Source organism: Rhodanobacter sp. UC4451_H18, assembly GCF_052978225.1.
The window spans coordinates 2,606,914-3,066,587 of the sequence record NZ_CM129663.1 but is presented as its reverse complement, the minus strand read 5'-3'; the positions used below and the strand labels follow the sequence as shown (position 1 = coordinate 3,066,587).

Below are 459,674 nucleotides of genomic sequence, written 5' to 3'. Positions count from 1 at the left end.
TATGACGCCGAGCGCGTGGCGATCGTGCCGATGGATTTCTGCTATCCCGGCAAGGGCAGGAGTGGCGACCTGCCGCCGCGGCCGGCATGCGCCGCGATCTGGCATCCGCGCCTGTTTTCGTTGCTCACCGGCGTGCAACTGACGCTCGCCATCGGGCAGTACGCGCAAGTCGGCATGCTCGGCGACGCACGCGATGCCACGCTCACCGACACCGTGCGCAACTGGCGCACGCACCTGGCCCGCGGCGTGCTGCCGCTGCCGCATCCGAGCCCGCGCAACCGGCCGTGGGTGATGCACAACCTGTGGTTCGAAGCCGAGTTGCTGCCGGTGCTGCGCGAGCGCGTCGCGGGCGCGCTGAACACCGTCCCCGAACCAGGATAGCCCGCAGGAGCCCGCTCGCGGGCGATGCTTTTGGGGCCGGATCAGGGATTCGCAATTCGCAAAGGCGAGAGCAAGGGTATCGCCCGCGAGCGGGCTCCTGCGGGCGGCGCGACGGCTTCCGTTGCAACGTGCCTTGCCGGTTTCCGGGGGATTCTCTAACCTGCCCCGCTACAACATCGTGGCCACGGGGCCGACCCCGGCCTTGCAGGGGAACCCTCGTCCATGAGCCTCAAGCTCCGCCTCACCGTACTCAATTTCTTCCAGTACTACATCTGGGGCGCGTGGCTGCTGACCATCGGCACCTGGTGGTTCCAGAACCAGCACTGGTCGGGTACCAGCTTCGGCGCGATCTTCTCGACCATGGGCATCGCCTCGCTGTTCATGCCCTCGCTGGTCGGCATCGTGGCGGACAAGTGGATCAATGCCGAACGCCTGTACGGCATGCTGCAGATCTGCGGCGCGGTGGTGCTGTTCTCGATCCCGCACGTCACCGATCCGGAACAGATGTTCTGGGTGATGCTGCTGAACATGTGCTTCTACATGCCCACCATCTCGCTGGCGATCACGGTGGCCTACAACGCGCTCAAGCAGGATGGGCTCGACGTGGTCGTCACCTATCCGCCGATCCGCGTGTGGGGCACGATCGGTTTCATCGCCGCGACCTGGACCACCAGCCTGCTCGGCTTCAAGGCCTCGCCCGCGCAGTTCCACGTGGCAGCGGCTGCTTCGCTGCTGCTGGGCCTCTACGCCTTCACCCTGCCCAAGTGCCCGCCCAAGCTGGGCACCGCCGAGGGCCGCAGCCTGGTCGACAGGCTCGGCCTCACCTCGTTCGTGCTGTTCAAGAACCGCAACATGGCGGTGTTCTTCATCTTCGCGATGCTGCTGGGCGCGGCGCTGCAGCTGACCAACGCCTACGGCGACGCCTTCCTCAGCGACTTCGTCAAGGTGCCCGAGTACGCCAACCTGCTGGCGGTGAAGTACTCGACCATCATCATCTCCATCTCGCAGTTCTCCGAAACCGCGTTCATCCTGACCATCCCGTTCTTCCTCAAGCGCTTCGGCATCAAGGCGGTGATGACGATGAGCATGCTGGCATGGGTGCTGCGCTTCGGCCTGTTCGCGTTCGGCGACCCGGCCGGCGGGCTGTGGATGATCGTGCTCTCGTGCATCGTCTACGGCATGGCGTTCGACTTCTTCAACATCTCCGGCTCGCTGTTCGTGGAAAGCCAGGCCGACCCGAAGATCCGCGCCAGCGCGCAGGGCCTGTTCATGCTGATGACCAACGGCGTGGGGGCGGTGCTGGGCAGCCTGATCGCCGGCTTCGTGATCGACCATTTCTTCACCGACCACAGCTGCAATGACACGGTGCTGATCTGCAAGGACTGGCACGGCATCTGGCTGGCCTTCGCCGGCTACTCGCTGGTGATGGCGCTGCTGTTCGTGCCGCTGTTCAAGCACCGGCACGACCGCGCCGCCGCGCAACGGGTGGTGCCCACGCACTGATCCGGCGGCGGCCGGTCACGGATTGTTATTGCGAATCATTTTCATTTACCATGCGCCTCCTCATGCCGGAGGCCACATGTCCCTTTCCGTTCGCCCGCTCATCCCCTTGCTCGCCCTTGCCCTCGCCGGCACCGCCCAGGCGGCCGACCAGATCTCCGCCATCACGCTCGAACGGGTCGAGGTTTCCGAAAGCACCCTGCGCATGCCGCAGAGCCAGGGCGCGCTGCCGACCACGATCACGGTGATCACCGCCGAGGATCTGCGCCAGCAGTTGGCGATCAACCCGGACCTCTCCGACGCCATCGGCAACCTGCTGCCCTCGTTCGCCCCCTCGACGCAGAAGCTCAGCTCGCGCGGGCAGACCCTGCGCGGACGCAACCCGCTGTACATGATCGACGGCGTGCCGCAATCGAGCCCGCTGCGCAACGGTTCGCGCGATGCCTACACGATCGACCCGGCGATGATCGAGCGGATCGAGATCGTCGAGGGTTCCAACGCGATGCAGGGGCTGGGCGCCGCCGGCGGCATCATCAACATCATCACCAGGCGTGCACCGAAGCAGGATGGCGTGCGCCAGGAAGTCACCGTCAACACCAGCGCACCGACCCGCGGCGGCAACGGCCTGGGCTACGGCGCCTCGTACCTGCTCGCCGCGCGCAGCGGCGCGTTCGAGCTGGTCGCCGGCGCGGCGTGGCGCGAGCGCGGCATGTATTCGGACGCCAAGGGGCGGCTGATCGGCGTCGACGGCACCCAGGGCGACCTGATGGATTCGGCGAGCACCGACGGCTTCCTCAAGCTCGGCTACGACTTCACCGACACGCGCCACCTGCAGCTCACCGTCAACCGCTTCGACCTCAAGGGCCACGGCGACTACACCGCCGTGTCCGGCGACATGGCCAACGACCTGCCGACCACGTCGGTGCGCGGCAAGCAACCCGGCGACGCCCCGCGCAACCGCGTGCTGACCAGCAGCCTGGACTACCGCGACACCGCGCTGGCCGGCGGCGAGCTGCGCGCCCAGCTCTACCACCAGAAGAACCGCGAGCTGTTCGGCGGCGGCACGTTCGGCACCTTCCAGGACCCGGCCTATGGCCCCGGCCTGCTGTTCGACCAGTCGCAGAATGTCTCGACCAAGGACGGCGCGCGGCTGTCATGGGCACGGCGCGGCCTGCTCGACGACACGCTCACCGTGCTGGCCGGCGCCGACGGCTACCGCGACACCACCTTCCAGGAACTGACCCACACCGGCCGCCACTGGGTGCCGGACAGCACCTACACCGGCTGGGCGCCGTTCCTGCAGGCCGAATACTGGCCGCTGCACACGCTGTCGCTGTCCGGCGGCCTGCGCCGCGAGCACGGCACGCTGGATGTGCCCACGTTCCAGACGCTCGCCTTCTACAACGCCGTCACCGTGCAGGGCGGCAAGCCCAGCTTCAGCAAGACGCTGCCGAACTTCGGTGCGGTCTGGTACCTCACCGGCCAACTCAACCTGTTCGCCAGCTACGCCGAGGGCTACACCCTGCCCGACGTGGGGCGCGTGTTGCGCGCGATCAAACAGCCCGGCCAGAGCGTGGCCGACTTCCTCGACCTGAAACCGGTGGTGTCGGACAACCGCGAGGCGGGCGTCGAGTATCTCGGCGAACGCGCGGGGGCGCGCCTGAGCTACTACGTCTCGCGCTCGCGGCTGGGTTCGGTGCTGGTGTTCGACGCGCCCAACCAGGTCTACAACGTGATGCGCCAGCGCGTGTCCATCAGCGGCTGGGAGGCGCGCGCGAACTGGCAGCCGCTGGAAGGCACCCGGCTGGATGCCTCCTTCGCGATCAACCGCGGCCGCTCCGACCGCAACGGCGACGGCAGGATCGACTCGGACCTGGACGGTGCCAACATCGCGCCCAACCGGCTCAACCTGTCGTGGACGCAACGCTGGAACGACGCCTGGTCGAGCTACCTGCAACTGAGCCACCTGTACAGCCGCGACTTCAGCACGCTGGGCCAGCGCACGGCGCACTTCGACGGCTACGGCACCGCCGACGCCTACGTGAAATGGCAAACCAGGAGCGCCGGCGACTGGACGCTGGGCGTGCAGAACCTCGCCAACAAGCAATACATCAACTATGTCTCGCAGACCGTCGGCGACGACGACTCGTACTTCGCCGGCCGCGGCCGCGTGGTCTCGCTGACCTGGCAGCAGGCCTTCTGAAGTGTCCGTCGCCGCGACCGCGATCGAGGCATCCGCGCGCCGCGCCGACGCGGTGCGGTACTGGCTCAAGCGCCTGCACCGGTGGGTCGGCCTCAGCGTCGGGCTGGTCTACGCGCTGATCGCGCTCAGCGGCAGCGTGCTGGTGCTGCAGGGTCCGCTGCTGCGGCTGCTGCATCCGCCGCTGGCCGCACATGCGTTGCCCGACGCGGCGGCGCGCGCGGCCGTGCTGTCGCGCATCACGCACGAATGGCCGTCCAGGGGACTGCGCGGCGCCGATCTGCCGACCGCCGGGCTGCCGGTATGGCAACTGTATTTTTCCGACGGCTCACGGCGCTACCTCGATCCTTCCAACGGCGACCTGCTGCTGACGCGTGCACCCGGCAGCGACCTGCTGCTGACCTTGCGCGACTGGCACACCCACCTGCTCGCCGGGAAAACCGGCGAGGCCGTGCTGGGCGTGCTTGGCTGGCTCATGCTGGGGCTGCTGCTTTCCGGCGTGTGGCTGTGGTGGCCGGGCCGGCGGAACCTGCGCGGCAGCCTGCGCCTCCATACCCAGCCACCGGCACGGCGCTGGGTCAGCTGGCATCGCAGCATCGGCGCGCTCAGCCTGCCGTTGCTGCTGCTGGTGACCCTGACCGGCACCTTGATGGTCTACGGCAAAGGCACCCGGCACGTCCTGCAGACACTGTTCGCGGATGCGCCGGCCACGCCGACGCCGGCCCGCATCGCGCCGCGCCCACAGGCGATCGACTGGGCGGCGGTGCTCGACGCCGCGCAGCACGCGCTGCCGGGCGCCGAATTGCGCCGCATCGCGCTGCCCTCGGCCGACGACGGCCGCGTGACGATCCGCGCGCGGGCGCCGGGCGAATGGCATCCGGTCGGGCGCAGCCAGGTGTGGCTCGATCCCTACCGGGCCCAGGTGCTGGGCGCCGTCGACGCCACCGCCGAGGGCACCGGCGCGCGCATCAGCAACGCGGTCTATCCGCTGCACGCCGGCAGCGTGGGCGGCCTGGCCGGGACGCTGCTGGTGCTGCTGTGCGGCCTGCTGCCGCCATTCTTCCTGGTGACCGGGTTCCTGTTCTGGCGCACGCGCCAGCGGCGCCAGCGCCGATAAGCCAGCGCCGATAAGCGATCCCGGAGGCCGTCGGCGCGGCCGTTTCCGCGATTCACCTACAATGGGCGGATGCAAATCGGCCCTTACCTGATCGACCCGCCGCTGGTGCTCGCCCCGATGGCGGGCGTCACCGACAAGCCGTTCCGCCTGCTGTGCAAGCAGCTGGGCGCGGGCCTGGCCGTGTCCGAGATGACCAGCGCCGACCCGTCCCTGTGGCAGACGCGCAAATCGCTGCGCCGGATGGACCACGCCGGCGAACCCGAGCCGGTCAGCGTGCAGATCGCCGGCTACGATCCCGCGATGCTGGCCGAGGCGGCACGCTTCAACGTCGCCAATGGCGCGCAGCTCATCGACATCAACATGGGTTGCCCGGCGAAGAAGGTGTGCAACGTGTGGTCCGGTTCCGCGCTGCTGCAGGACGAGCCTCTGGTGGCGCGCATCGTGAAGGCGGTGGTGGAGGCGGTGGACGTGCCGGTGACACTCAAGATCCGCACCGGCTGGAACCGCGAGAACAAGAATGCGCTGAACATTGCGCACATCGCCGAGGACGCCGGCATTGCCGCGCTGGCCGTGCACGGCCGGACCCGCGCCGACAAGTACGAGGGCGAGGCCGAGTACGCCACCATCGCCGCGGTGAAGGCCAGCGTGCGCATCCCGGTGCTGGCCAACGGCGACGTCTGCACGCCGCAGCAGGCGAAGCACGTGCTCGCCGTCACCGGCGCCGATGCCGTGATGATCGGCCGCGGCGCGCAGGGCCGGCCGTGGATCTTCCGCGAGATCGCCCACTACCTCGCCACCGGCGAACTGCTGCCCGAGCCCGAACCGGCCGAAGTCGCCGCGATCCTGCTCGGCCACCTCGAACACCTGCATGCCTTCTACGGCGAACCGGCCGGCGTGCGCATCGCGCGCAAGCACCTGGGCTGGTACGCGAAGGACCGTCCCGAGAACGCCGCGTTCCGGCAGGTGGTCAACCGCGCCGAGACGGCCAGCGAACAGTTGCGGCTCACCCGCGACTACTTCACCGCGCTGGCGAGCGGTCTGGCCATGGCGGCCTGAGCGCGCAGGCAGTCACCGCGGCAGCTGTCCGCGCAAACCGCTGTCCATCTCAGGCCATCGCACGTTCCAGATAACGCTGGCGCTTGCGCGGTCGCAGGCATTCCAGATCCACTTCGATCAGGCCATCGATGGAGCCGCTGAACTCCGGGTCCACGCCGAAAGCGAGGAAGCGCGCGCCGCCGGGTTCGCACAGTTCGGTGTACTGCTTGTACAGCGTCGGCACCGAGGTGCCGAGCCGGGCCAGCGCGGTTTTCATCGCCTCGAACGCGGCGGTGATGTCGAGTCCGTCGAAGGTCGGTGCCGGCGCCGCGAAGGCGAACGGCCGGCGCGCGCTGGCCAGCGTCCGTTCGCTGCCGTAGAAACGCTGGTAGTAGCCGACCACCTGTTCGCTGGCATGCCGTGGCAACGCCGCGCTGATCGACACCGCACCGTAGAGGTAGCGCACGCCCGGGTGGCGCCGCAGGTAGGCACCGATGCCTTGCCACAGGTAATCGAGGCTGCGGCTGCCCCAGTAATCCGGCACCACGAAGCTGCGACCCAGCTCCAGCCCGGCGGCCAGCCGCGGCACGGCCGCGTCGGCGTAGCGAAACAGCGAGGCGGTGTACAGGCCGGCCAGTCCGGCGCGGGCCAGCGCCTCGGCGCCGCGCATCACGCGGTAGGCGCCGGCGATGCGGCCGGCCTGCGCGTCCCACACCAGGATGTGGTCGTAACTGGCGTCGTAGCGGTCGAGGTCGCGGCTGCAGCCGGTGCCCTCGCCGACCTGGCGGAAGGTCAGCTCGCGCAGGCGTCCGATCTCCTGCAGCAACGGCGAACCGCCGGCATCGCGCGCCAGGCGGATCTGCTTGCCGTCGCTGGTGGCGCCGAGCAGCTCGGTCGCGTCCACGGCGCGCACCAGTTCGCGCGCGCCGATGGCCGGCGCCAGCGGCAACGGGCCCACGGGTGCGGGCGTTTCCGCGCGGCCGGCGGCATCCAGCGCGTGGCGGACGCGCCGCACGGCCGCGTGCTCGCCTTCGCTCTCGCCGATCGTCAGCAAGTCGCCCACGTGCAGGTGCAGCGGACGGCGGTGGCGGGTTAACATCTCGCGCGCCAGCAGCGCCGCCGATGCCGGCCGGCACAGCGCCGACATGCCGTAGAACAGCGCGGAATTGCGCGCCTCGACACGCACCGGCAATACCGGCGCCGACGCACGCCGCGCAAAACGCAGGAAGCCGGCGCGCCAGCGGCCGTCGCGCACGCCGCGCAAACCCAGCCGCGACACCTCGCCGGCGGGAAACACGATCACGCATTCGCCCCGGCGCAAGGCACGTTCGACCCGGCGCAACTCGACCACGCCGGCGGTGCCGCCGAACACGCGCACCGGCAGCAGCAGTTCCGCCAGCGGTTCCACCAGCGCCAGCACCTCGTTGGCAAGCACCCGCACGTCGCGCCGCACGCGTCCCACCATGTCCAGCAGGGCCAGCGCATCGAGCGCGCCGCAGGGATGGTTGGCGACCACCAGCAGCGCCCCGTGCGCGGGTATGCGCGCCAACGCGGCGGTGTCGACCTCATGGCGCGGTTCCAGTTCGCGCAAGGCAGCCGCGACGAAGGCCAGTCCGCGCAGCTGCGCATGTTCGGCATGGAACGCCTCGATCCGGTCGAGACCCGACCAGCGCGCCCACCGCTGCAGCAAGGTCGCCGCGAGGCGCCCGCGCCGACCGCGAAACCAGCGTGGATAACGCTGCCGCAAACGCTGCTCGATGGCTTGCATGTCACGCCCCTCGCGTTGGCCTGACGCCAGCTTGCGGAGCTTCGGCGACACCACGATTGCCCCGCTGCGACAGCGGCGTGACAGCCGTGGCGTCGAACCGCTCCGCCACGACACGCAGGCCATGCCTGCGTTAGGCTCGGGATTGCCGTGCCCGCATCCGGACGTCCGAGGAGTACCGATGAGAAAACGCCTGTGGCCGCTGTGCCTGCTTTCCCTGCTGGCGCTGATGTCCGTCAGCGGAGTCCACGCTGCCGGCCAGACCATCAAGGTCTACCCGATCGCCGCCGGTACCGCCGCGACGGTGACGCCGGCCACCGAGCTCAAGCGGGCGAACCAGCCACTGCTGGTCGGGGTGAAGGTGGCGCCGCCGTTCGTGATCGAGGACCACGGCCACTACAGCGGCCTGGCGATCGATCTGTGGCAGGAGATCGCCGCCGACCACGGCTGGAAATACGTCTACCGGCCCTACGACCTGGACGGCCTGCTGCAGGCGGTCAGCGACAGCAAGGTGGACGTGGCGCTGGGCGCGATCACCGCCACCGCCGCGCGCGAACAGCGGATGGATTTCGCCCACCCGATCACCAGCTCGGGCCTGGCCGTGGCGGTGCGCGGCGGGCAGACCGCCGGCTGGCTGGCGGTGGCGCGGGCACTGGTGTCGCCGGCCTTCCTCAAGGTGATCGGCTCGCTGACGCTGCTGTTGCTGGTGGTCGGCTTCCTGGTCTGGCTGCTCGAACACAAGCGCAACCCGGAGCAGTTCGGCGGCAGCCGCCGCCAAGGCATCTTCTCCGGCTTCTGGTGGGCGATGGTGACGATGACCACGGTCGGCTACGGCGACACCGCGCCGCGCACGGTCGGCGGACGCATCATCGGCCTGGTGTGGATGCTGACCGCGCTGCTCATCGTGTCGTTCTTCACCGCGGCGATCACCAGCGCGCTGACCGTCGGCCAGCTCAGCGAGCGCATTCGCAGCGCCGCCGACCTGGGCGGCATGCGCATCGCCAGCGTGCCGGACAGCACCAGCGCCAGCTGGCTCGACCGCGAGCAATTCGACTACGCCAAGGCCCGCGACGTCGATGCCGCGCTGGCGGAGCTGGCCGCCGGCCGCGTCGACGCCGTGGTCTACGACGAACCCCTGTTGCGCTGGAACATCCGCCGGCACTTCCGCAGTCAGCTGAAGGTGCTGCCACTGCTGCTGGAGCGGCAGGACTATGCTTTCGCCCTGCCCACCGGCAGCCGCCTGCGCGAACCGATCGACACCTCGCTGCTGCAGCGGATCAACGCGCCGGACTGGCCGCAGCGGCTGGACAAGGCCTTCGGCGCGACCGGCCAGTGAACGGGCCAACGCGCGGCGCCAACCCGTTCGGCCGTCCATACGGCTGAACGGAAACCCACCCCCACCGCGCCCCGCGGACGGGGAGGCTGCAAAGTCGAAGTGGTCGATGTATCATGCCCGACCTCTTTTATCTTTCTATCCGTACAAAGGGATATAAACCGCGATGTCCAACTACCTGTTCACCTCCGAATCGGTCTCCGAAGGCCATCCGGACAAGGTCGCCGACCAGATCTCCGACGCCGTGCTGGACGCGATCATCGCGCAGGACCCGCGCGCCCGCGTGGCCTGCGAAACCATGGTCAAGACCGGCGTGGCGATCGTCGCCGGCGAAATCACCACTGGCGCCTGGATCGACCTCGAGGCGATCACCCGCAAGGTGATCCTCGACATCGGCTACGACTCCAGCCACGTCGGCTTCGACGGCGCCACCTGCGGCGTGATCAACCTGATCGGCAAGCAGTCGCCGGACATCAACCAGGGCGTGGACCGCAAGAACCCGGAAGACCAGGGCGCCGGCGACCAGGGCCTGATGTTCGGTTACGCCACCAACGAAACGAAGGATTTCATGCCGGCGGCGATCTACTACTCGCACCGCCTGGTCGAGCAGCAGGCGAAGATCCGCAAGCGGAAGAACTCGCCGCTGCCGTGGTTGCGCCCGGACGCCAAGAGCCAGGTCACCCTGCGCTACGAGAACGGCGTGGCCACCGCGATCGATGCCGTGGTGCTGTCGACCCAGCATGACCCGTCGGTGAAGCAGAAGGACCTGATCGAAGCGGTGCGCGAGCACATCCTCAAGCCCGTGCTGCCGGCCAAGCTGATGCACAAGGCCACCAAGATCCACATCAACCCGACCGGCAAGTTCGTCATCGGCGGCCCGGTGGGCGACTGCGGCCTGACCGGCCGCAAGATCATCGTGGACACCTACGGCGGCTGGGCCCGCCACGGCGGCGGCGCGTTCTCCGGCAAGGACCCGTCCAAGGTCGACCGCTCGGCCGCCTACGCCGCGCGCTACGTGGCCAAGAACATCGTGGCCGCCGGCATCGCCGACCGCTGCGAGGTGCAGGTGAGCTACGCGATCGGCGTGGCGCACCCCACCTCGATCTCGGTCACCACCTTCGGCACCGGCAAGATCAGCGACGAGAAGATCGAGAAGCTGATCCGCAAGCACTTCGACCTGCGTCCGTACGGCATCCTGCAGATGCTCGACCTGATCCACCCGATGTACCAGCAGACCGCCAGCTACGGCCACTTCGGCCGCACCCCGCAGGTGGTCAAGGACGCCAACGGCAAGTCCTACACCACCTTCTCGTGGGAAAAGACCGACCGCGCCGAGGCGCTGCGCAAGGACGCGAAGCTGTAGGAGCGCATCTTGTGCGCGAACACCGCGCACCGAAAAAAACGGGCCGCCTCGCGCGGCCCGTTTCGTTTTGCCGTCGTACGCCTCACCGTCCCGGGACACGACGCGCGCCAGCGCAATCATCGCTGATTTCTTTGCCGCCGCGGGCAGCATTGCCCTACGCCCATCCGCGCGCCGCACCGATTCCACGCCCGTTCCGCCGGACTCATGCTGAACTTTCCACCAATGCAGATCGCAAGGAAGCCGCATGCCTTCAGTCCCGCGCCGCCACCATCCCTTTGCCCTGACTGCCGTGCTTCTGCTGGCGCTGGCACCCCCGCTCGTTGCGGCGCAGACCGGGCAAATGGAAGGCGAGAACCTGCTGATGTCGCTCCCCGACGGCTTCGTTCCCGCCTACCACAATCAAAAGGGTTCCGTGGCGATCTCCGAGATGATCCCCAGCGGCGAGACGCTCGATCACTGGAGCGAGATCCATACGATGCTCGTCCTCTACGGCGGCGGTAACCTGCCGATCGATGCCTATGTCGAGCGCGTGGGGCAAAGCTTCCGCAAGGATTGCGACATGGCCGACACGGTTCCGATCGCCAGTGGCACCGAGAACGGCTACAAGTTCGCGTTCTGGCTGCAGACCTGCTCGTACTTCGACCGGAAGAAGCCGCCGGAAACCACCTGGTTCAAGATGATCAACGGCAACGACAGCAGTTATGTCGTGCAGCACGCGGTGCATGCCGAGCCGACCACGGAGCAGACCGTGCGCTGGGCCCGGTACTTCGCCACGGTCAAGGTTTGCGACTCGCGCATTCCCGACCGGGCTTGCCCGCACGTCCAATAGCCGGCTCGGGCGCCGCCGGTCACGCCGCAACGTCGCTGCCAAGTACAATGGGCAGATGTCCCTTATCCAATTGCAACGCGTCGACTTCAGTATCGGCGGCCCGCTCCTGCTCGAACATGTCGATCTGTCGATCGGGGCGAACGAGCGCGTGTGCATCGTCGGCCGCAACGGCGAAGGCAAGTCCACCCTGATGAAGCTGATCGCCGGCGAGCTGCACGCCGACGACGGCGAGGTGCGCGTGCAGAACGGCATCGTGGTGGCGCGGATGGCGCAGGAGGTGCCGCAGGGCACCGCCGGCAGCGTGTTCGACGTGGTCGCCGAGGGGCTGGGCGACCTCGGCCGTCTGCTGGCGCGCTACCACCACCTGCTCGAGCAGGGCGACTTCGACGCGCTGGGCGAGGTGCAGCACCAGATCGAGGCGCAGCACGGCTGGGACCTGGACCGCCGCGTCGGCGACGTGATCACCCAGCTGGAGCTGCCCTGCGAGACCGATTTCGCCGCGCTGTCCGGCGGCATGAAGCGCCGCGTGCTGCTGGCGCAGGCGCTGGTGCGCAAGCCCGACGTGCTGCTGCTGGACGAGCCGACCAACCACCTCGACATCGAGGCGATCGGCTGGCTGGAAGGTTTCCTGAAATCCTTCGCCGGCAGCATCGTCTTCGTCACCCACGATCGCAGCTTCCTGCGCGCGCTGGCCACCCGCATCGTCGAGATCGACCGCGGCGCGCTCACCGACTGGCCCGGCGACTACGACAACTACCTGCGCCGGCGCGAGGAGCGCCTGCATGCCGAAGCGCAGGCGAACGCGCTGTTCGACAAGAAGCTGGCGCAGGAGGAAGTGTGGATCCGCCAGGGCATCAAGGCCCGGCGCACCCGCAACGAAGGCCGCGTGCGCGCGCTGAAGGCGCTGCGTGCGGAACGTGCGCAACGCCGCGAGCTGGGTGGCAACGTGAAGATGACGGCGGCCAGCGCGCAGGCTTCGGGCAAGAAGGTGATCGAGCTCAGGCACGTGCACCAGGCCTACGACGGTCGCGTGCTGATCGACGACCTCACGACCACCGTGATGCGCGGCGACCGCATCGGCATCATCGGCCCCAACGGCGCCGGCAAGAGCACCCTGCTGAAGATCATGCTGGGCGAACTCACCCCGCTGCGCGGTACCGCCGAGCTGGGCACCAATATCGAAATCGCCTACTTCGACCAGCACCGGCTGCAGCTCAACGACAAGCTCAATGCGCTCGACAACGTGGCCGAGGGCCGCGAGTTCATCGAGCTCAACGGCCAGCGCAAGCACATCATCGGCTACCTGCAGGACTTCCTGTTCTCGCCCGAGCGCGCCCGCGCGCCGATCACCCGCCTGTCCGGCGGCGAGCGCAACCGCCTGCTGCTGGCCAAGCTGTTCGCGCAGCCGTCCAACCTGCTGGTGATGGACGAACCGACCAACGACCTCGACGTCGAGACACTGGAGCTGCTGGAAGAACTGCTGACCGACTACCAGGGCACCCTGCTGCTGGTCTCGCACGACCGCGCCTTCCTCGACAACGTGGTCTCCAGCACCCTGGTGCTGGAAGGGGAAGGCCGCATCGGCGAATACGTGGGCGGCTACAGCGACTGGCTGCGCCAGCGGCCGGCGCCGCGCGGCACAACCGCCGGCAACAAGCCGGCCGCCGCCCCCGCCGCCGCTCCGGCCGCACCCGCCGCAGCGAAGCGCAAGCGCAGCTTCAAGGAGCAGCACGAACTGGAGCAGCTGCCCGGCCGCATCGAGCAACTGGAAACCGACATCGCCGCGCGCACCGCCGCAATGGCCGACCCGACCTTCTTCCAGCAGGGCAGCGCGGACATCGTCAAGGCGAACGAGGCGCTGGTGAAGTTGCAGGCCGAACTGGATGCAGTCTACGCGCGCTGGTCGGAATTGGATGGCTGAGCGAAGCAGGAGTGAGCGCAGAGCAGAGACCTCCCGCTCATGTGCTTTCTCTCGTTTCTCACGCCTCTCCACTCACTTCTCGCCCTTCCTCCCGGCGTATCATTCGGGGATCTTTTCCACGGACTGCCACGCATGTACACGCTCTACTACGCCCCGGGTTCGGCCAACCTGCTGGTGCACCTCGCCCTGCTCGAAATCGGTGCCCCGCACGAGCTCAAGCGCATCGATCTCGACAAGGGCGAACAGCGCAGCGCCGCGTACCTGGCGATCAACCCGAATGGCGTGGTGCCCACCCTGCTGGTCGACGGCCAACCGCACGGCGAGGCGGCAGCGCTTGCCTTGCTGCTGGCCGAGAGGCATCCCGAGGCGGCACTGGCGCCCGTCCCCGGCAGCGCGCAGCGCGCCGACTACCTGCAATGGATGCTGTACTTCGCCAACAACCTGCAGCCACTGTTCCGCCAGTGGTTCTACCCCGGCGAACACCTGGCCGACGGTGCCGACACGATCAAGCAGGCCGCCCGCGCCGGCATCGAAAAATGCTGGACGAAGATCGACGCCCATCTCGCCGCGCATGGCCCGTACATGCTCGGCGACCGCTTCAGCATGGTCGACCTCTACGCCCTGATGCTGATGCGCTGGTCGCGCAACATGCCCAAGCCCGCCACCGAATGGCCGCAACTGGCCGCACTGGCCACGCGCCTGAAGGCACGGCCGTCGTGGAAACAGGTCTGCGATGCCGAGGGCCTGATCGAGTGGGCCTGAGTCCATGAGCGACACCCCCGGCACGGACGCCTGGGCCGTCTACCTGCTCGAATGCGCCGACGGCCGCGTCTACACCGGCATCGCCCGCGACCCCGAACAACGCTACGCGAAACATCTCGCCGGCAAGGGCGCGCGCTTCACCCGCTCCAACCCGCCGAAGCAACTGCTCGGCTGGGTCTGGGTTGAAAGCCACGGCGACGCGCTACGCCTGGAGATGGCGTGGAAAAAGCTCCCCCGCGCCCAGCGCCTCGCCGCCCTCCAGGCAAGCCTTGAGCCGTAGGGCGGGCACGGCCCGCCACTCGCCGTGATGAGCCCGGACAACGGGCTGGACTTCGCCGAGAGCCGGCGGGCAGTGCCCTACATCCCGCTTGGGAAATCGCCGGCCGCGCTGCTCCTACGACGCCGTGCGGTTGGGCAGCCAAAGTTGCGCGATCGCGCCCCTGCCCTCACGGGCGCCGAGGCTGACGCCGCCTTCGTGCGCCTCGGCGATCTGCCGCACCAGGGCCAGGCCGATGCCGGAGCCGCCGGGCTTGGTGGTGAAGAACGGCACGAACAGGTTGTCGCTGCCGGGCAGGCCGGGGCCTTCATCGAGGATCTCCACCAGGGCGCGCTCACCCTCGCTGCGCCAGCGCATCAGCACGGCGCCGGCGGTGGGCAGGCTCGCCTCGACGGCATTGCGCAGCAGGTTGATCAGCGCCTGTTCCAGCTGGTCGGGGTCGGCCTGCACGCGCAACGGCTCGCCGGGTTCCACCTGCACCGCCATGCGCTGTTCCAGCCGAGCCACCGCCGGCACCAGGGCGGCCAGATCGAGCTCGCGCTGCTGCGGCGGCGGCAGCGCGGCGAGACGACTGTAGCCGGCCAGGAAACGCGCCAGCGATTCGGCGCGGTTGCCGATCACCTGCAGGCCGCCGCGGGCATCCTCGCGCCAGTCGTCGGGCAGCGGTTCGCGCGCGAGCAGGGTGGCCAGCGTGCCGGCCAGCGAGCCGATCGAGGCCAGCGAGTTGTTGACCTCGTGGCCGAGCACGCGCAGCAGGCGTTGCCAGGCCTGGCGTTCTTCTTCGCGCAACACGCGGCTGACATCGTTGACCACCAGCAACTGGCCGCTGCGGCCTTCGTTGCGCAATGGCGAGTGGCGGATCTCGAAGCGGCCACGGCGGCCGGGAAACGCGTGCCTGAGCACCTGCGAGGACGGGCCGGCCAGCAGCGCATCGAGCCCGACCTCGTCGGCACGCCTTCCGAGCAGGCCGGAGCGGTCGCCGCGCAGCAGCTGCTGCGCGGCCGGGTTGAGCAGGCGCAGGCGGGCGTCGTGGTCGAACACGAAGACCGCGCTGTCCAGCGCGGCCAGCGTCTTGCCGAGCAGGCGCGAGGCATCCTCGAACCGCAGGCGTTCCTTCTGCAGCCGCTCGGCCAGCGCGTTGATGTCGTAGATCGCGTCGCCGAGCACGCCTCCCCGCACGCCGCGCATGCTGTAGTCGCCCTCGCGCAGCGCCTCCAGCAGGCCGGCCAGCGTGTACAGCGGATACACCACGCGCCGGTGCTGCCAACGCGCGAGCAGCGCGGTGGCGACAATCACCGCACCGGCCAGCAGCCAGCACAGCGACGGTTCCGGCACGCCCGCCAGCAGCAGCACCGCCACGCCAAACAAGGCGGGCAGCGCCACCAGCCAGTTGCCCAGCAGCACGCGCCGCTCGAACGCGGGCATGCGGCCGGCGCGGCGGGCGGAATCAGTCGGCATCGCCGGACAAGGGATCGCGCAAGCCGTGCTTCTCCAGCCGCCGATACAGCGTCTGGCGGGTGATGCCGAGCGCGTCGGCGGCGTGCTGCAGGTTGCCGCCGTGGCGTTCCAGCGCGCGCCGCACCAGGTGCGCCTCGGCCTGCTCGATGGTCATGCCGTCGAGATCGGCGGGTGCAACGCCGGTGGTCGGACCGGGGCCGAAGGCTAGCGCCGAATCGCTGACCAGGTCGTGCTCGGCCAGCAGCGCGGCGCGCTCCATCAGGTGGCCCAGTTCGCGCACGTTGCCCGGCCAGCGCCAGGCGAGCAAGGCACGTTCGGCCGAAGGCGCCAGCCGCAGTCCGTGGCGGCCGTACCGTGCGGCGCTGCGTTCGAGGAAGCTGCGCGCCAGCGGCAGGATGTCGTCACGACGCTCGCGCAAGGGCGGCAGGTAGACCTCCAGCGTGTTGAGGCGATACAGCAGGTCCTTGCGGAAGCGCCCGGCCTCCACTTCGACGGCGAGGTCGGCATTGGTCGCCGAGACCAGCCGCACGTCCACGCCCTGCGTACGCGAGGAACCGAGCCGCTCGAACTCGCCGTCCTCCAGCACGCGCAGCAGCTTCGGCTGTTGCGACGCCGGCACGTTGCCGACCTCGTCGAGGAACAGCGTGCCGCCATCGGCCAGTTCGAAACGGCCGATGCGTTCGCTCTTGGCGTCGGTGTAGGCGCCGCGCACGTGGCCGAACATCTCCGACTCGAACACGTTCTCGGCGATGGCGCCCATGTTGACCTTGACCAGCGCCTTCGCGGCACGGCGCGATTGCGCATGCAGCGCCTGCGCGATCACGCCCTTGCCGGTGCCGTTCTCGCCCAGCACCAGCACGTTCGCGTCGCTGGGCGCGACCCGCGCGACCAGTTCCATCACCCGTCGCATCGCCGGCGACTCGGCGACCAGCGCCTCGCCGCCGCCGCGCAGCAGCGCGTTCTCCGCCTCCAGCCGGCGCTGCCGCCGCGCGCCAGCGCCCAGCGCGATCTGGTTGCGCACGATGCTGAGCAGCCGCGCGTTGTCCCATGGTTTCTCGATGAAATCGCCGGCGCCGCGGCGCAACGCGTCCACTGCCAACGGCACATTACCCCACGCCGTCATCACCACCACCGGCAACTCCGGCGCATGCTGGCGCAACGCGTCGAGCAGGGCCAGGCCCTCTTCGCCCGAGGTGGTGTCGCGGGTGTAGTTGAGGTCGATCAGCGCACAGCTGAAATCGCGCTGGCGCGCTGCCTCAAGCGCCGGCGCCGGGCCGTCCACGCCGACGCTGGCAATGCCCTCGGACTTCAGCAGCAGGCGCAACGCCTCGCGCACGTCGGCCTGATCATCGGCGAGAAGGATGGTGGGAGTCGTTTCGCGCATCATGTCGTCCAGCATAGGGTAGGAGCCCGCTTGCGGGCGATGCCCCGGGCTCCGTACCCGAATCGGTCGGGAAGGCATCGCCCGCTTGCGGGCTCCTACTCGTATCTCAGCGCAATTGCCGGGTCGACGCGCAATGCGCGCGCCAGCGGCACCAGCGCCGCCAGCACGGCCACGCCGAGTACCACCAGCAAGACCGGCACGAAGACGACGGGATCATGGGCGCGGGTGCGCAGACCGGGATCGGCCAGTAGCGCCGACCACGGCATGGCCAGCAGCAGGCCGATGCCCAGCCCGATGCCGAGCCGCCAGCCCAGCTGCCGCGCCACCGTGCGCACGATTGCGCCGTGGCCGGCGCCGATCGCGCGGCGAATGCCCAGCTCGCGCGTCCGCTGCGTCACCGAGAACGCCAGCACCCCGTACAAGCCGGCGCCGGCCAGCAACAGCGCCACCAGGCCCAAGGCGCCGAACACGGTGGAAAGCACCGCAAGACCCACCCTGCCCTGCGCCATCGCCGACGCCTGCGAGCGCACGCGATACACCACCGCCTGCGGATCGACCGCATGCACGGCAGCGATCAGTTGCGGCTCGAAGCGCCGGGCGTCGGCGCGCGTACGCACCGCCAGGCCCACCGCACGCAGCGGCGATTGCGTAGCTGACTGGCCCAGCGGCAACAGCAGGCCCGGCAGCGATTTTTCCAGCACGCCGTCCATCTGCAGAGACTCGGTCACGCCGATGACGGTGAGCGTTTTCGCACCGGTACGGCCGGGCCACAGCACCAGCTTGCGACCCAGCGCATCGCCATGCGGCCACATGGCGTCGGCCAGTTTGGCATCCACCACCGCCACCGCCGCGCTGTCCGCGCGGTCGCGCGCATCGAAGAAGCGCCCCGTGCGCAGCCGCACGCCATAGGTGGCGAGGAAGTGCGCATCAACGATGCCCATCTGCGCGCGCGGCCAGCCATCTGCCGGCTCGGGTTGGCCTGGCAGCGCGATGGATTCGTGACTGCCCAGCACCGCGCCGGGCACGGTATCTGATGCCGAGGCATCGACCGCGCCAGCGTCGCGGCGCAAGCGCGCGATCACCGCATCGAGGAAACCGATGCGCTGCGCATCGTCGGTGTACGTCGCAGGCGGCAGCATCACCTTGGCCACCAGCACCTGGTCGGCATGCGAGGCGCCCACCACCGGCTGCGACAGCACGCTGCCCACCGCGCGCACGAAGGTGCCTGCTCCCACCAGCAGCACCACGGTGACGGCGACCTCGGCCATCACCATGACCTTGGCCACGCGGGCGAAGCCGGCCGCCGAGCCCTTGCCACCATCGCGCAAGGTGTCCTGCAGGTTGGCCCTGGACGCGCGCCACGCCGGGATCAAGCCGGCCGTCGCCGTGCTGAACACCGCGGCGGCCAGCGCCACCGCAGCCACCAGCGCGTCGATGCCGAAGTGATGGAACGGCACCACGCCCGGCGCCTCGCTGAAGTACATCGCGACGATCCAGCGATTGCCGCCATGCACGATCGGCAGCGCGATCGCCAGCGCCGCGAGACTGAGCAGCAGGCTCTCCGCCAGCGTGCCGAACATCAACCGCGCGCGACCGCTGCCGAGCGCACTGCGCAGGGCCAGCTCATGCCGTCGCTGCAGCGTCTGCACCAACTGCAGATTCGCCACGTTGACGCAGGCCAGCAGCAGCACCAGCACCGCCGCGCCGAACATCAGCCATACCCATTGGCGCATGTCCTCGGGCACGAAGGTGAACCCCAGCGGCTTGACCACGATGCCGCGCGAATGCTGGCCAGGCCCCAGCGCCTGCTGCAGTCGCGTACTCCACGCATCCAGCTCCGCCCGCGCCGACGCCAGCCGGCTGCCGGGCGCCAGCCGCACGACGCCGGACAGGTCGCGGTGCTGGCCCGGTTGCAGTTGCAGCGGCAGCCACACCTGGTTGCCCGTGACGGGCAGATCGTCGGCGCTTGCCGGCAGCACGCCGACCACCGTCGTCCACTCGCCGTTGACCCGCACCGCGCGCCCAACGACGTGCGGGTCGGCCTTGAACGCATGCCGCCACAGCGCTTCGCCCAGCAGCACCACCGGCGCAGCCCCGGGTTCCTCGTCGGAAGGCACCAGGCCACGCCCCAGCAGCGGCTTGAGCCCGAACAACGGCATCATCGACGCGGTCAGGCGGCTGCCCTGGTAGTACGTGGCGCTGTTGCCCGCGTCCAGGCCCACGCCGACGCCGGTGTACGCGCCCATCAGGTCCACGCTGCGCAGATGCCCGCGCAAGGCCAGGTACTGGTCGCTGTCGATGTCGCCGAGGCCATTGCCGCTGTGCGAAGGCTCGCCCACCGCCATCAGCCGCGCCGGCTCCGGCATCGGCAGCGGCTGCAGGATCAGCGTGTTGACCAGCGAGAACAGGAACAGCGCCACGCCCAGCCCCACACCCAGCACCAGCACCGACAGCAGCGCATAACCGGGCCGCCGCGCCAGCCGGCGCCACGCTTCGCGAAATTCGCGCACGATCATCGTCACTCTCCCCTCAGGGCGCGCATGGGCGCCACGCTCGCCGCACGCCATGCCGGCAGCAGGCAGGCCAGCAATCCGGCAACCGCCAGCACCACCGCCACGCCCAGCATCACCAGCGGATCGAGCGCGCCGCCGCGACCGATCAGCGTCATCAGCACTTGCGACACCGCGCGCGCCATCAGCCACGCCGCCGCCACGCCCAGCGCCAACCCCGCGGCGATCTGCACCAGACCACCGCGCAGCACCAATCGCAGCAGCCGCACGGGCGCCGCACCCAAGGCCATGCGCACACCGAACTCGCGCTCGCGCGCGGCCACCGCCACCGCCATCACCGCATACAGGCCGGCCGCGGCCAGCAGCAGGGCCAATGCGGCGAACAGGCCGATCAGCCACAGGCTCAACCGCGCGTTCTGCGTGGTCTGGCGCACGATGCTTTGCATGCTGCGCAGGTTGGCGATGGGCTGCTCCGGCGCGACCTCCGCCAGCGCCGCGCGCACATCGGCTTGCCAGTCCATCGGGTTGCCGTGGCCGCGCAACGCGAAGCGCAGCGGCTCCATGTCCCGGATGATCTTCATCGACGACTCGGGCATCTGCATCAGCGGTATGTACAGCACCGGCTGCAGTGGCTGCAGCGGCCCCCGTTGATAGGTGGCCCCGACCACGCCGACGATGCGCAGCGACCACACCCCTTCACCATCACGAGGCACGTCGATCGTCTTGCCCACCGCGTGGCCACCGTAATACGTGTCGGCCAGGTCCTGGCTGACGATGGCCACCCGTTCACCACCGGCCACGTCGTTGTCGTTGAAATCGCGCCCCTCGCGCAAGGGAATCGCGAACAGCTCGAAGAAGCCGGGGCCGATGCCGTGATACTGCGCCCCGAACTCCTTGCCGTCCGGCGTGTGCGGGCTGGTTTGCAGTTGCCCGTACATGCCGTCGCTGGCCGGCAGGTTGGTGGTCACCGCCGCCTCGGTCACGCCCGGTATCCTGCGCAGCCGCTGCACCAACCGTCGTGTCAGATCATTGATCGCGGCCACGTCCGGATAATCGGCCTTCACCGGCGCCAGGTCGAAGGTGAGGATGTGGCTGTCGGCAAAACCCAGCTGCATGCGCGAGGCATCGTAGAGCCCATGCATGAACACGCCGGCCGCACACAGCAGCACCGCCGCCAGCGTCACCTGCGCTACCACCAGCATGCGACCGAGCCGGCCGCTGCGCAGGCCGATGCCGCTGCGCCCGCCCTCGCGCAGCTCATCCACCGTGGTCGCACTGCGACTGCGCCACAGCGCCAGGCATGCCGCCAGCAACGCGCCCAGCAGACCCACCGCGAAGGCCAGCCACCACGCGGATGCGCCGACATGCAGACGCCCGCCCCACAACCATTCGGCGGGAATGAAACCCTGCAGCATGGCCAGCCCCACCGTTGCCAGTGCCATGCCCAGCAGCGCGCCGACGCCACCGATCAACAGGCCCTCGCCCAGCGACGGCAGCATCAGCCGCAGCAGCGGTGCGCCCAGCGCGCTGCGCACCGCCGCGTCGTGGTTGCGCGACAGTGCGCGCAGCAGCATCAGGTTGGTCAGGTTGACCAGCGCGATCAGCAGTACCAGCGCCGCGCTGGTCATGAAGAGCAGCAGCATCGGCCGTGCATCCTGCTGCATGACCGAGGACAGGCCTTCGGCGCCGAAGCGTGGCTTCTTCCAGTTGCCGCCCATCGCCATGTCGCGATACATCGCCCGCTCGCGCGCATCGGTCTGCGCCGACACCGCGGCGATGTCGGTGCCGGGCGCCAACCGCGCGATCGCGATGGTGCCGTTGTTGCTGTAGTCGCGGCTGCCTACCGGCAGCGCCGTCGGCAGCATCACGTCGCCTGGCCCGAGCACCGTATTGAAGGCGGCCGGCAGCACGCCGATGATCGTATGCGGCTCGCCTCCCACCTGCAGGCTGCGGCCGATCACCTGCGTGTCGCCGCCGTAGCTGCGCTGCCAGAAACCATGGCCGAGGATGACCACCGGCGGCCCGTGCGGGCGATCCTGCTGCGCGTTGAAGTTGCTTCCCAGCACCGGCGACAGGCCCAACGTGGGCAGCATGTGCCGGTCGATGTAGATCACGGGCACTTGTGCCGGCGCACCGGCACCGGCGACGTTCACCGTTGAACCAGGCCGCTCCAGTCCCAGCGACGTCACGCCATCGAGCTTGTCCAGGTATTGGTACTCGTGCGGCGAGATGCCTCCCACGTGGCCGTTGTCGTAGATCTTGCCCAGCACGACCAGCTGCGACGGCTGCGGCACCGGCAGGGGTCGCCACAAGCTGTTCTGGATCAGCGTGGTCACCGCCACGCTGGCGCCAATGCCCAGCGCCAGCACACCGCTGGCCAGCAGCAGGAAGCCGGGGCGACGCAGGCTCGTGCGCCAGGCACGCCAGATTTCGGTGAGCAGGATCGCCATGGCCTCTACTCCCCCCGCAACGCGCGCATCGGATGAACCCGACCGGCGCGCAGCGCCGGCAACAGGCAGGCCAGCAGGCCGGCGATGGCCAGCAGCACGCACACGCCAGCGAGCGCCACGGGATCGATCGCGCTGCGGCCGATGTCCTGCAGTACGGCGCGCAGCACGCCCGACAGCGACAGCGCGAGCGCCACGCCGAGTGCGAGGCCAAAGGCGACCTGCAGGAGTCCGCCAAGCAGCACCAGCTTGGTCAATCGGGCCGGCGAGGCGCCGAGCGCGCTGCGCACGCCGAACTCGCGTTCGCGCGCCGCCACCGCCACCGCCATCACCGCGTACATGCCGGCGGCGGCAAGCAACAACGCCAGCGCGGCGAAGAGGCCAACCAACAAGAGGTTGAGGCGCATGTCGGCGGTGGTGCTGTCGACGATGCTGCGCATGGTGCGCACGTTGGCGATCGGCTGGTTCGGCGCGACCTCGGCCACCGCCTTGCGCAGGGCGTCGCGCCAGGCGTTCGGGTCGCCGTGGCCGCGCAGCGCGAAGCGCATCGGTTGGAAGCTGCGGAAGATCTGCATGGCGTTGTCGGTCATCTGCGCCAGCGGCACGTAGAGCACTTCCGGCGACTCCTCCAGCGGGCCGAACTGGTTGGTGTCGCCGACCACGCCGACGATGCGTGCCGACCACACGCCGGCGTGATCGCCGCGTTCGTCGCGCTGGATCGTCTGGCCGAGGGCATGGCCGCCGTAGCGCTGCTTCGCCATCGCCCGGTTGACGATCGCCACTGTCTCGCCGCCACGGACGTCGTTGCGGTCGAACGCGCGTCCTTCGCGCATGGCGACGCCGAACAACGCGAAGAAATCGGAACCGACGCCGCGGTACTGCGTGTTGAACATTTCCCCGCTGCCGGGCAGCTGCAGACCGCCAAGGTTGAACTGTCCACTCCACAGGCCCGCCGGAAGATTGGTGGTCGAGGTGACATCGGTCACGCCGGGGATGGCGCGCAGGCGTTCCAGCACGCGCTCGGACAGGCCACTCACCGCAGCGGCGTCGGGATAGTCAGCCCGCACCGGCGAAAGCTCGAACGTGAGGATACCGTCGCTGGTGAAGCCCAGCGGTGTGCGCGCGGCGTCGTACAGCGTGTGCAGGAACAAGCCGGCGGAGCTGAGCAGCGCCGTTGCCAACGCCACCTGCGCCACCACCAGCACGCGGCCCAGCCGTCCGCTGTGCAGGCCGAGTCCACTACGCCCGCCTTCGCGCAACTCGTCGATCGCCGTCGCCCGGCGGCCGCGCCACAGGCCGAGCGTCGCCGCCAGCAGGGCGCCAACCAAGCCGATCAACAACGCCAGCAGCCACGTCACGGCACCAAAATGCAGCCGACTGTCCGGCAGCCACTGCGCCGGCATGTGACTTTGCAGTGCGCCCAGACCCACCACCGCCAGCAGCACGCCGGCCAAGGCACCGACGACGCCCACCAGCAAGCCTTCGGCCAGCGCCGGCAGCGCCAGCCGCAGCGTCGGTGCGCCCAACGCGCCGCGCACCGCGGCATCGTGACTGCGCGACAGCGCGCGCAGCAGCATCAGGTTGGTCAGGTTGACCAGTGCAATCAGCAGCACGAACAACGCGCTGGTGAGAAACAGCATCAGCACGCGCCTGGCATCGCCGTGCCGCCACGCATTGAACGACTGCGTGGCGAAGTGGACGCGCTCCCATTCGTTGTCGCCCAGCGCGACGTACATCGCATGCAGACGGGTATCGACCTCGGCCGCCACCGCGGCGGCGGCTACGCCTTCGTTCGGGCGCAGCAGCGCCATGTAGTTGGTGCCGTCATCGGCGCTGTTTGCCGGCAGCGCCGACGGCAGCATGATGTCGCCGTTGAAACCCAGTGCGGCGAAACCTTGCGGCAACACGCCAATGATGGTGCGGGGCGTGCCTTCCACCTGGATGCGGCGACCGATCACACCGGCGTCGCCGCCATACCGGTGCTGCCAGAAGCCGTGACCCAGGATCACCACCTGCGGCCCATGCGGCCGGTCCTCTTCGGCGCTGAAGCCGCGACCCAGCCGCATCGGCAAACCGACCGTCGGCAGCAGGCCGCGGTCGGCGTACAGCACCGGCACCAGTTCCGGCTGGCCATCACCGGCGATGTTCAACTTCGGGCCGGCCTGGATCAGGCCGATGGATTGCACGCCTTGCAGCGACTGCATGTGCTGGTACTGCTGCGGCGAGACCGCGTTGACCTGATCGCTGTTCCAAGTGTCCCAGGGACCCGCCACCAGCAACCGCGAGGCCTGCGGCACCGGCAACGGCTTCAGCAACACCTGGTCGATCAGCGTGGACACCGCAACGGTGCTGCCGATACCCAGCGCCAGCACGCCGGAGGCCAGCAGCAGAAAGCCCGGCCGGCGAAGGTTCGCGCGCCACGCGCGCCAGATTTCGGCAAGCCAGATGTTCACGCGCCGGTCTCCACGCGCTGGCCGATCAGCACATCCAGCCGCTGCTCGTCTTCATGGCGCAGACGCTCGAAGGTTTCCTCGTCGACCACGCGACCGTCGAACATGCGGACCTTGCGTTGCGCGAGTTCGGCGTAGCGCGCGTCGTGGGTGACCATGCAGATCGTGGCGCCGTCCTTGTGCAGCTCATCGAGCAGCGTCATCACCGCTTCGCCGCTGCGCGAGTCGAGGTTGCCGGTCGGCTCGTCGGCGAGCAGGATCGCGGGCTTGCCGACCAGCGCACGGGCCACCGCCACGCGCTGCTGCTGACCGCCGGACAATTGCGCGGGGTAATGACGCATGCGGTGCGCCATGCCGACGCGCTCCAGCACCTCCTGCACACGCTCGCGCCGCTCGGCAGCGCCGATGCCATTGCGGTAGGTGAGCGGCAGTTCGACGTTCTCCTGCACGCTCAAGTCGCCGATCAGGTTGAAAGCCTGGAAGATGAAACCGATCTCGGCGTTGCGGATGCGTGCGCGCGCGGCGGCGTTCAGTGCCGCCACGTCGTGACCGTTCAGCACGTAGCTGCCGGCGCTGGCGGTGTCGAGCAGGCCCAGGATGGACAGCAGCGTGGTCTTGCCGCAGCCGGACGGGCCGGAGATGGAGACGTATTCGCCACGGCGTATCTCCAGATGCACGTCGGAGAGCGCATGGGTTTCCACCTCGTCGGTCTGGAATACCTTGCGGAGGTTGGCGAGGGTAATGACGGTGGTGGGTTCGTTCATGGATTCGTCCGTTTCGATAAGGGTCTGACGTTGACGCCATTCTCGTAGGGCGGGCACTGCCCGCCGACGCATGCAACAAGAGCGGCGGGCAGTGCCCGCCCTACGGAATCAGCGTAGGCGCAGGCGGTCATATTTATCCCACTGGCTGGTGTCGGAGAGGATGACCTTGTCGCCGGGCTTCAAACCGCGCAACACCTGCACGCGATCGACCGAGGTGGCGCCGATGCGCACCGGCACGCGGGTGGCGGTGTCGCCATCGGGGTCGAGGCGGAACAGGCTGAGGTCGCTGTCGGCAGCGGCCAGCGCGGGGCGGCCGACCGATACCACGTCGTGCAATTCGGCGATGCGGATGCGGCCGTCCACCGAGAGATCGGGGCGTGCGCCCGCCGGCAGTTTGCCATTGAGCGCCACATCCACCTGCACGCTGCCGTTGCGCACGGCCGGGTCGATGCGCTCGACCTTGCCGGCGATCACGCCGTTGTGGGTGTCCACATTGACCGGCATGCCCATCGCCACGTCCTTGGCCTGTACCTCGGGGACTTGCAGGCGGGCGATCAGCACGTCGGTGCGCGCCACCCGTGCGAGGTTGGCGCCAGCGGCGACCTGGGCGCCTTCCTGCACGGCCACTTCCTGCAGCACGCCGGCGATGCCGGCCTTGACCTCGAGCGCATCGGCCTGGCGCTGGCGCAGTTGCAGGTTGCTCTGTTGCTGCGCGAGTTGTGCCTTCACCGCGTCGAGCTGCGCCTGCATGCTGGCGCCGAACGCACGCACGCGCTGCTGCTCGATCTGCATGCGGTTCTTCAACTGGGCCAGGACGATCTGCTCCTGTTCGTAGCGCACCTCGGGAATCAGATGCCGGGCCACGGCCTTGGCGTCGGCATCGGCCTTGACCTTGGCCGAAGCGTAATCGGCCTGCGCCTGCGCCTCGGCCGAACGCTGGTCGAGCAATTGCGATTGCAACTCGGCGCGCTTGGCCGCCACCTGGGCCTGCGCCGCGGCCACCTGGGCCTGGGCATTGCGCAGGCTGTCCTGCACTTCGGGGTCGGAGAGGCTCATCAGCACGGTATCGGGCTGCACCGTGGCGCCCGGCCACACCACGATCTGTTCCACCTGGGCGGCGGTGGCGGCGGCCAGCCAGCGCGAGGTGCGTGGCACCAGGGTGCCGGTGGCGCGCACCTCGCGCAGCATGTCGCCACGCTGCACGGTGTCGATCCACAGGCTGGAGCGCTCGGCGTTGGGCAGCGCCGGGCCCAGCCGCAGCAGCAACGCGGCCAGCGCCGCGACGAGCACGACGACGGCTATCGCGATCAGGCGCAGGCGCCGACGCTTGCGCAGTTTCAGGGTGGGGTTGACCATGTCCATGAGCCTGTCGGAGCAAGGCCCGTGCCATGGACGCAAATGCCCGCCCCGCAACGATTTCGGCCCACGTTTGGGCGATGCCTTCGTTCGCCAGCGGACAGCCATGTCCGGAACCGTACGAGTAGGGGCTCGGGGGCGTCGTAGGGCGGGCAGTGCCCGCCGGCTTTTTGCGGCAACGCGAAGCCAGAGCGGCGGGCAGTGCCCGCCCTACGAGGCTTGCCAATCCCGAATCCCGCAGCAGTCAGCCCGTGTTCTGCAGCCCCTGAGCCACACCGTTGACGCAGGCGACCAGGGCCTGCAGCAGTTCGTCGTCGTTGCAGTCGCGCTCGCGCCAGCGTTGCAGCAGGTCGACCTGCAGCAGGCTCATCGGATCGACGTAGGGGTTGCGCAGGCGGATCGAGGCGGCCAGGCGCGGCGCGTCCTGCAGCAGCGCGGGATGCCCGTTCAATTGCAGCAGCGCGCGGCGGGTGCGTTCGAACTCGGTGCGGATCAAGCCGAACATCTCCTCGTGCAGCGGGCCTGAGAGGCGCGAGAACGCCTCGGCGATGTCGAGGTCGCACTTGGCCAGTACCATTTCGACGTCGTCGAGCATGTTGCTGAAGAACGGCCAGTCGCGCGCCATCTCGGCCATCGCCTCCAGGCCGAACTCGCGCACGCCCTGCTCCAGCGCGCTGCCCAGGCCGTACCAGCCGGGCAGGATCGAGCGGCACTGGGTCCAGGCGAACACCCACGGGATCGCGCGCAGGTCCTGTACGCCGCGCATGCTGCGCCGGCTGGCCGGGCGCGAGCCCAGGGTCATGCGCTCGATCACGTCGATCGGCGTGGCGCTGCGGAAGTACTCCACGAAGTGCGCGTGTTCGACGAAGGCGCGGTAGGTCTCGCGGCTGGCGGCCGACAGCACGTTCATGCGTTCGCGCCACTGCTCCTCGCGCGGGTCGTCGGCGCGCGGGCGCAACGAGGCGCGCAACACGGCGCTCACGGTCTGTTCCAGGTTGCGCAGCGCCAGCGCGCGGATGCCGTACTTGCGGTGGATCACCTCGCCCTGCTCGGTCACCCGCAGCACGCCGGCCACCGATCCGCGCGGCGAGGACATCAGCGCCGGCGCGATGCGCACGCCACCGCGACTGGCCGAGCCGCCCCGGCCGTGGAAGAACGCCAGCTGGATGCCGGCGCCGCGCGCCACCTCCAGCAACTCCACCTGCGCCCGCTGCAGGCCCCAGCGCGAGGCCAGCGTGCCGCCGTCCTTGCCGCTGTCCGAGTAGCCCAGCATCACCCACTGCTGATCGTCGCGCGCGGCCAGGTGGCGACGGTAGACGGGGTCGTCCAGCAGCGCCTGCAAGGTGGCCGGCGCGTTCTTCAGATCGTCCACGGTCTCGAACAGCGGGGCGATGTTGAGCGGCACGCTGTCGCCCTGCACCAGCCCGCCGTAGCGCGCCAGCGCGAGCACCGCCAGCACGTCGGCCGCGCTGCGCGCCATGCTGATGACGTACAGCCCCACCGCTTCGCTGCCGTAACGGCGGCGCGTGTCACCCAGGGTGGCGAACACGTCGTACAGCGCGGTGACCACTTCGGCATGGCTGATCGCGAAGCGTGCATGGCCGCTGGCGTAGTCGCGCAATTGCACTGTGCGCTCGGCGGCCGGCCGCGCGGCCCAGCCCTTGTCGTCGAACAGCGCGGCCAGCGCGTCGTCGTGCACGCGCGAATCCTGGCGCACGTCGAGCCGCGCCAGGTGCAGGCCGAAGGTGCGCACGCGCTGGACCAGCCGCTGCACCGCGTAAGCCCCGGCGTGCAGGCCGCGGTGGGCGATCAGGCTGTCGGCGATCAGCTGCAGGTCGGCCTGCAGCTCGGCGGCGGAAGCGTAGCCGTCGGCGTCATCGTCGCGCAGGCTGGCCTCCAGCCGCGCGCCAATCAGGGTGAGCAGGCAGCGATACGGCATGTCCGCGTGGCGCGGGCGGATGCGCTCGGCGGCCCGCGGAAAACGCTCGCGATAGTCGGCCAGCCGCTGCTGCAACGCCGGCGCGACCTGCACCCGGCTGTCGGTCTGGCTGAGCAGGCGCGCGAGGTTGGCGACATCCGCCACGTAGTGCTCGATGACATGCGCGCGCTGGGTGGCGAGGCTGGCGGCGATGGTGTCGGCGCCGACGTTCGGGTTGCCGTCCATGTCGCCGCCAACCCAGGTGGCGAAGCCCAGCAGGCGCGGCAGCTCCACCGCCACGCCATAGACCTGCTGCAGCGCCTCGGCGAGTGCCTCGTACAGCGCCGGCACCACCCGGTACAGCGGGTTGGCCAGGTAGAAGCCCACGTGGTGATGCTCGTCCTGCACGGTGGGCCGGATCGGCGAGGCCTCGGCGGTCTGCCAGCCGGCGGACAGCGCCATGTAGATGCGCTCGTCATCCGCGGCGCGCTCCTGCGGCGTGCGCGCAGGGTCGAAGCCGTCGACCAGCGAACGCACGATGGCCTGCTCCTTCTCCAGCAGCGAGCGCCGCACCGCCTCGGTGGGATGCGCGGTGAACACCGGCTCGATCCACAGCCGGTCGAGCCAGCCCAGCAGTTCGGCCGCGTCCACGCCCTGCGCCTTCAGCCGGCCCAGCGCGTCGAGCAGGGACTCGGGCTGCACCTGGTTGCTCTCGCGCTGGTAGTCGCGGCGGCGGCGGATGCGGTGTACCCGCTCGGCGGTGTTGACCGCGTGGAAATAGGTGGCGAACGCCCGCGCCAGCGCCTCGGCGCGATCGGGCTCCAGCCCGGCCAGCGAACGCGCCAGCTCGTCGGTGGAGGCGCCCTCGGCGCGACGGCGGATCGCCGCGATGCGCACCTGCTCGACCCGCTCGAAGAACGCCTCGCCGCCCTGCTCGGCCAGCATCCTGCCGACCATCGCACCCAACCGGCCCACGTCCTCGCGCAGCGGACCGTCGTGCGGCAGGAATTCGGGCTCGCGATCTGTTTCCACGCCGTGCTCCACCGTTGCGGACAAGCGCCCAGCCTACCGAATCGGCGCGGCCGCGGCACCACGCCGGCAGGCATAAGCTTATGCCGCTACAATGGCCCGCTTGCACTGCCCGCCGAGGGGCGCTGCGACCGTTGGCGTGGATGCGGCTCTCTCCGCAACCCACGCAGCGGCCAGGCTCGGCGCGGCACGTTCCACAACGGCGCCCGGTTGCTTTACGCGAGTCCCTTCGCGAAGCAGGACCGGCCACCCATGGCCGGACTCTTCACAAAGCTCGCACTAACCGGAGATATCCATGAACGCCGCACTGAAAGAAAACACCCACGACTACAAGATCCGCGACATCTCGCTGGCCGATTTCGGCCGCAAGGAACTGGACATCGCCGAGCACGAGATGCCGGGCCTGATGTCGATCCGCAAGAAGCACGCCGCCACGTTGCCGCTCAAGGGCGTGCGCGTGACCGGCTCGCTGCACATGACGATCCAGACCGCGGTGCTGATCGAGACGCTGAAGGACATCGGCGCCGACGTGCGCTGGGCCTCGTGCAATATCTTCTCGACCCAGGACCATGCCGCCGCCGCGATCGCCGCCACCGGCACGCCGGTGTTCGCCTGGAAGGGCGAGACGCTGGAGGAATACTGGGACTGCACGCTGGACGCGCTGTCCTTCCCCGACGGCAAGGGCGGTTTCCTTGGGCCCCAGTTGGTGGTCGACGACGGCGGCGACGTGACGCTGCTGATCCACAAGGGCTACGAGCTGGAGAACGGCTCGAAGTGGGTGGACGAGAAGGCCTCCTCGCACGAGGAGCAGGTGATCAAGAACCTGCTCAAGCGCGTGCATGCCGAGCGCCCGGGCTACTGGCACACCGTGGTGAAGGACTGGAAGGGCGTCTCCGAGGAGACCACCACCGGCGTGCACCGCCTGTACCAGCTGGCCGAGGCGAAGTCGCTGCTGGTGCCGGCGATCAACGTCAACGACTCGGTCACCAAGAGCAAGTTCGACAACCTGTACGGCTGCCGCGAGTCGCTGGCCGACGGCCTGAAGCGCGCGATGGACGTGATGCTGGCCGGCAAGGTGGCCGTGGTCTGCGGCTACGGCGATGTGGGCAAGGGCTGCGCGCATTCGCTGCGTGCCTACGGCTCGCGCGTCGTCGTCACCGAGATCGACCCGATCAACGCGCTGCAGGCGGCGATGGAAGGCTTCGAGGTCAACACGGTCGAATCCACCCTGGGCCGCGGCGACATCTATGTCACCACCACCGGCAACAAGGACGTGCTGACGCTGGAGCACCTGAAGTCGATGAAGGACCAGGCCATCGTCTGCAACATCGGCCACTTCGACAACGAGATCCAGGTCGACGCGCTCAACGCGATGGCCGGCGTCGAGAAGCTCAACATCAAGCCGCAGGTGGACAAGTACACCTTCAAGGACGGCCGCTCCATCTTCCTGCTCGCCGAAGGCCGCCTGGTGAATCTCGGCTGCGCCACCGGCCACCCCAGCTTCGTGATGTCCAACTCGTTCTCCAACCAGACCCTGGCGCAGATCGACCTGTGGGCGAACAAGGACAAGTACGAGGCGAAGGTCTACATCCTGCCGAAGAAGCTGGACGAGGAAGTCGCCCGCCTGCACCTGGAGAAGATCGGCGTGAAGCTGACCACGCTGACGAAGGAGCAGGCCGGCTACCTCGGCGTGCCGGTGGAAGGCCCGTACAAGCCGGACCACTACCGCTACTGAGCCGCCAGCGGATCATCGGTCGGTTGCAGCAGAACGGGCGCGCAAGGCGCCCGTTCTGCCATCACCGGCTCACCACCGGGCAGCGTGCACCGTGCGGCCAGCGCCGCGCCGGATCATACTTTCGTACCGATCCAACACGGTCGAACCCACGGGAGACGGCGTCGATGTCGCCAAAGCCAAGCAGCGCCGACCGGCGATTGTTCAGCCAGCTTCGCAGTGAAATGGACCGGATGACCGCGTCCGAACGGGTGATCGCGAACTTCCTGCTCACCAACCGGCAGGCGGTGCCGTTCGAGACCGCCAACTCGCTCGCCGCCAAGCTCGCCATCAGCGCCGCGACGGTGGGCCGGTTCTGCCGTCGCCTCGGCTACCGGAACTTCCGCGAGCTGAAGTCGGCTTTCAAGTTCGACGTGGCCGTCGCGCCATGGCCGATCGGCGAAGGCCTGCGCTCGATGCTGCAGACCGGCAGCGGCGAACCGGCGCTGCAACGCGACCTGGACCTGACCATCGCCGGCATCATCGAGGTCTACCGCCGCGCGGAAACGCGCGAATGGCAGGATATCGTTGCGCGCCTGGCGCACTGCTCGACCCTGCACATCGTGGGATTCCAGACCGAGCGCGGGCTTGCGGCCCACTTCGCCAGTTTCCTGCAATATGTGCGCCCGCGAGTGCGGGTGGCCGACCTGGCTACCGGAAGCTTCTCGGAGGTGCTGCTTGACGGCACCGACAAGGATTGCGTCGTGATCGTGGAGACGCGCCGCTACTCGCGCCAGGCACAGCTGCTCGCCCGTCATTGCCGGCAGCGCGGGCTGCCGCTGGTGATGATCACCGACAAGTATTGCCACTGGGCCAGCGAATACACGCCGCACATCCTGGCATTGCCGACGGAAAGCGGGATCTTCTGGGGCACCACCGTTCCGATCCACGCGGCGCTGGCGCTGCTGGTCAACGGCGTGGTTCTCGCGCTCGGCGACCGCGTGGAGCAACGCCTGGCCCACGTCTCCGACCTCTACCAGGAATTCGTCGGCCACGTCGGGAAACCCGCGCGCGGGCGGCGCAAGAAGGGCGGCGACATCGAGCCTTGAGCACGCAGCGCACCGTCGGGCCGAGGCCCCGCGCTTCTGCGGAACCATGATCGCCGCTCCCGTTCAGCGCGACCGCACGTAGACCACGTAGATGACCAGGCCGGCCGCGAAATAGCCGCCGACGATCGCCAGCGGCAGCACGTCACCGCGCGTGGCGCGCAGCACCATGTCGATCAGCAGCGGCAAGCCCATCAGCGCGGCGAAGGCGATGCCGAGCGCCGGAATGATGCCGATCCACCAGCCACCCACGCGGATGCCGCCCAGCGGCACCCGGAACGATCGCGGCCGATCGGGCTCGACCACGCGCAGGCGCATGACCGCCGCGCAGACGATCGCGAACGCGACCGCCGTGCCGAGGCTGATCAGGTCGCCGAGCAGGCTGATCGGCAGGCACGCCGCGAGCAACGCCATGGCCACGCCGGTATAGATGGTGCCGACTTGCGGCGTGCGCGTCCTGCCGTCGATCCGCGCGAACACCGGCGGCAGCATGCGATCGCGCGCCATCGCGTAGAAAATGCGGGTCTGGCCGTAGATTGACGTCAGCAGCACCGAAAGCAGGCCGATCACCGCGGCGGACTTGACTGCGATGCCGAACATCGGCAGCTGCATCGCGTCGACGGCGACGGCGATCGGGTCGGCGACGCCGAGCCGGGCGTAGGGCACGATGCCGGTCATCACCGCGGCGACGGCCATGTACAGCACCGTGCAGACCGCCAGCGTCATGAAGATGCCGATCGGCAGGTCGCGCTGGGGGTTGCGCGCCTCGGCTGCGCTGGTGGACACGGTCTCGAAGCCGACGTAGGCGAAGAAGATCGCCGAGGCGCCGCGCAGCACGCCGGGCCAGCCGAACTCGAAATCGCCACGCGCCGGCGGCACGAACGGCGTGAGGTTGGCCGGGTCGATGAAGGCGATGCCGACCAGCACGAAGGCGACCAGCGCGGCAATCTTGAGCAGCACGATGGCCGTGTTGAACGCGAACGACTGCTTCATCCCGCGCAACAGGACAGCCGTCACCACCAGGATCGCGCCGGCGGCGACGAGGTTGATGCCGCCGCCGAACTGCAGGCGGTTGCTGCCGCCGTCGGTGCGGAAGTCGAGCATCGGCGTGGTGATCGAAGCCGGCAGGTGCAGACCGAACTGGTCGAGCAATGCCACCGCGTAGCCGGCGAAGCCGACCGCGACCGTCGCCGCGGCAATGCCGTACTCGAGCAGCAGCAGCCAGCCGGCGCACCACGCGGTGAAGCGGCCAAACGTGAGCAGCGCATACGAATAGCTCGAACCGGACAACGGCATCGTGCCGGCAAGCTCTGCATAGCAGAACGCGGTGAATCCGCAGGCGATCGCCGCCACCACGAACGACAACACCACCGCCGGCCCGGCATGAGTCGCCGCCGCGGTGCCGGTCATGACGAAGATGCCGGCGCCGATGACGCAGCCGACACCGATCATCGTCAACTGGAGCGGGCCGAGCGTGCGCGCCAGCCCGGGTTCGTCATCATTCGCCGATTGCAAGTTTTCTTTCATGAGAGTTACTATGATATAAATTGTGCATACTCGTCCAGAGGCCGATTTGCATGCAGACCGAGGTTCGCCACGAACGCTGGGAGCTCGCCGCGCCATTCGTCATCGCGCACGAGACCTACCTGCATGCCGACGTCATCGTGGCAACGCTGTCGTGCGATGGTGCCGTCGGCCGCGGCGAATGCACGCCCACAGCGTTCTACGGCGAGAGCGTGGACGGGGTGATGAAGACCGTGCGCGAACTGCTCGCCCGCCTCGCCCGCGGCGAGTCATGGGACCGCATCCACGATCGCGTGCCGGCCGGCGCCGCGCGCAACGCGGTCGACTGTGCGTTCTGGGATCTGCGCGCGAAACTGGCGAAGCAGCGTGTCTGGGAGCTGATCGGAGTCCCCGCCCCGGGCCAGGTGCGCACCGCACAGACCATCAGCGTGGGCGAAGCGGCGCAGCAGGCGGACAAGGCGCGCGCGATCGTCGCCACCGACGGCGACGGCGCCCTGATCAAGCTGAAGCTCGATGCGCACGACGTCGTCGCCCGCGTCGCGGCCGTGCGCGATGCCGCTCCGGCGGCGACCCTGGTCATCGACGCGAATGAATCCTGGGACCCGGTGTTGCTCGCCGGCGTCATGCCGGCGCTGCAGGCCGCGCATGTCGCGATGGTCGAGCAGCCGCTGCCCGTGGGCAAGGACGACGCGCTGGCGCGGATCGAACGCCGCGTGCCGGTCTGCGCCGACGAGTCGGCGCACGTCGGCGCCGACCTCGACGCGCTGCGCGGCCGCTACGACCTGGTCAACGTGAAGCTGGACAAGACCGGTGGCCTGACCGAGGCGCTGCGCATGACCGCCCGCGCGCGCCAGCTCGGCTTCGGGTTGATGGTGGGCTGCATGGAGGGGACGTCGCTCGGCATGGCGCCGGCGACGCTCGTCGCCGGTGCCGCACGCTTCGTCGATCTCGATGGCCCGCTCCTCATCGGCCGCGACCGCGACCCGGGCCTGCACTACCAGCGTGGCCTCGTCTCGCCACCCAGCGCGGCGCTGTGGGGCTGAACCGCATGTTTTCCAGGAGAACCGATGCCATGACGAGCCGAACACTGATCTCGCTGCTGCTGGTCGCACCGCTGGTCGTGTTGCCAGCCGGCCGTGCAGCGGCGGCCGACTTCATCGTGCGCCATGCCGTCGTCGTCGACGGCACCGGCGCCGCGGCCCGGCACGTCGACGTGCGCGTCGCCGACGGCCGCATCGCCGCCATCGGCGAACTCGCAGCGCAGCGTGGCGAACAGGTGGTCGATGCCCGCGGTCTGGTGCTCGCGCCGGGGTTCATCGACACGCACAGCCACCACGACCGCGGCCTCGACAGCCAGCTCGACGCGCTGCCGGTGACCAGCCAGGGCGTCACCACGATCGTCGTCGGCCAGGACGGCTTCTCGCAGGAGCCGATCGCCGACCTGTTCCGCCGCTACGGCGCCAGGCCGGCGGCGATCAACATCGCCTCGTACGCGGGCCACAACTCGCTGCGCGCGGCGGTGATGGGCGCCGACGCCAGCCACGCGGCGACGCCAGCACAGGTACAGGCGATGCGCCACCTGCTCGCCGCCGACATGAAGGCCGGCGCGCTCGGCCTGTCGACCGGCCTTGAATACGACTCGGGCATCTACTCCAAGCGCGCCGAGGTGCTCGCGCTCGCCGACGCCGCTGCGCCCTACGGTGGCCGCTACATCAGCCACATGCGCAGCGAGGACCGCAAGGTCTGGGACGCGCTCGACGAACTGCTGACGATCGGCCGCGAGGCGAAGATCCCGGTGCAGGTCAGCCACGCCAAGCTGGCGATGACCGACTGGTGGGGCCAGGCCGACCGCTTCCTGGGCCTGCTCGACAAGGCGCGCGCCGAAGGCGTCGACGCGACGCTCGACATCTATCCCTACGACAGCTGGCACAGCGAGTTGATCGTGCTGTGGCCCGAGCGCGACTTCGGGAACCGCGCGACCGCCGAATTCGTGCTCAAGCACCTCTCCCCGGCCGACGGCCTGCGCCTGTCGCAGTTCAAGCCCGAACCGGACCTGGTCGGCAAGAGCGTGGCCGATATCGCGCGCCTGCGGGGCACCGACGACGCGGATACGGTGATGGCCCTGATCCGCGAATCGGAAGCGGCCCACAGCACCGCGCAGGTCATCAGCCGCAGCATGGACGAGCGCGACATCGCGAAGTTCATCGCCTGGCCGCAGGCGAACATCTGTTCCGACGGCAGCCTCGACGGCCTGCACCCGCGCGGCTACGGCACGTTCCCGCGCGTGCTGCGCATGTACGTGCGCGAGCAGAAGATGCTGACGCTCGAGCAGGCCGTGCACAAGATGACCGGACTGGCAGCGCAGCACATGGGCCTGCGCGACCGCGGCCAGATCCGCGTCGGCGCGGCGGCCGACCTCGTCCTGTTCGATCCGCGCACGGTGGCCGACCGCGCCACCTACGAGAAGCCGCACGAGCTGTCGGTCGGCATCGCGCGCGTGTGGGTCAACGGCATCGCGGTCCTCGCCGACGGCAAGGCGACCGGCGCCCGTCCGGGCCAGGTGTTGCGCCGCCGGGAGGCACGCTGACATGCAGATCGCCGCCCCATACCTGCTCTTCCTCGGCAACACCCCGCACCGCCTCGACGCCAAGACGGCCAGCGGCATTCTCGACTGGCGCCCGGAACTGTGCGCCGGGCAATGCCGGCTCGACGCCGACACGGTCGACCTCGGCCTGCCTGACATGACGCCGGCCGCGGCCGCCGCCGCCGGCGTGCGCACGCTGGTGATCGGCGTGGCCACCTTCGGCGGTGCGCTCGACGAGGCGTGGATCGACACCCTGCTGGCCGCGATCCACGCCGGCCTCGACATTGCCAGCGGCATGCATGCACGCCTCGGCGAGAATCCGCGGATTGCCGCGGCCGCGCGCCTGGCCGGCGTGCGGCTGTTCGACGTGCGCCACGCCGACACGCATTTCGACGTCGGCTCCGGCCGCAAGCGCAGCGGCCGCCGGATGCTGATGGTCGGCGTCGATTGCGCGGTCGGCAAGAAGTACGCCGCGCTGGCCATTCACCGCGCCTTCGCGCGACGCGGCATCGCCGCCGATTTTCGCGCGACCGGGCAGACCGGCATCCTCATCGCCGGCGCCGGCGTCGCGATCGACGCGGTCGTCGCCGATTTCGCCGCCGGTGCGGCCGAAGCGCTGTCGCCCGACAACGAGCCCGGGCACTGGGACGTGATCGAAGGCCAGGGCTCGCTGTTCCACCCGGCCTATGCCGGCGTCAGCCTCGCCCTGCTGCACGGCTCGCAGCCGGACGCACTCGTGCTGTGCCACGACCCGCGACGCACGCACATCGACGGCTATCCGGACTATCCGCTGCCGACGCTCACCGCCTGCATCGCCGCCAACGAACAGGCCGCGCGCCTGACCAACCGCGCCGCACGCTGCATCGCCGTCGCGCTCAACACGCACGGCATGAGCGAAAGCCAACGCGCGGACGCGTTCGCCCGCGCGCACGCGGAAACCGGCCTGGTCGTCTTCGACCCGATCGCGACCGGTGCCGACGCGGTCGTCGAAGCGCTGCTCGCGGAAGCGCCCGATCTCCCGCAGGCAAGTCCACACACCCCGGGGGATCACCCATGAAACGCAAGACTCCGGCCATGGCCACCGTGCTGGCCTGTTCCCATGGCGACGCGCCTGCGAGGCCCACGGGGCATTTCATCAGGTTGCGATAAGGCTCGGCAGGTTTGGTTGCTCCGTTACGCTCACGGGGGAGGTAGCAGATCATGTCCAAAGGTCATTTCAAGTGTGGTGGCAAGGCGCAACGGGTGATGCTGGCGCGCTTGCCGCTCGCGGCGGCGATCGGTTTTGCCGTGGCCGCACCGGCGCTCGCCCAGGATGTTGCCGAGCAGCCCGCATCGGCCGCGACGACCTCGGCGGCAGCGCAAAAGGTCAAGACCCTGGGTACGGTCACGGTGACCGCGCAGAGGCGCACCGAGGATCTGCAGAAGGTGCCGATCAGCATCAACGTGCTGGCACAGGATCAACTCGAGGCCCTGCACGTCCAGAACTTCAAGGACTACGTGAAGTACCTGCCCAGCGTGTCCTTTCAGGACAACGGTGGCGGCAATGGCGCGCAAGGCTTTGCCATCATCTACATGCGCGGTGTCAGCAGCGGCAGCGGCGGGGACTATACCGGGTCGCGGCCGAGCGTCGGCATGTACCTCGACAACCAGCCGATCACCACGATCCAGGGGCCGGTCGATATCCACATGTACGACATCGCCCGCATCGAGGTGCTGGCAGGACCGCAGGGTACGTTGTATGGCGCCAGCGCCGAAGCCGGTGCGTTGCGCATCATCACCAACACGCCCGACCCCGCCGCTTTCGCGGCAAACTACACGCTCGGCGCCAACAAGGTTGCACACGGTGGCATCGGCTCCACCGTCGAGGGCATGGTCAATATTCCGCTCAGCAAGAGTGCCGCCATCCGCCTCGTGGGTTGGCGCGAACACGATGCGGGCTACATCGACAACAAGGCCGGCACGCGTACCTACCCGTCTTCCGGCATTACCATCAGCAACGCCGACGACTGCACCCCCGGCGTGCTGCTGCAATGCCACGGACACGCCCGCAAGCACTACAACGACGCCGACACCCAGGGCGCACGCGCCGCGCTGAAAGTGGACCTGAACGACAACTGGTCGATCAGCCCGACACTGATGGGGCAACAGACGATCTCGCACGGTTCATCTTCCAGCGATCCGAGCGTGGGCGATCTCGCCGTCACGCACTTCTTTCCCGAGCGCAACAACGATCGCTGGTGGCAGGGCGCGCTGACCGTGCAAGGCAAGATCGGCAATTTCGATATGACCTATGCCTACGCGCATCTCAAGCGCAATCAGGAGCAGGAGTCCGACTACACGGACTACTCATTCTGGTACGACACGCTGTACGGCTCCGGTGTCTATTTTTACGATAACGGCGGAGACCTGATCGATCCGTCGCAGCATCCGTTTTTCCGCGATCACTACACCAACAACAGCCACGAACTGCGTCTTGTCTCGCCCAGCGACGATCGCCTGCGTCTGGTCGCTGGCGCGTTCTGGCAGAAGCTGAAACACGATATCCAGTACCAGTACAAGATCAGCGGCCTGGCCGATTCGCTGACGGTTACCGGCTGGCCTGACACCCTCTATCTGAGCCGGCAGGTCCGCTACGATCGCGACCAGTCGGTGTACGGCGAACTGTCGTGGGACTTCATCCCCGATGTCCTCACGGGCACGATCGGCGAGCGCTATTACCGCGACAGCGGCAGCTTTTACGGCTTCTTCGGTTTCAGCGAGGGCTATTTCCCCGGCTCGAGTTACGGCGAGGCCGGCTGCATCTCACCCGAGCCATTCGAGGGCGCGCCCTGTCTGGACTTCAACAAGCGGGTGAAGCAAGGCGGGTCGCTCAACAAGGTCAACCTGACCTGGCATGCCACACCCCATGCCATGGTCTATTTCACCCGGTCCGAGGGCTATCGCCCGGGTGGCATCAATCGCAACGCGTCGCTGCCGCCCTACCAGGCGGATTTCCTGACCAACGTCGAACTCGGCTGGAAGACCTCGTGGTTCGACAATCGGCTGACCTTCAACGGGGCCTTGTTCCGCGAGACCTGGGATAATTTCCAGTTCGACATCACGGGTCCGAACGGTATTTCCGAAATCCTCAATGCGAATTCGGCTCGCATCGACGGACTGGAGTCGCAGCTGAACTGGCAGGCGACCTACAACCTGCAGCTGAGCGCCGGCATCGCGCTGTATGACGCCAAGTTGACCGCCAACTACTGCGGATTCACCGACAACAACAACCGCCCCGTCACCGACTGTCCGGCCGGCTCGATCAATACACAAACGGGCGACACGGTGGACGGGCCGCTGGCACCAACGGGCACCCGCCTGCCCATCACGCCACGATTCAAGGGCAACCTCATCGCGCGTTATACCTTTGATGTCGGCAGCAAGAGTGGCTTCGTCCAGGGCGCATTGACGCATGTGGGGGACCGCACGACGAGCCTGCTCCTGCTCGATCGCAGCCTCTACGGCGGGCTGCCTGCCTACAATTCGGTCGACCTCTCCGCCGGTCTCCAGGGGGACAACTGGTCGGTGACTGCCTACATCAACAACGTGTTCGACAAGCGCGCCGCGCTGTACAAGTTCTCCGAGTGCGCGGTAACGGTTTGCGGTGCGCACGGCGTGGTGCCGGAATACCCGAATGGACAGGTGTACACGGGCTTCAGCCAGCCGCGCACGTTCGGCATCAGCTTCAAGCAGGATTTCTAGTCGAGCGGTCGATTGCCGCACCGGACGAACGCCCTGGCGTCGGCCAGGGCTTTTCGTCGCCCGCCCGATGGCGGGCAACGCCTCGCCGACAGATGGCCCTTTGAGGGGAGTGGTTCATGCCCGTCTTCATTCGCACCGCCTGCATGTCGATCGTCGCGGCCATCGGGCTGTCGACAGCGATGCCATCTGCGGCTGCCGGCGTCGAGTACGACACCATCATCCGCAACGGCCACATCATCGACGGTACGGGTTCGCCCTGGTACGCGGCCGATATCGCCGTGAAGGATGGTCGCATCGCCGCGATCGGCAACCTCGCCGACGCGCATGCCAGGCGGGTGATCGACGCCCACGGCCTGGTCGTGGCGCCGGGATTCATCGACATGCTTGGTCAATCGGAAGTCACCATGCTGGTCGATCCGCATGTGCCGTCGAAGATCTTCCAGGGCATCACCACCGAGATCACCGGAGAAGGCGAATCGGTGGCGCCGCTCGACGCCGAGATGATCAGGCAACGCCAGGCGGCGTACGCGCATTATCGGATAACGCCGGACTGGCGCACGTTCGAACAATATTTCGCGCGCCTGCAAAAGCAAGGCATGGGCATCAACGTAGGCACGTACGTGGGCGCCACTTCAGTGCGCGAGATGGTCATGGGCTACGAGAATCGCGCACCCACGCCGGACGAGTTGAAGAAGATGCAGGCGCTGGTCGCGGACGCGATGAAGCAGGGTGCGCTGGGGCTGTCCACTGCGCTGGAGTACACGCCGGCGCCTTACGCCGGAACCGACGAGTTGATCGCCCTGGCGAGGGTTGCCGCACGCCATGGCGGCATTTACGCGACCCACATGCGCAACGAGGGCGATGCCGAGATGGCTGCGCTGGACGAAACCTTCCGGATCGGCCGCGAGGCGGATATTCCGGTGGAGATTTTCCATCTCAAGGCCACCGGCAATCTCAAGGGCAAGATGGCACAGGTGATCGCGCGCATCGACGCGGCTCGTGCCAGCGGCGTCGACGTGGCGGCGGACACCTACGCCTATACCGCGTGGCAGAACGATCTGTCGGCCTTCATCCCGCCCTGGGCCCATGACGGCGGCAACCTGAAACTGATCGAACGCCTGAAGAATCCGGCCACGCGTGCGCGCATCCGCAAGGACATGCTCACTCCCAGCGAGGCCTGGGACAACGAGTGGCTCGCGGCCATCGAGCGGGCGCACGGCATCATGATCGGCAGCGTCAACAACAAGGCGTTGCAGAAGTACGTCGGCAAGCGGGTCAGTGAGATTGCAGCGGAGTGGCACGAGGATCCGATCGACACGATCTGCGACTTCCTGATCAAGGACAACGCCGCCACCAGTTCGGTGGTGTTCGGCATGCAGGAGTCCGATGTCGAGCTGGCGCTGAAGCAGCCGTGGGTTTCGATCGACACGGACTATGAGGGAACCTCGCCGGATGGCCTGCTCGGCAAGGATCGTCCGCATCCACGCGCCTACGGCACCTTTCCGCGCATTCTCGCCAGGTACGTGCGTGAGCAGAAGCTGCTCACGCTTCCGGACGCCATCCGCAAGTTCAGCGCATTGGCGGCCCAGCGTGTGCATCTGACGGATCGCGGCGTGCTCAAGCAGGGCATGTGGGCAGACATTGTCGTGTTCGACCCGGCTGCGACCCGCGATGTCGCCACCTTCACCGACCCGAACCAGCTGTCGGTCGGGATGCAATATGTGCTGGTCAACGGGGTCCCGGTGATCGATGGCGGCAAGATGACGGACGCGCTGCCGGGAGTGGTATTGCGCGGTCCGGCTTACTCCGGCAGATAGCCGAATTCCGAAAGGAACGGGTACTGGGGTTTCGGTGGCAAGAGCTGATTCGGCAACTCCCTGCACCCCACCCTTCAAGCGGCCTTCGGGCCGCTCTCTTATTGGCACCGTACGCGCATGGCGGCGCAGCCGGCTGCCGGAGGGCTTTGCACGCAAGCCGTGCGGTGGCCTAGGATGGCGCACCGGCGGGCGAGCAGACAGCCGCCGGGAGGTTCGCAGGGGAACCCTCAACGGTGGAACGGCGCCTCGACAGGCGCCTCGCTGACGCTCTCTCCAGCGAAAAGGACGCGCGACGATGGCCACGCTACCGACAACCCGCATACTCGATCCCGCGGATTATCCGCGCTGGGTCGCCGCGGTCGCCGCCTCCCCCGATGGCAGCGTGTATTCGCTGCCCGAGTATCTCGACGCGCTGTGCGCCGCCACCGGCGGCCGCTTCCGCGTGCTCGCCGCCGAGCGCGACGACCACATCGTGGGCGGCATCGCGCTGTTCGAATGCAGCGACCGCCGCGGCGCCTTCGTGTCGCCGCGGCGGCTGCTCTACTACAACGGCCTGGTGCTGGTGCCGCATGCCTGCAGCTGCCCGGCCACTGCCACCTCGCGCCGGCTGCAGACCATGGATGCGCTGGAGCACGCGCTTGCGCGCCTGCCGCTGGGGCGGCTGCGCTTCAAGAGCCGCTCCACCTGCACCGACCTGCGCACGTTCCAGTCGCGCGGCTGGAGCGTGCAGCCGACCTACACTTATGTGGTAGACATCAGCGACCTCGCCAGCGCATGGACGCGGGTGGACAAGAACCATCGCCGGCTGATCGGGCGCTGCACCGAGCAGGGCCTGCAACTGAGCATGGACGACGACTTCGACGCCTTCCACCACCTGCACCTGCAGACCCACGAGCGCAAGGGTGCGCCGCTGTACCTGCCGCGCGAGGCGTTCCGCCGCTTCGTGGAAACCCTGCGCGAACGCAACCTGGGCCGGCTCTACCACGCACGGATGCCCGACGGCCGCGTGGCCGCCAGCCAGCTGGTGCTGACCGGGCCGCACCCGGTCAGCCACACCGTCTGCGCCGGCGCCGAGGCTGCGTTGCTGAGCCTGGGCGCATCGGCGTTCCTGCGCTGGCGCGCGCTGGAACACCTGGCCGCCGAGGGCTACCGCGCCAACGACCTGACCGACGCCGAACTCAACCCCGTCACGACGTTCAAGTCGCAGATGGGCGGCGAGCTGTCGCTGTGCCTGGAGGTCTCGCGCGCCGACGACATCCGCTTCCGCCTCGGCGACTGGGCAACCACGCTGCCGCAGCGCGCCCGCCGCGGCGTGCACCGTGCCCTGCGCCGCCCCACCGGCATGGCCGAATGAGCGAGCCCGTGGTTTCCGGGGCCGAACTGGTCTGCGCCACGCTGACGCGCGCCGGCGTCGATTGCGTGTTCGGCCTGCCCGGCACGCAGACCACGGGTCTGTACGAGGCGCTGCGCCGCGCCCCGCTGCGCAGTGTCGTGGCCACCCACGAGTTGTCGGCAGCGATGATGGCCAACGGCTACTACCGCGCCTCGGGGCGGATCGCCGCCTTGCTGACGATTCCCGGCCCGGGCTTCACCTGGGCACTGACCGGGCTGGCGGAGGCGGCGCTGGATTCGGCCGCGCTGCTGCACCTCACCATGCAGCCGGCACGCTCGCCCGGACAGCAGTTCCAGTTGCAGGCGCTGGACCAGGCGGCGATCGCCGGCCCGCTGAGCAAGGGCCAGTACCACGTCGACCATGCCACCGGGATCGCCCCCGCGTTGCTCGCGGCACACGCACAGGCCGGCGCCGGCGAACCCGGTCCGGTGCTGGTGCAGTTCGCGAGCGATGCATTGCGCGAAGCGGCGCCGCTGGCAGATGTCGCGCCTCCTTCGCCGCCACCGCTCGACGAGGCCGCACTCGACGCCGTGCTGGCCACGCTGCGCCAGGCCGGTCGCTGCATGCTGCTGCTCGGCCAGGGCTGCGCCGCCGCGGCCGGGTTGGCCACGCAGCTGGCCGAAACGCTGTCCGCCGCGGTGGTCACCACCACCTCGGGGCGCGGCGTGGTGGCCGAGGATCACCCGCTGTCGCTCGGCTTCGCGTTCGCCGGCAACGAGTGCGGCACGCTGAACGCGCTGGTCGAGGCCAGCGGCGCGGTGCTGGCGATCGGCTGCAAGTTCTCGCACAACGGCAGCCGCGGCTTCGAGCTGCGGCTGCCGCCGGAAAAACTCATCCACGTCGACGCCAGTGCCGCCGTGCTGGGCGCCAACTATCCCGCGCGCCACGCGATATGCGCGGACGCGGCGACCTTCCTGGCCGCCCTCCTGCAACGGCTGCAGACCAAGCCTGGCCATGCCGGCTTCAGCCACGACGAGATCGCGCAGTGGCGACGGCGCGCCGACGACGAGCGCGACCGGCGGCGGGTCGAGCCGCGCATCCACGGCGTGGACGGCGGCCAGCCGCAGGCGTTCTTCGCCGCGCTGCGCCAGGCGCTGCCACGGCAGGGCTGCCTGCTCACCGACTCCGGCCAACACCAGGGCCTGGCGCGCCGCCACTTCCCGGTGCTGTGCCCGCGCGGCCTGATCGTGCCGACCAACCTGCAGTCGATGGGCTTCGGCATCGGCGCCGCGATCGGCGCCTGCCTGGCCGATCCGGCGCGGCCGGTGGTGGCGCTGGTCGGCGACGGCGGCCTGGCGATGTCCGGGCTGGAGCTGCTCACCGCGGTGCGCGAACGGCTGCGGCTGACCGTGATCGTGTTCGTCGACGGCGCCTACGGCCTGATCCGCATGCAGCAACTGGCCGGCTCGGGCCATGCGTACGGCACCGAGTTCGACAGCGTCGACGTCGCCGCCCTGGCCGCGGCCGTCGGTGCCACGCACGTACGCCTGCAAGGCGATGCGCAGGCCACCCTGGCCGCGGCGATCGAGGCGCCCGGCGTGACCCTGGTCGAGGTGCGCGTGGGCGATTCCGCACCGATGCACTGGTTGCGTGCCAAGAGCCGGCTGCGCGGTTCGCGGCTGCGCACGTGGTGGCGCCGCCTGCGCCGTTGAACCCCCACGCGCGGCGGCCCGGTGGCCATCGCGGGTGCTAGCATGGCCGCACAGGCGCGGCGTCGAGCGCACGCATGCGGCGATCAGGGGAAACATCCATGGGCAAGCGGGACGGGCGGCACGTGCCGGCGATCGTGATGGGCTGCGGCCCCACAGCGTTGGGCATCCTGCGTTGTCTGAAACTGGCCGGCATCCCGACCTACGTGGCCTGCCGCGCGGGCGACCAGGTGACGCGCTCGCGCTGGTTCCGGCCCACGCCCGGACGGACGGCGTGGGATGGCGTGCCCGGTCCGCAGGCGCTGGATCACCTGCGCGACCTGCCGCTGGACGAGGCGGTGCTGATCGCCGGCGCCGACGACGCCGCACTGTGGCTGGCCGACCTGCCGCAGAGCGAGCTGGGCCAGCGCTTCCGCACCAGCACCTGCTCGCGGCAGACGCAGGAACTGCTGCAGGACAAGTCGCGCTTCGCCGCGCTGCTGGCCGAAACCGGCATGCCGCACCCGCCGACCTACCGCATCGACAGCGCGGCGGACATCGCGGCGATGCCGTTCGAGCGGCTCGACCGCGTCTTCATCAAGCCGGTCAACTCGCAGAAGTTCAGCGACGTGCTGGGCATCAAGGGCGTGTGGGTACACAGCCGCGAGGAGCTGCTGGAAACCTGGCAGCGCCTGCACGGCCTGGGCTTCCGCCTGATGGCGCAGGAGTACGTGCCCGGCACCGCCGCCGACCATTATTTTGTGGACGGCTTCCGCGACGCGCAGGGACGTTTCACCGGCCTGTTCGCGCGGCGACGCTTCCGCATCCACCCGGCCGACTTCGGCAACAGCTCGTACTGCGAGAGCATCCCGCTGGCCCAGGTCGAGCCGGCGGCGACCAACCTGACCGCGCTGCTGGCGAAGGTGGATTACCGCGGCATCTTCAGCGCCGAGTTCAAGCGCGACGCGCGCGACGGCCAGTTCCGCATCCTCGAGGTGAACACGCGCGCCTGGACCTATGTCGAGTTCGCCGCGCGCTGCGGCGTCAACGTGTGCGAAATGGCCTGGCAGGACGCGCTGGGCCTGCCGGTCGATGCCGCCGCGCCGGATTACGTGGTCGGCGCCGGTTGCGTGAACCTGCAGCGCGACATCAACGCCGTGCGCGGCCAGTCGCGGCAGGTCCGCGAGCCGTGGTCGAAGATCCTGCGGCAGTGGGCGCACGCGCATTACCACACGTTCCGTTTCGACGATCCGCTGCCAGGCCTGTCCAGCGCGTGGCGCATCGCCACCCACCGCACCGGGCGCCACCACGGCCCCAGCGAGGCGCCGGTACCGCCGGCCGCCGCGCCGAACGAGCCGCCGGCAAACTGAACCCGGACGGCATATATCGCTCCATCGCGAATCGAAGATATATACTGCCGGGCACCGTGACCCCGGAACCCTTGCGATGCCGTCGATCAGCTTCGAATTCTTTCCGCCCAAGACCGACGACCAGCGCGCGCAGCTCGACCGCGCGGCGCAGGCGCTGAAGGCGCACCAGCCCGAATACGCCTCGGTCACCTTCGGCGCCGGCGGTTCCACGCTGAGCTACACCGGCGACACGGTGGCGCGGCTGCATACGCAGCACGGGCTCAACGTGGCGCCGCACCTGTCGTGCATGGGCGGCACCCGGGCGGAGATCGCCGCGCTGCTCGACGGCTACCGCGCGGCGGGCTATCGGCGCATCGTGGCGTTGCGCGGCGACATGCCCTCGGGCATGGCCACGGCGGGCGACTTCCGCTACGCCGCCGAACTGGTGGCCTTCATCCGCCGGCACTGCGGCGACCATTTCCACATCGAGGTGGCGGCCTACCCGGAGACGCATCCGCAGGCCGACGACGCGCTGCGCGACCTCATGCACTTCAAGGCCAAGATCGACGCCGGCGCCAACGGCGCGATCACCCAGTATTTCTTCAACCCGGATGCGTACTTCCGCTTCGTCGACGACGTGCGCAAACTTGGCGTGAACGTGCCGATCGTGCCGGGCATCATGCCGATCTCCAACTACAGCCAGCTCAGGCGCTTCTCGGAAATGTGCGGCGCGGAAATCCCCCGCTGGATCGCCAAGCGCATGCAGGCCCACGGCGACGATGCGGACGCGGTGCGTGAGCTCGGCGCCGAGGTGGTGGCGCAACTGTGCCGTCGCCTGCTCGACGGCGGCGCGCCGGGGCTGCACTTCTACACGCTCAACCGCGCCCGCGCCACGCAGGCGGTGTTGCAGCAGCTGGCCTGAAACCACCACCGCGCACAACCTCCCGCAGGAGCCCGCTGGCGGGCGATGCCTTTGAGGCGGTGATTTGCAAGCAAGAGCATCGCCCGCCAGCAGGCTACTGCGATGGTGATGCGCCAACGGGAAGTCGTTCGTGGCGCCGCGGGACGGCTATGCTGACCGGATGTTGCGCCTGGTCGCCCTGCTCAGCCTGGCCTTGCTTGCGTGCACCGCCCCCGCGGCGGCGCAGACGCCGATCCATCGTTGCATCGGCGCCAACGGCGGCGCGGTGTTCACCGACCAGCCGTGCGCCGCGCTGCGCGCCACGCCGCTCAACCCCGCGACGCCCACCGATACCCCCGCGCCGAGCGGGCCGCCGCCGGTGCTGTGTGCCGCCAACATCGAGGAGCTGCGCCAGAGCGTGATCGATGCGTTCGCGCGGCGCGACAGCGTCCGCATGGGCGGGCTGATCCTGTGGGACGGTTACGGCCGCGGTGCGGCGATTGCCGACATCCGCGCGCTGACCGCGCTGATGGAACAACCGCTGCTGCAGGTCGACCTGCCCGCTCCCGCGGCATCCGCCGCGGCGTTGCCGGACAACTGGCCGCCCCTCGCCGGCGACCCTGCTCCGGCGGCAACCGCCGCGCCCGATCAACTGGTGCTGCACACCGCCGGCGCCGACGGCGCGGGTTCCACGTGGCGTTTCGACATCGTGCGCCGGGCCGGCTGCCTGTGGCTGCGCAACGCGCCGTAAACGCCGCCCCCGCAGCGACGCGCTATCATATGCAGTCTTCATGGAGAACCGAACATGGCGCAGCAGTACCCCGAATGGATCTGGCAAAACGGCCACATCAAGCCGTGGGCCGAAGCCACTACCCACGTGATGTCGCACGCGCTGCATTACGGTTCGTCGGTGTTCGAAGGCATCCGCAGTTACGCCACGCCCGACGGCGCGGCGATCTTCCGCCTCACCGACCACCTGAACCGGCTGTTCCTGTCGGCCAAGATCTACGACATGCAGCTGCCGCACTCGTTCGAGGAGCTGGCCGCCGCCTGCCGCGAGGTGATCCGCAAGAACGGGCTCGGTGCGTCCTACCTGCGCCCGGTGGCGTATCGCGGCCTGGGCGGCTTCGGCCTGTCCGCCGAAACGCCGATCGACATGGCCGTGGCCGCCTGGCCGATGGGCCCGTACCTCGGGCCGGAAGCGCTGCAGAACGGCATCGACGCCTGCGTGTCGAGCTGGCAGCGCTTCGCCCCGAACACCATCCCGGCCGGCGCCAAGGCCGGCGGCAATTATCTTTCCGGCCAGCTGATCGCGCGCGAGGCGCGCCGGCTCGGCTTCGGCGAAGGCATCGCGCTCTCCTCCAGCGGCCTGCTCAGCGAAGGCGCCGGCGAGAACCTGTTCCTGGTCTTCGACGGCGTGCTGCACACCACGCCGGCCAGCGCCTCGATCCTTGCCGGCATCACCCGCGACACGCTCAAGACGCTGGCCCGCGAGGACGGCATCGAGGTGGTCGAGCGCGACATCCCGCGCGAGTACCTGTACCTGGCCGACGAGGTGCTGATGTGCGGCACCGCCGCCGAGATCACCCCGATCCGCTCGGTCGACGGCAAGCAGGTCGGCGCCGGCAAGGCCGGTCGCGTCACGCTGCGCCTGCAGGAGCTGTTCTTCGGCCTGTTCGACGGCCGCACCCACGACAAGTGGGGCTGGCTGGAACAGGTCTGACGGCGAAGCGCTCTCAAGCCCGTATGGCACTGACTTAAGCTCGTCATTCCCGCTTTCGCGGGAATGACGGCAGTGGAGTTTTGCGCCTGAATCAGTTCCTTTCCGGCGCTGCGCGCCTCCTTTTCACCCGCCGAAGCGAGAAGGGATTTTCGGCCGGGATTCCCGCACGGGCCTGATACGAAAAACCCGCCTTCCGGCGGGTTTTCTTGGTTCACATCAGGTTGCGACCGTGGAACAGTTCCTCGATCTCGCGCCGGAGCAGCGACTCGATCCGCTGGCGTTCCTTGAACGACAGGTCGTCCGCGTGCGACTCGAACAGGTAGGTGTCCAGGTCGAAGTCCTTGATGTGCATCTTGGTGTGGAACATGTTCTCCTGGTACACGTTGACGTCGAACATCTCGTACTTCTGCCGGATGTGCCGCGCCAGGTAGTCCTGCACCGAATTGATCTTGTGGTCGATGAAGTGCTTCTTGCCCTTCACGTCGCGGGTGAAGCCGCGCACGCGGTAGTCGCACACCACGATGTCCGACTCGAAGCTGTCGATCAGGTAGTTCAGCGCCTTCAGCGGCGAGATCACGCCGCAGGTGGCCACGTCGATGTCCGCGCGGAAGGTGGCGATGCCGTTGTGCGGATGCGTCTCCGGATAGGTGTGGACGGTGATGTGGCTCTTGTCCATGTGCGCCACCACCGCGCCGGCGATCGAATCACGGCCGAGCTTCTCCACCACCGGCTCCTCGGAAATGAGGATGGTCACCGACGCGCCCTGCGGATCGTAGTCCTGGCGCGCGATGTTGAGGATGTTCGCGCCGATGATCTCGGCCACGTCGGTGAGGATCTGGGTCAGGCGGTCGGCGTCGTACTGCTCGTCGATGTATTCGATGTAGCGCTGGCGCTGTTCTTCGGACACCGCATAGCAGATGTCGTAGATGTTGAAACTCAGCGCCTTGGTCAGGTTGTTGAAACCCTGCAGGCGAAGACGGGGAAGCGGTTTGACCACGAGCGACTCTCCATGGGCCATGGCGGCCGGCTGTAGAGGCGGGTTAGCGACAAGGGTCCCCGCGATTGGTGTGAAGCACAGGCTGGTGCCTGCGACCCTTGGTTGGTGGCATGCTCTCGACGTTGCCGCTGTCGAAAGACCGCGAAGTATGCGGCAAACGCGTCAGGAAATGAACCTGCAGCCAATCGGCATGTTTGCCATAATGCGGGACAAGCTGACGTGATTGCGGTCACGCTTGCCGCGGAGGCGACAAGCGCCGCAGAACCTTGCCTGACCTGAGGAGTCGACGTGGCCCCACACCTGAAATACCAGTTGCAACAGGCCTTCGAACGCTCGCAGGCCCCGCTGGGCTTCGCCCCCGACCCCGCCTCGATGGAGCGCTTCCTGGCGCTCTGCCACCGCCGGCGCTACCCGGGCAAGACCGCGATCATCCGTCCCGGCGATCCGGCCAACACGCTGTACTACGTGGTCGAGGGTTCGCTGGCGGTATGCACCGAGGACGAGCAGGGCCGCGAATTGATCCTCGCCTACATCAGCCGCGGCCAGTTCATCGGCGAGATGGGCCTGTTCGTGGAGCAGGCCCAGCGCGAGTCGGTGGTGCGCTCGCGCACGCCGTGCGAGATGGCCGAGGTCAGCTACGAGCGGCTGTTCCAGCTGATGGAAGGCCCGCTGCGCGAGGAGTGCCCCAAGATCCTGTTCGCGATCGGTGCCCAACTCACCAATCGCCTGCTGCGCACCTCGCGCCAGGTCAGCCGCATGGCGTTCATGGACGTCACCAACCGCATCTCGCGCACCCTGCTCGACCTGTGCGACGAGCCCGACGCGATGACCCACCCGGACGGCACGCAGATCCGCATCTCGCGCCAGGAAGTGAGCCGCATCGTGGGCTGCTCGCGCGAGATGGTCGGCCGCGTGCTCAAGCAGCTCGAAGAGCAGCGCATGATCGACGTCTCCGGCAAGACCATCGTGATCCGCGGCACCCGCTGACCACGCCCGGCCGGCACCGCCACCGGTTCGCCTGAACCGGGTTTTTACGGCCGCCAGTCGAGCATGGTCTCCCGCCCCGGCTGCGAGACGGCGCTTGGATTTCGATCAGTTCTTCCTCTTCGTCGGCATCGGCCTGCTCGCCCAGGTGGTGGACGGGGCGCTGGGCATGGCCTACGGGCTGGTATCCAATTCGATCCTGCTGGCGCTGGGGCTGCCGCCGGCGGTCGCCAGCGCCACCGTGCACACCGCCGAGATCGCCACCACCTGCGCTTCCGGCGCCTCGCACGCATGGTTCGGCAACGTGCGCTGGCCGCTGTTCTGGCAGTTGGCGATACCCGGGGCGATCGGCGGCGTGCTCGGCGCCACCTTCCTCGCCAGCGTGCCCGGCGAGACGATCCGCCCGTTCATCAACGCCTACCTGCTGGTTCTCGGCGCGATGGTCCTGTTGCGCGCGTTTGGCAAGCGGCTGAGCCGGCATCGGGTGCAGCACACGGGCGTGCTTGGCTTCTTCGCCGGCCTGCTCGACGCGATCGGTGGCGGCGGCTGGGGGCCACTGGCCACCAGCACGCTGATCGCCCGCGGCGGTGGCGTGCGCCGGACGATCGGCTCGGTCAACGCGGCGGAGTTCGTGGTGACCGCGTCGATCTCCGCCACGCTGGTGTGGCACGTCGGCATCGGCCACTGGCCGATCGTGCTCGGCCTGCTCACCGGCGGCGTCCTGGCCGCGCCGTTTGCCGCCTGGCTGGTGCGCCACCTGCCCGAACGCGCGGTGATGGCCGCGGTGGGCACCTTGATCGTGGCGATCAGCCTGGTGCAGCTGCTGCACGCGTAGGGCGGGCACCGCCCGCCATGTTTCATCCCATTGAGCACGAGCCGGCGGGCGGTGCCCGCCCTACGCGCGCCGAACTCCGGCCTTCACAACCACTCGACGCGGGTCAGCGTGCGGCCGAGCGCCTTCTCCACCTTCTTGCACAGTTTCGGCGTGCCGTTGACCAGCACCGCCTCGGTGGCCTGCCTGAGCATCGCCACATCGTGCATCGAATCGCCGTAGGCCACGTGCCAGGCGGCGACGCCGTGCTCGGCCAGCGACTGCACCTTGCGCCGGCCCACGTTGTGCCGGCGCGGGCGCAGGCCCAGCCAGCCGGGGCGCAGTTGCGAGGCGACCACTTCCACGCCGGCCAGCCCCAGTTCGCGCAGGATGCCGGTCGCCAGTGTCTCTTCGCAGCCGGTCACCACGATCACCCGATCGCCTTGCGCCTGATGCCGGCGCAGCCGGCTCAGTCCCTCGCGGCAGAATTGCTTCGGGCGTCGCGCCAGCACGCCAGCGAAGGCATCGGCGGCCACCCGGTATCGCGGCTCACGCAGGCCCAGCAAGGCGATCCGCACCAGCAGGTACAGCGGCAGGCGCCGCGACAGCGGCCACGTCAGCAGCAACAACGGCGAGGCCAGCAAGGCCACGCCCTTGCGCCATGCCGAGCCGGCATAGCGGCTGCGCACGAACAGGGCGAAGGAATCGCCGTGGATCAGCACCCCATCGAAGTCGAACAGCACCACGCGCGGCGTGTTCTCGCACGGCGCGGCAACCGCGTCATCCCCCGGCGCGGCCGTGACAGGTTCGACGGGGGCGCTCATGCGTTGGCGAACAACCGTCGCAGTTCGCGGCCCGGGTCCTCGGCGCGCATGAACGCCTCGCCGACCAGGAACGCCTGCACGCCGCCCGCGCGCAGGCGAGCCACGTCTTCGGGCGTGTGGATGCCGGATTCGGCAACCAGCACGCGGTCGTATTCGATCAGTTCCTGCAGCGCCAGCGAGGTTTCCAGCGCGGTCTCGAAATTGCGCAGGTTGCGGTTGTTGACGCCGATCAGCGGCACCGGCAGCGCCAGCGCACGCTCCATCTCGTCCTCGTCGTGCACTTCGCACAGCACGTCCAGGTCGAGCTCGGCGGCGAGCAGCGCCAGCGGCAGCAGCTCGTCGTCGTCCAGCGCGGAGACGATCAGCAGGATGCAGTCGGCGCCGATCGCGCGCGCCTCGTGCACCTGGTAGGGGTCGATGATGAAATCTTTGCGCAGCAGCGGCAGCGAACAGGCCTTGCGCGCCTGCTGCAGGAACGCCTCGCTGCCCTGGAAGAAATCGGCGTCGGTGAGCACCGACAGGCAGGCTGCGCCGGCCTTCTCGTAGCTGCGCGCGATCGCGGCGGGATCGAAATCGGCGCGGATCACGCCCTTGCTGGGGCTGGCCTTCTTCACCTCGGCGATCACCGCGGGCAAGCCAGCCTCGATCTTCGCCTCGATGGCAGCGGCGAAGCCGCGCGTGTCCGGCAGGTCGGCGATGCGCGCGCTCAGCTCGGCCAGCGGGACCTTGCTGCGGCGCTCGGCGACTTCTTCGGCCTTGCGCGCCAGGATGCGATTGAGGATGTCGGTCATGGCATCTCGCTCGGGTGGGGTGACGGGTGCATCGTAGTCGGCCACGACGCGTGGTGTAACCGCACCGTGTTTACGGGACTCCCGCCAGGCGCCGCGTGGCGGCCACGAAGGCCTGCATTTTCGCATGCGCGGCGCCACTGGCGATCGCCGCACGGGCGCGTTCGATGCCGGCGCCGATGTCCTCGACCACGTCGGCAGCATACAAGGCCGCGCCGGCGTTCAGGCACACGATGTCGTGCGGCACGCCGGGTTCGCCGTGCAGCGCACCCAGCAGCATCGCCTTCGATTCGCCGGCGTCCTCCACCCGCAGGTTGCGGCTGGAGGCCATCGCCAGGCCGAAATCCTCCGGCTCCACCTCGTACTCGTGCACCACGCCGTCGCGCAGTTCGCCGACCATGGTGGCCGCGCCCAGCGAAATCTCGTCCATGCCGTCGCGGCCCCACACCACCAGCGCCCTGCGCGCGCCCAGCGCCTGCAGCACGCGGATCTGGATGCCGACCAGGTCCGGGTGGAACACGCCCATCAGGATGTTCGGCGCGCCGGCCGGATTGGTCAGCGGGCCGAGAATGTTGAACAGCGTGCGCACGCCCATCTCGCGCCGCACCGGCGCCACCACCTTCATCGCCGGGTGATGGTTCGGCGCGAACATGAAGCCGATGCCGGTCTCGGCCAGGCACGCGGCGACCTGCGCCGGCGCCAGTTCGATCGACGCGCCCAGTGCCTCCAGCACGTCGGCGCTGCCGGACTTCGACGAAACGCTGCGCCCGCCATGCTTGGCGATGCGCGCGCCGGCGGCCGCGGCCACGAACATCGACGCGGTGGAAATGTTGAAGCTGCACGCGCCGTCGCCGCCGGTGCCGACGATGTCGAGCAGGTGCGCATCGTCGCCCGTCACCGGCACCGGCGCGGCCAGCTCGCGCATCACCCGCGCCGCACCGGTGATTTCGCCCACGGTTTCCTTCTTCACGCGCAGGCCGGTGATGATTGCCGCGGTCATCAGCGGGCTCACCTCGCCGCGCATGATCTGGCGCATCAGCGAGATCATCTCGTCGTGGAAGATCTCCCGGTGCTCGATCGTGCGCTGCAGGGCTTCCTGCGGCGTGATGCCGACCACGCTCATGCCGCCAGCTTCCGTCGCGGCAGGCCGAGGAAGTTGGCCAGCAGGTCGTGGCCGTGCCGGGTCAGGATCGATTCGGGATGGAACTGCACGCCCTCCACCGGCAACGTCCTGTGGCGCAGGCCCATGATCTCGTCGATCGAGCCGTCCGGGTTTTCCGTCCACGCGGTGACTTCCAGGCAATCCGGCAGCGAGGCCTGCTCCACCACCAGCGAGTGGTAGCGCGTGGCCTCGAACGGATTGGGCAGGCCGGCGAACACGCCCTGGCCGCGATGGATCATCGGCGAGGTCTTGCCGTGCATGATCTTCTTCGCGCGAATCACCTTGCCGCCGAACGCCTGGCCGATCGCCTGGTGGCCCAGGCATACCCCGAACACCGGGATCTCCCCGGCCAGCTCGCGCAGCACGTCCAGCGACACGCCCGCATCGTCCGGCGTGCCCGGCCCCGGGGAAATCATGATGTGCGAGGGCTTCAGCGCGCGGATGCCGGCCACGGTGAGCGCATCGTTGCGCACCACCCTCACCTCCTGGCCCAGCTCGCCCAGGTACTGCACGAGGTTGAAGGTGAAGCTGTCGTAGTTGTCGATCATCAGGAGCATGGTGTGCTCTGCCGCCGCGGACATACCCAGAGACGCCCATGATAGCGGGACAACCGCGGCCGGTCAGCGCGGATGCGCGTCGGTCGGCGTCGGAGCGGGGTGCGAGAGCGGATAGCCGTGCTCCCGCAGCAGGCGCAGTACCCGATCGACGGGCAGTGCCTGCACCTGGTGGCCTTGCCAGCCGCGCATGTCGCCGGCGTGGAACAGGGAGTTGATGATGGCGTCTTCGGTCGCCTCGATGGCGGCCATGAACAGCGGCGACATGGCGTCGTTGCGCAGCACGGCAACCTGGCGCACGGACTGTTCGGCGGCGTACGGCACGCGGTTCGCCGCGTAGGTGGAGAAGGCGATCACGTAGTCGCCGCTGCCGTTGGAGGCGATGCCGCCGCTGCGGGCGAGGCCGAGGATCGCGCGTTTCGCCAGCCGTTTCAGGTTGCGCGCATCCAGCGGGGCGTCGGTGGCCACCACGATCATGCACGAGCCGTCGGGCGAGTCGTTCAATGCGTCGCTGAGGTAATACTTGTGCAGCAGCTTGCCGACCGGGACGCCGGCCACGGTCAGGGTGCCACCGAAGTTGGTCTGCACCAGCACGCCGACGGTATAGCCGCCCAGACGGTCAGGCAGCTTGCGCGAGGAGGTGCCGATGCCGCCCTTGAAGCCGAACGCGACGGTGCCGGTGCCGGCGCCGACGTTGCCCTGCGCGACCTTGCCGCCGCTTGCCGATGCGATCGCCTGCAGCACGTCGCGCACGGCGACGTGGCGACCGCGGATGTCGTTGAGATAGCCGTCGTTGGTTTCCCCCACCACCGGATTGACCGACAGCACCTCGCGATTTTCGGGGTTGGCGAGCGCGTGCTCGATCAGCGCCGCGGCGGCCACCGGCACGCTCAGCGTGTTGGTCAGCACGATCGGCGTTTCGAGGTTGCCGAGTTCGTCGATCTGGGTGCTGCCGGCGAGCTTGCCGAAACCGTTGCCCACGTACACCGCCGCCGGCACCTTGTGCTGGAAGAGGTTGCCCGCGTGCGGCAGGATCGCGGTGACGCCGGTGCGCACGTCGTCGCCACGGATCAGCGTCTTCTGGCCTACTTCGACGCCGGGCACGTCGGTGATGGCGTTCAGGGCGCCGGGCGGCAGCACGCCGATGGCGACGCCGTAGTCACGCAGGTCGCGCTGCTGACCGAATGCCGGCAGGCAGGCCAGCAAGCCGAGTGCCATCGCGATGGCACGGCGACCCATCAGCCCGCCTCGCGCCGTGGCCGTCGCCAGAAGCGGTAGATCAGCGCGCCGATCAGCAGCGCGATGGCGGCGGCGACCAGGTTGGCAACGCCGGCGCTGGCCAGCAGGCCCAGCGACAACGCCGTCGCGGCGAGCGGGATCAGCGGCCCGCCGGGCAGCCGCATGGCGCGCTCGCGCTGGCCGTGGCGCCTGCGCAGCACCAGCACCGCGACCGCCGTGGCGAGATAGCCGAACAGCCGCGCCACCACGGAGAGCAGCGCCAGCTGCACGAACGAGCCGGACAGCGCCAGGATCACCGACAGCACGCCCACCGTGACGATGGCCACCGCCGGCGTGCGGAAGCGCGGATGGATGCGCGTGAGCGCGGCCGGACCCACGCCGTCGTCGGCGAGCGCGAGCAGGTAGCGCGGGCCGAACATGATCGTGTTGCTGTTGGTACCGAGAATGGAAACGGCCGCGCCGACGGTCAGCACCAGCGCCAGCCACATGCCGCCGAAGCGCGCCGAGGCATCGGCCAGCGGCGTGCTGGACGCGGCCAGCCCCGGCAGCGTACCCAGCGCCACCCACTGCACCGCCACGTAGGTCGCGGTGACGATCGCGATCATGGTCAGCATCGCGAACGGCACGTCGCGCTGCGGGTTGCGATATTCGGCGGCTGCCGCGGGCATGTTCTCGAACCCGGCATAGGCGAACAGCAACAAGAGGGCGCCCTTGGCCAGGTCGTCCATCGGGATCGAGTCCACCGCCAGCGGCGAGGCCTGGCCCAGGTCGACGAAGAACGCGCCGATCAGCACGAACATCGCCAGCGGCAGGAACTTGGCGATCGCCAGGGTCACCCCGGTGCGCGCCGCGGCACGCACGCCGATCACGTTGATGCCGGTCAGCGCCGCCAGCGAGCCGACCACGATCAGCACGCGCACATTGCCGTCGCCCGCCGCCGGCCAGAAATGCGTGACCGCATCGGCCAGGCCGTTGCTCAGCGCTGCGGCGCTGGCGATGCGGGTCAGCAGCAGCATCCAGCCCACCTCGAATCCGGCGAAGCGCCCGAACGCCTCGCGCGCATAGAGATAGCTGCCGCCGGCCTGGTCGAAGTAGCTGGCGGCCTGCGCATAGCACAGCACCAGCAGGCTCACCGCGATGCCCGCCAGCAGCACCGCCCACAGGCTGGCCGGCCCCAGCAGCGCGGCAGCCGCCGCCGGCAGCAGGTAGATGCCGCTGCCGATCACGTCGTTGACCGACAGCCCGACCAGTTGCCAGCGCCCGACCGCGCGCAGCATGTGCGGCTGATGGGTCGCGGCTGCCTTCGGCCCCACGGGGACAACGGACGCCGGCGATATCGGCAATTGACTCAAGAAGACTCCCACCAGGGACAGGATCGGATAGCGCTTGTTTGATGCTCGGAGATTCCCGGCACCCGGCGCCATTCAAAACCGAACCAGGCACCGCTGCCACCGCGACAGGTCACCAGCGATAGGCGACCTTGCCGTACACGTAGGCACCCTGGGCGCCGAACGGCGAGCTGCTCGGATACGGGAAGATGCCGTGGAAGTTGCTGCCGTCCGGTGCCTTCTGCGGATAGGTGTCGAACACGTTGTCCGAACCCAGGGTGAAGGTCCAGCGATCGTGGTAGTAGTTGGCGGCGAGATTGAAGATCCACCGGGACGGGTAGACATCGTCGTAGATGTAGCTGGTCGAGCTGTACTCGGTGACCCCGCCGTAACGCACCGCGGTGCCGGTGAAGCCCCAGTGGCCGGTCTTCCAGGTGTTGGTCCAGATGAACTTGGAGCGCGGCATCTGGTCGGCCAGCAGGCCCTTGGCCTGGCTGCGCGTGATGCGCTGGAAACCGACATTGCCCAGCGCGTCGAGCACCGCGGGGTTGGGCAGCACCTTGGTCACCTTGTTCTTGTGGTACGACCAGTTGACCGTGGTCTGGAACGAGCCGCCGTCGGCAAGCTCCTTGATGTAGTTGGTGACCACGCCGATGCCCTTGATGCGCATCTCGGCCGCGTTGGTGAAGTAGGCCAGCGCCACGTACTCGGAATTGACCACGCCGTTGGCGGCCAGGTAGTCCTTGACCGACTGGGTCACCAGCGACATCGAGCTTGACATCAGGATGCGGTTTTTCAGCCGGATGTCGTACAGGTCCACCGTGGTGGTGAAGGCGCGCGTGGGCGCCCACACTGCGCCGACGGTGATGCTGCGGGTGGTCTCCGGCTTCAGCGGCTCGCTGCCCAGCAGCTGCGCGGTCTTGTTGTCCGGCGGCACCAGGCCGCGCAGGTAGATGCCCTCGGGCAAGCCCAGCGAGTTGCCGGCGGGGTAGGACACCGAGGTGGTCACCGAGGCGTGCTGCTGACCCAGGCCCGGCGCGCGGAAGCCGGTGGAATAGGTGCCGCGCAAGGCAAAGCCGTGGTCGAAGTCGTAGCGGCCGGACAACGCGTAGGAGAGGTTGGTGCCGAAATCGGAGTAGTCCTCGTGGCGCGCCGCGATCGAGGTACTCAGCCGGTCGGTGATGTTGCCTTCCAGTTGCGCGTACTCGGCCACCGAATGCCGCGTGCTGTTGCTGGCGTCCTCCGGGCCCCAGCCGGCAAAGCCCTGCGCGCCGCCGGTGACGCCCGAGGTGCCCACGTAGTACGAGGCAAGGTCGCCGGCCACGATCTTGTAGCCCTGGTGCAGGTACTGCGCGCCGAAGCCCAGGTGCCAGTAGTCGTTGAGCGACTTGCCCATCGAGAAATCGAGGGTGGCCTGCGAGGCGGTCAGGGTGCCGTCGTGGATGTCGGTCGGGGTGTAGCCGAAGTCGTTCCAGAAGGCGAAGTTCACCGTGTTGAAGGTGCCGTAGGACACGCGGTTGGCGCCCCAGGTGGCCGCGGTGTCCCAGTCCCAGCCCGACTCCGTCTCGCCGCGCACGCCCATCACGAAGGACTTGTCGCGCGACACGCCATGCTCGACCGGGTTGAAGCCGTCGCCGTCCGGGAACAGGTACTGCATCAGGTCGTTCTTCGGCTCCGGCGCGTTGGTGCCGTAGCGGTAGAACGCCATCGGTTCGGCCATCAGCCGGCCGTAGTGGCCGTAGCCGTACAGATGCACCTTCGGCGTGAAGTCGTACTGCCAGTTGAGGAAGGTGTTGTAGTTGTTGGAATTGGGGATGCCGACGTGGTACTTGCGGCCCAGCTCGGTGAAGCCGGGGCGGTTGTCCAGCCCGGCGCGGTTGGTCGGGTCCTGCTTGCCGACCTGCGCGGAAAGCCGCATCCAGCCCTTGTCGCCCAGCGCGAAGCCGAGGCTGCTCTGCAGCCGTGAACTCGCACCGTCACCGGCCGAATACTTGCCGTAGTCGCCCTGCACCTCGCCGCCCTCGCCGCCCTTTTTCAGGATGATGTTGATGACGCCGGCCAGCGCGTCGGAGCCGTACTGCGCCGAGGCGCCGTCGCGCAGCACCTCGATGTGGTCGATGGCGCCGACCGGGATGGTGTTGATGTTGACGCCCTGCGAGCCCTGGCCGACCTGGCCCAAGGTGAGCATCAGCGCGCTCGAGTGCCAGCGCTTGCCGTCGACCAGGACCAGCACCTGGTCGCTGTTGAGGCCGCGCATCTGGAACGGCCGCACGAAGGCGAACGTGTCGGACATCGAGGCCAGCGGGAAATTCAGCGAGGGTACGGCGAGGTCGAGCGCGTTGCCCAGGCTCACCGCGCCGGAGTCGTTCAGCACCTGCGCGGGGATCACGTCCACCGGCACCAGCGAACTGGATTGCGTGCGGTCGCTGGTGCGCGTGCCGGTCACGATCACCTGCGACAGGTTGACGGCATCCTTCTTCTGCTTTTGCTGGCTCGATGATGCCGCATCCGCCGGCGCGGCGGGTGCCGACGCGGTTTCCTGCGCGGCAGCGGTGCCCGCCAGCACCAGCGCCACCGATACGGACAACAGCTTGGGAATGATTCGGCCGAAACGCTCGTTCATCAGAGACCCCCAACGTTAGGATTGCACCGGAACCGCCCTGCCCCCGGCGATTGCTTGGTCCACTTCAGTCAAGCGATGTATCCGGGCGTCTCCGCACCGGCAAGGCGTTGGCGATGTCCCCGAGAACAAGCGTATTCAGGCCGGGCCCGAAGGCACGCTCCGCAACGTCTGGTCGAGCATAGTCACAAGCCGCCGCCAGCCACCAATGAAAAGACCGGCACCTGGCATAACCGAAAGTTGTAGATGCCCGTGAGCGTGGGCGCGATCAGCCCGGCGCAAGCGTCTGCCGCGCCAGCTGGCGCACCAGTTCGATGAAGTGTTCCTGCAAGGGATTCAGCTGGCTGTCCAGCCGGTACACCGCGTACAGCACCACGTCCAGCTCCAGCGCCAACGGCCGCGTCTGCACCACGTCGCCGTCGCCCTGGGAGGCGGTGAAGGGGTCGACCAGCGCCAGCCCGGCGCCTTGTGCCACCAGTGCGCAGGCGAGTTGATAGGTCTGCACCCACACCGAGATCTGCGGCGGCGGGTCGACATGCATCAGGTGGCTTTGCAGCAGGCTGCCCAGCGCATCCTGCACGGCGATGCCGATCATCGGCTCGCCGGCCAGCGCCGTCACCGGCAGCGGCTGCGCCAGTTCCGCGGGCGACCAGCGGCCCGGCGGCGCGATCACCATCACGCGGCCCTGGCACAGCGGCTCCTGGCGCAACTCGGGGTGGCTGGCGTCCTGCAGGGTGAGGCCGATGTCGGTTTCGCGCAGGGTCAGCGACTCGCACATCTCGGCCGAGTGCCGCGTGGACAGCTCCGCGGTCGCGGCGGGCCAAGCCTTGCGCAGCAAGGTGGTCGCGTCCGGCACCAGCGACTGCGCCAGGGTGGGCGTGCAGGTCACCCGCAGCGGTTCGCTCTCGGGCCGCGCGAAATTCGCGGTGAGCCGTTGCAGGTCGTGCAGGTCGCGGATGATTTTCTCCACGCGCGGACGCAGCAGCAGCGCCTGCTCGGTGGGATGCAGCCGCCCGCGCACGCGATGGAACAGGGTGAACCCGAGCTGGTGCTCCGCCTGCTGCAGCGCCTTGCTCGCCGCCGGCTGCGAAATGTTCAACAGATTCGCCGCGCCGGTGAGGCTGTTGGTGGTCATCACGGCATGGAACAGTTCGATGTAGCGAAGACGCATGTCGAGAGTTCACCCTGTGGCCGCGGCGGCGCTGCCTTCGAAGTGCAGCACAGCCGGTGCCGCCGGGCAACTCCCGTCGACCGGTTTCCACAACCCGCAGTTATGCCAGGTGTCGGTCTTTTCATTGGTGCCGCGCCGTGGCCGATCACTATGCTCGACGCCGTGTCGTGACGGGCTACCGGATGCCCGCGGGAGTACGCGCACCATGTCCGATCCAAGCAACGCCGCCGAGCCCGGTCACTGGGGCCCGCCCTACCTGCTGTACCTCGGCAGCGCCGCCGACGACCTGGCGATCAAGACCGCCCGGGGCCTGGCCTACTGGCGCCCGGACTGGTGCGTGGGCCAGCTGCGGCGCGGCGACTGCAAGCCGACACTGGGCCTGCCGGAGATGAGCGTCGGCGAAGCGCGCAAGGCCGGCGCCAACACCATGGTGATCGGCGCGGCCAATGCCGGCGGCGTGATGTCCTCGCACATCGTGGCCGATGCCATCGCCGCGCTGGAGGCCGGCCTGCACGTGGCCGCGGGGCTGCACCAGAAGCTGCGCGACAACCCGGACATCGTCGCCGCGGCGCGACGCCACGGCCGCGAACTGTTCGATGCGCGCGACCCGATGCCGGGCCTGCCGGTCGGCAACGGCCGCCCGCGCGCCGGCCGGCGCCTGCTCACCGTGGGCACGGATTGCTCGGTCGGCAAGATGTACACCACGCTGGCGATCGAGCGCTCCATGCGCCGACGCGGACTCGCCGCCGACTTCCGCGCCACCGGACAGACCGGCATCCTGGTTGCCGGCTCCGGCATCCCGATCGACGCGGTGGTCGCCGACTTCATCTCCGGCGCCGCCGAGAAGATTTCGCCGGCACGCCTCGACGGCGGCTGGGACCTGATCGAAGGCCAGGGCTCGCTGTTCCATCCCTCCTACGCCGGCGTGTCGCTGGGCCTGCTGCATGGATCGCAAGCCGACGCGCTGGTGCTGTGCCACGAGCCCACCCGGCAGCACATGCGCGGCCTGCCCGACTACCCGCTGCCGGAACTCAAGCGCTGCCTGCAGGCCAACCTGGTTGCCGCGCAGCTGACCAATCCGGCGGTGAAGGCGGTGGGCGTGGCGGTGAACACCTCCAACCTCTCCGCCGCCGACGCCGCGACCGCCTGCCGCCGCATCAGCGGATTGCTCGAACTGCCTTGCCAGGACCCGGTGACGATGGGCGTCGAAGCGATCGTGGACAACCTGCTCGCATGCTGCGCCAACTGATCATCGAGGAGCGCCGTTTCCCGCTCGCCGCGCCGTTCCGCATCTCACGCGGGGTCAAGCACAACGCCGACGTGGTCACCGTCGCCATGCGCCAGGGCGACAAGTGCGGGCGCGGCGAAGCGGTGCCCTACGCGCGCTACGGGGAATCCGCCGCGTCGGTGATCGAGCAGATGGAGCAACTGCGCCCGCAACTGGTCGCCGGCATGGGCCGCGACGAACTGCAGGCACGGTTGCCGGCCGGCGCCGCGCGCAACGCCCTGGACGCGGCGCTGTGGGACCTCGAATCGCAACTGAGCGGCGTGCCGGTCTGGCTGCGCCTGGCGCGGCCGCAACGCGCCGCGCTGGTGACCGCGCTGACCATCGGCATCGACACGCCCGAACGCATGGGCGCGGCCGCCGCGCGCATCGCCGGCACCGGGCTGATCAAGATCAAGGTCGACGCCGACGACCCGGCCGCACGAATCGACGCCGTGCGCCGCGCCGCGCCGCATGACCGGCTCATCGTCGACCCCAACGAGAGCTGGACCATCGAGTTGCTGCGCGACATGCAGCAGCCGCTGGCGCGCGCCGGCGTCGACCTGCTGGAACAGCCGCTGCCGGCCGACGCCGACGACGCGCTGCTGGGTTTTTCCGGCAGCATCCCGATCTGCGCGGACGAGGCCTGCCACGAGACGCGCGACCTGCCGCGCATGCGCGGGCGCTACCAGGCGATCAACATCAAGCTCGACAAGACCGGCGGCCTGACCGAGGCATGGCACCTGCTGCGCGCCGCGCGCCGCGAAGGTTTCAAGGTGATGGTCGGCTGCATGGTGTGCTCGTCGCTGGGCATCGCGCCGGCGCTGGAACTGGCGCGCGAGGCGGCCTTCGTCGACCTGGACGGGCCGTTCTGGCTGCAGCACGACCACCCGGACGGCGTGCAACTGCACGGCGGCTCGCTGCTGCCGCCCTTGTCCGGCTTCTGGGGTGGCTGAGCGCCCCGCCACAACCGCCGGTTATGCCAGCTGATCGTCTTTTCATTGGTGGCTGGCGCACGCCGGCGACTATGCTCGATCCGACAATCGTGGAGGGTGAACCCATGTCCGATCGCAACACCGCGCGCGCCGATGTCCGCCAGGCGCAACGCGCGCGCGCCGCGCGCTGGCGGCAAGCCGCGCTGGCGCTGGCGCTGACCGCGTGCAGCGCGCTGGCGTGGGCGCAGGACGTCAATCCCGATTCGACCGGCCGCGAGCCGGTCATCACCCGCATGGCGCTGGAGAGGGCCAAACCGGTCACCGCCAAACACGCCATGGTGGTCAGCGCGCAGCACCTGGCCACGCTGGTGGGCGTGGACATCCTCAAGCGCGGCGGCAATGCGGTGGACGCCGCCGTGGCGGTGGGTTTTGCCGAAGCCGTGGTGCACCCGTGCTGCGGCAACATCGGCGGCGGCGGGTTCATGACCATCCACCTCAGGGATGGTCGCAACCTGTTCCTCAACTTCCGCGAGAAAGCCCCGCTGAAAGCCACGCCGACCATGTTCCAGGACGCCGACGGCAACGTGGTCGAGGGGCGCAGCACCGACAGCTATCTCGGCGTGGGCGTGCCGGGCACGGTGATGGGTTTCGACACCGCGCTGAAGGCCTACGGCACGATGTCGCTCAAGCAGGTCATCGCGCCGGCCATCAAGCTGGCGCGCGAGGGCTACATCCTCAAGCAGGGCGACATCGACAGCCTCGAACCGCACACCGGGGATTTCGCCAGGCACGCCAACGTGGCGGCGATCTTCCTCAACCATGGCAAGCCCTTCAAGGTGGGCGAACGACTGGTGCAGAAGGATCTGGCCAACACCCTGGAAATGATCGCCGACAAGGGCATCGACGCGTTCTACAAGGGCCCGATCGCCGAGGCCGTGGTCAAGGCCAGCGACGCCAACGGCGGCATCCTGTCGATGCGCGATTTCGCCAATTACACCGCGCAGTGGGAAAAACCGATCCAGTGCAAGTACCGCGGCTACGCCGTCGTCTCGGCGCCCCCGCCGAGTTCGGGCGGCACCACGCTGTGCCTGATCCTGCAGATCATCGAACCCTACCCGCTGGCCACGTGGGGTTACGGCTCGGTCAACAGCGTGCACTACATCGTCGAGGCCGAACGCCGCGCCTTTGCCGACCGCAACACCTACCTCGGCGACCCGGCCTTCGTGCACAACCCGATCGACGAGCTGCTCTCGGCCGAACACGCGGCCAGGCTTCGCGCCACCATCCAGCCGGACCGGGCCACGCCGTCCTCCGAGGTCAAGGGCAGCCTCGGCGCCCCCGAGGGCAACCACACCACGCATTACTCGGTGGTCGACAAGGACGACAATGCCGTCGCCGTCACCTACACCGTCAACTTCCTGTTCGGCAACAAGCAGATCGCCGGCCATACCGGTTTCTTCCTCAACGACGAGATGGACGATTTCACCTCCAAGCCCGGCGTGGCCAACGGCGCCGGCCTGGTGCAGGGCGTGATCAACCAGGTCGAACCGGGCAAGCGTCCGCTGAGCTCGATGACGCCGACGATCGTGCTGCGCGACGGCAAGCCGTTCATGCTCACCGGCAGCCCCGGCAGCGCCACCATCATCTCGTCCACGCTGGCCAGCATCATCAACGTGGTCGACTTCGGCATGAACATGCAGCAGGCCGTCAACGCGCCGCGCCTGCACCAGCAGTGGTATCCGGACGTGGTCTATGCCGGCCAGGGGCTGCTCACGCCCGAGTCGCAGAAAACCCTGGAAGCAATGGGCTACACGTTCAAGCAATTCAGCGGCGGCGCGGTCGAGGCGATCCTGATCAATCCGAAGACGAGCTTGCTGGAAGGCGCCAACGATCCGCGCCGTCCCGCGGGGCTCGCTGCCGGGTACTGACCTCCGCGACGCCGTCCGGTGGGCGGCCTGCGCTAGATTAGGCAGCCGAACCACGAAGGCCGGAGTGAACACGTGGCGCGACTGCCCGAACCCGTCGCAGCGAGGCCGCCGCGATGGATGCGCTGATCACCGCTGCGGCGCAGGCGCTGGCGGCGGGCGACCCGCTCGGTGCGATGACGCGGGTCGCCCTGCGCGAGGATGCGCCGGCGCTGGCGTTGCGCGGCCTGGCCATGGCCCAGCTCGGCGATTTCCCGCGCGCGACGCTGCTGCTGCGGCGCGCGGCGCGCGCATTCGGCCCGCGCGAGGCGACGGCGCGCGCACGCTGCGTGGTGGCCGAGGCCGAGATCGCGCTGGCCTCGCGCGAGCTGGCCGGTGCCACCGCCACCCTCGACGCAGCGCGCGCCACGCTCGACGCGCACGGCGACCACGTCAACGCGGCGCACGCGCGCTACCTCGGCATCCGCCGCCTGCTCCTGCTCGGGCGTCTCGACGAAACCGAACAGGCGCTGGCCGCGGCGGCCGGCACGCCGCTTCCGCCCGCACTGCTGGCGGTGCACGAACTGGTCGCGGCGGGCGTCGCGATGCGCCGCCTGCGCGCGACGGCGGCACGTGATGCGCTCGCTCGCGCCGCCCGCGCCGCGCAACGCGCAGGCATCCCCGCGCTGATGGCGGAGGTGGACGCCGCCACGCGCACCCTGCACGCGCCCGCCGCACGCTGGCTGGCCGGCGGCGAGGAACGCCTGTTGCCGCTGCGCGATGTCGAAGCCCTGCTGGCGTCGGAGACCTTCGTCGTCGATGCCTGCCGCCATGCCGTGCGGCACCGTGGCAAGACGGTTCCGCTGGCCAGTCGTCCGGTGTTGTTCGCGCTGATGCGGCAACTGGCCGAGGCGTGGCCGCATGACGTGCCGCGCGACGCGCTGGTCGCCCGCGCGTTCCGCGCCAGGCACGCCGACGAGTCGTATCGCGCACGCTTGCGGGTGGAACTCGGGCGCCTGCGCCGCGCGCTGAGCGGGTTGGCCGAGGTGCACGCCACCCCGCACGGTTACGCCTTGCTGGCGCATCGCGCGGACCAGGTCGGCGTGCTGGCGTGGCCGGTCGAGTCCGCGCACGCGGCGGTGCTGGCCCTGCTCGGCGACGGCGAATCGTGGTCCAGCTCGGCGCTGGCTCTCGCGCTGGGGCGCAGCCAGCGCAGCGTGCAGCGGGCACTCGAAACGCTGGCGGCAGCCGGCAGCGTGCAGTGCTCCGGGCACGGTCGCGCGCGCCGCTGGATGACGCCGCTTACGCCGGGATTCGCGACGACCTTGTTACTCCCGGCGCCGCTGTCGTTTGAATAGCATGGCCCGCGTCTTCCATCCCCAAGGAGTCCGGACATGAAACGAAGCAAAGCCGACATCGTCGCCGAACACGGCCCCTACCCCGGCACCGATGGCGTGCATGGCGTCACCTGCGATGGCGAACATGTGTGGTTCGCCTCCGGCGCACGGTTGAACGTGTGGGACCCGGCCAGCGCCCGCGTGTTGCGCAGCATCGACATCGCCGCGCACGCCGGCACCGCGTTCGACGGCCGCCACCTGTTCCAGATCGCCGAGGACCGCATCCACCGGATCGATCCGCAGACGGGCGAGGTGCTGGCCACCATTCCCGCGCCGGGCGACAGCAGCTCGGGCCTGGCGTGGGCCGAGGGCACGCTGTGGGTGGGCCAGTATCGCGGGCGCAAGATCCAGCAGATCGATCCGGCGACCGGCGCGATCCTGCGCACCATCGAATCCGACCGCTTCGTCACCGGCGTCACCTGGGTCGACGGCGAGTGCTGGCACGGCACCTGGGAAAACGACGAGAGCGCCTTGCGGCACATCGATCCGACGACCGGCGAAGTGCTGGAGCAACTCGACATGCCGCCCGGCGCCGGCATCTCGGGGCTCGCTGCCGAAGACGGCCAGGCCGTGTTCTATTGCGGCGGCGGCCACAGCGGCAAACTGCGCGTGGTGAAGCGGCCGCGAAGCGTCGCGGCGGCTGGCTGACGAGGCGCCGGATTCCAGCTTTCGCTGGAATGACGGCCAAGGAGCTTCAGCGCCGCAGGCGTGCCGGGCTCAACATCTCCATCGACAGCCCGGCATCGACCAGGCGCTGCGGCAGCGGTCGGCCCAGCGCCAGGTTGGCGCAGGTTTCGCCCATCGCCGCGCTGGTCTGGATGCCGTAGCCGCCCTGCGCGGCGACCCAGAAGAAACCCGGTGCATCGGGATCGAAGCCGCCGATCAGGTCGCCGTCGGCGACGAACGAGCGCAGGCCGGCCCACGTGCGCCGGGGCCGGCGGATCGTCATCGTGGTGGCTTCCTCGATACGGTGGATGCCCAGCGCGATGTCGTATTCCTCCGGCTGCACGTCGTGCGGTTCGACCGGGTCGGCATTCGCGCACGAGCCCAGCAGCAGGCCGGCGTCGGGCTTGAAATAGAACCTCTCGCTGAAGTCGGTGACGAACGGCCAGCGTGCCGTGGCCACGCCTTCGGGCGGCTCGAACACGAAGGCGGAGCGGCGCTTCGGCACGATGCCCAGCGGCGCCACGCCGGCCAGCGCGGCCACGTGGTCGACCCAGGCGCCGGCGGCGTTGAGCAGCAGCGGCGCGCGGAACGACTGCGCCCCGCTGTGCACCCGCCAGCCGCCCGCCTCGCGCTCGATCGCGTCGATGGCGACGTCCACGCGCAACTCGCCGCCATGCGCGCGCAAACCGCGCAGAAAGCCGAGGTGCAATTCGTTGACGTCGATGTCGGCCGCGCCCGGCTCGTGCAGGCCGATCTGCGCGAACTCCGGCCGCAGCACCGGCACCGCGGCCTGCACGCGGGCCGCGTCGTGCAGCTCGATGTCGCGGCTGAACGGCACGATGGCCTCGTACAACGCGCGCACGTCGTCGCGGCGTTCCGCGCCGGCGATGATGGTGGCGCCACGCGGACTCAGGATCGGCTCGGCCGAGAATCCCGCCGGTGGCGCCGCCAGGAACGGACGCGCGGCACGGGTCAGCGCGCGCACCTGTGGCGAACCGTAGGTTTCGCTGAACAGCGCAGCCGAGCGCCCGGTCGAGTGCACCCCGGCATGCGCCTCGCGCTCCAGCACCAGCACCCGCACATGCGGTGCGAGGAAATACGCGACCGACGCGCCGGCCATGCCGGCGCCAATCACGATCACATCGGTTTCGATCCGTTCCATCTTCAGCTCTGTCGTTGTGGGAGCCCGCTCGCGGGCGATGCCTTTGAATCGGGATGCGCAAGAGCATCGCCCGCAAGCGGGCTCCTACGATTCCGTGTCGCCAGTTCCCGCCATATCGCTGCGCGACTGCCGGTTGACCACGCTGGTGGCGGTTAGGTCGGCGGTGACGTTGCCCAGCGTGGCGAGGGCGTCGGGCACCGTATCCACCGCCAGCATCAGGCCCAACGGGGACAGTGGCAGGCCCATCGCCTGCGCCACCGGCAGGTTGGTGGCGACGAAGGTGACCTGGCCCGGCAATCCCACCGAACCGAGGCTGACCACGACCGCCAGCAGCGCACCGGCCAGCAGCTGCGCGGTGGACAGATCCACGCCATAGGCCCACGCGATGAACGCCGCCGACGTCATGTACTGCACCGGGCTGGTCAGCCGGAACAGGCTCACCGCCATCGGCAGCACCAGCGCGGCGACCTGCTTGGGATAGCCGAGGCGGCGGTCGGCGCTTTCCAGCATCGCCGGCAGCGAGGCCAGCGAGGACTGCGTGCTGATCGCCACCGCCTGCGCCGGCACCAGCGCGGGCACGAAGCGGCGCAGCCGCTCGCCGCCGAACACCAGCGCCACCGGCAGCATCATCGCGGTGACGGCGAGATACAGGAGGCACTCGGTCAACACGTACACGCCCAGCGCACTGAGCATGCCCAGTCCGGAGCGCGCGCACACCGAGAGGATCAGCGCGAACACGCCCAGCGGAGCCACCCACAGTACCCAGCGCACGATCACGATCATCGCGTCGGCAATCGCCTGGAAAAACTCCACCAGCATCGCGCGCCGCGCCGGTGCGATGCGGGTCAGCGCGAAACCGAGGAACAGCGCGAATACCACCAGCGGCAGCATCGCGCTCTGCGCCGCGGCCATGATCGCGTTGCTGGGTACGATCGCCACCAGCGTGTCGACCCACTGCACCGGCGCCACCGACACCGCCGGCACGCTGGCGTGGTCGAGCGCGGCGACCAGCTCGGGGTTGTGCGGAAACAAGGAAAACACCAGCGGCGCCGCCAGTGCGGCGAACAGCGCGCCGCCGGTGAGGATCACGATGAACACCACGATCGCGCGGCGCGCGATGCGGCCGGAGGCCGCCGCGTCGGTGGCAGTGTTGACGCCCACCACCACCAGCGCCAGCACCAGCGGCACCACCGTCATCTGCAGCGCGTTCAACCACAGCTTGCCGACCGGGTGCACCGCGTTGGCCACCTGCAGCGCCACGGATTGATCCCAGCCGGCCAGCAGCAGGCCGATCACCGCGCCGGCGGCCAGGCCGGTGAGCACGCGCGCGGTGGCGCTCATCGCGCGCCGTCCGCGTGGAGGACGGGCAACTGCCACGTGTTGCGCAGGCGCTCGTACTCGGCCTGCGGCAGCAGCACGAACACCGGATGGTCCTGCGGCTTGAGCCAGGCCAGCAGCGACTGCATCACCGCCGGCGTCATCGCGGTGCAGCCGGCGGTGGCGTCGGTGGGCGACTTCCACAGGTGGGCGAAGATGCAGCTGCCGCCTTCCGGCGCCGCCTGCGCGTTGTGCTCGATGACGAAGCCGAGCCGGTAACGCTGGTCGCCATCGACATGCAGGTCGCGGCGCATCGGCTCGCTGGAACCTTTCACGGCCTCGGCACCCACCACGTCCGCATCGACGATGCGGTTGTAGTGCGGCGAACCGCTGACATCCATGCACCAGTCGCTGGCGCCGAGCGCACGATACGGCAGCGCGGTGGCCGCATGCGCGGCATAACCGAACGCCGTGCCGATGCGGAACACGCCGGCCGGGCTGCGGTTGTCGCCTTCGCGCTTGACCGGCCCGCCGGTCTGCGCAGGGTTCAGTCCCATGCCCCAGCCGGAACCGCGCTTGCCGACGGTGACCGGCGCGGCGGGGCGCACCTGGCGCCAGCCGTCGCCGTCGCGCTCGAACGCGCGCAACGTGCCGTGGTCGGCGTGCCAGTCGGCGGTGGTGACCACGATCATCTGGCGGGCGTTGCGCCACGGCGCGTCCGCGGCACCGGCGTGCGCGACGCCGGCAAGCACGGCGGCGAACGTCAGCAAGGCAAGCATGCGGCGGCGAACAGTCATCGGGTTTCCATCCGGCACATCATCGTCATCTCGTCAAGTTGCAGGAGCCCGCTCGCGGGCGACGCTTTTTTTACCGGGATTCGTGGCGAGAACATCGCGCGCGAGCGGGCTCCTGCGATTCCCAATTCCCAATTCCCGTCCTCATGGCTCCAGCATCTGCTGGATCCGGTCGAGGTTGCCCAGCAGCAGGGCACGGCGGTCGTCGTGGCTTTCGCACAGCTGCACGAATACGCCGTCGAGCAGGTGCTGCAGGGCGGACTGGTACAGCAGCGGCTGGATGTAGGGCAGCTCGTCATGGGCGGACACCACCAGCGCGATGTCGGCCAGCGTGCGCAGCGGATTGGCGGTGTGCCGCGTCACCGTGATCAGCTGGCCGCGGCGTTCGCGGAAATAGCGGGCGATCTTGCACAGCGCCGGGTGGTTGCCGTGTTCGGAGAACATGATGAGCACGTCGCCGGCGCCGGCGGCGGAGACGTTGGCGGTCATCCGCGCGGTGTCGAAGTTGTGCACGGTGAGGATGCCCAGCAGCGACAGGCGCAACGCGAAATTGCGCGCATAGATGTCGTCCTCGCCCAGGCCGATGATGAACACCTTGCCGGCGCGGCCGGCCTGGCCGATCGCGTCGGCCACCGCATTGAGCATCTCCGGCGGGTTGATCAGCCGGGTGGCTTCCTCGGCCTCGGACTTGCGCCGCCACAGGTTGCCGGCGAACGCGCCGGTGCCGTCGCCGCCGGCGGTCGACTCGACCTGCAGGGTGTCGCCGTTGTCGGCGCGGGCGATCGCCTCGCCCACGGAATACTTGAGGTCGGGGTAGCCTTTGAAGCCGAGCTTCTGGGTGAACTTGACCACGCTGGACTGGCTGATGCCCAGCGCATTGGCCAATTGCTGCGAAGAGTAGTCGCGCAGCAGGTGCGCGTTCTCCAGCACGAAATCGGCGATGCGCCGCTCCACCGCGGACATCTGGTCGCGTTCCGAACGGATTTTGACCAGCGGCGACATCAGTCCTCGATCCTCTCCAGGCCGCGTATCTCCCGAATGCCCAGGCCGGGCGCGTCCGTTACCGAGATCTCCGATTCGTTGAAGATTACCCCACCGTCGACCGGGTTGAACTGGCACAGCGAGGGGCCGTCCAGGTCGATCTTGGTGATCGCGTTGGACTTGGCCACCGCCACGTGCACCGCGGCCGCCACGCTGATCGAGGTTTCCAGCATGCAGCCGATCATGCACTCGATGCCGTGCATGCCGGCGATGTCGGCGATGCGGATCGCATTGGAGATGCCGCCGGTCTTCATCAGCTTGATGTTGATGATGTCGGCCGCGCGCAGGCGAATCAGCTCGATCACCTCCATCGGGCCGAACACGCTCTCGTCGGCCATCACCGGCGTGTGCACGCGCTCGGTGACGTAGCGCATGCCGGCCAGGTCGTTGGCCTTGACCGGCTGCTCGATCAGCTCGAGCTTGATGCCGGCCTCCTCCAGCGTCTGCAGCGCATACACCGCCTGTTTGGCCGTCCAGCCCTGGTTGGCATCCAGGCGCAGCAGGGCGCGCCCTTCCACCGCGGCGTAGATCGCCTTGACCCGCTCGATGTCGACGCCGATGTCCTTGCCGACCTTGATCTTCAGCGACTCGAAACCGCGCTCCACCGCGGAGACCGAATCGGCCACCATCTTGTCGATGTAGTCGACGCTGATGGTGATGTCGGTGGTGATCACCGGATCGCCGCCGCCGAGCAGCTTGTACAGCGGCGCGCCGTAGAGCTGGCCCCACAGGTCGTACACCGCGATCTCCACCGCCGCCTTGGCGCTGGTGTTCTTCTCCATCGAGGACTGGATCAGCTGGGTGATCTGGTTGAGGTTGGCAATCTCCTGGCCGATCAGCCGCGGGGAGATGTAGTGGCGGATCGCGTCGATGATCGAGCCATGGGTGTCGCCGGTGATCACCGCGGTGGCGGGCGCCTCGCCGTAGCCGACCTCGCCGGTGTCGGTATGCATCATCACCACGATGTCGTCCACCGTGTTGACCGTGCGCAGCGCGGTCTTGAACGGGGTCTTCAGCGGTACGCGCAGCATGCCGAACTGGATGTCGGTGATTTTCATGGGGAGGCCTTCATGGAATCCGTGTCCTGTTTTCTTTTTGGTGCCGGCGAGCTCAGCGGCGGATGCGCACGATGCTGGTCATGCGGTCGACATAGGTCTGCTTGTCGTTGTAGAGCAGCGGCAGCAGCGGGGTCACCGACACCGCGTTGAGCTTGATGCGCACGCGGCTGCCGTCGGCCTTGCGGTAACTCATGCCGCCCACGTCGTGGATCACCCAGGGCTGGCCCTGGTACTGGCCGATCACCATCATCACGTGGCCGGGGATGTAGACCAGGTCGCCGACCTCCAGCGCCTGCGCGGCCTTGAGGCGCGTCTCGCGGCTGTCCTTGGCGGTGAACGCGCGGTGCTCCAATGCCGGGCTGATCGCCTGCCTGCTGGTGTTGCGCGGCATCTGCACGCCCATGCTGCGGTACACGTCGGAGACGAAGCCCGAGCAGTCGCGGCCATCGTACGCGTGGCCCCAGCCGTAGCGTTCGCCGAGGAACTTGAACGCCTGGCGGATGATGTTGGCGCGGGTCAGCGGCAGGTAGTCGGCAGCCGTGTCGGTGTTCTTCTGCAGCAGCGCCGGGGTGAAGCCCAGCGTGCCGTCGGCCTTGCGCAGCGGCAGGTCGAGCACGTGCGCGGCGTACGGCGTCTGCCCGTTCACCGGCTGGTCCGGCGGCAGATCGGTCGCCAGCGGCAGGCGCGTGCCCATGTCCAGCGGCAGCTGCGAGACGGCCGGCACCTCGCGGGTGAACACGGTGCGTTCGACCGCGCCGGTGATCACCCGGTACGGCGTCCTGTCAACGTAGCCGAAGACCTCGGCCGCGCTGCCTTCGGCCACGTTGTCCTTCTGCGTCCACGCCGCATAGCGCGGGCTGACCACGAACAGCCACTGGCCGTCGGCGCTCGCGTGCACGATCGCCACCGGCGTGCCGGGAAATTCGGCGGTCTCCTGGAAGCGGTCGATGTCGGTGTCGCCCTTTTCATTGAACACGCGCAGCGTGGTGGGGAACGTGCGCAGCGCAGCGCGGCGCACCACCAGGCCGTAGCGCGTCTTCTGCTGCGCGGGAATCGCATCCAGTGCGAGGTTGGCGACCACCGCGTCGAGCGTGGCCGCGCTCACCGATTTGCCCTCGACGTCGAACAGCGGTCGATCCGGCCGCTGCGACAGATCCTTGATCCAGCCTTCGACGCGGGCGCGGTCCAGCGTCGAAGGCAACGCGCGCAGATCGTGCATCGACGGGTCGATCTTCAGCAGCCTGGCGTTCTGCGCCGCGATCGCCGCGCGATCCATCACCGGCGCATCGGGCTGCGCCAGCCGCTCCACCCAGAACTGCGGCGTCAGCTGCGCCTCGCCCACGCCGAGCACGCCGGAGGGCGGCACGACCAGCGCGTCGTCGGCGCCGCGGGCCTGCGGCGCCGCCGCGGCGAGCAGGGGCGCAAGCAGGAGAGTGGCAAGCAGGGGAAATCGCATCATCGTGTCCTGTCGCAAGAACGCATCACGGAAGGGCCAGCTGCTTCAGGATCGACGCCACCACCAGGCCGAAACCGGTGCCGAGGATGTAGCCGAGCAAGGCCAGCAGGATACCCACCGGCACCAGCGCGGCCGAATAGCTGGCCGCCAGGATCGGCGTGGCGGCCACGCCGCCAATATGCGCCAGCGAGGAGATGCCGCACAGGTAGAGGTCGAAACGGAACAGCTTGGCGAAGCCGATCAGCAGCAGCGCGTGGATCGCGATGACGGTAACGCCGCACAGCAGGTACAGCGGTGCCGCGGCGATGCCGTGGAAGTTGCTCTGCGAGGCCAGCACCGCCACCACGCTGATCAGCAGGGCGCCGGAGATCGTGCTGGCGCCCGGATAACGCGCCAGCGGCGTATGCGCCACTACCAGCCCTGCGCCGGTGGCCAGCAGGATCGTCCAGGTGGTCGCGCTCAACATGCTGGAGGTCGGCAGTTTCGTCGCCACCCAGCCAGCCAGCGCGGCCGCCAGCAAGGCCATGCCCAGCCACAGCAGCACGCTGTCGGGCGTGGTCGGGCCGGTGGGTTTCGTTTCCGCCAGCGGGATGTCGCCGCTGGACTTGGCCCGCGTCCAGCGGTTGAACGCCGGCGCCAGCCGCGCCACCGAAAACAGCACCACCACCCACATCGAGTAGCACAGCGCGTCGGTCAGCAGCGACATCGCCAGCAACTGGTCGGACATGTCGATCGCCTGCTTCACCGCGATCATGTTGGCGGTGCCGCCGACCCAGCTGCCGGACAGCGCGGCCAGCGGTTGCCACTGGTCGCCCGGCAGCCAGTGCCGGTAGATCAGGAACGCGCCGATGAAGGCCACGAACAGGCTCACCGAGGTGCAGGCGAACACGGCCAGCACGCGCGGCCCCAGCCGCCAGATCGCGCGCAGGTCGCAGTTGATCATCAACAGGAACAACAGCGCCGGCACCAGGTGCGAGACCAGCATCGTCTGCGCCGCATGGATCTCGTCGTTGACCTGCCACAGCCCCGACACGGCCAACGCGGTCACCAGCAGATAGGTCAGCACGATCGGCGGCAACACCGAGAAGACCTTCCAGCCGTAGCGGCGCTCGATCGCCGGAAACACCCCGGCGGCCAGCAACATCACCGCCAGGTAGGGCCAGACCGTTTGGATCACATGCGTCCCCTCGTGGTTCGTGCGCGGGCCAGTGCCAGCCTCGCTGTCGTGTCGGCAAGGAATAGCTGATTCGAGTCGAATTGGTTTGAAGCATAAATTATTGACCAGCATTTGCAAGCGTGTTACACAGCCATTTCAGGGGATCGGATGCGGAGACGCCGCTCGATGGATACACCATTGCCTGCCACCACGAGAATACGACGCCATGCCCGGGCCGCGCGCCTGTTGCTGGTGGCCGCGCTGGCGCTGTCCGCCGGCCTGCCGGCGGGGGCGAGCGTGGGTGGCTCACCGCTGAATCCCGTCATTGCCCAGATCGACGCCGGCCATTTCAAGGCGGCGCAGGCGGCGATCGAGACCGCGCTGGCGCAGCCGGGCGTGTCGGCCGAGCAGCGCCAGGCACTGCTGTTCCAGCGCGAGCGCATGCGCCGCATCCTGCTCGACTTCACCCTGAGCGCGGACGAGGTCGAGGCGCGCGTGCGCAAGCAGATCCCCGACGTCACCGACGCCGAGTTCGCGAAGTGGAACGCCGCCGGCCTGTTCGAACATCAGGTCATCGACGGCCGCACGCTGTACTTCAAGCGTTCGCCCGGCAATCTGTTCCGGCTCAGCCCCGAGGCGGTGGCGCGGCGCGCGGTGCAGGCACCGATCACCGACGGCCCGATGGAATCGCTCAACGACCACCAGCGCGCGATCTTCCACGCCGCGCTCGACCAGCATCGCGCCAGCGTGCTGCCGCAGCGCCTGCGCATGACGCAGACACTCACCGTCGACGCCGATGCGGTGCCCGCGGGCAAGATCGTGCGTGCGTGGATTCCCTACCCGCAGGCGATCCCCGGCCAGCAGGAAGACATCCGCTACGTCGCCAGCGTGCCGGCGAAGCACGACATCGCGCCGAAATCGGCGCCGCAGCGCACGGTGTACCTGGAAAAGCCCGCCGTGGCCGGGCAGAAGACCGTGTTCTCGGTCACCTACGAACTGACCTTGCTGGCGCAATACCACGCGATCGACCCGGCCAGGGTGCAAGCGGAAACCATCACCCCGGAGCTGGCCCCGTTCGTGGCCGAGCGCGCGCCGCACATCGTGTTCACCGACGCCATGCGCGCGTTCTCGCGCAAGGTCGTGGGCGAGGAGAAGAACCCGTACCGCATCGCGCAGAAACTGTTCGCCGCGGTGGACCGGATTCCCTGGGCCGGCGCGCGCGAGTATTCGACGATCTCCAACATCAGCGACTACGCGCTGCACGCCGGCCACGCCGACTGCGGCCAGCAGACCCTGCTGCTGATGACCCTGCTGCGCCTCAACGGCATCCCCGCGCGCTGGCAGTCCGGCATGGTGTTCGCCGCCGACGGCAGCGGCTACAGCAACATCCACGACTGGGGCTTCCTGTACCTCGCGCCGTACGGCTGGGTGCCGATGGACGTCACCACCGGCCGCCTGCATCCGGCCGCGGGCGACGACCCGGCGCTGGAGTGGTTCTACCTCGGCGGGCTCGACAATTGGCGCATCGCCTTCAATGCCGACTACGGGCGCCGCTTCGAGCCGCCCAAGCACCACTTCCGTTCCGACGACGTGGATTCGCAGCGCGGCGAGGCCGAGTGGGACGGCGGCAACGTGTACTTCGATCAACTGGACTACGACTTCGACTGGCAGGTGCTGCCAGCGGAGCACGGACGCGGCGGCAACTAACCGGCAGCTATTCACAAAAACTGGCATCGACGGCGTCGATGGGGAGATGGGGAAATGAGCAACAGTCGCAGCTTGCGCAGAACCGTACTTTGCATGGCGCTTGGCATGGGCCTGGCCTCGCTGGCCGTGCCTGCCGCCTTTGCCGGCAGCAACGACGGCGCCGTGGTCGGCCACACCGCGGCGGGCGCGGTGGTCACGGTGACCAGCACCGACACCGGCCTCACCCGCAGCGTCACCGCCGATGCCAAGGGCAACTACCGCTTCCCGTTCCTGCCGGTCGGTACCTACACCTTGCAGAGCAGCGGCGGCGGTGCCGCGAGCGAGCCGATCAACGTCACGGTGAGCCTGGGCAACACCACCACCGTCAACGTCGGCTCGGCTCCGACCGCGACCGAACTGAGCGCGGTCACGGTCAGCGGCTCGGTCCTCCCCGGCGTCGACGTCACCTCCACCGAGTCGGCCACCAACGTCACCCGCGAGCAACTGGCGCGGCTGCCGGTGGATCAGAACATCACCTCGGTGGCCGTGCTGGCGCCGGGCGTCAACAAGGGCGTCGCCGGCTTCGGCGGCATCTCCTTCGGCGGCTCGTCGGTGGCGGAGAACTCGTTCTACGTCAACGGCCTCAACGTCACCGACTTCTACAACCGCAACGGCTTCTCCTCGGCGCCGTTCGCGTTCTACCAGGAGTTCCAGGTCAAGACCGGCGGCTACTCGGTCGAGTTCGGCCGCACCACCGGCGGCGTGATCAACGCGGTGACGCGCTCGGGCACCAACCAGTTCAAGTACGGCGCCGAGCTCACCATGGAGCCGGCCAGCTGGCACTCGCGCGCCGACGACCACTACCGCGCCGACGGCACGCGCTACCTCACCGCCAGCCGCGACCGCGACGCGCTGGCCAAGCTCAACGTCTACGCGTCCGGCCCGATCGTGAAGGACAAGCTGTTCTTCTTCGCCATGTACGAGGCGCGCGACTCCTCGCCGGAGAACACCAACGACGCCGGCACCACGCTGACCAAGAACAGCGCCGACACCGGCTTCTGGGGCACCAAGATCGACTGGCACATCACCGACGCCAACCTGCTTGAGTTCATGGCCTTCTCGGACAAGAACAGCAACGTGGGCGACGTCTACGACTACACCTACACCGGCGACATCACCGGCAACAAGACCAACGAGATCTACACCGACACCGGCGGCAGGAACTGGAACCTCACCTGGACCAGCTACCTCACCAACGACCTGTCGATGAAGCTGATGTACGGCCGCAACGACCGCGAGTCGTTCAACCGCGGGCTCAGCGACGTGGAATGCAACCGCGTGGCCAGCGACGGCAAGATCGCCCTGCCCGGTGTCGCGCTCGGCTGCACCACCAATTCATCGGTGAGCCATCGCAACGACGTGCGCAAGCAGGCGCGCGCGGACTTCGAGTGGACGCTGGGCGACCACCTGCTGCGCTTCGGCTTCGACCACGAGCAGAACACCTCCGACTACGAGCGCTACTACCCCGGCCCCGGCGCGATCTACTACAACGTGTACAAGGCCGACCCGGGCTCCTCGATCTCCAACCCCAACGGCGGCGGCGTGATCCCGCCCGGCTACACCGGCTACGTGCGCGCGCGCCGCTACGAGATCGCCGGCAACTTCGAGACCACCAACTCGGCGTACTACATCGAGGACAACTGGCAGGTCACCTCCAACCTGCTGCTGAACGCCGGCATCCGCAGCGACGGCTTCGACAACAAGGGCGGCGACGGCAAGAGCTACATCAAGATGGACAACATGATCGCGCCGCGCGTTGGCTTCTCGTGGGACATGAAGGGCGACGGCAGCACCAAGCTGTTCGGCAACCTCGGCCGCTACTACCTGCCGGTGGCCAACGTGATCAACATCAAGCAGGCCGGCGGCCTGCTCGACGAACGCACCTACTACGCCTTCGGCGGCTGGCAGATCGAGGACCGCAACGGCTCGCAGTACGCCATGCCGATCCTCGGCCCGCAACTGGGCGGCGTCGACACCTCGCAGGGCGACGGCACCGTCGGCGACCTGCGCTCGGAGGTCGACCACGACATGGACCAGGTCTACCAGGACGAGGCGATCCTGGGCTTCCAGCAGATGATCGACGACAAGTGGTCGTGGGGCGTCAGCGGCACCTATCGCCGCCTGCACAACGCGATCGACGACATGGAGATCAGCGCCACCGCGCAGTGCGGCGAGGATGGCTACATCGGCTGGGTGATGGCCAACCCCGGCTCCAAGGTGCAGGTGTGGGGCGACTCCAACTGCGACGGCACGCCCGACGGCTACATCACCGTGGACACCTCCAAGGAAGGCTGGGCGATGTACCGCCAGGATGGCGTCGACGCCGACGGCGACCCAATCATGACCTACATCGGCCAGCGCGGCTGGGTGAAGCCCAAGCGCAGCTATACCGCGGTGGAGTTCCAGATCAACCGCGCCTGGGACGACCAGTGGGCGTTCAATGCCTCCTACACGCTGTCGTGGAGCCGCGGCAACGCGGAAGGCCCGGTCAACTCGGACACCAACTTCGACGACACCGGCCGCACCGAGAACTTCGACGACCCGTGGGTGAACTTCGGCGGCGACGGCTACCTGCCCAACGACCGCCGTCACCAGTTCAAGCTGCGCGGCACCTACGCGCTGACTCCGCACTGGCAGCTCGGCGCCGACCTGCAGGCGCTGTCCGGCACGCCGATCACCGGCTTCGGCGTGGGCAACCCGTTCGACGCGTCCAACTACCACAGCTACTACACCTGCGTGCAGAACTGCGATTCGGAGTTCTCCGCCGACCGCGTCTATGTGAACTCGCCGCGCGGCAAGTACGGCCGCACGCCGTGGACCTACAACGTCGGCGCCAGCGTGAGCTACATCCTGCCGATCGGCGACACCGGCCGCTTCAAGGCCAAGCTGGCGGTGTACAACCTGTTCAACACCCAGCAGACGCTGAACGTGGACCAGGACCTGCAGACCACCATCGGCAACGGCACCAGCGACACCTTCGGCGACGGCATCAGCTTCCAGGCGCCGCGCTTCACCCAACTCACCCTCAGCGTGGACTTCTGAACGTACTCCCCTGGCGGCGACCCACACGGAATGGTGGGTCGCCCTTTTTTTGCCCGCCCTGCGGGCGACCGACAATGGCCCGCCACCGCCCATGAACCACCTCCACGCCACGCCGGCCGCCATGCCCGGCAACCTCGCGGCCGCCGGGATGCCGGCGCCGCGCTGGCTCGATGGCGTCGACCTGCAGCGGCTGGCCGAACGCATCCCCACCCCCTTTCACGCCTATTCCGCCAGCGCGATCCACCAGCGCATCGACGCACTGAAAACCGCGCTGGCCGACCTCGACGCCACCATCTGCTTCGCGGTCAAGGCCAACCCCAACCTCGCCATCCTGCAGCTGATGGCGCAAGCCGGCGTCGGCGCCGACATCGTCTCGGTCGGCGAACTGCGCCGCGCGCTCAACGCCGGCATGCCGGCCGAGCGCATCGTGTTCTCCGGTGTCGGCAAGAGCGCCGACGAGATCGCCGGCGCGCTGAACGTCGGCATCATGCGCTTCAACGTCGAATCGCTGGACGAACTGCATACCCTGCAGCGGGTCGCGAAGGCGCAGGAAGTGACCGCGCGCGCCGCCGTGCGCATCAACCCCGACGTGGACGCGCAGACCCACGCGAAGATCTCCACCGGCAAGTCGGAGAACAAGTTCGGCGTCAGCATCGACGAGGCGCGCCGCTGGTTCGCCCAACGCAAGTCGTTCGACCACGTGCAGCTCGACGGCCTGCACGTGCACATCGGTTCTCAGATCCTCAGCGTCGAACCGTTCCGGCTGGCGCTGCAGCGCGTGGCCGGGTTCTGGCGCGAGCTCGAGCAGGCCGGCCACCCGCTCAACAGCATCGACGTCGGCGGCGGGCTGGGCGTGTGCTATCGCGCCGGCGTGGACCAGCCGGTGGCCGCGGCCGATTACGTCGGCGCGATCCGCGAGGCGCTGGCCGGTTTTCGCGGCCGCCTGCTGCTGGAACCGGGCCGCTACCTGGTCGCCGAGGCGGGCGTGCTGCTGACCCGGGTGATCCGCGTCAAGCCCGGCATCGAGCGCACGTTCCTGGTGCTGGACGCGGCGATGAACGACCTGCAGCGCCCCAGCCTGTACGACGCCTGGCACGACATCGTGCCGGTAGCGGACGAGCCGCGCCCGATGACCACCTACGACATCGTCGGCCCGGTGTGCGAGACCGGCGATACCTTCGCCCGCGCACGCGAACTGCCCGAATGCGCCGCCGGCGACCTGTTGCTGATCAAGGCCACCGGCGCGTACGGTACGTCGATGGCCTCCACCTACAACTCGCGGCCGCTGGCCGCCGAGGTACTGCTGCAGCGGGGCCGCTACGCCGTGGTGCGGCGGCGCCAGCATTTCGAGGAAATGATCGCCGGCGAGCAGCCGGCCCGGAACTGGGAAACGCCATGAACACGACTGTCCGCCTCGCCCTCCTCGCCGCCTTGAGCCTGGCTGCCGCGCTGCCCGCGCAGGCACAGCAGGATCCGCCGGTCACCATCGACACCCACGTCGACATCCCGTTCAACTACATGGGCGAGCCGCGCTTCGACGTCGGGCACGACACCCGATTGCTGGTCGACCTGGGCAAGATGGAGCGCGGCGGCCTGAACGCGGCGTTCTTCGTGGTCTGGGTGCCGCAGCACAAGCTCGACGCCGCCGGCTATGCCAAGGCGGTGAAACAGGCCAGCCAGAAATACGACGGCATCGGCCGCATGCTGATGATGTATCCCGACCGCATCCGCCTGGCCACCACGCCCGAACAGCTGCTCGCCAACCACAAGGCCGGCCTGCTCTCGGCGACGATCGAGATCGAGAACGCCTACTCGCTCGGCCACGACATCCACCGCCTCGACGCCGCCTTCGATCGCGGCGCGCGCTCGGTCGGCCTGGTCCACGTCGGCAACAACGACCTGTGCACCAGCTCGCTGCCCGACACCGAACACGGCGAGCCGGCGATGAACAGCGCCGGCGACAAGGGCATGAGCGACTTCGGCCGCGCCGTGGTGAAGCGCGCGAACGAACTCGGCATGCTGGTCGACATCTCGCACGCCTCGGACAACTGCGTGCGCGATGCGCTGAAGGCATCCAGCACGCCGATCATCGCCTCGCACTCCGGCGCCCGCGCCGTGCTCGACCACCCGCGCAACCTGCCCGACGACCTGCTGCGCGCGATCGCCGCCAAGGGCGGCGTGATCGACGCGGTGGCCTACAAGGAGTTCCTCAAGCACGACCCCGGTCGCGCGGCCGCCGAGAAGGCGCTGCAGGAACGCGTGGCGAAACAGGCCGGCGAGAAGGCATACGACAGCGACAACGACGACTACCGTCCCGAGATGGAAGCGGGCATGGCCGCGATCCAGAAGCAATACCCGCTGGCCACCCTGGACGACTACGTGAAGCAGATCCGCCACATGGTGAAGGTGGCCGGCATCGACCACGTCGGCATCGCCTCCGACTTCGACGGCGGCGGCGGCATCACCGGCTGGAAGGACGCCAGCGAGACACGCAACGTCACCGCCGCGCTGCGCAAGGCCGGCTTCAGCGACGAGGACATCGCCAAGCTGTGGGGCGGCAACCTGCTGCGCGTGTGGGGCGAGGTCGAGCGCCATGCTGATCGTCATTAAGCCGCGCCTGCTGCTGGCCGCGGCACTCGGGCTGGGCTGCACGCTCGTCCACGCGGCCACGCCCGGGGCGGAAACCGCTGCCCTCGACAAGATCGTCGACGCCACCGTCGCCCGCTACCACCTGCCCGGCATCGCCGTGGGCGTGATCGAGAACGGGCAGGTCGTCTACACGCGCACCGTGGGCGAAACCATCGCCGGCTCGGGCCAGCCGATCACCCCGCAGACGCTGTTCAAGATCGCCTCCAACAGCAAGGCGATGACCACCGCCCTGCTCGGCCGGCTGGTCGACCAGGGCAAGCTGCGCTGGGACGATCCGGTGACGAAGTACCTGCCGCAGTTCCGCATGCACGATCCGTGGGTCACCGCGAACATGCGCGTGGCCGACCTGCTCACCCATTCCAGCGGCCTGCCCGAGGGCGGCGGCGACCTGATGCTGTGGCCGGAGCCGAACGCGTTCACCCGCGCCGACATCATCCACGGCCTCGCCTTCATCAAGCCCGGCTACAGCTTCCGCTCGCAATACCAGTACGACAACCTGCTCTACGTGGTGGCCGGCGAAGTCGCCGCCGCCGCGGGCGGCGCGCCGTACGAAACGCTGATGCGGCGCGAAGTGTTCGAGCCGCTGCACCTGGACCGCTGCCAGGTCGGCGCGTGGAACCGCGACACGGTCGGCGACGTGGCCACGCCGCATCGCCGCGACGGCGGCCGCAACGTGCCGATCCCCGAAGCCGCGGCGATTCCCGCGATCACCTCGGCCGCCGCCGGCGGCATCCGCTGCGACCTCACCGACATGCTGAGCTGGGCCCGCAACTGGCTGGTGCCGACCCACGCACAACTGCAGTGGCTGTCGTCGGTGCAGCGCGACGTGCTGCAGGCGCCGCATATGCTGATCCCGGTTTCCGCACAGCGCCGCGCCTGGGACAACAGCCACATCATGGCCTACGGCTACGGCTGGCGCATGGCCGACGTCGACGGCCAGTGGAGCGTGTGGCACACCGGCACGCTGAACGGCATGTACTCGATGCTGGCCCTGCTGCCGGACCGCAAGAGCGGCTTCGTGTTCATGATCAACGGCGAGGCGGGCGACGCACGCACCGTGCTCGGCGAAGTGCTTATGAAGCATTTCACCGCACCCGACTCCAGCCGCGACGTGAGCTGGTACGCCGACGCGCTGGAGCAGCAGGCGAAGCAGCGGTCGCCGTCCTCGTCCGCCCCGGACACCTCCACGCAGCGGCCAGCCAGCACCGCCCAACTGGCGCGCTGGAGCGGGCAGTATCGCGACCCGTGGTTCGGCGACGTCACGCTGTGCCCGCGCGACGGAAAAATGCATTTCGCCGCCGCGAAGTCGCCGACGCTGGCCGGCACGGTGATGCGCCTGGGCAAGCGTTATTTCGTGCACTGGGACGATTCGGCCGACCTGGATGCCTGGCTGGATTTCCATGCGGCCACCGCCAGCCAGCCGATTACCCTGCGCATGGCCAAGCTCGACCCGCTGGGCGACTTCAGTTCCGACTACGAGGACCTCGATTTCCAGCGCGTCGGGAGCTGCCACCCATGACCAACCCGTCGCCCATCACCGCCGGCAGGAGCCCGCTTGCGGGCGATGCTCCCGTGCCTGGCGGAAGAAAAGGCATCGCCCGCAAGCGGGCTCCTGCGAAAGCCGGGCATCTGATCGCGTTTGCCCTGCTCGTCGCCGTCAGCGGCATCGCCCACGCGGACCAGCCGCCGGCGCTGTCGCCGGCGACGACTGCCGCCGCGGCGAACCTGGTCGACATCCGCACGCTGGTGCCGGACATCGCCGAGGACATCAAGTACGCCGGCAGCGACAACTTCATGGGCACGCCGGCGGACGGCTATCGCGCGCCGGCCTGCCTGCTGCTGCGCCCGGTCGCCGAGGCGCTGGCGAAGGTCGAGCACGAGCTGCGCGCGCAGCACCGGCGCCTGAAGATCTGGGACTGCTACCGCCCCGCCCGCGCGGTGGCGCACTTCGTGCGCTGGGCGCACGACTTGGGCGACCAGCGCACCAAGCCGCAGCACTACCCGCGGCTGGACAAGTCCGAACTCCTGCACGGCTACATCGCGGAAAGCTCGGGTCACAGCCGCGGCGCCACCATCGACCTGACCATGCAGCAGTGCGCCGACGACGGCACGCATTGCACGCCGCTGGACATGGGCACCGATTTCGATTTCTTCGACGTGCGCGCGCACACCGACTCGCCCGAGGTCACGCCGCAGCAGCACGCCAACCGCCTGCTGCTGCGCGATGCGATGCAGCGCGAGGGCTTCCGCAACTACCCGATGGAGTGGTGGCATTACACCCTCGAGCCGGAACCGACGCCGCACACCATCTACGACGTACCCGTGCAATGACCGGCGCGAACAACCGCCCGCCGGAACCGTAGGGCAGGCACGGCCCGCCGCTGTTCGACAAGACGCCACGCAACTCGCAAATGCGGCGGGCCGTGCCCGTCCTGCGCATCGCCACCACCAAGGGGATCTCTGCCATGCATAGACTCTTCATCGGCCTCGCCGCTGCCACCCTGCTCGCCGGCTGCGGCGGAACCAAGCCGGTCGATCCGGTCGACGCGCTGATGGCGCCCTACGCCGGCGACGTGCCCGGCGCCTCGCTGCTGGTCATCAAGGACGGCAAGGCCGTCGTCGATCGCAGCTACGGCCTGGCCAACCTCGAGGACGACGACAAGGCCACGCCGGCCACCAACTACCGGCTGGCCTCGGTGAGCAAGCAGTTCACCGCCGCGGCGATCCTGCTGCTGGCCGAACAGGGTCGACTCACGCTGGACGATCCGATACGCCGCTGGCTGCCCTCGCTGCCGCAGACGACCTCCGCCGTCACCCTGCGCCAGCTGCTCGACCACACCGGCGGCCTGGTCGACTACGAAGACCTGATCCCGCCCGGCACCACCGGGCAGGTCAGCGACAACGACGTGCTGCGCATGCTCTCCGCCACCCCGAAGACCTACTTCGCGCCCGGCACCGCCTACCGCTACAGCAACACCGGCTACGTGCTGCTCGGCCTGGTGGTCGAGCGCGCCTCGGGCTACAGCCTGCCGTTGTACCTCAAGCAGCAGATTTTCCAGCCGCTGGGCATGAATCACACGCTGCTGTACGAGAAGGGCGGCCCCGACGTGGACGACCGCGCCTACGGCTACAGCGAGGTGGGCGGCCAGTGGACGCGCACCGACCAGAGCGTCACCAGCGCCACCCGCGGCGACGGCGGCATCTATTCCTCGGTCGAGGACCTGGCGAAGTGGGACGCCGCGCTGTACGACGACCGCCTGCTCAGCGACGCCTCGCGCAAGCTCGCCTTCAGCCCGCACGTGAAGGTCACCGGCGAACCGTACGAGGCCAGCTACGGCTATGGCTGGCGCATCACCGGCGACACGCTGTGGCACTCCGGCGAAAGCATCGGTTTCCGCAACGTGATCGTGCGCTGGCCGAAGCAACACCTCACCGTGATCCTGCTCAGCAACCGCAACGAGCCGGAGCCGTACCGCACCGCGCTGGAGATCGCCAAGCCGTGGCTGCGTTGACCACGACCATCACTTCACCGTCATTCCAGCGCAGGCTGGAATCCAGTGAAGTACGCGTGCGAAGCACACAAAGTCGATTTGGTGTGCTTCGCACGAATCGCCTGACTGGATTCCAGCTTGCGCTGGAATGACGGGCAATAGCGAAACCATGGGACCCATCGCGATGCGCTCGACACTTCCGATACGCTACCTGCGTCCCTTCTCCGTGCTGCTCCTGCTCGCCCTGCTCGCCGCCTGCGCCCCGCTGCCGCCGCGCAATCCGCTGGCGACCTGGGTGCCCTCGCCGAACCACGACATCCGCCGGCCGGTGCTGATCGTGCTGCATTTCACCGACCAGCAATCGGTGCGGCAGAGCCTGGAAACCTTGCGCACGGCCAACAGTGGCGGTCCGGTCAGCGCGCACTACCTGATCGGCGCCGACGGGCATCTCTACCAGCTGGTGTCCGACCAGCTGCGCGCCTGGCATGCCGGCGGCGGGCGCTGGGGCACGATCACCGACCTCAACTCCGCCTCGATCGGCATCGAGCTGGACAACGACGGCCACAGCCCGTTCGCGCAAGCGCAGATCGACAGCCTGCTGCGCCTGCTCGCCGACCTCACCGAACGCCTGCAGATCCCGCGCGCGCAGATCATCGGCCACCAGGATCTCGCGCCTGCGCGCAAGAACGATCCCGGCCCGCTGTTTCCCTGGCAGCGACTGGCCGCCGCGGGCTTCGGCCGCTGGCCGCAAGGCGTGCTGGTCGATCCGCCCGCCGGCTTCGATCCGTGGATGGCGCTGGCCGTGGTCGGCTACCCGCTGGACGATCGCGCCGCCACGGTGCGCGCGTTCCACAACCACTACCGCGGCCTCGGCGGCGACGAACTCGATCCGCAGGACCTGCGCATCCTGTACAACCTCGCGCAACAGATCGAGGCGACCGGCAACGGCGGTTGAGCGCCGCCTGCCCTACACCTGCAACCGATCCTGCGGCCGCGCCACCAGCGCATACAACGCCGGCATCAGGTACATGCCGATCAGCAATCGCGACAGCATGCCGGCCACGATCACCAGCGCGAACGGGCGTTGCGAATCGGTGCCGACGCCGCTGGCGATGGCTGCCGGCAACAGGCCGAGCGCGGCCACCAGCGCGGTCATGGTGATCGGGCGCAGGCGCAGGATCGCCGCCTCGTGCACCGCCCTGGCGATGTCCATGCCGCCCAGCCGCAGCTCGTTGACGCAGGAGATGTAGACCACGCCGGTCAGCACCGACACGCCGAACAGCACGATGAAGCCGATCGCCGAGGACACCGAGAACGGCGTGCCGGTGAGCCACATCGCCACGATCGCACCGAACGGTGCGGACAGCAGCACGCCGGCCACGGTGATGAACGGGAACTTGAAATTGCCGTAGAGCACGAACAGCAGGCCGAAGATCAGCAGCAGGGTCAGCGGCAGGATCACGTTCATCTGTGCGCGCGAGGCGGTGTACTCCTTGTACTCGCCGCCCCACTCCAGCCGATAGCCGTGCGGCAGCTTCACGTCGCGGCCGACCCGGGCGATCGCTTCGTTCACCGCTCCGGCCAGGTCGCGTCCGCTCACCGAGAACTGCACGCCGATGTAGCGTGAACCGTTCTCGCGATAGATGAAGGAGGCGCCGTTGGCGATGCTGATGTCGGCCAGCTCCTTCAGCGGAATCTGCTGGCCGCCGGGCGTGGCTACCGGGATCTCGCCGATCTGCTGCGGGTTGTCGCGGTATTGCGGCTGCAGCCGCACCAGCAGGTCGAACTGCTTTTCGCCCTGCGCTACCTCGGTGGCCACGTCGCCGCCGATCGCCGCCTCGATCAGCTTGTTGATGTCCTCGACGTTGATCCCGTAGCGCGCGATCTTGGCGCGATCGATTTTTATCGACAGGTTCGGCTGCCCCAGCTCGTGGACCAGGGTCAGGTCGGTGATGCCGCGCACCTTTTCCATCGCCTGCTTGATTGCCTTGCCCTTGGCCTGCAGCACGTGCAGGTCCGGGCCGTAGATCTTCACCGCGAGCGAGCTTTTCAGGCCGGTCTCGGCCTCGTCCACCGCATCCTCGGCCGGCTGGGTGTAGTTGAACTGGATGCCCGGAAACACCTGCAGCTTCCTGTCGATCGCCGCGATCAGGTCGGCCTTGCTGCGGTACTTGCCGTCCCACTGCGAGTACGGTTTCAGGCCGACGAAGAACTCGTCGTTGAAGAAGCCGGTCGAATCGGTGCCGTCGTCCGGGCGACCCAGCTCGGAGCCGACCGTGGTGACCTCGGGGAAGGAGCGCAGGATGCGCCGGATCTGCGGCGAGATCTTCGAGGCCTCGTCGAAGGAGATGGTGTACGGCATGGTGGCGCGCACCCACAGCGAGCCTTCGTCCAGGTGCGGCATGAACTCGGCGCCGATGCCGCGCATCATCACCAGCGCGATCACCAGCAGCAGCAGGGAGGCCCCGGTCACGCGCCATGCGTGCTGCTGCAGGCGCTGCAGTCCGCGCACGTAGCACGCCTTGAACCTGTCGTAGATAGCGTTGCGCCGCTCGCGCACGCCACGGCGCATGAACAGCGCGCACAGCACCGGCAGCAGGGTCAGCGTGACCAGCAGCGAGCCGACCAGGGCGAAGATCATGGTGTCCGCCATCGGCTTGAACAGCGTGCCGGAAGGCCCGGTCAGCACGTAGATCGGCAGGAAGCTGGCCACGATCACCGCCACCGCGTAGACCAGCGGGCGGTCCACTTCCGAGGCGGCGCCCTGGATGACTTCCCTGATGTTGAACTCGGTGCCCTGCCGCGCGGCCAGCTCGCGGAAGATGTTCTCGACCATGAAGATCGCGCCATCGACCAGGATGCCGAAATCCACCGCGCCGATCGACAGCAGGTTGGCCGAGGCGCCCTTCAGGTCCAGGCACACGAAGGCGAACAGCAGCGCCAGCGGGATCGTGACCGCCACGATCAGCCCCGCGCGCACGTCGTAGAGGAAGAAGATCAGCACCGCGATCACCAGCGCCATGCCCAGCAGCAGGTTGTGCATCACCACCGCCTTGGTCTGGCCGATCAGGTCGGTGAGGTCGTAGAAGGGGTGGATCTTCACGTCGTCGGGCAGCACGTCGCGGTTGAGCTCCTGCGTCTTCGCCTCGACCCGCTGCAACACGTTCTCGGTCTTCGAGCCGGTCAGCGCCAGCACCACGCCCTCCACCGCGTCGTCCTGGTCCATGTAGCCGAACTCGCCCAGCCGCGGCGCGATGCCGACCTGCACGGTGCCCACGTTCTTCACCAGGATCGGCGTGCCGTCGTGCACCGCCAGCACCACGTCGCCGATGTCCTGCACGGTCTCGAGCCGGCCCAGCCCGCGCACGTAGAAGAACTGCCCACCCTGGGTGTAGAAGCCGCCGCCGGCGTTGCCGTTGTTGGCCGCCAGCGCGGCCTCGACCTGCGCCACCGACATGCCCAGCGCGGCGATCTTCACCGGATCGAGCAGCACCTGGTACTGCATGGTGCCGCCGCCGAAGCCGGAGTCGTCGGCCACGCCCGGCACCGAGCGGTACTGCGGCGCGACGACCCAGTCGTTCAGCGTCTTCAGCTCCATCGGCGAGCGGTCGGTGCTCTGCAACACGTAGCGGTACACCAGCCCCGAGGGCGGCGACATCGGCGACATCGACGAGGACACGCCGTCGGGCAGTTCGACATCCGGCAGGCGGTTGCGCACGCGCTGGCGCGCGAAATACGGATCGGTGCCGTCGGCGAAGCCGAGCGTGACGTCGGACAGGCCGTACAGCGACACGGAGCGCTTGGTCACCATGCCGGGGATGGCATTCATGCCCAGCTCCACCGGCACCGTGATCAGCCGCTCCACTTCCTCGGCCGAATGCCCCGGCCACTGCGTGACGATGTCGACCATCGGCGGCGACAGGTTCGGGTACGCATCCATCGGCAGGATGTTGTAGGACCACACGCCGGCCGCGGCCAGGCCCAGCGCCAACAGCACCATCAGCATGCGCTGCTGCAGCGCGAACGCGACGATGCGGTTGATCAGCGAGGTGGGGCGCGGCGGCAGCCCCTCGGGTGGGGTCTGCGCGCTCATTGGGTCTGCATGAAATGCAGGAAGATCGCGCCGTCCACCACGACCTTGTCGCCGGTGTGCAGGCCGTCGGGAATCTCGAAGGCATCGCCCACGCGTCCGCCCAGCGTGATCGTGCGCTGCGCGTAGCCGCCGTCGGCCGCCGCCACGTACACGAACGGCAGGTTCTCGTCATCGCGCAGCACGGCCGACACCGGCAGCAGCAAGCCCGTGCGCGCATCGCCGGAGCGGATCTTCACGCGCACGTACATCTGCCGCTTGAGCACGCCGTCCGGGTTGTCGACCAGCAAGCGGGCGCCGACGGAGCGCGTATCGGGATCGACCACGGCACCGACGTTGGTCACCTTGCCGGGCATCGCCGCGTCATCCCCGCCGACCTCGACGGTGGCCGCGTCGCCGTTTTTCACCGCCGCCAGGTCGTCGCCGAACAGCTGCGCCATCACCCACATTTTCGACGTGTCGGCGACGGTAAAGCAGGGCGTCGAACCGGCCGCCAGCAACTGGCCGGGCGCGATCGACTTCTCCACCACGGTGCCGGCGATCGGGGCGCGGATCACGCCCTGGCCATGCGCCACCGGCTTGCCTTCGCGTATCGCCGCGATGGTTTGCGGATCGACATGCAGGGCCAGCAGCGCCTGCAACGCGGCGTCGCGATCGGCATCCGCCCCCGTCGCATCGGATTGCGCCTGCGCGTGCTCGCGCTGCGAGATCGCCTGGTGCGCATACAGGTCGCGATCGGTCGCGGCCAGCTGGTCGGCGGCATGCGCCGCGGCGAGCGCCTTGCGATATGCGCCGACGGCGGCGGCGAAGTCGGGCGAATCCACCCGTGCCAGCGGCTGCCCCGCCTTGACCTTGTCGCCCGGGTTCACCAGCACCTCGGTCACCGGACCGGAGAACGGTGCCAGTACTTGCGTGGCGCGGTCGTGGTCGAAATCCACCACGCCGCTGGTTTCGATGCTGCGATGGAAGCTGCTGCGTTCGATGGTCAGCAGATGGATGTGCTGGCGCTGCGCCGCGGTCAGCGTCACGTTGTGCGGCGTGTCGGCGGCGGCCTGCGGCGCGGCCTTCGACGAGCAGGCGGCCAGCGTCGACGCGGCCAGCAGCACAAGCGCGGACAACAGGACGGGCGCGCGCCGGGTCGGCGCGGAGGATGGTCTACTTTTCATCGCTATCCCGGGTGGCAGCGGCATCGGTGGAGTGGGTGTCGGCGTCGTGCCACCAGCCGCCGCCCATGGCCTGGAACAGCGCGGCGGTGTCGACATAGCGGCTCGCCTGCGCCTGCACCAGCGCGATGCGCGCCTGCTGGTCGGCCTGCTCCGCACCCAGCAGCGACAGGTAGCTGGCGTAGCCGTCCTGGTACTGGCGCTGCGAGATTTCCAGCGCGAGTTTGGCCGCGTCCGCCGCCCTGGCCGCCGCCTGCAGGCCCTCGGCATCGTGCTGCAGCGCGGCCAGCGTGTCGGCCACGTTCTGGAACGCGGTCAGCACCGTGCCGCGATATTCCTCGGCCGCCTGCACGTAGGCCGCCTTGGCCGCGCGCTCCTGGTGCAGCAGGCTGCCGCCCTGGAAGATCGGGGCGGCCAGATCCGCGCCCAGGCTCCAGAAGCCGGTGCCGCTCTTGAACAACTGCTTGATCGCCAGCGCGCTGCTGCCTGCATTTGCCGTCAGCGTGATGTCGGGCAACCGGTTCGCGATGGCTACGCCGATCTGCGCGCTGGCCGCATGCAGGTTGGCCTCTGCCTGGCGAACGTCGGGGCGCTGCGCCACCAGGGTCGAGGGCAGGCTCACGGGAAGCTGCTGCGGCAGATGCAGGCTGGCCAGGTCGAACGCCTGCGGCGCCGCCTCGCCGGGCAGTTCGCCGGCCAGCACGGCCAGCAGATGGTTCTGCTGGTCCAGCTGGTTCAGCAGCGGCGGCAGCGTGGCCTGCAACTGGGCCAGCTGGGATTCCTGCGCGGCGAGATCGAGCCGCCCCGCGTAGCCCTTGGCGAGCTGGTAGCGCAGCAGCTCGGCCATCTTCGCGTTGGTCGCGATCAGCTCGCGGGTCGCGGCGACCTGCGCGCGCAGCGAGGCTTGCTGCACTGCCGCCACCACCACGTTGGCGCTGAGCGTGATGCGCGTGGCAAGCATCTGGAACCGCACCGCCTGCTGCTGCGCCTTGAGCGATTCCACGTTGCGCCGGTTCAGGCCGAACACGTCCGGCACGTACGACACGCTGACCTGCGGCGTGAACAGGTTGTACAGGTACGCGTTGTTGCTGGGCACCGGCGCCAGCGCGCCGGGCGGGTCCTGTTCGCGGCTGGCCGAGAAGCCGGCGCTGACGCTTGGCGCGTACGCACCGCGTCCGGCGCGGGTGTTCTCGCGCGCCACCGCCAGTGCGGCCTGTGCGGCCTTGAAATCGGGGTTGTGCGCCAGCGCCTGTGCGATCAGCGCGTCGAGCGCGGCCGAATGGAACAGCGTCCACCACTGCGCGGGAATGTCGCCGCCGGAAACGAAACGCTGGGGCTGCCCGCCGGCGACATTCGCACCGGGGGTGCGCTCCGGCAGCGGCCCGGCGGCCACGCTGGCAACATCCGGTGCCGCCGGCTTCCGGAAATCCGGCCCCACCACGCAGCCGCCGATCGCCAGCACCGCGACGACCGCCAGCAGCGACCCGCCTGCCCGTCTGATCATCGCGGCCGTCATCGCGACGGTGCCAGCAGACAATCGGACCGCGGGTTTTTCATGCGTGCGCGTCTTGAGGAAAAGATCGGGACGCAACGATATAACGTACCAAGCCGACGCGAAAGCCTGCAAGAAATTGCGTTTGCGCAGCCCGTCCTGCGGGAAGTCGCATCGGGAGGGCGCGACACTCGCCCCTCCCGATGCGGATCAAGCCATGCAGATCAAACCCACGCGCCACGCGGTGCCCGGGAAGTCGGGCACGCCGGCGCGCGCGCCGCCCTAGAAGCGCAGCGCCACCCCCAGGTTGACGGAACGGCCATAGCGGTAATAGCCCTGCGACAGCAGCGGGTTGCCGTTGATGCTGTAGGTCTGCGCCTTGTCCAGCAGGTTCTGGCCGTCCAGGCTGACGCTGATCATGTCGTTGAACTTGTAGGAGACGTGCGCGGTGACCCAGGTGATCGCGTCGGCCTGCTCGTTGTAGCCGGTACCCAGCACGTTGATCGCGGTGACGAAGCCGTTGGTGCGGTCGGCGTTGGCGCCCACCGACCACTTGCCCTTCTCGTACATCACGCCCAGCGAATAGGTCGCCGGGGCGATGCCTTCGAGCGGCCGCTGCTCGCCGTCCACCCAGCTCGTGGACAGGTTGCGCGTGTACTGCGCACGCACGCCGAGACCGTTGTTCCAGAAGTGTTGCAGGCTCATCTCCATGCCCTTCACCCTGGCATGGTCGCCATTGATCGGACGCATGATGTTGAACAGGTAACCCGGCACGCCGATGTCCTGGCCGGTTTCCCAACTGGTGGTGATCTGGTTGGTGATGCGCTTGTAGAACACCGCCAGGCTGGCGACGGAGTGCTCGGCGAAATACCACTCCAGCGACAGGTCGCCCTGCGCGGCGCTGTACGGCTTGAGGTCCGCGTTGCCGCCGTAGACCTGGGTGAACTCGCCCCACGACACGCTTTCGGTGGTGTTGGTCGGCGCCAGCTGGTTCACTGCCGGACGCGCCATGGTCTTGGCCGCGCCGGCGCGCAACTGCAACTGGTCGGTGAAATGCCAGGTGAAGTTGGCCGAAGGCAGCAGGTAGCTGTAGTCGGCGTCCTGGACGACTGGCGTCGGCGCGGCGTATTGGGCGGTGTAGTTGAACGGCCCGTTCTCGGTGATGCTCAGGATCTTGGCGTCCCAGGCCTGCGCGCGGGTGTCGGTCTGCACCAGGCGCACGCCGACGTCGCCTTCCCAGCGCTCGCCCGACATGTCCGCCTGCACGTAGAACGCGTTGGTCTTCTCGCTGACGCGGTAGCTCTCCAGCGGATTCCATTGCGGGCCGGCCAGCGCGTAGTCGTAGGGCGTGCCGTCCGGGCGCAGGTTGCCGTTGTAGGCCTGCAGCCGGGCCAGGTAGTTGGGCACGTCGAAGGCCAGGAAGCTGCGCGGGAAGCTGCTGCCCACCCCGGACATGAAGTGCGGCAGGTGGAAGGAGTGCGAGATCACGTTGCCGCCGAGGTCGGCCACGTTGATGGCGTTGGTTCCGGAGTAGTAGTCGGCGCCGCCGTTGAGGGCGTTGTTGACCAGGTCGCGCGACTTCTCGCGCTCGGTGCGGCTCACGCCGAAACGCAGGTTGTCCACGCCCCACTTGCCGACGAACAGCTTGCCGGCCACGGTGCCGCCGGTGATCTCGTCGCGGATGTTGTCGCCGCTCAGCGACATGTAATGCGTGTTGAAGTCCGAATCGCTGAACTGGCCGCCGGCGAGGCCCGAGATGAGGTCGCGGCCGTCGTCGAACTTGACGTCGACGTTGGGCACCGCATACGGGCCGACGGTGATGCGGGCCGTGTTGGGCTGGTTCATGCGCAGCACGACGTAGCTGTCCTGGCCGCCGGAGCGACGCTCCGAGGTGGAACGGTACAGGTCACCGGTCAGGGTCAGGTCGTCGGTGGCCTTCCACTCGCCGTTGATGCCGTACAGCGAGGTATCAACGACGCGATACTGGGTCTGGTTCAGCAGCTCCGGATTGAGCCGCAGCTCCGGGTCCGGGTTGTCCATGGTGAAACCGGTGACGATGCCGTTCTGCACGGTGATGTCGGACCAGCGACCCGGCGCGAACAGCGGGTAGTAAGACTGCTGGAAAGACACCTGCGGCGAATCCAGGCGCGTCTTCAACCCGTCCACCACGATGCGCACCCGGTCGTTCGGACGCCACTCGATCTTGCCGGAATAGGCGCTGCGCTTCTTGTCCTCAAGGATCGAGCCGACCCGGAACTGGCCCGGGCCGATCAATCCATATTCATCCGGGTCCAGCACGCCGTTGCCGTTGGGGTCGATGTTGCCGCCCCAGGCGTTGCCGTACCAGTTGGGGTCGTTGGGGTCGGGGTTGCGCGTCCAGCCGCCGTCGTTGCCGGCAACGTCGGTGCGATCCTTGCGCTTGGCCTTGACCACGCCCAGCAGCACGCCGACGGTGTCGTTGGCGAAGGTGTTGCTGTAGGTGGCCGAAAACTTGTGCCCGTTGAGTTCGGACATCTGGTTGCGGTCGCCCTCCAGGCGCACGATGCCGTGCTGTCCCGGCCGGTCGAACGGGCTGGCCGAGCGCAAGTTGATCAGGCCGCCAATCGCCCCTTCGGTCAACGAGGCCTGCGCGCCCTTGATCACGTCGGCGCCGCTGATCACGTCGGCGGGCAGGACGTCGAAGGCAAAGTCGCGACCGGCACCATCGGTGGCCAGGATGCGGCCGTTGAACGTGGTCAGCGTGAATTCCGGGCCGAGACCGCGCACGCTGACCTTCTGACCCTCGCCGCCGGCCGTGCGCGAGATGGCCACGCCGGTGATGTGGCTGAGCGAGTCGGCCACGTTGTCGTCGGGGAACATGCCCAGCTCGAGCGCACTGATCGAATCCTGCACGGTGCCGGCATCGCGCTTGAGTTCGGTCGAGCGCGCCATGCTGCCCCGCTCGCCGGTGACCACCACGGTGGCCAGTTCGGTGGCGGCGCGCGGCGTGGTTTGATCGATCGGGACGGCTTGTGGACTCTGCGTCGTGGCGGCGCTGGCAGGCGCTGTTTGGGAGAACGCCGCCGCCGGTATCAGCAGAGCCAGGGCGACGGCACAAGACAGTGTGTTTCGGTGAAAGGATACGGCGTTCAAAGGCTCTCTCCTGGGGGGGCGCGATGGCGGACCTTACATCTAAACAACGAAATCGAGCCTATACCATGTTTCGTTTCGTATCAATAGCGAAATACAACGAAATGCGGCATAATTTCTCCATCCGTCGGAACTCCCAAATGGCCGCCACTCGCGACACCAGTCAACGACGCCTCCAGATCAGCGAACTCGTCCGCCAGCAAGGAAGCGTCCAGGTCAGCAGACTTGCCGACCGCTTCGGCGTGAGCGCGCAGACCGTGCGCAAGGATCTGCGCTACCTGGCCGAGCGCGGCGTGATGGCGCGGGCCTACGGCGGTGCGATCGACAGCGGCGTGATCGGCAACGGCACCCCCGCCGAGCCCAATTACGAAGCGAAAATCACCAGCTACCTGGCCGAGAAGCGCCGCATCGGCGTGCGCGCCGCAGCCCTGATCAAGCCCGGCGACACCGTCGCCATCGACTCGGGCACCACGGCCATCCAGCTGGCCAAGGCGTTGCCGGACATCGACATCACCGTGGTCACCAACGACTACGGCGTGCTGACCGCGTTGGCATCCAAGCCCAACATCAACCTCGTCATGCTCGGTGGCGAACTGCGCCGGCGCAACATGGCGTTCTACGGCGGGCTGACGGTCGAGGCGCTGGACGCGCTGCACGTGGACAAGCTGTTCCTCGGCGTGGACGGTTTCGACCTGGAGCGCGGCATCACCACGCATTACGAGCCCGAGGCCCTGCTCAACCGCAAGATGGTGGAGGCCGCACGCGTGGTCATTTCCATCACCGACAGCTCGAAGTTCGGCAAAGTCTGCCTGCATCGCATCATCCCCGTCACCGCGTTGAACGTGCTGATCACGGACACCGGCGCACCCGAGGACGTCATCCAGGCCAGCCACCAGCTCGGTTTCGAGCTGTTGTTGGCTTGAGGGCCGGGATTCGGGATGGGGATTCGCAAAAGCATGAAAGCGCCGCCTCCAGCACCTGTCTGCCGCGGGCGACGCTCTGACTTTCCAAATTCCCAATCCCCCATCCCGAGCCCTGACTTCTACGCGCCAGGCTTGGCGAATACGCGCAGCGCATTGGCGTAGTAGATCTTGTCGATCACGGCGCGCGGCAGCGCGAGGCCCGGCACGTCGGCATGGATCATGTCCACCCGCTGCGACTCGCCGGTCGCCAGGTAGCGCCAGTCCGAGATCCACACGGCATGCGCTTCGCGCCTGAATCCGGCGGGGTCGGCATCGGGGCCATAGGTCAGGTCGGTGCCGTACATCACCCGGTCCTGGTAGCGGATGAAGAAGTTGCGCACCTTCTCGCGGGCGCGCACCGACTGGTATTGCACCTGGCTCATGCGCGCGGCCATGTCCACGGTGGCATTGGGGAAACGGTCGAGGAAGGCGGCGATGCGGTCGACGTCATACTCCAGGCTGGCCAGGTGCGCGCCGACGAAGCGCAGCTTCGGGTGCGCAGCCACGAAGCGGTCGCGCACCGCCATCAGCTCCTCGTAACGCGGCATCTCCGGGTGCAGGTACATGTAGTACTCCGGATGCTTGCTGAAGTACTCGCGGTCGTTGTCGGTGGTCATCTGATCCAGCGGCAACCAGCAGTTGCGCGGCTCGCCCTGGTGGTCGATCAGGGCCACGCCGAGCGCGCGCACCTGCTCGGCCACGGGCGCCAGGCCCGGATCGTCGAGCATGATCAGTCTGCCGTCGGCGCTCCGCTCCGCGAGGCCCACGTTTTTCCAGATCTTCACTGCCAGGGCGCCCGCCGCCACGTCGCGGGCAAGTTTCGCGTCGACGCGATCGGTCCAGCCCGGCGTGCCGAACCCCTTCATCGAGAACGTGGTGGCCCAGTGGAAATGCGCCGGGTCCTTCGCCGCCAGCGCCACGGCGGCGGCGTGCTGCCGCGCGATGCTCGGGAAGGCCGGATAGTCGACGTTGATCGACAACAACTCGAAACCGTCCGCGCGCGCCTGTTCGAGGAACGCCGGATCAGGCGTGTTGGCGTGGACGTGGGCATCGAACTTGCGCACGTGGCTGAAGTCGGCCATCGAATAACTTTCCACCGCATTCCGGCCCGGAGTCGCGCAGCCGGTGGCGAGGGCTGCCGCGACGGCCAACAGGGCAACGACGACGGGACGGAAGATCGTGTTCATCGGCCCACCTCAGCAAGATAACGAAACATTCCCGAACCATACCGAAACGAAACGCTTGCATCAAGAGCAACGGCTGACGCAGAATCGGGACGACGCCCCAAGAGGAATTCGCCATGCGCCCGATCGGACGACGCACTGTACTGAAGCTCGTGGCCGGCAGCGTGGCCGGCGGTGCAGCGTGGCTCATGCTGCCGAAGGCACTGGCGGCATCCGGGCTTGGTTACGCCGGCGCCGATGGCGGCACCGGCGCCACGATTGGCGATGCGGTACTGGCGATCGCCTTCGATCGGCGTCTGCACACGCGCCTGGTGGTCCGCGGCAAGCCGCTCACGCCGTGGCAGCCCAGCGAGAGCCTGCTGCTGGCCGATGGCGCGGTCGACGACTTCGTCATCACCGGCCACCGGGAACAACCGATCGCCGATGCGCGTCACGGCAGCGGTCGCCAGTCGATCGTCACCGGCCGCTCCGGCAATCTGGAAAAAGAAGTGGCGCTGACCTTCTTCGACGCCCTCCCCGGCTTCGCCGTGCTGCAGACGCGCTACCGCAACCTGGGCAGCACCGCCGTGCAGGTCGCCGGCTGGCGCAATGCCGCGCATGAGCTGGCCGAGGCGCCCGGCGGTTTCTGGAGCTTCTCCGGCACCACCCACACCGATCGCCGCGACTGGGTGCAGCCGATGGCCACCGGGTTCGACCAGCGCAACACGCTGGCGATGGATTCGTCCGACTACGGCGGCGGCACGCCGGTGGCCAACATCTGGCGCCGCGACATCGGCCTGGCGGTCGGCCACGTGGAGCCGGTGGTGCGTCCGCTGGACCTGCCGGTGCGCAAGACCGCCGGCGGCGCACACATCGCGGTCGAGTCGCCGCAGGCATCCACCCTGGCGCCCGGCCAGACCCTGGTCACCGAACGCACTTTCCTGGCGGTGCATACCGGCGATCATTTCGCGCCGCTGCTGCAGTATCGGCAATACATGCAGGCTGAGGGCCTGGAGGCGCCGCGGGCTCCGGAATCGGCTTTTGCGCCGGTGTGGTGCGCGTGGGGCTATGGCCGCGACTTCACCGTCAAGCAGATCCTGGACACGCTCCCGAAAGCGCGCGAACTCGGCTTCGGCTGGGTGGTGATGGACGACGGCTGGCAGACCAACGAGGGCGACTGGCGCATCGACAAGCGCAAGTTCCCGCGCGGCGAAGCCGACATGCGCGACTTCACTGCAAAGATACGCGCCCAGGGCATGCATCCGCGCCTGTGGATCGCGCCGCTGGCCGCCGACCCGGGCAGCGACGTGCTGCACGACCACCCCGACATGCTGCTGCTGGACCAGTACGGCATGTTCCAGGAGATCACCTGGTGGAATGCGCTGACCCAGTGCCCGGCCTACCAGCCCACCATCGACTTCTACGTGGCCCTGGTGAAGAAGGTGATCGGCGACTGGGGCTTCGAGGGCATCAAGTTCGACGGCCAGCACCTCAACGCCGTGGCGCCCTGCTACAACCCCGCGCACAAGCATGCGCATCCGAGCGATTCGGTCGAAGGCCTGGCCACGTTCTGGCAGGCCATCCACCGCGCGGTGCACGAGGCCAATCCGCAGGCGGTGGTCGAGCTGTGCCCCTGCGGCACCGCCTTCGATTTCCACAACCTGCCGGCCACCGACCAGTACCCGGCGTCCGACCCGACCTCTTCATGGCAGGTGCGCAGCAAGGGCAAGAGCATGAAGGCGCTGATGGGCTCGCTCAGCAGCTATGCGGGCGACCACGTGGAACTGTCCGATCGTGGCGACGACTTCGCCTCCACCGTCGGCATCGGCGCGATTCCCTCCACCAAGTTCACCTGGCCGAAGGACACCGAGCATCCCTCCGAGCCGCTGCCGCCGGGCGGCCTGGTCCTCAACCCGGAGAAGGAGGCGCTGTGGCGCAAGTGGGTGGCCTTGTACAAGCAGCACATGCTGCCCAAGGGCGAATACCTTGGCACGCTGTACGACATCGGCTTCGACAGGCCCGAGGCGCACGCCATCGCCAAGGACGGGGCGATGTATTACGCCTTCTACGCCGACCGGTTCAAGGGCAAGGTGCAGTTGCGCGGCCTGGGCGCCGGACGCTACAAGGTGCGCGACCTGTTCAACGAAGTCGACCTTGGTGAGGTGGAGGCCACCGCGGCAAACCTGCCGGTGGCGTTCAAGCATTTCGTGCTGCTGCAGGCCACGCCGCTGGGGACGCCGGCATGAGCCTGGCCACCAGTGCGGTCGCCGCGCCGCGCCGCCGCCCCTGGCTGGTTTTCGCCGTCACCACCGTCGCGCTGTGGGGCGTGTGGGGCGCGCTGTCGCCGCTGTCGGCCGAGCACGGCTTTCCCGAAACACTGGTGTACTGCGTGTGGGCGCTGACCATGATCCCGCCGGCGCTGTACATCCTGTGGCGCAGCGGCTGGGCGCTGGAGCATTCACCGCGCGCCATCGGCTACGGCATGGCCATCGGCCTGCTGGGCGCCGGCGGGCAGATGCTGCTGTTCCACACGCTGACCATCGGGCCGGCGTATTTCGTGTTTCCGATCATCTCGCTGTCGCCGGTGGTGACGATCGCCCTGTCCTTTGCGTTCCTGCGCGAGCGCACCGGCTGGAGCGGCGCGCTGGGCATCGTGCTGGCGCTGGTGGCATTGCCGATGCTGGACCTGTCGTTCGGTCGCGGCATCAGCGGCGGCCTGGGCTGGTTCGTGCAATCGCTGCTGATCATGCTGGCCTGGGGCGTGCAGGCCTACTTCATGCGCCTGGCCAACCACACCGTGCGCGCCGAGAGCATCTTCTTCTACATGATGCTGGGCGGCCTGCAGCTGGCGCCGGTGGCGCTGGCGATGACCGACTGGTCGCAGCCGGTCAACACGGGCATCGACGGGCCGTGGATGACCGCCGCGATCCAGCTGCTCAACGCCATCGGCGCGCTGACCCTGGTCTACGCCTTCCGCCACGGCAAGGCGATCGTGGTGGCGCCGCTGACCAATGCCGGCGCCCCGCTGGTGACCGCGGCGCTGGCGCTGGTGTTCGCCAGCATCGTGCCGGGGCCGCTGAAAATGATCGGCCTGGTACTGGCCCTGATTGCCTCGCTGCTGCTGGCACTCGAACCCGAGGCCGCGGCCGAAGCCGAGTGCGATCCCGACGTTTCCACCCCCTCCCCCGAATGGACTCCGTCCCCATGCAAGTCCTCTCCGAGCTCATCGCCCGCCACAAGCAGGGACACGCCGGTGGCGTGACCTCGATCTGTTCCGCGCATCCCCTCGTGATCGAAGCCGGCCTGCGCCACGCGCAACGCACGGGACAGGCATTCGTGCTGTTCGAGGCCACCTGCAACCAGGTCAACCAGGACGGCGGCTACACCGGGATGAAGCCGGCCGATTTCGTCGCCTTCGTGCATGCAATTGCCGACCGCGTCGGCTTCGACCACGCGCGCATCGCGCTGGGCGGCGATCACCTGGGCCCCAACCCGTGGACGTCGCTGGACGCGGACGCGGCGATGGACAAGGCGGAGGTGATGGTGGCCGCGTACGTGGCCGCCGGCTTCCGCAAGATCCACCTGGACTGCTCGATGGCCTGCAACGGCGATCCCGAGCCGCTGCCGGAAGCGGAGATCGTGCGCCGTGCGGTACGCCTGTGCCGGGCCGCCGAGGTCGCTCACACGCAGGCCGGCGGCGAGGCGCCGGTGTACGTGATCGGCACCGAGGTACCGGTGCCCGGCGGTGCCACCGAGGCCATCGAAGGCCTCGCCGTGACCACGCCGCAAGCCGCGCTGGCCACGATCGAGGCACATCGCCAGGCCTTCGCCGCCGCGGGGCTGGACGCCGCATGGCAACGTGTGATCGCCTCCGTGGTGCAACCGGGCGTGGAGTTCGATCACCACGACGTGGTGGATTACGACCCCTCGAAAGCGCGCGAACTGAGCCACGCCATCACCGGCGTGCCGGGCATGGTGTTCGAGGCGCACTCGACCGACTACCAGACCCGCGACGCGCTGGCGGCGCTGGTACGCGATCATTTCGCCATCCTCAAGGTCGGCCCCGGCCTGACCTTCGCCCTGCGCGAGGCGCTGTGGGCGCTGGACGCGATCGAGCAGGAGTGGATCGGGGATGCGCGTCGGGCACGCCTGCGCGAGGTAACCCTGGCGCGCATGCGCGAGCAGCCCGGCTACTGGCGACGCTACTACCACGGCGAGGGCCACGCGCTGACCATCGACCTGCAATACAGCCTCAGCGACCGCATCCGCTATTACTGGCCGGACCCGGTGATCGAGCAGGCCTGCCAGCGCCTGTTCGACAACCTGCGCGCGACCCCGCCGCCGCTGCCGCTGATCAGCCAGTTCCTGCCGCACGCGCTGCGCGCGCTGCGCACCGGCGGCGCGACCAACGACCCGCTCTCCCTGACCATGGCACACATCAGTGCCGCACTCGACGACTACCACCATGCCTGCCATGACCATGACATCCACTGAGTACCTGGGCGCGTCCGAGTCCGAGCTGACCGCCGCGGGCGCGCTCTGCACCGCACGCGAGATCGAGCAGCAGCCACGGATGCTGCAGCGGACCCACGCGCTGGTGACCGGGCTGCATGCGCAGATCCGGGCGTTTGCCGGCCCGCTGATCGACGACCCTGCCGCGCGGGTGATTCTGACCGGCGCCGGCAGCTCGTCCTATATCGGCCAGTGCGTGGCGCCGCTGCTGGACCGCCGGCTGGCCGCCCGCGTGGACGCGGTGCCGACCACCGACATCGTGTGCGCCCCGCGCTTGTATCTGGAGCCGGAACAGCCACTGCTGCTGGTCTCCTTCGGCCGTTCCGGCAACAGCCCCGAAAGCCTGGCCGCGGTGGAACTCGCCGAGTCCCTGGTGCGCGACGTGCGCCACCTGGCGATCATCTGCAATGCCGACGGTGCGCTGGGCAAGGCGCCGGTTGCCCGCTCGATGACCCTGCTGCTGCCGGCCGAGACGCACGACGCCGGCTTCGCCATGACTTCCAGCTTCAGCTGCATGATGTACGCGGCCATGGCCGCGTTGTTGCCAACCGGCAGCATGGACGCGCGCATCGACGCCATTGCCGATGCCACCGCGCGGGTCATCGCCGGATCGCTGCCGGCACTGAACGAGCTGGCGCGCGGCCAGTACGACCGCGTCGCCTACCTCGGCAGCGGCGTCTTGCAGGGGCTGGCCCGCGAGGCGGCGCTGAAGCTCGGCGAGCTCACCAATGGCGCGGTGGCGACCTGCTTCGAGTCGCCGCTGGGTTTCCGCCACGGGCCCAAGACCTTCGTCACCGAACACGCCCTGGTGATGGTGTTCGTGTCCAACGACCCGCTGACCCGCCGCTACGACCTCGACCTGGTGGACGAGCTGCGTCGCGACGGCCGCGCGGCGCGCATCATCGAGGTGAACGCCCAGCCGCGCGCTGCCGCGGGTGCCGACGGCATCACGGTGCCGGCGATGGCCGATGCCGTCGATGCGGATCTGCTGTGGCCGTACCTCGCCATCGCGCAGATCCACGCCTTCCTCCGTTCGCGCGCCATCGGCGTGACGCCCGACAATCCCAACCCCGCGGGCCTGGTGAACCGCGTCGTGCAGGGCGTGCGCCTGTACGCTCTGAGCGCATGAATCGGGTGACTTACCTGGGCGTGGACGGCGGCGGAACGAAAACGCGTTTCGCCCTGATCGACGCTGACGGCCGACTGCTCGGCGAAGCGGAGCTCGGCACGACCTACCATCCCCATGTCGGGCTGGACGGCGTGCGTGCCATCCTGGCCGAGGGCGTGACCGCGGTGCTGGGCACCGCCGGCCGGACCCCGGCCGACATCGGCCATGCCTTCTTCGGGCTGCCCGCCTACGGCGAGGACAGCCGCGCCACCGCGCTGTTGCAGGCGTGCCCCGCGGCGATCCTCGGCCACGACCGCTACACCTGCGACAACGACATGGTGTGCGGCTGGGCCGGCTCGCTGGGCTGCGCCGACGGCATCAACATCGTCGCCGGCACCGGTTCGATCGGCTACGGCCAACGCCAGGGCCTCGCGGCCCGCGCCGGCGGCTGGGGCGAGGCGTTCTCCGATGAAGGCTCCGCCTACTGGATCGCCATGCGCGGACTCAACGCCTACTCGCGCATGAGCGACGGGCGCCTGCCCCGCGGCCCGCTGCACGCGATCCTCAACGCGCACTTCCAGCTCGACAACGACCTGGACATCTGCGCCCATGTCTACGGCGGCAACTCCTACGCCCGCGGCGACCTGGCGCAGCTCTCGCGCCAGGTGGCCGAGGCGGCACGGGCCGGCGACGGCGTGGCCGCCACCATCTTCCGCGACGCCGGCCACGAGCTGGCCGGCATCTGCGACGCACTGCGACTGGCCCTGCACTTCGAAGCCGGCGAAACCGTACCGGTGTCCCATTCCGGCGGCGCCTTCAATGCCGACGAACTGCTGCTGGCACCGCTGCGCGAGGCGCTTGCCGCCGCAAGCACGGATTTCGACCTGCGGCCGCCGTTGCACGCGCCGCATTACGGCGCCGCGCTCTACGCGGCCCGGCTCGCCGGCCACCCGGTGCAGGCGGCAACGCGGGCTGCCGTCGCCCCCTGAGCGAGACTGTCCGGTTCGCCGCGGACTTTTGCCGGGACCGCCCTACAAGCCTTTCGCCGCCTGCGCCACCGCGCGGAACAATGCGCGGCCCTTGTTCATCGTCTCCTCCCACTCGGCGGCGGGGTCGGAGTCGAACACGATGCCTGCGCCGGCCTGCACGTGCAGGCGGCCGCCGTGGATCACCGCGGTGCGGATCGCGATGGCGGTGTCGGCGTCGCCCCACCAGCCGATCCAGCCGATCGCGCCGCCGTAGATGTTGCGCTTGTGCGGTTCCAGCTCCTGGATGATCTCCAGCGCGCGCACCTTCGGCGCGCCGGAAAGCGTGCCGGCCGGGAAGGTAGCCTTGAGCACGTCCATGTAGCTCAGGCCTTGGCGCACCGTACCCTGCACCTGCGAGACGATGTGCATCACGTGCGAGTAGCGCTCGATCGCGAACGAGTCGCCCACTTCCACGCTACCGGTCTCGCTGATGCGGCCGAGGTCGTTGCGGCCGAGGTCGATCAGCATCACGTGTTCGGCGCGCTCCTTCGGATCGGCCAGCAACTCCGCTTCCAGCGCGCGGTCCTCTTCCTCCGTGGCGCCGCGCTTGCGCGTGCCGGCGAGCGGGCGCACCACCACCTTGCCGCCCTTCAACCGCGCCAGGATCTCCGGCGAGGAACCCACGATCTGGGTGTCGCCGAGATCGACGAAGTACATGTAGGGCGAGGGATTCATCGCGCGCAGCGCGCGGTACACGTCCACCGGCCGCGCGTTGAAGCGCACGGAAAGGCGCTGTGACGGCACCACCTGGAAGATGTCGCCGGCGCGGATGTATTCCTTCGCGCGCTCGACCATCGCCTCGAACTCGTCCCTGGTGAACGAGGACTTGAAGTCGCTCTCGTCCAGTGCGACCGACTGGGTCAGCTGCGGATACGAGGCGCCGCCCTGGCGCAGCCGATGGACCAGCGCATCGAGCCGCCGCTGCGCCTGCGCGTAGGCGTGCGGCTGCGACGGATCGGCGTGCACGATCAGGTACAGCCGGCCCTTGAGGTTGTCGAATACCGCCACCTCCTCGGCCAGCATCAGCAGCACGTCGGGCGTGCCCAGCTCGTCGAGGCGGTCCCACTGCGCCAGCCGCGGCTCGATGTAGCCGATCGTCTCGAAACCGAAGTAGCCGACCAGGCCGCCGGAGAATGCGGGCAGCTGCGGCAACTGCGGCACGTCGTACTGCGCGCGCAGCTTCTCGATCTCCGCCAGCGGATCGTCGAGATGGCGGCGCTCGGTGATCTCGCCGGAATCCTCCACTTCCAGCTCATGCCCGCGCAGGCGGAACACCCGCTTCGCCGGCAGGCCGATGATCGAGTAACGCCCCCAGGTGGCGCCGCCCTCGACCGACTCGAACAGGAAGGTATACGGACCGTCGGCGAGCTTCAGGTACACCGACAGCGGCGTGTCGAGGTCGGAGAACACCTCGCGCACCAGCGGGATGCGCGTGTGACCGCGGGCGGCCAGCGCGTCGAATTCGTTTCGGCTGATGGGGTCGGGAGAGCTCACGGGTCGCGGTTCCGGGTGGTCACGAAGGGGAAACGACCATTGTAGGCCAAGCGCAGGCGCCGCCGCGGCGCGCTTGATACGCTGGTGGCGGCGGTCTACTCTCGACGGTCGGGCTACAGGGGACCGTGCGTGGATCAGTATTGCGTCGTAGTGTGCGGCTTGCGGGCCGGTGCGTCGGACGAGGCGTCGACGTGGGCGCCGGTGGCGGCCGCGCTGAGGATGGAGCACGACGAATTTTCCCGGCGCGTGGTCGCCGCGCTGCCGCGGATCGTGCGCCAGCAACTGGACCGCTCCAGCGCCGAGCGCATCGCGCAGTTGCTGCAGGGCCTGCACGTCGATGCCCGCGCGCTCCCCGGCGACGAAGAACTGGCGTACATCGACCGCGACGGCAGCAGCCGCGGGCCGTTGCCGCGGTCGGCGCTGGACGCGTTCATCGCGCCGGGCGAGTCGTATCGGCTGCACGGCAGCCTGGCATGGCAGATCTGGCCGGAGCCGCTGGAGTACGAGTCCTCGCCCCCGCCGGCACAGGCATTCGACGAGGTGATGGCCGCGCCCGTCGACGAAGCCTTCGCCGCGGCGCCCATCGAGCCGCTCGACGATGAACCGCCTGCGCCCGCGGCCGTGAGCGCGTCGCCCGGCCTGCCGCCGCCATTGCCCACCGCGTCGTCGCCCGCGGCCGTCGAGCCGCCGGTGCCTGACGACGAGCTGGCGACAGACGATGCCCTGATCAATCCGTCGTCGGACCAGCCCGTCGGCGAAGCCGACGTCGCCGCCCCGCCGGCCGAGACCACAAGCCACCCGCCACGACGCTCGCGGCTGGGTCGCATGTTGCTGCTGCTGGCACTCGTCGGCGTGGCCGCGTGGGCTTATCTGAATTGGGGCGCCGATACGCACGTCGACGATTCCCCGCCGGCGGCAGCGGTCGGCCATGCGCAGCCGGCGAACAGCACCACCGCGGCAGCGGCAGCGGCAGCGGCAGCGGCGACTTCGGCCGCGGCAGCGCCCGCCATGGCCGCGTCCACCCCGACGGCAAGCGCCAGTTCGACGCCCGCGGCGGCGACGTCGGTCCCGGCCTCCGGCGGCACGGCGGCCTTGCCTGCGGCGGCCGCGACCACGGCGGCACCGGCAGCGGCATCCAGCGCGGCGCCCGCTGCATCGGCCAGCGCCGTGCCGGCGCATGCGGCCAGCGCGATGGCCACGCCCACCACGCCCGCGGCGGCGGGCTCGTCAGCTCGGAGCTGAAGCTCAGGCGGTTTCGGTCACCGGCTCCACTGCCGGCGCGGCATCCGCCGCCATGTCTGCCGACGCCTCCGCACCACCGGCGAGCGCGAGCAAGGCCTGGTTCTCGCGCATCACCTCGCGCAAGGCCAGCAGCGCACGCACGTTGCGTTCCAGCTCGGCGATCGAGATCGGGAAGAAACCGTCGTCGCGGTCGCTGACCACCCAGCTGCGCGCACGCGCCAGGTCGACCGGGATCTGCGCGGCATGCAACGCCTCGACCACATCCGCGGGACGCAACTCGGCCAGCTCGCACACCAGTCGCCACAGCCAGTTCATGCGTTGCGGATCGGTGGCACGCAACAGCGGCGGGCGGCGATAGGGTTGCCGGCTGAGGTTGGGGACATCCATGGCGACATTTCCGCGGGAAGCCGAGATGTCCGGATAGCGGCACACGGCGGCGAAGCTTTAACCGCCCAGCCGCTGCCGCGGCATGCCGCGCAGGGTGAGGGTGAACGCCACGCCGCTGCCGTCGTCGAGATTGCGCGCGCTGACGCTGCCGCCATGGCGCTCGGCGACCAGGCGCACCACGTACAAGCCCAGGCCCAGGTGCGGCGCCTCGCCGGGCACCGCCTTGTCGCGCAGGCTGACCAGCGAGTCGAACAAGCGGCCCTGCATCGCCGCGGGCAACGGCGGGCCCTGGTTGGCCAGCTCGATCTCGGCGCCACCGTCGAGCGCACGCAGGCTCAGCCGCAGCCAGCCCTGCGCGGGGGTGAACGAGAGGGCGTTGTCGAACAGCTTGTCCAGCGCCTGCGCGATCAGTTCCGGCGCGCCGTGCAGCGGCAGCGGCGCATCCGGCAGGCGGCAATCGAGCCGGCGCGTGCCGACCAGCGGGCGGTAGCCGTCGGCGCAGCCGCGCACCACGTCGCGCAGGTCGACATCCTCGGGCTCGGCCGCTTCGATCGAGCGCTCCATCCGGCTCGACTCGCTCATCGCCCGCACCAATGCGCCCAGCCGCGCCACCCCGTCGCGGGCGCGTTCCAGGTAGGGCTTGGCCGGCTCCGGCAGCGCGGCGTGCTGCTGCAGCGCGTGTTCCAGGTTGTCCAGCGAGGACTTCACGATCGCCAGCGGCGTGTTCAACTCGTGCGACAGCTTCGAGGCGAGCGTGCGCAGGTAATCGGTGTAGTTGCCCACGGCCACGAACAGCTTCTCGAAGCTGCGGGCGAGATCGCCGATCTCGTCCGGCGCGTCGATCATCGGGAAGCGGTCCGGATTCAATTGGCCGTCCAGACGTCCATCGTTGCGCTGCGCCCGCTCGACGGCATTGCGCAGCCGCGCCAGGCGCAGGCTGAGCCGGGTGGCGAACGCCAGCAGGATGCCGCCGGCCAGCAGCAGCACGACGAAGCTGGTCAGCAGCACGCCGAACAGCGCGCGGTTGGCCAGCAGCGGCACGGTGCGACTGGACTGCTCCAGCAGCAGCACGCCCTCGACCTTGCCGGCCCGCTCGATCGGCACCGCCGCGGCGAGCACCACGCTGCCGCGCTCCTCGCCGTGGCGCCAGCGGCTGATTGCATGGCCGGCACGTGCCTGCTCCACCTCGCGGGTATCCAGCCGCGGCACGTCCTGCGCCCACAGGTTGGCGTCGTCCAGGCGAGTGGCAAGCAGCGAGCGATAGACCAGCGAGGCGAACCAGCCCGGGTCGCGCTCGGCCGCGCTGCTGCCATGCAGGCGGCCGCTGCGCGCCAGCAGCCAGCCGGCCGGTGACAGCACGCGCGCTTGCACACCCGTAGGCACCAGCTGCGCCAGCTCGCCGGACAGCACCGCCGAGTAGCGGCGCAATGGGCGCGACTCGACGGCCTGCCGATCGCCGCCGCTGCTGGCGTCATAGGCGCCGATACCCAGGCGGCTCGGCGCCGGTTGCCTCGGCAGGCGCAGCTCGACCTGGTAGCCGCTGCCGTCCTCCTGCCAGCTCGCGCCGAGCTGATCGGGCAGGCCGGGCACCGGCGGGTCCAGCGGCAACGCCTGCAGCGGCCCCGGTGCCGCGCTGGCCAGCAGGTAGCGCCGCTGGCCGGCGGCGTTGCCGAGGGCGAGAATCAGATGGTCGGCCAGCAGCGCGTTCGCGTCTTCGGCATCGGCGCGGGTGCGGTGGGTGTCGGCCACCTGCGCATGCAGGTAGAAGCCGTCCGCATCCTCGGCCAGCAACAGCTGTCCGCGTCGCGCGAACGGCTGGCTCCATGGCGTCAGCGGTGCCCAGTCGTCGCCGTAGCCGTCGACGGTGATCGGCGTGGGCGCCTCCTGCACGTACCAGCTCGGGCCGTCGGCCGGCGGCAACGCACGGGTCACCACCAGGCTGCGCGCCACCACCTGCGCCGAGGCCACCAGGGCCTGGGCCTGGCCGTCGCGCAGCAACGACTCCATCTGGCGCACGTCGAACCAGCCGGCCACCGGCAGCGCCAGCGTGCACAGTGCCACCAGCAGCAGCTTGCGACGCAGGCTCATGCCGCCCCGGTCCGTCGCTCAGCGGGCATCGGCCGGTGCCGTGGCACGCTGGTAGCGCGAGGCCATCACCACCCGCATGAAGTCATCCAGCAGCGCACGCCGCGTGGGGTCGCCGTCATCGAAGGCCATCGACCAGCTGTAGCGGATGCCGCTGGCCTGGCCCGGATCGCAGAACACCAGCACGTCGTCGACGTGGTCGCTGCCTTCGTAGACGCTGGCCTCGCAGGACATGTGCGGATGGCGCACGGCGAAGCTGGCGGCCTTGCCGGCGGGGTCGAGCTGGAGGTAGCGCTTCCGGTCGGCCTGCACCTCGGCGGCCAGGCTGGGCAGCACGCGCGGCCACACGTTCAGCACCATCACCCGCTGCGGCTTGCCGCTCCACTCGCCCTGGTACAGCACCGCGTTGACGCCGATCGCCTGGGCGTAGGTGCAACAGTCGCGCGTCCAGCCCGGCGGCGATGCCACCGCTATCGTCCAGGCCGGCGCGTTGCCGTCGCGGGCGCCGCGGGCCAGCACGTCGTCGTCGGTGCCGGTCGCCCAGGTCAGCGCCGCGCAGAACAACAGTGCCAGCGCCACGCACAGACGCGCGCTCACGGCTTCCACCGGTAGCCCACGCCATGCACCGTCTCGATCGCGTCGAACTCGGGCGCCACCGCCACGAACTTCTTGCGGATGCGCTTGATGTGCGAGGTGATGGTGGCGTCGTCCACCACCAGCTCCGCCTCGCGCATCAGCTGGTCGCGGTTCTTCACGTGGCCGGGGAAGCGCACCAGCGTGTGCACCATCCAGAACTCGGTGACGGTGAGCGGGATTTCCGCGCCGTTCCAGGTGATGCGCATGCGCTCGGATTCCAGCTTCAGCGGGCCGTGCTCGAGCACCGTCTCGCTGGAGGCGGGCGCCTTCAGCGACTCGATCCGGCGGAACAGCGCGGCAATGCGCGCGGCCAGCTGGTGCAGGCTGGTGTCCTTGCTGAGGTAGTCGTCCGCGCCCAGCCGCAAGCCGGAGATCACGTCGAAATCCGAGTCGCGCGCGGTGAGGAAGATCAGCGGCAGCGTCGACGATTTCGCGCGCAGTTCGCGGCACAGGTCGAAGCCGCCCTCCGGTTCGTCGCCCAGGCCGATGTCGATGATGACCAGCTCGGGCAACTTCATCGCGAACGCGCTGGACGCTTCCTGGCGCGAACCGTAGCCGCGCGCGTCGTAGCCGAAACGGTTCAGCGCCTCGACGTAGTTGGCGCGGATCAGCGGTTCGTCCTCGACGATGGCAATGCTGCGGCCCATGGCGCACTCCTTGGATGATGGCTGCAGCGTGCTATGCGCGCCGCGCGGGCGCAAGCGGTCGCAGCGCGCTGCCAGCGATTTGCCACAAGCCGCCGGCAAATCGCCCGGCAGCGGCCGGCGCACGCGCCGCGACGGAGGCTTTGATGTGATCCACGCACTCCATCACGAGGTCACTCATGGACACCCGCCGCAACGAACACGACCCCCGCGCCGAACTGCACGGCTTCGAGCCGCTGCGCACCGGCCTGGCGCTGGGCGCCCTGCTGCTGGGCCTGTTGGTCGGCTTCTTCTGAAGGAGGCGCGCCATGTCCCGTCATCTGTCCAGACTCGATCCGTTTGCCGTGGTGGAAGTCGTCCGCGCACCCGGCGCGAAAGGAATCGCGCCGGGTGCGGCCCGGGACGACACCGATCCCGACTGGCAACCGCTGTAACCGTGTTCCTCCCCCTGGTGGTTGCTTGCCCCTCGCTTGCGAGGGGCTTTTTTTCGTGCGCGTGCTGCCCGCCCTTTGCCACGACTGGCCCGAACGCCGCCGCCGGCGCGGCTCCCGCGCGACCTTCACGCGTGCGGCAATGCCATCGTGGCTCGGGCCACAGGAGGACACCGACATGCATGCAGCAATACGGCTTTCGCGCACATGGCGTCACTGGTTGATGGTCGGCAGTCTGATGCTGGCCGCCGGACTGGGCCTCGATGCGGTGTGGCTGCACGCCCGGGTCGCGCTGGCGCAATGGCTGAACATGCGCGCGCAGGCTCGATCCAGCCGGCTGCGGCCGCGATCCGCACAGCGAACCTGAACGACACAGTTGGCAAATTGAGCCTCGCCGCGGGAACCAATCGGCAGGTACCGGGTCGGACCTGATGATTGGCGTGCGTTCCTCTTTGCCGTGGAACCTGCCGGTGCGAGGTTTGCGAGCTCCCTGGCGGACTTTCGCGCCGGCACGCGCCAATCCATGGTGTTTTCCCCCTTGCGTCCCCGACGACGTTTATCCCGGTGCCTCCCTCCTGGCGCCGGGATTTTTTCTTTGTGCCGTCTGGCCAGGCGATCGCCTTGCGCATGGCGGCGGGCATCCTCAACCGATCGCCTTGCGCATGGCGGCGGGCACCCTCAACCGATCGCCTTGCGCATGGCGGCGGGCACCCTCACCCGATCGCCTTGCGCATGGCGGCGATCTCGGCCGCGTAATCCTTCGCGTGGAAGATCGCCGAGCCGGCCACGAAGGTGTCGGCGCCGGCGGCGGCGATCGCGCCGATGTTGTCGGCGGTGACGCCGCCGTCGACTTCCAGCCGGATCGCACGGCCGCTGGCTTCGATCCGCTCACGCGCCTGGCGCAGCTTCTCCAGCGTGCCAGGGATGAACTTCTGCCCGCCGAAACCGGGGTTCACCGACATGATGAGGATCATGTCCAGCTTGTCCATCACGTAATCGAGATGGTCCAGCGGCGTGGCCGGGTTGAACACCAGCCCGGCCTGGCAGCCGGATTCCCGGATCAGCCCCAGCGTGCGGTCGACATGCTCGCTCGCTTCCGGATGGAAGCTGATCAGGCTGGCGCCGGCCTTGGCGAAATCCGGCACGATGCGATCGACCGGCTTGACCATCAGGTGCACGTCGATCGGCGCCGTGATGCCGTACTTGCGCAACGAGGCGAGCACCATCGGCCCGATCGTGAGGTTCGGCACGTAGTGGTTGTCCATCACGTCGAAATGCACCCAGTCCGCCCCCGCGGCGAGCGCCGCGGCGGTGTCCTCGCCCAGCCGGGCGAAATCGGCGGCGAGGATGGACGGGGCGATGATCGGGGATTGCTTGGGCATGGGTGGCTACCGGGCGGCTCGAAGACGACGTCTATTGTAGATACCGTCTTGCCTCTCGTCAGGCAAGTGCGGTTTTGGGATCAAAAAATTTGCCGGAACGGATGACGCCCCAGGCGATGTGGAGCAGCTTGCGCATGGCTGCGCCCAAGGCAAGCTTGCGCGGCTTGCCGCGGGCTACCAGCCGATCGAACAAGGCACGCACGGCCACGTTGTGGCGGATGGCCGTCATCGCCGGCATGTAGAGCTTGGCGCGTAGCAGTGCATGACCCAGCTTGGACAGGCGACTTTGCCCCGCCCATTTGCCCGACTCGCGGATGGCGGGATTCATGCCGGCAAAGGCATCGAGCTTGCGCGGGTCGTCGAACCGGCGCAGGTCACCAGCGCATCCCAGCACAAAGGCCGCGGTGAGTTCGCCAATCCCGGGAATGGAGGACAGCAGATCGGTATCCCGGCGCAGGCCCGGGTCCGAGTCGATGTGGTTGTTGATTTCCTTCTTCAGCTCCGCGATCTGGGCGTCCAGCGTCTCCATCACGTCGGTGATGGAGCCGTGCACCGCACGATCACTGACATCCAGCCGGTTGCGTTCCATCTGGCGCATGCCCTCCAGGTCGTTCAGCCGGTGGATCAGGGCGCGCAACTTGCGCTGGGCGGGCGTCGGTGGTGTCCACGGACGCAAGGAGGTGCCTACCTGCAGCTGCGCCATCGCAAAACGGGAAATCAGCTTGGCGTCCGTGCGATCGGTCTTGGTGCGCGACAACTCGCTCTTGGCATAGGCGGCGACCTGGGCCGGATTGGCCACGTAAACGGTCACGCCGCGCTCCACCAGGAAGGTGGCCAGTGCCTCGTGGTACACGCCCGTCGCCTCCATGCACACCGCCGCTCCCGGCGCGTGGTGATCCATCCAGTCGCCCAGCATGTCAAGGCCCGCGGGCGTGTTGGGTAACTTGCCCTTGGTGCGGTACTTGCCCTTCGATTCCAGCGGCATGGCCACGTCAAAGGTGGCTTTGGCCACGTCGATACCCACCATCGGTTCGGTCATTGCAGTCAATCCTCATGAACGTTCGGACATCCGATCATCGAAGATCCGCCAAGCCGATCCTTACGCGTGCAGGCTCACGCCGGGGCGGGCCTAAGATACCGTTGCAGCTTGCGGCAGATAAAACGGAACGGGGGCGCGAATCTACGGCGCTGGCGCAAAGCCAAGGGAGCCCGACGGCGTCACCCCGTTCCCACCGATGATCAGTCGGCGATTCTCGTCCAGTCGCGAACCAGAATCGACACATAAGGAGCCCGCTCGCGGGCGATGCTCCTGCTCTTGCGAATGCCGAACCTCGAAGCCCGAAAAGGAGCATCGCCCGCGAGCAGGCTCCTACTTGAATCCTCTTGCTTCCTTGATGCGGTCGTAGGCGGCGTTGATCTCGCTGGCGCGCGACTCGGCGCGCTTGCGCATGTCTTCGGGCAGGTCGCCGAGGCGGTCGGGGTGGTGCTCGGAGATCAGCTTGCGGTAGGCGCGCTTGATGGCGCGCTCGTCGGCGTTGCGGTCGATGCCCAGCACGGCATAGGGATCGGGCCCTTGCGGCGTGCGTTGCGGCGGCACGTAGCCGCCGCCATTGCCGTACTGCTGGCGGCCGCCGCGCGGGCCGCCCGCGCCCTGGTTCCAGGCGTAGCCCTTCATCGCCATCAGCGCCATCAGCTCCATGTCGCTGACGCGCAGCGCGAAGGCGAGCTGGCGCAGGATCGACATCTTCTCCGGTCCCGGGTTGCCCTCGGACAGTACCGTCTCGATCACCACGTCCAGCACCGGGAACGCGTGGTCGCGGCGCAGGCCGACCCAGCTGCGCAGCTCGGCGATGGTGCGGGTGACGTCGAACTCCGGCTGCTTGCCCGCATTGAAGCTGGCCACGGCCTGCGCGCGCTGCTCGGCGGTCAGGCCCATGCGCGTCATCAGCCGCTCGGCCACCGCGATCTCGGCCTCGGACACGCGACCGTCGGACTTGGCCACCGCGCCAAGCAGGGTGAACAGCGGGCCGACGAAACCGCCGGCCTCGGGCGTGGCCTGGCGGCGCTGGCTGTGGCGCAGGTTGTCGAAGATGAAACCGAGCACCGCGCCCACCACCGCGCCCGGCATGTGGCCGACCAGCAGGCCGAAGATGCCGAACCAGATCGTGTAGGTGAAACTCATGGCTGCACCTGCGCCGGCGCGGCTGCCTGCGCGCTGTACCAGCGTGCCAGCGCGTCGAGCTCGGCGGCGTTCAGCGGACCGATCGCCGCGCGCATCACCGGCACGTTGCGGCGGCCATCGCGGTACTGCTTGAGCGCATCGCGCAGATAATCCAGCCGCTGCCCGGCCAGGTTCGGCACGCCGGGCATGTGCGCCTGCCCGGTCTCGCCGTGGCAGGCCGCGCAGAGGCCGAGCCGGCCGGGCCGGGAGGCAGATTGGGCAAGGCTGGGCGAGGCGGCCAGGCAAAGCGCCGCGATCAGGAATATTCGCATCGGCAACACATGGGGCCAAAGGATGCCAATTCTAGCAGTGCGCCCGATCGGCCCGGCGGCACGCTCCCGGCGCCGTGCCGGCAGTCGCTACAATAGACATTTGCCGCCTCGTGGAACCCGCCGTGCCCACCACCCTGCCCCAATCGAACCTGCCTGGCCTCGAGCTGATCCATCGCGGCAAGGTGCGCGATGTCTACGCGCTGGATGATCAGCGGCTGCTGATGGTGGCCACCGACCGGTTGTCGGCGTTCGACGTGGTGATGCCCAACCCGATCCCGGGCAAGGGCGAGATGCTCACCCAGATCTCCAACTTCTGGTTCGGCAAGACCGCGCACCTGGTACCGAACCACCTGCTCGACGTACCCCTGGCCGAGGTGCTGCCGCCCGGCACCGACCTCAAGTTGTACGAGAAGCGCGCGGTGGTGGTGCGGCGGCTGAAACCGGTGCCGGTGGAATGCATCGCCCGCGGCTACCTGATCGGCTCGGGCTGGAAGGATTACCAGGCCAGCGGTGCGCTGTGCGGCATCGCGCTGCCGACCGGCCTGAAGCAGGCGCAGCAGTTGCCCGAACCGATCTTCACGCCCTCGACCAAGGCGGCGGTGGGCGACCACGACCAGAACGTCAGCTTCGACGCCGTGGTGGACGCGGTCGGCGCCGACCTCGCCGGGCAGGTGCGCGACGCCACGCTGGCGATCTACCGCTGGGCCGCCGCCTATGCGGCCGAGCGCGGCATCATCATCGCCGACACCAAGTTCGAGTTCGGCACCGATGCGAGCGGCAAGCTCTACGTGATGGACGAGATGCTCACCCCGGATTCCTCCCGCTTCTGGCCGGCCGACGAATACCGCACCGGCATCAGCCCGCCCAGCTACGACAAGCAGTTCGTGCGCGACTGGCTGGAGACGCAGCACTGGAACAAGACCGCACCCGGCCCGGTGATCCCGGACGAGGTGATCGCACGCACCGCGGCCAAGTATGCCGAGGCGCTGCACAAGCTGGCCGGCATCCGGCTCGACTGAGGTTTCATCGAGGGGGAACGCTCATGCGCACCATGCAGGACTGGCTCGACAGTTACAGCAGCGACCACCAGAACCCGACCAACCAGGTGTTCCACTGGTTCTGCGTGCCGCCGATCGTGTGGTCGGTGATCGCGCTGCTGTGGGCGGCCCCGGTGCCGTTCACCGCGCTGCGCCCCGGTTCGTGGGCGGTGCTGGTGATGGTGCTGGCGTTCTACTGGTACTGGAAGCGCTCGCACCGGCTCGCGGCGGGCCTGCTGATCGCGTTCGCCGTGCTGGGCCTGTTCACCAACTTCCTGTACTGGCGGCTGGGCGCGCCGGCGCTGGCGTGGTGGGCGGTCGGCGCGTTCGTGGTGGCCTGGATCGGCCAGTTCATCGGCCACAAGTACGAAGGCCGCAAGCCCAGCTTCCTCACCGATCTGTCCTATCTGCTGGTCGGCCCGGCGTGGCTGATGGCCAAGCTCTATCGCAAACTGGGACTCCGCCAGATCACATGAATACCGCACTTGCCGTGACCAGCACCCTGCTCTGGTGGGTGCTCTACAGCAGCATGGCGGCGCTGGTGTTCGCGCTGATCGGCTGGTCGGTGCTGCGCTGGACCGAGCGCTGCGCGGTGGTGTTCAACCGCGTCTACCTCGCCTGCCTGCTGTGGACGATGCTCGGACTGTTGCTGGTGTTCCTGGTGGCCGTCTACGAAGGCGCGGTGCATCCACCCTACGGCGGCCTGCTGCACTCGGGCCTGCTGCGCGTCGCGCTGGTGCTGGACATGCTGCTCGGCGCGGTCCTGCTGTGGCGGCTGGTGCCGCGCATCGACGCCCGCCGCATCCGCCCCGGCAGCGCCTGCATGGCGGTGGCCGCGAGCATGGCGATCGGGTTCGGCGTGGCCACCACGCTGGTGTAGCCAGACCGCACGAGGCGCGGGTCAGCCCGCGCCTCGTGCCGGACACGCCGGATCAGTGCGCGAGGATCGCCGCGCCGAAAATGAGCACGACGAGGAAGCCCAGCACCATGCCGGCCACCATGTTGATCAGCTCGACCACGCAGGCCTTGCCGAAGCCGATCTCGCTGCCGTCCGCGGCCCGCAGCAGGTAATTCACCACGACGGCACCGACGAGGAAGGTCACGATCAGCGACAGCACGCTGCTGTGCACCACCATGCCGAGGATCAGCATCGCCGCGAACGCGCCGACATAGGTCAGCACCACCGCGCCCAATGCACGCAGGTAGGACGGCATGAAACCGACCACCAGGCGGAAGGACACGCTGAGGATCAGCGCGCCGAGCGCGATGCCCACGACGATCATGATCAGCATGGCGAATAGGCCCATGCCGGCCAACGCGGCAAACGTAGAAGTACCCATAAAATCCCCTGGATTGCGATGGAAGGAAAACCGCCCGGTGGCATCCCCATGCCTGGCCGGGCGGCGGCTCCAGCCTAACCGATTCCCTGCGCGGCGGCAGCGCCGGAGTCAGTGGAAATCGCGCGAGCGACTGTCCAGCTCGCCCAGCCACGCACTCATGTCGGTGAGCCGCCGGGCGATCAGGTGGGCCACGCCGTCGACGCATTCCCACTGCCCTTCCACCCCGAGCAGGCGCGCCTCCAGATACGCGCGCCGTTGCCGCTCGGCCACCTGGCTCCACACCACCACGTTGATCGCGCCGTGCTCGTCTTCGATGGTGATGAAGGTGACGCCGCTGGCGGTCTGCGGGCGCTGGCGCTGGGTGACCAGGCCGGCGGCGCGCACCGTGCTCTGGTGCGCTTGGCCGCGCAGGCTGCGCGAGTCGGCGAAACGCGCCGCGCGCAGGCGCGGGCGGATCAGTTGCAGCGGATGCGGGCCGAGGCTGAGTCCGGTGCGCGCATAGTCCGACTGCAGGTTTTCCGCCACCGACGGCACCGGCAGCACGACAGCCTCTTCCGCCGGACTGGCGCGCCCGAACAACGGCAGCTGCGATTCGACCCCGGCCACCGCCCACTTCGCGCGATGGCGATGACCCGCCAGGCCGCGCAAGGCGCCCGCCTCGGCCAGCAGTTCCTGCTGGCGGCGGTCGATGCCGGTGCGGGCGCACAGCTCCGTCACGTCGACGAAGGCACGCACGGCGCGCGCTGCCGAAATCCGCCCGGCGACATCTTCGCGAAAACCGCGCACTTGCCGCAGCCCGAGCCGCAGCGCCGGCTGATCGCGCCCGTCGTCCTCCAGCGTGCAGTCCCAGTCGCTGTGGCGCACGTCGACCGGGCGCACCGCGATGCCGTGGCGCTGCGCGTCCTGCACGATCTGGCTGGGCCCGTAGAAACCCATCGGCTGCGCGTTGAGCAGGGCACAGGCGAACGCAGCCGGCTCGTGGCATTTCAGCCAGCAGCTGGCGTAGACGATGCCGGCGAAACTGGCCGCGTGGCTCTCGGGAAAACCGTAGCTGCCGAAGCCCTTGATCTGCTCGAACAGTCGCGCGGCGAACTCGGCGGTGTAGCCGCGTTCGAGCATGCCGCGGATGATCCGCTCGCGGTGGTGCTCCATGCCGCCGTGACGTTTCCACGCCGCCATCGCGCGGCGCAGCTGGTCGGCCTCGCCGGCCGTGTAGCCGGCCGCCACGATCGCCAGCTTCATCACCTGCTCCTGGAACAGCGGCACGCCCAGGGTGCGTTCGAACACCGCCTTCAGATCCTCCGAGGGATAGTCCACCGGCTCCTCGCCGCGCCGGCGGCGCAGGTACGGATGCACCATGTCGCCCTGGATCGGGCCGGGCCGCACGATCGCCACCTGGATCACCAGGTCGTAGAAATTTTCCGGGCGATGCCGCGGCAGCATCGCCATCTGCGCGCGACTCTCGATCTGGAACACGCCGACGGTGTCGGCGCGCTGGATCATCTCGTACGTTTGCGGGTCTTCGGTCGGCAGCGTCGCCAGGCTGTAATCCTGGCCGCGATGCGCGCGCAGCAGGTCCAGGCAACGGCGCACGCAGCTGAGCATGCCCAGCGCCAGGCAATCGACCTTGAGCAGGCGCATGGTGTCGAGGTCGTCCTTGTCCCACTGGATGATGGTGCGATCGGGCATCGCCGCGTTTTCCACCGGCACCAGCTCGGCCAGCGGTGCGTCGCTGATCACGAAGCCGCCCACGTGCTGCGACAGGTGCCGCGGCATGTCGCGCAACTCGGCGGTGAGTTTCAGCACCCGGCGCAGCACCGCGCCCTGCGGGTCGAAACCGTGTTCGCGCAGGCGTTCGTCCAGCGATTGCTCACCGCGCCAGCCGAAGATGCCGCTCAGCTGGTCCACCTGGTCCGGCGGCAGGCCCAGCGCCTTGGCCACGTCGCGCACGGCGCTCCTGCCGCGATAGCAGATCACCGTGGCCGCCAGCGCGGCACGCTCGCGGCCGTACTTGGCATAGATGTACTGGATCACTTCCTCGCGCCGCTCGTGCTCGAAATCCACGTCGATGTCGGGCGGCTCGTTGCGCTCCTTGCTGATGAAACGCTCCACCAGCAGGTTCATCCGCGCCGGGTCGACCTCGGTGACGCCGAGCGCGAAACACACGGCGGAGTTGGCCGCCGAGCCGCGGCCCTGGCAGAGAATTCCCTTGCTGCGGGCGAAGTGCACGATGTCGTGCACGGTGAGGAAATAGGACTCGTACTTCAGATATTCGATCAGGCCCAGCTCGTGCTCGATCTGTGCGCGGACTTTCTCCGGCACGCCATCCGGCCAGCGCCAGCGCATGCCTTGTTCGGTGAGATGGCGCAGCCAGCTGCTGGCGCTGTGGCCGGCCGGCACCAGTTCGGCGGGGTAGCGGTATTCCAGTTCGTCGAGGCTGAACGTGCAGCGCGCGGCGATGGCGGTGCTTTCGAGCATCAGCGCGGCAGGGTAGATCGCACCCAGTGCCTCGCGCCGGCGCAGGTGGCGCTCGCCGTTGCGGAAGATCAGCGCGCCGGCTTCGGCCAGCGGCACGCGATGGCGGATCGCGGTCAGCGTGTTCTGCAACGCCAGCCGGCGACGCACGTGCATGTGCACGTCGCCGGCGGCAACCAGCGGCAGGTCGAGGCTGTGCCCGAGCCGCTGCAGCTCGCGCAGGCGTTGCGCGTCGTCCGGCCCGTGATGCAGTTCCACCGCCAGCCACGCCCGCTCGGCGAAGGTGTCGCGCATCCAGCGACCGTGCGCGACATCGGGCTCGCGCCCGGGCATCCACAGCGCGAAGGTGCCCGGCACGCCATCGGCGAGATCGGCGCGCTGCAGCCGGTACGTACCCTTGGCCGCGGCGCGGCGGCCACGGGTGATCAGCGCGCACAGTGCGGTATAGCCGGCCTTGTTCTCGCACAGCAGCACCAGTTTGGGGCCGTCGTCGAGCTGGAATTCGGCGCCGACGATCAGCTTCACGCCGGTGGCGCGCGAGGCTTCCAGCGCGCGCACGATGCCGGCCAGCGAGCATTCGTCGGTGACCGCCAGCGCCTCGTAGCCGCAAGCCTTCGCGCGTTCGAACAATTCACGCGCGCTGGACGCGCCGCGGCCGAACGAGAAGTTCGACAGGCAATGCAGCTCGGCATACGCGTTCATGCGAACCAGCCGTGCAGCATCCAGCCGTCGCGCTCGCCCGGCGCGCAAAATGCCCAGCCGCGCTGGCCTTGCGCGGTTTCCACCACGTAGTAGTCGCGGCACACCTCGCCGCCATCCCACCAGCCGGTTTCCAGCCGCTCGGGGCCGGCCAGGATCTGCGGGGCGGGACCACGCAGGGGAATCGGCCGCTCGAACAGCCAAGTCGGTCGCGGCGAGGGTTCCTGCCAGCCGTCATCGTGGGCCGTCACTTTCTGCGCCAACTCGGGCCGCGGATCGGTGGTGCTGCCCAGTTGATGCACGGCATGATCGCCCAGCCGCGCACGCAGGCGTTCGCGCAACTGTTCGATCGGCAATGCGTTGGCGGGGCGCTCGTCGAACAGGTCGCGGCCGGCCGGCACGAACGCAGGCAGGTCGCGCGCGATCAGGCGCATGGCCAGCACCGGCTGCGGCAATTGCACCTGCTCCAGTCGTCCGCGTGCCAGTTCGAACAGCATGCCGGCCTCGCGCTCGGGTGCGAGCAGGCCCACCTTCACCTCGGTGTGTCCCTCGCGATGTTCCAGCTGCAACGTGAAACGCTGCACGCCGCCGTCGCGACCGGCCAGGTAGGCGGACAGGTCGGCCGTCATCCGCCGCAGCGGAAACACCAGCGCGCCGATGGCTTCGACTTCATGCGTCAGCTCGATGCGCAGGTCGAAGCGGTCGGGTGGCCGATACGCTTCCAGGCCGGCCGGGGCCGCGCCGGTCAGCCGATCCAGCGCCAGCAGCAACTCCGCACCGAAGCGCCGGCGCAGGCCGTCGCGCGGCAGCACCAGCAACTGGCCCAGCGTGCGGATGCCCATGCCCGGCAAGGCGTCGGCCGCCGCCGCAGGCAGGCGACTCTGCGACAGCGGGATGCGCTGCAGCGCGTGGCGCAGCTGCTCGTCGGTGAGCACCGCCTGGCCGTCGGCGACACCGGTCAGCACGTGGGCCGCATGCGGCGTGGGCGCGGCGCTGATCCGGTGGCGGAAACCCAGCGCGTCGAGATCGGCACGCAGCAGGCTTTCCAGCCGCGGCCACGAGCCGAACAAGCTCAGGCTGCGGCTGACCTCCAGCACGATCGCGTGCGGCAACAGGCTCACCTCGGCGCTGTAGCGATAGGCCACCGCGGCCAGGAACCGATGCCAGTGGTCGACCCGCTCAGGCTGGTACGGCAGCGCCTCGAATTGCGCCAGCAGCGCCTGCGCCGCGCTCAGCCGCTGGCCCACGCGCAGGCCGGCCTCGCGCGCGGCCGCGTTCGCCGCCACGATGCTGCGCGCATGCCCGGTGCCGGCCACCAGCACCAGCGGCCCCGCGTCCGGGCGGCGGCGGAGGACACCGTCCAGTGCCAGCTGCGGCAACAAGATGCAAGCCCACAACATGCGCGGCCACCATCAATGCAGCGCCGCGGTGGGCAGCGGCAGCGGTTGCGCCGGCACCGCGCCGCCCCGGCATTTGCGCACCCATACCCGCGCCTGCGGCCGTGCCTCCAGCTCCAGCCGCAACGCCGCCGGCGAGGCATTGGAGAGATGCCGGCGATCGCGGAACGCGAAGGCCAGCGCGCGGCCGCCGTCGGCCGCCACCTGCAGGCGCCGCAGCGCGCGATCGTCCGCCTGCCGCGGCCACGCCAGCACCGCCGCGCAGCTGCCCGAGCGCAGGCATTGCTCCGTCGCCCACAGCACGTCGGCCTCGGTCGCGTTGACGATCTCGACCCGACGCATGTCCACGCCGTGCTGGCGCCAACCGGCCACGCAGGGCAGATACGGCGGCGCCACCAGCACCACCGGCCGCGCACCCTGGCTGAGGCGCGCCAGCGTGGGCAGCACCAGTTGCAGTTCGCCCACGCCATCCAGCGGCAGCAGGATTTCCGACAGCGCCGCCGCCGGCCAGCCGCCGCTGGGCAGCACCGCATCCAGCGCGGCCCAGCCGGTCGGCTGCTCGCCGGCCGGCGGCGGCTCGGCCCGGCCGCGCCAGACCCGGCGCGCATCGAGCAGGTTCGACAGGGGCACCACGGCCGCCATCAGCCGCCCCTCAGCAGGCCGGCGAACAGGCCTTCGATGGCGAAATCCTCGGTGGGGTCGGGATCGATCGGCTGATAGCCGGGGCTGTTCGGCAGCAGCCGGATCACCTCGCCCTGCCAGTACAGCCGCTTGATCGTGAAGCGGTCGCCGCCGACGCGCGCCGCCACCACCTGGCCGTGCCGCGCCACCGGCGTGGCGTGCACGCCGACCAGGTCTTGGTCGAGGATGCCCTCGTCGCGCATCGAGTCGCCGACCACCCGCACCAGGTAATCCGGCGTGAGCCGGAACAGCCAGCGCGACACGCGCAGGCTGCGCTCGATCCGCGACTCGGAGAACAGCGGCTCGCCGGCGGCGATGCGGCCGACCAGCGGCAGCTCCAGGGTATCGGCATCCAGCGCGTCGGGCGCATCCACCAGGCGGATGCCGCGCGAGCGGTGCGGCTCGATCGCCAGCCGCCCCTTGGCCTCCAGCGAACGCACGTGTTTGAGCACCGCGCTGACGTGGGGCAGGCCCATCGCCTGGCCGATCTCCTCCAGCGTGGGCGCCTGCCCATCCCGTGCCACGCGGGCGCGGATGAACTCGAGGATGTTGGACTGGCGGCTGGTCAGGTGCAGGCTCATGGTTCCGGCATTTTCACCTCAAAAGGTGAAAATTGAAAGTACCCGGAAATCATCCCCGCCGACCTCAATTGCGCAGCGGCACCCGCGCGCGGTGGTCCGCGTCGGCGTTGCGGCCGAGCACGTCGGCACGTTGCAGGGCCCGCCGCGCATGGCGCTCCTCGCCCAGTTGCCGATAGACCCGGGCCAGCCCGAGGTAGAAACGCGGGTCGCCGTGGTACAGCCGGATGGCGCGCCGGTAGTGCTGCACGGCGCCGGCGTAGTCGCCCCGTTTTTCGTCGTCCATGGCCAGCAGGAACTGGAAGTACGGGTCCTTCTGCTGCACCTTTTCCAGTCGCTGCTGGAAGCGGGCGCGGCGCGCCTCGTCGCCCTGGCTGCGATACAGCGTGACCAGGTTGAACAGCGCGCCTGCATGCGTCGGGTCCAGCGCCAGCGCCTGCAGATAATTGCGCTCGGCGCCGCGCAGGTCGCCCAGGCGCAGCCGCAACACGCCGGCATTGGCCCGGCCGCTGGCATAGCGCGGCGCCAGCTGCAGCGTCATCGCCATGTAGGGGGCGGCGACCTTCGGGTCGTCGTCGGCCAGCAATTCGGCGGCGCGGTTGTTGTAGTAGAGCGCCAGCAGGCGCTGGTCGGGAATCGGCTCGGGCTGGTGCCGCGCCAGCACCTCGTCGCGGGCCACGTCGACGGTGTAGCGCATGCGGCCGATCGCGACTTGCGCATTGACGTGGTTGAAGCGGTAGACCACATTGTCCTGCACGCGCCAGGCCACGACGTCGTCGATCTCCTGCGCGCGGGCCTCCAGCCCGGCCTCGCGCGCCAGCGCCACGGTGAGCAGGGTGAAGGTGAGGCAGTTGGCCTGGCGCAGCCGGTACGCCTGCGCCACCGTCAAGGTGGCGTCGGCGGCGTAGGTCATGCCCAGGCCGGAAGGATCGAACAGGAACGCCACCAGGCGCTGCAGCCGCTGCCGCTCCGACCCGCCACCGCCGGTGACCTGCTGCTGCAGTTGCGCGCGCAAGGCCGGCGGAATCGCCATGACCTGTTCGGGAGGCGGCATCGGCTCCGGCGGCGGCATGGCCGGGGCGGGCGCGGTGGCCACCGACCACGCCAGGATCGCCGCATGCATCCAGGCCACCATGCCGGAACCCTCCACGCACAAGGCGGGAACGTTTGACGCGGTCAGTCTAGACCTTTTCGCACGCACCGAACGGCGCGGTGAATCAGGCCTTGCGCAGCAGCCGGTACGCGGCGGTCTCCAGTGCGCTCACCCCTTCGGCGGCGAAGCCCGGCTGCTCGGCCAGGATGTCGCGGCGCTCCAGCAACTCCACCACCCAGTCGCGGCCGTAACGCTCGCGCACCTCGGCCTCGGACACGGCAAACGGCGGGCCCTGCTTTTCGTGCGGCGGATAGTCGAGCGTGATCAGCAGGCCGCGGCAGCCGGCAGGCAGCCTTGCGTGCAGTTCGTCCACGTAGCGACGACGCAGCTCCGGCGGCAGCGCGATCAGCGCGGCGCGGTCGTACACCGCCGAGCAATCGGCGAGGAGGTCGGCATCGAGCCCGAACACGTCGCCGCAGATCAGCTCGATGTTGCCGGCCACGTGGCGACGGCCACAGGCCGAGGCGGACACCTGCGGCGTCAGTTCGTGTTCGGCGAAGAACTGCTCCACTGCCAGCGGCGACAGCTCCACGCCCAGCACGCGATGCCCCTGCGCGGCCAGCCAGACCATGTCCAGCGACTTGCCGGCCAGCGGCACCAGCACGCGGGTGTCCGGCGCCAGTGCCAGCGCCGACCAGTGCGCGAGCAGCAACGGCGTGGGTCGATCCTGATGAAAGCCGGTGCGACCCTCGCGCCAGCGCCGATGCCAGAATTCGGGTTCCATGGCCTGTCTCCGGTGAACATGCCCGCGCACGGTAACAGGGTGTGCGTGACGCTTCAGCCGTGCCGGACCAGCCAGCGCAGATAGCCCAGATACAGCACGGTGGCCACCAGCGGCAGCGCATGCCAGGCGTATGCACCGGCGCCGCCACCGCACACTTGCAGGCACAGCACGATGAGCGCGCTGCACAGGCAGGCACCGGGCAGCACGAAGATCGACAGGTTCAGCACCCGCAACTGGCGCGGGCGCAGCGAACGCCCGCTGGCCATGCCGCCGCCGGAAAATGCCACCAGCATGAACAGCAGATACGCCAGCAGCAGCTGGCCGAACACTCCCAGCAAGGTCCATCCCCACGACATGCCGTTCATCCCCTGCGCGCCACACCGGCGAAGTATCGCAGGCCTTTCCGTTCGGGTGCCTGCCACCGGAAACCGGTGCCGGGAATTATGCAACTTCAAGGTTGCACGTCAGGCACGGTGCGCGCATCATGCAACCTTCCGGTTGCCATCGAGGATTGCCATGGGCGCGTCGACTGACCGCATCGAACAACACATCCTGCTGCGCGCACCGCTGGAACGGGTATGGCACGCGCTGACCGACGCCGGCGCGTTCGGCGCCTGGTTCGGCATGGCACTGGACGGCCCCTTCGTCGCCGGTCAGCCGATCACCGGCACGATCCAGCCCACCCAGGTCGACGCCGAAGTCGCCAGGCTGCAGGCGCCGCATGCCGGCACCCCGTTCACGCTGTACGTCGAACGCATCGAGCCGATGCGCGTGTTCGCCTGGCGCTGGCACCCCTACGCGATCGAGCCGGGCATGGATTACGACAAGGAGCCGACCACCCTGGTTACCTTCGAACTCGAAGCGGTGGCCGAAGGCATCATGCTGCGGCTGACCGAGTCGGGCTTCGACCGGTTGCCGGCCGCGCGCCGCGACGCCGCGCTGCGTGCCAACGCGGGTGGTTGGGCCATGCAGATGGGCAACATCGAGAAATATGTCGCCGCGCACTGAACGCTCCCGCCGCAAGCCCGCCGCGCTCTCCGCCAGCGCGCCGGTGTTCGCCGCGCTGGGCGATGCCACCCGGCTGCGGCTGGTCGTGGCGCTATGTGCCGGCGGCGCGCTGTCGATTGCCCAGCTCACCGCGGGCACCACCATCACCCGCCAGGCCGTCACCAAGCATTTGCAGGTGCTTGCCGACGCGGGCCTGATGCACGACCTGCGCCAGGGTCGCGAGCGCTTGTGGGAGTTCACGCCGACCCGGCTGGACGAGGCACGCCAGGCGCTGGACGCGATCAGCGCGCAGTGGGGCGCGGCGCTGGGGCGGCTGCAGCGTTTCGTCGAATCGTGATGGCGAGCGCGGGCTGCCGAGGTGCCGCGGTGGATGCAACGGCGGCGTGATGCGCCGAAGCCGGGGCGCCTATGGCGCGCGGCAGCTCGACGGCAGGTAGGCGGCCTTGAGCGTGGTGCGGTTGGTGCCGATGGCCGACATGCCCTCCGGTGCCGGCGATTCGCCGCAGGCCCAGGCAATCGGGCTGTGCGGGCTGCCCTTCACCACCAGCGGCCGCAGGCTCAGCACCTGGCCTTGCAGGGCGCTGTTGATGTTCCTGTCGCGGAAACGGATGTTGATCACGCCGTCGTCGACGGTCACCGCGCCCACGTAATGGCCGATGATCGACCCCGCCGACGGCACGCCGCTGGCGCGGTTGTCCGCGGGGAAGTGGCCGAACTGGCGGTAGTAGTCGACGATCTTCGGCTGCACGAACGAGCCCAGCGAGAACGCCTCGGTGGTCTGCGCGCGAATGACGTAGCTCTGGTACGCCGGGATCGCGATCGCCGCGAGGATGCCGATGATGGCCACGACGATCATCAGTTCGATAAGCGTGAATCCGCGTTTGCGTGTCATCCTCAATGCACTCCCACCATGCTGGCGACCGAAAAAATCGGGATGTAAAGCACCGTGACCATGACGCCGATCAGGATGTAGAACAGCACGCGCGAGGCCAGGATCAGGCGGTCGCGCGACGATTCGAGTTGGGCCTGGGCGGTGGTCCAGTGCAGGCGGCGCTGCCATTCCAGTTCCACGTCGAACGTGCCCAGGCGCTCGGCCTGCGCGAGCTTTTCGCCCAGTTCGCCGGCGAGCGGCGTCCCCGCTGGCCAGCCGGCCAACCGCAGGGCCGGCTCCAGCACCGCCGCATCCGTCACCCCTGCCGCCTTGAGCGCAGCGGCAAACTCCAGGCAGCGCAGCACCTGGTAGGCGGCCGCGCCCTTGCCATCCAGCCAGCCGGCACGGGCGCGCCCCAGCGGTTGCAGCTGCGCCATGCGACGACGCATGCGCAGCCATCGCGTCGCCAGCAGCACCAGCACGATGGCCATCACCAGCAGCGGCGCGAACAGGCGGATGGCGCCGTTCGCGACGATCCAGTCGGCGGCGCCGTGCACGCCCAGCGTGCGGTCGAGGTGACTGAAGGCCGGCAGCACGTAGGTCGCGTAGATGAGCGCGATCACCAGCGCCAGGCCCAGCAGGAACAGCACGTACGAAAGAAAGGTGCGCACCGGCCGCCACCAGTCCAGCGCGAACAGCCGCGCCTCGGCCAGCGAGTGGATGAACGCGGCTTGCACGCCGGCCGCGCTGCCGCCAAGTTCCTTCGCTGCCGCAGCCAGGCGCGGGCCCATGCCGGCATCGGCGAAGCGGGCCGGGCCGTCCGCCGCATCGCCGCCGCCGAGCAGCGCCACGGCATCCGCGCCCAGCACCTCGCGCAACCGCGCATGCGCCGCCGGCTCGTCCAGGCCGCTGGCGAGCAGATGCGCGTACTGGCGCGTCACGAAATCGCGGGAGTCATCCAGCTTCAAGGCATCCATTCGCAATCACCGGCAAGAGGGCGGGAGGTAGTCCACGGGGAGGGTGGTCCGGTTCGCGGCCGTGGCCTCGACCGTTCCGGACACTGGCGTGGCGTAACCGCACAGGAAGGAAACCGTCGGCTCCTCGGCCGACCCCATCAGCTCGGGGCGGAACGACAGCCGCCCCCGCACACCGCCTGTCGCCACCGCGCCGCTGCGGTTGCCGGCCGGCAGCGACTGGCCCAGCACTACCTGCGCCGTGATGACGCCACCCTCCGCCAGTGAGAGGTTCTCCACGTGCGACCCCGCACGCGCGTCGCCGAGGATGTTCGGGTCGCCCGCCGAGGGCCATCGACCATGTTCGGCGCGATAGACCCGGGCATTGACTTGCGGGGCCCACGCCAGCGAGACCGCGTCCAGGGTCTGCGCCATGAGCATCACGCGGCTGCCGAAACCCGTGGCGACCGCCACCACGGCTGCCACGATCGCGCCAGCGGCAATGAGTTCCAGCGCGTCGGGCCCCCGCACTTCACGCGTGCGGCCGATCGCTGTCCGATGCAGTCTTGCTCCCATCGTTCGAGCCTAGCACAGCGCCCTGCGGCGCCGGAACGACTGCCTGGCGGCCCTCCTGCGAAGTGCGCGGTGGAAAGTTGCCGCCGCCACGATCACGCGGGTGGCAGCCCCTCGACGCCATGACGCGGCGATGATCCATCGACGACCGGGCATTCACCCGCCCGGACACTGGCGTAGGACGTCCATCTAACTCTGGAGCACTCCCATGTCCAAGGGCGACAAATCCTCGTACACCGCCAAGCAGAAGCGCGAAGCATCCCACATCGAGGAAAGCGAAAAGAAAAAGGGCAAGTCGGAGAAGACGGCCGAGCGCATCGCCTGGGCCACCGTGGACAAGCGCGATGATGGCGGCAAGAAGAAGTCGTGAGGGCAGCGGCTATCGACCCCGGTTCCCCACGCATCTGCCGGCAACGCCCGAACCACGGGCGCACGCCACCGGGCTGCCCCGCTATATTGCGTGGCAGGCACAACGGGGAACAGTCGATGTCCGATGGCGATGACGAAGACACAGACGGCGGCGAGTTCGGCATGTCCGTCGGCGAGGACGGCGAGGTCACCTTCGTCGGTCGCCCGCCTTGGGGCACCAAGGCCGCCAAGATCCCGGTCAACTCGAAGGCAAGCCAGGGGCCGGTCGAGGACCGCCGCCACATCCTGCACTGGCGCGAGCAACTGCGGCCGATCCTGGCCTCCGTCATGACGGCCATGTTCCAGCTGCACGGCCGCAGCGGGCCGGCGATCGAGAAGGCACTGCGCGACCCGCTGAAGGGCCGGGTGCAGCGCATCGTCGGCACCGACGCCCACGCGATCGCCGAGCGGGTGGCGAAGGAGATCAACGGTGCCGTGATCAACCTCGTCGCCGATCGCGCCGACATCAACAAGGCCATCGAACACGTGCGCGCCCGCGTGCGAAACCTGACCCGCCGATTGACCGACGACCCCGCGCTCACCGCCAAGGTCGCGAAGGCCATGCGGGAGCCCTTCCCCAACGACGCGATCATGGACGTCTACCTGGACGAGGCGGCGCAGGAGCTGCTGGGCGGGACCAGCGACAGCACCGCGATCAAGTCGCAGGTCCAGGACATCGGCTTCCAGATCGTCGGCCTGGTGCAGTCCTGCCGCGCGCCGTGCGATTTCGTGATGATGCTGCACCACGTGGCCGATTCGGTCACCTTCGACCTGTCGCAGAAAGCGGAGCGCGAACAGACTCGCCGCACGCTGGAATGGCTGCGCCGGATGGAAGCCAACGTGCGCGAACCCGCCGACATCCGCTACGAAGCACTGCTGACGCTGCTGGACTGACCGGCGACTCCCGCGCGGTACGGCGGCGAGGAAAACCGGGGGCATACACCACCCGCCGGTCGGCCGTGAGCGCCCAGGGCACGTAACTCTCCGCCGAAGTTCGCGGCAGCACGCCTTGCGGGAAATTCTGCGGAACGAAGCTGCGCGGGTCGCCAAAGCTGCGGATGAGGAGCACGGACATCGACTTGCCCCAGGACAGGAACCACCAGTGGAGACGAGCGGCACGACGCCCGCGGTGGCGCAGTTGGCCGGAATCAAGGCTGCGGAGACAGGCGACGTTACTCGCCAAGCAGCGTCACAGTCACCTCGCGGGACGCATCACGCCGCCCTGGCTTCGTCTCTCTACGGAAAGTTGCTCCCGACGCCTTTCCGATTTAATTAGCCACGTCCCCTTTAATTCGTGCTTTTCCAGCAGGTGGCGGAACTTGCACACCGTCGTCTCATCGGGCGCCGGCTCGCGTCCCAGATCAATGCCCACGAACCGCCGCATCGACGCCGAGTCGTACAACGCTTCCTCCACCGCCGGATCGCTCAGCGCGTACCACTGCTGCAGGAAGTGGATGCGCAACATGCGCTCCAGGCCCACTGGGCGACGCCCGCCTTCGGCACGTGCCTTGGGATAGAACGGTTCGATCACCGCGCACAGCTCCGACCACGGCACCACCTTGTCCATCTCGGCCAGGAACACATCTCGTCGCGTGGCCTTGCGGTGGGCTTCAAATCCACCGTCGGCTTGCGTCGCCAAGGTCAGCTGATCGGGCATCGTCTACACTCTCCAGAACAGGCCATGCTTCGACAGCAAAGCAAAATCAGAGTTTCCTTAACTTTCCTGGTTCTCAGCCGAGCCTGCCTGCGACTCCGCTACTAATCGTGCCTGTTCAAGTCCCATCAAGTAACTCCGTTGAGATGGAAACATTTTCTCAACAAGACGATCGATAACACGAGAAACGAATGGCGCCGTAATCCCCATGCCGCATATAAAGGCAACAGCAAGCACAATTTTTAGCGGCCAGCTTTGGTAGTCAGGAAAGAGAATAGCAATAAGACTAGGGACGCCCACAAAAACTGCACCGCCATACTTTAAAATTCTACGCGCACCAGCTTCATTTGTTTGCAACTTGTTAGCCTCAATAGAAATTTTCTGAGAAATATTCTCCAGATTATCTCTAGCGGTCTTTGCCAAGCCCTCGGTCACCCTTGCTTGTGTTTCCAGATTGAACTGTAGCTGCGCCAGTTGGTCATTGAAGCTAACTTGGCTAAGGGCTAGTTGTTCCTCTGCGCCTTGAACAATTTCTTGCATCGCGAGGACCATCTCTCTTCTCTCGGCATGAGCACGCTGAACCTCAACATCTCGCTCCTGGACACGAGTTTTGGCCTCTTCCACTTGCTGTATCACGGGAACAACTAGTTCCTCCTTCATGGCAGCCAGAACACGCAGCGACATATCCCCGTCGATATGCTCCGCTCCTGCCGCAGTCAAGCGCATTGGGCACAAACTCGCGCGCTTATCTGTCATGAGCGCCTCGAACTCGTTCTTGAGTTCGGGGCTCAGGCCTTCGAGGACATTGGCGATCTTTGAAATCACATCCTTGCGAGGGAGAACTGCCGATGAGCAATTCGCAATGAGCCTACGCCGTGAAAGATTTTCGCTAAGCTTGAAGCCGGAGACAAACCAAAAGAAGCCGGCAATCTGTCCATCCGTCACGATCGTAAAGCGAGGGTCTGGTGCACCACGCCCCACCGACAGAGCCCTGTTCACCCTCTTCACGAGGACTGAATTGCGCGTTACGAAAACGGTCCCCGCCTCGAAAAGTGAAGCTGCAAGCCGCTGCTCACCTTTAAGCCGAGCAACCACTGCTACGCTCATGGAATCACGGATGCGCGCGTCGAGGTGCTCATGCAGATCCCCAATTGCATTTCGAACTTGGTCTACGCGTTCTTCGGGAAAAAATTTCTTGAATCTCGCTTCTTCGTATATTCGCGAAGGCAAGATTGCTATCCCAAGGTCTTTTATTCGGGATTCGAGCGAATCCATGACCGTGATTGCGTATAATTTGTGCCCAGCAACCGTTTTAAATCGCTGTGCAAGCGGCCCAAACGCGTCGCCCCTAGCGTAAGCGCCCAACGTACTTTTTATACTACGTCGAATTTCGTCAACCGAATGGTCAAAGACCGCAAGCCGAACGCCTTCGGAAATAAAAAGATCAACAAGCCCTTCGGCGTATGACTTATGTTCGGGAGTGTTCAGATCAAGTAAGTCCATAACTAATGGACTATCTAAAACCACCCTAAGGTTATGTTCCGCAGGCCTAACAGTTGGCGTCGCGAGCCCCGAAACCGCCTCTGCAATGAGCGAGCCATAAGATATCTTGGCAATCTCTTCAAAGACGTCGGGGGCAGCATCGTTTGCAGTGAGGACAAACTCCGCCACTAGGTAGTCAAGGAATAGCTCGTCTTTAACTGTGGCGTCGATCGCTCCCAATCCGAGCAGGCCTTTCAGTCGTCTCCGCTTTTTTTCTGGGTCCTCGTCAACAAAAACTGATGAGAATTCCGGACGAGCCAAGCGAGCCAGAAAAGCATCCTCTAATTGCTTCTCGCTAAATCGCCTATTCGTTTGCGCGAGCCTTTCCTTCGCCCACCTGGAAAAAAGCTCTAGAATTTTTACAATTTCCGACTCATCAATGGACTCAGGCGCCCACTCAAAGTTTGCGACCTCGTACTTGTGAGGAATGGGCTCAACAAGCAAGCCCATTTCCGATAGAGCTTCTTTAAGCGCACTCGCGATTGTATGGCTCATCTCTAAGCCATACGTAGTCTCATATCTAGACGAAAACTCGGACGGGTCAAAGACTTGGCCGACTCGGTCATGAAGGAGGGGTGCAAATAGCGGAAACAGCCCACGGATTGGATCGCCCGAATTGCTATACGCATCTGCCACTAGGGCGAAAGCTACAAGCGGGCTACCCATTCCCTGACTCCCCTGTCAGCAGGCTACTAAGGTTGGAGTGCGACTAATATGACGGCAACTCGACATTCACCCGCACTTCGAATACCCGCAATTCAAACAAGTCTGGCAGTTGTCCATCAGCACCAGCGCCTTGGTGTTGCACTTGTCGCACATCATCGAACCGGGCGGGAAGGTCAGCGTCTCGGCGCCGGTCGACGCGGCGCTCACGCCGGCGTCAGCGTTTTTTTTTGAGTCCAGCGCCTCGTAGGCGGCGCGCTTCTCGGCGATCAGCTTGCGGGTGGCCTCATCCATCTCCGGATCATGGATCAGCCCGATGTTCTTCATGTGCTGCTCCACCACCGAGCCGATCTCGGCGACGATGCTGGGCATGTAGACGCCGCCGGCCTTGAAGTAGCCGCCGCGGGGGTCGAACACGGCTTTCAGCTCTTCCACGATGAACGTCACGTCGCCGCCCTTGCGGAACACGGCGGAGAGGATGCGGGTGAGTGCCACGATCCACTGGAAGTGGTCCATGTTCTTCGAGTTGATGAAGATCTCGAAGGGGCGGCGCTGCTCGTACTTGGTGCCGGCGTTGAGCACGATGTCGTTGATGGTGACGTACAGCGCGTGCTCGAACAGCGGCGACTTGACCTTGAAGGTGGAGCCGACCAGGGTTTCCGGCCGCTCGACACTCTCGTGCATCTGGATCACTTCGGCCTGCTTGGGCGCGGCAGGGGTGGCCTGCTTTGCGCTGCCGGCCGCATCGGCAACCTTGTCCTCGGGCTTGACCACGTTGTAGCCGGTGATCTTCTTGTCGATCTTGATTGCCATGGGATTCGCTTCTTTGCTGGGGTGCGCCGCAATGGCGGCGACGTGTGACATGAAAAACCATCCGGCCCGGCGCGACGCCGGGCCGGATGGAGGTACGGCTTACTTCTTCTTGCTGGCAGTGGACCTCTTGGCTGCCCTGGGGGCGGCCTTCTTCTTGCTGGCGGACTTCTTTGCCGCCGCCTTCTTCGGGGCCGCCTTGCGGGCGACCGACTTCTTGCCTGCCGCCTTGCGGGCGGGCTTGGCGCGCTTGACGGCGGCTTTCTTGACCGCCTTCTTCGCCACTTTCTTCGCGCTCTTGCGCACCGCCTTCTTCGGGGCCGCCTTCTTCACCGACTTCCTTGCCGCTTTCTTGGCGGCAGCCTTCTTCGGCGCGGCCTTCCTGGCTGCAGCCTTTTTCTTGGGAGCCGCTTTCTTCGCGGCGGCCTTCTTCTTAGGCGCAGCCTTCTTGGTCGCGGCCTTCTTCTTCGGAGCCGCCTTCTTCGCGGCCGCCTTTTTCTTCGGCGCCGCCTTCTTCGGCGCGGCCTTCTTCACTGCGGCCTTGCGGCGTGCCGGGGCCTTCTTCGCCGGGGCCGCGGCGGGTGCGGCCGGCGCTACCTCGGGCAGCACGGGCAGCACGACGGCGGGTGCCTCGGCGGCCGCTGGGTTGTTGTTTGACTCAAGCTCGTTGTCGATGGACATAACTGGTGTTCCCCTCCGATGAATGTCAGTACGTGCCGTGGCCCTCGGGAAACTGCGCGCAGTTCAGAACTTGCCGTAGTAACCCTCCTTCAAGGCATCGAAGAGGTTGGCGGCCGAGTGCATCTCGCCGTCGTATTCCACCTGCTCATTGCCTTTCAGTTCGACAACACTACCGTCCTCCAGCTCGAAGCGGTAGAGGGTGTTTTCAAGGTCCGATTCCTTGACCAGCACACCCTGGAAAGCGGCGGGGTTGAAGCGGAACGTGGTGCATCCCTTGAGCCCCTGCTTGTAGGCGTAGAAGTAGATGTCCTTGAAGTCTTCGTACGGGTAATCGGTGGGCACGTTGGCGGTCTTGGAGATCGACGAATCGATCCATTTCTGCGAGGCGGCCTGGATGTCCACGTGCTGCTTCGGGCCGATGTCGTCGGCGGAGACGAAGTAGTCGGGCAGCTTGTGCGCGGCGTCGTCGGTGAACGGCCTGGCCTCGGCGTTGATCAGCGCGCGGTAGGCGAGCAGCTCGAAGCTGAGCACCTCGACCTTCTCCTTGGATTTCTTGCCTTCGCGGATCACGTTGCGCGAGTAGCTGTGCGCGAAGCTCGGCTCGATGCCGTTGCTGGCGTTGTTGGCCAGGCTGAGTGAGATGGTGCCGGTGGGCGCGATCGAGGTGTGGTGGGTGAAACGCGCGCCGGTCTCGGCGAGTTGCTCGACCAGCTCCGGCGCCACCGTGGCGATGCGCTGCATGTAGCGGCTGTATTTCGCGTGCAGCACGCGGCCGGGGATGGTGTCGCCGATCTTGTAGCCGTCGGCCGCCATTTCCGGGCGCTTGCGCAGCATGTCGCCGGTGACGGTGTAGTCGCGCAGCAGCACCGGCGCGGCGCCCTTCTCTTTCGCCAGCTCCAGCGCCACTTCCCAGCCGGCCAGCGCCATCTCGCGCGAGACGTCCTCGGTGAACGCCACCGCCTCGGGGCTGCCGTAACTCTGCTTGAGCATGGTCACGGTGGAGCCCAGGCCCAGGAAGCCCATGCCGTGGCGGCGCTTGCCCATGATCTCGTTGCGCTGCTGCTCCAGCGGCAGGCCGTTGATCTCGACCACGTTGTCGAGCATGCGGGTGAACACCTTGACCACCTCGCGGTATTCCTCCCAGTCGAAACGCGCCTTGGGCCCGAACGGGTCGCGCACGAACTTGGTCAGGTTGACCGAGCCGAGCAGGCACGAGCCGTAGGGCGGCAACGGCTGTTCGCCGCAGTTGTGCGCGTGCAGGCCGTTGCCGTCGAAGGTGTTGATGCCGGGTACCTGCACGTCGTAGACGTCCTCGACGCCATCGGCCTGCAGCGATTGCACGGTGGCAACAAAGCGCTCGCGGTTGAGGTGACGCTTGTAGCCCGACAAGGCGGCCTTCAGACGCGCGGCCTTGTCGCTGTCGGCAAAGCCGATCAATTCGGCGAAACGCGGCAGCGACTCGCCGGCAATCACCAGCTCGTGCTGGGCCCGGGTGGCATAGGCATGCCTGCCGCCATGACCATCGGGCAACAGGCTTTCACCTGCGACACGGCGGTCGCGATAGATCCGTGACGGCATGCCCAGGCGCAGCAGCATGCGCTGTACCGCTTCCAACCGCGGCAGGTCCGACTGCGCCAGGCGCACGGACACGCCCTTGGCCTGGCTGCCCTGCACCGAACCGTCGGCGTCGAAGAAGCCGCGCAAGAAGCCGCGATAGGCCTCGCTCGACGCCTGCTCCAGCGCCGGCGTGATCGCCTTGTCGCCCGGATTCATGCCGAACTCGAACGCAAGGTCACGCAGCGCGGCGGACTTCATGCGGAACTCGCCGCGGCCGGCCACTTCCGACCAGCCGGTGAAATCGGCACGGTGCGGCAGCGTCCGGGCGCAGCGCAGGGCTTCGGCCATCAGCGCACGGGTACCGCCATCCACCGAGCCGTTCATCACGGCGGCCTGCGGCCACACCGACAACACCGCGGCCTCGTGCTTGAGCGTGCCGTCACCGACCAGCAGGCCGAGCAGGTAGCCCTGCTCCCCGGTCAGCGCACCGGGCCACTGCGCGTTGGCGCGGTGATCGTTGAGCAGCACGCGGTCGCCAGGCTGCAGCGCGCCGGCGGCGCACCACTCGGTGTCCACGCTCCAGCGGGTCAGGCGCGACACGCGGCGCACGCGGTGGTCCTCGGTCAGGCGCAGGCGGTGGCCTTCCTCGGTCTGCAGCGCCAGCACCGGCTTGGTCGCGGTGCGGAAGAAACCCTCGGCGCCAGTGGCGTGATCGTTGCCGTCCACGCGGGCCATGAAGCCTCGACCGAGCAGGTCACTGACCTGGCGCGGGCCTTCGGCGGTCTGCACCCAAGTGTCGGCCGTGACGCAGGGGTTGGTCGCGCGGATGTGCTCGCACCACCAGTTGTTGTTCATCTCGTTGACCTTGTCGATCAGGATGAACCCGGGCTCGGCGTAGTCGTACGTCGAGACCATGATCATGTCCCACAGGTGCCGCGCGCGGATGTGGCTGTAGATCTTGCAGGCGACCAGGCCGTCTTCGCGGTCGACGTAGTTCTCGTGGGTCGGCCATTCGCGCCAGACGACCTTGCTCGGGTCGTTGACGTCGATCTCGTCCTTCTCCTTGACGTGCACCGGGAATACCAGCGGCCAGTCCTGGTCGTTTTCCACCGCGTCCATGAAGCCGTCGGTGATCAGCAGGCTGAGGTTGAACTGGCGCAGGCGGCCGTCCTCGCGCTTGGCGCGGATGAACTCCTTGGCGTCCGGATGGCTGATGTCGAAGGTGCCCATCTGCGCGCCACGGCGGCCGCCGGCGCTGGAGACGGTGAAGCACATCTTGTCGTAGATGTCCATGAACGACAGCGGGCCGCTGGTGTACGCGCCGGCGCCGGAGACATAGGCGTTGCGCGGACGCAGGGTGCTGAACTCGTAGCCGATGCCGCAACCGGCCTTCAGGGTGAGGCCGGCCTCGTGCACCTTCTCCAGGATGTCGTCCATCGAATCGTGGATGGTGCCCGAAACGGTGCAGTTGATCGTGCTGGTGGCCGGCTTGTGCGCCAGCGCGCCGGCGTTGGAGGTGATGCGGCCGGCGGGGATGGCCCCGCGGCGCAGCGCCCACAGGAAACGCTCGTACCAGTGGCCGCGCAGCTCGTCGGTGGCTTCCACGTCGGACAGCGCGCGCGCCACGCGCTGGTAGGTCTCGTCGATGCTGCCGTCGACCGGCTCGCCGGTCTTGGTCTTCAGGCGATACTTCTTGTCCCAGATGTCCCACGAGGCGGGTTGCAGCGGGATGTCCACGGCAGCATCGCGGCCGGTGGCGGGGTGGTTGGCTGGCGCACGCATTGTGCTCATCGTTTTGCTGACCTCTCGGTGTGGCCTCGCGGCCCCCGTTGATTTTTATTGGGATGTAAGGGTGTCGCTCGCGACGCGACGGCGACGAAGATCACGGGCGGGAACGACCTCCCGGCCTGCCCGCCCCCTGGCTTTCCGACAACAGTGGCTCCTCCCCAAGAACGCCGCGGTTGGCACCAGTGCTAGTCTCGGCATTGGCGCTTCAACACAAGATGTTGTGGTTGTTACCAAGGGAGGAAGTTAACCCTGCCGCTCCGGGAAGTAAAGTCCTGCGAGCGGCATCGGCCGGCGGGAACCCGCACGCCGCCGATCGGTCGAACCAGCGCCGAACTCACCCCCGCCAAGGAGCCCCTCATGTCGCCTCGCCATCCCTCCGTGCCGTCGTGGTTGACCGGCTTGCTGGCCGCGCTGGTGATCGCGTTCGGCACGCTGCCGGGCGCCGGCCGCGCCGCCACCTTGCCGGCGGCGATCGACGGCCAGCCGATGCCGTCGCTGGCGCCGATGCTGACCCGGGTGACGCCGGCGGTGGTGAACATTTCCAGCACCACCCACGTGCCGGTGCGCGATGCGTATTTCGACGACCCGATGGTGCGCCAGTTCTTCGGCCTGCCGCCCACGCCGCGCGAGCGCGTGGAGCAGAGCCTGGGTTCGGGCGTGATCGTGGACGCCGCCAGGGGCTACATCCTGACCAACAACCACGTGGTCGCCGGTGCCGACGACATCAGCGTGACGCTGCAGGACGGGCGCAGCTTCAAGGGCAAGCTGATCGGCACCGACCCGGCCACCGACGTGGCGGTGGTGCAGATCCGGGCCAGCGACCTGCACGCGCTGCCGATGGCCGACTCCTCCACCCTGCGCGTGGGCGACTACGTGGTGGCGGTGGGCGAACCGTTCGGCCTGGGCCAGACGGTGACCGCCGGCATCGTCTCGGCGCTGGGGCGCTCGGGCCTGGGCGATTCGAGCTACCAGAACTTCATCCAGACCGACGCCTCGATCAACCCGGGCAACTCCGGCGGCCCGCTGGTGAACCTGCGCGGCGAGCTGGTCGGCATCAACACGATGATCTTCTCGCCCTCGGGCGGCAACGTGGGCATCGGCTTCGCGATCCCCAGCAACCTCACCGCCGAGGTGATGAAGCAGCTGATCGCGCATGGCAAGGTCGAGCGCGGCAGCCTGGGCCTGCAGGCGCAGGCGATCACCCCGCGCATCGCCCAGGCGCTGGGGCTGAAGGAGAGCAAGGGCGTGGTGGTGACCGGCGTCGGCGACGGTTCGGCCGCCGCGCGCGCCGGGCTGCAGCCGGGCGACGTGCTGACCTCGCTCAACGGCAAGCCGCTGCAGAGCGTGCAGCAGCTGCGCAACACCGAAGGCCTGCTGCCGCTGGGCAGCAGCCTGCAACTGGGCATCGTGCGCGACGGCCAGCCGCGCCAGGTCAATGCGACGCTGAGCGCCGAGAAGCTGGCCAGCCTCGACGGCGGCCAGCTCGACCCGCGCCTGGCCGGCGTGCGTTTCAGCGAGCTGAGCCAGAGCCAGCGCGACCAGGGTTGGTACGGCGCCGCCGTCAGCACGGTGCAGCCGGGCAGCCGCGCCGCCCAGGCGGGACTGCGTGCGGGCGACGTGGTGGTCGGCATCGGCAACCAGCGCCTCACCAGCCTGCGCATGCTGCGCGGGCTGGCCGGCGTGCGCCTGCGCCAGTTGGTGCTGGTGGTGGCCGATACAGACGGCAGCCACTACGTACTGATCAACTGACGACGCGGCAAAGCGACCGCGCGAAAAACCGGACGTGGGTCGCGTGAACGGCGTGTTCGCGCGCACGCTCTGTGACGCATCGTCACGCAAACGCCAGAAATCGCTTGATATTGTGGGTTCAGGCCGATCCAATATCCTGACGGCTTGTCGAACGCGCCGCGCGTCGGCTGCATATCCGCTTTCGATCACGCACCTTCGTCAAGTCGCCAGACGGGTGGGCCGGCCCGATCGGCCAGCTCATCCGCCCATGTCATGAGTTCATCACGCCGGGGTTTCGCATCATCATGTCCGTACGCTTTGCTCGCCTGTTCTGCCTCGCCCTGATCGGCGCCTGTTTCTCCACCGCGGCAACCGCGGCCACCAAGTCCGGCAGCCTGGTCTGGCGCGGCGACGACGCCACCGCCAACGCGGTGATGAACGAAGTGGGCAAGGCATGGACGAAGGCCGGCCACGGCCGCATCGAGCTGCAGCCGTTCAACACCGCCTCGGGCCTCGACGCGGTGAGCAACGGCACCGCCGACCTCGCCGGCAGCGCGCGCCCCTCCGACGGCAGCGCGCAGAACGACCGGCTGACCTTCACCCCGGTGGCCTGGAGCGGCCTGGTAATCATCACCCAGGCGTCCAACCCGATCGGCAGCCTCACGCTGAAGCAGGTGCACGACATCTACTACGGCAAGATCCACAACTGGAGCGAAGTCGGCGGCCGCAACGCGCCGATCGACGTCTACGCGGTGGCCAGCCCCGGCGACGGCGTGGAGTACAGCCTGCGCAGCCTGCTGTTCGGCCGCGGCAACCAGCCGGTCGCCGCGCCGCGGCTGTACGTCAACACGCGCAAGCTGGAAGAAGGCATCGCGCTGAACCCGAACGGCCTGGGCGTGGCCATGCTGGCCGGCATCAGTGACAACCCCAAGCTGAAGGCGATCCCGATCAACGGCCGCACGGCGACCACGGCGAACATCGCCAACGGCAGCTACCCGCTGTTCATCCCGCTGTACCTGGTCACCAACCCGCACAGCGCCAAGGCCGAGCAGGCGCAGGATTTCGTGGACTTCCTCAAGACCGAGCCGGCCAAGGCTGCGCTGCGTCGCCACGGCGTGCTGCCCTACGACGACGGCGCGCGGCTGGCGGCGATGGATGCCGAGCGCCGCAGCACGATCCTGGCCGAAGTCGGCGCGCGCGCGCGGTCGCAGGGCACGCCGATCTCGGCGCCCGGCGCCACCTACGCGTCCCGCGCCGCCATCGCGCCCACGTCGGAGCGCACGGTGCAGGCCCGCAACGCGCTGGAAGCGCGCCGCGAGCGCGCGGCGAACGATGCACGGCTGGAGCGCGTCAGCGGCAGCGTCAGCAACGTCGCCGTGACCGGCGTCGAGCGCGCCAGCGGCTCGGCCACCACGGTGAGCCAGGCCAACGGCAAGAATTTCCGCGGCGTCAGCGCCGACGCCACGCAGACCCATTCGACGTACAAGGTGGTGCGCGGCGACACGCTGTCCTCGATCGCCAAGGCACATTCGGTCGAGGTGGCGCAATTGCGCGCGTGGAACCAGCTCAAGAGCGACCACCTGCAACAGGGCCAGGTGTTGCGCGTCAGCAAGCGATAACCGGGTGAGCCGCGCCGCAGAGGCGGGCGCCGGCAGGGTCCAGCGTCCGCTGGCGCTGACGCTGGATCTGGACGACACGCTGTGGCCGGTGCTGCCCGCGCTGGAACGGGCCGACCGGGCCGTCGACGCCTGGCTGCAGCAGCACCATCCGGAGGTGGCGCGTGCGTGGCCGATCACCGCGATGCGGCAACTGCGCGCCAAAGTGGCCGCCGAGCGGATCGACCTGGCGCACGATTTCACCACCCAGCGCCAGCTGACCCTGCGCCATGTGTTCGAGGCCAGCGGCATCGCCGATGCGCCGGTGGACGCGTTGTGGGAAATCTATTTCGCCGCGCGCAACCAGGTGGAGCTGTTCCCCGATTGCCCAAGCGCACTGGAACGCATCGCCGCACGCTGGCCGCTGGCGAGCCTGACCAACGGCAACGCCGACCTGCGCCGCATCGGCATCGAGCGGCATTTCCGCCATCAGGTCTGCGCCCGCGACCATGGCGTGGGCAAGCCCGACCGCGCCATCTTCCTTGCCGCAGCCGCCCTGCTCGGCGTCGAACCGGGACAGGTGCTGCACGTGGGCGACGACCCCGCGCTGGACGTGGCCGGCGCGCGCGACGCCGGCTTGCGCACGGCGTGGATCAATCGCCAGGGCGAACCGTGGCCACCCGGCATGGGCCCGCCGCCGGATCTCGACCTGCCCGACCTGGCGGCGCTGGCCGACTGGCTGGAAGCCTCTTCCCGCCGCGACTGACGCCGTTGCGATTGTTCTTCGACGCGGGCATGTCCATCATGGGCCATTTCCCCGCAAGGATTTGCCCATGTCCGCCCTGATCGAACGCCGCCCTGGCCAGCGCCATGGCATCCCCGTCGAGACCACCGACGCCGCGCACCTGGCGGTCAGTCGCCGCCGGCTCGATGCGACGCAGCGGCGCTGGCTCGGCGACAGCGGCTTCGACGCGGCGCCCGGCACGTTCGCTCTGGTGCCCGACGCGGCCGGCAAGCTGGCGCGCGTGCTGGTCGGCGTGGCGCCGGCCGATCCGCTGGCCGCGCTGGCCGGCCTGCCCTGCCACCTGCCCGAAGCCACCTACGAACTGGCCGCCGAAGGCGTGCTCGCCGACACCGCGCTGGCCACGCTGGGCTGGGCGCTGGGCGCCTACCAGTTCACCCGCTACCGCGCAGCCAAACGCGCCCCGGCGCGGCTGATCGTGGCGGCCGAGGAACTGGCCCGGCTGGCCCCGCTGGTGGAGGCCACCTCGCGCGTGCGCGACCTGGTCAACACGCCCACGCAGGACATGGGTCCGGAGCAACTCGGCGAGGCGATAAAGACCCTGGCCAAGGCACACAAGGCGAAGCTGCGCGACTGGGTCGGCGACGAACTGCTCAAGGCGAACTTCCCCACCATCCACGCCGTGGGCCGCGCCAGCCATCGCGCGCCGCGGCTGGTCGAACTGAGCTGGGGCAAGCCCGACCATCCCAGGCTGGTGATCGTCGGCAAGGGCGTGTGCTTCGACACCGGCGGCCTGAACCTCAAGGGCGGCGAAGGCATGCGCTGGATGAAGAAGGACATGGGCGGCGCCGCGCACGCGATCGCGCTGGCCGGGCTGGTGATGCAGGCCAACCTGCCGGTGCGGCTGACCCTGCTGGTGCCGGCGGTGGAGAACGCCGTGGCCGGCAACGCGATGCGCCCGGGCGAGGTGATCACCACCCGCGCCGGCCATACCGTGGAAGTGGACAACACCGACGCCGAAGGCCGGCTGATCCTGTGCGACGCGCTGGCCTACGCCGGCGAACAGCAACCGGCGCTGATCATCGACTTCGCCACCCTCACCGGCGCCGCCCGCGTGGCGCTGGGCCCGGATCTGCCGGCCCTGTTCGCCAACGATGACGCGCTGGCCGACGCGGTGCTGCAGGCCGGTAACGCCGTGGCCGACCCGCTGTGGCGGCTGCCGCTGTGGCGTCCGTACCGGCGCATGCTGGACTCCCACCTGGCGGACTTCGCCAACTCCAGCGCCTCGCGCCACGCCGGCGCGATCACCGCCGCGCTCTATCTCGAACGCTTCGTCCCCGACGGCACGCCGTGGCTGCACCTGGACACCTACGCCTGGAACGACGCCGACCGCCCCGGCCGCCCCCGCGGCGGCGAGGCAATGGGCCTGCGCGCGGTGTTCGCGTTCCTGCAGGAGCGTTACGGACACTGAGAGGCTGAGCGGTTTTCAACCCCTCGGACCAGCCCCGGCGAGGCATGGCTGTCCGAGTGGAGGCAAGGCAGGAGCAATGGCCCGATGCCCGAGTCGAGGCAACAGGAGCGGTTGTCCGAAGGCTGGACATGAAACAGGCGTCCTGGTGACTGTTCCACGTGAGCGAGTCCGGGCCTGTAACGGGCTCGCGACAGGAGGAAACCACGGGAGGCGGTTTCCTTCACAAGCTCCGGGGCGCCCCCGCCGACCTCGACGCCCGATACCCCGTTCCGCCCGGTGCCGTGCGCAGTGGTGCGACGAAGCCTCGGGGGAGTAACCTCTCGAACGTTGGGCGTGGTCCGAAACTGGTTGCGACATTGCCTGAGGGGGGACAAGGGGCACCAGTGGACGCGCTCGACATTACAGGGCCGAGCCATCACCACTGGGGAAAGAAACCACATGAAATACGACTTGAATCACCTGTCACTGGCTGTGCGTCTCGCATTGACCGCCGGGATGCTCTCGGTCGCCGGCGGGCTGCAGGCCCAGACGACGACCACCAATCCGCCCACGACGGATCAGGCCACGCCGGCCTCCAAGGACAAAGCCAAGACGCTGAACGCCGTGGTGGTCACCGGCTCGCTGATCCGCCGCGTGGACGTGGAAACCGCCAGCCCGGTGGTGACCATCGACCGCGAGGCCATCACCAACTCCGGCAAGCCCACCCTGGGCTACGTGCTGCAGGACATGCCGGCGATCTCCGGCAACGCCACCAACCCCTCCAACAACAGCAACGGCGGCGGCGTCGCCAGCCCGCTGCTGGAAGCCGGCGGCGGCGCCTCGCGCGTCTCGCTGCGCGGCCTGGGCATCAACCGCACGCTGGTGCTGGTGGACGGCCAGCGCATGGTCAACTCGGACATCAACATGCTGCCGCCGGACATGATTGACCGCGTCGACGTACTGGCCGAAGGCGCCTCCACCGTGTACGGCTCCGACGCCATCGGCGGCGTGGTCAACTTCATCCTGCGCAAGGATTTCCAGGGCGTCCAGTTCAGCCTGAACGACGGCATCTCCAGCCACGGCGATTCGCAGCGTCGCGGCTTCAACCTGACCGGCGGCATGTCCGGCGACAACTACAGCATCGTCGGCGGCCTCGACTACAACAAGTACGACGCCACGCTGGCCTCGCAACGCGACTTCTCGCGGCAGCAGCTGTACCTGTCCAGCGGCACCATCATCGCCGCCGGCTCCAGCTCGATCCCGACCGGCCGCATCCAGCTGCCGGCCTCGATCGCCAGCCAGTACGGCTGCGCGATCAACTCGTCCGGCACCGCCAACGTCACGCTTGCCACGGGCGACGGCTCCAGCCTCGGCGACTACCGGTGCCGGCTCGGTTCGGACACCTACAACTATGCCGCGCTCAACTACATGCAGACCGCGCAGAAGCGCACCAACGGCTTCGTGCTGGGCAGCTACGACCTGACGCCCAACCTCAAGGCCTACGTCAACGCGTTCTACAACCGCACCGAATCCAGCGGCCAGGATGCCCCCTCGCCGGTCGGTACCGGTGACGGCCTGATCATCTCCTCCAGCAACCCGATCAACCCGTTCGGCGTCACCTTCAGCCAGAACGCGGTGCCGGGCGACCCGAACAGCGGCTACAACTTCCAGACCCGCCTGACCGGCGCCGGCACCCGCGTGCACAGCTACAAGACCGACAACGCGCAGATCAACACCGGCCTGCGCGGCAACTTCGGCCAGGACAGCAGCTGGATCTGGGACGCGTCGATCAACTACAGCCACAGCAAGCGCGACCAGCGCGACACCAACGAGGTGGACATCCCCGCCCTGCAGGCGGCGGTCGATGCCGGCGCCAACATCTTCAACCAGGCCGACCCGGCGGTGGGCAAGCTGCTGAGCGCCGGCGTGAAGACGCCGATCTATGTCATGACCAACTCGACCAAGCAGGCGCAGTTCGACGCCAGCGGCGACCTGTGGGACCTGCCCGCCGGCGCCATGCAGCTGTCGGTCGGCGCGCTGTACCGCAAGCAGACGATGAAGTACACGGTGAGCCCGTTCGCGGTGCTCGACCCGGTCACCACCCAGTGCCAGATCCTGCAGGAAGCATGCGGCTCGCCCGCCAGCGGCAGCTACAACGTCAAGGAGATCTACGCGGAAACCCTGATCCCGCTGCTCGCCGATGCGCCCGGGGCGCAGTCACTGAACATCGACCTGGGCGTGCGCTCCTCCAACTACAGCACCAGCGGCAGCACCACCAACGGCAAGGTCGCGATCGAATGGAAGCCGGTGGCCGATCTGCTGGTCCGCGGTACCGTCTCGCAGGTGTTCCGCGCGCCGAACCTCAACGAGCTCTACGACGGCCGCACCCTGGTGCAGCCCACCCTGAACGACCCCTGCGTCAACCTCAGCGCGGCCGATCTGGCCCAGCATGCCGCGGCCTGCCAGTACGTGCCGGTCAACTGGGGCGGCAACTCGCCGGCGCAGGTCAACACGTTCTATTCCGGTGCCGCCACCGTGGGCAACTCGCTGAAGCCGGAAAAGGGCAAATCCATCGACCTCGGCCTGGTCTACTCGCCGGAGTGGCTGCCCGGCTTCTCCACCAGCCTCGACTTCTGGCACATCTACCTGTCCGACACGTTGACCGCGATCACCGGCGACCTGGTCGTCAGTTCGTGCTTCAACAACAGTGCCAGCCCGTACTGCGGGCTGATCCATCGCGAGGACACCACCAGCCGCCAGCCGGGCCAGGTGTTCCTGATCAACACGCCGGTGGTCAACCTTGGCACGCTGAATACGTCGGGTGTCGACTTCACCTTGCGCTACAAGGTGCCCCACTTCAACATGGGCAGCGTGGACCCGGGCGACTTCCAGGTGGGCCTCAACAGCAGCTACACCTCCACCTACAGGAACAACGCCACCCCCGGCGAGCCGGGCGCACAGGCCATCGACTACGCCGGCACCTACAGCCAGCAGTTCGGCAACATCTCGCGGCTGCGCGGCACGGTCACGCTGAACTGGAGCAAGGGCAACTGGAACGCCCAGTGGCAGTCGCGCTACATCAACAGCCTGACCGCGCTCAACACGGATGCGGCCATTCCCGGCGTGAACATTCCGATCGCCTCGGTGACCTACCACTCGATCCAGCTCGGCTACGCGGTGCCGTCGATCCACACCCGCTTCGACGTCGGCGTGGACAACATCGCCGACAAGGCACCGCCGCTGATGTATCAGAACGGTTCCAACTACAACGTGGACGTCTCCACCTACGACGTGCTCGGTCGCTACTACTGGGCCCGCGCCACCGTGAAGTTCTGATGTCCTAGCTCCATCGCAGTCGTTGCAAACCCCCAGGAGGGCCGCGGGCAAACCGCGGCCCTCTTGCATAATGGGCGCCGGACACCATCCCACCGAGGCCGCATGCCCCCGCCCCCGCCCGCCGCCGATCCGCCCGGCACTCCGGCCAGCACGCTGGCCGCCGCCATGGCCAGCGCGTGGAATGCAGGCGACGCAGAGCGCGTCATCGAACTGGCGGCGCAGGCGGCGGATGCCGCCGGCGACGACGAAGGCGTGCTCGTCCTGCTCGGCGTGGCGCAACAGGCCACCGGCCGGCACGCACGGGCGGCCGCCACGTTCAACCGCCTGTGCCAGTTGCGACCGGCCGTCTCGGCCTACTGGAACAACCTCGGCGTGGCCTCTCGCCTGGCCGGCGACCTCGCCGCGTCCGGACAGGCCTTGCGTCAGGCCCGGCAGCTCGCGCCGGGCGATGCGGAGGTGCACTACAACCTCGGCCTGCTGTACACCCAGCAACGCGATTGGCCGGCGGCACGGCAGGCGTTGCTGGAAGCGGTCAGTCTCGCCCCGTCATTCATCGAGGCCCGCCTGCAGGCGGCCTACGCCTGCTACGTCTGCGGCGACAACGCGGCGCAGGAGGAAATGCTCGACGGCGCCGGCGAGTGGCCGCCGCAACCCGCCGAACAGGCGCTGATACTGGCCGCCATGTTGTCGGTGCAGGGCGCTTCCGAGGCGGCCCTGCGCACGCTCGCGCGCGCGCAGTTGCCGCCGACGGAGGCCGCGGCCGCTCCGCTGCGCCTGCGCATCGCCGCCCAGCGCGTGGTGTTGCACGAGCGCAGCAACCAGGTCGAACGCGCACAGCAGGACCTGCAGCAACTGCCGCTGGCCGCGATCGACGCCCTGCCGCCGGGCGCCGTGCAAGCGCGCGCCGACGGCTGGCGCGCGCACGCCGCGATGGCCTCACGCAACGGCGCGCACGCCGAGGCAGCGGCGCTGTACCGGCGCGTGCTGGCGCTGCCGCTCGACGACGAGAGCCGGGCCAGCGTCGGTTTCGGCCTCGCCATCGCCTGCGACCGGCTGGGCCGCCACGCCGAGGCATGGGACGCGTTGCAGGCGGCGCACGCGGCGCAACTGGAGATCGCCCGCCAGGTCGTGCCGGAGCGACTGGCGGCGGACAGCCAGCCGCTGCCGCTGGCGGACTGCGTGGTCGAACCGCACGACTACGCCCGCTGGACCGAGCTGCGCGCCCCCGGCTCCATGGAGAGCCCGGTCTTCGTGGTCGGCTTTCCGCGCTCGGGTACCACCTTGCTGGAACAGATGCTCGACGCCCACCCGGATTTCCGGTCCATGGACGAGCGTGCCTACATCCATGAGCTGATCGAAAGCATGGAACGCGTCGGCCAGCGCTATCCCGCCGATCTCGCCTCACTGAGCCAGGACGATGCCGATGCCCTGCGCCGCAGCTATCGCCGACGGGTCGCGCAGGTGCGCCCCGACCTCGGGCCGCGCCGGCTGGTCGACAAGAACCCGCTCAACATGCAGTGCCTGCCGATGATCATGCGGCTGTTTCCGCAGGCACGGATCATCCTCTGCCTGCGCCATCCCTGCGACGTGTTGCTCAGCTGCAGCATGCAGTCGTTCCGCTCGCCGGCGTTCATGGTGCTGTGCTCCTCCCTGCCGCGCCTGGCGCAGGGCTACGCGCGCGCCTTCACCCAATGGCAGCGCGATGTCGAGGTGTTCTCCCCGCAGGTGCTGGAGTGGCGCTACGAATCCGTGGTGGAGCAGTTCGGCGACCAGGCGACACGACTGGCGCAGTTCCTGGACCTGGCCGATGCCGCGCCCCTGCAGCGCTTCGCCGAGCATGCGCGCGAGAAGCACATCAGCACGCCCAGCTACGCGCAGGTCACCCGCGGCGTCTATCGCAAGGCGGTGGGACGCTGGCGCGACTACCGCGAGCATTTCGAACCGGTGTTGCCCGTGCTGCAACCGTGGCTCGAACGCTTCGGCTACGACGGGTAGGAAACGGCCCGCGGGACAAGCGCCTGCGGACCGCAGGCTCCCGCACGCACCACGACAGGCAGTGCCGCCTTGTCGTCGTGCGCAGCGGGATACTCAGTGCGCCGGGCTGCTCGCGGACGGCGCGGGGGTGGTTACGCTGGCCAGTGCGTGCGGCGAGAACTTGCCGCCGTAAGGCAGCACCTCGCTGGCCAGTTTCGGGTCGGCCTTGATCATGCCGATCGCGTCGAACAGGATGTGCGCGGTCTCCTGGAGCTGCGGGTCCTTGGCGTTCTTGGCGTCCTTCTCTTCCTTCAGCTCGCTCTTGATGCTGCGCTCGTTGGGGTTGAGGCCGTCGTCCAGCGTGCTGCCCGCCTCCGGCAGGGCCGCGTCGCTGCCGTCGATGGCGACGTGCCGCGCGCGGAAGGCGGCCTGCATCTGCTCCTGCTGCTTGCGCTCGGCTTCGCGGGTGGCCAGGTTCAGCGAGATCGTGGTCATGTCGCGCATCTTCTTGTACTGCGCCAGCTCGTCCAGCATCAGCTTCCACGCCGGCGATTGCGCCGCACGCTGGTCGTGCTGCTTGAGCAGCTGCGGCAGGTAGGCGGAGAGGTTCGCCACCGGCTGGTAGTCGGCCGGCGGAATCTGCGTCCACGGCAGCGCGTTGTCGTAGGTCGATTCGCCGAAGTCCTTCTCGTCGCCGTTCTTCGGGAACTCGATGTCCGGGGTGACGCCCTTGAGCTGGGTGGAACCGCCGTTGATGCGGAAGAACTCCTGGATCGTCATCTTCAGTTCGCCCAGCTGCGGCTTCTCGCTGTCGCCGGAGGCGAACTTGTCCAGGTCCACCAGGGTCTGCACGGTGCCCTTGCCGAAGGTCGGCTCGCCGATGACCAGGCCGCGGTGATAATCCTGGATCGCCGCGGAGAAGATCTCCGAGGCCGAAGCCGTGCCGCGGTTGACCAGCACCGCCAGCGGACCGCTCCAGGCCATGCCTGCATCGTCGTCGCCCTGCACCTGGACTTCGCCGTGCGAGCCGCGCACCTGCACCACCGGGCCCTTGTCGATGAACAGGCCGGTCATCGAATCCGCCTCGGCCAGCGAGCCGCCGCCGTTGTTGCGCAGGTCCACCACGATGCCCTGCACGCCTTCCTGCTTGAGCTCGGCGATCAGCTTGGCCACGTCGCGGGTGGTGCTGCGGTAATCCTTGTCGCCGGCGCTGCGCGCGCCGAAATCGGAGTAGAACGAGGGCAGGTCGATCACGCCGATCTTGCGGGTGACCGCGCCGTCCTTGATCTCGATGACCTTCTTGCTGGCCGCGGCATCCTCCAGGTTGATCTTGTCGCGCACCAGGGTGATCAGCTCGTGCTTGCCGTCCGGGCCGACATCGGCGGGCAGCACTTCCAGCCGCACCACCGTTCCCTTCTTGCCGCGGATCAGCGCGGTGACGTCGTCGATGCGCCAACCGACCACGTCCACCATTGCGCCCTTGTCGCCCTGGCCCACCGCCACGATGCGGTCGCCCGGCTTGAACTTGTGCGACTTCATCGCCGGGCCGCCGGGGATCAGCTTGACGATCATGGTGTAGTCGTCGCGCGACTGCAGCTGCGCGCCGATGCCCTGCAGCGACAGGCTCATCGCGATGTCGAAGTTGGCCGCCGCCTCCGGGCCGAGGTAGTCGGTGTGCGGGTCGGTGGATTCGGCGTAGGCGTTCATGAAGGTCTGGAACGCGTCGGCGCTGTTGATCTGCCGGATGCGGTCGATGTAGCCGCTGTAGCGCTTGTCCAGCGTCTTGCGGATGTCCGCGTCGTCCTTGCCGGCCAGCTTCAGACGCAGCCAGTCGTTCTTGGTGCGCTTGCGCCAAAGGTCCTGCGCGGCGGCCTCGTCCTTCGGCCAGGCGGCGTCCTTGCGGTCGACCTCGTAGCTCTCGTCGCGGCTGAGGTCGAAGCCGTTCTTCAGCAGCTCGCGGGCGTAGCTCATGCGCTGCACGGCGCGCTGCAGGTACAGGTTGAAGATGGCGAACGGCGCGGAGAGGTCGCTGTTCCAGATCGCGTCGTCGAACTTGCTCTTCAGTGGCGCGAACTTGTCCATGTCGGCCTGGGTGAAGAACACCTTGTCGCCGTCGAGCATCTTGAAATATGCCTTGTAGATGCGCGCGGACATCGCGTCATCCAGCGGCTGGGCGTCGTAGTGGAAGCGGGTCAGGAAGCGCGCGGACAGTTGCGCGGCCTGGGCCTGTTCGGCCGTGGGCTCCAGCGGCCAGGTGGCCGCCTTGCGCGGCTGGGGGCCGGCACCCAGGTCGGCCGCGGACTGCGCAAAGGCGCAGCTGGCGGAGAGAACGAACAGCAGGACCAGCGCGGGGCGAAGTTTCATGGGTGCTCTCAGGCGGATTCGGTGACGCCGGCGGCATGCGCCTGCAGGTCGGCGTGATAGGACGATCGCACCAGCGGGCCGGAGGCGACGTGATGGAAGCCCATGGCTTCGCCGGCTTCGCGCAGCGCGTGGAATTCCTCGGGCGTCCAGTAGCGCAGCACCGGGTGGTGGTGCGGCGTGGGCTGCAGGTACTGGCCGATGGTGATCATCTCCACATCGTGGTCGCGCAGGTCGCGCAGCGTCTGCAGCACCTGCTCGCGGGTCTCGCCCAGGCCGAGCATGATGCCGGACTTGGTCGGCACCTGCGGGTGCTGCGCCTTGAAGCGCTTGAGCAGGTCCAGCGACCACTGGTAATCGGCGCCGGGGCGCACCTCGCGGTACAGATGCGGCACGGTTTCCAGGTTGTGGTTGAACACGTCCGGCGGGAATGCCTTGAGCACCTCCAGCGCCCGTTCCATGCGGCCCTTGCCGCGGAAATCGGGGGTGAGGATCTCGATGCGGATGGCCGGGCTGGCATGGCGCACCGCGCGGATGCAGCTGGCGAAGTGCGCCGCGCCGCCGTCGCGCAGGTCGTCGCGGTCGACCGAGGTGATCACCACGTACTTCAGCCGCATGTCGGCGATGGTCTGCGCCAGGCGCGCCGGCTCCAGTTCATCCGGCGGCTGCGGCCGGCCATGCGCCACGTCGCAGAACGAGCAGCGCCGCGTGCACACCTCACCGAGAATCATGAAGGTGGCGGTGCCGTGGCTGAAGCATTCGTGGATGTTGGGGCAGGAGGCCTCCTCGCATACGGTCACCAGCGCGTTCTCGCGCAGGCGGGCCTTCAGCTGCTGCACCGCGTTGCCCTGCGGCAGGCGCACGCGGATCCAGTTGGGCTTGCGCAGGGTCGGCACGCTGGTGTCGAAACCGGCGCGGTTCAGCGCGATCTTGTCGCTGCCGAGCTGTTTCTCCACCGTGCCGGTGCCGGCCACGACCTGGATCGGAATGGATTTGGACAAGGGGGCGCTGGTTTCGCTCATGGGAGAGGAGTTCAGACCGCGGCGCGCGCGGGGAGTTCGGGAATCAGGGGGGCAGCGGGCGCGGCGACGAAGCTGAACTGGCGGCAGAACTCGTCGGCCAGCACCGTCTCGACGTCCGCCAGCTGCGACGGACCGCCCAAGTCTACCAGTTGCGTGACCGCCAAACCCTTGTAGCCGCAGGGGTTGATGCGTTCGAACGGCTCCAGGTCCATGGCCACGTTGAAGGCCAGCCCGTGGAAACTGCAGCCGCGACGCACGCGCAGGCCGAGCGCGGCGATCTTGGCCTCGCCCACGTACACGCCGGGGGCGCCTTCGCGGCGCGCCGCCGCCACCTGCCAGTGCGCCAGCGTGTCGATCAGCGCCTGCTCGATCCGCCGCACCAGCTCGCGCACGCCCACGCCGATGCGGCGCAAGTCGATCAGCGGGTAGCCGACGATCTGGCCGGGCCCGTGGTAGGTCACCTGCCCGCCGCGGTCGACCGGGATCACCGGGATGTCGCGCGGCGCCAGCACGTGCTCCATCTTGCCGGCCTGGCCCAGGGTGAACACCGGGTCGTGCTCCAGCAGCCACAGCTCGTCCGGCGTGTCGGCGGTGCGGTTGTCGGTGAACGCGCTCATCGCCTGCCAGGTCGCCGCGTAGGGCTGGCGGCCGAGACGGCGGATGGCCAGGGGCCGGAATTCGGGATGGGGGGTTCGGGATTCGTGGTTCACGACGAGCTTGTGGCCTTGCAATTCTTCTGGTTCAAGAGCCGCCGAACCCATGCGACGCGGAGGCTCGGGACGCGGCTCTTGCGAATCCCCATCCCGAATCCCGGCCTCACAACGTATACCGGACATCCGCATCGGCGCGCAGTGCGTGATGCGCTGCTTCGTACTGCTCGCGGTTGTCGCAGCGGAAGGTGACCGTGACCGAGACGAAATTGCCGGCGCCGGAATGGCGGTGACGCACGGTTTCGTGCAGCACGTGCAGACCGGCGCGTTCGAGCAGTTGCGGCACGTGGCGGGGCAGGTCGGCGCTGGCGCTGCCCACGGCGGTGATCTCGAACTCGCCGGGGAACTGGAAGCCCCGGCCTTGCCGCTTCGCCTTGTCGAAGTCGATCGGTTGCATCACTTGGCGCTCGGCGCCTGCTCGGTGTTGCCGGTGTCCTTGTGGAACCAGAGCAGGATGCTGTCCCACAGGCGCGAGAAGAAGCCACCCTGCGGCGCGTCGGCCAGTGCGACCAGCGGCACCGTCTGCAGCGCCTGGCCATCCAGGCTGATGCGCAGGCTGCCGATCTGCTGGCCCTTCTTGAACGGCGCGATCAGGGTCGAGGGGATGTCCATCACCGCCTTGAGCTTGTCGTACTGGCCGGTCTTGACGGTGACCAGCACGTCGCTGGCCACGCCGATCGGCAAGGTGTCCGCCTCGCCCTTCCACAACCGCGGCGTCGCCAGCGGCTTGCTGGTGTCGTACAGCTTGTGCGTCTCGTAGAAGCGGAAGCCGTAGTTGAGCAGGGCCATCGCCGAATCGGCGCGCGCCTTGTTGGAGCTGGCGCCCATCACCACCGCGATCATGCGCTCGTCGCCATGCTTGGCGGACGCCGCCAGGCAGAAGCCCGCGTCGGCGGTGTGCCCGGTCTTGATGCCGTCCACGGCCGGATCGCGCCAGAGCAGCTCGTTGCGGTTCTGCTGCTTGATGCCGTTCCACTCGTACGACTTGATCGCCGAGATGGCGTAGTCGTCCGGAAAGTTGTGGATCAGCGCGCGCGACAGGATCGCGACGTCGCGCGCGGAGCTGTAGTGGTTCTGCACCGGATAGCCGGAGGCGTTGGAGAAGTGCGAGTTGGCCATGCCCAACTGCTTGGCGTAGGCGTTCATCAGGTTGGCGAAGGCATCCTCCGAACCGGCGGTGTGCTCGGCCAGCGCGATTGCCGCGTCGTTGCCGGACTGCACGATCATGCCCTTGAGCAGGTCCATCAGCGGCACCTGGCTGCCCAGCTTGAGGAAACTGGTGGAGCCGTCGGTGCCGGCACCGCCGCCGCGCCACGCATGCTCGCTGATGGTGATCATGTCGCTGGTGTGGATGCGGCCGTTGGCGAGCTCGGCCGACACCACGTAGTCGGTCATCACCTTGGTCAGCGAGGCCGGCGCGCGACGCGCATCGGGATCCTTCGAGGCAAGTATCTGGCCGGTGGCGTAGTCCATCAGCACCCAGCTGGCGCCATCGACGTCCGGCGGCGGCGGCACCGGTGCGGCCGGCATGGCCGGGCGCGGCACGGGCGACGGATGGGGCGGGGTCTGCGCCATCGCGGCGCCGACCAGCAGGACGGCAACGGCGGCAAACGGCATCAGGGTGCGTCGAAGAAAGTTCATCGTGTTTTCGAGTCCGGTTTTTTCGAGGATCGGCGTTGCGCGCGCCGAAGTGGCAAGGAAGCCTGCGCAAATCCTGCTCAGTCTACCGCGACCTGCGGCGAGGGCAGACCCATGCGTTCGATCCGGCGACTGACTTCGTCGGCGCGATCCACGCTGTCCAGCGGGCCGACCCGCACGCGGCGCAGGCGCTGGCCATGCGCCACGCCGTCGATCACCTGCACCGTGCCGAGGTCGGCCGCACGCAGGCGCCGGGCCAGGCGGTCGGCATTGGACGCGTCGGCGAACGCACCCACCTGCAGGTAGATTCCCGGGTGCCTGCCTGAGACCGCCTCCGGCGGCGGCAGTTCCTGCGCCGGATGCGCCGGGTCGATGCCGCGCACCTCGACCAGGCCGGTGCCCTTGGGCCAGATGCCGATCTTCACTGCCGCGGCATAGGACAGGTCGATCAGCCGGTTGTCGTGGAACGGTCCGCGGTCGTTGACCCGCACGACCACGCTCTTGCCGTTCTCCAGGTTGGTGACGCGCGCGTAGCTGGGCAGCGGCAGCGTGGTGCTGGCCGCGCTGAACGCGTACATGTCGTAGGTTTCGAGGTTGGAGGTCTTGTAGCCGTGGAACTTGTTGCCGTAGAACGAGGCGATGCCGCGCTCGTCGTAGCCGCGCGCCGTGGACAGCACGCGATAGGTCTTGCCGCGCACGCTGTAGGGCGACTTGTTGCCGTAGCGCGAGCGCGGCTCGGCCTTCGGCACCGGCTCGGACAGCTTGCTGACGTCGATCGGCGGCGGCACGCTGTCGCGGCCGTCGCGGTAGCGGCTCGATTGCGGCCGACTGAGGTCGTCGTGAATGCCACCTTCACCCGCGGGCGATGCCGTGCCGGACACGCCGCGATGGCCCGCGCCGGACGACGACGACGGCCGGCTGCGCGGCCCGCTGCACGCGGCAAGCAGCGCGCTGGCCGCGAGCACGGCGGCGACCGCGACGAACCTCACCGCGCCGCGTCCGCCTGCGCCACGCCGGCGGCGATCGCCTGCGCCAGCTGTTCGACGGCCATCGCGTACAACGGGCTGCGGTTGTAGCGGGTGATCACGTAGAAATTCTGGAAGGTGAACCAGTACTCCGGCCCGGCCGGGCCTTCGAGCTGCTGCAGGCTGGCGAGCCGGCCGGGGTCGATCCGCTGCAGCGGCGCGTAGCCCCAGGCCTCGAACTGTTCCAGCGGATGCTTCGGCATGAGCTCGTTGAGGTCGCTCGCGTGCGCCTTGGCATCGGGCTGCGCCCGCGCCGCCACCGGGGCATCGCGCTCCCAGCCGTACCCGTGCAGGTAGTTGGCGACGCTGGCCACGATGTCGTCGGCCGAATCGTGCAGGTCGATGCGACCGTCGTGATCCTCGTCAACCGCGTAGTCGCGGATGCTCGAAGGCATGAACTGGCCCCAGCCCTGCGCGCCGGCATAGGAGCCGACCAGCGAGTCCAGCGGACCGGCCAGCTTGCTGGCGGGAAGCTCCAGCAGGGTCTTCAGCTCGTCGCGGAAAAACGGCGCGCGCGGCGGGTAGTAGAAGGCCAGCGTCACCAGCGCATCGAGCACCTTGTAGCGGCCCACGATGCGGCCGTAATTGGTCTCCACGCCGATGATCGCCACCACGTATTGCGGCGCCACGCCGTACTCGGTCGCGATCCGGTCGAGCAGTGCGCGATGCTGCTGGTAGAACGCGATGCCGCCGTCGATGCGGGCATCGGTGAGGAAGATCGGGCGATAATCCTTCCACGGCTTGGCCTCGGCCGGGCGGCTGATCGCGTCGAGGATCGACTGCTGTTTGGTGGCGCCGTCGAGCAGCGCATTGAGCGCGGCCGGGCTCTGGCCGGTGTCGTGCGCCACCTCCTGCACCAGTTTCGCCTGCCCCGGATGGGCGGCCAGCGCGGTGTCCGTTCCAGCCACCCACGACAGCAGGACCAGCAGGCAACAGCACACACGGGACACGGGATGCACGGACATGCAAGGCCTTCGCAAAGGGAAAATCGGGGTCAGCGAGAGCCTACCATGCAAGCCGCGGCGACTTCGGCCCCACGCATGGCGCGCGCGGGGCGCGATTCAGATGTGGCTCTTGCGATTGGCATGGATCGACATCAGCACGCCGAAACCGGTCAACAGCGACACCGCCGACGTGCCGCCGTAACTGATCATCGGCATCGGCACGCCGACCACCGGCAGCATGCCGGCCACCATGCCGCCGTTGACGAACACGTAGACGAAGAAGCTCATGCCGATCGCGCCGGCGAGCAGGCGCGAATACGTATCGCGCGCCTCCATCGCGATCCACAGGCAGCGGCCGATGATGAACGCGTACAGCGCGATCAGCGCGCACACGCCGACCAGGCCGAACTCCTCGGAGAACACCGCGAAGATGAAATCGGTGGTGTGCTCGGGCAGGAAATCCAGCCGCGACTGCGTGCTGTGCAGCCAGCCTTTGCCGAACACGCCGCCGGAGCCCACCGCGATCTGCGACTGGATGATGTGCCAGCCGTTGCCCAGCGGATCGGATTCGGGATTGAGCAGGGTCAGCACGCGATCGCGCTGGTACTGGTGCAGGAAGTGCCAGCCGATCGGGATCATGCCCACCACCGCGCCCACCAGCAATCCGATGCGCCACCACGCCATGCCGGAGAGGAACAGCGCGAACGCGCCGGCCGTGGCCACCAGCACCGCCGTGCCCAGGTCCGGCTGTTCGGCGATCAAGGCGGCAGGAATGGCGATCAGGATGCCGACCACCGCGATGTCCTTCCAGCCCGGCGGCAGCTGCCGCGGGTGGAGGTACCAGGCCACCATCATCGGCGTGGTGAGCTTGAGCAGTTCGGACGGCTGGAAACGCATCACGCCCAGATCCAGCCAGCGCATCGAACCGCGCCCTTCACCGAGGATCGCCACCACCACCAGCAAGGCGACGCTGACGGCGTAGAGGCCCGGCGTCCAGCTGCGCAGCACCGGGGGCGGAATGCGCGAGACCAGCAGCAGCAAGGCGCCGCCCAGCACGAAACGCGCGGCCTGGCCACCGACCAGGGCCAGACTGCGATCACCCGCGCTGTAGAGCGTGGCCAGGCCGATCAAGGCCAGCACGAACAGGCCGGCCGCCAGCGGCAGGTCGATCCGGCGCCGGGTCATCACCCGGTGCGCGAAGCGGCGCATGCGCGCGCGCAGCACGCCGATCATGGTTGCACCTCGCTGCTGGCGGACACGGGCACGTCCTCGACGACCGAGCCGGCCGGTGCCGGCGCGGCGGATGGGAGCGGTGCGGCATCCGGCAATCGCTCGGCGCCGGGCAGCACGCCCTGGTGGGTGGCCAGCCACGCATCGAGAATCTTGCGCACGATCGGCCCCGCCGCCGAAGCGCCCCAGGCGCCCTGCTCCAGCACCACGGCTACGGCGATCTGCGGGTGGTCGGCCGGCGCGTAGGCGATGAACCAGGCGCGATGGCGGGTGGCCAGATACGCGGTGTTGCGATTGGTGTCGTACGCGTCGCTGGTGCGCGAGTAGCGCTCGGCGGTGCCACTCTTGCCGGCGATCGCGTAAGGGAAGCCGTCGTTCAGGCCCTTGCCGGTGCCTTCGGTGATCACCGCGCGCATGCCCGCGTTGATCACCGCCCAGTCGCCGCGCTGGCGGATCAACGTGGCGCCCGGCGGATTGGGCAGCGGCTGGCGCTGCGCCTCGCCGACCGTGCTGGTGGCCATGCCCAGCCGCGGCAGGTACGGCACGCCACCGCCGGCCAGGGTCGCCACCGCATGCGCCAGTTGCAGCGGGGTAACCGCCCAGTAACCCTGGCCGATGCCGGCGATCACCGTTTCGCCGGGATACCAGGGCTGCTTGCTGTTGGCCGCCTTCCACTGGCGCGAGGGCAGGATGCCGTCGGATTCGCCGATCAGGTCGATGCCGGTCTCGCGGCCGAAGCCGAAGCGACTCATCCACTGGCTCAGCCGGTCGATGCCCATGTCCAGCGCCAGCTTGTAGAAATACGTGTTGGTCGACTTCTCGATCGCGGTGACCATGTCCACCGTGCCGTCGCCGCCGCGCTTGTCGTCGCGGTAGCAGCGCGTCTGCCCCGGCAGGCAGAACTGACCGTTGGAGAACACCGTGTCCGACGGCTTGCGCAGGCCCAGCTCCAGCCCGCCGAGTGCAAGGAACGGTTTCACCGTCGAGCCCGGCGGATAGACGCCCCGCAGCGCGCGGTTGTACAGCGGCTTGTCCGGGTCGGTGGTCAGCGCGCGGTAGTCGGCCTGGCTGATGCCGTTGACGAACAGGTTGGGATCGAACGTGGGCACGCTGACCATCGCCAGCACCTGGCCGTTGCGCGGATCGATCGCCACCGCCGCGCCGGGACGGCCCTCGAATGCCGCCTCGGCCGCCTTCTGGATGCGCGCGTCGATGCTCAGGTAGAGGCTGCGGCCGGGCGTGGGCGCATGGGTTTCCAGCACGTGCTGGGTGCGGCCATCGGCGTTGACCTCCAGCAATTCATAGCCGGGCTTGCCGTGCAACACGTCCTCGTAGGAACGCTCCACGCCGCTGCGCCCGACATGGCTGGTGCCCTGGTAGCGATCCGCGTCCAGCCGCTGCAGGTCGTCGGCGTCGATGCGCCCGACGTAGCCGACCACGTGGGCGAACAACGGGCCGAACGGATAATGCCGGGTCAGGTAGGGCACCACGTCGACGTTGGGAAAGCGCCAGCGATTGACCGCGAAACGATCGATCTCGTCTTCGGTCAGGTGCATCTTCAGCGGCACGCTGTCGAAACGCCGGCTCTGCCGCAACTGCTTGTTGAACGCGTCGATGTCGTCCTGGTCCAGCGGCACCACCTGGCCCAGCCGCGCCAGCAGAGCGGGCATGTCCTTGACCTGCTCGGGCACCACTTCCAGCCGGAACGCCGGCACGTTGTCGGCCAGCACCACGCCGTTGCGGTCGTAGATCAGGCCGCGCGCCGGCGGGATCGCGCGCGGCTTGACCCGGTTGTTGGTCGAGCGGGTGGCGAACTCGTCGTGTCGCGCGACCTGCAGCACCACGTAACGCCCGACCAGCCCGCCCAGCCCCAGCAGGATCAGCACGAAACCCACCAGCGCGCGTCGACGGAACAGCGCGGTCTCGTCACGGACGTTCTTGAGCGCGCGGCGACTCTTCATCTCACCGGCTCATGCTTCATTGGATCCGCAGCCGCGCGCGCAGGTCGTCGAGCAACAGGAACAGGAACGGCCACAACGCCGCGCCGACGAAGGGGGAAATCCACCAGCTCGCCGGCGGCAGCGAGGCGCCGGCCAGCATGCGCACCAGCAGCAGCAGGAAGCGATCGTTGAGCAGCAAGGCCAGCACCGCCAGCGCCTGCTGCCACATCGGGAAGAAGCGCAATCGCGAACGGAATCGCACGGTGATGAAGACCAGCGCGCACAGCCGCAGCGCCTGCTCGCCCAGCAGCACGCCGTCGAGGAGGTCCGCAAGCAATCCGACGCCGAAGGCAAGGCCCAGGCTCACCCGGTCTTCCGCTTCCAGCGCCCAGTACAGCAACACCAGCGCCGGCCAATACGGCTTGAACGGCTCCAGCACGCCGGGCAGCGGCACCAGCATCAGCAGCAGCGCCGCGGCCAGCGTGCCGACGAACCACCACTGGCTCAGCCGCGCGCGACTCATCGCGGTATCCCGCCGGCCTGACCCGGGTGCACCGCTGGCGCGGCCACGCTGGCGGAAGCGGCCGGCGCCAGGACCTGCGGCGGACCTGCCGGAACGGGCAGGTCGGGCGGCCCCTTGGGTTCGGCCTGGTCGTGCAGCAGCAGTACATCGGTGCTGCGATCGAGGTCCGCCGCCGGCGTGGCCAGGGCGACCTGGAACATGCCGGTCGGCGCCGGCGCCACGCTGTCGATCCGGCCCACCGGGAACCCCGGCGGAAAACGGCCGCCGATGCCCGAGGTGAGCAGCTTGTCGCCAGCGCGCACGTCAGCCGCCAGCGGCAGGTTGGGCAGGCTCAGCTGGTCGCCGTCGCGCGAACCGTAGGCCACCGTGCGCAAGCCGGTACGCGCGATCGTCACCGGGATCGCATGCGAGGGGTCGGTGATCAGCATCACCACGGCAGTGTGCGGCAGCACGGCCTTCACCTGGCCCATCACGCCGTGGGCATCGATCACCGGCTGTCCGGGCTCGACGCCGTCGCGCGAGCCCATGTTCAAGGTCAGCTCATAACGGTACGCGCCGAGATCCACGCCGATGACCCGCGCCAGTTGCACGTTGAGCTTCAGGCTGTGCTGGGTATCGAGCAGCCGCCGCAGCCGTTCGTTCTGCTCGGCGACCGCGGCCATGCGGTTCAACTTGGCGTTGGCCAGCAGCAGGTCTTCGCGCAGGCGCTGGTTCTGCGAGGTCAGCAGCTGGCGATCGGCAAACGCGACGCCGAGGGTGTGCACCCCGGCCGCAGGCAGGCCGGCCAGCCGATAGACCGGCTCGACCACCGCCGAGGCGGCCGAGCGCAGCTGCCACAGCCAGCCATTGCGCTGGTCAAGCACCATCAGCACCACCGCCAGCGCCAGATAGACGATCAGCCGCAGCGTGCCGGCCGCGTTGCCGGCAAACAGGGGGGAAGAACCTTCGCGTGCGCGCGCCATCGCGGCCCCCGTTGCCGCGCGCTATTCGGGCGAGAAGAAGTCGCTGCCATGCTGATCGATCAGCTCCAGCGCCTTGCCGCCGCCGCGCGCCACGCAGGTGAGCGGGTCGTCGGCCACCTGCACGTGCAGGCCGGTTTCCTCGGAGATCAGCCGGTCCAGGTCGCGCAGCAGCGCGCCGCCGCCGGTGAGCACGATGCCGCGCTCGGCGACGTCGGAGCACAGTTCCGGCGGAGTCTGTTCCAGCGCCGACTTCACCGCCGCCACGATGCCGGCCAGCGGCTCGTGCAGTGCCTCGAGGATTTCGTTGGAGTTGATCGTGAACATGCGCGGCACGCCCTCGGCAAGGTTGCGCCCGGAGATCTCGATCTCCTTGACGTCGTCCTGCGGGAACGCGCAGCCGATCTGCAGCTTGATCCGCTCGGCGGTGGATTCGCCGATCAGGGTGCCGTGGTTGCGGCGCACGTAGTTGATGATCGCCTCGTCGAAACGATCGCCGCCGACGCGGGCGGACTGCGAGTAGACGATGCCGTTGAGCGAGATCACCGCCACCTCGGAGGTGCCGCCGCCGATGTCCAGCACCATCGCGCCGCGCGCCTCGTGCACCGGAATGCCGGCGCCGATCGCCGCAGCCATCGGCTCTTCGATCAGGAACACGTCGCGGGCACCGGCGCCTTCGGCCGATTCCTTGATGGCGCGGCGCTCGACCTGGGTCGAGCCGCACGGCACGCAGACCAGCACGCGCGGGCTCGGCCGCAGGAAGCGCGACTTGTGCACCTGCTTGATGAAGTGCTGCAGCATCGCCTCGGTCATGGTGAAGTCGGCGATCACGCCGTCCTTCATCGGGCGCACCGTGGCGATGTTGCCCGGCGTGCGGCCCAGCATGCGCTTGGCGTCGCCACCCACCGCCGCGATCGTGCGCGGACCACCGGGGCCGCGGTCCTGGCGAATCGCCACCACCGAAGGCTCGTTCAACACGATGCCCTGACCACGCACGTAGATCAGCGTGTTGGCCGTGCCGAGGTCGATGGAGATGTCGTTGGAAAAGATGCCGCGGAACTTCTTGAACATGGGTCCGCCGTGGGTCGGCCAGGCTAAACAGACAAGCTCGCCAGTCTAGTCAGGCCCACCGTTCCACGCAAGGAAAAACACGTTAAGAAACCCTTGTGCAACACGGCCATAAGCGATTTTCCTGTGCCGTGGACTGAACTGCGAAGCAGGTCGCGAAGTCGCCAGCGCGGACGGATGGCGGTACGATGGCGGCCTTTGGCTGCAGGGACCGATTCTGCCCGTCCGGGCACGCACCCGCAGCCTCCCATCTCAAATCGGGGTTTTCTCGCATCATGCCTGCCGTCATCTGCGGATCGCTCGCCTACGACACCATCATGGTGTTCCAGGATCAGTTCAAGAACCACATCCTGCCCGACCAGATGCACATCCTGAACGTGTCGTTCCTGGTGCCGGCCATGCGGCGCGAGTTCGGCGGCTGCGCCGGCAACATCGCCTACAACCTCAAGCTGCTGGGCGGCGACCCGCTGCCGGTGGCGGCGGTGGGCCAGGACTTCGCGCCCTACCGGCAGCACATGCAGGACTGCGGCATCCGGCTCGATGGCGTGCGCGTGTTCGAGGAGCAGTTCACCCCGCAGTGCTTCATCACCACGGACCTGGACAACAACCAGATCACCGCCTTCCACCCCGGCGCGATGTCCAGTGCGCAGGAGAACCACGTCCGCGACATCCCGCAGATCGACTTCGCGATCGTGGCGCCCGATGGCCGCGAGGCGATGCTGCAACACGTCGACGAATTCGCCGCGCGCGGCGTGCCGTTCATCTTCGATCCCGGCCAGGCGATGCCGTTGTTCAACGGCGACGAGTTCCGCTCGATGATCGCCAAATCGACTTACGTGATCGTCAACGACTACGAATCCCAGTTGCTGCAGACGCGCACCGGCTGGAGTGCGGCGGAGATCGCCAGCCATGTCACCGCCTACATCGTGACCCAGGGTCCACGCGGTTCGGTGATCCACGTGGGCGAGGAGAGCCACCACATTCCGCCGGCGCGCGAGCGCGTCATCGTCGATCCGACCGGCTGCGGCGACGCCTACCGGGCCGGCCTGATGTTCGGCATCATGCATGGCAAGGACTGGCCCACCACCGGCCGGATCGCCTCGCTGATGGGTGCGCTGAAGGTCGAGCACCCCGGCACCCAGAACCAGCGTTTCAACTACGCCGAGTTTGCCGCGGAGTTCGCCGACCAGTTCGGATACGCACTGGACTGAGCGGAAGTCAGCTCGCGGGAAAGCCCATCGTGGCCTGCACCGCCGCTTGCCAGCCGCTGTAGAGGCGCTCGCGACGGGATGCCTCCATCGCGGGATCGAAGCGGCGATCCTGCTGCCACAACCGCGCGATCTGCTCGCGGCTGTCCCAGACGCCGACCGCCAGGCCGGCCAGATAGGCGGCGCCCAGCGCGGTGGTTTCGGTAATCCGGGGCCGCAGCAGCGGCACGCCGAGCATGTCGCTCTGGAACTGGGCCAGGAAATCGTTGCCGATGGCGCCGCCGTCGGCGCGCAACTCCTTCAGCGCGATGCCGGCGTCGGCCTCCATCGCGGCCAGCACGTCGCGCGTCTGGTAGGCCATCGACTCCAGCGCCGCGCGTATCAGGTGCTCGCGGCTCGTGCCGCGCGACAGGCCGAAGATGGCGCCACGCACGTTGGCGTGCCAGTACGGTGCCCCCAGCCCGGCGAAGGCGGGCACCAGATACACACCTTCGGTGGAATCCACGCTGTCGGCGCAGGCTTGCGATTGCTCGGCCCGGTCCAGCAGGTGCAGGCCGTCGCGCAACCATTGCACCACCGAACCGGCCACGAAGATGCTTCCTTCGAGCGCGTATTCCACCTTGTCGCCCAGCTTCCAGGCCAGCGTGGTCAGCAGGCCATGCTGCGACGGCACCGCGGAGAGTCCGGTGTTCATCAGCATGAAGCAGCCGGTGCCATAGGTATTCTTGGCCATGCCCGGCTCGAAGCATGCCTGGCCGAACAGGGCGGCCTGCTGGTCGCCTGCGATGCCGCAGATCGGCACGTCGCGACCGAAAAAATACTTCGGCTCGATGCGCCCGTAGATCTCGCTGCAGCCGCGCACCTGCGGCAGCATCGAGGCGGGCACGCCGAACAGGGCCAACAGGTCGTCGTCCCAGCATTGCCGATGGATGTCGTACAGCAGCGTGCGCGAGGCATTGGTCACGTCGGTGACGTGGGTGCGACCGCCGGTGAGGTTCCACACCAGCCAGCTGTCGATCGTGCCGAACAGCAGTTCACCGCGCTGCGCCCGTTCGCGCACCCCGCTGACCTGCTCGAACAGCCATTTCAGCTTGGTCGCGGAAAAATAGGCGTCCAGCAGCAGACCGGTACGCTCGCGCACCAGCGCGTCGACGGCCTCGCTGCGCATGGACTCGCACAGTTTCGCCGAATGCCTCGACTGCCACACCAGCGCGTTGTACACCGGCTCGCCGGTAGCACGATCCCAGACCACGGTGGTTTCGCGCTGGTTGGTGATGCCGATACCGGCCACCGCCGACGCCTCGATCCCGGCCTTGTGCATCGCTTCCGTCAGGGTGACCTGGACGCTGGTGAGAATGTCGCGCGGGCGATGCTCGACCCAGCCTGAGCGCGGAAAGATCTGCTCGAACTCGCGCTGTGCCGAAGACACCACGCAACCTTGCGCGTCGAAGACCATCGCGCGTGAACTGGTGGTGCCCTGGTCGATGGCGACGACGAAGTGTGCTTTCCCGCTCATGCCGACTGTGCCTCTGCTCTCTCCGCGGTTGCACCCACCAGCATCGGAACCATCCGCGCCACGTAAGCGTGCACCCGGTGGTGTTCCACAGGACTCAGGCGCAACCCGAGCTTGGTACGGCGCCACAGCACGTCGTCGCCGCTGCGCGCCCATTCCGCGCGGATGAGATAATCCAGTTCGAGCTGGTAGAGGTCGGCGCCGAAGTGCTCACCCAGATCGCCCATGGCGCACGCTTCGCCGAGCAGGGTTTCGGTGCAGGTGCCGTAGTGCCGGAACCAGCGATGCGCGAGCGAGGAAGGCAGCCAGGGCCAACGCTGCGACCAGGCCGCAAGCAGCCGTTCGGCATCGGCAAAATCGCCGCCTGGCAAGGGATCGCCTTGGGCAGTCCATGCCGACCGCTCGGGCCACAAGACCTCAGCCAATTGATCCACCGCTTCCTCGGCAAGTCGCCGGTAGGTGGTGATCTTGCCGCCGAAGACATTCAGCAGCAGGGCGCCCTGTTCGTGGTCCAGCGTGATGCGATAGTCCCGGCTGACCGTGCTGGCGTTGCCATCCTCATCCAGCAGCGGCCGCACGCCACTGTAACTCCACACGACATCCTTCGGCTGTACCGGCGTGCGGAAGTAGCGATTGACGGCGTCGCACAGGTAGCGAACCTCGCCAGCGTCGATCACGACGTTCGCGGGGTCGGCGGCATAGTCGAGATCGGTGGTGCCTACCAGGGTGTAGTCGTCCTCATAGGGGATCGCGAACACGATGCGTCGATCGGGCTGCTGGAAGATGTAAGCGTGGTCGTGTTCGAACAGCCGCGGCAGTACGATGTGGCTGCCCTTCACCAGCCGCACGCGTGGATGCCGATCGCGGCCCAGCACGTCACCCAGGAAGCGCCCGGCCCACGGGCCGCACGCATTGACCAGCACCTTCGCACGGCAGCTGTCCATCTGCCCGTCGGCGCCAAGCAGTTGAGCCTGCCACACGCCATCCTCGACGTGCGCGGAGACGCAGCGCGTGCGCACCCGGACATCGGCCCCGAGCCGGTGCGCATCCATCGCGTTGAGCACGACCAGGCGCGCGTCCTGCACCCAGCCATCGGAGTACACGAAACCGCGTGTGTACGTGTTTTTCAACGGCGCGCCGCTGACATGGCCGCGCAGATCCACCGCGCGCGAATCGGCCAGCGTCCGATGGCCGGCACCCAGGCTGTCATACAGCAACAGGCCGAGCCGGATCATCCAGGCCGGGCGCAGGTGCGATTCGTGCGGCAGGACAAACAACAGCGGCCAGGCAATGTGCGGTGCCAGCCGCATGACCACCTCGCGCTCGGCCAGCGCCTTCGCCACCAGCCGGAATTCGTGCTGTTCCAGGTAGCGCAAGCCGCCATGGATCAGCTTGGTGCTTGCACTGGAGGTGTGCCCGGCCAGGTCGTCCTGCTCGCAAAGCGTCACCGAAAGTCCGCGGCCTGCCGCATCACGTGCCATTCCCGCCCCATTGATGCCGCCACCGACGATCAGGATGTTCGTGTCATGCCCCGCCATCATCGCCCTCGCCTGCGCCGAGCCGGCAACCCCACGACACGCTAACACGCCGCCCCTGCAACCAGTCGGCCCGTGTCATGGAGCGGCCTTCCCGGCACAGCTTTGCTCCTGTTTTGCCAGGAACGTAGCGGGTTGATCGCGGGATGGGCGGCGCTTGCCACCCGAGCGCAGGTCCACCTCGAGAACGAACTCCCTGGCGGTGACCTGTTGCAGGTTGCGGGCGGCGTTGGCGGCGGCAGAAAAGAAAAACCCCCACCGTTGCCGGTGAGGGTGTTTCGGGATAAAGCCCCTGGCGGTGACCTACTCTTGCATGGCAAAGCCACACTACCATCGGCGCATGCGCGTTTCACTTCTGAGTTCGGGATGGGATCAGGTGGGACCACGCCGCTATGGCCGCCAGGGAAGGGGTGGGAGCAGCGCGCGTGCGCCAGCTCCACGTTTCTGAAGAGGCGGCCCTGACGGCCGGCTCTTCCGCGAAAGATCCCTCGAGGTGTTGAAGAGTCCGCCATGGATGGCGAGGTGTTGACTCTTCTTTCCGTGAGAGGGATCTCACGTGAGATAAATCGTAAACGAGTGACAAGCGTCGAGGTGAAATTCAAACGTTTCGAGACAGTGCTCGAGGCGGCTCCTTTGAAGAGTCCGGCCAGGGATGGCCGGTGGCTCCGCAGAGGGACCTGCGTCAAACAAAGCCACTTGGGGTTATATGGTCAAGCCGCACGGCTCATTAGTACAGGTAAGCTCAACGCATTGCTGCGCTTCCACATCCTGCCTATCAACCACCTGGTCTTGATGGTGCCTTCAGGAGAGTCAAGCTCTCGGGAGATCTCATCTTGGGGCGTGCTTCCCGCTTAGATGCTTTCAGCGGTTATCACTTCCGTTCATAGCTACCGGGCAATGCCTCTGGCGAGACAACCCGAACACCAGCGGAACGTCCACTCCGGTCCTCTCGTACTAGGAGCAGCCCCCCTCAAATCTCCAACGCCCACGACAGATAGGGACCGAACTGTCTCACGACGTTCTGAACCCAGCTCGCGTACCACTTTAAATGGCGAACAGCCATACCCTTGGGACCGGCTACAGCCCCAGGATGTGATGAGCCGACATCGAGGTGCCAAACACCGCCGTCGATATGAACTCTTGGGCGGTATCAGCCTGTTATCCCCGGAGTACCTTTTATCCGTTGAGCGATGGCCCTTCCATACAGAACCACCGGATCACTAAGACCTACTTTCGTACCTGCTTGATCCGTCGATCTCGCAGTCAAGCACGCTTATGCCTTTGCACACAGTGCGCGATGTCCGACCGCGCTGAGCGTACCTTCGTGCTCCTCCGTTACTCTTTGGGAGGAGACCGCCCCAGTCAAACTACCCACCATACACGGTCCCTGACCCGGATAACGGGCCGAGGTTAGAACGTCAAGCACTTCAGGGTGGTATTTCAAGGATGGCTCCATGCAAACTGGCGTCTGCACTTCAAAGCCTCCCACCTATCCTACACAGAAGAACTCAACGTTCAGTGTAAAGCTATAGTAAAGGTTCACGGGGTCTTTCCGTCTTGCCGCGGGAACGCTGCATCTTCACAGCGAATTCAATTTCACTGAGTCTCGGGTGGAGACAGCGCCGCTGTCGTTACGCCATTCGTGCAGGTCGGAACTTACCCGACAAGGAATTTCGCTACCTTAGGACCGTTATAGTTACGGCCGCCGTTTACTGGGGCTTCGATCAAGAGCTTCGCCTTGCGGCTGACCCCATCAATTAACCTTCCAGCACCGGGCAGGCGTCACACCCTATACGTCCACTTTCGTGTTTGCAGAGTGCTGTGTTTTTGATAAACAGTCGCAGCGGCCAGGTTACTGCGACCCATCGGTGCTCAGCTACGCATGTAGCCACACTGATGGGCGCACCTTCTCCCGAAGTTACGGTGCCATTTTGCCTAGTTCCTTCACCCGAGTTCTCTCAAGCGCCTTGGGATTCTCACCCTGCCTACCAGTGTCGGTTTACGGTACGGTTCTTCTACAGCTGAAGCTTAGTGGCTTTTCCTGGAAGCGTAGTATCAGTCACTTCGCCCAAAAGGGCTCGTCATAAGTGCTCGGCATAAAGGATCCCGGATTTGCCAAAGATCCATGCCTACCTCCTTTCCCCGGGACAACCAACGCCCGGTAGACCTAACTTTCTCCGTCCCCACATCGCACTGTAGAAAAGTGCGGGAATATTAACCCGCTTCCCATCGACTACGCATTTCTGCCTCGCCTTAGGGGCCGACTCACCCTGCGCCGATGAACGTTGCGCGAGGAAACCTTGGGCTTTCGGCGGGGGGGCTTTTCACCCCCCTTATCGTTACTCATGTCAGCATTCGCACTTCCGATACCTCCAGCAGACTTTACAATCCACCTTCACAGGCTTACGGAACGCTCCTCTACCGCGCACATTGCTGTGCACCCCGAGCTTCGGTGTCTAGCTTAGCCCCGTTAAATCTTCCGCGCAGACCGACTCGACCAGTGAGCTATTACGCTTTCTTTAAAGGATGGCTGCTTCTAAGCCAACCTCCTGGCTGTCTATGCCTTTCCACATCGTTTTCCACTTAGCTAGAACTTGGGGACCTTAGCTGCGGGTCTGGGTTGTTTCCCTTTTCACGACGGACGTTAGCACCCGCCGTGTGTCTCCCGGATAGTCTGTCCTGGTATTCGGAGTTTGCCATGGTTTGCTAAGTCGCGATGACCCGCTAGCCATAACAGTGCTCTACCCCCAGGAAGATTCGTCCGAGGCGCTACCTAAATAGCTTTCGAGGAGAACCAGCTATCTCCGAGTTTGTTTAGCCTTTCACTCCTATCCTCAGCTCATCCCCATCTATTGCAACAGATGTGGGTTCGGTCCTCCAGTGCGTGTTACCGCACCTTCAACCTGGCCAAGGATAGATCACTCGGTTTCGGGTCTACTGCCTGAGACTATGCGCCCTATTCAGACTCGATTTCTCTTCGCCTCCCCTATACGGTTAAGCTTGCCACAGACAGTAAGTCGCTGACCCATTATACAAAAGGTACGCAGTCACCCTTGCGGGCTTCCACTGCTTGTACGTATACGGTTTCAGGGTCTATTTCACTCCCCTCTCCGGGGTTCTTTTCGCCTTTCCCTCACGGTACTAGTTCGCTATCGGTCAGTCAGGAGTATTTAGCCTTGGAGGATGGTCCCCCCATGTTCAGACAAGGTTTCACGTGCCCCGCCTTACTCAATTTCATATCAAGTGCCCTTTCGTCGACTGGGCTATCACCATCTATGGCCGGCCTTTCCATGCCGTTTGACTAGAACACAAGATACTTTTGGGCTAGTCCGCGTTCGCTCGTCGCTACTGACGGAATCTCGGTTGATTTCTTTTCCTCCGGGTACTTAGATATTTCAGTTCCCCGGGTTCGCCTCGCATGACTATGTATTCATCATGCGATACCGCTTGCGCGGTGGGTTTCCCCATTCGGACATTGCCGGATCAAAGCTTGTTGCCAGCTCCCCGACACTTTTCGCAGGCTGCCACGTCCTTCATCGCCTCTGACTGCCAAGGCATCCACCGTATACGCTTAGTCGCTTGACCATATAACCCCAAGTCGCCTCGGGGCATGCCCCCTCCTCAGGGGCAGCCAAGTTACTTCGTTTCGTGCCTTAACACTTGCCTCGGTTCGGTTCGAACCAAGACGCTTGTCACTCGTTTACGTGTTTTCAAAGAACATCGTGCCGGCCTCAATGCCGGTCGATTTCAAAATCTTTCGTGTGCTGATACTTCACGCGCCCACTGGAGTGGTGGAGCCAGTCGGGATCGAACCGACGACCCCCTGCTTGCAAAGCAGGTGCTCTCCCAGCTGAGCTATGGCCCCATGGTGGGTCTGGGTGGACTCGAACCACCGGCCTCACCCTTATCAGGGGTGCGCTCTAACCACCTGAGCTACAGACCCATGAAAGGTGAACCCCAGAACCCGCGAGCCAAGCTACCTGGTCCCGCTTGACGGGGCCGTAAGCCTCGTTCGAAGCGGCTGTTGTGAAGAGTCCGGCCATGGAGGGCCGGTCTTGATGTTCGCTCTTCGCAACAGGGACGTTGCGTAAGCAAACCCTTCGCGTGAAGTACAGGTGTCTTGTGTGGACGTCTTGCACCGATCGGTGCGACGTGTCGTTCTCGAAAGGAGGTGATCCAGCCGCACCTTCCGATACGGCTACCTTGTTACGACTTCACCCCAGTCATGAACCACTCCGTGGGCGTCGTCCTCCTTGCGGTTAGACTAACGCCTTCTGGAGCAACCCACTCCCATGGTGTGACGGGCGGTGTGTACAAGGCCCGGGAACGTATTCACCGCGGCATAGCTGATCCGCGATTACTAGCGATTCCGACTTCATGGAGTCGAGTTGCAGACTCCAATCCGGACTGGGATCGGCTTTCTGGGATTGGCTCCACCTCGCGGTATTGCAACCCTCTGTACCGACCATTGTAGTACGTGTGTAGCCCTGGCCGTAAGGGCCATGAGGACTTGACGTCATCCCCACCTTCCTCCGGTTTGTCACCGGCAGTCTCCTTAGAGTTCCCGACATTACTCGCTGGCAACTAAGGACAAGGGTTGCGCTCGTTGCGGGACTTAACCCAACATCTCACGACACGAGCTGACGACAGCCATGCAGCACCTGTGTTCCGATTCCCGAAGGCACTCCCGCATCTCTGCAGGATTCCGGACATGTCAAGGCCAGGTAAGGTTCTTCGCGTTGCATCGAATTAAACCACATACTCCACCGCTTGTGCGGGCCCCCGTCAATTCCTTTGAGTTTCAGTCTTGCGACCGTACTCCCCAGGCGGCGAACTTAACGCGTTAGCTTCGACACTGATCTCCGAGTTGAGACCAACATCCAGTTCGCATCGTTTAGGGCGTGGACTACCAGGGTATCTAATCCTGTTTGCTCCCCACGCTTTCGTGCTTCAGCGTCAGTGTTGTCCCAGATGGCCGCCTTCGCCACTGATGTTCCTCCCGATCTCTACGCATTTCACCGCTACACCGGGAATTCCACCATCCTCTGACACACTCTAGCTCGCCAGTATCCATCGCCATTCCCAGGTTGAGCCCGGGGATTTCACGACAGACTTAACGAACCGCCTACGCACCCTTTACGCCCAGTAATTCCGATTAACGCTTGCACCCTTCGTATTACCGCGGCTGCTGGCACGAAGTTAGCCGGTGCTTATTCCTCAGGTACCGTCAGACTGCACACGTATTAAGCATGCAGATTTCGCTCCTGATAAAAGTGCTTTACAACCCGAAGGCCTTCTTCACACACGCGGCATTGCTGGATCAGGCTTGCGCCCATTGTCCAATATTCCCCACTGCTGCCTCCCGTAGGAGTCTGGGCCGTGTCTCAGTCCCAGTGTGGCTGATCATCCTCTCAGACCAGCTAGCGATCGTCGCCTTGGTGGGCCATTACCCCGCCAACTAGCTAATCGCACATCGGTTCGTCCTGCCGCGCGAGGCCTAAAAGGTCCCCCGCTTTCTCCCGTAGGACGTATGCGGTATTAGTCCCGGTTTCCCGAGGTTATCCCCCACGTCAGGGTAGATCCCGATGCATTACTCACCCGTCCGCCACTCGCCACCCAAGGAGCAAGCTCCTCTGTGCTGCCGTTCGACTTGCATGTGTTAGGCATGCCGCCAGCGTTCAATCTGAGCCAGGATCAAACTCTTCACTTAAGTTTTCGATGACCGAAGCCATCTATCTTTCCGAAGCGTATGTTCCCAACCAATCAAAACTCATTACTGACTTTTTACTTGGTGGGACGCTTGCATTGCTTGGACAGGTCACGACCCATCAACGCAAGACGTCCACACAATTCACCTGCGCACACTGTCAAAGATCTTCGCTGCCCGACCGCCTTTCGGTGATCGCCCCGTGACCTTTCGTCCCGGGTGAGCCGCCCATTCTACATCGCTTTCCGAGACCGTCAACACCCTCGATGGAAAAATTTCGACGGTGTTTTGTTGCGGAATCTTCGCCGACAGGGCCTGTCGTCGAAGGGGCGAGCATGATAGCGCCCCGCGGCGTTCGTGGGAAGGGTCTGCGTGCAGTTTCTTCCAGGCAATGGAGCGCCGAGGGCCGTGGAACGGCCTCGCCGCACCATCGCGCAGAGGGTTGGCCTGCATCAGGATCCCGCAGCGCCACGCGAAAACAGCGGCCGCGCCGGACAGGTCTCCGGCAACAGCGCCACGGCGCGCGTGGGCGGAGTCGCGAGCGCCGGTTCAGGCAGCAAGCCGACTCGATAGGGGATGAAATCTTCCGGGCGCATGCGTTCGAACGCGTCCCAGTCATCTTCGAAGGGAATGAACCGCAGCATGGGATGCTCCTGATCCGGCGCGCACCATCCGTGCGCGAGTTCATCAGAGCAGTCGGCGCGGCCAGTTCGCCGGCAGGGTCTGGCCGTTTGCGGGCGCAACGCTGCGCTTAGTCGATCTCGATCATCTCGAAGTCGTCCTTGGTCGTGCCGCAATCCGGGCAGGTCCAGGTCTCGGGTACGTCTTCCCAGCGCGTGCCTGCCGGGATGCCCTCGTCGGGGACGCCCTGCGATTCATCGTAGATGTAGCCGCATACGACGCACATCCATTTGCGCGTGGCAGCGGCACCGGGGGAACTCTGGCTCATGGTCGGGCTTCTTCGGATGACTGGGAATAGGACATTCTCGCAACTCGACCGACAATGCGAAAGCACGACAATGATCCGGCCATCTTCACGCCACTCGGAAATCCGCCCATGAAACACCCCACTACGCTCGCACAACGTGGCCTGTACGCGATCACCAACGGACCGCGCCCCGATCTGCTCGACGTGGTGGCACAGGCGCTGGCCGGTGGCGCACGGCTGCTGCAATATCTGGACGAGGAGCCCGGCGATGTGCGCCGCCACGCCGAGGCCACGGCGATCGCGCAATTGTGCCGGCGGCATGCGGTGCCGCTGATCATCCACGAGGACGCGGCGCTGGCGCAGGCCGTCGGTGCCGATGGCGTGCATCTGGCGCACTCGGTCGACACAATCCGCACGGCCCGCGAACGCCTTGGCCCAACCGCCATCATCGGCGTCGCCTGTCGCGACTCGCTCGCCGACGCGCGCAGCGCGGCACAGGCCGGCGCCAGTTACGTATCGTTCGGTGCGATGTATCCGTCGCCGACCAAGCCGCAGGCAACGATCGCCCCGGTGGATCTGCTGAGGCAAAGCGCCGCGCTGGGCGTGGCACGGGTGGCGATCGGCGGCATCACGCCGGACAATGCTGCCTTGCTGATCGAGGCCGGCGCCGATTACGTGGCTTCGATTTCCTCCCTGTTCGCTGCGCCCGACGTGCGCGACGCGGCTCAGCGTTTCGCCCGGCTGTTTCCCTCGCCCAATCCTTGAGAATCCGATGACGACCAACCACGAACTGTTCCAGCGCGCCCTTCCGTTGTTGCCCGGCGGCGTGAATTCGCCGGTGCGCGCATTCAAGTCGGTCGGCGGCGAACCGTTCTTTACCGCCCGCGCCGATGGCGCGTATCTGTGGGATGTCGAAGGGACGCGCTACATCGACTATGTCGGCTCGTGGGGCCCGATGATCGTCGGCCACAACCATCCCGCCGTGCGCGAGGCGGTGGAACGCGCGGTGCGTGACGGCCTTTCCTTCGGCACGCCGTGCGCAGCCGAAGTGGTGATGGCCGAAACGATCACGCGGTTGATCCCGTCGATCGAGATGGTGCGCATGGTCAATTCCGGCACCGAGGCGACCATGTCGGCGATCCGGCTCGCCCGCGGCGCCACCGGCCGCAGCAAGATCGTGAAGTTCGAGGGCTGCTACCACGGCCACGGCGACAGCTTCCTGGTCAAGGCCGGCTCCGGTGCGCTGACCTTCGGCGTGCCGACCTCGCCGGGCGTGCCGAAGGCAAATGCGGATCTCACGCTCACCCTGCCGTACAACGACCTCGCTGCCGCGCAGGCGCTGTTCGCCGAACTGGGCGACGAGATCGCCGGGCTGATCATCGAGCCGGTTGCCGGCAACATGAACTGCATCCCGCCGGTGGACGGTTATCTGCAAGGCCTGCGCGAACTGTGCACACGACATGGTGCCGTGCTGATCTTCGACGAGGTGATGACCGGTTTCCGGGTGGCGCTGGGCGGCGCGCAGGCGCATTACGGCGTCACGCCGGACCTGACCACGTTCGGCAAGATCATCGGCGGCGGCATGCCGGTCGGCGCCTACGGCGGCCGCAGGGACCTGATGGAACAGATTGCTCCGTCGGGCCCGATCTACCAGGCCGGCACGCTCAGCGGCAATCCGGTGGCGATGGCCGCGGGCCTGGCGATGCTGGAGCTGATCCAGGCGCCCGGCTTCCATGATCGTCTGGCCGCGCGCACGCGTCTGCTCTGCGACGGCCTGCAATCGGTCGCCGACGGCGAGGGCGTGGCGTTCAGCACGAACCGCGTGGGCGGCATGTTCGGCCTGTTCTTCAGCGCCGGGCGAGTGAACAGCTACGCGCAGGCCACGGCCGCCGACGTTGCGCTGTTCAATCGCTTTTTCCACGGCATGCTGAAGCGCGGCGTGTATCTGGCGCCTTCCGCTTTCGAGGCAGGGTTCATGTCCAGCGCACACAGCGACCAGGACATCGCCGATACGCTGGAGGCTGCACGCGGCGCCCTGCGCGACGCGCGCGGCTGATTCACCAGCTGCCGGTGTTGGGCATGGACGCCCACGGTTCGCGCGGAGGCAAGTGGCCTTCCTGCAGCAGTTCGACGGAAACCAGGTCGGGCGAACGCACGAACGCCATGTGGCCGTCGCGCGGCGGGCGATGGATGGTGTAACCCATGTCCAGCAACCGCTGGCAGGTGGCGTAGATGTCCGCCACCCGGAAGGCGAGGTGGCCGAAGTTGCGCGCGCTGCCGTAATCCTCGGTGGAACCCCAGTTGTACGTCAGCTCGATTTCCGCCTCGGGGCTGTCCGGCGCAGCCAGGAATACCAGGGTGAACTGGCCCTGGGCGTTTTCCATGCGGCGTACTTCACGCAGACCCAGACCTTCGCAGTAGAAGCGCAGCGAGGCATCGATGTCGCGCACGCGCACCATGGTGTGCAGATATTTCATGGTCCACTCCTGTCTGTCGCGGGTTTCCCGCCTGCGACGAAATCGTTCAACGCGTGGTGCAGGCGGGAAAGGCCTTCGGCCAGTTCCTCGTCGGTGATGGACAACGGCGGCACGAAGCGCAGCACGTCCGCGCCGGCCTGCAACAGCAGCAAGCCGCGAGCCGCGGCGTGGTCGAGGATGTCGCCGGCCCTGCCCTTGTACGTATCCGCCAGCACGGCACCGATCATCAGGCCACGCCCGCGCACTTCGTCGAACAGTGCCAGTTGCTGGTTGATCCGGGCCAGGCCCGCGCGCAAATCGTTGGCCTGGCGCTCGACGTTGGCAAGGATCGCCGGCGAGGCCAGCTTGGCCAGCGCCACGCGCGCCACCGCGGCGGCCATCGGATTGCCGCCGAAGGTGGTGCCGTGCGACCCGTACTGCATCGTGTCGGCCACTTTCGGTCCCGCCAGCATGGCGCCGATGGGGAAACCGCAGCCCAGGGCCTTGGCCAGGGTGACGACGTCCGGCTTGACCTGGCCGTGCGCGAACAGCTCGCCGGTGCGGCCCATGCCGCACTGGATTTCGTCCAGCACGAGCAAGGCGTCGTGCTCGTCGCACAGCTCGCGCACGCGTTCGAGGAAACCCGGCGCCGCCGGCACCACACCGCCTTCGCCCTGGATGGGCTCCAGCATCACGGCGGCAATGCCGTCGGCCTCGAAGGCCAGTTCCAGCGCTGCCGTGTCGTTGTAGTCGAGGTAGCGAAAGCCGGCAGGCAACGGCTCGTATCCGGCCTGGTATTTCGGCTGCGCCGTCGCGGTCACCGTGGCCAGCGTGCGACCGTGGAAGGAACCCTTGAAGGTGACGATGATGCGTCGCTCCACCGGGCGCCCCTGCGCAGCCGCCCAGCGGCGCACCAGCTTGATCGCCGCCTCGTTCGCCTCCGCACCGGAGTTGCACAGGAATACGCGCTCGGCGAAACCCGAAGCCACGACCAGTTCCTCGGCCAGGCGCAGCGGCGGCTCGGTGTAGAACACGTTGCTGGCGTGCCACAGCTTGTGCGCCTGAGTGGCCAGCGCAGCGAGCAGATCCGGGTCCTGGTGTCCCAGCGAGTTCACCGCGATGCCGGCGCCGAAGTCGATGTAGTCGCGGCCCTGCGTGTCCCACACGCGCGACCCGCGACCGTGATCGAGCACCAGCTCGCGCGGCTTGTAGACCGGCAGCCAGTAACGCTTGCCGAGGTCCAGCAGTTCCTGTTCGGGCGAGCTCATGAGCGCTCCAGGAACAGGTCCGGCAACAACTCGGCGCCGGGCTCGACGGCGTACTGGTCGAAATCGGTCACGCCGGTTTCGCGCAGCACTTCGTCGTCGATCGCGAAATGGCCGGTGTAGTCGCGGGCCGGCCGGGTCAGGATGGCGTGGGCGGCATCGGCCACGATCTCCGGACGGCGGCACTGCCCGGCGGTGACGCCGTCGATCATCGCAATCGCGGCGGTGGCGATTACCGTGCGCGGCCACAGCGCGTTGACCGCGATGCCGAGCGGGGCGAACTCGGCGCTCATGCCCAGCACGCACAGGCTCATGCCCATCTTGGCGATGGTGTAGGCGACATGCGGGGCGAACCATTTCGGATCGAGGCTGGGCGGCGGCGACAGCATCAGCACATGCGGGTTGGTCGCTTTCTTCAGGTACGGCAGGCAGGCCTGGGTGACCAGGAAGGTGCCGCGGGTGTTGACCTGGTGCATCAGGTCGAAGCGCTTCATCGGCGTGCCTTCGGTGCCGGCCAGCCAGATCGCGCTGGCGTTGTTGACCACGATGTCGATGCCGCCGAAATGCTCCGCCGCCCGCGCCGCCGCGGCGACCACCTCGGCCTCCTCGCGGATGTCCACCTGCAGCGCCAGCGCACGACCGCCCGCCGCTTCGATGTCGGCCGCAGCGGTGTGGATGGTGCCGGGCAGCTTGGGATTGGGCACCGCGCTCTTGGCCGCGATCACGATGTTGGCGCCGTCGCGTGCGGCCCGGCGCGCAATCGCCAGGCCGATGCCGCGCGAGGCGCCGGTGATGAACAAGGTCTTGCCAGCGAGCGAACTCATGCGAATCGACTCCATGGGATGAACGTCCAGTGTAGCCGGGCCGCTCACGCCTTCTGGAAGCGCGGCAGGATGTCGCGCAGCTCGGCCAGGCGCTGCAACGGATCGGTCAACTCCAGCATGCGCTGTTGTTCGCCAGTGTCCAGCGGCAGCAGTTCGGCCAGGCGAAAACCCAGCCAGCTGGCATCTTCGTAGTCGCTGCGTGCGGCATGCCGCCAATGCGGCGCCATCGTCTCGATCAGTCGTTCGAGGATGCTCTGCAGCAGGGCGAACTCCACCGGCACCTCCTGCACCGGCTCGCCGGGCCAGCGCTCGGCGTTGCCGCGCAACTGGCCATCGGCGCGCGCGCGGCTGCGCGAAACGCGAAAGCGCGCACCCCCTTCGGCCACGATGCCGAGCAGGCCGTTCTCGTCGCGCTGGAAATCGCTGATGCGCGCCAACGTGCCGATCGCCGCCGGCACGGCCGGCTCGCCAGTCTCGCGCCCGGCCAGGATCAGGCACACGCCGAACGGGCTGCCGTCACGGCAGCATTCGCGCACCAGATCCAGATAACGCGGCTCGAAGATGCGCAGGTGCAGCCGCCCACCGGGAAACAGCACGGAGGAGAGCGGGAACAGCGGGATGTCGAGCAGCTCGGATTTGACGGCCATCGGCCGAGTGTACCCAGTGCCCACCACGCCGGTCTGCGCGCAGCGTCAGGCGCCGCGCAAACGTTCGACGAAGCGCCGCGGCGCAGCCTCGAAACCGCCGTTGGACATGAACACCACCTGGTCGCCCGGCCGCACCTGCCGACCCAACTCGGCGATCAGCGCGTCGACGGTCGGCACCGCGGCGCCGCGGCCGCCGAGGGCTGCCGTCACCGCACCGGCGTCCCACGGCAACTCGGCACGCTGGAGGATCAACACGCCATCGGCGTCGGCCAGCGACGGCGCCAGCGCCTCCGCATGCGCGCCCTGCCGCATCGAGTTGGAACGCGGCTCCAGCGCCACCAGAATGCGCGCGTCGCCGACCTTCGCGCGCAGCCCGGCCAGGGTGGTGGCGATCGCGGTGGGGTGATGGGCAAAGTCGTCGTACACGCGCACGCCATTCACTTCGCCGACCAGTTCCATCCGTCGCTTCACGCTCTCGAAGTTGGCGAACGCCGGCAGCAGCGCACGCGGATCGGCGCCGGCGGCCGTCGCCGCGGCCAGCGCGGCCAGCGCGTTCATCACGCTGTGCTGGCCCAGCAGCGGCCAGCGCACCTCGCCGAGCCGCTCGCCGCCGCGGTGCACCGCGAAGGCCGAGCCGTCCGCCTCGATCAGCGTGGCCTGCCAGTCGCCGCGGCCGATGCCGAAGGTTTCCACCGGCGTCCAGCAGCCCATCGCCAGCACCTCGGCGACGCGCTCGTCGTGCGCATTGACGATCAGCCGGCCGTTGCCCGGCACGGTGCGCACCAGGTGATGGAACTGGCGCTGGATCGCGGCCACGTCGGGGAAGATGTCCGCGTGGTCGTACTCGAGGTTGTTGAGGATCGCGATGCGCGGGCGGTAGTGCACGAACTTCGAGCGCTTGTCGAAGAACGCGGTGTCGTACTCGTCCGCTTCAATCACAAATGGCGCCGCCACCGGCGGCACGACACTCCCTTCTCCCGCCGGCGACCCTTGGGGAGTCCCCTCGCGGGTGAGAAGGTGGCGCGCAGCGCCGGATGAGGGTCCGGGGCTTGCGTGTCCCGATGTGCTCCCCAGCCTCGCCGACACCCCGAAATTCCCCGGCACGCCACCGACCAGAAACCCCGGCGCCATCCCCGCACTCTCCAGCAAATGCGCCAGCAGGCTGGTGGTGGTGGTCTTGCCGTGGGTGCCGGCCACCGCCAGCACGTCGCGCTCGGCCAGCACCGTCTCGCCCAGCCACTGCGGGCCGGAGACGTAGCGCAGGCGCGCATCGAGCAGGTACTCGACGGCCGGATTGCCGCGCGTCATCGCGTTGCCGACCACGACCAGATCGGGTGCCGGCTGCAGGTGTTCGGCGGCGTAGCCGCTCATCAGGCCGATGCCGAGCGCCTCCAGCTGGGTGCTCATCGGCGGATAGACGTTCGCGTCGGAACCTTCGACCGTGTGGCCCAGTTCGCGCGCGAGCGCGGCGACGCCGCCCATGAAGGTGCCGCAGATGCCGAGTATGTGCAGACGCATGCCGAGCGACTCCGTGAAATCCGCTCCGCCGGAGCGGGAAGCGCTCAGCCGTTCGCGGCGGCAGCTTCGTTCTGCAGCGCGCGCTCGATCCGCGCGGTGACCTCGGCCAGCTCGCCGACGCCGTCCACCACCTGCAGCTTGCCGCGGCCGGCGTAGAAATCCGCCACCGGCGCGGTCTGCTCGGCATAGATGGCCAGGCGCTTGCGCACGGTGTCCGGGTTGTCGTCGGCGCGGCCCTCCGCCTTGAAGCGGATTTCGCAGCGGCCGATGATCGCCTGGTTCGGCACCTCCAGCTTCACCACCGCGTCCAGCGGCTGGCCGAGCTTGGCCAGCAGGTGGTCGAGCGCGTCGGCCTGGGCCAGGTTGCGCGGGTAGCCGTCGAGGATGAAGCCGGCCTTCGCGTCGGCCTGGGCCAGGCGCTCTTCCAGCATGCCGAGCAGGATGTCGTCGGAGACCAGCTGGCCGGCGTCCATCACCGCCTTGGCCTTGAGCCCCATCGCGGTGCCCGCGGCGACGGCGGCGCGCAGCATGTCGCCGGTCGAGATATGCGGAACGCCCAGCGCCGTTTTCAGCCGGGCCGCCTGCGTACCTTTGCCCGAACCGGGCGCGCCAAGTAGGACGAGTCGCATAATGCTCCACGAGTTCGGCGGGTCGCCGCACGCTGCAGCAGCCCGCCCGATGCACGAAATTGCCGTCAAATTAGCCGCTGCACCGGGTGCCGTCAAACAGCGACCTTCGTCGCATCCGGCCAAGTATTTGTTGCATAAAAAGATTTGCCGGCACCGTTGCCACGCTTCCACTGCCCTATCGAGGATCCCATGAGCCCGAGCCGCCGTTCCCCCGCCGTCACCGGCAACCTGCTGTACGCCCAGTCCGGCGGCGTCACCGCGGTGATCAACGCCACCGCCGCCGGCGTGATCGAGGCCGCCCGCGGCAAGGGCGTGAAGGTGTACGCCGCGCGCAACGGCATCCTCGGCGCGCTGCGCGAGGAGCTGATCGACACCTCGAAGGAATCGGCCGCCGCGATCGCCGCGCTGCGCCACACCCCCGGCGGCGCGTTCGGTTCGTGCCGCTACAAGCTGAAATCGCTGGAGGACAACCGCGGCGAATACGAGCGGCTGATCGAGGTGTTCCGCGCCCACGACATCCGCTGGTTCCTCTACAACGGCGGCAACGATTCGGCCGACACCGCGCTGAAACTCTCGCAGATCGGCAAGACGCTCGGCTACGACATCCGCTGCATCGGCGTGCCGAAGACGGTGGACAACGACCTCGCCGTCACCGACTGCTGCCCGGGCTTCGGCTCGGTGGCGAAGTACACCGCGATCTCCACGCTGGAAGCCAGCCTCGACGTGGCCTCGATGGCCGAGACCTCGACCAAGGTGTTCATCCTCGAAGTGATGGGCCGCCACGCCGGCTGGATCGCCGCGGCGGCGGGCCTCGCCGGCGACGATGCGGACGCGGCACCTCACCTCATCCTGTTCCCCGAGAACGCGTTCGACGAGGCGGCGTTCCTGGCCAAGGTGCAAGCCACCGTCGAACGGGTGGGCTGGTGCACCGTGGTCGCCTCCGAAGGCGTGCGCAACGCGGCCGGCCAGTTCCTCGCCGAGGCCGGCACGCGCGACGCGTTCGGCCACAGCCAGCTCGGCGGCGTGGCGCCGGTGCTGGCCGCGCTGGTGAAGGAAAAGCTCGGCTACAAGTACCACTGGGCGCTGCCCGACTACCTGCAGCGCTCGGCGCGGCATGCCGCCTCGCAGGTCGACGCCGAGCAGGCGTACGCCGTGGGCAAGGCCGCGGTCGACTACGCGCTGACCGGGATGAACGCGGTGATGCCGGTGATCGTGCGCACGTCCGACGCGCCGTACCGCTGGAAGATCGCGCCCGCGCCGCTGGCGAAGATCGCCAACCGCGAGAAGAAGATGCCGAAGAACTTCATCAGCCGCGACGGCTTCGGCATCACCGCCGCCGCCCGCCGCTACCTCGCCCCGCTGATCCGCGGCGAGGCGCCGTTGCCCTACGGCAAGGATGGCCTGCCGCGCTACGTGCGGCTGAAGAACACCGCGGTGACGAAGAAGCTGGCGGCATTCGGGCGCTGAACTCCACGGCTTCCGTGACCGGCGCCACCGTGCTGAGCGCCACCTGAAAACCGGGGCGCCCGCATAGGCTTGCGTTCAGCCGCAGCTTCTTACGCTCCATCCTGCCCGGGTCGATCGCCGTGCCGTTGCGGCCACGACCCTCCACGGGAGGAGACTTGAGATGAAACTCATCCACCGCCTGCTCATCGCCCTCGCCCTGCTCGGCACCGGCAGCATCGCGCTGGCCGCTCCCGGCCCCGGTCCGGGCGACCACGGCCGATACGGCCACGACCGGGGTCACGACCGTGGCCACGACCGCCGCCATGACGACCGCCGCTGGCACGACGACCGCCGCCACGGCGACTGGCGCCGGCATGATGACCGCCGCTATGGCTACGGACACCGCGATTACCGCTACGCCGGCCCGCGCTATTACCCGGTGCGCCACCATCGCTGGGAACGCGGCCACCGCTACTACGGTCCGACCTACGTCGTGCGCGATTACCGCTACTACCGCCTGCGCCCGCCGCCGCGCGGCTACCACTGGGTGCGCGCGGACAACGACTACCTGCTGGTCGCGATCGCCACCGGCATCATCCTGGACTACGCCCTGCGCTGAGTCCGCACCAGGCTGACCGATCCGGGGGCCGTGCATCCGTGCACGGCCCTTTTCGTTGATGGACGGCGCTGCGCCGCACAACGGCCTGCGCCGTCGCCTCTGCCTATACTCCCCGGGACCGCCCGTTCCGGACGGCCACTTACAACCCATGGGGAGGCTCCGATGCTGCAGCAGTATGGCTGGTGGATCGTCGTTGCGTGTGCGGTGGTGGCGGTTCTGTATGGCGCGCTGTCCGCGCGCTGGATCCTGGCGAAATCGCCGGGCAACGAACGGATGCAGGAGATCGCCGCGGCCATCCAGGAAGGCGCACGCGCCTACCTCAACCGCCAGTACACCACCATCGGCCTGGTCGGCGTGGTGTTGCTGCTGCTGATCGGTTTCTTCCTCAACTGGCCGACCGCGATCGGCTTCCTGCTCGGCGCGATCCTGTCCGGGGCGGCCGGCTACATCGGCATGAACGTCTCGGTGCGCGCCAACGTGCGCACCGCCGAGGCGGCGCGCAGCGGACTCGGCGCCGCGATGGACGTGGCGTTCCGCGGCGGCGCGATCACCGGCATGCTGGTGGTTGGCCTGGCCCTGCTCGGCGTGGCCGGCTACTGGCTGGTGCTCGGCCACTTCGGCGTCACCGGCGAGACCGCGCTGCACGCGCTGGTCGGACTGGCCTTCGGCAGCTCGCTGATCTCGATCTTCGCGCGCCTGGGTGGCGGCATCTTCACCAAGGGCGCGGACGTCGGCGCCGACCTGGTCGGCAAGGTGGAGGCCGGCATCCCCGAGGACGACCCGCGCAACCCGGCGGTGATCGCCGACAACGTGGGCGACAACGTGGGCGACTGCGCCGGCATGGCGGCCGACCTGTTCGAGACCTACGCGGTGACGGTGATCGCCACCATGCTGCTGGCCGGTCTCACCTTCGCCGACAACCTCGCTGCCGTGCTGTACCCGCTGCTGCTCGGCGGCGTGTCGATCATCGCCTCGATCATCGCCACCTTCTTCGTCCGGGTGAAGGCCGGTGGCTCGATCATGGGCGCGCTGTACAAGGGCGTGATCGTGTCGGCGGTGCTCTCGGCGGTCGCGTTCTGGTTCGTCACCGGCAGCCTGCTGCCGCAGGGCCTGGCCGCCGGCGACGGCAGCGTCATTTCCAGCCACGCGTTGTTCCACTGCGCGCTGATCGGGCTGGTGCTGACCGGCCTGATCGTGTGGATCACCGAGTACTACACCGGCACGCAGTACAAGCCGGTGCAACACATCGCGGCGGCCTCGACCACCGGCCACGGCACCAACATCATCGCCGGCCTCGGCGTGTCGATGAAAGCGACCGCGATGCCGGTGATCGTGATCTGCGCGGCGATCTGGGGTGCCTACAGCCAGGGCGGCCTGTACGGCATCGCGATCGCCGCCACCGCCATGCTGTCGATGGCCGGCATGATCGTGGCGCTGGACGCCTACGGCCCGATCACCGACAACGCCGGCGGCATCGCCGAGATGGCCGACCTGCCGCCGGAAGTGCGCGGCGTCACCGACCCGCTGGACGCGGTGGGCAACACCACCAAGGCGGTGACCAAGGGCTATGCGATCGGCTCGGCCGCGCTGGCCGCGTTGGTGCTGTTCGCCGACTACACGCACAACCTCGACGTCGCCGCCCAGGCCAAGGCATTGGCCGCGGGCACGGCGTATTCCCCGCTGACCTTCGACCTGTCCGACCACATGGTGATCATCGGCCTGCTGATCGGCGGCCTGATCCCGTACCTGTTCGGCGCGATGGCGATGGAGGCGGTCGGCCGCGCCGCCGGCGCCGTGGTGGAGGAAGTGCGCCGCCAGTTCCGCGACATCCCCGGCATCATGCAGGGCACCGGCAAGCCGGAATACTCGCGCGCGGTGGACATGCTGACCAAGTCGGCGATCCGCGAGATGATCGTGCCGTCGCTGCTGCCGGTCGCCGTGCCGATCGTGGTCGGCCTGCTGCTGGGCCCGAAGGCGCTGGGCGGCGTGCTGATCGGCACCATCGTCACCGGCCTGTTCGTGGCGATCTCGATGACCACCGGCGGCGGCGCCTGGGACAACGCCAAGAAGTACATCGAGGACGGCCACCACGGCGGCAAGGGCTCCGAGGCGCACAAGGCCGCGGTCACCGGCGACACCGTGGGCGACCCTTACAAGGACACCGCCGGCCCGGCGGTGAACCCGCTGATCAAGATCATCAACATCGTGGCGCTGCTGATGATCCCGCTGCTGTAACCGAAGCCATCCCATCCGGCTCGACGAAAATCCCGCTGCGGCGGGATTTTCGTTCGCCGCCAGCGGCGCCCTGCGGCCAGCGGCCGCATGGGATCCGCTCGATCGCCGGCAATTCCGCGCTCGCCCCCAAAGGAGAAACCTCATGCGACTGGTCTGGCTCACCCTGGCACTCGGCGTCACACTGGCGGGCATGAATCCTGCCGACGCCAGCGATACCCCACCCGCGAAAACCCCTGCCGACCAGGCCGCCACCAACGATCCCTGGCTGTGGCTCGAAGACATCCACGGCACCCGCTCGATGGAATGGGTGAAACAGGAGAACGCACGCACGCAGGCGCGCTTCGCCAGCGACGCCAGCTTCGACAAGACACGCGACGCGATCCTGCAGGTACTCGACTCGGACGCACGCATTCCCTACGTCAACCGCATGGGCGGCGAGCTGTACAACTTCTGGCGCGACAAGACCCACCCGCGCGGCGTCTGGCGCCGCACCACCCTGGCCGAATACCGCAAGGCCGAGCCGAAATGGGAGGTGTTGCTGGACATCGACGCGCTGAACAAGGCCGAGGGCAAGCGCTGGGTGTTCAAGGGCGTGCAATGCCTCAAGCCGGCGTTCGAGCGCTGCCTGGTGTCGCTGTCGCCCGACGGCGGCGACGCAGTGGCGGTGCGCGAGTTCAGCATCCCGAAGAAGGCCTTCGTGAAGGGCGGCTTCGAGCTGCCGGTGGCCAAGAGCGATGTCGGCTGGATCGACGAGGACACCATTTACGTGGGCACCGACTTCGGCCCCGGTTCGATGACCGCCTCCAGCTATCCGCGCATCGTCAAGGAGTGGAAGCGCGGCACGCCGCTGTCGGCCGCCGCGACCGTGCACGAGGGCAAGCACGACGACCTCGCGGTCAGTGCGTTCCACGACCGCACGCCGGGTTACGAGCGCGACTTCGTGTCGGTGGCCAAGGATTTCTTCCACAGCGAGCTGTTCCTGCGCCACGGCGGCAAACTGACACGCCTCGACGTGCCCACCGACGCCGATGCCAACGCCCACCGCGAATGGCTGCTGGTGCAGACGCGCTCACCATGGACAGTCGGCGGCGCCACCTATCCCTCAGGAGCGCTGCTGGCCATCCGCTTCGACGACTTCATCGCCGGCAAGCGCGAGTTCACCGTGCTGTTCAAGCCCGACGAGCACACCGCGCTGTCCAGCTACGCCTGGACCCGCAACCACCTGATCCTCGACGTGCTGGATGACGTCAAGAGTCGGCTGGAAGTGCTCACTCCGCCGCGGATGGCGGGCGCCGACGACGGCTGGCATCCCGAGGTGCTGCCGGGTGCACCGGCGCTCAGCACGGTCAGCGTGGTCGACACCGACCCCGACCACAGCGACGAGTACTGGCTCGACGTGGCCGGCTTCCTCACCCCCGCATCGCTCGAACGCGGCGTGCTGGGCAGCACGCCGGCGGAGACGATCAAGCAGGAGCCGGCGTTCTTCGACGCGTCGAAGTTCACCGTCAGCCAGCACTTCGTGACCTCGAAGGACGGCACCCGCGTACCGTATTTCGAGATCGCGCCCAAGGGCATCAAGCTGGATGGCGCCAACCGCACCCTGCTGTACGGCTACGGCGGCTTCGAAGTGTCGCTGCTGCCGCACTACAGCGGCAGCATCGGCCGCGCCTGGCTCGATCGCGGCGGCGTCTACGTGGTAGCCAACATCCGCGGCGGCGGCGAGTACGGCCCGCGCTGGCACAAGGCGGCGCTGAAGGCGAACCGCCCGCGCGCGTACGAGGATTTCGCCGCCGTCGCGCAGGACCTGATCAAGCGCGGCGTCACCTCGCCCGGGCACCTGGGCGCCGAAGGCGGCAGCAACGGTGGCCTGCTGATGGGCAACATGCTCACCATGTATCCGCAGTTGTTCGGCGCGATCGCCTGCGAAGTGCCGCTGCTGGACATGAAGCGCTATTCGCACCTCTCCGCCGGCGCGTCGTGGATGGCCGAATACGGCAACCCGGACACCGCCGACTGGAACTTCATCAAGACCTTCTCGCCGTACCAGAACGTGAAAAAAGACGGCCACTATCCGCCGGTGCTGTTCTACACCGCCACCAGCGACGACCGCGTGGGTCCGGTGCAGGCGCGCAAGATGGCCGCGAAGATGCAGGCGCAAGGCCACCCCGACGTGTGGTTCTACGAGAACCTCGAAGGCGGCCACGGCGCCGGCGCGGACAACCAGCAGTCCGCCCACATGCACGCGATGGCCTACGACTTCCTGTGGGATCAGCTGAAGTAGCGGTGACCGCCGCACGCTCGCGCGGGCGTGCGGCGAAAGTGGTCGCTGAAGTATGCTGACACGCCGATCGCAAGCCTTTCCCCCATGCCGTCACGCACCGCCATCAGCCATGAATTGCGCGAGTGGATCCTCGCCACCACACGGGCCGGCCACGGCGTGCCGGACGTGCTCAAGCTGATGAAGGACAACGGCTACGACCCGCGCCAGAGCCGCAGCATCGTCGCCGAAGTGCTGAAGCTGCCGCTGGCCGCGCTCAACGCCGGTACCACTTCGCCCGCACCGCGCGGCCTGCGCACCAGACACCCGGAGGCGCCGGCGGTCTGCGTCGACGGCCACGCCATCGGCGTGTCGCTGAGCGTCGACGAACCGCCGCTGCGCGTGCTGGAAAACATCCTGGACGACGCCGAATGCGCCGAACTGATCGAGCTGGCGCGGCCGCGGCTGGCGCGCGCGCTGACCGTCGACGACGACGGCAAACAGCAGGTGGACCAGCGCCGCACCAGCGAAGGCATGTTCTTTTCCATCGGCGAACGGCCGCTGATCGCGCGCATCGAGCAGCGCCTGGCCGGCCTGCTCGGCCTGCCGGTCAACCACGGCGAAGGGCTGCAGATCCTGCATTACCGCCCGGGCCAGGAGTACGAGCCGCATTTCGACTGGTTCGACCCTGCCTTGCCCGGCTACGACGCCATCACCCGTTCCGGTGGCCAGCGCATCGCCAGCGTGGTGATGTACCTCAACACGCCCGAACTGGGCGGCGGCACCGCCTTCCCCGAGCTGGGCCTGACCGTCACCGCGCGCCGCGGTTCGGCCGTCTATTTCGCCTACGAAGGCGGCGACCCCCGCTCGCTGCACGCCGGCCTGCCGGTGATCTGCGGTGAAAAATGGATCGCCACCAAGTGGCTGCGCGAGCGGCCCTACCGCCAGGGCGGTCGCGGCTGACAAGCGGTGCTGCGATGCAGCAGCGTTTGGCGTATCCTAGCGGACTGTTTTTCCCCCGCTTGAGGATTCCCATGGGTCTGCATCTTGTCCCCGCCGGTCGCGACGTGCCAAACGAAATCAACGTCATCATCGAGATCCCCAAGGATGCCGAGCCGGTCAAGTACGAGGTGGACAAGGAATCGGGCGCGATCTTCGTCGACCGCATCCTGTCCACGCCGATGCGCTACCCGTGCAACTACGGCTACGTGCCGGGCACCCTGGGCGGCGACGGCGACCCGCTGGACGCGGTGGTGATCCTGCCGTTGTCACTGGCCGTGGGCTCGGTGATCCGCTGCCACCCGGTCGGCATGCTGCAGATGACCGACGAGGCCGGCGCCGACGAGAAGCTGGTGGTGATTCCCTCGCCCAAGGTGTTCCCGGGCTACGCCCACATCAACGACATGAAGGGCGTCTCGCCGCACTGGCTGCAGCGCATCGGCCACTTCTTCGAACATTACAAGGATCTGGAGCAGGGCAAGTGGGTCAAGGTCGAGGGCTGGGTCGGCGCCGAAGAGGCCAAGGCCGAAATCCTGGCCGGCATCGCCCGCTACAAGGCCGAGCACGGCTCCAAGGCCTGAGCCCGAAGGCGATGCAATGCAAGAGCCCCGCCCGTGCGGGGCTCTTGCGTTGGGGCCGCATCAGCCGCGCTTGAGCAACTCGCGCAGGTCGATCAGCGCCGCATTGGCGCGCGACACGTAGTTCGCCATCACCAGCGAATGGTTGGCGAAGAAACCGAACGGCGAACCGTTCAGCACCATCGGACTGTGCAGCGGGCGCTGCGCCTCCTCCAGCTCGCGGATCACCTGTTCCAGGCTCACGTCGGCGTGCTTGGAGCGCAGGATCGGGCCGAAATCGCGCTGGATCGCCTTGAGCTGTTCCAGCAGCGTCCAGGTGTAGCCGCGTGCTTCGTAGAAGTTGTCGTCGATCTGCGTCCACGGGGTCTTGACCAGCCGGCCGCCGCCGGGTGCGGCCGCGGTGGACGCGCTGGCCGGATCGGAGGCGTCCACGTCGCCGATGCGGATCTGGCCCACGCTGGCCGACAGCCGCTGCGACAACGAGCCCAGCCGCGACGAAGCCAGCTGCAGGTAATCGGCCAGGTTGTCGGCGCGCGCGTAGAAGTGCGCATTGCTGTCGTCGGCATCGCCGAGCCGCGCCAGATAGCCGTCCAGATGCTTGATCGCCTTGCGGTACTGGCTTTCCGAGCTGGGCAGCAGCCAGCGGTCGTTCGGGCTGTTGAGCAGCGGGTCGGCCTCGGCCAGGTCCTTGTCCTCGGTCGACTGCGTCTGCGAGCGGCTGAAGTCGTTGCGCAGCGCGCGCACCAGGTCGCGCGAGGCGGTCAGCGAGCCGAATTCCCAGTTGGGGATGTTGTCCAGCAGTACGCCCGGCGGCAGCTTGTCGTTGCTGAGGTAGCCGCCGCGCTTGTCGAGCAGGGTGCGCACCGAGGCGATCAGGGTGACCGTGGTGGTGGCGCCGGTACTCACCGGCCGCTTCAATTCCTGCATCCGGGCCTGGGTGGCCGCCACCGGATCGAACAGCGCCGGCTCGGTATCCCACCACCACATCGACGCCGCGATCAGCAGCACCAGCACGGCGACCACGGCCAGGATCGCCCGGCGCAGGCCGCGGCGCGGCGCGGGGGAAGTGTCAGGGGTCAGCATCGGACGGCTCCTGCGGAGGTGGCGAGCGGAGTCCGCAGCTTACAACGCGACCACCCCGGCGCTGTCGGGCGCATCTCGCTCGCGGCGGCGAGGTTCCGCCGCACAGGCTTTGCCGCGAGGCCGTGCCATCGCCGTATGCTTGCCATCGCCCGACGGCGCATCGCGCAGCGCGTTCGCTCACCGATGTTTACCCGCCGCCCCGGAGACATCCACATGAAAGCCGTCGCCCTCACCCGCTACCTGCCGATCGACGATCCGCAATCGCTGTTCGACGTGGAACTGCCCACACCCGCGCCGGGCGGGCGCGACCTGCTGATGCGCGTCGAGGCCGTGTCGGTGAATCCGGTCGATACCAAGCTGCGCGCACCGAAGCCACACGTGGAAGCACAACCGAAAGTGCTGGGCTACGACGCCGCCGGCACGGTGGAAGCCGTTGGCAGCGCGGTGGCAGGTTTCAAGCCGGGCGATCGCGTGTATTACGCGGGCGACGTCACCCGGCCGGGCAGCAATGCGCAGTTCCAGTTGGTGGACGCGCAGTTGGCCGCGGCGATGCCGCACAGCCTGGATTTCGCCGACGCCGCGGCGCTGCCGCTGGTGGCGATCACCGCGTGGGAGTTGCTGTTCCAGCGCATGCCGTTCGACAGCGAGCACGGCGGCGAGGGCCAGTCGTTGCTGGTCATTGGCGGCGCCGGCGGCGTCGGCTCGATCGCGATCCAGCTGGCGCGGCGCGCGGGGTTCACCGTGATCGCCACCGCCTCGCGTGCCGACAGTACCGACTGGTGCCGCGCGATGGGCGCGCAGCACGTGGTGAACCATCGACAGCCGCTGGCGCCACAACTCGCCGCGCTGGGTTTCGCGACCGTCGACGCCGCACTCAATCTCGCCGACACGGATGCCTACTGGGACGAACTCGGCGCGCTGCTGGCGCCGCAAGGCCACGTCGGCCTGATCGTGGAACCGCATGGCGCGCTGCGCATCGGCGATCCGTACAAGGCCAAATGCATCGGCATCCACTGGGAGTTCATGTTCGCCCGCGCGCGCTTCCACACGGCGGACATGGCCGAGCAGGGGCGCATTCTCGCCCGCGTGGCAGAGCGGGTGGATGCCGGCGAGTTGAGGGGCATCCGGCGCGAGACGCTGAACCCGATCAACGCGGCGAATCTGCGCGAGGCACATCGCCGGCTGGAATCGGGCAGCAGCATCGGCAAGCTGGTGCTGGCCGGCTGGTAGGCCGCCCGATCGACGGTGCCATCAGCGGCGCTTGCGGACCACCGCTTTCCCGCCGCTGGCCCTGGTCGAGGGTGCCGGCTTGGCAGGCTCGCCCTTCTTGCCGAGCTGCTCCAGCAAGGTGTTCATGTCCTCGGCGTGCTCTTCCTCCATCGCCAGGATGCTTTCCAGCACACGGCGGGTGGTGGGGTCGGCGGTGCCCACGTAGTCGATCATCTCGCGGTAGCTGTCGATGGCGATGCGCTCGGCGACCAGGTCCTCCTTGATCATGTCGACGATGTCCTCGCCTTCGACGTAGTCGGAGTGGCTGCGCGTGAGCAGGCCCTCGGGCGACAGGTTCGGTTTGCCGTCGAGCTGGGTGATGCGCTCGGCGAGCAGGTCGGCGTGTCCCTGTTCCTCGTTGGCGTGCTGCAGGAACTCTTCCTTGATCGCCTGCGAGTGGATGCCCGAGGCCATGTAGTAGTGGTACTTGTAGCGCAGCACGCAGACGATCTCGGTGGCCAGGGCGTGATTGAGCAGGGTCACCACGGTGGCGCGGTCGGCCTTGTAGCCGGCGGTCATCGCGCCCTTGTCGATGTCCTGGCGGGCGCGTTTGCGGATGTTCTCGATGTCGCTGACGAACGGCTTGGTCTTGGCCATGGCTTGCTCCTGCGGACGGGTGGCGCCGGCTGCGATGAGCTTTCCGGCGCACGGATATCGGCAGAGCATGGGCACCGGCCCGAGAAAGCCGGGTGAAGAACTTGGCGTGGTCAGCGCGGCAGGAAGGCGCGCAGGAAGGTGTCCACGCCCGCGCGCGCGGTCGTCTCGATTTCCTGCAGGTAGCTTTCCGGGCAATTCGTGCAGCCGAACATCTGCCGCATCATCAGGTTGCCCTTGATCAGGGTGAGGAACTGCATGCTGGCCCGGCGCACGTCGTCGATGTCGAGCTTGCCGGCGTCAACCGCCTGCTGCAGCAGGCGTTCCATCAGGCCATGGGTGCGCGTGGCGCCTTCCTCCCAGATCAGCTTGCCGTAGCGCGGGTTGCCCTGGCGGCAGTCGCTGAGGATGGCGCGGAAGGTGCCCACGGTTTCGGCGTTGCAGTCCAGGTGGGCATGGGTCAGCGCCACCCGCAGCAGGGTCTCGCGGATGTCCGCCTGCGGGTCGAAGCGGTAGGTTTCCTCCGGCAGCAGGTCCTGGATGCGCGAGCGGATGACTTCGCGGAACAGGTTGTCCTTGTCGCCGAAATGGCTGTAGACGGTGAGTTTGGACACGCCGGCGTCGGCGGCGATGGCATCCATGCTGGTGCCACTGAAAGCGTTGCTGATGAACAACGCCTTGGCCGCTGCCAGGATGGCCGCACGCTTCTCCATGTCCTTCGGGCGACCGGGTCCCTGGGCTCTGATGGGCGCGCTGGTACTCATGTCCTCCACCTTCAAATACAAATGATCGGCCTTTAGTATACGCTTCGGTTTATTTATTTGCCACGCGGCGGCAATCCGGCCATGGGCGGCGGTCGATCCGATGCGCACGGCGGGGTGACGGACGTCACGCAGCGCCGATGACTTCCGGCACTTCGTGCACCGTGGCGCAGCCGTCAGGCTAGGTGTCAAGCGGCGCCGCCATTGTCGCGGCAGGTGGCAGAGCTTATCCTTCCGGGTTCTTCCGGGACAGCGCAGGCATGCACAGATGGCGATGAATTTCGAACAGGCACGCACGAACATGGTGGAGAACCAGGTGCGTCCGTGGGAGGTACTCGACGGCCGCGTGCTCGACGTCATCAGCCGCGTGCGCCGCGAGGATTTCGTCGCCGCCGAACACCGGCAGTTGGCCTTCGCCGATCTGTGCCTGCCGCTGGGCCATGGCGAGGTGATGATGAAGCCGGTGGTCGAGGGCCGCGTGTTGCAGGCGCTGGACGTGCAGGCCACCGACCGCGTGCTGGAAATCGGCACCGGCTCGGGCTATCTCAGCGCGTGCCTCGCCACCCTGTCGGCACAACTGGTCAGCGTGGACATCCATGCCGATTTCACCGCCGCCGCGAGCGAGCGGCTGCGTCACGCCGGCATCGGCAATGCCAGCCTGGTCACCGGCGAGGCGGTGCGCGCGTGGCAGCCGGATGGCTTGTTCGACGTGCTGGTGGTCACCGGCGCCGTGGCGGAAGTTCCGTCGCGCTGGCGCGCGTGGCTCAAGCCCGGTGGCCGCGCGTTCGTGGTGAGCGGACAGTCGCCGGTGCAGCGCGCCAACCTGCTGGTTCTCGAAGCGACCGGCGAACTGCGCGCGCAAGGCCTGTTCGAGACCGACCTGCCATATCTGGTGCATGCCGAGCCGGCGCCGCGATTCGTTCTGTAGACCCCCTCCCCGACGTCCCCGATCGACACGAGGCATTCCATGCAATTGAAGCTGCTCACCCTGGCCCTGGCGCTGGCCGCCGTCTCGCTGCCCAGCCATGGCGAGGATCTGCTCGATGCCTATCGCGACGCGCGCGCCAATGACCCGGTACTGGCCCAGGCCGACGCGACGCGGCTGGCCACCGGCGAAGGCGTGCCGCAGGCGCGTGCCGGGCTGCTGCCGCAGATCGACGGTTCGCTCACCCTGCAACAGGCCAACGGCGGCCAGGGCAGCAACAGCCTGGACTTCGGTACCGGCGCCAACAGCTTCCTGTGCAGCGGCATCGCCGCCGGCAGCGGCAACTACACCTGTACCGGCCCGCTGGCGTCCAACGGCACCGCCTCCGACGGCGGCCACCTGCGCACGCGCAGCCTCAATGCCACGCTGACCCAGACCGTTTTCGACTTCAGCAAGTACGCCAACCTCAAGGCCGCGCACTCCGCCAAGGATGCGCAGGACGCGACCTACCAGGCCGCAGCGCAGGACCTGCTGGTGCGCGTCACCGCGGCGTACTTCACCGTGCTCAACGACGAGGATCAGCTGACCTTCGCCAAGGCCAACGAGGACGCGTTCAAGCGCCAGTACGACCAGGCCGACCAGCAGTACAAGGTGGGTCTGTCGGCGATCACCAACGTGTACCAGGCCAAGGCCTATTACGAGAACGCCAAGACCCAGACCATCGCGGCGCAGAACACGCTCGACAACGACCGCGAAGCCTTGCGCGTCATCACCGGCAAGCCGGTGGGCGAACTCAAGAAGCTGCGCGACGACCTGCCGATGGACGCGCCCGCGCCGAGCGATCCGCAGGCCTGGGTGAAGCAGGCGCTGGAGAACAACCCGACCTTGCAGGCGCAGCAGGACAACGTGCGGACCGCCGAGCACAACATCACCGCGGCACGCTCGGGCCACCTGCCCACGATCAGCGCCAGCGTGAACTACGGCAAGAGCAGCAGCTGGTACCAGGACCCCGCCCGCATCGGTTCGGAGCGGCCGGCCTCGACCACCATCGGGCTGACCCTGAACGTGCCGATCTTTTCCGGCGGTTACACCCAGTCGCGCGTGCGCCAGTCGATCTACCAGCGCGATGCCGCCAACGACGCACTGGAACTGCAGCGCCGCCAGGTGATCCAGAACACGCTCAACTACTACCGCTCGGTGCTCGCCGGCATTTCGCAGGTGGAGTCGGGCAAGGCCTCGGTGGAGTCCGGCCAGAAGGCGCTGGAAGCCACCCGTGCGGGCTTCGAGGTCGGCACGCAGACCTTCACCGACGTGCTGCTGGCGATCCAGACCCTGACCCAGTCCGAAAGCGCCTATTCGCAGGCGCGCCACCAGTTCATCCTGAACAAGCTGCTGTTGCAGCAGGCCGCCGGCACGGCCGACTTCAAGGACATCCAGGGCATCAACGCTCTGCTGCAGTGAGGCGCTGACCGCCTACTCCTGCAGCAGCGCGTCGACCAGCTGCATGACGCGCTGCACTGCCCCGCGCTCGCGCTCGAATACCTGTCGCGCCGCCTCGCCCATCTGCCCGCGGCGCGGCGCGTCGAGCAGCAGCCGCAGCACGTGCGGGCCGAGTTGCTCGGCGGCAGCCACGCGCTCGGCGCCGCCGTCCTCGATCAGGCTGCGGATGATCTCTTCCGAATTGAAGGTGTGCGGCCCCACCAGCACCGGCACCGAGAGCGCCGCCGGCTCCAGCACGTTGTGGCCGCCGACCGGCACCAGGCTGCCGCCGATGAAGGCCAGGTCCGAAGCCGCGAAGAACGGGATCAATTGCCCCATGGCGTCGATCACGAAGACCTGATGCGCGGTCGCCGGCACGCCTTCCAGGCTGCGCGTGGCGACCGTGAAACCGAGGCTGCGCACGGTGTGCTCCACCAGCCGGAAACGCTCGGGGTGGCGCGGCGCCAGCAGCAGCAGCGCATCGGGCAGGCGCTGCAGCACTTTCAGATGCGCCTCCAGCACCGCCAGTTCCTCGCCGTCGTGCGTGCTGGCCGCCATCCACACCGGCCGCCGGGGCCCCCAGTGCGCGCGCATCGCGGCGCCGGCCGCCACCGCGCCGTCCGGGATCGGCACGTCGAACTTCATGTTGCCGCTGACCAGCACCGACTGCGAATCGGCGCCCAGGAGGCGATAGCGCGCGGCATCGGTGCGCGACTGTGCGGCGATCACGCTCACGCAGCGCAGCGCCGAGGCTATCAGCGGACGCAGCGGCTTGTAGCCGCGCATCGAGCGCTCGGACAATCGTGCATTGACGATCATCAGCGGGATGCCGCGGCGGCGGCAGGCGAAGTAGAGGTTGGGCCAGATCTCGGTTTCCACGATCACCGCCAGACGCGGCCGCACGCGCTTCATGAAGCGGCGCACCGCGAACGGCAGGTCGTAGGGCAGGTACACGTGGAACACGCTGTCGCCGAACAGCTGCTGCACGCGCGCGGCGCCGGTGGGGGTGACCGTGCTGACCACCAGCGGCGCGTGGGCGTAGCTGCGCTGCAGTGCCTTGACCAGCGGCTCGGCGGCGTTGACCTCGCCCACCGATACCGCGTGAATCCACAGGCTGCCGCTGAAGCCGGGCGCGTCGAACGAGCCGAAGCGCTCCAGCCAGCGCCGGTGGTGGTGCGGCGGCGAGCGCAAGCCCCGCACCAGCAGGCGCAGCACCAGCACCGGCGTGACCAGGAACATCGCGAGGGTGTACAGGAAGCGCAACGGCCGATCCTTGCAATCAACGCGCGAGTATAGCGACAGCGCCTGAAGCAGGTTCGCGCGCGGATGGCCCGGTACAATGCCGACGATGCCCGGCATGCCCCGCCCCGAATTCACCCGATCGCTGCTCTCTCCCCGCCACTGGCCGGCATGGCTGGGGGTGGCGGCGGTGTGGCTGATCGCGCATCTGCCACAGGCGACACTGCCGTGGCTGGGGCGCCGACTCGGCGCGCTGGTGGCGCGCATTCCGTCGGCGCGACGGCGCATCGCGGCCGCCAACATCGCGCTGTGTTTCCCCGCGCTCGATCCCGCGCAGCGCGCGACACTGGTCGACGCCAACCTGCGCGACATCGGCATGATGCTGGTGGAGTTCGCGCTCGGCTGGCTGGGCAGCGACCGGCGCATGGCCGCGCTGCCGACCGCCATCGAGGGGCTGGAACACCTGGAGGCGGCGCGCGCGCGCGGCAAGGGCGTGCTGCTGGTCGGCGGCCACTTCTCGCACCTGGAGCTGTGCGCGCGGCTGGTGTCGCAGCGCATCCGCATTGCCGGCATGTACCGGCGCATGGATTCGACCGTGTTCGAATGGGTGGTGCTGCGCGCGCGGCTGCGCTACGCCGCGGCGATGTTCGACAAGGACGACATCCGCGGTACGGTGAAGTACCTGCGCGCCGGCGGCACGCTGTGGTACGCGCCGGACCAGGACATGCGCAGCAAGGACACCGTGTTCGTGCCGTTCTTCGGCGTGCCGGCGGCGACCATCACCGCCACCCACCACCTGGCGCGGCTGTCCGGCGCGGTGGTCATCCCGTTCTTCCACCGCCGCCTGCCCGACGGGTCGGGTTACGTCCTGCGCCTGGGTGCGCCGCTGGAGGATTTCCCCGGCGCGGACGTGCTCGAGGACACCGCCCGCGTCAACGCCTGCATCGAGCAGATGGTGCGCGAGGCGCCGGAGCAGTACCTGTGGGTGCACAAGCGCTTCAAGACCCGCCCGCCGGGCGCCGCCGCCATCTACTGATCCGTTCGGCAGCCGGATGCCCGGCGGCGCTCGACCAGGTACAGCCGCATGCCTGCGTCCCGAGCGGCGATCGAGCTGGCCGGATCAGCCCCGCGGCCGCCGCTGCTCGTACAGCTTGGCGTACTTCAGAAACGCGTAGAACGCGTGGATGCGCGCGGCGATGAAGCCGGCCCAGCCGGAGCGCCAGTGTCCACGCAGCACGTAATAACGAAGAAACGCCACCGTCGGATACGCCACCATGCGCAAGCGCAGCCAGCTCACCCGTCGCCCGGCCAGATCGGCCTGTTGCAGGCTGGAGTAGCGGTTCGCCTTGGCCACGCGGCCGGCGATGTCGGGCTCGCCATGGTGATCGATGACCGCGTCGAGCACGCCCACCGGGCCGTCCACCTGCACTTCCTCGTGCACCTCGTGGCCGCTCATGCGCGCACGTTGCCGGTCGAACAGGCGCACGTAGTGGTTGAGCCGGCCGCGCCGCGACTGCCAGCGCCAGAACTGCCACTCGCGCCGCCACAACTGGTAACCCGCATGGGCCGGCTCGCACAGCGCCTGCTGCAGGCATGCGGCGGCATCCGCATCCAGCGATTCATCCGAGTCCAGCAGGAGCACCCAGCGATGGCTGGCCAGGTCGATCGCCGCCTGCTTCTGGGCGCTGTAGCCGGCGAACGGCTGCGCGTGGATGCGCGCACCGTAGTGCGCGGCGATCGCCGTGGTGGCATCGCTCGAGCCCGAGTCCAGCACCACGATCTCGTCGGCCCAGCTCACCCCGCGCAGGCAGGCGTCGAGCGTGCCGGCGCTGTTGAACGTGGTCACCACCACCGACAGCGGCTCACGCCCCATCGGGCGTCCCCTGAGGGGGTTCTGCGTTGAGGAGTCCCGCACGGATGCCGGGCTCTTCGTTGCCGGCAGGGATGCCGGCAACGAACAAACTGGCGCACCACAGCCCGAGCAGCCAGGCGAACAGCAGCCCCCACCAGGCCGAGTAGAACGCCAGGTGCGAGTTCAGCGGAAACAGCATCACGCCCAGCGCCAGGCTGGCGGGGAACGCGCGTGCGCGCGCCGCCGCGCCCACCCGCCGCCATGCCCGCCACGCCAGACCCGCCGCGGCCAACCACAGCGCCAGCCCGAGCAGGCCGGTATTGGTGAGGATCTCCAGCAGCAGCTGGTGCGGATGGCAGGCGCCTTCGCCGACGCCGCACGCTTCGGCCGACACCACGAAGTGGTCGTCGGCCGGCGCGAACTGCGGATAGGCGTAGCGGAATCCGCGCACGCCCACGCCGTTGACCGGATGCGCCGCGGTCATCGCCACGCCGACCTGCCAGATATCGAGCCGGCCGCTGAGCGCGGTGTCCACCGACTGATCGGTACCCTGCAACACCAGCAGGCTGCGCGCCATCCGGTCATGGAAGCGCGCCGAGGTATTCCATGCCACCACGCCAGCCAGTGCCAGCAGCAGCGCCGCCGCCCCGCACCACAACGAGAAGCGCCACAGCGTGCGCGCCTCCTGCCAGGCGAAACCCGCCAGCACCAGCACGTAGCACAGCCACGCCGAGCGCGAGCCGGCCAGCAGCACCGGGCCGAGCACCAGCACCGCGGCCAGCACCAACCCCGGCCGCCCCCAGCGCTGCCGCGCCGCCCACAATGCGAACGGCGAGAGCACCGCCAGGCTCGGGCCCAGTTTCAGGTTGTCGGCGCCGAAAATGCCCGAGACCCGAAAAGCTTCGGGATGGCCGCCCAGACTCCAGCCGGTGAACGCCTGCACCCACGCATCCGCACACCACAGCGCCAGCACCGCGGCGACCGCCGTGTACAAAGCGTGCAGTTTGGCCTCGCGACGGATCGCGAAGCACGCGTACAGGCCCAGCGGAACGTAACGCAGCGTGGCGGCCACCGTGCTCCAGCTCTTGCCGGGACGAATCGCGTCCAGCGCGGAAAACAACGCCGCCGCCACATACGCTCCCAGCAGCCACAGCAGCAGCTGCGCGCCGGGGTGCTGGCGCAGTGCGGCCGGGTCGCGTGCAAACAGCATGATCGCGCCGAGCAGGCACAGCAGCGTGCCCAGCTCCGAACTGCGACCGAACGGCAGCAGCGCAATTACCAGCCAGAACGGCAGCAGGGGGGAACGCAGCGCCGCCTTGAGTGAACTGCCGAAGGTCGTCATGGGTGGGCCAGGCGGGAACCAGCCCGCATTGTAGGCGCGCCGCGACGCCTGGCGCGTCAGCCCTGCGGCTGGCTCACTTCGTCGTACAACGCCAGCGTGGATTGCTGCATGTCGCTGAGCCGGTAGCTCTGCAGCGGCGAGATCGGAGGCGCCACCCGCAGCAATTCGGCCGCGCGTTCGACCAGCCGCTCGCGATCGCCCAGCGGCACGCGGCCGGCAGGGTACAGCTCGGCCAGCAATTCGCCGACGCCGCCATGGGCGTAGCCGAGCACCGGCCGGCACAGCGACAGCGCTTCGATCACCGTGCGCCCGAAGGTCTCGGGCTTGTTCGACAACTGCAGCACCAGCGCCGACAGCGCGTAGATGTCGCGGATGTCATCGCGCGGCGGCGACAGCACCACCTGCGAGGTCACCCCGCGCAAGCGGATCAGCTCCTGCAGCTCGGCCACGTAGGCCTCGCGGCCGGGCTCGACCACGCCCAGCAGCAGCAAGCGCGCCTCGATGCCGCGACGCTTGAGGTCGGCCAGCAACTCGATCGCGTCGTGGTGGCCCTTCAACCGCGTGCCGCGCGCGGGCATGGTCAGCAACGGCGCACCGGCGAGCGCAGGGAACTCCGCGAAGAACGCCTTCTGCCATGCATCGTCCGGCCGGTGCCCGTAGGGAAACGCATCCTGGTCGATGCCGCGCGGGATCACCCGCACCCGGCCCGGCTCCAGCCAGCGATAGTGGCTGAGCACATAGTCACGCAAGGTCTGCGACACCACGATCACGCGCTCGGCGCGCAGCAGGATCGAGCTGTAGCGGCCCGGCGAATTGAAGCCATGCACGGTGGTGATGAAGTGCGGTCGCGGGGAAATACCGCGCAGCGCCCACCAGCCCACCCACGCCGGCAAGCGCGAACGCGCGTGCACGATGTCCGGCTTCAGCTCGCGCAGCAGGCGTCGCAGCGGGCCGATGCGGCCCAGGGTGGCGAGCGACTTGCGCCCCAGGTCGAGCGTGATGTGCTCGCTGCCCTCGGCCTGCAACTGCTCGACCAACCGCCCACCGGCGGAAATCACCACCGAGCGATGGCCTGCCTGCACCAGCGCGCGCGCGATCTCCAGCGCCGAACGCTCCGCGCCGCCGGAATGCAGCGCGGGGATCAGCTGGACCACGGTCAGCAGCTTGGCGGGCACGACAATGCTGGACATGAGCTCGGGGCTGGCGGCTTTCATGGCAAAAAACAAGCAAAAAAAATGCCATGGCCGGCCGCCGACCGGGTCCGCTGATCAGTCGCGCAGCACGTAATGCGCGCCACAGTAGGCGCAGGTTGACTCGCCGCCGTCATCGACGATCGGCAGGTAGACCTTCGGATGGGAATTCCACAGCACCATGCCCGGCATCGGACACGACAGCGGCAGGTCCTGCCGCGTCACTTCGTAACGATTTTCGGCATTTGCCGGCACCAGGGGCACGGTCGCGACAGCGGGGGATGACATCAGCGGACTCCGGACTGGACAGCAGGCTGCAAATGGTAGCAGGCTGGCGTTTGCTGCCGGGGCGCTCATCCGCCACGGCGCGGCCGGAAGGGGTTTCCGCCGCGCGACGGCAGCAAGCGGTGCGACGCACCAAAGGGGAAATCAACGACGTCCCGGCGCCCCGCGCCGGATTCGGGCATCTGATCGGGAGCAGACCATGGATTCCGCAAAGCTCATCGCGCGCGCAAAGAACATCCTGACCACACCCAAGACCGAGTGGCCCGTTGCCGCCGCCGAACCGGCCACGGTCAACAACCTGTACCTCGGCTACATCGCCATCATCGCCGCCCTGCCGGTGATCGCGCAGTTCATCAAGGGCAGCCTGATCGGCACCAGCTTCCTCGGCGTCACCGTGCGCGCCGGCATCGGCGCGGGCATCGGCCGGATGATCCTGGGCTACATCCTGTCGCTGGTACTGGTCTACGTGATGGCGCTGATCATCAACGCGCTGGCCGGCACCTTCGGCGCCAAGCCGAACCTGATCCAGGCACTGAAGACGGTGGCCTACGCGTGGACCGCCTGGTGGATCGCCGGCATCGGCGTGATCGTGCCGTGGCTGGGCCTGCTGATCGTGCTGGCCGGCGGTGTCTACAGCATCTACCTGCTGTATCTGGGCCTGCCCCACACCATGCAGTGCCCGCCGGAAAAGGCCGGCGGCTACACCGCGGTGAGCGTGATCATCGCGATCGTGCTGGGCTGGATCGTTAGCCTGATCCTGGGCCTGATCTTCGTCGGCGCGCTGGGCGGCGCGGCGATGAGCGGCATGCACGTCACCAGCAGCAACGGCGAGACCGTCACTGTCGACGGCAACAGCGCGCTGGGCAAGCTCGCGGCGATGGGCCAGCGCGCCGAACAGGCCGGCAAGGAGCTGGAAGCGGCGCAGAAATCCGGCGACAGCGCGGCGCAGTCGGCCGCGATGGGCAAGATGATGGGCGCGATGTCCGGCACCAACGGCCCGGTAGAGGCGCTGGCGCCCGACCAGATCAAGGCGTTCCTGCCCGCTGCCGTGGGCAATCTCAAGCGCACCGGCATCTCGGCCGAGCGCAACGGCGCGATGGGCATGCAGGTGTCGGAGGCCAGCGCGGAATACAGCGGCGACAACAACCAGCACATCACGCTGGAAGTCACCGACACCGGCGGCGCCAAGGGCTTCATCGCGATGGCCAGCGCGATGGCGCCGGAGGAGGAGAAGGAAACCGAAACCGGCTACGAGAAGACCTACAGCGACAACGGCAACCTCATCCACGAGGAGTGGGACCACCAGTCCAAGTCCGGCGAGTACAGCGTGATCGTCGGCAAGCGCTTCACGGTCAAGGCGAACGGCAACGCCGACAGCATCGACGAGCTGAAGGCGGCGGTGGGCAGCGTCGACCTGGGCAAGCTGGAGTCGATGAAGGACAGCGGCGTGAAATCCGAATAACCAGCGGTCGCCGGCACAAAAAAAACCGCGCCGATGACGGCGCGGTTTTTTTGTGCGAGTGCGCCAGACCGGCGCGACGATTACTTCGCCGCGACTTCCTTCGGCACCGAACCTTCGGTGGTGATGCGCACGTGCACCTCGTCGCTGACGTTGGGCACATAGGCGCCCACGCCGAACTCCGAGCGCTTCAGCGTGGCGGTGGCATCGAAACCGATCGACTGCGCCTTGCCCATCGGATGCGGGCCCACCCGGTTCAGCGTGGCGTCGAGCACCACCGGCCGGGTCACGCCATGCACGGTGAGGGCACCGGTGACCTTGAACTTGTTGTCGCCCAGCGGCTCGACCTTGCTGCTCTTGAAGGTCACCACCGGATACTTGGCCGCATCGAAGAAATCGGCCTTCTTAAGATGCTCGTCCAGCGCCGCCACGTGGGTATCCAGCCGCGCCAGCGGCAGAGTCACTTCGACGCTGGACTGCGCCGGATGCTGCTCGTCGAACACGATCGTGCCCTCGCCCAGACCGAGGTCGGCGGTGGGGTTGGAGTAGCCGAAGTGGTTCCAGCTGAACAGCACCATCGTGTGGTTGGGGTCGAGCTGGTAGGTCACCGGCGCCGCCTGTGCGGAAACCGCCGCACCCAGCAGACCGGCGAGAAAGAGATATTTCAGTGGGGACATGCGAAGACTCCATGGGGCAAGGACGAAAGGCTGTTTCGGGCTGTCGCACGGTATCCTTCGCGAGAGCCGCACCGGCACGCTGGCCAGAAATTCCAGTGTACAGACCGGGCGCCGGCGGTCGACGCCCGGCGGAGAAACGCATCGTGTTGATTCGGGAAACAATCCTGCGGCGAACCCGGCCATGCTGACGCTGCACGGCGAGTGCTGGGTGATCACCGATTCGGCCGCCGGCAACCAGCGCCAGGCGCTGGCGCTGGCCGAGCATCTGCAACTGCCGCGCCGCCATTTGCTGCTGGAGCCGCGCGCGCCATGGTCATGGCTGGCGCCGCGCCTGATCGCGGGCGGACGCCTCGCCCTGCCGGCCAGCCAGCGGGCGTGGTTTGCGCCGCCCTGGCCGGCAGTCGCAATCGGCTGTGGCCGCGCGGCCGCGTTGTTCACCCGTATGCTGCGGCCGCTCGGCGAGGGCCGTTGCCACACCGTGCAGATCCTCGACCCGCGCATCGAGCCGACGCTGTGGGACACCGTGGTGGTGCCGCGCCACGATGAGCTGCACGGCGCCAATGTGCTGACCACGCTGGGCTCGCTCAACACCGTCGACGACGAATGGCTGGCCGACGGTCGCGACGCCTGCCCGCAGTTCGAGGCCTTGCCGCGGCCCCGCGTGGGCGTGCTGCTGGGCGGGCCGCGCCGCGGCATTGCACTGGACGCCGACTACGCCAGCGCGCTGATCCGGCAGCTGCTGGCGCGCCAGCGCGCCGAAGGCGGCAGCCTGCTGGTGCTCGGCTCGCGGCGCACGCCGGCGGCACTGATCGAATCGCTGCGGCCGCTGCTGGCCGAGGTGCCGGGCCTGCTCTGGGCTGGCCGCGACGACGGCCGCAATCCCTACCCCGGCGTGCTCGGCTGGGCCGACCGGCTGGTGGTCACGCCCGATTCGGTGAACATGTTGTCCGAAGCCTGCGCCGTCGGCTGCCCGGTGCTCACCTTCATCCGCGCACCGCTGCCGCCGAAGATCGCGCGCTTCCACCAGACCCTGCGCGATGCCGGCCTGCTGCACGACCTCGACGCTCCGGGCACCGCCGCGCAACGCCCGCTGCGCGAAACCGCACGCGTGGCCGCGCTGGTGCGCGAGCGCATCGAGGCGACCCGGGGCGGGTTGCGTGGCGGAAATCCCGGCGGATTCCCGCTTTCGCGGGAATGACGGCGCGGGGTGCTCGAGCGCGGCGGGCAGGGCTTCGCCCGAAGCGCCGGCGCAACGATCGAAGGCGCCCGCTCAGTTCGTCGGACGCACCCATTTCAGCTGGCCGGCGGCCAGCAGCGCGTCCAGTTGCGGTGCCAGCGGATCGCGCAGGATTGCCGCCGGCAACGGCGCGGCGGCCAGCAGGCCGACGCACTGGTCGCGGCCGAGGTACTTGGCGCGATACAGCGCCAGATCGGCCAGCTCCACCGCCGCATCGAAGGTTGCCGCGTCGCTGTGGGCGGCCAGCGGATGCATGCTGAAACCGATCGAGCAGGTCAGCCGCAGCACGCCGCCGCGACCATCCGCGAATGCCTTGGCGGCGATGTCGTGGCGCAGGCGCTGGGCGATGCGCAGCACGTCGGCCTGGTCGACGTCGCGCAGCAACAGCAGGAACTCCTCGCCGCCCCAGCGCACGGTGATGTCGCTGTCGCGGCGCAACTCGGCGAGCCTGCCGCCCAGCTCGCGCAGCACCGCATCGCCCACTGCATGGCCGCGGGCGTCGTTGATGTGCTTGAAGTGGTCGATGTCGATCTGTATCACGCCGACGCTGCTGCCCTCGGCCAGCAGCGCGGGCAGTTGCGCCAGCAGGTAGCGCCGGTTGTGCAGCGCGGTCAGCGTGTCGGTATGGCTCTCCTCTGCCAGCGCGAGATTGGTGACGCGCAGGCGCTCCAGCGCGCGCGACAACTCGCCGGTACGGCGTTCGACCTGTTCCTCCAGCCACGCGTTGCGGCGGCGCTGCCGGCGCATGCTCCAGCGCGTCAGCACGAACAGCAGCACGACCAGCGCGGCCGCGGCGGCGAGCCGCACCAGCAGGTTTTCGTACCAGTACGGGGTGACTTCGACGGCGATCGCGGCCTCGGGCCCGTAGCCGGCGGCACCCGGCAGCGTGGCGGCGACGCGAAAGCGGTAGTTGCCCGCCGGCAGGTGGGTGTAGAACGCCTCGCGGCGCACGCCCGCGTGCTGCCAATCCTTGTCGTAGCCGTCCAGCCGGTAGCGGAAGTGCAAGGTCCCCACCTGCAGGTAGGGCGCGGTGTAGTGCACGGTCAGGTCGCGGCTGCCCTGGTCGAGGGTGAACGCGCCGCCCGTGTATTGCCGGTCGTCATGCTCGACCGACACCACTGCCGCACGCGGCGCCGACGGCCGCTCGCCGAGTGCGCGCGTGTTCACGCCGAGGATGCCGTCGGTGGTGGCGTACCAGATGACGTCGCCGACGATGGCGCTGCGCGCGCGGGCGCCGCCATTGCAGCAATGCAGGTTGCTCACCGTGGTGGAACGCTGCTCGCCGGCCAGCTGCTGCGGCGAGACCGTGCGCGGCGGCGAGCCGGGCAGCGGCAGTTGCGAGAGCGGCAGGCGCCAGGCGCCTTCCGTCGAGCTGGCGTAGAGCTGCCCGTCGAGCAGGTCGAACGTCCACACGTTGTCGCTGGGCAAGCCTTCGCTCTGGCCGGTCATGCGCAGGCGGCCGTCTGCCATCAGGCCAATGCCGGCGTCGCTGGTGGCCACCGCGAGCAAGTCCGGCTTGAGCAGCGCCAGCCGCGTCACGAAGTGGCTGCGCAAGGGCTCGGCCCACGCCGGCCGTGTCCAGTGACCGTCGCGCCACTCGCGCACGCCGTCGCGGGTGCCGACGTACCAGCGCCCCGGCGCCAGCGGCAGTACCGAGCGGATGATGGCCTCGGCAGCGGTAGCCTGCGGATCGAGCCGGCTCAACGCGCCCTGCCGCCAGCGATAAAGCCCGGCGGAAGTGCCAAACAGGAAATCGTCGTCGCCGAGCTCGTGGATGTCGTTGATCTGCAGGTTGCGCAGGCCTTGCAGCGCGGACGGGGTGACGTCCACCCCGCGGTCGAACACCGCGATGCCGCCGCGCGTGCCCACCCACAAGCGCTGGCGACGGTCGTAGTACAGCTCGTAGGCAGACGGGTTGGGCAGCGCGCTGCCGGGAATCAGCGTGCGCACCTGCTTGCCGTCGAAGACCTCCACGTCGGAATTGGTGCCGAACACGATCGAGCCGTCGGGCGCGCGCAGCACGCTCCACACCAGCGGATCGCGCACGCCGTCGTGCAGCGACAGACGCCGGGTCCAGCCATTCCAGATGCGGTACAGGCCTCGGGTGTAGGTGCCCAGCCACAGGTTGCCGTCGCGGTCCTCCAGCATGCGGTGCACCCACGGCCGGCGCTGGACATCGATCTCCTCGCGCTCCAGTTCGCCGTCCGGCAGGCGGCGGTACAGCGCTTTGGCGGTGGCGATCCAGAGCGAACCGACGCGATCGGTGAGCAGGCTCTCGATCGGCGCCGCATCGATCCCGTCGCCCAGTCCCGCCGCGACCCACTGCCCATCCACGATCCGCATCAAGCCGGCCGACGTGCCCAGCCACAACTGGCCGCCCTGCAGCGCCAGATGATTGACCACCACGTGCCGCCATGCCGCCGGCCCGGCCGCGATGCAGCTTTCCGTGGCCGGTGCGGCGCTGTCGGCGCGGCGGCAGACGCGGCCGATGCCGCCGATCCACAGATGGCCGTCGCCACGCAGCAGGCTGAAGGCCGGCCCGCCGCTGCCGCCGGTCGACACCATCCGGCCTTCGTGCAGCCGCTGCACGCCGTCGGCGGTGGCCAGCAGCGGCGTGCCGTCACCGGCGTCGATGATCGCGTTGACCGCAGCCCCGCCCAGCGCCTTGAACTGCCCGTCGCGCTGCTCGATCAGGCCGCGCGCGCCGCCGAACCATACGCCGCCGTGCGGGTCGGCCCAGGCAGCGTTGAGCATGCTGGTATCCACGCCGGTGCTGGCACGGTCGTAGCGCACGAAGCGGGCGCCGTCGAAACGCGCCACGGCCGTTTGCGTGTTGACCCACAGGAATCCGGCGCGATCCTCGGCCATTCCCAGCACGGTGATTTGCGGCAGGCCCTGTTCCACGCCCCAGTGGTCGAGCACAAAGGAATGGAACGGCTGCTGCGGATCCATCGCCCGCGCGGGCGACATGACAACCAGCCAGCCGGTCGACATCAGCAGGAGTGCAAGCAGCACTCGCGATCCCACTCCCCCTGTCACGCGTCCCCTCATCCCGCCCCTGCCGACAGCCCGTGGCCATGGTCGATCTTGCCTGCCGGGATGGGTCCAGACAAGCGCCATGCGTTGAAGGCACTCTTCACGTCCGTGAAGCGAAGGGCTCTCCGCGAACACTCCCCGGATCGCGCGCAAGGAGCATGCGCGCGATTCATCTCAACCCTGCGGCGGCGGCTCCGCGTCGGCGGCGAAGGCGAAGCCCAGCGCGTCGGTGACCCCGCGCACGCCGGCGCGCAACTGCTCCAGCGCGGCGTCGCGCGGCGCGATGCGCGAGCGCAGGTCGAGCGTACAGGCCAGCGCGCGTTGCAGCAGGCCAGCGTGCGCGGCCGCCAGGGTCGCCGCCTGATCGTCGTCGAGCACGCCGGCGACGCGGCAGGCCTCGATCAACCCGGCGTTGGCGGTGACGCCGAGCAGCGCCGGCTGCCGCGCCGCGTGCGCCAGCACCAGTCCCTGCAGCGCGAACTCGATGTCGAGCAGGCCGCCGAGGCCCTGCTTCAGGTCGAACTGCTGCTCGTCGGAACGGTCACGCTCGGCGCGCCAGCGCTGACGCATGCTGGCCACTTCCGCGCGCACCGCGGCCGGGTCGCGCGGCACGGCGAGGACGTCGCGGCGTACTGTCGCCAGCTCGGCGTTGAGCGCCGCGTCGCCAGCCACCGGCCGCGCGCGCAACAGCGCCTGGTGCTCCCATGTCCACGCACGGCTTCGCTGGTAGGCCACGAACGCATCGAGGCTGCTTACCAGCAGGCCCTTGGAACCATCCGGACGCAGCCGCGTGTCCACCTCGTACAGACGGCCGGCGCGGGTCAGCACGGTCAGCCAGTTCATCACCCGCTGGGCCAGCCGCTGGTACCAGCGATAGCCTTCCAGCGGACGCTCGCCGTCGCTCATCGCCTGCGCGCGCTGGCCGTCGAACACGAACACCAGGTCCAGGTCCGAGGCGAAGCCCAGTTCCTCGCCGCCGAGACTGCCGTAACCGAGCACGGCGAAGCCCGACCCCACGCCCGGCAGGCGGCCATGCCGCGCCACCAGATCGCGCTCGGCCAGCGCCAGCACCGCGCCCACCACCGACTCCGCCAGCGCGGCCAGCCGGCGTGCGGTGGCTTCGGCGTCGACGCGACCGTCGTTGAAGGCCAGCCCCAACCGGAACGCGGTGGACGAACGGAACTCGGTGATCCGCTCCAACTCGGTCTCCGCGTCGCGCTCATCCAGCGTGCCGAGCACGCGGGTGATCTCGGCGGCGATGTCGGCGCGGCGCAGCGGCAGCTGGTCGATGCGCGGATCGAGCACGTCGTCCAGCAGCAGCGGCTGGGCGATCACCCGTTCGGCGAGAAAGGCGCTGTCGGCGAACAGCCGCACCAGCCGGCGCCGCGCCGCGGGCTGCTCGTCCAGCAGCGCGAGATAGGCCGAGCGCCGCGCCACCGCCTGCATCAGCCGGCACAGCCGCAGCAGCGCGGGCACCGGCGCCGGAGTGTTGCGCGCGGCGCCGAGCAGCTGCGGCAGCAAGCGGTCGAGCCGCTCGCGCGAACGTGGCGACATCGCGCGCACCGAGGCGGCTTGCGGCAGCTTCAGCAAGGCGTCGGCCAGTTCCGCCGCGGGCGCGAAACCGGAAGCCTCCAGCGTGGCCGCATCCAGCGTTTCGTCGCAGGCGCGCTCCCACAGCCGCACGTCGGCGACCGGTGCGGCGGCGACCTGGCCATGCGCGGGCATCAGCACGGCGGCGAACTCCTCGCTGACGATCGCGCGATGGGTCGCCAGCGCCGCGCGCAAGGTTTCCCAGTCGGGGTAGTCGAGGCTGAGCGCGATGCGTTCGCGGCTCAGTGCATCGTCGGGGATGTCGTGGGTTTGCGCGTCGCGCAGCATCTGCACGCGGTTTTCGGCCCGACGCAGCAGCGCGTAGGCCTCGCGCAAGCGCCGCGCGCGCTGCGCGCCGATGTGGCCACGCGCCTCGCAGGCGGCCAGCGCGCCGAGCAGGCCGTGCACGCGCAGGGAAGGTTCGCGTCCGCCGCGGATCAGCTGCACCAGCTGCACGATGAACTCGATCTCGCGGATGCCGCCGGGGCCGAGCTTGAGATTGTCGGCCAGATCCTTGCGCGCCACCTCGGCGTCGATCAGCGCCTTCATCTCGCGCAGCCCGGCGAACGCGGTGTAGTCGAGATACTTGCGGTAGACGAACGGGCGCAGCATCTCCTGCAACTGCTTGCCGTCGGCACGGTCGCCGGCCACCGCGCGCGCCTTGATCCACGCGTAGCGCTCCCAGTCGCGCCCCTCGCTCTGGTAGTACTGCTCCATCGCGGCGAACGACAGCGCCAGCCGGCCGGCCTTGCCGAACGGGCGCAGGCGCATGTCGACGCGCGCGCAGATGCCGTCCATGGTCGGTTCGCCGAGCAGGCGCACCAGCTGGCGGCCGAGCCGCACGAAGTATTCGCTGTTGTCCAGCGGCCGCGCGCCATCGCTCTGGCCCCCGTGCGGGTAGGCAAACAGCAGGTCGATGTCGGAGGAGAAGTTGAGCTCGCTGCCGCCGAGCTTGCCGAAGCCCACCACCAGCAGGTGCTGCAACACGCCTTGCGCATCGCGGCTGTGGCCGTAGCGCGCGGCCATTGCCGCGGTGGCCCACGCCAGCGCCTTGCCCAGCAGCGCCTCGTACAGGACGCTGGTGGCGGACAGGGTTTCCGGCAACTCGTCCAGCCCGTTGACGTCGCGGAACACCAGCCGCAACGCCTCGGCATGGCGAAAGCGGCGCAGCGCGGCCATGCAGCCGGCTTCGTCCTCCGGCAGTGGCAGCGCGTCGATGCGGGCTCCGGCGTCGGCGCCGGAGCGCAGGCGATCCAGCCCCTGCGGGGCGAGCAGCTTCGGCTGGCGACACCAGGTGTCGAACGCGAAATCGCTGGCGAGCAAGGTGCGACGGATGCGTTCGGCGACGCCGGCATCGTCATGCAGGTGCACGCCGGCGGCGCGGCAACGGCGCTCCAGCTCGCGGTAGCGATCATCGATCAGCGCGCGCAGCGCGGCGGATTCGGGCGGGTTCATCGGCCCATTGTGCCGCAGCGCGGCGGCGACGCCGCGCATCGCCGTGCACGGCCGACCCGTTCGTGCGTTGCGCATGCCTGCGGCAGGCCCGACACTTGTCGTTTTGCGCGCCACCCGCCGTTCATCGAGTCCTGTTTACATTCTGGAGACCACCCATGACGACCCCGGCAGTCGCCACATGCCCCTGACCTCTCCCGACATCCGCAGCGCCCGGTATCCGCTGGGCGCGCGCATCGCGCTGGTGCTGGCACTGGCGCTGGCGTTCGTGCTGCTGACCGGGCTGGTCGACGGCGGCGTGGGGGTGACCACGGCGCAGTTGCTCAAGCAGCCGCGGTTCCCGCTGGCCAATGCGCTGCCCGGCCTGCTGCTGGCCGGCGCGCTGCTGGCGTGGACCCGCCGTGCCTGGCTGTCGTTCGGCCTGGCGTTCACGCTGCAAGGGCTGGTCTACGGCGTCAACGTGCTGAAGGTGGCCAACCTCGGCACGCCGCTGCTGCCGGACGATTTCCGCATGATCGGCCAATTGCGCAAGGGCGGCATGCACCTGCTGGCCGGCTACCTGCCGCACAGCCCGTGGCCGTACCTCGCGTTGCTGGCGGCGCTGGCGCTGGTGGTGCTGGCGTGGCGTTACGAGCCGCCGGTGGTACCGCGGCATACCGGTGGCAAGCGCCTCGCCGCCTGCGGCCTGCTGGCCGCGGCGTTCGTCAGCATGCTGGTGGGCCTGTCCGCCTGGGGCAGGATCTACAACGCGCGCGTGCTGTGGCTGGAGCCGTGGTCGGCCCGGGTCACCACCAACCATTCGGGCCTGATCAGCTCGCTGATGCTGTTCCACCTGCAATACGGCGGTGGCCACCACAAGCCCGACCGCGCCGCGGCCGAGCAGCTGATTGCGCAATCCGCGCCGGCGTTGCAACAGGTGCTGCGGCAGCCGGCGGCGACCGGCGAGTTGCCCGACATCGTGGTGGTGCAGAGCGAATCGTTCTTCGACCCGTCGATCATGCACGGCTACGAGCACAGCAACTTCGCGCCCAACCTGCGCCGGCTCGCGCGGCACGGCAGCAGCGGCAAACTGCACGTGCCCACCTTCGGCGGCGGCACCATCCGCACCGAGTTCGAGTTCCTCACCGGCCTGTCGCTGCGCTACTTCGACAACCTGCAGTTCCCCTACCTGCAGATGAGCCACAAGTCGCTGCCCAGCCTGGTGCGCACGCTGGCGTCGCACGGCTACAGCACGCTTGCGCTGCATGGCAACGACCCGGCGTTCTGGAACCGCACCACCGCGTTCCAGGCAATCGGCTTCGACCGGTTCGTGTCGCAATCCTCGTTTCCGCCCGGCGCGCCGAATGACGGCAAGTACATGGCCGACAGCGCGATGACCGACGAGATCATGACCCAGCTCAAGGACAGCGGCCCGCCGCAGTTCATCTTCGCCATCAGCATCGAGGCGCACGGCCCCTACGACATCGAGCCCGCGCACGTCGCCGAACGCGACGCGATCCCGGTGCCCGACGGCATCACCGGCCGCGACAAGCTGGAGCTGCAGACCTACCTCTACCACCTCAAACATGCCGACGCCGAACTCGGCCGGCTGGTGAAGCTGCTCGCCAAACGCGACCGGCCCAGCGTGGTGCTGTTCTACGGCGACCACCTGCCCGCCCTCAGCAACAGCTACCACATCACCGGTTTCGTCGACGGCAGCGACATGCTGAGCCAGGCCGGCGTGTGGCTGCTGGTCGACCCGAAACGGCCGTCCAAACCGCTGCAGGCCGACACCGCCTCCTGGCTGCTGCCGGGCAAACTGCTGGCCCACCTCGGCATCCACGACGACCCCTACTTCGCACTGACCGAACTGGTCGGCCCGCAGATCGCCGCCCTCACCGCCGCCCCCGGCGCCCCGCCGCGCCCGCAGAGCGACGAGCAGCGGCAACTGGACAAGGCCATGGCCGGCGTCGACCAGTTGCGCATGGGCGGCAAGCTCGAACCGATGCTGGCCAAGGCACTGGACGCCGCCGCCGCGATGACGCAAGTGGTGCACGCCACCGCGACGCCTCCGGCGGTCGAGGAACGGTCGGCAACGGCGCACTGACCGGCGTGCGGTTTGGGTGGGCTCAGCGTCGACGCGAGTGATGCGCCGCTCCGGTATCAGCCCACGAGACGCCGCGCCGTCAACATCAGACATCGCACGACACGATGATGCCTGTCCGGCACGGACATGGCCGGGCATCTTCACCACTTGCTATGGGGACACCTTGCGGACATACTGACCGCAATCTTTACCGGAACAACAAGCCATGGAAAACATCCGGCATTTGCTGGCCAGTCTGCGCGGTCGCTACAACCAGCGTGAACTCGCCGAGGCACTGGGCGTCAGCGTGCGCACCGTGCGTCGCTGGGAAACGGGCGAAACAGATCCCCCGCCCTACGTCACCGGCGCCATCCGCCAGTATCTGCTGCCGCTCACCGGGTCGAACGGGAATCCAGATGCCGCGTTTACCTTCATCGACTTGTTCGCCGGCATCGGTGGCATCCGCATGGGCTTCCAGGCCCACGGTGGGCGCTGCGTGTTCACCAGCGAATGGAATCCGTATGCGCAGAAGACCTACCTCGCGAATTTCCCCGAGTCGACGCACAGCTTCGAGGGAGATATCACCCGAGTCGACGAACACGACATCCCCGATCACGACATCCTGCTGGCCGGATTTCCCTGCCAGCCCTTCAGCATCGCCGGTGTGTCCAAGAAAAACGCGCTGGGCCGCGCCCACGGCTTCGCCGACGAGGCGCAAGGGACGTTGTTCTTCGACGTGGCACGCATCATCAAGGCAAAAAAGCCGCGGGCATTTCTGCTGGAGAACGTGAAAAACCTCATCAGCCACGACAAGGGCAATACCTTTCGCGTCATAAAGAAAGTGTTGGAACAGGACCTCGGCTACCACATCCACTGCAAGGTGATCGACGGTCAGCACTTCGTGCCGCAACATCGCGAGCGCATCCTGATCGTCGGCTTCCGCGAACCGACCGACTTCACCTGGGACGACTTGCAACTTCCCAAAGAAGGCCCGCGCCTGCGCAGCATTCTGCATCCGCAGGACGGCAGCGAGTTGCCGGAATCCCACTACACCACCGGCAAGCAAGCCAAGGTGGATGCGCGTTACACGCTCACGCCAAACCTTTGGGCCTATCTGCAAAACTATGCCGCCAAGCACCGCGCCGCCGGCAACGGCTTCGGCTTCGGACTGGTGGATGGCGATGGCGTGACGCGAACCCTTTCCGCGCGCTATTACAAGGATGGATCAGAGATTCTGATATCACAGGGACCGCGCAAGCGACCGCGGCGACTGACGCCGCGCGAGTGCGCGCGATTGATGGGTTTGCCGGACAGCTTCCATATCCCGGTGAGCGATACGCAGGCGTACAAACAATTCGGAAACAGCGTCGTCATGCCGGTCATGCGCGAAGTAGCGCGCATCATGGTGCCCCGCGTGCTCGAGCTGATACGGCAGGAAGAGGAAGGTGTCCACCAAGCGCCGCTGCTCGCGGCCTATGCCTGATAGCGAAGGAGAGTTGTCATGCACGCATCCCGCATCCCCGATTTCGCCAGCAAGAGTCGCGAAGGCATGTCGCGCTGGTTCTTGGAAATGTCCCTGCGCGGCCTGCTGTTCCATCCGGAAGACAGGCCCTGCGACATCATCAGCAATGCAAGCGGCGAACGGCTCTTCCAGTCCAACGAGTGCGTCAAGCTCGACGCCATCATGGCCGAAATGTTCGGCCGATTCGGCGACGAGGTCTGCGAGACGGCGTATCCCATCTTCATGAAAGCCGCCGGCCTCCCACGCGGCAACTGATGACGGACGTAGTTGATCGTGCCACGCGAAGCCGGATGATGTCCGGCATTCGCGGGCGCGACACGAAGCCAGAAGTTATCGTGCGTAAGTATCTGCATGCGCACGGCTTGCGCTATCGCATTGCACCGAAGAATCTACCCGGCAAACCGGACATCGTGCTGCCGAAGTACCGCACCGTCGTCTTCGTGCACGGATGCTTCTGGCACCGACATCAAGGTTGTCGCTTCGCTGCCACACCAAAAACCAACCCGGACTTTTGGCGTAACAAGTTCATCGCCAACGTGACCCGAGATCGGGCCGTAAGGAAACAACTCAAAGCTATGGGCTGGAAGGTTCTCGTCATCTGGGAGTGCAATGTGACCGCAGGGAAACTGCATGCCCTGTGGAAACGCATCAGCGCATCACCACTCTATACCCACAAAATATGACTACGCCCCTTGCCGGAGGTTGATCTTGGCAAAGCCACATCGTTAGGCTTTGCGGATCACCTGATGTGGGGAGTGCGTGCATATGACTATTGTGTGGGAAGACATCTTCGATTCATACGGATCGAAACGAGTAACAAAGACAGACAAGAGCAAGAGCGCGTACGTTCCAAACAAGGCTCAGCGCACAGCCATCGAAGCCGCCGGCATCAAGCCAGCCGACATCCGGCCCGCCCCGGAGTTTGATGTCATCGTCCTGTTCGACAACAAAGTCGATACAACAAAGGCGTCCTACTACTACTCAAAACGATCCAAGAAGGCTAAGCGCTTACCAGAGCCAAGAATGGGACACGGCATCATCGCCGACTGGCTTAACGCAGGCGACCATGTCGTCATAGGCAACGTGGGAAACCAAGTCTTTGCATTCAAACTTCCGTCCGCTCCGTCATCGATGGATGAGAAGTCTGTTGAGAAGGTAGGCAATGCAATCAAGAAGACGATTTATGACCGTGCGAAAAAAGCTAAGGGCAAGCCTGCCAAAAAGCGAGTTACGCGGGACGACTTCGTTCGAAACCCTTATGTCGTAGCCGCTACGATTCATCGGTCCAACGGCAGGTGCGAAATGCCGGGCTGCACTCGCGGCTTGTTTCAGAAGGATAGTGGTGCACCGTACTTGGAGGTGCATCACGTGGTGCCCTTGGCGGAGGACGGTGACGACACTTTGGCGAATGCCGCCGCACTTTGTCCTCACTGCCACCGTGAACTTCACTCCGGAAAGAAACGGAAGTCGCTCAGGAAAACGCTCGCAACTCACATCGCGAAGCTGCCTTAACCGCATTAAAGGTTCCAAAGAAAAACCCCGCCGAGGCGGGGTTTTTCGTATTGCATGCCCTTCGACTTCGCCGCTACGCGGCTACGCGGCTACGCTCAGAGCCTGCTCCGGACTTGATCCGGGGGCGAACGGCTTGGCCGGATCAGAAGTCCATGCCGCCCATGCCGCCCATGCCACCGCCCATGCCGCCGGCGCCGTGGCTGTGCTCTTCCTTCTTCGGCAGCTCGGCGACGATCGCCTCGGTGGTGATCGCCAGGCCGGCGACCGAGGAGGCGTGCTGCAGGGCCGAGCGGGTGACCTTGGTCGGGTCCAGGATGCCCATCGCCACCATGTCACCGAACTCGCCGGTGGCCGCGTTGTAGCCGAAGTTGCCCTTGCCTTCCTTGACCTTGTTGAGGATCACGGACGGCTCTTCGCCGGCATTGGCGACGATGGCGCGCAGCGGCGCTTCCAGCGCGCGGCGGGTGATCGCGATGCCCAGGTCCTGGTCGGCGTTGTCGCCCTTCAGGCCTTCGACGGCCTTCAGCGCGCGGATCAGCGCCACACCACCGCCGGGGACCACGCCTTCTTCCACCGCAGCGCGGGTGGCGTGCAGGGCGTCCTCGACGCGGGCCTTCTTTTCCTTCATTTCGATCTCGGTACCGGCACCGACCTTGATCACGGCAACACCGCCGGCCAGCTTGGCCACGCGCTCCTGCAGCTTCTCGCGGTCGTAGTCGGAGGAGGTCTCCTCGATCTGCGCCTTGATCTGGCCGATGCGCGCCTGGATCTTCTCCGCTTCGCCGGCGCCGTCGATGATCGTGGTGTTTTCCTTGGTGATCACCACGCGCTTGGCGCGGCCAAGATCGTTGATGGTGGTCTTCTCCAGCGACAGGCCCACTTCCTCGGACACGACCTGGCCGTTGGTCAGCACGGCGATGTCTTCCAGGATGGCCTTGCGACGGTCACCGAAGCCCGGCGCCTTGACGGCGGCGACCTTGACGATGCCGCGGATGGTGTTGACCACCAGCGTGGCCAGCGCCTCGCCCTCGACTTCCTCGGCGACGATCACCAGCGGCTTGCCGGCCTTGGCGACGGCTTCCAGCACGGGCAGCAGCTCGCGCACGTTGGAGATCTTCTTGTCGTGGATGAGGATGTAGGGGTCATCCATCTCGACCTGCTGCGAGGTCTGGTTGTTGATGAAGTACGGCGACAGGTAGCCGCGGTCGAACTGCATGCCCTCGACCACGTCCAGCTCGTTGTCCAGGCCGGAACCTTCCTCGACCGTGATCACGCCTTCCTTGCCGACCTTCTTCATCGCGTTGGCGATGATGTCGCCGATGTCGGTGTCGGAGTTGGCCGAGATCGTGCCGACCTGGGCGATTTCCTTGTCGTTGGCGGTGGGGTTGGAGAACTTCTTCAGCTCGCCGACGGCGGCGGTCACCGCCTTGTCGATGCCGCGCTTGAGGTCCATCGGGTTGATGCCGGCGGCCACGGCCTTGAGGCCTTCCTGGATGAACGCCTGCGCCAGCACGGTGGCGGTGGTGGTGCCGTCACCGGCCACGTCGGAGGTCTTTGAGGCGGCTTCCTTGACGATCTGCGCGCCGAGGTTCTCGTACTTGTCGGCCAGCTCGATCTCCTTGGCGACGGACACGCCGTCCTTGGTGATCGTGGGCGCGCCGAAGCTCTTCTCGAGCACCACGTTGCGACCCTTCGGGCCGAGGGTCACCTTGACCGCATTGGCCAGGGTGTTCACGCCCTTGAGCAGGCGGGCGCGGGCGTCTTCGCCGAAACGGACTTCTTTGGCTGCCATGATTTTTTGCCTCAAAAAAATTGAATAAGAATGGGAAACGTCACGAAAGAGCTGCAAGAAGGAGCCGCAGGCGACTGGCGTGCGCGCTTTTGTTCGCGCTCAACCAGCCGGGCCCCGAGCCCATCACCCCTCGATCACCGCCACGATGTCGTCTTCCTTCAGGAACACGAGCTCTTCGCCGTCGATCTTGATTTCCTGGCCGGCATACTTGCCGAACAGCACCGTGTCGCCTTCCTTCAGCGACATCGGGCGAACCTTGCCGTCGGCCATGATCAGGCCGGTGCCGGCGGCGACGACCTTGCCGCGGGTGGGCTTCTCGGTGGCGCTGTCGGGGATGACGATGCCGCCAGCGGAAACGCGCTCTTCTTCGAGACGCTTGACGATGACGCGGTCATGCAACGGACGCAGTTTGCTCATGGAAGGACTCCGATGTCGTTTGAGGTGGGACAAGGCTTTCAAGACCCCGATCCGGCGATCTTGTTAGCACTCGTGGTAGATGAGTGCCAATTCTAGCGACACAAACTGCCGCTGCAAGACGTTCGGACCGGGAACGTACAGCTAATTGGGTGGATGGGTGCAGCTTTCAAGGGGCGGGCGTCGTGCCCGAGGCAGGGGTGCGCGCGGCGGCTCCGCCGGTTAGGCTGGCCGGCATGCCTGACACCGTCCTGCTCTGCTATTGCACCTGCCCGGACCGCGACAGCGCCGGGCGCATCGCCCGGGCGCTGGTCGACGAGCGGCTGGCCGCCTGCGTCAGCGGGATCGCTTCGGTGCGTTCCACCTACCGCTGGCAGGAAGCGGTGCACACCGACACCGAGGAACTGCTGCTGATCAAGACCACCGCCGCCCGCCTGCCGGCGCTGGAACGTCGCGTGCTGGAACTGCATCCTTACGAGGTGCCGGAGTTGATCGCGGTACCGGTGGCCGATGGCCATGCCGCCTACCTCGACTGGGTGCGCGAGCACAGCCGGGACTGAAGTCCGGCGCGACCAAATGAAGCACGCCGCGGCGCAGCGAACCGGCTGCGCCATAATAATGAACCGCTGCCCGCGCGCGGGCCCCATGTTTTCCGGAGTCATGATGCGATCGTTGTCCGCCGGCCCGATGTTTGCCCGCCTGCTGCTGGGCGTGGGCCTGCTGCTGGCCGGCCTGCCCGCGCTGGCGCAGGACACCGACGCTCTGCTGCCGGTGACCGAGGCCTACCAGCTCAGCGCCGACGCCGGCACTCCCGGCGTGCTCAAGCTGCACTGGAAGGTCGCGCCGGACTACTACCTCTATCGCGGCCGCATGAAGTTCAAGGCCGGCGACGGCGTCACCCTGGGCCAGGCGCAACTGCCCGAGGGCAGGAAATACCACGATGAATACCTGGGCGACGTGGAGACCTACCACCACGACATCGACGCCAGCATTCCCTACACCGTCGCCACAGGCACCACGCGGCTGAAGCTCAGCGTGCAGTACCAGGGCTGCCACGAGGTCGACCCGAAGATCTGCTACCCGCCGCATACCGAACAACTGGACCTGGCGCTGCCGACCGCCACCGCACCGACCGCACCCGCGGGCTCGCTGGGCGCGGCCCTGGACCAGCTCGGCCGCGGCGGACAGAGCGCCGCCACCGGCGTGACGCGGGCGCCGCTGCCGCCCGAGCAGGCGTTCCGCTTCGAGGCACTGGCGCAGAGCCCGCAGCAACTGCTGCTGCGCTGGACCATGCCGGCGGGCTATTACCTGTATCGCGACCACACCACGCTCAAGCTGAGGAAGGCCGACGGCGCGCAATTGGGGACGCCCGCGTGGCCGGCCGGCGTGCGGCATCAGGACCCGCAGTTCGGCGAGGTCACGGTGTACTTCGACCAGGTCGAAGTGCCGGTGGCGCTCGAAGGCGTACCCGCCAGGTCCGGACCGCTGACGCTGGAGGCGACCTTCCAGGGTTGTCAGGACGGCGGCCTGTGCTACCCGTTGATGACGCGCACGGTGCAACTCGACCCGGGCAGCGGCACGGTCGCCACCGGCATGCCGACCAGCGCCGCCAGGGAGCTGCCGCCGGCCACCAACGGCGGCCCGCTGCGCACCAGCCTGTTCGCCGCACTGGCGTTGGCGCTGGGCGGCGGGCTGATCCTCAACCTGATGCCGTGCGTGTTGCCGGTATTGTCGATCAAGGCGGTCGGCGTGCTGGAGAGCGGCGAAAACCCCGCCACGCGGCGCAGCCATGCCTTGTTCTATACCGCCGGCGTGCTGTGCAGTTTCGCCGCGCTGGGGCTGGGCATCCTCGCCCTGCGCAGCGCCGGTCACGCACTGGGCTGGGGTACGCAGCTGCAGCAGCCGGTGGTGGTCGGCGTGCTGGCCTGCGTGATGCTGGCGGTGGGCCTGTCGATGTCCGGCGTGGTGCAGTTCGGCGCCTCGCTGGGCAATACCGGCGCCGGGCTGGCGCGGCGCGCCGGTCCGGCCGGCGACTTCTTCACCGGCGTGCTGGCGGTGGTGGTGGCCAGCCCCTGCACCGCGCCCTTCATGGGCGGCGCGCTGGCCTATGCATTCACCGCGCCGATGCTGTCGGCGCTGCTGGTGTTCCTGATGCTGGGCATCGGCCTGGCGTTGCCGTTCCTGGCGATCGGCTTCGTGCCCGCGGTGGCGCGATGGTTGCCGAAGCCCGGGCGCTGGATGGAAACGCTGAAGCAGGTGCTGGCCTTCCCGATGTACCTCACCGCCGCCTGGCTGGTCTGGGTGCTGGCCAACCAGCGCGGCGCCGACGCGGTGGGCCTGGTGCTGGTGGCGATGGTGCTGCTGGCGATGACCTTGTGGTGGTTCGAGCGCAGCCGTTCGCGCGGCGTGGTCAGCAAGCTGGCGGTGGCCGTGCTGGCGGTCGCCACGCTGGTGCCGATGAGCCTGCTCAGTCAGGTGCCGCCGCCTACCGCAGCCCGCATGGCCGACGGCGTGGTGCCCTATTCCGCGGAGAAGCTGGCCGCGCTGCGCGAAGCGGGCACGCCGGTGTTCGTGGACATGACCGCCGACTGGTGCGTGACCTGCAAGGCCAACGAGCACACGGTGCTCGACACCGCGCGCTTCCGCGACCTGCTGCAGCGCACCGGCGCGGTCTACATGAAGGGCGACTGGACCGACGTGAACCCGGCGATCAGCGCCTTCCTGGCCGAGTACCACTCGCCGGGCGTGCCGCTGTACGTGGTGTTCCCGAAGGATGGCGGTCCCGGCCGGCAGCTGTCGACCGTGCTGACCGCCTCGATGGTCGAACGGGCGTTGACCGACGCGGCGCGCTGATGCTCGACCGCACCTCCGGCCTGATCCTGCTGCTGGCCGCGCTGGCCGCCCTGCTCGGCGGCGGGCTGGCCCAATACCGACACCATCGCGCGACAGCCCCCGTTCCGGTCGCCGCGCCGGCCGTATCGGCGATGGTCGGCAAGCCGCTGCCGGCGCTGACGCTGGCGGATCTGGACGGGCGCATGCACGCGCTGACGGCGTACCGCGGGCGCCGCCTGCTCATCAATTTCTGGGCCAGCTGGTGCGGCCCGTGTCTGCAGGAAATGCCTGCGCTCGACGGGGCCCAGCGCAAGTTCGCCGATAATGGGGTGATCGTGCTGGGAATCGCCATGGATCAGCCCGACCACGTTCGTGCTTTTCTGGCCAGGCAACCGGTGAGTTACCCGATCTTGCTGGGCAATCTGGAGGCACCGAGCACATCCCTGCAATTGGGCGATGAGGCTGAAATCCTGCCATTCAGCGTGCTGATCGGCGCCGATGGGCACATTATCGCGACTCACGCCGGTATTCTTTCGCCGCAGCTGCTGACCCAGTGGTTGGCGCCGCAGCAAGGTGCTCTCTGAGTTCGGCCAAACATACGCCAGCGCAGGGCAATCCCTGCGGGTTCTCCGTTGAACATCGCCGATCTGCCGCGAACTGGACAACATCGCCCGACGCGCGCACACTGCGCCGGGTTCCGGGGCCTCCGGACGCAAGCTGGGTGGTTTCGTGGCGAAGATCCTGGTCCTGCACGGACCCAACCTCAACCTGCTGGGTGCACGCGAGCCGCAGATCTACGGCCGCGAAACGCTGGCCGGGATCAACCAGAGCCTGGCCGATCGGGCGCAGGCGGCCGGCCACGAATTGCAGTGGTTCCAGTCCAATGCCGAGCATGAGCTGATTGCGCGCGTGCACCAGGCGCGCGACGACCGCACCGCCCTGATCCTGTGCAATGCCGGCGCCTTCACCCATACCAGCATCGCGCTGCGCGACGCGTTTGCGGCGGTGGCCATCCCGTTCATCGAAGTGCACCTGTCCAACGTGTTCGCGCGCGAGCCGTTCCGCCACCACTCGTATCTGTCGGATCTGGCGCTCGGCGTGATCTGCGGCTTCGGCAGCGCCAGCTACGCACTGGCGCTGGACGCGGCGATCCAGCGGCTGCAGGCGCCGCCTGCCGCCGACGCCTGACCGGCGGCACCCTCTTTCCCCTTCCAGCCGCCTCCACGGCGGCATGACTGACCAAAGGCTGATCCGATGGATTTGCGCAAAATCAAGAAGCTGATCGACTTGCTCGAGGAATCCAACCTCGCCGAACTGGAGATCAAGGAGGGCGAGGAAGTCGTGCGTCTGTCGCGCGTGCCCAAGGGCACCGCACCGGTCGCGGCCGCCGCGCCGGTGGCCGCCGCCGCGCCCGCCGTGGCCGCCGCCCCGGTGGCCGCTGCGCCCGCCGCCGCTTCCGAAGCGCCGCCCGCCGACGCCCTGCCGGCCGGCCACGTGGTCAAGGCGCCGATGGTCGGCACCTTCTACGCCTCCGCCTCGCCCGGCGCCCCCGCCTTCGTCAAGGTCGGCCAGCAGGTCAAGGCCGGCGACACCCTGGGCGTGATCGAGGCGATGAAGATGTTCAACCAGATCGAAGCCGAAGTCGCCGGCACCGTACAGGCCATCCTGATCGAGAACGGCCAGCCCGTGGAATTCGACGAACCGATGTTCGTGATTGCCTGAAAAGCAGGGAATAGGGAATCGTGAATAGGGAATTGTCAAAGCGGCCGCACGAAGACTTGTCGGTCTGGAAGCGAGCAATGTCGCTGGTGGAGCAAGTCTATGCCTGCTCTTCGGCATTCCCCGACAGCGAACGCTTCGGGCTGACCGCCCAGCTCAGGCGCGCTGCCGTCAGCGTCCCGTCTAACATCGCCGAGGGCGCCGCTCGTCGCTCGACTCCCGAATACCTGCGCTTTTTGTCGATCGCTCGTGGATCGCTATCAGAGCTGGACACTCAGCTGCAGATCGCCGCACGGCTTGGTTACGGGACTATTCCGGTTGACACCAAGATTTCCATAGATGAGGTGTTTGCCATGCTGACTGGTCTGATGAACACACTGCGAACAAGAGAGGCGATTCGATGATCTCCCTATTCCCTATTCCCCATTCCCTATTCCCTTTCACATTCCCATGCTAGAAAAAGTCGTCATCGCCAATCGCGGCGAAATCGCCCTGCGCGTGCTGCGCGCGTGCCACAGCCTTGGCATCAAGACGGTCGCGGTGCACTCCACCGTGGACCGCAACCTGAAACACGTCGGCCTGGCCGACGAGGCGATCTGCATCGGCCCGGGGCCGTCGGCGGACAGCTACCTCAACATCCCGCGCATCATCGCCGCGGCGGAGATCACCGACGCCCAGGCCATCCATCCGGGCTACGGCTTCCTCTCCGAGCGCGCCGACTTCGCCGAGCAGGTGGAGCAGTCCGGCTTCATCTTCATCGGACCGACCGCCGACGTGATTCGCCTGATGGGCGACAAGGTCGAGGCGATCCGCGCGATGAAGGCGGCCGGCGTGCCCTGCGTGCCCGGCTCCGGTGGTCCGCTGACCGAGGATGTCGACGCCAGCATCAAGATCGCGCGCGAGATCGGCTACCCGGTGATCATCAAGGCCGCCGGCGGCGGCGGCGGCCGCGGCATGCGCGTGGTGCGCACCGAGGCGCACCTGGGCAACTCCATCGTGATGACCAAGCAGGAGGCCAAGGCGGCCTTCGGCAACGATCAGGTCTACATGGAGAAGTTCCTGGAGAACCCGCGCCACGTGGAGATCCAGGTGCTGGCCGATGGCCAGGGCCACGCCATCTATCTCGGCGAACGCGACTGCTCGATGCAGCGCCGCCACCAGAAGGTGGTCGAGGAAGCGCCGGCGCCGGGCATCACGCCCGAGCTGCGCGCGCAGATCGGCAAGGTCTGCGTCGACGCCTGCCTGCGCATCGGCTACCGCGGCGCCGGCACGTTCGAGTTCCTGTTCGAGAACGGCCGCTTCTACTTCATCGAGATGAACACCCGCATCCAGGTCGAGCACCCGGTGACCGAATTCATCACCGGCGTGGACCTGGTGCGCGAGCAGCTGCTGATCGCCGGCGGCCAGCCGTTGTCGATCCGGCAGGAAGACGTGCACATCACCGGCCACGCCATCGAGTGCCGCATCAACGCCGAGGACCCGGACACCTTCATGCCCAGCCCCGGCACGGTGAAGCGCTTCGAGGCGCCGGGCGGCCCCGGCGTGCGCGTGGACACCCACCTCTACGACGGCTACAGGATCCCGCCGAACTACGACTCGATGATCGGCAAGCTGATCGTCCACGGCCCGGATCGCAAGACCGCCATCGCGCGCATGCAGCTGGCGCTGGCCGAAACGGTCATCGAAGGCGTCAAGTGCAACATCCCGCTGCAGCAGCGGATCATGGCCGACGTCGGCTTCCAGCACGGCAGCCAGAATATCCATTACCTGGAAAAACGCATGGCCGAACAGAAGGAAAAGGCTGCCGCCGGTGCGGCAGAGAAGTGAGTGAAGAGGAGTTGAGGAGTGAGAGAAGGCCGGCGCGCCCGTGCTTCTCTCCACCTTTGACACACTCGCCAAGCCTCGCCCTTCTCTCGTTCCTCACTCCTCTTCACTCACTCCTCGCCTCATGCCCTTCCTCGAACTCTCCCTGATCATCCGCACCGAACAGCAGCCACGCGTGGAAGAGGCGCTGGAGGATCTGGGCGCGTTGTCGATCACCCTGCGCGATGCCGACGCCGAGACGCCGGACGAGCAGGCGATCTTCGAGCCGGGCGTGGGCGAGTTGCCGCTGTGGCCGACGATCACGCTGGATGCGCTGTTCGACGAGCACGCCGACCGGCGCGGCATTGCCGCGGCACTGGGCGACCTGTTGCCATGGCTGGAACCGGATCAGCTGAGCTTCCGCGACGTCGCCGACCAGGACTGGGAGCGCGCGTGGATGGACCAGTTCAAGCCGATGGCGTTCGGCCACCGGTTGTGGATCTATCCGTGGAACATCGAGCCGCCCGTCGATGACGGCAACATCGGCCGCTCCGACGCCTCCACGCGCGTCGTCGTGCGGCTCGACCCGGGCCTCGCCTTCGGCAGCGGCACCCACCCGACCACCGCGCTGTGCCTGGAATGGCTGGACGGGCTCGACCTGCACGGCAGGACGATCACCGATTACGGCTGCGGCTCCGGCATCCTGGCCATCGCTGCGCTGAAGCTCGGCGCCGCTGCCGCAATCGGCATCGACAACGATCCGCAGGCACTCACGGCCTCGGCCGACAACGCCGCGCGCAACGGCGTGGCCGATCGCCTGACGCTGTTCCTGCCGGAAGATCACCCCGACGGCGCCACCGACGTGTTCGTCGCCAACATCCTCGCCGGGCCGCTCGATACGCTGGCGCCGACCTTCGCGGCCGCGGCAAAACCCGGCGCGCCCTTCGCGATCTCCGGTATCCTCGCCGGCCAGCAGGACGAGTTGCTGGCGCGCTACGCGGAATGGTTCGAGGACTTGCGCGCAGACCTTCGCGACGACTGGGTGCGCATCAGCGGGCGTCGTCGCCGCTGACGCCGCCGCTGCATCCGCATGCTCCGGACAGCCTGTTAAGCTTGGGCGATACCGGTTGAAGCGGCGACGCATGTATACCCAATGCCCCGAATGCCTGTCCGTGTTTTCGCTGGATGCACAGACACTGGCGAAGGCTCACGGTCACGTGGTGTGCGGGCATTGCAACGCCAGCTTCGGCAGCCTGGCCACGCTCACCGAGCAATTGCCGCCCGAGCCATTCGTCGAACTGGCCGTCAACGAGCCCGCGCTGGAACCGCCGCTGCTGGACCTGGTGGTCTATCGGCCGCAACCCGAGCCGGTGGTGGTGGCGACCGAACAGCCGGCCAGCGCGCCGCCCGAGGATTTTTCGCAACTGGTGTTCACGCCGCGCTTCGCCCGCCAGTCGCGCGGCCGCGCGGGCAAGCGCACGCGCGGGAAAGCCCATCGCCTGCGCGCCGCCTCAGGCGAGCGCAACTGGCCGTGGATACTTGCCTGCGGCGTGCTGACACTGCTGTTGCTCGCGCAACTGGGGTGGGCCAAGCGCGACGCCCTGATCCGCGATCCCACCGTGGGCGGCTGGTTGCGCAGCAGTTGTGCCGTGCTGCACTGCCGGCTGCCGCTGGTGGCCGCGCCGGCACGCCTGCGCCTGCTCGCCAGCAACGTGCAGGCGCACCCCAGCGTGCCGAACGCGCTGATGATCAGCGCCAGCGTGCGCAACGACGCCAGCTTCGCGCAGCCCTATCCGGTGGTGACGGTGACGCTGTCCGACGCGCAAGGCCAGCGACTGGCCATGCGCCGGCTGCAGCCGACGGAGTACCTCGACGACCCTGCGACCTTGCGTCGCGGCCTGGCGCCCGGTGCCGTGGCGGTGTTGCTGCTGGAGGTCAAGGACCCCGGCGACCAGGCCGTCGCGTTCGAGTTCGGCTTCGAGTGAAGCGTGCCGCGCCCCATGGGCAACGACGCCTCGGCTGAACGGATCAGGGTCTCCCGCGCTTGTCGAGGGACTTAAAATCGACCGCGCACAAGGGTAGACTCAAGCGCTCGCACCGAGTGCCCGCCGGCACTCAATCCATGCTGCGAATGCACCAACCGACACCAGAGAACGCAGCGGCCCTCGCAGCCGCCGCACCGCATGCGAGGGAAAGTATCCGTGAATGCCGCCAGACTGCCTGCCGCCGAGGCTGCCGTATCGACCTCGTCGCAAGCTGCGCTTGCGCACGGCTCCGGCAGCGCACTGAGTGAGTGCGTCAGCCGCACGGTGCGACGCTATCTGGCCGACATCGGCGACACCGAATGTGCCGAGGGCCTGCACGCGCTGGTGCTGCACGAAGTCGAAGTGCCGCTGCTGCGCGAGGTGCTGGCCTTCCACGGCGGCAACCAGAGCCGCGCCGCCGTGGCGCTGGGCATCAATCGCGCCACGCTGCGCAAGAAGCTGGCGGCGCACGGGTTGCTTTGAGGCCGCTGACGCGGGATGGGGGATTGGCAACAGCCCAGATCACCGCCCGGCCCGCCACTGCAACAACGAATTTTCCATCCCTGATCCCGGAGCCATCATGTCCGTCCCTGCCGTCGTTCCCGTTCGCCGCGCGCTGCTCAGCGTTTCCGACAAGACGGGGTTGGTCGAGTTGGCGCGGCGGCTGGCGGCGAAGGGGGTGGAACTGCTTTCCACCGGCGGCTCGGCGCGCACGCTGCGCGAGGCGGGCATCGCGGTTACCGAGGTCAGCGACGTCACCGGCTTCCCCGAGATCATGGACGGCCGCGTGAAGACGCTGCACCCGAAGGTGCACGGCGCACTGCTCGGCCGGCGCGGCACCGACGACGCGGTGATGGCCGAACTCGGCATCGCGCCGATCGACCTGCTGGTGCTGAACCTCTACCCGTTCGAGGCCACGGTGGCGAAGCCCGACTGCACGCTGGAGCAGGCGATCGAGAACATCGACATCGGCGGTCCGGCCATGCTGCGCTCGGCGGCGAAGAACTGGAACGACGTGGCCGTGCTGACCTCGCCCGCGCAGTACGACGCGGCGCTGGAGGAGATCGAGGCTCAAGGCGGCCTGACTCGCGCGACGCGCTTCAAGCTGGCGGTGGCCGCGTTCAACGACGTGTCCAGCTATGACGGCGCGATCAGCGATTACCTGTCCGCGCTGCAACTCAACGACGCCCAGGACGCCATCGCCGGCCACGACATGTTCCCCGGCCAGGTCAACGGCCGCTTCGTCAAACTGATGGACCTGCGCTACGGCGAGAACCCGCACCAGAGCGCCGCGTTCTACCGCGACCTGTATCCGGCGCCGGGCACGCTGGCCACCTTCCGCCAGCTGCAGGGCAAGGAGTTGTCGTTCAACAACATCGCCGACGCCGACGCCGCGTGGGAATGCGTGCGCAGCTTCGTCAAGCCGGCCTGCGTGATCGTCAAGCACGCCAACCCCTGCGGCGTGGCGGTGAGCCTGGACGGCATCGGCAAGGCGTATGACCTGGCCTTCCAGACCGATCCCACCTCGGCCTTCGGCGGCATCATCGCGTTCAACCGCGAAGTCGACGGCGCTACCGCGAAGGCGATCGTCGAGCGCCAGTTCGTCGAGGTGGTGCTGGCGCCGGCCTACGCGGATGACGCGCTGAAGGCATTCCACAAGAAAGGCAACGTGCGCGTGCTGGTGATCCCGCTGCCGACGCACGGCGAACTGCGTGATGCCCACCCCGGCATGCACTCCAAGCGCGTCGGTTCGGGCTTGCTGCTGCAGAGCGCCGACACCGGCATGATCACCGCGGCGGACCTGAAAGTGGTCACCCGCAAGGCGCCCACCGAAGCGCAGATCCACGACCTCATCTTCGCCTGGAAGGTGGCCAAGTTCGTCAAGTCCAACGCCATCGTCTATGCGAAGAATCGCCAGACCATCGGCGTCGGTGCCGGCCAGATGAGCCGCGTCTACAGTGCGAAGATCGCCGGCATCAAGGCCGCCGACGAGAAGCTCGAAGTGCGCGGCTCGGTGATGGCCAGCGACGCGTTCTTCCCGTTCCGCGACGGCATCGACGCGGCGGCCGAGGCGGGCATCGCTGCGGTGATCCAGCCCGGCGGCTCGATGCGCGATGGCGAAGTGATCGCCGCCGCCGACGAACACGACATCGCGATGGTGTTCACCGGCATGCGCCATTTCCGCCACTGAGCGCACGCCCCGCAGGAGCCCGCTCGCGGGCGATGCTTTTCCCGGGGATTCGCAAAGGCAAGAGCATCGCCCGCGAGCGGGCTCCTGCACGTCGCGTAGTAGTGTCACGCCGCGGCATCGGATATCCCGCTGCGGAGGCTGCCATGCGCTACGAACTGTATTACTGGAGCGGCATCCAGGGCCGCGGTGAATTCGTGCGGTTGGCGCTGGAGGATGCCGGCGCCGATTACGTCGACGTGGCGCGCGAGGAAGGCGACGATGCCATCGTGCGCTACCTCGACGGCGCGCACGAAGGCGCGTTGCCGTTCGCGCCGCCGTTTCTCAAGGCCGGTCGGCTGGTGATCGCGCAGACCGCGAACATCGTGCAGTACCTGGGCCCGCCACTGTCGCTGCTGCCGCAAGGCACCAGCGTGCGGCGCTACGCCCACCAGCTGCAATTGACCATCGCCGACCTCGTGGCCGAAGTGCACGACGCGCACCACCCCATCGCCAGCGGCCTTTACTACGAAGACCAGCGCGAGGAAGCCCGCCGCCGGGCCGGCGACCTGCGCACGCAGCGGCTGCCGAAGTTCCTCCACTACTTCGAGCAGGTGCTGGAGCGCGGCGGTGGCCGCCACGCGCTGCGCCGGCACTCCTGCGTCGACCTGTCGCTGTTCCAGCTGATGAGCGGCCTGAACTATGCGTTTCCCCGCACGATGCAACGCCTGCACGCCGGCCTGCCCTTGCTGCACGCGCTGCACGCCAACGTGACCCAGCGCCCGCGTATCGCGGCCTACCTGGCGTCCACGCGGCGCGTACCGTTCAATGAAAGCGGCATCTTCCGCCACTACCCGGAGCTGGACGACCCGGCCTGAGCGGCCGCGCCGTCATCGAGGTTCAGCGACTGCTGCTGGAAGCCGGCGCGCCGGTGTCGTCGGACGGCTCGGCCGGCGGGCGGCTCTTGCCCCATTCCAGCACCTTGTACAGCGCAGGCGTGGCGCGTCGCTGGCCGTGTTCGTCCACCAGCCGGCCCTGCGGGTCGACCATGTAGGTCTGCTGCAGGCCGTGCCTGGGCGTGACCACCACCATGTAGACGCGACCGTTGCGGCTGTATTCCTGCACCGTGTTTTCGCCCTGCTGACGGATCTGCACTTCGGGTTCGTCGGCGGGACGGCCCATGCGGCTGTCGCCGCTCTTCATCGCCGGCAGGGTGAGCGGACGCAGATCGGGTTTCGGCGCGCTCGCGGGCGGTGCCGCGGACGTGGCCGGCGGCGGGTTTGCCTGCACGCCGGGATCGTTCATGCCGGGCGGCGGCAAGGCCGGACCGGGGGCGGCCGTCTGGGCGTGCACTGCCGCGGCGAACAGCGCGGTCGACAGCAAGGTGGCGACAACAACCGGCACGGCAGGGATTTTCATGGTGGCAACCTCGATGGGGAGGGCAGCATAGCAGCGCACCCGCGGCGCTTCCGTGAAACGCGACATTTCGCCGTGCATGCGAGAATCCCGCCCATGCCCAAGCTCATCCTCATCGACGGTTCGTCCTATCTCTACCGCGCGTTCCACGCGTTGCCGCCGCTTTCCAACGCGCGCGGCGAGCCCACCGGTGCGCTGTTCGGCGTGGTCAACATGCTGCGCGCCACGCTGAAGGCAAAGCCCGATTACCTGGCCTTCGTCAGCGACGCGCCCGGGCCGACCTTTCGCGATGCGTTGTACGACCAGTACAAGGCGAACCGGCCGCCGATGCCGGACGACCTGCGCGCGCAGGTTGCGCCGATGCTGGCCATCGTCGCTGCGCTGGGCTTTCCGATCCTGCGCGTGGACGGCGTCGAGGCCGACGACGTGATCGGCACGCTGGCGGTGCAGGCGCGCGCACTCGGCATCGAGGTGGAAGTGTCCACCAGCGACAAGGACATGGCGCAGCTGGTCGGACCGCAGGTCACCCTGGTCAACACCATGACCGGCACGGTGATGGACGATGCCGGCGTGATGGCCAAGTTCGGCGTGCGGCCGGACCAGATCATCGACTTTCTCACGCTCACCGGCGACGCCATCGACAACATTCCCGGCGTGCCCAAGTGCGGGCCCAAGACCGCCGCCAAATGGCTGGCCGAGTTCGATTCGCTGGATGGCGTGATGGCCAATGCCGACAAGGTCGGCGGCAAGATCGGCGAGAGCCTGCGCGCCACGCTGCCGCAACTGCCGCTGTCGCGCGAACTGGTGACGATCAAGACTGACGTGGCACTGGAGTTCGGCCCCACCGACCTGGCGCAGCGCGAGCCCGATGTCGAACAGTTGCGCGAGCTGTACACGCGCTACGAGTTCAAGGCGGCGTTGAAGGAGCTGGATGGAGCGGCGGAACCTGCAGGAGCGCACCCCGTGCGCGAAGCTCTTCCGGCGCGGGACGAAGGGCATCGCGCACAGGGTGCGCTCCTGCAAGGGCCGGGCGAATACGAACTGGTCATCACCCGGCCGGCCTTCGATGCGTGGCTGGAAAAGCTTCGCAGCACCGAACTGATCGCCTTCGATACGGAAACCACCAGCATCGACGCGATGCGTGCGGACATCGTCGGCATCAGTTTCGCGGTGGAGCCGGGCAAGGCCTGCTACATCCCGCTCGGCCACGACTATCCGGGCGCGCCGCCGCAGCTCGATCGTGGCGAGGTGCTGCGCGCGCTCAAGCCGATCTTCGAGGATGCCGCGCGGCCCAAGCTCGGCCAGCACGCGAAGTACGACATCAACATCCTGTCGCATTACGGCATCACGGTGCAGGGCGTGAAGCATGATTCGATGCTTGAATCCTACGTGTGGAACGCCACCGCCACACGCCACGACATGGATTCGCTGGCGAAGAAATACCTCGGCTACGAGACCGTGAAATACGAGCAGGTCGCCGGCAAGGGGGCCAAGCAGATTTCCTTCTCGCAGGTGGACCTGGACACTGCCTGCCGCTACGCCGCCGAGGATGCCGACATCACCCTGCGCCTGCACCATGCGCTATGGCCCAGGCTGCAGGGCGTGCCCTCGCTGCAACGCGTGTACGAGGAGATCGAGATTCCGCTGGTGCCGGTGCTGGCCGGGATGGAGCGCCGCGGCGTCCTGATCGACGGCGACGCGCTGCGCGCGCAGAGCCAGCAGCTGGGCAAGCGCATGCTGGAGCTGCAGCAGCAATCGCACGCGCTGGCCGGGCGCGAGTTCAATCTCGATTCACCCAGGCAGCTGCAGGCGGTGCTGTTCGACGAACTGGGCCTGGAAGCGAAACTCAAGACGCCGACCGGCCAGCCCTCGACCAACGAGGAAGCGCTGGAGGCGATTGCCGAGACGCACGAACTGCCGCGATTGATCCTGGACTACCGCGGCCTGGCCAAGCTGCGCAGCACCTACACCGACAAGCTGTCCGGCATCGTCAACCCGCGCACCGGCCGCGTGCACACCAGCTACCACCAGGGCTCGGTGGCGACCGGGCGGATCTCCTCCTCCGACCCCAACCTGCAGAACATCCCGGTGCGCACCGAGGAAGGCCGGCGCATCCGCCAGGCCTTCATCGCGCCGCCGGGGTGGAAGGTGATGGCGGCGGACTACTCGCAGATCGAACTGCGCATCATGGCCCACCTGTCCGGCGACGAAGGCCTGCTGCGCGCGTTCCACTCCGGTGGCGACGTGCATCGCGCCACCGCGGCCGAAGTGTTCGGCGTGGCGCCGGAAGACATCACCACCAACCAGCGCCGCGCGGCCAAGGCGATCAATTTCGGCCTGATGTACGGCATGAGCGCGTTCGGCCTGGCCCGCCAGCTCGGCGTGGACCGCGGCGAGGCCAGCGACTACATGGGCCGCTATTTCTCGCGCTACCCCGGCGTGCGCGCGTTCATGGAAGCCACCCGCGAGCGGGCCCACCGCGACGGCTACGTGGAGACCCTGTTCGGCCGCCGGCTGTACCTGGAAAACCTCACCGCACGCAACGCCGGCCTGCGCCAGGGCGCCGAACGCGCCGCGGTGAACGCGCCGATGCAGGGCACCGCGGCGGACATCATCAAGCGCGCGATGATCACCGTGGCGGCGTGGCTGGCCGAACGCGACGACGCCCACATGCTGATGCAGGTGCACGACGAACTGGTGTTCGAGGTGCGCGCCGACGCCGTCGAGGAGGTCCGCCGCGCGGTGTCGGAGCGGATGTCCGGCGCGGCGGAACTGTCCGTGCCGCTGCTGGTCGATGTCGGCGTGGGCGCCAACTGGGACGAGGCACACTGACGCCGGCCGGAGGTTAATTTTCCATGAGAATGAATCGCAGTTGAATTTCTGCGCGAGCCTTGCAACTTTCCCGGCGCGGCCGCATCTAATCCTTCGGATGCACGCAACGGCATCCGCGGCCAGCCCACCTCCCTGGGCGGCCACAGTCGCGAACCTCTCCCCTGGGTTTTCGCGTCTGCCCCGGCCCCGAAGGTTCCCCCTAACCTTCGGGGCCTTTTTTTGCCTCGCCGGCGTGTACATTCCGTGCACGAACGATTGCGGCATACTCGATCCACCATCATCACGGGGAATACCATGCGTGCAGGCTTGATCGTCATTGGCATCATTCTCGTCGCCGCGGGCATCTGGGTGGTCGCCGGACATGCCTTCTACCAGGACACCGACACGCTGGTGCAGGTCGGCTCGGCCAAGCTCACCGCCACGCACGACAAGGGCGTGCCGCAGTGGATCGGCATCGTCGGCATCGTCGTCGGCGGCCTGCTCGCCCTCGGCGGCTTCATGCAGAAGCGCTGAAGCGCATCGACCCGCCAACGAAAACCGCCGCGCTTCGCGGCGGTTTTCGTTGGCGGCCACTACAATGGGCGAGATGGATGTCTCGTACCTGATCGATCCGCTGAACGAAGCCCAGCGCGAAGCCGTCTGCGCCCCACCCGGGCACTACCTCGTGCTGGCCGGCGCGGGCTCCGGCAAGACCCGCGTGCTGACCCACCGCATCGGCTGGCTGATGCAGGCCGAAGGCGTGCCGCCGTGGGCAATCCTCGCCGTCACCTTCACCAACAAGGCCGCCGGCGAAATGCGCGCGCGGCTGGCCTCGCTGATCCCCGGTGGCACCCAGGGGCTGACCGTGGGCACCTTCCACGGCATCGCCCACCGCCTGCTGCGCCGGCACTGGCGCGAGGCGGGCCTCCCCGAGACGTTCCAGATCCTGGATTCCGACGACCAGCAGCGGCTGGTCAAGCGCGTGGTGGCCGGGCTGGGGCTGGACGAGGCGAAGTTCCCGCCGCGCCAGGCCTGCTGGCAGATCAACCAGTGGAAGGACGAGGGCAAGCGGCCGGACAGCATCGAGCATCGCGACCACCCGGTAACGCGCGCTTTCGTCAACATCTACACGGCCTATGAGGAAGCCTGTCGTCGCGCCGGCCTGGTGGACTTCGCCGAACTGCTGCTGCGCGCGCACGAGCTGTGGCTGAAAAATCCCGCCGTGCTGGAGCACTACCAGCAACGCTGGCGCCATCTGCTGATCGACGAGTTCCAGGACACCAACACGCTGCAGTATGCGTGGGTGCGCGTCCTGTCGGGTGCGAACCAAGGAATCGGGAATAGGGAATCGGGAATAGGGAGAGCTGACGGCGCCGCGGCGACCGGGGATGCTCCTATTCCCTATTCCCCATTCCCTATTCCCGCGAAAACCGGTCAGGTTTTCGCAGTAGGCGACGACGACCAGTCCATCTACGGCTGGCGCGGTGCCAAGGTCGAGAACATGCAGCAGTTCCTGCGCGATTTTCCCGGTGCGCGCACGATCAAGCTGGAACAGAACTACCGCTCCACCTCGACCATCCTGCAGGCGGCCAACCACATCATCCAGCGCAACGGCAGCCGCCTCGGCAAGCAGCTGTGGACGGCCGGCGAGGACGGCGAGCGCATCGCGCTGTATGCCGCCTACAACGAGCAGGACGAGGCGCGCTTCGTGGTCGAGCGCATCCGCGAGTACATCGACGAGCACGGCAGTGCGCAGGATTGCGCGATCCTCTATCGCTCCAACGCACAGTCGCGCAACTTCGAGGAGCAGCTCGTCCAGCGCCGCATCGGCTATCGCGTCTACGGCGGCCAGCGCTTCTTCGACCGCGCCGAAGTGAAGGACGCGCTGGCCTACCTGCGCCTCAGCGCCAACCGCCACGACGATGCCGCGTTCGAGCGCGCGGTGAACACCCCGCCGCGCGGCATCGGCGAGCGCACGCTCGACGTGCTGCGCCGGCGCGCGCGGCGCGACAACGTCTCGATGTGGGAAGCGGCGCTGATCGAACTGGGCAGCGGCAACGAGCTGGCCGGCCGCGCGAAGAATGCGGTGAAGGCATTCCTGGCCTTGATCGACCAGATGGCGCACGACTTTCAGGGTACGAGATCACCGGAAGGCGCCGCTCCGCCCGTACCCCCACCCCCGGCCCCTCTCCCGGAGGGAGAGGGGAGCCATTCCCTGTCCCTGGCCGAACAGATCGACCATGCCATCACCCACACCGGCCTGCGCGACTATTACGAGAAGGACAGCCGCGGCAACGCCGAGGCGCGGGTGGAGAACCTGGACGAGCTGATCAATGTGGCCAGCCGCTTCGAGCGCTCGGCGGAGGATATCGACGCGGGCCTGAGCGAGCTCAACGCGTTCCTCTCCAACGCCGCGCTGGAGGCCGGCGAAAGCCAGGGTGCCGAAGGCGAGGACTGCGTGCAGCTGATGACCCTGCATTCGGCCAAGGGGCTGGAGTTCCCGGTGGTGTTCCTGGTCGGCATGGAAGAAGGCCTGTTCCCCAGCCAGCGCTCGGTGAACGACGAGGGCCGGCTGGAGGAAGAGCGCCGGCTCGCCTACGTCGGCATCACCCGTGCGCGCCAGCGGCTGATCGTCAGCCACGCCGAGTCGCGCCGCATGCACGGTGCCGAGATGCTGACTCGCCCGTCGCGCTTCCTCGCCGAAATGCCGGCCGAACTGATCGACGAAGTGCGTCCGCGCGTGCACGTGACCCGGCCGCTGTACACCGGTCGCGCGCGCGAGACGTCGCCCTCCCTGGACGAGTCACTGCCGGTGAAACTCGGCCAGCGCGTGAGCCATCCCAGCTTCGGCGAAGGCGTGGTGCTCAGCGCCGAGGGCAGCGGCGCGCACACCCGCCTGCAGGTCAACTTCGAAGGGGTGGGCAGCAAGTGGCTGGTGGCGGCCTACGCCAATCTCACCGCGCTGTAACCGCGTACGGGGCAGGAGCCGCAAGGCAAGCCGCGCGATGCAATTGCCGCGGCGGCATGCCACTATCTGCAGCGGGGCCGCGTCCGCGAGCATTCACGGGGGATACTCGGATGGCCGCCCGCAGCCAGGGAAATCCATGTCCAGTTCGCAAGGCGTGAGCCGCCGGATCGGCGGCACGGGAAGGAACTTCGCGCGGTGGGCGCTGTGCATCGGCATCGGTTGGGGCGGCTTCACCGGCAGCCACGCCGCGACGCTCGATCCGGCCATGCTGCCCCGCATCGAAGCGGCCACGTTCGAGGTCGTGCAGGCCAAGCCCGTCGACGATCCGCTGAGTTACGAGAAGCCGTTGCCGCTGGACCTGCTGCCGTTCCAGGAACGCACCGACAAGTACCACTCGATCGGCACGGCGTTCGCGATCGGCCCCAACCGCTATGTCACCGCCGGCCACGTGCTGCTGGCCGGCGCGGGCAGCCTGTGGGGCGCACCCGAATTGCGCGATTCGCAAGGCCATGTCTACGCCATCGACAAGATCGAGCAGTACTCGCTGCGCAAGGACTTCGTGGTGTTCTCGCTGGCCTCGCCGCCGTCGGTCAAGCCGCTGCCGGTGGACACCCGGCCGGCACTGAACCAGGTCGTGTATGCGGTGGGCAACGCGCTGGGCACCGGCATCGTGATCCGCGACGGCCTGTACACCTCCAACACGCCGGAACAGCAGGACGGCAGCTGGAACTGGATGCGCTTTTCCGCCGCCGCCTCACCGGGCAACAGCGGCGGCCCGCTGCTGGACAGGAACGGCAAGCTCATCGGCGTGGTGCTGGCGAAATCGGCGAACGAGAACCTCAACTACGCGCTGCCGATCAGCGAGGTGCTGAACGCCCCGGCGCACCAGGCGATCATCGACTCCCGCCTGGTCTATCAGCTGGACATCTTCCAGGCCGTCGAGAACGGCACGTTCAAGGCGCAGTTCGCGCTTCCGCTGGGCCTGGACGCGTTCTACCGCGCCTTCCTCGATCGCACGAACGCCAACGCCGACACAATGCTGAAAACCCTGCTCGCCAGGGAATCCGCCAACCTGTTTCCCGATGGCCCGGGCTCGCTGCGCCTGCTGCACCAGCGCACCAAGCTCAACGCGTTCCCGTCGTTGATCATGCGCGGTGCGGAAGGCGAATGGAGCCGCGTGGGCGAGGCTTCCAGTCATTACACGCTGAGCGGCAATGGCTACGTGGACGCCGGCGCGATCGATCGCAACGGCCTGTTTCATCTGCGCCGCCCCGACGGTTTCGACGCGGAAACCTATTACCGCGATGCACGTGCGCGCATGGACCTGCTGGCGCAGACCGGCATGTTCCGGCGCGCGGTGGCCGGCGAGAACATCAAGATCACCTCCTTCGGCAAGCCCGTGCAGGAATCGGTGCACGAGGATCGCTGGGGCCGGCCGTGGCATGTGTCGGTATGGGCGTTGCCATATGCCAACGCGCTGGGCGTGGTGTATTCGCTGCCGGTGCCTGACGGCAGCGTGATGCTGACCCGGATGACGTCGCCGGCAAGCCTGCACGACACCCGGCTGGACATGGACCAGCTCAGCGGCTTCATCCACGCGACCTACGAGGGCACGCTTGCGCAGTGGACCGGCTACCTGAAGAACGCGAAGCTGAAACCGGCCGTCTTCAAGGACATCCGCATCGACTTCGACTACGGCCACCGCTTCAGTTATGCGTCGCCGCGGGTGGCTTTCTCCTACGGCTCCGAGGTGCAGGAGATCACCCCCGACAACATGCTGTGGCTTGGCTTCCGCTTCTTTCTTTCCGACGGCAAGCCGGTGTGGGACGTGGGCATCGTCAATGTGTGGAAGGACTCCACCTCCGACAACCAGGAAAACGTCGACATCCAGCGCTACATGGCACCGCCACCGAACCTGGACAAGGACATGAGCAGCCGCTGGCAGCAACTGGTGCAGCGCCAGTTTCCGTTCAACGCGGTGGCGCGCCCCGAGAACGGCCTGATGAAGATCGACGCCGTGGCCGCGCCAGCGCCGGGCGAGGGCAAACCGTCGGTGCTGTACACCGCTTTCTACGGCGTCGCCGGCACTTCTTCGCAGGCCCGCATGAAACACCAGCTCGACCTGCTGATGAAGAACCTGCGCATCAAGGAACGCTGAGGCTGCCCGCGCGCGTCGCGCGGGTCAGCGCCTGGCCGGGGCCGGTTCGCGCAGCAGCTCCATGACCGCATCGGCCACCGCCTGCGGCTGATCCATCTCGATGTCGTGCGAGCTGTCGGCCACCTGGCGCAGCCTGCCGCGGGTCGAGCTGGCCGTGATGCGCTGCTGCGTCGCCTCGCGCGCGGCCTCCAGCGGCTTGCGCATGGCTTCCGGCGCATCCGCGTAGGTGCCCGAAGCCTGCAGCACCAGCAGCGGCATGTCGCCGTGCGATTCGCTTGCCGGCACCGGCGCGGCGAACACCGACGCGTTCTGCGCCAGCTCCGAGCGCAAGGTATGCCAGAACGCCGGACGCAGCTTGCGCGCACGGTCGGCGGCCGCCACCGCCGCGCTCTGCCACGGCAGCGGTCCGCCGACGCACTGCGCCAGCGCCAGCGGCGGCTGGCCCAGCACGCCCCGCTCGGCGCCCTGCTCGCAGCTGGCGATGAAGGCGTCGCGCTGCGTCGTCAGCGCAGCTTCGTCCTTCGTCCACGATGCCGGCAGGAAACGTGCCTGGTCCTGTGCCGGCGGATCGACCAGCACCATCCCGGCGACGTCGTCCGGATGCTCGCTGGCATAGCGGCGCACGATGTTGCTGCCCAGCGAATGACCCACCAGCAGCAGCGGTGTGTGCAGGCCGGCGGCGCGGATCAGCGCATGCAGGTCGGCGACGTCGGCGGCAAGATCGCGCGGCAACGGGCCCTCGTCGCTGAAGCCGTAGCCGGCGCGGTCATAGGCACACACGCGCGCATGCGTTTCCAGCAATGGCTGCACGCGGAACCAGCTCTGCGAATCGGCATGCGCCCCGGCCTCCAGCAATACCGTCACCGGCCCGCTGCCGCTGCAGCGCAGGTTGAGGCTGCGCCCGTGATCGATGGCGATGCGCTGGCCGGGCCTGGCGTAGCTGTCCGGCGTGGTCGCTGGCGCCGGCGGAGCCGCCGTCGCGGCGGCTGCAATGAACAGTCCGCTGCAGGCCAGGCCAAGAAGTCCCGCGTGTCGATGTTTCATGTGCTGATCCGGTTCGAGATCAGGCATGGGACCGGGGCGACGAAAGGAAGTTCGCGTGTGGAAATCGGGAGGCCGGGGACGACCTGAGCGGGCCACTGGCCGAGGTTCAGCTGCGCAACCTCGGCACGCCGTGCTGGTCGCGCTCCTCCACCGCAATGACGGTGGTGTCGATGGCGCCGCCGGTGCGGCTGCGGGTGTCGCGCACGGCTTCGCCGCGGGTCATCGCCAGTGCGTTGCGATAACAGCGCTGCGCTTCGGCAGCGTCGCCCTGACCGGCGAACGTGTCGCCGAGGGCTTCCCACGCGCCGGCGACGGGCTCCAGCGCCAGCGAGCGTTCGAGGTACTGGCGGGCCTTGCCCCACAGTTTCAGGCGCACGCACATGCGGCCCAGGGCGAGCAGCAGGTGGGCGTCGTTCGGGTGGACGTCGAGCCAGGCTTCGGCGCGGCGCAGGCGCGGTTCGAGATCGTCGCCGGCAAGCAGGCCCCAGGTCTCGATCAGGCGCGGCGACCATTCGCGGCGCAGTGCCGACTCCAGTTCGTCCATCGCCGGCAGCATCAGTCCGAAGAACGCGGCGCGGCGCGCATAGGCGTCGACCACGGTCGGCGGGCGGCGCTGCGCTTTCGGCAACTGCGACCACAGCGTGTTCAGCGCGGCGCCGTCCGGCGCGGCCTGCAAGGTATCGGCCAGGATCTGCGTTTCCAGTGCCGCGTACGCGCGACTGCCGAGCGCGCCGCTCTTCTGCAGCGGCGCCAGCGCGGTGCGCGCGCGGCGCAGATCGCCGCTTTCGCGAGCCGCCTGCGCCAGCTCGCGCCAACCGCCGGGAGTGAGCGTGCCCTTGTCCGCTTCCGGCGCCAGCAGCGCCAGCGCTTCGGCCGGCTTGCCCTCGCGCCGCAGCAGGCGGGCGCGCAACACGCGGGCCGCCTGCGGAACGTATTGCGAAGCCCGATCGAGCGACTCCAGCGCGCGGGCGGACTCGCCGCGGCGCGACGCGGCTTCGGCGGCGGCGAGCAGGGCCGGGCCGCGCAGGCTTTCCAGCCGCGAGGCGCGATTGAGGTCGCGCTCGGCGTCGCCGTGGCGGCCTTCGATCAGTGCCACCAGACCTTCGCCCAGGCGCTGCTGGCTGAGCCGGCGATGGCGCCGCGAGAGTGCGCCGAACGGCCAGCGCAGCAGGCTCCACGCCAGGCTGAGCACGGCCCAGGCGAGCAGCCACAGCACCACCGCGGCAATCACCGTGGTCTCGACGCGCCAGCCGCGCATGCGCAGCAGGACGTAGCCCGGGTCTTCGGCCACCCAGTGCCAGCCGAACGCGGCCACGGCCGCCACGATGACCAGCAGCAACAGCCAGCGCCACAGCCTCATGGCTGCACTCCACCCCGGCGTGCCGCCGGAACGGCAGGCTTCGCCGCGGACTGGGCCGGCGCGGGCGCAAGCGCGTGCACCGCGCGCAGGTTGCGCAACTCGCGCAAGGCCGCACCCAGTTCCACCGCGCTGTCGGCAGGTCGTTGCTCCTGCAGCTTCTTCAGCGCGGCGCGGGCTTGCTGCACCGAATTCGCGTCGCCATCGAACTGGCTCGTCAGGCTGGCCTGCACCCGCTGCAATGCCGCGGCATAGGCGATGCCGTCGTGGGCGAGCAGATCGGCCTGCGCCTGCGCCAGGTCGAGCGTGGCCAGCTCGCGCGCGAAGCGGGCATCAGCCACCGCCAGCGGCGCACCGTTGTCGCGACGCACGCTGACCACGCTGCCGAGCGCGCGGCGGATGCGCGACCAGACGTCGGTGGCCTGCGCGGCGGCGGGGGTGTCGAGTGGCTTCAGCGGCAGTTCGCCGATCGTGCCGCGCAGCGCCTGCAACTGCTGCAGCAGCCCGGCCTGGTCGGTCGGCTGGCTCTTCAGCAGGGCTTCGCGCTCGGCCTGGATATCCTGGCGCACGCCACTGAAGGCGCCGTCATTGACCGCCGCCAGGGTCTGGTCGGCCAGCTCGTAGGCGGCAGCGGCCGCTGGTGCGTCGTGGAACAGGCGATAGCGCTCGGCGCCCATGCGCAGCAGCGAGTCGGTTTCGTCCAGCAGCATGGCGTCGTGGCCGGAGAGGCTCTTCTCCGCCAGCTTGGCCACGGCATCTTCCAGGTTGCGGATGCGCTCGCTCTGGCCCAGCAATTCTTCGCGCAGCGACCGGTTGACTGCCGCCGCGTCGTCCACGCGCTGATCGAGGCTGGCACGCTGGTCGGCCAGCGCACCCACGCGTGATTCGATGCCCTCTGCGCGCTGCTGCAAGGCCGCCACGCCCTGGCGGTCGGCGTTGCTGCCGCGCTGCTGTTGCCATTGCTGCCAGCCGACCCATGCGGCGGCGGCCAGCGCCAGCAGCGACAGGATCAGGGCGAATGCCAAGGTGCCGCCACCACGTGACTGCGGCGCGCGGCCAGCGGGCGCCGGGCGCGAGCGCGGCGGGTCGACGATCACCGGATCGGGCTGCACGTCCCGCGACGAGGCCGGGGTCCTGGCTGCCGCGGCGAGCGGCTCGGTGGGTTCATCTGGCTGGCTCATGGCTCGCATGCTAGCAGGCCATACGCCTGCGTTCGTAGCGCCTGCGCGTGAAGAGCGCCTCAACGCGCGGCAGCGGCCAGCATGTCGTCGGCCAGCGCCGAGGCTGCCTGCACGACGCGACGAAACCCGGCCGCACGCGCGGCCGCGGCCAGCCGTTCGCTGCTCACCACGGCGGTGGCGGCACACAGGCGCTGCCGCGCCGGCGGGGGCAGCAAGCTGCAGAGGTTGTGCAGCGCCTCCTGGCTGGACAGCAGCACGCGCGCCGAACGCGGCAGTACCTGCAGCGCCGCGGTGTGGCGGCGATCGAGCCGCGGCGGCACGCGACGATAGACCTGCACTTCGTGCAGGCATGCACCGCGTGCGGCGAGTTCGCGGCGCAGCACGCCGCGGCCACCCGGCGCGCCGATCAGCGCCACGCGGCGATCGCGCAATGCCTGCAATGCCGGATGCGCGAGCAGGCCTTCGCTGTCCTGCTGGTCAGGACACAGCGGCTGCTTCACCCCATGCCGGCGCAGCGCACGCGCAGTGCCCTGCCCCACCGCCAGCACGGTCGACCGCGTGCGCAGCGCAACGAGCGCCGCTGCGTGATGCACGGCCGCGGGGCTGGTGAAGATCACCAGTTCGTCGGCGAGCGCCTCGCGCAGCTGCGCACGCACGGCCGCCGGATCGTCCGCTGCGCGCAGCGCCAGGCCGGGCAGCGACAACGGCACGCCACCGAGCGCGCGCACGCGACGCGACAAGGCCGCAGCGGTGCCCACCGGGCGGGTGATGACGAGCACCCGGGCGCGCAAGGCGCCGACTCTCGTCAGGGCCTGCGGGTGCGTTCGCGTGTCGGGTCGATGGTCCGGCATGGCTGCAGTGTAGCGGCGGCCCTACACTGTGGAGTTTTCCCCCACCTCATCGAGCCACGTGGATACCCTTTCCGACAACGATGACGCGCAGCGCCTGATCCGGTTCATCCGCGATGAAATCCCGCTGGCCCGCGCAATGGACCTGCGATTGCAGCACCACGACGCCGACATGCTGAGTCTGTGCGCGCCGTTGCCGCCGAATGTCAACGACAAGGGCTGCGCGTTCGGCGGCAGCCTGGTCAGCCTGATGACGCTGAGCGGCTGGGCACTGGTTGAACTGGCGCTGCGCCGGCGCGGCATCGACTGCGACGTGTTCGTCGCCGAATCCGGCGTGCGCTACCTCGCGCCGCTGTGGCAGGACTTCTGCAGCGAGGCGCGGCTCGCGCCCGACGCACGGTGGGACACCTTCTTCGACACGCTGGCCGCGCGCGGACGCGCCCGCATCGCGGTCGAATGCATCGTTCCCGGCACCGACGGCCAGCCCGCGGCCACACTGGCGGCGCGTTTCGTGGCCAAGCGGCGCGAGCCGACCCTGCCGGCTTGAATGAGGCAGAATGGCCCGGCCACCGCCAAGGAGAACCATCCATGCGCCGTATCCCGCAGCTCCTGCTGGTGTTGTCGCTCCTGCTGCTAGCCGCCTGCGCCACGCAGGAACGCAGCCGCTCGCTGACCACCACCTTGTCGGCCTATGCCGGCACGCTGCGCTGGGGCGATTTCGCCAGTGCCGCGCAATTCATCGACCCGAAGATCCGTGCCGAACACCCGCTGAGCGAACTGGACCGCGCGCGCTACAAGCAGGTGCGCGTCACCGAGTACGACGACGGCAGCGGCCCGGTGCCACTCGGCCCGACCGAGGTGCAGCAGACGGTGCGGATCAGCGTGGTCAACATCCACACCCAGGCCGAGCGCAGCGTGATCGACCGCCAGACTTGGCATTACGACGAGCAGACCAGGCATTGGTGGCTGACCAGCGGGCTGCCGGACATCACGCGCGAATGAGCACAGGCGCCGGCTGCCGCACGCAACCCGTATAATCGCGGGTTTACCCGAACCGGCGCCGCGCGGCGCGCCGATGGACTGACGATGAACGATTTCCTGCACCAGCTGCCTGCCTTTGTCGGCAACCATGTCGCCCTGTCGGTGCTGTTCGTGATCCTGCTGGTGGCCTTGCTGGTCATCCAGGCGCGGATCATGTTCAGCAAGATCAAGGAACTGAGCCCGGCCGCGCTCACCGGCCTGATCAACCGCGACAATCCCCTGCTGATCGACCTGTCCGCGCTGGCGGACTTCGAGAAGATGCACGTGCCCGGTGCGAAGCACGTGGCGATGAGCCAGTTCGACCCGGAAAAGAAGGATCTCGCCGCCGCGAAGTCCCTGCCGGTCGTGCTGATGGACAAGGACGGTCGCGGCAATGCGGCCAAGGCCGCGCAGCGCCTGCTCAAGGCCGGCTTCGAGCACGTGCACACCCTCGGCGGCGGCGTGCTGGCCTGGCACGCGGCGCAGTTGCCGGTGGCCAAAGGCAACAAGTAGCAGGAGCGAGTGGAGAGGAGTGAGAAGTGAGAGAAAGCGGGGTTGTCCTCTCTTTTCTCACTCATCTTCACCCGCCTCTAGCCATCATGGATGCCGGCGCGGCTGGCGATGATCTGCGCCAGCACGTCGGGCGCGTATTCGAACGAGTCGTAGTAGAGCCGATCCTCCGGCAGGCCGGCGGCGAGGAAGCTCGGGTGCGCAGCGTCGATCATCGCCGGCGGGCCGCTCATGTAGAGGTCGTGACCCGACAGGTCGGGCCAGTCGGCCAGCACTGCCTCATGCACGAGGCCCGTGCGCAGGCCGTCGGCGCGCGCGGCGTCGGACACCACCGGATGGAAGTCGAGGCCGGGCACGTCACGCGCCCACTGCGCGGCCAGCTCGCGCAGGTACAACTCGTCGGCGCTGCGTGCGCCCCAGTAGAGCCGGATCGGGCGGCGCGTGCCCAGCGCGATGAAGTGCTCGATGATTGCCTTGACCGGCGCGAAGCCGGTACCGCCGGCCATGAAGATCATCGGCCGTTCGGAATCCTCGCGCGGCACGAAGGTGCCCAGCGGCCCCTCCACGCGCAGGCGGTCGCCGACCTGCAGGGCATCGTTGACCCATGAAGTGAAGCCGCCGCCGGCGACGTGACGAACGTGCAGTTCGAGGCTGCCGTCCGGCTGCGGCCGGTTGGCGATCGAGAACGGCCGATGCCGGCCGTCTTCAAGCACCACGTCCAAATACTGGCCGGGCAGCCGGCGCAGGCGCCGTTCGCCGCGTTCGGGGCGCAGGCGCACGCCGATCACGTCGGGGGCCAGGCGCCACTTGTCGACCACTTCCACCCCCAGCTGGCGCCGCACGATGTCCTCCACCGAGGGCACTTCGCGCGCTTCCAGCAGCAGGTCGGTGACCGGCACGGCCTGGCACAAGAGCACCGCGTGATGGGCCACCGCATCGGCGCTCAGCGCCAGCGGCGGGTTGCGCGGGTATTCGCAGCGCCCCTGCAGCACGGTGGCCTTGCAACTGCCGCAGACGCCGGCGCGGCAGGAATACGGCAACGCCACGCCCGCGCGCTGCGCCGCTTCCAGCACGGTCTCGCCGATGGCCACGGGGAACTGCCGGCCGGAGGATTTCAGGGTAACGATGGGCACCGGCAGCATTGTCGCCGTGAACGCGACAGACAACAATGCGGGCTCGCCGCACGGGAATCAACGATGAGCCTCTGGAAACAATCCACCGACCTGGCCCGCCTCAACAGCTGGAGCGCCAACACGATGATGGAGACGCTGGGCATCCGCATCACCGCGGTCGGCGACGACTGGCTGCAAGGCACCATGCCGGTCGACGCGCGCACCCACCAGCCCTACGGCCTGCTGCACGGCGGCGCCTCGGTGGCGCTGGCCGAGACCCTGGGCAGCACCGCGGCGATGCTTACCCTGGACCCGGACCAGGAGCTGGCGGTGGGCCTGGACATCAACGCCAACCACATCCGCGGCGTGCGCTCGGGCACCGTCACCGGCACCGCCAGGATGCTGCACATCGGCCGCACCACCCAGGTGTGGGAGATCCGCATCGAGGACGAGGACGGCGCGCTGGTGTGCATCTCGCGCATCACCATGGCGGTGATCGCCGCGCGTGGCATGGGCACCAGATAATGCGACCTGCTCCCGATGACTCTCATTGGAGCATCGTCATTCCCGCGAGAGCGGGAGGCGTTTTTTCAACAGACGAATGTCTGGTCATCCGCTGTCTTTTACCTCGTGAACCCATGGATTCCCGCTTTCGCGGGAATGACGACCGGTGCGCACCGGTGAGATCGGCACTCCCGCCGACATGACCGCCGACGCGCCCTACGCCAGCCTCACCCCCGACCTGGTGCTCGATGCCGTGGGCGCCTGCGGGTTGTGGCCGGACGGACGCCTGCTGGCGCTGAACAGTTACGAGAACCGGGTCTGGCAGGTGGGCCTGGAAGACTCGCCGCCGGTGATCGCGAAGTTCTACCGGCCCGGCCGCTGGAGCGATGCGGCGATCATCGAGGAGCACGCGTTCGCGCAGGAGCTGGCCGAGGCCGAATTGCCGGTGGTCGCGCCGTTGGCATTCGACGGCCGCTCCCTGCTGCTGCACGGCGGCTTCCGTTACGCGCTGACGCCGCGCCGCGGCGGCCGCGCCCCCGAACTGGAAGCCGTCGACCAACTGCAGTGGCTGGGCCGGCTGATCGCGCGCATGCACGTGGTCGGCGCGCGTGCGCCGTTCGTCCACCGCGGCCGGCTCGATCGCGACACCATGGTGCAGCAGCCGCTGTGCGCGGTGCTCGACTCGTCGCTGCTGCCGACGTCGCTGCAGGGGAACTACCGCGCGGCAGCGACTCGCCTGGATGCCGCCATCGCCGCGCGCCTGGAGGCGGTCGGTCCGGTGCGCCAGCTGCGCCTGCACGGCGACTGCCACCCCGGCAACGTGCTGTGGACCGACGCCGGACCGCATTTCGTCGACCTCGACGACGCCCGCACCGGCCCGGCGGTGCAGGACTTGTGGATGCTGGCCAACGACGAGCGCGCGATGGATGCCGTGCTCGAAGGCTACCGCCAGTTCCGCGATTTCGACGACAGCGAACTGGCGCTGATCCCGGCACTGCGCGCGATGCGCCAGCTGCACTACGCCGGCTGGATCGCCGCACGCTGGCACGATCCGGCGTTTCCTGCCGCGTTCCCCTTCGTCGCCGAATCGCGCTGGTGGGACCAGCACGTCGCCGACCTGCATGAACTGGCCGACGAGCTCGGCGCCCCCTCGTAGGCGCCCGCTCGCGGGCGATGCGGTTCCCGGATTCGGGATGCAGCAGGAACATCGCCCGCGAGCGGGCTCCTACAATCCACCGACTTGCTTTCAGGAGTTTCTTGCATGCGCACCACCTTGTTCCGCCTGATCGGCGTCCTCGAAATCGCCGGCGGCCTGTACGGCGTGGCGGCGATGCTGCGGCGGCTGTTGCCGTTCGGCGCGCATGACGGCGTGATCGCCCTGATCGGCCTGGTGCTGTACGGTTTCGTGCTCGCCGCCGGCGTCCAGCTGGTGGCCGGCACCGAGCATGGCGTGCGGCTGTCGCGCTGGGCGCAGTTGCTGCAATTGCCGCTGATCGCCCTGCCGGTGTTCAGCTACGGCCTGCACTGCGGCGCCTTCATCAACGTGTTTGCCACCCTGCAGGCCACGCCGCGGCTGGGACTGGACTGGCACCTCGGCAGCCAGGGTTTCGTGCTCGCGGTCGCCGGCCCGTCGGTGTCGCGCCTGGGCATCAACCTGCTCGCCCTGCTCTCCTGGCTGGTGCTGCGCCTGCGCTGACGCACGGGAGTAGGGCGGGCACTGCCCGCCGGTCTTTCCCGCAAAGCGGCGGGCAGTGCCCGCCCTACGCTCCGAAGAGGAACCCGACCAGCGGCTATCATGCATGGATGAACACGCCCGCCGCGATCCCCGTCATCCGCCTGAAATCCGATCGTGCTCCCGGCCACCCGTGGGTATGGTCGGCGCAGCTGCACAAGCCCGAGTCAAAGCTGCCGCCGGGCAGCGTGGTCGAGGTGCAGGATGCGAAGGGGCGTTTCGTCGGCCGTGCATTCTGGAACGGCCATGCGCGCATTGCCCTTCGCCTGCTGGACACGCATCCGGATGCCGTGATCGACGCCGACTGGATCGCCGCGCGCATCGCCCGCGCGGTGCAGCTGCGCCGCCAGTGGCTGCAGCTCGACGAGGTCAGCGATGCCTGGCGCGTGGTGCACAGCGAAGGCGACGACCTTTCCGGCCTGATCGTCGATCGCTACGCCAACGTCATCGTCATCGAATACTTCGCTGCCGGCATGTGGCGTTTTCGCGAAGCGATCCACGCCGCCCTGCTCACCCACTTCCCCGGCGCGCAGCTGTACTGGTTCGCCGAGTCGCACGTGCAGAAGCAGGAGTCGTTCGACTGTCGCAGCCCCGAGGTGCCGGCGCCGTTCGAGGTGCACGAACACGGCCTGCGCTTCCACGCCGCGCCGGGGCTCGGCCACAAGACCGGCTTCTTCGCCGACCAGCGCGACAACCGCAAGCGCTTCGCCGAGCTGGCGAAAGGCCGCCGCGTGCTCGACCTGTGCTGCAACGCCGGCGGCTTCGCCGTGCACGCGATGGCCTGCGGTGCGCGCGAGGCGGTCGGCGTGGACCTGGACGCGGGCATCCTGGAAGTCGCCCGCGCGAATGCGGAAGCTAACCAGGTCGCGGTGACGTTCGAGCAATCCGACATCTTCGACTGGGTGCGCGCCGCCGTCGCGCGCGGCGAGAAGTACGACGCGGTGATCCTCGACCCGGCCAAGCTCACCCGCGACCGCAGCAAGATGATGGACGCGCTGAAGAAGTACTTCGCGATGAACCGCATGGCGCTGGACATCATCCCGTCCGGCGGCCTGCTGCTGACCTGCTCGTGCACCGGCCTGGTCGGCGAAGGCGAGTTCCTGGAGATGCTGCGCCGGGTGGCGCTCAACGCCGGCCGCACGATCCAGGTGCTGGAAGTGCGCGGCGCCGGCGCCGACCACCCGTTCCGCACCGACGTGCCGGAAGGGCGCTACCTGAAGGCGGTGTTCTGCCGGGTGGATTGAAACAGCCCGAGCTGCGTAGGGCGGGCACTGCCCGCCAGCTCTTCCGCGGCATACCGATGGCGGGCTTTGCCCGCCCTACATTTCGCTTCGCCTCCGCGGGAGCGGCATCGGTCAGGCCTTTTGCGGCAACCGGCCACGCAGCGAGGCGGCGTCGAACGGGCCCGGCTCGGCAATCAGCGCACGCGCGGCATCGACCTGGTCCCAGGTGTTCCACAGCAGCACGCCGCGCACGCGGCCGCCGTCGAGGTAGTACACCACGCCTTCGCGGTTCGGTTCGCGCCAGTCCTCGACCACTTCCAGCCGCGTATCGAGCAGGCCCACCGCCTCGTAACCCAGGTCGAACAGGTCGGAGTAGAAGAACGGCTGGGTGACGTACTCATCCGCGATCCCGGCCATCGCGCGGCCGGCGAGCCGGCCCATGCCGACGGCGGCGTCCTCGTGCTCCACGCGCATCCGGCGATCCAGGCTCACACTGTGGAAATTGGCCACATCGCCGGCGGCCCAGATGTCCGGATCGCTGGTGCGCAGCTGCGCATCGACCAGGATGCCGTTGTCCACCGCCAGCCCCGCCTGTTCGGCCAGCGCGACGTTCGGCGTCACGCCGATGCCGGCCACGGCGGCCTCCACGCGCAGCAACGTGCCGTCGGACAGGCTCAGCTCCACGCCGCCATCCGTGGGATTGCTGCCGGTGACCTGCGCGCCGGGTCGCACGTCCACGCCATGGCGCGCAAAGTAGTCGGTGATGAAACGCGCCAGTCCCTCGGGATAACGTCCTGCCCCCAGCAGCTCGCCGGGAAACAGCAGGCTGACCTTGCAACCCAGCGCGGCCAGCGAGGCAGCCAGTTCGCAGCCGATGAAGCCGCCGCCGATCACCGCGATGTACGCGCCGGGCTGCGCGAAACCGTGCAGCGCCTGGTAATCCGCCAGCGTGCGGTAATGGATCAGCCGCTTGCCGCCCTCGAACGGCAGCTGCCGCGGCGTGGCACCGGTGGCCAGCAGCAGGCGGCGATAGCGGTAGGTGTCGCCGCGGTCGTCGCGCGCGACGCGGGTGGCGCGGTCGAGCGATTCGATCCGCCGGCCGAGATGCAGGGTGGCGCCGCTGGCCGCGGTGGCCAGGTCGACGTCGGCGGGCGACTTGTCGCCCTTCCACAGCCCCTTGCTGAGCGGCGGGCGCTGGTACGGCGCAGAGGTCTCGTCGCCGACCAGGCCGACGTCGGCCGCCGGATCGACCTCGCGGATCGCCTTGGCGGCCGCATCGGCGGCCATGCCTGCGCCGATGATCAGGTAATCGTGGACATGTTCCATGACCTTCTCCTTGAACAAGCACTCCGCCCATCATGCACCACGCCCGCCATTCCAGCGTGAAACGCCGGCGCAGGCCATGAGACGGCTCGACGTACACTGGATGCATCGAACCCGGGAAACGTTCCATGCCACTCAACGAGATCCTGCAGATCGTCCTCGTCATCCTGCTTGTGCTGGTGCTGCTGTTGCAGCTCGTCACGCTGCTGCGCGGCCGCGACGGCGCGGGCGTGAGCGCAAAACTGGATGCACTGAAGGACGACAGTGCCCGGGTCGAGCGCACCCTGCGCGAGGAGCAACGCGCCGGTCGGGAGGAGTTGCAACAGGGTTTCGACCGTTTCCGCGGCCATGTGGGGGAGCAGCTCGGCGGCATGTCGCAGCAGCAGGCCGAGCGCATCGAGGGCTTCGGCCAGCGCCTGGCTGCGCTCACCGACGGCACCAGCCAGGGTCTGCAGACCCTGGCGCAGCAACTCGCGGAGGACGCGCGCAAGAGCCGCGCGGAGACCACGCTCGCGCTCAACCGCTTCGGCGAACAGCAGCAGCAGCGCCTCGCCGCGCTCAGCGCCGAACACGAGAAGCGCATGGGCGAGGTGCGCGCCACGCTGGAGGCCAAGCTCGGCGCGATCCAGCAGGACAACGCGGCCAAGCTGGAGCAGATGCGCGCCACCGTGGACGAGAAGCTGCACGCCACGCTGGAAAATCGCCTCGGCGAATCGTTCAAGCTGGTCTCCGAACGACTGGAGGCCGTGCAGCGCGGCCTTGGCGAGATGCAGGGCCTGGCCGTCGGCGTGGGCGACCTCAAGCGCGTGCTGGGCAACGTGAAGACCCGCGGCGTGCTGGGCGAGACCCAGCTCGGCGCGCTGCTCGAACAGCTGCTGACGCCCGACCAGTACGCGGTCAACGTGGCCGTCGCACCCAACTCCGACGCGCGGGTGGAGTACGCCATCCACATGCCCAACGGCGTCGATGGCGCCGCGCTGTGGTTGCCGATCGACGCGAAGTTTCCGCTCGAGGACTACCAGCGCCTGCAGGAAGCCCACGAGAACGCCAATGCCGCGGCCGCCGCCGATGCCGCCAACGCGCTGGAACGGCGCGTGCGCGAGGAGGCCAAGCGCATCCGCAGCAAATACGTGGTGCCGCCGCATACGGTGGATTTCGCCATCCTGTTCCTGCCGACCGAAGGCCTGTTCGCCGAAGTGCTGCGGCGGCCGGGCCTGTTCGAGTCGCTGCAGCGCGAACACCACATCACCGTGGCCGGGCCGACCACGCTGGCGGCGATCCTGACCAGCCTCAAGGCCGGTTTCCGCACGCTGGCGATCGAGAAGCGCAGCAGCGAGGTGTGGCAGCTGCTGGGTGCGGTCAAGACCGAGTTCGGCAAGTTCGGCGCCGTGCTGGACAAGGTCAAGAAGAATCTGGACCAAGCCAGCAACCAGATCGATGCGACGGGCGTGCGCACGCGCGCGATCGAGCGCAGGCTGCGCGGCGTCGAAACACTGCCCGGCGAGGTCAGCCAGCAACTTCTCGATACCGCCCCCGCCACGGAGGACGGCGACGAACCGACGGCCGACTGAGCCTCAGCGTCGCCAGCGGAACACGTCCTCCACCCCCACGCCGAACGCATGGGCAATACGGAAGGCCAGCTCCAGCGACGGCGCGTATTTGCCGCCTTCCAGCGCGATCACCGTCTGCCGCGTGATGCCGCAGGCATCGGCCAGCGCCTGCTGGGTCATTTCGCCATGCTCGAAGCGCAGCTTGCGGATGCTGTTGTCGATCGGCGTGCCGCTCATGCGCTGCGCCGGTCGTGCCAGTAGGCCATGCCGGTGGCCAGGTATTCCAGCAGGCACGACGCCATCAGGCCGACGATCAGCAGGTTGGCGACCGCCATCGGCCGGGCCCAGGCGAGGCGTTCCAGCGGCGAGAACGCGAACATCACGGCCAGGCCGATCACGAACACCGACAAGCCGACCCGCGCCCAACCGCAGGCGCGCGCCTCGATCTGGCGATCGCGCTCGTCCTGTTCCACCGTGTCGCGCCAGCGATGCCGCAGCAGCTGCATCACCACCAGCCAGCCGACCACCAGCATGCCGATGTGCCGGCCGATCGCCGAGGCCTCCGGCGCCATCGACCCATCCGCAGCCACCATCTGCGAACCGCGCAGGAGGTAGTAGGCGCCGATGGCCGCGGTGAAGACCAGGCCGATCCAGGCCCGCTGCTCGCCCGGCGACACCGGTGCCGCCGACTCGTCCCGGGCCGCCATCGCGGCGGATTCCTGGAGCGTGGCCCAGAGCAGGTACCAGACCAGCCAGGCGCCACCAAGCACGGCCAGCCCGCCGGGCCAGCCCAGATCCACGTCGGGCAGCACGAACAGCACGTAGAACGCCGCCATGGACAGCGGAACCAGGACGAAGTACCGCAGGTTGCGCGACATGGTGTCATCTCCATCGGACGTTGTGTACGTTATACATTACATCATGTCTTGTCAGACTGACAATGGCCTCCCCGCGCGGGAACCCCGGCGACACAGACGTCATCAGGTTGGGAACGTTAAACTGGCAAATCAGCCATCCCGAGGCCCCCGCATGAACGAAGAGCATCATTCCCAGGAAGTCAGTCAGCAGCAGGCCGAGGACGCGGTGCGTATCCTGCTGCGCTGGGCCGGCGACGACCCCACGCGGGAGGGCCTGCTGGACACGCCCAAGCGGGTGACCAAGGCCTACCGGGACTGGTTCTCGGGCTACGAATCGGACCCGGCGGAGTTCCTGCGGCGCACCTTCGAGGAAGTGGCCGGCTACAACCAGATGGTGGTGCTGCGCGACATCCAGTTCGAGAGCCATTGCGAGCACCACCTGGCGCCGATCATCGGCCGCGCCCACGTCGGCTACATGCCGACCAACCGCGTGGTCGGCATCAGCAAGCTGGCCCGCGTGGTCGACGGCTTCGCACGCCGCCTGCAGGTGCAGGAGAAACTGACCGCGCAGATCGCCCATTGCATCCAGGAAACCCTGCAGCCCAGCGGCGTGGCGGTGGTGATCGATGCCAGCCACCAGTGCATGACCACCCGCGGCGTGCACAAGCGCGGCGTGTCGATGGTGACCAGCCAGATGCTGGGCAGCTTCCGCGACGATGTGCGCACGCGCAACGAGTTCCTGCAGTTCATCGGCATCCACGGCAGCGCCCGCTGAACATGCGCCCCTGCTGGTGCGCCGTGCCGCTGCTGTGGCTGGCAGCCCTTGCGCACGCGCAGGATTCACGCGTCGCCTACCTGGGGTTCTTCGATCGCGACGGCGACGGCAAGGTCAGCGTCGCCGAATACGTCCAGTACATGAGCCGCGGCTTCGCGCAGATGGATGCCAACGGCGACGGCGTGCTGGAAACCGACGAGTTGCCGGGCCGCCGCGGCGAGCCGATTTCGCTCCCGGCATTCGAGGAAAACCTGCGCCGCCAGTTCCATCGGCTGGACCGCAACCATGACGGCAGCCTGGATGCGCGCGAGTTGACCGCGCCGCCGCGCTAGGTCGGCCGACGCCCCCGACCCTGCCCGGCGACATCCACGCCGGGCAGGAAGATCGACTCGATCGGCCGCCCGAACAGGCGCGCAATCCGGAACGCCAGCGGCAGGCCGGGGTCGTACTTGCCGGTCTCGATCGCGTTCACCGTTTGCCGCGACACGGCCAGGCGCTCGGCCAGCTCGGCCTGCGACCATGCCTGTTCGCCGCGCAACTCGCGCAGGCAGTTGTTCATCGGCGGGACTCCGGCATCGATCGGCCTTGCAGCGGGGGGAGCTTGTTGCCCGGCACTTTCCGCGAGAAGACGAAGCGCCTGCCCACGGCGAAGCGGGCCATCGGATCAACAGCGAGAAAAGGCAAAGCGGATGCCGGCGTGACCGGTTTTCCGGCTGTCCGCAGCCGCGGGCACGACGGCGGGAGAGGGATTCGCCGCTGGCGAAGGGGGTTCACGGCGGGCTCCGGGCGCGCAGGCAATCTTCCCGCCGCGAAGCTATCGGGCCGGCTGAATAGTGTCAAGCCTACTTGACCAAAGTTAAGCTGTCAGACGAATTGCGGTTGCTCAAGCCTCATATATCAGTACAATTTGTGACGCAGTTGGCACTTCGTGTGACGCAATCTGTAGGGGAACGCCGACAAACGCTGCCAATTTTTTGCCCTACGGCAGAAAAACCACACGGCAGGTCGTGGCGGCGAGGGGGAATCCGGACGATCAGGATGATTGGCATGCCGGTTGCTTTAGCCACCGCAAGCCACGGTAGATCGTGGTCTGCATTTCATCCGGGGGGATGAATTTCGCCAGAACCCGCCGGTTTACCAGATGCCTTGCCGCCAACGGGCTTTACCTCGTGCGGTGATGGCGAAATCCCGAAACCATCCATCCAACGAGGAACACCATGAACAAGACTCTGCTTTCCACCGCACTGGTCGCCGTGATCGCCGCCACCGCCTTCGCGCCGACCGCCCAGGCAGCCAACACCGGCACCATCACCATCTCCGGCAAGGTGCTGTCCGACACCTGCACCGTCGCCGTCAATGGCGGCGCCACCGTGGCGCTGCCCACCGTGATGACCGCCAGCCTGGGCACCGTGGGCGCCACCGCCGGCACCACGCCGTTCACCGTTGCGCTGACCGGCTGCGACACCAACACCACCACCGCCGCGATGAGCTTCAGCGGCAGCAACATCGACGCCGGCACCGGCAACCTGAAGAACACCGTCGTCGGCGGCTCCAACGTGCAGATCCAGTTGCTCAATGGCGCCTCCCTGATCAACGCGTCCAGCGGCGCCAATGCTCCGGTGATCAACGTCACCAGCGGCAGCGGCAGCGTGGCCATGAACGCCCGCTACGTCGCCGCCAGCGCCGCGGCCACAGCCGGCCTGGTCGCCTCGACCGTCAACTTCACCCTGAGCTACCAGTAAGCGCGACATCGGCGCGCCGCAGTCGCCATGGCGGCTGCAGCGCGCCGTTTTTTTGCCAGCCGCCATCACCGCCCCACCATCCCGGGAACCCTCCGATGAAGAACCTGCTCGCCCTTGGCGCCATGCTGATTGCCTTGACGGCCTTCAGTGGCGCGGCCGATGCCAGCGTCGTGATCGGCGGCACCCGCGTGGTGTTCCCGGCCGCCAGTGGCGAAGTCACCGTGCGCCTGAACAACAACGGCCAGCAACCAGCCCTGGTCGAAGCCTGGATCGACGCCGGCAACCCCGATTCCACCCCCGATACCGCGCGCGTGCCGTTCCTGATCACGCCGCCGCTGTTCCGCATGAACGCCGGCAAGGGCCAGAGCCTGCGCATCGTCTACACCGGCCAGCCGCTGCCGACGGATCGCGAGTCGCTGTTCTGGCTGAACGTGCTCGAGATCCCGCCCAAGCCCGGCACCGTCAATGGCGAGACGCAGAACACCTTGCAGTTCGCCGTGCGGTCGCGGCTGAAGCTGTTCTTCCGCCCGGCCGGCCTGGCCGGCAACCCGCTGACCGCCGCCTCGCAGATCACCTGGTCGGTGGCCAGCGACGGCCATGCGCTGGTGGCGCACAACCCGACGCCTTACCACGTCACGTTCAGCAAGGTGTCGCTGAGTGCCGGCAAGGCGGCGTTGGCGACCGACGCGGGCATGGTCGCGCCGCTGTCAACCTTGCGCCTGCCGCTTGCCGAAGGCGCACCGGCCCCTGCCGCCGGCACCGCCGTCGCGTTCACCACGATCAACGACTTCGGCGCCGCCGACGCCAACCAGGGCACGATCACGCCGTGAAGCGCGCACGCGCCCGCGCATCGACGCCCCGCGCGCGCGCAGTCGCCAGCCGTCGGCTGGCGTTGTCGATCCTGCTGGCGCTGGCCACCGCCGCCGGTGCCGCCCACGCTGCCGCGGCCAACGCCGACGCCGGCGCCGCGGCCGACGCGGCGGATGCCAACTTCGACCGCAGCATGCTCGCCGGCGCGGGCCAGAACACCACCGACCTGTCGCGCTTCGAACGCGGCAATTTCGTGCCTGCCGGAAACTACAGCGTCGACATCTACCTCAACGACGCGCCGGTCGGCCGCCGCGACGTGCGCCTGGCCGCGCCCTCGCCCGACGCCAGCGCCACGCCCTGCGTGACCCCGGCGCTGCTGGACACCCTGGGTCTGCACCCGGCCGATCTCTCCGACGCGCTGCTTGCGGAAATGGCCGACCCTGCCGCCTGCGTCGACATCACGCGCGTGATCCCGGGCGCCAGCCTCGGCTTCGACCTCGGCGACCTGCGACTGGACGCCAGCGTGCCGCAGGCGTTCCTGGGCCGCGTGGCGCGCGGTTACGTCGACCCGCAATACTGGGATGAGGGCGTGACCGCGGGCCTGCTCAACTACAACTTGAACAGCTACCGCACCGGTGCCGGCGGCCTGCACCAGACCTCGACCTACCTGGGCCTGGATGCCGGCATCAACTTGGGCGCCTGGCGGGTCCGCCACGACTCGACGCTGGACTGGCAATCGGGCACCGGCGCGGCCGGCTCCACGCACCACTGGCAGAACATCGCCACCTACGCCCAACGCGACCTGACCGCACTGCGCGCGCAGCTGACCGTGGGCGACTCCTGGACCAGCGGGGAGATCTTCGACAGCTTCGGCCTGCGCGGCGTGCAGATCGCCACCGACGACCGCATGCAACCGCAGTCGCTGCGCGGCTACGCACCCACCGTGCGCGGCGTGGCCGACAGCAACGCCAAGGTGGTGGTGCGCCAGAACGGCATGCTGATCTACCAGACCACGGTCGCGCCCGGCCCGTTCGTGATCGACGACCTCTATGCGACCGGCTACGGCGGCGATCTCGAAGTCAGCGTGACCGAAGCCAGCGGCCGCGTGCACAGCTTCTCGGTGCCCTACGCCTCGGTGCCGCAGCTGCTGCGCCCCGGCGTCAACCGCTTCAGCATCGCGGCGGGGCAGATGCGCGAGCAGACCATCGAGGACGAGCCGAACGTGGTGCAGGCCACCCTGCAGCACGGCTTCACCAACCTGCTCACCGGCTATGCCGGCGTGGTGGGCTCGGAAGGTTACGGCGCCATGCTGCTGGGCAGCGCGCTGAACACCCGCTACGGCGCGTTCGCGATGGACATCACCGGCGCGCGCACGCGCATCCCCGGCCTCGACACCATGTCCGGCCAGAGCGTACGGCTGAGCTACAGCAAGATCATGGCGCCCACCGGCACCTCGCTGTCGGTGGCGGCCTATCGCTATTCCACCAGCGGCTACCTGACTTTGCGCGATGCGGCGCGCGCGCGCGACTACGCGCAACGCGGCCTGCCGGTGTTCGCCAGCGGCCCGGCCCGGCCGATCCTGATCAACGGCGTGCCGGTGGCCGGCCTGCTCACCCCGCAGCAGCAGGCGGCGCTGGCCGGCATCAACTACACCGGCGCGCTGGACACCGTGGGCGTCGATCGCCAGCGCAACAATTTCAGCATCAACCTCAGCCAGCGCCTGGGCGCGACCGGCGGCTCGCTGTACGTCACCGGTTCGGCGCGCGACTACTGGAACCGCGGCGGCACCGACACCCAGTTCCAGGTCGGCTACAACAACTCGGTGGGCCGGCTGAACTACAACGTCTCGGCCAGCCGCGAGCGCAACCTGTTCGGGCGCAGCGAAAACCGCTTCATGCTCAACCTCACGATCCCACTGGGCAACGGCGCGCATGCGCCGATCCTCACCGGCGCGCTGAGCCGCACCGGCAGCGACGCCACGCAGGAGCAGGCCACCGTCAGCGGCACCGCCGGCAGCAACGACCAGTTCAACTACGGCGTCACCGCCACCCACGACAACGGTCGCGACAGCGGCTCGGTGGGCACCAGCGGCAGCGTCAACGCCGGCTATCGCGGCAGCCACGTGCAGGTCAACGTCGGCGTCGGCGCGGGCAGCGGCTATTCGCAGGCCTCGTTCAACCTGGCCGGCGGCATCGTCGCGCATCCCGGCGGCGTCACCTTCGGCCAGCCGCTGGGCGACACCGTGGGCCTCGTCGAGGCACGGGACGCCGCCGGCGCGCGGGTCATCAACGCCGCGGGCGTGAGGATCGGGCACAACGGCTATGCGCTGATCCCGTACCTCACTCCGTACCAGCTCAACCGCATCGACATCGACCCCACCGGCCTGTCGCTGGACGTGCAGTTGGACAACACCAGCGCGCAGATCGCGCCGCGCGCCGGCGCGGTGGTGCTGATCAAGTTCAAGAGCGAAAGCGGCCGCTTCGTGCTGATCCAGACCCGCCTGGCCGACGGCAACACGCTGCCGTTCGGTGCCGAAGTGGATGACGCGCGCGGCACGCTGGTGGGCGTGGTCGGCCAGGCCGGGCAGATCATGGCGCGATTGCCGAACGACAGCGGCTCGCTGCGGGTGAACTGGCAAACGGATGATGGCGCATCGCATTCATGCACCCTCCCCTATGACCTCGCAAAGTCGAACGGCACGGCTGCGGGAATCCGGCGGATCGAGGCCACCTGCGTCGCACCCGACCTTCGAGCAAAGCTTGCAGAGGCCCGCCCATGAGCAACGGTCCCATCACCTCCATCCCGCGGGCATTCCGATTGCCGAACCGGTGGCTCCTGCTGCTGGCTTGCACCCTGCTGGCAGCAACGCCCGTCGCGCATGCCGGCTGCTCCTTCAGCCGTGGCGACTCAACAGGCACGTATTCCGTTGGCGTCCCGGCGACCATCGTCAACGATCCCGGCATCCCGGTGGGCGCCACGCTCTACACCTCCGGCCTGACCGGAATCAGCCAACCGGTGAGTTTCAAGTGCAACGGCAACCAGAACTACTGGGGCCTGACGAACCGTGCCGGCGCGACTCCCGCTGCCGGGCAATACCTGTTCCCGATCGGCACCACCGGCATCAGCTTCCGGATCACCCAGACTTCGGGCAGCTACCCCGGACTCATCGGCCCCTGGCCGTTCCAGAGCCTGGACGGCAGCTCCACCTGGACTGAAGCGGACCCCGTCACGGTCGAGCTGGTGAAGACCGGCAATATCGACGACGGCACGGTGGTGTCCGGCGCGCTCGCCGACTTTCAGGCCGGCACCGTCAGCAACAACATTGTCGACGCATCCATCGTGCTGGCCGGATCGCTGACTTTCGTGGCCCCGGCCTGCAGCGTGCCGTCTAGCCTGACCGTGCCGCTGCCGACGGTCACCACCAGCGCTCTCGCCGGCGGGACCGGCGTGACCACGGGTGACAAGCCTTTCGCGATCCCGCTGACCTGCTCGGCAAACGCCAAGCTGGCGATCACGCTGGACTCGACCAACCCGGTCAACCGACCCAACGGCGTGTTGTCGAACAGCGGGACGGCAACGGGAGTCGGTATCCAGATCGTCTGGAACGGCGCGCCGGGAACCAGCGGCAATCCGGTCGCGCTGGGCACGGCCGTCACCTTCAACGCGGCCAGTGGTGCGTCGCAAATCCCGCTGGTCGCACGCTACTACCGGACCACGGGAGCGCTTGCATCGGGGTCGGTCACGGCGACAGCCACCTATACGTTGACCTACCCCTGAAGGACGCGCGACAACGCCGGATGGCGGGCCCGACCCCTCCTCACTCGTAGGTGTGCACGACAAGCTTCGCGGCGGTTGCGCCATGCTGGTTGCGGGTGAAATAGGTCAGCAGGCGATCGCCGGCGACACGCGTCGCATCCAGATCCAGCACCACGCGCGAATACGGCCGCCCGGGATCGGTCGCGGTCTGGCCGCAGGCGAGTCGCAGCGGCGCGCGGGCGTCTACGGCCGGGGCGGCGATGCTGGCGGCAAGGTAGTGGGCCGGCACGGTACAGGTCGGTTCGACCACCGCGCCGGAAAACGAGATGCGCCCACTGGCGGCCTTGGCCACCGAGAAGGCGCCCAGCAGAGCCAGCGCCATCCATGCGCCTCCGACCACGTTGCTGCTCCACGAACTCCTCATGCCCTGCACCTCTTGCGCAAACCCGCCTGTGACGGGGCGACTCAAGTGGCTTTTCGGCAGCGCTTGTGCGGGCTTTAGCGGCGGAGCCGGCGCGCATCGCAAACTGTGATGTGCGTCACGTTTCAGCCGGGCAAGAACGCCATGCCGCTTCCATGTCCGCCTGCATACCGCCCCGCGCGTGATGCGCGCGTGGAAGAGGCGTGAACCGGGAAGGTCGGCGACGTCAGCGCGAGGAGATGTACTTCTCGCGGCGGATCTGTTTCACCGGCAGGCCGAACTCCTGCAGGGCGGCGTAGGCGGCATCGACCATGTTGGGGTTGCCGCAGAGGTAGGCGATGTCGCGTTCGGCGCTGGGCCCGAGTTCGGCCAGCACGTGCTGCACGTGGCCGGCGCGATCGCCGGGGCGCGGCACGGCGCGGGCCTCGCGGCTGAGGCAGCCGTGGAACAGGAAGCCGGGGTGGCGCTGCGCGAACGCCTCGAACTCCTCGCCGTAGAGCAGTTCGGTTTCGTTGCGGGCGCCGTACAGCAGCACCACTTCGCGATTGCCGCCCGCCAGCAGTTTCTCGATCTGCGGCAGCATCGCGCGGTACGGGGTGACCCCGGTGCCGGTGGCCAGCAGCAGGTAGCGCGGGTGGGTGTCGGCCTCCTGCAGGCAGAAGCGGCCGTATGGGCCACTGGCGTCGATCACGCCGCCGACCGGCAGCTCGCCGAGCAGCTTCGTCGCGGCGCCGCCTTCGACGTAGCTCACCGCGATCTCGATGTGCGGCACGGGCGAGGAGCCGTCGCCCACGCTGCCCACCGAATAACTGCGCTTGGTCGGCGTGCCGTCGTCGTAGTGGAAATGCACCTGCAGGAACTGGCCCGGCTGGAACGCCAGCGGTTGCCCGTCGACACGCTCGAACACCAGGTGGCGCACCGTCGGTGCGAGCATGCGGGCGTCGACGAGACGGAGCTGGAAGGATTCGGCCATGGTTTTCCCGAAACAGTGTGTGCGTCGGGCGGGCCCGGACGGTGATGGTCAGCCCCGTATAATAAGCGGCTTGTCCCCCTTGGCGCAGCCCATGTCCTTCACCCAAAACGATTCGCCCCCCGCGCTGGTCGTCGACAACCTGCGCAAGGTCTACCGCAACGGCGTGGAAGCGCTCAAGGGCGTCAGCCTCACCGTGCAGCAGGGCGACTTTTTCGCCCTGCTCGGCCCCAATGGCGCGGGCAAGTCGACCCTGATCGGCATCCTCTCCTCGCTGGTCAACGCCAGCAGCGGCGATGCATTGGTGTTCGGCCGCTCGGTCATGCGCGAGCGCAGTGCGGCGATGCAGCTGATCGGGCTGGTGCCGCAGGAGATCAACTTCAACCAGTTCGAGAAGCCGTTCGACATCTGCGTCAACGAGGCTGGCTTCTACGGTATCCCGCGCAAGCCCGCCGCCGAACGCGCCGAGAAATACCTTAAGGAACTGCGCCTGTGGGACAAGGCGTTCCACCAGGCGCGCGAGATGTCCGGCGGCATGAAGCGCCGCCTGATGATCGCCCGCGCGATGATGAACGAGCCCAAGCTGCTGATCCTGGACGAGCCCACCGCCGGCGTGGACATCGAGATCCGCCGTTCGATGTGGCACTTCGTCAGCGCCATCAACGCGGCCGGCACCACGGTGATCCTGACCACGCATTACCTGGAGGAAGCCGAGTCGCTGTGCCGCAACATCGCGATCATCGACCACGGCACCATCATCGAGAACACCAGCATGAAGCGCCTGCTGGCGACGCTGGACGTGGAAACCTTCGTGCTCGACCTGGCCGAACCGCCGGGCGAGCTGCCGACCGTGGCCGGCATCGCTCTGCGCCGCATCGACGAGCGCACCCTGGAGGCCGAGATGGCCCGCAAGCAGGATCTCAACACGCTGTTCAGCGCACTCACCCACCACGGCATCACGGTGCATTCGATGCGCACCAAGACCAATCGGCTGGAGGAACTGTTCGTGCGGCTGGTCGAACAAGGCCGCACCCCGGAGCGGGAGAAGGCGGCATGAGCAGTTCCACCAACCTGGTCGCGCTGTACACCGTCGCGCGGCGCGAAATCGTGCGCATCCTGCGCATCTGGACCCAGACGCTGATCCCGCCCGTCATCACGATGACGCTGTACTTCATCATCTTCGGCAAGCTGATCGGCAGCCGCATCGGCACGGTCGACGGCTTCCCGTACATGCAATACATCGTGCCCGGCCTGGTGATGATGTCGATTATCAACAACAGCTACATGAACATCTCCAGCTCGTTCTACGGCGCCAAGTTCCAACGCTCGGTGGAGGAGATGCTGGTGGCCCCGATGGCCAACTGGGCGATCCTCTGCGGTTACGTGATCGGCGCGGTCGCACGCGCCCTGGTGGTCGGCGCGCTGGTGCTGGTGGTCGCGCTGTTCTTCACGTCGCTGCACGTGGCGCACCCACTGACCGCGCTGGCCGCGGTGCTGCTGGGTGCGGTGATCTTCGCGCTGGCCGGGTTCATCAACGCGGTGTTCGCCAGCAAGTTCGACGACATCGCCCTGGTGCCCACCTTCGTGATCACGCCGCTGACCTACCTGGGCGGCGTGTTCTACTCGATCAACATGCTGGGCGAGCCGTGGCGCGCCATTTCCCACGCCAATCCGATCCTGTACATGGTCAACGCGTTCCGCTACGGCGTGCTCGGCATCAGCGACGTGTCGGTGGGCTGGGCCTTCGCGGTGATGCTGGGGTTCATCGCGGGGCTGTCGATCGCGGCGCTGCAACTGCTCAGGCGCGGCGTGGGGCTGAGGAGCTGAGAATCGGGAATAGGGAATCGAGAATAGGTAAAAGCTGCAGAACGTGAGCCACGCGCCTCGCCCAATGCCCGAAAACCATACGAAATCCGATCAGAGCGACCTCACCCAACCTCACCGATTCCCGATTCCCGATTCCCCATTCCCGATTCCCGGCCTTATGCGCGTGAACAAGTACATCAGCGAAGCCGGCCTGTGTTCGCGCCGCGAAGCCGACGAATGGCTGCTGGCCGGGCGCGTGAGCATCAACGGCGAGGTGGTCGGCACCGGCGCCAAGGCGCTGGACGGCGACGAGGTGCGCGTGGATGGCGAGATCGTCCGGGCGCGCGTGCTGGCCGCCACGCCGGCGGCGAAGAAGGCGGTCTACATCGCGCTGAACAAGCCGGTCGGCATCACCTGCACCACCGACCAGAGCGTGGCCGGCAACATCGTGGATTTCGTCGACCACCCGCAGCGGATCTTCCCGATCGGCCGGCTGGACAAGGATTCCGAAGGGTTGATCCTGCTCACCAGCAATGGCGACATCGTCAACGAGATCCTGCGCGCGGAAAACCACCACGAGAAGGAATACCTGGTCGGCGTGAACAAGGCGGTCACCGACGAGTTCATCGCCGGCATGAGCAAGGGCGTGCGCATCCACGGCCAGCTGACCCAGCGCTGCCGCGTGCGCCGGATCGCGAAGTTCGGCTTCGCCATCGTGCTGACCCAGGGCCTGAACCGGCAGATCCGCCTGATGGCGGCGGCGTTCGGCTATCGCGTGACCCAATTGCGCCGCGTGCGCATCGACAACGTGAAGCTGGCCCACCTGAAACCCGGCCAGTGGCGCAACCTCACCGACGCGGAGCTGAAGGGCTTGCTGCCCGGGCGCACGCAATGGTGAGCGCGTAGTCGCGGCGCGTCCTCAGGGCGGACACTGCCCGCCCTGCGGCAACTCAGGCCGCCGGCAGCGTCTGCAGATCCCAGCGCGGACGCACCTGCACGGTGGCGTCCTGATGCTGGCCGCCGGCCAGGCGGATCGCGCCGGCCAGGGCGATCATCGCGCCGTTGTCGGTGCAGAACGCCAGCCGCGGGAAATACACCCGGAACCCGTCGTGTTCGCCGGCCGCGGCCAGCTCCGCGCGCAGCCGGCGGTTGGCGCCGACACCGCCGGCAATCACCAGCCGCTGCGCGCCGCAGGCCTGCAAGGCGCGGCGGCACTTGATGATCAGCGTCTCCACGATCGCCTCCTCGAAGGCGCGGGCCACGTCGGCGCGAGTCTGCTCGCTCTGGTCCGATTTCTGCCAGGCCAGCAGCACCTGGGTCTTCAGGCCGGAGAAGCTGAAATCCAGCCCGGGCCGGTCGGTCATCGGCCGCGAGAAGCGGAACACCCCCGGCCGGCCCTGTTCGGCCAGTTTCGCCAGCGCCGGTCCGCCCGGGTAGGGCAGGCCCATCAGCTTGGCGGTCTTGTCGAAGGCCTCGCCGGCGGCGTCGTCCAGGGTGTCGCCCAGGATGGTGTACTGGCCGATCGCCTTGACCTCGACCAGCAGCGAATGGCCGCCGGACACCAGCAAGGCCACGAACGGCGGCTGCGGCGGGTCCTGCTCCAGCAGCGGGGCCAGCAGGTGGCCTTCCATGTGGTGGACGGCGACGGCCGGCACGTCCAGCGCCCAGGCCAGCGCGCGGCCCACCGAGGCCCCCACCAGCAGCGCGCCGACCAGGCCGGGACCGGCCGTGTAGGCCACCCCGCCGAGATCGCGCACGCCCAGCCCGGCCTGCGCCAGCGCCTCGCGGATCAGCGGCAGCAGCTTGCGCACGTGGTCGCGGCTGGCCAGCTCGGGCACCACGCCGCCGTAATCGGCGTGCAACTTGATCTGGCTGTACAGGGTATGGGCCAGCAGGCCCGCCCCCGGGGCATCCGGCTGCCAGCGCAGGATGGCTACGCCGGTCTCGTCGCAGGAGCTCTCGATGCCCAGCACCGGCCGGTGGGCCGGCTTTGAAAATTCTTTGTTATCCACGGTATAATTCGCGGCTCACCACTTTCCACTGTCCCGCACAGGCGGGCAGATTACCACCTGGAGTTTCCATGCCCAACGTAAAAGTTCGCGAGAACGAGCCGTTCGAGATCGCACTGCGTCGTTTCAAGCGTACCTGCGAGAAGGCCGGCGTGCTGGCCGAGACGCGCAAGCGCGAGTTCTACGAAAAGCCGACCCAGGAGCGCAAGCGCAAGCGCGCTGCCGCCGTCAAGCGCCACCTGCGTCGCCTCTCGCGCGACGTTTCGCGCAAGGTCCGCCTGTACTGAGCGCCCTCCCCGCCGCGCGTCGGCGGGTCGAGCGGCAACAGTCATGCGGCAGGCGCGGGTTCTCGCTGCCGCCGCAAGCATCCGGATAGGCCATGGCCGGCGTTGTTCCCAGGGACAACGCCGGCTTTGCCGTTTCCGACGAATCGGAATTCCACCCAACGAGGCATCGCCATGACGCTCAAGCAGCAGCTCACCGAGGACATGAAGACCGCCATGCGCGGCGGCGACAAGCCGCGGCTGGGCGTGATCCGGCTGATGCTCGCGGCGATCAAGCAGCGCGAGGTGGATGAGCGCATCGAGCTGGACGATGGCCAGGTGCTCGCCGTACTGGAAAAGATGATGAAGCAGCGCAAGGACTCGGTCAGCCAGTACGTCGCTGCCCAGCGCGAAGACCTGGCCGAGGTGGAGCGCGCCGAGATGGCCGTCATCGAAACCTACCTGCCCGCCAAGCTGGGCGAAGCCGAGATCGACGCGCTGATCGCCGCCGCGATCGCCGACACCGGCGCCAGCTCGCCGCGGGACATGGGCAAGGTGGTGGCCGCGGTGAAGGACAAGGCCGCCGGCCGCGCCGACATGGGCGTGGTCTCCGCACGCATCAAGGCCCGCCTGGCCGGCTGACGCGCCGCCCGGTCGGCGATGCGCCGCCTTCACGCCGCTCCCGCTACAACCTCCGGAAACCCCATCGCCTTCCGGAGGACCGCATGCTGAAGTGGGCCATCATCTTCGCCATCATTTCGCTGATCACCGGCTGGCTCGGCTTCGGCGGCGTATCCGGCGCCACCGCGACCATCGCCAAGGTGCTGTTCGCGTGCTTCGTGATCCTGTTCCTGCTCGCGGTGCTGGCCCTGGTCGGCGTGATCAGCCTGTTCTAGCCGGCCCGACCACGCGCCGGCGCCAGGTCGCCTCGCGGTATGCCACCGGTCGGCGCCAGCGCGCCTCTCCGGCGGCGACCGACTAGACTAGGCGGTCTATGCGCGGCCTGATCCCCGACAGCTTCATCGATGAACTGCTTGCCCGCGTCGACATCGTCGACGTGATCGAGCGGCGCGTGCCGTTGAAGAAGGCCGGCCGCGAGTGGACCGCCTGCTGCCCGTTCCACAACGAGCGCACGCCGTCGTTCTACGTCAGCCCGGCCAAGCAGTTCTTCCACTGCTTCGGCTGCGGCGTGCACGGCAGCGCGATCAAGTTCCTGATGGACTACGACCGGCTGGAGTTCCCCGACGCGGTGGAGGAACTGGCGCAGTCCGTGGGCCTCACCGTACCGCGCGAAGGCGGCCGCGACGAGCGCCCGCGCGAGGACAAGACCGATCTCTACGCCCTGCTCGACGCCAGCGCCAGCTGGTACCAGCAGCAGCTGCCGGGCAACGTCGAGGCGAAGGCGTATTGCACGAAGCGTGGCCTGGACGCCGATACCATCGCGCGCTTCCGCCTCGGCTGGGCGCCGGCCGGCTACGACGGCGTGAGCAAGGCGCTGGGCAGCAGCCCGCGCCGCATGGAACTGCTCGAGGAGGCCGGCATGGTTTCCACCGGCGAACGCGGCAGCAAGTACGACCGCTTCCGCGAACGGCTGATGTTCCCGATCCTCGACCGGCGCGGGCGCGTGATCGCCTTCGGCGGGAGGGTGCTCAGCTCGGAGCAATCCCCCAAGTACCTCAATTCGCCGGAGACCACGCTGTTCCACAAGGGCCGCGAGCTGTTCGCGCTGTGGCAGGTGAAGCAGGCCAACACGAACCTGACCCGCATCGTGGTGGTCGAGGGCTACATGGACGTGATCGCGCTGCACCAGGCCGGCCTGCCGATCGCGGTGGCCACGCTGGGCACGGCGACCACGCCGGAGCACACCGAATTGCTGTTCCGCGCCGCGCCCGACGTGGTGTTCTGCTTCGATGGCGACCGCGCCGGCCGCGCCGCGGCGTGGAAGGCGCTGGAATCCGCGCTGCCGCGGCTGCGCGACGGCCGCCAGGCCTATTTCCTGTTCCTGCCCGACGGCGAGGACCCCGATTCGCTGGTGCGCAAGGAAGGCAAGGCCGGCTTCGAACGGCGCATCAAGGAAGCGATGCCGCTGTCGGACTATTTCTTCAACGAGCTGTCGCGCGATGTCGACATGGCCAGCCTCGACGGGCGCGCGCGGCTGGCCGAGCGCGCGCGGCCGCTGATCGCGAAGCTGCCTGACGGCGCCTTCCGCGACCTGATGGCGCAGGAGCTGGAAAAGCGCAGCGGCGCCCGCGCGATGCTGCAGGCCGACCCCGCCGCCCATCGCGCGGTGCAGCGTCCGATGGCGGTGCAGCGCAGCCTGGTGCGCAGCGCCATCTCGCTGCTGCTGACCCAGCCGGGGATGGCCGACCGGGTGGAGAAACCCTATCGCTTCCTGCGCCTGGACAAGCCCGGCGTGGAGCTCCTGGCCGAACTGCTCGACCTGGCGCGCGCGCGTCCCGGCATCAACCCGGCGATGCTGGTGGAGCATTTCGCCGAGCGGCCGGAATATCCCTCGCTGCAGAAACTGATGGCCGCCACTGTGGTGGGCGAGGCCGAGGCGCAGGCCGCGGAGTTCTTCGATGCCCTGCGACGGATGGAGGAAGAAGCCGTCCGCCAGCGCCGCGACGCGCTCACTGCCAAGAGCCGCGAGGGTGCGCTGGACAGCGCCGAGAAGGCCGAGCTGCGCGAACTGCTGGCCGCCCGCGTGGCCCCGCCGACGGCGCCGGCATGAACGCCGCCGCGCTGCCGGAGGCCGCACGCGCCGTGCGGCATGCTGTCCCGGCGCGCCGCAAGGACGCCGCGGCTGTGGGATCATGCACGGCCGCGACCGGGACGCGACGGCAGAAGGCACGAAAACACTGATGGATCTGCTGCAGCAGCTGGTCACGATCTTTGCCGAGAACGGCTACCTGGCGGTTTTCATCGCGCTGATGATCTGCGGCGCCGGGTTGCCGCTGCCGGAAGACATCACCCTGGTCGCTGGCGGCGTGATCGCGGGCCTGGGCTATGCCAACGTGCACGCGATGGTCGCGCTGGCGATGTTCGGCGTGCTGCTGGGCGACTGCGCGATCTTCCTGCTCGGCTACCGCTACGGCGCGCGCATCCTGCAATGGCGCTTCGTGGCGCGCATCCTCACCCCGGCGCGCTACGCGAAAGTGCAGGAGAAGTTTCATCGCTACGGCAACCGCGTGCTGTTCATCGCGCGCTTCCTGCCCGGCATGCGCACCACGATCTATCTCACCGCCGGCATGACCCACCGGGTCTCGTTCCTGCGCTTCCTGCTGCTCGACGGCAGCGCCGCGCTGATCAGCGTGCCGTTCTGGGTCTACCTGGGCTTCGTCGGCGCGGACAACCACCAGTGGTTGCTGACGTGGATGCATCGCGGCCAGGCCAGCCTGTGGGTGCTGCTGGGCATCCTGCTGCTGGTGCTGCTGGTCTCCTGGTGGCGGCACCGCCGCCGCGCCCGCTGCACGCTGGACTGAACCGCCTGCATGGCTCGGCGTCGCGCGGTTCCCGACAACTTCACGCTGGCCCTGCTCGGCACGGTGCTGCTGGCCTCGCTGCTGCCCTGCGAAGGCGGGGTCGCGCGCGTGTTCGACCTCGTCACCGATGCGGCCATCGCGCTGCTGTTCTTCCTGCACGGCGCCAAGCTGCCGCGCCAAGCGATCGTGCAGGGCATGACGCACTGGCGGTTGCACCTGACCGTGCTGGCCAGCACCTTCGTGCTGTTTCCGTTGCTCGGCCTGGCGCTGCGCCCGCTCGGCGACGCCGTGCTGACGCCAGAGCTCAGCCTGGGCCTGCTGTTCGTGTGCCTGCTGCCGTCGACCGTGCAATCGTCGATCGCGTTCACCTCGATCGCCGGCGGCAACGTGCCGGCCGCGGTGGTCAGCGCGTCGACGTCCAACCTCCTCGGCATCGTGCTGACCCCGCTGCTGGCGGGATTGCTGCTGGAAAACCACGGCAGCGGCGTCTCCTGGCATGGCGTGCTGGACATCGTGCTGCTGCTGTTGCTGCCGTTCGCGCTCGGCCACTTCGCCCGACGCTGGATCGGCACTTTCGTGGACCGGCACAAGCCGCTGCTTGGCTTCACCGACCAGGCCACGATCCTGCTGGTGGTCTACACCGCCTTCAGCGCTGCGGTGGTCGAAGGCCTGTGGCACGACACGCCGCCGTCTTCCCTGCTCGCCATCCTGGCCGCCTGCGCGCTGCTGCTGGCGGTGGTGATGCCGACCGTCACCTGGGCCGCGCGCCGCCTAGGCTTTTCGCGCGAGGACGAGATCACCATCGTGTTCTGCGGCTCCAAGAAGAGCATGGCCAGCGGCATCCCGATGGCGAAGATCCTCTTCGCCGGCCAGGCCGGCGGCCTCGGCGCGCTGGTGCTGCCGCTGATGGTCTTCCATCAATTGCAGTTGATGGTGTGCGCGGTGGTGGCGCGGCGTTACGCGGCGCGGGGCGTGCATTCGATGGTCGGGGATGATCGCGAGGCGGATTGATGGTTGGGGCAGTCGCGAGGACCGCATGGACGACCAACCCCTGCGGGAGACGACAGCGGCGGCTGACGAGTTCCGCTCCCCTGCACATTTCGGGCGAATTTCGAAGTTGCGGGAATCTGCTGTTTCCTCAGAGTGATGGCGATTTCACTTCCTTTGTCTGATCCACCCTCGCAGGCCTCTGCGCGCGGTACCGCTTCGACAGCGCGACCCGCAGCACCCAGAAGACAAGCAGGCCGATCACCAGAAGCTCCGGCAGTTGGAGCAGGAACGAGCCCTGCAAGGTCTCCGGGAAGAGGTCCTGTTGCCCGGTGAAAAACGAGCTGGCCGCGATATAGAGCGCCACGGACATTCGCCAGAGGTGCTGCAGGATTCGGGATCGGCGTTTCAGGCCGCCACGCGCGAGCGTCCATGCATCGCTGACGGCACCGAAGGCGGCGATCCCGGAAAACACGAAATAGATCGCCGCGGGAACGACGAACGTGCCGTCGAGCACGTCCGCGCGGCCGCTCCGGGCCTCGATGCCAAGATGCAGGCCATAGGCGGCAACCGAAACCCCGACGGCCAGTGCCAGCCATTCCAGGATGCCGGCCTCGCCGTCGGCGCGCCGGGCGGCGAGCCGGCCCGAACTGACCAGATAGGCCGTCAGTGCCGCCGCCAATACCGAGACACGCACGCCCGCCAGGACGGCGATATATCCACCCATGACCGCCATCACCAGCATCGAGGCAAAGAAGACGCGACCCGCCATGCGATGGGGCAGACTGCCCTTCGCCGCGATCATGGCCGCGGCTCCGGACAACAGACCCAGGGCTCCGCCAACGATATGCACCATCAACTGCCACGTCATGTCCCACCCCTCTCCCGTGCCGGATTTCGCGAGCGAAACGTTGACCGCGGGAAGGCGCGAAAGCGAGCCGTTTGCGATGGACGACGGCCTGGGCGGGTCGGCTGACGATCGTCGCGGACGAACGGCGGCGATGGGCTGCGCAGCCGGGTCGCACAGTGCGAATCCGCCCGCACCCTACTCTATAGTTGGTCCATGGCGACCACGGCTCCCGCGCTAGAACCACGAGGTCTGCACCCCCGCCTGCTGGGCTGGCGACGCGTGCGGCTCGTACTGATGACGAGCCTGGTGCTGAGCGTTCTCCTGCTGCCGAGTTGGGAGGGTCCGTGGGTCGTGCTGTTTGTCCGCATGATGTTCCTGGGCCTGTTCCAGCTGATGGTCTTCGGACTGTTCGAGCGCTGGCCCAGGCGCCTGCCGCGCTGGATGGCGCGCTGGGTGCTGCAGGTCGCAGGCGTGGCGATTGCGGTGCCGTTCGCCGTGGCGATCGCCTATTCGCTGACCACGTTTGGCGACGCAGTGCCCTGGCCGCGCAATGCAGACCGGCTGTCCGGCTTCGCGATGATCACCGGGCTGGGCCTCCTGCTGACGCCATGGATCGCCATGACGGCGTTGTACCGGCACATCAGCGGCCACGCGCAGCGCCAGGCGCTGGCCTTCGAGCTGGAGCGCAGCGAGTACGAGCGCAATGCCGCGCAAGCCCGTCTGCGGCTGTTGCAGGCGCAGGTCGAGCCGCATTTCCTGTTCAACACGCTGGCCAACGTGCGCGAGCTGGTCGATTCCGGCTCGCCGCAGGCCTCCGCGGTGCTCGGCAGCCTGATCGCGTACCTGCGTGCGGCGGTCCCGCGCCTGCACGAGCCGATGACCACACTTGCACAGGAAATCGAGCTGGTGCGCGCGTATCTGGAAGTGATGCACATGCGCATGCCCGACCGCCTGCAGTTCACGCTGCACGCCGATGAAGCGGCCCTGGCATCGCATCTTCCGGCGATGACGTTGCTGACTCTGGTCGAGAACGCCGTACGGCATGGCATCGACCCGAGCGAGGAAGGCGGCCGGATCGATGTGCGCGTGCGCGTAAGGGACGGACGCTGCCGCGCTGAAGTCATCGACACCGGCGTCGGCCTGGGGCGGGCCGGCGATGGGCTGGGCACCGGACTTTCGAACCTGCGCGAGCGCCTGCAGCTGGCCTTCGGCGGCGATACGCAGTTGCGGTTGCTGCCGCTCGAACCGAAGGGCGTCTGCGCCGAACTCGAGTTTCCTGCGCGGGAGAGGCCGGCATGAGCAGTTCGCGCCCCACTGCATTGATCGCCGATGACGAGCCACTGTTGCGCAAGCAGCTGATGCGGCTGCTTGCGCAGGCCTGGCCCGAACTGCATGTTGTCGCCCAGGCGCGCAATGGCCGCGAGGCGGTCGAGCAGTTCGAGGCGCTGCGGCCCGACATCTGCTTTCTCGATGTGCATATGCCGGCCCTGTCCGGCGTGGAGGTGGCGCGCTTCATCGATCGCCGTGCACATCTCGTCTTCGTCACCGCGTTCGACCAGTACGCTGTGCAGGGCTTCGAACAGGGTGCGCTTGACTACCTGGTGAAGCCGGTGGAACTGGCACGCCTGAGCGACACGGTGGCGCGTCTGCAGGAACGATTGCGCGCCGCGCAACCGGTACCCGACACCCGCACGCTTCTGGAGCAACTGGAAGCGCACCTTTGCAAGAAGGCGGCACTGACGCCGCTGCGCTGGATCCGCGTTTCGGTCGGGCAGGCGCTGCGCCTGGTTTCGGTCGACCAGATCGACTTCCTGCGCTCTGACGAGAAGTACACCCTGGTTGCATGGCGCGGCGACGACGGCAAGACAGCCGGGGGATTGATCCGGACGCCGCTGAAGGAACTGGTGGCGCAACTGGATGCTGCGCATTTCGTGCAGGTGCACCGTTCCGTGGTGGTGAATCTCCGCGCGATCAGCCATGTCTTGCGTGGCGAAAACGAGACCGCGGACATCCACCTGAAGGGCCGCGCGGAGGTGCTGCCCGTGAGCCGCACGTATCTGCACCTGTTCCGCCAGATGTGACCCGCGCCGATCGGCGCAATCACCCGGGGTGCGGAATCAGATGACGCGGATGGCGATCAGAGCCAACGCCCGTACCTGCGGATGTAGATGACCTTCACCAGCTGGGTCAGCACGCAGTAGCTGGCCAGGGTCAGCGCCAGCCAGGCGAAGTACATCGGTGGCAGCGGCACCATGCCGATCTTGCCGCCGAGCGTGCTGAACGGGATCAGCATGCCGAGCACGATGATCGCGAGGGTCAAGCCGAGCACCGGCGCGGAGGCCACGCTTTGCAGGAACGGGATGCGCCGGGTGCGGATCATGTGCACGATCAGGGTCTGCGAGAGCAGGCCCTCGATGAACCAGCCGGACTGGAACAGCGACTGGTGCGCCGGCGAGTTGGCGCCGAAGTAGTGCCACATCAGCCAGAACGTGGTGATGTCGAAGATCGAACTGACCGGGCCGATCCACGCCATGAAACGGCCGATGTCGCCGGCATCCCACTTGCGCGGCTTGCTCAGGTATTCCTCGTCCATGCGGTCGAACGGGATCGAGAGCTGCGAGATGTCGTACAAGAGGTTCTGCACCAGGATCTGCAACGGCAGCATCGGCAAAAACGGCAGGAACGCGCTGGCCACCAGCACGCTGAACACGTTGCCGAAGTTCGAGCTGGCGGTCATCTTGATGTACTTCATGATGTTGCCGAAGGTGACGCGGCCTTCCAGCACGCCCTCCTCCAGCACCATCAGGTTCTTCTCCAGCAGGATGATGTCGGCCGACTCCTTGGCGATGTCGGTGGCGGTGTCGACCGAGATGCCGACGTCGGCATCGTGCAGCGCCGGCGCGTCGTTGATGCCGTCGCCGAGGAAGCCCACCGTGTGGCCGAGCCGCTGCAGCGAGCGCACCACGCGCGCCTTCTGCAGCGGCGACATCTTGGCGAACACGGTGACGCGCGCGACCAGCGCATCGAGCGCAGCGTCATCGAGCGATTCGATGTCGCGGCCCTGCACCGATTCGCCGACGTCGAGCCCGACCTCGCGGCAGATCTTGCGGGTCACCGCCTCGTTGTCGCCGGTGATCACCTTTACCGCCACGCCGTGCTGGTGCAGCGCGCGGATCGCCGTGGCGGCGGAGTCCTTCGGCGGGTCGAGGAAGGCCAGGCAGCCGACCGCCACCAGGCCTTCCTCGTCGGCCACGCCATAGGCATGCGCCTGCGCCGGTTGTCGCCGCACGGCCACCACCAGCACGCGCAGGCCGTCCTCGTTGAGGCTGTGCGTCATCGCCTTGATCGCGCGGCGGCGTTCCCCGGTCATCGGCTCGATCACGCCGCCGGTCTGCGCCCAGGCACAGATCGACAACATCTCCTCGACCGCGCCCTTGCAGATCAGCAGGTGCTCGCCCGCACCGTCGGCCAGCACCACCGACATGCGCCGGCGCTGAAAGTCGAACGGGATCTCGTCGACCACGCGATAGCGCGTCGCCGCCGCCTCCAGGTCGCGATGCGCCAGCACCGCCTTGTCGAGCAGGTTCTTCAGGCCGGTCTGGAACCGGCTGTTGAGGTAGCCGTATTCCAGCGCCTGGTCGGAGGCTTCGCCGTCGAGGTCGAGATGGCGCTCCAGCACGATCCGGTCCAGCGTCAACGTGCCGGTCTTGTCGGTGCACAGCACGTCCATCGCACCGAAGTTCTGGATCGCGTTGAGCCGCTTGACCACCACCTTGCGCCGCGACATCGCCAGCGCGCCCTTGGACAGGTTGGCGGTGACGATCAGCGGCAGCATCTCCGGGGTCAGCCCCACCGCGATCGACAGCGCGAACAGGAACGCCTCGCCCCAGTCGTGCTTGTCCAGCCCGTTGATCACGAACACCACCGGCACCATCACCGCCATGAAGCGGATCAGCAGCCAGCTCACCGAGCGGATGCCGCGATCGAAACTGGTCTGCACGCGCGCACCAGCCATGCTGTGCGCCAGCGAGCCGAGATAGCTGCGCGCCCCGGTGGCCAGCACCACCGCGCTGGCCGTGCCGCTGACCACGTTGGTGCCCATGTAGCAGACGCTGGCCAGTTCCAGCGGGTCGTCGACGACGCCGGGCATCGTCGCCGCGGGCGCCGCCTTTTCCACCGGCACCGACTCGCCGGTGAGGATCGCCTGGCTGATGAACAGGTCCTTGGCGCCGAGCAGGCGCAGGTCCGCCGGCACCATGTCGCCGGCGGCCAGCTGCACGATGTCGCCCACCACCAGTTCGCGCACCGGCACCTCGATCTGCTCGCTGTGGCCGTCCGAGGCGCGGCGCCGCACGGTGGCGGTGTTGCGCACCATCGCCTTGAGCTGCTCGGCGGCGCGCGAGGAGCGGTACTCCTGGGTGAAACTCAGCAACACGCTGATGCCCACCATCACCGCGATGATGAGCGGCCCGGTGAGATCGTTGCCGTCAGTGGCGAGCTGCACGCCGGCGAGCACCAGCAGCACCACGATGAACGGGTTGCGGAACGCGCGCAGCAACTGCAGCGACCAGTGCGGCGGTTTCTCGCGCGAGACCTCGTTCAGGCCGTCACGCTGCAGGCGCGCGCGGATCTGTTCGGCGTCGAGCCCGCCGGGGTTGCTCTGCAACGCGTCCAGCAGCGCCTCGGGGCTGCGAAACGCATGCCCGAGCGTGGCCGCAAGGGCGGGCGGCGGCGCACCGGCGGCATCGCGGCCGCGCGTCGGGAATGGCTTGCTCATCGGGTGCGTCCGGGTAACGCGTGGCCGGGAAAGACGCGCGTGGCGTCAGCGAATGCGCAGGGCGCGGACGGACTGCCCGGGGCAGCGTCCGCAGCGGTGGATCATCGGTGCGCGCGGCCCAGCCGCCGGCGACGCGGCGAGCGCAGGAACGAGGCCGGCTCGCGTCGTCCGTTGCGCGAGGGTTCCAGGGTTTGCGGCGAAGGGCTCGCCGACCCGGCCAACGGGGCCGGCACGGTCACGCTGAAATCACGCGGCAACGCCGCCGGCTGGGACGCCACGGCACGGACGCCGGCAAACGGCCAGCGGAAGAAATCGTGAAGGAGCTTCATCGGCTCATCTCCTGGTAACGACGCCGTCGGCGTCCTCAGGAGTGGGCCGGACTTTCCCTAGTGGAAAGCACCAGCCGACCGCAGGCGGTCGCCGCAGGCGTTCAACTTGTGTTGTGCGGCGCCGGCACCCGAAGCGAGCGGATGTCGACGTTGCGACTAGGGTAAACGTCCATATGCCTTGGTTTGTCAGGACTGGAAGCCGTGCGGCGCAGCGCGCCGCAGGGCGCGCGCATTGTCGTGCCGCAGTGCAAAACTGTCAATCGCCGGGCCGCGCGTGACCTCGAAAAATGGATGGAAAACCTTCATGCCACCGGCGCGGGAAACGAACGCCACGACGGCGCGCGCTGCCCGATCCCACTATGCTTGCCCCCGACTCCCGGCACCGCTTGCGGCACCAAAGATGGTCCGCGGCCTCGATTGCGTCGGGAGCCGATGGACGCAGGGAGACATTCTTGACAGCGCAAGACAGATCCAGCCGACTCTCGCCCGAATGCGACGGGCACGACGCGCTGCTGCGCAGCGCACGCTGGCTGGAAGTGGGCGATGATGACCCACGAGTGCCCCCGGCCTTCGTGATCGAGTTCTCTTCCGCGGCGTTCGCCCTGCCTGCCTTCGAGCAGCATGGCGTGCCGCTTCCGGCTGCACTGCAGAGGGCCGTGCCCAAACGGCAGGCCGAGTTTCTGGCGGGCCGGATCGCGGCCCGCCACGCGATCGAGCGCCTCGGCGTCGTTGCGTCGATTCCTGGCATCGGATCATCGAGGGAACCACGGTGGCAGGCGGGCGTGACGGGAAGCATCACGCACACGCGCGACCTCGCTGGCGCAATCGCCGTCGAGGCGTCGGCCGTGAGGGGCATCGGCATCGACTTCGAAGATGTCATCGAGGCCGCCGCCCGCGACGCGGTGCGGGAACTCGCCTTCACGCCGGGCGAACTCGCCTTGCTGGAGAAGCAGCACGGTCACTTGTCCGACGACATGCTCCTCACGATCGCGTTCTCCGCCAAGGAGAGTCTTTTCAAGGGCGCGCACGCGGCAGCGGGCCGCTACTTCGATTTCAGCGCCGCGCGGGTTTCCGCCTTGGACGCCGATGCCGGCCGCCTGACCCTGACGCTGGCGGAAACGCTCTGCCCCGACCTGCCGGAAGGCAGCTGCCACCCCGTCAGCTTCAGGATGCTCCGCCCCGACACGGTCGCGACCAGCTTCGTCTGGTGAAGGCGGCGACACCGCGCTCGCCTTCCGTCGCCGCCGACAACCCATCCGAAAATCCCCCGCCGAAGCCCCCCAACGACGCGCGCACAGCCCGCGCCACCGTTCAACCGATCTGCTGCAGCACCGCCCCATGCTGCAGCAGCGGGTCGACCAGCCAGTGGTCGAGCAGCAGGAAGGCGAACAAGGCCATCAGGTACACGATGGAGTACTTGAATACTTTCATCGGGTACAGCTCGTCGGGCGGGTTGAGCAGGCGGATCGCGTAGTAGAGGAAGCCCGCGTCGAGCACGATCGCACCAGCCAGGTAGAGCAACCCGCTCATGCCGGTGATCGCCGGCAGCAGGGTCACCAGCACCAGCAGGATGGTGTAGAACAGCACCTGCCAGCGGGTGTAGACCACGCCGTGGGTGACCGGCAGCATCGGCACGCCGGCGCGCGCGTAATCCTCGCGGCGGAAAATCGCCAGCGCCCAGAAGTGCGGCGGCGTCCACACGAAGATGATCAGGCACAGCTGCAGCGCGAATGCGTGCAACTCGCCGGTGACCGCGGTCCAGCCCAGCACCGGCGGGATCGCGCCGGCGAGGCCGCCGATCACGATGTTCTGCGGCGTGGCGCGCTTCAGGTAGCGGGTGTAGACCAGCGCGTAGCCGATCAGTCCGCCGAAGGTCAGCAGTGCGGTCAGCGTGTTGACCAGCAGCGCCAGCACCAGCATCGAGGCGATGCCCAGCAGTACCGCGAACGCCAGCGCCTGGTGCGCGGTGAGTTTGCCGGTGGCCAGCGGGCGGCGGGCGGTGCGCACCATCAGTTTGTCGATCCGCTCGTCGATCAGGTGGTTGAACGCCGCCGCCGAACCGGACGCCATCCAGATGCCCAGCGTGCCGAACACCAGCCCGCGCCACGGCGGCAGGCCGGGCACGGCGAGGAACATGCCGATCACGGCGCAGAACACCAGCAAGGCGACGACGCGCGGCTTGGTCAGCTGCAGATATTCGCGGATCAACTCCATCTCGCTCACGACTCCTCTGATATCGGCACGGCCGCCTGCGTGCGCGCCAACGTCGCCAGCAGGGCAAACAACAGCAAGGCCGCCACGCCATTGTGCGCGGTGGCCACCGGCAGCGGCAGGCCGAAATACACGTTGCTGATGCCCAACGTCACCTGGGCCAGCAGGATCAGCGCGATCGCCAGCGCGTGCGCCCGCAAACCCCGGCGCGCCGCTTTGAACGCCAGCCAGCCGAGGTAGCAGAACACCACCAGCGCGCCGATCCGGTGCGCGATCTGGATCGCGCTGCGCGCGGCCATGTCCAGCACGCCGCCTTCATAGTTGACGCCGATGCCGCGCCACAGGATGAAGCCTTCGCGGAAATCCGTCGGCGGCGCCCACTGGCCCAGGCACTGCGGGAACGAGCCCGGGCCGTAGCCGCAGGCCAGCGCCGCGTAGTTGGACGAGGTCCAGCCGCCCAGCGCGATCTGGCACGCCAGCAGCACCACGCCCGCCACCACCAGGCTGCGCAGCGCGGCCAGGCGCTGGTCCGGCGCGGCGACGCCGGCGAAACGCAGCGCCACGTACGAGAGCAGGCCGAAGGTGAGCATGCCGCCGAGCAGGTGGCTGGTGACCACCACCGGTTTCAGCAGCAAGGTGACCGTCCACATGCCGAGCATGGCCTGGAACACGATCACCGCGAACACCAGCACGCTGATCCGCCGCGCGCCGCCGCCACCGAGTCGCCACGCGCCGAACAGCGGCGCGGCGATCGCCACGCCCGCCAGCACCGACGAGAACACATGCTCGCCGCGCATGTACATGGTCACGCCGATCGCCGCGCATATCGCGCCGACCACCACCATCGCGCGCACGCGCCGGTCCCGCCACGCGGCGGCCAGCGCCAGCACCAGCACCATCACGCCCAGCGTGCCGGCGAGGAAGCGATGCACCTGCTCGCGCCACGCCTTGTGCGCCTCGTACGGACGGTCCGGGAACGCCGCGTCGGCGTGCGCCACCGCCTGCGCGTGCTGCGGCCAGGTGACCTGGCCGTAGCAGGTGGGCCAGTCCGGACAGGACAGCCCGGCGTTGGACAGCCGCACGAAGGCGCCGAACATCACCAGGCCGAAGGCGAACAGCGCCGCCAGCAGCGACAAGCCGCGCAGAAACTTCCGCTGACGCGCCGACATCACTTGATCACCTTGCGCATGTCGCGCAGCAGGCCGGCGGCATCGAAGCCGGGCGGATAGAACGACAGCGCGGTGCCGTTGGATTCCACCAGCAGCGCGCCGACGCTGTCGGGCGTGGCGGGTCGATAGCCGTCGAGCTTGCCGTCGACATCGCGGCCGGTTTGCCAGTACGTCGACATCGCCTCGCGTGCCGCCGCATCGGCAGGCGGCGTGCCCAGGTAGAGCAGGCGCAGGCGATCCTGCTTGTGGTTCAGCATCACCCGCGCCTTGGCCATGGCGGTGAGCGTGGCCAGGCATTGCGTGGCGCAATCCGGGCCGGCCAGCGCCACAAGGGTCATCCGCGGCTCGCTGTCGCGCCAGGCGTAATCGCCGCCATCGGCCAGCACGACGCGCAGGTGCTCGTCGAGGAAATTGCGCTGCGGCACGATCGGCTGGCCGTTGCCCTTGGTGCCCGGCTGCCAGCCGGCAAAGGTGAGCACGCCGGCGGCGATCATGGGCGCCAGGAACACCAGTGCGATCAGCAACAGGTGGATGCGGCTCTTGCGCGTGCGGTTGGGGTCAGCGGTGTTCATCGTGGACATTCATCACAGGACATCGGTGGGGTCATCATCGCCCGCGCGGAGGGCGCTTGCGATGCAGCACCAGCAGGATCACCACCGCGGCGACGGCGAAGGCAAACCACTGGAACGCATAGGCGCGGTGTCGCGCCGGCGGCATCGAGAGGTCGAGCGTGTGCTGGCGCACGTAGATCGAGGAGGCGTCCGCATCCAGCGCCAGCACGCGCGGGTACAAGGGCCGGCCGAGGTCGGCGGCCACCTGGCCCATCGCCAGGTAGATGCTCTGCTTCGGCCAGCGGGTCTGCCGCGCCAGCGCATTGCCGCCCATCTCGAAACCGGTCGGCGGCGGCGGCACGTACAAGCCGCGCAGCTCGACCGGCGTGGCCGGCAACGGCGGCAGTTGCGGCGCCTTGCCGTTGCCGCTGCCGGGCAGGAAACCCAGGTCGACCAGCAGCAGCGGCGCGTGCCCGGCCAGTTCGAACGGCGCAAACACCTCCACGCCGCCGCGCTCGTCATGCTTGGGGTTGTCCAGCAGATAGAGCCGGTCGGCAAGGTAACGGCCGTGCACCTGCACGCGCGGAAAGCTGCCCGCCGGCGGCGTGGCGGCCACCATGGCGAAGTCCTGCGATGGCGCGGTTTCCGCTGCGGCATAGCGCCGCAGCAGCGATTCCTTGAAGTCGGCGCGATGCAGTTGCCACACGCCCAGGCGCAGGAACAGCAAGGCGCCGGCCGCCGTCAGCAGCAACGCCCACCACGACGGACGGCGAAAGCCGTTCACGCGGTGCGGCTGCCGCGGGTGGCTATACTGCCGCTGTCGAAATCGCTCGGACCGATCACGTGGAAACCATCTACAAAGTCGCGCTGGTGGTGGTACTGCTGGTGGTGATCTTCAATCTCGGCCAGGCGCTGTTCTTCATGATGAAGGACAAGGACGACGACCGACGAACGGTTTGGGCGCTGACCCGCCGCATCGGCCTGTCGCTGGTGCTGATCGGCATGGTCGTGCTGGGCATCTGGATGGGCTGGCTGCACCCGCACGGCGTCAGCCCGTAATTGTAGCGGTTGTGCCGCCCCGGCGTTGCCGCGGCGCGCGCCACGTCGATCAGGCTTGCCCGCCGACCCGGTAATAGTCGCGATACCAGCGCACGAAATTCGCCACGCCCTCCTCCACGCCCACCCGCGGCCGGTAGCCGACCGAGGCGATCAGGTCGGAGATGTCGGCCTCGGTGTCCGGCACGTCGCCGGCCTGCAGCGGCAGCATCTCCATCTGCGCCTTGCGACCCAGGCACTGTTCGAGCACCTCGATGTAGCGCAGCAGCTCCACCGGCTGCTCGTTGCCGATGTTGTAGATGCGGTACGGCGCCACCCCGCTGCTGGCCGGGTCGGGTGCGTTGCCGTCCCAGCCGCGGTCCTTGCCGGGGATCTTGTCCAGCGTGCGCACGACGCCCTCGACGATGTCGTCGACGTAGGTGAAGCTGCGCTTGTGGTGGCCGTGGTTGAACACCTTGATCGGCTCGCCCGCCAGGATCGCGCGGGTGAACAGGAACAACGCCATGTCCGGCCGGCCCCACGGCCCGTAGACGGTGAAGAAGCGCAGCCCCGTGCACGGCAGGCCGTACAGGTGCGCGTAGCTGTGCGCCATCATCTCGTTGGCCTTCTTCGAGGCCGCGTACAGCGTCAGCGGATGCTCGGTCGACTGGTGCTCGGAGAACGGCATGCTGGTGTCGGCGCCATACACCGAACTGGTCGAGGCATAGACCAGGTGCTCGACGTCGTGATGGCGGCAGCCCTCGATGACGTGCAGGAAGCCGGTGACGTTGGTCGACACGTAGATGTGCGGGTTCTGCGCCGCGTAGCGCACGCCGGCCTGCGCGGCCAGGTTGATCACCCGCTGGGGCCGGTGCCGCGCGAACACCGCCTCGATCGCCGCGCGATCGGCAAGGTCGACGGGTTCGTGGCGGTAGCCCGGGCGATCGGCAAAGCGCGCCAGCCGCGCCTTCTTCAGCTCCACGTCGTAGTAGTCGCTGAGGTTGTCGATGCCGATCACCTCGTCGCCGCGCTCGAGCAGGTGCATGGCGACGTGGGAACCGATGAAGCCGGCGGTGCCGGTGACGAGGACTTTCATGCGGAAGCAGCCTGCGGCGGTGAAAACCCGCCCATGATACGCAGTCGCAAGGCGCAGCGCAGGTCTACAACCGGCCGTCGACCTCGGCGCGCGGCAGCACGTACTTGACGTCGTACAGCACGCTGGACGGCTTGCCGAACGCACGGATGCCGGCGCTGCCCAGCGCGGCGAACTGTCGATGGCCCACCGCCACGATGATCGCGTCGTAGGCGCCCGCGGCGGGAGCGTCGACCAGCTCCAGGCCGTATTCGTGCCTGGCCTCCGCCGCGTCGACCCATGGATCGAACACGTCCACCTCGGTGTTGTAGCCGCGCAGCGCGTGCACGATGTCCACCACGCGGGTGTTGCGCAGGTCCGGGCAGTTCTCCTTGAACGCCAGCCCCAGCACCAGGATGCGCGCGTGCACCGGATTGATGCTCTTGCGCACCATCAGCCGCACCACCTGGCCGGCGATGTACTCGCCCATGCTGTCGTTGGTGCGCCGGCCGGCCAGGATCACGTCCGGGTGATGGCCCACTTCCTGCGCCTTGTGGGTGAGGTAATACGGATCGGCGCTGATGCAGTGGCCGCCGACCAGACCCGGCCGGAACGGCAGGAAGTTCCACTTGGTGCCGGCCGCCTCGAGCACTTCCAGTGTGTCGATGCCCAGCGTGTTGAACAGCTTGGCGAGGTCGTTGACCAGCGCGATGTTGAGGTCGCGCTGGGTGTTCTCGATCACCTTGGCGGCCTCGGCCACCTTGATGCAGCTGGCCTGGTGAGTGCCGGCGGTGATGATCGAGCCGTACAGCCGGTTGACGAAGTCGGCTACCTCGGGGGTGGAGCCGGAGGTGACCTTGAGGATGCTGGTGACCCGGTGCTGCTTGTCGCCCGGGTTGATCCGCTCCGGGCTGTAGCCGGCGAAGAAGTCGCGGTTGAAGACCAGCCCCGAGACGCGCTCCAGGATCGGGATGCAGACCTCCTCGGTGCAGCCGGGGTAGACGGTGGATTCGTACACCACGATGTCGCCACGCTCCAGCACCTGACCCAGGCTTTCGCTGGCCTTGACCAGCGGGGTCAGGTCGGGGCGCTTGGCCGCGTCGATCGGGGTGGGCACGGTGACGATGTAGACGTTGCACCCGCGGATGCCCTCCAGCTCGGCGCTGAAGCGCAGGCGGGTGGCCGCCGCCAGCTCGGCCGCATCGACCTCCAGCGTGTGGTCGTGGCCGGCGCGCAGCTCGTCCACCCGTGCGGCGCGGATGTCGAATCCGACCGTGTCGTAGCGCCGGCCGAACTCCACCGCCAACGGCAGGCCGACATAGCCCAGCCCGACGATGGCGACCCTGGTGTTTTCCAGCTGCTGCATAGGTAACTGTCCCGTGATTTCCTTGATGGGGCGCGGCGCGAAGCGGGCCGACGGCCGGTCCGGCGCAGTCCGCGCGCCGTGTCCGCATATCCGGTTGTCGACGTTCCTGCCGTGATATTCTGCACATTCTGAAAGACAATCAGGAGGATTGCCATGAAATCGTTGTGCCAACTGCTCATGCTCGGCCTGTTGCTCGTGCTTGCCGGCTGTGCCACCGGTCCCGGCTCGACGCAGGCACCTTCGGTGAACCCCGAAGCCCAGGCGGTCGCCGTCTACCATATCGGTGTGGACGATCAATTGCAGGTGTCGGTGTGGCACAACCCCGACCTGAGCGTCAGCGTACCCGTGCGCCCGGACGGCATGATCACGGTGCCGCTGATCGGCGACGTGCAGGCCGGCGGCCGCACGCCCGAACAGGTCGCCGCGGAGATCAAGGAAAAGCTCCAGGCCTACGTGCGCGACCCGCAGGTGGCGGTGATCCTCACCTCGCTGCGCAGCCATGAATACCTTTCGCGCGTGCGCGTGACCGGCGCGGTGCGCACGCCGGTGTCGATCCCCTACCGCCAGGGCATGACCGTGCTCGACGCGGTGCTCGCCGCCGGCGGCACCACCGAATTCGCCGCGCCCGACCGCACCGAGCTGTACCGCAAATCGGGCGACGCCACGCAGTCGTACGCGATCCGGCTGGACAGCATCCTGCAGAAGGGCAACCTGACGACCAACTACCCGGTGCAGCCGGGTGACGTCATCACCGTGCCGCAGCGGGCGTTCTGAGCTGCCGGCACAGGCACGCGAGTCGACCCGTCCATGAACGAAGAACCCAATCCCCTGCTGGCACTGCTCCCGGTGCTGTGGACCGAGGCCAAGCGACGACGCGTGTCGCTGGCGGTCATCTTTGCCTCGATCGCGATGCTGGCGCTGATCGCCGGCATCAACTGGCCACAGCGCTACGACGCCTCGGTCACCATCCTGGCGCAGAAGAGCAGCATCATCACGCCGCTGATGGAAGGCGCCGCCGCCGCCACCGGCAACACCAACCGCGCCGGCATCGCCAAGGCGGTGATCTTCAGCCGCAAGGTCATGGACCAGGTGCTGGTGGCCGGCGGCTGGATGGCGCACAAACCCTCCCCGGTCGACCAGGACAAGCTGATCCAGGAGATCAAGGCGCGCACCCTGGTCACGATCTCGCGCGACAACCTCATCACCATCAGCTACCACGACAGCGACGCGCGGCGCGCCTTCGACGTAACGCGCACGTTCGGCCAGCTGTTCATCAGCGAAAGCGTGGCCTCGAAGATGAAGGAGAGCCGCGACGCCTTCGACTTCATCGACAGCCAGGTCGAGGCCTACCGCAAGAAGCTGACCGACGCGGAGAACAAGCTCAAGGACTACCGCAACGCCAACGCCGACGCGCGCCCGGGCAGCGAGGCCGACACCAACGCCAGCATCAGCCAGTTGCGCAACCAGATCGAGACGGCGCAGATGGACCTGATGGAGAAGCGCTCGCAGGCCGGCTCGCTGGAGCGCCAGCTCTCCGGCGAGTCGGAGGTCAACGCGGTGCAGACCTCCAACGGCATCTACGAAAGCCAGCTCGCCGAACTGCAGTCGAAACTGGACAAGCTGCGCCTGACCTACACCGACGAATATCCCGACGTGGTGCGTACCCGCCACCAGATCGAGGACCTGCGCCGCCTGCTGGCCAGCGCCGACCAGCAATCGGCCAAGGCGCCGCGGGCGATCGGCGACACCGGCACCAACGGCAGCGCCGTGCAGTTCAACCCGCTCTACCAGCAGATGCGCAGCCAGCTCGCCACCTTGCGCTCGGACATCGCCGCCACCACCGCGCGGCTGGGCGCGGCGCAGGCGCGGCTCGACTCCGAGCTTGACCGCAGCAAGCGCATCGCCAACTCCGAAGCGGTCACCGCCGAGCTGACCCGCGACTACACGGTCAACCGCGACGTCTACCAGGACCTGCTCAAGCGCCGCGAAAGCGCGCGGGTGTCGATGAACCTCGACTCCGACCAGGATGGCGCCTCGTTCGTGGTGCAGAACCCCGCGGTAATGCCGCTGGTGCCCTCGGGACTGCGCTTCATGCACTTCGGCATCGCCGGCATCCTCGCCGGCCTGGCGGTCCCGTTCGGCGTGCTGTTCGGCTTCGCCCGCTTCGATCCGCGCGTGCGCTCGGCGGAGCAACTGGAACAGGCGACCGGCCTGCCGGTACTGGCGACCGTTCCATTTTACCCGACACCGGGCGACCATCAGCGCGAGCGGCGGCGCAACCTGGCGCTGGTGGCGATCGTGCTGTGCGTGGTGCTGGCCTATGCGCTGCTGTTCTGGTTGAAGCTGAAGGGACTGGCATGAACGCTCGGGACGATGACAAGTCGGTAATCAACCTGCTCTCGCGCGAGCCCGAGGCCCGCGAACGGGCCGCGGCCGCCGGCGACGAGGCCAAGGCTGCGCCGGGCCATTCGATCGCGCTGATGTCGGAAACCGGTGCACTGGTGCCGCGGCAGCTGGAGGAGCGCCGGCTGATCCACCGCGACGAGTCGGTGCGAACGCAGTCCGATGCCTTCCGCGAGATCCGCACGCGCCTGCTGTGGCTCGGCGGCGAGCGCAACTTCGTGACCATGGTGGTGCCGGTCAGCCCCAAGTCGGGCGGCAGCTTCGTGGCGCGCAACCTGGCTCTCGCGTTCGCCTTCGACGAAGCCAAGACCAGCCTGCTGATCGACTGCAACCTGCGCTACCCGACCCAGCACGAGGCGCTGGGGGTGGCGCGCGGCAGCGAGGGCCTGATCAACTTCCTCGAACAGCCGTCGATCGGCATCAAGTCGATCATCTACGCGACCGGCATCCCGCGCCTGCGCCTGATCCCGGCCGGTTCCACGCGCGAGAACAGCGGCGAGTATTTCTCCTCGTTCCGCATGCGCGCGGTGGTCGATTCGCTGCGTTGCCGCTACCCGGACCGCTACCTGTTCCTGGACGGGCCGGCGATCAAGGGCTCGCCCGACGCGCGCATCCTCTCCGAGCTGGCCGACCAGGTGGTGGTGGTGGCCGGCTACGGCCGCGACACGCCGGCGGCGATCAGCCAGGCGGTGGCCAGTTTCGATGCGAACAAGGTGGCCGGAGTGGTGTTCAACCACGCACCGTGAGGCCGTCCGGCGGGGCGTTGCGACACTCCGCCCGACCGCACGGTTCCGCGCGGATCTGCCAGACTCGCAGCGCCAGGGGCAAGCCATCGGATGCGGTTTCCGCAGGTTCAGGGCTCGACGATCATGGACAAGACAAGGGGGCACGCACACATGTCGACATATCGCACCCGCAATTGCGTACTGGGGTCGATGCTGGTCATTGCCTCGACCGGCGCATCGGCGGCGCAGTTCGACTACGGCTGGCGCGTCGGCGTGGGCCACAGCGACAACATCGGCCTGACCGAAACCGACCCGATCAGCCAGAACATGCTGATCCCGGGCTTCGACTTCAGCTATCAGCAGGAAGGCTCCACCTTCCAGGCCGACGTGGTCGGCAACCTGGAGTACCGCGACTACCTGGCGCACGCCTTCGATAATCAGACGCTGGCCCAGCTCGCCGGCCAGGCGAACTGGACGGTGCTGCCCGAGCGACTGGATTTCACCGTGCGCGACGTGGCCAGCGTGCAGCCGCTGTCGACCTTCTCCAGCAATGCGCCAGACAACCAGCAGCAGACCAACGTGCTGACGCTGGGCCCGACCCTGCGTTTCCGGCTCAACCCGACCGTGCGCGGCCAGGCCGAACTGCGCTACATCGACAGCCGCGCGTCCAAGACCAACGAGTTCGATTCCTCGCGCGGCCTGCTGGCCTTGCGCCTGTTCAAGGATCTCAGCCCCACCGCATCGCTGTCGGCCAACGCGGAAACCGAGCGGGTGACCTTCGACCACGCCGACGCCGGTCCGGCCTACAACCGCACCCAGCTGTTCGTCAGTTCGGTCAGCCGCCTCAGCCAGCTCGACGTCAATGCCTCGGTGGGCTGGTCACGGCTCTCGTTCGACCAGGCGCAGTCGATCAACACGCCGCTGGCGCGGCTGAGCGTGGCCTGGCGCATGACCCCCAACAGCACCCTGCTGCTGCGCGGTGCGCGCCAGTACGGCGACGCGGCGGAAGACCTGATCAACCAGCTCGACCAGAACCCCGGCGAATCGGCGCCGGCACCGTCGAACATCAACACCGGTGCCACCGTGATCAGCTCGCAGGTCTATACCGAGCGGCGCTACGAGGTGGTCTACACCTACGTCGGCACGCGCTGGAACCTGCGCATCGCGCCGCTGTACCGCAACTTCGATTACGTCAACGACCCCACCGACAGCCAGCGCGGCCGCGGCGGCACCCTCGGCCTCGACTACCGACTGCACCCGCGCACCACGCTGTCGCTGTTCGGCAACACCGAGTCGATGGAATACAACACGATGGCGCGCACCGACCGCACCACCAACTTCGGCCTGATCCTTGCCACCCAGCGCACCGAGCACTGGAGCTGGAACGCGTCGTTCACCCGTCGCGTGCGTCACAGCGACACCGTCGGCGCCAGCTACCATGCCAACGAGATCTATCTCGGCGTGGCCTACCGGAGGTGACGGATGCGCGTCGAACCGGCACAACCGTGCCAATTCGGTAGCGGGGAGAGTCTGTTCGGTCTCTATCATCCGGTCGCCGGGCCGGCGCGCACGGCCATGCTGCTGTGCCCGCCGCTGGGCCAGGACATGATTCGCAGCCATCGCGTGTACCGCCAGCTCGCCGATGCACTGGCGCTGCAAGGCGTCGCCGCGCTGCGCTTCGACTATTTCGGCACCGGCGACTCGGCCGGCGCCAGCGACGCCTGCGACTGGACCCGCTGCGTGGCCGACACGGTTGCCGCGGCGGCTGAACTGCGTGCACGCTCCGGCTGCAGCCGGGTGATCGGCTTCGGCGCACGACTGGGCGGCGCCATCGCGCTGGAAGCGGCCGCGGCCGGCCGCCTGGCGGAACTCCTGCTGTGGGACCCGCTGCTGGACGGCCACGAATCCGTGACCCGGCTGGACGCGGCGCAGGAGGCCCTGCGCGCGGACCCGATGCGCTTCCCCGCGCCGCGCAGCCGCGAGGACGCGGCCGATCAATGGCTGGGCTTTCCGGTCGGCGCCGACCTGCGCCGGCAGCTCGACGGCTGGCGCGCGACGCCGGCGACGATTCCCGTGCGCGTGTTCGCATCGCAGCCCGCCGCCACGCATGCGGACTGGCCCGCGCAGCTCGGCGCCGGCAGCGCGGTCGTCGCGCTGTCGTCCACGGCCAGTTGGGATGTGCTGGATCGGCTGGAGCACGCCATCCTCGCCCCCGACCTGATCCGCGCCGTCGGCGACCACCTGCGAGCGGCGGCATGAGCACGGAACGCGCCTTCCGCTTCGGCCGCGCGCAGCACCTGGTCGGCGTGGCCGGGCTGCCCGATGCGGCGACACCTGCCGCGCCGGTCGGCGTGATCGTGCTGAATGCCGGCATGGTGCACCGGGTCGGGCCGTTCCGGCTGCACGTGGAACTCACCCGGCGGCTGAACGCCGACGGCTATCCCACCCTGCGCTTCGACCTTTCCTCGCTCGGCGACAGCAGCGCCGCCGACGAAGCGGGCTCGCAAGCGCAGCAGGTGAAGGCGGACGTCGCCGACGCGATGAGCCTGCTCGCCAGTCACGCCGGCTGCAGCCGCTTCGTGCTGCTCGGCCTGTGTTCCGGCGCGCAGAACGCGCACGGCGTGGCGCTCGACGAGTCGCGCGTGGCCGGCGCCGTCTTCCTCGATGGCTACGCCTACCGCACGCTGGGCTTTCGCCTGCGCCACTACCTGCCGCGGCTGTGGAGCGGCTCGCGCTGGCAACGCTTCATCAGCCGCAGCCTGCAGGCGCGCGCCAGCCAGGGCGACGACGTCTTCGCGGTACGTTTCCCGCCGCGCGAACAGGTGCAACGGGAACTGGCCACCATGCTCGACCGCGGTCTCAGGCTGCACTTCATCTACAGCGGGGGGGTGACCCGCTACTTCAACCATCCGCGCCAGTTCCGCGAGTGCTTCGGGCGCCTAGCCGACCGCCCGCAGATCAGCGCGCGCCTGTTCGCCGGCAGCGACCACACCTACGCCCTGCAGGTGGATCGCCAGCGCCTTCTGGACGACATCGCGACATGGTTGCGGGACAATTTTCCGATTTCCGGCGGGAGCAATCCATGAGCACGATCCTGGTCACCGGCGGCGCCGGCTACATCGGCAGCCACGTGGTGCAGCAGCTGAGCGAACGCGGCGAGCGGGTGGTGGTGCTGGACAACCTCGTCAGCGGCTTCGCCGACGCCGTGCGCGGCGCCGAGCTGGTGGTGGGCAACGTGGGCGATCAGCCGCTGGTGTCACGCGTGCTGGCCGAGCACAAGGTGGATGCGGTGATGCATTTCGCCGCGCACACGGTAGTGCCCGAATCGGTGCGCGACCCGCTGAAGTACTACGGCAACAACACCTGCAACACGCGCAACCTGCTCGCCTGCTGCGTCGAGGCCGGCGTGGACCGTTTCATCTTTTCCTCGACCGCGGCGGTGTACGGCACGCCGGCCAGCGGCGTGGCCGACGAGGACACGCCGCTGCAGCCGATCAATCCGTACGGCAGCTCCAAGCTGATGTCCGAGATGATGCTGCGCGACCTGGGCACCGCCGGCGCGATGCGCTACGTGATCCTGCGCTACTTCAACGTCGCCGGCTGCGACCCGCTCGGCCGCATCGGGCAATCCACACCCAACGCCACCCTGCTGCTCAAGGTTGCCTGCGAGCATGCGGTGGGCAAGCGCCCGGGCCTGGCCATCTTCGGCACCGACTACAACACTCCCGACGGCACCGGCATCCGCGACTACATCCATGTCGAGGACCTGGCCGCGGCGCACCTGCGCGCGCTCGACCACCTGCGCACGGACGGCGAGTCGCTGACGCTGAACTGCGGCTACGGCCACGGCTACAGCGTGCGCGAGGTGATCGAGACGGTGCGCCGGGTCAGCGGCGCGACGCTGCAGGTGACCGAGCAGCCGCGCCGCGCGGGCGATCCGCCGATGCTGATCGCCCGCGCCGACCGCCTGCGCCAGCGCCTGGGCTGGGCGCCGCGCCACGACGACCTGGAGTTCATCGTGCGCACCGCGCTCGCGTGGGAACGCCAGCTGGCGGCACGGGACGCGGCCCGGTGACACGCGCAGCGCGCGGCTTCGTCCGGCGGCTGGGCGCACTGTTCGCCGGCCTCGGCCTGCTGCTCGCGACCGCGCACGCGCAAGGCGCCAGCGCGCCGCCACCGATCGCCCGGCTGGCGCCGACCGGCATCGGCGCGCAGTGGCAGACGATCACCCTGCATCGCCACGGCGCCGTCGGCGATCGGGTGGCGGTGACTGTCGGCATCCCGTTCCCGCCCGGCATGCTGGACGACGCGCGACGGGTGCGCATCGAGGACGCGCGCGGCCAGCCCGTGCCGGCGCATGTCGAGGCCACGTTGCGCTGGCATTTCGACGGCGGCGGCATCCGCGCCGTGCGCGCGCAGTTCCACGCCACGCTGGCCGGCGACAGCGCGCAGCTGCGTTTCGCCCTCGCGCCGGTCGGCGCCACCGCGACCGCCGCGCCGGGCTGGGCCTACGCCGACGAGCTGGTGGACGGTGCCGACGGCGTGCGCGTGCCGGGCGTGCTGGCCACGCTCAGCCCGCAATGGATGACCGCTTCCCTGATCGCCGGCCCGCAAGTGCCGGCGGTACCCCCCGGCGCCTACGACCGCTACTTCGAAACCCAGTTCGCCTGGGCGCGCAAACTTCCGCGCAGCGACGGTTCGGCGTGGCTGTTCGATCGCCCCACCGCGCTGTTCCAGCAGTACGTGCGCACCGGCCGCGTCGATTACCTCGCCGCCGCGGTCCAGAGCTACCACTTCTACATGGCGCACATCCGCCGCTTCGGCGCACCGGGCTGGCCGCTGTGCGGCGGCGGTTTCAAGCTGGGCGAGGTGAACCCCTGCGACCCGAAGTACGTCTACATCCAGCCGACCCTGCTCGCGCTCGGCCTCACCGGCGACGACAGCCAGGACGACACGGCACTGGTCGAACGCATGGTGGGAGCGTGGGATACCGGCGGCTGGACCATTCCCGCCGGCCCCTACACCGGGCTCACCCAGAAGTTCTTCACCGAACGGCAGGCCGGGTTGGGCCTGCTGCAGATCGTCAGCGCGTGGGAACTCACCGGCAAGCGCGAATACCTGCAAGACATCGGCGATCGCGTGGGCTGGCTGTACCAGCACCAGCAGCACAATCCCGACGGCCTGGGCAATGACGGCTCCTGGCGCAGCAGCTGGGACATGCACGAAGGCAACCCGTACGACGCGGCCACCGACGTGCCGGGCAGCTCGCCGTGGATGACGCAGAACATCATCGACGGCCTGTGGCATGCCTGGCTGGCCACCGGGGACGCGCGCATCCCGCCGATGATCACCGCGTTCGGCCGCTACCTCGAGCGCTACGGCTGGATCGACGCCAAAACCGTGGCCACGGTCGGCAAGGACTGGCGCGACCCGTGCAGCGGACCCGGTGGCCAGATCAGCTGGTACTGGTCGTCGGCCCACGTCGACCGGGCCAGGCTGGTCGCCATCGAGAACTCCGACGGCTGGTACAGCGATTCGCACAACGTGGAGCTGACCCTGCCGGTGGCCGCCGCCCGCTATTTCAGCACCGACCCGCAGCTGCAGCATGCGCTGGACCGGCGCATGCATGCGCTGGCGTCGTCGTACGCCGTCGCCTGCGCGCGCAACGCCAGCACCGCGCGACGCTTCAACTGGAACCACCGCGGCACCGGCGTGGTGCAGTGGCTGATGCGCCAAGACGCGGGCAGCGGCGCCGCCCCGGCGCGCCCCTGACGCGCGTCGGTCAGGGCGATCGGCGCGGTCGCCTGCGCTTGGCGAAGGCGTGCCACACGTAGCGCAGCATGCACAGCGAGGCGCGCAGCAAGCCGAGCTTCTCGACCTGGCGATAGATCGTCCACTGCCAGCGCGCCGCGCGCAGCTTGTTGGCCGACAGCGACGACTCGCGCACCAGATACCAGGCCAGCGGTTCGGCGCTGTCCGCGCGCACCGCCGCGCCGGCGCGGCGAACCTGCTCCAGCCAGAACGCATAGTCCTCGTGGCCGATCCGGCGGAACGGCACGTCGCCCAGCTCGCGCGCGTACAGGCCGGTGAGGTTGCCGATGAAATTGCTGGCCAGCATGTCGCGATGCTCCAGCCGCGCGGGCGGGTCCACCCGGCTGAGCACCCGGCCGTCTTCCGCCACCCGCCAGTACGCCGCGTAGCTGATGCGCTCGCCGCTGGCGCGCAGGCTGGCCAGTTGCCGCTCCAGCTTGGCCGGGTGCCACCAGTCGTCGGCGTCCAGGAAGGCGACATAGTTGCCGCGGGCGACAGCCAGCGCGGCGTTGCGTGCAGCGGCCACGCCGCCGTTCGCCGGCTGGCGCTGCACGCGCACGCGCGCGTCGGCCTGCGCAAAGCCCTGCAGGATCGCCAGCGAATCGTCGTGCGAACCATCGTCCACCGCGACCAGCTCCAGGTTGCGATGGCTCTGCGCCAGCACCGACTCCACCGCCCGCGGCAACCACGCCGCGGCGTTGTACACCGGCATCACCACGCTGACCAGATCGCCGCCCAGCGCGGGCGTCGGGACAGCGGTCGTCGTCGGCGCGGCCGTCACGCGAACAGCTGCGGCAAGGTCACGAGGGAGCGGAACCAGTCGGTGTCCAGCTCCGTCTCCACCGCCACGCGAGGGATGTCGTAGGCGTCCCAGCGATCGTAGCGGGCGTGCCCGCCGTAGTAGCTGAAGGCATGCTCCACGCCCGCTTCGCGCAGGCAGTCGCGGGTGATCTGGTCGAACGCGCCCCGGTTGCCGACGGGATAGCTGAAGCAGCGCATCGGCGCACCCAGTTCCTCGGCGAGCCGGCGCGCGCAACCCTGGATCTCGTCGCGCTGACCCTGCGCCGACATGCGCGACAACACCGGGTGATGCACCGTGTGCCCGCCGATGGTCATGCCCGCTGCCTGCATCTCGCGCAGCATGTCCCAGTCCATCCACAGCGCATCACCGGCGCGGGCATCGGCACGGCCGGTGCCCGCGGCCTCCGCCACCGCATCGAGGTACGCGGGCGTGTCCTGCGCCGGCATTTCCTTGTACCTGCGCAGCAGCCGACGCACGGCGGCTTCGCGCTGCGGCTCGTCGAAGCGGATTGGCGCGTCCAACCAAGCCGGCAACTGCAATGCTTCGCGCCGGCTGGTGCGCACCATCCAGGCAATCTCGTCCCACCACGGCAGGCTCGGCGCGTCGATGAAACCGGTGGCGACGAAGAAGGTGGCGCTCACGCCTTCGCCGCGCAGGATCGGCAACGCCGTCTGGTAATTGTCGCGATAGCCGTCGTCGAAGGTGATCATCGCGTAGCGGCCGCGCTTGGCCGCGAGTACCCGCGGCAGGTCGGCCGGATCGATGATCTCCAGTTCCGTCCTGCAGAAGCGGATCTGCTCGGCGAACGCCTCCGCGCTGGCGCTCCACAGGCCGCGATCGAACGGCGTACCCAGCGCATCGCCGATGCGGTGATAGTTGAGCACGAGCACGCCGGACCAGCGCACGGTCCGGTGCAGCAACCGGCGCAAACCGCTGCGGCAGAGCAGGTGTGACGCGATGGCCTTTTTCATTGAAGCACCCCGCGGTCAGCCCGGCGAAACCAGCTTGATGAACCGGCGGATTGCGCGCATGCACAGCTGACGCAGGCGGTCGAGCAGTGCCCGCGCCGTATGCCGGCGGCACGTCGCGCAAAACAGCTGGCGTTGTTCGGTGGCCAGCGATTTCTTGTACGTGCTGACGCCCCGCAGGAAATCGTAGTGGGCGATGCCGCGCTGTGCCAGCTGCCGCATCAGCAGCAGGTTCGCCGCAGTACCCGAACTGCGGACCACGCCGGGATCCAGCGGCGCCACGCCGAACTGGTACAGGTCGAACTTGCGCCCGGTCACGAAACCGTAGAGCACGGCAAAGGTCCCGCCCTGGTGCGAGAACCGCGCCAGCACCACGCGCCCGCTTGCCGTCCACCGCCTCACCAGGCCGCGATGGAACCCGGTGAAACGTGGCGCCGAGAAGCAACCCGGTTCACCGGCCGCCACCCAGCGCTCCTGGTGGATGCGCACAAGATCGTCGAAATGACTGTCGGCCGTGGCGGCATCGGCCAGCTCCGCCACGATGCCGGCACGTTCGGCGTCGCGCAGGTACTGGCGGGCGTGCTTGCGCGTCTTGGACGACAGGCTGCCCAGATAAGCCTCGAAGCCGTCGCCAAGCCATGCGATCGGGCAGGCCCCGCGCGACGACAATTGCAGGCGGGCATGGCGAGGGAAGGCGCTGCGCCAGCGCAACAGCGCCGCATGTTCGGAGAGATCGAGCAGCTCCAGGGTATCCCAGGCCATGGCGTCGATCGCCCGCCACGCGGCTTGCGCGCAGGCCTTGTCCTCGCCGGGCAGGTGCAACAGGTCCAGATAGTCGGCACAGACCTCCTCGAACTCCTCTTCCCCGGTGGAGAGGAAGCGCAGGCAGCGCACGCCGAGTCGGCCGCCGCGACCCACGTCGAGGTACAGCGGCAGCGCGCCGACCAGGCGCGACTCCCGCCACAACGTGATGATGCGCAGACCGCCTTGGCCATACACGGGGCCGTAGACGTCCCACCAATGGCGCAACCAGGCAAAGTCCAGCGGGGTGGAGGCCGTGGGGCTGGCCCGGTGCAGTGCATCCCAGTCAGCGCGGATCGCGTCCCACGCGGCGACGTCCCCGATCACGCGCAAGCTCGGTGCTGACTCCGGCAAACCGTTTGTCCGCGAGGGCGCGCCCGTGCCTGGCGGCGCCTGGCTCACCGTCATGGCGACGCCACCGTGCGCTGGCGCAGATGCCGGCGGTGGGCCTGGAGCCAGTGGCGCAGCGCGGCCGGCAGGTAGCAGCCCATGAACAGCTCCCATGCCCGCTTCTGCAGCCACCGGTGGCGGATGCTGGCGAACAGGTGGGCGCGTGCCGCCGCCATGTCGTTCGCCTCGAACTGCAGCTCTCCGATCCACTCGTGGGCATCGGCCAGGGCGCCTTCGATCATCCGCCGGGGCAGGTGGATCTCGCTGCGCGCGGACTCGATGAAGGGAGTGATCGTGCGCAGGAAATTGGTGGCGGTGTGGATGCGGTATTCGGAACGGGTCAGCCGGTCGGGCATGCCGCGCTGGTACTGGATGGTGGGCAAATCGACGAAACCCACCGGACCGTGGCGGCAGGTGCGCAGATGGAAATCGTAGTCTTCGCCGGAATAGCGCAGGGTCTCGTCGAACGCCGCCACCTTCTCCAGCCGCTCGCGGCGGATCAGCACGGTGGAGGTGTGCACCAGGTTGCCCATGATCATCTGCGAAAAGATCATGCCCATGCGCAAGGATGCCGTGCCGACCACCGCCTCCATCGACGGCGCAACCGAACGCAGCGGGACGCTGTGCGGGAACAGCTGATCCTGGGGAAACAGCGCATAGGTGCTGTACATGGTGCGGATGTACGCGCGGTTGAACACGCGCCCGTTCGGATCGATCGCCTCCATGTCGGTCCACACCATGCCCAGCTCGGGGAACTGCTGCATGCAGCGCAGCTGCAGCTCGATCTTCCAGGGTTGCCAGAAATCGTCCGAATCGAGCAGCGCCACGAACTCGCCGCGGGCCAGCCGCAGGCCATGGTTGCGCGCTGCCGCGACGCCGGCATTGGGCTGGGTGATGTAATGCAGGCGAGGCTCGTCGCCGTAGCGCTGCCGGACGAGTTCGGCCGTCTCGTCGGTGGAGCCGTCGTCGACGAGCAGGATCTCCAGCTCGGCGTGCGTCTGCGCAAGCACGCTGTCCAGCGTGCGCGCCAGGCAATAGGCACGATTGAACGTGGGGATGACTACGCTGACCAGTGCCATGGGTACCCGACCACTCCTGCATCCAGTGACAACACGAAGCCTCGACTCGCCTGCCACCATCCCTGCTGCGCCGGTCGCCCCCTGTCGCGCGTACCGTCGGCCGATCCCTCCCGGCCGCCGCGGGGCATCGAACCTCCGCAGGCGCTCGGGCAACGCCCGGAAACAGGGTCATTGTATGCGTTTTCCAGAGCGCCGGGCATCGCTTTTCACGCTTCATCCGGGCTCGCGGCCGGCACCGGCCGGACACCCCCGGACCCGGTTCAGGCAACCGGTTTGCGTGCGATGAAGTCGATCGAGGTGACGCACAGGCGCTCGGCCGGGATCGACGCGAATTGCGGGGCGATCTTCAGCTCTGCCAGCTCGCGCAGGCGCCGGGCCGGCGGCGAGGTCACCCGGGCCACGATGGCGAAACCGGCCGCCTCGGCGAACTCGACGAAGACGTCGGCGCGCAGCCGGTTCTGGTACAAAAACGCGTTGTTCCAGCGCCGCCACTGCGCATCGGTGTATTGCAGGTAATTGAGTTGGGTGATGCGGGAGTCGACATAGGCGTAGTGATCGCCGCAGTTGACCGAGTGGAACATGATCCCGCCGGGGCGCAGGATGCGCATCGCCTCGCGGAAGATCCCGCCGATGGCCTCCGGCGTCACGTGCTCCAGTACGCTGTTGGAGAACACGCAATCGATATGGTCCCGGGGCAGATCGGTACGGGCGGCATCGGCCGGTGCGCGGTAATCGACCACGCCGGCGGTCGCCGCGGCCAGGTCGGCACATCGATCCAGTGCGGCGGCCAACTGCTGCTGGCGCTGACGCACCTCGGCCTCGGGCAGGCCGGCGACCTCGGCGATCAGGGCGACATGCCGCTCCAGCCCGCGCGCGCAGGCGCGCAGCAGATCGCGGCGCAGGTGCCGGGTGAGGTCGACGGTGACCACGCGCTGCGCGCCGGCCAGGAAGCAGCACAGCGGAAAGGTGGGATACCAGCCGCTGCCGATCTCGAACAGCCGCGCGCCCGCCATCGGCACGCCGACTTCGCGCAGCTGGTTGGCCATCAGCCGCCAGTCGTCGATCTTGATGTCGAACTCGCGATCGAAGTCGCGCAGCCCGCCGAACCGCCGCTGCAGCTGGTAGTGGACCGCGGCGCCGCCCGGCATCACGCCGAGCACCTTCTGCAGCATTCCCTTCGTGCGCCAGTCCATCTGTTTCCTCCTTCGAGGACGGAGAAGATGCCGGGACCACGCCGCGGTGATCCGCGCGAGCGCGGCGCCGCTACGCCCCGGCAAGCCGGTGCGGTGGCGGCGGCAGCAGGAAATCGCGGAACGCATGCGGGTCGCCGCGATGCCCGGCCTCGGCAGCCTTGATGATGTTGTAGGTCTCGCGCGCCGTCACGTAGTGCAGCACGTAGCGCTTGCCGTCGTTGTAGGCGCGCTCCAGGTGCTGGTGCATGCGCTGCGCGGCGTCGCCGAGCAGGGTGTCCATGTCGCGCTCCTGGGTGCCGTGCGTGTGGACCTTGACGAACACCCACTCCGGCCGCCCCTCGACGTGGATGCCGGTTTTCACCCACGCGTCGACCCGCTCGGGCGTGGGCGGGCAGCCGCGGCGCACGTCCGCGTTCTCGATCCGCGGCAGCACGCCGAACTTGCGCTCGCGCCAGTTCAGCCCCAGCGGCCCCTGCACGATCATCAGGTCGCCGCTGGGCGCGCCGCCCACGCGCACCGGCACGCCGCTGTCGTGCGACTTGGGCCGCAGCGGGTCGTCGGTGGCGTAGTAGATCGCGTTGCTGGTTTTCGTCTGCGTGTCGCTGGGCGCCGACGGCAGGGTGAAGTCGGCGTAGCAGCCGAGTTCGCGCAGCAGGATCAGCTCGTTGTTGATGCCGCACCAGCGGCCGTCGGCGCGCGAATTGTCCAGGCTCCAGTTGCCGTGGATGAAGCCGAAGCGCAGCTGGCCGGTGGCCGGATCGCGCGGCAACGCGCCGTGGCGCTCGTGCAGCAGGTTGTTGAAGCGCTCGATGGTCTGGCGGAAGTTGGCCTCGTTGTCGTTGTCGTGGTGCAGGTGGATCTCGATCTCGCCGTAGCCCTCCGCGCAGAGCGCGGCGATCTTGTCCAGGTGTTCTTCCAGGTATTCCTCTTCCGGATAGAAGAACGTGTGCTGCGGCATCCGCCCGTCGGCGTCGCGGTGCATCGCGGCGAGGGCGCGGTAGTCACGGCACCAGCGGTCGACGCGCGCGCGCTGGGTGGCCAGGTCGACCTTGCCCCAGGCCGGCTCGAAATGGTCGACGAAGCAGAACATCACGTGGATCGGCCCGTCGACCGCCGGCGGACGCCGGCGGCACAGGTAGCCGCCCAGCCAGTACTGCATGTTGCGCGCGCGGATCGCCACGGTGACGGCGATGGCGCACAGCGCCAGCAAACCCGCGATCAGCCAGGCGACGATCATGCGTGTACTCCTTCAGCCGTTGCGCCCAGGTCGGCGCCGGTGGGCAGCGGGCGGAGCTCGAAACCCTCGGAACGCCACTGCGGCAGCAGCGTCTCCAGCATGCGGATGCAGCAGTCGCTGTCGTCGTGCATCAGCAGCACGTCGCCCGGCCGCGGCGGCTGCGCGCGCATCGCCGCCACCAGTTCTGCCGGCGGCCGGCGCTGGTAGTCGAGGCTGTCGTAGGACCAGTACAGCAGGCGTCGCCGCTCGCGCGCGAGGCGCAGCGTGAGCGCCAGCGAGAACGCGCCGCTGGGCGGGCGTACGCCGTGGTGGCGCACGCCATCGAACGCCTGCAGCACCCGGTCGGTGCGGTCGATCTCGTCCATCATCCCGGCCAGCGACAGCCGGTTGAAATCCGGATGGCTCCAGGAGTGGTTGCCCAGCCGGTGCCCCTCGTCCAGCATGCGCCGTACCAGCTGCGGGTGGCGCTCGGCCTTGCTGCCGATCAGGAAGAACGTGGCGCGCACCTGGTGCTGCCGCAGCAGGTCGAGCAGGGCCGGCGTGTATTGCGGGTCGGGGCCGTCATCGAAGCTGAGGTACAGCTCGCGGGCGCCGCCGGGAGGCATGGCGGTGAGTACCACCGCAGCGGGCAGGCAACGCAGCAACCGCATGCGCTTCAACCAGCCGATCATGGCGACCATCCGTCGCTGCCGCGCACGCTGTGCCGGCACCGGCAGAAATCCTTGCTTGCAGGCATAATCCACCCTTGTCGTCGATGGCGTGCGCAGGGGCTGCTGCCGCCATCCGAATCCGACGCACAGGATATCTTCATTCGGCACCAAGCCGGGCGATTTTCGCATGTCCGCCGTCCTTCGGGCGGCCGCGCGGGGATCACGGCGCCGGCCCACACACCCACGTTTGCGATCCGCGGAGAGACGCGTGCTGCAGGGATATGGCCTGATCTACTTCGGCAACGACTGGTACGCGGAAAACCGTACCAGCAGCCATCACGTGGCCGAACGCCTGGCCCATGCCGCACCGCTGCTGTACGTCGACTCGCCCGGCATGCGCGCGCCGCAGGCCAGCGGGCGCGACCTGCGCCGCGCCTGGCGCAAGCTGCGCGCGGCCCTGCGCGCGCCGGTGCCGGTGCGCCCCAACCTGTGGCATTGCACCGTGCCGCAATTGCCGTTTCGGCGGGTGCCGGGGGTCGACTGGCTGAACCGCGTGTTCGGCCGCTGGGCGGTGCGCCGCGCCATGCGCGTGCTGGGCGACGTCACGCCGATCTCCTGGTTCGCGGTGCCGCACCCGGGTTTCCTGGCGCAGCAGCTGGGCGAGCGCCTGTGCGTGTACTACTGCATCGACGACTACGCGGCGCACCCGGGCGTGGACAGCGAGCTGATCGCCGCACGCGACCTGGATCTGACCCGCCGTGCCGACCTCGTCTTCGTCGCCCCGCCGGCGCTGCTGGAGGCCAAGCGCGCCATCAACCCAGCCACTCGCTTCTCGCCCCATGGCGTCGACACGGCCCTGTTCGGCCAGGCGCGCGACCCCGCCACGGCGGTGCCGGCCGCGGCGCGGGAGCTCGTCCACCCGGTGGTGGGCTATTTCGGCTCCCTTCACGAATGGATCGACCTGGAACTGATCGAATGGCTGGCGCGCGAGCGCCCGCAGTGGAGCTTCCTGCTGGTCGGCCACGCCGCCGTGGACGTGTCGCGCCTGCGCGCGCTGGACAACGTGCGGCTGGTCGGCGCTCAGCCGTACCGCGAGCTGCCGCGCTGGGCCAAGGCATTCGACGTGGCGATCATCCCGTACCGGCACAACCGCCAGGTCGCGAACGCCAATCCGCTGAAGGTGCGCGAGTACCTGGCCACCGGCAAGCCGGTGGTCAGCGTGAGCCAGCCGGAGATCGACAAGTTCGCGCGCTGGGTCGAGATCGCGGCGGACCGGGACGGCTTCCTGCACGGTCTGGATCGGGCGCTGCGGGACGACACGCCGGCGGCAGCCGACGCGCGCGTGGCCGCGGTGGCCGGACAAACGTGGGACAACCGCGTGGACGAGGTGTTGCGCGAAGTATCATCGGCGCTTGCACGCAAGCAGGCATGAATCAGTGGAAACGACAGGGGACAGGATGAACGCGGGAATCGAAGGGAAGCTGCGCATCGCCATCGTGGGTGCCGGCTACGTGGCGCGCCACCACATCGCCGCGCTGCGCCGGCTCGAGTTCGTCGAGATCGTGGGCATCTGCGACATCGACACCAAGGCCGCGCAGGCGCTGGCCACCAGCTTCGGGATCGAGTTCGTCACCGGCGACTTCACCCGGCTCGCCGAACGCCACCCGCATGCGGTGTACGTGCTCACGCCGCCGTCCAGCCACGCGCCGCTGACCCTGCAGGCGCTGGACATGGGCTGCCACGTGTTCGTGGAGAAGCCGATGGCCGACTCCGTCGCCGAGTGCGATGCGATGATCGCCAAGGCGCGCGACAAGGGCCTGTTGCTGTCGGTCGACCATTCCGACCATTTCGATCCGGTGGTGATGCAGGCGCAGGCCTGGGTCAAGGCCGGGCGCATCGGCGAGGTGCTGAGCTTCGACGTGCTGCGCAGCTCGGACTATCCGCCGTACGCGGGCGGCCCGCTGCCGGGCATGGTCAAGCAGGGCTCGTATCCGTTCCGCGACCTCGGCGTGCACGGCCTGTACGTGCTCGAATCCTTCCTCGGCCCGATCGGCGAGCTGGACGTGCGCTATCGCTCCAGCGGCCGCAGCACCAACCTGAAGTTCGACGAATGGGATGCCCGCGCACAATGCGCGGACGGCGTCGGCCGGCTGCTGCTGTCGTGGAACATCCGCCCGATGCAGAACCGCATCATCGTGCAGGGCACGCGCGGCATCATCGAGGCCGACCGTTTCCTGCAGATCTGCCGGATCAAGCGCGTGCTGCCCGGCCCGAAGTTCATCGGCATCGTGCTCACCGCCTTCACCAACGCCCTGCGCGACGTGGTGCGCGTGCCGTGGAACGTGCTGCGCTTCGCCACCGGCCGGCTGCGCCCCTCGCCCGGCATCCAGCACGGCGCGCAGGCATTTGCGCAGGCGCTGCATGAGGGCACCACGCCGCCGATCAGCGCGGAGGAAGGCCGCCGCCATGTCGCGCTGATGGAAACGGTGTGCGCGCAGGCGGATCGCGAACGGCGCGACGAACTGGCCGCACGCATCGTGCCGCTGGCGCCGGTCGACGCGCTGGTGACGGGCGCCGCCGGTTTCCTCGGCCGCGCGCTGGTCGCGGCGCTGCGTGCACGCGGGCAATCGGTGCGCGTGCTGGTGCGCCGGGCCGACCCGGCCGCCGAGAGCGCCGGCATCCAGGTGGTGGTGGGCGATCTGGGCGATCCGGCGATCGTCGACCATGCCGTGCAGGGCGCGCGCGTGGTCTACCACGTCGGCGCGGCGATGCGCGGCGGCCCCGGCGACTTCGAGGCGGGCACCGTGTGGGGCACCCGCAATGTGGTCGACGCCTGCGCCAGGCATGCGGCGGAGCGGCTGGTCTACGTCAGCTCGCTCAGCGTGCTCGACCACGCCGGCCGCGATCCGGCGGTGGCCGTCACCGAAAACTCGGCGTTCGAGCCCTGGCCCGACCGCCGCGGCGCCTATACCCAGACCAAGCTCACCGCCGAAGGAATCGTCAGCGACGCGATCCGCGAGCGCGCGCTGCCGGCGGTGATCGTGCGCCCGGGCCAGATCGTGGGGCCGGGGGCCGAGCGCGTGACCCCGAACGGCACGCTGGCGCTGGCCGGGCGCTGGATCGCGGTCGGCCCGGCGCAGCAGACTCTGCCGCTGGTCTACGTCGACGATGTCGTCGACGCGCTGCTGCTGGCCGCGCACGCACCCGCCGCGACGGGCCGGATCTTCAACGTGGTCGACCCGCAGATCGTCACCCAGGGCGATTACCTGGCCAGGGTGAAGGGCAAGCTGGGCGACGAGCTGAAGCTGCTGCGCGTGCCCACCGGCGTGTTCATGGCGTTGGCTGCCGGCGTGGAACTGCTCGGCAAGCTGCTTCACCGCAGCGTGCCGCTGACCCGCTACCGGGTCCGCTCGCTGCGCCCGCTGGCCAACTTCGACATCAGTGCGGCACGCAGCGGACTGGGCTGGGAACCGCGCATCGGCTTGCAGAAGGGTTTCGAGCGGATGTTCGCGACGAACGCGCAAACAGGCAACGCGCCAGCGACAAAAGCCGACGACGCCTGACCGGCCCGCCCCGCGGGTCACGGGTGACCGGCAGCGACCTCGCACAACACCCGCTCCAGCCGGTCGACGTTGTCGTCCCAGCGAAAGCCCCGCGCGTGTTCGACGATGCGCTCGCCCTGCCATGCCCGGCCGGTGGCTTCCAGCAAGGCGGCGGACAACGCTGCCGGATCACGCACCGGCACCAGCATGCCGGCAAACTCCGGCAGCACTTCGGGGATGCCGCCGACCCGGCTGGCCACCACCGGGATGCCGCAGGACATCGCCTCCAGCACCACATTCGGCACCCCTTCGTTGTGGCTGGGCAGGCACAGCAGGTCGGCGGCGCGGAACCAGTCGCCCAGTTGCGCATGCGGCACGGCACCGACCAGGCTGACGCGTTCGGCGCAGCCCAGGGCGGCGGCCCGCGCGAGCAGTTCGTCGCGGCACGGGCCGGCGCCGGCGTAGACCAGGGCCGCCTGCGGCCGCTGCGCCAGCACGGCGGGAAACGCCTCCAGCAAGTCCAGACAACCCTTCGTCGATTTCAGATTGCCGACGTAGAGCAGCAACGGCTGCTCGGCGCCCAGGCCCAGGCGTTGTCGCGCCGCCTCGCGCGAACCGGGCGAGAACCGCTGCGCATCGACGCCGTTGTAGATCGTGTGCACCCGCGTCGGGTCCGCGCCCAGCGCCACCGCCTTGTCGGCCAGTGCCTGGCTCACCGCCACCACTGCGCCCGCACGGCGCAACGCCGCGCCGATCTGCGGCCGGCGCAACGCACCCTCGGCCATCACGTTCAGGTCGCTGCCGTGCACCTTGACCACGTAGGGGATGTTCAGCCGGCGCGCCAGCCAGCCAGAGGCCACCGCATCGGGATAGGCCCAGCTGGCCAGGATCGCGTCGTATTTTTCCGCGCGCAGGCGCCGGCCGTGCTGCAGCCACAGCGAAGCGAACCAGCACCCGGCATGCAGCGAGCGCAGTCCCGGCGGAAACACGAAAGTGAAGTGGTCACGACGCAGGCCGGGCACGTCGACCGTGCCGCGCACGCCGCCCAGCCGCTCGCGAAAATCCACCGCGGTCAGCACGTGCACCTCGTGGCGCTGGCCCAGGCGCTCGAACTGCTGCCGGTTGAACGCGCCGCGCAGCGGGTCCCACGGCGTGGGAAACAGGTTGGTGGTGATCAGCAGTTTCATGCGTCGGCCGGCTCCCGCTCGCCGCGATAGAGCGATTCGTAGCGCGCGGCCATGCGCTCCAGCGAGCCTTCCGCCTCGACCCACGCGCGCCCGTGCGCGCCGAGTTCCTGCGCGGTCGCGGGCGCCTCCAGCAGCGCGATCATCGCCGCGGCCAGCGCATCCGCGTCGGCGGCCGGCACCAGCTTGCCATTCACGCCCTCGCGCACAATCTCGCCGTTGCCGCCCACCGCGGTGGCGACGATGGGCAGGGCGCTGGCGCAGGCTTCCAGCAATGCCATCGAATAACCCTCGCTGAGCGAGGACAGCGCGAACAGGTCGAGCCCGGGGAGCAGTTCGCGCACGTCGCTGCGATCGCCGAGAAAGCGCACGCTCCCGCCCGGCATCGTCGCAGCGGCAAGCTGCTCCAGCTCGGCGCGCAGTTCGCCGTCGCCGATCAGCAGCAGCACGACATCGGCCACGCGCTGGCGCACCACGGCGAAGGCGCGGATCAGGTTGGCCTGATCCTTGGTCCAGTTGAGCCGGCCCACGCTGCCGATCAGCCGCGCCTGCGGCGGCAGCGCCAGCCTCTCGCGCAGGCGCGCACGATGGTCGGGAGAGGCGGACAGAAACTGTTCCACGCGGATGCCGTTCGGCACCACGCAGGCCTTGCCCGGCGGCACGATGCCGCGGCGCACGGCGTCGTCGCGCGCGGCCGCGCACACCAGCGCCACCGCATCGGTGCGCGCCAGCACGCGTCGATACAGGCCCTCGCGCCGGCGCGAGTTGCGGTTGGCGCCCATGCCGTGGCGCGTGTTGACGACACGGCCGATGCCCAGCCCGGTGCTGGCCCAGACCGCGTGGTAGTGCGCCACCGCGTTGTGGGTGTGCAGCACTTCGGTAGCGGGTGTCGCCAGGGCGCGGCGCAGGCGCAGCAGGGCGCGCAGATCCGGCCCGCGGCGCTTGCCGCAGGCGTGCACGGGAATGCCCTGGGCGTCCAGCTCGTGCGCCAGCGCGCCGGCTTCGAACAGGCAGACCACGCGGCAGCGGTGACCCTGCCGCTGCTGCATGGTCACCAGGTCGATGACCATGCGTTCCAGGCCGCCGCGGTTGAGGTTCTCGACGACGTGGACGATGTTCATGCCGCGGGCGTGGCCGGCAGTTCGGAGATGCACACGCGCCACTTGCCGCTGGGCGTGAGCGGGATGTCGTCGACGAAATGGACTTTCAATTGCAGGCTGTCGCCGACCACCTTGGCCAGCTCGCGGCGGATGTAGGCGAGCGAGGCTTCGTCGAAGCCGGGACCACGCACCAGCGACAGTTCGAGCTGGTCGAGCCGGCGCTGCACCACCTGGAAGCGCACCAGCCCCGGCACGTCCTTGAGCATGTGCGGGAAGAACTCGCCGGGCAGCAGGTGGCCGGCCGGGGTGCGGATCGCGTCGAGCAGGCGGCCATCCACGCGCTGCAGCAGCGGCAAGCCGCGACCGCAACTGCAGACGTGGTCGCTCGCGGTGGCGACGTCTCCGTTGAGGTAGCGCACGAACGGCATGCCGTAGTTGAACAGGTCGGTGATCACCACCTCGCCCGGTTCGGTGACGGGCGCACCGGGGTGCCGCTGCAACTCCACCACCAGGTGATCGGCGTTGACGTGCAGGCCTTCGCGACGCTCGCATTCGGAGGCTATCAGCATGAACTCGCGGCAGCCGTAGGTGTTGTACGCCGGGCAGCCGAATGCACGCTCGATGATCTCGCGCTGGAACTCGTGCAGCGACTCCGCGGCGCCGATGATGCTCCGCGGCGCGGCCACGCGGCGACCGGTGTCGAGCAGCCATTGCGCCAGCCGCACCAGCGGGCCGACGTAGCCGACGATGACCTGCGGGCGGTAGTCGTCGATCGCGTCGGCGTAGCCGGCCATGTTGGCCTCGGTCATGCCGAAGCTGTTGAGCACGCGCCGGGCGAACGCCGCGTTGTACACGCGGTCCTTGAACTGCTGGAGCCGGTGCGGCGTGCCCACGGCCCCGCCCCACACGAACAAGGTGCGCCGGCCCATGCGCGAGCCGGCCCAGTCGTAGCCGCGCCACATCACTGCAGTGCGCCGCTCGTAGCTCTCGCGGGTGTAGCCGAAACGCAGCGGGTCACCAGTGGAGCCGCCGGTGGCCTTGGTCAGCACGCGGTCGTGCCAGCCCTCGGCCTGCAACGCATCGAAGTGCTGGCGGATGTCGGCCTTGGTCAGCACCGGCAGCTGTGCGTAGTCATCCAGGTTGCGGATGTCGGCGACGGCGATGCCGGCCTCGCGCCAGCGCTGCCGGTAATACGGAACCGTTTGCTCGCAGTGCTCCAGCAACCGCTTCAGGCGTTGCCACTGCAGCGCGGCGATCTGCTCCGGCGCCAGCCACTGGTCGCGCTGGTAGTCGGCCAGGTAGGCCAGCGTGTGCCGCCGCCGCAGGCCGCTCTCCCACAGCGGGTAGAGCACGCGGGAAAACGCCTTCTCGTACCACGATGTCTTCATGGATCCCCCCAGGCGCGCGCACCGGCCCACGCCAGCAGACGGCCGAGCGGACGCGGTCGACCGGCGGCGTAGCGCTGGTGCAGGCTCTGCAATTGGGCAATGTCGGCGCGACTCCAGCACTGCAACAACAGGGTCAGCAACGCGTAGGACGCGGTCAGCACGAACGCGCCCAGCAGCAGGGTTGGGATCGGCCCCAGCTGCGCCGCGTGGACCAGCGAGGCGAGCCCGGCGGCCAGCGCCGCCGCCAGCACGATGCGCAGCAGCCGCAGCCACTCCAGCTGCACGCCGCTGATGCGGATGCCGATGGTCAGGTAGGAGGCGGCGATGACGAACAACAGGATCACGATGGCCGCCACCGAACCGTACAGACCGAACCGCGCGATCAGCACGTAATCAAGCAGCATCTTCAGCACGCCAAGAATGATGGTGAGGATCAGCACCACGTTCTGCCGATCCGCACTGACCAGCAGGCTGGTGGCGCCCTGGGTCACCGTGCCCATGGCGCAGGCGAACAGGCACCAGCCGAACACCGGCGCCGCGGCGGCATAGGTCGCGCCGTACAGCAGGCCGATCACCGCGCCGGCGAAGGTGCCGCCGAAGGCCACCACCGGCGCCGCCAGCAGGGCGAGATAGCTGGTCACGGCGACGAAGCGCCGGCCGCCGGCCTCGCGCCCCTGGCTCTGCGCCTTGGCCATCATCGGCAGCAGTACCGCCCCGAACACGCCCGGCACCAGCAGCATGATCCCGGTCGCCAGCTGGTAGGCGACCTTGAAATAGCCCGCCGAAGCGGCGCTGTCGAACAGGTTGAGGAACAGGATCTCCACGTCGCTGGCGATCAGGAAGCCCAGGATGATGGTGACCGAGACGATGCGCAGGTGCCGGCGCACCCGCTGCTGCAACACCTCGGGCACCGCCCCCGCGCCGGCATGCCGCGCCAGCAGGCGCCGCGCCTGGTGGCGCGAGGTGAGCAGGAACACCGCGCCGGAGATCAGGTAGACCACCAGGAACCAGAAGATCGACGCCCCCATCAGCATCGCCGCCGCCACCATCAGCAGGTTCAGCGGCGCGGAGATCAGGCTGACCTTGGCGGTGGCGTCGAACGCCTCGAAACCCTTGGCGACGGCGATGTTGAACATGTACGGCGCGCGCAACGCCACGGCGGCGGCAAGCATGACGAACTCGGTCACGCGCAGGTCGGCGGCGAAACGTGCGCCGAACAGCAGGTACAGCGCCAGCGCCAGCGCCATCACCGCGAGCAGGTGCCACATCTGCATGCGACGCAGGTAACGCACCACCGGCACGATCAGCTCGTGCTGGTCGGCGCCGCGCAGCTCGGCGACGAACTTGATCACGCCGGTGGTGATGCCCGAGTTGGTCGCCACCACGCCGATCGCGGCAAACCAGATGAACAGGCCGTAGATGCCGTAATGCTGCGGTCCCAGCTGGCGCGCGATCAGGATCGCCGCCAGCATCCCCAGCGAGTACTCGACGTAGATGCCGATCGAGGAAAACAGGGTGTTGCGCAAGGCGCCGCTGCGAATGCTCATGAGCCGATCAGCAAGATGGTGGTGATGACGTACAACGCCACGATGGTGGCCACCGACACGGCCAGCCAGCGCATCCAGTGATCGGTCAGGCGCAGCAGCGGCACGCCCGGCCAGCGCTGGCGCGCGCCCATGTAATGGCCCACCACCAGCGCGACCAGCAGGTACATCACCACGGTGTAGCTGCGGCTGAGGAAGAACGCCGCGGAGAACAGCCCGTACAGCGACAACAGCAGGGTGAACGCGATCGCCCGCTCGCCCTGCCACGTGCCGGCCTGCGCCGACTCGACGGCCGTTTCGGGCTGGTGGCGCATCACGGTCATCATCATCCAGAAGCCGTAGGTGGTGAATGCCAGCCACAGGGTGTAGCCCAGAAACCCGGTTTCGGCCAGCACCAGTACCCAGGAGTTGTGCGCGGTGAGCTGATTGTAGTCGGTGAAGTTGCCGGGGCCGACGCCGAGCAGCGGGTTGGAGAAGAACATGTGCATGCCCTCGTACCAGGCATCCACCCGACCAAACGCCGATGACTCGTCCGGGTCCAGCTCCTGCATGCGCGAGGACAGCAGGCGCATCACCAGCAAACCCAGCACGCCGAGCACGCCGGCAGTGAACATGCCGCGGCGTCGCCACACGAAGATGCCGCCGACCACCAGCACCGCGAGCATGGCGCCGCGCGAATTGGTCAGGTAGATGCCGTACAGCAGCAGGCCCGCGGCGGCCAGCCACCAGATCCGGCGCAGGAACCCGCCCCCGCTGCTGAGGAAGAACGCCATCGGCAGCGTGGCGGCAAACAGCAGGCCCACGTCGTTGGGGTCGTTGAAGATGCCCACGTAGCGCACGCGCCCGTCCTCACCCAGCGGTACGCCGGTCCAGCCCATGCCGGTGTTCGCCTGCACGATGCTGTGCTGGGCCAGCACGCAGGCGCACAGCACGAACACCGCCATCGCGATGGTCACCCGGCGCTGCGTGGTGCAGGCGGAGGCGAAGACGAAGAACGCGATCACGATGGGGCCGAAACTCTCCAGCAGCGCAAGCGCGCCGCCGAACCAGTGGTTGGCGACCATCGACACCATGCCTACCAGCAGGAACACCGGCAACAACAGGAACTGCGGCGCGTCGAAATTCTTGCCGGCACGGATCATCCACGCCGCGAAAGCCAGCAGCAGCACCACCGGCAACAGCGGAATGCCCTCCAGCGCGGGCAAGAAATCCTGTGGCCGGACGATGGTGAGCGCGAGGTAGAGAAGGCTTAATGTGAACATGCGGCGTGATCAGGATCGAGCGCGTGACTCGGGGTGAAGAAACGACTGAGCCAGGCCATCACGATCGGTGCCGCGCCCCATGGACGGATGCACGCGTGCATTCGCTCGCCAACCCGCCCCGCACCGTCGGCGGGGCTGACACGATGGTAGCAGTCGCCGCGGGCGACAGGCTGGCACGGTGCACGTTCCGCGCACGCCCCTCGTCGAGCCCGCACCTCAGCCCCCTCCGAGGCGCTTGCGCAGACGCGACCACAGGGAACCTTCCGCCGGTCGCGGCGAACCCGCGCCGGCTTCGGGCAGCTCGACGGCCAGCGATGCCAGCGTGCCGGTGACCACGTTCAGCAGGCGCAGGCTCACGCCGGTCTCCTTGCGCACCCGGCTGGCGAACTCCACCGCCAGCATCGAGTGCCCGCCGAGGTCGAGGAAGTTGTCGTTGCGGCGAATCTCCTCGACGCCGATCAGCTCGCGCCAGAGGCCGGCGAGATACAGTTCGCGCGCATCGCTCATCGCGTCGGTCGCGGGCCCGGCCTGCCGGCCGGGACGCTGCTGCGCCACGACCGCCGCGGCGACGGGCTCGGGCAGTTGCTTGCGATCGATCTTGCCGTTGGGCGTCTTCGGCAGCTGCGCCAGGGTCTCGATGTGCTGCGGCAGCATGTAGCCGGGCAGGCGCTGGCGCAGGTGCTCGCGCAGCTCGCGGGCACCCGCCTCGACGTCGCCGTCCATCACCACGTACAGCACCATGCGCAGGTCGTTGTCGCCGAAGCGGCGCACCCCCGCCACGGATTCGTGCACCGCCGGGTGGCTGTCGGCGGCGGCCTCGATGTCGCCCAGCTCGATGCGGAAACCGCGAAGCTTGACCTGGTGGTCGACGCGCCCGTGGAAATGCAGCACGCCATGGCGCCAGGCACCCAGGTCGCCGCTGCGATACATGCGTGCGGTGCCGCCGACGAAGGGATCGTCGACGAAGCGCTCGGCGGTCAGCTCGGGCTGGAACAGATAGCCGGCGGCCACGCCATCGCCGCCGATCCAGATCTCGCCGATGACGCCCGACGGCAATGGCCTACCCTGCGCGTCCAGTACGTAGATCCGCGTGTTGGCGATCGGCTTGCCCAGCGGCACCGTATCGAGATCCGGGCGGATTCGCACCACGCTGGACCAGATCGTGGTCTCGGTGGGGCCGTACAGATTCCAGAGCTCGCGGCAGCGCCCCGCCATGTTGCGCGCCAGTGCCGACGGCAGCGCTTCGCCGCCGACGAACAGGCGCAGCTGATCCAGCGCGCGATCCCGCCCGGCATCCTGCAACAGGCGCAGCACCGAGGGGGTCACCTGCAGCACGTTGCAGCCGCTGCGCTCGATCAGGTCCCACATCCGGTTCGGATCGTGCTGCTCCTCGTCGGTGGCGATCACCACGCGCCCGCCCACGGTCAGCGGCAGGTACAGCTCCAGCCCGGCAATGTCGAACGACAGCGTGGTGGCCGCGCACACGGTGTCGTCCCGGGAGAAACCCGGCTCGCGCGCCATCGCCAGCAGGAAGTTGACCAGGTTGCGGTGAAGCACGGCGACACCCTTGGGCTTGCCGGTGGAGCCGGAGGTGTACAGCACGTAAGCGGTGTCGTCGCCGTGCACCGGCGGCAAGTTGCCCTCGCCCGCCGGCTGCGCGGCCAGCGCGTCGACGTCGAGCAGTTCGCGACCTTCGGCGACCGCCGCCGGCAGCAGTGCCGCGTCGGTGACCAGCACATGGCGCAGCTGCGCATGCTCGGCCATGTACTGCAGGCGATCCGGCGGGAAGGTGGGGTCCAGCGGCACGTAGGCGGCGCCGCTGCGCAACACGCCGAGCACCGCCACCAGCATCGACAGGCTGCGCGCCACGCAGATGCCCACGCGGTCGCCGCGACCGAGGCCGTGACGACCCAGCGCCAGCGCGAGGTTGCGGCTGGCCTGGTCGAGCCACGCATAGTCGACGCGCTCGCCACCGCACTCGGCAGCGATGCGTTGCGGCGCGGCGCGCATCTGCGCCTCGATCAGCGCGGGCAGGCCCAGCGTGCGGTCGTAGTCCAGCGCGGTGGCGTTCCAGCCCACGAGCACTTGCGTTCGTTCCGCCGCGTCCATCAGCTCGATGTCGCCCAGCGCGCGCTGCGGCGAGGCCACCGCCTGCGCCAGGATCTGCCGCAGGTAATCGATCCAGCGCGCCACGCTGGCGGCGTCGAAGATGTCGGTGTTGTAGGTGAGGCCGCCGGAAAGTCCCTGCGCGTGCTCGATGAACCACAGCCCGACGTCGTCAGCCGCGCCGTGCTGGAACACCGGGATGTTCTGGTGTCCCAGCTCGCCCCAGCGGCCCGGGCGCAGGCGCACGTCCTGGAACGAGAACATCGCCTGGCTCAGCGGCGGGCGGCTGTCGTCGCGGCGCAGGTCGAGGTCGATCACCAGTTGCTCGAACGGCACGTCGGCGCAGGCAAACGCATCGAGCACCACGCCACGCACCGCCCGCAGCGCGTCCAGGAACGAGGCGCCGTCTTCCAGCTGCACGCGCAGCGGCAGCGCGTTGACGAAGAAGCCCATCACCCGTTCCAGCTCGGGCGTGTCGCGACCGCGCACGGGCGTGTTCACGATCACCTCGCCCTGCCCGCTGAGCCGATGCAGCAGCACGCACCAGGCGGTCAGCAACACCATGAACAGCGTGCCCTGGCCCTGCTGGCCGAGCTGGCGCATGCCCGCCGCCTGGTCCGCCGGCAGATGGATCCACTCGGTGGCACCGGCGCCGCTCATGCGCGGCGGACGCGGGCGATCGACCGGCAACGCCAGCGGCTCCAGCGTGCCGGCCAGGCGCTTGCGCCAATGCGCCAGCTGGCGCTTCAGCTCGTCGCCGCGCATCCATTGCGCATGCCACGCGGCGAAATCGGCGTACTCGACCGCCAGCGGCGGCAATGCAGGTTCTCGGCCGGCGGCACGCGCGGCGTACAGCGCCGACATCTCCTCGTACAGCAGGTCGAACGACCAGCCATCCCAGATCACGTGATGCGGCATGAAGAAGAACACGTGTTCGTCCGCAGCGAGTCGGAACAGCCGCACCCGGAACAGCGGCGGCGTGCCCAGGTCGAACGGCTCGGCGATCAGCTCCTCCAGCCGCCGGGCCAGCACGGCCTCGCGCCCGGCCGCGTCCACGCCGGAAAGATCCTCCAGCGGCAACGCGATCTCGAGCTCGGCATGGATGCGCTGGACCGCGGTCTTGTCGTCCAGCTCGATCGCCGTGCGCAAGGTCGGCTGGCGCCGCACCATGTCGCGCAGCGCCTGTTCGAAGGCCGCCACGTTCATCGGCCCGCGCAGGCGATGCGCGGACGGCGCGTGGTAGACCACCTGGCCGGGATTGAGCTGCTCCAGGTACCAGACGCGCTGCTGCATCAGCGAGAGCGGCGCGGTGCCGCGATCGGCGAGCCGCGGGATCGCCGGCGGCGCCGGGCGGGCCTGGGCCGGATCGGTGTCCAGCGCGCGGATCGCCGCCGCCATCGCGGCCACGCTGGGGGCGTCGAACGCGGCGCGCAACGACAGGGTCAACCCCAGTTCGCGATTGAGCCGGGCGATCCAGCGCGAGGCCAGCAGCGAATGGCCGCCCAGGTCGAAGAAGTTGTCGTCCACGCCCGGCGCGTCCACGCCGAGCGTCGCGGCCATCGCTGCGGCCACGCGCTGTTCGAGTTCATCGCGTGGCGCCTGCTGTTCGCGTGCTCCGCTGCCCGCCGCCGTGTCGGGTGCCGGCAATCGCGTGCGATCGACCTTGCCGTTGGGCGACAGCGGGATTGCCGGCAGCATCACGTAGTGCGCCGGCACCATGTACTCGGGCAGGCTCGCGCGCAGGTGCGCGGACAGCGCCGCCGGATCGGCGCTGGCGCCAGCCGCGCCGGCGATGTACGCAACCAGGCGCATGTCGCCGGGGCGATCCTCGCGCGCCAGCACCACCGCCTGCGCCACCGCCGGGTGCGTGGCGAGGCGGTGTTCGATCTCGCCCAGCTCGATGCGGAAACCGCGCAGCTTCACCTGGAAATCGTTGCGGCCGAGGTATTCGATGTTGCCGTCCGCACGCCAGCGACCGAGGTCGCCGGTCTTGTACATGCGTGCGTCGGCGTCGTGGGCGAACGGATCGGGCAGGAAGCGTTCGGCGGTCAGCGTCTCGCGGTTGAGGTAGCCGCGACCGACCTGCACGCCGCCGATGAAGATCTCGCCGGCCACGCCCACCGGCACCGGCTGGCCATAGCCATCGAGGATGTAGATGCGCGTGTTGGCCACCGGGCGGCCGATCGGAATGTTCGATGCGTCGTCGCCGGCCACGCACGCCCACGCGGTGACATCCACCGCCGCCTCGGTCGGGCCGTACAGGTTGTGCAGGCCCGCGCCGGGCAACTGGCGGAAAAACGCCGCGGCCAGTACCGCCGGCAGCGCCTCGCCGCTGCAGATCACCTGCTTGAGGCTGGCGCACGCCGCGGTATCGCCGTGGTCGAGGAAGGCGTGCAGCATCGAAGGCACGAAATGGATCGTGCTGACCTGCTCGCGCCGGATGGTGTCGGCCAGGTAGGCCGGATCGCGATGGCCGCCGGCACGCGCCATCACCAGCCGCGCACCGCTCATCAGCGGCAGGAAGAACTCCCACACCGAGACGTCGAAACTGCACGGCGTCTTCTGCAGCAACACGTCGCGGGCATCGACGGCGAACATCTCCTGCATCCAGCGCAGCCGGTTGACCACGCCGCGATGCTCGTTCATCGCGCCCTTCGGCAGGCCGGTGGAGCCGGAGGTGTAGATCACGTAGGCGAGGTGGCGGTCATGCAGGCCGTTTGCCGCCGCGAGCGGGTTGGACGCCTCGCACGCGGCCCATGCCGGCGCGGCCTGGTCCAGCGCCAACGGCGGCACGGCCGGCGCCAGCGGCGCCAACCGCGACACCAGCGCCTGCTGGGTCAGCAGCATTGCCGGCGCGCAGTCCTGCAGCATCCAGGCCAGGCGCTCGGGTGGATATTCCGGGTCGAGCGGCACGTACGCCGCGCCGGCCTTCAATATGGCCAGCAGGCCGATCACCAGCTCCAGCGAGCGCTCGGCGCAGATCGCCACGCGCTGGTCGGGGCGCACGCCGGACGCGCGCAGGTGGTGGGCGAGCCGATTGGCCCGCTCGTTCAACCCGGCGTAGCTCAGCGTTGCGCCTTCATGGCTGACGGCAATCGCCTGCGGCGTGCGCGCCACCTGCGCCTCGATCAGTTCATGGATGCACTGCCCGGCCGGATAGTCGACGTGGGTGGCATTGAACTTCTCCAGCACCTTGCGCTGCTCGATGTCGGCCAGCAGCGGCAGCCGACCGAACGCCGTGTCGTCGTCGGCGGCCATCGCCTGCAGCAGGGTCTGGTAGTGCCCCAGCCACTGGCGGATCGTGGCGCCGTCGAACAACTCGCGGTTGTACTGGCATTCCAGGCGCAGCTCGCCATGGCTTTGCACCGCGTTGATCGCCAGCTCGAAGTTCTCGTAGCGGCGCGGATTGCTGGCGAATTCCAGCTGCAGGCCGGGGAACGCCGAGTCCTCGTGGTCCAGCGCCTGGTCGATGTTGAACATCACGCTGACCAGCGGCAGGCGCGAAGGGTCGCGGCCGATGCGCAGCTTGCGCAGCAGGCTGCCGAAGGTGAGGCGCTGGTGTTCCAGCGCGTCGAGCAAGGTGGTTTGCGCCTGCTCGATGGCCAGCGCGGCGGGCCGGTCCAGGTCCGGCTCGAACAGCAGCGGCAAGGTGTTGACGCAGTGGCCGACCAGGGCGTCGTGGCCGTCGATCGCCTGCCCGGCGGTGGGGATGCCGATCACCACCCGCGACTGGTGTGCCAGCCGGATCAGCAAGGCCGCGAAACTGCCCAGCAAGGTGGCGAACAGGCTGGCGCCCTGGCGCGCGCCGAGGCGGCGGATCGCCGCGACCAGTTCCGCATCCAGCGTCCAGTCCTCGCGAGCGGAGCCGAAGCTGCGGCGGGCCGGGCGCGGGCGATCGGTGGGCAGGTCGAGCACCGGGATCTCGCCGGTGAAGCGCGCCAGCCAGTACTGCTCGTCCTGCGCGTATGCAGCATCCGGCTGGCAGGCCTGGGCCAGCGCGTAGTCGGCGAACGCTTCGGCCGGCGGCAGCGCCTCCACCGCGTGGCCGAGCCGCTGCGCGTACAGCGTGCCCAGCTCGCGCACCAGCACCCACCACGACCAGCCGTCGCAGACGATGTGATGGGCGGTGAGGATGAGCACGTGCTCGTCGTGCGCCAGGCGGAGCAACTCGCCGCGCAGCAGGTGGTCGCGGCCCAGCGCGAACGGGGTTTCCACCACCGCGGCGCGACGCTCGGCCACGGCCTGCTCGCGCCGCGCCGGATCGGCGGCCGACAGGTCGAGCAACGGCAGCTCGAAGCTCACCTGCTCGCGTATGCACAGGGCTTCGCCATCCGGGCCGAAGCTGGCGCGCAGCGCATCGTGCCGATCCAGCAGCGACTGCAACGCCGCGTGCAGCGCGGCCGCATCGAGCACGCCGCGCAAGTGCAGCGAGACCGATTCGTTGTAGGCCAGCGAAGCCTCGGCGCCGAGCTGGTCGGCCAGCCAGATTTCGCGCTGCGGCTCGGTGCTGGGCGCCACGCGCGACAGCGTGCCGTCGGCGAAGGGGTCGTAGTCGACGGCGAGCGCCGCGTCCCTGGCTGGGGTTCCGATGCTCATCGCGATCAACTTGCCTTGGTGTAGCTGCCCGGTTGCCCGGGAACCTGCACGAACCACGCCGGACGCCCGTCCGGTTCGCGGCCGATGCGCGCACCGGGCAGCGGCGGCTGGCGCGCGTCCATCACGGTGCGGGCGGTGGCGGTGCGCCGCGGCAGGAAGTCGGCCTCCTGCAGTTCGATCACCGAATCCTTCCAGGCCTGCGTGATCTGCCGGAAATCCGCCTCGCTGTGCGCGGAGGTGAAGAAGCAGGGGAAGTTGTCCAGGATGTGCACGCCGCGGCTGCGCATCATCGCGAACAGCAGATCCTGCAAGGGATGATCTTCCAGGAACTGGGTCTTCCAGAACGACGCGAAGTGCTTGACCGCGACCGGCGCACCGACTTCGTCGCAGAACGCGTTGAGCTCGGCGGCCATCGCCGTGGTGCGCGCGTTGAGCCGCTCCTGCAGGCCGGCGCCCTGCTCCTTGATGTGTTCGAGCACCGCCTGCGCCGCCGCCAGCGCCAGCGGGTGGCGCACGAAGGTGCCGGCGAAATAGGTCACGCCCACGGTCGGCACCGAGTCGTCGCCGAACTGCCAGCTGCCGCCGTCGAGCGCATCCATGAACTCGCGCTTGCCGGCGATCACGCCGATCGGATAACCGCCACCGACCACCTTGCCGTAGGTGGCGAGGTCCGCCTGGATGCCGAACAGCGCCTGGGTGCCGCCGGGATGGGCGCGGAAGCCGGTGACGATCTCGTCGAAGATGCACAGCGTGCCGGACGCGGCGGTGATCTTGCGCACCTCGCGCAGGAAATCGACCGGCTGGAAGTCGGGCCGCCGGCTCTGCACCGGCTCGATCAGCACGGCGGCCAGCTCGTGCGCGCGCGCGCGGATGATCTCCAGCGATTCCGGCGTGCCGTAGTCCAGCACGATCACGTTCTCCGCCGTGTTGCGCATGATCCCGGGCGCGGCCGGCACCGCACGCAGCTTCTTCGTGCCGCGCACGATCACCTCGTCGATGATGCCGTGGTAGGAGCCGCTGAACAGCACCACGGTGCTGCGCCCGGTGACCGTGCGCGCGACCCGCAGCGCACCCAGTACGGCTTCCGAACCGGTGTTGCACAGGGCGGCGCGGTCGTGTCCGGTGACCTCGCACACCAGTCGCGCCACGTCGCCGGCGAGCGGATGCTGCGGGCCGATCTCGTAGCCGAGGTCGAGCTGGCGGCGGATGGCCTCCAGCACGAAATCCGGCTGCCAGCCGAACAGGCTCATGCCGAAGCCGTTCAGCGCATCCACGTATTCGTTGCCGTCCAGGTCCCACAGGCGCGAGCCCTTGGAGCGCTCGACCACCAGCGGGTAGACGATCTCCTTGGTCAGCGGGCGGAAGCCGTTCACCACGCGCGGGTCGGCCATGTGCGGGCGCTGCGCCTCGGTGTACTGCTTGGACTTGCGCGACCGCGCGACGTAGCGCTCGATGAAACGATCGAGCCGCTCGCGCTGGTGGCGGGACAGTTCCAGCTGGCCGTTGTCGATGCGCGCGATCGCGCCGAACGCCTTCTTGACGTCGTAGCGGGTGTGCGCCAGCGCCGCTTCCTCGTCGCGATCCGCGCTGGTCGACACGGGTGCTGCCGCCGGTGGCGTCGCCACGCTGGCCGGTGGTGCTGCTTGCTGTGCGGGCGCGACGGGTGCGGCGGCGCTCGCCGTTCCCCCGAGCAAGGCCAGCTGCTGTGCCATCAGTTGCATCTGCTGGTCGATCACGTGACGCACGTAGTCGTTGCCGCCCGCTCCCGCCGTCGGCAGCGCCGGCACGGCAAGCGTTGGCGCGGCGAGCGTCGGCGCAGCCACGGGGGCGGCGACCGGCGCGGCAACTGGCGCCGCCATCGGCGCGTCCGGCGGCATGTGCTCGTCCAGCAACGCCGCCAGCCGGTCCAGGCTGGCGTGGTCGACCATCAACTGGCGGAACGTCACCTTGACCGGGAACACGCGCGACAGGTGCAGCGCGACTTGGGTCAGCATCAGGCTGTCCAGCCCGAGCTCGATGAAGTTGCTGGTGCTGTCGGCGTCGTCCAGTTCGATCCCGGTGATGTCCTCGAACACCGCCTTGAGCTGGTTCACCAGCCGGGGGCGGCGATCGGCGGGCATGGCGACTTGCGGCATGGGGGCTTCCTCGGCCGCGGGCGCGGCGGCGACGGGTGTCGGTTCAGCGAACGATGGCGCGGGCGCCGTGGCGGGTGCGGCATCCAGCCAGCAGCGCTGGCGTTCGAACGGATAGGTGGGCAGGCGCACGCGGCGGCGGCGCGCGCGATGGTCGAGTCGTGCCGGATCAAGCGCCACGCCGCGGCACCAGAGTTGGCCCGCGGCCTGCAGCAGCGCCGTGCGCTCCGCGTCCGCCGCATCGGCCAGGCTGGGCACGGCGACGATGCGTTCGCGCGCGGTACCGAGTTGCTGTCGGGCGAGCGTGGTCAGCGTGTGGCGCGGCCCCACTTCCAGCAGCACGCGCGATGGCGCGTCGAGCACGCGCGCCAGCGCGCCGGAGAAGCGCACCGGAACGCGCAGGTGCTGCGTCCAGTAATCGATCGAGCCGGCCTGCGCGGGGTCGAGCCAGTCGCCCAGCGCGGTCGACACCAGGGGCAGCTGCGGGCGGCCCAGTTCGACGGCGGCAAGCGCCTCGCGGAACGGTGCCAGCACCGGCTCCATCATCGCCGAATGGAAGGCGTGCGAGGTCTGCAGCAGGCGCGCGGCGATGCCGTCCGCTTCGAGCGCCGCCCGGAAAGCCTCGACCGTCTCGGCCGGCCCGGCCACCACGCAGGCGCCAGGCGCGTTCTCCGCCGCCAGCGCCAGATCCGCCGGCAGGCGTGCCTGCAATGCATCCAGCGGCAGCCGCACCGACAGCATCGCGCCCGGCGGCTGCGCCTGCATCAGCTCGCCGCGCCGCGCCACCAGCGCGATCGCGTCGCGCAGGCTGAACACGCCGGCCAGCGTGGCTGCCACGAACTCGCCCACGCTGTGGCCGATCATCGCTGCCGGCACGAGGCCCAGGCTCATCCACCACTGCGCCAGCGCGTATTCGATGGCGAACGTCGCCGGCTGCATCACCGCCGTGGGCAGCAGCGCGGCCGGGTCGTCGGCGAACACGCACGCGGCGAGGTCGAAACCGCCCTGCTTGCGCAAGGCGCTGGCGCAAGCGTCGAATGCGTCGCGGAACACCGGCTCGCTGGCATGCAGCGCGCGACCCATGCCGGCGTACTGGGCGCCCTGGCCCGGGAACAGGAAGACCACGTCGCCCGCCCGCGCCGGCGTGCTGCGCGTCGCCGCCGCGGCGATTTCCGCGCTGGCCAGCTGCGCGCTGGCGCTGGTGGCGGACTCGGTGACCACGGCCAGCCGATGGGCGAAGGCCTTGCGTCCGACCGCCAGCGTCCACGCCACGTCGGCAAGCTCGACTTCCGGCGAGTCCGCCAGGTGCGTGCCCAGCCGCGTGGCCGCCGTACCCAGTGCAGTGGCCGTGCGCGCCGACAGCAAAAGCAGTTGCGGCCCGGCGGTCGCCTCGCTCGGCGTCGGTGCGGGTGCTTCCTCCAGCACCACGTGCGCATTGGTGCCGCCCACGCCGAACGAGCTCACGCCCGCGCGGCGCGGTACGCCGGGCGCGCTGGTCCAGTCGTGCAGGCGATCGTTGACCACGAACGGCGAGTGGGCGAAGTCGATCGCCGGGTTGGCCGCGGCGTAATGCAGGCTCGGCGGAATCCGCCGCTCGGCCAGCGCCAGCGCAGTCTTGATCACGCCGGTCGCACCGGCGGCGATCACCAGGTGGCCGACGTTGCTCTTGACCGAACCGAGGCGGCAGAAGCCGGTATCCGACGTGTCGCGCCGGAACGCCTTGACCAGGCCCTCCACCTCGATCGGATCGCCGATCGGCGTGGCCGTGCCGTGCGCTTCCACGTAGGAGATGCTGCGCGCGTCGACGCCGGCGTTGCGCTGCGCCATCGCGACCACCGCGGCCTGGCCCTCGCTGCTGGGCGCCATGAAGCTGGCCTTGGTGCCGCCGTCGTTGTTGATCGCGCCACCGCGGATCACCGCGATGACCGGGTCGCCATCGGCCTGCGCGTCGGCCAGCCGCTTCAACAGCACCACCGCCGCACCGTCGCTGAACACCGTGCCCCGCGCCTCGGCGTCGAAGCTTCGCGTGTGGCCGTCCGGCGACAGCATCGCGCCGTCCTGGAACAGGTAGCCGCTGCGCGGCGGACAGGTGATCGAGGCACCGCCGGCCAGCGCCATCTCGCACTGGCCGCTGCGCAGGCTCTCCATCGCCTGGCAGATCGCCACCAGCGAGGTGGAACAGGCGGTGTGCACGCTCACCGCGGGACCGGTGAGGTCCAGCTTGTGTGCCACCCGCGGCGCGATGAAATCCTTCTCGTTGTCCAGCATCACCTGGAACGCGCCGAGCTTCCCGACCTGGTCGGGATGCGCGCTGACGTGGTGCTGGAAATAGGTCGCGTTGTACATGCCGGCGAACACGCCGACCGGGCCGTCCTGCGCGCCGGGCGCATGGCCGGCGCGTTCCAGGCACTCCCAGCACAGCTCCAGGAACAGCCGCTGCTGCGGGTCCATCAACTCCGCCTCGCGCGGGCTGATGCCGAAGAACGCGGCGTCGAACAGCTCCACGCCGTCGATCACGCCGCGCGCGGGCACGTAGGCCGGATCGTCGCGCAGGCTCGCCGGGATCGACGGGTCGAGCTCGCCCGGCGCGAAGCGGGTGATCGACTCGCGTCCCTCGCACAGGTTCTGCCAGAAGCTCTCGATGTCCGCGGCGCCGGGGAAGCGGCCGCTCATGCCGATGATCGCGATCGGCTCCGCACCGGCTTGCGCGCCGGCGGCACGCGGGCGGGCGAGGCGCGCCGGTTCGATGCCGTCGGCGCCGGCGTGATCGCGGTGGCGGGCCAGCGCCAGCGGCGTGGGATCGCGGAAGAAGGTCAGCACGTCCAGCGCGGCATCGCCGTCGCGGCGCAAGCGATCGATCAGCCGCACCGCCAGCAGCGAGCTGCCGCCCAGCTCGAAGAAGTTGTCGTGGCGGCCCACCTTGTCCAGCGCGAGGCTGGTGGCGAAGGCGGCGCACAGGCGCGTCTCGGCTTCGCCCACCGGGGCTTCGTAGGTCGTGGCCAGTTCCGGCCGTGCGCTGCCCGGCGCCGGCAACGCGGCGCGGTCGAGCTTGCCGTTGGCGGTGACCGGCAGCGCGTCCAGCATCACCCACGCGGCCGGCAGCATGAACTCCGGCAGTTCGGCAGCCAGGCCGCGGCGCAGCGCCGGCTGGTCGGGGCGGGTGGCGGCGGGGACCACGTAGGCGACCAGGCGCTTGCCCAGCGGCGGGTCATCGCGCAGCACGACGGCGCAGGCGCGCACGCCGGGCTGGCGCAGCAGCGCTGCCTCGATCTCGCCGGTCTCGATGCGGTAGCCGCGGATCTTGACCTGGCCGTCGCGCCGGCCGACGAACTCCAGCACGCCGTCGTCGCGCCAGCGCACCAGGTCGCCGGTGCGATACAGGCGGCCATCGGCGGCGCCGAACGGATCGGCCACGAAACGCTCGGCGGTCAGCTGCGCCCGTCCGAGGTAACCGCGCGCCACGCCGTCGCCGCCCACGTGCAGCTCGCCGACCACGCCCGTCGGCACCAGCTCGCCGGCGCGATTGAGCACGTACACGCGGGTGTCGGCGATCGGCCGGCCGATCGGCACCGAGCGCGCGTCGGCCGGCAGGTCCCGCGGGATCGGCCAGGTGCAGGTGAACGTGGTGCACTCGGTCGGGCCGTAGCCGTTGATGATCTCCACGCCGGGCAAGGCCGCCAGCGCGCGGCGCACATGGTCGACCGACAGTGCCTCGCCACCGATCAGCAGCTGGCGCAATCCCTCCAGCCGACGCGGCGCCTCGTCGACCACGGCGTTGAACAGCGACGAGGTCAGCCACGCCGTGCCGACCCCTTCGCCGGCAATGGTTGCGGCCAGGCCGGCAGCGGTGGGGATCGTTTCGGGATGGACCACCACGCGACCGCCGTTCAGCAGCGCGCCCCAGATTTCCAGGGTCGACGCATCGAAGCCCAGCGGTGCGGCGTGCAACATGCGCGTGTCGGCATCCAGCCGCACGTAATCCACGCCGCACACCAGCCGGATGATCGAACGATGGGCGATCGCCACGCCCTTGGGGGTGCCGGTGGAGCCGGAGGTGTACATCACGTAGGCGAGCGCATCGCCGTCGACCACGGGCAGCGGCGCGTCGTGCGGCACGGGTGCGGACTCGACGACATCGAGCGCAAGGCACGCCACTCCATCGGGCAACGGCAGCGTCGCCGCGACCGATGCGACCAGCACCATCCGCGCACCCGCATCGGCCAGCGCAAACGCCAACCGCTCCGGCGGGTGGCTGCGATCGAGCGGCAGGTAGGCCGCGCCGGCCTTGAGCACGCCGAGGATTGCCACCAGCGCCCCCGCCGAACGCTCCAGCGCGACGCCGACGATGTCGCCCGGCACGACGCCGGCATCGAGCAGATGCCGGGCCAAGGTGCTGGACCGCTCATCGAGTCGGGCATAGCTCAGGGCGTGCCCGCTCTCGACCACCGCCGGTGCATCCGCATGCGCGGCGGCGGTGCGGGAGAACAGCGCGGACACGCTGTCGCCGCGGTGTCGCGGCACCGCGGTGTCATTCCACTGCACCAGCAAGCGCTGGCGTTCGGCCGGGGCGAGGAGATCCGGCTTGGCGTCAGCTTCGTCGAGCAGGCCCGCCCAGGCGCGCTGCACGCAACCGGCCAGCAGCTCCACGCTCGCTGCCGTCAGCGGGCTGCGCCAGCGCAGTTCGAGGGCGATCGCGTCGCCGAAATCGAGGCGCCAGGTGGAGAGCGCGGCGGCGGCGTCCGGCAACGCTGCCTCCTGCAGCACCATCCACGCCACCGTGACCGGGGCGGCCGACCCGCGCGCTGCGGACAGCACACCCTCCAGCCATGCCTTGCGTGGCGCGTCGCGGGGCACCGGCACGGTCAGCTGGCGGGTGCATCCGGCCTGGTGCAGCGTTGCCACGGCGGACTCGGCGCCGGTCAGCTGCGCCTCGACCCGCGCCAACGCGGCCAGCAGGGTCAGCGCCGCGCGCTCGGGATCGGCCGCGTGCAGCGCCGCCACGCAAGTGGCCAATGCGCCGTCGAGCGGCACGCGGCGGCTTTGCCAGGTTTCGTCATCGGCAGGCGCGATGCCCGGCAGCACGTCCAGCAACGACATGCCGTCGTCAATTGACACTGGATTGGATGCCGCGCCCACCACCCCTCCTGGTCGGGCGGCGATGACCGCCACGACACGCGCCGATCTCCCTCGGGCAGGATGCGCGCGATTCGCGAGGCACCGCGGATCGGCCGGCATCTGCCCAGCGAAGCCGCCTGGGAGCACCCGCTCATCGCGTCGTCTGCCAAACCAGCCTCTGGACGACAAGATTAGCGCAGAACCGCGTCGAACTGTGCAATGGGGCACGCCATTCAGACTGACTGCGTGCTATGCAGATGGACTATGGCGCGGCGGACTGGAACGCGAACAGCCACAGGATCGCCCGCTGGCGCGGGCTGCCGCTCCAGCTCACCCGGTAGGTACCGGCACGGTCGACCTGGCGGTATGCCACCGCGCACTGCACGCCGCTTATCGGCGGCAGTTGCAGATAACTGTCGATCACGGTGAAACCGTTGTCCGGCACGGCGCTCATCCGGCGCACGTTGCCGTCACCCCACCACACCGCGATCAACGTGGCCGGCCCGGTCGTGGTGACCTCGCCGCTGGTCACGCTGAAGCGGTCGGCCGGATCGGAGAGCATGCCCTCCACCGTGCGCTTGAGCTTGCCCGCGATGCGCTGGACCAGGTTGGGCGCGGGGTAATTCTGGGCGAAATCCTGCAGCACGCCGGCATGGCGGATTTCCACGAAGGGGATGGTGATCTCGCGCTCCGGCTCACCCGGCTTGTCGATGCTGACCGTATGGTGCCGGCCGCCCGGGCCGGCCAGCGACACGTAGGCCTTCACGTCGAAACGGCCCTGGTAGCCGTCGTAGACGGCGGTCGGACCCACCTGGGTCCAGTGCCGCCCATAACTGTCGGTCGGCGCCGCCGCGTTGCTGGCGAAGCCGCCATTGAGCACCAGCAACGCACTGCCCGCCGGCGCGGTGTCGAGCGGCGCGGTCACGGCGGGACTGCGGCCGCGATGATCGGCCTGCGCCAGCAAGGTGTGGGCGCCGAGCGTAGGCGGCGCGGGAGGAGCTGGCCGGTCGACGCCGGCTGCGGTCAGCGGAATGCAGGCCAGCATGAGCACGCGCCAGGCCCGGCGACCGCCGCGCCGCCGGCCGGACATCACGAGTCGCCAACCTTGGCGTACGGTGCGGCGTCCGAATCGACGGACGCGCCGGCCAGTCGCCGCGCCAGCCGCTTGCTGCCGATGTAGAGCCCGCCGGCCGCCAGCGTGGCGGCGTCGAACAACGGGAAGCGATCCACCGCCGGCGGCACCCAGCCCAGCCGGCGCAGCATGTCGTGGGTGCGATGCAGGAGGGAGTTGCGCCGGGTCGCGCGGGTGTAATAGGTGAAGCTCATGGTGATCGACGGGCCATCGCCGTTCTCGACCATGTGCGGACTGGTCGAGGGCATGTAGGCACCCATCCCGGGTTCCAGCTCGAACACCTGCGCACGCTCGCGATACTCCTCGCGCCACTGCAGCAGCTCCCGCGAATGGGTGCGATGGAAGCGGTCGCGCGCATGCTCGCTGACCACCTGCGTGTCGCGATGGTCCCACACGTAGATCCGCTTGCGGCCGTGCACCTGCAGGATGAAGTTGTGTTCCTTGTCCATGTGGAACGGCGTCACCGCCCGCGGCGAGGTGAGGAAGATCCAGCCGGCGCGATAGCACATGCCCGGGTCGACCGCCTCCACCTGCGGCCGGACCGAGTCGAGTACCTCGTCGACGACGGCGCGGTACTGCGGATCGGATTGCACGTTGAGCAGCGAAGTCCACGCCGCGGCATGCTCGATGTCGCTCAGCGTCGCCTCGACACCCTTGGCGTTGGGATGCAACCGGGGTGCTTCGTTGAACGACGTGCCCGCAGTGGCATCGCCGCTGTGCGAGCGCACGCGGCCACGCGCTTCCAGCCGCTTGCCCAGCTCGACCAGGGCCGGCAACTGCAGCGCGGGGTGCGTCGCCAGATGATGCCGCACGCCCTGTATCCGCCAGGGATCGAACTGATCCCAGGCGACTTCCAGCCACTTGGACGATGGACCCGACATGCCCCCTCCCGCGACCCGCCGGCCGCAAGCTGCGCCACGGAATCGAAGCGGCAGTGTGCCCCGCGCCCCGGCGCCCCGCAAGCTCAGTCGCGACGGAAGCAGAAGCCGTGGTAGCGGTCGACCGAGCAGGCCGGCTCGAACGGAATGCGCATGTGGCGCTCGGTCGTCGACCAGTGGTCGACCACGCGATAACCGGCCGCCGCGAACTCCTCGATGAAGGCGCCCAGCGCGGTCACCCTGTACGGGCAGTTGGCGATGCCGACCCGGCGCCGGGTGACACGCTGCAGGGTCACGAAGCTGCGCTCGGGGTGCAGCGGCGTCACGTTGACCAATACGTGGCGCGGCGGCGCGCGCAATGGTTGCAGCAACTGCGGCAGCGAGTAGTCGAGGTACTGCAGCACGCCGCTGCAGAGCAGCACGTCGCAACCGTCGGCGTCCTGCGGAGAGTCGGTGAAGCCGAGCTTGCCGGCGCCATCCTCGCGCTCGGCCAGCGCGCGCCCGGCCGCGACCACGGCGGGCACGTCGTGCACCAGCCAGCGCAGGTCATCGGGATACGGCAGGTGGTGGCGGAAACCGAAATAGCTGGTGCCCACGTTGCCGCCCAGGTCGAACAATTTCCGCGCGTCGCCGGCAAACAGTCGCGAGAGCCAGAACAGCACCGGGTAATCCACGATCTGCACACGCTCCAGCCGGTCGGCGTAGAGCTCGCCCGACTGCGGCTGGTCGTAGCTGGTCGGCAACGATGCCGGTGCCCCGGCACGCGCCGCCTCGACACTGGCAAACACGCCGCCGTAGGCATTGCCGGGCAACACGTCGCGGGCAAACAGGTGGCGATAGACCGGCCGCGCGAGCAGACGCACCCCCGGCAATTCCGCCACGCCCAACGCCACACCCCGCAAGCTTGCAGTCAGGCCCTTGGCCATCGTCGCCTCCCGCCGTTTTCGGTGCGTCACGCTAGCACGAGGCAGCGAGGGTGCGCCGCGGCCGCGGCGTCCAGCAGGTATAGTTCCGCACGGCAGCCGGTGCACGGATGGTGCGCGGCACATGGCCCGGCTTGCGGCATTCAAGGGGAAGCACGACGTGGCGCGCGAGACCGATTTTCTCGACCTCTACCGCTTGCTCGGTCTCGAACCGGGTTGTGGCCTGGACGAATTCAAGCACGCGTACCGGCGCCGGGTGTCGGTGCTGCACCCGGACCGTCGCGACGAGGATTCGCGCGGCGTCGCCGCGCAGCGGCTGCAGCAGCTCACCGCGATGTACGGCATGGCGATGGAGTTCCACCGCACGCATGGCCGCCTGCCCGGCGCCGCGGGCGTGCGGCCGTCCCAGCCGCCGAGGGGCGAAGCCGGGTCGGCCGCGGCGACGCAGCGGGTACTCGCGACACGGCGGCGTTCCCGTCGCTGGTTGTTGCTGCCGGCCGCTGCCATTGCGGCGTGGTGGCTGTGGCCGGGCGAACCGCCCGCGCCGCCCGCGGCCCCGCCCGCCGAAACCGTGCAGCCGCCGACGCATCGCGCCACGGCGACAGCGCCGGCGGAACGGCCGGCGTGGGGCCTGGGCATGGATGCCGCCAGCGTGCGCAGCATCGAAGGCGAACCCACGCTGATGGCCAGCGACCAGCGCTGGGAGTACGGCCCATCATGGGTGCGCTTCGAGAACGGCAAGGTGGTCGACTGGTACAGCTCACCGCTGTACCCGCTGCATGTGGCCGCGCACAGCAGCCCGCCGCAGGGCCAGTGAACGCGCGACACGCCGCACTCGCCCTGATCGACCGCGACCACCGCCCGGAGGTGCGTCTGCCGCGACCGGTGCGAACGCCGGTCGCGGTCCGGTTCAACCGCCGGGCTTGTACGGTGCCGGAAAGCCGGGAATCGGCAGCGCGCTGATCGGCACCGGGACGTAAACCGGCGTCGGCGGTGGCGGCGGGTTGCCCTGCACCGTGCCGTCGGTCGTCACGTAGAAGCTGAGTACACCCTTGTGGCTGCTCATGGTGGTGCCGCCCACGCTGATGTTGACGTTGCGCAACCCGGCGTTGGCCGAGGTGGTCACCGTGTAGCCGGTGTCCGGGAGCAGGTCGGTGACCACGTGGTAGGCCGACAACGGCTGCACTCCGTAGACAAGGTTGCCGCTGAGCGCGGTGCCGGGGGCGCCGCTGCTGCTCACCACCACGGCGTTGCCGTCGCTGGCGAGCAGTTCCACCCCGACGATGCCGCCCTGGCTCACCGTCACCGGGCTGGTCGTGGCGACCTTGGCGGCGGTGCCGGACAGGTCGAACACGGTCAGCCATCGCTGGCTGGCGCTGGTGTCGGGCGGGCGCACCTGCACCTGCCACGCCTTGATCGGGTTGTCGCCCGGATACATGCCGACCGTCGTGGTCTTGTTGCCGGTCGGCAGCACGGTGGTCATCGCGCCCACGTACTGGCCGTTGTAGCTGACGTCGAAGCGGTGCTGTCCCGCCGGCGCGCTGCCCGCGGCCGGGTTGGCCGGGAAATGCCAGGCCAGGTACTGGTCGTAGCCAGTGCTGCCTTCGGTGGTGCGGTCGTAGACGACGAAACGGTTCGGACGCAGGTAGACGACTTGCCGCGACCATGCCGACACCGCCGGCCCGGCGGAGAAGGTGCGATACATGTCCTCCAGGTGGGTAGCCAGCATGTAGACGTAGCCGTTGCCGTCCTCGTACGCCGACACCGCGGTGCGCACGCCATCGTCCTCGGTGGTATTGGCCTCCTGGCCGAAACGCTGCGCCACCGAGCTGCCGCTCATGCTGCGCACGTAGAAGATGTTGTACAGCTGCCGGTTGCCGCTGTACTGGGTACCGTCGAGGTCGCCGTAGTTGTCGTTGAAGATCTTCGTCTCGTCGGCGTTGCCGCCAGGCTCGTGCACCAGCCAGCCGCCGGCATTGACCAGCAGCGGCGAGCCGCCGCGCACCAGCGCGAGACTGCCCTGGTCGAAGAACTCGTGCCCGGCGGCGGGGTTGTTGGTGTAGGGGCCGGCGCGGAACGACATCCAGCTGGCGGCGGTGGTCCAGTCCGAGCGTGCCGCGACGGCGTTCATGCCCGGCGCGAAATAGGACAGCGGCAAGGTGCTCAGCGCCGCCTTCGGCGCATTCGGATCGATCGCCAGGAACTGCAGCCAGGCCGGCGCATCACTGTACCCGCCGGTGGCCTGGTCGACCGCCGCGAGGTACTGGTTGAACACCGCGACCTTGGGCGATTGCCAGTAGCTCAACGCACCGATGATCTGCTGGAACATGCCGACTGGGGTCGTGCCCGGCGGCGGCGAGGAGGGATCGCCGTTGGAGTGGTTGTCGTCACGGTCGTCGAAGTAGACCAGCGACGGCCAGGTGAAATGCATCGAGTAGTCGGCACTGTCCACCGGGAAGGTATACGGCGCGCTGGCATGCAGCAGATCCTGCCCGGTGGCGGTCTTCACTTCGCGCGCGGGCAAGCTCATGTTGAGGATGCTCAGCGGCGCGTAGTTGCCGTAACCCTCCGGCCAGCCGCCACCGAGCATGTGCAGGCGATAGTACGGCTGCACTCGCGCGCCGAACTGGTTGCCCAGCCAGTCGGTCCACTGCGCCGGCGCGCTGGGATTTTCGCCGTAGGTGGCCAGCGAGATCACCGCCTTGGCGTGGAAGTAACCGGCGTAGTAGTTGCCGATGGGATTGCCATCGTAGGCAAACGAAGCACACCCGCCGGACTTTTCCCACGCGGCGATCCACGCGTTCGCGGTGGTGTAGATCTGCGTGCGCTGGGACGCGGTCAGCAGGTCGTAGACCCAGTCATAGCCCAGGCCGTAACCCACGCCGTAGAAGCGGATGCCGTAACCGCTGTCGGTGCACGGGTCCCAGCCGTTGCTGCCCGGGTAGGGCATCGACATCTTCATCAGGATGTCGACCGCCTTGGCGCCGTAGGGTGCCGCGGCCGCCGCATTGCTGGACTTCAGCACCTGGTAGCACATGCCTTCGGCCAGCAGCGCCGGCAGATAGGATTCGCCCTGGTAGCCCGAGCCGAGGTTCGGCTTGTCGGGGTACTGGTTGCCGGTGGGATACGCCACCGTGCCGCCGATGTAGGAATCGCAGGTGGCTTTCAGCGCCGTCCATTGCGGCGTGTTCGCCGCCGCGCGCTGGCGCAGCGCGGTCAGCGTGGAGGAGTCCAGAAGCAGCCGTGGATGCGCCGCCAGCGTCACGGCTTGCGGTCGCACCGGCACGGCGCTGAACGCAGCCGCCCGCGGCGCGCCCTGCACCGCGGAGGAATCGCGGCCGATCGACCCGGTCAGCCCGGCTGGCACACCGACCGCATGCCTTGCAGCGGTGCTGCGGGAGGAGGCACCGGTGGCCGCCACCAGCGGCTGCACACCGACAACGCCACCGACAACGCGGGGGACCGGACGGGGCGTCGCTTCGGTCGTGGTCGCGCGGGCGCGCGGCGCGTTCGCCGGCGGCGCCACCGCGGCAGCATCGACCCGGGTCGCGCGTCGGCTCGTCGCCGCCGCGATGGTGGGGGAGACCCTGGCGTCAGCGGCATTTCCGAGCTTCTCCGCGGCAAGCGGCGAAGGCCTGGCGGGGGCCGCCGGCAGCCTGGCTGGCGCCGGCGCGGCGGCCATCGGACGGTAGGTCAGCGGTCGCGGTTCGTCATCGCGCGCCAGCAGCAGCGATACCGCAGTGAACAGCAGCATCAGCATCACGCCGCCACCGAGCAGTGCGGTACGCGTGCGTTGCGCGCGCAATGATGACGGAGCGGGCATCTCGCCGCTGCCCCGGGTCGGTGCTGCAGGCCTGTTCGGCGCAATCTGATCGGTGCGGGACATGGGGGGAATCCATAGGTAGGCCGATGCCAACGACCCAGCCTCGCCAAGCCGGCGGCTTGAGCTGGGTAGCTGATTATCCTGAATGCCCCGTGCCCGGAAAGCGTATCACTACACAATGCGGCGTCATAGCTGGCCCGGCAGCCATGACGCGCCAACCACGCCGCAGGTCCGGAAGACGGGTTCAAGCTTGCCGGGCCGGCCGGCCCGGAGGGAACCGCCAATCAGCGTGCGCCGCGGCGGAACAGCACCACTTCGACCGTCTGGAACAGGATCAGCAGGTCGAACAGCAGGTTGTGGTTCTTGACGTAGTACAGATCGTACTTGAGCTTTTCCTCGGCATCGGCCTCGGACGCGCCATACGGATAACGCAGCTGCGCCCAGCCGGCCAGACCGGGCTTGAGGCAATGACGCAGATCGTAGTAGCGGATCTTCTGGCCAAGGTCGATCACGAATTGCGGCCGCTCGGGCCGCGGGCCGATGAAGCTCATCTCGCCCTTGAGCACGTTCCACAACTGTGGCAGCTCGTCCAGGCGCACCTTGCGCGTGAAGCGGCCCACCCGGGTCACCCGGTCGTCGTCCTTGTTCGCCCAGCGCGCGATGCCGTCCAGCTCCGCGTCGGTGCGCATGCTGCGGAACTTGATCAGCTGGAACGTCTTGCCGCGCGCGCCGACGCGCTCCTGCCGGTAGAGAATGGGCTGGCCGGCACCGGACTCGATGCGGATGGCCAGCGCCACCAGCAGCATCAGCGGCCAGGTCAGCAGCAGCACCAGCGTGGCGATCAGCAGATCCGAGCAGCGCTTGCTGAAGCGGCGCAGCGGAGTGGCATCGAAGCCGCCGGAGAACACCAGCCAGGAGGGATCGGTCAGCGACAGCTGCACGCGGCCGGACTCGCGTTCGAAGAAGGTAGCCAGGTCGGTCACGTCGATGCCGTTCTGACGGCACTCCAGCAGGTCGCGCATGGGCAGCCCGCCGCGCCGGTCGTCCACGCCGACCACGATCTCGTCCACCTGGCGATGCAGCGCCCAGTCCACCAGCGAACCCTCGGGGCGCACCAGGGACATCGCGCCGACCTGCACCTCCTCGCCCTCGCGCGGCACGAAACCGAGCACGTTGAAGCCGATCCGGTCGGCGTGGCGGCGCATGCGCGTCTGGATCTGCGAGGCACGCTTGCCTGCACCCAGGATCAGCACCCGGCGCTGGAACACCACCGCGTCCACCAGGCGCAGGAACACCAGCCGGAAGCCCATCATCAGGGCGAAGGACAGCAGCAGCGCGATGGTCAGCACGCCGCGGCCGACATAGGCCTGCGGCAGCAGGTAATACATGATGAAGACGCCCACGCCACCGAGCACGAAACCCACGCTCTGGCGCGCCAGCACGCCGAACCAGCTCGTTCGCATGTGCGACTGGTAGTGACCCAGGGCGACCATCGCCAGCAGCATGATCACGGCGAACGCCAGCGAGCGCTCGGGCATGTGGTGGGAGAACTGGGCCAGATCGGCAGGCCGATTGAAATAACGCAGGTACATGGCCGCGTTGAGCGAAAAGCCCAGCAGCACCATGTCCACAGCCGCCAGCAGCAAGAGCCAGCGGTTGGCTTTACGACGCAGAAAGCGAAACATCTCCATCCCCCCAACCCTTGCCACTCCAACCAGCATGGCGAACCGACGGCGCCGCTTGGCGCTCGTCCCCGCCTGGCGGCGGGCCTGCACCTATACACTAAACTTGTATCGGATACAACCACATCCGTCACAAATTGATGGCTGACCGGCTACGGTTCGGCAGATTCGGCAGGCAGACAGCACGCATGCCGGCGGCCACCGCAGGGGGCACACCACGCCAGGCCCATACCCGCCCACATTCCGGCGCCCGGAAACGAACCGGCCCGCCAGTGGCGGGCCGGTGCATGCGAGTGCGGACCGACGCTCAGAGGATGTAGACGAACATGAACAAGCCCAGCCACACCACGTCGACGAAGTGCCAGTACCAGGCCACCGCCTCGAAGCCGAAGTGATGATCCTTGCTGAAGTGACCCTTCAGCACGCGCAGCCAGATCACCGCCAGCATGATCGTGCCCAGGGTCACGTGCAGGCCATGGAAGCCGGTCAGCATGAAAAAGGTCGAGCCGTAGACGCCGCTGCCCAGGGTGAGGTTGAGCTCGTGGTAGGCCTCGATGTACTCGTGCGCCTGGAAGTACAGGAAGGTGGCGCCCAGCAGCACGGTCAGGCCCAGGAACAGCAGAATCCGGCCGCGATGCCCGGCGCGCAGGGCGTGGTGGGCGATCGTCACGGTGACGCTGGAGGTCAGCAGGATCAGCGTGTTCAGCAACGGCAGCCCCCACGCAGGCACCGTTTCGAACGCCCCGCCGATCTTCGCCGGACCATTGCCGCCGTTGGCACCCCAGGCCGCGGTGTAGTCGCTCCACAGGAACTGGTGGGTCAATACGCCATGGCCTTCGCCACCGAGCCACGGCACCGAGAACATGCGGATGTAGAACAGCGCACCGAAGAACGCACCGAAGAACATCACCTCGGAGAAGATGAACCACATCATCCCCATGCGGAACGAGGTATCGACCTGGTGGTTGTAGTCGCCGGCCAGCGATTCGCGGATGACCGAACGGAACCAGCCGAAGAACATCCCCAGCACGCCGATCACGCCGAGGACGAACACCGATTTGCCGAAACCGGTCGCACCCGGCTCGGCGTTGAGCCAGTGCCCGGCACCGAACATGAAGATGAACATGACGACCGCGGCGACGATCGGCCAGTAGCTCTTGGCCGGTACAAAGTAAACGTCGTGTTGCTGACCCATGCTGAGACCCCGTGAATTTCTCTTGATGACTCTGCCCCGCCATGCCGCTCGGGGACCTGCCTGCCGGTCGTGCCGACCCGGGTGATTGAAGTGGAAAGGTGCTGGCGCGGTTATTTCATCAGCAGGATCTGCAGGAACGCCAGCAGATAGAAGCCGATCACCACCGCGACCAGGATCTTCACCGTGCGGCGCACGCCGCGGCGCTGGTCCGCGGCGTGGATGTCGTCAACCGGCTGTGTCATTTCCACGGCTTCCCCGCCGATCAGGCGTGCACGTTGCCGTGCGCCAGCTCTTCGTCATGGATCACCGGCGGCACCGAGAAGGTATGGTGCGGCGCCGGCGAAGGCACGGTCCATTCCAGTCCCTTGGCGCCTTCCCACACGCGGTCGGTGGCCTTCTTCCTGGAGAAGAACACGCAGTGGATCACCACGCCGAGGAAGATCAGCTGCGAGGCACCGAACAGGAAGCCACCGATCGAGCTGACCATGTTGAAGTTGGCGAACGCCACGTTGTAATCGGGGATGCGCCGCGGCATGCCGGCCAGGCCGAGGAAGTGCTGCGGGAAGAACAGCACGTTCACGAACACCACGCTGCACCAGAAGTGCACCTTGCCCCAGAACTCGCTGTACATGTTGCCGGCCCACTTCGGCAGCCAGTAGTAGGCCGCCGCAATGATCGCGAACAATGCGCCGGTCACCAGCACGTAGTGGAAATGCGCCACCACGAAATAGGTGTCCTGGTACTGGAAGTCGGCCGGCACCAGGGCCAGCATCAGGCCGGAGAAGCCGCCGATGGTGAACAGGATGATGAACGCGATGGCGAACAGCATCGGGGTCTCGAAGGTCATCGAGCCGCCCCACATGGTGGCCACCCAGTTGAACACCTTCACGCCGGTAGGCACCGCGATCAGCATGGTGGCGTACATGAAGAACAGATCCGCGCCCAGCGGCAGGCCCACCGCGAACATGTGGTGCGCCCACACGATGAACGACAGGAACGCGATGCAGGCGAGCGCGAACACCATCGCCTTGTAGCCGAAGATCGGCTTGCGCGCGAAGGTGGGCACGATCTCCGAGATGATCCCGAACGCCGGCAGGATCATGATGTAGACCTCGGGGTGGCCGAAGAACCAGAACACGTGCTGGTACAGCACGGGGTCGCCGCCGCCGCCCGGATTGAAGAAGCTGGTGCCGAAGTACTTGTCGGTCAGCAGCATGGTCACCGCGCCGGCCAGCACCGGCATCACGGCGATCAGCAGGAACGCGGTGATCAGCCAGCTCCACACGAACACCGGCATCTTCAGCAGGTCCATGCCCGGCGCGCGCATGTTGAGGATGGTGGCGATGATGTTGATCGCGCCCATGATCGAGCTGATGCCCATCAGATGGATGGCGAACACCACGTAGGCCAGCGAATCGCTCTGCAGCGACAGCGGCGGATACATCGTCCAGCCGCCGGCCGGTGCGCCGCCCGGCGAGAACAGCGTGGACAGCATCAGCAGGAAGGCGAACGGAAGAATCCAGAACGACAGGTTGTTCATGCGCGGCAGCGCCATGTCCGGCGCGCCCACCATCAGCGGGATCATCCAGTTACCCAGGCCCACGAACGCCGGCATGATCGCGCCGAAGATCATGATCAGGCCGTGCATGGTGGTCAGCTCGTTGAAGAAGTACGGCTGCACCAGCTGCAGGCCGGGCTTGAACAACTCGGCGCGGATGGTCATCGCGAAACTGCCGCCGATGAAGAACATCGTCAGCGCGAAGATCAGGTACAGCGTACCGATGTCCTTGTGATTGGTGGACATGCACCAGCGTTGGAAGAAACTCTTCGGCGCGCCGTGGTGATCATCGTGCTGATCATGGGTGGCTGCGTAGGACATGGCCATGCACCTCTAACCTGTAATGGAATGCGACTGCAACGAAAACGCGGATGGGGTCGGGCTCAGCCCGGCGGAGTGGTCGCCGCGGCAGTGGCCGCCGTGCCCGCGTCGATCGGCGCGGGGGGCGGCAGGGACTTGCCGGAAGCGGCTTCCTGCTCGGCCAGCCACTTGGCGAAGTCCGCCTTCGACTTGGCCACCACCACGATCGGCATGAAGCCGTGGTCCTGGCCGCACAGCTCGGCGCACTGGCCGCGGTACGTGCCCGGCTCCTTGATGTTGGTCCAGGCCGCGTTGACGATGCCGGGGATCGCGTCGAGCTTCCAGCCCAGTGCCGGCACCCACCACGAATGGATCACGTCGCCGCCGGTGATGATGAAGCGGATCTTGGTGTCGACCGGCACCACCAGCGGCTTGTCGACGTTGAGCAGGTAGGTCTGCTCGTCGCCCACCTTGACCGCATACGGGTCCATGCCCGAATCGAGCTGGCGGGTGTCGTCGCTCTGCTTGTCCAGCCTGGACATGAAGCCGACCTTGTCGATCGGCTTGCCCATGTAGCTGACGTAGTCGTAGCGCCACTTCCACTGGTAGCCGGTGACCTTCACCGTCATCTGCGAGCCGGTGGTATCGGCCCAGCTGGTGAGGCCGCCGGTGGCGAGGTAGGCCAGGGTGATCAGGATCAGCACCGGAATCGTGGTCCAGACCACTTCCAGCACGGTGTTGTGCGCCCACTTCTCGGCCACCGCGCCGCGCGATTTGCGGAAGCGGAACATCGCGACGAACATGGCGCCGAACACCAGCACGCCGATCACCACGCAAACCCACAGCGAGATGTTGTTCAGATCGTAGGGGACGTGCGACCAGGTGCTCGCGCCGCGCTCCATGTTCAGCTGCCATGGATGCGGATTCGCCTGCACGGCACCGCCGAACGTCGCAAGGGCAAGGCCCGCCGTCGCCATGATTGATCGCCTGATCCCGCCAGATGTCATGTCTTGCACCTTTGTCATTGCTGTTTGCGCCACGTTCCGGTCGAGCCGGCCAGCAGCACCCTGAGTCGCTTCGCCAGCTCGACGCGTTCCGTTGCCGCCAGAAACGCGCCGATCTCCAGATCGCGGCCGTGCGATGTCAACACCAGGCGTCCATTGCCGGTATCCAGCCGCACGCGCACCCAGCAAGACTGGAAGCGAGTGCAACGCCGGCCCGGCAGCGACTGCACCTCCAGCGACGATTCGTCGAGAGTGATGCGCTCGCAGCGGTCGCCGGCCCGCCAGGCCACGCTCAACGCGATGGCCATGGCGGCGGATTCCACCAGGGCAAACAGCGGAGCAAACACGTTCCCCTGCCACGCCCCCAGTTCTGCCGTTGTCAGCGCCAATGCCACCAGAACCACGATCAGTCGACGCAGGCCGCGGCGGCTGAGCGAGCGATTGGGCTTGAGCCACATCGTCACGCAGGGCAAGCCGGCGCTGGCTGGTCGAAGCACGATCATGGAGATCCGGCGTGCCTGGAACTGCCGGAATGATAGGCCGCGGCGGCGCAGTGGGCAAGAATGTCGCACCCGATTGACTTCGATCAACGCGGCCCGTCACCTCGACAGGCACCGCAAGCCATTCGCGCCCGTGCGGCAGATCACCCTGCCCGAGGCGGATTTTCGCGCGTGGCGGCGCGTCCCCACGGCCGGGCACGAAGCGTACAATCGCGGGTTTATTCCATCCCCCACGACCGGCACCGACACGACCGTGACCTCACCCATCCTGAGTCCCGAGCTGCCCGCTCGAACCACACCCGCGCGCGCGCGCATCACTGCTGCCTGGCTGCGCGACGAGACCGAAGCGGTCAACGACCTGCTCGACCAGGCTGCGCTGCCGGCGGAGGAACGCGAACAGGTAGTCGACCGCGCTGCCGCGCTGGTCACCCGCGTGCGTGCGCGGGCGAAGGACCAGAGCGTGGTCGAGTCCTTCATGCGCCAGTACGACCTGTCCAGCGAGGAAGGCATCCTGCTGATGTGCGTGGCCGAGGCGCTGCTGCGCATCCCGGACAAGACCACCACCGACAAGCTGATCCGCGACAAGCTCGGCGACGCCAACTGGCGCAAGCATCTGGGCCGCAGCGAATCGCTGCTGGTCAACGCCTCCACCTGGGGCCTGCTGCTCACCGGCCGGCTGGTCAACCTGGCCGACGGCAGCGGCGACGATTTCAACGGCGCACTGCGCCGGCTGGTCGCCCGCGTGGGCGACCCCGCGATCCGCGCGGCGGTGCGCCAGGCCATGCGCATCATGGGCCACCAGTTCGTGATGGGCCGCGATATCGAGGAGGCGCTCGACCGCAGCCTGAAGAAGGAGAACGCGGTGTTCCGCTACTCCTTCGACATGCTGGGCGAGTCGGCGTTGACCGCCGACACCGCCGAGCGCTACCAGCAGGATTACCGCAACGCGATCGCCGCGCTGGGCGCGCGCGGCCCGTATGCGAACCACACCGACGCGCCGTCGATCTCGGTGAAATTGTCGGCGCTGTTCCCGCGCTACGAAGTGGCCCAGCGCGCACGGGCGCACCAGGCGCTCACCGAAAAGCTGCTGGAGCTGTCGCAGCTGGCGATGAAGCACGGCATCGCGCTGTCGGTCGACGCCGAGGAGGCCGACCGGCTGGAGCTGTCGCTGGACGTGATCGGTGATGTCTTCGCGCACCCCTCGCTGGAAAGCTGGAACGGCCTGGGCATCGTGGTGCAGGCGTACGCCAAGCGCACGCCGTTCGTGATCGACTGGCTGGTGGAGACAGCACTGGCCAGCGGCCGGCGCTGGTACGTGCGGCTGGTCAAGGGTGCCTACTGGGACGCCGAGATCAAGAAGGCGCAGGAGCAGGGCCTGGGCGGCTACCCGGTGTTCACCCGCAAGCCGAATACCGACGTCTCCTATCTGGCCTGCGCGCGGCGCCTGTTCAACGCGGGCGGCAACCTGATCTATCCGCAGTTCGCCACCCACAACGCGCACACCATCGCCGCCGTGCACCACATCGCGCAGGGCCGGCCGTTCGAGTTCCAGCGCCTGCACGGCATGGGCAGCGACCTGTATGCCGAGGTGATCGGCAAGCAGAGCTTCAACGTGCCCTGCCGCGTGTATGCGCCGGTCGGCTCGCACGAGGACCTGCTGCCCTACCTGGTGCGCCGCCTGCTCGAGAACGGCGCCAACACCAGCTTCGTCAACCGCGTGGTGGACGAGGACGTGCCCGCGCGCGAGCTGGTGGCCGACCCCTGCGAGACGGTGCGCGCGTTCGATCACATCCCGCACCCGCGCATCCCGCTGCCGGCCAATCTCTACGGTGAACTTCGGAAGAATTCCATGGGCGTCAACTTTGCCAACGACAACGAACTGAACGACCTCGCCGCCGCGGTCAACGCGCAGCAGGGCCCGTGGGCCGCCGGCCCGTTGGTGCCCGGCGCCAGCAGCCAGGGCCCCACGGTGCAGGTCACCGATCCGTCCGACCGCCGCCGCATCATCGGCAGCTACCTCAGCGCCGACCAGGCCACCGTCGATCGGGCGATGGCCAACGCGGCGGCTGCGCAGGACCGCTGGAACAACCTGCCGGTGGCCAATCGCGCCGCCATGCTCGAATTCGCCGCCGACCAGCTGGAGGCGCGCCGCGCCGAGTTCATCGCGCTGTGCGTGCGCGAGGCAGGCAAGAGCCTGCCCGACGCGATCGCCGAAGTGCGCGAGGCGGCCGACTTCCTGCGCTACTACGCCACCATGGCGCGCCGCCTGTTTGCCGAACCCGAGCAACTGCCCGGCCCCACCGGCGAGACCAACCAGTTGTACCTGGGCGGTCGCGGCGTGTTCGTGGGCATCAGCCCGTGGAACTTCCCGCTGGCGATCTTCATCGGCCAGGTCAGCGCCGCACTGGCGGCGGGCAACACGGTGATCGCCAAGCCGGCCGAACAAACCAGCCTGATCGGCCATCTCGCCACGCAGCTGCTGCACGAGGCCGGCGTGCCGAAGGAGGTGCTGCAGTTCGTCCCGGGTGACGGCCCCACGGTGGGCGCCGCGCTCACCCGCGACCCGCGCGTGGCCGGCGTGGTGTTCACCGGCGCCACCGAAACCGCGTGGGCGATCAACCGCGCGCTGGCGGCGCGCGACGCGCAGATCGCCGTGCTGGTGGCCGAGACCGGCGGCCAGAACGCGATGATCGCCGACTCCTCCGCGCTGCCCGAGCAGATCGTCAAGGACGTGATCGCCTCGGCCTTCCAGTCCGCCGGCCAGCGCTGCTCGGCGGCACGCGTGCTGTACATCCAGGAAGACATCGCCGACAAGGTGATCGACATGCTCGCCGGCGCGATGGCCGAGCTGAAGGTGGGCGACCCGGGCCTGCTGTCGACCGACGTCGGCCCGGTCATCGATGAGGATGCCAGGGCGATCCTGGTGGCCCACGCCGAACGCATGGACAAGGAGGCGAAGAAGATCGCCGAAGCGCCGATGGACCCGGCCGCCACCGCGCACGGCACCTTCTTCGCGCCGCGCGCGTACGAGATTCCCTCGCTGTCGGTGCTCAAGCGCGAGGTGTTCGGCCCGGTGCTGCACCTGATCCGCTTCAAGGCCAGCGAACTGAAGAACGTCGTCGACGAGATCAACAGCACCGGCTACGGCCTCACCCTCGGCGTGCACAGCCGCATCGACGCCACCGTGCACTACATCAGCCAGCACGCCCGCGTCGGCAACTGCTACGTCAACCGCAACCAGATCGGCGCGGTGGTCGGCGTGCAGCCGTTCGGTGGCGAAGGCCTGTCCGGCACCGGTCCCAAGGCCGGCGGTCCGCACTACCTGCTGCGCTTCGCCGGCGAACGCACGCTGACCATCAACACCACGGCATCGGGCGGCAACGCCTCGCTGCTGACGATCGGGGAGTAGCAGCCGGGGCCGGGAGCGCGCAAGCGTTCGCCGGACGCTTGCGCCCGCTTGTGCGGCGCGCAAGCGGGCGCCGCCCCCGCCATGTTAGAAAGTCCGGACTGCAGGCCGTCGCGGCCTGCCTGCGTCGGAGCATCGGCACCATGGCACAACCCGCCGGCATGATCGGCCTGCATTCCTCCGCGGCGACGGCAGCGGCGACGGACGATCCGCGCTACACCGCCGCGGAGTTCCCGACCAACAAGCTGTTGTACCTGACCCAGCTCGCCGATGCCTGCGGCATCGACTGCCGCGGCTGGTTCGCCGGTCTGGCGCTCAGCCGCACGCAGCTGGCGGACCCTGCGCTGCGCGTGTCGTATCGCCAGGCTTCCGGTTTCGTGCGGCGGGCGCTGGCGGCACTGCGCGCGGCGGGGGTGGCGGACGCCGGCCTGCGCATCGGCCGCGAAGGCACCGTCGGCGGCTTCGGCCTGCTCGGGTTGGCGATGATGACCTCGCGCACCTTCGGCGAGGCGATGCAGGCGGGCATCGCGCACCACAAGATCTGCGGCTGCCTGCTCGACCTCTCGTTCGAGGCAGTGGACGAGCGCACCGTGGCGATGGTGGCCCTGCCGCTGTTCGAGGACAGCGAACTGCTGCCGTTCTTCTGCGAAGAGCTGTTTGCAAGTTCGACCCTGATCGCGCGCGAGCTGGTCGGCCCGGAGCTGCGTCCGCAGCGGCTGGAGCTGGCCTATCCGCGACCGGCCTACGCCGACGAATACGATGCCCTGTTCGGCTGCGAGTCGCGCTTCGACGCACCGCGTTGCCGGCTGCTGATCGACGTGCAGTGGCTGCCCCATCCGCTGCCCGGCTACAACCCGCTGACCGCGAAGCAGGCGCTGGCGTTGTGCGCGCAGCAACGCACGCCTGACGGTGGCGAGCCGCATCAGGAGATCGTCGCCGCGGTGGAGCGCCTGCTGCGCAGCCGCCTGGCGCAGCAACCCAGGCTCGACGAAGTCGCGCGCACATTGAACCTGAGCGAGCGTTCGCTGCGCCGCAAGCTGGCCGAGAGCGGGCGGATCTTCCGCGAGATCCATGATCGCGTGCGCGCCGAGCGCGCGCTGCAGCTGCTGCAGGCAGGCGCGTTGAGCGTGGCCGACGTCGGCAGCGCAGTGGGCTTCAGCGACCCGCGTGAATTCCGGCGCGCGTTCAAGCGCTGGACGGGCATGCCGCCGCAGGAGGCGCGGCGCCCGCGCTGATCAATCCGGCCGCTTTTCCCCCCGTCGGCTGGCCGCTTTGCCCTCCCCACGGGCGGCGGAATGGGCGAGAGTCGGAGTCATCGCGACGCCGGCACTTCCACGGGGGAATCCAACCATGCGCACACTGCTCATCACCATTGCACTGGCCGCGACGCTGGCCGGTTGCGGCAAGCACGAGGCGCCGTCGCAAACCGCCGCCGACAACGGTTTCGAGGCCAAGCTGCAGGAGCAGCTGCTGGACGCCAAGCCCGGCAGCGTGATCGAGATCCCCGCCGGCCACTACCACCTCAAGCGCGGGCTGAGCCTGCGCACCGACGGCGTCACCATCCGCGGCGACGGCATGGACAAGACCGTGCTCTCGTTCAAGGGCCAGGTGGTCGGCCCCGAGGGCCTGCTGGTCAATGCCAGCGATTTCACCATCGAGAACCTGGCGATCGAGGACACCAAGGGTGATGCGCTGAAGATCAACCAGGGCAGCAACATCACCATCCACGGCGTGCGCGTGGAGTGGACCGACGGCCCGAAGACCACCAACGGCGCCTACGGCCTGTACCCGGTGAAGACGCAGAACGTGCTGATCGAGGACTCGGTGGTGATCGGCGCCTCCGATGCCGGCATCTACGTCGGCCAGTCGGACAACATCATCGTGCGCAACAACCGCGCCGAACACAACGTGGCCGGCATCGAGGTGGAGAACTCCACCCGCGCCGACGTCTACGGCAACACCACCACGCAGAACACCGGCGGCATCCTGGTGTTCAACATGCCCAACCTGTCCAAGGAAGGCCACAGCACGCGGGTGTTCAGGAACAAGGTGATCGCCAACAACCTGGACAACTTCGCCGCCAAGGGCGCGGCGGTGGCCAGCGTGCCGGCGGGTTCGGGCGTGGTGATCAACTCCAACGACAAGGTGGAGATCTTCGACAACGACATCGCCGACAACCGGACCGCCAACATCATCATCGCCAGCTACTTCTCCACCAACTACTACAACACCCGCGGCGTGGCGGCGAACTACAACCCGTACCCGAAGGCGATCTACGTGCACGACAACCGCCTCAAGGGCGGTGGCGATTCACCGGACGGGCTCAAGCTGAAGGCGCTGAAGACCGCGATGTACGGCCTCGGCGGCAACTTCCCCGACGTGTTGTGGGATGGCTACGTCGACACGAAGAACCTGGTCGACGGCCTGCCGCCGGCGAACGACCGCATCTGCATCCGGGGCGTCAACGGCGTGATCAACGCCGACGGCCCGCACGACTACAAGAACCCCAGCAAGGACATGAAGCCGTACGAATGCACGCTGCCCAGCCTGCCCCCGGTGACCTTGAATCCCGAGCCGAAGGTCTGAGGAATGTTCCGGGTATTTTCGGTCTCCGCAGGAGCGCGCCCTGTGCGCGATGCTCTCCGTCACGCCACCCGAAGGCATCGCGCACAAGGTGCGCTTCTGCAGGGTTTCGCGCTGCTGCTGCTCGCGTTGCTGCTGGCCGGCTGCCAGCGCGGCATGCAGCCAGTGGCGTTCCATGCCGAAGGCCGCCCGGCCAGGCTCAGCGACTGGCACGTGGTCGAGGTGCATGACGGCAAGCTGCAGCTCAACGACGGCGTGGTGCCGTACGACCTCAACACGCCGCTGTTCACCGACTACGCGCACAAGCTGCGCACGATCTGGATGCCCAAGGGCGTGAGCGGCAAATACCAGCCGGTGGACACGCTCGACTTTCCGGTCGGTACCGTGATCAGCAAGACCTTCTATTACCCCAGACCCGATAAAGGCCGCACCGCCGACGGCAAGTTCAGCGACGTGGCGCGCACCGCGGACTACTCGCGCGACTTCGCCGGCCAGGGCCTGGCGATGGCCAACGTGCGACTGATCGAGACGCGCATCCTGGTGCATCGCCAGAACGGCTGGGAAGCGATCCCGTACGTGTGGAACGACGCGCAGACCGAGGCCACGCTGGCGCGCACCGGCGCGGTGCTGCCGCTGACCTTGGTCGCCGCCAGCGCGCAGGACGGCATCCCGGCACGCGAGGATTTCAACTACGTGGTGCCCGACGAAAGCCAGTGCGCCAGCTGCCACGCGCAGGACTGGATCGATCGCAAGGTGCATCCGATCGGCCCCAAGGCGCGGCACATCAACAAGAACTACCCGTATGCCGACGGCGAGCACAACCAGCTCGAGCATCTGGTCAAGGTCGGCTATCTCGCCGGCGTGCCGGCGCTGGCCACGGTGCCGCGCGACGTCGATGCCAGCTATCCGAAGGCGCCGCTGGATGCGCGCGCCCGCGCCTGGCTGGACATCAACTGCGGGCACTGCCACAACCCGAACGGCGCGGCCAACACCACCGGCCTGTCGCTGATCCACGGCACCCCGGAGAACCACGAGCTGGGCATCTGCAAGCCGCCCACCGCGGCCGGCCAGGGTACCGGCAACCATTTCTTCGACATCGTGCCGGGCCAGCCGGACGCTTCGATCATCCCGTACCGGCTGACCTCGACCGAGCCCGGCACGATGATGCCGGAGATCGGCCGCAGCACGGCCGACCACGAAGCCATCGCGCTGATCAAGGCGTGGATCGCGGCCATGCCCGGTACCTGCACCGTGCTGCACTGAACCGACCAAACGACCGCCGCGACGCACCGGTCGCGACCATTCCATGCAACGGGGAGCACGGCATGAACCTTCGTCAACGTCCACTTTCGACCGCGCTGCGCGGCTTGCTGTTCGGCGGCACGGCACTGCTGCTGTGCGCCCCGCTGGCGGCGCAGACGAACACGAACGCCGACGGCACCACACCTGCCTCCGCCACCACCACCGCGGCGAACGCGGATCGGCCCACCGAACTGGGCACCATCACCGTCACCGCGCAGAGCCGCAGCCAGCAGATGCAATCGGTGCCGATCGCACTGCAGATCGTTACCGCCCGGCAGATCGACACGCTGGCGGCCACCGACCTCAGCAAGATGAGCCTGTTCGTGCCCGGCCTGGTGGTCAGCGCCAACCAGCCGACCCAGCCCAACTACCAATTGCGCGGCATCAGCACCGATGACTTCGGCGTGGGCACTGAATCGGCGGTGGGTGTGTATATCGACGGCGTCTATGCCGCGCGTTCCGGCGGCGCCTTGCTGGCGTTCAACGACATCCGGCGCATCGAGGTGCTGAAAGGTCCGCAGGGCACGCTGTTCGGCCGCAATGCCGCCGCCGGCGCGATCTCGATCGTCACCAACGAACCCAGCGACAAGCTGGAAGGCAAGGCGCGCGTGCGCCTGGGCAACTACGGCAAGCGTTACGGCGACTTCCTGCTGAACCTGCCGCTGAACGCGGACATGGCCCTGCGCTTCAGCCTGTTCGACAACCAGAGCCACGGCTGGGCCCGCGATGCGGCCACCGGCAAGCGCTACGGCCAGGACAACGACCGCGGCGCGCGCGGCGTCTACCGCTGGAACATCACGCCGAACACCCGCGTGCTGTGGTCGTGGGATCACGAGGAACTCAAGCAGCCGCCGCAGCCCGCCTTCGGCCTGATCCCGGCGTCGGCATGGTCGGTACGGCCAGACCCGAACGCTGGCGTGCTGAGTCCACCGTATCCGGCCACCCCCGCGCAGTACCTGAATCCGCTGCATGCACCGCTCTACAACGACGCGGTTGGCGCGGCCGAAACCCGCCGCTTTGACGGCTCCACCCTGATCGTCGATCACAGCTTCGGCTGGGGCAGCCTGACCTCGACCACCGCGTGGCGCAATTTCGACACCTTGAACCTGGGCGATTACGACGGTACCAACCAGCGCACTACCTACCTCGACACCGCCAACATCGAGCACAACAACAGCTGGTACCAGGAGTTCAAGTTCGCCGGCAGCACCGACCTGATCGACTGGGTGGCCGGCACCAGCTGGTACAGCGAACAGGCGCGCCAGACCAGTCGCACCGACGTGTTCACCGACAGCATCGATACGCTGGCGCTGAACGTGGGCGGTGCCAGCTACGCCGACACCTTCGCCGGTTTCGATTCGCTGCTGAAATTGTTCGGCCTGCCTTACACCGTGCTGGGCGCGCCGTGGCGCGAGCAGATCGAAAACCATGGCCGCTTCAAGGCATACGCCTTGTACGGCGACGTGATCTGGCACCTGGGCGACAAGCTCAACCTCACCACCGGCCTGCGTTACACCCGCGACCAGAAACGCTTCTCGTGGTTCAACCCGCAGCGCAGCGCGCCGGAACTGGACCAGACCATCGACGCGCTCGACGCGATGGGCTTGCTCGCGCTGGCCGGAGTCAACCCCGACACGTTCCGTCAGAACCTGATCTTCAACCCCGCCAGCGGCGCGCCGGTGGGCGTGCTGGTGCAAGGGCGCAACACCTGGAACGACCTCAGCCCGCGCGTGGTGCTGGACTACACGTTCAACCCGGACGTGATGGTCTACGGCTCGGTCACCAAGGGCTACAAGGCCGGCGGATACAACAGCGTGCAGGTCGGCTCGCACTTCGCGCCGGAGAAGGTCATCAACTACGAGGCCGGCATCAAGAGCGTGTTCCCCGGCCCCAACCTGCTGCTCAACGCCAGCACCTATTACTACCGCTACGACAACCGCCAGTCGCTCACCCTCGACCCGAACAGCACCGGCTCCGGCGTGCCGCGCTACCTGGTGGCGAGCACCGACCAGCAGGCCCACGGCGTCGAAGTGGAGCTGCAATGGCAGCCGAATACGGCGTTCCGGCTGGGCATCAACGGCGCCTACATCGACGCCACCTACCGCAACGCCACCGCGCCTTCCGGCGCCAGCCTGGACGGCCAGCCCACCGGCGAGCCGAAATATTCGTTCGCCGCCCATCTCGCCTACACCTGGCACGACGTAGCCGGCGGCGCGCTGCAATTCGACCTCAGCCACGCCTATCGCGGCCCGTCCCGCTGCAACAACGACTCGCAGCTGCAGGGCACCTGCCAGATCAGCCCCAATTTCCAGGTCGGCTCGGCGCGCCAGATTACCGATGCGCGACTGGACTGGAGCGCGGCCGACGACCAGTGGGGCGTGGCGCTCTATGGCACCAACGTGTTCGACAAGCGCTACGTCGACGGCGTCAACAACATCACCACCAGCGTGTTCGGCACGCCGTTCGCCAGCGTCACGCCACCGCGGATGTGGGGCGTCGAGTTGCGTGCGCGCTTCTGATCCGGCCGGCGGCGTTCGCCGTCTGCGTGCATGCTGCAGGACCTGTCCCGAGTAACGCCATGACCACCGACCACGTTTCCACGCTCACCGACAGCCTGCGGCTGCTGCGCGCCGCGCAACGGGCGCAACCGATGCCCGACTGGACCGTGCGCGCCGCCCGGCTGCACGCACTGCAAACGCTGCTGCGGGAGAACCGCGAGCGCATGGTCGAGGCCATCCATGCCGATTTCGGTTGTCGGCCGCGGGAGGAAACCGAGTTGCTGGAGTTCTTCCCCAGCCTGTCGGCGATCCGCCACGCGCTGGCTCACGGCCGGCGCTGGATGAAACCGCGGCGGCGGCTGGCCGACTGGCTGTTCCTGCCGGCGCGCACCGAGTTGCAGCCGCAGCCGCGCGGCGTGGTCGGCATCATCGTGCCGTGGAACTACCCGCTGTACCTGGCCGTCGGCCCACTGGTCGACGCGCTGGTCGCCGGCAACCGCGCCATGGTGAAGATGAGCGAATTCACCCCGCGCTTTTCGGCGCTGCTGGCGGAACTGGTCGGGCGGTATTTCAAGCCTGACGAAGTGGTGGTGGTCACCGGCGACGCCGAGGTGGCGCAGGCTTTTTCTGCGCTGCCGTTCGACCATCTGCTGTTCACCGGCTCCACCGCCGTCGGCCACCACGTGATGCGCGCGGCGGCGGCCAATCTCACCCCGGTGACGCTGGAGCTGGGCGGCAAGTCGCCGGCCATCATCGGCCCCGGCGCGCGACTGGAGCACGCCGTGGAACGCATCATGGTCGGCAAGCTGCTCAACGCCGGGCAGACCTGCATCGCGCCGGACTACGTGCTGTTGCCGCGCGCGCGCATGGCGGAGTTCATCGAGCTGGCCGGCAAGGCGGTGGCGCGGATGTATCCGCAACTGCAGCAGAACGCGCAGTACGCCAGCATCGTCTCCGATCGCCAGTACCAGCGCCTCACGGCGCTGCGCGACGACGCACAGGCTGCAGGCGCGCACGTGCACGTACTGGGCGAAGCCACGGAGGATCCGGCGCGCCGGTTGCTGCCACCGCAATTGCTGACTGAAGTCGACGACGACATGGCGGTGATGCGCGAAGAGATCTTCGGACCACTGCTGCCACTGCTGGCTTGCGACACGCTGGACGAAGCGATCGCCCACGTCGCCGCCCGCCCGCACCCGCTGGCGCTTTACCTGTTCGAGCACGACCGGGAGCGCATCGACCAGGTGCTGGCGCGCACCCACGCCGGCGGCGTCAGCGTCAACGACACGCTGTACCACATCGCCCAGCACGGCCTGCCGTTCGGCGGCGTCGGCGCCTCGGGCATGGGCGGTTACCACGGCGAGGCGGGCTTTCGCACGTTTTCGCACTTCAAGCCGGTGTTCCTCCAGGCGCGCTGGAACGGCGCCGGCCTGCTCAACCCGCCGTATGGCGCGCGCTTCCGGCGCCTGCTCGACCTGCTGCTGCGTCGCGGCTGATTTTCTTTCACGCACAAAAAAACTCCCCGCCGAAGCGGGGAGTTTTCTTGTGCAGTTACCGCAGGCAGGGCGTCAGAACTTGTACATCGCCGAGAAGCTCAGCAGGTTGCCGTAGTCGTCGAAGTTGCCGGTCAGCGTGTCGCCGGTGCTGTTGGTCAGCGAGACGTGCGCGTTGTTGACGAAGATATGCGCATACGAGGCATTGATCTCAAAGTGCTCGCTGGCCTTGTAGCCGATGCCGACGGTGGCCATCTTGCGGGTGGAGTCGGGCACGCGCGGGCTGCGGGTGCGCTCGTAGGTCGGACTGCTGTCGACCGCGACGCCAGCGCGCAAGGTCAGCTTGTCGTTGACGTAATAGTCGCCGCCGATCGAGGCGTACACGGTGTTGCGCCAGTTGTACGGCTCCGATGTCTGCGGCTGCGAATTGCCGTAGTTCACCGTCAGGTTCTTGAACACGTCCCACTTGGTGTACGCCACGTCGGCGCCGAAGCCGAACTTCTCGGCCTGGTGCCAGTAGCTCACGCTGGCCACGGCGGGCGTGGTGAAGTCGGCGGTGCCGGTGGTGTGGGAGAACGGCGGGATCGAATCGGCCAGCGCCGGGTTGGCGAGCAGCAGGTCGTAGCCCGGCGTGGTGGTGAAGTTGCCGGTGCCCTGCAGGCGATGGCTGATCTTGGAACGGTAGTTCAACGCCAGCTTGTCGTTCGGGGTCAGCTTCCAGAAGCCGCCCAGCTGCCAGCCGTAGCCCCAGTCGTCACCCTTGATGCGCGCATAGCCGTCCACGCCCGGAGGGGTCACCGCCGCCACGCCGGCCGCGGCTGCCTGGCCCTGCTGCACGGCCGCCTGGATCATCGCGGCACCCTGCGCCGCGGGGATCTGGCCGGCCGCGATGGCCGCCTGGATCTGGGCCACGCCCGCGGCGGTCTGCGCCCCGATGGCCTGCTGGATGCCGAGGCCGACGGCATTGAAGTTGACCGCACTGGTCAGCTCCGCACTGGTTTTCTGCGCGATGAAGCTGGCGCCCAGGCTGAAGTTGTCGGTGACGTCGAACGACGCCGACAGCGTGGCGTCAAGCGACTGGAATTTGGACTTGAGGCCGTGGTAACGGCCGACCCAGTCCTTGTCGTACTCGGTCTGGAAGCCGAACGGCACCGAGAAGCCGCCGCCCACGTGCACGCGGTCGCTGACCTGGGTGGCGAAGAACAACGCCGGCACCGGCAAGGTGGTGCCGGCATCGCCGCCATTGCCGCCGCTGATCGGGCGACCCAGCACGTCATGCGCGCTGCCGTCGAACTTGGCGCTGAAGTTGATGGCGGTGACGTCGGCCTGCAGGTAGGTGCCCTTCAGCTCGGACATCGCGGCCGGGTTGTTGACCACCACCGAGACATCACCGCCGGCGGTAGCGGAACCCGCAAAAGCGCGGCCCAGGCCCTTGGCGCTGTTCTCCTTGAGCTGGAATGCACTGGCATCCGCGTTCACCGGCGCAACCAGGGCGCCCACGATCGCAATGCTCAGCGCGGCGAGCGCCAGTGGACGGGCAGCGCCCGTGAGGGTACGGAAAGACGTGTGCATCGCTGGCTCCTGCATGATATTGGGTCAACTCGGTTAAGTCGGGCAGACGGACAGGAAAATTCATACGTACGTTTGAACTTCCTGCGCTGGACTTTGCCCTCTCGGACAAGGCGTTGCAAGTGCGCTCGCAACAAATTACTAACAAGTGAACTCCGCCCGGCAAACAAACCCGCCCGCCGATCCGCCGGCCGGCGCTGCTACTCTCGCCTCCCCGGCGCTTGCTCCCGCCCCCACGGTGCTGCCATGCAATGCTTCGTCTACGCCAGCCTGTCCAAGGCTGACACTTACCTGTGGCTGGCCGAACGCGACGCGTTCGACGTACTACCCGAGCCGCTGACGCTGATGTTGGGTGAACTGCGCTTCGTGATGGAGGTGCAGCTGACGCTCCAACGCAAACTGCCGGTGGAGGACACTGGCCAAGTGCTGGAGCACCTGCGCACGCAAGGCTGGCATCTGCAATTGCCGCCGCAGGAAACGCTGGCCGCCGCCAACCACCCCGCCTACACGCACTCGCCGCGGGATGATCGGGACGAGTGAATCGCGCATCATGGCGTTCGCGTTAACGCCTGGTTACCGCCTGCACGGTCCACGATTTCTATACTGCCGCCATGACCCAGACCAAATCCCGCCGTCGCCCTCCCTTCCTGCATGCGCTGGCCTGGTTCATTCCCGGCTTGCTGGCCGTGGCACTGGCCAGCTTGACCACCCATCCGCTGACCCTGATCCCGCTGCTGCTGGCCAACGCGCTGACCATGGCGGCCATTTGCCACGCGATCGGTTTCGATCCGGAACCGAGCTTCGCGCGCACCGTGCTGCGCCGCGGCGCCGCGCACCTGGTGATGTTTACCGGCTACACCGTGCTGGTATTCGTGCTGGTGGCCTGGCCGATGCTGCAACTGAGCCACAGCCCCAGCCTCAGCGCCGCCCTGCTGCTGGCCGCCGCGCTGGTGCTGGCGCTGGTCTCGCTGTGGCGACTGTGGCCGGCGTTCGGGCTGGTGTTCGTGTGGGACGACGCCTACCCGCCGCAACGCGACGGTTCATGGATCTTCACCGCCACCCTGCGCAGCATGGCGTTCGGTCGGCACCTGTCGCGCGAGGAGCGCTTCTTCACCCACTTCGTGCCGGCCGCGCTGTGCCTGCTCGCGCTGGCCTTCAGTGCGATCGCGCTGACCGGGCTGGTCGGCATGCTGCCGGAGGAAATGCGCCTGGCGGCGCTGGCGATCTATGCGCTGGTGATCTTGCCGCTGGCCTGCCTGGTGATCGCCAACCGCACCCTGCGCGCGTTGCTGTGCGAACGCCACCCGCCGCGCCGACGCGCCGACGCGAATCCGCTGACCGCTGAATTGCCGCGGCCGGTGCTGAGCGAACCGGAGCGCATCGCCGGCACACCCGAACAGGCGGCCGCCTTGCTCGCCGCCGCCCGCGCCGGCGACATCGAACGCGCGCTGGCGCTGCTGGAAGTGGGTGCTGCCTGCGACACTGTGCCGCCGCCCGGTGATCGCGACCAGCGCCCGGTGCTGATGCTGGCGGCGCTGCTGCCCGACACGCGGCTGCTGCGCGCGCTGATCGCCAGCGGCGCCGACGTCAATCGCGCCAGCGGCGGGCTCACCCCGCTGCTGGCGGCCACCCGCGACAGCTGGCACGGCCGCGCCGAAGCGGTGCTGATGCTGCTGGCCAACGGCGCCAGCCCGCTGGCCACCGATGCCGACGGCAACACCCCGCTCCACGGCGCCGTGCTCAGCGCCGACGCCGGCGTGGCGGCGATGCTGCTCGACGCAGCCGCGCCGATCGACGCGCTCAACCAGGCCGGCCTGAGCCCGCTGGCCACCGCCTGCCGTGCCGCCAACTGGCCGCTGGCGAAATTCCTGCTCGACCGCGGCGCCAAGCCGGCCCCGGCCGGCGGCGAACCGGCGCTGGTCGCCGCCGCCACCATCGCCGACGACGACCCCACCGGCGTTGCCCTGTTGCTCAAGCACCGCGCCGCCGTCAACGCTCTCGACGCGCGCCAGCGGCACGCCTTGCTCGGCGCCGCCGTCGAAGGCCACGAGCGCATCGCCCGCGCACTGTGCGATGCCGGCGCCGACGTCAGGCTGGCCGACGAGCACGGCGTTACCGCGCTGATGGAAGCCGCGCGCGCCGGCGCCAGCGGCATCGTGCAGCGGCTGGCCGAGGCCAAGGCCAACGTGCTGGCCCGCGACCAGCACGGTCGCGACGCGCTGATCCTGGCCTGCCAGTCGCCGCATGCCGACGTCGCCACCGTCCGCGCCCTGCTCGAACTGGGTGCCGATGCCAAGGCCGCCGGCGGCGACGGCCGCAGCGCACTCGACCACGCCAGCGCCGCCGGGCGCTGGGATCTGGTCGCGCTGCTGGACCCGGACACCGCGCTGCCCGCCAACCTCAGCCACGATCTGCTGGACGAAGGCGCCGACACGCCGCAACACCTGCTCGACGCGCTGCGCTTCGGCCACTGGGCCACCGTCTCCGCCTTCGGCGAGCGGGTGCGCTCCTGGCCGCAAGCCGAGCTGGCCCGGCTCTATCTGGAACTGGCCACGCCCGGGCTGGGCGCGGCGCGGCGCTGGCTGCTGGACCACGGCCTCGCCGCCGAGGCCCGGCTGGAGGCACCGCGCATCGACGAGCCCGACACCGGCGAAGCGCCTACCCAGGCACCGCTGGGACGGCGCCTGTTCGACGCCCTGCTCGAACGCTTGCCCGATGCCACCGAAGCGGTCGATGATCTGATGCAGGCCGGCGCCAGCCCCGCCGGTTGCGGCCTGCTGGCCGCGGCCCTGGTGCAGCTCGAGGGCGCAGCCCAGGCCGCCGCGCTGCCGCTCGGCCTGCTCGAGCGCGGCGCCGACCCGTTCGGCACGGACGCGAACCAGCGCACGCCGCTGCACCTGGCCACCCGCCACGCGCACGGCGACCTGCTGCAGGCACTGCTGGCGCGCGGCTGCGATCCCAACGCCCGCGACGGGGAGCAGCGCACGCCGCTGTTCGCCGCGCTGGAACATGGCGCCGCCGCGCTACCGCTGGTGCGCAGCCTGATCGCCCACGGCGCCGACCCGGAAGCGGCCGACACCCACGGCGAGACGCCGCTGGGGCTCGCGCTGGAGCATCCCGCGCTGGAGCGCTGGCTGGACTGGCGCGACTGGCCGCTGCCGCAGCGACCGCTGCGCGGCACCGACCTGCCTGCCGCCGCCGCGGTCGGTGCGCTGGCCGCGGTGCAGCGCCTGCTGGAACTGGGCTTCGCCGTCGACACCCGCGACGAGCAGGGCGCCACCGCGCTGCTGCGCGCCTGCGGTGCCGGTCATCGTGACGTGGCCGCCTGCCTGCTCGACGCCGGTGCCGATCCCAGCCTTCCCGCGCACAGCGGCGTCACCGCCCTGGTCGCCGCAGTCAGCGCACGACGCGAAGCGCTGGTGGCCCTGCTGCTGCAGCGCGAGGTGGCCGTCGACCAGCGCCTGCCAAACGACGCCACCGCCCTGATGGTGGCCGCCGCGCTGGGCTACCCGGACATCGCCGAACAACTGCTGGCCGCCGGCGCCGACGTCAAGGCGGTGGACAGCTCCGGCCGCAACGCATTGCACGCCGCCGCCCAGTTCGGCTTTGAACACAACGACAGCCTGCGCACCCGCCGCCTGTTCGACGGCCTGCTCAAGCACGGCGCCGAGATCAATCACGCCGATCGCGAAGGCAAGACGCCGCTGTTGCTGCTGCTGGGCGCGCAACTGCCGCCGGGCAGCGACGGCGACGCCACCCACCTGGGCGCGCTGGTACCGCCGCTGCTCGATGCCGGCGCGCACGTCGCGCATGCCGACCAGCGCGGCGTCACCGCGCTGCATGCCTGCGCCATGCACGCGCTGCTCGCCCCGGCCCGCGTGCTGCTCTCGCGTGGCGCCGACCGCCAGGCCACCGACGCCTTCGGCCGCACTGCCGCGGAAGTGGCTCGCCAACTCGGCTTCGTCGACATTGCCCACGAACTGAGCGCGCGCAGCAACCAGGCAATCCCCAGCGTGCGGCAGACGCTGCGGCAACCGGCGGAGTAGCCGCCGGCCGCGTCTATTCGGGACTGTCCGGCGTCACCGGCCCCTTCTCGCGCTGGCGCTCGGCAGTGCGCTCCGCGTCGGCCTCGAACAGCCGCTGCAGGTCGACCAGTGCGTCGCGGGTGCTCTGCATCAGCTTGGTCTCGTCGTCGTAGACCAGCGCCTGCTTCTGCAGCAGGTCCTCGTCGTAGCGGCGGAAGCGCTCGACACGATCGACCGCCAGCTCGTGCGACAGGCCCAGTGCCTCCAGCGTCTTGCGGGTCATCTTGAGGCTGGAATGGAAGGTCTCGCGCACCGGATCGTCCACGCCCAGGTCGAGCAGGCGAAACACGTGCTGGCGGTTGCGCGCGCGGGCGACGATCTTCAGGTGCGGATACTGCCGCTTGACCAGGCGCGCGGTGCGCAGGTTCGCCTCCGGGTCGTCGGTGGCCAGCACGAAGACTTCCGCGGTGGCCGCGTGCGCCGCGCGCAGCAGTTCCGGCCGCGCCGGGTCGCCGAAGAACAGATTGATGCTGCCGAAACGGCGCGAGAAATCCACCTGGTCGGCGGAGTGCTCCAGCGCCACGAACGGAATGCCCTGCGCGCGCAGCACGCGGGCGATGATCTGGCCGACGCGGCCGAAGCCGGCGATGATCACCCGCGGCGGCGCCGTATCGATGGTGTCGAACTCGCGCGACGGCTGGCGCGGGCGCAGGTCCAGCGCCTTCGCCGCCAACACCACCAGCAGCGGTGTCAGCGCCATGCTCAGGGCGATCACCAGCATCAGCAGGTCGCGTTGCGCGACGCTGAGCAGGCGTTGCTCGGTGGCCAGCCGCAACACCACGAAGGCGAACTCGCCGCCGGCGGCCAGCAGCACCAGCAGGCGCAGCGTGTCCGAGCGATTGAGCCCGCACAGCCAGCGTCCCAGCGGCCACAGCAAGACACTCTTCAGCGCCAGCAGCAGCGCCAGCAGGGTCAGCACCAGGCCGGGGCTATGCCACAGCAGCGACAGATCCATCGACATGCCGACGCTGATGAAGAACAGCCCCAGCAGCAATCCCTTGAACGGCTCGATGTTCGATTCCATCTCGTGCCGGTATTCGGAATCGGCCAGCAGCACGCCAGCCAGAAATGCGCCCAGGGTGGCCGACAGGCCCGCCAGTTCCATCAGCCATGCCACGCCCATCACCACCAGCAAGGCGGTGGCGGTGGACACCTCGACCGAGTCGGCCTTGGCCACGAAACGGAACACCGCGCGCAACAGGTAGCGGCCGCCGACCACCACCCCGACGATCACCCCGATCGTGCGCAGCACGCCGAGCAGGTCCACATGCGAAGCCGAGGACGCCGCCAGCAGCGGCAAGGCGGCGATCAGCGGAATCGCCACCAGGTCCTGGAACAACAGCACGGCGAACACGTGCCGCCCGTAGGCCGAACCCGCCTCCTTGCGCTCGGCCAGGATCTGCAGGCCGAACGCGGTGGACGACAGCGCCAGGCTGCCGCCAACGACAAAAGCCGCCTTGCCGTTGAGGCCGAACAGCCAGTACGCGACCAGGCCGATCGCCAGGCCACTGGCCAGCACCTGCGCGATGCCGGTGCCGAACACCGAGCGCCGCATCACCCACAGCCGCTGCGGCGACAGCTCCAATCCGATCACGAACAGCATCAGCACCACGCCGAACTCGGCGATGTTCGCCACGCCCGAGGTGTCGTGGATCAGCCCCAGCAGCTGCGGCCCGATCGCCACGCCGGCCAGCAGATAGCCGAGCACCGCGCCGAGGCGAAAGCGCTTGGTCAGCGGCACCGCGATCACCGTGGCGAGCAGGAACACCAGGGCCGTCTGCAGCAGATGATGGCTGTCCAAGCGTCGGCAACTCCGGTCGGGGATGTCCCGATTATTCCACGCCGCCATCTTCGCGCCGCATCGGCAACGGCGAATTGCATTCCGGAAAAGCGACAGGCCCGCCGAAGCGGGCCTGTCGGATGGCGTCGAGGCGCGTCGACTACTTCTTCGGCGCGTCCTTCAGGCCGCGGTTTTCCAGCATCGGCTCGATGCTCGGGTCCTGGCCGCGCCAGTCCCTGTACATCTTGGCCAGGTCCTCGGTGTTGCCGCGCGAGAGCACCATCTTGCGGAAGCGGTCGCCGTTGGCGCGGGTAAGGCCGCCGTTGTCCTTGAACCCGATGAAGGCGTCGTCGGCCAGCATCTGCGTCCACAGGTAGGCGTAGTAGCCGGCGGCGTAGCCGTTGCCCCAGATGTGCTGGAAATAGCTGGAGCGGTAGCGCGGCGGCACGTAGCTCAGGTCCACGCCGTCCTTCTTCAGCGCGGCGGCCTCGAACTTGTCTGCGTCCTGCACCGGTGCGTCGGCGCCCAGCATGTGCCAGTTCATGTCGAGCATCGCCGCGGCGACCAGCTCGGTCATGTTGTAACCCATGTTGAACTTGCCGGCCTTCTTCATCTTGTCGACCAGCGCCTGCGGCATCGGCGCGCCGGTCTTGTAGTTCTTGGCGTAGTTGGCGAACACCTTGGGGTTGGTCGCCCAGTGCTCGTTGAACTGCGACGGGAACTCGACGAAGTCGCGCGCGGTGTTGGTGCCGGACAGAGTGGGGTATTGCTCGTCGGCGAGCATGCCGTGCAACGCGTGGCCGAACTCGTGGAACATGGTGATCACGTCATCGAACGACAGCAGCGCCGGCTGGCCCGCGGCCGGCTTGGTGAAGTTGGCGACGTTGTAGATCACCGGCTTGGTGTTCATCAGCTTCGACTGGCCGACGAAGTTGTCCATCCAGGCGCCGCCGCCCTTGTTGTCGCGCTTGAAGTAGTCGCAGTAGAACAGCGCCATCGACTTGCCGTCGGCGTCGAACACCTCGAACACGCGCACGTCCGGCTGGTACACCGGAATGTCCTTGCGCTCCTTGAAAGTCAGCCCGTAGAGCTGGTTGGCGGCGTAGAACACGCCGTTCTTGAGCACGTTGTCCAGCTCGAAGTAAGGCTTGATCTGGTTTTCGTCGAGGTCGTACTTCGCCTTGCGCACCTGCTCGGCGTAGTGGTTCCAGTCCCACGGCTGCAGCTTGAAGCCGGGCTGCCCGGCGGCCTTCTGGTCCTGGTCGATCTGCGCCTGGATGTCGGCGGCCTCGCGCGTGGCACGCGCCACCGCAGCCGGCGCCAGCTTCTGCATGAAGCCCATCGCGGTGGCCGGTGTCTTGGCCATCTGGTCCTCCAGCTTCCACGCGGCGTAGTTCGGATAGCCGAGCAATGCGGCCTCCTGCGCGCGCAATTGCGCCAGCCGCTCGATCGTCTTGCGGGTATCGTTGGCGTCGTTCTGCTCGGCGCGGTTCCACGACGCCTCGAACAGCTGCTGGCGGGTGGCACGGTCGGTCAGATCCTGCAGCTCGGGCTGCTGGGTGGTGTTCTGCAGCGGCAACACGTACTTGCCGTCCTGCTTGCGATCGGCCGCGGCGCGACTGGCGGCGGCGATTTCCGCATCGCTCAGGCCGGCCAGCTTGCTCTTGTCGCCGATCACCGGCGCGGCGTCCTTGGTGGCCGCCAGCAGCTTGTTGGTGAACGCGGTGCTGAGGCTGGACTCCTCCTTGTTCATCGCCTTCAGCTTGGTCTTGTCGGCGTCGGACAGCTTGGCGCCGGCATGCACGAAGTTGTCGTAGACCACCTGGACCAAGCGCGCGGATTCCGGATCGAGCTTCAGCGTATCGCGCTGGTCGTGGACTGCCGCGATGCGCTTGAACAACTTGTCGTTGAGATAGATCGCGTCCTGGTGGGCGGCCAGCCTGGGCGCCTCTTCCTCCTGCACTTTCTGCAGGGTCGGGTTGGTATTCGCCGCGGTGACGCCGTTGAAGACCGCCATCACGCGATCGAGCATCACGCCGGTTTTCTCCAGCGCCACGTAGGTGTTCTCGAACGTGGCCGGCTCGGGGTTGTCGGCGATCTTCTGCACCTCGGCCAGTTGCCGCTTCATGCCCTCCTCGATCGCCGGCTGGTAGTCGGCGTCGGTGATCTTGTCGAACGGCGGCGCCTGGAACGGCAGCGTGCTGGCCTGGAAGAACGGGTTGCTGGTCATGGCATCGGCCGGGGCGGTGGCGGAAGCGCTCGCTGTTGACGTGGGCGCAGGCGCGGGCGTGGCATCGGCGCCACCCGGCGATTGCGAGCAGGCGGCGAGGGCGATCGTGGTGGCAATCACGAGCAGGCGGAGTCGAAGCATCAGGTTCCCCAACGTTGGGTGTCCGCGGCGGGACGGGATGGAAATGCAGTCCCCGACTTTACCCATACGGCCGCCGCTTTCCAAACGTTCGCAGGAAACTGCGGACCGCGGATCAGCGAAGCGCCATCACGCCACGCGCAGGTCGCGCAGCTGCCAGCCGCCGCCGATCAGCAGGAACAGCCGATGGCGCAGCACGCTCATCGGCAGGTCGGTGGTCAGCTCCACGTCGGTGCGCAGGTCGGCGACTTTCGCCGTCACCTCGGCGGCCGGATCGGTGTTGCCGAGGCTGGCGTCCACCGCATCCGGATCGGGCTGCGCCGCGCGCCAGCGCTGGAACAGCTCATCGCTGCGCAAGGCGTGCTGCAGCGCGCCGGCGAAATCATTCGGGCCGGCACCGGCGTAGCTGAAACGCGGGTCCTCGCCGCGGGCGTGGCCGAGGTCGGCGATCGAGAGGTAGTAGCGGTTGCGGGGCATTGGCCATTCCGGAAACGGGTCTGCGGCCATTCAAGCACGCACGCCGGTACGCCGGACGTGAAGGTCAGCCGAGCGCCGCCACGGCGGCGTGCAAGCGTCCGGCCGCCTGCGCCGGCGGCATGCCGTGCGGCAGCACGCCCAGGCACGGCGCCGGCAGCAGCTCGCCCAGCGTGGCCAGGTTCTCGGCTTGCGCTTCCATCGCCGGGTCGATGTGGTTGCCGATCCAGCCGATCAGGCGGCAGCCGTCGGCGACGATCGCGCGCGCGCTGAGCTGGGCGTGGTTGAGGCAGCCCAGGCGCAGGCCGACCACCAGGATCACCGGCAACTGCCATTGCCTGGCGATGTCCGAGGCGAACAGCTTGGGCGCCAGCGGCACCAGCCAGCCGCCGACGCCTTCGACCACCACGCGCTGGTGTTCGCTGCGCAGTTGTTCGAAGGCGGCGCGCATCGGCGCCAGCGTGACCTGCCGGTGCTCGCGCGCGGCCGCCAGATGCGGCGACAGCGGATCGCGCAACGCCACCGGGTTGATCCGCTCGTAGGCCAGCGCGGGATCGCTGCCTGCCGCCTGCAGGGCCAGCGCGTCGTCGTTGCGCAGGCCATCGGGCGTCGCCGCGCAACCGCTGGCCACCGGTTTCATGCCGCAACTGCGGTGACCGGCATCGCGCAGGGCGTGCAGCAAGGTGCAGGAAGCATGGGTCTTGCCGATGCCGGTGTCGGTGCCGGCGATGAATACCGCGGCGTGGCGGGAGTCTGTCATCGGGATGTCCGTGGCGAGGGCGCGCATAATACGCCTTTGCCGCCGGATGACTTCGCATGTTCGAGCTCGAGACCCCCACCTTCGCCAGCAAGCAGGAGCACTATGAGCACCTGGTGCAGCAGGCGCGCGGCCTGCTGCAGGGCGAGCCGGACCTGATCGCCAACGCGGCCAATTTCAGCGCGCTGGTCTACCACGGCCTGCCGCAATTGAACTGGGCCGGGTTCTACCTGTTCGACGGCACCGAGCTGGTGGTCGGCCCGTTCCAGGGCAAGCCGGCATGCATCCGCATCGCGCTCGGCCGTGGCGTCTGCGGCACCGCCGCGAGCGAGCGCCAGACCCAGCTGGTGCGCGACGTCAGCACGCACCCCAACCACATCTACTGCGACTCGGCCTCGCAATCGGAGATCGTGGTGCCGCTGGTTCGCCGCGTTGGTTCGCTGCTCGGCGTATGGGACGTCGACAGCCCGGTGACCGATCGCTTCGACGAGGACGACCGCGCCGGCATGGAAGCGCTGTGCGCGGTGTTCATGGATGTCGTCACGCCCTGATCGGTTCGCGATGACGCGGCGCGCGTGACCGCCCGCCGGGCGTGGTCGCGCGCCGCTTGCCCGCCCGTCGTCATGGCGCTCAAGCGCAATCCCCCCGTGCCGCTAACGATGAGGGGCCCGGCGATTTGCCGAATCCCGGCGTTGCCGCTCGGTGCGCCTCGCGAACACTCCACCCGTAGCCATGAACAAGAGACTGCCCACGCCAAGCGCCGGGTTCACGCTGGTCGAGATGATGATTGCAGTCATCATCATGGGGCTGCTCGTCGCCATGGCGATGCCGATCTATGCGCGGTACGGCAACCGCGTCAAGGCAAATGACGTCGCTGCCTTCATGACCACCACCTCGCTGGCGCTGGAGACCTACCACGCCCAGTCGGGGACCTATCCCGCCACTCTGGCCGAGATCGGCATCAGCGAACCGGCGCTCGATCCATGGGGCAACCCGTACCGGTATCTGCCGATCGACACCGACCCGCCACCCAAAACGGGCCAGGTCCGCCGCGACCGGAACATGAATCCGATCAACACCGACTTCGACCTGTACAGCACCGGACCGGATGGCCGTACGCAGACCCAGTTGACCGGACGCTTCGCGCGCGACGACATCGTGCGCGCGGGCAACGGCAGTTACATCGGCACGGCGCAGGATTTCTAGGCGCGACGATGCGCATTTACCTGCCCGGCAAGGTCAGTCGACGCCTCACCCTGCAGTTTCTCCTGGCCGCACTGATCCCCATGAGCGGCATGGCCTGGTACGTCTACCACGAGGTCAGCGCGCTGCTGCTGGACTCGGCGTACCAGCAACTTCGGGCCGACAGCAAATCGTTCGGCATGAGCCTGATCGAGCTGCTCAACGCCCGCGCGAGCGACCTTCGAAAGCTTCCCGCCGAGCACATCGGCGACGCATCGGCGGCAGCGAAACTCGGTTTCAGCGCGACCTCGCTGCAGCCCTCGCGCGACTTGACGGCGCCACAGCAGGCCCGCCTGGCGCGCGGCAAGAGCATCCTGCGACTGGCCGCCGGCCACCCGGTGCAATTGCTGGTTCCGTCCGCGTCCCGCAGCCAAGTCCTGGTGGGCGAGATCGCGACCGCTCCGCTGTGGCGCAACGACTCCGCACCCGAGCGCTACTGCATCCTCGATGCCGACTACGTAGCCATGTTCTGCACGCCCGGCCTCGCCCCGCTGGACCGGCACATGCTGGAGTCTGCGCTCGGCAACGGCACCGGCGGCACCGTGCCATGGCATGCCTCGGGCGAGGACCTGCTGGTGGGGCTGTGGCGGCTCAAGTTTCTGCCCGCGCTCGACAGCCCGGGCTTCGTCGTCATGCAGGCCACCTCGCGAGCCGACGCGCTGCGCCGGCTGGAGGATTTCCGCCATCTGTTTCCGATCATCGTGCTGCTGGCGCTGGCCGTCGCCGCGGCGCTCGCCATGCGCCAGATCCGCTACCAGATGAAGCCGCTCGACCAGCTGACCGGACTCACCCGCCGCCTCGCGGCCGGCGACCTGACGGCGCGCCTGCAACTGGCCGGCAACGACGAGTTCGCCGAACTGGGGCGCACGTTCAACGACATGGCGATGAACCTGGAATCGCGGTTCCACATGCTCGCCCTGCTGAGCGACCTCGACCGCGCCATCATCAGCGCCTCGCGCATGGAGCATGTCGCCAGCGAGGTGCTCGGCCACATCCGCAAGGCCATCCCCAGCGACGGCGCCGGCCTGCTGGTGCGAGACGGCGAGGCGGGTTACTACCTGCTGACGCATGACCCCGCGCACGCGGGCGTTTGCCTGCGCACGGCAACCGTCAGGTTCGGGCTCGACGCGCTGAGCCACGCGCAACCGGCATGCATCCTGTCACCAGCGCATCTGCCGGAGGAGTTCCTGCGACGGCTCGGCTCTGCGCTGCCCGCGCACCTGCTTGCGTTCCCGGTCCGCCATGACGACCGCCTGCATCAGGTGCTGCTGCTGGCATACCTGGGCTTGCCCGAGCAGATCGACACCGCCGTCCGGGGTGGCCGGGCACTTGCCGACCGCATCGGCATCGCGCTGTCCAGCCTGGCGCAGGAGGAAAGACTCCATCACCAGGCCCATTACGATGCACTGACCGACCTGCCGAACCGGGTGCTGCTGCGCGAGCGCTGCGAACAGGCCATCGAGCGGGCGCAACGCGAGCAGACCGCCGCCGCGCTGATCCTGATCGACCTGGACAACTTCAAGCAGGTCAACGACACGCTCGGCCACGCCAGTGGTGACCAGCTCCTGCTCCAGTGTGCGACGAGCCTCCAGCAGCAGTTGCATCCGGACGACGTGCTGGCCCGCCTGGGCGGCGACGAGTTCGTCGTGCTGGTGCAGGATCTGGTGCGCGGCGAGGAACACGCGACGCTCGACCGCCGGCTGCGTGACTTGCGCGCCGCCCTGGCCGAACCGATCACCGTGAGCGAACACCAGATCAACACGCCCGCCAGCATGGGGATCGCGTTGTACCCGGCGAACGCCAGCCAGTTCGATGAACTGCTGCAGATGGCGGACGCCGCCATGTACAAGTCCAAGCGCGGACAGCCGGGCGGCTTCCAGTTTTACTCGAGCGAGTTCACCCGCACCTCGAAAATCCATTTCGACCTGACCCAGGAACTGCGCAAGGCGGTCGAGAGAAGCGAACTGGTGCTGCACTACCAACCGAAGATCGACGCCCGCACGCGCCGGATCGTCGGCGCCGAAGCGCTGGTCCGCTGGCTGTCGCCCACGCGCGGCCTGGTCCTGCCGGCCACCTTCGTGCACCTGCTCGATGAAATGGGCTTGGGCGCATGGCTGGGCGAGTGGGTGCTCGATCGGGCCTGCGCGCAGATGCGGCAATGGCAGGACGACAACCTGGCGGCGATCCCGGTCTCGATCAACATGTCGCCGGTGCAATTCGAACGGACGTCCGTCGTGGAGCGGGTGCAGGCCGCCCTGGGGCGCTACCGGCTCGACGTCGACCGGCTGGAGATCGAGATACTGGAGGCGACCGCCGTCAACGACTCGCACAAGGTGCGGGAATCCCTCGTGGCATTGCGCGCCGCGGGCATCGGCGTCGCGCTCGACGATTTCGGCACCGGCTACTCCTCACTGGTCTACCTGACCCGCATCCCGGCCAACGTGCTCAAACTCGACCAGGCCTTCATCCGCGGGCTTTCCGGCGATCCGCGCCAGCAGGAAATCGTCAGGCACATCATCGCGCTGGCCAAGACGCTGGCTTACAGCGTGGTGGCGGAAGGCGTCGAGGAAGAAACCCAGCTCGCGCTGCTCGTCGCCATGGGCTGCGACTACATCCAGGGCTACCTGATCGGTCGCCCGCTGCCACCGGACGAATTCGCCGAGCGCTGGCTGCGCTGACGGTGGCCCCTGCGGGAGCGCCGGCGCGCCGCAGGTCAGGTCGCCGCGCGCGGCTGTCGCAGCAGGTTCGCCACCGCCTCGCGCGCTTCGTCCACGCCAGTGCCGGCGGAGGAGGAAAACACCTGCGCGCTGGCGTGCAGCCCCTCGGCGGCAAATTGTTTGCGCAGGGCGGCCAGCGCCTGCGTGCCGGCACCCCGCGAGAGCTTGTCGGCCTTGGTCAGCAGCACGTGGCAGGGCAGGCCGGTGTCGGCGCAGAACTGCAGCATCAGGCGGTCGAACTCCTTCAGCGGATGGCGGATGTCGACGATCAGCACCAGGCCGCGCAGGCTGCGGCGACGGTGCAGGTAGGCGTCGATCTCCTGCTTCCAGTGTTCGCGCATGTCCAGCGGCACCTTGGCGTAGCCGTAGCCGGGCAGGTCGACCAGGCGCCGGTCGGCGCCGGCTTCCACCGGCGCCGCGGCGGCCTCGCGCGGCGACGGCAGGCTGAAGGCGACCATCTGCTGGGTGCGCCCGGGCGTCTTGGACGTGCGCGCCAGACCCTTGTGATTGGTCAGCGCATTGAGCGCGCTGGACTTGCCGGCGTTGGAGCGGCCGGCGAACGCCACCTCGGCGCCCTCGTCGGCGGGCAACTGGCTGAGGCGGTGCGCGGCGAGCATGAACTGCGCGCCCTGGAGGGGATTCGGCATGGGAGCGGTTTGACCAAGGTAGGATGGCACGGGATAATTCTGCGGTTTCTGCCCACCGCTTCGTTCCGGTGCGCCGTCGGCAGTGTTCGCAAGTCTCTCGGGAGTCAAGTGTATGAGTTTTCGCTCCGCTGGTTTTCGGCCCGCCGCGTTCGGGTCCGCCCTGGCTCTCGCGCTGGCGCTCTCCACTACGGCCGTGATGGCCCAGGAGGCGCCGGCTCCCGCCGCCGCCGCGAGCGCCGCGGCGCCGGCAGCAGCGCCGGCCAGCGTGGCCGAAGCGGCGGTCAAGCCGGGCGATGCCGCCGCCGGCCAGGCCAAGGCCGCGGTCTGCGGCGCCTGCCACGGCATGGACGGCAACTCCGCCGATGCGCAGTACCCCAAACTGGCCGGGCAGAGCGAGCAGTACATCGTGCGCCAGCTGACCGATTTCAAATCCGGCCAGCGCCAGAACCCGATCATGCTGGGCATGGCCACGCCGCTGTCGGTGCAGGACATGCACGACCTCGGCGCCTATTTCGCCAGCCAGAGCTCGCGCCCCGGCGTGGCCGACCAGGCGCTGGTCGAGCAGGGTGAAACGTTGTTCCGCCAGGGTGACAGCACGCGCGGCATCCCGGCCTGCATGGCCTGCCACAGCATCGACGGCCGCGGCAACCCCGGCGCGATGTATCCGCAGCTGGCCGGCCAGCATGCGCAGTACGTGGAGGCCACGCTGAAGGCATGGCACGACGGCGCCAGCTGGGGCACCGATACCCGCTCGCAGATCATGCCCGCGATCGCCGCCAAGCTGGACGCCAGGGACATCGCCGCGCTGGCCAGCTACATCGAAGGCCTGCACCCCGCCGAGAGCAAGCCTGCGGCGGCCGCCACGCCCTGACCGCCCGCGCGGCGCGTCTCCCGTTTCACCGATTCGAGGTGGTCATGTTCAAGCGTCTTCCGATCCTGTGCGCCGCCCTGCTCGCGCTTGCCGCCTGCAGCCATGACAAGGGCGAACCGGCCGCCACGCCGGCCCCCGCCAGCACGGCAGCCGCGACCTCGGTGACGCCGGCCGCCCCGGCCAGCACGCCGGCGCCCGCCAGCACGGCAGCCGCCGCCACGGCCACGCCCGCCGGCGACGACAACAGCGCGCCCGCGCCCGCCGAAAGCGCCGCGACCGCCGCCGCCCCGGCCGTGCCTTTCGTCGACAACGGCAAGTGGGTCGAGGGCAAGAACTACTTCCTGATCGACCCGCCGCAGCCGACCAGCCACCCCGGCAAGGTCGAGGTGACCGAGGTGTTCTCCTTCGGCTGTCCGGCCTGCAACGCGTTCCACACCACCGCCGACCAGATCCGCAAGAGCCTGCCCGCCGGCGCGGTGATGAATTACCTGCCCGCGGCGTTCCGCCCGGACGAGAACTGGGTGGTCTACCAGCGCGCGTACTACGCCGCGCAGGCGCTGGGCCTGGCCGAGAAGAGCTACGACGCGATGTTCGACGGCACGTTCAAGACCGGCGAAATTTCCACCTACGACCTCAAGGGCAGCGGGCTGAAGCCGAAGGAGGCCTGGCCCACGATCGAGGACATCGCGCAGTTCTACGCGCAGAAATTCGGTGCGGACCCGAAGGAATTCGTCGCCGTCGCCAACTCGTTCTCGGTCAACACCAAGATGAAGCGCGCCGACGACCTGATCAAGGCGTACGGCATCGACGGCACGCCTTCGATGGTCGTCAACGGCAAGTACCGCTACGGACCGAGCACGGCCGGCGGCTATGCGCAGACGATCGAGCTGACCCAGTGGCTGGTCGCCAAGGAACAGGCCGGCAAGTAGGCCGCTGGCGCCATCCGCGTGGAGAACGACCCGATGTTCAAGCGATACGCCCGCCTGCCCGTCCTGGCCTTGCTCGCCAGCCTGCTGCTGGCCAGCGCCTGCACCGCGCAGCCCAGCGACCCGGCGCCGTACACGGAAGGCACCGATTACGTCACCCTGCCCGCCCCGCACCAGCGCTACGGCAGCGAGGGCAAGGTCGAGCTGGTCGAGGTGTTCTCCTACGGCTGCATCCACTGCGCGGAGTTCGCGCCGGATGCCGAGAAGCTGCGCAAGGAGCTGCCGGCCGGGGTCGAGTTCAAGCTGCTGCCGGCGCCGTTCAACCAGCAATGGGTGCCGTTCGCGCGGGCCTATTACGCGGCCAAGCAGCTGGGCGTGGTCGAGCGCACCCACCTGCAGCTGTTCGTGGCCAAGTTCGGCGAGCATTACCCGATCAACTCGATGGACGAGCTGGCCGATTTCTACGCCCGCGAAGGGGTCAACCGCGACGAGTTCATGCGCATCGCGATGGCGCCGGAAACCACCGAGAAGATGAAGCGCGACCTCGACCTGCTGCGCACCTGGCAAGTCGACGGCACGCCGACCCTGGTGGTCGACGGCAAGTACGTCGTTGCCACGGTGCGCTCGCACGAGCACATGCTGGCGGTGGCGCTGTGGCTGGCCAAGCGCGAACTGGCCGGCAAGTAGCTCCCGCCAGGCGGCCCTGCGCGGCGGCGGATCGCGCCGCCATCGTCGCGTTCACGCGGCGGCGCGCATGCTGCAGCTCAGGCGGGTGGCCAAGCCGGCTGCTGAAGGCATCCGCTCCCCTCTTCTGCCGCGTGCTGCCATGAACCGTGCCGCCACCCCTGCCACCGCACCTGCCGAGCGTCGCCTGCGCCTGCTCAGCTGCAACATCCTGGCCGGCGCCAGCGTGGCGCATTACCGCGACTACCTGACCCGCAGCCTCAACGCGGTGCTGCCCGGACGCAGCAAGATGGACAACCTCGACCGCCTGGCCGAGGTGCTGGCCGGCTTCGACGTGATCGGCCTGCAGGAAGCCGACGCCGGCAGCCTGCGCTCGGGCTTCCTCAACCAGACCCGTTACCTCGCCGAGACCTCCGGCCTGCCGTTCTGGAGCCACCAGCCCAACCGGCCGGTGGCGCGGCTGGCGCATTCGGCCAACGGCCTGATCAGCCGGCTCGAACCGACCTCGGTGATGGACTACCCGCTGCCCAGCCGCATCCCCGGCCGCGGCGCGCTGCTGGCGCAGTTCGGCGAAGGGGAGGACGCGCTGGCGGTGATGATTGCCCATCTTTCGCTGAGCGCCCCGGCGCGCGCACGCCAGCTCGGTTTCATCGCCGAGCTGCTGCAGGATTTCCGCCACGCCGTGCTGATGGGCGACCTCAACACCGAACCGGGCAGCGCGGAGATGCGCCAGCTGTTCAACAAGAGCAGCCTGCAGCCCCCGGCGCAGCCCACGCCCACCTTTCCCAGCTGGAAGCCGCGGCGGGCGCTGGACCACATCCTCACCTCCGAGGCGATCCAGCTGGAGAAAACCTGGACGCTGCCGCAGGCGTTCTCCGACCACCTGCCGGTGGCCGCGGAAATCCGCCTGCCCGCCAGCGTCGGCGGCCGCAGCGCGAAGCGGAAGCACCGATGACCTCGCTGCCGTGGCGCGCGGCGGCATGGTGGCTGGCGCTGCTGGCAGTGGGCCTGGGCGCCACCGCGCTGCGCTTCGGGCTGATCGAATTCAGCGCGATCGGGCAGCTCTGCGGCAGCGGCTACGGCCCCGCGTGGTGCACGCTGCGCACGTGGCTGGTGCTCGGCTTCCTGCATCACGTCTACGGCACGCTCGCGCTCATCGCGCTGCTGCCGGCGTGGTTGTTGCGGCGCCTGTCGCTGGCCTGGCTGGCCGCGGCGCTGGGCGTGTTCGCCATGCAGTTGTACGGCGCCGAGGCCGGCGCGCTGGCCTTGCTACTGGGCAGCCTGCGCCTGCTGCGCCTGCAGGCGGACGCCCGCGCGCCACGCATGCCAGACCGGCCAGGCAAGCAGCAGATTCAGCACCAGCCATGACCACGCGGTCGGGTTGAGCCCGGCCTCCTGCGCGACCACGACCACGCCCAGCAGCGGCAGGCACGCGGCAAGGAAGCGCTGTTCCAGCGTGGGCCGCGCCCGCTCGCTGGCGCGGGACAGCCACCCCGCCAGCGCATGGCCCACGCACGGCAGCGCGAACAGGCCCAGCGGAAAATCGCGATATCGCCCGTCGAACACCAGCAGCAGGCCGTAATACGCCAGCGCGAACAGCCACAGCGTGCGCCAGCCGCCGGGGCCACCCGGCCGCGGCGTGCCGGCCAGTCGCCCGGCAATCCAGCGCGCCAGCCGCAGCGCGGTGAACACGGCCAGCACGCAGGCGGCCAGCGAGATCGTCCACTCCCACGGGTTGCGGCAGGCAAACCACATCTGCCGGCACTGCCAGGCGACGGCGCCGCCACTGGCCACACCGGCCAGGCCCAGCGCCAGCCGTTCGCGCCAGCCGTTCCGGCGACGTCGCCATGCGCCGGCCAGCGCGAAGATCACGCCACCGAGCGCCGCAGCCAGCCAGCCCAGCCACCAGCGCGCCATCTCGACCACCGGCCCGGTCATCGCGAATTTCGGCCGCGCCTGCGCGTCGAAAATGCCCCAGTAGCCGCCCACCGTGCCTTCCTGCGTGCGCTTCCACGGCTGGTCGAACGCCTCGATCACGTTGTACGGCAGGCCGGTTTCCTCCGCGTAGCGCAGGAAGTCGCGCAGGTAGCGCGCCTCGTCCACCACGCTGGCGCTGGCCGCCTGGCGCGGGCGGCCGGCGCTGGGCCAGCCGGTCTCGCCGATCATCACGCGCCGCCCCGGAAACGCCGCGCCCACCTTCGCGTACACCGCCGCCACGTGCTGCACCGCCCGCTCCGGCGGCACCGGCTGGTCTTCCCAGTACGGCAGGATGTGGATGGTGAGGTAATCCACGGAGGCAGCCAGCTCGGGATGGCGCAACCAGAACTCCCACACGTCGGCATAGGTCACCGGCTCGGGCACCGCCTCGCGCACACGCGCCAAATCGGCCGCCAGCTGCGCCGACGACAGCTCGCCGCGCAGCAGCACCTCGTTGCCGACGATCACTGCACGCACCACGTCCGGGTAGGCGCGCGCCGTGGCGATGCCGAGGCGGATCTGTTCGGCATTGGCCTCGGGATCATGTCCCAGCCAGATGCCGAGCAGCACCTTCATGCCGTAGCGCCGGGCGATCCGCGGTACCGCGCTGAGGCCCTGCCCCTGCGAGTAGGTGCGCACGCAATCGAAGCGCTGCGACAGCGCGCGCAAGTCCGCGTCGACGCGCTCGGCGCTGACGAAGGCCGAGGCATCCAGCGGCGACTCGCCCGCCAGCCGGAACGGTGCATACGACACGCAGGCGATGCGCGAGGTGGGCGCATCGGGCAACGCCACCGGCCGGCCGATCGCCCACCAGCCGTACAGCGATGCCAGGGCTGCCAGCAGCAAGGCCAGCCACGCCAGAGGCTCCCGACGGACAACAGGCGCAGCTTCGGATGACATGCGGCAAACCGTGGATGGCGACGAATCAGCGTGCCAGCTTAGCAGGGCGCGCCATGTGTTCACCCGGTCCACACAAGCGGCCGCGGGCGTTCCACTACACTGCGGGCAGATCGAATCGCGGAGTACGCATGCCTGCTTTCACCTCTCCCCGGCTGGCACGCGCGGGCGGCCTGCTGCTGGCCGGTGCCTGCCTGTTCATCGGCCTTGCGCAGGCCGCCGAGCCGACGCCGGCGCAACGCGCCACGTTCAAGCAGGCCTATGCGGCGGCCCAGCAGGGCGACGACTGGCGCGCCCTCGCCGGCACGCTGCACGACTACCCGCTGTATCCCTACCTGCAGGCGGCGGCGCTGGAGCACGGCATCCGCACCGTCGACCGCGCCACCGTCGAGGCCTACCTCGCGCAGTATCCGGACTGGCTGCCCGCCGCCGACCTGCGCCGCAGCTTCCTGCGCGAGCTGGCGCGGCGGCAGGATTGGAGCGGCTTTCTAGCCCTGTACCAGGCGGGCCTTGGCGACACGCTGAGCTGCGACGCGCTGCAAGCCAGGCTCGCGCAAGGTGCCACGCTGGATTTCGATCGCGATCTCGCCGCGCTGTGGTCGCAGCCGAACCTGCCCGACGCCTGCGACCCGGTGCTCGATGCCGCGCAGCGCCAGGGCCTGCTCACCGCCGCAAGGTTGTGGACGCGCATCGACCGCGCCGCCGACGCCGGGCAGGCCGGCACCATCGCCAGCCTGGCGAGCTGGTTGCCCGCCGCCCAGCAGGCCGACGCGCAGCAGCTGGCGCTGGCCTTGCGCGATCCGGCCGCGGCGCTGGCCAAGGCCCTGCAGTGGAGCGACACGCCGCGCGCGCGGCAGGCCGCGACGCTGGCGCTGGTGCGACAGGCGCGGCGCGACGTGGACCGCGCCGACGACGCGTGGCGGCAGTTGCAGCCGCGTTTGACGTTCGACACCGCGCAGCGCAACGACATCCTGCGCGCGCTGGCGCTGTTCCACGCCACCGACTTCGACGACGACGCGCTCGCCCGTCTCGTCGCGCTGCCCGCCGCCGCGCAGGACGACAGCACCCGCGAATGGCGCGCGCGAGTGGCGCTGGCGCGGATGAACTGGCCGGCCGTGTTGGCGGCGATCGCGGCGATGCCGCCGTCGCTGCAGCAGGGCGACGAATGGCAGTACTTCCGCGCCCGTGCGCTCGCCGCCACCGGCGACGCCGCAGCCGCGCAACGGCAATACGCCGCGCTGGCCGGACAGGCCACCTACTTCAGCTTCCTCGCCGCCGACCGCCTGCATCAGGACTACGCCATCTGCCCGCTGAGCCTGGCCGACGATCCGCAGCGCGAGCAGCAGTTGCTGGCCCGCCCCGCCCTGCAGCGTGCGTTCGAATTGTTCGCGGTGGACCTGCCTCGACTGGCCCGGCGCGAATGGAACCGCGCGCTGCAAGGCACCGACGCGGCCACCCAGCGCCTCGCCGCCGACCTGGCCAACCGGCGTGGCTGGTACGACCGCGCGGTGTTCACGCTCAGCAGCGGCGACGCGCTGCGCCTGTACGACCTGCGTTTCCCGCTGGCCAGCCAGGACGGCCTGGTGCCGCAGGCCGAGCAGGCCGGCATCTATCCGGCATGGGCGTACGCGATCCTGCGCGCCGAGAGCGCGTGGATGAGCGACGCGCGTTCCGGCGCCGACGCCCGCGGCCTGATGCAGCTGCTGCCGGCCACGGGCGCGCTGGTGGCGCGTGCCGCCGGCCTGCCATGGGACGGCGCTGCCAGCCTGTACGACCCGGTGGTGAACATCGCGCTGGGCACGCGCTACCTGGCGCAGATGGCGCAGCGTTTCGACGGCTCGACCTGGCTCGCCAGCGCGGCCTACAACGCCGGGCCGAACCGCGTCGACGTGTGGCTGGCCGAACGCGGCACGCTGGCGCCGGACCTGTTCGTCGCCACCATCCCGTACAAGGAAACCCGCGAATACGTGGCCCGCGTGATGGCCTTCAGCGTGATCTACGACTGGCGCCTCAACAAGGCGGTGGTGCCACTGGCGCGGCGCATGGGCGCGATCGGCCAGCCGCTCGCAACCCCGGGCCCGGGCACGCCGCGTCGCGTGGTGCAGTGCCCGGCGGAGGCGCCGGCGGGCAGCGCTTCGACGTCGGCGCCGGTGTCGAGCACGCGCTGATCGCCGCCCTCGCCATTCACGCGTCGGCGGTGCGCATCCCCAGCAACGCGCGCAACCGCTTCAGCTCCACGCCGTAGGCGGCGCAGCGCTCGCTGTCCCGGCGCATCAACGCGTCCACGCTGCCGGCATGGCGCTCGCCGCCGCCATGCACGTCGACGCAGGCTGGCGCGAACGGCAACGCGCAGAACGCCAGCAGGCGACGTACCTGCAACGCCGGTTCGGCACGCCATGCCTCGTAGTGGTGTTCGAGAAAGCGGCCGGGAAACAGCTGCCGCCAGTGCCGGCACAGCGCGTCGTAATCGCTCCAGTAGCCGGTGACGTGGTCGAGGTCGTAGCTGAACTCGTGACGATCGAGGAACAACTGCCGGTAGCACGCGAAACAGGTTTCCAGCGCGCGGCGGCGGCTGTCGACCACGCGCGCGCCCGGCAGCATCGCGAGGATCGCCCCGACCAGCCGCCAGTTGCCCGGCGTGCGGTCGACCAGGCAGGCCTTGCCTCCGCGTGCCGCTTCGGCGCGGGCGAGGTAATCCCGGCCCAGTCGCTGCCAGTCCGCCGGCGTGGCCTGCGACATCCACTGCACGCGCGGCTGCTGCCGGCGTTGCGTTTCGGCCTTGAGCACCTCTTCGACCGCATTCGATTCGTCGACCACCGCCACCGCCGGATGCGCGGCCAGCACCTGCGCGGTCAGCAGCGACCCGGCCTGCGGCATGCCGACCACGAACACCATGCCCTCGCCCAGCCGCGCGTCGATGGCGTCCGTCCGCCGCGTCTCGAACACCCGGCGCATCGCCTGCGCCTGCGCGCGGGACTTGGCCGGCTTCCAGGCCAGCGCGCGGTACATCTGCGCATTGGCCTTGCGCAGCGCGCGAAATGCGCCGGCGTAGTCACCCTGGTCCTCCAGCGCGCGGGTCAACGCAAAACCCAGGCACACCCGCGCGCGCTGACTGGCCAGCGGCGAACGCAGCAGTTGTTCCAGATGCGCGACGTCGGCCGCGCCGAACGACGCCGTCTCCAGATCGGCGAGGCCGACCCAGGCATCGGCCAGGTCCGGCTGCAGGCGCAGCACCGCACGATAACTGTCGCCGGCCGGACCCAACGCACCCAGGCTCGCCTGCGCCTGCGCCAGCAGCATCCGCGCCGGCACGTGGCCGGGCTCGGCATCCAGCGCGCGATGCAAGGCGGTGATCGCCCCGGCCGGACGCTGCTGCAGCATGTACATCTTGCCGAGGTTGAACCACGCCGGCGCAAAGTCCGGCGCCTTGGCACAGCATCGCTCCAGGCCAGCCATTGCCGTCGCAGGCTCGCCAGCGGCGAACAGCGCCGTGGCCAGGTTCATGCGCACCAGCGGGTCGTCCGGCAGCAACGCCCGCGCCCGCTGCAGGAAAGCCACCGCCGTCACGTAATCGCCGCGCACGTGCCGCACCAGCCCCTGCATGCGCAAGGCCTCGGCACAATCGGGCAGCATCGCCAGCACGCCATCGAGCGCCGCCTCGGCAGCCGGCAGGTCGTGCGCATCCAGCGCTGCGGAAGCACGCGCGAGCAACGCCCGCGCCGCCGCCGGCAAGCCGGCGGCACGGTCGCTCGTCAACGGATGATCCTGCAACGCCCCCATCCTCGTTCGCCCCTGTGGCCGCTGTGCAGCCCCATGGGTCAGCTTACGCGAGGGCGACGACGGCATCCAGATTTGCCGCGGAAGGCGAGGTGCCGAAGTACGCCAACCGTCATTCCTCTGCGAGGCGCTTTTCGACGGCCGAAGTGCCGGTCAAATAGAACGGCGAGCGAGGAAACTCACTCGCCGCGCAACCACCGCGCCGCATCCACCGCGTAATAGGTGAGGATCGCATCCGCACCGGCGCGCTTGAACGCGGTCAGCGATTCGAGTACCACCGCCTTTTCGTCCAGCCAGCCGTTCTGCGCGGCGGCCTTGAGCATCGCGTACTCGCCGCTGACCTGGTAGACGAAGGTGGGTGCGCCGAAGGCGTCCTTCACCCGGCGCAGCACGTCGAGGTACGGCAGGCCCGGTTTCACCATCACCATGTCGGCGCCTTCGAGCAGGTCCAGCTCGACCTCGCGCAGGGCCTCGTCGCTGTTGCCCACGTCCATCTGGTAGGTGTGCTTGTTGCCCTTGCCGAGGTTGGCCGAGGAACCGACCGCATCGCGGAACGGGCCGTAGAACGCGGAGGCATATTTCGCCGAGTAGGCGAGGATGCGGGTGTGGATGTGGCCGGCCGCTTCCAGCGCATCGCGGATGGCGCCGACGCGGCCGTCCATCATGTCCGACGGCGCCACGATATCCATGCCCGCCGCGGCCTGCGCCAGCGACATCTTCACCAGCGCCTCGACGGTGGGCTCGTTCATCACGTAACCGTGCTCGTCGATCAGGCCGTCCTGGCCGTGGGTGGTGTACGGGTCGAGCGCGACGTCGCCGATCAGGCCAAGCTCGGGATGCTTCGCCTTCAGCGCGCGGGTGGCGCGGTGCATCAGATTGTCGGGGTTCCACGCCTCGGCGGCGTCGAGCGATTTCACCCCGGCGCCGGGCGAGGGGAACAGGGCCAGCGCGGGAATGCCCAGGCGCACGCATTCGCCGGCCAGCTTCAGCAGTTCGTCGATCGAGAGCCGATCCACGCCGGGCATCGACGGCACCGCTTCGCGCCGACCCTCACCCTCGATCACGAAGGCGACCATGATCAGGTCGCCCGGCAGCAAGGTGTGCTCGCGCATCAGCGCGCGGGAGAAGGCGTCGCGGCGCATGCGGCGCATGCGGGTGGCGGGAAAGCTCATGGCGGTACTCGCAAGTCGGCAGCCCTCTATTTTACGCCTTTGCCCCGCACGCAGCCGCGGCCCGCCGGCATCGCCATTCCGGCGCGTACGGATGCAAAACGCTGGACTACGCGGCACAACGGCGGCACGCTTGCTGTTCCGTTTCCGCAGGAAGCTACATGAGCCCGTCCCGCAGCGTACCCACCCTGCTCGTCGATCTGGGTGGCACCAACGTCCGCTTCGGCGTGGCCGACACCTCGCGCGAGCGCCCGCTGCTGGCCGACAGCATCCGGCGCTATCGGGTTGCCGAGCACGATTCGCTGGTGGCCACCGCCCGGCAGTACCTCGACGAAACGGGGCTGACGGTGAAGCGCGCCATCGTCGCCGCGGCCGGACGCATCGTCGACGGCGAGACGGTGAAGGTCACCAACAATCCGTGGGCGATCTCGGCTCACCAGACCGCCGAGGCGCTGGGCCTGGAGCATGTGCACCTGGTCAACGACTTCGCCGCGCAGAGCATGGCGGTGACGCTGCTGCACGGCGACGACCTGGTCGACGTGGGCACGGTGCCGCGGCCGGTGGTCGGTGCCGAGGACGAACAGACTTTTGCCATCGTCGGCCCCGGTACCGGCCTGGGCGTGGGCGGCCTGCTGGTGCGCGGCGGTCACTGCAGCGTGCTGCAGACCGAAGGCGGCCACGCCGGCTTCGCCGCGCACACGCCGGAGGACATCGCGATCCTCGACTACCTCAACCACAAGTACGGTCGCGTTTCCAACGAGCGGCTGATCTGCGGCCAGGGACTGGTGAACCTGTACGACGCGATCTGCCACATGGTCGGCGCACAACCGGCCGACCTGAAGCCCGAAGACATCACCGCCCGGGCCAAGGCCGACAGCTGCCCGCTGTGCACGCGCACGGTGGAAACCTTCGCCGGCATCTTCGGCAGCGTGGCCGGCGACCTGGTGCTCACGCTCGGCGCGTGGGACGGCGTCTACCTCACCGGCGGACTGATCCCGGTGCTGCTGCCGTGGCTGGAACGCGGGCGCTTCCGCGAACGCTTCGAAGCCAAGGGCCGCTTCCGCGACATCATGGAAAAAGTGCCGACCCAGGCGATCATGAACCCGGAACCGGGGCTGCTCGGCGGCGCCGCGCTGGCCGTGCTGGACTCGGGCCGGCCATTGCTGCCGCGGCGCGAGAGCAGCCATGCCACGGCGTGACGGCGCCTTCCTGTTCGATCTGGACGGCACCCTGATCGACAGCGTCTACCAGCACGTGCTGGCGTGGAAGCAGGCGCTGGACGCCGAGGGGCTGGACATTTCGGTGTGGCGGATCCATCGCAAGATCGGCATGAGCGGCGGCCTGTTCGCCAACATGCTGTTGCGCGAGACGACTTTGCCGATCACTGCCGAGCGACTGGATCGCATGCGCGAGCATCATGCCGAGGCGTTCAACCGCATGCATGCGCAAGGCGCGGTGCGGCCGCTGCCCGGCGCGCGCGAATTGCTCGACTACCTCGGCGCGCAGGACATCCCGTGGGCAATCGCCACCAGCGGGCGGATGGAAACGGCCCGGCACAACCTGGAGGCGCTCGGCATCGATCCGTCGAAGGTGCCGGTGGTCACGCGCGACCAGGTGCGCCATGCCAAGCCCGACCCGGATTTGTTCATGGAAGCGGCCGAGCGGCTCGGCGTGGACATCCGCCAATCGCTGGTGATCGGCGACAGCGTGTGGGACATGCTTGCCGCGCAACGCGCCCGCACGCTGGGCGTGGGCGTGCTCTCCGGCGGCTACGGCCAGGCCGAGCTGCAGCAGTCCGGTGCATTCCGCGTGTACGAGGACCCCGCCGACCTGCTGCGCCACATCGACGAAGTGGCGGCGCGCGATTGAGCCGGCCGCGCTTCACTGAACCGGCGCGGCGCGCATCATGAAAAGTTAATCACCGGCAACAAGTCGGGCGCTAGGCTGAACCGGCCTCGCCCTCTTCCGGAGCCGTCCCATGCGTCGCCTCATCGCCAGCCTCCCGCTCGCCCTGCTGCTCGCCGCCTGCTCGCCCGCGCCCACGCCGCCAGCCCCTGGCGAAGCGCAGACGGCGCCCGCCAACCCCGCCCTGGGCTCGCCGGAATGGCTGGCCTGGGTCGACCAGTCGCTCGCCATCAGCGACAAGGGCCACGGCCCCGACCCCGGTTCCCCCGAGTGGAACCAGGCCGTGCAGCGCAAACTGGGCGAGGAAGCCCCGCAATCCACCCCGGGCTCGCCGCAATGGCAGCAGTCGGTCGACGCGCTGCTGCGCACGCGGCTGCCGCCGGGGTCGTGAATACAGAGGCGCGCAGCGAGTTGCAGGCCACCGAGGCCAGCGGCGATGCGGGCGCAATCGCCAAAGCCAAGAACCTGCTGATGGGGCGCGCCCGGTCGAAGGGACGATGGATACCAGATGACGCGCTGTGGGCATGCTTCCAGACGAACAAGGAAGCGCTCAACCCTCGCCGACACCCGGCCCCGACACGTTGCCGTCGGCGAATACCGACGAGCGCGGCGGGTTTCAGCCGCGCAGGCGATCCATCGTCACGTTGCCGGTGCTGCCCGCCTTGCGCGTGAAGCGAAACCGGAACGCCAGCCTGATCGGCACGAATTCGACCTTGATCACCGGACCGTCGCAACCCGGCGCCTGCGCAGCGTCGTATCCCTGCGGGTAGGTGCATCGCCGGGATCGGGCGAAGCGCCACGACGACGTCGCCTGCCTGGCGCTGCGCATCAATTCGGCGGCAACGTCGCCGATCCTCGCCGGGCAACCGGGCAGGCCCGTCAGTGGTGCGCTGGCATAAACGAGGCCGTCTCGATCAATCGACACCTCCAGGCAGACGACCACCTCACCGCGTGGCGCGTCCGCCGTCGCGGGGTAATTGGGCAACTGCAGCGGCGCCAGGGGCTCGCCGATGACGAAGCCCTGGTTTTCGGACATGGCATAACTTTCGGCGTTGGCCGGGATGAAGGTTTCCACGCTGGAACCGCGAACCTCACCGACATCCTGATGGGCGCAGCCAGCGAGCCACGACGCCAAGATGATGAAGAACGCACTGCGCCACGTGCGGAGGGTCCGATGTTTCACGATTTCTTCCTTGTCATGACGTTGACTGGCGGGGCGTTCCGGACGCTGGCTACGAAACCGACTCCGGCGCCAGCAGCGCATCCAGGTCAGCTTCGTCGAAGCGCAGTTTCTCGCGGCTGCCGCCGCCTTCGAGCACGGCGTCGGCAAGCTCGGCCTTGCGCAGTTTCAGTTCCTCGATGCGCTCTTCCACCGTGCCGCTGGTGATCAGGCGGAACACGAACACCGGCTTGTCCTGGCCGATGCGGTGCGCGCGGTCGCTGGCCTGCGCCTCGGCGGCGGGGTTCCACCACGGGTCGTAGTGGATCACGGTATCGGCGGCGGTGAGGTTCAGGCCCACGCCGCCGGCCTTCAGCGAGAGCAGGAACAGCGGCACCTCGCCGTCCTGGAAGCGCTGCACCGGCTCGGCGCGGTCGCGGGTGTCGCCGGTGAGGGTGACGTAGCGGATGCGCCGGCGGTCGAGCTCGGCGGCGATCAGTTTCAGCATGCCGGTGAACTGCGAGAACAGCAGCACCTTGCGGCCCTCGTCCAGCAGCGCGGGCAGCATGTCCATCAACAGCTCGAACTTGGCCGATTCGCGCACGCCGCGCGCCGCCTCGAGTTTCACCAGGCGCGGGTCGCAACACACCTGGCGCAGCTTGAGCAGCGCATCGAGCACCACGATGCCCGAATGCGCGATGCCGCGCTGGGCGATCACCTCGCGCAGCTCCTCGGTCAGCGACAGGCGCAGGCCTTCATACAGTTCGCGCTGGCGGCCTTCCAGCACCACGCGGCGGGTGATCTCGGTCTTCGGCGGCAGTTCCTTCGCCACCTGCGCCTTGGTCCGGCGCAGGATGAAGGGCGCCAGGCGCAGGTTCAGGCGTTGCTGGCACTCCTCGTCGCGTTGCTTCTCGATCGGCACGCGGTAGTGGCGGCGGAACGCGCCTTCGTCGCCGAGCAGGCCGGGCACGGCCAGGTCGATCTGCGACCAGAGTTCGCCCAGGTGATTTTCCAGCGGGGTGCCGGTGAGACACAGGTAGCGTGGCGTGCGCAGGCTGAGCAGCGCGCGGCGTGCCTGCGTGCGCGGGTTCTTCACCTGCTGGGCCTCGTCCAGCACGATCAGCGCGAACGGCTGCTGGCGCAGCGCGGCGACATCGCGCGGCAGCAGGGCGTAGCTGGTCAGCACGATGTCCTGCGCGCCGAGCTGATCGAATTCTTCCGCGCGCTGCGGGCCATGCAAGGTCAGCACCTTGAGCATCGGCGCGAAGCGGGCGATCTCCGACTGCCAATTGGGAATCAGGCTGGTGGGCACCACGATCAGCGCGGGCTGGGTCAGCGCCCCGCCGTGCTTGAGCGACAGCAGATGGGTGATCAACTGCAAGGTCTTGCCCAGGCCCATGTCGTCGGCCAGCACGCCGCCGACGCCGGCCTCGGCCAGCGCGTTCAACCAGCGCAGGCCTTCGCGCTGGTAGGGCCGCAGTTCGGCGGCAAGCCCTTCGGGCACGGCATCGCTGGCGCGCGCGGCGGCGTCACGCAGGCGTGCGGCGAAACCGAGCAGCGGCTCGGCTGCCTGCAACGTGCCGCCAGCGGGCATGGCGGCGGCCAGTTCCTCCAGTCGGCCGGCCTGCACGCGCGGCAGGTGCAGTGACTTGCGCGGCTTCTCCAGGTATTCGGCCAACGGCGCCAGCAGGCCGCGCAGTTCGCGCAGGCGCACCGGTACGCGCCGGCGCGCATCGACCGGGGCGTACCACACCGCATCGTCGGGCTCATTCGCCGCCGGGCTGAGGGTCAACTGGTGCTCGGCCAGCGCTTGCGCCACGGCGGGCAAAAGGTTGTGGCGCTGGCCATCGACCTCGATGCCGATCTCCAGGTCGAAGGCGTGGTCGTCGACGTCCTCGGCCGCCTGGCCATACCAGCGAACCGGCCCTTCGAGCACCTCGAACGGGAAGCTGGGCGCGTACTCGACGAGGAAATTTTCTTCCTCGAGCTTGGGGCGCAACGCCAGCCAGCGCGCCGGCGTGTTGACCTCCAGTGCGCCGGCATAACCGGCGCCGGGGAACAGCCAGGCGTCTTCGGGCAGGGTTTCGGCCACGTCCCACGGCAGCCCCTCGGTATCCACGCCGGGAGTGAGTCCGACGCGTTCGAGCTGCTCCATCGCGGTGAGTTCCTCGGCACGGCGGCGGGTGATCTCGACCAGTTGGCCATTGCGCACGCGGCGCACCAGCGGCTCGCCGCCGCGGCCGGGCAAACGCTCGCCGGCATAATCGAAGGCCAGCCGCGCATAGCCCAGCGGCGGCGTGCCGGCGGCCAGACGCGCGTGGCGGGTCAGCGCGTGCAGGATCAGCACCGGCTTGGGCGCCAGCTGCGAGCGCTTGAGATCGCCGAACACCTGCGGCAGCGGTACCCGCGTGGCCAGCCGGCTGTTCGGCAGCTTGCTGCGCAGGCGGCGGCCATGCTCGTGTTTCAGCGGCGGCAGCTCCAGCCACTGGGTTTCCTCGGCCGGCGCATCGAACAGGCCCAGGGTCGCGCGCTCGGCGTCCAGGTACCACAGCGCGTCGACGCGCAGCAGGCGCTGGCTGTTGGGCAGCAGCGGCAGCAGGCGCTGGCTGCCGTCGGCCTCCATCTGCCAGTGCCAATTGAGCGGGTGCGACTTGCCGCGCGACAGGCGCAGGCCGGCCAGGCCGCCGAGAAAGCACGGCGCGGTATCGAGCACCTCGGCCAGCAGGCTGTCGCCGACGTGGCCGCCAAGGCGGGCATAGCTGCGGCTCTTGCGCACGCTCAGCGGCAGGCCCAGCACGCTGGCGGCCAGGCGCTGCTCGTGCGGCTGCAGCGGGGTCTGCACCAGGTGGCGGCTGTCCAGCGGCACCGGGCGGCTGTAGCGACCGTGCTCGGCCACGCTGAGCAGTACCGGCGCCACGTCGACGCGGGCGAACGCCGCGCCCTCCTCGGGCACCACTTCGACGAAGAAGCCGAGTACGCCACCGTCCTCACTCGCCGCGGGTTTGGGCGCAGCCAGCAGCCGCCGCCAGGCCGGCGGCAAGGTGTCGTCGTCGCCAGCCGGGGGGCCGGCGACGCGCTGCTTCTCGTCCGATTGCGGCATCCGCATGCGTTCCGTAGCAACGACCAAATGCTTGAGCTTAGCAGCGCGAGTGCCGGATGCGGCGACGGCCGCGGCACCCGCCGCCGGTCTGCGTCAGTCGTTGCCGAACAGCCCGTGCGGATATTCCGGCTTCTGCTCGCGCGCCATCAGTGCCTTGAGCCCTTCGGCCGGGGTGACCTCGCCGTGCAACACGGCGCGCACGCCGGCGCTGATCGGCAGGTCCAGGCCATGCTTGGCGGCCAGCCGCGCCACTTCGTCGGCGGTGAGGATGCTCTCCACCACCTGGCCGATGCGGCGCACCGCTTCGTCGATCGCCACGCCCTGGCCCAACGCCAGGCCGAGCCGGCGATTGCGCGAGAGGTCGCCGGTGCAGGTCAGCACCAGGTCGCCGAGGCCGGACAGGCCGATCAGCGTTTCCGGCCGTGCGCCCAGCGCCACGCCCAGGCGCAGCATCTCGTTCATGCCGCGGGTGATCAGGCCGGCGCGGGCGTTGAGGCCCAGGTTCATGCCGTCGGCGATCCCGGTGGCGACGGCCAGCACGTTCTTCATCGCGCCGCCGAGCTCGGCGCCGAGCACGTCGCCGCCGGAGTACGCGCGCAGGTTGGGCGCATGCAGCAGGCCGGCGAGTTGTTGCGCGAAGGCATCGTCGTCCGAATGCACGGTGACCGCGCTGGGCAGACCGGTGGCCACCTCCCTGGCGAAAGACGGCCCGGTGATGACCGCCGCCGGCCGGCCCGGCAACTTTTCCGCCACCAGTTCGTGCAGGAAACGCCCGGTACCGGGTTCGAAGCCCTTGGTCGCCCAGGCGATCGCGGTGCCCGCGTCGAGCAGCGGCGCGAGTGCGTCGAGCATCGCGGCGAACGCATGGCTGGGCACCACGATCAGCACGATATCGGCGCTGCGCACGGCCGCGCCGAGATCCGCCTCGTAGCCCAACGCCTCCGGCATAGTGACGCCTGGCAGGTAGCGCGCATTGCTGCGTTGCTGCGCCATCTGCGCCAGCGCGTCGGCATCGCGGCCCCATAGCCGGGTGGGTACGCCGTTGCGGGCGCCGAGCGCGGCCAGAGCCGTGCCCCAGGAGCCCGCGCCGAGCACGGTCAGCTTCGGCTTGTCAGGCATGCCCGAAGCTCAGCTGTTGAGCATCACCGGGGCTTCGTCGCCACCGGCACCACGGCGCAACTGTTCGGCGAACAGCGCGTCGAAATTGATCGGCTGCAACAGGAACGGCGGGAAGCCGCCTTCGAGCACCATCGAGGAAATCACCTGGCGCGCATACGGGAACAGCAGGTTCGGGCAATAGCTGCCCAGGATGCCGGCCTTGTCGGTGTCGCCGAAACCGGCGATGCCGAACACGCCCGCCTGCTCCACTTCCGCCAGGTACGCCGTGCGCTGGCCGACCGTGCAGGTCAGGGTCAGACTGAGCACCACTTCATACAGGTCGTTGCCCAGATCGCTGGCCTTCTGGCCCAGGTTCAGCTGCACCTGCGGCTGCGCGTTCTCGTCGATCTCCTGGAAGATCTGCGGCGCGTTGGGCGCCTCGAAGGAAACGTCCTTCACGTAGATCTTCTGCATCACCAGCTGCGGCTGGCTGGCCTGGCCGTTGGCCTGGTCGTTGTTGATCTCTTGTGCCATCGGGTGGTCCTCTCAAAGACGGGCGGTCAAGCAAAGAGGCTGATTGTTCCATACATCCCCGTCTGGCGCACCCATCCGCACCCTTGAACGCGCGTCCGAGGATTGCGCCCAACCGCTTGTTTCTGCGACAATGCGCGGCTCGCCTCATGTCGGCCCGGTTCTCCGGGTGGTCCGCCACGCAATGCGGACCCACGCGACCGGGCCATGCAGCATCTCCGGCATTGCGTGGCGCTCCGCGTCGCTGGGCCGATGCCGCCCTGGCCAACGGGTGGCAATCACGGCTTCAACCGAAGCCATTCTTGGGAGGTCGTCATGGCCCGTGTATGTCAAGTCACCGGAAAGGGTGTGCAGAGCGGCAACAATGTCTCGCACGCCAACAACAAGACCCGCCGCCGCTGGTTGCCCAACCTGCATGAGCGTCGCTTCTGGGTCCCCAGCGAAAGCCGCTGGATCAAGCTGCGCGTTTCCAACCACGCCCTGCGCACGATCGACAAGAATGGCATCGAGGCCGTGATTGCCGACATGCGTGCCCGCGGCGAAAAGGTCTGAGGAGCACACCATGGCCAACAAATCGCAAGACAAGATCCGCCTGATTTCTTCGGCCGGCACCGGCCACTTCTACACCACGCAGAAGAACAAGAAGAACACCCCGGAAAAGTTCGAGTTCAAGAAGTACGATCCGGTGGTGCGCAAGCACGTGATCTACAAGGAAGGCAAGATCAAGTGAGGTCATGGCGCATTCGCGCGTAGCGCGAGTGCCCTTGCCATGACGTCATCCCTGCGAAGGCAGGGATCGCTCTTGCTCTTGCGCTCTCCACAGCATCCGCAACAGCGATCTTGACTCCTCCAGGAAAACCCGCCGCCCGGCGGGTTTTCCTTTTGCCCGAAGCCCGCCTATCGCGCATCATCGGGCCATGACATTCCCCGCCCTGTTCCCCACCCTGCTCGGCGATGACGCCTGGCGCGCCTTGCCCGCGGCCGTGCAGGCGATGCACGGCGCCGCACCGCTGCTGCGCGCGAGCGGCGTGGCCGACGTCGATGGCGCCGGCCACTTCCCCGCGCGCTGCCTGCGCCGGCTGCTCGGCCTGCCCGCGCCCGGCCCGCAGCAGGCACTGGCGCTGACGATCGAGCGCCACGGCAACCGCGAAGTATGGACGCGCCGGTTCACCGGCCGACGCATGCAGTCCAGGCTCGACCGCCACGCCGGCTCGCCGCTGCTGCACGAACATCTCGGGCCGGCCACGCTGCGCTTCGCGCTGCGCCGCGACGGCGACGCGATCGACTGGCAACTGCGGGGCGTGAGCCTGTTCGGCCTGCGGTTGCCGCGCTCCTTCTGCGGCACGGTGCGGTCGCGCAGCGGTGCGCACGACGGGCGCTACGCCTTCGACATCGACGTGCGCCTGCCGTTGCTCGGTCGGCTCGTCGCCTACCGCGGCTGGCTGGAGATCGACCGTGTCACCTGAAGGCGAACACCCCGTCATCGTCTTCGATGGCGTCTGCGTGCTGTGCAGCCGCTGGGTGGATTTCATCCTGCGTCACGACCGTACCGGCCGCTTCCGGCTGGCGGCGATGCAGGGGCAACATGGTCGCGCCCTGCTGGTGGCGCACGGCTTGTCGCCGGACGACCCGGTGTCGTTCCTGCTGGTCGAGCAGGATCGGGGTTACCGCGACACGGACGCCATTGTCCGCGTGCTTCGCCACTTGGGCGGGCCGTGGCGCCCGGCAAGCGCGATGCTGCGCATGGTTCCACGCCGCTGGCGCGACGGCGCCTACCGCTGGCTCGCCCGCCACCGATACCGCCTGTTCGGTCGGCGCGCACAATGCCGCCTGCGCGAGCCGGACCAGGCGTGGCGCTTCATCGACTGAGCACCTCGACGCCGGTGCGCAACGCGAATCCCTCGAAGCCGGCGACGATCTGATCGAGCGCAAGCAATCCCATGCAGGGCATGGCGCCCTTCTCGGCCAGCAGACCATCCGCCCAGCGCCGCGCAAACACGATCGCCGGCGTCACCGGCACCTGCGGGCCATCGCCCGCGTCGGCATCCAGCCACCAGCACAGGTGCAGCGGCCGGCCTTGCTCGTCGGTGCCACGCAACTCCACCACCATGCCGCCGACATCAGTGCCCAGGCGCACGAACCATTCGCTCATGCGCCGCAGTGCGGGCGCGTGGCGCGCGAGATCGCGGATCAGGCCCAGTCGCACCAGTACGCCCATGCCCCAAGTCGCCCATTGCAGCAAGGGCAGTTCGAGGCCGGCGCGGAAGACCACCGAACGCGCCTGCGGATAACGCGCGTGAAACAGTTCGAGATCCGGAACATCGCAGACGCCGACGCGGCGATGGCCGAACGGGAACCATTGGCGCCGGCTGTCCATCCAGCCATGCACCGTGTCCCAGCGGCCCTCGCGCCAGACGCGGATCGGCCGCCCGCAATAGCCGAGGATGGAGGCCACCGTGGCATCGCCGCGCGGCGTGCGGTTGCCGGGATTGATCGCGTGTTCGATGGCGTCGAGCCGGCCGAAGCGGGGCAACAGCGCATCGACCGCCGCTGAACTCAGCGCCGGCACGCTGGACGCACCGCTGACCAGCAGCCGGCCCGCACACCGTGCGCGCTCGTTTAGCCGGGAAAAGCCGCAGACAAAATCACGGCCATCGGCGAGGTCGATGTAATCACTGCCGGCGTCGATGCACGCTTCCGCGACACGATAATCCTGCCCCTGGAACGGGCCGGCGGCGTGGATCACCAGATGCGGTTCGAGCGCGGCCAGCGCCGCCGGAAAGTCCGCACTCGCCGTATCCAGTGCATGGACGCGCACACGCGCATCGCCGATCGCCGCGCGCAATGCCTCCAGCGACGCCTTGTGGCGTCCAGCCAGCAACAGTTCGAAACGTGCGTCGTGCGCAAGCCGCGTCGCGATGCGCGAACCGAACACGCCGGTCGCGCCAAGCACCACCACCCTCGGGGTCATTCCGTACCTCCCTGTCGATGCGCAAGGGTTCGAGCTTGCCATGCGCCGCCCGAACGGAGAAACCGGGGCACACGAAGCCCCGGCTCTTCGGGGCAACCTCGCCCCCCGGCCGGAGGCTGCCCTGAAAGCGTCCACCATGTGTCCGGTCTAAACACAGAGTCGGGGGTTCCCTCAAGGCAAACGAAAAGCCCGCCATCGAGGCGGGCCTGGTTCGGGTCGATGCCGCCGGCGCTCAGGCCGTGGCGACCGTGTAGCCCTTGAGCCGCTGGGCGAACTCCTGCAGCGCGCGGATGCCGCTTTCCTCGGCCTCGTGAATCCACTGCTGCAGGCCCTTCAACGCCTGCTCGGCGCCGCGCTGCTCCATCAGCGCCGCGAGGCGGCCGCGGAACTCGACCACGGTCTTCAGCGTGGGGCGCTTGGCCAGCATCGCCTGCATGCGGTCGCGGCCCTCGCTGTCGAGCCAGCGGCCGCCGTCGGCCATGGCCAGCCGCATCCGGCGCGGGATCGCCCTGATGTTCTCGCCGGCGTGCTGCGCCTCGTCGCGCAGAGTCGGCACGATCACGCCGCGGTAGTAGTCGGTCATCGCCTGGAAGCGATGGGTGAGCACCGCCTTGAGCGTGTCGGCGTCGGGCAGGCGCACGTTCGGGCGCACGTCCAGCGAGGGCGCCACGCGCAACACCTTGGCCAGGCCCACGGCACGCAGGCCGCAGATCGCCGCCCAGCCGATATCGAACTCCCACTTGCGCAGGGCGAACTTGGCCGAGCTGGGGAAGGCGTGGTGGTTGTTGTGCAGCTCTTCACCGCCGATCCAGAAACCCCACGGGATCAGGTTGCGCGCGGTGTCGGCGCTCTCGAAGTTGCGGTAGCCGGCCCAGTGGCCGATGCCGTTGACGAAGCCGGCGGCCCAGAACGGGATCCACACCATCTGCAGCGCCCACAGCGCCGCGCCGATCACGCCGAACAAGGCCACGCTGATGAACAACATCAGGGTCGGGCCCCAGTAGGGATGCGCGCCATAGAGCTTGTGCTCGATCCAGTCGTCGGGCGTGCCGCGGCCGTACTGCGCCATGTCCTGCTTGTTCTCGCAGGCGTCGCGGTAGAGCGACACGCCATCCCAGAACACCTTGCGGATGCCGTAGATCATCGGGCTGTGCGGGTCTTCCGCAGTCTCCACCTTGGCGTGGTGCTTGCGATGCACCGCCACCCATTCGCGGGTGACCATGCCAGTGGTGAGCCAGCCCCAGAAACGGAAGAAGTGCGCCAGCACGGGGTGGAAATCCACGCCACGATGGGTCTGGCTGCGGTGCAGGTACAGCGTCACCGTGAAGATGGTGAGCTGGGTCACCACCAGCATGTAGATGGCGATCTGGCCCCAGCTCGCGTTGGCGAGGCCGTGGTTGAGGAAATCGAGTACCGCGTCAAGCATGAAAGTTACCGAATGGGGATGGAACGGGGGGACGGGGTGGAGTCTAATTCGGGGAATGCCATACCCACCAGCATGGCCGGGTCATGATGGTAACAGCCTGTCAAGAGGCGGAAGTGAAACCGGCGTTGGTTGGCAGCGCGCACGATCGCCTGTTGTCTAACCATGGGGGCGCCGTGACAATCAGGCAATGACCACGATCATCCCCCCCGACCCGCCGCCCGCCCTGCAGCTGGATCACGTCGCACGCCGCCGCGCCGGTCGCGTTGCCGTGCGCGATCTCAGCCTGAGCCTGCCGCGCGGCCAGGTGCTGGGCCTGCTCGGCGTCAACGGCGCCGGCAAATCGACCACCTTGTCGATGATCGCCGGGGCGCTGCGCCCGGACCGCGGCGTCATCAAGCTGAACGGCGAGGACTTCCTGGAACACCCGGAGCTGGCTCGCACATGCATCGGCTGGCTGCCCGAACGCGCGCCGCTGTGGCCGGAACTGACCGTGACCGAACACCTGGACGCGCACGCCCGCATCCGCGGCCTGAATGGCGCCGCCCTGCGCGCGGCCCGCAGCGCGATCATCGAGCGGCTGGAACTGCAACCGCTGGCGCGGCGCCTGGCCGGTGTGCTGTCGCAGGGCCAGCGCCAGCGGCTGGGGCTGGCCTGCGCGCTGGTGCACCGCCCAGCGCTGCTGGTGCTGGACGAACCGGCGAACGCACTCGACCCGGTGCAGGTGGCCGCGCTGCGCAGCCTCATCCGCGAGCAGGCCGCCGCCGGCACCGCGGTGATCCTGTCCACGCATGTGCTGGCCGAAGTCACCGCGGTGTGCGATCGCGTGGCGATCCTGCACGAGGGCGCGTTGCAGCACGAAGGCACGGTCGAGGCCGGCGATCATGCGGCGCTGGAACGGCGCTTCTTCGAGATCGCGATGAACCCGCGCCCGGCGCAGGCCGCATGAGCACGTGGGCGGTGACTCGCCTGGAATGGCGTCGCCTGCTGGTGCGTCCGCTGGGCTGGCTACTCGCAGCGCTGACCCTGGCCTGGCTGGGCTGGAACTTCACCGTACTGCTGGGCAGTTTCCTGGCCGGCCAGGTTCAGCGCGCCGCCCTGCCCGACGGCCCCGGCTTCACCGATCTGGTGGCGGTACCGCTGCTGGGGCAACTCGCGCAACTCGCGTTCCTGGTGGTGCCGCTGCTGACCATGTCGGCGATCGCCGGTGAACGCCGCAACGGCACGCTGCCGCTGCTGTTTGCCGCCGGCGTGCCGGCGTCGCGCATCGTGCTTGGCAAGTACCTTGCGCTGCTCGGCTGGTTGCTGCCGTGGTTGGCGCTGACCCTGGCCATGCCGCTGACGCTGGCGCATGCCACCGATCTGGACTGGGGCAAACTCGCCGCCGCCGCCATCGGCCTGGCGTTGATGCTGGCCGCGCTGGCGGCGCTGGGGCTGGCCTGTTCCAGTTTCGCCAGCCACCCGGCCATCGCCGCGGCCGCCGCGCTGATCCTGGGACTGGCGCTGTGGAGCGTGAACCTGGGCGCGCAGATGGCCGGCATCGACGGCGGCGCGATCAACTGGCTGGCGATGAGCACGCACGTGCAACCGCTGCTGCGCGGCCTGGTCTCCAGCGCCGACATCCTGTGGTTCGCGCTGCTGATCAGCCTCTCGCTCGCGCTGGCCACGCGCCACCTCTCCACCGAGCGGGAGCGCGGCTGATGCGCAGCGTATTCAGACGTCTGGACGGCTGGTTGTTCGCGCTGCTGTTGCTGCTGGGCTGCGCCGCGATCGGTTATCTCGGCACGCGCCACGTCTACGTAGCCGACTGGACCGCGAACGGTCGCATCAGCCTGTCGCCGGAAAGCCGCGCGGTGCTGGCGAAACTCGACGGGCCGGTGGACATCGTCAGCTACGCCAGCCCGCAGGGCGACCTGCGCCAGACTATTGCCGGCTTCCTGCAGCGCTACCAGATGGTGAAGCGCGACATCAGCCTGCGCTTCGTCGACCCGCAACTGGACCCGGCCCGGATGCGCGAGCTGGGGATCACCGTCGACGGCGCGCTGATCCTGCATTACCGAGACCACGAGCAACGCCTGGACGAGTTGTCCGAGCGCAGCCTGACCAACGCGCTGGAGCGGCTGCAGCGCGGCAACGACCGCATCGTCGCCTTCGTCACCGGCGACGACGAGCGGCGCGCCGACGGCCAGGCGAATGCCGACATGGGCACCTTCATGGCGCAGCTGGAAAGCCGCGGCATGCGCGCGGTGCCGCTCAACTTCTCGCAGGTCAACGCGGTGCCCGAACACACCGACCTGGTAGTGCTGGCCAGCCCCACGGTATCGCTCGCGCCGGGCGCGGTGCAGGCCCTGGTCGACTACGTGCAGGCCGGCGGCAATCTGCTGTGGCTCACCGAGCCGGCCAATGACGAACTCGGCCTCAAGCCGCTGGCCGACGTGCTGGGCGTGCGCGTGTTGCCGGGCGTGCTGGTCGACGGTTCCGGTTCGGCGCTGGGCCTGCACGATCCGCGCATGCTCGCGCTGGGCAGCTACCCGCCGCAGGCGATCACGCGCGGCTTCCAGCTCGCCACGCTGTTCCCGCAGGCGTCGGCGCTGGCCGAGGTGGCGCGCACGGGCTGGGCGACGCACGCCTTCCTGCGTTCCAGTCCGCAGAGCTGGACCGAGTTCCAGCCGATCGACAACACGAAAAGCTCCGACATCCGCTTCGACGCCGATGCAGGCGAGCTGAAAGGCCCGCTGGATTTCGGTTTCGCGTTGAGCCGGCTGTCGCCCAGTCCGGACAAGAGCGAACAGCGCGCGGTGGTGATCGGCGATGGGGATTTCCTCTCCAACACCTATCTCGGCAACGGCGGCAACCGCGCGCTGGGCGAGCGGGTGTTCAACTGGCTGCTGGGCGACGACAAGCTGGTCGACGTGCCGCCGCGCGGCGCGCCGGACCGTCTGCTGGAAATCTCGCAGGGCGAGTTGAACGTGCTGAGCTTCGGCTTCCTGTTCGGCCTGCCGCTGCTGTTGCTGGTGATCGGCGGCGTCATCGTGTGGCGCCGGCGGCGGCGCTGAATGATGAAGCGCGCCGCCCGGCAACGATGGTTGCTGCTCGCCGCCGTGGCCATGCTGCTCGGACTGGCGCTGTGGCAATGGCAACACGACGCGAGCCGCGCGAACGGTGAGCTGACCACGCTCGATCCGTCCGTGATCAGCCACATCAGCCTCGCCCTGCCCGGCGCCGCCACGTTGCATTACGAGAAGCGTGGCGACGGCCACTGGTGGCGTACCGACGGCACGGCGCGCCGGGTGGCCGACGACGACCGCCTGCGCGACTTGGCCGACATCGCCGCCGCACGCGCGCTGAGCTGGCGTCCGCTGGCCGATTTCGAGCCAGCGAAGATCGGCCTGGCGCCGCCGCATGCAGTGCTGACTCTGGACGGCCAGACATTGGCCTTCGGCATCAATGCGGTGACCGGGCCGCAACGCTACGTGCGCGTCGGCGAGCGCGTGGCGCTGGTGTCCGCGCGCTACATGCCGCGCTCGCCGGAAATCCGCACCACCGAACTGCACTGAGCGTCGAACTGTCGTGCCCGAACTGCCGGAAGTCGAAACCACCCGCCGCGGCATCGCGCCGTACCTGATCGGCCGTCGCGTCAGCGGCGTGCTCCTGCGCCGTCCCGATCTGCGCTGGCCGATCCCGCCCGAGATCGGCGAGCTGCTGCCCGGCCAGCGCATCGACGCGGTGGAACGCCGCGCGAAATACCTGTTGCTGCACACCGCCGCCGGCAGCGCGCTGCTGCATCTGGGCATGAGCGGCGTGCTGCGTGTGCTGCCGCCCGACGCGCCGGTGGGCAAGCACGATCATGTCGACATCGCGCTGGAACGCAGCGCCGCGCAGGCATCGCGCGTCCTGCGCTTCACCGACCCTCGCCGCTTCGGCTGCCTGCTGTGGCAACCGCCGGGCACCACGCACGAGCTGCTGGCCCATCTCGGCCCCGAACCGCTGACCGACGCCTTCGACGGCGAGCTGCTGTGGCGTCGCTCGCGCGGACGCACGGCGGCGGTGAAGCTGTTCCTGATGGACAACGCCGTCGTCGTCGGGGTGGGCAACATCTACGCCAGCGAGGCGCTGTTCCGCGCCGGCATCGATCCGCGCCGCGCCGCCGGCGGCGTTTCGCGGGCGCGCTACGAACGACTGGCTGCCGAAGTGAAGCACCTGCTGGCATGGGCGATCGAGCGCGGCGGCACCACCTTGCGCGACTTCCTCAACCCCGACGGCGCACCTGGCTATTTCTTCCGCGAGCTGATGGTCTACGGCCGCGCCGGCGAACCTTGCCGGGTCTGCAGCAGCGCCATCCGGCAGGCCGTGCTGGGCCAGCGCTCCACCTTCTGGTGCCCGCACTGCCAGCGCTGAAGGCGCGGGCAAAGCGGCACGCCCCCGATTTTCCGGTACGGCCCACGATGGCAAGCATCGTCATTGTTTCCTTTTGGAAACAGAGTTGTCACGATTTGCCGGCTACCCAACCTGGGTTCAGCTTCTAAGATAGCCACCTGTAACGCAGGAACCGTGAAAGTCGCTGGACTTCCACTGTTTCCAAAAAGCGTATAGACCCCACGTCTTTCGGAGGAACCTCCATGAACAGCACCATCATCGAATCGCTCAAGAAGCGCCGCACCCAGTACGCGCTGGGTCGCAACGTGGCGCTGGACAAGGACGCCCTCACCAGCCTGGTCAAGGACGCGATCAAGCACACGCCGTCGTCGTTCAACTCGCAAAGTTCGCGCGCGGTGATCCTGTTCGGCGAGCAGAGCGAGCAGTTCTGGGAGCTGACCAAGCAGGAGCTGAAGAAGATCGTGCCGGCCGAGGCGTTCGCCAACACCGCCGCCAAGCTGGACAGCTTCGCCGCCGGCATCGGCACCGTGCTGTTCTATGAGGACCAGTCGGTGGTGAAAGGCCTGCAGGAACAGTTCGCCCTGTACGCGGACAACTTCCCGGTGTGGTCCGAACAGAGCAGCGGCATGGCCCAGTTCGCCGTGTGGCTGGCGCTGACCGAGGCCGGCGTGGGCGCCAGCCTGCAGCACTACAACCCGGTCACGGATGAGGCGACCCGCCAGGAATGGAACGTGCCGGCGACGTGGAAGCTGCGCGCGCAGATGCCGTTCGGTTCGCACGAAGGCGGCTTCGGCGAGAAGGCGTTCATGGACGACGCGCAGCGCTTCATCACGGTGGGCTGAGCCCGTCCGCGCGATCCCGCGCGTACTGCGACGACGCGAGGCCGGCACCCAGGTGCCGGCCTCGCCGTTTGTGCGCCCCTGCAACCAGTCCGCGCCCGGCCACGAGACGGGCTGACCGGCACGCGGCCGGTCAGGCCCAGCGAAACTCGACCCAGCTGTTGTTGAAGGGCGGCTCATCCATGCCGCCGCCGAGTCTCGCGACCATGCCGGCGGGGATGCCCTCGCCCTGGAGCGCCTGGCCATCGGCGAAATGCGCGCCCAGCGCCTGCAATTCGGCCATCTGTTCGCACAACGCGCCGGCGCGATCGACGGCGGCGTCGGGCACGTCGCGGATGCTGATGTCGGGGCGACCGAATTTGCGCATGCCGCGCGTTCGTATCCACGAGCGTCCCGGCGCGGTGTCGCCGTCGCACAGTATCAGCAGGTGGTTCCGGATCGGCGCGCCATCACGGATCAGGTAGTGGCGGCGCCAGGCATCGGCGTCGAGCAGGCTGAGTATCTGCGGATCGAGCACCGCCACGCCGCCGATGTCGAGCATGCCCGCCAGCACGCCCAGGGTGTCACGCAGGTAGCCGGTGGCCGGGCTGTCCTCCAGCGCGCCGCGCACCACCATCACCTCCGGCGCACCGAACGCGCGCTGGAACGCCTGCGGCGCATCGGCCTTGTACATGCGCCCCATCGCCCCCTTCAGCGGGTAGCCGTCCCAGCCGCGCAGATCGGCGTGGCGATGATTGGTCGCGGCGAGGCCCGCCGGCAGGCCGGGGCTGCCGTAATCCTGCGAGGGCACGCGCACGGCCTCGAATTTTCCGAACACGTAGAACTGCAGCACGATCGTTTCTTCGCTCGGCTGCCAGTGCGGGCGTTGCCAGGCGGGAATGGGGAACTGGTGGCTCATGGTCATCCTTGCGATGGCGGGGTTCAGCGCTCGTCGTCCAGCGGCAGCACCGTCTGTTGCAGCTCGATGCGACCGCGGCCTTCGCTGATCTTCTTGAACTCGGCGCGACTCACCGAAACATAGCGCTCGTTGCCGCCGATCTCGACCTGCGGACCCTCGGTGACGGCACGGCCGTGCTCGTCCACGCGCACCACCATGGTGGCCTTGCGCCCGGTGTGGCAGATCGTCTTGATCTCCTGCAGCTCGTCGGCCCAGGCCAGCAGGTGGCGGCTACCCTCGAACAACTCGCCGCGGAAGTCCGTGCGCAGACCATAGGCCAGCACGGGAATATGGAGTCGATCGACGACATCGCTGATCTGCCATACCTGCGCCTTGCCGAGAAACTGCGCCTCGTCGACGAACACGCAATGCAGCGGTCCGCGTGCGGCGATGTCGGCCTCGACCAGGGCGAACAGATCCTCGTCGCCGGCGAAGCGTCGCGCATTCGCCTTCAGCCCGATGCGCGAAGCGACCACGCCCTCGCCGAAGCGGTTGTCCAGCGCCGGCGTGAGGATCAGCGTGCGCATGCCGCGTTCGTGATAGTTGTACGCGCTCTGCAGCAGCGTGGTGGTCTTGCCGGCGTTCATCGCCGAGTAATAGAAATAGAGCTTGGCCATGGGGCGTCGGCGCGGCGATCGGTCAGCGGAAACGCGTCATTGTAGGCTGCGCACTCACTCCGCGCGCGCCTGCGCGAGCCGATGGCGATGGCCTCGCCACCACTGACGCGGATGGCGCAGCACCATGATCGCGTAGACCAGCTTGAACAGGCGCAGCCGCCGCAGCACGCGCGGCGGGTTGTAGAGGTCGCCGGCCAGCATCGAGATCACGCCCTGCTCCAGCTGCCAGCCATTGCGCGGCGCAGCGAACATGCGCCGCATCACCGGCTCGTTGAAACGGTGGATGAAGAACGCGAAGCGCGCCATGCCCATGCGCAGGCGCTTCTCCAGCGCCCGCTGCAGCGCCGCCTCGCGCTCCGGTTCGCGCAGCGCGCCGTCGATCACGTCCACCGCACGCTCGGCCGCGTCCATCGCCAGGAACACGCCGGAGGAGAACACCGGGTCGAGGAAGGCGAAGGCGTCGCCAACCAGGATCCAGCCGGGGCCGGCCATCTCGCGCGAGTCGTAGGAATAGTTGCCGGCCGCGCGCACCTCGTCGATCAGTTCGGCACCTTGCAGGCGTTCCCACAGCGCCGCGTTCTGCCGCAGCGTGTCGAGCAGGAACGTGCGCGTGTCGCCGTGCCGCTGCTTGAGGTATTCCGGCCAGCACACCGCGCCCACGCTCATGCTGTCGTCGGGCAACGGGATCATCCACATCCAGCCGTGCTCGAAGCGGTAGATGCTGACGTTGCCCGCGTCTTCGCCACTGCGGCGCGCGGCGTGGCGGAAACGACTGAACAGCGCCGCGCTCTGGTGCTGGCGATTCCTGCGCTTGAGCTTTTGCTTCGTCGAGAGGAAGGCATCGCGGCCGCTGGCGTCGACCAGGTAACGCGCCTCGATCGCGTGCTCCGCGCCGTCGTCGGCATGCACCTCGATCCGCGTCTGGCGCGGGCCGCGCTGCTCGACTGCCACCACCTGCTGCCCTTCGCGCACGTCGGCGCCGCACTCGCGCGCGTGCTCGCAGAGCATCTTGTCGAAATCCTGCCGCCACACCTGGTAGCTGTGCGGCGGGCTGTCGCCGAGCGCGCGCCCAAACGAGAACACGTTGTAGCCGCGCTCGTTGTCCGCCTCGAAGTCCGCGCCGGCCTTGAACACGCCCATCGCGTGCACCTTGTCCAGCACGCCGAGCCGCTCGAACACCGGCAGATTCATCGGCAGCAGCGATTCGCCGATGTGGAAGCGCGGGTGGCGCGCCTTTTCCAGCACGATCACCCGGTAGCCGCGACGCGCCAGCAGCGCCGCTGCGGTGCTGCCACCGGGGCCGGCACCGATCACCGCCACGTCGCATTGCTCGACTTGCTGGGCTGTCATGCAGCTCCCCATCGGTGGGTTCACTCGATTATGCCCCACGGCCGCTCTGTTACCATCGGTCGCTGTCCCACCCTCGCAACGATCCATGCTCAACCCACAACAACTGGCCGCCGTCGAACATTGCGAGGGGCCACTGCTGGTGCTGGCCGGCGCCGGCTCCGGCAAGACCAGCGTGATCACGCGAAAGATCGCGTATCTGATCCAGCGCCGCAGACTCGACCCGTCGAAAATCGCCGCGATCACCTTCACCAACAAGGCCGCGCGCGAGATGCGCGAGCGCGTGGCCAAGCTGGTGTCGAGCGAGGATGCGGCCGCGCTCACGGTGAGCACGTTCCACGCGCTGGGGCTGAAGTTCCTGCAGATCGAGCACGCGCGCGCCGGGTTGCGCCGCGGTTTCTCGGTGCTTGACGCGGACGACAGCGGCGGCATCGTCAAGGAGCTGGCACCCAGGGGGGTCAAGCCCGACGTGCTGTTCGGCCTGCGCAACCTGCTTAGCCGCGCGAAGAACGGCGGGCTGTCGCCGGAGGAAGCGCTGGCCGCCGCGCGCAGCCCGCGCGAGCTGGAGGCGGCGACCATCTACGAGCTGTACCAGGCGCGCCTGGCCGCGTTCAACGCGGTGGATTTCGACGACCTGATCCGGCTGCCGCTGCGCATCCTGGAATCGGACGGCGAATGCCGCGACGCCTGGCGCGAGCGCCTGCGCTACCTGCTGGTGGACGAGTACCAGGACACCAACGATGCGCAGTACCGCCTGCTGAAGGCGCTCACCGGCGAGCGCGGCGGAATCACCTGCGTGGGCGACGACGACCAGTCGATCTACGCCTGGCGCGGCGCCAACCCGGAGAACATCGACCAGCTCGGCCGCGACTGGCCGAACCTGCGCGTGATCAAGCTGGAACAGAACTACCGCTGCGGCAAGCGCATCCTGCGCGCAGCCAACGCGCTGATCGCGCACAACCCGCACAGCCACGAAAAGAGGCTGTGGAGCGAGCATCCGGAAGGCGCACCGATCCGCGTGCTGGAATGCAAGGAGGCCGAGCACGAGGCCGAGCGCGTCGCCGCGATCGCCACCACGCTGGCGGAGAAGCACAAGGCACGCTGGGACGACATGGCGATCCTGTACCGCGGCAACTTCCAGGCGCGCCCGCTGGAGAAGGCGCTGCGGCTGGCGCGCATCCCTTACCATCTCACCGGCGCGCTGTCCTTCCTCGACCGCGCCGAGGTGAAGGACATCCTGTGCTACCTGCGCCTGCTGACCAATCCCAGCGACGACGCCGCCTTCCTGCGCGTGGTGAACGTGCCCAAACGCGAGATCGGCTCCACCACGCTGGAGAAGCTCGGCCAGATCGCGCAGTCGCGCCACTGCTCGCTGCTCGATGCCACCCGCAGCGACGGCGTGCTGCGCCAGCTCACGCCGCGACCGGCCGCCGCGCTGGCGGGCTTTTCCGACCTGCTCGATGAACTGCGCAGCGCCTCGTTGCACGAAAGCGCCGCCGACCTGGTCGAACGCATCCTCAAGCGCACCCGCTACGCCGCACAGATTGCCGCCGCCACGCCCGATGCCAGCGTGCGCGAACGCAAGCTGGGCAACCTGAAGGAACTCGCCGACTGGTTCCGCGCGATGCAGAAAGGCAACAGCGCCGGCGACCTTGCCGCCCAACTGGCCCTGCTCAGCCACGCCGACCGCGACGAGCCGGGCAACGCGGTGCGCATGATGACGCTGCACGCCGCCAAGGGCCTGGAGTTCCGCTTCGTCTTCATCGTCGGCTGCGAAGACGGCACGCTGCCGCACGAGGGCGCGCTGGACGAAGGCCGCATCGACGAGGAACGCCGCCTGATGTACGTCGGCATCACCCGCGCCAAGGAACTGCTGACTCTGTCCTGGTCCGCGCAGACCAGGCGCTACGGCGAGATCCACCGCAACCAGCCCAGTCGTTTCCTGCATGAGCTGCCGCAAACCGACCTGCACTGGCAGGGCAAGGACCCCGAAGCGGACAAGGAAGTGACCCGCGAAACCGCGGAGTCGCACATGGCCAAGATCCAGGCGATGCTGGCCGGCGGGTAGTTCGCCAACCGCCGCGACGGCGCACCGGCATCACTACAAAAAAAGAGGCGACCCGAAGGTCGCCTCTTTTCGTCCTGCACCAACGCCTTTGCGATCAGAACTTGTAGTTCAGGCGCGCAAAGAACGTACGGCCGTACCAGTCGTACTGCGAGGCATACAGCGGCGCATTGCCCACCGTGGTACCCGCGCTCGGCGAGATCAGATCCGGCTCGGTATCGAACACGTTGCGGATACCGACCAGCACACCCCAATGACCGCGCTCATAACCGACCGACACGTTGTGGATGAGCTGCCAGCTTGCCTCGATGTCCCGAGCCGCGCCCTTGTACCCCAGGTAGGTATAGATGTTGCTGAGGTCCTTGTTGCGGGTGGTGCTGACGTACTGGCCGTTCCACGTATAGGTCCAGTCGCCCCGCTCCAGGCTGATGACGCTGCGAGCCACCGTCTTCGGACGCCCGATGTAACCCACCTGCTCCGACGAGCTCAGGCCGCTGGCCGCAGCCGAGTCGAACAGCTGGTAGATGTCGGACATCGTGTAGGTGATCTGCCCTTCCGCCGTCAGCTTGCCGAATGAGAAGTCGTTGCTGTAGTTCATCTGCAGGTCGTAACCGCGGGTCCGTTCGCGGTTGATGTTGACGTAGACGCTGTAGATCTCGGTGATCCGGTTCGGATCGGCAGCTGCGTTCGGCGGGTTGCGCACGAGCTGGTTGCAGAACGAGTTGGGATACACGGTGGAGCCGTAGCAGCCGAGTACGATGTCGCCGGCGTCGAGCTGCGAGATCTCGCCCTGGACGTTGTAGTCGAAATAGTCCAGTGCCACGTTCAGGTTGGCGAAGGTCGGCTGCCAGACGAAACCGGCCGACTTCGCGCGCGAGGTTTCCGGCTTCAGGAAGCCCGCACCGCCACCCGAATAGATCGTCGCGGAAGCACCGCCGCCGGGATAGTTGGCCGGGATGCCCGCCGCGGCACAATTGGCACGGAGGCGATCGTTGCTGCTGTCACCCCACAGAATGCAGGGATCGATGCCGAGCTGGCCCAGGAACCCGGTCTGGTTGCCGAGGTAGAGCTCGTAGAGGCCCGGGGCGCGATACGACGTGCCCAGCGTGCCGCGCAGACGGAAGGTCGGGGTAACCTGCCAGTTCAGGCCGGTCTTCCACACGTTGTCGGTGCCCGGGATGCTGCCGTACTTGAACGCGCGACCCGAAAAGTTGGCCGACAGCGACTCGACTGCCGGCAGGCCCTTCAGCAACGGCACGTCGATTTCCGAGAACGCCTCGGTGACGTGATCCTGTCCGCGCGTGACCTGCGCCGAGCTGGAGCCCCACAGCCAGCCGTTCTTGGAGGCTTCGGAAGGCTGGTCGTCGATCGAGTAATGGCGATACTCGAGGCCGAACGCCGCACCCACATCGCCCGCCGGCAGGGTGAACAGGTTGCCGGTGGCCAGCGCCTTGGCGGTCGCCTGGGTATACAGGGTGTTGCCCTTGATGTTCATGCCGACGGCGTTGACGAGCTGGCTCATCTTGTCGCCGTTCAGGATGCCCGGATCGAAGTAGTCGACCAGCGGCGTGTCGAGCTCGTTGGCCGCGTCGCCCAGGTCACCGCTCTTGCGCGCATCGATCGCGAGCTGGCTGTAATCGCCGCTGGAGCGGCTGTAGCCGGCATCGACTTCCCACGACCAGCTGTCGGTGGAGGCGAACAGGCCTTCCAGCTTGGTGGTGCCGTAGAAATAATCCACGGTCTCCTTGCCATTCGAGGGGAACGGCATGATGGGCTCGTAGTAATCGTCGTCCGTCGGGTTGTAGACGATCGGGAAGAACTGGCGGTAGCCGTGCGTCTTGGTTTCACGACGGTTTGCCAGCCACTGGGTGCTCCAGTTCACCTCGCCGAAGCTGAAATTCGTGGCCGCATAGACACTGGCGCGCTGACGCTGGTTGATGGCGTACGCATCACCCACGAACGGGAAGTTGAGCTGATCCTCGTAGTACGCCTGCGGCGAGTTGCCGTAGCTCTTGGACGGGTTCGGCCGTGGGTGGTAACCGGGGAACGGCCCGACGGTGCTGCCGTCCACGGACGGCACGTAGCGAATGCCGGGATTGAAGTAGTTGATGATGCTGTTGGCGTACAGGTTGTTGCAACCGCCGAGGCTGGTGCCTCCGATGACGGAGTGATCCTCGCGGTCGATGCGCTGGCCGTCGGTACCCCAGACACGATCCTGGCTGCACTTGAGGAAGTCGCGGTCACCAAGCTCGATCGCGTTGAGCCGATCGAGCTGTGCCGCCAGCACGACGCTGCCCTTGTCGAAGTTCCAGCCGGTGCCGAACGACAAGGTGTACTGCTCGCCGCCGCCATGCTGAGGCATGCTGGCGGCGAAAGTCATTTCGGGACGATCCATGCGCTTCTTGGTGATCAGGTTGACGACGCCGGAAACGGCATCGGAACCGTACAGCGACGAAGAACCGTCCTTGACCACTTCGATGTTCGACAGGATGACCTGCGGAATCACGTTGAGGTCGAAGCCCGCGCCGGTCTGGCCGCGCGTGCCGGCCGGACCCGGGCGCTGACCGTCGAGCAGGACGAGGGTGCGGTTGGCGCCCAGACCACGCAGGTTGACGGTCTGGATGCCGGTGCCGCCTTCGACGATGTAGCCGCCGAACTGGCCATTGATCTGCGTGGAGCCCGCGGCAGCGGTGGTCGTCTGCAGGAAGTCGGCGGTGTCGAACTGACCGCTGGCGATGTTGTTCTGGACGTCGATCACCTGCACTGGCGAGGTGGTCTGGTATTCCGGCCGCTTCAGCAGGGTGCCCGTGACGGTAACCGTCTCCAGCTCCTTGGCCTTCTTGTTCTGGTCCTGCTGCTTGGTCGTGTCAGCCTGCTGGCTGGTCGACTGGCTGGCACTGTCGGTTGCCGGCGCCTGGTCCTGTGCGAACACAGGCGTGACTTGCAACGCTGCAACGACCGCGATCGCCAGCGGCAAGCGTTGAAGCCCTCGTTGGACAAACTTGTTCATGAAATAGCACTCCCCTAAATCGACCAGTTGTTGTAACCGCATTATTTTGCGGTTAAGCGAATGTAGCCGGTGGGGGGAGACTGTGCAACCGCCTCAACCGGCAGGCAAAAACGTTCGGCTAGCCTGAAATCTGCCCGCAATTCTTGCCCAGGAAATCCAGGATCAAGTTGAGGGTCTGCCGTTGCTGGCTCGGATACCAGGGCATGCTGTGCGGCATGTTCGGAATCCAGTGGAACTGGGCCGGCACGCGGTTCTTGACGGCCTCGTAGAACGGATGGGCGTGGATCGCCGGCGGAGTCCGCACATCACGGTCGCCGTCGAACAGCATGATGGGCAGGTGCGCCTTGTCCGCATTCTCCATGGGGTCCATGCCCTTCACGGTCTGGCCCTGCAGGATGCGCTGCAGGCGGTTGTCGCTCCAGGACGTACCCAGCCGACCGAGATTTGCCACCGGCGCGCCGGCAATGGCGCATTGGTACGGCGACGGCGAACGCACGGTGGCGGCCACGGCCGCGAACCCGCCGTACGAGTACCCGAAGATCGCGATCTGGTTCTTGGCGGCAACACCCTGCGAGACGAGCCACGCAGCGCCGTCGTCGAGATCGTCGGACATCTTCAGGCCCCACTGCTTGTCGCCGGCCATCCAGAGCTCGCGACCGAGACCTTCCGAGCCGCGGTACTGCGGACGCAGCACGGCATAGCCGCGCGAGGTGAGCATCGGCACCCAGCCCGACGCGTCCCAACCCGTGTAATCCCGCGCCCATGGGCCGCCGTGCGGCATGATGATCGCCTTCGCCGGCGCATCGCCCTGCTTCCAGCCGGCAGGCAGGTCGAGGATCGCGGGAATCTCGCGCCCGTCGCGCGCCTTGTAGGTCACCCAGCTTTCCTCGCCGGTCATGTCGTTGCCGATCCACGGGCGCGTGCTGCCGAGGTTGGCCACCTGCTTCTTGTCCAGCAGCAGATGGTAGGCCGGCGGATTGCTGGCGCTCTGCGTGGTGAACAGCACCTTGGTCAGGTCGTCGGTGTAGCTGGCGATGTTCACCTGCTGGCCGGCAAAAGCCTGCTTGATCGAGTCCTGGATGGCTTTCAATTCCGGGTCGATGTAGACGGCCTGGCGATACGGCCCATCGACAACGAAGCCGACGATCTGGTTGAAGTTGCTCGCCCGCGTGCTGAAAAGCAGGCCCCCGATGGAATAGTTCTTGTCGGCAAGGGCCGGTTCCGGGTCGTACTTCTGCGTCGCCGGGTCATACATGCGTACCTGCAGCTTGTCGGAAAACTGGTCGGTCAGGATGTAGAACTTGCCGGTCGCGTCGTCGAGGCCGTCCACCGTCACGGTGTAACGCTGGGAGAGCTTGGTGGTCAGCGCAGGCTGCAACTCGAACTGGCCGGTCTTGGCATTGAGCAGCAGCACGCGCTGTTCGTAATCGCCGCCGACGGGCTCGATCTCGGATTTGGCCAGCACCTTGCCGGTGCGGGAGTCGAAGAGCGAGGGCCGGGCGCGGTTGCCGCCCTTGAACAGCAGTTCGCGCTCCTTGGTTTTCAGGTTGTAGAGGTAGTAGTTCGAGGTCCAGGTGACCTGGCTCAACTGGCTGATGATGACGCGGTCCGGATCCAGCGGCAGCATGTTCACCAGCGACGAGGTGCCGGCGATTTCCAGGCAGCGCTCGGTGCTCTTGCTGACGCCCAGCTTGCGGGTGTCATCGGCAAAGGCCTCGCCGAAATTCTTCTGGTCGATACCGGAAAGATAGGTCTTCACCACGAACGTCTTGGTCGCGCCGGTGGCCTTGCCCTCGCCGCAGCCACCGAGGTGGCCGGTCCATTCCTGCCGGGCGATCGCCAGCAGCTTGTCCGCCTTCATGGCGTAGGCGGCAATGAACTTCATGTGGTCGCCCGACGGGGTCACCACCTTGGGGCCGGCGGACAGCGCGTCCGTGTCCCACGTGGCCAGCGCCGTATCGTCCTTGTCGTTGGGCGAGGGAATCAGCCCGACCAGATGCTTGCCATCCGGACTCATCGATACCGATTGCAGTGCCGGCAAGCGGGCCAACGCCTCCACCGGAATCGGCTGGGCCGCGTGAGCCGACCCCAGACTCAATGCCGCTGCCAGCGCACCGCCAAGCAACGCCTGAAAAAACGTGTGTCGCATGTATTCAACTCCCCTGAAATGACCGCCCCATACGGCCGTTGCGCCCGTGGGCGAATGGCTCTTGATCCTCGAAGATAGCAGGAACTTTGCGCTCGGCGAAGAAGCTGCGCGCACCGGCAGCGGACCGTCCGCCGTCCTGCTCAATTCATCCGTCGACCACCCTCACACCAACCCCCACGCTTCCAGTTCCAGTTTCAGGTAGGCGTAGTAGATCGGTGCGGCGATGACGCCCGGGAGGCCGAAGGCGGCTTCCATCAGCAGCATCGCCAACAGCAACTCCCAGGCACGGGCATGGATCTGGGTGCCGACGATGCGGGCGTTGAGGAAGTATTCGAGCTTGTGGATCAGGATCAGGAACGCCAGCGCGGCGATGCCCACGCCCAGCGACACCGACAGCCCGGCGATGGTGATGGCGGTGTTGGAAATGAGGTTGCCGATCACCGGCAGCAGGCCGACGATGAAGGTCGCCACCACCAGCGTCTTGGCCAGCGGCACGTGGACGCCGAGCAGCGGCAGCACGCCGAGCAGGAAGATCGCGGTGAACACGGTGTTGATCAGCGAGATCTTGATCTGCGCGAACACGATGTTGTGGAACCCCTGCGCCAGCCGCAGGCAGCGCAGGCTCAGTGCGGCCGCCAGCGGGCCGATCTGGTGCGCCGGCCGTGCGCGGCCGAGCGCCACGATCGCGCCCAGCACCAGGCCGATGAGGATGTGCACGAATACCCGCACCGCGCCCTTGCCGGCCAGTTGCAGGGCACCGGCATGCTTGCGCGCCAGCTCGATCGCGCCCACGCGCAGGTCGTCGACGCTGTCGGGCAGGTTGTTGACCAGGGCCGGCGGCAATTGCTGGCGCGCCTTTTCCACCAGCGGCATCAATTGTTGCTGCCAGAGCAGCTCGGGGTTGCCGAGCTCGTGCCGGAACAGGCTGATCGCGCCGAGGATCAGCAACAGCAGCAGGCCGACCACGATGGCGCCCAGCACGGCCACCACCACCAGCCGCGCGCGGTCGCCGGAAATGCGCCGGCCCAGCAGCGGCGCCATCGACTGCACCAGCTCGAACACCAGCAGGCCGGCGAGCAGGGCCGGCAGCAGGTGGAGGTCGATGATCAGCAGCAGGCCCACCGCTACCAGCAGGTAGCTGGCATAGCTGATGATGTGCGAGGGGCTGCGCGGGGCAGGAGGAGGGAAATCCATACGGGATGAAACCGGGGTGGCGAAGCGGGCAGTCTGTCAGAGCTTGTGAAGAAAACCACCTCCCGTAGCTATCTCCGATCGCGAATCCGGTACGCCCGGACTCGCTCACGTGAAGCAGTCACTCGCGTTGCCGCTTCATGCCCGGCCATCGGGCAACCGCCCCAGCGTTGCCTCAACTCGGGCATCCCTGCCCTCGCCCTGGCCGGCCCGAGAGGCTGAAAATCCACAACCTCCCGGGACCCCGCGGCCACTGCCAGCCCCGCCGAAACCGTCATGTGGCTGTCGTAAACTCGGGCGCTTGCCCACGTCGCCCCGCCCCAAGGATCCGCGCATGCCACTTCGTTTGCCCGCGAGCCTGCTCGCGTTCGCCCTGCTGGCCGGTTGTGCGGCCACCCCACTCCGGCATCCCGAGGTCGTCTCCTCTCCTGCCGCGCCCGCGACCGTCGCCGCCAACGACAACCTCAATGCCGTGGCGTGGACCCAGACCGCGATCGAGCACGACCTGATTTACCTGCAGACCTATCGCGATGCCGAAGCGGGCCTGCTGGCCGCCCTGCAGGACCAAGGCTGGGATGCACTGGCCAAGGACGACCGCGCCGCGCCGCTTCGCGGCCTCAAGCCGGCCGTGGTGCTGGACATCGACGAGACCGTGCTGGACAACTCGCCCTACCAGGCGCGCCTGGTCAAAAGCGGCGGCGAGTACAACGAGGCCGATTGGGCCGCCTGGTGCAAGGAGGAGGCCGCCCGCGCGCTGCCCGGCGCAGTCGCGTTCACCCGCTTCGCCGCCCGGCATGGCATCGCCGTCATCTACATCTCCAACCGCGCCAAGGATCTGGACCAGGCCACCCTGGCCAACCTGCGCAAGGCCGGCCTGCCGGTGTCCGGGCCGGAGGCCTTCCTCGGCCTGGGCACCTTCGTCGAAGGCTGCGAGCAGATCGGCACGGAGAAGGGTTGTCGGCGCCAGCTGGTCAGCCGCAAGTACCGCGTGCTGATGCAGTTCGGCGACCAGATCGGCGACTTCGTGACGGTACTGGCCAACAATGCCGCCGGTCGCCACCGCGCCATGGCGCCCTACATGGACTGGATCGGCCGGCGCTGGTTCGTGCTGCCCAACCCCACCTACGGGTCATGGGAACCGGCACTGTTCAACAATGACTGGAGCGCGCCACCGGCGGAACGCCGGCGACAGAAGATCGACGCGTTGCGCTCTGAATAATATTCGTCAACAAAATCATGACTCTGCAAGACAAATGGAAAGTATTGCCTAAACTTTGACGAACCGGTAACATTTGCTCCGCCAACGCCTGCCGGGGATTCCTTGCGGGCAAGGCCATTTCCCTTCCGGCTCTGCCGGATTGCCCCGTGAGGCCCTCGGCCCGCGGGGTTTTCTTTGACCTGCACGCCGCGATGCGGCACGAGGCTCGCCCACACCCCTTGCCGCCGTGGGCCGAGGACCCCCGGCAACCGGTCCGGATGGCCGCCCCCGCGGCGCCGCCGACCGCCATCGGCGCGGATTGGACGACGCGGCCGGGTAGAATGGCCCGATGCCGAATACCACAATGGTGGACTCCACCGTACGTCGCCGCGCCCCTTGGTGGTTCAACCTGGCCGGGCAGTTGCTGCAGCCCTGGGTGCGCATCCGCCGCGACCCCGCCGAGCCGGCGGCGCTGCTGCAACCGGGCGTGCCGGTGTGCTACGTGATCGAGCGCGACGGCTTCTCCGACGCGCTGATCCTGCAGCGCGCCTGCCGCGAGGCCGGCCTGCCCAACCCGATGCAGCCGCTGGCCGGCACCCGCCGGCGCCGCTCCGTGTTCGCCCTGACCCGCCGCGACGGCTGGCTGTTCGGGCGCAGCCGCAAGCGCGCCGCCGGGGAACCGCTGCGCCAGCTGGTGCGCTCGCTCGAGGGCGTGCCCGACCTGGACGTCCAGGTCGTGCCGGTGGCGATCTACGTCGGCCGCGCACCCAGCCGTGAGACCGGCTGGTTCCGCGTGCTGTTCTCGGAAAACTGGGTGATGGTCGGCCGCTTCGGCCGCCTGCTGGCGCTGCTGCTGAACGGGCGCGACACGGTGGTGCACTTCTCCGCGCCGGTATCGCTGCGCAGCGTGCTGGATGAATCCGGCGAGATCGGACCGGAGCGCTTCGCGCGCAAGATCGCGCGGGTGCTGCGCATCCACTTCCGGCGCATCCGCGCCGCGGTGATCGGGCCGGACCTGTCGCACCGGCGCACCGTGGTCGACGCGGTGCTCGCGGCCGAGCCGGTGCGTGCGGCGATCGCCGCCAATGCCGCCAAGGAGAAGACCAGCCACGCCAAGGCCTGGCGCAAGGCGCACAAGATGCTGCTGGAGATCGCCGCCGACTATTCGCATCCGGTGGTGCGTTCGGCATCGTTCGTGCTGTCCAGTTTCTGGAACAAACTGTACGACGGCATCGCGATGCACCACTTCGACAAGGTCCGCGCGGTGGCGCCGGGTTACGAAGTGGTCTACGTGCCCAGCCACCGCAGCCACGCCGACTACCTGTTGATGAGCTACCAGTTGCACGTCTCCGGCGTGGTGGTGCCGCACATTGCCGCGGGCGTGAACCTCAACCTGCCGGTGATCGGGCCGATCCTGCGCCGCGGCGGCGCGTTCTTCATGCGCCGCAGCTTCACCGGCAATCCGCTGTACTCGGTGGTGTTCAAGGAATACATGGCGCAGCTGATCGACCGCGGCGTGCCGATCGAGTACTTCACCGAGGGCACCCGCTCGCGTACCGGGCGGCTGCTGTCGCCGCGCGGCGGATTGCTGTCGATGACCGTGCGCGCCTTCCTGCGCGCGCCGCGCCGGCCGGTGCTGTTCCAGCCGGTCTACATCGGTTACGAGAAACTGATGGAGGGCAACAGCTACATCGGCGAGCTCTCCGGCAAGCCGAAGGAGAAGGAATCCCTGCTCGGCCTGCTCAAGGGCCTGAAGGTGCTGCGCCAGCGCTACGGCCACGTGGCGCTGAACTTCGGCGAGCCGATCGAGCTGACCCCGCTGCTCGACGCCGCCAGCAGCGACTGGCGCAGCGCCGGGCTCGACCCGGAGGCGAAACCCGAGTGGCTCAATTCGGTGGTCAGCCAGCTGGCCGAGAAGATCCAGGTCAACATCAACCGCGCCGCCGACGTCAATCCGATCAACCTGCTGGCGCTGGCCCTGCTGGCCACGCCCAAGCACGCGATGGCCGAGAACGACCTGCTGGTGCAGCTCGACCTTGGCAAGGCGCTGCTGGAGGAACTGCCGTACTCCGACCGCGTCACGCTGACTCCGATGAACCCGGCCGCGATCATCGCCTACGGCGAGCAGATGGGCTGGATCGAGCGGGTGCAGCACCCGCTGGGCGACGTGCTCACCGTCAGCGGCGAAAAGGCCGTGCTGCTGAGCTATTTCCGCAACAACGTGCTGCACCTGATGGCCAGCGCCGCATGGGTCGCCTGCTGCTTCCTCAACAACCGGCGCATGTCGCGTGACGCGATCCTGCGCCTGGGCGGCATCGTGTATCCGTTCATCCAGGGCGAACTGTTCCTGCCGTGGGATGAGGACGGCTTCAAGGAGCAGCTGAAGGCGACGATCGAGTTCCTGGTGCGCCGCGGCCTGCTCGAATCCACCAACCATGGTCGCTCGCTGGAACGCAGCGCCGGCCAGGAAGACAGCGCCTTCCAGCTGCGGGTGATCGCGCGCAGCCTGATCCAGGCGTTCGAGCGCTACTACATCACCATCGCCGCGCTGGCCAAGAATGGCCCGCACACGCTGACCGGCGGCGAGCTGGAGAATGCCTGCACGCTCACCGCACAGCGGCTGGGCCTGCTCAACGAATTGTCCGCACCGGAGTTCTTCGACAAGGCGCTGTTCCGCGGCTTCATCCAGAAATTGCGCGAACGCAAGGTGGTATGGACCGACGAGAACGGCAAGCTCGACTACGACCGCGCGCTGGAGGATCTGGTGCGCGACGCCCGCGTGATCCTGTCGCGCGAGGTGCGCCACTCGATCCTGAAGATCACGCCGGGCGGCGATCGCGAGCCGGCCGCGGCGCTGCCCGGTGACGCGTCGGCATCCGACCTGCACCAGCGCCACGTGGATACCGAGCAGCAGGAACACGAGCGGCGCACCGGCATCGACCGCCGCCAGGGCGACGCTGCAACACAGGAGCCCGCGCGCCGCGAAGGCGCCGAGTAGGATCAGCACACTGTCACCCGGGGGAACCACCATGACCACGACTCGCCACCTGTTGTTCGCCGCCCTCGTGGCATGTCTCCCTCTGGCCGCCGGCGCCGACGCGCCGGCCCGCGCCGATGCCGGCGACCACCGCGTCAGCGTGATCGAATGCGCGCGCCTGCTCGACCCGGCCGCCGGCAAGATGCTGGGCCAGACCACGCTGGTAGTGGAGGACGGCCGCATCAAGGAGATCCATCCCGGCACCGTCGACATCGCGCCGTACCGCCAGGCCGCCGGCACGGTGAGCTTCACCCGGCTGGCCGATGCCACCTGCATGCCGGGGCTGATCGACTCGCACACGCACCTGACGATGCAGTTCAGCAAGAGCACCTACAGCGACAAGTTCCGCCTCAATCCGGCCGACCACGCCATCCGCGGCACCGTCTACGCCAAACGCACCCTGCTCGCCGGCTTCACCACGGTGCGCAACCTCGGCGACGACGACAATGCCTCGCTCGCGCTGCGCAATGCGATCAACGCCGGCCTGGTGCCCGGCCCGCACATCTTCAGCGCCGGCAAGTTCATCGGCACCACCGGCGGCCACGCCGACCCCACCAATGGCTTCCGCTGGAACCTGCAGGGCGACCCCGGTCCCAAGGACGGCATCATCAACTCGCCCGCCGACGCGTGGAAGGCCGTGCGCCAGCACTACAAGGACGGCGCCGACCTGATCAAGATCATGCCCTCCGGCGGCGTGCTGGACGAAAGCTCCAGCTCCGAGAACCCGCAGATGACGCTGGAGGAAATCCAGGCCGTGGTCGCCGCTGCGCACGACTACGGCTTCACCGTGGCCGCGCACGCGCATGGCGCCGAGGCGATCCGTCGCGCGGTGCTGGGCGGCGTCGATTCGATCGAGCACGGCACCTTCATGGATGCCGACGACATGAAGCTGATGAAGGCGCACGGCACCTGGTACGTGCCCACCATCATCGCCGGCCAGTTCGTGATGGAGAAGGCGCGCGAGGGCTGGTATCCGCCGCAGGTCGCGCGCAAGGCCGAGGAAGTCGGCCCGGTGATCATGGCCACCGCCGGCAAGGCGTACAAGGCCGGCGTGAAGATCGCCTTCGGCACCGACTCCGGCGTGTTCCCGCACGGCGACAACGCGAGGGAGTTCGCCTACATGGTGCAAGCCGGCATGCCGCCGATGTTCGCCCTGCAGGCGGCGACCACCCACGCCGCCGAACTGCTGCACAAGTCCGACCAGTTCGGCCGCATCGCGGTCGGCCGCGGCGCCGACGTGATCGCCGTACCCGGCAATCCGCTCGATGACATCACCGTCATGCAGCACGTCGAGTTCGTGATGAAGGACGGCGTGATCTACAAGAAAAGCGGCGAGCCGACGCTTCAATAAAGTAACCGCACCTCTCGCGTTTGCCCCCTCTTCCCCCGGGAGAGGGTTGGGGTGAGGGTCCGCCTCAGGCCGGACCCACATCAAAATCGCGCCTCGACATGCGTTCTGGCGAGCACCTGCCCCTCTCCTCAATCCTCTCCCCGGAGGGAGAGGAGGCGAAAGCAAGAGGCGCGTTATCCAATTGAGGCGCCAGGGCTTGCTGTAGCATTGCAGGGATGAACGAGCAGCCGAAGTCCCCGCCCGCATCCACCACCCACTTCGGCTTCCGCGACGTGCCGGTGGGCGAGAAACAGAAGCTGGTCGGCCAGGTGTTCACCTCGGTCGCACGCAGCTACGACCTGATGAATGACCTGATGTCGTTCGGCACGCACCGGTTGTGGAAGCGCCATTTCGTGGCGACCAGCGGCGTGCGCCGCGGCGACCGCGTGCTGGACCTGGCCGGCGGCACCGGCGACATCGCCGCGCTGCTCCATCCGGTAGTGGGCGAGACGGGCGAGGTGGTAGTCGGCGACATCAACGCAGCCATGCTCGACGTCGGCCGCGACCGGCTCACCGACCGCGGCCTGGTCGCCGGGCTGCGCTGGGCCCAGCTCAACGCCGAACGGCTGCCCTTCCCCGACAACTCCTTCGACGCGGTGACCATGGCCTTTGGCCTGCGCAACGTCACCGACAAGGATCAGGCGCTGGCCGACATCTGCCGCGTGCTCAAGCCCGGCGGCCGGCTGCTGGTGCTGGAGTTCTCGAAAGTGCAGAGCGAGGCGTTCGGCAAGCTCTACGACTTCCACTCCTTCAAGGTCCTGCCGCGTCTGGGCCAGCTGTTCGCCGGTGATGCCGACAGCTACCGGTACCTGGCCGAATCGATCCGCAAGCACCCGGACCAGCAGACGCTCAAGGGCATGATGGAGCGCGCCGGCTTCGGCAAGGTCGAGGTGCGCAACCTGACCAACGGCATCGTGGCGATCCACCGCGCGTACAAGTTCTGAGAAGCAGTCAAGCAAGTGACTGCTCATGCGAGCGAGTCCGGGCCTGTACCGGACTCGCGATGGAAGAAAACCCCAGGAAGTGGTTTTTTTCGCCGGCTCTGAGCATCGCGCGCCACGGGGTTTGCGCCTGATCCAGGTCAGTGGCCGATGGCCATCGACGGCGTATGTTGGGGCGGTCTTTCCCACCATGAGTCCCGTCATGCCCCTCGATATCGAGACCGAGCCCAACACCCACCTGTTCGATGCCCGCGGCGTGGCCCGCCGTTTCCGCCATTCCGCGATCTTCGGCGCGATCGGCGTGCTGCGTTCGGGCGAAACCATGCGCTTCGTCAACGACCACGACCCGCTGCCGCTGATCGCGCAATTGCGTGATCGCCTCGGCGACAACCTCACCGTGGCCTACCGCCAGCGCGAGCCCGGTGCCATCGTGATCGACTTCGGCATCACCGGCTTGCCGGACGAGTGATGGGCACCCCGGCTTTCTTCGACCAGGCGCCGCCGATCCCGATGCGCGATCCGCTGGCGGCGTTCCTGGGTGCGGCCGACGACGGCCTGCTCGACTACCGCTATATCGACGCGGTGCGGCTGGCCGGACACTCCTGCCCCACCGTCGCCGGCGCGTACCTGATGGCGCGTGCCGCGCTGCACGCGCTGTACCCGGACGGCCCCGCCGAGCGCGGGGGCGTCGAGGTGCTCATACCGGGGCCGGAGAGCGAGGGCGTCAACGGCGTGATCGGCCAGGTCTTTACCCTGATCACCGGGGCGGCCGGCGCCAACGGCTTTCACGGCATTGCCGGACGCTACGCGCGCGAGTCGCTGCTGAGCTATGCCGACACGGCCGAGCACGCCGCCGTGCGGGTCCGCCGGCGCGACACCGGCGCGAGCGTGGCGGTGGAGCTGGATCTCTCGAGCGTGCCCGCACCGGCCAACCTGCGTCCGCTGCTCGGCGGCGCACTCGATCCGGCGGCCAGCGCGGAACAGCGCGCGGCATTCGGTCGGGCATGGCAGGAGCGCGTGCAATGCCTGCTGCTGGAACACGCCGATGACCCGGACGTGATCCGGCTGACCCGGCTCGACCACCCACCGATGCACTGAAGCGCGCCGGTCGTCCTCACGACTGCTCGCACGAGGACACCGGCAGCGCCGGGCTGGCTGCCGGCGGCGCTGGCCGCCGCCGTGCGTTGGCCAGCACCACGCCGCCGATGGTGATCGCACCACCGACCAGCACCAGCACCTCGGGCACCTCGTGCAGCCACAGCCAGCCGATCAGCAGCGCAATCGGCGGCGACAGGTAGATGAAGCTGCTGACCTGCGAGGCCGATGAGCGGTTCACCGCCAGATTCCAGGCCAGGTAACCGACGAAGGTCGGCGCGATGCCCAGCCCCAGCAGCGCGCCGATGTGCGGCCACGAGGCCGCTGCCAGCGCCTGCGGCAGATGCCAGCCGAACGGCAACGCGCCGAGCGTGCCGGCGAACATCGCGAACGCGGTGACCCCGACCATGCTGCTGCGCGAGAACAGCGCCTTCTGGCCGACGAAGAAGACCGCCGAGACGGCCACGCACACCAGCACCAGCAAGGCGTGCGGATCGACCTCCACGCGCTGTCCGCTGGCGAATACCACCAGCACCGTGCCGAGCAGGGCCACCGCCAGCCCGAGCCACGTGCGTGCGGCCAGCCGTTCGCCGATCCACAGCGCCGACACCGCCGCCGTGGCCGCCGGCACCAGCGAGATCAGGATCGAGGCGGTGCCGCTGGCGATGCGCGTCTCGGCGTAGTTCAGGCACAGGTGATACACGGTCAGGCCAAGCACGCCGAGCAGGGCCAGTTGCGGCCAGTCGCGCAGCGCCGGCAATGGCACGCGCCTGATCCAAAGCAGCACGGCGAAGCACAGCGAGCCGATCAGCAGCCGCGCGAACGCCACCTCGCCCGGCGTGAACGCGGGCAATGCATAGGCGATCGCGGCATACGCCGACGACCAGGTGAGCAGGGCGATCGCGATGGCGAGCAGGGCACGGCCATCGAGACGTTGAGCGGTATCCATGGGGGGATTCTCCGGCGGGGAAGCGCGCATCCTAGTCCTGGCGATGTCGCCGGTGAATAATGCATCGCGGCGGAATCGCGATGTTTCGCCGCTGATCGAAATGATGAAAGAGGTTGTCACCTTGGAATCGAAACCGACCGATGGCCGATCCGCACTGGACGGCAAGGACTGGCAATTGCTGGAGGCGCTGCAGCGCGATGCGCGACTCGGTTTCGCCGAACTCGGCCGGCTGGTGCGCCTGTCCGCGCCCGCAGTGGCCGAACGCGTGCGGCGACTGGAGGATGCCGGCGTGATCAGCGGCTACCACGCCACGGTCAACCCGCGCCGGCTCGGTTATGCGCTGAGCGCGATGGTGCGCCTGCGCTGCGACGGGGCCACCTGCGCGCGCATCGGCAGCCTGGTCGAGGACATTCCCGAGGTGCTCGAATGCCGCCGCCTGGCCGGCGAGGACTCGGCCCTGCTGCACGTGGTGGCGATGTCCACCGGCCACCTCGAGTCGGTGCTCGACCGCCTGCTCAAGACCGGCGCCAGCAACAGCACCACCACCCTGATCGTGCTGCAGACGCCGCACGAGAACCGGCCCCTGACCCGCGCGATGTGGAACGCGGCGATGGCGATGTCGGGCGACTGATCCACCGGTCGCGCGGGGCGACCAGTACTTTTGTCACGGTCGCGCATCGACACGGCGTCGCATACTCGAACGCTGCTCGAACTCAGGGGAACCCCATGCGCCGCCTCGCTTCGCTATTGCTGGCCAGTGCCATCGCGCTCGCCGGCCTGCCCGCCGCCCATGCCGCCGACGCGGCGCCGGCCAACGCGTCATCCAGCGCCACCCACGACAGCACCGATCCGCGCATCCCCGCCCATGAAACGGCGGTGCGCACGCAGCACAGCGTCGCCATCGGCGGGCGCACGATCAGGTACACCGCCACCGCCGGCACGGTGATCATCCGCGACGACAAGCAGCAGCCGCAGGCCAGCGTGTTCTACGTCGCCTACACCGTCGACGACGGCAAGCCCTCGCAGCGCCCGCTGACCTTCCTCTACAACGGCGGCCCGGGTTCCTCCAGCGTGTGGCTGCACATGGGCTCGCTCGGCCCGGTGCGCATCGAGACGGCCAGCCCGCAGGCCACCGCGCCGGCGCCGTACCACCTGGTGGCCAACGGCGACAGCCTGCTCGACAAGACCGACCTGGTCTTCATCGACGCCGTCGGCGCCGGTTATTCGCGCCCGCTGGGCAAGGCCACCGGCAAGGACTTCTGGGGCGTGGACCAGGACATTTCCGCCTTCAGCCGCGCGATCGAGCGCTACGTCACGCTCAACCGGCGCTGGAACTCGCCCAAGTTCCTGTACGGCGAGAGCTACGGCACCACCCGGTCGGCCGCGCTGGTCGACGCGCTGCAGGACAAGGGCATGGCCTTCAACGGCGTGATCCTGATGTCCTCGATCCTCAACTACGCGATCCGCATGCCGGGCTACGACGAGAGCTACGTCGGCTACCTGCCCAGCTTCGCCGCCGCCGCGTGGTACCACGACAAAGTGCCTTCCAAGAGCGGCCCGAACAAGCCGGCCGAGCTGGAGGCCTTCGTCGACCAGGCCCGCGCCTGGGCGCGTGGCCCGTACGCCTCCGCGCTGGCACTGGGGCAGGATCTGCCCGCCGCACAGTTCGACGCGATCGCCACGCAGATGGCCGGCTTCACCGGCCTGCCGGTGCAATACATCAAGCAGGCGAACCTGCGCGTGAGCCCCAGCCGCTTCCGCAAGGAACTGCTGCGCGACCAGCGCCTCATCCTGGGCCGCTACGACGCCCGCTTCACCGGCACCGACCCCGATGCCGCCGGCGAAACGCCGGAGTACGACCCCTCCGACACCGGCATCAGCGGCGCCTTCGTCAGCGCCTTCCACGACTATCTTGCCGACCAGCTCGACTACCCGAGCCAGCTCGACTACCGCCCCACCTACAGCAAGATCATCCAGGGCTGGGACTGGAAGCACGCCGTCCCGGGCATGCGCCGCGCGCTGCCGCTGCCGTACGTGGCCGGCGACCTGGCGCACGCGATGCGCACCAATCCGAACCTCAAGGTGCTCTCGCTCAACGGTTACTACGATTTCGCCACGCCGTTCTTCATCACCGAGTACGACCTGGCGCACATGAACCTGGACCCTTCGCTGCGCGGCAATCTGTCGTTCGCTTACTACCCTTCCGGGCACATGATCTATCTCAACACCGAGGCGCTGCAGCAGCTCAAGCACGATCTCGCCCGCTTCTACGACCTTGCCGCGCCGCAGCGCTGATACGGAGCCTCTCGCCATGCGCCATTCCCTCATCGCCCCGCTCGCCTTCGTCCTGGCCATCGGCCTTGCCGCCCCGCTGCATGCGGCCGACAGCAACCCGCACGACAGCAAGTCCCAGGCCGACAAGGACGCCAAGAAGGACACTCTGCCGATCCCGCCCGAACGCAAGGTGGTGACCTCGCACAGCGTGCGCATCGATGGCCGCAACGTGGCCTACAAGGCCACCGCCGGCACCTTGCTGATCAAGGACGACAAGGGCCAGCCCACGGTCAGCATGTTCTACGTGGCCTACACCGTCGGCGACGGCAAGGCCGCGCAGCGGCCGGTCACCTTCCTGTTCAACGGCGGCCCCGGCTCCTCCAGCATGTGGCTGCACATGGGTTCGGTCGGGCCGGTACGGGTGGCCAACGCGGGCGACCAGCCGATCCCGCCGCCGCCGTACAGCACGGTGCCGAACGAATACAGCCTGCTCGACAAGTCCGACCTGGTCTTCATCGACGCGCCCGGCACCGGCTATTCGCAGCTGGTCGGCGCGGCCAAGGGCAAGGACTTCTACGGCATCGATCAGGATGCCGACGCGTTCGCGAAGTTCATCACCCGCTACGTCGGCGACAACCACCGCTGGAACTCGCCGAAGTTCCTGTTCGGCGAGAGCTACGGCACCACCCGCTCGGCGGTGCTGGCCAAGCAATTGCAGGACGAAGGCATGGAGCTCAACGGCATCGTGCTGATGTCCTCGATCCTGGACTTCAGCGTGTGGGCCAACACCGGTGTCGACCACGGCTACATCGTCAACCTGCCGACCGAGGCCGCGATCGCCTGGTACCACAACAAGGTACCGAACAAGCCCGCCGACCTGGCCGGCTTCATCGCCGCCGTGCGCCAGTTCGCCAGCACCGACTACACCCTGGCACTGGCCAGGGGCGACGCGATCACGCCGGCCGAGGCCGACCGCATCGCCACACAGCTGAGCCAGTACACCGGCCTGTCGACGACGTACATCAAGCAGGCCAACCTGCGCATCGACCCCAGCCGCTTCCGCAAGGAGCTGCTGCGCGACCAGCGCCGCACGGTTGGACGTCTGGACGGCCGTTTCGAAGGCATCGACCCGGATGCCGCCGGCGAGACGCCCGACGGCGACGCCGCCAGCGATGCCGCCACCGGCGCCTACCTGGCCGCCTTCAACCAGTACGCCACCAGCGCCCTGAACTACACCGGCGACCACGCCTACCTGCCCAACAACTACGGCGTCATCAACCGCAACTGGGACTGGAAGCGCGAGCACCAGCGCTTCCCGCAGGCGCCGTACGTGGGCAGTGACCTGGCCGACACGATGCGGCGCAACCCGCATCTGAAGGTCTTTTCCGCCAACGGCTACTACGACCTGGCCACGCCGTTCTACGCCACCGAGTTCGACCTGGGCCACCTCAGCCTGGACCCGGCGATCAGCAAGAACATCGAGTACGGTTTCTATCCGTCCGGTCACATGATCTACTTCGATGTCGACGCCTTGAAGCAAGTGAAGGCGGATCTGGCGCGCTTCTACGACGAGGCCGCACCGCGGCCCTGACGGAGTCTCCCCAGCCATGACGGACAAGCCGAGCGCACCGCCCGACGCCGACGAGAACGCACCCCGCGACCCTGCCCGGCGCCGCGTGCTGGGCGGCATCGCGCTGGCGGGTGCGGCCGCGACGCTGGGCGGCTGTCGCATCGACGACGCACGCCACGCCAGTGCGCCGACGGGAGATCAAGCTGCGCTCGACGCGCTGCTGCGGCAGCATATCCAGCACGTGGTGGTGCTGTACGCGGAGAACCGCAGCTTCAACAACCTGTTCGCCGGCTTCCACGGCCTGGCGCAACCGCTCAAGGCGCTCGACTCGCCCGAGTACCGCCAGCGCGACCGCGACGGCAGTCTGCTCACCACGCTGCCGCCGGTGTGGAGCGGCATGGTGCCGCGCGAGCAGGTGGTCGGCGGGCGCCGCTACCTCATCGACGAGCAGGCCATCACCGGTTTGCCCAACCGGCCTTTCGCGCTGCGCACGCCCGATGGCGAGCTGCTGCCGCACGGCGTGATCACCCGCGACCTGGTGCACCGCTTCTACGAAAACCAGCTGCAGATCAACGGCGGCCGCAACGACGGCTTCGTGGCCTGGAGCAACACCGGCGCGATGCCGATGGGCCACTACGCCGACACGGCCCGCAGCCTGCGCCTGTGGCAGCTGGCGCGGCAGTACACCTTGTGCGACAACTTTTTCATGGGCGCATTCGGCGGCTCGTTCCTCAACCACCAGTACCTGGTCGCCGCGCAGCCGCCGTACTTCCCGCACGCCGACCAGAGCCCGGCGAAACTGCAGATCGCCCAGGTGCAGGGTGACGACCCCACCGGCATCCTGCCGAAGTTCGCCGAAGGCTCTCCGGCGAGCGCGATGCAGGGTCGCCCGGAATGGGCCTCGCGCGATGCCATGACGCCGGACTTCTGGGCGGTCAACACCATGGGGCCGGCCTATGCGCCGGGCTTCAGCCATGACCCGCGCGATCCGCGGCTGGCGGATGCGACCAGCCCGAACACGCTGCCCGCGCAGAGCCACCTGACCATCGGCGACGTGCTGTCGCAAGCCGGTATCGACTGGGCCTGGTATGCCGGCGCCTGGCAGCTGGCGCTCGACGGCAAGGGCGAAGGCGACCACAACGAGTTTCCGCAGGTGCCGGATTTCCAGCCGCACCACCAGCCGCTCAACTACTTCCGCCAGTTCGCCCCGGGCACGGCGGCGCGTGCGCAGCATCTGCGCGACGCCGGCACCGGCAGCCGCGCCGACAGCAACCATTTCATTGCCGCGGTCGAAGCCGGCCAATTGCCGCCGGTGACGTTCTACAAGCCGCAAGGCAATCTCAACATGCACGCCGGCTACGCCAGCCTCGATGCCGGCGACGAGCACCTGGCGCAAGTGGTCGAGGCGCTGCAGCGCAGTCCGCAGTGGCCGAACATGCTGGTGGTGCTCACGGTGGACGAGAACGGCGGCTGGTGGGATCACGTGGCGCCGCCGAAAGGCGATCGCTGGGGCCCGGGCACGCGCGTGCCGGCGCTGGTGATCTCGCCACACGCGAAGCGGGGCTTCGTCGACCACACGATCTACGACACCGGCTCGATCCTGCGTTTCCTCACCCGCCGTTTCGACCTCAAGCTGCTGCCCGGACTGAAGCTGCGCGATGCATCGATGATCGCCGCCGGCGGCCCGCCGCCGGGCGACCTCACCGCCGCGCTGCAGTTCGCCAGCGCCTGACCCCCGCAGGAAACACCGACCATGCGCGAACTGTACCCGGAGATCGAGCCGTACCAGACCCATCGCCTCCCCGTGGATGCGCTGCACACGCTGCACGTGGAGGAGTGCGGCAACCCGCTGGGCCTGCCGGTGATCTTCCTGCACGGCGGACCGGGCGCCGGCCTGTCGACCTATCACCGTCGCTTCTTCGATCCGGCGCGCTACCGCATCGTGCTGTTCGACCAGCGCGGCTGCGGGCAGTCCACCCCGTTCGCCGAACTCACCGACAACACCACCACGCACCTGGTCGCCGACATCGAGCGCATCCGCGCCTTCCTGGGCATCGAGCACTGGGTGGTGTTCGGCGGCTCCTGGGGTTCGACCCTGGCGCTGGCGTACAGCCAGGCCCACCCGCAGCACTGCCTGGGCATCGTGCTGCGCGGCATCTTCCTCGGCCGGCCGCAGGAATTGCGCTGGTTCAACGAAGTCGATGGCGGCGCACGGCAGATCTTCCCCGAACGCTGGGCGCGCTTCCGCGATTTCATCCCGAGCGACGAACGCGGCGAGATGCTGGACGCCTACTGGCAGCGCCTGAACAGCACCGACGAAGCCACCCGCCTCGCCGCAGCGCAGGCGTGGAGCGCGTGGGAAGGCGGCAGCACCACCCTGGTGCACGACCCCGACGCCGGCGGCATCTTCGAAGACCCGCATCACGCAGTCAGCCTGGCGCTGATGGAAGCCCACTACTTCCGTCACGCGCTGTTCCTCGAACCGGACCAGCTGCTGCGCGACGTGCCGCGCATCCGCCACCTGCCGGCCACCATCGTGCACGGCCGCTACGACATCATCTGCCCCGCCGTCAGCGCCTGGGACCTCGCCCAGGCCTGGCCCGAAGCGACCCTGCACTTCGTGCTCGCCGGCCACAGCGCGGCCGACCCGGCCATCGTCGACCGCCTGGTCGAGGCCACTGACGCGCTGGCCGATCGGTACTGCTGACGACAGGCCGTTTCGGACCGGAACCGCGTCGGCGCAAGAAGCGGATGGCGCGCCCGGCGCGGTGACGCCAGAATGCGCGCCTCACCTCGATGGAGTTGCCGATGCTGACCCTCTACGACTACCTGCCTTCGCAGAACGCCTGGAAAGTGCGCCAGCTGCTGCATCATCTCGGCCGGCCGTATCGCACGCTGGAGGTCAGCATCTTCGAGGGCGAGGGGCGCAGCGAAAGCTACCTGCGCGTCAGCCCGACCGGCACGGTGCCGGCGATCGAGCTGGACGACGGCCGCACGCTGGCGGAATCGAACGCGATCCTGATGTACCTGGCTGACGGCACGCCGTACGTGCCGGGTGATGCGTTCGGCCGCGCCAAGGTGCAGCAGTGGCTGCATTTCGAGCAGGAGCGGGTGGAGTCGGTGCTCGGCGCGCTGCGCCACTGGACGCTGACCGGCAAGCTGGTGCGCCGTCCGCCCGCGCTGGTCGAAGCCAAGCGCCAGGCCGCGGCGCGCACGCTGGAGATCCTGGAGCGCGAGCTGTCGGCGCGCGACTTCATCGCCGGCGACCGTTACACCATCGCCGACATCGCGCTGTTTGCCTATGGCAGCCGCGCCGACGAGGCGGGCTTCGCGCTGGACGGATATCCCGCGATCCGCGCCTGGATCGCCCGGGTGGCGGCGCAGCCGGGCTTTCTCGCCACCATGCATCCCTACGCGAGCGACCCGCATTCGGTGCGCGAGCTGCCCTGAGCTTCTGTCACAGGCGACACCCGCCGGGGCGGTGGCATACTCGGAGTTTCCCGGCCCGAGAGACCTCCCGCCCATGCGTCTGTTCCCGCTACTTGCCTTCGGTACGCTGCTGTTGCCGGTGGCCGCCCAGGCCAACGACCCGAACTCCTACGCCCAGCCCGACCAGGTGCGGGTGACGCATCTGGATCTCGACCTCGACATCGACTTCCCGCACCAGCAACTCGCGGGCGAGGCGACGCTGAAGCTGGATTGGCGCAATCCGCAGGCGCAATCGCTGGTGCTGGACACGCGCGACCTGAAGATCGCCAAGGTCGAGGCGCTGGCGGCCGACGGCAAGGCCACGCCGCTGAAATATGCGCTGGCGCCGCGCGACAAGGAGCTGGGCAGCAAGCTCACCATCGCCGCGCCGAAGCACCCGGCGCAGGTGCGCATCGTCTACCGCACGGCGCCCACCGCGTCGGGCCTGCAGTGGCTGACCCCGGCGCAGACCAAGGACAAGCAGGCGCCGTTCATGTTCTCGCAGTCCGAATCGATCCATGCGCGCTCGTGGGTGCCGCTGCAGGATTCGCCGGCGATCCGCTTCACCTACGACGCGCACGTCAGCGCGCCGAAGAACATCCGCGTGGTGATGAGCGCGCTCAACGACGCGCAGCATCCGCTGGACGGCGACTTCCGCTTCGACCAGCCGCATCCGATCCCGTCCTACCTGCTGGCGATTGCCGCCGGCGACATCGCGGTGAAGGAAACCGGGCCGCGCTCGGCCGTCTACGCGGAACCCTCGGTGGTGGCCAAGGCCGCGCACGAGTTCGAGGACACCGAGAAACTGATCGAGGCCACCGAAAAGCTGTACGGCCCGTACGCCTGGGGCCGCTACAACATCCTGGTGCTGCCGCCGTCGTTCCCGTTCGGCGGCATGGAAAATCCGAACATGACCTTCGCCACGCCGACCGTGCTGGTTGGCGACAAGAGCCTGGTCTCGCTGGTGTCGCACGAGCTGGCGCACTCATGGTCGGGCAACCTGGTCACCGCCGCGGCGTGGCGCGACATCTGGCTCAACGAGGGTTTCACCACCTACGTGCAGGGCCGCATCACCGAGGCGGTGTACGGCAAGAGCCAGGCCGACGAGGAGGCCTTGCTGTCGGCGCGCGCGCTGCAGAAGAGCATCGGCGGCATGGCCGAGAACGCGCAGAAGCTGGCGCCGGACCCGCGCGGCGTGGGCGCCGACGACTCGCTGTCCGACGTGGCCTACGACAAGGGCTCGTGGTTCCTGCGCACGCTGGAGCAGCGCTTCGGCCGCGAAGATTTCGACGCCTACCTGAAGGGCTACTTCGCCCACTTCGCCTGGCACAGCATCACCACCGAGCAGATGCTCGACTACATGAAGCCGAACCTGATCGAGAAGTACCCCGGCAAGATGAGCTGGGCCGAGGTGCGCGAGTGGGTCTATGGCAGCGGCATCCCCAAGGACGCGCCGCTGCCGGAATCGCCGCGCTTCGATGCGATCGACAGGGAGCGCACCGAGTTCCTCGCCGGTACGCTGGCCGCCGACAAGCTCGACGCCAAGGGCTGGAACACGCAGGAATGGATGTACTTCCTCGACCGCCTGCCCGACGCGCCGGCGCTGGACAAGATGCGCGAGCTGGACGCCGCCTGGCACCTCACCGGCACGCCGAACGCCGAGATCGGCATGCGCTGGTACAGCCACGCGATCGCCGCCGGTGACAAGGCGGTGTGGGATGCCGCCGCCGAGCACATGACCCGGATCGGCCGCATCTACCTCACCACCCCGCTGTACAAGGCGCTGGTGAAGACACCGGAGGGACTCGCCTTCGCCGAGCAGGTCTACGCCAAGGCCAAGGCCGGCTACCACCCGCTGACCCAGCAGGTGGTGGAGGGCATCTTCGCCAAGGCGAAGCAGCCGAAGCAGGCGGACAAGTCCGAGTGAGCCCGACCCCGGCCACCGGCGCGGCCACGCCGCTGTGGAAGCGCATGCTGCGGCGACGGCTTAAATTTCTCGCCTGGCTGGTGGCGCTGCTGGCCATCGTGCTGGGCGGCAGCTACCTGTTCGCGCCGCAGTGGCTGATGCGCGCCGGGCACCTGCGCGAGGCGATGGCGGCCAGGCTGGAATCCCACAGCGTGCAGGTCGGCGACACCCGCTGGTCGTACTACGAAGGCGGCGAAGGCCCGACCATCGTGCTGCTGCACGGTTTTGGCGGCGACAAGGACGTCTGGCTGCCGGTGGCGGCGTTGCTGAGCGCGCACTTCCACCTGGTCATCCCCGACCTGCCCGGTTGGGGCGAATCCTCGCGCTCGCCGCAGGGCAACTACGACATCGAGGCGCAGGCCGCGCGGCTGGCGGACTTCGTGCAGGCGCTGCGGCTGCCGCGCTTCATGCTGGCGGGCCACGATACCGGCGCGGCGATCGCCGCCGCGTACGCCGCCGACCAGCCGCAGCACGTGGCCGGGCTGGCCCTGCTCGACGCGTTTGGCCTCAAGGCCGGCGAGAACGACTTTGCCCGCCAACTGCGCGCCGGCCACAACCCGTACCTGTTCGACGACCGCGCCGGTTACGCGCGACTGACCGCGCTGGAGTTTGCGCAGCCGCCCGGCCTGCCCGGCCGCTTCGTCGACGTGCTGGTCGAGCGCAACCGGCGCGACCACGACTTCATCCAGCGCACGTTCCAGGCCGTGCACGCGCAGCCGCTGGCGTTGCAGCAGCGGCTGGGCCGGCTGACCATGCCGGTGCTGGGCGTGTGGTGCCACGACGACAGGATCACCGACATCTCGGCGCTGGACAGCCTGCGCAACGGGTTGACCGCGGCCAGTGCGATCAGCACCAGCACCATCAGCGGGTGCAATCACATGCCGATGCTGGAGAAGCCGGACACCACTGCACAGATACTCACCGGTTTCGCGCTCTCCCACTGACGCAGGCGGCGCGAACCAAGCCGCTCAGGCTGCGCTCAGCCGTGACCGACAAAAGTAACGTGGTTTGTTGTTGCCAACGTGGGAGAATGGGGATATGGGCCTGCAAACCGGCAGCGCGCCAGGGAAGAACGTGCAGCGATGATGCGAAACCTCATGCATTCAGGCGTGGACGCGATTGCGCGGATGTCCACCACGCGGACCAACTACTGGACCGAGCTGGTGCTGGACACGGCGCTGGGCGCATGGCTGCTGGCCGTCGGCTGGCGCCATCTCGACGGCGGCCCCTGGCTGGCCGCGGGCGCGATCGCGCTGGGCCTGTTCGCCTTCAGCTTCATCGAGTACTTCTTCCACCGCTGGATGTTCCACACCCGCATCCCGCTGTTCGAGCAGGGCCACCGCATGCACCACGAGCGCCCGCTCGGCTACGACTCGCTGCCGTTCTTCCTGCCGGCGATGGTGCTGATTGCGCTCACCGCGGTGCTGGTCGTGCTGATGCCGTTCGGCTTCGCGCTGCTGCTGGCCGGCTCGATCACGCTCGGTTACATCGTCTACGGCCTGGTCCACTTCATCATCCACCACGTGCGCTTCAAGCAGCCGCTGCTGCGCCGCTGGGCCGGCGCCCACCACGTGCACCACTACCATCCGGACACCAACTTCGGCGTCACCACGCCGCTGTGGGACATCCTGCTGCGCACCCGCTACGTGCGCCAGCCGCGCAAGGCAGTCTGACCGGCGCGGCACCGCGCCCCTACCGAGAGGCCAGGTTCCATGCCCATGAACGAGTACCTGCTGATCTCGCGCGGACAATGGGACGAAGGCGCCGACAAGGACGCCGTGCAGGACACCATCGACCGCTTCTACGCCTGGTACGAAGAAGGCCTGGCGCAGGGGCGACTCAAGCCGGGCAGCCGCCTGGCGAACCGCGGCAAGCTGATCTCCCGGACTGCCATCACCGACGGGCCCTTCAGCGAATCCAAGGAGCTGATCGGCGGCTACTGGTTCATCGTGGCCGACACGCTGGAGGAGGCCGCCGCGATCGCCGCGGAAAACCCCTGCCTCGCCTTCGGCCTGACGCTGGAAGTGCGCGCGCTGGATCCGGCGCGCTCCAGCGTGGCGATGGTCACCAGCGAGACACCGCAAAGCTGGAAGAAAGCCGACGCCTGAGCCGGCGCCGCGCCGCTCAATCGGCCACGTCGGCGACCAGCCGGTCGAGTTCGGCCTTGAGGATGGCGCCGTGCTGGCGCAGCCAGTCGCGTTGTTCGCGCCAGTCGGGATAGAGCGTTTCCACCAGCGCCCAGAAGCGCGGCGAGTGGTTGCGCACGCGCAGGTGGCACAGCTCGTGGACCAGCACGTAGCGCAACGCCGCCGCCGGTGCCAGCGCCAGCGCGAGGTCGAGATTGATGCGGTCGCGCGTGTCCAGGCTGCCCCACAGGCTCTTCATCGGACGGATGCGCAGCGAGGTCGGCGCCAGGCCCAGTTGCGGCACGTGGACGGCCATCCAGCGCGACACGTCGCGACGGATCAGCAACTCCAGATGAGAGGCGAGCAGGCCGCGGGCGATCGGCAAGGCGCGGCTGTGCGGGCGCGGCACCACCAGGGTCAGGCCGCGCGCATGCGCCTCGATCTTCGGATAGGCGCCCTCGGACCAGTCCAGTTCCGCCAGTTCGCCGCGCAGCGGAAAGTGGCAGGCATGGCCGATGCGCAGCGGCGGCAGCGGCTTGACGATCAGGTTCAGCTCATCGAGCTTCTGCTCCAGCCAGTGTGCGTGGCTGCGCAGGAACGCGCTGACCTGGGCCGGATGCGTGCCGCGCGGGTACGACACCCGCGCGCCCTTGGGCGTGACGGTGAGGCGCAAGCGCCGCGCACGCGGATGGGCAGCCTTCAACACCCGGATGGTGTTGCCGCCTTCCATCGCCAGTTCCAGCCAGTCGCCTTCGAGATGCTGCGTCATGTCCTGCCGTCCATCCGGTACGCCATGCGCGGTCGGCGTGGCGAGTCCGGACAGACAGTATGCCGGCAAGCCGGCGCTCCGGCGCAAGGGCCGGGCGTCATGCCGGTGGGCCGCCCCGGCCGGGGCCAAATCTCAGCCGTCAGTGGGACGCGGCAGACCGAACCACTCCTCCAGTTTCGCCAGCAACCGCGCCAGTTCCAGCGTCAGCAGGGCGAAGCTGGCGTCCATTTCGGCGTGGGCGTCCTGCTGGCTGTCGCCCAGCTCGTCCATCACCACGTCGAGGAACTTCAGCTTGCGGATGACCAGGTCCTCGCCCAGCACGAAGCTGATGCGGTCGTCGAAGGTCAGCCCCAGCAGGAACACCTGCTTGCCGTTGCGCAGATGCTCCTTGACCTCCTCGGCGTCCAGGTCCTGCCGGCGGCAGCGCGCGATGGCGCCGGTGGCGGTGGCCGGATCGCGCAGTTCGCATTCGTCGCCCAGCGCCAGCCCGGCCGGCAGGTTGCCGGTGGCCAGCCAGTCGGTCATCAGCACGCGCGGGCCCTCTTCCGGCGCCAGCGGCACCGCCGGGAAGCTGCCCAGCGCCTCGCGCACCTGGCTCAGCGCGGTCTCGGCCGACTTGCGGCTGGAGGTGTCCAGCACCAGCCAGCCATGCTTCTTGTCGACGTAGGCGGACATGCGCGACTGCCGCACGAACGCGCGCGGCAGCAGCTCGTTGAGCAGGTCCTCCTTGATCCGCTTGCGCTCGCGGCCGCCGACCTTGCGGCCTTCCTCCTCGGCGATCTTCCGCACCTTGCGCTGCAGCTCGTCATTGATGACGGCGGCGGGCAGCAGCTTGTCCTCGCCGCCGACGGTGAACAGGGTGGACTGCTTCACCGCATGGGTGAGCGGCTCGCCCTCGCCGCGGCCGACCGGCGGCACGAAGCCCTTGGTGAACATCTCCAGCGGACCGCAGGGGCGCAGCCGATGCTCGGCCAAGGCCTCATCGAGGCGGTCGAGATCGGTGGCGACGGCGGGGGAAAAACGGAACAGGGTGAGGTTGCGGAAGAACATTCGGTATCCGGGTCAGTGTTGCGGGAAACAGGTAGTTTCGCCGTCGTTCCGACGAAAGCCGGGATCCAGCGCCTCGACGTGGTCAACGGCACTGGATCCCGGCTTTCGCCGGGACGATGGTCATGGGTATCAGCGGCAGACGGCAGCCACCGCCGCCGCCACCGTGTCGAGGTTGGCGTGGTTCAACGCGGCCACGCAAATGCGCCCGCTGTCGAGCGCGTAGATCGCGTACTCGTCGCGCAGCCGGCGCACCTGCGCCTTGCTCAGGCCGGAGTAGGAGAACATGCCGGCCTGCTTGTTGATGAAGCCGAAATCCGGCGCGCCGAGCGCGGCCAGCTTCTCGACGAAGCCGGCGCGCATGGCGTGGATGCGCGAACGCATGCCGCCCAGCTCCTGCTCCCAGCGCGCGCGCAGCTCGGCGCTGCCGAGCACGCCGGCGACCAGCGCGGCGCCGTGGGTGGACGGGCTGGAATAGATCGTGCGGATCACCTGCTTGATCTTCGACTGCAGCCGCGCCGCCTCGTCGCGATCGGCGCCGACCATCGACAGCGCGCCCACGCGCTCGCCGTACAGCGAGAACGACTTGGAGTACGAGTTGGCGACCACGAACGCCTCGATGCCGGAGTCCGCCAGCACGCGCACCGCGGTGGCATCCTGTTCGGTGCCGCGGTCGAAACCCTGATAGGCCATGTCGACGAACGGCAGCAGCTTGCGCTCGCGCAGCAATTCGACCAGTTGCGCCCACTGCGCGGCATCCAGATCCACGCCGGTGGGGTTGTGGCAGCACGCATGCAGCAGCACCACGGTGCCGGGTTCCATCCGGCCCAGATCTTCCAGCATGCCGGCGAAATCCAGGCCGTGGCTGGCCGCGTCGTAGTAGCGGTACTCCAGCAGTTCGAAGCCGGCGGTGCGGAACACCACGTGATGGTTGCCCCAGCTGGGGTTGCTGATCGCGACCTTCGCGTTTGCACCGGCCACCTGCCTGAGCAGGTCCGCCGCCACGCGCAGCGCGGCGCTGCCGCCGATGGTCTGCGCGGTGGCCACGCGGCCGGCCGCCAGCAGCGGCGACCGTTCGCCGAACACCAGCTGCTGGGTCAGCCGGTTGTACGCGGCGAGGCCGTCGATCGGCAGGTAGCCGCGCGGCTTCGCCGCCGCAGCCAGCGCCAGCTCCACCTCGTGCACGGTGGGCAGCAGCGGAATGCGCCCCTGCTCGTCCACGTAGATGCCCACGCCGAGGTTGATCTTGTGCGGCCGCGCGTCCGCCAGATAGGTTTCGGTGAGGCCCAGGATCGGATCGCCAGGGGCCATTTCAACGGGGGCAAAGAAGGACACGATCGGTACTCGATGGGTGGGGAAGGCACGCGCCGGGGCCGTCGATGGACGGCTTTCTCCGGCATGGCGGCGCGACGCACGGGAGAACGGCGCGAAACACCGCCGACTATAGCAAGAGCCGGCCGGCCACCGCAGCGGCGGGCGGGCCGCAACCGCCGCCCACGGCAGCGCGCGGAGCCGCCGCGTGATCCGTGGCGATTACCGCTGGCGCAGCGCCACCAGCGCGCTAAAATGGGCGGTACGTCACACGTTTGGCCATTCCCATGCCGATCCAGGATCACGCCGAAATCGCCCACCTGCTTGCCGAGCTCAAGCTGGAACATCGCGATCTCGACGTGGCGATCGACGAACTGGCCCACGCCATCGGCCGCGACGAACTGCAGCTGACCCGGCTCAAGAAGCGCAAGCTGCTGCTGAAGGACCATATCGCGCGGCTGGAAAGCAAGCTGATCCCCGACCTCGACGCCTGAGCCCATGACCCTGTTCGCCCCGATCCGCCTGCACGACGAGTACGTCGTGCTGGAGCCGCTGACGCCGGAACACGCGCCCGCGCTGGAAACCGCCGCCGCCGACGGCGAGCTGTGGAACCTCGCCGTCACCAGCGTGCCGCCACCGGGCCAGGCGGGCGATTACGTGGCGAAGGCGCTGCAAGGCCAGCGCGAAGGCCACATGCTGCCGTTCGCCGTGCGCGAGGCGCACGGCGGCGACATCGTCGGCAGCACGCGCTATTACGAGATCGACGCCGCCGTGCCGCGCCTGGCCATCGGCTACACCTGGTACGCGAAACGCTGGCAGAAGAGCCACCTCAACACCGCCTGCAAGCGGTTGCTGCTTGAGCATGCGTTCGAGACCCTGGGCTGCGCGGCCGTCGCGTTCCACACCGACGTGCTGAACGAGGATTCGCAGCGCGCGATCGAGCGCCTCGGCGCGCAACGCGAAGGCGTGCTGCGCGCGCACCGCCGCCGCACCGACGGCAGCCTGCGCGACACGGTGTGCTTCAGCATCCTCGCCGAGGAATGGGGCAACGTCGCCAACTGGCTGGACATGCGGCTGAACCGGCTCGCCTCGAACCGATAGGCGGCCCCGCCCTACAGCAGGCGATTGACCAGGCGGGCGAGTTGCGTGCGGTTCAAGCGGCGCAGCAGCCGACGCACTTCGGGCGGGTACTGGCGCGGGCTTTCCAGCGCGCGGTAATCGGCCAGCTGCACGGCGTGCCGGCGCAGTGCCGCCCATTCCGCCTCGTGCTGCGCGTGCAGCCGTTTCGCCGGGTCGCGCAGCAGCAGGCCGTTTTCCAGATCCAGCGACCATGCACGCGGGTTGAGGTTGTGGCCGGTCAGCACGGCCACGTCGTCATCCACGAACAGGCCTTTCAGGTGGTAGCTGTTGTCGCCGTCGCGCCACAGGTGCAGCCGCAACCGGCCGGCCTCGATCTGCGCACGGTGCGCGCGCGCAAAGCGGCGCAGATTGTTCTCGTACAGGTACGGCAGCAGGCCGATGGTCTTGAACGGTTGCTCCGGCGGTATGTAGAAATCGTTGGCCACCTTGTCGCCGACCATGATGTCGATGCGGCAGCCGCGCCGCAGCAACTGGCCGAGCACCAACCGTACCGGACGTGGCAGGTTGAAGTACGGCGTCAGCAGGATCACCCGCTCGCGCGCCTCCCGGAGCAGCGCCAGCAGCACCGCGTCGAGCTGGTTGCCGCTGCGGCCAAAACCCAGCAGCGGAGTCACCGCCACCTGGTCCGCATTCGGCAGCGCCGGGATCACTTCGTACCGCGCCTGCTGCAACTGCCCGCGCAAGCGGCGGATCTGCGGCTGCAGGCTGCGCGTGCTCGGCACCTCAGCCACGTTCAACTGCCGCACCGCGCCACTGCCGGCGAGCCGGTTCGCGACGAAGCCGGCCATCGCGTCGGCCAGGCCCGCATGCCGCAGCAGGTGGTAGCGATCGAGTCGGTAGCGATCGTGTCGCGCCAGGTAGACGTCGTTGAGACTGGCGCCGCTGTACAACACCGCGTCGTCGATCACGAAGCCCTTCAGGTGCAGCACGCCAAACAACTCGCGGTTCTGCACCGGCACGCCGTAGATCGGCACGCCATCGCCCAGCCGCTGCGCCCATTCGCGGTACATGCCGGCGTTGCCCGCGCTCTTGTGTTTGCCGATCAGCCCGCGCTGCGCGCGGTGCCAGTCGACGAACACCGCGATGTCCAGCTCGGGCCGGCGCGCCTTGGCCGCGTAAAGCGCCGCCAATATCTCGCGACCGCCATCGTCGTCCTGCAGGTACAAGGTCACGATCACGATGCGCCGGGCAGCCTGCGCGATCAGCGTCAGCAGGGTTTGCCGGAACGCCGCCGGATCGGACAGGCAGCTGATCGCCGCCGCATCCACCGCAAACGCCGGCAAGGCTGTGCGCGGATTGCCCTTGCGTCGCGGCAGCGACACCAGGCGTCGAGCCAGGCGGATAGGTGTTGTCATCAGGGTCTTGCGCGCAATCATTCCTCCATCATCGCAAACCATGCCGCGCACTACGACCCGTCCGGCGGGAATTGCCTGCGGCGAACCATGGCCGGACCGTTCCGCGCGCCGGCCGGTCCCTGCGCGACCCGCACCGGCGCCGAGGGAGTCAGGGCAGCACCAGCACCTGCTGCCGACTGTCGCTGAGCGCTCGCGGTGGCGGGCGCGCCTCGGCCAAGGCGGGGATTTCCGCCGGCGGCTGCCGGTATTCCCATGGCGGGGCTGCCGTCGCGCCGGCCGCATCGTGGCAAGCGCCGGCGACCATCGGATCAACCCGTGACAAGCCACCATCCACCTGGCACCGCCGCGGCGGCGCTTGCTGGCGCCCGCCCCTGTCAGCCTCGCCGTGGCGGCGGTGACCCGCTGCGCCTGCGTCCCAGCGACGCGCGGCAGTGTTCGTAGAACGCCTCGGTCAAGGATGTCTCGCGCACGTTGGCGGACGACATGAACACGTACTCCTGCTCGATCGTCGGCGCGAAGCGACGAATGCGCACGCCGGTCCACAACGAATGGCGCGACAGCAGCTCGTTGACGATCGCGATACCGACGCCTTCGGCCGCCAGCGCACAGGCCGCGCCCACGTTGTGGGCTTCCAGCCGCACCGTCTGGCGCACCCCCGCCTGCTGGAAGGCCTGGTCGATCCGCATGCGGGTGTCGCCGCCGCGATGGCCGACCAGGATCAGCGGTTCGCCGGCAAGATCCCTGGCGCCGATCGGGCGCTTGCCCGCCGACAGCCGGTGCGCCGGCGGCAGCACGCAAACCGTGGGGCTGCTGATCAGCGGCCGCAGGCGGATGCCGGGATGATCCAGCGGCAGCTTGCCGAAACCGCAATCGGCGGTGCGCGTGGCAACCAGGTTCATCACCGTCGGCCGGGTGCGCGAATCGACATTGATGTGGATATTGGGATGCAGGCTCAGGAACGAAGCGACCAGCTTCACCAGCGGCCCCTCGGCGAAACTCGGCGGCGCCACCACGCGCAGTTGCCCGGCATTGGTCTGGCGGATGTCCTGGGCCAGCACATTGATCCGCTCGACACCTTGCAGCGCCAGATCCACCTCCTCGAACAGCAGCAGCGCCTGCGAAGTGGGCAGCAGCCGCCCCTTGCTGCGGTGGAACAACTTGAAGCCCAGTTCGGTCTCGAACTGCCCCAGCAGGCGGCTCACCGCGGGCTGGCTCAAGCTCAGGCTGCGCCCGGCGGCGGTGGCCGAACCGAGCCGGATGATTTCGCGAAAGGCTTCCAGCGCCTTGAGGTTGTCGAGCTTCATGGGCGGAGCGCCACGTGGCGGCAGTGAATGGGCTGCCGAACAACGTACACGATCAAGCGGGCGACGCCACTGGCAACACCGGCAACAGCAGTCGCGACGGGTGTGCGCGATCCAGATGCACGCGATTGTGCGCCGGCCTGGATTCGCGCCAGCGACCGGGCGCCGTATCGGTGTTCGGATTGAGGTCGAAATGCGGATAGTTGCTGCTGGACACGTCCAGCCGGATCCGATGGCCCACCGCGAAATGGTTGGCAGTGGCGAAGGCCTCCACCTCCACCTCGACCACCTCGCCCGGCACCAGCCAGCGCGGCTGCTGCCAGGAATCGCGATAGCGCAAACGCAGGATGCCATCGCTGAGGTTCATCGCGAAACCGTGCGGGTAGTCGGCATGGGGCGGGTACTCGTCGATCAGCTTGATCGTGATGTCGGTATCCCGGCAATCGGAGGAAACGAACAGCCTCACGCGGATGGGCCCGGCGATATCGACCGCGCGCGCCAGCGGCGCGCTGCGAAAACACAACACATCGTCGCGCTCGCCGATGTCGCGACCCGTGCCGGCGCAGCCGAAGAAGCGGGCGTCGTCGCGCTGGTCGAAGGCGCCCGGTGGCATCACCCCCTCGGCCGAGGTGATGGTGCCGCCGATGGTCGGCACCGGTCGCGCGGGATCGTAGACATAGTCCAGCGCCGCGAACCGCTCCGCTGGCGGCGTGGCGTCGAGCCGGCCATCGGCATGCAGGTGCCACGCCTGGCTGGTGGTGCCGGGCAAGGGCCAGTCGTCGGCATGCAACCAGCGCCCGCCGTGCTCCAGCCGGCCCTCGGCGTTGCGCCGGCCGCTGCCGCCGCCCATCAGGAAGATCGACACGCGACCGCGCGCGAACGGGTTGTCGGCCTGTCGCCCCAGCAGATGGTCGTACCAGGCGCGACGCAGCTCGTAGAACGAGTGGCCGAACGCCGCATCCAGTGTCGCCTGCTCGCCGAAATCGACATCGCCGGCGAACGTCTGCGAGCGCCGGCCATGAATCCACGGCCCCATCACCAGGTGCACCGGAGCATGCTTGCGCCGCGACAGGCCGAGGTAATTGTCGGTGGCGGTGCGCACGTAGGGGTCGTACCAGCTGGACATGTGCACCATCGGCACGTCGGCGTAGGTGTCGTAATGGCGCTCACCGCACAACTCGACCTGTTGCCAGTAGGGGCCGAAATCGCCGTGCTCCCATTGCTCGAACAGGTAGTCCTCGTATTCCGGTGCCGCACTGACCGGCGAGTCGCCGCGCGCCCACGGCATGCGCCGAAACCAGGCGCGAATGTCCTGCGCCTGCAATGCTGCCTTGCGGCTGGAATCCTGCTGCGTCAGCGGGCTCAGCAAGGCGTGCTTCAAGGCCCAGGTCGCCTGCTTGAGTTCGAACGCACCACCCTGCCGGATGCCGCCGTGGTACGCGTTGGAGAAGCCGCCGGAGTCGACGAACTGGGCGCTCAGCGCCGCGGGCGCCAGGCTGCCCAGCGCTGTCTGCACGTGCGCGCAATAGGACAGGCCCTGGGTGATCACGCGGCCATCGCTCCACGACTGCGCCGCCAGCCAGGCGAGGGTGTCGACACCGTCAACGGCCTCGTTGGTGTACTTGGTGAACACGCCTTGCGAACGGTAGCGACCGCGACAATCCTGCATCGCCACCACGAAGCCGTGGCTGGCAAACCACCGCGCGATCTGCGGTTTCGACAAGGGCAGTGGATACCCGGCCACGACATCCGACTGCGCGGTGCCCGCCTTGTCGTAGGGCGTGCGTTCGAGCAGGCAAGGCCAACGCGACCCGCTGGCGCCGTCCGGCAGATACAGATCGACCGCCAACTGCACGCCATCGCGCATCGTCACCATCACGTCCGGGCGCAGGCGTACCGGGTACGGGCCCGGCTGCAGGCCTGCGGCCGCTGCGTCGGCGGTGTCCGCCCGCGTTTGCTCCATGCCCTCACCGATCGCCATGCTCAGTAACCGATCCGCGTGGCGACCAGCAGGAATGCCGTCGCCACCACCGTCAGCACCAGGGTCAGCGGCAGCATGAAGCGCACCCACGCGCCGTAGTGCACCTTCGCCATCGCCAGCATCGCCAGCATCAGCCCCGAGGTGGGACTGACCGTCGCCATCAGGCCGTTGCCAAACAAGTAGGCCAGCACCACCGAGTTGCCTTGCAGCCCCGACAGCTGGCCGATCGGCCACAGGATCGGAATGCTGATTGCGGCCTTGGCCGAGGTCGAGGGAATCAGCACATCCAGCCCCGCCTCGGTGAACATGATGGCCAGCGAGGCGATCCACGACGACTGGCCGTGGATCAGGCCGGCCATGGCGTTGACCACGGTGTCGAGGATATTCGCCTCCTGCAGCAGCACGTGGATGGCGCCGGCCAGGCCGATCAGCAGCGAGGGCAGGATCATGCCCTTGATGCCATCGATGAAGGCATCCGCGCTGACCCGCGCACTCAGCCCTCCGATCATGGCAAGTCCCGCGGTCACCGCCAGGTAGAACGCGCTGAGCTCGTTGTAATGCCAGCTCCAGGTGCGTCCGGCGTAGACCATCAGCACGATCGCCAGGCCCAGCAGCAGCAGCACGCCCAGGTGCCGCCCGGAGAGCGATCCCGCGGCAGGCGCGAAATCCGCCTTGGTGAAACCGCTGCGGCGGATGCGGTACAGCAGATAGGCGATGCCGATCGGCAGGAACACCGCCAGCACCGCCAGGCGCATGCCGAAACCGCTGAAGATCGGCACCTGCACGATGCCTTGCGCGATCGGCAGTACCACCGGATTGCTGACCGAGGCGATGTAGCCCAGCTTGGCCGCGATCAGCAGCATCGCCACCGCGTACAGCGGACTCAGGCGCAGCCGCTCGGCCATCGACAGCAAGACCGGCAACACCACCAGATACTCCGAAATCAGGCCCAGGAACGAGCTGCCCGCCGCCAGCGCACCCATCAGCACCGGCGCCAGCAGGTAGACATTCCCGCGCGAGCGATGCACCAGCTGGTCGAGGCCGGCATCCAGCGCACCGGTCTGCTTGAACACGCCGAACAGGCCGCCGACGAACATCACCATGAAGATCAGCGAGGCGTTTCGCACCAGTCCCAGCGGGATGGATTCGAGCACCGTGATGACGCCGGCCGGGCGCGCCTGCTCGCCGGCCGCGCCCAGGCCAAGCAGGTGCCACCAGTCGAACGATTTCGGGATCACCGAGTAGGTCCCCGGCACCACCCGCCCATCGACGCGCTGGAACGCGCCGGAGTCCAGGACGTAGGTGAGCACCGCGCACAGCAACAGCACGGACACCAGCATCAGCACCGGGTGCACGTCGATCTTGCGACGGGGCCGCTGTGCAGGTTTGCCATCGGTGACGGGACGGTTGGCCATGCTGGGAAGATCCATGTGGTTGAGCGGGTCGCCGGCGCCCGCTCCCGCGGCGGCCCAGGCCGGCGGTCGGCGGCATCGCGCCGATGCCGCCGGTGCCCGTCTCAGAGGGTGATCGTGGCCTTCACGTAGATGAAGCGGCCACGCGGGTTGTAGGTGCTCATGTCGAAGTTGAGGTCGCCGCCGTTGACATAGGACAGCGGCGGGTCCTTGTCGAACAGGTTCTGCACGCCAAGGGTGAAGGTCATCAGTTGCGAGCGCAGCGTATAGGCACCCCACACGTCATGGGTGATCTGCGCCGGGATCCGGCCATAGCCCGGCGCCGGGCCCTCGTCGGTGCTGCCGATGTAATGCATGCTCCAGTTCGCTGACCACAGGCCACGCGACCAGTCCACGGCGGTGTTCGCTTTCCAGCGCGGGAAACTCTCGCGCGCGATGTCCGATTTTCCGGCCCGCCTGGCCACGCGCACCTCCCCGCTGGGCAAGGTGTCGTAACGATCGAACGCTTTGAGGTAAGCCGCGTTGAACATCAGCCCGACATTGCCCGCCGCCATCGTCGGCAACTGGTAGCGCATGGTCGTATCGACGCCGCTGGCCTTGAGCCGGTTCAGGTTGATCGGGCCGTCGATCAGGTTGATGATCTCGCCGCTGGTGTCGCGCTTGATCAGGTTGCAGCGTTGACCGGTATTGGCGCACAGGTCGAGCAGGTTCTGCGAGCCGAAGCTGGAGATCGCCTCCTTCAGGTCGATGTCGTACCAGTCGACCGACCAGGTCAGGCCCTTGGCAAAGCCCGGCGTGTAGATGAAGCCGCTGCTGCGATTGACCGAGGTTTCCGGCCGCAGGTCGGGGTTGCCGCCCACGGTCGAGAGGATCGAGCCGCCCGAGTAGTTGCGCTGGTCGTAGCTGGTCGGCACCCCGGCACACCCGGGCTTGCCGGCGCCGCCGCCGTTGCAGGGGTCAACCGCCGGCAAGTTGGTCTGACGCAGGCCGGCGTAGAGTTCGTTGATCGAGGGCGCACGAAAGCCCTGCGCCCAGGTGGTGCGCAGCATCAGGTCGTTCCACGGCCGCCAGACCAGGCCGAGCTTGCTGTTGGTGGTGTTGCCGAACGTGTTGTAGCTCGAGTAGCGCGTCGCGGCGGACAGCTCCAGTTGCTTGACCGCCGGAAGGTTCGCCAGCAACGGCACGTTGAACTCGACATAGGCCTCTTTCAGATCGTAGGAGCCGGCGGTCGGCAGGCGCGGCGCCGAGGTGGTCTTGCGGCTGTAGGTGATGAACTGCGGCGTTTCATTGAAGTACGGGCTGGGCTGGTCGTAGCCCGATTCCTTGCGGTACTCGACGCCACCGGCGAACGCCAGCATTCCGGCCGGCAACTCGAACAGGTCGCCGGTGAGGTTGGCGGTGAAGTCGTGCTGTTTGGTGCCGTTGTGGTCGACGCCAGTGGCGCGGATGTAGTTGGCCATCTCCGGGGTGATGGTGCCGAAGATGTTCAGCGGCACGCAGTCGTTGGCCGCGCAGCGGGCGTTCGGGCCCAGTGCCAGCGCGACCTTGTCCAGATCGATCTGATTGGCCGAGGTCCACTTCGCCTTGTTCTGGGCATACGTATAGAAGCTGTTCCACGACCAGCCATTGGAGAAATCGCCTTCGAATCCGGCCGCCACACGCATCGTGTCAACGTTCTGCGTGTTGATGCGCGGCCCCAGCTCGGTGATCGTCCGCACCACCTCGAACTTGGTGCCCGTGCCCTGGAAGTCCACGCCGAACGGGTTGTACGGGTGGTCGGCCGGAATCGTCATGCCGTCGCCGCCGCGGATGCGTGGCGTTGCCGGCGGGAAGCGCTGGCTCGATTCGCGCGTGTTGTACAGGCCTTCGGTCACGAAGGTCACCGCATCACTGACGTGGAAGCGCAACTGGCCATACACGCCAGCCATGTCCAGGGGGCCGATCAAGGTGGTATCAGGCTGGTCGTTGTAGACGTCGGTGTCCGGCACGTCCAGGCGAAAACCGCCGTTGCCGTCCGGCACGAACGCCTTGGTGCCGAAGCCATCCACCGGCGTGCTGTTGCGGAAACGGCCCGCCGGCGTGTTTCGGCTCAACCCTTGCAGCGGCACGCGCGAGAAGTCGCGATGGCCGGCAAGGATCTCGTTGCTGCCGGCGACCGTCGCCGACACCAGCGCCGACCCCCAGTCGCCGGACTTGCCCCAGAGGAAATCCTCGTTGTGTGTGAAACCGTCGCCCTTGTCGGTCTGGCCGACATAGCTGCTGGCCTTCAGCCCGTCGAACTCGCTGAAGGTGATGATGTTGACCACGCCGGCGATCGCGTCGGCGCCGTAGATGGCGGTGGCGCCATCCAGCAGCACTTCGATCCGCTCGACCGCGGCCAGCGGAATCGTGTTCAGGTCGACAAAGTCGCGAAAACCGCGGGTACCGGCTCCGTTCACCCAGCGCCGCCCGTTGACCAGAACCAGCGAGCGGTTGGCGCCCAGGTTGCGCAGGTTCAACGAGCGGGAGCCATGGCTGGTGCCGCCCGAGCCGGTCGAGTTGAAGCTGGAACCTACCGATGGCAGCTCCTGCAGCAACTCGCCGACCGAGACCACGCCGGTAGCCTCGATCTCGTTGCGCTCCATGGTAAACACCGGGCTGGCCGCCACCTCGTCCTTGCGGCGGATGCGCGAGCCGACCACGCTGACCGTTTCCAGCGTCTTCGCCTTGTTCGCATCGCCGCTCGTCGTGTCCGCGGCGCTCTGCGCATCCGCGGTCGCCGGCATTCCGCCCGCCGCCAGCGCGCCCGCAATCGCCACCATCATCACACCCAGGCGCGGTACACGCCGTGACTCCCCCTTGCCAGCCATCTTGTTCATCACCCCTCCCGAAACCATGCGTGGCGACCAGTTCGCCGGAGCATCTGCCTTGGTATCGAGTAATTCACGCGGACTGAACATATGCAATCTTATCGAGTCCGGTAATGCGTCCATGCCATTTTGGTATGGCATGCGCAGGTACGCGAATAAGCTTGCAAGCGGCCCGGTGGACGTGGATAGCTGGGGCTGTCGGGTCCGGATCGAGCGAGGGGCGTCATGGTCGAGTCGTGCAATCTGCAGCGCCGGCGGCTGCTCGCCGCCCTGGCGATGACGCCGCTGTTGCCAGGCGTTGCCGTGCGCGCGGCCGAACGCCGCGAGCTGACCCTCACCCTCACCGGACAGGCGCTGATCGCGCACGACCTCTGCCGCGAGCCTTACCCCGGCCTCGCCGAAGTGATCGCCCAGGTACGTCGCGGCGACGTCGCCATGACCGACCTGGAGACGCCCATACGCGTTGGCGCGTCGGGCGCACCGACTCGCCAAGGGCTGTTCCTGCATGCCGCGGGCCCCGACACCCTGCGCTGCCTGCGCTCGTTCGGCTTCGACATGCTGGCCCTGGCCAACAACCACGCCGGCGATTTCGGCCGTGCGGGCGTACTGGCCACCCGCAGCGCCGCGCAGCATGCCGGTTTCGCCACCGCCGGCAGCGGCAGTGACCTCGCCGAAGCCAGCGGTGCCGCCTGCTTCATCGCGCGCGGTCGCCGTGTCGCGCTGGTGGCCATGGCGGCCGGCAAGATCCGTCCGGGCGTGGCGGCAACAAGTTCAGGCGCCGGCATCAACGAGCTGCGTCTGACCGCAGCCGGCACACCCGACCAGGACGATGTGGAACGAATCCTTCAGTCGATCCGCGCGGCGGCCGGCACGGCCTTCGTCGTCGCCTGCCTGCACAACCACGATTGGCGCGGGGACATGCGCGTCACCCAGCCATGGGCGCGCGAATTCGCGCGGAGCTGCGCCGAAGCCGGTGCCGGCGCATTCTTTTCGCACGGCGCCCCGCTGCTGCACGGGATCGAGCTTCATCACGGGGTGCCGATTTTCCATGGCATGGGCAGCCTGATCTTTCATTCCCGCACCGAGCCCGGCTACTACCCGGCCGAGGTGTGGGAAAGCATGATCGCGCACCTTCATCGGCGCGATGGCTCGATGCGTCAGCTCGAACTGGTGCCGGTGGTGCTCAACGAGAGGGGCGACGATGCGAGTCGCCAGGACGAAACGCGGGGTCGCCCCAGGATCGCGCGAGGCGAGGATGCACAACGCATCCTCGCGCGCCTCCAGTCGCTCAGCGCGGTGCTCGGCACCTCGCTGCGCATTGCGGGAGAACGCGGCTGGATCAGCATGGATTGACCGTCGAAGGGGTCAGCCGCCCGACACCGGGAACGTCTGCACGTCGCCCTTGGCCGATTGGGCCGAAGCCGGTCGGCCCGCCCCCGGCTTGGCCGGGTTGCTGCCGCACTGGTAGGCGCCCCACGGCTGCGAGCCATCGGCCGGTTCGGCCAGCGGCTTGATGGTGTCGGCGTGCATCTTGGCCGCCTCGTTGCGCGCGAGCACTTCCAGTTCGTCGCGCACCTTGATGTCGTTGCGGTCGACCGGACCGACGCGGTTCATCACCGAGACGGTGACCTTGCCCAGTTCGCGGCAGCTGGAAACATCGCCGCTCCAGGCGGTGCGCACGTTCTTGCCGGCCGAATCCAGGGTGATGCCCCAACTGCAGGCGCCGAGCAACAGGATGGGGACGAGCAACAACAGGGTCTTGCGCATGGGTGGCTCCGCGGCAGGTCTTGAGGGCATGAAAAGAGGCCGGACCAGGACGGTCCGGCCTCCATCGTAACGCGCCGGCGCGCCGGCGTCCCTCGCTCCATCCGCCGCTTGCCGCGCCGGTTCAGCCGGCGCGGCAGCGCGACTCACTTCGCCGGCTTGGCCGCCACCGGCTTGCCGTCGGCGTCGAGCACCTCGACCGTGCCGAGCTTCAGCGCGCGGATCGGCGACTCGATCTTGGCCAGGTCGCCGACGATCACCCAGGTCAGCTGGTCCGGGTGGATGATCTCCTTCGCCGCAGCCTCCACCGACGCATCGGTCTGCGCCTCGATGCGCGACTTCAGGGTCTGCACGTAGTCATCCGGGCGGTTGTACTGGGCGATGCCCTGCATGGCGCCCATCACCGCCTGGGTGGTCTGGTACTGACCCGGCATGCTGCGCACGTCGCCGACCTTGATCTTGCTGATCTCCTGCGCGGTCAGCGGCTTGTCGCCGATCACCCCGCGCGCCTCTTTCAGCATCTCGCTGACCGACGCCGCGGTCTTGTCGGTCTGCACCGGTGCGTAGAGCATGAACGGGCGCTGCCCGACCGCGTTCTGCAGGAAGCTGAAGGCGCCGTAGGCCCAGTGCTTGTCCTCGCGCAGGTTCATGTTGAGGCGCGAGGTGAAGCTGCCGCCGAAGGCGCCGTTCATGGTCTGGATCTGCAGGTTGTTGGGCGCCTCGGTGGACGGCGCCAGACTGCCGGCGAGGATCAGGCTCTGCTGCGCTCCGGGGCGATCGACCAGGAACACGCGCACCTGTTCCGGCGGCGCGACCTTGCCGATGTTCTTGGCCGGCACCTTGCTCGCCGGCGCCTTCCAGTTGCCGAACACCGCGTTCAACTGCGGGATGATCTTCGCCATCGTGGTATCGCCGGCCACCAGGATCTTCATGTTGTCCGGGCGGATGTAGTCGGTGATGAACTGGCGCATGTCGGCATCGGTCAGCGACTTGATCGAGGCCTCGGTGCCGGTGCCGGTGAACGGGATCGCGTAGGCGTGGTCCTTGCCGTACAGCAGCGGCGGCAGGGTGCGCAGCGCGATGCCGATGGGCTGGCTCTTCTCCTGGGCGATGCCGGCCAGCCACTGGCCGCGCAGGCGGCTGACGTCGGCATCGCGGAACGCCGGGTTGCGCACGATGTCGGCGAACAGGTCGAGCGAGGGCTTGAGCTGGTCGTCCAGCGCATTCAGCGAGGCATTGCAGTAATCCAGCCCGCAACCGCTGGCGATGATCGCGCCCAGGCGCTGCTTGCGCTTGGCGATCTCGACCGAATCGAGGTCCCGGGTGCCTTCGTCGAGCATCGACATGGTGAAGCTGGAGGTGCCCAGCTTGCGGCCCTGGTCGGCCGCGTAACCGGCGTCGAACAGCAACTGCATCTGCACCGCCGGCACGCCGTGGCGTTCGGCCAGGACCACTTCGACGCCGTTGTCGAGCTTGCCGTGCTGCAGGGTCGGGAACGCGAGGTCGGGGAAGCTGGCGACTTCGGGCACGCCCTTGCTGCGATCGACGTCGCTGGCCACGGTCTTGTAATCGCCCTTGGGCGTGAGCACCGGCGCCGGCGCACCGGACGCGGCGGCCCGGCCGGCCACGGTGGCCATGTCGGCGTCCTCTACCTTGCCGGGCACCACGGTCAGGGTGTAGTCGCCCTTGGCGATCCACTGGTTCGCCACCGCCTTGACGCTCGCCGGCGTCGCCGCCATCAGGGTGCTGAAGTCCTTCAGGTAGTGCCCCGGATCGCCGTGGTACAGCTGGCCCTCGGCCAGGATCGAGGCCTGCGTGTTGACGCGCTCCAGGCCGCGCACGAAGGAGGCGCGGGTTTCGGTCTTGACCCGCGCCAGTTCGTCGGCGGTGGGGCCATCGTTGAGGAACTTCTGCCATTCGTCGGCGATCGCGGCCTCGACCTTGGCCGGGTCGACGCCCTTCTTCACGTCGACCTGCAACTGGAACAGGCTGGCCAGCGAATGCTGCTCGACGTAGACGGAGACGCTGTCGGCGAGCTTGTCCTGGTAGACCAGGCGCTGGTACAGCCGCGAGGTCTTGCTGCCGCCGAGCACGGCGGCGGCCAGCTCCAGCAGGTTCTCGTCATGGCTGCCGCGCGCCGGCACGTTCCATTCGCGGTAGATGCGGGTCTGCGCGACGTTGTCGGTCATCGTGCCGCGGGTGGACTTGTCGCGCGCGGCAATCCACGGCTGCGGGCGCGGCACCTGCGGACCGGCGGCGATGTCGCCGAAGTACTTCAGCATCTTCTCCTTCGCCACCGCCGGCGTGATGTCGCCGGCCAGCACCACCACCGTGTTGGCCGCGCCGTAGTAGTCGCGGAACCACTGCTTGACGTCGCCGAGCGAGGCGGCGTTCAAATCCGCCATCGAGCCGATGGTGTCGTGATGGTAGGGATGGTTGGCCGGGAACGCCTCGGCCTGGATCAGTTCGCTGGCGCGGCCGTAAGGCTGGTTTTCGCCCTGGCGCTTCTCGTTCTGCACCACGCCGCGCTGTTCGTCGAGCTGCGGCTGGCCGATGGCACCGAGCAGGTGGCCCATGCGGTCCGATTCCATCCACAGCGCCATGTCCAGCGCGGTGGTCGGCACGGTTTCGAAATAGTTGGTGCGGTCGAGCCAGGTGGTGCCATTCTGGTCGGTGGCGCCGGCCAGCTCGAACGGCTTGAAGAACTCGTCCTTGTGATTCTCCGAACCCTGGAACATCAGGTGCTCGAACAGGTGCGCGAAGCCGGTCTTGCCCTTGGGCTCATAGGAGGAGCCGACGTGATACCACACGCTCACCGCCACCACCGGCGCCTTGTGGTCTTCATGCACCACCACGGTCAGGCCGTTGGGCAGCACGAAACGGGAATAGGCCAGGCCGGGGATCTGCTGCGTCGCTGCAGCGGCGGCCTCGACCGCCTGCGCGGGGGCGGCGACCAGCAGTGTCGGCGCGGCGACCCCGAACGTGAGCAAGCCGGAGATGAGCAGGGCAAGCGGCGTTTTTTTCACGGTGAACCTCCTGTTTTCGCGAATGGTCCGGGCAGGCTACCCGGCCGCGCCCGGGCATCGCAAATGACTTGTGGCACGGTCGACGGCCCGTGCGGTGGCGCGGGGCACCGCTGTCCGGACGCCACCGGACGACTGTCCGCGGACAACGGCCGGGGTGTCGAGGCGGCTATCTAAACCTTGAAAAATCAGCATGTTGGCCGCATATCCAGGCGTGGCACAGGGATTGCTTTCATCGGGCTGCAGGGCTCACTTACGCATCGGAGATGTAACCGTGAAATTCGAGACTTTCATGCTGCACGGATTGTTCATTGCCAGCCTCGTGGTGTGCGGCCTCATCCTCGCCGCCATGCTGACCACCACGACCGCCACGCCGCCGGTCGAGCTCGCCCACGACGGCGGCATCGCCACCATCCTGCTGGCCGCGCCGAGCAGCTGCGCGCTGCCGCCGGACGGCGTGGTCTGCCCGCGCGTGGCCGGCTGAGCATGGCGCAAGCGATAATGCGTGGATGCTCCATGTCATCCTGCATCGCCCCGAGATCCCTCCCAACACCGGCAACGTGATCCGTCTTTGCGCGAATACCGGCGCGGCACTGCACCTGGTGCGTCCACTGGGCTTCGAGCTCGACGACGCCCGCCTGCGCCGCGCCGGGCTGGACTATCACGAATACGCCAGCGTCGCGGTGCACGAGGACCTGTCCGCCTGCCTCGCCGCGCTCGGCGCGCCACGCGTGTTCGCCTTCACCACGCGCGGCAGCGTGCCCCACGTCGACGTGCGTTTTGCCGACGGCGACGCGCTGCTGTTCGGCTGCGAAACCGCCGGCCTGCCGGACGACGTGCTGGACACCATCCCGCCGACACAACGCCTGCGCCTGCCGATGCGCCCGCACAGCCGCAGCCTGAACCTGTCGAACACCGTCGCCGTGGCGGTCTACGAGGCCTGGCGCCAGCTCGGTTTCGCTGGTGAGAGCCGGGAATAGGGAATCGGAATGGCGCGGGCAAAAGCGGCACCGTCCGCGGCCCCTTCAAACCAGAGATAGAACGCTCTTCCGATTCCCTATTCCCGGCAGCGCCCAGGCGCTACCCGAGGCGCCGCCCCGCTACAATCGGTGGATGAACGCTGCCACCCCCAACGCCTGGATGCCGCAACCTCTGCGCAAGCTCGCCGGGCGCGCGCTGGAAACCGCGCTGAATCACACGCTGTCGCTCGATCCCGACACGCAGCAGCGGCTGACCGCGTTGAACGGTCGCAGCGTGCAGTTGCATCTGCGCGGGCCGGAGTTGGCGCTGGCCATCACGGTCGATCAGGCGCACCTGAAAGTCGGCCCGCCGCGCGACGACAGCCAGCTGAAGGTGGCCGCGACGCCGGGCAGCCTGCTGGCGATGCTGCTGCGCCGCGACGACGACGGCATCGCGCCGGGCAAGGTGGAGATCGCCGGCGATGCCGAACTGGCGCGCCGCCTGGAAAAACTGGCCGGCAAGTTCGCGCCGGATTTCGAGGAGGCCTTCGCGCGCAGTTTCGGCGACGTGCTCGGCGTGCCGTTGGCCAGGGCCGTGCGCAGGGGCCTGGCGCATGCCCGCGAAAGTGGCGCCCATCTCGTCGAAGACGCCGCCGACTGGGTGCGCGACGAAACCCGCGTGGCCCTGGCGCCTGGCGAAGTCGACACCTTTCTCGACGAAGTGGACAGTTTGCGCGAACACAGCGAACGACTGGCCGCACGCGTGCAGCGGCTGGCGCGGCAACTGCAGGGCGACGCCGCGTGACGCCGCTGCGCGTGGTGCCGCGCCTGCTGCGAGTGGCCTCGGTGCTGCTGGCATGGCGGCTGGATGAACTGGTCGACGCCGCGCACCTGTTCCGCCCGCTGAAACTGCTGCGCCCGCTGCTGGCGCGACCGCGCGCCGACGTGGCCAGCCTCTCGCGCGGCGAACGCCTGCGCCGGGCGCTGACCGAGCTGGGACCGATTTTCGTCAAGGCCGGCCAGGTGCTGTCGACCCGCCGCGACCTGGTGCCCGCCGACATTGCCGACGAACTGTCGCTGCTGCAGGACCAGGTGGCGCCGTTCCCCGGCAGCGAGGCGCGTGCCATCGTCGAGCGGGAGCTGAAACTCCCGGTTGGACGTCTATACGCCCAATTCAACGAGGCGCCGCTGGCCTCGGCCTCGATCGCCCAGGTGCATGCCGCCACCCTGGCCGACGGCCGCGAGGTGGTGGTGAAGGTGCTGCGGCCGGGCATCGATGCGCAGATCGCCCGCGACGTGAAGCTGCTGCGCTCGCTCGGCGAACTGGCCCAGCGCTGGCACCCGAATGCCGACAAGATCCGCCCGCTCGACGTCGTCGCCGAAGTCGAGAAGATGCTGGAGAACGAACTCGACCTGCAGCGCGAAGGCGCCAGCGCCAGCCTGCTCAAGCGCAACTTCGCCAGCGGCGTGGACCTGTACGTACCGGCGGTGCACTGGGAACTGACCGCCTCGCGCGTGCTGACGCTGGAGCGCGTGCACGGCATCAGCAGCGACGACATCGCAGCGATCGACGCCGCCGGGCTCGACCGCAAGGCACTGGCCGCCAAGGGCGTGCGGGTGTTCTACGAGCAGGTGTTCCGCGACAATTTCTTCCACGCCGACGCCCACCCCGGCAACATCTGGGTGGACCCGTCGCGCCTGGACGAGCCGCGCTTCATCGCGCTGGACTTCGGCATCATGGGCTCGCTGCCCGAGGCCGACCAGTACTGGCTGGCGCAGAACTTCATCGCGCTGTTCGAGCGCGACTACGCCCGCATCGCGCAACTGCACGTGGCCGCCGGCTGGATGCCCGCCGACGTGCGGCTGGACGAACTGGAAGCCGCCGTGCGCACCGTGTGCGAGCCGTATTTCACCCGCCCGCTGTCGCAGATTTCGCTGGCCGAGCTGGTGGTCAAGCTGTTCCAGACCGCGCGCCGCTTCGAGCTGACCCTGCAGCCGCAGCTGATCCTGCTGCAGAAGACCCTGCTCAACATCGAGGGCGTCGGCCGCATGCTCGATCCGGAGATCGACATCTGGGCAGTCGCGCATCCGGTGCTCAAGCGGATCCTGCGCCAGCGCTACAGCCCGCTGCGCACCCTGCGCGACGTGCGCAAACGGTTGCCCGAATGGCTGCACCACGCGCCGGAGTTTCCCGACCTGGTACGTGATGCGCTGCGTCAGATCGGTCGCGGCGAGCGGCGTGAGCCAGCCGATCCGCTGGTCCTCGGACTGGCGCAGGAGAATGCCCGTCGCCAGCACAGGACGCTGGCCTGCAGCCTGCTCGGCAGCGCACTGCTGATCGGCGCCGCGCTGCTGTGGACGCTGGCCCCGCAACACGGCATCTGGCCGCCGCTGGGCGCCGGTATCGCCGGTTTCCTCTCCTTCGCCATCGGCTGGCCGCGCTCGCGTTGACCGTGCAGGAGCCCGCTCGCGGGCGATGCTTTTCACGGGCACCCGCAGCATCGCCCGCGAGCGGGCTCCCACGAATAACCAGAGCGCGGAAGCTCGAACGCATGATCGACATCCTCTACCAGGACGACGCGCTGATCGCGGTGAACAAGCCCGCGAACCTGGCCGTACACCGCTCGACGTTCGTGGGGCCCGCCGACGCGTTCCTGATCGACCTGCTGCGCGAGCAGGTCGGCGGCAACGTGTACCTGGCGCACCGGCTCGACCGCGCCACCAGCGGCGTGCTGCTGGTGGCGCGCAGCAAGGAGGTCGCCGCCGCGCTTGGCGAGCAGTTCATGCAGCGCGAGGTGCACAAGCAATACCTGGTGGTGGTGCGCGGCTGGCCGGAGCCGGCCGAAGGCGTGATCGACTATCCCCTGCCCGGCTCGCGCGAAACCGGCCCGCGCCGCGAAGCGCGCACGCGCTACCGGCGCCTGGCCACGATCGAGCTGCCGATCGCACTCGGCCGCTACCCGCAGCAACGCTACGCACTGCTGCTGGCGGAGCCTGAGAGCGGCCGCTTCCGCCAGATCCGCAAGCACCTGGCGCACATCCATCACCCGGTGATCGGCGACTGCCAGCACGGCCGCAGCGACCACAACCGCCTCTACAAGCAGCACTTTGCCTGCCACCGGATGCTGCTGCACGCGTGGCGGCTTTCGTTCGCGCATCCGGTGAGTGGCTCGCCGATGCAACTGGAGGCGCCGCTGGACGAGGCATTCGCGCGATTGCTGGCGCAGTTCGGCTGGGGCTTGAAGCAGGAGTGAGTGAAGAGAAGTGAGGAGTGAGAGAAAAGCCGGGGTACGGCTTGCCTTCGCTCTCTCTCACTCCTCACTTCTCTCCACTCGCTTCTCGCTTCTCCCCTAAACTTCCCCCCATGCTGACCATCAGCCGCACCCTCGCCCTGCCCGAGTCCGAACTGATCGAGCGCTTCCTGCGCGCCGACGGCCCGGGCGGTCAGCATGTGAATCGCACCGAGAGCGCGGTGGAATTGCGCTTCGACGTGGCGGGCTCGCCGTCGCTGCCGGAGGAGGTGCGCGCGCGGCTGCTGGCCCGGCGCGATCGCCGGCTTACCGCCGAAGGGATGCTGGTGATCCAGGGCCGGCGCTTTCGCGACCAGGCGCGCAATCGCGACGACGTGCGCGAGCGGCTGGCCGAACTGATTCGCGGCGTGCTGCTGCCGCCGAAGAAACGCGTCGCCACCAAACCGACCCGCGCCTCGAAGGAACGCCGCCTGGCCGGCAAGCAGCAGCGCGGCAGGATCAAGCAGACCCGTTCGCGCAAACCGGAGTTCGAATGAAGCGTCGCGTCTTCACTCCAGCCCAGTTGCCCGCCCGCATGCCGAAGCTGCGCGACGGTTGGCAACGACGCATCTGCCGCGGCGTGTTGCGCCTGTGCGGCTGGAGTCTCACCGGCGAATTTCCCGACGTCCCCAAACTGGTGCTGATCGCCGCCCCGCACTCCTCGTGGTGGGACGGGGTGTGGGGGCTGCTGATCAAGGTGGCGATCGGCGCCGACGTGCACTTCATGGGCAAACAGGAATTGTTTCGCGGCCCGCTGGGCGGGCTGCTGCGTCGGCTCGGCGGCGTTCCCATCGACCGCAGCGCGGCCAAGGGCGTGGTCGAACAGATGATCGACCAGTTCCGCCAGCGCGAGAAACTGTGGCTGGGCATCGCCCCCGAAGGCACGCGCAAACCGGTGACGCGCTGGAAGAGCGGCTTCTGGCACATCGCCCACGATGCCGGCGTGCCGATCTTCCCGGTCGCGTTCCATTACCCCGACAGGACCATCCAGCTCGGCCCACTGTTCGATGCCGGCACCGACATGGGCGCAACCATGCAGCGCCTGCGCGAGTGGTACGCGCCGTTCAAGGGCAAGCATCGCGACGTCTGAAATCCCGCACGCAGGGGCGAGGTTCGCAGAGCGGCCTCGGGCATCACCGCTGCGAATGCCCCGGATCATCGTGTTCGCGATGCGTCAGCAGCCCGGGGCGAATCAGGTCGATGAAGGCGCGTGCCTCGGCGCTGAGGAACTTGCCCTTGCGCATCACCACGCCGTAGCTGCGCTGGGGAAAGAACTGCTGCATGTTGCGCACGGCCAGGCGCCCGCGGTCGGCGTCGGTGATGCAGATGCCGGTGACGATGGAGATGCCCATGCCCATCGCCACGTATTCCTTGATCACGTCCCAGCCGCCGACCTCGATCGCGACGTGATAGGGCACCTGCCGCTGCTGGAACACCAGGTCGACCAGTCGATAGGTGGAGAGGCGCTGCGGCGGCAGGATCAGTCCGTAGGGTGAAAGATCCTCCAGGGTGATCTTGTCCTTCGTCGCCAGCGGGTGGTCGGGCGGCATGATCAGCATCGGGTCGTAGTGCTGCACCGGCGCCCAGGCGATGTCGTTGGGCACGTCCAGCATCGAGCCGACCGCGAAATCCGCCTCGTCGGCACGCAGCATGGCCATGCCGTCCTTGCCGGTCACGTTGGCCAACTGCAGTTGCACCGCCGGGAAGCGTTCGCGATAGCGGCGCACCAGTTCCGGCAGCAGGTACTGGATGGTGGAGGTGCCGGCGGCGATCACCAGCCGGCCGGCCTGCAGACCCTTCGCCTTCGCCTGGAAATCGCGATCCAGCGTGTCCCAGCCTTCCACCAGCGGGCGCGCCAGCTCGTACAGCGCCTCGCCCGCGTCGGTGAGATTGATGCGTCGGCGGCGGCGCTCAAGCAAGGTGGCGCCGAGCTCGCGTTCCAGCGCCTGCAACTGCAGGCTGATGGTGGGTTGCGACACGTACAACGCTTCGGCGGCGCGGGTCAGCGTACCCAGTTTCACCACGCTGACGAAGGCGCGCAGTTGCTTGTGGCGGTTGCCCTTGTAGTAGAAACGGCCGCCAGCCTCCTCGGCGCGTTCGCCGGGGGTACGTTTTTTTGCTGCGCTGCGAGACGATTTTTTCGGCTGCTTCAGCGGAACGCCGGGAGTTTTCATCAAGTCATTTCAGCAAGTTGTATCAGATATTGATATTGCTCATAGTAATGATTGAAACATTCACTTTGTCAAACAGATATTTGCCGGCCTAGCTTCGAGTCACCCACGACGCGGAGCGAAACGATGGCAGCAGCGCAGGAACAACTCCACACCGGCCCCGCGGAGGTCCTCGCCGACGGCGCCGCCTACGCGGCCATCCTGACCCCGGCCGCGCTGGCGTTCCTGGCCCGGCTGCACCGTCGCTTCGAGGCGTCGCGGCAACACCTGCTGCGAGAGCGTCGCCAGCGCCAGGCTGCCTGGGATGCCGGTGCCCTGCCGGATTTCCGCGCCGACACGGCGGCAATCCGCGAATCGGATTGGAACGTGGCACCGATCCCGGCCGCGCTGCGCGACCGCCGCGTGGAGATCACCGGCCCGGTGGAGCGCAAGATGATCATCAACGCGCTGAATTCCGGCGCCAGGGTGTTCATGGCCGACTTCGAGGATTCCTCCTCGCCCACCTTCGCCAACCAGCTGGACGGCCAGGTCAATCTGCGCGATGCGGTCGACGGCACGATCACGTTCCGTTCGCCCGAGGGCAAGACCTACCAGGTCGGCAGCAACCCCGCCGTGCTGGTGGTGCGCCCGCGCGGCTGGCATCTGCATGACCGTTTTTTCAGCGTGGAAGGCACCCCGCTGTCTGGCGCGCTGGTCGACTTCGGCCTGTTCGTGTTCCACAACGCACGCACGCTGCACCAGCGCGACCGCGGCCCGTACTTCTACCTGCCCAAGCTGGAGGCGATGGAAGAGGCCGCGCTGTGGGAAGAGGTGATGAGCGCCGCCGAGGCCGAACTGCAGCTGCCGCGCGGCACGATGAAGGCCACGGTGCTGATCGAGACCCTGCCGGCCGCGTTCCAGATGGACGAGATCCTGCACGCGCTGCGCCGTCGCATCGTCGGCCTCAACTGCGGTCGCTGGGATTACATTTTTTCCTACCTGAAAACGCTGCGCGGCCATCGCGACCGCCTGCTCCCCGAGCGCGGCCAGGTCGGCATGACGGTGCCGTTCCTGAAAGGCTATTCCGAGTTGCTGATCAAGACCTGCCACCGCCGCGGCGCCTTCGCGATGGGCGGCATGGCGGCGCAGATCCCGATCAAGGGCGACGAGGCGGCGAATGAAGCGGCGCTAGACAAGGTGCGCGCCGACAAACTGCGCGAGGTCAAAGCCGGCCACGACGGCACCTGGGTCGCCCACCCCGCGCTGGTGCCGGTGGCGCAGGCGATCTTCGACGAATACATGCCCGCGCCGAACCAGCTCGGCAAACTGCGCGAGGACGTGCGGGTGAGCCGCGAGCAGCTGCTCGCCGCGCCCGGCGGCACCATCAGCCGCGCCGGCTTCGACAACAACGTCGAGGTGTGCCTGAGCTATACCGCCGCATGGCTGGACGGCCTGGGCTGCGTACCGATCCATCACCTGATGGAAGACGCCGCCACGGCCGAGATCGCCCGCGCGCAGTTGTGGCAATGGCTGCATCACGGAGATCTCGAGTTCCCCGACCACGCACCGATCGACTTCGCGCTGTTCGACCAGGCGCTTGCCGCCCACACCCATCGCCTGCGCCAGAGCCAGCACCCCGGCGCCGCCCGCGCCGATGCGGCCGCCGCCCTGATCTCCCGCATGACCCATGCGGACGAACTGGCCGACTTCCTCACCCTGCCCGCGTACGACCAACTGTGATTTTCTCCCTTCTCCCTCCGGGAGAAGGTGCCCGAAGGGCGGATGAGGGGGCGCGGCGGAGTGTGCTGACACGCTCCGTCCGAACCCTCTCCCCAACCCCTCTCCCGCAGGGAGAGGGGCTCAACACCACCGGAGCCATGCCATGAAGAGCACCCTGCCCACCGCCGAACAGATCAGTCTGGACTGGAAGAACAATGCCCGCTGGGCCGGCGTCCAGCGCAACTACTCCGCCGATGACGTGGTGCGCCTGCGCGGCACCGTCGCGGTCGAGCATTCGCTGGCCCGTCGCGGTGCCGAGCGGTTGTGGAAGTCGCTGCACCAGGAGGAGTTCGTCAACGCGCTCGGCGCACTCACCGGCAACCAGGCGATGCAGCAGGTCAAGGCCGGCCTGCAGGCGATCTACTTGAGCGGCTGGCAGGTCGCCGCCGACGCCAACGTGGCCGGCGAAATGTATCCCGACCAGTCGCTGTACCCGGCCAACTCGGTGCCGCTGGTGGTCAAGCGCATCAACAACACCTTGCTGCGCGCCGATCAGTTGCACCACGCCGAGGACAACCACGACATCGACTGGCTGGTGCCGATCGTGGCCGATGCCGAGGCAGGCTTCGGCGGCGTGCTGAACGCGTTCGAGCTGATGAAGGCGATGATCGAGGCCGGCGCCGCCGGCGTGCATTTCGAGGATCAGCTGGCCAGCGTCAAGAAGTGCGGCCACATGGGCGGCAAGGTGCTGGTCCCCACCCGCGAGGCGGTCGACAAGTTGAACGCCGCGCGCCTGGCCGCCGACGTCGCCGGGGTACCGACGCTGATCGTGGCGCGCACCGATGCCGATGCGGCCGACCTGCTCACCTCCGACATCGACGACAACGACAAGCCGTTCCTCACTGGCGAGCGCACCGTCGAAGGCTTCTTCCGGGTCAGGCCCGGCCTGGACCAGGCGATCAGCCGCGGGCTGGCCTATGCGCCTTACGCCGACCTGGTGTGGTGCGAGACCAGCAAGCCGAACCTGGACGATGCGCGCCGCTTCGCCGAGGCGATCCACGCCAAGTTCCCGTGCAAGATGCTGGCCTACAACTGCTCGCCCAGCTTCAACTGGAAGAAGAACCTGGACGACGCCACCATCGCCCGCTTCCAGAAGGAACTGGGCGCGATGGGCTACAAGTTCCAGTTCATCACCCTGGCCGGCTTCCACAGCCTCAACTACGGCATGTTCGACCTCGCCCACGGCTACGCGCGCCGCCAGATGAGCGCCTTCGTCGAACTGCAGGAAAAGGAGTTCGCCTCCGCCGATCGCGGCTTCACCGCGGTGAAGCACCAGCGCGAAGTGGGCACCGGCTATTTCGACGCGGTGACCCAGGCGATCCAGCAGGGCCAGTCCTCGACCACCGCGCTGAAGGGCTCGACCGAGGAGGCGCAGTTCAAGCAGGCCTCGGCCGCGTGAGAAGGCGAGAAGTGAGGAATGAGGAGTGGGGAGTGAGAGAGAGCAAGGGCGCGGAATGCTCCCGCTTTTTCTCACTCCTCACTCCTCTTCACTCACTTCTCGCTCGCCGGTACAAGCGCGATCACGGTCCAGCCCGGCTTCGGCTCCAGTTCGCGCTTGGTCGAGGCCACCCGCAAGGCGCCTTTTTCCTCCACGCCGAACATCAGCACCGTGCCGGAACCGTACTGTTCGACGAATTGCGGCCAGTCGAAGGTAGCGGTGAGTTTGGTCGACTTGATCCGCCAGCCTTCGTCCAGCATCTGCGCGAAGCGGCCGTGGGTCATCTCCTCGTCGAACAGCGGCGGCGCCAGCAGGCTGCCGGCGAGCGCGGCGCGGTCGGTGTTCTCGCGTGGGGTGAGGTTGCGCAGGCGATACACCTTGTCGCGGCCGAATTCCTGTCGGTAGCGCACGCAGGCGAGCGAATTGCGCTCGCGATGGGTGGACACCGCGAGCAGCCGGCCGATGCCGGTCAGATCGAGATGGCGTTCCGCATGCGGCGAGGCCGGGTTGCCGAAGAACGTGGTCAGCCCGTCCATGCGCGCCAGCCGGATGCCCTCCCAGTCGTCGTCGGCCAGCATCACGCGGAAGCCGGCGTCGTGCAGCGACTGGGCGATCGCGCGCGCCACGTGGTCCGAGCCGAAGATCAGCACGCCGCGCGGCTCCGGCTCGGCCACTTTCAGCCAGATCGCCAGCGGCCGCGCGGTGGCGCTCTGCAGGATCACCGTGCCGATGATGAGGGTGAACACCAGCGGCACCAGCGCCTCGGCGCCGGCCACGCCGAGCTGATCCAGGCGCAACGCGAACAGCGCGGAAACCGACGCCGCCACGATGCCGCGCGGCGCCACCCAGCCGATCAGTGCGCGCTCGCGCCAATTCAGGCCGCTGCCGAAACTCGAGAGCGCCACGGTCAATGGCCGCACCAGCAACTGCGCAATCACGAACAGCGCGAGGCCCGCGCCCAGCATGCCGTCCGGCAGCGGCCAGTGCAGTCGTGCCGCCAGCAGGATGAACAGCAGCGACACCAGCACCGTGGTGAGGCTTTCCTTGAAATCGAGGATGTCGTCGATGTGCACCCCGCGCAGGTTGCCCAGCGCAATGCCCATGATCGTCACCGCCAGCAGCCCCGACTCGTGGGTCAGCGTGTTGGAGATGCTGAAGGCGAACAGCACCGCGGCCAGCACCGCATAGTTCTGCAGGTATTCGGGGATCAGCTGGCGGCGCAGGAAGAACGCCATCAGCCAGGCAGCCAAGGCGCCGATCCCCACGCCGCAACCGATGGTTGCCAGGAAGATGCCGATGGTGTGGCCTTCCTGCCGCGACACGATCGCCTCGTAAATCAGCACCGCGAACAGCGCGCCCAGCGGGTCGATCACGATGCCTTCCCAGCGCAGCGTGTTGGCGATGCGCGCGTTCGGTCGCAGCGTGCGCAGCATCGGCGCGATCACGGTCGGGCCGGTGACGCAGCCCAGCGCACCGAACAGCAGCGCGATCGGCCAGGCCAACCCGGCGACCAGATGCGCAGCCAGCGCCAGCAGCAGCAGCGAGGCCACCGCGCCGTAACTGACCAGCCCGCGCACGGCCTTGCCGATGCCGGGCAGTTCGTGGAAACGCAGGGTCAGGCTGCCCTCGAACAGGATCAGCGCCACCGCCAGCGACACGGTGGGAAACAGCAGATCGCCCAGCAGCTTGTCCGGATCGAGCACCCCGGTGGCCGGCCCGAGCGCGATGCCGGCCAGCAGCAGGAACAGGATCGCCGGCAGCCTCACCCGCCACGCCAGCCACTGCGCGAGAAACCCGATCATCAGCATGCCGGCGAGCATCAGGCCCAGATCGATCGTCATCGCAGTCCCTGGAATGGTCAGGGCGACATCGGAACATGCGGCGGCGCGTGCGTCCAGCAGGAAAGAGCAGGAGTGAGCGGAGAGGAATGATGAGTGAGAGAAGAGCAACGGCATGTCGCGACATGCTTTCTCTCACTCCTCATTCCTCTCCACTCACTCCTGCCTTTACACCCTGCGGTACTGCAGGGCTTCGGCCAGGTGCTCGCGTTCGAGCAAGGCGGCGCCGCCGTCGAGGTCGGCGATCGTGCGGGCGACGCGCAGCACCCGATGATAGGCGCGCGCGGAGAGGCCCAGCCGCTCGAGTGCCTGTTCGAACCAGCGCCGCTCCGCCGGCCCCAGCGCACAATCGCGCTCCAGTTCGCGCGTGCTGATCTCCGCGTTCGGCCGGCCTGCGCGCATCAGTGCGTGGCGGCGGGCATGGAGCACGCGAACGCGAACGGTGGCGGAGTCCTCGTCGCGCGCGTTGCGGGGCGTGCCCAGTTCGGCCAGCGCCACCGGCGGCACTTGCACGCACAGGTCGATGCGATCCAGCAGCGGCCCGGAAATACGTGCGCGGTAACGCTGCACCTGGTCGGGCGTGCACTGGCAGCGCGGCTCGCCGGCATAGCCGCACGGGCACGGATTCATCGCCGCGACCAGCTGGAACTGGGCAGGAAAGGTCGATTGCCGCGCCGCCCGGGAAATCATGATATGGCCCGATTCCATCGGCTCGCGCAGCACCTCCAGCACGTGCCGGCTGAACTCGGGAAGCTCGTCGAGGAACAACACGCCGTTGTGCGCCAGCGAGATCTCGCCCGGACGAGGAAACGAGCCGCCGCCGACCAGCGCCACCGCCGAGGCGGTATGGTGCGGCGCGCGGAACGGGCGCCGGCGCCAGCGCACGGGATCGGTGACCTGGCCCGCGACCGACAACACGGCGCAGGTCTCCAGCGCCTCCGACTCCGACAGCGGCGGCAGGATGCCGGGCAGGCGTTCGGCCAGCATGGTCTTGCCGGTGCCCGGCGGACCGACCAGCAGCAGGTGATGGCCACCGACCGCGGCGATCTCCAGCGCGCGGCGTGCCTGCAACTGCCCGCGCACGTCGGCCAGGTCCGGCCCGTCATGTGCGCCGCCATCGCTGGGGATGCCCACCGGCGCGGACAGGTCGTGCGCACCGCGCAGCCAGCCGCAGACTTCGGCGAGGGTCTCGGCGACGCGCACGTCGACGTCCGGCACCAGCGCGGCCTCGGCCGCGTTCTCGCGCGGCACCACCACCCGACGGTCGCGCGCGCGGGCGCGCAGCAGCGCCGGCAGCACGCCGGAGATACCGCGCAGCGAGCCGGTCAACGCCAGCTCGCCGAGGAACTCGCAGTCATCCAGTTTCTCGCGCGGCACCTGGCCGCTGGCGGCGAGGATGCCCAGTGCAATGGAGAGATCGAAACGCCCGCCATCCTTGGGCAGTTCGGCCGGCGCCAGGTTCACCGTGACGCGCCGGTTGGGATACTCGAAGGCAGTGTTCTGGATTGCCACGCGCACGCGGTCGCGCGCCTCGCGCACGGCGGCCTCGGGCAGGCCGACGATGTTGGTGCAGGGCAAGCCGCCGGAGAGATGCACCTCGACCATCACCTGCGGGGCAGCGATGCCTTCCTGGGCACGGCTGAGGGTGACGGCGAGGCTCATGCGGCCAGGGGCCGGCGGCGCAGCGATGGCGGTGGCGCGCTGACTGGCACAAACATCGCGCGACTCCATCAGCAGCGCTGGATAAATAACCGCCTCCGATCGTTCTCGGGGTGAGGGTGACGGATCGGAGGCGGCTCCCGGGAGGTGGTCAGCGCTGACCGCCGCGCGAGGCGACGACAGCTTCGAGCTCGGCCACCCGCTGTTCCAGCTCGTCGATCTTGGCCCGGGTGCGGGCGAGCACCTGGGTCTGCACGTCGAACTCTTCGCGAGTGACCAGGTCGAGGCGGCGCAATCCCTGCGCCAGAACATCCCGGAAGTTGGTGCGCAAATCCTGCTGCACCTGTGCCAGTCCTGGCGGTACCAACGACACAAGTCGCAGGGCAATCTGATCGATATCCTGCTTGTCCATCATGGACAGCGCCTCGAACTCGTCGGGGTAAATGCTAGGTGAACGCCGCGTGTTGCCGCCATCGGTATGCTCCATCAAAGACTGTAGGGATTGTCCTACACCGCTCCCGGTGAGGCGACAGCGCCCCGCCGGCCGGGCAGAATGCAGGTTTGCGGGCGCCTGCCGCCCGGCCGAAACGAGGAATGCTGCATGAAACTGGTCGTGGCGATCATCAAGCCGTTCAAGCTGGACGATGTGCGCGAGGCGCTGGCCGAGGTCGGCGTGCAAGGCGTCACGGTGACCGAGGTGAAGGGCTTCGGCCGCCAGAAGGGCCACACCGAGCTGTATCGCGGCGCCGAGTACGTGGTCGATTTCCTGCCCAAGATCAAGCTGGAAGTGGCGGTGGCGGACGACCAGCTCGACCGTGTACTGGAGGCGATCCAGGCCTCCGCGCGCACCGGCAAGATCGGCGACGGCAAGATCTTCGTAAGCACGCTGGAGCAGGTGATCCGCATCCGCACCGGCGAGCTGGATCACGATGCGCTGTAACGTCGCCGCAGCCCGCGCAGGCACCCGCCGCGTCCGGCCCGCAAAACGACTTGCGCACAACTTGTTGGGTTGACCCTTCCCGAGCCACCCGATATGTTGTGCGCGTCGGTGCCAGACCCGATGCGACATCGGTTTGGCTTAAAAGGGAATCCGGTGTGACTCCGGAACTGCCCCGCAGCGGTAGAGCGGAAACGAACGTCTTCACGTGCACTGGCCCGCCGTGGCTGGGAAGCGAAGACAAGTAGGCGGATCGCCTCGATCCTCGTCCGCAAGTCCGAAGACCTGCCGGCACAGCGGGACGAACGTGTCCCGCTGCGTAGTGACGGCTTCCGCGGGGAAGTGCGTCGTGGAGCCAGGTCGCCGCACGGCGCCCGGCTTGCGCGCCGCCTCCGGAATCTTTCGCTATCAGGCCCTGCGCGCGGGAGCAGGCGTTTGATGTCCAGCCGGAGCCACCTGCCATGCAAGCCCTCGATACCGCCGAACGCGAGCGCGCCGTCGCGCCCGCCGAAACACCCGCCCCCCACCAAACCGACACCGCGTTCGCGCTGACCCCGCCGCACAGCGCGGCCTCCATGCACGTGACCAAGCGCAACGGCGGCCAGGAAGCCGTCGACGTTAACAAGATCGTGCGCGCCGTGACGCGCAGCGCCGAAGGGCTGCACGGCGTCGACCCGCTGCGCGTGGCACTGAAAACCATCGGCGGCCTGTACGACGGCGCCACCACCGCCGAGCTGGATCAGCTCTCGATCCGCACCGCCGCCGCGCTGACCGCGGAGGAACCCGAATATGGCCAGCTGGCCGCGCGCCTGCTCGGCGCGTACATCGACAAGGAGGTCGGCGGCCAGGAAATCCAGAGCTACTCGCAGTCGATCGCGCGCGGCGCCGAGTTGGGCATCCTCAACGACCGCCTGCGTGATTTCGTGGCCGCCAACGCACGCAAGTTCAACGACGCGATCGACGTGCTCGCCACCCGCCGCTTCGAATACTTCGGCCTGCGCACGGTGTATGACCGCTACCTGCTGCGCCACCCGCAAACGCGCCTGGTGATCGAGACACCGCAGCACTTCTTCATGCGCGTCGCCTGCGCGCTGGGCGGCAACGAGATCGGCGAGACGCTGGAACTGTACCGGTTGCTGTCCTCGCTGAAATACCTCGCCAGTTCGCCCACCCTGTTCAACGCCGGTACCGCGCACGAGCAGCTCAGCTCGTGCTACCTGCTCGACTCGCCGGTCGACTCGCTGGAGTCGATCTACGACAAGTACGCCGACGTGGCCAAGCTCAGCAAGTTCGCCGGCGGCATCGGCCTGGCGTACTCGCGGGTGCGCTCGCGCGGCTCGCTGATCCGCGGCACCAACGGCCACTCCAACGGCCTGCTGCCGTGGCTGAAGACGCTGGATGCCTCGGTGGCCGCGGTGAACCAGGGCGGCAAGCGCAAGGGCGCGGCCTGCGTCTACCTGGAATCGTGGCATGCCGACATCGAGGACTTCCTCGAACTGCGCGACAACACCGGCGACGACGCCCGCCGCGCGCACAACCTCAACATCGCCAATTGGATTCCCGACGAATTCATGCGCCGGGTCGAGAGCGACGGCGAGTGGTCGCTGTTCGATCCGAAGGTGGTGCCGCACTTCGTCGACAGCTGGGGTGAGGCGTTCGATGTTGCGTACCGCAGGGCCGAAGCCGATGGCCTCGCCGTGAAGACCGTGAAAGCGCGCGAACTGTACGCACGCATGATGCGCACGCTGGCGCAGACCGGCAACGGCTGGATGACGTTCAAGGACCGCTGCAACGCCACCTCCAACCAGACGGCCAAATCCGGGAACGTGATCCACTTGTCCAACCTTTGCACCGAGATCCTGGAAGTCAGCTCGGCGACCGAGACGGCCGTATGCAATCTGGGCTCGGTGAACCTGGCGCGGCATGTGCGCGATGGCGCGTTCGACTTCGACCAGCTCGCCTCGACCGTGCGCACTGCAGTGCGCCAGCTCAACCGGGTGATCGACCTCAACTTCTACCCGATCGACACCGCGCGCAACGCGAACATGAAGTGGCGCCCGGTCGGGCTCGGCGTGATGGGCCTGCAGGACGTGTTCTTCAAGCTGCGCCTGCCATTCGACTCGCCCGAGGCGCTGGCGCTGTCCACCCGCATCGCCGAGGAGATCTACTTCAATGCCCTGTCGCAATCGGCCGAACTGGCCGAAGCCGAAGGTCCGCATCCCGGCTTTGCCGAAAGCCGTGCCGCCAATGGCGAGCTGCAGTTCGATCACTGGCCGAACGCCACGCCACAGGACAGCACACGCTGGGACGCGCTGCGCGAGAAGATCAAGCAAAACGGCCTGCGCAACTCGCTGCTGATCGCCATCGCGCCCACCGCCACCATCGCCTCGATTGCCGGCTGCTACGAGTGCATCGAGCCGCAGGTCAGCAACCTGTTCAAGCGCGAAACGCTGTCCGGCGATTTCCTGCAGGTGAATCGCCATCTCGCCGACGAACTGAAGACGCTGGGACTGTGGACGTCCGAAATCCGCGACGCGATCAAGCTCGCCGAAGGCTCGGTGCAGGGCATCGCCGCGATCCCCGAACGCCTGCGCGCGATCTACCGCACGGTGTGGGAACTGCCGCAGAAGTCGCTGATCGACCTGGCCGCCGCGCGCGGCGCATATGTCGACCAGAGCCAGTCGCTGAACCTGTTCATGGAAAACCCGAACATCGGCCAGCTGAGCTCGATGTACATGTACGCGTGGAAGGCCGGCATCAAGACCACGTACTACCTGCGCTCGAGGCCGGCCACAAGAATCGCCAAGACCACGGTGGCGGCGGTACCCGATCAGGCCCAAGCCACGGCCGCGGTGTTTTGTTCACTGGAGAACCCGGAATATTGCGAGGCCTGCCAATAGCGCCACGAGGTGTCGCGATGAAGCGTTACCGGAATCTCCACGGCCACTCCGGCGTCGCCGCGTACGAATACGGCGACGGCTTCATCCGCATCCGTTTCGTCAACGGTGATGCCTACGAATACACCGACGAGGCCACCGGCCGCGAGCACGTCGCGAACATGCAGAAACTCGCGCAAGCGGGCCTCGGCCTCGCCACCTATGTCAGCCGCTTCGCGCATGACGCTTATGCACGCAAGCTTTGAATCGAAGGAACAATGATGTCCGCCCAACCCAACCGCAACGCCCACATCCTCGATCCCGGTTTCGAACTCACCCTGCGCCCCATGCGTTACCCCGGCTTCTACGAGAGGTACCGCGACGCGATCAAGAACACCTGGACCGTCGAGGAGGTGGATTTCTCGATGGACACGCGCGACCTCGACACCAAGATGTCGGCCGCCGATCGCCACCTGATCCGGCGCCTGGTGGCGTTCTTCGCCACCGGCGACACCATCGTGTCGAACAACCTGGTGCTGAACCTGTACCAGCACATCAACGCGCCGGAAGCGCGCATGTACCTGTCGCGCCAGTTGTACGAGGAGGCGCTGCACGTGCAGTTCTACCTCACCCTGCTGGACACCTACATTCCCGACCCGGCCGAGCGCAACGGCGCGTTCGCGGCGATCGAGACGATCCCGTCGATCCGGCAGAAGGGTGCGTTCTGTTTCAAGTGGATCGACTCGATCCAGGGTCTGCACCGGCTGGAGACGCGCGAGCATCGCCGCCAGTTCCTGCTCAACCTGATCTGCTTCGCCGCCTGCATCGAAGGCCTGTTCTTCTACGCCGCGTTCGCCTACGTCTACTACCTGCGCTCGCGCGGCCTGCTGCACGGACTGGCCGCCGGCACCAACTGGGTGTTCCGCGACGAGAGCGGGCACATGGCGTTCGCCTTCGAGGTGGTGCGCACCGTGCGCGAGCAGGAGCCGGAGCTGTTCGACGACGCCATGCGCACGCAGGTCGAGCAGATGATGGAGGACGCGATCGCCTGCGAGACCCAGTTCGCCGAGGACGTGCTGTCCGGCGGCGTGGCCGGCATGTCGGTGAAGGACATGCGCCAGTACCTCGAATACTGCGCCGACCAGCGTTTTGCCCAGCTCGACATGCCGAAGAAGTACGGCGCGAAGAACCCGTTCGACTTCATGGACCTGCAGGATGTGCAGGAGCTGGCCAACTTCTTCGAGCGTCGCGTCTCGGCCTACCAGGTCGGCGTGCAGGGCGAGGTGGCGTTCGACATGGCGTTCTGAGACGCTGGCGCACCCTGCCCCCAGCGAGCGAGCCATGGGTGCCTCCCGTCTCACCGTGCTGTTCGACAGTCCGCTGCTGCGGATCACCGACATCGACTGCAGCCACCCGCGCGGTGGTTGCGGCGGCGAACGCGGCGACGAGCGCACTCACCTGGTACTGCTGCGGCGTGGCGGCTTCGGTTATCACGTGCGCGGGGCGGAATACGTGGGCGACCCCGCCACCGCCCTGCTCTACCGCGCCGGCGACAGTTACCGCATCTCGCACCCGTTCGAGGGCGGCGACGCCGGCAGCTGTTTCGAGGTGGCGCCCGCGCACGAGGAGGCGCTGTTCGGCCGGCGCCTGCGCGGGTCGGCCGACGCGGCGCGACCGGTCGAAGCCGTCGACCAGTACCGGCATCGTGCGCTCCACGCGGCGCTCGCCCACGACGGGCGCGACAGGCTGCGGGTGGAGGAGGCGGCCGCCGCACTGTGCACCGCGGTGCTTCGGCACGATGCTGCAGCGAGCATCGCGCCGCTGTCCGCAACCACCCGGCGTCGACTTGGCCGGGTGCAGGAAGTGCTGCTGGCCGATCCGACCGCAGACGTCGGACTGGCCGAACTCGCCACCCATGCCGGTTGCTCGCCGTTCCACCTTTCGCGCCTGTTTCGCCGCGCCTGCGGCAGCAGCCTGGTCGTCTACCGCACGCGCTTGCGCATCGCGCTCGCACTCGACCGCCTCGCCCACGGCGCGGACAATCTCGCCGCACTGGCCAGCGAGCTGGGCTTCAGTCATCAGAGCCATTTCGGCGCCACCTTCCGGCGACATGTCGGACTGACCCCGCGCGCCGCGCGCGCGACCCTGCATCCGTCGGCGCTGGCCCGCACGGGCAAGAATTTGATAGCGGCACACCGGCCGGAGTCCTAGCGTCGGAGCCATGCCCGGCCGCTCGCCGGGCCTTCGACGGAGGCCACCATGAAACTGTCCGCCACCCTGCTCGCGTTTATGCTGGGTATCGCACCCGCCGCGGCAACCGCGCCGCACGCCTCGTTGCCGCCCGCGCTGGCCCGTGCGGTGGCCGCGTTCGACCGCGCCCAGGTCGAAGGCGATGGCGCGGCGCTGCAGCGCCTGCTCGCCGACGACTACGTGCTGTTCAACAGCCGCGCCCGGGTCGAGAACAAGGCGGACTTCATCCGCGACTACACCGCCCCCGGCTATTCGCTGAAACCGTTCACGGTCGAGCACGAGGTCGTGCGCCACTGGCCCGGTGGCGCCGTGCTCGGCGGCGTGGCCACGCTGGAGGGCAGCAGCGAGGGCAAGCCGTTCAAGGCGCGATTGCGCTTCGCCGACATCTGGCGCGAGCACGACGGCCACTGGCAGGTGATCTTCACCCAGGCGACCCGCGTGGCGACACCGTAACCCGCTGCATGACCTTCGGCAGGGTGGCCGCACGGGCTATTGACTACAGATGTAAGCATGGCGTAGCTTGCCTACAACTGTAGTCAAGCGGGAACGGGCATGCGCAAACCTTCCATCGGCGACCAGGAACTGGCGCTGCTGCAGCACATCGACGAGAGCGGCGCCGCTTCTGTCGGCGAGGTGGCCGCCAGCTTCGGCGAGCCGCGCGGGCTGGCCCGCTCCACCGTGCTGACGATGATGGAGCGGCTGCGCGGCAAGGGCTATCTCAAGCGCAAGCAGCTGCGCGGCATGTTCCGCTACAGCATCGCCACCGGCCCCGGCGAGGC

General features: G+C 68.4%; 375 protein-coding genes, 2 tRNA genes, 3 rRNA genes, 1 pseudogene and 2 riboswitches (2 of these 383 only partly in view). Of the genes and pseudogenes, 202 read left to right on the top strand and 179 right to left on the bottom strand.

Going from position 1 to position 459,674, the window contains the following annotated elements; translation table 11 throughout:
• From ACVCMG_RS13710 to dusB, 5 genes are all read left to right on the top strand, one after another.
• Positions 1-381: the 3' portion of a uracil-DNA glycosylase family protein gene (locus tag ACVCMG_RS13710; RefSeq protein ID WP_447098146.1), read on the top strand. The gene continues 261 nt to the left of window position 1, outside the view; only the last 381 of its 642 coding nucleotides appear in the window; its start codon lies off the left edge, out of view; the stop codon is at positions 379-381.
• A 222-nt stretch (positions 382-603) separates the two neighbouring features.
• Positions 604-1,884, top strand: a complete 1,281-nt coding sequence (locus ACVCMG_RS13705) for a nucleoside permease (protein ID WP_447114371.1) — start codon at positions 604-606, stop codon at positions 1,882-1,884.
• A gap of 76 nt (positions 1,885-1,960) precedes the next feature.
• Positions 1,961-4,084: a TonB-dependent receptor gene (locus ACVCMG_RS13700; RefSeq protein WP_447114370.1), complete on the top strand. Its 2,124-nt coding sequence runs from the start codon at positions 1,961-1,963 to the stop codon at positions 4,082-4,084.
• A gap of 1 nt (position 4,085) precedes the next feature.
• Positions 4,086-5,198 (top strand): PepSY-associated TM helix domain-containing protein, encoded by a 1,113-nt coding sequence (locus ACVCMG_RS13695; RefSeq protein WP_447114369.1) that lies wholly within the window; start codon positions 4,086-4,088, stop codon positions 5,196-5,198.
• Positions 5,199-5,267: 69 nt separating this feature from the next.
• Positions 5,268-6,254, top strand: coding sequence for a tRNA dihydrouridine synthase DusB (dusB, locus tag ACVCMG_RS13690; RefSeq protein ID WP_447098142.1), 987 nt, complete (start codon positions 5,268-5,270; stop codon positions 6,252-6,254).
• A 49-nt stretch (positions 6,255-6,303) separates the two neighbouring features.
• Here the strand turns inward: dusB and ACVCMG_RS13685 are convergent, their stop codons facing one another.
• A complete protein-coding gene (locus tag ACVCMG_RS13685; RefSeq protein WP_447114368.1) occupies positions 6,304-8,001 on the bottom strand; it encodes a lysophospholipid acyltransferase family protein in 1,698 nt (565 codons plus the stop codon).
• Between the two features lie 178 nt (positions 8,002-8,179).
• Here ACVCMG_RS13685 and ACVCMG_RS13680 point away from each other — a divergent pair, with 178 nt between their 5' ends.
• The 6 genes from ACVCMG_RS13680 to ACVCMG_RS13655 all read left to right on the top strand — a co-directional run bounded on the left by ACVCMG_RS13680 (position 8,180) and on the right by ACVCMG_RS13655 (position 14,486).
• Entirely contained in the window at positions 8,180-9,334 is a 1,155-nt protein-coding gene (locus ACVCMG_RS13680; RefSeq protein ID WP_447114367.1) for a transporter substrate-binding domain-containing protein, read from the top strand.
• A gap of 163 nt (positions 9,335-9,497) precedes the next feature.
• Complete coding sequence (gene metK, locus ACVCMG_RS13675; RefSeq protein WP_447114366.1) at positions 9,498-10,694, top strand: methionine adenosyltransferase; 1,197 nt, start codon at positions 9,498-9,500, stop codon at positions 10,692-10,694.
• A gap of 244 nt (positions 10,695-10,938) precedes the next feature.
• Entirely contained in the window at positions 10,939-11,523 is a 585-nt protein-coding gene (locus tag ACVCMG_RS13670) for a hypothetical protein (protein ID WP_447098138.1), read from the top strand.
• Between the two features lie 55 nt (positions 11,524-11,578).
• A complete protein-coding gene (locus ACVCMG_RS13665; protein WP_447114365.1) occupies positions 11,579-13,444 on the top strand; it encodes an ATP-binding cassette domain-containing protein in 1,866 nt (621 codons plus the stop codon).
• Between the two features lie 132 nt (positions 13,445-13,576).
• Positions 13,577-14,206 carry a glutathione S-transferase family protein gene (locus tag ACVCMG_RS13660; RefSeq protein ID WP_447098137.1) on the top strand — a complete coding sequence of 210 codons (630 nt, stop codon included), beginning with the start codon at positions 13,577-13,579 and terminating at the stop codon, positions 14,204-14,206.
• A gap of 4 nt (positions 14,207-14,210) precedes the next feature.
• Positions 14,211-14,486 carry a GIY-YIG nuclease family protein gene (locus tag ACVCMG_RS13655; RefSeq protein WP_447099732.1) on the top strand — a complete coding sequence of 92 codons (276 nt, stop codon included), beginning with the start codon at positions 14,211-14,213 and terminating at the stop codon, positions 14,484-14,486.
• A 114-nt stretch (positions 14,487-14,600) separates the two neighbouring features.
• On the opposite strand, the gene ACVCMG_RS13650 is transcribed toward ACVCMG_RS13655, so the two are convergent.
• The 8 genes from ACVCMG_RS13650 to ppc form a co-directional block, all read right to left on the bottom strand.
• Positions 14,601-15,908, bottom strand: coding sequence for a sensor histidine kinase (locus tag ACVCMG_RS13650; RefSeq protein ID WP_447114364.1), 1,308 nt, complete (start codon positions 15,906-15,908; stop codon positions 14,601-14,603).
• Positions 15,909-15,930: 22 nt separating this feature from the next.
• Positions 15,931-17,325: a sigma-54-dependent transcriptional regulator gene (locus ACVCMG_RS13645; protein ID WP_447114363.1), complete on the bottom strand. Its 1,395-nt coding sequence runs from the start codon at positions 17,323-17,325 to the stop codon at positions 15,931-15,933.
• 95 nt (positions 17,326-17,420) lie between these two features.
• The gene (locus ACVCMG_RS13640) at positions 17,421-19,841 is read right to left on the bottom strand and encodes an ADOP family duplicated permease (protein ID WP_447114362.1); all 2,421 of its coding nucleotides are present in this window, start codon (positions 19,839-19,841) and stop codon (positions 17,421-17,423) included.
• A gap of 2 nt (positions 19,842-19,843) precedes the next feature.
• Positions 19,844-22,285, bottom strand: coding sequence for an ADOP family duplicated permease (locus ACVCMG_RS13635; protein WP_447114361.1), 2,442 nt, complete (start codon positions 22,283-22,285; stop codon positions 19,844-19,846).
• A 5-nt stretch (positions 22,286-22,290) separates the two neighbouring features.
• Positions 22,291-24,735 (bottom strand): ADOP family duplicated permease, encoded by a 2,445-nt coding sequence (locus ACVCMG_RS13630; protein ID WP_447114360.1) that lies wholly within the window; start codon positions 24,733-24,735, stop codon positions 22,291-22,293.
• Entirely contained in the window at positions 24,732-25,496 is a 765-nt protein-coding gene (locus tag ACVCMG_RS13625) for an ABC transporter ATP-binding protein (protein ID WP_447114359.1), read from the bottom strand. The genes ACVCMG_RS13630 and ACVCMG_RS13625 overlap by 4 nt, the downstream gene beginning before the upstream one ends.
• A 108-nt stretch (positions 25,497-25,604) precedes the next feature.
• Complete coding sequence (locus tag ACVCMG_RS13620; protein WP_447114358.1) at positions 25,605-26,852, bottom strand: efflux RND transporter periplasmic adaptor subunit; 1,248 nt, start codon at positions 26,850-26,852, stop codon at positions 25,605-25,607.
• Between the two features lie 244 nt (positions 26,853-27,096).
• The gene (ppc, locus tag ACVCMG_RS13615; RefSeq protein ID WP_447114357.1) at positions 27,097-29,802 is read right to left on the bottom strand and encodes a phosphoenolpyruvate carboxylase; all 2,706 of its coding nucleotides are present in this window, start codon (positions 29,800-29,802) and stop codon (positions 27,097-27,099) included.
• Positions 29,803-29,910: 108 nt separating this feature from the next.
• Positions 29,911-30,014: riboswitch (S-adenosyl-L-homocysteine riboswitch) on the top strand.
• A gap of 80 nt (positions 30,015-30,094) precedes the next feature.
• On the opposite strand from ppc, the gene ahcY reads away from it, so the two are divergent.
• Both ahcY and ACVCMG_RS13605 read left to right on the top strand, forming a co-directional pair.
• Entirely contained in the window at positions 30,095-31,534 is a 1,440-nt protein-coding gene (gene ahcY / locus ACVCMG_RS13610) for an adenosylhomocysteinase (RefSeq protein ID WP_447114356.1), read from the top strand.
• A gap of 23 nt (positions 31,535-31,557) precedes the next feature.
• Entirely contained in the window at positions 31,558-32,619 is a 1,062-nt protein-coding gene (locus tag ACVCMG_RS13605) for a MurR/RpiR family transcriptional regulator (RefSeq protein ID WP_447099725.1), read from the top strand.
• Between the two features lie 63 nt (positions 32,620-32,682).
• Here ACVCMG_RS13605 and ACVCMG_RS13600 read toward each other — a convergent pair whose 3' ends face one another.
• Positions 32,683-34,143, bottom strand: a complete 1,461-nt coding sequence (locus ACVCMG_RS13600) for an APC family permease (RefSeq protein WP_447114355.1) — start codon at positions 34,141-34,143, stop codon at positions 32,683-32,685.
• Positions 34,144-34,193: 50 nt separating this feature from the next.
• Here ACVCMG_RS13600 and dgcA (ACVCMG_RS13595) point away from each other — a divergent pair, with 50 nt between their 5' ends.
• The 11 genes from dgcA (ACVCMG_RS13595) to ACVCMG_RS13545 all read left to right on the top strand — a co-directional run bounded on the left by dgcA (ACVCMG_RS13595) (position 34,194) and on the right by ACVCMG_RS13545 (position 49,276).
• Positions 34,194-35,183 (top strand): N-acetyl-D-Glu racemase DgcA, encoded by a 990-nt coding sequence (gene dgcA / locus ACVCMG_RS13595; protein WP_395120135.1) that lies wholly within the window; start codon positions 34,194-34,196, stop codon positions 35,181-35,183.
• 29 nt (positions 35,184-35,212) lie between these two features.
• On the top strand, positions 35,213-36,727 hold the full coding sequence (locus ACVCMG_RS13590) for an N-acyl-D-amino-acid deacylase family protein (protein WP_447114354.1): 1,515 nt from the start codon (positions 35,213-35,215) through the stop codon (positions 36,725-36,727).
• A gap of 1 nt (position 36,728) precedes the next feature.
• On the top strand, positions 36,729-37,781 hold the full coding sequence (locus ACVCMG_RS13585) for a DUF1611 domain-containing protein (RefSeq protein WP_447114353.1): 1,053 nt from the start codon (positions 36,729-36,731) through the stop codon (positions 37,779-37,781).
• A 143-nt stretch (positions 37,782-37,924) separates the two neighbouring features.
• Positions 37,925-40,465, top strand: coding sequence for a TonB-dependent receptor (locus ACVCMG_RS13580; protein WP_395120138.1), 2,541 nt, complete (start codon positions 37,925-37,927; stop codon positions 40,463-40,465).
• 116 nt (positions 40,466-40,581) lie between these two features.
• The gene (locus ACVCMG_RS13575) at positions 40,582-42,282 is read left to right on the top strand and encodes an N-acyl-D-amino-acid deacylase family protein (RefSeq protein WP_395120139.1); all 1,701 of its coding nucleotides are present in this window, start codon (positions 40,582-40,584) and stop codon (positions 42,280-42,282) included.
• A 295-nt stretch (positions 42,283-42,577) separates the two neighbouring features.
• Positions 42,578-43,636, top strand: a complete 1,059-nt coding sequence (locus tag ACVCMG_RS13570; RefSeq protein ID WP_395120140.1) for a GNAT family N-acetyltransferase — start codon at positions 42,578-42,580, stop codon at positions 43,634-43,636.
• The gene (locus tag ACVCMG_RS13565; protein ID WP_447114352.1) at positions 43,633-45,327 is read left to right on the top strand and encodes a thiamine pyrophosphate-binding protein; all 1,695 of its coding nucleotides are present in this window, start codon (positions 43,633-43,635) and stop codon (positions 45,325-45,327) included. Before ACVCMG_RS13570 ends, ACVCMG_RS13565 begins: the two co-directional genes overlap by 4 nt.
• A gap of 98 nt (positions 45,328-45,425) precedes the next feature.
• Complete coding sequence (locus tag ACVCMG_RS13560; protein WP_447114351.1) at positions 45,426-46,673, top strand: carboxylate--amine ligase; 1,248 nt, start codon at positions 45,426-45,428, stop codon at positions 46,671-46,673.
• Between the two features lie 76 nt (positions 46,674-46,749).
• Positions 46,750-47,574 carry a methylenetetrahydrofolate reductase [NAD(P)H] gene (gene metF, locus ACVCMG_RS13555; RefSeq protein ID WP_395120143.1) on the top strand — a complete coding sequence of 275 codons (825 nt, stop codon included), beginning with the start codon at positions 46,750-46,752 and terminating at the stop codon, positions 47,572-47,574.
• Positions 47,575-47,704: 130 nt separating this feature from the next.
• Complete coding sequence (locus tag ACVCMG_RS13550; protein ID WP_447110594.1) at positions 47,705-48,304, top strand: DUF4124 domain-containing protein; 600 nt, start codon at positions 47,705-47,707, stop codon at positions 48,302-48,304.
• Positions 48,305-48,358: 54 nt separating this feature from the next.
• Positions 48,359-49,276, top strand: a complete 918-nt coding sequence (locus ACVCMG_RS13545) for a branched-chain amino acid transaminase (protein ID WP_395120145.1) — start codon at positions 48,359-48,361, stop codon at positions 49,274-49,276.
• A gap of 211 nt (positions 49,277-49,487) precedes the next feature.
• On the opposite strand, the gene speD is transcribed toward ACVCMG_RS13545, so the two are convergent.
• Positions 49,488-50,273 (bottom strand): adenosylmethionine decarboxylase, encoded by a 786-nt coding sequence (gene speD / locus ACVCMG_RS13540; protein WP_136258246.1) that lies wholly within the window; start codon positions 50,271-50,273, stop codon positions 49,488-49,490.
• Positions 50,274-50,645: 372 nt separating this feature from the next.
• On the opposite strand from speD, the gene crp reads away from it, so the two are divergent.
• Both crp and ACVCMG_RS13530 read left to right on the top strand, forming a co-directional pair.
• On the top strand, positions 50,646-51,260 hold the full coding sequence (gene crp, locus ACVCMG_RS13535) for a cAMP-activated global transcriptional regulator CRP (protein WP_395136028.1): 615 nt from the start codon (positions 50,646-50,648) through the stop codon (positions 51,258-51,260).
• Positions 51,261-51,354: 94 nt separating this feature from the next.
• Complete coding sequence (locus ACVCMG_RS13530) at positions 51,355-52,092, top strand: sulfite exporter TauE/SafE family protein (protein WP_447114350.1); 738 nt, start codon at positions 51,355-51,357, stop codon at positions 52,090-52,092.
• Positions 52,093-52,175: 83 nt separating this feature from the next.
• Here the strand turns inward: ACVCMG_RS13530 and ACVCMG_RS13525 are convergent, their stop codons facing one another.
• From ACVCMG_RS13525 to ACVCMG_RS13490, 8 genes are all read right to left on the bottom strand, one after another.
• Positions 52,176-52,892 (bottom strand): HAD family hydrolase, encoded by a 717-nt coding sequence (locus ACVCMG_RS13525; protein WP_447114349.1) that lies wholly within the window; start codon positions 52,890-52,892, stop codon positions 52,176-52,178.
• Positions 52,889-53,683, bottom strand: a complete 795-nt coding sequence (gene trpC, locus ACVCMG_RS13520) for an indole-3-glycerol phosphate synthase TrpC (RefSeq protein ID WP_395120148.1) — start codon at positions 53,681-53,683, stop codon at positions 52,889-52,891. The genes ACVCMG_RS13525 and trpC overlap by 4 nt, the downstream gene beginning before the upstream one ends.
• A 70-nt stretch (positions 53,684-53,753) precedes the next feature.
• A complete protein-coding gene (gene trpD / locus ACVCMG_RS13515; protein ID WP_447106700.1) occupies positions 53,754-54,803 on the bottom strand; it encodes an anthranilate phosphoribosyltransferase in 1,050 nt (349 codons plus the stop codon).
• On the bottom strand, positions 54,800-55,399 hold the full coding sequence (locus tag ACVCMG_RS13510) for an anthranilate synthase component II (RefSeq protein ID WP_395120150.1): 600 nt from the start codon (positions 55,397-55,399) through the stop codon (positions 54,800-54,802). Before ACVCMG_RS13510 ends, trpD begins: the two co-directional genes overlap by 4 nt.
• Before the next feature lie 63 nt (positions 55,400-55,462).
• The gene (locus ACVCMG_RS13505; RefSeq protein ID WP_447114348.1) at positions 55,463-56,635 is read right to left on the bottom strand and encodes a DmpA family aminopeptidase; all 1,173 of its coding nucleotides are present in this window, start codon (positions 56,633-56,635) and stop codon (positions 55,463-55,465) included.
• Positions 56,635-57,912 (bottom strand): APC family permease, encoded by a 1,278-nt coding sequence (locus ACVCMG_RS13500; RefSeq protein WP_447106749.1) that lies wholly within the window; start codon positions 57,910-57,912, stop codon positions 56,635-56,637. Before ACVCMG_RS13500 ends, ACVCMG_RS13505 begins: the two co-directional genes overlap by 1 nt.
• A gap of 184 nt (positions 57,913-58,096) precedes the next feature.
• Positions 58,097-60,586, bottom strand: a complete 2,490-nt coding sequence (locus ACVCMG_RS13495; protein WP_447114347.1) for a TonB-dependent receptor plug domain-containing protein — start codon at positions 60,584-60,586, stop codon at positions 58,097-58,099.
• Positions 60,587-60,851: 265 nt separating this feature from the next.
• Positions 60,852-61,754, bottom strand: a complete 903-nt coding sequence (locus ACVCMG_RS13490) for a LysR family transcriptional regulator (protein ID WP_395120154.1) — start codon at positions 61,752-61,754, stop codon at positions 60,852-60,854.
• A gap of 205 nt (positions 61,755-61,959) precedes the next feature.
• Here ACVCMG_RS13490 and dgcN point away from each other — a divergent pair, with 205 nt between their 5' ends.
• From dgcN to ACVCMG_RS13465, 5 genes are all read left to right on the top strand, one after another.
• Positions 61,960-63,003: an N-acetyltransferase DgcN gene (dgcN, locus tag ACVCMG_RS13485; RefSeq protein WP_395120155.1), complete on the top strand. Its 1,044-nt coding sequence runs from the start codon at positions 61,960-61,962 to the stop codon at positions 63,001-63,003.
• Positions 62,988-63,974, top strand: coding sequence for an N-acetyl-D-Glu racemase DgcA (gene dgcA, locus ACVCMG_RS13480; RefSeq protein ID WP_395120156.1), 987 nt, complete (start codon positions 62,988-62,990; stop codon positions 63,972-63,974). The genes dgcN and dgcA (ACVCMG_RS13480) overlap by 16 nt, the downstream gene beginning before the upstream one ends.
• Before the next feature lie 104 nt (positions 63,975-64,078).
• The gene (ggt, locus tag ACVCMG_RS13475; protein ID WP_447114346.1) at positions 64,079-65,881 is read left to right on the top strand and encodes a gamma-glutamyltransferase; all 1,803 of its coding nucleotides are present in this window, start codon (positions 64,079-64,081) and stop codon (positions 65,879-65,881) included.
• A 113-nt stretch (positions 65,882-65,994) separates the two neighbouring features.
• Positions 65,995-67,215 (top strand): helix-turn-helix domain-containing protein, encoded by a 1,221-nt coding sequence (locus tag ACVCMG_RS13470; protein WP_447114345.1) that lies wholly within the window; start codon positions 65,995-65,997, stop codon positions 67,213-67,215.
• A gap of 36 nt (positions 67,216-67,251) precedes the next feature.
• Positions 67,252-67,902, top strand: coding sequence for a Vgb family protein (locus ACVCMG_RS13465; protein ID WP_447114344.1), 651 nt, complete (start codon positions 67,252-67,254; stop codon positions 67,900-67,902).
• Positions 67,903-67,948: 46 nt separating this feature from the next.
• Here ACVCMG_RS13465 and ACVCMG_RS13460 read toward each other — a convergent pair whose 3' ends face one another.
• The 7 genes from ACVCMG_RS13460 to ACVCMG_RS13430 form a co-directional block, all read right to left on the bottom strand.
• Positions 67,949-69,082, bottom strand: a complete 1,134-nt coding sequence (locus ACVCMG_RS13460) for an NAD(P)/FAD-dependent oxidoreductase (RefSeq protein WP_395120160.1) — start codon at positions 69,080-69,082, stop codon at positions 67,949-67,951.
• An 84-nt stretch (positions 69,083-69,166) separates the two neighbouring features.
• Complete coding sequence (locus tag ACVCMG_RS13455; protein WP_395120161.1) at positions 69,167-70,423, bottom strand: dicarboxylate/amino acid:cation symporter; 1,257 nt, start codon at positions 70,421-70,423, stop codon at positions 69,167-69,169.
• Positions 70,420-71,196: a L,D-transpeptidase family protein gene (locus tag ACVCMG_RS13450; protein ID WP_395120162.1), complete on the bottom strand. Its 777-nt coding sequence runs from the start codon at positions 71,194-71,196 to the stop codon at positions 70,420-70,422. The genes ACVCMG_RS13455 and ACVCMG_RS13450 overlap by 4 nt, the downstream gene beginning before the upstream one ends.
• 141 nt (positions 71,197-71,337) lie before the next feature.
• The gene (locus ACVCMG_RS13445) at positions 71,338-72,195 is read right to left on the bottom strand and encodes a MurR/RpiR family transcriptional regulator (protein ID WP_395120163.1); all 858 of its coding nucleotides are present in this window, start codon (positions 72,193-72,195) and stop codon (positions 71,338-71,340) included.
• Entirely contained in the window at positions 72,195-73,292 is a 1,098-nt protein-coding gene (locus ACVCMG_RS13440) for a dipeptide epimerase (protein WP_447098074.1), read from the bottom strand. The genes ACVCMG_RS13445 and ACVCMG_RS13440 overlap by 1 nt, the downstream gene beginning before the upstream one ends.
• A gap of 52 nt (positions 73,293-73,344) precedes the next feature.
• Positions 73,345-74,748, bottom strand: a complete 1,404-nt coding sequence (locus tag ACVCMG_RS13435) for a C40 family peptidase (protein WP_447114343.1) — start codon at positions 74,746-74,748, stop codon at positions 73,345-73,347.
• Between the two features lie 25 nt (positions 74,749-74,773).
• Positions 74,774-75,925, bottom strand: coding sequence for a DUF819 family protein (locus ACVCMG_RS13430; RefSeq protein ID WP_395120165.1), 1,152 nt, complete (start codon positions 75,923-75,925; stop codon positions 74,774-74,776).
• A 165-nt stretch (positions 75,926-76,090) separates the two neighbouring features.
• Between ACVCMG_RS13430 and ACVCMG_RS13425 the strand changes: the two genes are divergently transcribed.
• The 8 genes from ACVCMG_RS13425 to ACVCMG_RS13390 all read left to right on the top strand — a co-directional run bounded on the left by ACVCMG_RS13425 (position 76,091) and on the right by ACVCMG_RS13390 (position 87,787).
• Positions 76,091-77,611, top strand: coding sequence for a transglutaminase-like domain-containing protein (locus ACVCMG_RS13425; protein ID WP_447114342.1), 1,521 nt, complete (start codon positions 76,091-76,093; stop codon positions 77,609-77,611).
• A gap of 54 nt (positions 77,612-77,665) precedes the next feature.
• Positions 77,666-80,692 (top strand): TonB-dependent receptor, encoded by a 3,027-nt coding sequence (locus ACVCMG_RS13420; protein WP_395120167.1) that lies wholly within the window; start codon positions 77,666-77,668, stop codon positions 80,690-80,692.
• A gap of 91 nt (positions 80,693-80,783) precedes the next feature.
• The gene (gene lysA, locus ACVCMG_RS13415) at positions 80,784-82,091 is read left to right on the top strand and encodes a diaminopimelate decarboxylase (RefSeq protein ID WP_447114341.1); all 1,308 of its coding nucleotides are present in this window, start codon (positions 80,784-80,786) and stop codon (positions 82,089-82,091) included.
• Positions 82,088-83,302, top strand: a complete 1,215-nt coding sequence (locus ACVCMG_RS13410) for a dipeptidase (protein WP_447114340.1) — start codon at positions 82,088-82,090, stop codon at positions 83,300-83,302. Before lysA ends, ACVCMG_RS13410 begins: the two co-directional genes overlap by 4 nt.
• Entirely contained in the window at positions 83,286-84,860 is a 1,575-nt protein-coding gene (locus ACVCMG_RS13405; RefSeq protein ID WP_447114339.1) for a serine hydrolase, read from the top strand. Before ACVCMG_RS13410 ends, ACVCMG_RS13405 begins: the two co-directional genes overlap by 17 nt.
• Entirely contained in the window at positions 84,857-85,672 is an 816-nt protein-coding gene (locus ACVCMG_RS13400) for a M15 family metallopeptidase (protein ID WP_395120173.1), read from the top strand. The genes ACVCMG_RS13405 and ACVCMG_RS13400 overlap by 4 nt, the downstream gene beginning before the upstream one ends.
• A gap of 134 nt (positions 85,673-85,806) precedes the next feature.
• A complete protein-coding gene (locus tag ACVCMG_RS13395) occupies positions 85,807-86,853 on the top strand; it encodes a serine hydrolase domain-containing protein (protein ID WP_447114338.1) in 1,047 nt (348 codons plus the stop codon).
• A gap of 163 nt (positions 86,854-87,016) precedes the next feature.
• A complete protein-coding gene (locus ACVCMG_RS13390; RefSeq protein WP_447114337.1) occupies positions 87,017-87,787 on the top strand; it encodes an N-acetylmuramoyl-L-alanine amidase in 771 nt (256 codons plus the stop codon).
• 12 nt (positions 87,788-87,799) lie between these two features.
• Here the strand turns inward: ACVCMG_RS13390 and ACVCMG_RS13385 are convergent, their stop codons facing one another.
• The 4 genes from ACVCMG_RS13385 to ACVCMG_RS13370 form a co-directional block, all read right to left on the bottom strand.
• The gene (locus tag ACVCMG_RS13385; RefSeq protein WP_447114336.1) at positions 87,800-90,925 is read right to left on the bottom strand and encodes an efflux RND transporter permease subunit; all 3,126 of its coding nucleotides are present in this window, start codon (positions 90,923-90,925) and stop codon (positions 87,800-87,802) included.
• Entirely contained in the window at positions 90,922-92,112 is a 1,191-nt protein-coding gene (locus tag ACVCMG_RS13380) for an efflux RND transporter periplasmic adaptor subunit (protein ID WP_447114335.1), read from the bottom strand. The genes ACVCMG_RS13385 and ACVCMG_RS13380 overlap by 4 nt, the downstream gene beginning before the upstream one ends.
• Positions 92,078-93,589 (bottom strand): efflux transporter outer membrane subunit, encoded by a 1,512-nt coding sequence (locus ACVCMG_RS13375; protein WP_447114334.1) that lies wholly within the window; start codon positions 93,587-93,589, stop codon positions 92,078-92,080. Before ACVCMG_RS13375 ends, ACVCMG_RS13380 begins: the two co-directional genes overlap by 35 nt.
• A gap of 270 nt (positions 93,590-93,859) precedes the next feature.
• Positions 93,860-96,709 carry a TonB-dependent receptor gene (locus tag ACVCMG_RS13370; RefSeq protein WP_447114333.1) on the bottom strand — a complete coding sequence of 950 codons (2,850 nt, stop codon included), beginning with the start codon at positions 96,707-96,709 and terminating at the stop codon, positions 93,860-93,862.
• A gap of 137 nt (positions 96,710-96,846) precedes the next feature.
• Here ACVCMG_RS13370 and ACVCMG_RS13365 point away from each other — a divergent pair, with 137 nt between their 5' ends.
• Positions 96,847-97,629 carry a DeoR/GlpR family DNA-binding transcription regulator gene (locus tag ACVCMG_RS13365; protein WP_447114332.1) on the top strand — a complete coding sequence of 261 codons (783 nt, stop codon included), beginning with the start codon at positions 96,847-96,849 and terminating at the stop codon, positions 97,627-97,629.
• A gap of 119 nt (positions 97,630-97,748) precedes the next feature.
• Here ACVCMG_RS13365 and ACVCMG_RS13360 read toward each other — a convergent pair whose 3' ends face one another.
• Complete coding sequence (locus ACVCMG_RS13360) at positions 97,749-98,855, bottom strand: amidohydrolase family protein (protein ID WP_447114331.1); 1,107 nt, start codon at positions 98,853-98,855, stop codon at positions 97,749-97,751.
• 113 nt (positions 98,856-98,968) lie between these two features.
• On the opposite strand from ACVCMG_RS13360, the gene ACVCMG_RS13355 reads away from it, so the two are divergent.
• The 5 genes from ACVCMG_RS13355 to ACVCMG_RS13335 are packed head-to-tail and all read left to right on the top strand — an operon-like array spanning position 98,969 to position 105,440.
• On the top strand, positions 98,969-101,077 hold the full coding sequence (locus tag ACVCMG_RS13355) for a glycoside hydrolase family 36 protein (protein WP_447114330.1): 2,109 nt from the start codon (positions 98,969-98,971) through the stop codon (positions 101,075-101,077).
• Positions 101,074-102,093, top strand: coding sequence for an EamA family transporter (locus tag ACVCMG_RS13350; RefSeq protein ID WP_447114329.1), 1,020 nt, complete (start codon positions 101,074-101,076; stop codon positions 102,091-102,093). The genes ACVCMG_RS13355 and ACVCMG_RS13350 overlap by 4 nt, the downstream gene beginning before the upstream one ends.
• Positions 102,036-103,325 (top strand): D-tagatose-bisphosphate aldolase, class II, non-catalytic subunit, encoded by a 1,290-nt coding sequence (locus tag ACVCMG_RS13345; RefSeq protein WP_447114328.1) that lies wholly within the window; start codon positions 102,036-102,038, stop codon positions 103,323-103,325. Before ACVCMG_RS13350 ends, ACVCMG_RS13345 begins: the two co-directional genes overlap by 58 nt.
• The gene (locus ACVCMG_RS13340; protein WP_447114327.1) at positions 103,297-104,472 is read left to right on the top strand and encodes an SIS domain-containing protein; all 1,176 of its coding nucleotides are present in this window, start codon (positions 103,297-103,299) and stop codon (positions 104,470-104,472) included. The genes ACVCMG_RS13345 and ACVCMG_RS13340 overlap by 29 nt, the downstream gene beginning before the upstream one ends.
• On the top strand, positions 104,469-105,440 hold the full coding sequence (locus tag ACVCMG_RS13335; RefSeq protein WP_447114326.1) for an N-acetylglucosamine kinase: 972 nt from the start codon (positions 104,469-104,471) through the stop codon (positions 105,438-105,440). Before ACVCMG_RS13340 ends, ACVCMG_RS13335 begins: the two co-directional genes overlap by 4 nt.
• Positions 105,441-105,482: 42 nt before the next feature.
• On the opposite strand, the gene trpE is transcribed toward ACVCMG_RS13335, so the two are convergent.
• On the bottom strand, positions 105,483-106,973 hold the full coding sequence (gene trpE / locus ACVCMG_RS13330; protein WP_447114325.1) for an anthranilate synthase component I: 1,491 nt from the start codon (positions 106,971-106,973) through the stop codon (positions 105,483-105,485).
• A 219-nt stretch (positions 106,974-107,192) separates the two neighbouring features.
• On the opposite strand from trpE, the gene ACVCMG_RS13325 reads away from it, so the two are divergent.
• The gene (locus tag ACVCMG_RS13325) at positions 107,193-108,215 is read left to right on the top strand and encodes a hypothetical protein (protein WP_447114324.1); all 1,023 of its coding nucleotides are present in this window, start codon (positions 107,193-107,195) and stop codon (positions 108,213-108,215) included.
• 3 nt (positions 108,216-108,218) lie between these two features.
• On the opposite strand, the gene ACVCMG_RS13320 is transcribed toward ACVCMG_RS13325, so the two are convergent.
• Genes ACVCMG_RS13320 through pdsR form a run of 4 tightly spaced genes read right to left on the bottom strand, consistent with a single transcriptional unit; the run spans position 108,219 to position 111,970 of the window.
• Positions 108,219-108,602 (bottom strand): hypothetical protein, encoded by a 384-nt coding sequence (locus ACVCMG_RS13320; RefSeq protein ID WP_447098055.1) that lies wholly within the window; start codon positions 108,600-108,602, stop codon positions 108,219-108,221.
• 57 nt (positions 108,603-108,659) lie between these two features.
• Positions 108,660-110,690 (bottom strand): ATP-binding protein, encoded by a 2,031-nt coding sequence (locus ACVCMG_RS13315; RefSeq protein ID WP_447106772.1) that lies wholly within the window; start codon positions 110,688-110,690, stop codon positions 108,660-108,662.
• Between the two features lie 18 nt (positions 110,691-110,708).
• Positions 110,709-111,293, bottom strand: a complete 585-nt coding sequence (locus ACVCMG_RS13310; protein WP_447106773.1) for a hypothetical protein — start codon at positions 111,291-111,293, stop codon at positions 110,709-110,711.
• Positions 111,281-111,970, bottom strand: coding sequence for a proteobacterial dedicated sortase system response regulator (gene pdsR, locus ACVCMG_RS13305; RefSeq protein WP_447098052.1), 690 nt, complete (start codon positions 111,968-111,970; stop codon positions 111,281-111,283). Before pdsR ends, ACVCMG_RS13310 begins: the two co-directional genes overlap by 13 nt.
• A 305-nt stretch (positions 111,971-112,275) precedes the next feature.
• On the opposite strand from pdsR, the gene ACVCMG_RS13300 reads away from it, so the two are divergent.
• Together ACVCMG_RS13300 and ACVCMG_RS13295 are read left to right on the top strand one after the other, a co-directional pair.
• Entirely contained in the window at positions 112,276-112,401 is a 126-nt protein-coding gene (locus tag ACVCMG_RS13300; protein WP_447098051.1) for a hypothetical protein, read from the top strand.
• 55 nt (positions 112,402-112,456) lie between these two features.
• On the top strand, positions 112,457-112,765 hold the full coding sequence (locus tag ACVCMG_RS13295; protein ID WP_447099683.1) for a hypothetical protein: 309 nt from the start codon (positions 112,457-112,459) through the stop codon (positions 112,763-112,765).
• Between the two features lie 346 nt (positions 112,766-113,111).
• On the opposite strand, the gene rpe is transcribed toward ACVCMG_RS13295, so the two are convergent.
• The 4 genes from rpe to ACVCMG_RS13275 form a co-directional block, all read right to left on the bottom strand.
• Positions 113,112-113,780 (bottom strand): ribulose-phosphate 3-epimerase, encoded by a 669-nt coding sequence (gene rpe, locus ACVCMG_RS13290; protein ID WP_447114323.1) that lies wholly within the window; start codon positions 113,778-113,780, stop codon positions 113,112-113,114.
• Between the two features lie 58 nt (positions 113,781-113,838).
• Positions 113,839-114,819 carry an IS110 family transposase gene (locus tag ACVCMG_RS13285; RefSeq protein ID WP_395118692.1) on the bottom strand — a complete coding sequence of 327 codons (981 nt, stop codon included), beginning with the start codon at positions 114,817-114,819 and terminating at the stop codon, positions 113,839-113,841.
• 330 nt (positions 114,820-115,149) lie between these two features.
• A complete protein-coding gene (gene djlA, locus ACVCMG_RS13280; protein ID WP_395120200.1) occupies positions 115,150-115,962 on the bottom strand; it encodes a co-chaperone DjlA in 813 nt (270 codons plus the stop codon).
• Entirely contained in the window at positions 115,959-116,273 is a 315-nt protein-coding gene (locus ACVCMG_RS13275; RefSeq protein WP_447106775.1) for a c-type cytochrome, read from the bottom strand. Before ACVCMG_RS13275 ends, djlA begins: the two co-directional genes overlap by 4 nt.
• A gap of 122 nt (positions 116,274-116,395) precedes the next feature.
• Here ACVCMG_RS13275 and ACVCMG_RS13270 point away from each other — a divergent pair, with 122 nt between their 5' ends.
• The 3 genes from ACVCMG_RS13270 to ACVCMG_RS13260 are packed head-to-tail and all read left to right on the top strand — an operon-like array spanning position 116,396 to position 118,190.
• Positions 116,396-117,292, top strand: a complete 897-nt coding sequence (locus tag ACVCMG_RS13270; protein WP_395120202.1) for a phosphoribosylaminoimidazolesuccinocarboxamide synthase — start codon at positions 116,396-116,398, stop codon at positions 117,290-117,292.
• Positions 117,293-117,315: 23 nt separating this feature from the next.
• Positions 117,316-117,786 carry an Mpo1 family 2-hydroxy fatty acid dioxygenase gene (locus ACVCMG_RS13265; protein WP_447114322.1) on the top strand — a complete coding sequence of 157 codons (471 nt, stop codon included), beginning with the start codon at positions 117,316-117,318 and terminating at the stop codon, positions 117,784-117,786.
• Positions 117,783-118,190, top strand: coding sequence for a hypothetical protein (locus ACVCMG_RS13260; protein WP_395120204.1), 408 nt, complete (start codon positions 117,783-117,785; stop codon positions 118,188-118,190). The genes ACVCMG_RS13265 and ACVCMG_RS13260 overlap by 4 nt, the downstream gene beginning before the upstream one ends.
• Before the next feature lie 52 nt (positions 118,191-118,242).
• Here ACVCMG_RS13260 and ACVCMG_RS13255 read toward each other — a convergent pair whose 3' ends face one another.
• The 8 genes from ACVCMG_RS13255 to ACVCMG_RS13220 form a co-directional block, all read right to left on the bottom strand.
• Positions 118,243-118,650, bottom strand: a complete 408-nt coding sequence (locus ACVCMG_RS13255; protein ID WP_395120205.1) for a hypothetical protein — start codon at positions 118,648-118,650, stop codon at positions 118,243-118,245.
• Positions 118,651-118,758: 108 nt separating this feature from the next.
• Positions 118,759-121,827, bottom strand: coding sequence for an error-prone DNA polymerase (locus ACVCMG_RS13250; protein WP_447114321.1), 3,069 nt, complete (start codon positions 121,825-121,827; stop codon positions 118,759-118,761).
• Positions 121,824-123,224, bottom strand: coding sequence for a Y-family DNA polymerase (locus ACVCMG_RS13245; protein WP_447114320.1), 1,401 nt, complete (start codon positions 123,222-123,224; stop codon positions 121,824-121,826). Before ACVCMG_RS13245 ends, ACVCMG_RS13250 begins: the two co-directional genes overlap by 4 nt.
• A 12-nt stretch (positions 123,225-123,236) precedes the next feature.
• Positions 123,237-123,863: a translesion DNA synthesis-associated protein ImuA gene (gene imuA / locus ACVCMG_RS13240; RefSeq protein WP_447098043.1), complete on the bottom strand. Its 627-nt coding sequence runs from the start codon at positions 123,861-123,863 to the stop codon at positions 123,237-123,239.
• Positions 123,863-124,483: a transcriptional repressor LexA gene (gene lexA / locus ACVCMG_RS13235; RefSeq protein ID WP_395120209.1), complete on the bottom strand. Its 621-nt coding sequence runs from the start codon at positions 124,481-124,483 to the stop codon at positions 123,863-123,865. The genes imuA and lexA overlap by 1 nt, the downstream gene beginning before the upstream one ends.
• Before the next feature lie 64 nt (positions 124,484-124,547).
• Entirely contained in the window at positions 124,548-125,615 is a 1,068-nt protein-coding gene (locus ACVCMG_RS13230) for a tetratricopeptide repeat protein (RefSeq protein WP_395120210.1), read from the bottom strand.
• Positions 125,616-125,697: 82 nt separating this feature from the next.
• Positions 125,698-126,357 carry a thiopurine S-methyltransferase gene (locus ACVCMG_RS13225; RefSeq protein ID WP_447099678.1) on the bottom strand — a complete coding sequence of 220 codons (660 nt, stop codon included), beginning with the start codon at positions 126,355-126,357 and terminating at the stop codon, positions 125,698-125,700.
• Positions 126,358-126,410: 53 nt separating this feature from the next.
• Positions 126,411-126,713 carry a hypothetical protein gene (locus ACVCMG_RS13220; protein WP_447098040.1) on the bottom strand — a complete coding sequence of 101 codons (303 nt, stop codon included), beginning with the start codon at positions 126,711-126,713 and terminating at the stop codon, positions 126,411-126,413.
• A gap of 160 nt (positions 126,714-126,873) precedes the next feature.
• Here ACVCMG_RS13220 and ACVCMG_RS13215 point away from each other — a divergent pair, with 160 nt between their 5' ends.
• Together ACVCMG_RS13215 and ACVCMG_RS13210 are read left to right on the top strand one after the other, a co-directional pair.
• Entirely contained in the window at positions 126,874-127,365 is a 492-nt protein-coding gene (locus ACVCMG_RS13215) for an SRPBCC family protein (RefSeq protein WP_136258303.1), read from the top strand.
• A complete protein-coding gene (locus tag ACVCMG_RS13210) occupies positions 127,349-127,702 on the top strand; it encodes an ArsR/SmtB family transcription factor (protein WP_136258304.1) in 354 nt (117 codons plus the stop codon). Before ACVCMG_RS13215 ends, ACVCMG_RS13210 begins: the two co-directional genes overlap by 17 nt.
• A gap of 69 nt (positions 127,703-127,771) precedes the next feature.
• Here ACVCMG_RS13210 and ACVCMG_RS13205 read toward each other — a convergent pair whose 3' ends face one another.
• From ACVCMG_RS13205 to ACVCMG_RS13195, 3 genes are read right to left on the bottom strand one after another with little or no spacing between them, the layout of a single operon-like run.
• Positions 127,772-128,257 carry a pilin gene (locus ACVCMG_RS13205; RefSeq protein WP_395120215.1) on the bottom strand — a complete coding sequence of 162 codons (486 nt, stop codon included), beginning with the start codon at positions 128,255-128,257 and terminating at the stop codon, positions 127,772-127,774.
• A 2-nt stretch (positions 128,258-128,259) separates the two neighbouring features.
• Positions 128,260-129,213: a hypothetical protein gene (locus tag ACVCMG_RS13200; protein ID WP_447114319.1), complete on the bottom strand. Its 954-nt coding sequence runs from the start codon at positions 129,211-129,213 to the stop codon at positions 128,260-128,262.
• A gap of 6 nt (positions 129,214-129,219) precedes the next feature.
• Entirely contained in the window at positions 129,220-129,765 is a 546-nt protein-coding gene (locus ACVCMG_RS13195) for a hypothetical protein (RefSeq protein ID WP_395120217.1), read from the bottom strand.
• Positions 129,766-129,970: 205 nt separating this feature from the next.
• Here ACVCMG_RS13195 and ACVCMG_RS13190 point away from each other — a divergent pair, with 205 nt between their 5' ends.
• Both ACVCMG_RS13190 and ACVCMG_RS13185 read left to right on the top strand, forming a co-directional pair.
• Entirely contained in the window at positions 129,971-130,132 is a 162-nt protein-coding gene (locus ACVCMG_RS13190; protein ID WP_447114318.1) for a hypothetical protein, read from the top strand.
• 116 nt (positions 130,133-130,248) lie between these two features.
• Positions 130,249-131,064 carry a hypothetical protein gene (locus ACVCMG_RS13185; protein ID WP_447114317.1) on the top strand — a complete coding sequence of 272 codons (816 nt, stop codon included), beginning with the start codon at positions 130,249-130,251 and terminating at the stop codon, positions 131,062-131,064.
• 394 nt (positions 131,065-131,458) lie between these two features.
• Here the strand turns inward: ACVCMG_RS13185 and ACVCMG_RS13180 are convergent.
• The 5 genes and pseudogenes from ACVCMG_RS13180 to ACVCMG_RS13160 all read right to left on the bottom strand — a co-directional run.
• Positions 131,459-131,827 (bottom strand): annotated as a pseudogene (locus ACVCMG_RS13180) (transposase); the annotation flags it as partial.
• Between the two features lie 57 nt (positions 131,828-131,884).
• Positions 131,885-133,861: a hypothetical protein gene (locus tag ACVCMG_RS13175; RefSeq protein WP_447114316.1), complete on the bottom strand. Its 1,977-nt coding sequence runs from the start codon at positions 133,859-133,861 to the stop codon at positions 131,885-131,887.
• A 237-nt stretch (positions 133,862-134,098) separates the two neighbouring features.
• Positions 134,099-134,842, bottom strand: a complete 744-nt coding sequence (locus ACVCMG_RS13170; protein ID WP_447114315.1) for a TSCPD domain-containing protein — start codon at positions 134,840-134,842, stop codon at positions 134,099-134,101.
• Between the two features lie 99 nt (positions 134,843-134,941).
• Positions 134,942-135,520 carry a hypothetical protein gene (locus tag ACVCMG_RS13165; protein WP_447114314.1) on the bottom strand — a complete coding sequence of 193 codons (579 nt, stop codon included), beginning with the start codon at positions 135,518-135,520 and terminating at the stop codon, positions 134,942-134,944.
• Between the two features lie 63 nt (positions 135,521-135,583).
• Positions 135,584-138,868 carry an LAGLIDADG family homing endonuclease gene (locus ACVCMG_RS13160; protein WP_447114313.1) on the bottom strand — a complete coding sequence of 1,095 codons (3,285 nt, stop codon included), beginning with the start codon at positions 138,866-138,868 and terminating at the stop codon, positions 135,584-135,586.
• Positions 138,869-139,222: 354 nt separating this feature from the next.
• On the opposite strand from ACVCMG_RS13160, the gene ACVCMG_RS13155 reads away from it, so the two are divergent.
• The 6 genes from ACVCMG_RS13155 to ACVCMG_RS13130 all read left to right on the top strand — a co-directional run bounded on the left by ACVCMG_RS13155 (position 139,223) and on the right by ACVCMG_RS13130 (position 149,711).
• The gene (locus tag ACVCMG_RS13155; protein ID WP_447114312.1) at positions 139,223-140,614 is read left to right on the top strand and encodes a Do family serine endopeptidase; all 1,392 of its coding nucleotides are present in this window, start codon (positions 139,223-139,225) and stop codon (positions 140,612-140,614) included.
• A 284-nt stretch (positions 140,615-140,898) separates the two neighbouring features.
• Positions 140,899-142,212 carry a substrate-binding domain-containing protein gene (locus tag ACVCMG_RS13150; RefSeq protein ID WP_395120237.1) on the top strand — a complete coding sequence of 438 codons (1,314 nt, stop codon included), beginning with the start codon at positions 140,899-140,901 and terminating at the stop codon, positions 142,210-142,212.
• Positions 142,213-142,216: 4 nt separating this feature from the next.
• A complete protein-coding gene (locus ACVCMG_RS13145) occupies positions 142,217-142,954 on the top strand; it encodes an HAD family hydrolase (protein WP_447114311.1) in 738 nt (245 codons plus the stop codon).
• A 67-nt stretch (positions 142,955-143,021) separates the two neighbouring features.
• Positions 143,022-144,401 carry a leucyl aminopeptidase family protein gene (locus tag ACVCMG_RS13140; RefSeq protein WP_447106798.1) on the top strand — a complete coding sequence of 460 codons (1,380 nt, stop codon included), beginning with the start codon at positions 143,022-143,024 and terminating at the stop codon, positions 144,399-144,401.
• A gap of 438 nt (positions 144,402-144,839) precedes the next feature.
• Positions 144,840-147,716, top strand: a complete 2,877-nt coding sequence (locus tag ACVCMG_RS13135) for a TonB-dependent receptor plug domain-containing protein (RefSeq protein WP_395120239.1) — start codon at positions 144,840-144,842, stop codon at positions 147,714-147,716.
• Positions 147,717-147,818: 102 nt separating this feature from the next.
• Positions 147,819-149,711 carry a sulfotransferase gene (locus ACVCMG_RS13130; RefSeq protein WP_447114310.1) on the top strand — a complete coding sequence of 631 codons (1,893 nt, stop codon included), beginning with the start codon at positions 147,819-147,821 and terminating at the stop codon, positions 149,709-149,711.
• Between the two features lie 93 nt (positions 149,712-149,804).
• Here the strand turns inward: ACVCMG_RS13130 and ACVCMG_RS13125 are convergent, their stop codons facing one another.
• The 12 genes from ACVCMG_RS13125 to ACVCMG_RS13070 all read right to left on the bottom strand — a co-directional run bounded on the left by ACVCMG_RS13125 (position 149,805) and on the right by ACVCMG_RS13070 (position 163,113).
• A complete protein-coding gene (locus ACVCMG_RS13125; protein ID WP_395120241.1) occupies positions 149,805-152,054 on the bottom strand; it encodes a carboxy terminal-processing peptidase in 2,250 nt (749 codons plus the stop codon).
• Positions 152,055-152,062: 8 nt separating this feature from the next.
• The gene (gene lipA, locus ACVCMG_RS13120; protein WP_395120242.1) at positions 152,063-153,073 is read right to left on the bottom strand and encodes a lipoyl synthase; all 1,011 of its coding nucleotides are present in this window, start codon (positions 153,071-153,073) and stop codon (positions 152,063-152,065) included.
• 11 nt (positions 153,074-153,084) lie between these two features.
• A complete protein-coding gene (gene lipB, locus ACVCMG_RS13115; protein WP_447115419.1) occupies positions 153,085-153,690 on the bottom strand; it encodes a lipoyl(octanoyl) transferase LipB in 606 nt (201 codons plus the stop codon).
• 199 nt (positions 153,691-153,889) lie between these two features.
• Positions 153,890-154,180: a YbeD family protein gene (locus ACVCMG_RS13110; protein WP_395120244.1), complete on the bottom strand. Its 291-nt coding sequence runs from the start codon at positions 154,178-154,180 to the stop codon at positions 153,890-153,892.
• Positions 154,180-155,424 carry a D-alanyl-D-alanine carboxypeptidase family protein gene (locus ACVCMG_RS13105; RefSeq protein ID WP_395120245.1) on the bottom strand — a complete coding sequence of 415 codons (1,245 nt, stop codon included), beginning with the start codon at positions 155,422-155,424 and terminating at the stop codon, positions 154,180-154,182. The genes ACVCMG_RS13110 and ACVCMG_RS13105 overlap by 1 nt, the downstream gene beginning before the upstream one ends.
• A 77-nt stretch (positions 155,425-155,501) precedes the next feature.
• A complete protein-coding gene (locus ACVCMG_RS13100; RefSeq protein ID WP_447114309.1) occupies positions 155,502-156,410 on the bottom strand; it encodes a septal ring lytic transglycosylase RlpA family protein in 909 nt (302 codons plus the stop codon).
• On the bottom strand, positions 156,407-157,411 hold the full coding sequence (gene mltB / locus ACVCMG_RS13095) for a lytic murein transglycosylase B (protein WP_395120247.1): 1,005 nt from the start codon (positions 157,409-157,411) through the stop codon (positions 156,407-156,409). The genes ACVCMG_RS13100 and mltB overlap by 4 nt, the downstream gene beginning before the upstream one ends.
• 96 nt (positions 157,412-157,507) lie before the next feature.
• Positions 157,508-158,623, bottom strand: coding sequence for a rod shape-determining protein RodA (gene rodA / locus ACVCMG_RS13090; RefSeq protein ID WP_395120248.1), 1,116 nt, complete (start codon positions 158,621-158,623; stop codon positions 157,508-157,510).
• Positions 158,620-160,581, bottom strand: coding sequence for a penicillin-binding protein 2 (mrdA, locus tag ACVCMG_RS13085; protein WP_395120249.1), 1,962 nt, complete (start codon positions 160,579-160,581; stop codon positions 158,620-158,622). The genes rodA and mrdA overlap by 4 nt, the downstream gene beginning before the upstream one ends.
• 16 nt (positions 160,582-160,597) lie before the next feature.
• Positions 160,598-161,083 carry a rod shape-determining protein MreD gene (mreD, locus tag ACVCMG_RS13080; RefSeq protein ID WP_395120250.1) on the bottom strand — a complete coding sequence of 162 codons (486 nt, stop codon included), beginning with the start codon at positions 161,081-161,083 and terminating at the stop codon, positions 160,598-160,600.
• Positions 161,080-162,045, bottom strand: a complete 966-nt coding sequence (gene mreC, locus ACVCMG_RS13075; protein ID WP_447114308.1) for a rod shape-determining protein MreC — start codon at positions 162,043-162,045, stop codon at positions 161,080-161,082. Before mreC ends, mreD begins: the two co-directional genes overlap by 4 nt.
• A gap of 21 nt (positions 162,046-162,066) precedes the next feature.
• Positions 162,067-163,113 (bottom strand): rod shape-determining protein, encoded by a 1,047-nt coding sequence (locus ACVCMG_RS13070; RefSeq protein ID WP_395120252.1) that lies wholly within the window; start codon positions 163,111-163,113, stop codon positions 162,067-162,069.
• 272 nt (positions 163,114-163,385) lie between these two features.
• On the opposite strand from ACVCMG_RS13070, the gene ACVCMG_RS13065 reads away from it, so the two are divergent.
• Positions 163,386-164,321 (top strand): carbohydrate kinase family protein, encoded by a 936-nt coding sequence (locus tag ACVCMG_RS13065; RefSeq protein ID WP_395120254.1) that lies wholly within the window; start codon positions 163,386-163,388, stop codon positions 164,319-164,321.
• A gap of 7 nt (positions 164,322-164,328) precedes the next feature.
• Here the strand turns inward: ACVCMG_RS13065 and glpK are convergent, their stop codons facing one another.
• The 7 genes from glpK to ACVCMG_RS13030 all read right to left on the bottom strand — a co-directional run bounded on the left by glpK (position 164,329) and on the right by ACVCMG_RS13030 (position 173,076).
• The gene (gene glpK, locus ACVCMG_RS13060) at positions 164,329-165,834 is read right to left on the bottom strand and encodes a glycerol kinase GlpK (protein ID WP_447114307.1); all 1,506 of its coding nucleotides are present in this window, start codon (positions 165,832-165,834) and stop codon (positions 164,329-164,331) included.
• Positions 165,831-167,369, bottom strand: coding sequence for a glycerol-3-phosphate dehydrogenase (gene glpD / locus ACVCMG_RS13055; RefSeq protein ID WP_447114306.1), 1,539 nt, complete (start codon positions 167,367-167,369; stop codon positions 165,831-165,833). Before glpD ends, glpK begins: the two co-directional genes overlap by 4 nt.
• Before the next feature lie 287 nt (positions 167,370-167,656).
• Positions 167,657-167,770: ribosomal RNA gene (gene rrf, locus ACVCMG_RS13050) — 5S ribosomal RNA — on the bottom strand.
• Between the two features lie 302 nt (positions 167,771-168,072).
• Positions 168,073-170,951: ribosomal RNA gene (locus tag ACVCMG_RS13045) — 23S ribosomal RNA — on the bottom strand.
• Between the two features lie 204 nt (positions 170,952-171,155).
• A tRNA-Ala gene (locus ACVCMG_RS13040) sits at positions 171,156-171,231 on the bottom strand.
• 1 nt (position 171,232) lies between these two features.
• A tRNA-Ile gene (locus ACVCMG_RS13035) sits at positions 171,233-171,309 on the bottom strand.
• A gap of 221 nt (positions 171,310-171,530) precedes the next feature.
• Positions 171,531-173,076, bottom strand: a 16S ribosomal RNA gene (locus tag ACVCMG_RS13030).
• The 16S, 23S and 5S rRNA genes sit together here with 2 tRNA genes alongside, the layout of an rRNA operon.
• Before the next feature lie 8 nt (positions 173,077-173,084).
• Here ACVCMG_RS13030 and ACVCMG_RS13025 point away from each other — a divergent pair.
• Positions 173,085-173,279, top strand: a complete 195-nt coding sequence (locus ACVCMG_RS13025; protein ID WP_395120256.1) for a hypothetical protein — start codon at positions 173,085-173,087, stop codon at positions 173,277-173,279.
• A 246-nt stretch (positions 173,280-173,525) separates the two neighbouring features.
• Here the strand turns inward: ACVCMG_RS13025 and ACVCMG_RS13020 are convergent, their stop codons facing one another.
• Positions 173,526-173,717 (bottom strand): hypothetical protein, encoded by a 192-nt coding sequence (locus ACVCMG_RS13020; RefSeq protein WP_447098020.1) that lies wholly within the window; start codon positions 173,715-173,717, stop codon positions 173,526-173,528.
• 107 nt (positions 173,718-173,824) lie between these two features.
• On the bottom strand, positions 173,825-174,022 hold the full coding sequence (locus ACVCMG_RS13015) for a rubredoxin (protein ID WP_395120258.1): 198 nt from the start codon (positions 174,020-174,022) through the stop codon (positions 173,825-173,827).
• 108 nt (positions 174,023-174,130) lie between these two features.
• Between ACVCMG_RS13015 and thiE the strand changes: the two genes are divergently transcribed.
• Both thiE and hemL read left to right on the top strand, forming a co-directional pair.
• Positions 174,131-174,766 (top strand): thiamine phosphate synthase, encoded by a 636-nt coding sequence (thiE, locus tag ACVCMG_RS13010; RefSeq protein WP_447098019.1) that lies wholly within the window; start codon positions 174,131-174,133, stop codon positions 174,764-174,766.
• Between the two features lie 7 nt (positions 174,767-174,773).
• Positions 174,774-176,057: a glutamate-1-semialdehyde 2,1-aminomutase gene (gene hemL, locus ACVCMG_RS13005; RefSeq protein ID WP_447114305.1), complete on the top strand. Its 1,284-nt coding sequence runs from the start codon at positions 174,774-174,776 to the stop codon at positions 176,055-176,057.
• Between the two features lies 1 nt (position 176,058).
• Here hemL and ACVCMG_RS13000 read toward each other — a convergent pair whose 3' ends face one another.
• The 6 genes from ACVCMG_RS13000 to ACVCMG_RS12975 are packed head-to-tail and all read right to left on the bottom strand — an operon-like array spanning position 176,059 to position 181,340.
• Positions 176,059-176,478 (bottom strand): VOC family protein, encoded by a 420-nt coding sequence (locus tag ACVCMG_RS13000; RefSeq protein ID WP_447114304.1) that lies wholly within the window; start codon positions 176,476-176,478, stop codon positions 176,059-176,061.
• Positions 176,475-177,725, bottom strand: a complete 1,251-nt coding sequence (locus ACVCMG_RS12995) for an acetylornithine/succinylornithine family transaminase (protein ID WP_447114303.1) — start codon at positions 177,723-177,725, stop codon at positions 176,475-176,477. The genes ACVCMG_RS13000 and ACVCMG_RS12995 overlap by 4 nt, the downstream gene beginning before the upstream one ends.
• A complete protein-coding gene (locus ACVCMG_RS12990) occupies positions 177,722-178,546 on the bottom strand; it encodes an SDR family oxidoreductase (protein WP_447098015.1) in 825 nt (274 codons plus the stop codon). Before ACVCMG_RS12990 ends, ACVCMG_RS12995 begins: the two co-directional genes overlap by 4 nt.
• A gap of 44 nt (positions 178,547-178,590) precedes the next feature.
• Positions 178,591-179,193, bottom strand: coding sequence for an LON peptidase substrate-binding domain-containing protein (locus ACVCMG_RS12985; RefSeq protein WP_395120264.1), 603 nt, complete (start codon positions 179,191-179,193; stop codon positions 178,591-178,593).
• Between the two features lie 45 nt (positions 179,194-179,238).
• On the bottom strand, positions 179,239-180,711 hold the full coding sequence (gene mpl / locus ACVCMG_RS12980; protein ID WP_447114302.1) for a UDP-N-acetylmuramate:L-alanyl-gamma-D-glutamyl-meso-diaminopimelate ligase: 1,473 nt from the start codon (positions 180,709-180,711) through the stop codon (positions 179,239-179,241).
• A gap of 44 nt (positions 180,712-180,755) precedes the next feature.
• Complete coding sequence (locus tag ACVCMG_RS12975) at positions 180,756-181,340, bottom strand: adenylate kinase (RefSeq protein ID WP_027484899.1); 585 nt, start codon at positions 181,338-181,340, stop codon at positions 180,756-180,758.
• 189 nt (positions 181,341-181,529) lie between these two features.
• Here ACVCMG_RS12975 and ACVCMG_RS12970 point away from each other — a divergent pair, with 189 nt between their 5' ends.
• From ACVCMG_RS12970 to ppa, 6 genes are all read left to right on the top strand, one after another.
• A complete protein-coding gene (locus ACVCMG_RS12970; protein ID WP_447114301.1) occupies positions 181,530-182,807 on the top strand; it encodes a 6-phosphofructokinase in 1,278 nt (425 codons plus the stop codon).
• Positions 182,808-182,967: 160 nt separating this feature from the next.
• A complete protein-coding gene (locus ACVCMG_RS12965) occupies positions 182,968-183,405 on the top strand; it encodes an RcnB family protein (protein ID WP_447114300.1) in 438 nt (145 codons plus the stop codon).
• A 162-nt stretch (positions 183,406-183,567) separates the two neighbouring features.
• A complete protein-coding gene (locus ACVCMG_RS12960) occupies positions 183,568-185,640 on the top strand; it encodes a sodium-translocating pyrophosphatase (RefSeq protein WP_136257809.1) in 2,073 nt (690 codons plus the stop codon).
• A 190-nt stretch (positions 185,641-185,830) separates the two neighbouring features.
• The gene (locus ACVCMG_RS12955; RefSeq protein WP_447115418.1) at positions 185,831-187,921 is read left to right on the top strand and encodes a prolyl oligopeptidase family serine peptidase; all 2,091 of its coding nucleotides are present in this window, start codon (positions 185,831-185,833) and stop codon (positions 187,919-187,921) included.
• Positions 187,922-188,005: 84 nt separating this feature from the next.
• On the top strand, positions 188,006-188,860 hold the full coding sequence (locus tag ACVCMG_RS12950; RefSeq protein WP_447098011.1) for a 2OG-Fe(II) oxygenase: 855 nt from the start codon (positions 188,006-188,008) through the stop codon (positions 188,858-188,860).
• Positions 188,861-188,931: 71 nt separating this feature from the next.
• Positions 188,932-189,477 carry an inorganic diphosphatase gene (ppa, locus tag ACVCMG_RS12945; protein WP_395120270.1) on the top strand — a complete coding sequence of 182 codons (546 nt, stop codon included), beginning with the start codon at positions 188,932-188,934 and terminating at the stop codon, positions 189,475-189,477.
• A gap of 60 nt (positions 189,478-189,537) precedes the next feature.
• On the opposite strand, the gene ACVCMG_RS12940 is transcribed toward ppa, so the two are convergent.
• Complete coding sequence (locus ACVCMG_RS12940) at positions 189,538-190,557, bottom strand: DUF2333 family protein (protein ID WP_447114299.1); 1,020 nt, start codon at positions 190,555-190,557, stop codon at positions 189,538-189,540.
• A gap of 213 nt (positions 190,558-190,770) precedes the next feature.
• Between ACVCMG_RS12940 and ACVCMG_RS12935 the strand changes: the two genes are divergently transcribed.
• A complete protein-coding gene (locus ACVCMG_RS12935) occupies positions 190,771-191,787 on the top strand; it encodes a zinc-binding alcohol dehydrogenase family protein (RefSeq protein WP_447114298.1) in 1,017 nt (338 codons plus the stop codon).
• A gap of 21 nt (positions 191,788-191,808) precedes the next feature.
• On the opposite strand, the gene ACVCMG_RS12930 is transcribed toward ACVCMG_RS12935, so the two are convergent.
• Complete coding sequence (locus tag ACVCMG_RS12930; protein ID WP_395120273.1) at positions 191,809-192,423, bottom strand: ferritin-like domain-containing protein; 615 nt, start codon at positions 192,421-192,423, stop codon at positions 191,809-191,811.
• Positions 192,424-192,533: 110 nt separating this feature from the next.
• Complete coding sequence (locus ACVCMG_RS12925) at positions 192,534-193,133, bottom strand: TetR/AcrR family transcriptional regulator (RefSeq protein ID WP_395136006.1); 600 nt, start codon at positions 193,131-193,133, stop codon at positions 192,534-192,536.
• Positions 193,134-193,449: 316 nt separating this feature from the next.
• On the opposite strand from ACVCMG_RS12925, the gene ACVCMG_RS12920 reads away from it, so the two are divergent.
• Together ACVCMG_RS12920 and ACVCMG_RS12915 are read left to right on the top strand one after the other, a co-directional pair.
• Complete coding sequence (locus ACVCMG_RS12920; RefSeq protein WP_395120275.1) at positions 193,450-194,109, top strand: protein-L-isoaspartate O-methyltransferase family protein; 660 nt, start codon at positions 193,450-193,452, stop codon at positions 194,107-194,109.
• A gap of 39 nt (positions 194,110-194,148) precedes the next feature.
• On the top strand, positions 194,149-195,567 hold the full coding sequence (locus tag ACVCMG_RS12915; protein WP_395120276.1) for a TolC family outer membrane protein: 1,419 nt from the start codon (positions 194,149-194,151) through the stop codon (positions 195,565-195,567).
• Positions 195,568-195,579: 12 nt separating this feature from the next.
• Here the strand turns inward: ACVCMG_RS12915 and waaA are convergent, their stop codons facing one another.
• The gene (gene waaA / locus ACVCMG_RS12910) at positions 195,580-196,848 is read right to left on the bottom strand and encodes a lipid IV(A) 3-deoxy-D-manno-octulosonic acid transferase (protein ID WP_447114297.1); all 1,269 of its coding nucleotides are present in this window, start codon (positions 196,846-196,848) and stop codon (positions 195,580-195,582) included.
• A gap of 94 nt (positions 196,849-196,942) precedes the next feature.
• Here waaA and lpxL point away from each other — a divergent pair, with 94 nt between their 5' ends.
• Complete coding sequence (lpxL, locus tag ACVCMG_RS12905; protein WP_447114296.1) at positions 196,943-197,860, top strand: LpxL/LpxP family Kdo(2)-lipid IV(A) lauroyl/palmitoleoyl acyltransferase; 918 nt, start codon at positions 196,943-196,945, stop codon at positions 197,858-197,860.
• Positions 197,861-197,944: 84 nt separating this feature from the next.
• Here lpxL and ACVCMG_RS12900 read toward each other — a convergent pair whose 3' ends face one another.
• The 4 genes from ACVCMG_RS12900 to ACVCMG_RS12885 form a co-directional block, all read right to left on the bottom strand.
• Entirely contained in the window at positions 197,945-198,697 is a 753-nt protein-coding gene (locus ACVCMG_RS12900) for a glycosyltransferase family 2 protein (RefSeq protein ID WP_395120279.1), read from the bottom strand.
• On the bottom strand, positions 198,687-200,018 hold the full coding sequence (locus tag ACVCMG_RS12895) for an O-antigen ligase family protein (RefSeq protein ID WP_447114295.1): 1,332 nt from the start codon (positions 200,016-200,018) through the stop codon (positions 198,687-198,689). Before ACVCMG_RS12895 ends, ACVCMG_RS12900 begins: the two co-directional genes overlap by 11 nt.
• Positions 200,019-200,074: 56 nt before the next feature.
• On the bottom strand, positions 200,075-201,208 hold the full coding sequence (locus tag ACVCMG_RS12890; RefSeq protein ID WP_395120281.1) for a glycosyltransferase: 1,134 nt from the start codon (positions 201,206-201,208) through the stop codon (positions 200,075-200,077).
• 78 nt (positions 201,209-201,286) lie between these two features.
• Positions 201,287-201,496 carry a zinc-finger domain-containing protein gene (locus ACVCMG_RS12885; protein WP_395120282.1) on the bottom strand — a complete coding sequence of 70 codons (210 nt, stop codon included), beginning with the start codon at positions 201,494-201,496 and terminating at the stop codon, positions 201,287-201,289.
• Positions 201,497-201,692: 196 nt separating this feature from the next.
• Between ACVCMG_RS12885 and ACVCMG_RS12880 the strand changes: the two genes are divergently transcribed.
• Positions 201,693-202,955, top strand: coding sequence for a YIP1 family protein (locus ACVCMG_RS12880; protein ID WP_395120283.1), 1,263 nt, complete (start codon positions 201,693-201,695; stop codon positions 202,953-202,955).
• A gap of 80 nt (positions 202,956-203,035) precedes the next feature.
• On the opposite strand, the gene ACVCMG_RS12875 is transcribed toward ACVCMG_RS12880, so the two are convergent.
• The gene (locus ACVCMG_RS12875; RefSeq protein ID WP_447114294.1) at positions 203,036-203,629 is read right to left on the bottom strand and encodes a YceI family protein; all 594 of its coding nucleotides are present in this window, start codon (positions 203,627-203,629) and stop codon (positions 203,036-203,038) included.
• A gap of 181 nt (positions 203,630-203,810) precedes the next feature.
• Here ACVCMG_RS12875 and ACVCMG_RS12870 point away from each other — a divergent pair, with 181 nt between their 5' ends.
• Complete coding sequence (locus ACVCMG_RS12870; RefSeq protein WP_447114293.1) at positions 203,811-204,827, top strand: mitochondrial fission ELM1 family protein; 1,017 nt, start codon at positions 203,811-203,813, stop codon at positions 204,825-204,827.
• A 72-nt stretch (positions 204,828-204,899) separates the two neighbouring features.
• On the opposite strand, the gene ACVCMG_RS12865 is transcribed toward ACVCMG_RS12870, so the two are convergent.
• On the bottom strand, positions 204,900-207,881 hold the full coding sequence (locus ACVCMG_RS12865; protein WP_447114292.1) for a diguanylate cyclase: 2,982 nt from the start codon (positions 207,879-207,881) through the stop codon (positions 204,900-204,902).
• Positions 207,882-208,076: 195 nt separating this feature from the next.
• Complete coding sequence (gene glnE / locus ACVCMG_RS12860; protein ID WP_447114291.1) at positions 208,077-210,947, bottom strand: bifunctional [glutamate--ammonia ligase]-adenylyl-L-tyrosine phosphorylase/[glutamate--ammonia-ligase] adenylyltransferase; 2,871 nt, start codon at positions 210,945-210,947, stop codon at positions 208,077-208,079.
• A gap of 178 nt (positions 210,948-211,125) precedes the next feature.
• Here glnE and ACVCMG_RS12855 point away from each other — a divergent pair, with 178 nt between their 5' ends.
• The 5 genes from ACVCMG_RS12855 (at position 211,126) to ACVCMG_RS12835 (ending at position 216,043) form a co-directional block, all read left to right on the top strand.
• Positions 211,126-213,030, top strand: a complete 1,905-nt coding sequence (locus ACVCMG_RS12855; protein WP_447114290.1) for an LTA synthase family protein — start codon at positions 211,126-211,128, stop codon at positions 213,028-213,030.
• 205 nt (positions 213,031-213,235) lie between these two features.
• Positions 213,236-214,492 carry a DNA (cytosine-5-)-methyltransferase gene (dcm, locus tag ACVCMG_RS12850; protein ID WP_447114289.1) on the top strand — a complete coding sequence of 419 codons (1,257 nt, stop codon included), beginning with the start codon at positions 213,236-213,238 and terminating at the stop codon, positions 214,490-214,492.
• An 18-nt stretch (positions 214,493-214,510) separates the two neighbouring features.
• Positions 214,511-214,786, top strand: coding sequence for a hypothetical protein (locus ACVCMG_RS12845; RefSeq protein ID WP_447114288.1), 276 nt, complete (start codon positions 214,511-214,513; stop codon positions 214,784-214,786).
• A 38-nt stretch (positions 214,787-214,824) separates the two neighbouring features.
• Positions 214,825-215,214: a very short patch repair endonuclease gene (locus ACVCMG_RS12840; protein WP_447114287.1), complete on the top strand. Its 390-nt coding sequence runs from the start codon at positions 214,825-214,827 to the stop codon at positions 215,212-215,214.
• Between the two features lie 82 nt (positions 215,215-215,296).
• The gene (locus ACVCMG_RS12835; RefSeq protein ID WP_447114286.1) at positions 215,297-216,043 is read left to right on the top strand and encodes an HNH endonuclease; all 747 of its coding nucleotides are present in this window, start codon (positions 215,297-215,299) and stop codon (positions 216,041-216,043) included.
• Positions 216,044-216,185: 142 nt separating this feature from the next.
• Here the strand turns inward: ACVCMG_RS12835 and groL are convergent, their stop codons facing one another.
• Together groL and ACVCMG_RS12825 are read right to left on the bottom strand one after the other, a co-directional pair.
• Positions 216,186-217,835 carry a chaperonin GroEL gene (groL, locus tag ACVCMG_RS12830; protein WP_447114285.1) on the bottom strand — a complete coding sequence of 550 codons (1,650 nt, stop codon included), beginning with the start codon at positions 217,833-217,835 and terminating at the stop codon, positions 216,186-216,188.
• A gap of 123 nt (positions 217,836-217,958) precedes the next feature.
• Entirely contained in the window at positions 217,959-218,252 is a 294-nt protein-coding gene (locus ACVCMG_RS12825) for a co-chaperone GroES (protein ID WP_395120292.1), read from the bottom strand.
• Positions 218,253-218,485: 233 nt separating this feature from the next.
• On the opposite strand from ACVCMG_RS12825, the gene cutA reads away from it, so the two are divergent.
• The 12 genes from cutA to ACVCMG_RS12765 all read left to right on the top strand — a co-directional run bounded on the left by cutA (position 218,486) and on the right by ACVCMG_RS12765 (position 229,672).
• Positions 218,486-218,809, top strand: coding sequence for a divalent-cation tolerance protein CutA (gene cutA, locus ACVCMG_RS12820; protein ID WP_395120293.1), 324 nt, complete (start codon positions 218,486-218,488; stop codon positions 218,807-218,809).
• 103 nt (positions 218,810-218,912) lie between these two features.
• Positions 218,913-221,102, top strand: a complete 2,190-nt coding sequence (locus ACVCMG_RS12815; RefSeq protein WP_447114284.1) for a protein-disulfide reductase DsbD family protein — start codon at positions 218,913-218,915, stop codon at positions 221,100-221,102.
• A complete protein-coding gene (locus tag ACVCMG_RS12810) occupies positions 221,102-221,665 on the top strand; it encodes a TlpA family protein disulfide reductase (protein ID WP_447106824.1) in 564 nt (187 codons plus the stop codon). Before ACVCMG_RS12815 ends, ACVCMG_RS12810 begins: the two co-directional genes overlap by 1 nt.
• 145 nt (positions 221,666-221,810) lie before the next feature.
• Positions 221,811-222,269 carry a type II 3-dehydroquinate dehydratase gene (gene aroQ, locus ACVCMG_RS12805; protein ID WP_395120295.1) on the top strand — a complete coding sequence of 153 codons (459 nt, stop codon included), beginning with the start codon at positions 221,811-221,813 and terminating at the stop codon, positions 222,267-222,269.
• Between the two features lie 66 nt (positions 222,270-222,335).
• A complete protein-coding gene (gene accB, locus ACVCMG_RS12800) occupies positions 222,336-222,803 on the top strand; it encodes an acetyl-CoA carboxylase biotin carboxyl carrier protein (protein WP_395120296.1) in 468 nt (155 codons plus the stop codon).
• A 77-nt stretch (positions 222,804-222,880) separates the two neighbouring features.
• Positions 222,881-223,204 carry a four helix bundle protein gene (locus ACVCMG_RS12795; protein WP_447099634.1) on the top strand — a complete coding sequence of 108 codons (324 nt, stop codon included), beginning with the start codon at positions 222,881-222,883 and terminating at the stop codon, positions 223,202-223,204.
• Between the two features lie 46 nt (positions 223,205-223,250).
• Positions 223,251-224,627 (top strand): acetyl-CoA carboxylase biotin carboxylase subunit, encoded by a 1,377-nt coding sequence (gene accC / locus ACVCMG_RS12790; RefSeq protein ID WP_395120297.1) that lies wholly within the window; start codon positions 223,251-223,253, stop codon positions 224,625-224,627.
• 121 nt (positions 224,628-224,748) lie between these two features.
• Positions 224,749-225,675 carry a 50S ribosomal protein L11 methyltransferase gene (gene prmA, locus ACVCMG_RS12785; protein WP_447099633.1) on the top strand — a complete coding sequence of 309 codons (927 nt, stop codon included), beginning with the start codon at positions 224,749-224,751 and terminating at the stop codon, positions 225,673-225,675.
• A 70-nt stretch (positions 225,676-225,745) separates the two neighbouring features.
• The gene (locus ACVCMG_RS12780; RefSeq protein WP_395120299.1) at positions 225,746-226,588 is read left to right on the top strand and encodes a zinc-ribbon and DUF3426 domain-containing protein; all 843 of its coding nucleotides are present in this window, start codon (positions 225,746-225,748) and stop codon (positions 226,586-226,588) included.
• A gap of 216 nt (positions 226,589-226,804) precedes the next feature.
• Entirely contained in the window at positions 226,805-227,110 is a 306-nt protein-coding gene (locus tag ACVCMG_RS12775; protein WP_395120301.1) for a helix-turn-helix domain-containing protein, read from the top strand.
• A 97-nt stretch (positions 227,111-227,207) separates the two neighbouring features.
• Entirely contained in the window at positions 227,208-228,818 is a 1,611-nt protein-coding gene (gene purH / locus ACVCMG_RS12770) for a bifunctional phosphoribosylaminoimidazolecarboxamide formyltransferase/IMP cyclohydrolase (RefSeq protein ID WP_395120302.1), read from the top strand.
• 143 nt (positions 228,819-228,961) lie between these two features.
• On the top strand, positions 228,962-229,672 hold the full coding sequence (locus ACVCMG_RS12765) for a glutathione S-transferase (protein WP_447114283.1): 711 nt from the start codon (positions 228,962-228,964) through the stop codon (positions 229,670-229,672).
• A 22-nt stretch (positions 229,673-229,694) separates the two neighbouring features.
• On the opposite strand, the gene ACVCMG_RS12760 is transcribed toward ACVCMG_RS12765, so the two are convergent.
• On the bottom strand, positions 229,695-230,213 hold the full coding sequence (locus ACVCMG_RS12760) for a DUF2782 domain-containing protein (protein WP_395120304.1): 519 nt from the start codon (positions 230,211-230,213) through the stop codon (positions 229,695-229,697).
• 93 nt (positions 230,214-230,306) lie between these two features.
• Between ACVCMG_RS12760 and polA the strand changes: the two genes are divergently transcribed.
• The 4 genes from polA to ACVCMG_RS12740 all read left to right on the top strand — a co-directional run bounded on the left by polA (position 230,307) and on the right by ACVCMG_RS12740 (position 238,147).
• Positions 230,307-233,042 carry a DNA polymerase I gene (gene polA, locus ACVCMG_RS12755; RefSeq protein ID WP_447114282.1) on the top strand — a complete coding sequence of 912 codons (2,736 nt, stop codon included), beginning with the start codon at positions 230,307-230,309 and terminating at the stop codon, positions 233,040-233,042.
• A gap of 294 nt (positions 233,043-233,336) precedes the next feature.
• Positions 233,337-233,555, top strand: a complete 219-nt coding sequence (locus ACVCMG_RS12750) for a hypothetical protein (protein WP_395120306.1) — start codon at positions 233,337-233,339, stop codon at positions 233,553-233,555.
• Positions 233,556-233,628: 73 nt separating this feature from the next.
• Positions 233,629-235,989 carry a 3'-5' exonuclease gene (locus ACVCMG_RS12745; RefSeq protein WP_447106828.1) on the top strand — a complete coding sequence of 787 codons (2,361 nt, stop codon included), beginning with the start codon at positions 233,629-233,631 and terminating at the stop codon, positions 235,987-235,989.
• A gap of 136 nt (positions 235,990-236,125) precedes the next feature.
• Positions 236,126-238,147, top strand: a complete 2,022-nt coding sequence (locus ACVCMG_RS12740; RefSeq protein WP_447114281.1) for a trypsin-like peptidase domain-containing protein — start codon at positions 236,126-236,128, stop codon at positions 238,145-238,147.
• 24 nt (positions 238,148-238,171) lie between these two features.
• On the opposite strand, the gene ACVCMG_RS12735 is transcribed toward ACVCMG_RS12740, so the two are convergent.
• The 4 genes from ACVCMG_RS12735 to ACVCMG_RS12720 form a co-directional block, all read right to left on the bottom strand.
• The gene (locus ACVCMG_RS12735) at positions 238,172-239,191 is read right to left on the bottom strand and encodes an alpha/beta fold hydrolase (RefSeq protein WP_447114280.1); all 1,020 of its coding nucleotides are present in this window, start codon (positions 239,189-239,191) and stop codon (positions 238,172-238,174) included.
• 106 nt (positions 239,192-239,297) lie between these two features.
• Positions 239,298-240,551, bottom strand: a complete 1,254-nt coding sequence (locus ACVCMG_RS12730; protein WP_447114279.1) for a heme biosynthesis HemY N-terminal domain-containing protein — start codon at positions 240,549-240,551, stop codon at positions 239,298-239,300.
• Entirely contained in the window at positions 240,548-241,729 is a 1,182-nt protein-coding gene (locus tag ACVCMG_RS12725; RefSeq protein ID WP_447106831.1) for a uroporphyrinogen-III C-methyltransferase, read from the bottom strand. Before ACVCMG_RS12725 ends, ACVCMG_RS12730 begins: the two co-directional genes overlap by 4 nt.
• Before the next feature lie 59 nt (positions 241,730-241,788).
• Positions 241,789-242,580, bottom strand: coding sequence for a uroporphyrinogen-III synthase (locus tag ACVCMG_RS12720; RefSeq protein ID WP_447114278.1), 792 nt, complete (start codon positions 242,578-242,580; stop codon positions 241,789-241,791).
• A 58-nt stretch (positions 242,581-242,638) separates the two neighbouring features.
• Here ACVCMG_RS12720 and ACVCMG_RS12715 point away from each other — a divergent pair, with 58 nt between their 5' ends.
• The 3 genes from ACVCMG_RS12715 (at position 242,639) to ACVCMG_RS12705 (ending at position 244,110) form a co-directional block, all read left to right on the top strand.
• Positions 242,639-243,124: a YiiD C-terminal domain-containing protein gene (locus ACVCMG_RS12715; RefSeq protein WP_395120313.1), complete on the top strand. Its 486-nt coding sequence runs from the start codon at positions 242,639-242,641 to the stop codon at positions 243,122-243,124.
• 41 nt (positions 243,125-243,165) lie between these two features.
• Complete coding sequence (locus ACVCMG_RS12710) at positions 243,166-243,579, top strand: hypothetical protein (protein ID WP_447097975.1); 414 nt, start codon at positions 243,166-243,168, stop codon at positions 243,577-243,579.
• Positions 243,580-243,663: 84 nt separating this feature from the next.
• The gene (locus tag ACVCMG_RS12705; protein ID WP_395120315.1) at positions 243,664-244,110 is read left to right on the top strand and encodes a rhodanese-like domain-containing protein; all 447 of its coding nucleotides are present in this window, start codon (positions 243,664-243,666) and stop codon (positions 244,108-244,110) included.
• Between the two features lie 77 nt (positions 244,111-244,187).
• Here the strand turns inward: ACVCMG_RS12705 and ACVCMG_RS12700 are convergent, their stop codons facing one another.
• Entirely contained in the window at positions 244,188-245,249 is a 1,062-nt protein-coding gene (locus ACVCMG_RS12700) for a 2Fe-2S iron-sulfur cluster-binding protein (RefSeq protein WP_447099519.1), read from the bottom strand.
• 54 nt (positions 245,250-245,303) lie between these two features.
• Here ACVCMG_RS12700 and ACVCMG_RS12695 point away from each other — a divergent pair, with 54 nt between their 5' ends.
• From ACVCMG_RS12695 to ACVCMG_RS12680, 4 genes are all read left to right on the top strand, one after another.
• On the top strand, positions 245,304-245,744 hold the full coding sequence (locus ACVCMG_RS12695) for a hotdog fold thioesterase (protein ID WP_447099625.1): 441 nt from the start codon (positions 245,304-245,306) through the stop codon (positions 245,742-245,744).
• A 178-nt stretch (positions 245,745-245,922) separates the two neighbouring features.
• Positions 245,923-246,879, top strand: a complete 957-nt coding sequence (locus tag ACVCMG_RS12690) for a serine/threonine protein kinase (protein ID WP_447115417.1) — start codon at positions 245,923-245,925, stop codon at positions 246,877-246,879.
• A gap of 105 nt (positions 246,880-246,984) precedes the next feature.
• On the top strand, positions 246,985-247,419 hold the full coding sequence (locus tag ACVCMG_RS12685; protein ID WP_395120317.1) for a hypothetical protein: 435 nt from the start codon (positions 246,985-246,987) through the stop codon (positions 247,417-247,419).
• Positions 247,420-247,526: 107 nt separating this feature from the next.
• Entirely contained in the window at positions 247,527-248,699 is a 1,173-nt protein-coding gene (locus ACVCMG_RS12680; RefSeq protein ID WP_447114277.1) for a class I SAM-dependent rRNA methyltransferase, read from the top strand.
• 111 nt (positions 248,700-248,810) lie between these two features.
• Here ACVCMG_RS12680 and ACVCMG_RS12675 read toward each other — a convergent pair whose 3' ends face one another.
• Positions 248,811-250,004: an NAD(P)/FAD-dependent oxidoreductase gene (locus tag ACVCMG_RS12675; RefSeq protein WP_447099622.1), complete on the bottom strand. Its 1,194-nt coding sequence runs from the start codon at positions 250,002-250,004 to the stop codon at positions 248,811-248,813.
• Positions 250,005-250,129: 125 nt separating this feature from the next.
• Here ACVCMG_RS12675 and rmuC point away from each other — a divergent pair, with 125 nt between their 5' ends.
• A complete protein-coding gene (gene rmuC, locus ACVCMG_RS12670) occupies positions 250,130-251,572 on the top strand; it encodes a DNA recombination protein RmuC (RefSeq protein ID WP_447114276.1) in 1,443 nt (480 codons plus the stop codon).
• Between the two features lie 3 nt (positions 251,573-251,575).
• Here rmuC and ACVCMG_RS12665 read toward each other — a convergent pair whose 3' ends face one another.
• Together ACVCMG_RS12665 and ACVCMG_RS12660 are read right to left on the bottom strand one after the other, a co-directional pair.
• Positions 251,576-251,788 carry a helix-turn-helix transcriptional regulator gene (locus tag ACVCMG_RS12665; protein WP_395120321.1) on the bottom strand — a complete coding sequence of 71 codons (213 nt, stop codon included), beginning with the start codon at positions 251,786-251,788 and terminating at the stop codon, positions 251,576-251,578.
• Positions 251,785-252,429, bottom strand: coding sequence for a hypothetical protein (locus tag ACVCMG_RS12660; RefSeq protein WP_447106837.1), 645 nt, complete (start codon positions 252,427-252,429; stop codon positions 251,785-251,787). The genes ACVCMG_RS12665 and ACVCMG_RS12660 overlap by 4 nt, the downstream gene beginning before the upstream one ends.
• 151 nt (positions 252,430-252,580) lie before the next feature.
• On the opposite strand from ACVCMG_RS12660, the gene folE reads away from it, so the two are divergent.
• Both folE and ACVCMG_RS12650 read left to right on the top strand, forming a co-directional pair.
• Positions 252,581-253,183 (top strand): GTP cyclohydrolase I FolE, encoded by a 603-nt coding sequence (folE, locus tag ACVCMG_RS12655; protein ID WP_447114275.1) that lies wholly within the window; start codon positions 252,581-252,583, stop codon positions 253,181-253,183.
• A gap of 2 nt (positions 253,184-253,185) precedes the next feature.
• Positions 253,186-253,515 carry an EF-hand domain-containing protein gene (locus ACVCMG_RS12650; RefSeq protein WP_447114274.1) on the top strand — a complete coding sequence of 110 codons (330 nt, stop codon included), beginning with the start codon at positions 253,186-253,188 and terminating at the stop codon, positions 253,513-253,515.
• Here ACVCMG_RS12650 and ACVCMG_RS12645 read toward each other — a convergent pair.
• On the bottom strand, positions 253,512-253,742 hold the full coding sequence (locus ACVCMG_RS12645; protein WP_395120325.1) for a helix-turn-helix transcriptional regulator: 231 nt from the start codon (positions 253,740-253,742) through the stop codon (positions 253,512-253,514). The genes ACVCMG_RS12650 and ACVCMG_RS12645 overlap by 4 nt on opposite strands.
• Before the next feature lie 658 nt (positions 253,743-254,400).
• Here ACVCMG_RS12645 and ACVCMG_RS12640 point away from each other — a divergent pair.
• From ACVCMG_RS12640 to ACVCMG_RS12625, 4 genes are all read left to right on the top strand, one after another.
• Positions 254,401-254,925, top strand: a complete 525-nt coding sequence (locus tag ACVCMG_RS12640) for a fimbrial protein (RefSeq protein ID WP_395120326.1) — start codon at positions 254,401-254,403, stop codon at positions 254,923-254,925.
• A 95-nt stretch (positions 254,926-255,020) separates the two neighbouring features.
• Entirely contained in the window at positions 255,021-255,755 is a 735-nt protein-coding gene (locus ACVCMG_RS12635) for a fimbrial biogenesis chaperone (protein WP_395120327.1), read from the top strand.
• Complete coding sequence (locus tag ACVCMG_RS12630; RefSeq protein WP_447114273.1) at positions 255,752-258,514, top strand: fimbria/pilus outer membrane usher protein; 2,763 nt, start codon at positions 255,752-255,754, stop codon at positions 258,512-258,514. Before ACVCMG_RS12635 ends, ACVCMG_RS12630 begins: the two co-directional genes overlap by 4 nt.
• Entirely contained in the window at positions 258,511-259,512 is a 1,002-nt protein-coding gene (locus ACVCMG_RS12625) for a fimbrial protein (protein WP_447114272.1), read from the top strand. Before ACVCMG_RS12630 ends, ACVCMG_RS12625 begins: the two co-directional genes overlap by 4 nt.
• Before the next feature lie 40 nt (positions 259,513-259,552).
• Here the strand turns inward: ACVCMG_RS12625 and ACVCMG_RS12620 are convergent, their stop codons facing one another.
• Both ACVCMG_RS12620 and ACVCMG_RS12615 read right to left on the bottom strand, forming a co-directional pair.
• Positions 259,553-259,915 carry a hypothetical protein gene (locus ACVCMG_RS12620; protein ID WP_395120330.1) on the bottom strand — a complete coding sequence of 121 codons (363 nt, stop codon included), beginning with the start codon at positions 259,913-259,915 and terminating at the stop codon, positions 259,553-259,555.
• A gap of 223 nt (positions 259,916-260,138) precedes the next feature.
• The gene (locus ACVCMG_RS12615) at positions 260,139-260,885 is read right to left on the bottom strand and encodes a ferredoxin--NADP reductase (RefSeq protein WP_395120331.1); all 747 of its coding nucleotides are present in this window, start codon (positions 260,883-260,885) and stop codon (positions 260,139-260,141) included.
• 91 nt (positions 260,886-260,976) lie between these two features.
• On the opposite strand from ACVCMG_RS12615, the gene ACVCMG_RS12610 reads away from it, so the two are divergent.
• The 3 genes from ACVCMG_RS12610 (at position 260,977) to ACVCMG_RS12600 (ending at position 263,586) form a co-directional block, all read left to right on the top strand.
• Entirely contained in the window at positions 260,977-261,939 is a 963-nt protein-coding gene (locus tag ACVCMG_RS12610; RefSeq protein WP_395120332.1) for an ABC transporter ATP-binding protein, read from the top strand.
• A complete protein-coding gene (locus ACVCMG_RS12605; RefSeq protein WP_395120333.1) occupies positions 261,936-262,709 on the top strand; it encodes an ABC transporter permease in 774 nt (257 codons plus the stop codon). The genes ACVCMG_RS12610 and ACVCMG_RS12605 overlap by 4 nt, the downstream gene beginning before the upstream one ends.
• 157 nt (positions 262,710-262,866) lie before the next feature.
• Positions 262,867-263,586, top strand: coding sequence for a pseudouridine synthase (locus ACVCMG_RS12600; protein ID WP_395120334.1), 720 nt, complete (start codon positions 262,867-262,869; stop codon positions 263,584-263,586).
• 52 nt (positions 263,587-263,638) lie between these two features.
• On the opposite strand, the gene tsaD is transcribed toward ACVCMG_RS12600, so the two are convergent.
• A complete protein-coding gene (tsaD, locus tag ACVCMG_RS12595) occupies positions 263,639-264,700 on the bottom strand; it encodes a tRNA (adenosine(37)-N6)-threonylcarbamoyltransferase complex transferase subunit TsaD (protein WP_395120335.1) in 1,062 nt (353 codons plus the stop codon).
• A 68-nt stretch (positions 264,701-264,768) separates the two neighbouring features.
• Here tsaD and rpsU point away from each other — a divergent pair, with 68 nt between their 5' ends.
• From rpsU to ACVCMG_RS12565, 6 genes are all read left to right on the top strand, one after another.
• The gene (gene rpsU, locus ACVCMG_RS12590; RefSeq protein ID WP_007081639.1) at positions 264,769-264,984 is read left to right on the top strand and encodes a 30S ribosomal protein S21; all 216 of its coding nucleotides are present in this window, start codon (positions 264,769-264,771) and stop codon (positions 264,982-264,984) included.
• Positions 264,985-265,155: 171 nt separating this feature from the next.
• The gene (locus ACVCMG_RS12585; protein ID WP_395120336.1) at positions 265,156-265,602 is read left to right on the top strand and encodes a GatB/YqeY domain-containing protein; all 447 of its coding nucleotides are present in this window, start codon (positions 265,156-265,158) and stop codon (positions 265,600-265,602) included.
• 83 nt (positions 265,603-265,685) lie between these two features.
• Positions 265,686-265,856 (top strand): DUF1328 domain-containing protein, encoded by a 171-nt coding sequence (locus ACVCMG_RS12580; protein ID WP_136257740.1) that lies wholly within the window; start codon positions 265,686-265,688, stop codon positions 265,854-265,856.
• Positions 265,857-265,954: 98 nt separating this feature from the next.
• Positions 265,955-267,691, top strand: a complete 1,737-nt coding sequence (gene dnaG / locus ACVCMG_RS12575) for a DNA primase (protein ID WP_447106845.1) — start codon at positions 265,955-265,957, stop codon at positions 267,689-267,691.
• Between the two features lie 130 nt (positions 267,692-267,821).
• On the top strand, positions 267,822-268,442 hold the full coding sequence (locus tag ACVCMG_RS12570; RefSeq protein WP_395120338.1) for a DedA family protein: 621 nt from the start codon (positions 267,822-267,824) through the stop codon (positions 268,440-268,442).
• A gap of 9 nt (positions 268,443-268,451) precedes the next feature.
• Entirely contained in the window at positions 268,452-269,453 is a 1,002-nt protein-coding gene (locus ACVCMG_RS12565) for a bile acid:sodium symporter family protein (protein ID WP_447114271.1), read from the top strand.
• A 127-nt stretch (positions 269,454-269,580) separates the two neighbouring features.
• Here ACVCMG_RS12565 and ACVCMG_RS12560 read toward each other — a convergent pair whose 3' ends face one another.
• Positions 269,581-270,300, bottom strand: a complete 720-nt coding sequence (locus ACVCMG_RS12560) for a hypothetical protein (protein WP_447114270.1) — start codon at positions 270,298-270,300, stop codon at positions 269,581-269,583.
• A 285-nt stretch (positions 270,301-270,585) separates the two neighbouring features.
• Here ACVCMG_RS12560 and ACVCMG_RS12555 point away from each other — a divergent pair, with 285 nt between their 5' ends.
• Together ACVCMG_RS12555 and ACVCMG_RS12550 are read left to right on the top strand one after the other, a co-directional pair.
• The gene (locus ACVCMG_RS12555) at positions 270,586-271,578 is read left to right on the top strand and encodes a sensor histidine kinase (protein ID WP_447114269.1); all 993 of its coding nucleotides are present in this window, start codon (positions 270,586-270,588) and stop codon (positions 271,576-271,578) included.
• Positions 271,579-271,622: 44 nt separating this feature from the next.
• On the top strand, positions 271,623-272,360 hold the full coding sequence (locus tag ACVCMG_RS12550) for a LytR/AlgR family response regulator transcription factor (RefSeq protein WP_447099575.1): 738 nt from the start codon (positions 271,623-271,625) through the stop codon (positions 272,358-272,360).
• Positions 272,361-272,416: 56 nt separating this feature from the next.
• On the opposite strand, the gene mgtA is transcribed toward ACVCMG_RS12550, so the two are convergent.
• Both mgtA and ACVCMG_RS12540 read right to left on the bottom strand, forming a co-directional pair.
• Complete coding sequence (mgtA, locus tag ACVCMG_RS12545; protein WP_447114268.1) at positions 272,417-275,056, bottom strand: magnesium-translocating P-type ATPase; 2,640 nt, start codon at positions 275,054-275,056, stop codon at positions 272,417-272,419.
• A 101-nt stretch (positions 275,057-275,157) separates the two neighbouring features.
• Positions 275,158-275,385 (bottom strand): hypothetical protein, encoded by a 228-nt coding sequence (locus tag ACVCMG_RS12540; protein ID WP_395120344.1) that lies wholly within the window; start codon positions 275,383-275,385, stop codon positions 275,158-275,160.
• Positions 275,386-275,837: 452 nt separating this feature from the next.
• Here ACVCMG_RS12540 and ACVCMG_RS12535 point away from each other — a divergent pair, with 452 nt between their 5' ends.
• Positions 275,838-276,596: a 4'-phosphopantetheinyl transferase family protein gene (locus ACVCMG_RS12535; RefSeq protein WP_447114267.1), complete on the top strand. Its 759-nt coding sequence runs from the start codon at positions 275,838-275,840 to the stop codon at positions 276,594-276,596.
• A 100-nt stretch (positions 276,597-276,696) separates the two neighbouring features.
• Here ACVCMG_RS12535 and cyoE read toward each other — a convergent pair whose 3' ends face one another.
• From cyoE to ACVCMG_RS12515, 4 genes are read right to left on the bottom strand one after another with little or no spacing between them, the layout of a single operon-like run.
• Positions 276,697-277,599, bottom strand: coding sequence for a heme o synthase (gene cyoE / locus ACVCMG_RS12530; protein ID WP_447097953.1), 903 nt, complete (start codon positions 277,597-277,599; stop codon positions 276,697-276,699).
• A gap of 5 nt (positions 277,600-277,604) precedes the next feature.
• A complete protein-coding gene (locus ACVCMG_RS12525; protein ID WP_395120347.1) occupies positions 277,605-278,765 on the bottom strand; it encodes a COX15/CtaA family protein in 1,161 nt (386 codons plus the stop codon).
• On the bottom strand, positions 278,765-279,337 hold the full coding sequence (locus ACVCMG_RS12520; protein ID WP_447097951.1) for a hypothetical protein: 573 nt from the start codon (positions 279,335-279,337) through the stop codon (positions 278,765-278,767). Before ACVCMG_RS12520 ends, ACVCMG_RS12525 begins: the two co-directional genes overlap by 1 nt.
• A gap of 34 nt (positions 279,338-279,371) precedes the next feature.
• Positions 279,372-280,100: an SURF1 family protein gene (locus tag ACVCMG_RS12515; RefSeq protein WP_395120349.1), complete on the bottom strand. Its 729-nt coding sequence runs from the start codon at positions 280,098-280,100 to the stop codon at positions 279,372-279,374.
• Positions 280,101-280,159: 59 nt separating this feature from the next.
• Between ACVCMG_RS12515 and ACVCMG_RS12510 the strand changes: the two genes are divergently transcribed.
• A complete protein-coding gene (locus tag ACVCMG_RS12510; protein WP_395120350.1) occupies positions 280,160-280,375 on the top strand; it encodes a twin transmembrane helix small protein in 216 nt (71 codons plus the stop codon).
• Between the two features lie 49 nt (positions 280,376-280,424).
• Here the strand turns inward: ACVCMG_RS12510 and ACVCMG_RS12505 are convergent, their stop codons facing one another.
• Both ACVCMG_RS12505 and tviB read right to left on the bottom strand, forming a co-directional pair.
• Complete coding sequence (locus ACVCMG_RS12505) at positions 280,425-281,447, bottom strand: NAD-dependent epimerase (RefSeq protein WP_395120351.1); 1,023 nt, start codon at positions 281,445-281,447, stop codon at positions 280,425-280,427.
• A gap of 64 nt (positions 281,448-281,511) precedes the next feature.
• Positions 281,512-282,789, bottom strand: coding sequence for a Vi polysaccharide biosynthesis UDP-N-acetylglucosamine C-6 dehydrogenase TviB (gene tviB, locus ACVCMG_RS12500; RefSeq protein WP_447114266.1), 1,278 nt, complete (start codon positions 282,787-282,789; stop codon positions 281,512-281,514).
• Positions 282,790-282,942: 153 nt separating this feature from the next.
• Here tviB and ACVCMG_RS12495 point away from each other — a divergent pair, with 153 nt between their 5' ends.
• The 8 genes from ACVCMG_RS12495 (at position 282,943) to ACVCMG_RS12460 (ending at position 291,689) form a co-directional block, all read left to right on the top strand.
• Positions 282,943-283,563, top strand: coding sequence for an XrtA/PEP-CTERM system exopolysaccharide export protein (locus tag ACVCMG_RS12495; protein ID WP_395120353.1), 621 nt, complete (start codon positions 282,943-282,945; stop codon positions 283,561-283,563).
• 33 nt (positions 283,564-283,596) lie between these two features.
• Positions 283,597-285,150, top strand: a complete 1,554-nt coding sequence (locus ACVCMG_RS12490; RefSeq protein WP_395120354.1) for an XrtA system polysaccharide chain length determinant — start codon at positions 283,597-283,599, stop codon at positions 285,148-285,150.
• The gene (locus tag ACVCMG_RS12485; protein WP_395120355.1) at positions 285,147-285,938 is read left to right on the top strand and encodes a polysaccharide biosynthesis protein; all 792 of its coding nucleotides are present in this window, start codon (positions 285,147-285,149) and stop codon (positions 285,936-285,938) included. Before ACVCMG_RS12490 ends, ACVCMG_RS12485 begins: the two co-directional genes overlap by 4 nt.
• A 150-nt stretch (positions 285,939-286,088) precedes the next feature.
• Complete coding sequence (locus tag ACVCMG_RS12480) at positions 286,089-287,396, top strand: hypothetical protein (RefSeq protein ID WP_447097946.1); 1,308 nt, start codon at positions 286,089-286,091, stop codon at positions 287,394-287,396.
• A gap of 3 nt (positions 287,397-287,399) precedes the next feature.
• Positions 287,400-288,176: a serine aminopeptidase domain-containing protein gene (locus tag ACVCMG_RS12475; RefSeq protein WP_447114265.1), complete on the top strand. Its 777-nt coding sequence runs from the start codon at positions 287,400-287,402 to the stop codon at positions 288,174-288,176.
• Positions 288,173-289,003: an alpha/beta fold hydrolase gene (locus tag ACVCMG_RS12470; protein WP_447114264.1), complete on the top strand. Its 831-nt coding sequence runs from the start codon at positions 288,173-288,175 to the stop codon at positions 289,001-289,003. Before ACVCMG_RS12475 ends, ACVCMG_RS12470 begins: the two co-directional genes overlap by 4 nt.
• A complete protein-coding gene (gene galE, locus ACVCMG_RS12465) occupies positions 289,000-289,992 on the top strand; it encodes a UDP-glucose 4-epimerase GalE (RefSeq protein ID WP_447114263.1) in 993 nt (330 codons plus the stop codon). Before ACVCMG_RS12470 ends, galE begins: the two co-directional genes overlap by 4 nt.
• Positions 289,989-291,689, top strand: a complete 1,701-nt coding sequence (locus ACVCMG_RS12460; protein ID WP_395120361.1) for a hypothetical protein — start codon at positions 289,989-289,991, stop codon at positions 291,687-291,689. Before galE ends, ACVCMG_RS12460 begins: the two co-directional genes overlap by 4 nt.
• Before the next feature lie 10 nt (positions 291,690-291,699).
• On the opposite strand, the gene ACVCMG_RS12455 is transcribed toward ACVCMG_RS12460, so the two are convergent.
• The 7 genes from ACVCMG_RS12455 to ACVCMG_RS12425 form a co-directional block, all read right to left on the bottom strand.
• Positions 291,700-292,509 carry a glycosyltransferase family 2 protein gene (locus ACVCMG_RS12455; protein WP_395120362.1) on the bottom strand — a complete coding sequence of 270 codons (810 nt, stop codon included), beginning with the start codon at positions 292,507-292,509 and terminating at the stop codon, positions 291,700-291,702.
• Positions 292,506-293,501 (bottom strand): polysaccharide deacetylase family protein, encoded by a 996-nt coding sequence (locus tag ACVCMG_RS12450; protein ID WP_447106855.1) that lies wholly within the window; start codon positions 293,499-293,501, stop codon positions 292,506-292,508. Before ACVCMG_RS12450 ends, ACVCMG_RS12455 begins: the two co-directional genes overlap by 4 nt.
• A gap of 15 nt (positions 293,502-293,516) precedes the next feature.
• On the bottom strand, positions 293,517-294,626 hold the full coding sequence (locus ACVCMG_RS12445; RefSeq protein WP_447106856.1) for a GNAT family N-acetyltransferase: 1,110 nt from the start codon (positions 294,624-294,626) through the stop codon (positions 293,517-293,519).
• 77 nt (positions 294,627-294,703) lie between these two features.
• Positions 294,704-295,768, bottom strand: a complete 1,065-nt coding sequence (locus ACVCMG_RS12440) for a glycosyltransferase family 2 protein (protein ID WP_447114262.1) — start codon at positions 295,766-295,768, stop codon at positions 294,704-294,706.
• A gap of 260 nt (positions 295,769-296,028) precedes the next feature.
• Entirely contained in the window at positions 296,029-296,961 is a 933-nt protein-coding gene (locus tag ACVCMG_RS12435) for a class I SAM-dependent methyltransferase (RefSeq protein WP_447114261.1), read from the bottom strand.
• 70 nt (positions 296,962-297,031) lie between these two features.
• On the bottom strand, positions 297,032-298,198 hold the full coding sequence (locus tag ACVCMG_RS12430) for a hypothetical protein (RefSeq protein ID WP_447114260.1): 1,167 nt from the start codon (positions 298,196-298,198) through the stop codon (positions 297,032-297,034).
• Positions 298,195-298,869, bottom strand: coding sequence for a polysaccharide deacetylase family protein (locus ACVCMG_RS12425; protein ID WP_447106860.1), 675 nt, complete (start codon positions 298,867-298,869; stop codon positions 298,195-298,197). Before ACVCMG_RS12425 ends, ACVCMG_RS12430 begins: the two co-directional genes overlap by 4 nt.
• A gap of 247 nt (positions 298,870-299,116) precedes the next feature.
• Between ACVCMG_RS12425 and ACVCMG_RS12420 the strand changes: the two genes are divergently transcribed.
• Positions 299,117-300,280 carry a glycosyltransferase gene (locus tag ACVCMG_RS12420; RefSeq protein WP_447101501.1) on the top strand — a complete coding sequence of 388 codons (1,164 nt, stop codon included), beginning with the start codon at positions 299,117-299,119 and terminating at the stop codon, positions 300,278-300,280.
• 25 nt (positions 300,281-300,305) lie between these two features.
• Positions 300,306-302,411, top strand: coding sequence for an NAD-dependent epimerase/dehydratase family protein (locus ACVCMG_RS12415; protein WP_395120371.1), 2,106 nt, complete (start codon positions 300,306-300,308; stop codon positions 302,409-302,411).
• A gap of 17 nt (positions 302,412-302,428) precedes the next feature.
• On the opposite strand, the gene ACVCMG_RS12410 is transcribed toward ACVCMG_RS12415, so the two are convergent.
• The 10 genes from ACVCMG_RS12410 to ACVCMG_RS12365 form a co-directional block, all read right to left on the bottom strand.
• Positions 302,429-303,577 carry a glycosyltransferase gene (locus ACVCMG_RS12410; protein ID WP_447114259.1) on the bottom strand — a complete coding sequence of 383 codons (1,149 nt, stop codon included), beginning with the start codon at positions 303,575-303,577 and terminating at the stop codon, positions 302,429-302,431.
• Positions 303,574-304,695, bottom strand: a complete 1,122-nt coding sequence (locus ACVCMG_RS12405) for a glycosyltransferase (RefSeq protein ID WP_447114258.1) — start codon at positions 304,693-304,695, stop codon at positions 303,574-303,576. Before ACVCMG_RS12405 ends, ACVCMG_RS12410 begins: the two co-directional genes overlap by 4 nt.
• Complete coding sequence (locus tag ACVCMG_RS12400; RefSeq protein ID WP_447114257.1) at positions 304,692-306,062, bottom strand: phenylacetate--CoA ligase family protein; 1,371 nt, start codon at positions 306,060-306,062, stop codon at positions 304,692-304,694. Before ACVCMG_RS12400 ends, ACVCMG_RS12405 begins: the two co-directional genes overlap by 4 nt.
• On the bottom strand, positions 306,059-307,609 hold the full coding sequence (locus ACVCMG_RS12395; RefSeq protein WP_447097929.1) for an oligosaccharide flippase family protein: 1,551 nt from the start codon (positions 307,607-307,609) through the stop codon (positions 306,059-306,061). The genes ACVCMG_RS12400 and ACVCMG_RS12395 overlap by 4 nt, the downstream gene beginning before the upstream one ends.
• A complete protein-coding gene (locus ACVCMG_RS12390; protein WP_447097928.1) occupies positions 307,606-308,868 on the bottom strand; it encodes an O-antigen ligase family protein in 1,263 nt (420 codons plus the stop codon). The genes ACVCMG_RS12395 and ACVCMG_RS12390 overlap by 4 nt, the downstream gene beginning before the upstream one ends.
• A gap of 216 nt (positions 308,869-309,084) precedes the next feature.
• On the bottom strand, positions 309,085-315,570 hold the full coding sequence (locus ACVCMG_RS12385; protein WP_447114256.1) for an amino acid adenylation domain-containing protein: 6,486 nt from the start codon (positions 315,568-315,570) through the stop codon (positions 309,085-309,087).
• 5 nt (positions 315,571-315,575) lie between these two features.
• Positions 315,576-322,817, bottom strand: a complete 7,242-nt coding sequence (locus ACVCMG_RS12380; RefSeq protein WP_447114255.1) for a hybrid non-ribosomal peptide synthetase/type I polyketide synthase — start codon at positions 322,815-322,817, stop codon at positions 315,576-315,578.
• 262 nt (positions 322,818-323,079) lie between these two features.
• On the bottom strand, positions 323,080-323,862 hold the full coding sequence (locus ACVCMG_RS12375) for a hypothetical protein (protein ID WP_447097925.1): 783 nt from the start codon (positions 323,860-323,862) through the stop codon (positions 323,080-323,082).
• Between the two features lie 44 nt (positions 323,863-323,906).
• Positions 323,907-324,830, bottom strand: coding sequence for a cupin-like domain-containing protein (locus ACVCMG_RS12370; RefSeq protein ID WP_395120380.1), 924 nt, complete (start codon positions 324,828-324,830; stop codon positions 323,907-323,909).
• An 83-nt stretch (positions 324,831-324,913) separates the two neighbouring features.
• Positions 324,914-325,753: a TIGR04325 family methyltransferase gene (locus ACVCMG_RS12365; RefSeq protein WP_447114254.1), complete on the bottom strand. Its 840-nt coding sequence runs from the start codon at positions 325,751-325,753 to the stop codon at positions 324,914-324,916.
• Between the two features lie 121 nt (positions 325,754-325,874).
• On the opposite strand from ACVCMG_RS12365, the gene ACVCMG_RS12360 reads away from it, so the two are divergent.
• Positions 325,875-326,567 (top strand): J domain-containing protein, encoded by a 693-nt coding sequence (locus ACVCMG_RS12360; RefSeq protein ID WP_395120382.1) that lies wholly within the window; start codon positions 325,875-325,877, stop codon positions 326,565-326,567.
• A 93-nt stretch (positions 326,568-326,660) separates the two neighbouring features.
• Here ACVCMG_RS12360 and ACVCMG_RS12355 read toward each other — a convergent pair whose 3' ends face one another.
• The 7 genes from ACVCMG_RS12355 to ACVCMG_RS12325 all read right to left on the bottom strand — a co-directional run bounded on the left by ACVCMG_RS12355 (position 326,661) and on the right by ACVCMG_RS12325 (position 335,770).
• On the bottom strand, positions 326,661-329,636 hold the full coding sequence (locus ACVCMG_RS12355) for a hypothetical protein (protein ID WP_447114253.1): 2,976 nt from the start codon (positions 329,634-329,636) through the stop codon (positions 326,661-326,663).
• A 221-nt stretch (positions 329,637-329,857) separates the two neighbouring features.
• Positions 329,858-331,258, bottom strand: a complete 1,401-nt coding sequence (locus tag ACVCMG_RS12350; protein ID WP_447097920.1) for a TIGR03013 family XrtA/PEP-CTERM system glycosyltransferase — start codon at positions 331,256-331,258, stop codon at positions 329,858-329,860.
• 304 nt (positions 331,259-331,562) lie between these two features.
• Positions 331,563-332,450, bottom strand: coding sequence for a cytochrome c oxidase subunit 3 (locus ACVCMG_RS12345; protein ID WP_395120385.1), 888 nt, complete (start codon positions 332,448-332,450; stop codon positions 331,563-331,565).
• A 110-nt stretch (positions 332,451-332,560) separates the two neighbouring features.
• Positions 332,561-332,692, bottom strand: a complete 132-nt coding sequence (locus tag ACVCMG_RS12340; RefSeq protein ID WP_395120386.1) for a hypothetical protein — start codon at positions 332,690-332,692, stop codon at positions 332,561-332,563.
• A gap of 20 nt (positions 332,693-332,712) precedes the next feature.
• A complete protein-coding gene (gene ctaD, locus ACVCMG_RS12335) occupies positions 332,713-334,329 on the bottom strand; it encodes a cytochrome c oxidase subunit I (protein WP_395121266.1) in 1,617 nt (538 codons plus the stop codon).
• Between the two features lie 62 nt (positions 334,330-334,391).
• Positions 334,392-335,315: a cytochrome c oxidase subunit II gene (gene coxB / locus ACVCMG_RS12330; RefSeq protein WP_395120387.1), complete on the bottom strand. Its 924-nt coding sequence runs from the start codon at positions 335,313-335,315 to the stop codon at positions 334,392-334,394.
• A 14-nt stretch (positions 335,316-335,329) separates the two neighbouring features.
• Positions 335,330-335,770, bottom strand: a complete 441-nt coding sequence (locus ACVCMG_RS12325) for a DUF2244 domain-containing protein (protein WP_395121268.1) — start codon at positions 335,768-335,770, stop codon at positions 335,330-335,332.
• Between the two features lie 295 nt (positions 335,771-336,065).
• Between ACVCMG_RS12325 and putA the strand changes: the two genes are divergently transcribed.
• The 6 genes from putA to ACVCMG_RS12295 all read left to right on the top strand — a co-directional run bounded on the left by putA (position 336,066) and on the right by ACVCMG_RS12295 (position 347,097).
• Complete coding sequence (gene putA, locus ACVCMG_RS12320) at positions 336,066-339,221, top strand: bifunctional proline dehydrogenase/L-glutamate gamma-semialdehyde dehydrogenase PutA (RefSeq protein WP_447114252.1); 3,156 nt, start codon at positions 336,066-336,068, stop codon at positions 339,219-339,221.
• A gap of 140 nt (positions 339,222-339,361) precedes the next feature.
• A complete protein-coding gene (locus tag ACVCMG_RS12315) occupies positions 339,362-340,453 on the top strand; it encodes an AraC family transcriptional regulator (RefSeq protein ID WP_447114251.1) in 1,092 nt (363 codons plus the stop codon).
• A 115-nt stretch (positions 340,454-340,568) separates the two neighbouring features.
• Positions 340,569-341,804 (top strand): parallel beta-helix domain-containing protein, encoded by a 1,236-nt coding sequence (locus ACVCMG_RS12310; protein ID WP_447114250.1) that lies wholly within the window; start codon positions 340,569-340,571, stop codon positions 341,802-341,804.
• A gap of 42 nt (positions 341,805-341,846) precedes the next feature.
• On the top strand, positions 341,847-343,064 hold the full coding sequence (locus tag ACVCMG_RS12305) for an SO2930 family diheme c-type cytochrome (RefSeq protein WP_447114249.1): 1,218 nt from the start codon (positions 341,847-341,849) through the stop codon (positions 343,062-343,064).
• Between the two features lie 62 nt (positions 343,065-343,126).
• Complete coding sequence (locus tag ACVCMG_RS12300) at positions 343,127-345,622, top strand: TonB-dependent receptor (RefSeq protein WP_447114248.1); 2,496 nt, start codon at positions 343,127-343,129, stop codon at positions 345,620-345,622.
• Positions 345,623-345,681: 59 nt separating this feature from the next.
• The gene (locus ACVCMG_RS12295; RefSeq protein WP_447114247.1) at positions 345,682-347,097 is read left to right on the top strand and encodes a coniferyl aldehyde dehydrogenase; all 1,416 of its coding nucleotides are present in this window, start codon (positions 345,682-345,684) and stop codon (positions 347,095-347,097) included.
• A 72-nt stretch (positions 347,098-347,169) separates the two neighbouring features.
• Here the strand turns inward: ACVCMG_RS12295 and ACVCMG_RS12290 are convergent, their stop codons facing one another.
• Positions 347,170-348,666 carry an OmpP1/FadL family transporter gene (locus ACVCMG_RS12290; protein WP_447114246.1) on the bottom strand — a complete coding sequence of 499 codons (1,497 nt, stop codon included), beginning with the start codon at positions 348,664-348,666 and terminating at the stop codon, positions 347,170-347,172.
• Positions 348,667-348,909: 243 nt separating this feature from the next.
• Between ACVCMG_RS12290 and ACVCMG_RS12285 the strand changes: the two genes are divergently transcribed.
• Positions 348,910-349,203: a YcgL domain-containing protein gene (locus ACVCMG_RS12285; protein WP_447097911.1), complete on the top strand. Its 294-nt coding sequence runs from the start codon at positions 348,910-348,912 to the stop codon at positions 349,201-349,203.
• 71 nt (positions 349,204-349,274) lie between these two features.
• Complete coding sequence (locus ACVCMG_RS12280) at positions 349,275-352,709, top strand: ankyrin repeat domain-containing protein (RefSeq protein WP_447114245.1); 3,435 nt, start codon at positions 349,275-349,277, stop codon at positions 352,707-352,709.
• Positions 352,710-352,722: 13 nt separating this feature from the next.
• Here the strand turns inward: ACVCMG_RS12280 and ACVCMG_RS12275 are convergent, their stop codons facing one another.
• The 4 genes from ACVCMG_RS12275 to bioD form a co-directional block, all read right to left on the bottom strand.
• Complete coding sequence (locus ACVCMG_RS12275) at positions 352,723-354,549, bottom strand: monovalent cation:proton antiporter-2 (CPA2) family protein (RefSeq protein WP_395120398.1); 1,827 nt, start codon at positions 354,547-354,549, stop codon at positions 352,723-352,725.
• Positions 354,550-354,688: 139 nt separating this feature from the next.
• On the bottom strand, positions 354,689-356,899 hold the full coding sequence (gene dcp, locus ACVCMG_RS12270; RefSeq protein ID WP_447114244.1) for a peptidyl-dipeptidase Dcp: 2,211 nt from the start codon (positions 356,897-356,899) through the stop codon (positions 354,689-354,691).
• A gap of 126 nt (positions 356,900-357,025) precedes the next feature.
• Positions 357,026-357,373 carry a hypothetical protein gene (locus ACVCMG_RS12265; protein ID WP_395120400.1) on the bottom strand — a complete coding sequence of 116 codons (348 nt, stop codon included), beginning with the start codon at positions 357,371-357,373 and terminating at the stop codon, positions 357,026-357,028.
• Positions 357,374-357,437: 64 nt separating this feature from the next.
• On the bottom strand, positions 357,438-358,130 hold the full coding sequence (gene bioD, locus ACVCMG_RS12260) for a dethiobiotin synthase (protein WP_395120401.1): 693 nt from the start codon (positions 358,128-358,130) through the stop codon (positions 357,438-357,440).
• 56 nt (positions 358,131-358,186) lie between these two features.
• Between bioD and ACVCMG_RS12255 the strand changes: the two genes are divergently transcribed.
• From ACVCMG_RS12255 to ACVCMG_RS12245, 3 genes are all read left to right on the top strand, one after another.
• Positions 358,187-358,678 (top strand): GAF domain-containing protein, encoded by a 492-nt coding sequence (locus ACVCMG_RS12255; RefSeq protein ID WP_447114243.1) that lies wholly within the window; start codon positions 358,187-358,189, stop codon positions 358,676-358,678.
• A gap of 151 nt (positions 358,679-358,829) precedes the next feature.
• Positions 358,830-359,333, top strand: a complete 504-nt coding sequence (locus ACVCMG_RS12250; RefSeq protein WP_447114242.1) for a prepilin-type N-terminal cleavage/methylation domain-containing protein — start codon at positions 358,830-358,832, stop codon at positions 359,331-359,333.
• A gap of 8 nt (positions 359,334-359,341) precedes the next feature.
• Entirely contained in the window at positions 359,342-362,047 is a 2,706-nt protein-coding gene (locus tag ACVCMG_RS12245; RefSeq protein WP_447114241.1) for a putative bifunctional diguanylate cyclase/phosphodiesterase, read from the top strand.
• Positions 362,048-362,082: 35 nt separating this feature from the next.
• Here the strand turns inward: ACVCMG_RS12245 and yihA are convergent, their stop codons facing one another.
• A complete protein-coding gene (gene yihA, locus ACVCMG_RS12240; protein WP_447101480.1) occupies positions 362,083-362,733 on the bottom strand; it encodes a ribosome biogenesis GTP-binding protein YihA/YsxC in 651 nt (216 codons plus the stop codon).
• A gap of 112 nt (positions 362,734-362,845) precedes the next feature.
• Between yihA and ACVCMG_RS12235 the strand changes: the two genes are divergently transcribed.
• From ACVCMG_RS12235 to ACVCMG_RS12215, 5 genes are all read left to right on the top strand, one after another.
• Positions 362,846-363,604 carry a c-type cytochrome gene (locus ACVCMG_RS12235; protein ID WP_395120406.1) on the top strand — a complete coding sequence of 253 codons (759 nt, stop codon included), beginning with the start codon at positions 362,846-362,848 and terminating at the stop codon, positions 363,602-363,604.
• 44 nt (positions 363,605-363,648) lie between these two features.
• On the top strand, positions 363,649-364,533 hold the full coding sequence (locus ACVCMG_RS12230; protein ID WP_447097903.1) for a thiol:disulfide interchange protein DsbA/DsbL: 885 nt from the start codon (positions 363,649-363,651) through the stop codon (positions 364,531-364,533).
• A 33-nt stretch (positions 364,534-364,566) separates the two neighbouring features.
• Positions 364,567-365,217 carry a thiol:disulfide interchange protein DsbA/DsbL gene (locus tag ACVCMG_RS12225; RefSeq protein ID WP_395120408.1) on the top strand — a complete coding sequence of 217 codons (651 nt, stop codon included), beginning with the start codon at positions 364,567-364,569 and terminating at the stop codon, positions 365,215-365,217.
• A 139-nt stretch (positions 365,218-365,356) separates the two neighbouring features.
• Positions 365,357-366,169, top strand: a complete 813-nt coding sequence (locus ACVCMG_RS12220; RefSeq protein ID WP_395120409.1) for an endonuclease/exonuclease/phosphatase family protein — start codon at positions 365,357-365,359, stop codon at positions 366,167-366,169.
• Positions 366,166-366,582, top strand: coding sequence for a hypothetical protein (locus ACVCMG_RS12215; protein WP_447114240.1), 417 nt, complete (start codon positions 366,166-366,168; stop codon positions 366,580-366,582). Before ACVCMG_RS12220 ends, ACVCMG_RS12215 begins: the two co-directional genes overlap by 4 nt.
• Here ACVCMG_RS12215 and ACVCMG_RS12210 read toward each other — a convergent pair.
• The gene (locus ACVCMG_RS12210; protein WP_447114239.1) at positions 366,484-368,091 is read right to left on the bottom strand and encodes a glycoside hydrolase family 17 protein; all 1,608 of its coding nucleotides are present in this window, start codon (positions 368,089-368,091) and stop codon (positions 366,484-366,486) included. The genes ACVCMG_RS12215 and ACVCMG_RS12210 overlap by 99 nt on opposite strands.
• A 128-nt stretch (positions 368,092-368,219) precedes the next feature.
• On the opposite strand from ACVCMG_RS12210, the gene ACVCMG_RS12205 reads away from it, so the two are divergent.
• Entirely contained in the window at positions 368,220-370,256 is a 2,037-nt protein-coding gene (locus ACVCMG_RS12205; protein WP_447114238.1) for a transglycosylase SLT domain-containing protein, read from the top strand.
• Positions 370,257-370,272: 16 nt separating this feature from the next.
• Here ACVCMG_RS12205 and ACVCMG_RS12200 read toward each other — a convergent pair whose 3' ends face one another.
• Together ACVCMG_RS12200 and hemB are read right to left on the bottom strand one after the other, a co-directional pair.
• On the bottom strand, positions 370,273-371,844 hold the full coding sequence (locus ACVCMG_RS12200; protein WP_447114237.1) for a sulfotransferase: 1,572 nt from the start codon (positions 371,842-371,844) through the stop codon (positions 370,273-370,275).
• A gap of 200 nt (positions 371,845-372,044) precedes the next feature.
• Positions 372,045-373,037 carry a porphobilinogen synthase gene (gene hemB / locus ACVCMG_RS12195; RefSeq protein WP_447114236.1) on the bottom strand — a complete coding sequence of 331 codons (993 nt, stop codon included), beginning with the start codon at positions 373,035-373,037 and terminating at the stop codon, positions 372,045-372,047.
• Between the two features lie 158 nt (positions 373,038-373,195).
• On the opposite strand from hemB, the gene glk reads away from it, so the two are divergent.
• From glk to ACVCMG_RS12180, 3 genes are all read left to right on the top strand, one after another.
• Complete coding sequence (glk, locus tag ACVCMG_RS12190; RefSeq protein WP_395120417.1) at positions 373,196-374,233, top strand: glucokinase; 1,038 nt, start codon at positions 373,196-373,198, stop codon at positions 374,231-374,233.
• The gene (locus ACVCMG_RS12185; RefSeq protein ID WP_395120418.1) at positions 374,220-374,903 is read left to right on the top strand and encodes an HAD family hydrolase; all 684 of its coding nucleotides are present in this window, start codon (positions 374,220-374,222) and stop codon (positions 374,901-374,903) included. Before glk ends, ACVCMG_RS12185 begins: the two co-directional genes overlap by 14 nt.
• A gap of 109 nt (positions 374,904-375,012) precedes the next feature.
• Positions 375,013-375,330, top strand: a complete 318-nt coding sequence (locus ACVCMG_RS12180; RefSeq protein ID WP_395120419.1) for a hypothetical protein — start codon at positions 375,013-375,015, stop codon at positions 375,328-375,330.
• A gap of 225 nt (positions 375,331-375,555) precedes the next feature.
• Here the strand turns inward: ACVCMG_RS12180 and ACVCMG_RS12175 are convergent, their stop codons facing one another.
• The 4 genes from ACVCMG_RS12175 to secB form a co-directional block, all read right to left on the bottom strand.
• Positions 375,556-376,122 carry a hypothetical protein gene (locus ACVCMG_RS12175; protein WP_447097894.1) on the bottom strand — a complete coding sequence of 189 codons (567 nt, stop codon included), beginning with the start codon at positions 376,120-376,122 and terminating at the stop codon, positions 375,556-375,558.
• A gap of 49 nt (positions 376,123-376,171) precedes the next feature.
• Positions 376,172-379,198: a DEAD/DEAH box helicase gene (locus tag ACVCMG_RS12170; protein ID WP_447114235.1), complete on the bottom strand. Its 3,027-nt coding sequence runs from the start codon at positions 379,196-379,198 to the stop codon at positions 376,172-376,174.
• A 93-nt stretch (positions 379,199-379,291) separates the two neighbouring features.
• Positions 379,292-380,317 carry an NAD(P)H-dependent glycerol-3-phosphate dehydrogenase gene (locus tag ACVCMG_RS12165; RefSeq protein WP_447114234.1) on the bottom strand — a complete coding sequence of 342 codons (1,026 nt, stop codon included), beginning with the start codon at positions 380,315-380,317 and terminating at the stop codon, positions 379,292-379,294.
• A gap of 9 nt (positions 380,318-380,326) precedes the next feature.
• Entirely contained in the window at positions 380,327-380,830 is a 504-nt protein-coding gene (gene secB / locus ACVCMG_RS12160; protein WP_395120425.1) for a protein-export chaperone SecB, read from the bottom strand.
• Between the two features lie 312 nt (positions 380,831-381,142).
• On the opposite strand from secB, the gene rpmB reads away from it, so the two are divergent.
• The 4 genes from rpmB to ACVCMG_RS12140 all read left to right on the top strand — a co-directional run bounded on the left by rpmB (position 381,143) and on the right by ACVCMG_RS12140 (position 382,696).
• Positions 381,143-381,379, top strand: coding sequence for a 50S ribosomal protein L28 (gene rpmB / locus ACVCMG_RS12155; protein WP_136258932.1), 237 nt, complete (start codon positions 381,143-381,145; stop codon positions 381,377-381,379).
• A 10-nt stretch (positions 381,380-381,389) separates the two neighbouring features.
• Positions 381,390-381,557 carry a 50S ribosomal protein L33 gene (gene rpmG / locus ACVCMG_RS12150; protein ID WP_136258933.1) on the top strand — a complete coding sequence of 56 codons (168 nt, stop codon included), beginning with the start codon at positions 381,390-381,392 and terminating at the stop codon, positions 381,555-381,557.
• 187 nt (positions 381,558-381,744) lie between these two features.
• Positions 381,745-382,293: a DUF4166 domain-containing protein gene (locus ACVCMG_RS12145; RefSeq protein ID WP_447097892.1), complete on the top strand. Its 549-nt coding sequence runs from the start codon at positions 381,745-381,747 to the stop codon at positions 382,291-382,293.
• Positions 382,283-382,696, top strand: coding sequence for a thiol-disulfide oxidoreductase DCC family protein (locus tag ACVCMG_RS12140; RefSeq protein ID WP_447097891.1), 414 nt, complete (start codon positions 382,283-382,285; stop codon positions 382,694-382,696). The genes ACVCMG_RS12145 and ACVCMG_RS12140 overlap by 11 nt, the downstream gene beginning before the upstream one ends.
• Here ACVCMG_RS12140 and ACVCMG_RS12135 read toward each other — a convergent pair.
• Both ACVCMG_RS12135 and ACVCMG_RS12130 read right to left on the bottom strand, forming a co-directional pair.
• Positions 382,686-383,936 carry a saccharopine dehydrogenase family protein gene (locus ACVCMG_RS12135; protein WP_447114233.1) on the bottom strand — a complete coding sequence of 417 codons (1,251 nt, stop codon included), beginning with the start codon at positions 383,934-383,936 and terminating at the stop codon, positions 382,686-382,688. The genes ACVCMG_RS12140 and ACVCMG_RS12135 overlap by 11 nt on opposite strands.
• A gap of 94 nt (positions 383,937-384,030) precedes the next feature.
• Positions 384,031-385,224, bottom strand: a complete 1,194-nt coding sequence (locus ACVCMG_RS12130) for a DesA family fatty acid desaturase (RefSeq protein WP_395120431.1) — start codon at positions 385,222-385,224, stop codon at positions 384,031-384,033.
• Between the two features lie 187 nt (positions 385,225-385,411).
• On the opposite strand from ACVCMG_RS12130, the gene ACVCMG_RS12125 reads away from it, so the two are divergent.
• From ACVCMG_RS12125 to ACVCMG_RS12100, 6 genes are all read left to right on the top strand, one after another.
• The gene (locus ACVCMG_RS12125) at positions 385,412-386,170 is read left to right on the top strand and encodes an ABC transporter ATP-binding protein (protein ID WP_447097888.1); all 759 of its coding nucleotides are present in this window, start codon (positions 385,412-385,414) and stop codon (positions 386,168-386,170) included.
• Positions 386,167-386,922 (top strand): ABC transporter permease, encoded by a 756-nt coding sequence (locus ACVCMG_RS12120; protein ID WP_447114232.1) that lies wholly within the window; start codon positions 386,167-386,169, stop codon positions 386,920-386,922. The genes ACVCMG_RS12125 and ACVCMG_RS12120 overlap by 4 nt, the downstream gene beginning before the upstream one ends.
• On the top strand, positions 386,922-388,277 hold the full coding sequence (locus tag ACVCMG_RS12115) for a GldG family protein (RefSeq protein ID WP_447114231.1): 1,356 nt from the start codon (positions 386,922-386,924) through the stop codon (positions 388,275-388,277). The genes ACVCMG_RS12120 and ACVCMG_RS12115 overlap by 1 nt, the downstream gene beginning before the upstream one ends.
• 3 nt (positions 388,278-388,280) lie before the next feature.
• Complete coding sequence (locus ACVCMG_RS12110) at positions 388,281-388,778, top strand: hypothetical protein (RefSeq protein ID WP_447114230.1); 498 nt, start codon at positions 388,281-388,283, stop codon at positions 388,776-388,778.
• 13 nt (positions 388,779-388,791) lie between these two features.
• Complete coding sequence (gene mutM, locus ACVCMG_RS12105; protein WP_447097885.1) at positions 388,792-389,619, top strand: bifunctional DNA-formamidopyrimidine glycosylase/DNA-(apurinic or apyrimidinic site) lyase; 828 nt, start codon at positions 388,792-388,794, stop codon at positions 389,617-389,619.
• 221 nt (positions 389,620-389,840) lie between these two features.
• Positions 389,841-390,440 (top strand): nitroreductase family protein, encoded by a 600-nt coding sequence (locus ACVCMG_RS12100; RefSeq protein WP_447097884.1) that lies wholly within the window; start codon positions 389,841-389,843, stop codon positions 390,438-390,440.
• Positions 390,441-390,570: 130 nt separating this feature from the next.
• Here ACVCMG_RS12100 and ACVCMG_RS12095 read toward each other — a convergent pair whose 3' ends face one another.
• The 3 genes from ACVCMG_RS12095 to ACVCMG_RS12085 are packed head-to-tail and all read right to left on the bottom strand — an operon-like array spanning position 390,571 to position 393,341.
• A complete protein-coding gene (locus ACVCMG_RS12095; RefSeq protein ID WP_447114229.1) occupies positions 390,571-391,335 on the bottom strand; it encodes a hypothetical protein in 765 nt (254 codons plus the stop codon).
• Between the two features lie 23 nt (positions 391,336-391,358).
• Positions 391,359-391,991 (bottom strand): thymidine kinase, encoded by a 633-nt coding sequence (locus ACVCMG_RS12090; protein ID WP_447097883.1) that lies wholly within the window; start codon positions 391,989-391,991, stop codon positions 391,359-391,361.
• A 54-nt stretch (positions 391,992-392,045) separates the two neighbouring features.
• Positions 392,046-393,341: an NAD(P)/FAD-dependent oxidoreductase gene (locus ACVCMG_RS12085; RefSeq protein ID WP_447114228.1), complete on the bottom strand. Its 1,296-nt coding sequence runs from the start codon at positions 393,339-393,341 to the stop codon at positions 392,046-392,048.
• A gap of 85 nt (positions 393,342-393,426) precedes the next feature.
• On the opposite strand from ACVCMG_RS12085, the gene ACVCMG_RS12080 reads away from it, so the two are divergent.
• Positions 393,427-395,406, top strand: coding sequence for a UvrD-helicase domain-containing protein (locus ACVCMG_RS12080; protein ID WP_447114227.1), 1,980 nt, complete (start codon positions 393,427-393,429; stop codon positions 395,404-395,406).
• Positions 395,407-395,500: 94 nt separating this feature from the next.
• On the opposite strand, the gene ACVCMG_RS12075 is transcribed toward ACVCMG_RS12080, so the two are convergent.
• The 3 genes from ACVCMG_RS12075 to ACVCMG_RS12065 form a co-directional block, all read right to left on the bottom strand.
• Positions 395,501-398,413 carry a TonB-dependent receptor domain-containing protein gene (locus tag ACVCMG_RS12075; protein WP_447106908.1) on the bottom strand — a complete coding sequence of 971 codons (2,913 nt, stop codon included), beginning with the start codon at positions 398,411-398,413 and terminating at the stop codon, positions 395,501-395,503.
• A 118-nt stretch (positions 398,414-398,531) separates the two neighbouring features.
• Positions 398,532-400,562 carry an alpha/beta hydrolase family protein gene (locus ACVCMG_RS12070; protein WP_395120446.1) on the bottom strand — a complete coding sequence of 677 codons (2,031 nt, stop codon included), beginning with the start codon at positions 400,560-400,562 and terminating at the stop codon, positions 398,532-398,534.
• Between the two features lie 162 nt (positions 400,563-400,724).
• Entirely contained in the window at positions 400,725-401,756 is a 1,032-nt protein-coding gene (locus ACVCMG_RS12065; protein WP_395120448.1) for a hypothetical protein, read from the bottom strand.
• A 331-nt stretch (positions 401,757-402,087) separates the two neighbouring features.
• On the opposite strand from ACVCMG_RS12065, the gene ACVCMG_RS12060 reads away from it, so the two are divergent.
• The 6 genes from ACVCMG_RS12060 (at position 402,088) to ACVCMG_RS12035 (ending at position 409,417) form a co-directional block, all read left to right on the top strand.
• Positions 402,088-402,972: a 5'-nucleotidase, lipoprotein e(P4) family gene (locus ACVCMG_RS12060; RefSeq protein WP_395120449.1), complete on the top strand. Its 885-nt coding sequence runs from the start codon at positions 402,088-402,090 to the stop codon at positions 402,970-402,972.
• Positions 402,973-403,300: 328 nt separating this feature from the next.
• Positions 403,301-405,949, top strand: coding sequence for a glycerol-3-phosphate 1-O-acyltransferase PlsB (gene plsB / locus ACVCMG_RS12055; protein WP_447106909.1), 2,649 nt, complete (start codon positions 403,301-403,303; stop codon positions 405,947-405,949).
• Positions 405,950-405,980: 31 nt separating this feature from the next.
• A complete protein-coding gene (locus tag ACVCMG_RS12050) occupies positions 405,981-407,339 on the top strand; it encodes an amidohydrolase family protein (protein ID WP_447114226.1) in 1,359 nt (452 codons plus the stop codon).
• 215 nt (positions 407,340-407,554) lie between these two features.
• On the top strand, positions 407,555-408,322 hold the full coding sequence (gene ubiE, locus ACVCMG_RS12045; RefSeq protein ID WP_447101462.1) for a bifunctional demethylmenaquinone methyltransferase/2-methoxy-6-polyprenyl-1,4-benzoquinol methylase UbiE: 768 nt from the start codon (positions 407,555-407,557) through the stop codon (positions 408,320-408,322).
• A gap of 199 nt (positions 408,323-408,521) precedes the next feature.
• Positions 408,522-408,788 (top strand): DUF2249 domain-containing protein, encoded by a 267-nt coding sequence (locus tag ACVCMG_RS12040; RefSeq protein ID WP_136259712.1) that lies wholly within the window; start codon positions 408,522-408,524, stop codon positions 408,786-408,788.
• Positions 408,788-409,417 carry a hypothetical protein gene (locus ACVCMG_RS12035; RefSeq protein ID WP_395120456.1) on the top strand — a complete coding sequence of 210 codons (630 nt, stop codon included), beginning with the start codon at positions 408,788-408,790 and terminating at the stop codon, positions 409,415-409,417. Before ACVCMG_RS12040 ends, ACVCMG_RS12035 begins: the two co-directional genes overlap by 1 nt.
• Positions 409,418-409,433: 16 nt before the next feature.
• Here ACVCMG_RS12035 and ACVCMG_RS12030 read toward each other — a convergent pair whose 3' ends face one another.
• Complete coding sequence (locus ACVCMG_RS12030) at positions 409,434-410,363, bottom strand: DMT family transporter (protein WP_447114225.1); 930 nt, start codon at positions 410,361-410,363, stop codon at positions 409,434-409,436.
• Between the two features lie 103 nt (positions 410,364-410,466).
• Between ACVCMG_RS12030 and ACVCMG_RS12025 the strand changes: the two genes are divergently transcribed.
• From ACVCMG_RS12025 to ACVCMG_RS11980, 10 genes are all read left to right on the top strand, one after another.
• Positions 410,467-410,994 carry an Lrp/AsnC family transcriptional regulator gene (locus ACVCMG_RS12025; protein ID WP_395121273.1) on the top strand — a complete coding sequence of 176 codons (528 nt, stop codon included), beginning with the start codon at positions 410,467-410,469 and terminating at the stop codon, positions 410,992-410,994.
• Between the two features lie 95 nt (positions 410,995-411,089).
• Positions 411,090-412,658: a S10 family peptidase gene (locus tag ACVCMG_RS12020; RefSeq protein ID WP_447114224.1), complete on the top strand. Its 1,569-nt coding sequence runs from the start codon at positions 411,090-411,092 to the stop codon at positions 412,656-412,658.
• A 16-nt stretch (positions 412,659-412,674) separates the two neighbouring features.
• Positions 412,675-414,228: a S10 family peptidase gene (locus ACVCMG_RS12015; RefSeq protein ID WP_447114223.1), complete on the top strand. Its 1,554-nt coding sequence runs from the start codon at positions 412,675-412,677 to the stop codon at positions 414,226-414,228.
• Positions 414,229-414,244: 16 nt separating this feature from the next.
• Positions 414,245-415,939, top strand: coding sequence for an acid phosphatase (gene acpA / locus ACVCMG_RS12010; protein WP_447114222.1), 1,695 nt, complete (start codon positions 414,245-414,247; stop codon positions 415,937-415,939).
• A gap of 21 nt (positions 415,940-415,960) precedes the next feature.
• Positions 415,961-416,914 (top strand): prolyl aminopeptidase, encoded by a 954-nt coding sequence (gene pip, locus ACVCMG_RS12005; protein WP_395120464.1) that lies wholly within the window; start codon positions 415,961-415,963, stop codon positions 416,912-416,914.
• A gap of 101 nt (positions 416,915-417,015) precedes the next feature.
• Positions 417,016-417,657 (top strand): glutathione S-transferase family protein, encoded by a 642-nt coding sequence (locus tag ACVCMG_RS12000; protein WP_447114221.1) that lies wholly within the window; start codon positions 417,016-417,018, stop codon positions 417,655-417,657.
• 73 nt (positions 417,658-417,730) lie between these two features.
• Positions 417,731-419,602, top strand: a complete 1,872-nt coding sequence (locus ACVCMG_RS11995) for a M1 family metallopeptidase (RefSeq protein WP_447114220.1) — start codon at positions 417,731-417,733, stop codon at positions 419,600-419,602.
• 44 nt (positions 419,603-419,646) lie between these two features.
• Positions 419,647-420,585: an alpha/beta fold hydrolase gene (locus ACVCMG_RS11990; protein WP_447115416.1), complete on the top strand. Its 939-nt coding sequence runs from the start codon at positions 419,647-419,649 to the stop codon at positions 420,583-420,585.
• 183 nt (positions 420,586-420,768) lie between these two features.
• Complete coding sequence (locus ACVCMG_RS11985; protein ID WP_246031170.1) at positions 420,769-421,314, top strand: sterol desaturase family protein; 546 nt, start codon at positions 420,769-420,771, stop codon at positions 421,312-421,314.
• A gap of 45 nt (positions 421,315-421,359) precedes the next feature.
• Complete coding sequence (locus ACVCMG_RS11980) at positions 421,360-421,749, top strand: YciI family protein (protein ID WP_246031171.1); 390 nt, start codon at positions 421,360-421,362, stop codon at positions 421,747-421,749.
• A gap of 16 nt (positions 421,750-421,765) precedes the next feature.
• Here ACVCMG_RS11980 and ACVCMG_RS11975 read toward each other — a convergent pair whose 3' ends face one another.
• The 3 genes from ACVCMG_RS11975 to ACVCMG_RS11965 all read right to left on the bottom strand — a co-directional run bounded on the left by ACVCMG_RS11975 (position 421,766) and on the right by ACVCMG_RS11965 (position 424,918).
• The gene (locus ACVCMG_RS11975) at positions 421,766-422,536 is read right to left on the bottom strand and encodes a M48 family metallopeptidase (protein ID WP_136259214.1); all 771 of its coding nucleotides are present in this window, start codon (positions 422,534-422,536) and stop codon (positions 421,766-421,768) included.
• Between the two features lie 132 nt (positions 422,537-422,668).
• Positions 422,669-423,586 (bottom strand): recombination-associated protein RdgC, encoded by a 918-nt coding sequence (locus ACVCMG_RS11970; protein ID WP_447114219.1) that lies wholly within the window; start codon positions 423,584-423,586, stop codon positions 422,669-422,671.
• Between the two features lie 129 nt (positions 423,587-423,715).
• Positions 423,716-424,918 carry an amino acid aminotransferase gene (locus ACVCMG_RS11965; protein ID WP_447114218.1) on the bottom strand — a complete coding sequence of 401 codons (1,203 nt, stop codon included), beginning with the start codon at positions 424,916-424,918 and terminating at the stop codon, positions 423,716-423,718.
• A gap of 263 nt (positions 424,919-425,181) precedes the next feature.
• On the opposite strand from ACVCMG_RS11965, the gene ACVCMG_RS11960 reads away from it, so the two are divergent.
• Both ACVCMG_RS11960 and ACVCMG_RS11955 read left to right on the top strand, forming a co-directional pair.
• Entirely contained in the window at positions 425,182-425,388 is a 207-nt protein-coding gene (locus tag ACVCMG_RS11960) for a YdcH family protein (RefSeq protein ID WP_395120478.1), read from the top strand.
• Between the two features lie 4 nt (positions 425,389-425,392).
• On the top strand, positions 425,393-425,995 hold the full coding sequence (locus ACVCMG_RS11955; protein ID WP_395120480.1) for a GNAT family N-acetyltransferase: 603 nt from the start codon (positions 425,393-425,395) through the stop codon (positions 425,993-425,995).
• Positions 425,996-426,006: 11 nt separating this feature from the next.
• On the opposite strand, the gene pssA is transcribed toward ACVCMG_RS11955, so the two are convergent.
• From pssA to ACVCMG_RS11925, 6 genes are all read right to left on the bottom strand, one after another.
• Positions 426,007-427,389, bottom strand: a complete 1,383-nt coding sequence (gene pssA / locus ACVCMG_RS11950) for a CDP-diacylglycerol--serine O-phosphatidyltransferase (RefSeq protein WP_447106924.1) — start codon at positions 427,387-427,389, stop codon at positions 426,007-426,009.
• Between the two features lie 148 nt (positions 427,390-427,537).
• Positions 427,538-427,711, bottom strand: a complete 174-nt coding sequence (locus ACVCMG_RS11945) for a hypothetical protein (protein ID WP_447114217.1) — start codon at positions 427,709-427,711, stop codon at positions 427,538-427,540.
• Between the two features lie 52 nt (positions 427,712-427,763).
• Positions 427,764-428,693 (bottom strand): LysR family transcriptional regulator, encoded by a 930-nt coding sequence (locus ACVCMG_RS11940; protein WP_395120483.1) that lies wholly within the window; start codon positions 428,691-428,693, stop codon positions 427,764-427,766.
• A 52-nt stretch (positions 428,694-428,745) separates the two neighbouring features.
• Complete coding sequence (locus ACVCMG_RS11935; RefSeq protein ID WP_447114216.1) at positions 428,746-430,671, bottom strand: CocE/NonD family hydrolase; 1,926 nt, start codon at positions 430,669-430,671, stop codon at positions 428,746-428,748.
• Between the two features lie 2 nt (positions 430,672-430,673).
• The gene (locus ACVCMG_RS11930) at positions 430,674-432,086 is read right to left on the bottom strand and encodes an SLC13 family permease (RefSeq protein ID WP_447114215.1); all 1,413 of its coding nucleotides are present in this window, start codon (positions 432,084-432,086) and stop codon (positions 430,674-430,676) included.
• Between the two features lie 101 nt (positions 432,087-432,187).
• Complete coding sequence (locus tag ACVCMG_RS11925) at positions 432,188-434,941, bottom strand: TonB-dependent receptor (RefSeq protein WP_447114214.1); 2,754 nt, start codon at positions 434,939-434,941, stop codon at positions 432,188-432,190.
• Between the two features lie 267 nt (positions 434,942-435,208).
• Between ACVCMG_RS11925 and ACVCMG_RS11920 the strand changes: the two genes are divergently transcribed.
• Positions 435,209-436,285, top strand: a complete 1,077-nt coding sequence (locus ACVCMG_RS11920) for a CapA family protein (protein ID WP_447114213.1) — start codon at positions 435,209-435,211, stop codon at positions 436,283-436,285.
• 12 nt (positions 436,286-436,297) lie between these two features.
• Here ACVCMG_RS11920 and ACVCMG_RS11915 read toward each other — a convergent pair whose 3' ends face one another.
• Together ACVCMG_RS11915 and ACVCMG_RS11910 are read right to left on the bottom strand one after the other, a co-directional pair.
• On the bottom strand, positions 436,298-436,699 hold the full coding sequence (locus ACVCMG_RS11915) for a DUF4156 domain-containing protein (protein ID WP_395120489.1): 402 nt from the start codon (positions 436,697-436,699) through the stop codon (positions 436,298-436,300).
• 143 nt (positions 436,700-436,842) lie between these two features.
• Complete coding sequence (locus ACVCMG_RS11910; RefSeq protein ID WP_447114212.1) at positions 436,843-439,722, bottom strand: M16 family metallopeptidase; 2,880 nt, start codon at positions 439,720-439,722, stop codon at positions 436,843-436,845.
• Positions 439,723-439,993: 271 nt separating this feature from the next.
• Between ACVCMG_RS11910 and ACVCMG_RS11905 the strand changes: the two genes are divergently transcribed.
• The 7 genes from ACVCMG_RS11905 (at position 439,994) to ACVCMG_RS11875 (ending at position 445,058) form a co-directional block, all read left to right on the top strand.
• On the top strand, positions 439,994-440,203 hold the full coding sequence (locus ACVCMG_RS11905; RefSeq protein ID WP_447106930.1) for a hypothetical protein: 210 nt from the start codon (positions 439,994-439,996) through the stop codon (positions 440,201-440,203).
• A gap of 25 nt (positions 440,204-440,228) precedes the next feature.
• Positions 440,229-440,699, top strand: a complete 471-nt coding sequence (trmL, locus tag ACVCMG_RS11900) for a tRNA (uridine(34)/cytosine(34)/5-carboxymethylaminomethyluridine(34)-2'-O)-methyltransferase TrmL (protein WP_395120493.1) — start codon at positions 440,229-440,231, stop codon at positions 440,697-440,699.
• 133 nt (positions 440,700-440,832) lie between these two features.
• On the top strand, positions 440,833-441,483 hold the full coding sequence (locus tag ACVCMG_RS11895) for a ubiquinone biosynthesis accessory factor UbiJ (protein WP_447114211.1): 651 nt from the start codon (positions 440,833-440,835) through the stop codon (positions 441,481-441,483).
• Positions 441,484-441,488: 5 nt separating this feature from the next.
• A complete protein-coding gene (ubiB, locus tag ACVCMG_RS11890; RefSeq protein WP_447115415.1) occupies positions 441,489-443,129 on the top strand; it encodes a ubiquinone biosynthesis regulatory protein kinase UbiB in 1,641 nt (546 codons plus the stop codon).
• A gap of 101 nt (positions 443,130-443,230) precedes the next feature.
• A complete protein-coding gene (locus ACVCMG_RS11885; RefSeq protein ID WP_447114210.1) occupies positions 443,231-443,932 on the top strand; it encodes a pseudouridine synthase in 702 nt (233 codons plus the stop codon).
• 110 nt (positions 443,933-444,042) lie between these two features.
• Positions 444,043-444,465 carry an alternative ribosome rescue aminoacyl-tRNA hydrolase ArfB gene (gene arfB, locus ACVCMG_RS11880; RefSeq protein ID WP_447097851.1) on the top strand — a complete coding sequence of 141 codons (423 nt, stop codon included), beginning with the start codon at positions 444,043-444,045 and terminating at the stop codon, positions 444,463-444,465.
• On the top strand, positions 444,462-445,058 hold the full coding sequence (locus ACVCMG_RS11875) for a 1-acyl-sn-glycerol-3-phosphate acyltransferase (protein ID WP_447097850.1): 597 nt from the start codon (positions 444,462-444,464) through the stop codon (positions 445,056-445,058). The genes arfB and ACVCMG_RS11875 overlap by 4 nt, the downstream gene beginning before the upstream one ends.
• A gap of 43 nt (positions 445,059-445,101) precedes the next feature.
• Here ACVCMG_RS11875 and ACVCMG_RS11870 read toward each other — a convergent pair whose 3' ends face one another.
• Positions 445,102-446,142 (bottom strand): LysR family transcriptional regulator, encoded by a 1,041-nt coding sequence (locus ACVCMG_RS11870; RefSeq protein WP_447106932.1) that lies wholly within the window; start codon positions 446,140-446,142, stop codon positions 445,102-445,104.
• Positions 446,143-446,265: 123 nt separating this feature from the next.
• Here ACVCMG_RS11870 and aceB point away from each other — a divergent pair, with 123 nt between their 5' ends.
• Both aceB and aceA read left to right on the top strand, forming a co-directional pair.
• The gene (aceB, locus tag ACVCMG_RS11865; protein ID WP_447106933.1) at positions 446,266-447,858 is read left to right on the top strand and encodes a malate synthase A; all 1,593 of its coding nucleotides are present in this window, start codon (positions 446,266-446,268) and stop codon (positions 447,856-447,858) included.
• Positions 447,859-448,000: 142 nt separating this feature from the next.
• On the top strand, positions 448,001-449,296 hold the full coding sequence (aceA, locus tag ACVCMG_RS11860; RefSeq protein ID WP_447114209.1) for an isocitrate lyase: 1,296 nt from the start codon (positions 448,001-448,003) through the stop codon (positions 449,294-449,296).
• A gap of 92 nt (positions 449,297-449,388) precedes the next feature.
• On the opposite strand, the gene ACVCMG_RS11855 is transcribed toward aceA, so the two are convergent.
• From ACVCMG_RS11855 to ubiK, 3 genes are all read right to left on the bottom strand, one after another.
• Entirely contained in the window at positions 449,389-451,176 is a 1,788-nt protein-coding gene (locus tag ACVCMG_RS11855) for a cation:proton antiporter (RefSeq protein WP_395120506.1), read from the bottom strand.
• 165 nt (positions 451,177-451,341) lie between these two features.
• Complete coding sequence (locus ACVCMG_RS11850) at positions 451,342-452,835, bottom strand: YifB family Mg chelatase-like AAA ATPase (RefSeq protein WP_395120508.1); 1,494 nt, start codon at positions 452,833-452,835, stop codon at positions 451,342-451,344.
• 148 nt (positions 452,836-452,983) lie between these two features.
• Complete coding sequence (ubiK, locus tag ACVCMG_RS11845; protein WP_395121277.1) at positions 452,984-453,247, bottom strand: ubiquinone biosynthesis accessory factor UbiK; 264 nt, start codon at positions 453,245-453,247, stop codon at positions 452,984-452,986.
• Between the two features lie 186 nt (positions 453,248-453,433).
• Between ubiK and glnK the strand changes: the two genes are divergently transcribed.
• The 7 genes from glnK to ACVCMG_RS11810 all read left to right on the top strand — a co-directional run.
• On the top strand, positions 453,434-453,772 hold the full coding sequence (gene glnK, locus ACVCMG_RS11840; protein WP_136259205.1) for a P-II family nitrogen regulator: 339 nt from the start codon (positions 453,434-453,436) through the stop codon (positions 453,770-453,772).
• A gap of 89 nt (positions 453,773-453,861) precedes the next feature.
• Positions 453,862-454,076, top strand: a riboswitch (cobalamin riboswitch).
• 154 nt (positions 454,077-454,230) lie between these two features.
• Entirely contained in the window at positions 454,231-456,669 is a 2,439-nt protein-coding gene (locus ACVCMG_RS11835) for a ribonucleoside-diphosphate reductase subunit alpha (RefSeq protein WP_447114208.1), read from the top strand.
• Positions 456,670-456,686: 17 nt separating this feature from the next.
• Positions 456,687-456,911: a hypothetical protein gene (locus tag ACVCMG_RS11830; protein WP_447101443.1), complete on the top strand. Its 225-nt coding sequence runs from the start codon at positions 456,687-456,689 to the stop codon at positions 456,909-456,911.
• A 15-nt stretch (positions 456,912-456,926) separates the two neighbouring features.
• Positions 456,927-457,952: a ribonucleotide-diphosphate reductase subunit beta gene (locus tag ACVCMG_RS11825; protein WP_447114207.1), complete on the top strand. Its 1,026-nt coding sequence runs from the start codon at positions 456,927-456,929 to the stop codon at positions 457,950-457,952.
• Positions 457,953-457,986: 34 nt separating this feature from the next.
• Positions 457,987-458,856 (top strand): helix-turn-helix transcriptional regulator, encoded by an 870-nt coding sequence (locus ACVCMG_RS11820; protein WP_447101441.1) that lies wholly within the window; start codon positions 457,987-457,989, stop codon positions 458,854-458,856.
• 48 nt (positions 458,857-458,904) lie between these two features.
• The gene (locus ACVCMG_RS11815; protein WP_447114206.1) at positions 458,905-459,348 is read left to right on the top strand and encodes a nuclear transport factor 2 family protein; all 444 of its coding nucleotides are present in this window, start codon (positions 458,905-458,907) and stop codon (positions 459,346-459,348) included.
• Between the two features lie 99 nt (positions 459,349-459,447).
• Positions 459,448-459,674, top strand: partial view of a BlaI/MecI/CopY family transcriptional regulator gene (locus tag ACVCMG_RS11810; RefSeq protein ID WP_447114205.1) — the 5' portion only. It continues 160 nt past the right edge of the window; only the first 227 of its 387 coding nucleotides appear in the window; the start codon lies at positions 459,448-459,450; the stop codon falls past the right edge of the window.

What these genes read in the sequence shown, in the direction of transcription:
- ACVCMG_RS13705 (WP_447114371.1), top strand. Translation starts at nt 604, where the DNA reads ATGAGCCTCAAGCTCCGCCTCACCGTACTCAATTTCTTCCAGTACTAC.
- ACVCMG_RS13700 (WP_447114370.1), top strand. Translation starts at nt 1,961, where the DNA reads ATGTCCCTTTCCGTTCGCCCGCTCATCCCCTTGCTCGCCCTTGCCCTC.
- dusB (WP_447098142.1), top strand. Translation starts at nt 5,268, where the DNA reads ATGCAAATCGGCCCTTACCTGATCGACCCGCCGCTGGTGCTCGCCCCG.
- ACVCMG_RS13685 (WP_447114368.1), bottom strand. Translation starts at nt 8,001, where the DNA reads ATGCAAGCCATCGAGCAGCGTTTGCGGCAGCGTTATCCACGCTGGTTT.
- ACVCMG_RS13680 (WP_447114367.1), top strand. Translation starts at nt 8,180, where the DNA reads ATGAGAAAACGCCTGTGGCCGCTGTGCCTGCTTTCCCTGCTGGCGCTG.
- metK (WP_447114366.1), top strand. Translation starts at nt 9,498, where the DNA reads ATGTCCAACTACCTGTTCACCTCCGAATCGGTCTCCGAAGGCCATCCG.
- ACVCMG_RS13670 (WP_447098138.1), top strand. Translation starts at nt 10,939, where the DNA reads ATGCCTTCAGTCCCGCGCCGCCACCATCCCTTTGCCCTGACTGCCGTG.
- ACVCMG_RS13665 (WP_447114365.1), top strand. Translation starts at nt 11,579, where the DNA reads ATGTCCCTTATCCAATTGCAACGCGTCGACTTCAGTATCGGCGGCCCG.
- ACVCMG_RS13660 (WP_447098137.1), top strand. Translation starts at nt 13,577, where the DNA reads ATGTACACGCTCTACTACGCCCCGGGTTCGGCCAACCTGCTGGTGCAC.
- ACVCMG_RS13655 (WP_447099732.1), top strand. Translation starts at nt 14,211, where the DNA reads ATGAGCGACACCCCCGGCACGGACGCCTGGGCCGTCTACCTGCTCGAA.
- ACVCMG_RS13650 (WP_447114364.1), bottom strand. Translation starts at nt 15,908, where the DNA reads ATGCCCGCGTTCGAGCGGCGCGTGCTGCTGGGCAACTGGCTGGTGGCG.
- ACVCMG_RS13645 (WP_447114363.1), bottom strand. Translation starts at nt 17,325, where the DNA reads ATGCGCGAAACGACTCCCACCATCCTTCTCGCCGATGATCAGGCCGAC.
- ACVCMG_RS13640 (WP_447114362.1), bottom strand. Translation starts at nt 19,841, where the DNA reads ATGATCGTGCGCGAATTTCGCGAAGCGTGGCGCCGGCTGGCGCGGCGG.
- ACVCMG_RS13635 (WP_447114361.1), bottom strand. Translation starts at nt 22,285, where the DNA reads ATGGCGATCCTGCTCACCGAAATCTGGCGTGCCTGGCGCACGAGCCTG.
- ACVCMG_RS13625 (WP_447114359.1), bottom strand. Translation starts at nt 25,496, where the DNA reads ATGAACGAACCCACCACCGTCATTACCCTCGCCAACCTCCGCAAGGTA.
- ACVCMG_RS13620 (WP_447114358.1), bottom strand. Translation starts at nt 26,852, where the DNA reads ATGGTCAACCCCACCCTGAAACTGCGCAAGCGTCGGCGCCTGCGCCTG.
- ahcY (WP_447114356.1), top strand. Translation starts at nt 30,095, where the DNA reads ATGAACGCCGCACTGAAAGAAAACACCCACGACTACAAGATCCGCGAC.
- ACVCMG_RS13600 (WP_447114355.1), bottom strand. Translation starts at nt 34,143, where the DNA reads ATGAAAGAAAACTTGCAATCGGCGAATGATGACGAACCCGGGCTGGCG.
- dgcA (WP_395120135.1), top strand. Translation starts at nt 34,194, where the DNA reads ATGCAGACCGAGGTTCGCCACGAACGCTGGGAGCTCGCCGCGCCATTC.
- ACVCMG_RS13590 (WP_447114354.1), top strand. Translation starts at nt 35,213, where the DNA reads ATGACGAGCCGAACACTGATCTCGCTGCTGCTGGTCGCACCGCTGGTC.
- ACVCMG_RS13585 (WP_447114353.1), top strand. Translation starts at nt 36,729, where the DNA reads ATGCAGATCGCCGCCCCATACCTGCTCTTCCTCGGCAACACCCCGCAC.
- ACVCMG_RS13580 (WP_395120138.1), top strand. Translation starts at nt 37,925, where the DNA reads ATGTCCAAAGGTCATTTCAAGTGTGGTGGCAAGGCGCAACGGGTGATG.
- ACVCMG_RS13575 (WP_395120139.1), top strand. Translation starts at nt 40,582, where the DNA reads ATGCCCGTCTTCATTCGCACCGCCTGCATGTCGATCGTCGCGGCCATC.
- ACVCMG_RS13570 (WP_395120140.1), top strand. Translation starts at nt 42,578, where the DNA reads ATGGCCACGCTACCGACAACCCGCATACTCGATCCCGCGGATTATCCG.
- ACVCMG_RS13565 (WP_447114352.1), top strand. Translation starts at nt 43,633, where the DNA reads ATGAGCGAGCCCGTGGTTTCCGGGGCCGAACTGGTCTGCGCCACGCTG.
- ACVCMG_RS13560 (WP_447114351.1), top strand. Translation starts at nt 45,426, where the DNA reads ATGGGCAAGCGGGACGGGCGGCACGTGCCGGCGATCGTGATGGGCTGC.
- metF (WP_395120143.1), top strand. Translation starts at nt 46,750, where the DNA reads ATGCCGTCGATCAGCTTCGAATTCTTTCCGCCCAAGACCGACGACCAG.
- ACVCMG_RS13545 (WP_395120145.1), top strand. Translation starts at nt 48,359, where the DNA reads ATGGCGCAGCAGTACCCCGAATGGATCTGGCAAAACGGCCACATCAAG.
- crp (WP_395136028.1), top strand. Translation starts at nt 50,646, where the DNA reads ATGGAGCGCTTCCTGGCGCTCTGCCACCGCCGGCGCTACCCGGGCAAG.
- ACVCMG_RS13525 (WP_447114349.1), bottom strand. Translation starts at nt 52,892, where the DNA reads ATGAGCGCCCCCGTCGAACCTGTCACGGCCGCGCCGGGGGATGACGCG.
- trpC (WP_395120148.1), bottom strand. Translation starts at nt 53,683, where the DNA reads ATGACCGACATCCTCAATCGCATCCTGGCGCGCAAGGCCGAAGAAGTC.
- trpD (WP_447106700.1), bottom strand. Translation starts at nt 54,803, where the DNA reads ATGAGCGTGGTCGGCATCACGCCGCAGGAAGCCCTGCAGCGCACGATC.
- ACVCMG_RS13510 (WP_395120150.1), bottom strand. Translation starts at nt 55,399, where the DNA reads ATGCTCCTGATGATCGACAACTACGACAGCTTCACCTTCAACCTCGTG.
- ACVCMG_RS13505 (WP_447114348.1), bottom strand. Translation starts at nt 56,635, where the DNA reads ATGGGTCGCCGTGCCATCGCGATGGCACTCGGCTTGCTGGCCTGCCTG.
- ACVCMG_RS13500 (WP_447106749.1), bottom strand. Translation starts at nt 57,912, where the DNA reads ATGCTGCGCGCGGTCGGGCGCTGGCAACTGGTCGGGCTGTCGGTCAAC.
- ACVCMG_RS13495 (WP_447114347.1), bottom strand. Translation starts at nt 60,586, where the DNA reads ATGAACGAGCGTTTCGGCCGAATCATTCCCAAGCTGTTGTCCGTATCG.
- ACVCMG_RS13490 (WP_395120154.1), bottom strand. Translation starts at nt 61,754, where the DNA reads ATGCGTCTTCGCTACATCGAACTGTTCCATGCCGTGATGACCACCAAC.
- dgcN (WP_395120155.1), top strand. Translation starts at nt 61,960, where the DNA reads ATGTCCGATCCAAGCAACGCCGCCGAGCCCGGTCACTGGGGCCCGCCC.
- dgcA (WP_395120156.1), top strand. Translation starts at nt 62,988, where the DNA reads ATGCTGCGCCAACTGATCATCGAGGAGCGCCGTTTCCCGCTCGCCGCG.
- ggt (WP_447114346.1), top strand. Translation starts at nt 64,079, where the DNA reads ATGTCCGATCGCAACACCGCGCGCGCCGATGTCCGCCAGGCGCAACGC.
- ACVCMG_RS13470 (WP_447114345.1), top strand. Translation starts at nt 65,995, where the DNA reads ATGGATGCGCTGATCACCGCTGCGGCGCAGGCGCTGGCGGCGGGCGAC.
- ACVCMG_RS13465 (WP_447114344.1), top strand. Translation starts at nt 67,252, where the DNA reads ATGAAACGAAGCAAAGCCGACATCGTCGCCGAACACGGCCCCTACCCC.
- ACVCMG_RS13460 (WP_395120160.1), bottom strand. Translation starts at nt 69,082, where the DNA reads ATGGAACGGATCGAAACCGATGTGATCGTGATTGGCGCCGGCATGGCC.
- ACVCMG_RS13455 (WP_395120161.1), bottom strand. Translation starts at nt 70,423, where the DNA reads ATGAGCGCCACCGCGCGCGTGCTCACCGGCCTGGCCGCCGGCGCGGTG.
- ACVCMG_RS13450 (WP_395120162.1), bottom strand. Translation starts at nt 71,196, where the DNA reads ATGACTGTTCGCCGCCGCATGCTTGCCTTGCTGACGTTCGCCGCCGTG.
- ACVCMG_RS13445 (WP_395120163.1), bottom strand. Translation starts at nt 72,195, where the DNA reads ATGTCGCCGCTGGTCAAAATCCGTTCGGAACGCGACCAGATGTCCGCG.
- ACVCMG_RS13440 (WP_447098074.1), bottom strand. Translation starts at nt 73,292, where the DNA reads ATGAAAATCACCGACATCCAGTTCGGCATGCTGCGCGTACCGCTGAAG.
- ACVCMG_RS13435 (WP_447114343.1), bottom strand. Translation starts at nt 74,748, where the DNA reads ATGCGATTTCCCCTGCTTGCCACTCTCCTGCTTGCGCCCCTGCTCGCC.
- ACVCMG_RS13425 (WP_447114342.1), top strand. Translation starts at nt 76,091, where the DNA reads ATGGATACACCATTGCCTGCCACCACGAGAATACGACGCCATGCCCGG.
- ACVCMG_RS13420 (WP_395120167.1), top strand. Translation starts at nt 77,666, where the DNA reads ATGAGCAACAGTCGCAGCTTGCGCAGAACCGTACTTTGCATGGCGCTT.
- lysA (WP_447114341.1), top strand. Translation starts at nt 80,784, where the DNA reads ATGAACCACCTCCACGCCACGCCGGCCGCCATGCCCGGCAACCTCGCG.
- ACVCMG_RS13410 (WP_447114340.1), top strand. Translation starts at nt 82,088, where the DNA reads ATGAACACGACTGTCCGCCTCGCCCTCCTCGCCGCCTTGAGCCTGGCT.
- ACVCMG_RS13405 (WP_447114339.1), top strand. Translation starts at nt 83,286, where the DNA reads ATGCTGATCGTCATTAAGCCGCGCCTGCTGCTGGCCGCGGCACTCGGG.
- ACVCMG_RS13400 (WP_395120173.1), top strand. Translation starts at nt 84,857, where the DNA reads ATGACCAACCCGTCGCCCATCACCGCCGGCAGGAGCCCGCTTGCGGGC.
- ACVCMG_RS13395 (WP_447114338.1), top strand. Translation starts at nt 85,807, where the DNA reads ATGCATAGACTCTTCATCGGCCTCGCCGCTGCCACCCTGCTCGCCGGC.
- ACVCMG_RS13390 (WP_447114337.1), top strand. Translation starts at nt 87,017, where the DNA reads ATGCGCTCGACACTTCCGATACGCTACCTGCGTCCCTTCTCCGTGCTG.
- ACVCMG_RS13385 (WP_447114336.1), bottom strand. Translation starts at nt 90,925, where the DNA reads ATGAGCGCGCAGACCCCACCCGAGGGGCTGCCGCCGCGCCCCACCTCG.
- ACVCMG_RS13380 (WP_447114335.1), bottom strand. Translation starts at nt 92,112, where the DNA reads ATGCCGCTGCCACCCGGGATAGCGATGAAAAGTAGACCATCCTCCGCG.
- ACVCMG_RS13375 (WP_447114334.1), bottom strand. Translation starts at nt 93,589, where the DNA reads ATGATCAGACGGGCAGGCGGGTCGCTGCTGGCGGTCGTCGCGGTGCTG.
- ACVCMG_RS13365 (WP_447114332.1), top strand. Translation starts at nt 96,847, where the DNA reads ATGGCCGCCACTCGCGACACCAGTCAACGACGCCTCCAGATCAGCGAA.
- ACVCMG_RS13360 (WP_447114331.1), bottom strand. Translation starts at nt 98,855, where the DNA reads ATGAACACGATCTTCCGTCCCGTCGTCGTTGCCCTGTTGGCCGTCGCG.
- ACVCMG_RS13355 (WP_447114330.1), top strand. Translation starts at nt 98,969, where the DNA reads ATGCGCCCGATCGGACGACGCACTGTACTGAAGCTCGTGGCCGGCAGC.
- ACVCMG_RS13350 (WP_447114329.1), top strand. Translation starts at nt 101,074, where the DNA reads ATGAGCCTGGCCACCAGTGCGGTCGCCGCGCCGCGCCGCCGCCCCTGG.
- ACVCMG_RS13345 (WP_447114328.1), top strand. Translation starts at nt 102,036, where the DNA reads ATGCAAGTCCTCTCCGAGCTCATCGCCCGCCACAAGCAGGGACACGCC.
- ACVCMG_RS13340 (WP_447114327.1), top strand. Translation starts at nt 103,297, where the DNA reads ATGCCTGCCATGACCATGACATCCACTGAGTACCTGGGCGCGTCCGAG.
- ACVCMG_RS13335 (WP_447114326.1), top strand. Translation starts at nt 104,469, where the DNA reads ATGAATCGGGTGACTTACCTGGGCGTGGACGGCGGCGGAACGAAAACG.
- ACVCMG_RS13325 (WP_447114324.1), top strand. Translation starts at nt 107,193, where the DNA reads ATGGAGCACGACGAATTTTCCCGGCGCGTGGTCGCCGCGCTGCCGCGG.
- ACVCMG_RS13320 (WP_447098055.1), bottom strand. Translation starts at nt 108,602, where the DNA reads ATGGATGTCCCCAACCTCAGCCGGCAACCCTATCGCCGCCCGCCGCTG.
- ACVCMG_RS13315 (WP_447106772.1), bottom strand. Translation starts at nt 110,690, where the DNA reads ATGAGCCTGCGTCGCAAGCTGCTGCTGGTGGCACTGTGCACGCTGGCG.
- pdsR (WP_447098052.1), bottom strand. Translation starts at nt 111,970, where the DNA reads ATGGGCCGCAGCATTGCCATCGTCGAGGACGAACCGCTGATCCGCGCC.
- ACVCMG_RS13300 (WP_447098051.1), top strand. Translation starts at nt 112,276, where the DNA reads ATGTCCCGTCATCTGTCCAGACTCGATCCGTTTGCCGTGGTGGAAGTC.
- rpe (WP_447114323.1), bottom strand. Translation starts at nt 113,780, where the DNA reads ATGCCCAAGCAATCCCCGATCATCGCCCCGTCCATCCTCGCCGCCGAT.
- ACVCMG_RS13285 (WP_395118692.1), bottom strand. Translation starts at nt 114,819, where the DNA reads ATGACCGAACCGATGGTGGGTATCGACGTGGCCAAAGCCACCTTTGAC.
- djlA (WP_395120200.1), bottom strand. Translation starts at nt 115,962, where the DNA reads ATGAGTTTCACCTACACGATCTGGTTCGGCATCTTCGGCCTGCTGGTC.
- ACVCMG_RS13275 (WP_447106775.1), bottom strand. Translation starts at nt 116,273, where the DNA reads ATGCGAATATTCCTGATCGCGGCGCTTTGCCTGGCCGCCTCGCCCAGC.
- ACVCMG_RS13265 (WP_447114322.1), top strand. Translation starts at nt 117,316, where the DNA reads ATGCGCACCATGCAGGACTGGCTCGACAGTTACAGCAGCGACCACCAG.
- ACVCMG_RS13260 (WP_395120204.1), top strand. Translation starts at nt 117,783, where the DNA reads ATGAATACCGCACTTGCCGTGACCAGCACCCTGCTCTGGTGGGTGCTC.
- ACVCMG_RS13255 (WP_395120205.1), bottom strand. Translation starts at nt 118,650, where the DNA reads ATGGGTACTTCTACGTTTGCCGCGTTGGCCGGCATGGGCCTATTCGCC.
- ACVCMG_RS13250 (WP_447114321.1), bottom strand. Translation starts at nt 121,827, where the DNA reads ATGAACGCGTATGCCGAGCTGCATTGCCTGTCGAACTTCTCGTTCGGC.
- ACVCMG_RS13245 (WP_447114320.1), bottom strand. Translation starts at nt 123,224, where the DNA reads ATGTTGTGGGCTTGCATCTTGTTGCCGCAGCTGGCACTGGACGGTGTC.
- imuA (WP_447098043.1), bottom strand. Translation starts at nt 123,863, where the DNA reads ATGGCGGCCGTGGTGCCCCTGTCGAACCTGCTCGATGCGCGCCGGGTC.
- lexA (WP_395120209.1), bottom strand. Translation starts at nt 124,483, where the DNA reads ATGAGCCTGCACCTGACCAGCCGCCAGTCCAACATCCTCGAGTTCATC.
- ACVCMG_RS13230 (WP_395120210.1), bottom strand. Translation starts at nt 125,615, where the DNA reads ATGGTGGCCTGGATGCATGCGGCGATCCTGGCGTGGTCGGTGGCCACC.
- ACVCMG_RS13225 (WP_447099678.1), bottom strand. Translation starts at nt 126,357, where the DNA reads ATGGAACCCGAATTCTGGCATCGGCGCTGGCGCGAGGGTCGCACCGGC.
- ACVCMG_RS13220 (WP_447098040.1), bottom strand. Translation starts at nt 126,713, where the DNA reads ATGTCGTGGGGATGGACCTTGCTGGGAGTGTTCGGCCAGCTGCTGCTG.
- ACVCMG_RS13215 (WP_136258303.1), top strand. Translation starts at nt 126,874, where the DNA reads ATGGGCGCGTCGACTGACCGCATCGAACAACACATCCTGCTGCGCGCA.
- ACVCMG_RS13210 (WP_136258304.1), top strand. Translation starts at nt 127,349, where the DNA reads ATGTCGCCGCGCACTGAACGCTCCCGCCGCAAGCCCGCCGCGCTCTCC.
- ACVCMG_RS13205 (WP_395120215.1), bottom strand. Translation starts at nt 128,257, where the DNA reads ATGACACGCAAACGCGGATTCACGCTTATCGAACTGATGATCGTCGTG.
- ACVCMG_RS13200 (WP_447114319.1), bottom strand. Translation starts at nt 129,213, where the DNA reads ATGGATGCCTTGAAGCTGGATGACTCCCGCGATTTCGTGACGCGCCAG.
- ACVCMG_RS13195 (WP_395120217.1), bottom strand. Translation starts at nt 129,765, where the DNA reads ATGGGAGCAAGACTGCATCGGACAGCGATCGGCCGCACGCGTGAAGTG.
- ACVCMG_RS13190 (WP_447114318.1), top strand. Translation starts at nt 129,971, where the DNA reads ATGTCCAAGGGCGACAAATCCTCGTACACCGCCAAGCAGAAGCGCGAA.
- ACVCMG_RS13185 (WP_447114317.1), top strand. Translation starts at nt 130,249, where the DNA reads ATGTCCGATGGCGATGACGAAGACACAGACGGCGGCGAGTTCGGCATG.
- ACVCMG_RS13175 (WP_447114316.1), bottom strand. Translation starts at nt 133,861, where the DNA reads ATGAGCCATACAATCGCGAGTGCGCTTAAAGAAGCTCTATCGGAAATG.
- ACVCMG_RS13170 (WP_447114315.1), bottom strand. Translation starts at nt 134,842, where the DNA reads ATGGCAATCAAGATCGACAAGAAGATCACCGGCTACAACGTGGTCAAG.
- ACVCMG_RS13165 (WP_447114314.1), bottom strand. Translation starts at nt 135,520, where the DNA reads ATGTCCATCGACAACGAGCTTGAGTCAAACAACAACCCAGCGGCCGCC.
- ACVCMG_RS13160 (WP_447114313.1), bottom strand. Translation starts at nt 138,868, where the DNA reads ATGAGCACAATGCGTGCGCCAGCCAACCACCCCGCCACCGGCCGCGAT.
- ACVCMG_RS13155 (WP_447114312.1), top strand. Translation starts at nt 139,223, where the DNA reads ATGTCGCCTCGCCATCCCTCCGTGCCGTCGTGGTTGACCGGCTTGCTG.
- ACVCMG_RS13150 (WP_395120237.1), top strand. Translation starts at nt 140,899, where the DNA reads ATGTCCGTACGCTTTGCTCGCCTGTTCTGCCTCGCCCTGATCGGCGCC.
- ACVCMG_RS13140 (WP_447106798.1), top strand. Translation starts at nt 143,022, where the DNA reads ATGTCCGCCCTGATCGAACGCCGCCCTGGCCAGCGCCATGGCATCCCC.
- ACVCMG_RS13135 (WP_395120239.1), top strand. Translation starts at nt 144,840, where the DNA reads ATGAAATACGACTTGAATCACCTGTCACTGGCTGTGCGTCTCGCATTG.
- ACVCMG_RS13130 (WP_447114310.1), top strand. Translation starts at nt 147,819, where the DNA reads ATGCCCCCGCCCCCGCCCGCCGCCGATCCGCCCGGCACTCCGGCCAGC.
- ACVCMG_RS13125 (WP_395120241.1), bottom strand. Translation starts at nt 152,054, where the DNA reads ATGAAACTTCGCCCCGCGCTGGTCCTGCTGTTCGTTCTCTCCGCCAGC.
- lipA (WP_395120242.1), bottom strand. Translation starts at nt 153,073, where the DNA reads ATGAGCGAAACCAGCGCCCCCTTGTCCAAATCCATTCCGATCCAGGTC.
- lipB (WP_447115419.1), bottom strand. Translation starts at nt 153,690, where the DNA reads ATGAGCGCGTTCACCGACAACCGCACCGCCGACACGCCGGACGAGCTG.
- ACVCMG_RS13110 (WP_395120244.1), bottom strand. Translation starts at nt 154,180, where the DNA reads ATGCAACCGATCGACTTCGACAAGGCGAAGCGGCAAGGCCGGGGCTTC.
- ACVCMG_RS13105 (WP_395120245.1), bottom strand. Translation starts at nt 155,424, where the DNA reads ATGAACTTTCTTCGACGCACCCTGATGCCGTTTGCCGCCGTTGCCGTC.
- mltB (WP_395120247.1), bottom strand. Translation starts at nt 157,411, where the DNA reads ATGTCCGTGCATCCCGTGTCCCGTGTGTGCTGTTGCCTGCTGGTCCTG.
- rodA (WP_395120248.1), bottom strand. Translation starts at nt 158,623, where the DNA reads ATGATCGGCGTGCTGCGCGCGCGCATGCGCCGCTTCGCGCACCGGGTG.
- mrdA (WP_395120249.1), bottom strand. Translation starts at nt 160,581, where the DNA reads ATGAAGAGTCGCCGCGCGCTCAAGAACGTCCGTGACGAGACCGCGCTG.
- mreD (WP_395120250.1), bottom strand. Translation starts at nt 161,083, where the DNA reads ATGAGTCGCGCGCGGCTGAGCCAGTGGTGGTTCGTCGGCACGCTGGCC.
- mreC (WP_447114308.1), bottom strand. Translation starts at nt 162,045, where the DNA reads ATGGCGCGCGCACGCGAAGGTTCTTCCCCCCTGTTTGCCGGCAACGCG.
- ACVCMG_RS13070 (WP_395120252.1), bottom strand. Translation starts at nt 163,113, where the DNA reads ATGTTCAAGAAGTTCCGCGGCATCTTTTCCAACGACATCTCCATCGAC.
- ACVCMG_RS13065 (WP_395120254.1), top strand. Translation starts at nt 163,386, where the DNA reads ATGCCTGCCGTCATCTGCGGATCGCTCGCCTACGACACCATCATGGTG.
- glpK (WP_447114307.1), bottom strand. Translation starts at nt 165,834, where the DNA reads ATGAGCGGGAAAGCACACTTCGTCGTCGCCATCGACCAGGGCACCACC.
- glpD (WP_447114306.1), bottom strand. Translation starts at nt 167,369, where the DNA reads ATGGCGGGGCATGACACGAACATCCTGATCGTCGGTGGCGGCATCAAT.
- ACVCMG_RS13025 (WP_395120256.1), top strand. Translation starts at nt 173,085, where the DNA reads ATGACCGAAGCCATCTATCTTTCCGAAGCGTATGTTCCCAACCAATCA.
- ACVCMG_RS13020 (WP_447098020.1), bottom strand. Translation starts at nt 173,717, where the DNA reads ATGCTGCGGTTCATTCCCTTCGAAGATGACTGGGACGCGTTCGAACGC.
- ACVCMG_RS13015 (WP_395120258.1), bottom strand. Translation starts at nt 174,022, where the DNA reads ATGAGCCAGAGTTCCCCCGGTGCCGCTGCCACGCGCAAATGGATGTGC.
- thiE (WP_447098019.1), top strand. Translation starts at nt 174,131, where the DNA reads ATGAAACACCCCACTACGCTCGCACAACGTGGCCTGTACGCGATCACC.
- hemL (WP_447114305.1), top strand. Translation starts at nt 174,774, where the DNA reads ATGACGACCAACCACGAACTGTTCCAGCGCGCCCTTCCGTTGTTGCCC.
- ACVCMG_RS13000 (WP_447114304.1), bottom strand. Translation starts at nt 176,478, where the DNA reads ATGAAATATCTGCACACCATGGTGCGCGTGCGCGACATCGATGCCTCG.
- ACVCMG_RS12995 (WP_447114303.1), bottom strand. Translation starts at nt 177,725, where the DNA reads ATGAGCTCGCCCGAACAGGAACTGCTGGACCTCGGCAAGCGTTACTGG.
- ACVCMG_RS12990 (WP_447098015.1), bottom strand. Translation starts at nt 178,546, where the DNA reads ATGAGTTCGCTCGCTGGCAAGACCTTGTTCATCACCGGCGCCTCGCGC.
- ACVCMG_RS12985 (WP_395120264.1), bottom strand. Translation starts at nt 179,193, where the DNA reads ATGGCCGTCAAATCCGAGCTGCTCGACATCCCGCTGTTCCCGCTCTCC.
- mpl (WP_447114302.1), bottom strand. Translation starts at nt 180,711, where the DNA reads ATGCGTCTGCACATACTCGGCATCTGCGGCACCTTCATGGGCGGCGTC.
- ACVCMG_RS12975 (WP_027484899.1), bottom strand. Translation starts at nt 181,340, where the DNA reads ATGCGACTCGTCCTACTTGGCGCGCCCGGTTCGGGCAAAGGTACGCAG.
- ACVCMG_RS12970 (WP_447114301.1), top strand. Translation starts at nt 181,530, where the DNA reads ATGAGCCCGAGCCGCCGTTCCCCCGCCGTCACCGGCAACCTGCTGTAC.
- ACVCMG_RS12965 (WP_447114300.1), top strand. Translation starts at nt 182,968, where the DNA reads ATGAAACTCATCCACCGCCTGCTCATCGCCCTCGCCCTGCTCGGCACC.
- ACVCMG_RS12960 (WP_136257809.1), top strand. Translation starts at nt 183,568, where the DNA reads ATGCTGCAGCAGTATGGCTGGTGGATCGTCGTTGCGTGTGCGGTGGTG.
- ACVCMG_RS12955 (WP_447115418.1), top strand. Translation starts at nt 185,831, where the DNA reads ATGAATCCTGCCGACGCCAGCGATACCCCACCCGCGAAAACCCCTGCC.
- ACVCMG_RS12950 (WP_447098011.1), top strand. Translation starts at nt 188,006, where the DNA reads ATGCCGTCACGCACCGCCATCAGCCATGAATTGCGCGAGTGGATCCTC.
- ppa (WP_395120270.1), top strand. Translation starts at nt 188,932, where the DNA reads ATGGGTCTGCATCTTGTCCCCGCCGGTCGCGACGTGCCAAACGAAATC.
- ACVCMG_RS12940 (WP_447114299.1), bottom strand. Translation starts at nt 190,557, where the DNA reads ATGCTGACCCCTGACACTTCCCCCGCGCCGCGCCGCGGCCTGCGCCGG.
- ACVCMG_RS12935 (WP_447114298.1), top strand. Translation starts at nt 190,771, where the DNA reads ATGAAAGCCGTCGCCCTCACCCGCTACCTGCCGATCGACGATCCGCAA.
- ACVCMG_RS12930 (WP_395120273.1), bottom strand. Translation starts at nt 192,423, where the DNA reads ATGGCCAAGACCAAGCCGTTCGTCAGCGACATCGAGAACATCCGCAAA.
- ACVCMG_RS12925 (WP_395136006.1), bottom strand. Translation starts at nt 193,133, where the DNA reads ATGGAGAAGCGTGCGGCCATCCTGGCAGCGGCCAAGGCGTTGTTCATC.
- ACVCMG_RS12920 (WP_395120275.1), top strand. Translation starts at nt 193,450, where the DNA reads ATGGCGATGAATTTCGAACAGGCACGCACGAACATGGTGGAGAACCAG.
- ACVCMG_RS12915 (WP_395120276.1), top strand. Translation starts at nt 194,149, where the DNA reads ATGCAATTGAAGCTGCTCACCCTGGCCCTGGCGCTGGCCGCCGTCTCG.
- lpxL (WP_447114296.1), top strand. Translation starts at nt 196,943, where the DNA reads ATGCCCCGCCCCGAATTCACCCGATCGCTGCTCTCTCCCCGCCACTGG.
- ACVCMG_RS12900 (WP_395120279.1), bottom strand. Translation starts at nt 198,697, where the DNA reads ATGGGGCGTGAGCCGCTGTCGGTGGTGGTGACCACGTTCAACAGCGCC.
- ACVCMG_RS12895 (WP_447114295.1), bottom strand. Translation starts at nt 200,018, where the DNA reads ATGACGACCTTCGGCAGTTCACTCAAGGCGGCGCTGCGTTCCCCCCTG.
- ACVCMG_RS12890 (WP_395120281.1), bottom strand. Translation starts at nt 201,208, where the DNA reads ATGTCCAGCATTGTCGTGCCCGCCAAGCTGCTGACCGTGGTCCAGCTG.
- ACVCMG_RS12885 (WP_395120282.1), bottom strand. Translation starts at nt 201,496, where the DNA reads ATGTCATCCCCCGCTGTCGCGACCGTGCCCCTGGTGCCGGCAAATGCC.
- ACVCMG_RS12880 (WP_395120283.1), top strand. Translation starts at nt 201,693, where the DNA reads ATGGATTCCGCAAAGCTCATCGCGCGCGCAAAGAACATCCTGACCACA.
- ACVCMG_RS12875 (WP_447114294.1), bottom strand. Translation starts at nt 203,629, where the DNA reads ATGTCCCCACTGAAATATCTCTTTCTCGCCGGTCTGCTGGGTGCGGCG.
- ACVCMG_RS12870 (WP_447114293.1), top strand. Translation starts at nt 203,811, where the DNA reads ATGCTGACGCTGCACGGCGAGTGCTGGGTGATCACCGATTCGGCCGCC.
- glnE (WP_447114291.1), bottom strand. Translation starts at nt 210,947, where the DNA reads ATGAACCCGCCCGAATCCGCCGCGCTGCGCGCGCTGATCGATGATCGC.
- ACVCMG_RS12855 (WP_447114290.1), top strand. Translation starts at nt 211,126, where the DNA reads ATGCCCCTGACCTCTCCCGACATCCGCAGCGCCCGGTATCCGCTGGGC.
- dcm (WP_447114289.1), top strand. Translation starts at nt 213,236, where the DNA reads ATGGAAAACATCCGGCATTTGCTGGCCAGTCTGCGCGGTCGCTACAAC.
- ACVCMG_RS12845 (WP_447114288.1), top strand. Translation starts at nt 214,511, where the DNA reads ATGCACGCATCCCGCATCCCCGATTTCGCCAGCAAGAGTCGCGAAGGC.
- ACVCMG_RS12840 (WP_447114287.1), top strand. Translation starts at nt 214,825, where the DNA reads ATGTCCGGCATTCGCGGGCGCGACACGAAGCCAGAAGTTATCGTGCGT.
- ACVCMG_RS12835 (WP_447114286.1), top strand. Translation starts at nt 215,297, where the DNA reads ATGACTATTGTGTGGGAAGACATCTTCGATTCATACGGATCGAAACGA.
- groL (WP_447114285.1), bottom strand. Translation starts at nt 217,835, where the DNA reads ATGGCAGCCAAAGAAGTCCGTTTCGGCGAAGACGCCCGCGCCCGCCTG.
- ACVCMG_RS12825 (WP_395120292.1), bottom strand. Translation starts at nt 218,252, where the DNA reads ATGAGCAAACTGCGTCCGTTGCATGACCGCGTCATCGTCAAGCGTCTC.
- cutA (WP_395120293.1), top strand. Translation starts at nt 218,486, where the DNA reads ATGCCTGACACCGTCCTGCTCTGCTATTGCACCTGCCCGGACCGCGAC.
- ACVCMG_RS12815 (WP_447114284.1), top strand. Translation starts at nt 218,913, where the DNA reads ATGCGATCGTTGTCCGCCGGCCCGATGTTTGCCCGCCTGCTGCTGGGC.
- ACVCMG_RS12810 (WP_447106824.1), top strand. Translation starts at nt 221,102, where the DNA reads ATGCTCGACCGCACCTCCGGCCTGATCCTGCTGCTGGCCGCGCTGGCC.
- accB (WP_395120296.1), top strand. Translation starts at nt 222,336, where the DNA reads ATGGATTTGCGCAAAATCAAGAAGCTGATCGACTTGCTCGAGGAATCC.
- ACVCMG_RS12795 (WP_447099634.1), top strand. Translation starts at nt 222,881, where the DNA reads ATGTCGCTGGTGGAGCAAGTCTATGCCTGCTCTTCGGCATTCCCCGAC.
- accC (WP_395120297.1), top strand. Translation starts at nt 223,251, where the DNA reads ATGCTAGAAAAAGTCGTCATCGCCAATCGCGGCGAAATCGCCCTGCGC.
- prmA (WP_447099633.1), top strand. Translation starts at nt 224,749, where the DNA reads ATGCCCTTCCTCGAACTCTCCCTGATCATCCGCACCGAACAGCAGCCA.
- ACVCMG_RS12780 (WP_395120299.1), top strand. Translation starts at nt 225,746, where the DNA reads ATGTATACCCAATGCCCCGAATGCCTGTCCGTGTTTTCGCTGGATGCA.
- purH (WP_395120302.1), top strand. Translation starts at nt 227,208, where the DNA reads ATGTCCGTCCCTGCCGTCGTTCCCGTTCGCCGCGCGCTGCTCAGCGTT.
- ACVCMG_RS12765 (WP_447114283.1), top strand. Translation starts at nt 228,962, where the DNA reads ATGCGCTACGAACTGTATTACTGGAGCGGCATCCAGGGCCGCGGTGAA.
- ACVCMG_RS12760 (WP_395120304.1), bottom strand. Translation starts at nt 230,213, where the DNA reads ATGAAAATCCCTGCCGTGCCGGTTGTTGTCGCCACCTTGCTGTCGACC.
- polA (WP_447114282.1), top strand. Translation starts at nt 230,307, where the DNA reads ATGCCCAAGCTCATCCTCATCGACGGTTCGTCCTATCTCTACCGCGCG.
- ACVCMG_RS12750 (WP_395120306.1), top strand. Translation starts at nt 233,337, where the DNA reads ATGCGTGCAGGCTTGATCGTCATTGGCATCATTCTCGTCGCCGCGGGC.
- ACVCMG_RS12745 (WP_447106828.1), top strand. Translation starts at nt 233,629, where the DNA reads ATGGATGTCTCGTACCTGATCGATCCGCTGAACGAAGCCCAGCGCGAA.
- ACVCMG_RS12740 (WP_447114281.1), top strand. Translation starts at nt 236,126, where the DNA reads ATGTCCAGTTCGCAAGGCGTGAGCCGCCGGATCGGCGGCACGGGAAGG.
- ACVCMG_RS12735 (WP_447114280.1), bottom strand. Translation starts at nt 239,191, where the DNA reads ATGAAACATCGACACGCGGGACTTCTTGGCCTGGCCTGCAGCGGACTG.
- ACVCMG_RS12730 (WP_447114279.1), bottom strand. Translation starts at nt 240,551, where the DNA reads ATGAGGCTGTGGCGCTGGCTGTTGCTGCTGGTCATCGTGGCGGCCGTG.
- ACVCMG_RS12725 (WP_447106831.1), bottom strand. Translation starts at nt 241,729, where the DNA reads ATGAGCCAGCCAGATGAACCCACCGAGCCGCTCGCCGCGGCAGCCAGG.
- ACVCMG_RS12720 (WP_447114278.1), bottom strand. Translation starts at nt 242,580, where the DNA reads ATGCCGGACCATCGACCCGACACGCGAACGCACCCGCAGGCCCTGACG.
- ACVCMG_RS12710 (WP_447097975.1), top strand. Translation starts at nt 243,166, where the DNA reads ATGCGCCGTATCCCGCAGCTCCTGCTGGTGTTGTCGCTCCTGCTGCTA.
- ACVCMG_RS12705 (WP_395120315.1), top strand. Translation starts at nt 243,664, where the DNA reads ATGAACGATTTCCTGCACCAGCTGCCTGCCTTTGTCGGCAACCATGTC.
- ACVCMG_RS12700 (WP_447099519.1), bottom strand. Translation starts at nt 245,249, where the DNA reads ATGCTGCCGGTGCCCATCGTTACCCTGAAATCCTCCGGCCGGCAGTTC.
- ACVCMG_RS12695 (WP_447099625.1), top strand. Translation starts at nt 245,304, where the DNA reads ATGAGCCTCTGGAAACAATCCACCGACCTGGCCCGCCTCAACAGCTGG.
- ACVCMG_RS12690 (WP_447115417.1), top strand. Translation starts at nt 245,923, where the DNA reads ATGACCGCCGACGCGCCCTACGCCAGCCTCACCCCCGACCTGGTGCTC.
- ACVCMG_RS12685 (WP_395120317.1), top strand. Translation starts at nt 246,985, where the DNA reads ATGCGCACCACCTTGTTCCGCCTGATCGGCGTCCTCGAAATCGCCGGC.
- ACVCMG_RS12680 (WP_447114277.1), top strand. Translation starts at nt 247,527, where the DNA reads ATGAACACGCCCGCCGCGATCCCCGTCATCCGCCTGAAATCCGATCGT.
- ACVCMG_RS12675 (WP_447099622.1), bottom strand. Translation starts at nt 250,004, where the DNA reads ATGGAACATGTCCACGATTACCTGATCATCGGCGCAGGCATGGCCGCC.
- rmuC (WP_447114276.1), top strand. Translation starts at nt 250,130, where the DNA reads ATGCCACTCAACGAGATCCTGCAGATCGTCCTCGTCATCCTGCTTGTG.
- ACVCMG_RS12665 (WP_395120321.1), bottom strand. Translation starts at nt 251,788, where the DNA reads ATGAGCGGCACGCCGATCGACAACAGCATCCGCAAGCTGCGCTTCGAG.
- ACVCMG_RS12660 (WP_447106837.1), bottom strand. Translation starts at nt 252,429, where the DNA reads ATGTCGCGCAACCTGCGGTACTTCGTCCTGGTTCCGCTGTCCATGGCG.
- folE (WP_447114275.1), top strand. Translation starts at nt 252,581, where the DNA reads ATGAACGAAGAGCATCATTCCCAGGAAGTCAGTCAGCAGCAGGCCGAG.
- ACVCMG_RS12650 (WP_447114274.1), top strand. Translation starts at nt 253,186, where the DNA reads ATGCGCCCCTGCTGGTGCGCCGTGCCGCTGCTGTGGCTGGCAGCCCTT.
- ACVCMG_RS12645 (WP_395120325.1), bottom strand. Translation starts at nt 253,742, where the DNA reads ATGAACAACTGCCTGCGCGAGTTGCGCGGCGAACAGGCATGGTCGCAG.
- ACVCMG_RS12640 (WP_395120326.1), top strand. Translation starts at nt 254,401, where the DNA reads ATGAACAAGACTCTGCTTTCCACCGCACTGGTCGCCGTGATCGCCGCC.
- ACVCMG_RS12635 (WP_395120327.1), top strand. Translation starts at nt 255,021, where the DNA reads ATGAAGAACCTGCTCGCCCTTGGCGCCATGCTGATTGCCTTGACGGCC.
- ACVCMG_RS12625 (WP_447114272.1), top strand. Translation starts at nt 258,511, where the DNA reads ATGAGCAACGGTCCCATCACCTCCATCCCGCGGGCATTCCGATTGCCG.
- ACVCMG_RS12620 (WP_395120330.1), bottom strand. Translation starts at nt 259,915, where the DNA reads ATGAGGAGTTCGTGGAGCAGCAACGTGGTCGGAGGCGCATGGATGGCG.
- ACVCMG_RS12615 (WP_395120331.1), bottom strand. Translation starts at nt 260,885, where the DNA reads ATGGCCGAATCCTTCCAGCTCCGTCTCGTCGACGCCCGCATGCTCGCA.
- ACVCMG_RS12610 (WP_395120332.1), top strand. Translation starts at nt 260,977, where the DNA reads ATGTCCTTCACCCAAAACGATTCGCCCCCCGCGCTGGTCGTCGACAAC.
- ACVCMG_RS12605 (WP_395120333.1), top strand. Translation starts at nt 261,936, where the DNA reads ATGAGCAGTTCCACCAACCTGGTCGCGCTGTACACCGTCGCGCGGCGC.
- ACVCMG_RS12600 (WP_395120334.1), top strand. Translation starts at nt 262,867, where the DNA reads ATGCGCGTGAACAAGTACATCAGCGAAGCCGGCCTGTGTTCGCGCCGC.
- rpsU (WP_007081639.1), top strand. Translation starts at nt 264,769, where the DNA reads ATGCCCAACGTAAAAGTTCGCGAGAACGAGCCGTTCGAGATCGCACTG.
- ACVCMG_RS12585 (WP_395120336.1), top strand. Translation starts at nt 265,156, where the DNA reads ATGACGCTCAAGCAGCAGCTCACCGAGGACATGAAGACCGCCATGCGC.
- ACVCMG_RS12580 (WP_136257740.1), top strand. Translation starts at nt 265,686, where the DNA reads ATGCTGAAGTGGGCCATCATCTTCGCCATCATTTCGCTGATCACCGGC.
- dnaG (WP_447106845.1), top strand. Translation starts at nt 265,955, where the DNA reads ATGCGCGGCCTGATCCCCGACAGCTTCATCGATGAACTGCTTGCCCGC.
- ACVCMG_RS12570 (WP_395120338.1), top strand. Translation starts at nt 267,822, where the DNA reads ATGGATCTGCTGCAGCAGCTGGTCACGATCTTTGCCGAGAACGGCTAC.
- ACVCMG_RS12565 (WP_447114271.1), top strand. Translation starts at nt 268,452, where the DNA reads ATGGCTCGGCGTCGCGCGGTTCCCGACAACTTCACGCTGGCCCTGCTC.
- ACVCMG_RS12560 (WP_447114270.1), bottom strand. Translation starts at nt 270,300, where the DNA reads ATGACGTGGCAGTTGATGGTGCATATCGTTGGCGGAGCCCTGGGTCTG.
- mgtA (WP_447114268.1), bottom strand. Translation starts at nt 275,056, where the DNA reads ATGAGCAAGCCATTCCCGACGCGCGGCCGCGATGCCGCCGGTGCGCCG.
- ACVCMG_RS12540 (WP_395120344.1), bottom strand. Translation starts at nt 275,385, where the DNA reads ATGAAGCTCCTTCACGATTTCTTCCGCTGGCCGTTTGCCGGCGTCCGT.
- cyoE (WP_447097953.1), bottom strand. Translation starts at nt 277,599, where the DNA reads ATGGAGTTGATCCGCGAATATCTGCAGCTGACCAAGCCGCGCGTCGTC.
- ACVCMG_RS12525 (WP_395120347.1), bottom strand. Translation starts at nt 278,765, where the DNA reads ATGTCGGCGCGTCAGCGGAAGTTTCTGCGCGGCTTGTCGCTGCTGGCG.
- ACVCMG_RS12520 (WP_447097951.1), bottom strand. Translation starts at nt 279,337, where the DNA reads ATGAACACCGCTGACCCCAACCGCACGCGCAAGAGCCGCATCCACCTG.
- ACVCMG_RS12505 (WP_395120351.1), bottom strand. Translation starts at nt 281,447, where the DNA reads ATGAAAGTCCTCGTCACCGGCACCGCCGGCTTCATCGGTTCCCACGTC.
- tviB (WP_447114266.1), bottom strand. Translation starts at nt 282,789, where the DNA reads ATGCAGCAGCTGGAAAACACCAGGGTCGCCATCGTCGGGCTGGGCTAT.
- ACVCMG_RS12495 (WP_395120353.1), top strand. Translation starts at nt 282,943, where the DNA reads ATGAAATCGTTGTGCCAACTGCTCATGCTCGGCCTGTTGCTCGTGCTT.
- ACVCMG_RS12490 (WP_395120354.1), top strand. Translation starts at nt 283,597, where the DNA reads ATGAACGAAGAACCCAATCCCCTGCTGGCACTGCTCCCGGTGCTGTGG.
- ACVCMG_RS12485 (WP_395120355.1), top strand. Translation starts at nt 285,147, where the DNA reads ATGAACGCTCGGGACGATGACAAGTCGGTAATCAACCTGCTCTCGCGC.
- ACVCMG_RS12480 (WP_447097946.1), top strand. Translation starts at nt 286,089, where the DNA reads ATGTCGACATATCGCACCCGCAATTGCGTACTGGGGTCGATGCTGGTC.
- ACVCMG_RS12475 (WP_447114265.1), top strand. Translation starts at nt 287,400, where the DNA reads ATGCGCGTCGAACCGGCACAACCGTGCCAATTCGGTAGCGGGGAGAGT.
- ACVCMG_RS12470 (WP_447114264.1), top strand. Translation starts at nt 288,173, where the DNA reads ATGAGCACGGAACGCGCCTTCCGCTTCGGCCGCGCGCAGCACCTGGTC.
- galE (WP_447114263.1), top strand. Translation starts at nt 289,000, where the DNA reads ATGAGCACGATCCTGGTCACCGGCGGCGCCGGCTACATCGGCAGCCAC.
- ACVCMG_RS12450 (WP_447106855.1), bottom strand. Translation starts at nt 293,501, where the DNA reads ATGAAAAAGGCCATCGCGTCACACCTGCTCTGCCGCAGCGGTTTGCGC.
- ACVCMG_RS12440 (WP_447114262.1), bottom strand. Translation starts at nt 295,768, where the DNA reads ATGGCACTGGTCAGCGTAGTCATCCCCACGTTCAATCGTGCCTATTGC.
- ACVCMG_RS12435 (WP_447114261.1), bottom strand. Translation starts at nt 296,961, where the DNA reads ATGGACTGGCGCACGAAGGGAATGCTGCAGAAGGTGCTCGGCGTGATG.
- ACVCMG_RS12430 (WP_447114260.1), bottom strand. Translation starts at nt 298,198, where the DNA reads ATGATCGTCGCCTGGCTGATCGCGGGTTTGCTGGCGCTGTGCGCCATC.
- ACVCMG_RS12425 (WP_447106860.1), bottom strand. Translation starts at nt 298,869, where the DNA reads ATGATCGGCTGGTTGAAGCGCATGCGGTTGCTGCGTTGCCTGCCCGCT.
- ACVCMG_RS12415 (WP_395120371.1), top strand. Translation starts at nt 300,306, where the DNA reads ATGAACGCGGGAATCGAAGGGAAGCTGCGCATCGCCATCGTGGGTGCC.
- ACVCMG_RS12410 (WP_447114259.1), bottom strand. Translation starts at nt 303,577, where the DNA reads ATGAAACTGCTGATCACCACCAACCTGTTTCCCACGCCGTGGGACCCG.
- ACVCMG_RS12405 (WP_447114258.1), bottom strand. Translation starts at nt 304,695, where the DNA reads ATGAACATCGTCCACGTCGTCGAGAACCTCAACCGCGGCGGCCTGGAA.
- ACVCMG_RS12400 (WP_447114257.1), bottom strand. Translation starts at nt 306,062, where the DNA reads ATGAAGACATCGTGGTACGAGAAGGCGTTTTCCCGCGTGCTCTACCCG.
- ACVCMG_RS12395 (WP_447097929.1), bottom strand. Translation starts at nt 307,609, where the DNA reads ATGAGCATTCGCAGCGGCGCCTTGCGCAACACCCTGTTTTCCTCGATC.
- ACVCMG_RS12390 (WP_447097928.1), bottom strand. Translation starts at nt 308,868, where the DNA reads ATGTTCACATTAAGCCTTCTCTACCTCGCGCTCACCATCGTCCGGCCA.
- ACVCMG_RS12385 (WP_447114256.1), bottom strand. Translation starts at nt 315,570, where the DNA reads ATGAGCATCGGAACCCCAGCCAGGGACGCGGCGCTCGCCGTCGACTAC.
- ACVCMG_RS12375 (WP_447097925.1), bottom strand. Translation starts at nt 323,862, where the DNA reads ATGCTGGCCTGCATTCCGCTGACCGCAGCCGGCGTCGACCGGCCAGCT.
- ACVCMG_RS12370 (WP_395120380.1), bottom strand. Translation starts at nt 324,830, where the DNA reads ATGTCGGGTCCATCGTCCAAGTGGCTGGAAGTCGCCTGGGATCAGTTC.
- ACVCMG_RS12365 (WP_447114254.1), bottom strand. Translation starts at nt 325,753, where the DNA reads ATGGCCAAGGGCCTGACTGCAAGCTTGCGGGGTGTGGCGTTGGGCGTG.
- ACVCMG_RS12360 (WP_395120382.1), top strand. Translation starts at nt 325,875, where the DNA reads ATGGCCCGGCTTGCGGCATTCAAGGGGAAGCACGACGTGGCGCGCGAG.
- ACVCMG_RS12355 (WP_447114253.1), bottom strand. Translation starts at nt 329,636, where the DNA reads ATGTCCCGCACCGATCAGATTGCGCCGAACAGGCCTGCAGCACCGACC.
- ACVCMG_RS12350 (WP_447097920.1), bottom strand. Translation starts at nt 331,258, where the DNA reads ATGTTTCGCTTTCTGCGTCGTAAAGCCAACCGCTGGCTCTTGCTGCTG.
- ACVCMG_RS12345 (WP_395120385.1), bottom strand. Translation starts at nt 332,450, where the DNA reads ATGGGTCAGCAACACGACGTTTACTTTGTACCGGCCAAGAGCTACTGG.
- ACVCMG_RS12340 (WP_395120386.1), bottom strand. Translation starts at nt 332,692, where the DNA reads ATGACACAGCCGGTTGACGACATCCACGCCGCGGACCAGCGCCGCGGC.
- ctaD (WP_395121266.1), bottom strand. Translation starts at nt 334,329, where the DNA reads ATGTCCTACGCAGCCACCCATGATCAGCACGATGATCACCACGGCGCG.
- coxB (WP_395120387.1), bottom strand. Translation starts at nt 335,315, where the DNA reads ATGACATCTGGCGGGATCAGGCGATCAATCATGGCGACGGCGGGCCTT.
- ACVCMG_RS12325 (WP_395121268.1), bottom strand. Translation starts at nt 335,770, where the DNA reads ATGTGGCTCAAGCCCAATCGCTCGCTCAGCCGCCGCGGCCTGCGTCGA.
- ACVCMG_RS12315 (WP_447114251.1), top strand. Translation starts at nt 339,362, where the DNA reads ATGGCACAACCCGCCGGCATGATCGGCCTGCATTCCTCCGCGGCGACG.
- ACVCMG_RS12310 (WP_447114250.1), top strand. Translation starts at nt 340,569, where the DNA reads ATGCGCACACTGCTCATCACCATTGCACTGGCCGCGACGCTGGCCGGT.
- ACVCMG_RS12300 (WP_447114248.1), top strand. Translation starts at nt 343,127, where the DNA reads ATGAACCTTCGTCAACGTCCACTTTCGACCGCGCTGCGCGGCTTGCTG.
- ACVCMG_RS12295 (WP_447114247.1), top strand. Translation starts at nt 345,682, where the DNA reads ATGACCACCGACCACGTTTCCACGCTCACCGACAGCCTGCGGCTGCTG.
- ACVCMG_RS12290 (WP_447114246.1), bottom strand. Translation starts at nt 348,666, where the DNA reads ATGCACACGTCTTTCCGTACCCTCACGGGCGCTGCCCGTCCACTGGCG.
- ACVCMG_RS12285 (WP_447097911.1), top strand. Translation starts at nt 348,910, where the DNA reads ATGCAATGCTTCGTCTACGCCAGCCTGTCCAAGGCTGACACTTACCTG.
- ACVCMG_RS12280 (WP_447114245.1), top strand. Translation starts at nt 349,275, where the DNA reads ATGACCCAGACCAAATCCCGCCGTCGCCCTCCCTTCCTGCATGCGCTG.
- dcp (WP_447114244.1), bottom strand. Translation starts at nt 356,899, where the DNA reads ATGCTTCGACTCCGCCTGCTCGTGATTGCCACCACGATCGCCCTCGCC.
- ACVCMG_RS12265 (WP_395120400.1), bottom strand. Translation starts at nt 357,373, where the DNA reads ATGCCCCGCAACCGCTACTACCTCTCGATCGCCGACCTCGGCCACGCC.
- bioD (WP_395120401.1), bottom strand. Translation starts at nt 358,130, where the DNA reads ATGACAGACTCCCGCCACGCCGCGGTATTCATCGCCGGCACCGACACC.
- ACVCMG_RS12255 (WP_447114243.1), top strand. Translation starts at nt 358,187, where the DNA reads ATGTTCGAGCTCGAGACCCCCACCTTCGCCAGCAAGCAGGAGCACTAT.
- ACVCMG_RS12245 (WP_447114241.1), top strand. Translation starts at nt 359,342, where the DNA reads ATGCGCATTTACCTGCCCGGCAAGGTCAGTCGACGCCTCACCCTGCAG.
- yihA (WP_447101480.1), bottom strand. Translation starts at nt 362,733, where the DNA reads ATGCCGAATCCCCTCCAGGGCGCGCAGTTCATGCTCGCCGCGCACCGC.
- ACVCMG_RS12235 (WP_395120406.1), top strand. Translation starts at nt 362,846, where the DNA reads ATGAGTTTTCGCTCCGCTGGTTTTCGGCCCGCCGCGTTCGGGTCCGCC.
- ACVCMG_RS12230 (WP_447097903.1), top strand. Translation starts at nt 363,649, where the DNA reads ATGTTCAAGCGTCTTCCGATCCTGTGCGCCGCCCTGCTCGCGCTTGCC.
- ACVCMG_RS12225 (WP_395120408.1), top strand. Translation starts at nt 364,567, where the DNA reads ATGTTCAAGCGATACGCCCGCCTGCCCGTCCTGGCCTTGCTCGCCAGC.
- ACVCMG_RS12220 (WP_395120409.1), top strand. Translation starts at nt 365,357, where the DNA reads ATGAACCGTGCCGCCACCCCTGCCACCGCACCTGCCGAGCGTCGCCTG.
- ACVCMG_RS12215 (WP_447114240.1), top strand. Translation starts at nt 366,166, where the DNA reads ATGACCTCGCTGCCGTGGCGCGCGGCGGCATGGTGGCTGGCGCTGCTG.
- ACVCMG_RS12210 (WP_447114239.1), bottom strand. Translation starts at nt 368,091, where the DNA reads ATGTCATCCGAAGCTGCGCCTGTTGTCCGTCGGGAGCCTCTGGCGTGG.
- ACVCMG_RS12205 (WP_447114238.1), top strand. Translation starts at nt 368,220, where the DNA reads ATGCCTGCTTTCACCTCTCCCCGGCTGGCACGCGCGGGCGGCCTGCTG.
- hemB (WP_447114236.1), bottom strand. Translation starts at nt 373,037, where the DNA reads ATGAGCTTTCCCGCCACCCGCATGCGCCGCATGCGCCGCGACGCCTTC.
- glk (WP_395120417.1), top strand. Translation starts at nt 373,196, where the DNA reads ATGAGCCCGTCCCGCAGCGTACCCACCCTGCTCGTCGATCTGGGTGGC.
- ACVCMG_RS12185 (WP_395120418.1), top strand. Translation starts at nt 374,220, where the DNA reads ATGCCACGGCGTGACGGCGCCTTCCTGTTCGATCTGGACGGCACCCTG.
- ACVCMG_RS12180 (WP_395120419.1), top strand. Translation starts at nt 375,013, where the DNA reads ATGCGTCGCCTCATCGCCAGCCTCCCGCTCGCCCTGCTGCTCGCCGCC.
- ACVCMG_RS12170 (WP_447114235.1), bottom strand. Translation starts at nt 379,198, where the DNA reads ATGCCGCAATCGGACGAGAAGCAGCGCGTCGCCGGCCCCCCGGCTGGC.
- ACVCMG_RS12165 (WP_447114234.1), bottom strand. Translation starts at nt 380,317, where the DNA reads ATGCCTGACAAGCCGAAGCTGACCGTGCTCGGCGCGGGCTCCTGGGGC.
- secB (WP_395120425.1), bottom strand. Translation starts at nt 380,830, where the DNA reads ATGGCACAAGAGATCAACAACGACCAGGCCAACGGCCAGGCCAGCCAG.
- rpmB (WP_136258932.1), top strand. Translation starts at nt 381,143, where the DNA reads ATGGCCCGTGTATGTCAAGTCACCGGAAAGGGTGTGCAGAGCGGCAAC.
- rpmG (WP_136258933.1), top strand. Translation starts at nt 381,390, where the DNA reads ATGGCCAACAAATCGCAAGACAAGATCCGCCTGATTTCTTCGGCCGGC.
- ACVCMG_RS12145 (WP_447097892.1), top strand. Translation starts at nt 381,745, where the DNA reads ATGACATTCCCCGCCCTGTTCCCCACCCTGCTCGGCGATGACGCCTGG.
- ACVCMG_RS12135 (WP_447114233.1), bottom strand. Translation starts at nt 383,936, where the DNA reads ATGGTGGACGCTTTCAGGGCAGCCTCCGGCCGGGGGGCGAGGTTGCCC.
- ACVCMG_RS12130 (WP_395120431.1), bottom strand. Translation starts at nt 385,224, where the DNA reads ATGCTTGACGCGGTACTCGATTTCCTCAACCACGGCCTCGCCAACGCG.
- ACVCMG_RS12125 (WP_447097888.1), top strand. Translation starts at nt 385,412, where the DNA reads ATGACCACGATCATCCCCCCCGACCCGCCGCCCGCCCTGCAGCTGGAT.
- ACVCMG_RS12120 (WP_447114232.1), top strand. Translation starts at nt 386,167, where the DNA reads ATGAGCACGTGGGCGGTGACTCGCCTGGAATGGCGTCGCCTGCTGGTG.
- ACVCMG_RS12115 (WP_447114231.1), top strand. Translation starts at nt 386,922, where the DNA reads ATGCGCAGCGTATTCAGACGTCTGGACGGCTGGTTGTTCGCGCTGCTG.
- ACVCMG_RS12110 (WP_447114230.1), top strand. Translation starts at nt 388,281, where the DNA reads ATGAAGCGCGCCGCCCGGCAACGATGGTTGCTGCTCGCCGCCGTGGCC.
- ACVCMG_RS12100 (WP_447097884.1), top strand. Translation starts at nt 389,841, where the DNA reads ATGAACAGCACCATCATCGAATCGCTCAAGAAGCGCCGCACCCAGTAC.
- ACVCMG_RS12095 (WP_447114229.1), bottom strand. Translation starts at nt 391,335, where the DNA reads ATGAGCCACCAGTTCCCCATTCCCGCCTGGCAACGCCCGCACTGGCAG.
- ACVCMG_RS12090 (WP_447097883.1), bottom strand. Translation starts at nt 391,991, where the DNA reads ATGGCCAAGCTCTATTTCTATTACTCGGCGATGAACGCCGGCAAGACC.
- ACVCMG_RS12085 (WP_447114228.1), bottom strand. Translation starts at nt 393,341, where the DNA reads ATGACAGCCCAGCAAGTCGAGCAATGCGACGTGGCGGTGATCGGTGCC.
- ACVCMG_RS12080 (WP_447114227.1), top strand. Translation starts at nt 393,427, where the DNA reads ATGCTCAACCCACAACAACTGGCCGCCGTCGAACATTGCGAGGGGCCA.
- ACVCMG_RS12075 (WP_447106908.1), bottom strand. Translation starts at nt 398,413, where the DNA reads ATGAACAAGTTTGTCCAACGAGGGCTTCAACGCTTGCCGCTGGCGATC.
- ACVCMG_RS12070 (WP_395120446.1), bottom strand. Translation starts at nt 400,562, where the DNA reads ATGCGACACACGTTTTTTCAGGCGTTGCTTGGCGGTGCGCTGGCAGCG.
- ACVCMG_RS12065 (WP_395120448.1), bottom strand. Translation starts at nt 401,756, where the DNA reads ATGGATTTCCCTCCTCCTGCCCCGCGCAGCCCCTCGCACATCATCAGC.
- ACVCMG_RS12060 (WP_395120449.1), top strand. Translation starts at nt 402,088, where the DNA reads ATGCCACTTCGTTTGCCCGCGAGCCTGCTCGCGTTCGCCCTGCTGGCC.
- plsB (WP_447106909.1), top strand. Translation starts at nt 403,301, where the DNA reads ATGCCGAATACCACAATGGTGGACTCCACCGTACGTCGCCGCGCCCCT.
- ACVCMG_RS12050 (WP_447114226.1), top strand. Translation starts at nt 405,981, where the DNA reads ATGACCACGACTCGCCACCTGTTGTTCGCCGCCCTCGTGGCATGTCTC.
- ubiE (WP_447101462.1), top strand. Translation starts at nt 407,555, where the DNA reads ATGAACGAGCAGCCGAAGTCCCCGCCCGCATCCACCACCCACTTCGGC.
- ACVCMG_RS12040 (WP_136259712.1), top strand. Translation starts at nt 408,522, where the DNA reads ATGCCCCTCGATATCGAGACCGAGCCCAACACCCACCTGTTCGATGCC.
- ACVCMG_RS12035 (WP_395120456.1), top strand. Translation starts at nt 408,788, where the DNA reads ATGGGCACCCCGGCTTTCTTCGACCAGGCGCCGCCGATCCCGATGCGC.
- ACVCMG_RS12030 (WP_447114225.1), bottom strand. Translation starts at nt 410,363, where the DNA reads ATGGATACCGCTCAACGTCTCGATGGCCGTGCCCTGCTCGCCATCGCG.
- ACVCMG_RS12025 (WP_395121273.1), top strand. Translation starts at nt 410,467, where the DNA reads ATGAAAGAGGTTGTCACCTTGGAATCGAAACCGACCGATGGCCGATCC.
- ACVCMG_RS12020 (WP_447114224.1), top strand. Translation starts at nt 411,090, where the DNA reads ATGCGCCGCCTCGCTTCGCTATTGCTGGCCAGTGCCATCGCGCTCGCC.
- ACVCMG_RS12015 (WP_447114223.1), top strand. Translation starts at nt 412,675, where the DNA reads ATGCGCCATTCCCTCATCGCCCCGCTCGCCTTCGTCCTGGCCATCGGC.
- acpA (WP_447114222.1), top strand. Translation starts at nt 414,245, where the DNA reads ATGACGGACAAGCCGAGCGCACCGCCCGACGCCGACGAGAACGCACCC.
- pip (WP_395120464.1), top strand. Translation starts at nt 415,961, where the DNA reads ATGCGCGAACTGTACCCGGAGATCGAGCCGTACCAGACCCATCGCCTC.
- ACVCMG_RS12000 (WP_447114221.1), top strand. Translation starts at nt 417,016, where the DNA reads ATGCTGACCCTCTACGACTACCTGCCTTCGCAGAACGCCTGGAAAGTG.
- ACVCMG_RS11995 (WP_447114220.1), top strand. Translation starts at nt 417,731, where the DNA reads ATGCGTCTGTTCCCGCTACTTGCCTTCGGTACGCTGCTGTTGCCGGTG.
- ACVCMG_RS11990 (WP_447115416.1), top strand. Translation starts at nt 419,647, where the DNA reads ATGCTGCGGCGACGGCTTAAATTTCTCGCCTGGCTGGTGGCGCTGCTG.
- ACVCMG_RS11985 (WP_246031170.1), top strand. Translation starts at nt 420,769, where the DNA reads ATGTCCACCACGCGGACCAACTACTGGACCGAGCTGGTGCTGGACACG.
- ACVCMG_RS11980 (WP_246031171.1), top strand. Translation starts at nt 421,360, where the DNA reads ATGAACGAGTACCTGCTGATCTCGCGCGGACAATGGGACGAAGGCGCC.
- ACVCMG_RS11975 (WP_136259214.1), bottom strand. Translation starts at nt 422,536, where the DNA reads ATGACGCAGCATCTCGAAGGCGACTGGCTGGAACTGGCGATGGAAGGC.
- ACVCMG_RS11970 (WP_447114219.1), bottom strand. Translation starts at nt 423,586, where the DNA reads ATGTTCTTCCGCAACCTCACCCTGTTCCGTTTTTCCCCCGCCGTCGCC.
- ACVCMG_RS11960 (WP_395120478.1), top strand. Translation starts at nt 425,182, where the DNA reads ATGCCGATCCAGGATCACGCCGAAATCGCCCACCTGCTTGCCGAGCTC.
- ACVCMG_RS11955 (WP_395120480.1), top strand. Translation starts at nt 425,393, where the DNA reads ATGACCCTGTTCGCCCCGATCCGCCTGCACGACGAGTACGTCGTGCTG.
- pssA (WP_447106924.1), bottom strand. Translation starts at nt 427,389, where the DNA reads ATGACAACACCTATCCGCCTGGCTCGACGCCTGGTGTCGCTGCCGCGA.
- ACVCMG_RS11940 (WP_395120483.1), bottom strand. Translation starts at nt 428,693, where the DNA reads ATGAAGCTCGACAACCTCAAGGCGCTGGAAGCCTTTCGCGAAATCATC.
- ACVCMG_RS11935 (WP_447114216.1), bottom strand. Translation starts at nt 430,671, where the DNA reads ATGGCGATCGGTGAGGGCATGGAGCAAACGCGGGCGGACACCGCCGAC.
- ACVCMG_RS11930 (WP_447114215.1), bottom strand. Translation starts at nt 432,086, where the DNA reads ATGGCCAACCGTCCCGTCACCGATGGCAAACCTGCACAGCGGCCCCGT.
- ACVCMG_RS11925 (WP_447114214.1), bottom strand. Translation starts at nt 434,941, where the DNA reads ATGAACAAGATGGCTGGCAAGGGGGAGTCACGGCGTGTACCGCGCCTG.
- ACVCMG_RS11920 (WP_447114213.1), top strand. Translation starts at nt 435,209, where the DNA reads ATGACGCCGCTGTTGCCAGGCGTTGCCGTGCGCGCGGCCGAACGCCGC.
- ACVCMG_RS11915 (WP_395120489.1), bottom strand. Translation starts at nt 436,699, where the DNA reads ATGCGCAAGACCCTGTTGTTGCTCGTCCCCATCCTGTTGCTCGGCGCC.
- trmL (WP_395120493.1), top strand. Translation starts at nt 440,229, where the DNA reads ATGCTCCATGTCATCCTGCATCGCCCCGAGATCCCTCCCAACACCGGC.
- ACVCMG_RS11895 (WP_447114211.1), top strand. Translation starts at nt 440,833, where the DNA reads ATGAACGCTGCCACCCCCAACGCCTGGATGCCGCAACCTCTGCGCAAG.
- ACVCMG_RS11885 (WP_447114210.1), top strand. Translation starts at nt 443,231, where the DNA reads ATGATCGACATCCTCTACCAGGACGACGCGCTGATCGCGGTGAACAAG.
- arfB (WP_447097851.1), top strand. Translation starts at nt 444,043, where the DNA reads ATGCTGACCATCAGCCGCACCCTCGCCCTGCCCGAGTCCGAACTGATC.
- ACVCMG_RS11875 (WP_447097850.1), top strand. Translation starts at nt 444,462, where the DNA reads ATGAAGCGTCGCGTCTTCACTCCAGCCCAGTTGCCCGCCCGCATGCCG.
- ACVCMG_RS11870 (WP_447106932.1), bottom strand. Translation starts at nt 446,142, where the DNA reads ATGAAAACTCCCGGCGTTCCGCTGAAGCAGCCGAAAAAATCGTCTCGC.
- aceB (WP_447106933.1), top strand. Translation starts at nt 446,266, where the DNA reads ATGGCAGCAGCGCAGGAACAACTCCACACCGGCCCCGCGGAGGTCCTC.
- aceA (WP_447114209.1), top strand. Translation starts at nt 448,001, where the DNA reads ATGAAGAGCACCCTGCCCACCGCCGAACAGATCAGTCTGGACTGGAAG.
- ACVCMG_RS11855 (WP_395120506.1), bottom strand. Translation starts at nt 451,176, where the DNA reads ATGACGATCGATCTGGGCCTGATGCTCGCCGGCATGCTGATGATCGGG.
- ACVCMG_RS11850 (WP_395120508.1), bottom strand. Translation starts at nt 452,835, where the DNA reads ATGAGCCTCGCCGTCACCCTCAGCCGTGCCCAGGAAGGCATCGCTGCC.
- ubiK (WP_395121277.1), bottom strand. Translation starts at nt 453,247, where the DNA reads ATGATGGACAAGCAGGATATCGATCAGATTGCCCTGCGACTTGTGTCG.
- glnK (WP_136259205.1), top strand. Translation starts at nt 453,434, where the DNA reads ATGAAACTGGTCGTGGCGATCATCAAGCCGTTCAAGCTGGACGATGTG.
- ACVCMG_RS11835 (WP_447114208.1), top strand. Translation starts at nt 454,231, where the DNA reads ATGCAAGCCCTCGATACCGCCGAACGCGAGCGCGCCGTCGCGCCCGCC.
- ACVCMG_RS11830 (WP_447101443.1), top strand. Translation starts at nt 456,687, where the DNA reads ATGAAGCGTTACCGGAATCTCCACGGCCACTCCGGCGTCGCCGCGTAC.
- ACVCMG_RS11825 (WP_447114207.1), top strand. Translation starts at nt 456,927, where the DNA reads ATGTCCGCCCAACCCAACCGCAACGCCCACATCCTCGATCCCGGTTTC.
- ACVCMG_RS11820 (WP_447101441.1), top strand. Translation starts at nt 457,987, where the DNA reads ATGGGTGCCTCCCGTCTCACCGTGCTGTTCGACAGTCCGCTGCTGCGG.
- ACVCMG_RS11815 (WP_447114206.1), top strand. Translation starts at nt 458,905, where the DNA reads ATGAAACTGTCCGCCACCCTGCTCGCGTTTATGCTGGGTATCGCACCC.